At 63.4% G+C, this 408,957-nt stretch carries 376 protein-coding genes, 2 tRNA genes and 1 pseudogene (1 of these 379 running past the window's edge); 190 read left to right on the plus strand and 189 right to left on the minus strand.

Features of this window, described 5'->3' with window-relative positions:
• The 6 genes in view from phnK to phnG are tightly spaced (at most 1 nt apart) and all read right to left on the minus strand, a layout consistent with a single transcriptional unit that may run on beyond the window.
• Window positions 1-284: the 5' portion of a phosphonate C-P lyase system protein PhnK gene (gene phnK / locus NP945_RS01340; protein WP_256745377.1), read on the minus strand. The gene continues 493 nt to the left of window position 1, outside the view; only the first 284 of its 777 coding nucleotides appear in the window; its start codon is at window positions 282-284; its stop codon lies off the left edge, out of view.
• Window positions 281-1,180 (minus strand): alpha-D-ribose 1-methylphosphonate 5-phosphate C-P-lyase PhnJ, encoded by a 900-nt coding sequence (locus NP945_RS01345; RefSeq protein WP_127267989.1) that lies wholly within the window; start codon window positions 1,178-1,180, stop codon window positions 281-283. Before NP945_RS01345 ends, phnK begins: the two co-directional genes overlap by 4 nt.
• Window positions 1,177-1,596: a FosX/FosE/FosI family fosfomycin resistance hydrolase gene (gene fosX, locus NP945_RS01350; RefSeq protein ID WP_127267990.1), complete on the minus strand. Its 420-nt coding sequence runs from the start codon at window positions 1,594-1,596 to the stop codon at window positions 1,177-1,179. Before fosX ends, NP945_RS01345 begins: the two co-directional genes overlap by 4 nt.
• Window positions 1,593-2,705: a carbon-phosphorus lyase complex subunit PhnI gene (locus tag NP945_RS01355; protein WP_128307404.1), complete on the minus strand. Its 1,113-nt coding sequence runs from the start codon at window positions 2,703-2,705 to the stop codon at window positions 1,593-1,595. Before NP945_RS01355 ends, fosX begins: the two co-directional genes overlap by 4 nt.
• A 1-nt stretch (window position 2,706) precedes the next feature.
• Window positions 2,707-3,318 carry a phosphonate C-P lyase system protein PhnH gene (gene phnH, locus NP945_RS01360; RefSeq protein ID WP_127267992.1) on the minus strand — a complete coding sequence of 204 codons (612 nt, stop codon included), beginning with the start codon at window positions 3,316-3,318 and terminating at the stop codon, window positions 2,707-2,709.
• Window positions 3,318-3,779, minus strand: a complete 462-nt coding sequence (phnG, locus tag NP945_RS01365; protein WP_256745378.1) for a phosphonate C-P lyase system protein PhnG — start codon at window positions 3,777-3,779, stop codon at window positions 3,318-3,320. The genes phnH and phnG overlap by 1 nt, the downstream gene beginning before the upstream one ends.
• Window positions 3,780-3,913: 134 nt before the next feature.
• Between phnG and phnF the strand changes: the two genes are divergently transcribed.
• Entirely contained in the window at window positions 3,914-4,663 is a 750-nt protein-coding gene (phnF, locus tag NP945_RS01370) for a phosphonate metabolism transcriptional regulator PhnF (protein ID WP_256745565.1), read from the plus strand.
• A gap of 242 nt (window positions 4,664-4,905) precedes the next feature.
• Here the strand turns inward: phnF and NP945_RS01375 are convergent, their stop codons facing one another.
• From NP945_RS01375 to NP945_RS01400, 6 genes are all read right to left on the minus strand, one after another.
• Window positions 4,906-5,925: a zinc-binding alcohol dehydrogenase family protein gene (locus tag NP945_RS01375; RefSeq protein WP_256745379.1), complete on the minus strand. Its 1,020-nt coding sequence runs from the start codon at window positions 5,923-5,925 to the stop codon at window positions 4,906-4,908.
• Window positions 5,926-5,991: 66 nt separating this feature from the next.
• A complete protein-coding gene (locus NP945_RS01380; RefSeq protein ID WP_023812479.1) occupies window positions 5,992-6,957 on the minus strand; it encodes an ABC transporter permease in 966 nt (321 codons plus the stop codon).
• Window positions 6,954-8,507, minus strand: a complete 1,554-nt coding sequence (locus NP945_RS01385) for a sugar ABC transporter ATP-binding protein (protein ID WP_256745380.1) — start codon at window positions 8,505-8,507, stop codon at window positions 6,954-6,956. The genes NP945_RS01380 and NP945_RS01385 overlap by 4 nt, the downstream gene beginning before the upstream one ends.
• A 155-nt stretch (window positions 8,508-8,662) precedes the next feature.
• Window positions 8,663-9,655: an ABC transporter substrate-binding protein gene (locus NP945_RS01390; RefSeq protein ID WP_127272465.1), complete on the minus strand. Its 993-nt coding sequence runs from the start codon at window positions 9,653-9,655 to the stop codon at window positions 8,663-8,665.
• 300 nt (window positions 9,656-9,955) lie between these two features.
• Window positions 9,956-10,954 (minus strand): aldo/keto reductase, encoded by a 999-nt coding sequence (locus NP945_RS01395; protein WP_256745381.1) that lies wholly within the window; start codon window positions 10,952-10,954, stop codon window positions 9,956-9,958.
• A 60-nt stretch (window positions 10,955-11,014) separates the two neighbouring features.
• Window positions 11,015-12,520, minus strand: a complete 1,506-nt coding sequence (locus NP945_RS01400; protein WP_256745382.1) for a UxaA family hydrolase — start codon at window positions 12,518-12,520, stop codon at window positions 11,015-11,017.
• A gap of 226 nt (window positions 12,521-12,746) precedes the next feature.
• Here NP945_RS01400 and NP945_RS01405 point away from each other — a divergent pair, with 226 nt between their 5' ends.
• The 7 genes from NP945_RS01405 (at window position 12,747) to gndA (ending at window position 20,078) form a co-directional block, all read left to right on the plus strand.
• Window positions 12,747-13,649: a GntR family transcriptional regulator gene (locus NP945_RS01405; RefSeq protein WP_127259754.1), complete on the plus strand. Its 903-nt coding sequence runs from the start codon at window positions 12,747-12,749 to the stop codon at window positions 13,647-13,649.
• 197 nt (window positions 13,650-13,846) lie between these two features.
• Window positions 13,847-14,203, plus strand: a complete 357-nt coding sequence (locus NP945_RS01410; protein ID WP_128307411.1) for a DUF2946 family protein — start codon at window positions 13,847-13,849, stop codon at window positions 14,201-14,203.
• A 97-nt stretch (window positions 14,204-14,300) separates the two neighbouring features.
• Complete coding sequence (locus NP945_RS01415) at window positions 14,301-14,840, plus strand: copper chaperone PCu(A)C (RefSeq protein ID WP_127270813.1); 540 nt, start codon at window positions 14,301-14,303, stop codon at window positions 14,838-14,840.
• A gap of 41 nt (window positions 14,841-14,881) precedes the next feature.
• Window positions 14,882-15,400 carry a YcnI family protein gene (locus tag NP945_RS01420; RefSeq protein WP_127328226.1) on the plus strand — a complete coding sequence of 173 codons (519 nt, stop codon included), beginning with the start codon at window positions 14,882-14,884 and terminating at the stop codon, window positions 15,398-15,400.
• Window positions 15,401-15,453: 53 nt separating this feature from the next.
• Window positions 15,454-17,091, plus strand: coding sequence for a copper resistance CopC/CopD family protein (locus tag NP945_RS01425; RefSeq protein ID WP_256745383.1), 1,638 nt, complete (start codon window positions 15,454-15,456; stop codon window positions 17,089-17,091).
• Between the two features lie 182 nt (window positions 17,092-17,273).
• Window positions 17,274-18,419 (plus strand): serine protease, encoded by a 1,146-nt coding sequence (locus tag NP945_RS01430; RefSeq protein WP_256745384.1) that lies wholly within the window; start codon window positions 17,274-17,276, stop codon window positions 18,417-18,419.
• Window positions 18,420-18,650: 231 nt separating this feature from the next.
• Window positions 18,651-20,078 carry an NADP-dependent phosphogluconate dehydrogenase gene (gene gndA, locus NP945_RS01435; RefSeq protein WP_256745385.1) on the plus strand — a complete coding sequence of 476 codons (1,428 nt, stop codon included), beginning with the start codon at window positions 18,651-18,653 and terminating at the stop codon, window positions 20,076-20,078.
• 9 nt (window positions 20,079-20,087) lie between these two features.
• Here the strand turns inward: gndA and NP945_RS01440 are convergent, their stop codons facing one another.
• Window positions 20,088-21,143: a LacI family DNA-binding transcriptional regulator gene (locus NP945_RS01440; protein ID WP_023812490.1), complete on the minus strand. Its 1,056-nt coding sequence runs from the start codon at window positions 21,141-21,143 to the stop codon at window positions 20,088-20,090.
• A gap of 404 nt (window positions 21,144-21,547) precedes the next feature.
• On the opposite strand from NP945_RS01440, the gene NP945_RS01445 reads away from it, so the two are divergent.
• The 7 genes from NP945_RS01445 to mgrA all read left to right on the plus strand — a co-directional run bounded on the left by NP945_RS01445 (window position 21,548) and on the right by mgrA (window position 28,909).
• A complete protein-coding gene (locus NP945_RS01445; RefSeq protein WP_127272131.1) occupies window positions 21,548-22,786 on the plus strand; it encodes an ABC transporter substrate-binding protein in 1,239 nt (412 codons plus the stop codon).
• Window positions 22,787-22,868: 82 nt separating this feature from the next.
• Window positions 22,869-23,756, plus strand: a complete 888-nt coding sequence (locus NP945_RS01450; RefSeq protein WP_027037757.1) for a carbohydrate ABC transporter permease — start codon at window positions 22,869-22,871, stop codon at window positions 23,754-23,756.
• Window positions 23,757-23,758: 2 nt separating this feature from the next.
• On the plus strand, window positions 23,759-24,691 hold the full coding sequence (locus NP945_RS01455) for a carbohydrate ABC transporter permease (RefSeq protein ID WP_372337953.1): 933 nt from the start codon (window positions 23,759-23,761) through the stop codon (window positions 24,689-24,691).
• Between the two features lie 5 nt (window positions 24,692-24,696).
• Entirely contained in the window at window positions 24,697-25,794 is a 1,098-nt protein-coding gene (locus NP945_RS01460) for an ABC transporter ATP-binding protein (protein ID WP_256745386.1), read from the plus strand.
• Window positions 25,795-25,840: 46 nt separating this feature from the next.
• Window positions 25,841-26,587 carry a sugar phosphate isomerase/epimerase gene (locus tag NP945_RS01465; RefSeq protein ID WP_256745387.1) on the plus strand — a complete coding sequence of 249 codons (747 nt, stop codon included), beginning with the start codon at window positions 25,841-25,843 and terminating at the stop codon, window positions 26,585-26,587.
• An 11-nt stretch (window positions 26,588-26,598) separates the two neighbouring features.
• Window positions 26,599-27,741, plus strand: a complete 1,143-nt coding sequence (locus NP945_RS01470) for a Gfo/Idh/MocA family protein (protein ID WP_256745388.1) — start codon at window positions 26,599-26,601, stop codon at window positions 27,739-27,741.
• Window positions 27,742-27,862: 121 nt separating this feature from the next.
• Window positions 27,863-28,909, plus strand: coding sequence for an L-glyceraldehyde 3-phosphate reductase (mgrA, locus tag NP945_RS01475; RefSeq protein ID WP_256745389.1), 1,047 nt, complete (start codon window positions 27,863-27,865; stop codon window positions 28,907-28,909).
• A gap of 75 nt (window positions 28,910-28,984) precedes the next feature.
• Here mgrA and NP945_RS01480 read toward each other — a convergent pair whose 3' ends face one another.
• Window positions 28,985-30,082, minus strand: a complete 1,098-nt coding sequence (locus NP945_RS01480) for a serine protease (protein WP_256745390.1) — start codon at window positions 30,080-30,082, stop codon at window positions 28,985-28,987.
• A gap of 399 nt (window positions 30,083-30,481) precedes the next feature.
• Here NP945_RS01480 and NP945_RS01485 point away from each other — a divergent pair, with 399 nt between their 5' ends.
• A complete protein-coding gene (locus NP945_RS01485) occupies window positions 30,482-31,576 on the plus strand; it encodes a serine protease (RefSeq protein WP_256745391.1) in 1,095 nt (364 codons plus the stop codon).
• 62 nt (window positions 31,577-31,638) lie between these two features.
• Here NP945_RS01485 and NP945_RS01490 read toward each other — a convergent pair whose 3' ends face one another.
• The 3 genes from NP945_RS01490 to NP945_RS01500 all read right to left on the minus strand — a co-directional run bounded on the left by NP945_RS01490 (window position 31,639) and on the right by NP945_RS01500 (window position 35,029).
• Window positions 31,639-32,340: a hypothetical protein gene (locus tag NP945_RS01490; protein ID WP_256745392.1), complete on the minus strand. Its 702-nt coding sequence runs from the start codon at window positions 32,338-32,340 to the stop codon at window positions 31,639-31,641.
• Window positions 32,337-32,717, minus strand: a complete 381-nt coding sequence (locus NP945_RS01495; protein WP_027037745.1) for a hypothetical protein — start codon at window positions 32,715-32,717, stop codon at window positions 32,337-32,339. Before NP945_RS01495 ends, NP945_RS01490 begins: the two co-directional genes overlap by 4 nt.
• A gap of 113 nt (window positions 32,718-32,830) precedes the next feature.
• Window positions 32,831-35,029 carry a caspase family protein gene (locus NP945_RS01500; protein WP_256745393.1) on the minus strand — a complete coding sequence of 733 codons (2,199 nt, stop codon included), beginning with the start codon at window positions 35,027-35,029 and terminating at the stop codon, window positions 32,831-32,833.
• A gap of 243 nt (window positions 35,030-35,272) precedes the next feature.
• Between NP945_RS01500 and NP945_RS01505 the strand changes: the two genes are divergently transcribed.
• Window positions 35,273-35,677 (plus strand): Fur family transcriptional regulator, encoded by a 405-nt coding sequence (locus NP945_RS01505; RefSeq protein WP_109658718.1) that lies wholly within the window; start codon window positions 35,273-35,275, stop codon window positions 35,675-35,677.
• Between the two features lie 231 nt (window positions 35,678-35,908).
• On the opposite strand, the gene polA is transcribed toward NP945_RS01505, so the two are convergent.
• Window positions 35,909-38,860: a DNA polymerase I gene (gene polA, locus NP945_RS01510; protein WP_256745566.1), complete on the minus strand. Its 2,952-nt coding sequence runs from the start codon at window positions 38,858-38,860 to the stop codon at window positions 35,909-35,911.
• 415 nt (window positions 38,861-39,275) lie between these two features.
• Between polA and NP945_RS01515 the strand changes: the two genes are divergently transcribed.
• The 8 genes from NP945_RS01515 (at window position 39,276) to NP945_RS01550 (ending at window position 47,704) form a co-directional block, all read left to right on the plus strand.
• Complete coding sequence (locus tag NP945_RS01515) at window positions 39,276-40,661, plus strand: M20/M25/M40 family metallo-hydrolase (protein ID WP_256745394.1); 1,386 nt, start codon at window positions 39,276-39,278, stop codon at window positions 40,659-40,661.
• A gap of 124 nt (window positions 40,662-40,785) precedes the next feature.
• Entirely contained in the window at window positions 40,786-41,406 is a 621-nt protein-coding gene (locus tag NP945_RS01520; protein WP_095084743.1) for a ribonuclease D, read from the plus strand.
• A gap of 105 nt (window positions 41,407-41,511) precedes the next feature.
• Window positions 41,512-41,751 carry a hypothetical protein gene (locus NP945_RS01525; RefSeq protein ID WP_256745395.1) on the plus strand — a complete coding sequence of 80 codons (240 nt, stop codon included), beginning with the start codon at window positions 41,512-41,514 and terminating at the stop codon, window positions 41,749-41,751.
• A 176-nt stretch (window positions 41,752-41,927) separates the two neighbouring features.
• Window positions 41,928-42,182: a GlsB/YeaQ/YmgE family stress response membrane protein gene (locus NP945_RS01530; protein ID WP_013529551.1), complete on the plus strand. Its 255-nt coding sequence runs from the start codon at window positions 41,928-41,930 to the stop codon at window positions 42,180-42,182.
• A 25-nt stretch (window positions 42,183-42,207) separates the two neighbouring features.
• A complete protein-coding gene (locus tag NP945_RS01535; protein WP_013529552.1) occupies window positions 42,208-42,354 on the plus strand; it encodes a hypothetical protein in 147 nt (48 codons plus the stop codon).
• 30 nt (window positions 42,355-42,384) lie between these two features.
• The gene (locus tag NP945_RS01540; protein ID WP_256745396.1) at window positions 42,385-43,299 is read left to right on the plus strand and encodes a hypothetical protein; all 915 of its coding nucleotides are present in this window, start codon (window positions 42,385-42,387) and stop codon (window positions 43,297-43,299) included.
• A 23-nt stretch (window positions 43,300-43,322) separates the two neighbouring features.
• A complete protein-coding gene (locus tag NP945_RS01545; RefSeq protein WP_256745397.1) occupies window positions 43,323-45,293 on the plus strand; it encodes an acyltransferase family protein in 1,971 nt (656 codons plus the stop codon).
• A 149-nt stretch (window positions 45,294-45,442) separates the two neighbouring features.
• Entirely contained in the window at window positions 45,443-47,704 is a 2,262-nt protein-coding gene (locus NP945_RS01550) for a transglycosylase domain-containing protein (RefSeq protein WP_127328260.1), read from the plus strand.
• 9 nt (window positions 47,705-47,713) lie between these two features.
• On the opposite strand, the gene NP945_RS01555 is transcribed toward NP945_RS01550, so the two are convergent.
• Entirely contained in the window at window positions 47,714-48,076 is a 363-nt protein-coding gene (locus tag NP945_RS01555; protein ID WP_027037737.1) for a nuclear transport factor 2 family protein, read from the minus strand.
• 164 nt (window positions 48,077-48,240) lie between these two features.
• On the opposite strand from NP945_RS01555, the gene NP945_RS01560 reads away from it, so the two are divergent.
• Window positions 48,241-48,993 (plus strand): SDR family NAD(P)-dependent oxidoreductase, encoded by a 753-nt coding sequence (locus NP945_RS01560; RefSeq protein WP_023812510.1) that lies wholly within the window; start codon window positions 48,241-48,243, stop codon window positions 48,991-48,993.
• Window positions 48,994-49,006: 13 nt separating this feature from the next.
• On the opposite strand, the gene NP945_RS01565 is transcribed toward NP945_RS01560, so the two are convergent.
• The gene (locus tag NP945_RS01565) at window positions 49,007-49,927 is read right to left on the minus strand and encodes a zinc-binding dehydrogenase (protein ID WP_127328264.1); all 921 of its coding nucleotides are present in this window, start codon (window positions 49,925-49,927) and stop codon (window positions 49,007-49,009) included.
• A gap of 197 nt (window positions 49,928-50,124) precedes the next feature.
• Between NP945_RS01565 and NP945_RS01570 the strand changes: the two genes are divergently transcribed.
• Window positions 50,125-50,934, plus strand: a complete 810-nt coding sequence (locus NP945_RS01570; protein WP_127271895.1) for a helix-turn-helix domain-containing protein — start codon at window positions 50,125-50,127, stop codon at window positions 50,932-50,934.
• A 69-nt stretch (window positions 50,935-51,003) separates the two neighbouring features.
• Here NP945_RS01570 and ybaL read toward each other — a convergent pair whose 3' ends face one another.
• Window positions 51,004-52,800 carry a YbaL family putative K(+) efflux transporter gene (gene ybaL, locus NP945_RS01575; RefSeq protein WP_256745398.1) on the minus strand — a complete coding sequence of 599 codons (1,797 nt, stop codon included), beginning with the start codon at window positions 52,798-52,800 and terminating at the stop codon, window positions 51,004-51,006.
• Window positions 52,801-53,023: 223 nt separating this feature from the next.
• Window positions 53,024-53,473 carry a host attachment protein gene (locus NP945_RS01580; protein WP_127271043.1) on the minus strand — a complete coding sequence of 150 codons (450 nt, stop codon included), beginning with the start codon at window positions 53,471-53,473 and terminating at the stop codon, window positions 53,024-53,026.
• Between the two features lie 420 nt (window positions 53,474-53,893).
• Between NP945_RS01580 and cysG the strand changes: the two genes are divergently transcribed.
• From cysG to NP945_RS01610, 6 genes are all read left to right on the plus strand, one after another.
• Entirely contained in the window at window positions 53,894-55,345 is a 1,452-nt protein-coding gene (gene cysG, locus NP945_RS01585; RefSeq protein WP_127328268.1) for a siroheme synthase CysG, read from the plus strand.
• Complete coding sequence (locus NP945_RS01590) at window positions 55,342-55,635, plus strand: DUF2849 domain-containing protein (RefSeq protein ID WP_127272018.1); 294 nt, start codon at window positions 55,342-55,344, stop codon at window positions 55,633-55,635. The genes cysG and NP945_RS01590 overlap by 4 nt, the downstream gene beginning before the upstream one ends.
• Window positions 55,636-55,678: 43 nt before the next feature.
• Complete coding sequence (locus tag NP945_RS01595; RefSeq protein WP_127272508.1) at window positions 55,679-57,349, plus strand: nitrite/sulfite reductase; 1,671 nt, start codon at window positions 55,679-55,681, stop codon at window positions 57,347-57,349.
• A complete protein-coding gene (locus tag NP945_RS01600; RefSeq protein WP_127272509.1) occupies window positions 57,324-58,088 on the plus strand; it encodes a phosphoadenylyl-sulfate reductase in 765 nt (254 codons plus the stop codon). Before NP945_RS01595 ends, NP945_RS01600 begins: the two co-directional genes overlap by 26 nt.
• 172 nt (window positions 58,089-58,260) lie before the next feature.
• Window positions 58,261-58,794, plus strand: a complete 534-nt coding sequence (locus tag NP945_RS01605; protein WP_127271069.1) for a DUF934 domain-containing protein — start codon at window positions 58,261-58,263, stop codon at window positions 58,792-58,794.
• Window positions 58,795-58,891: 97 nt separating this feature from the next.
• Window positions 58,892-60,496, plus strand: a complete 1,605-nt coding sequence (locus NP945_RS01610) for a GMC family oxidoreductase (protein WP_127328270.1) — start codon at window positions 58,892-58,894, stop codon at window positions 60,494-60,496.
• 117 nt (window positions 60,497-60,613) lie between these two features.
• On the opposite strand, the gene NP945_RS01615 is transcribed toward NP945_RS01610, so the two are convergent.
• The 3 genes from NP945_RS01615 to NP945_RS01625 form a co-directional block, all read right to left on the minus strand.
• Complete coding sequence (locus tag NP945_RS01615; protein WP_127273297.1) at window positions 60,614-61,636, minus strand: fatty acid desaturase; 1,023 nt, start codon at window positions 61,634-61,636, stop codon at window positions 60,614-60,616.
• A gap of 151 nt (window positions 61,637-61,787) precedes the next feature.
• Window positions 61,788-62,165 (minus strand): hypothetical protein, encoded by a 378-nt coding sequence (locus tag NP945_RS01620; RefSeq protein ID WP_127328272.1) that lies wholly within the window; start codon window positions 62,163-62,165, stop codon window positions 61,788-61,790.
• A 99-nt stretch (window positions 62,166-62,264) separates the two neighbouring features.
• Entirely contained in the window at window positions 62,265-62,465 is a 201-nt protein-coding gene (locus tag NP945_RS01625; RefSeq protein ID WP_127328273.1) for a hypothetical protein, read from the minus strand.
• Between the two features lie 239 nt (window positions 62,466-62,704).
• On the opposite strand from NP945_RS01625, the gene grpE reads away from it, so the two are divergent.
• Together grpE and NP945_RS01635 are read left to right on the plus strand one after the other, a co-directional pair.
• A complete protein-coding gene (gene grpE / locus NP945_RS01630) occupies window positions 62,705-63,340 on the plus strand; it encodes a nucleotide exchange factor GrpE (protein WP_027161324.1) in 636 nt (211 codons plus the stop codon).
• 111 nt (window positions 63,341-63,451) lie between these two features.
• Window positions 63,452-64,084: a trimeric intracellular cation channel family protein gene (locus NP945_RS01635; protein WP_127319279.1), complete on the plus strand. Its 633-nt coding sequence runs from the start codon at window positions 63,452-63,454 to the stop codon at window positions 64,082-64,084.
• 91 nt (window positions 64,085-64,175) lie between these two features.
• Here NP945_RS01635 and NP945_RS01640 read toward each other — a convergent pair whose 3' ends face one another.
• The 6 genes from NP945_RS01640 to NP945_RS01665 all read right to left on the minus strand — a co-directional run bounded on the left by NP945_RS01640 (window position 64,176) and on the right by NP945_RS01665 (window position 71,162).
• Window positions 64,176-65,051: a GNAT family N-acetyltransferase gene (locus NP945_RS01640; protein WP_023812526.1), complete on the minus strand. Its 876-nt coding sequence runs from the start codon at window positions 65,049-65,051 to the stop codon at window positions 64,176-64,178.
• Between the two features lie 180 nt (window positions 65,052-65,231).
• Window positions 65,232-67,523 (minus strand): PAS domain-containing hybrid sensor histidine kinase/response regulator, encoded by a 2,292-nt coding sequence (locus tag NP945_RS01645; protein ID WP_256745399.1) that lies wholly within the window; start codon window positions 67,521-67,523, stop codon window positions 65,232-65,234.
• Window positions 67,524-67,664: 141 nt separating this feature from the next.
• Window positions 67,665-68,654 (minus strand): MDR family oxidoreductase, encoded by a 990-nt coding sequence (locus NP945_RS01650; protein WP_256745400.1) that lies wholly within the window; start codon window positions 68,652-68,654, stop codon window positions 67,665-67,667.
• Between the two features lie 57 nt (window positions 68,655-68,711).
• Window positions 68,712-69,200, minus strand: a complete 489-nt coding sequence (lspA, locus tag NP945_RS01655; protein WP_127269341.1) for a signal peptidase II — start codon at window positions 69,198-69,200, stop codon at window positions 68,712-68,714.
• 13 nt (window positions 69,201-69,213) lie between these two features.
• The gene (locus NP945_RS01660; protein ID WP_013529576.1) at window positions 69,214-70,071 is read right to left on the minus strand and encodes an RNA methyltransferase; all 858 of its coding nucleotides are present in this window, start codon (window positions 70,069-70,071) and stop codon (window positions 69,214-69,216) included.
• The gene (locus NP945_RS01665) at window positions 70,068-71,162 is read right to left on the minus strand and encodes a class I SAM-dependent rRNA methyltransferase (RefSeq protein ID WP_256745401.1); all 1,095 of its coding nucleotides are present in this window, start codon (window positions 71,160-71,162) and stop codon (window positions 70,068-70,070) included. Before NP945_RS01665 ends, NP945_RS01660 begins: the two co-directional genes overlap by 4 nt.
• 135 nt (window positions 71,163-71,297) lie before the next feature.
• Here NP945_RS01665 and NP945_RS01670 point away from each other — a divergent pair, with 135 nt between their 5' ends.
• From NP945_RS01670 to NP945_RS01680, 3 genes are all read left to right on the plus strand, one after another.
• Window positions 71,298-71,990, plus strand: a complete 693-nt coding sequence (locus NP945_RS01670) for a YafY family protein (RefSeq protein ID WP_256745402.1) — start codon at window positions 71,298-71,300, stop codon at window positions 71,988-71,990.
• A gap of 71 nt (window positions 71,991-72,061) precedes the next feature.
• Window positions 72,062-72,457 (plus strand): VOC family protein, encoded by a 396-nt coding sequence (locus tag NP945_RS01675; RefSeq protein ID WP_256745403.1) that lies wholly within the window; start codon window positions 72,062-72,064, stop codon window positions 72,455-72,457.
• Complete coding sequence (locus tag NP945_RS01680; RefSeq protein WP_127271652.1) at window positions 72,454-72,891, plus strand: EVE domain-containing protein; 438 nt, start codon at window positions 72,454-72,456, stop codon at window positions 72,889-72,891. The genes NP945_RS01675 and NP945_RS01680 overlap by 4 nt, the downstream gene beginning before the upstream one ends.
• On the opposite strand, the gene NP945_RS01685 is transcribed toward NP945_RS01680, so the two are convergent.
• From NP945_RS01685 to sppA, 4 genes are all read right to left on the minus strand, one after another.
• On the minus strand, window positions 72,888-73,853 hold the full coding sequence (locus NP945_RS01685) for an ornithine cyclodeaminase family protein (RefSeq protein ID WP_127328289.1): 966 nt from the start codon (window positions 73,851-73,853) through the stop codon (window positions 72,888-72,890). The two genes, NP945_RS01680 and NP945_RS01685, sit on opposite strands and share 4 nt — an antisense overlap.
• 37 nt (window positions 73,854-73,890) lie before the next feature.
• Window positions 73,891-74,283 carry a LapA family protein gene (locus NP945_RS01690; protein WP_256745404.1) on the minus strand — a complete coding sequence of 131 codons (393 nt, stop codon included), beginning with the start codon at window positions 74,281-74,283 and terminating at the stop codon, window positions 73,891-73,893.
• A gap of 57 nt (window positions 74,284-74,340) precedes the next feature.
• Complete coding sequence (locus tag NP945_RS01695; protein ID WP_006200394.1) at window positions 74,341-74,625, minus strand: integration host factor subunit beta; 285 nt, start codon at window positions 74,623-74,625, stop codon at window positions 74,341-74,343.
• Between the two features lie 82 nt (window positions 74,626-74,707).
• Window positions 74,708-75,664, minus strand: coding sequence for a signal peptide peptidase SppA (gene sppA, locus NP945_RS01700; RefSeq protein ID WP_256745405.1), 957 nt, complete (start codon window positions 75,662-75,664; stop codon window positions 74,708-74,710).
• A 401-nt stretch (window positions 75,665-76,065) separates the two neighbouring features.
• Here sppA and lptC point away from each other — a divergent pair, with 401 nt between their 5' ends.
• The 6 genes from lptC to ptsN all read left to right on the plus strand — a co-directional run bounded on the left by lptC (window position 76,066) and on the right by ptsN (window position 81,433).
• Window positions 76,066-76,779: an LPS export ABC transporter periplasmic protein LptC gene (lptC, locus tag NP945_RS01705; RefSeq protein WP_127269996.1), complete on the plus strand. Its 714-nt coding sequence runs from the start codon at window positions 76,066-76,068 to the stop codon at window positions 76,777-76,779.
• Entirely contained in the window at window positions 76,766-77,347 is a 582-nt protein-coding gene (locus NP945_RS01710; protein ID WP_256745406.1) for an LptA/OstA family protein, read from the plus strand. Before lptC ends, NP945_RS01710 begins: the two co-directional genes overlap by 14 nt.
• Window positions 77,347-78,165: an LPS export ABC transporter ATP-binding protein gene (lptB, locus tag NP945_RS01715; RefSeq protein ID WP_013529586.1), complete on the plus strand. Its 819-nt coding sequence runs from the start codon at window positions 77,347-77,349 to the stop codon at window positions 78,163-78,165. The genes NP945_RS01710 and lptB overlap by 1 nt, the downstream gene beginning before the upstream one ends.
• Window positions 78,166-78,490: 325 nt before the next feature.
• Window positions 78,491-80,017 (plus strand): RNA polymerase factor sigma-54, encoded by a 1,527-nt coding sequence (gene rpoN, locus NP945_RS01720; protein ID WP_256745407.1) that lies wholly within the window; start codon window positions 78,491-78,493, stop codon window positions 80,015-80,017.
• 264 nt (window positions 80,018-80,281) lie between these two features.
• Window positions 80,282-80,866: a ribosome hibernation-promoting factor, HPF/YfiA family gene (hpf, locus tag NP945_RS01725; protein WP_013529588.1), complete on the plus strand. Its 585-nt coding sequence runs from the start codon at window positions 80,282-80,284 to the stop codon at window positions 80,864-80,866.
• A gap of 102 nt (window positions 80,867-80,968) precedes the next feature.
• A complete protein-coding gene (gene ptsN / locus NP945_RS01730) occupies window positions 80,969-81,433 on the plus strand; it encodes a PTS IIA-like nitrogen regulatory protein PtsN (protein ID WP_013529589.1) in 465 nt (154 codons plus the stop codon).
• Between the two features lie 66 nt (window positions 81,434-81,499).
• On the opposite strand, the gene NP945_RS01735 is transcribed toward ptsN, so the two are convergent.
• Window positions 81,500-81,754: a DUF1150 family protein gene (locus NP945_RS01735; RefSeq protein WP_023760740.1), complete on the minus strand. Its 255-nt coding sequence runs from the start codon at window positions 81,752-81,754 to the stop codon at window positions 81,500-81,502.
• Between the two features lie 121 nt (window positions 81,755-81,875).
• Entirely contained in the window at window positions 81,876-82,301 is a 426-nt protein-coding gene (locus NP945_RS01740) for an Hsp20 family protein (protein ID WP_023760739.1), read from the minus strand.
• A gap of 315 nt (window positions 82,302-82,616) precedes the next feature.
• On the opposite strand from NP945_RS01740, the gene NP945_RS01745 reads away from it, so the two are divergent.
• Complete coding sequence (locus NP945_RS01745) at window positions 82,617-83,558, plus strand: nucleoside hydrolase (protein ID WP_256745408.1); 942 nt, start codon at window positions 82,617-82,619, stop codon at window positions 83,556-83,558.
• A gap of 62 nt (window positions 83,559-83,620) precedes the next feature.
• On the opposite strand, the gene NP945_RS01750 is transcribed toward NP945_RS01745, so the two are convergent.
• From NP945_RS01750 to NP945_RS01805, 12 genes are all read right to left on the minus strand, one after another.
• Window positions 83,621-83,992: a hypothetical protein gene (locus NP945_RS01750; RefSeq protein WP_256745409.1), complete on the minus strand. Its 372-nt coding sequence runs from the start codon at window positions 83,990-83,992 to the stop codon at window positions 83,621-83,623.
• A gap of 5 nt (window positions 83,993-83,997) precedes the next feature.
• Window positions 83,998-84,375, minus strand: coding sequence for a hypothetical protein (locus NP945_RS01755; RefSeq protein WP_256745410.1), 378 nt, complete (start codon window positions 84,373-84,375; stop codon window positions 83,998-84,000).
• A gap of 31 nt (window positions 84,376-84,406) precedes the next feature.
• The gene (locus tag NP945_RS01760) at window positions 84,407-84,790 is read right to left on the minus strand and encodes a hypothetical protein (RefSeq protein ID WP_256745411.1); all 384 of its coding nucleotides are present in this window, start codon (window positions 84,788-84,790) and stop codon (window positions 84,407-84,409) included.
• A 110-nt stretch (window positions 84,791-84,900) separates the two neighbouring features.
• Window positions 84,901-85,515, minus strand: a complete 615-nt coding sequence (locus NP945_RS01765) for a LysE family translocator (protein ID WP_127267106.1) — start codon at window positions 85,513-85,515, stop codon at window positions 84,901-84,903.
• 114 nt (window positions 85,516-85,629) lie between these two features.
• Window positions 85,630-87,081, minus strand: a complete 1,452-nt coding sequence (locus NP945_RS01770) for an amidase (protein WP_256745412.1) — start codon at window positions 87,079-87,081, stop codon at window positions 85,630-85,632.
• Between the two features lies 1 nt (window position 87,082).
• On the minus strand, window positions 87,083-87,988 hold the full coding sequence (locus tag NP945_RS01775) for a ribokinase (protein WP_256745413.1): 906 nt from the start codon (window positions 87,986-87,988) through the stop codon (window positions 87,083-87,085).
• Window positions 87,989-88,141: 153 nt separating this feature from the next.
• Window positions 88,142-88,624 carry a hypothetical protein gene (locus NP945_RS01780; RefSeq protein ID WP_127387361.1) on the minus strand — a complete coding sequence of 161 codons (483 nt, stop codon included), beginning with the start codon at window positions 88,622-88,624 and terminating at the stop codon, window positions 88,142-88,144.
• Entirely contained in the window at window positions 88,599-89,111 is a 513-nt protein-coding gene (locus NP945_RS01785) for a hypothetical protein (RefSeq protein ID WP_127267102.1), read from the minus strand. Before NP945_RS01785 ends, NP945_RS01780 begins: the two co-directional genes overlap by 26 nt.
• Window positions 89,078-89,470 carry a hypothetical protein gene (locus NP945_RS01790; protein ID WP_256745414.1) on the minus strand — a complete coding sequence of 131 codons (393 nt, stop codon included), beginning with the start codon at window positions 89,468-89,470 and terminating at the stop codon, window positions 89,078-89,080. The genes NP945_RS01785 and NP945_RS01790 overlap by 34 nt, the downstream gene beginning before the upstream one ends.
• A 21-nt stretch (window positions 89,471-89,491) precedes the next feature.
• Entirely contained in the window at window positions 89,492-89,962 is a 471-nt protein-coding gene (locus NP945_RS01795; RefSeq protein ID WP_256745415.1) for a hypothetical protein, read from the minus strand.
• A gap of 221 nt (window positions 89,963-90,183) precedes the next feature.
• Window positions 90,184-91,059: a bifunctional helix-turn-helix domain-containing protein/methylated-DNA--[protein]-cysteine S-methyltransferase gene (locus tag NP945_RS01800; protein WP_127267099.1), complete on the minus strand. Its 876-nt coding sequence runs from the start codon at window positions 91,057-91,059 to the stop codon at window positions 90,184-90,186.
• 124 nt (window positions 91,060-91,183) lie between these two features.
• Window positions 91,184-91,678: a DUF2244 domain-containing protein gene (locus NP945_RS01805; protein ID WP_256745416.1), complete on the minus strand. Its 495-nt coding sequence runs from the start codon at window positions 91,676-91,678 to the stop codon at window positions 91,184-91,186.
• Between the two features lie 22 nt (window positions 91,679-91,700).
• On the opposite strand from NP945_RS01805, the gene nth reads away from it, so the two are divergent.
• Window positions 91,701-92,525, plus strand: coding sequence for an endonuclease III (nth, locus tag NP945_RS01810; protein ID WP_128307443.1), 825 nt, complete (start codon window positions 91,701-91,703; stop codon window positions 92,523-92,525).
• A gap of 1 nt (window position 92,526) precedes the next feature.
• Here the strand turns inward: nth and NP945_RS01815 are convergent, their stop codons facing one another.
• The 4 genes from NP945_RS01815 to NP945_RS01830 form a co-directional block, all read right to left on the minus strand.
• Window positions 92,527-94,035, minus strand: a complete 1,509-nt coding sequence (locus tag NP945_RS01815) for a tripartite tricarboxylate transporter permease (protein ID WP_256745417.1) — start codon at window positions 94,033-94,035, stop codon at window positions 92,527-92,529.
• 10 nt (window positions 94,036-94,045) lie between these two features.
• Complete coding sequence (locus NP945_RS01820; protein WP_256745418.1) at window positions 94,046-94,519, minus strand: tripartite tricarboxylate transporter TctB family protein; 474 nt, start codon at window positions 94,517-94,519, stop codon at window positions 94,046-94,048.
• Window positions 94,520-94,594: 75 nt separating this feature from the next.
• Window positions 94,595-95,572, minus strand: coding sequence for a tripartite tricarboxylate transporter substrate-binding protein (locus NP945_RS01825; protein WP_127271256.1), 978 nt, complete (start codon window positions 95,570-95,572; stop codon window positions 94,595-94,597).
• Between the two features lie 134 nt (window positions 95,573-95,706).
• The gene (locus NP945_RS01830; protein WP_256745419.1) at window positions 95,707-96,162 is read right to left on the minus strand and encodes a DUF2214 family protein; all 456 of its coding nucleotides are present in this window, start codon (window positions 96,160-96,162) and stop codon (window positions 95,707-95,709) included.
• Between the two features lie 202 nt (window positions 96,163-96,364).
• Between NP945_RS01830 and NP945_RS01835 the strand changes: the two genes are divergently transcribed.
• Entirely contained in the window at window positions 96,365-96,898 is a 534-nt protein-coding gene (locus NP945_RS01835) for a GNAT family N-acetyltransferase (RefSeq protein ID WP_127320503.1), read from the plus strand.
• A 140-nt stretch (window positions 96,899-97,038) separates the two neighbouring features.
• Here NP945_RS01835 and NP945_RS01840 read toward each other — a convergent pair whose 3' ends face one another.
• Complete coding sequence (locus tag NP945_RS01840; RefSeq protein ID WP_127397554.1) at window positions 97,039-97,809, minus strand: IclR family transcriptional regulator; 771 nt, start codon at window positions 97,807-97,809, stop codon at window positions 97,039-97,041.
• Window positions 97,810-97,993: 184 nt separating this feature from the next.
• Here NP945_RS01840 and NP945_RS01845 point away from each other — a divergent pair, with 184 nt between their 5' ends.
• The 5 genes from NP945_RS01845 to NP945_RS01865 all read left to right on the plus strand — a co-directional run bounded on the left by NP945_RS01845 (window position 97,994) and on the right by NP945_RS01865 (window position 103,200).
• Window positions 97,994-98,968 (plus strand): tripartite tricarboxylate transporter substrate binding protein, encoded by a 975-nt coding sequence (locus NP945_RS01845; protein WP_256745420.1) that lies wholly within the window; start codon window positions 97,994-97,996, stop codon window positions 98,966-98,968.
• Window positions 98,969-99,090: 122 nt separating this feature from the next.
• Entirely contained in the window at window positions 99,091-99,627 is a 537-nt protein-coding gene (locus NP945_RS01850; protein ID WP_256745421.1) for a tripartite tricarboxylate transporter TctB family protein, read from the plus strand.
• 4 nt (window positions 99,628-99,631) lie between these two features.
• Window positions 99,632-101,155 carry a tripartite tricarboxylate transporter permease gene (locus NP945_RS01855; RefSeq protein ID WP_256745422.1) on the plus strand — a complete coding sequence of 508 codons (1,524 nt, stop codon included), beginning with the start codon at window positions 99,632-99,634 and terminating at the stop codon, window positions 101,153-101,155.
• A 15-nt stretch (window positions 101,156-101,170) separates the two neighbouring features.
• Window positions 101,171-102,355, plus strand: a complete 1,185-nt coding sequence (locus NP945_RS01860) for a CaiB/BaiF CoA-transferase family protein (protein ID WP_256745423.1) — start codon at window positions 101,171-101,173, stop codon at window positions 102,353-102,355.
• Complete coding sequence (locus NP945_RS01865) at window positions 102,352-103,200, plus strand: citryl-CoA lyase (RefSeq protein WP_256745424.1); 849 nt, start codon at window positions 102,352-102,354, stop codon at window positions 103,198-103,200. Before NP945_RS01860 ends, NP945_RS01865 begins: the two co-directional genes overlap by 4 nt.
• Before the next feature lie 4 nt (window positions 103,201-103,204).
• On the opposite strand, the gene NP945_RS01870 is transcribed toward NP945_RS01865, so the two are convergent.
• Together NP945_RS01870 and NP945_RS01875 are read right to left on the minus strand one after the other, a co-directional pair.
• Window positions 103,205-103,681, minus strand: a complete 477-nt coding sequence (locus NP945_RS01870; RefSeq protein ID WP_256745425.1) for an NUDIX hydrolase — start codon at window positions 103,679-103,681, stop codon at window positions 103,205-103,207.
• Between the two features lie 127 nt (window positions 103,682-103,808).
• Window positions 103,809-104,117, minus strand: coding sequence for a hypothetical protein (locus tag NP945_RS01875; RefSeq protein WP_127270866.1), 309 nt, complete (start codon window positions 104,115-104,117; stop codon window positions 103,809-103,811).
• Between the two features lie 655 nt (window positions 104,118-104,772).
• On the opposite strand from NP945_RS01875, the gene NP945_RS01880 reads away from it, so the two are divergent.
• On the plus strand, window positions 104,773-112,854 hold the full coding sequence (locus tag NP945_RS01880; protein WP_256745426.1) for an autotransporter outer membrane beta-barrel domain-containing protein: 8,082 nt from the start codon (window positions 104,773-104,775) through the stop codon (window positions 112,852-112,854).
• Between the two features lie 35 nt (window positions 112,855-112,889).
• Window positions 112,890-113,468 (plus strand): invasion associated locus B family protein, encoded by a 579-nt coding sequence (locus tag NP945_RS01885; RefSeq protein WP_256745427.1) that lies wholly within the window; start codon window positions 112,890-112,892, stop codon window positions 113,466-113,468.
• A gap of 87 nt (window positions 113,469-113,555) precedes the next feature.
• Here NP945_RS01885 and coaBC read toward each other — a convergent pair whose 3' ends face one another.
• The 6 genes from coaBC to ubiE form a co-directional block, all read right to left on the minus strand.
• Window positions 113,556-114,788, minus strand: coding sequence for a bifunctional phosphopantothenoylcysteine decarboxylase/phosphopantothenate--cysteine ligase CoaBC (gene coaBC, locus NP945_RS01890; RefSeq protein ID WP_127809333.1), 1,233 nt, complete (start codon window positions 114,786-114,788; stop codon window positions 113,556-113,558).
• Between the two features lie 25 nt (window positions 114,789-114,813).
• Window positions 114,814-115,215 (minus strand): type II toxin-antitoxin system VapC family toxin, encoded by a 402-nt coding sequence (locus NP945_RS01895; protein WP_127270488.1) that lies wholly within the window; start codon window positions 115,213-115,215, stop codon window positions 114,814-114,816.
• Between the two features lie 2 nt (window positions 115,216-115,217).
• Entirely contained in the window at window positions 115,218-115,472 is a 255-nt protein-coding gene (locus tag NP945_RS01900; protein WP_127270486.1) for a hypothetical protein, read from the minus strand.
• A 2-nt stretch (window positions 115,473-115,474) separates the two neighbouring features.
• The gene (locus NP945_RS31930) at window positions 115,475-115,684 is read right to left on the minus strand and encodes a hypothetical protein (RefSeq protein ID WP_127270485.1); all 210 of its coding nucleotides are present in this window, start codon (window positions 115,682-115,684) and stop codon (window positions 115,475-115,477) included.
• Between the two features lie 74 nt (window positions 115,685-115,758).
• Entirely contained in the window at window positions 115,759-117,333 is a 1,575-nt protein-coding gene (gene ubiB / locus NP945_RS01905) for a 2-polyprenylphenol 6-hydroxylase (protein WP_127379938.1), read from the minus strand.
• A 70-nt stretch (window positions 117,334-117,403) separates the two neighbouring features.
• Entirely contained in the window at window positions 117,404-118,180 is a 777-nt protein-coding gene (ubiE, locus tag NP945_RS01910) for a bifunctional demethylmenaquinone methyltransferase/2-methoxy-6-polyprenyl-1,4-benzoquinol methylase UbiE (protein WP_127266931.1), read from the minus strand.
• A 134-nt stretch (window positions 118,181-118,314) separates the two neighbouring features.
• Here ubiE and NP945_RS01915 point away from each other — a divergent pair, with 134 nt between their 5' ends.
• The 3 genes from NP945_RS01915 to NP945_RS01925 all read left to right on the plus strand — a co-directional run bounded on the left by NP945_RS01915 (window position 118,315) and on the right by NP945_RS01925 (window position 120,848).
• On the plus strand, window positions 118,315-119,289 hold the full coding sequence (locus tag NP945_RS01915) for an adenosine deaminase (RefSeq protein WP_127266930.1): 975 nt from the start codon (window positions 118,315-118,317) through the stop codon (window positions 119,287-119,289).
• 146 nt (window positions 119,290-119,435) lie between these two features.
• The gene (gene upp / locus NP945_RS01920) at window positions 119,436-120,065 is read left to right on the plus strand and encodes a uracil phosphoribosyltransferase (protein ID WP_127266929.1); all 630 of its coding nucleotides are present in this window, start codon (window positions 119,436-119,438) and stop codon (window positions 120,063-120,065) included.
• Between the two features lie 219 nt (window positions 120,066-120,284).
• Window positions 120,285-120,848, plus strand: coding sequence for a TIGR02281 family clan AA aspartic protease (locus NP945_RS01925; RefSeq protein ID WP_256745428.1), 564 nt, complete (start codon window positions 120,285-120,287; stop codon window positions 120,846-120,848).
• A gap of 83 nt (window positions 120,849-120,931) precedes the next feature.
• Here the strand turns inward: NP945_RS01925 and deoA are convergent, their stop codons facing one another.
• The 6 genes from deoA to NP945_RS01955 are packed head-to-tail and all read right to left on the minus strand — an operon-like array spanning window position 120,932 to window position 127,181.
• Complete coding sequence (deoA, locus tag NP945_RS01930; protein WP_256745429.1) at window positions 120,932-122,251, minus strand: thymidine phosphorylase; 1,320 nt, start codon at window positions 122,249-122,251, stop codon at window positions 120,932-120,934.
• On the minus strand, window positions 122,251-123,060 hold the full coding sequence (locus NP945_RS01935; protein ID WP_256745430.1) for a purine-nucleoside phosphorylase: 810 nt from the start codon (window positions 123,058-123,060) through the stop codon (window positions 122,251-122,253). The genes deoA and NP945_RS01935 overlap by 1 nt, the downstream gene beginning before the upstream one ends.
• Before the next feature lie 30 nt (window positions 123,061-123,090).
• The gene (gene cdd / locus NP945_RS01940; protein WP_023812575.1) at window positions 123,091-123,483 is read right to left on the minus strand and encodes a cytidine deaminase; all 393 of its coding nucleotides are present in this window, start codon (window positions 123,481-123,483) and stop codon (window positions 123,091-123,093) included.
• A gap of 56 nt (window positions 123,484-123,539) precedes the next feature.
• Window positions 123,540-124,511, minus strand: a complete 972-nt coding sequence (locus tag NP945_RS01945) for an ABC transporter permease (protein WP_127266924.1) — start codon at window positions 124,509-124,511, stop codon at window positions 123,540-123,542.
• A 1-nt stretch (window position 124,512) separates the two neighbouring features.
• Window positions 124,513-125,652, minus strand: coding sequence for an ABC transporter permease (locus tag NP945_RS01950; protein ID WP_256745431.1), 1,140 nt, complete (start codon window positions 125,650-125,652; stop codon window positions 124,513-124,515).
• Complete coding sequence (locus NP945_RS01955; protein WP_127328351.1) at window positions 125,649-127,181, minus strand: ABC transporter ATP-binding protein; 1,533 nt, start codon at window positions 127,179-127,181, stop codon at window positions 125,649-125,651. The genes NP945_RS01950 and NP945_RS01955 overlap by 4 nt, the downstream gene beginning before the upstream one ends.
• A 229-nt stretch (window positions 127,182-127,410) precedes the next feature.
• Between NP945_RS01955 and NP945_RS01960 the strand changes: the two genes are divergently transcribed.
• Both NP945_RS01960 and NP945_RS01965 read left to right on the plus strand, forming a co-directional pair.
• Entirely contained in the window at window positions 127,411-127,617 is a 207-nt protein-coding gene (locus tag NP945_RS01960; protein ID WP_189367407.1) for a SlyX family protein, read from the plus strand.
• A 22-nt stretch (window positions 127,618-127,639) separates the two neighbouring features.
• Complete coding sequence (locus tag NP945_RS01965; RefSeq protein WP_127322635.1) at window positions 127,640-128,047, plus strand: hypothetical protein; 408 nt, start codon at window positions 127,640-127,642, stop codon at window positions 128,045-128,047.
• On the opposite strand, the gene NP945_RS01970 is transcribed toward NP945_RS01965, so the two are convergent.
• The 5 genes from NP945_RS01970 to NP945_RS01990 all read right to left on the minus strand — a co-directional run bounded on the left by NP945_RS01970 (window position 128,042) and on the right by NP945_RS01990 (window position 131,918).
• The gene (locus tag NP945_RS01970; protein WP_256745432.1) at window positions 128,042-128,503 is read right to left on the minus strand and encodes a GNAT family N-acetyltransferase; all 462 of its coding nucleotides are present in this window, start codon (window positions 128,501-128,503) and stop codon (window positions 128,042-128,044) included. The two genes, NP945_RS01965 and NP945_RS01970, sit on opposite strands and share 6 nt — an antisense overlap.
• A 115-nt stretch (window positions 128,504-128,618) precedes the next feature.
• Window positions 128,619-129,608, minus strand: a complete 990-nt coding sequence (locus NP945_RS01975; RefSeq protein ID WP_127266918.1) for a BMP family protein — start codon at window positions 129,606-129,608, stop codon at window positions 128,619-128,621.
• A gap of 208 nt (window positions 129,609-129,816) precedes the next feature.
• The gene (gene msrA / locus NP945_RS01980; protein WP_256745433.1) at window positions 129,817-130,482 is read right to left on the minus strand and encodes a peptide-methionine (S)-S-oxide reductase MsrA; all 666 of its coding nucleotides are present in this window, start codon (window positions 130,480-130,482) and stop codon (window positions 129,817-129,819) included.
• 100 nt (window positions 130,483-130,582) lie between these two features.
• Complete coding sequence (locus tag NP945_RS01985) at window positions 130,583-130,906, minus strand: hypothetical protein (RefSeq protein WP_127266916.1); 324 nt, start codon at window positions 130,904-130,906, stop codon at window positions 130,583-130,585.
• Window positions 130,907-131,213: 307 nt separating this feature from the next.
• A complete protein-coding gene (locus NP945_RS01990) occupies window positions 131,214-131,918 on the minus strand; it encodes a hypothetical protein (protein WP_256745434.1) in 705 nt (234 codons plus the stop codon).
• 359 nt (window positions 131,919-132,277) lie between these two features.
• Here NP945_RS01990 and NP945_RS01995 point away from each other — a divergent pair.
• Window positions 132,278-132,367, plus strand: a tRNA-Ser gene (locus tag NP945_RS01995).
• A 191-nt stretch (window positions 132,368-132,558) separates the two neighbouring features.
• Here the strand turns inward: NP945_RS01995 and NP945_RS02000 are convergent.
• Window positions 132,559-133,776 carry an FAD-binding oxidoreductase gene (locus NP945_RS02000; RefSeq protein WP_256745435.1) on the minus strand — a complete coding sequence of 406 codons (1,218 nt, stop codon included), beginning with the start codon at window positions 133,774-133,776 and terminating at the stop codon, window positions 132,559-132,561.
• A 15-nt stretch (window positions 133,777-133,791) separates the two neighbouring features.
• Window positions 133,792-134,556 (minus strand): HpcH/HpaI aldolase/citrate lyase family protein, encoded by a 765-nt coding sequence (locus NP945_RS02005; protein ID WP_256745436.1) that lies wholly within the window; start codon window positions 134,554-134,556, stop codon window positions 133,792-133,794.
• A gap of 109 nt (window positions 134,557-134,665) precedes the next feature.
• Between NP945_RS02005 and NP945_RS02010 the strand changes: the two genes are divergently transcribed.
• From NP945_RS02010 to NP945_RS02030, 5 genes are read left to right on the plus strand one after another with little or no spacing between them, the layout of a single operon-like run.
• On the plus strand, window positions 134,666-135,556 hold the full coding sequence (locus tag NP945_RS02010; RefSeq protein WP_256745437.1) for a 2-hydroxy-3-oxopropionate reductase: 891 nt from the start codon (window positions 134,666-134,668) through the stop codon (window positions 135,554-135,556).
• 6 nt (window positions 135,557-135,562) lie between these two features.
• On the plus strand, window positions 135,563-136,375 hold the full coding sequence (locus tag NP945_RS02015; protein WP_256745438.1) for a shikimate dehydrogenase: 813 nt from the start codon (window positions 135,563-135,565) through the stop codon (window positions 136,373-136,375).
• Window positions 136,368-137,174, plus strand: a complete 807-nt coding sequence (locus NP945_RS02020; protein ID WP_256745439.1) for an SDR family NAD(P)-dependent oxidoreductase — start codon at window positions 136,368-136,370, stop codon at window positions 137,172-137,174. Before NP945_RS02015 ends, NP945_RS02020 begins: the two co-directional genes overlap by 8 nt.
• A gap of 31 nt (window positions 137,175-137,205) precedes the next feature.
• Window positions 137,206-137,553: a RidA family protein gene (locus NP945_RS02025; RefSeq protein ID WP_023810158.1), complete on the plus strand. Its 348-nt coding sequence runs from the start codon at window positions 137,206-137,208 to the stop codon at window positions 137,551-137,553.
• A 50-nt stretch (window positions 137,554-137,603) separates the two neighbouring features.
• Window positions 137,604-138,392, plus strand: a complete 789-nt coding sequence (locus tag NP945_RS02030) for a FadR/GntR family transcriptional regulator (RefSeq protein ID WP_256745440.1) — start codon at window positions 137,604-137,606, stop codon at window positions 138,390-138,392.
• Between the two features lie 42 nt (window positions 138,393-138,434).
• Here NP945_RS02030 and NP945_RS02035 read toward each other — a convergent pair whose 3' ends face one another.
• Complete coding sequence (locus NP945_RS02035) at window positions 138,435-138,698, minus strand: hypothetical protein (RefSeq protein WP_128308765.1); 264 nt, start codon at window positions 138,696-138,698, stop codon at window positions 138,435-138,437.
• On the opposite strand from NP945_RS02035, the gene NP945_RS02040 reads away from it, so the two are divergent.
• From NP945_RS02040 to NP945_RS02145, 22 genes are all read left to right on the plus strand, one after another.
• Complete coding sequence (locus tag NP945_RS02040; protein WP_127321703.1) at window positions 138,682-139,392, plus strand: SDR family oxidoreductase; 711 nt, start codon at window positions 138,682-138,684, stop codon at window positions 139,390-139,392. The two genes, NP945_RS02035 and NP945_RS02040, sit on opposite strands and share 17 nt — an antisense overlap.
• A gap of 11 nt (window positions 139,393-139,403) precedes the next feature.
• Complete coding sequence (locus NP945_RS02045) at window positions 139,404-140,153, plus strand: SDR family NAD(P)-dependent oxidoreductase (RefSeq protein ID WP_127321702.1); 750 nt, start codon at window positions 139,404-139,406, stop codon at window positions 140,151-140,153.
• Window positions 140,154-140,249: 96 nt separating this feature from the next.
• The gene (locus NP945_RS02050) at window positions 140,250-141,200 is read left to right on the plus strand and encodes a LysR substrate-binding domain-containing protein (protein WP_023810154.1); all 951 of its coding nucleotides are present in this window, start codon (window positions 140,250-140,252) and stop codon (window positions 141,198-141,200) included.
• 86 nt (window positions 141,201-141,286) lie between these two features.
• Complete coding sequence (locus NP945_RS02055) at window positions 141,287-142,321, plus strand: amino acid ABC transporter substrate-binding protein (protein WP_127267661.1); 1,035 nt, start codon at window positions 141,287-141,289, stop codon at window positions 142,319-142,321.
• An 82-nt stretch (window positions 142,322-142,403) separates the two neighbouring features.
• The gene (locus NP945_RS02060; protein WP_127267662.1) at window positions 142,404-143,567 is read left to right on the plus strand and encodes an ABC transporter permease subunit; all 1,164 of its coding nucleotides are present in this window, start codon (window positions 142,404-142,406) and stop codon (window positions 143,565-143,567) included.
• A 3-nt stretch (window positions 143,568-143,570) separates the two neighbouring features.
• Window positions 143,571-144,650: an amino acid ABC transporter permease gene (locus NP945_RS02065; RefSeq protein WP_127267663.1), complete on the plus strand. Its 1,080-nt coding sequence runs from the start codon at window positions 143,571-143,573 to the stop codon at window positions 144,648-144,650.
• Between the two features lie 11 nt (window positions 144,651-144,661).
• The gene (locus NP945_RS02070) at window positions 144,662-145,426 is read left to right on the plus strand and encodes an amino acid ABC transporter ATP-binding protein (RefSeq protein WP_372337952.1); all 765 of its coding nucleotides are present in this window, start codon (window positions 144,662-144,664) and stop codon (window positions 145,424-145,426) included.
• Between the two features lie 32 nt (window positions 145,427-145,458).
• Window positions 145,459-146,889 (plus strand): FAD-binding oxidoreductase, encoded by a 1,431-nt coding sequence (locus tag NP945_RS02075; protein ID WP_256745441.1) that lies wholly within the window; start codon window positions 145,459-145,461, stop codon window positions 146,887-146,889.
• A 95-nt stretch (window positions 146,890-146,984) separates the two neighbouring features.
• Complete coding sequence (locus tag NP945_RS02080; protein WP_256745442.1) at window positions 146,985-148,655, plus strand: thiamine pyrophosphate-binding protein; 1,671 nt, start codon at window positions 146,985-146,987, stop codon at window positions 148,653-148,655.
• On the plus strand, window positions 148,652-150,745 hold the full coding sequence (locus tag NP945_RS02085) for a hydantoinase/oxoprolinase family protein (protein WP_256745443.1): 2,094 nt from the start codon (window positions 148,652-148,654) through the stop codon (window positions 150,743-150,745). The genes NP945_RS02080 and NP945_RS02085 overlap by 4 nt, the downstream gene beginning before the upstream one ends.
• Window positions 150,742-152,361 (plus strand): hydantoinase B/oxoprolinase family protein, encoded by a 1,620-nt coding sequence (locus tag NP945_RS02090; protein ID WP_256745444.1) that lies wholly within the window; start codon window positions 150,742-150,744, stop codon window positions 152,359-152,361. The genes NP945_RS02085 and NP945_RS02090 overlap by 4 nt, the downstream gene beginning before the upstream one ends.
• Window positions 152,358-153,560: a pyridoxal phosphate-dependent aminotransferase gene (locus tag NP945_RS02095; RefSeq protein ID WP_128363403.1), complete on the plus strand. Its 1,203-nt coding sequence runs from the start codon at window positions 152,358-152,360 to the stop codon at window positions 153,558-153,560. The genes NP945_RS02090 and NP945_RS02095 overlap by 4 nt, the downstream gene beginning before the upstream one ends.
• 3 nt (window positions 153,561-153,563) lie before the next feature.
• Complete coding sequence (locus NP945_RS02100) at window positions 153,564-154,376, plus strand: NAD(P)-dependent oxidoreductase (protein WP_127329451.1); 813 nt, start codon at window positions 153,564-153,566, stop codon at window positions 154,374-154,376.
• A gap of 355 nt (window positions 154,377-154,731) precedes the next feature.
• On the plus strand, window positions 154,732-154,956 hold the full coding sequence (locus tag NP945_RS02105) for an alkylphosphonate utilization protein (protein ID WP_013529641.1): 225 nt from the start codon (window positions 154,732-154,734) through the stop codon (window positions 154,954-154,956).
• A gap of 257 nt (window positions 154,957-155,213) precedes the next feature.
• Window positions 155,214-155,516 (plus strand): DUF982 domain-containing protein, encoded by a 303-nt coding sequence (locus NP945_RS02110; RefSeq protein WP_127269540.1) that lies wholly within the window; start codon window positions 155,214-155,216, stop codon window positions 155,514-155,516.
• 448 nt (window positions 155,517-155,964) lie between these two features.
• On the plus strand, window positions 155,965-156,054 hold the full coding sequence (locus tag NP945_RS02115; RefSeq protein ID WP_032808122.1) for a K(+)-transporting ATPase subunit F: 90 nt from the start codon (window positions 155,965-155,967) through the stop codon (window positions 156,052-156,054).
• 20 nt (window positions 156,055-156,074) lie between these two features.
• Window positions 156,075-157,778, plus strand: coding sequence for a potassium-transporting ATPase subunit KdpA (kdpA, locus tag NP945_RS02120; protein WP_256745445.1), 1,704 nt, complete (start codon window positions 156,075-156,077; stop codon window positions 157,776-157,778).
• A gap of 7 nt (window positions 157,779-157,785) precedes the next feature.
• On the plus strand, window positions 157,786-158,001 hold the full coding sequence (locus tag NP945_RS02125; protein ID WP_256745446.1) for a hypothetical protein: 216 nt from the start codon (window positions 157,786-157,788) through the stop codon (window positions 157,999-158,001).
• Window positions 157,998-160,091, plus strand: coding sequence for a potassium-transporting ATPase subunit KdpB (kdpB, locus tag NP945_RS02130; protein ID WP_256745447.1), 2,094 nt, complete (start codon window positions 157,998-158,000; stop codon window positions 160,089-160,091). Before NP945_RS02125 ends, kdpB begins: the two co-directional genes overlap by 4 nt.
• 12 nt (window positions 160,092-160,103) lie before the next feature.
• Complete coding sequence (gene kdpC, locus NP945_RS02135) at window positions 160,104-160,670, plus strand: potassium-transporting ATPase subunit KdpC (protein WP_256745448.1); 567 nt, start codon at window positions 160,104-160,106, stop codon at window positions 160,668-160,670.
• A gap of 54 nt (window positions 160,671-160,724) precedes the next feature.
• Window positions 160,725-163,460 carry a sensor histidine kinase KdpD gene (locus NP945_RS02140; protein WP_256745449.1) on the plus strand — a complete coding sequence of 912 codons (2,736 nt, stop codon included), beginning with the start codon at window positions 160,725-160,727 and terminating at the stop codon, window positions 163,458-163,460.
• Complete coding sequence (locus NP945_RS02145) at window positions 163,457-164,149, plus strand: response regulator transcription factor (protein ID WP_023810134.1); 693 nt, start codon at window positions 163,457-163,459, stop codon at window positions 164,147-164,149. Before NP945_RS02140 ends, NP945_RS02145 begins: the two co-directional genes overlap by 4 nt.
• 21 nt (window positions 164,150-164,170) lie before the next feature.
• On the opposite strand, the gene NP945_RS02150 is transcribed toward NP945_RS02145, so the two are convergent.
• The 7 genes from NP945_RS02150 to NP945_RS02180 all read right to left on the minus strand — a co-directional run bounded on the left by NP945_RS02150 (window position 164,171) and on the right by NP945_RS02180 (window position 169,786).
• Window positions 164,171-165,607: an MFS transporter gene (locus NP945_RS02150; protein WP_256745450.1), complete on the minus strand. Its 1,437-nt coding sequence runs from the start codon at window positions 165,605-165,607 to the stop codon at window positions 164,171-164,173.
• A 211-nt stretch (window positions 165,608-165,818) separates the two neighbouring features.
• Window positions 165,819-166,298 carry a DUF992 domain-containing protein gene (locus NP945_RS02155; protein WP_023810132.1) on the minus strand — a complete coding sequence of 160 codons (480 nt, stop codon included), beginning with the start codon at window positions 166,296-166,298 and terminating at the stop codon, window positions 165,819-165,821.
• A 94-nt stretch (window positions 166,299-166,392) separates the two neighbouring features.
• Window positions 166,393-166,869: a DUF992 domain-containing protein gene (locus NP945_RS02160; RefSeq protein WP_127290636.1), complete on the minus strand. Its 477-nt coding sequence runs from the start codon at window positions 166,867-166,869 to the stop codon at window positions 166,393-166,395.
• A gap of 202 nt (window positions 166,870-167,071) precedes the next feature.
• A complete protein-coding gene (locus NP945_RS02165; RefSeq protein WP_127267752.1) occupies window positions 167,072-167,914 on the minus strand; it encodes a tetratricopeptide repeat protein in 843 nt (280 codons plus the stop codon).
• 138 nt (window positions 167,915-168,052) lie between these two features.
• Complete coding sequence (rpsU, locus tag NP945_RS02170; protein ID WP_023810129.1) at window positions 168,053-168,331, minus strand: 30S ribosomal protein S21; 279 nt, start codon at window positions 168,329-168,331, stop codon at window positions 168,053-168,055.
• A 201-nt stretch (window positions 168,332-168,532) separates the two neighbouring features.
• On the minus strand, window positions 168,533-168,919 hold the full coding sequence (locus tag NP945_RS02175) for an SET domain-containing protein (protein ID WP_127395264.1): 387 nt from the start codon (window positions 168,917-168,919) through the stop codon (window positions 168,533-168,535).
• Between the two features lie 108 nt (window positions 168,920-169,027).
• On the minus strand, window positions 169,028-169,786 hold the full coding sequence (locus NP945_RS02180) for an SDR family oxidoreductase (RefSeq protein WP_256745451.1): 759 nt from the start codon (window positions 169,784-169,786) through the stop codon (window positions 169,028-169,030).
• A 268-nt stretch (window positions 169,787-170,054) separates the two neighbouring features.
• Here NP945_RS02180 and NP945_RS02185 point away from each other — a divergent pair, with 268 nt between their 5' ends.
• From NP945_RS02185 to NP945_RS02220, 8 genes are all read left to right on the plus strand, one after another.
• A complete protein-coding gene (locus NP945_RS02185) occupies window positions 170,055-171,308 on the plus strand; it encodes a sarcosine oxidase subunit beta (protein WP_256745452.1) in 1,254 nt (417 codons plus the stop codon).
• Complete coding sequence (locus NP945_RS02190; RefSeq protein WP_127270055.1) at window positions 171,308-171,748, plus strand: hypothetical protein; 441 nt, start codon at window positions 171,308-171,310, stop codon at window positions 171,746-171,748. The genes NP945_RS02185 and NP945_RS02190 overlap by 1 nt, the downstream gene beginning before the upstream one ends.
• 11 nt (window positions 171,749-171,759) lie before the next feature.
• Entirely contained in the window at window positions 171,760-172,056 is a 297-nt protein-coding gene (locus NP945_RS02195; protein ID WP_023770558.1) for a sarcosine oxidase subunit delta, read from the plus strand.
• Entirely contained in the window at window positions 172,053-175,046 is a 2,994-nt protein-coding gene (locus NP945_RS02200; RefSeq protein WP_256745453.1) for a sarcosine oxidase subunit alpha, read from the plus strand. The genes NP945_RS02195 and NP945_RS02200 overlap by 4 nt, the downstream gene beginning before the upstream one ends.
• A complete protein-coding gene (locus tag NP945_RS02205) occupies window positions 175,039-175,623 on the plus strand; it encodes a sarcosine oxidase subunit gamma (protein ID WP_256745454.1) in 585 nt (194 codons plus the stop codon). The genes NP945_RS02200 and NP945_RS02205 overlap by 8 nt, the downstream gene beginning before the upstream one ends.
• Before the next feature lie 59 nt (window positions 175,624-175,682).
• Window positions 175,683-175,913, plus strand: a complete 231-nt coding sequence (locus NP945_RS02210; RefSeq protein WP_127398121.1) for a hypothetical protein — start codon at window positions 175,683-175,685, stop codon at window positions 175,911-175,913.
• Between the two features lie 78 nt (window positions 175,914-175,991).
• Entirely contained in the window at window positions 175,992-176,777 is a 786-nt protein-coding gene (locus tag NP945_RS02215) for a ThuA domain-containing protein (protein ID WP_136616658.1), read from the plus strand.
• A 48-nt stretch (window positions 176,778-176,825) separates the two neighbouring features.
• On the plus strand, window positions 176,826-177,875 hold the full coding sequence (locus NP945_RS02220) for a Gfo/Idh/MocA family protein (RefSeq protein WP_256745455.1): 1,050 nt from the start codon (window positions 176,826-176,828) through the stop codon (window positions 177,873-177,875).
• Window positions 177,876-177,917: 42 nt separating this feature from the next.
• On the opposite strand, the gene NP945_RS02225 is transcribed toward NP945_RS02220, so the two are convergent.
• From NP945_RS02225 to NP945_RS02245, 5 genes are all read right to left on the minus strand, one after another.
• Entirely contained in the window at window positions 177,918-178,166 is a 249-nt protein-coding gene (locus tag NP945_RS02225; protein WP_127268964.1) for a DUF680 domain-containing protein, read from the minus strand.
• A 193-nt stretch (window positions 178,167-178,359) separates the two neighbouring features.
• Window positions 178,360-178,998 carry a TetR/AcrR family transcriptional regulator gene (locus tag NP945_RS02230; RefSeq protein ID WP_127268963.1) on the minus strand — a complete coding sequence of 213 codons (639 nt, stop codon included), beginning with the start codon at window positions 178,996-178,998 and terminating at the stop codon, window positions 178,360-178,362.
• A gap of 158 nt (window positions 178,999-179,156) precedes the next feature.
• Window positions 179,157-180,188, minus strand: coding sequence for a phosphotransferase family protein (locus tag NP945_RS02235; RefSeq protein ID WP_256745456.1), 1,032 nt, complete (start codon window positions 180,186-180,188; stop codon window positions 179,157-179,159).
• Window positions 180,185-180,670: a MaoC family dehydratase gene (locus NP945_RS02240; RefSeq protein WP_023810115.1), complete on the minus strand. Its 486-nt coding sequence runs from the start codon at window positions 180,668-180,670 to the stop codon at window positions 180,185-180,187. Before NP945_RS02240 ends, NP945_RS02235 begins: the two co-directional genes overlap by 4 nt.
• Before the next feature lie 39 nt (window positions 180,671-180,709).
• Window positions 180,710-181,525: an SDR family oxidoreductase gene (locus NP945_RS02245; protein ID WP_256745457.1), complete on the minus strand. Its 816-nt coding sequence runs from the start codon at window positions 181,523-181,525 to the stop codon at window positions 180,710-180,712.
• Window positions 181,526-181,640: 115 nt separating this feature from the next.
• Between NP945_RS02245 and NP945_RS02250 the strand changes: the two genes are divergently transcribed.
• The 6 genes from NP945_RS02250 (at window position 181,641) to NP945_RS02275 (ending at window position 187,546) form a co-directional block, all read left to right on the plus strand.
• Window positions 181,641-182,882 (plus strand): acyl-CoA dehydrogenase family protein, encoded by a 1,242-nt coding sequence (locus tag NP945_RS02250; protein ID WP_127809359.1) that lies wholly within the window; start codon window positions 181,641-181,643, stop codon window positions 182,880-182,882.
• Between the two features lie 52 nt (window positions 182,883-182,934).
• Window positions 182,935-183,972 carry a zinc-binding dehydrogenase gene (locus NP945_RS02255; RefSeq protein ID WP_256745458.1) on the plus strand — a complete coding sequence of 346 codons (1,038 nt, stop codon included), beginning with the start codon at window positions 182,935-182,937 and terminating at the stop codon, window positions 183,970-183,972.
• A 215-nt stretch (window positions 183,973-184,187) separates the two neighbouring features.
• Window positions 184,188-185,351, plus strand: a complete 1,164-nt coding sequence (locus NP945_RS02260; protein WP_256745459.1) for a glycosyltransferase 87 family protein — start codon at window positions 184,188-184,190, stop codon at window positions 185,349-185,351.
• Window positions 185,344-186,333, plus strand: coding sequence for a glycosyltransferase family 2 protein (locus NP945_RS02265; RefSeq protein ID WP_127329411.1), 990 nt, complete (start codon window positions 185,344-185,346; stop codon window positions 186,331-186,333). Before NP945_RS02260 ends, NP945_RS02265 begins: the two co-directional genes overlap by 8 nt.
• Window positions 186,330-187,139 carry a ChbG/HpnK family deacetylase gene (locus tag NP945_RS02270; RefSeq protein WP_256745460.1) on the plus strand — a complete coding sequence of 270 codons (810 nt, stop codon included), beginning with the start codon at window positions 186,330-186,332 and terminating at the stop codon, window positions 187,137-187,139. Before NP945_RS02265 ends, NP945_RS02270 begins: the two co-directional genes overlap by 4 nt.
• Window positions 187,136-187,546 carry a GtrA family protein gene (locus NP945_RS02275; protein WP_256745461.1) on the plus strand — a complete coding sequence of 137 codons (411 nt, stop codon included), beginning with the start codon at window positions 187,136-187,138 and terminating at the stop codon, window positions 187,544-187,546. Before NP945_RS02270 ends, NP945_RS02275 begins: the two co-directional genes overlap by 4 nt.
• A gap of 62 nt (window positions 187,547-187,608) precedes the next feature.
• Here NP945_RS02275 and NP945_RS02280 read toward each other — a convergent pair whose 3' ends face one another.
• The 3 genes from NP945_RS02280 to NP945_RS02290 form a co-directional block, all read right to left on the minus strand.
• Complete coding sequence (locus NP945_RS02280; RefSeq protein ID WP_127329405.1) at window positions 187,609-190,740, minus strand: efflux RND transporter permease subunit; 3,132 nt, start codon at window positions 190,738-190,740, stop codon at window positions 187,609-187,611.
• Window positions 190,737-191,897, minus strand: a complete 1,161-nt coding sequence (locus NP945_RS02285) for an efflux RND transporter periplasmic adaptor subunit (protein ID WP_256745462.1) — start codon at window positions 191,895-191,897, stop codon at window positions 190,737-190,739. The genes NP945_RS02280 and NP945_RS02285 overlap by 4 nt, the downstream gene beginning before the upstream one ends.
• A 193-nt stretch (window positions 191,898-192,090) precedes the next feature.
• The gene (locus NP945_RS02290; protein ID WP_127318706.1) at window positions 192,091-192,918 is read right to left on the minus strand and encodes a MurR/RpiR family transcriptional regulator; all 828 of its coding nucleotides are present in this window, start codon (window positions 192,916-192,918) and stop codon (window positions 192,091-192,093) included.
• 144 nt (window positions 192,919-193,062) lie between these two features.
• On the opposite strand from NP945_RS02290, the gene NP945_RS02295 reads away from it, so the two are divergent.
• The 13 genes from NP945_RS02295 (at window position 193,063) to NP945_RS02355 (ending at window position 207,812) form a co-directional block, all read left to right on the plus strand.
• Window positions 193,063-193,881: an N-formylglutamate amidohydrolase gene (locus tag NP945_RS02295; RefSeq protein WP_256745463.1), complete on the plus strand. Its 819-nt coding sequence runs from the start codon at window positions 193,063-193,065 to the stop codon at window positions 193,879-193,881.
• An 18-nt stretch (window positions 193,882-193,899) separates the two neighbouring features.
• Window positions 193,900-195,462 carry an amino acid permease gene (locus NP945_RS02300; protein ID WP_023810103.1) on the plus strand — a complete coding sequence of 521 codons (1,563 nt, stop codon included), beginning with the start codon at window positions 193,900-193,902 and terminating at the stop codon, window positions 195,460-195,462.
• Between the two features lie 87 nt (window positions 195,463-195,549).
• Entirely contained in the window at window positions 195,550-196,920 is a 1,371-nt protein-coding gene (locus NP945_RS02305; RefSeq protein ID WP_127268306.1) for a glutamine synthetase family protein, read from the plus strand.
• A gap of 2 nt (window positions 196,921-196,922) precedes the next feature.
• Window positions 196,923-197,285, plus strand: a complete 363-nt coding sequence (locus tag NP945_RS02310; protein ID WP_256745464.1) for a hypothetical protein — start codon at window positions 196,923-196,925, stop codon at window positions 197,283-197,285.
• A gap of 17 nt (window positions 197,286-197,302) precedes the next feature.
• Window positions 197,303-198,688, plus strand: a complete 1,386-nt coding sequence (locus NP945_RS02315; RefSeq protein ID WP_256745465.1) for an aldehyde dehydrogenase family protein — start codon at window positions 197,303-197,305, stop codon at window positions 198,686-198,688.
• A 17-nt stretch (window positions 198,689-198,705) separates the two neighbouring features.
• Entirely contained in the window at window positions 198,706-199,878 is a 1,173-nt protein-coding gene (locus tag NP945_RS02320) for an iron-containing alcohol dehydrogenase (RefSeq protein ID WP_256745466.1), read from the plus strand.
• A 242-nt stretch (window positions 199,879-200,120) separates the two neighbouring features.
• Window positions 200,121-201,227 (plus strand): ABC transporter substrate-binding protein, encoded by a 1,107-nt coding sequence (locus tag NP945_RS02325; protein WP_127809372.1) that lies wholly within the window; start codon window positions 200,121-200,123, stop codon window positions 201,225-201,227.
• A 63-nt stretch (window positions 201,228-201,290) separates the two neighbouring features.
• Entirely contained in the window at window positions 201,291-202,205 is a 915-nt protein-coding gene (locus tag NP945_RS02330) for an ABC transporter permease subunit (protein WP_023810098.1), read from the plus strand.
• A complete protein-coding gene (locus NP945_RS02335) occupies window positions 202,202-202,993 on the plus strand; it encodes an ABC transporter permease (RefSeq protein WP_256745467.1) in 792 nt (263 codons plus the stop codon). The genes NP945_RS02330 and NP945_RS02335 overlap by 4 nt, the downstream gene beginning before the upstream one ends.
• Window positions 202,994-203,004: 11 nt before the next feature.
• A complete protein-coding gene (locus tag NP945_RS02340; protein WP_256745468.1) occupies window positions 203,005-204,069 on the plus strand; it encodes an ABC transporter ATP-binding protein in 1,065 nt (354 codons plus the stop codon).
• 281 nt (window positions 204,070-204,350) lie between these two features.
• Entirely contained in the window at window positions 204,351-205,901 is a 1,551-nt protein-coding gene (locus NP945_RS02345; protein ID WP_256745469.1) for a sodium:proton antiporter, read from the plus strand.
• Between the two features lie 166 nt (window positions 205,902-206,067).
• On the plus strand, window positions 206,068-206,970 hold the full coding sequence (locus NP945_RS02350) for an endonuclease/exonuclease/phosphatase family protein (RefSeq protein WP_256745470.1): 903 nt from the start codon (window positions 206,068-206,070) through the stop codon (window positions 206,968-206,970).
• Entirely contained in the window at window positions 206,967-207,812 is an 846-nt protein-coding gene (locus tag NP945_RS02355) for an EamA family transporter (RefSeq protein WP_013529691.1), read from the plus strand. Before NP945_RS02350 ends, NP945_RS02355 begins: the two co-directional genes overlap by 4 nt.
• 7 nt (window positions 207,813-207,819) lie before the next feature.
• Here NP945_RS02355 and NP945_RS02360 read toward each other — a convergent pair whose 3' ends face one another.
• The 14 genes from NP945_RS02360 to NP945_RS02425 all read right to left on the minus strand — a co-directional run bounded on the left by NP945_RS02360 (window position 207,820) and on the right by NP945_RS02425 (window position 223,163).
• A complete protein-coding gene (locus tag NP945_RS02360; protein WP_081738768.1) occupies window positions 207,820-209,055 on the minus strand; it encodes an MFS transporter in 1,236 nt (411 codons plus the stop codon).
• 153 nt (window positions 209,056-209,208) lie between these two features.
• The gene (locus tag NP945_RS02365) at window positions 209,209-209,517 is read right to left on the minus strand and encodes a Dabb family protein (RefSeq protein ID WP_256745471.1); all 309 of its coding nucleotides are present in this window, start codon (window positions 209,515-209,517) and stop codon (window positions 209,209-209,211) included.
• Window positions 209,518-209,534: 17 nt separating this feature from the next.
• A complete protein-coding gene (locus NP945_RS02370) occupies window positions 209,535-211,163 on the minus strand; it encodes a GMC family oxidoreductase (RefSeq protein WP_256745472.1) in 1,629 nt (542 codons plus the stop codon).
• A gap of 12 nt (window positions 211,164-211,175) precedes the next feature.
• The gene (locus tag NP945_RS02375) at window positions 211,176-211,937 is read right to left on the minus strand and encodes a 3-ketoacyl-ACP reductase (protein ID WP_127269732.1); all 762 of its coding nucleotides are present in this window, start codon (window positions 211,935-211,937) and stop codon (window positions 211,176-211,178) included.
• Entirely contained in the window at window positions 211,934-212,197 is a 264-nt protein-coding gene (locus tag NP945_RS02380) for a hypothetical protein (RefSeq protein ID WP_127269730.1), read from the minus strand. Before NP945_RS02380 ends, NP945_RS02375 begins: the two co-directional genes overlap by 4 nt.
• Entirely contained in the window at window positions 212,194-213,696 is a 1,503-nt protein-coding gene (locus NP945_RS02385; protein WP_256745473.1) for a GMC oxidoreductase, read from the minus strand. Before NP945_RS02385 ends, NP945_RS02380 begins: the two co-directional genes overlap by 4 nt.
• An 88-nt stretch (window positions 213,697-213,784) precedes the next feature.
• Complete coding sequence (locus tag NP945_RS02390) at window positions 213,785-214,900, minus strand: ABC transporter ATP-binding protein (RefSeq protein ID WP_127319168.1); 1,116 nt, start codon at window positions 214,898-214,900, stop codon at window positions 213,785-213,787.
• 4 nt (window positions 214,901-214,904) lie between these two features.
• A complete protein-coding gene (locus NP945_RS02395; protein ID WP_127319170.1) occupies window positions 214,905-215,849 on the minus strand; it encodes a carbohydrate ABC transporter permease in 945 nt (314 codons plus the stop codon).
• The gene (locus NP945_RS02400) at window positions 215,846-216,802 is read right to left on the minus strand and encodes a carbohydrate ABC transporter permease (protein WP_024502750.1); all 957 of its coding nucleotides are present in this window, start codon (window positions 216,800-216,802) and stop codon (window positions 215,846-215,848) included. The genes NP945_RS02395 and NP945_RS02400 overlap by 4 nt, the downstream gene beginning before the upstream one ends.
• 102 nt (window positions 216,803-216,904) lie before the next feature.
• Window positions 216,905-218,158, minus strand: coding sequence for an ABC transporter substrate-binding protein (locus tag NP945_RS02405; RefSeq protein WP_256745474.1), 1,254 nt, complete (start codon window positions 218,156-218,158; stop codon window positions 216,905-216,907).
• 57 nt (window positions 218,159-218,215) lie between these two features.
• The gene (locus NP945_RS02410) at window positions 218,216-219,727 is read right to left on the minus strand and encodes an aldehyde dehydrogenase family protein (RefSeq protein ID WP_256745475.1); all 1,512 of its coding nucleotides are present in this window, start codon (window positions 219,725-219,727) and stop codon (window positions 218,216-218,218) included.
• 10 nt (window positions 219,728-219,737) lie between these two features.
• Entirely contained in the window at window positions 219,738-220,514 is a 777-nt protein-coding gene (locus NP945_RS02415; protein ID WP_256745476.1) for an enoyl-CoA hydratase/isomerase family protein, read from the minus strand.
• The gene (locus tag NP945_RS02420) at window positions 220,507-222,108 is read right to left on the minus strand and encodes an acyl CoA:acetate/3-ketoacid CoA transferase (RefSeq protein ID WP_256745477.1); all 1,602 of its coding nucleotides are present in this window, start codon (window positions 222,106-222,108) and stop codon (window positions 220,507-220,509) included. Before NP945_RS02420 ends, NP945_RS02415 begins: the two co-directional genes overlap by 8 nt.
• Window positions 222,105-223,163, minus strand: coding sequence for a LacI family DNA-binding transcriptional regulator (locus NP945_RS02425; RefSeq protein ID WP_256745478.1), 1,059 nt, complete (start codon window positions 223,161-223,163; stop codon window positions 222,105-222,107). The genes NP945_RS02420 and NP945_RS02425 overlap by 4 nt, the downstream gene beginning before the upstream one ends.
• A 240-nt stretch (window positions 223,164-223,403) precedes the next feature.
• Here NP945_RS02425 and NP945_RS02430 point away from each other — a divergent pair, with 240 nt between their 5' ends.
• A complete protein-coding gene (locus NP945_RS02430; protein WP_256745479.1) occupies window positions 223,404-224,558 on the plus strand; it encodes a dihydrodipicolinate synthase family protein in 1,155 nt (384 codons plus the stop codon).
• Between the two features lie 157 nt (window positions 224,559-224,715).
• Here NP945_RS02430 and NP945_RS02435 read toward each other — a convergent pair whose 3' ends face one another.
• Entirely contained in the window at window positions 224,716-226,917 is a 2,202-nt protein-coding gene (locus NP945_RS02435; RefSeq protein ID WP_256745480.1) for an alginate lyase family protein, read from the minus strand.
• Window positions 226,918-227,390: 473 nt separating this feature from the next.
• Here NP945_RS02435 and NP945_RS02440 point away from each other — a divergent pair, with 473 nt between their 5' ends.
• From NP945_RS02440 to NP945_RS02450, 3 genes are all read left to right on the plus strand, one after another.
• Window positions 227,391-227,597 carry a hypothetical protein gene (locus tag NP945_RS02440; protein WP_127267240.1) on the plus strand — a complete coding sequence of 69 codons (207 nt, stop codon included), beginning with the start codon at window positions 227,391-227,393 and terminating at the stop codon, window positions 227,595-227,597.
• 351 nt (window positions 227,598-227,948) lie between these two features.
• Window positions 227,949-228,308 carry a lysozyme inhibitor LprI family protein gene (locus NP945_RS02445; protein WP_127272393.1) on the plus strand — a complete coding sequence of 120 codons (360 nt, stop codon included), beginning with the start codon at window positions 227,949-227,951 and terminating at the stop codon, window positions 228,306-228,308.
• A gap of 14 nt (window positions 228,309-228,322) precedes the next feature.
• A complete protein-coding gene (locus tag NP945_RS02450; RefSeq protein ID WP_127270519.1) occupies window positions 228,323-228,718 on the plus strand; it encodes a hypothetical protein in 396 nt (131 codons plus the stop codon).
• Window positions 228,719-228,912: 194 nt separating this feature from the next.
• Here the strand turns inward: NP945_RS02450 and NP945_RS02455 are convergent.
• A tRNA-Val gene (locus tag NP945_RS02455) sits at window positions 228,913-228,987 on the minus strand.
• A 116-nt stretch (window positions 228,988-229,103) separates the two neighbouring features.
• Window positions 229,104-229,466, minus strand: a complete 363-nt coding sequence (gene cpdR, locus NP945_RS02460; RefSeq protein WP_006199474.1) for a cell cycle two-component system response regulator CpdR — start codon at window positions 229,464-229,466, stop codon at window positions 229,104-229,106.
• Window positions 229,467-229,629: 163 nt separating this feature from the next.
• On the opposite strand from cpdR, the gene NP945_RS02465 reads away from it, so the two are divergent.
• The gene (locus NP945_RS02465) at window positions 229,630-230,571 is read left to right on the plus strand and encodes an N-formylglutamate amidohydrolase (RefSeq protein ID WP_127329367.1); all 942 of its coding nucleotides are present in this window, start codon (window positions 229,630-229,632) and stop codon (window positions 230,569-230,571) included.
• A gap of 325 nt (window positions 230,572-230,896) precedes the next feature.
• Complete coding sequence (gene hisN, locus NP945_RS02470) at window positions 230,897-231,670, plus strand: histidinol-phosphatase (protein ID WP_127290528.1); 774 nt, start codon at window positions 230,897-230,899, stop codon at window positions 231,668-231,670.
• 98 nt (window positions 231,671-231,768) lie between these two features.
• Here the strand turns inward: hisN and NP945_RS02475 are convergent, their stop codons facing one another.
• Window positions 231,769-232,746, minus strand: coding sequence for an alpha/beta fold hydrolase (locus NP945_RS02475; protein WP_256745481.1), 978 nt, complete (start codon window positions 232,744-232,746; stop codon window positions 231,769-231,771).
• 480 nt (window positions 232,747-233,226) lie between these two features.
• On the opposite strand from NP945_RS02475, the gene NP945_RS02480 reads away from it, so the two are divergent.
• Window positions 233,227-233,694: an Hsp20 family protein gene (locus NP945_RS02480; protein WP_013529716.1), complete on the plus strand. Its 468-nt coding sequence runs from the start codon at window positions 233,227-233,229 to the stop codon at window positions 233,692-233,694.
• Window positions 233,695-233,766: 72 nt separating this feature from the next.
• Here NP945_RS02480 and NP945_RS02485 read toward each other — a convergent pair whose 3' ends face one another.
• Window positions 233,767-234,816 carry a low specificity L-threonine aldolase gene (locus tag NP945_RS02485; protein ID WP_128308971.1) on the minus strand — a complete coding sequence of 350 codons (1,050 nt, stop codon included), beginning with the start codon at window positions 234,814-234,816 and terminating at the stop codon, window positions 233,767-233,769.
• A 509-nt stretch (window positions 234,817-235,325) separates the two neighbouring features.
• Between NP945_RS02485 and gltB the strand changes: the two genes are divergently transcribed.
• Both gltB and NP945_RS02495 read left to right on the plus strand, forming a co-directional pair.
• Complete coding sequence (gene gltB / locus NP945_RS02490; RefSeq protein ID WP_256745482.1) at window positions 235,326-240,062, plus strand: glutamate synthase large subunit; 4,737 nt, start codon at window positions 235,326-235,328, stop codon at window positions 240,060-240,062.
• A 141-nt stretch (window positions 240,063-240,203) separates the two neighbouring features.
• Window positions 240,204-241,658 carry a glutamate synthase subunit beta gene (locus tag NP945_RS02495; protein ID WP_027038189.1) on the plus strand — a complete coding sequence of 485 codons (1,455 nt, stop codon included), beginning with the start codon at window positions 240,204-240,206 and terminating at the stop codon, window positions 241,656-241,658.
• Window positions 241,659-241,755: 97 nt separating this feature from the next.
• On the opposite strand, the gene NP945_RS02500 is transcribed toward NP945_RS02495, so the two are convergent.
• Together NP945_RS02500 and NP945_RS02505 are read right to left on the minus strand one after the other, a co-directional pair.
• Window positions 241,756-242,970, minus strand: a complete 1,215-nt coding sequence (locus NP945_RS02500; RefSeq protein ID WP_256745483.1) for a DUF459 domain-containing protein — start codon at window positions 242,968-242,970, stop codon at window positions 241,756-241,758.
• Window positions 242,971-243,068: 98 nt separating this feature from the next.
• Complete coding sequence (locus tag NP945_RS02505) at window positions 243,069-244,289, minus strand: lytic murein transglycosylase (RefSeq protein ID WP_127381663.1); 1,221 nt, start codon at window positions 244,287-244,289, stop codon at window positions 243,069-243,071.
• Window positions 244,290-244,498: 209 nt separating this feature from the next.
• Between NP945_RS02505 and galU the strand changes: the two genes are divergently transcribed.
• Entirely contained in the window at window positions 244,499-245,404 is a 906-nt protein-coding gene (gene galU, locus NP945_RS02510) for a UTP--glucose-1-phosphate uridylyltransferase GalU (RefSeq protein WP_127270261.1), read from the plus strand.
• Window positions 245,405-245,475: 71 nt separating this feature from the next.
• Here galU and NP945_RS02515 read toward each other — a convergent pair whose 3' ends face one another.
• The gene (locus tag NP945_RS02515; protein ID WP_256745484.1) at window positions 245,476-247,254 is read right to left on the minus strand and encodes an outer membrane beta-barrel protein; all 1,779 of its coding nucleotides are present in this window, start codon (window positions 247,252-247,254) and stop codon (window positions 245,476-245,478) included.
• 245 nt (window positions 247,255-247,499) lie between these two features.
• Here NP945_RS02515 and NP945_RS02520 point away from each other — a divergent pair, with 245 nt between their 5' ends.
• On the plus strand, window positions 247,500-248,501 hold the full coding sequence (locus NP945_RS02520; protein WP_256745485.1) for an SIS domain-containing protein: 1,002 nt from the start codon (window positions 247,500-247,502) through the stop codon (window positions 248,499-248,501).
• 4 nt (window positions 248,502-248,505) lie between these two features.
• Here NP945_RS02520 and NP945_RS02525 read toward each other — a convergent pair whose 3' ends face one another.
• The 8 genes from NP945_RS02525 to NP945_RS02560 form a co-directional block, all read right to left on the minus strand.
• On the minus strand, window positions 248,506-248,970 hold the full coding sequence (locus NP945_RS02525) for an NfeD family protein (RefSeq protein WP_127269754.1): 465 nt from the start codon (window positions 248,968-248,970) through the stop codon (window positions 248,506-248,508).
• Between the two features lie 11 nt (window positions 248,971-248,981).
• Window positions 248,982-249,932, minus strand: a complete 951-nt coding sequence (locus NP945_RS02530) for an SPFH domain-containing protein (RefSeq protein WP_127269753.1) — start codon at window positions 249,930-249,932, stop codon at window positions 248,982-248,984.
• A 121-nt stretch (window positions 249,933-250,053) separates the two neighbouring features.
• The gene (locus NP945_RS02535) at window positions 250,054-251,265 is read right to left on the minus strand and encodes an FAD-binding oxidoreductase (protein ID WP_127269752.1); all 1,212 of its coding nucleotides are present in this window, start codon (window positions 251,263-251,265) and stop codon (window positions 250,054-250,056) included.
• 51 nt (window positions 251,266-251,316) lie between these two features.
• Window positions 251,317-252,381 carry a ferrochelatase gene (hemH, locus tag NP945_RS02540; RefSeq protein ID WP_256745486.1) on the minus strand — a complete coding sequence of 355 codons (1,065 nt, stop codon included), beginning with the start codon at window positions 252,379-252,381 and terminating at the stop codon, window positions 251,317-251,319.
• 235 nt (window positions 252,382-252,616) lie between these two features.
• The gene (locus tag NP945_RS02545) at window positions 252,617-254,647 is read right to left on the minus strand and encodes a 5'-nucleotidase C-terminal domain-containing protein (protein WP_256745487.1); all 2,031 of its coding nucleotides are present in this window, start codon (window positions 254,645-254,647) and stop codon (window positions 252,617-252,619) included.
• Between the two features lie 188 nt (window positions 254,648-254,835).
• Window positions 254,836-255,213 carry a hypothetical protein gene (locus NP945_RS02550; protein ID WP_127259982.1) on the minus strand — a complete coding sequence of 126 codons (378 nt, stop codon included), beginning with the start codon at window positions 255,211-255,213 and terminating at the stop codon, window positions 254,836-254,838.
• 183 nt (window positions 255,214-255,396) lie between these two features.
• Window positions 255,397-256,842, minus strand: a complete 1,446-nt coding sequence (locus NP945_RS02555; RefSeq protein ID WP_127272620.1) for a homospermidine synthase — start codon at window positions 256,840-256,842, stop codon at window positions 255,397-255,399.
• A 230-nt stretch (window positions 256,843-257,072) separates the two neighbouring features.
• Entirely contained in the window at window positions 257,073-258,122 is a 1,050-nt protein-coding gene (locus tag NP945_RS02560; protein WP_128364633.1) for a LacI family DNA-binding transcriptional regulator, read from the minus strand.
• Between the two features lie 191 nt (window positions 258,123-258,313).
• Between NP945_RS02560 and NP945_RS02565 the strand changes: the two genes are divergently transcribed.
• Entirely contained in the window at window positions 258,314-258,643 is a 330-nt protein-coding gene (locus NP945_RS02565; RefSeq protein WP_256745488.1) for a hypothetical protein, read from the plus strand.
• A gap of 127 nt (window positions 258,644-258,770) precedes the next feature.
• Entirely contained in the window at window positions 258,771-259,214 is a 444-nt protein-coding gene (locus NP945_RS02570; protein ID WP_127268297.1) for a hypothetical protein, read from the plus strand.
• Here the strand turns inward: NP945_RS02570 and NP945_RS02575 are convergent.
• The 5 genes from NP945_RS02575 to NP945_RS02595 form a co-directional block, all read right to left on the minus strand.
• Window positions 259,211-260,152 (minus strand): DUF3445 domain-containing protein, encoded by a 942-nt coding sequence (locus NP945_RS02575; RefSeq protein ID WP_256745489.1) that lies wholly within the window; start codon window positions 260,150-260,152, stop codon window positions 259,211-259,213. The two genes, NP945_RS02570 and NP945_RS02575, sit on opposite strands and share 4 nt — an antisense overlap.
• A 12-nt stretch (window positions 260,153-260,164) precedes the next feature.
• Entirely contained in the window at window positions 260,165-260,827 is a 663-nt protein-coding gene (locus tag NP945_RS02580) for an aminotransferase class IV family protein (protein ID WP_127268299.1), read from the minus strand.
• Window positions 260,776-261,921, minus strand: a complete 1,146-nt coding sequence (locus NP945_RS02585) for an aminodeoxychorismate synthase component I (RefSeq protein WP_127268300.1) — start codon at window positions 261,919-261,921, stop codon at window positions 260,776-260,778. Before NP945_RS02585 ends, NP945_RS02580 begins: the two co-directional genes overlap by 52 nt.
• A 179-nt stretch (window positions 261,922-262,100) precedes the next feature.
• Window positions 262,101-262,841, minus strand: coding sequence for a proton-conducting membrane transporter (locus NP945_RS02590; RefSeq protein WP_256745490.1), 741 nt, complete (start codon window positions 262,839-262,841; stop codon window positions 262,101-262,103).
• A gap of 361 nt (window positions 262,842-263,202) precedes the next feature.
• Window positions 263,203-265,035 (minus strand): M3 family oligoendopeptidase, encoded by a 1,833-nt coding sequence (locus NP945_RS02595; protein WP_256745491.1) that lies wholly within the window; start codon window positions 265,033-265,035, stop codon window positions 263,203-263,205.
• Between the two features lie 177 nt (window positions 265,036-265,212).
• Between NP945_RS02595 and NP945_RS02600 the strand changes: the two genes are divergently transcribed.
• The 3 genes from NP945_RS02600 (at window position 265,213) to NP945_RS02610 (ending at window position 269,332) form a co-directional block, all read left to right on the plus strand.
• Window positions 265,213-266,748: a sigma-54 dependent transcriptional regulator gene (locus NP945_RS02600; RefSeq protein ID WP_256745492.1), complete on the plus strand. Its 1,536-nt coding sequence runs from the start codon at window positions 265,213-265,215 to the stop codon at window positions 266,746-266,748.
• Window positions 266,749-267,151: 403 nt separating this feature from the next.
• Complete coding sequence (locus tag NP945_RS02605; protein WP_256745493.1) at window positions 267,152-268,975, plus strand: DUF882 domain-containing protein; 1,824 nt, start codon at window positions 267,152-267,154, stop codon at window positions 268,973-268,975.
• Between the two features lie 165 nt (window positions 268,976-269,140).
• The gene (locus tag NP945_RS02610) at window positions 269,141-269,332 is read left to right on the plus strand and encodes a hypothetical protein (protein ID WP_127272097.1); all 192 of its coding nucleotides are present in this window, start codon (window positions 269,141-269,143) and stop codon (window positions 269,330-269,332) included.
• A 73-nt stretch (window positions 269,333-269,405) separates the two neighbouring features.
• Here NP945_RS02610 and NP945_RS02615 read toward each other — a convergent pair whose 3' ends face one another.
• Window positions 269,406-270,044: a 2-dehydro-3-deoxy-phosphogluconate aldolase gene (locus NP945_RS02615; protein ID WP_256745494.1), complete on the minus strand. Its 639-nt coding sequence runs from the start codon at window positions 270,042-270,044 to the stop codon at window positions 269,406-269,408.
• Between the two features lie 287 nt (window positions 270,045-270,331).
• On the opposite strand from NP945_RS02615, the gene NP945_RS02620 reads away from it, so the two are divergent.
• The 3 genes from NP945_RS02620 (at window position 270,332) to NP945_RS02630 (ending at window position 273,121) form a co-directional block, all read left to right on the plus strand.
• Window positions 270,332-271,252, plus strand: a complete 921-nt coding sequence (locus NP945_RS02620) for a rhodanese-related sulfurtransferase (RefSeq protein WP_256745495.1) — start codon at window positions 270,332-270,334, stop codon at window positions 271,250-271,252.
• 117 nt (window positions 271,253-271,369) lie between these two features.
• Complete coding sequence (locus tag NP945_RS02625) at window positions 271,370-272,107, plus strand: tellurite resistance TerB family protein (RefSeq protein WP_127809400.1); 738 nt, start codon at window positions 271,370-271,372, stop codon at window positions 272,105-272,107.
• Between the two features lie 258 nt (window positions 272,108-272,365).
• On the plus strand, window positions 272,366-273,121 hold the full coding sequence (locus NP945_RS02630) for an SDR family oxidoreductase (protein ID WP_256745496.1): 756 nt from the start codon (window positions 272,366-272,368) through the stop codon (window positions 273,119-273,121).
• Here the strand turns inward: NP945_RS02630 and NP945_RS02635 are convergent, their stop codons facing one another.
• Entirely contained in the window at window positions 273,122-273,487 is a 366-nt protein-coding gene (locus NP945_RS02635; RefSeq protein WP_128364235.1) for a YciI family protein, read from the minus strand. It abuts the gene before it with no gap.
• A 151-nt stretch (window positions 273,488-273,638) separates the two neighbouring features.
• Window positions 273,639-274,823, minus strand: a complete 1,185-nt coding sequence (locus tag NP945_RS02640; protein ID WP_256745497.1) for a pyridoxal phosphate-dependent aminotransferase — start codon at window positions 274,821-274,823, stop codon at window positions 273,639-273,641.
• Between the two features lie 83 nt (window positions 274,824-274,906).
• Here NP945_RS02640 and NP945_RS02645 point away from each other — a divergent pair, with 83 nt between their 5' ends.
• From NP945_RS02645 to denD, 4 genes are all read left to right on the plus strand, one after another.
• Complete coding sequence (locus NP945_RS02645) at window positions 274,907-275,593, plus strand: GNAT family N-acetyltransferase (RefSeq protein ID WP_256745498.1); 687 nt, start codon at window positions 274,907-274,909, stop codon at window positions 275,591-275,593.
• Between the two features lie 10 nt (window positions 275,594-275,603).
• Window positions 275,604-276,599, plus strand: coding sequence for a cation diffusion facilitator family transporter (locus tag NP945_RS02650; protein WP_256745499.1), 996 nt, complete (start codon window positions 275,604-275,606; stop codon window positions 276,597-276,599).
• 90 nt (window positions 276,600-276,689) lie between these two features.
• A complete protein-coding gene (locus tag NP945_RS02655; protein WP_256745567.1) occupies window positions 276,690-276,902 on the plus strand; it encodes a hypothetical protein in 213 nt (70 codons plus the stop codon).
• 16 nt (window positions 276,903-276,918) lie between these two features.
• Complete coding sequence (gene denD / locus NP945_RS02660) at window positions 276,919-277,896, plus strand: D-erythronate dehydrogenase (protein WP_256745500.1); 978 nt, start codon at window positions 276,919-276,921, stop codon at window positions 277,894-277,896.
• Between the two features lie 23 nt (window positions 277,897-277,919).
• On the opposite strand, the gene NP945_RS02665 is transcribed toward denD, so the two are convergent.
• The 4 genes from NP945_RS02665 to NP945_RS02680 form a co-directional block, all read right to left on the minus strand.
• A complete protein-coding gene (locus NP945_RS02665) occupies window positions 277,920-279,128 on the minus strand; it encodes a nickel/cobalt transporter (RefSeq protein ID WP_256745501.1) in 1,209 nt (402 codons plus the stop codon).
• Window positions 279,125-279,793: a DUF1007 family protein gene (locus NP945_RS02670; protein WP_256745502.1), complete on the minus strand. Its 669-nt coding sequence runs from the start codon at window positions 279,791-279,793 to the stop codon at window positions 279,125-279,127. Before NP945_RS02670 ends, NP945_RS02665 begins: the two co-directional genes overlap by 4 nt.
• An 82-nt stretch (window positions 279,794-279,875) precedes the next feature.
• Window positions 279,876-280,775, minus strand: coding sequence for a LysR family transcriptional regulator (locus tag NP945_RS02675; RefSeq protein WP_127272432.1), 900 nt, complete (start codon window positions 280,773-280,775; stop codon window positions 279,876-279,878).
• A gap of 2 nt (window positions 280,776-280,777) precedes the next feature.
• A complete protein-coding gene (locus NP945_RS02680; protein WP_127270878.1) occupies window positions 280,778-281,974 on the minus strand; it encodes an amidase in 1,197 nt (398 codons plus the stop codon).
• Between the two features lie 540 nt (window positions 281,975-282,514).
• Between NP945_RS02680 and odc2 the strand changes: the two genes are divergently transcribed.
• Both odc2 and NP945_RS02690 read left to right on the plus strand, forming a co-directional pair.
• On the plus strand, window positions 282,515-283,648 hold the full coding sequence (gene odc2, locus NP945_RS02685; RefSeq protein WP_127320768.1) for an ornithine/lysine decarboxylase: 1,134 nt from the start codon (window positions 282,515-282,517) through the stop codon (window positions 283,646-283,648).
• Window positions 283,649-283,819: 171 nt separating this feature from the next.
• Window positions 283,820-284,389 carry a GNAT family N-acetyltransferase gene (locus tag NP945_RS02690; RefSeq protein WP_127270036.1) on the plus strand — a complete coding sequence of 190 codons (570 nt, stop codon included), beginning with the start codon at window positions 283,820-283,822 and terminating at the stop codon, window positions 284,387-284,389.
• 90 nt (window positions 284,390-284,479) lie between these two features.
• Here the strand turns inward: NP945_RS02690 and NP945_RS02695 are convergent, their stop codons facing one another.
• The 12 genes from NP945_RS02695 to flhA all read right to left on the minus strand — a co-directional run bounded on the left by NP945_RS02695 (window position 284,480) and on the right by flhA (window position 294,594).
• On the minus strand, window positions 284,480-284,764 hold the full coding sequence (locus tag NP945_RS02695; protein WP_013529756.1) for an SCP2 sterol-binding domain-containing protein: 285 nt from the start codon (window positions 284,762-284,764) through the stop codon (window positions 284,480-284,482).
• A gap of 198 nt (window positions 284,765-284,962) precedes the next feature.
• The gene (locus NP945_RS02700; protein WP_127270032.1) at window positions 284,963-285,478 is read right to left on the minus strand and encodes a hypothetical protein; all 516 of its coding nucleotides are present in this window, start codon (window positions 285,476-285,478) and stop codon (window positions 284,963-284,965) included.
• Between the two features lie 85 nt (window positions 285,479-285,563).
• A complete protein-coding gene (locus NP945_RS02705; RefSeq protein ID WP_127270030.1) occupies window positions 285,564-285,989 on the minus strand; it encodes a hypothetical protein in 426 nt (141 codons plus the stop codon).
• 13 nt (window positions 285,990-286,002) lie between these two features.
• Window positions 286,003-286,614: a rod-binding protein gene (locus NP945_RS02710; protein WP_306283034.1), complete on the minus strand. Its 612-nt coding sequence runs from the start codon at window positions 286,612-286,614 to the stop codon at window positions 286,003-286,005.
• On the minus strand, window positions 286,602-286,757 hold the full coding sequence (locus tag NP945_RS02715) for a hypothetical protein (RefSeq protein ID WP_164748966.1): 156 nt from the start codon (window positions 286,755-286,757) through the stop codon (window positions 286,602-286,604). Before NP945_RS02715 ends, NP945_RS02710 begins: the two co-directional genes overlap by 13 nt.
• A gap of 46 nt (window positions 286,758-286,803) precedes the next feature.
• On the minus strand, window positions 286,804-287,697 hold the full coding sequence (locus NP945_RS02720) for a carbohydrate ABC transporter permease (RefSeq protein ID WP_127271704.1): 894 nt from the start codon (window positions 287,695-287,697) through the stop codon (window positions 286,804-286,806).
• A gap of 1 nt (window position 287,698) precedes the next feature.
• Window positions 287,699-288,550 carry a carbohydrate ABC transporter permease gene (locus NP945_RS02725; RefSeq protein ID WP_372337954.1) on the minus strand — a complete coding sequence of 284 codons (852 nt, stop codon included), beginning with the start codon at window positions 288,548-288,550 and terminating at the stop codon, window positions 287,699-287,701.
• Window positions 288,551-288,743: 193 nt separating this feature from the next.
• Window positions 288,744-290,069, minus strand: coding sequence for an ABC transporter substrate-binding protein (locus NP945_RS02730; RefSeq protein ID WP_027038230.1), 1,326 nt, complete (start codon window positions 290,067-290,069; stop codon window positions 288,744-288,746).
• Window positions 290,070-290,105: 36 nt separating this feature from the next.
• Window positions 290,106-291,191, minus strand: a complete 1,086-nt coding sequence (locus NP945_RS02735) for an ABC transporter ATP-binding protein (RefSeq protein WP_127271287.1) — start codon at window positions 291,189-291,191, stop codon at window positions 290,106-290,108.
• Window positions 291,192-291,371: 180 nt separating this feature from the next.
• Complete coding sequence (locus tag NP945_RS02740) at window positions 291,372-291,755, minus strand: hypothetical protein (protein WP_256745505.1); 384 nt, start codon at window positions 291,753-291,755, stop codon at window positions 291,372-291,374.
• A 2-nt stretch (window positions 291,756-291,757) separates the two neighbouring features.
• A complete protein-coding gene (fliR, locus tag NP945_RS02745; protein WP_023810025.1) occupies window positions 291,758-292,510 on the minus strand; it encodes a flagellar biosynthetic protein FliR in 753 nt (250 codons plus the stop codon).
• The gene (flhA, locus tag NP945_RS02750) at window positions 292,507-294,594 is read right to left on the minus strand and encodes a flagellar biosynthesis protein FlhA (RefSeq protein WP_127326668.1); all 2,088 of its coding nucleotides are present in this window, start codon (window positions 294,592-294,594) and stop codon (window positions 292,507-292,509) included. Before flhA ends, fliR begins: the two co-directional genes overlap by 4 nt.
• A gap of 149 nt (window positions 294,595-294,743) precedes the next feature.
• On the opposite strand from flhA, the gene NP945_RS02755 reads away from it, so the two are divergent.
• Entirely contained in the window at window positions 294,744-295,043 is a 300-nt protein-coding gene (locus tag NP945_RS02755; RefSeq protein ID WP_256745506.1) for a putative quinol monooxygenase, read from the plus strand.
• Between the two features lie 134 nt (window positions 295,044-295,177).
• Window positions 295,178-296,959 carry a chloride channel protein gene (locus NP945_RS02760; protein ID WP_256745507.1) on the plus strand — a complete coding sequence of 594 codons (1,782 nt, stop codon included), beginning with the start codon at window positions 295,178-295,180 and terminating at the stop codon, window positions 296,957-296,959.
• Window positions 296,960-297,001: 42 nt separating this feature from the next.
• On the opposite strand, the gene NP945_RS02765 is transcribed toward NP945_RS02760, so the two are convergent.
• From NP945_RS02765 to NP945_RS02915, 31 genes and pseudogenes are all read right to left on the minus strand, one after another.
• The gene (locus NP945_RS02765; RefSeq protein WP_127276143.1) at window positions 297,002-298,645 is read right to left on the minus strand and encodes an MFS transporter; all 1,644 of its coding nucleotides are present in this window, start codon (window positions 298,643-298,645) and stop codon (window positions 297,002-297,004) included.
• 230 nt (window positions 298,646-298,875) lie between these two features.
• Complete coding sequence (gene fliQ, locus NP945_RS02770; protein WP_023810020.1) at window positions 298,876-299,142, minus strand: flagellar biosynthesis protein FliQ; 267 nt, start codon at window positions 299,140-299,142, stop codon at window positions 298,876-298,878.
• 24 nt (window positions 299,143-299,166) lie between these two features.
• Window positions 299,167-299,574: a flagellar hook assembly protein FlgD gene (flgD, locus tag NP945_RS02775; RefSeq protein ID WP_013529774.1), complete on the minus strand. Its 408-nt coding sequence runs from the start codon at window positions 299,572-299,574 to the stop codon at window positions 299,167-299,169.
• Complete coding sequence (flbT, locus tag NP945_RS02780; RefSeq protein ID WP_027038236.1) at window positions 299,574-300,017, minus strand: flagellar biosynthesis repressor FlbT; 444 nt, start codon at window positions 300,015-300,017, stop codon at window positions 299,574-299,576. Before flbT ends, flgD begins: the two co-directional genes overlap by 1 nt.
• Window positions 300,014-300,361 carry a flagellar biosynthesis regulator FlaF gene (gene flaF, locus NP945_RS02785; protein WP_023810018.1) on the minus strand — a complete coding sequence of 116 codons (348 nt, stop codon included), beginning with the start codon at window positions 300,359-300,361 and terminating at the stop codon, window positions 300,014-300,016. Before flaF ends, flbT begins: the two co-directional genes overlap by 4 nt.
• Before the next feature lie 31 nt (window positions 300,362-300,392).
• Complete coding sequence (locus NP945_RS02790) at window positions 300,393-301,436, minus strand: flagellar hook-associated family protein (RefSeq protein ID WP_127269451.1); 1,044 nt, start codon at window positions 301,434-301,436, stop codon at window positions 300,393-300,395.
• Between the two features lie 4 nt (window positions 301,437-301,440).
• Entirely contained in the window at window positions 301,441-302,895 is a 1,455-nt protein-coding gene (flgK, locus tag NP945_RS02795) for a flagellar hook-associated protein FlgK (RefSeq protein ID WP_127271695.1), read from the minus strand.
• A 27-nt stretch (window positions 302,896-302,922) separates the two neighbouring features.
• Complete coding sequence (locus tag NP945_RS02800; protein ID WP_256745508.1) at window positions 302,923-304,179, minus strand: flagellar hook protein FlgE; 1,257 nt, start codon at window positions 304,177-304,179, stop codon at window positions 302,923-302,925.
• A 79-nt stretch (window positions 304,180-304,258) separates the two neighbouring features.
• Window positions 304,259-304,927, minus strand: a complete 669-nt coding sequence (locus NP945_RS02805; RefSeq protein WP_013529780.1) for a response regulator transcription factor — start codon at window positions 304,925-304,927, stop codon at window positions 304,259-304,261.
• Between the two features lie 222 nt (window positions 304,928-305,149).
• Window positions 305,150-305,737, minus strand: coding sequence for a transglycosylase SLT domain-containing protein (locus NP945_RS02810; protein ID WP_256745509.1), 588 nt, complete (start codon window positions 305,735-305,737; stop codon window positions 305,150-305,152).
• A complete protein-coding gene (locus NP945_RS02815; RefSeq protein WP_256745510.1) occupies window positions 305,667-306,944 on the minus strand; it encodes a flagellar hook-length control protein FliK in 1,278 nt (425 codons plus the stop codon). The genes NP945_RS02810 and NP945_RS02815 overlap by 71 nt, the downstream gene beginning before the upstream one ends.
• 101 nt (window positions 306,945-307,045) lie before the next feature.
• Window positions 307,046-308,425: a chemotaxis protein MotC gene (locus tag NP945_RS02820; protein WP_127273553.1), complete on the minus strand. Its 1,380-nt coding sequence runs from the start codon at window positions 308,423-308,425 to the stop codon at window positions 307,046-307,048.
• Window positions 308,422-309,765, minus strand: coding sequence for a MotB family protein (locus NP945_RS02825; RefSeq protein ID WP_256745511.1), 1,344 nt, complete (start codon window positions 309,763-309,765; stop codon window positions 308,422-308,424). The genes NP945_RS02820 and NP945_RS02825 overlap by 4 nt, the downstream gene beginning before the upstream one ends.
• Complete coding sequence (locus tag NP945_RS02830) at window positions 309,762-310,388, minus strand: hypothetical protein (protein WP_256745512.1); 627 nt, start codon at window positions 310,386-310,388, stop codon at window positions 309,762-309,764. Before NP945_RS02830 ends, NP945_RS02825 begins: the two co-directional genes overlap by 4 nt.
• Before the next feature lie 3 nt (window positions 310,389-310,391).
• Complete coding sequence (fliF, locus tag NP945_RS02835) at window positions 310,392-312,038, minus strand: flagellar basal-body MS-ring/collar protein FliF (protein WP_023810010.1); 1,647 nt, start codon at window positions 312,036-312,038, stop codon at window positions 310,392-310,394.
• 132 nt (window positions 312,039-312,170) lie between these two features.
• Window positions 312,171-313,235, minus strand: a complete 1,065-nt coding sequence (locus tag NP945_RS02840; RefSeq protein ID WP_256745513.1) for a flagellin — start codon at window positions 313,233-313,235, stop codon at window positions 312,171-312,173.
• A 257-nt stretch (window positions 313,236-313,492) separates the two neighbouring features.
• Window positions 313,493-314,479, minus strand: a complete 987-nt coding sequence (locus tag NP945_RS02845; RefSeq protein WP_256745514.1) for a flagellin — start codon at window positions 314,477-314,479, stop codon at window positions 313,493-313,495.
• Between the two features lie 198 nt (window positions 314,480-314,677).
• Complete coding sequence (gene fliP / locus NP945_RS02850) at window positions 314,678-315,409, minus strand: flagellar type III secretion system pore protein FliP (protein WP_127271437.1); 732 nt, start codon at window positions 315,407-315,409, stop codon at window positions 314,678-314,680.
• Window positions 315,406-315,900: a flagellar basal body-associated FliL family protein gene (locus NP945_RS02855; protein ID WP_256745515.1), complete on the minus strand. Its 495-nt coding sequence runs from the start codon at window positions 315,898-315,900 to the stop codon at window positions 315,406-315,408. The genes fliP and NP945_RS02855 overlap by 4 nt, the downstream gene beginning before the upstream one ends.
• A gap of 17 nt (window positions 315,901-315,917) precedes the next feature.
• Window positions 315,918-316,625, minus strand: coding sequence for a flagellar basal body L-ring protein FlgH (gene flgH / locus NP945_RS02860; RefSeq protein ID WP_127290408.1), 708 nt, complete (start codon window positions 316,623-316,625; stop codon window positions 315,918-315,920).
• Window positions 316,622-317,206, minus strand: a complete 585-nt coding sequence (locus tag NP945_RS02865) for a MotE family protein (protein ID WP_027038251.1) — start codon at window positions 317,204-317,206, stop codon at window positions 316,622-316,624. The genes flgH and NP945_RS02865 overlap by 4 nt, the downstream gene beginning before the upstream one ends.
• A gap of 9 nt (window positions 317,207-317,215) precedes the next feature.
• On the minus strand, window positions 317,216-318,457 hold the full coding sequence (locus NP945_RS02870) for a flagellar basal body P-ring protein FlgI (protein WP_256745516.1): 1,242 nt from the start codon (window positions 318,455-318,457) through the stop codon (window positions 317,216-317,218).
• Complete coding sequence (gene flgA, locus NP945_RS02875) at window positions 318,454-318,981, minus strand: flagellar basal body P-ring formation chaperone FlgA (protein ID WP_256745517.1); 528 nt, start codon at window positions 318,979-318,981, stop codon at window positions 318,454-318,456. The genes NP945_RS02870 and flgA overlap by 4 nt, the downstream gene beginning before the upstream one ends.
• 3 nt (window positions 318,982-318,984) lie before the next feature.
• Window positions 318,985-319,773, minus strand: a complete 789-nt coding sequence (gene flgG, locus NP945_RS02880) for a flagellar basal-body rod protein FlgG (RefSeq protein WP_128289760.1) — start codon at window positions 319,771-319,773, stop codon at window positions 318,985-318,987.
• Between the two features lie 11 nt (window positions 319,774-319,784).
• On the minus strand, window positions 319,785-320,111 hold the full coding sequence (locus NP945_RS02885) for a flagellar hook-basal body complex protein FliE (RefSeq protein WP_127809424.1): 327 nt from the start codon (window positions 320,109-320,111) through the stop codon (window positions 319,785-319,787).
• A pseudogene (gene flgC / locus NP945_RS02890) lies at window positions 320,111-320,527 on the minus strand (flagellar basal body rod protein FlgC). The gene NP945_RS02885 and the pseudogene flgC overlap by 1 nt, the downstream one beginning before the upstream one ends.
• Before the next feature lie 2 nt (window positions 320,528-320,529).
• Window positions 320,530-320,910 (minus strand): flagellar basal body rod protein FlgB, encoded by a 381-nt coding sequence (gene flgB, locus NP945_RS02895; protein ID WP_027038255.1) that lies wholly within the window; start codon window positions 320,908-320,910, stop codon window positions 320,530-320,532.
• A 79-nt stretch (window positions 320,911-320,989) separates the two neighbouring features.
• Window positions 320,990-321,829: a hypothetical protein gene (locus NP945_RS02900; protein ID WP_127268378.1), complete on the minus strand. Its 840-nt coding sequence runs from the start codon at window positions 321,827-321,829 to the stop codon at window positions 320,990-320,992.
• A complete protein-coding gene (fliI, locus tag NP945_RS02905) occupies window positions 321,816-323,219 on the minus strand; it encodes a flagellar protein export ATPase FliI (RefSeq protein ID WP_256745518.1) in 1,404 nt (467 codons plus the stop codon). Before fliI ends, NP945_RS02900 begins: the two co-directional genes overlap by 14 nt.
• A 3-nt stretch (window positions 323,220-323,222) precedes the next feature.
• Window positions 323,223-323,945, minus strand: a complete 723-nt coding sequence (flgF, locus tag NP945_RS02910; RefSeq protein WP_127269591.1) for a flagellar basal-body rod protein FlgF — start codon at window positions 323,943-323,945, stop codon at window positions 323,223-323,225.
• Window positions 323,946-323,952: 7 nt separating this feature from the next.
• Window positions 323,953-325,074: a DUF1217 domain-containing protein gene (locus NP945_RS02915; protein WP_256745519.1), complete on the minus strand. Its 1,122-nt coding sequence runs from the start codon at window positions 325,072-325,074 to the stop codon at window positions 323,953-323,955.
• 146 nt (window positions 325,075-325,220) lie between these two features.
• Here NP945_RS02915 and motA point away from each other — a divergent pair, with 146 nt between their 5' ends.
• From motA to NP945_RS02945, 6 genes are read left to right on the plus strand one after another with little or no spacing between them, the layout of a single operon-like run.
• Window positions 325,221-326,096: a flagellar motor stator protein MotA gene (motA, locus tag NP945_RS02920; RefSeq protein ID WP_127326683.1), complete on the plus strand. Its 876-nt coding sequence runs from the start codon at window positions 325,221-325,223 to the stop codon at window positions 326,094-326,096.
• 32 nt (window positions 326,097-326,128) lie between these two features.
• On the plus strand, window positions 326,129-327,076 hold the full coding sequence (locus NP945_RS02925; protein WP_127269588.1) for a FliM/FliN family flagellar motor switch protein: 948 nt from the start codon (window positions 326,129-326,131) through the stop codon (window positions 327,074-327,076).
• Window positions 327,077-327,092: 16 nt separating this feature from the next.
• Window positions 327,093-327,479: a flagellar motor switch protein FliN gene (fliN, locus tag NP945_RS02930; protein WP_023809994.1), complete on the plus strand. Its 387-nt coding sequence runs from the start codon at window positions 327,093-327,095 to the stop codon at window positions 327,477-327,479.
• A gap of 43 nt (window positions 327,480-327,522) precedes the next feature.
• Entirely contained in the window at window positions 327,523-328,533 is a 1,011-nt protein-coding gene (locus NP945_RS02935; RefSeq protein ID WP_256745520.1) for a flagellar motor switch protein FliG, read from the plus strand.
• Window positions 328,534-328,542: 9 nt separating this feature from the next.
• Window positions 328,543-329,625 carry a flagellar biosynthesis protein FlhB gene (flhB, locus tag NP945_RS02940; RefSeq protein ID WP_127290384.1) on the plus strand — a complete coding sequence of 361 codons (1,083 nt, stop codon included), beginning with the start codon at window positions 328,543-328,545 and terminating at the stop codon, window positions 329,623-329,625.
• A complete protein-coding gene (locus tag NP945_RS02945) occupies window positions 329,622-330,059 on the plus strand; it encodes a hypothetical protein (protein ID WP_127268991.1) in 438 nt (145 codons plus the stop codon). Before flhB ends, NP945_RS02945 begins: the two co-directional genes overlap by 4 nt.
• A 34-nt stretch (window positions 330,060-330,093) precedes the next feature.
• Here the strand turns inward: NP945_RS02945 and NP945_RS02950 are convergent, their stop codons facing one another.
• Together NP945_RS02950 and NP945_RS02955 are read right to left on the minus strand one after the other, a co-directional pair.
• Window positions 330,094-330,864 (minus strand): response regulator transcription factor, encoded by a 771-nt coding sequence (locus NP945_RS02950; protein WP_127271428.1) that lies wholly within the window; start codon window positions 330,862-330,864, stop codon window positions 330,094-330,096.
• A complete protein-coding gene (locus tag NP945_RS02955; RefSeq protein ID WP_127268993.1) occupies window positions 330,861-331,571 on the minus strand; it encodes a helix-turn-helix transcriptional regulator in 711 nt (236 codons plus the stop codon). Before NP945_RS02955 ends, NP945_RS02950 begins: the two co-directional genes overlap by 4 nt.
• Before the next feature lie 2 nt (window positions 331,572-331,573).
• Here NP945_RS02955 and NP945_RS02960 point away from each other — a divergent pair, with 2 nt between their 5' ends.
• The gene (locus NP945_RS02960; protein WP_256745521.1) at window positions 331,574-331,807 is read left to right on the plus strand and encodes a hypothetical protein; all 234 of its coding nucleotides are present in this window, start codon (window positions 331,574-331,576) and stop codon (window positions 331,805-331,807) included.
• A 314-nt stretch (window positions 331,808-332,121) separates the two neighbouring features.
• Here NP945_RS02960 and NP945_RS02965 read toward each other — a convergent pair whose 3' ends face one another.
• A complete protein-coding gene (locus NP945_RS02965) occupies window positions 332,122-333,153 on the minus strand; it encodes a histone deacetylase family protein (RefSeq protein ID WP_256745522.1) in 1,032 nt (343 codons plus the stop codon).
• A 26-nt stretch (window positions 333,154-333,179) separates the two neighbouring features.
• Window positions 333,180-333,941: a TetR/AcrR family transcriptional regulator gene (locus tag NP945_RS02970; RefSeq protein ID WP_256745523.1), complete on the minus strand. Its 762-nt coding sequence runs from the start codon at window positions 333,939-333,941 to the stop codon at window positions 333,180-333,182.
• Between the two features lie 154 nt (window positions 333,942-334,095).
• Here NP945_RS02970 and NP945_RS02975 point away from each other — a divergent pair, with 154 nt between their 5' ends.
• The 8 genes from NP945_RS02975 to NP945_RS03010 all read left to right on the plus strand — a co-directional run bounded on the left by NP945_RS02975 (window position 334,096) and on the right by NP945_RS03010 (window position 344,895).
• Window positions 334,096-335,775: an amidohydrolase gene (locus tag NP945_RS02975; protein ID WP_256745524.1), complete on the plus strand. Its 1,680-nt coding sequence runs from the start codon at window positions 334,096-334,098 to the stop codon at window positions 335,773-335,775.
• A 141-nt stretch (window positions 335,776-335,916) separates the two neighbouring features.
• Window positions 335,917-337,011 carry an ABC transporter ATP-binding protein gene (locus NP945_RS02980; RefSeq protein WP_256745525.1) on the plus strand — a complete coding sequence of 365 codons (1,095 nt, stop codon included), beginning with the start codon at window positions 335,917-335,919 and terminating at the stop codon, window positions 337,009-337,011.
• Window positions 337,011-337,931, plus strand: coding sequence for an ABC transporter permease (locus NP945_RS02985; protein WP_127268193.1), 921 nt, complete (start codon window positions 337,011-337,013; stop codon window positions 337,929-337,931). Before NP945_RS02980 ends, NP945_RS02985 begins: the two co-directional genes overlap by 1 nt.
• Entirely contained in the window at window positions 337,924-338,727 is an 804-nt protein-coding gene (locus tag NP945_RS02990) for an ABC transporter permease (RefSeq protein ID WP_256745526.1), read from the plus strand. Before NP945_RS02985 ends, NP945_RS02990 begins: the two co-directional genes overlap by 8 nt.
• 28 nt (window positions 338,728-338,755) lie before the next feature.
• Window positions 338,756-339,790 (plus strand): extracellular solute-binding protein, encoded by a 1,035-nt coding sequence (locus NP945_RS02995; protein WP_127268195.1) that lies wholly within the window; start codon window positions 338,756-338,758, stop codon window positions 339,788-339,790.
• A 235-nt stretch (window positions 339,791-340,025) separates the two neighbouring features.
• Window positions 340,026-341,222 carry a serine hydrolase gene (locus tag NP945_RS03000; RefSeq protein WP_256745527.1) on the plus strand — a complete coding sequence of 399 codons (1,197 nt, stop codon included), beginning with the start codon at window positions 340,026-340,028 and terminating at the stop codon, window positions 341,220-341,222.
• Window positions 341,223-341,258: 36 nt separating this feature from the next.
• Entirely contained in the window at window positions 341,259-342,440 is a 1,182-nt protein-coding gene (locus NP945_RS03005; RefSeq protein ID WP_256745528.1) for a serine hydrolase, read from the plus strand.
• Window positions 342,441-342,567: 127 nt separating this feature from the next.
• Entirely contained in the window at window positions 342,568-344,895 is a 2,328-nt protein-coding gene (locus tag NP945_RS03010) for a Tex family protein (protein ID WP_127271550.1), read from the plus strand.
• Here NP945_RS03010 and NP945_RS03015 read toward each other — a convergent pair whose 3' ends face one another.
• Window positions 344,896-345,807, minus strand: a complete 912-nt coding sequence (locus NP945_RS03015) for a LysR family transcriptional regulator (protein ID WP_127326690.1) — start codon at window positions 345,805-345,807, stop codon at window positions 344,896-344,898.
• Window positions 345,808-345,946: 139 nt separating this feature from the next.
• On the opposite strand from NP945_RS03015, the gene NP945_RS03020 reads away from it, so the two are divergent.
• From NP945_RS03020 to NP945_RS03065, 10 genes are all read left to right on the plus strand, one after another.
• Complete coding sequence (locus tag NP945_RS03020; protein WP_256745529.1) at window positions 345,947-347,143, plus strand: acyl-CoA dehydrogenase; 1,197 nt, start codon at window positions 345,947-345,949, stop codon at window positions 347,141-347,143.
• A 112-nt stretch (window positions 347,144-347,255) separates the two neighbouring features.
• Window positions 347,256-350,615, plus strand: a complete 3,360-nt coding sequence (locus NP945_RS03025; protein WP_256745530.1) for a DUF2126 domain-containing protein — start codon at window positions 347,256-347,258, stop codon at window positions 350,613-350,615.
• 6 nt (window positions 350,616-350,621) lie between these two features.
• Window positions 350,622-353,033 carry a circularly permuted type 2 ATP-grasp protein gene (locus NP945_RS03030; protein ID WP_256745531.1) on the plus strand — a complete coding sequence of 804 codons (2,412 nt, stop codon included), beginning with the start codon at window positions 350,622-350,624 and terminating at the stop codon, window positions 353,031-353,033.
• 66 nt (window positions 353,034-353,099) lie between these two features.
• Window positions 353,100-353,984, plus strand: a complete 885-nt coding sequence (locus NP945_RS03035) for a transglutaminase family protein (protein ID WP_127270501.1) — start codon at window positions 353,100-353,102, stop codon at window positions 353,982-353,984.
• 143 nt (window positions 353,985-354,127) lie between these two features.
• Complete coding sequence (locus NP945_RS03040) at window positions 354,128-354,694, plus strand: glycosyltransferase family A protein (protein ID WP_256745532.1); 567 nt, start codon at window positions 354,128-354,130, stop codon at window positions 354,692-354,694.
• Complete coding sequence (locus tag NP945_RS03045; RefSeq protein ID WP_256745533.1) at window positions 354,655-355,065, plus strand: hypothetical protein; 411 nt, start codon at window positions 354,655-354,657, stop codon at window positions 355,063-355,065. The genes NP945_RS03040 and NP945_RS03045 overlap by 40 nt, the downstream gene beginning before the upstream one ends.
• Window positions 355,066-355,164: 99 nt before the next feature.
• Complete coding sequence (locus NP945_RS03050) at window positions 355,165-356,271, plus strand: DNA topoisomerase IB (protein ID WP_127395691.1); 1,107 nt, start codon at window positions 355,165-355,167, stop codon at window positions 356,269-356,271.
• Window positions 356,272-356,379: 108 nt separating this feature from the next.
• On the plus strand, window positions 356,380-356,754 hold the full coding sequence (locus NP945_RS03055; protein WP_256745534.1) for a YciI family protein: 375 nt from the start codon (window positions 356,380-356,382) through the stop codon (window positions 356,752-356,754).
• Window positions 356,751-358,025 carry an RNA polymerase sigma factor gene (locus NP945_RS03060; RefSeq protein ID WP_127270094.1) on the plus strand — a complete coding sequence of 425 codons (1,275 nt, stop codon included), beginning with the start codon at window positions 356,751-356,753 and terminating at the stop codon, window positions 358,023-358,025. The genes NP945_RS03055 and NP945_RS03060 overlap by 4 nt, the downstream gene beginning before the upstream one ends.
• A 237-nt stretch (window positions 358,026-358,262) precedes the next feature.
• On the plus strand, window positions 358,263-359,777 hold the full coding sequence (locus NP945_RS03065) for an aldehyde dehydrogenase family protein (protein WP_256745535.1): 1,515 nt from the start codon (window positions 358,263-358,265) through the stop codon (window positions 359,775-359,777).
• Window positions 359,778-359,823: 46 nt separating this feature from the next.
• Here NP945_RS03065 and NP945_RS03070 read toward each other — a convergent pair whose 3' ends face one another.
• Window positions 359,824-360,690 (minus strand): hypothetical protein, encoded by an 867-nt coding sequence (locus tag NP945_RS03070; protein WP_256745536.1) that lies wholly within the window; start codon window positions 360,688-360,690, stop codon window positions 359,824-359,826.
• Between the two features lie 154 nt (window positions 360,691-360,844).
• The gene (locus tag NP945_RS03075; RefSeq protein ID WP_256745537.1) at window positions 360,845-361,717 is read right to left on the minus strand and encodes a hypothetical protein; all 873 of its coding nucleotides are present in this window, start codon (window positions 361,715-361,717) and stop codon (window positions 360,845-360,847) included.
• A 446-nt stretch (window positions 361,718-362,163) separates the two neighbouring features.
• Between NP945_RS03075 and NP945_RS03080 the strand changes: the two genes are divergently transcribed.
• The 3 genes from NP945_RS03080 to NP945_RS03090 are packed head-to-tail and all read left to right on the plus strand — an operon-like array spanning window position 362,164 to window position 376,030.
• Entirely contained in the window at window positions 362,164-363,870 is a 1,707-nt protein-coding gene (locus NP945_RS03080) for a ShlB/FhaC/HecB family hemolysin secretion/activation protein (RefSeq protein WP_256745538.1), read from the plus strand.
• Between the two features lie 10 nt (window positions 363,871-363,880).
• Window positions 363,881-370,324 (plus strand): MBG domain-containing protein, encoded by a 6,444-nt coding sequence (locus tag NP945_RS03085; RefSeq protein ID WP_256745539.1) that lies wholly within the window; start codon window positions 363,881-363,883, stop codon window positions 370,322-370,324.
• A gap of 6 nt (window positions 370,325-370,330) precedes the next feature.
• Window positions 370,331-376,030, plus strand: a complete 5,700-nt coding sequence (locus NP945_RS03090; protein WP_256745540.1) for an MBG domain-containing protein — start codon at window positions 370,331-370,333, stop codon at window positions 376,028-376,030.
• A gap of 83 nt (window positions 376,031-376,113) precedes the next feature.
• Here the strand turns inward: NP945_RS03090 and NP945_RS03095 are convergent, their stop codons facing one another.
• Both NP945_RS03095 and NP945_RS03100 read right to left on the minus strand, forming a co-directional pair.
• Window positions 376,114-376,488: a hypothetical protein gene (locus tag NP945_RS03095; protein ID WP_256745541.1), complete on the minus strand. Its 375-nt coding sequence runs from the start codon at window positions 376,486-376,488 to the stop codon at window positions 376,114-376,116.
• 229 nt (window positions 376,489-376,717) lie between these two features.
• Window positions 376,718-377,476 carry an SDR family NAD(P)-dependent oxidoreductase gene (locus NP945_RS03100; RefSeq protein WP_127270039.1) on the minus strand — a complete coding sequence of 253 codons (759 nt, stop codon included), beginning with the start codon at window positions 377,474-377,476 and terminating at the stop codon, window positions 376,718-376,720.
• A 155-nt stretch (window positions 377,477-377,631) separates the two neighbouring features.
• Here NP945_RS03100 and NP945_RS03105 point away from each other — a divergent pair, with 155 nt between their 5' ends.
• The 9 genes from NP945_RS03105 (at window position 377,632) to NP945_RS03145 (ending at window position 386,838) form a co-directional block, all read left to right on the plus strand.
• The gene (locus NP945_RS03105) at window positions 377,632-379,041 is read left to right on the plus strand and encodes an aldehyde dehydrogenase family protein (protein WP_127272457.1); all 1,410 of its coding nucleotides are present in this window, start codon (window positions 377,632-377,634) and stop codon (window positions 379,039-379,041) included.
• 16 nt (window positions 379,042-379,057) lie between these two features.
• Window positions 379,058-379,861, plus strand: a complete 804-nt coding sequence (locus NP945_RS03110; protein WP_256745542.1) for an N-formylglutamate amidohydrolase — start codon at window positions 379,058-379,060, stop codon at window positions 379,859-379,861.
• A gap of 71 nt (window positions 379,862-379,932) precedes the next feature.
• Window positions 379,933-380,517 (plus strand): helix-turn-helix domain-containing protein, encoded by a 585-nt coding sequence (locus NP945_RS03115; RefSeq protein ID WP_256745543.1) that lies wholly within the window; start codon window positions 379,933-379,935, stop codon window positions 380,515-380,517.
• A gap of 158 nt (window positions 380,518-380,675) precedes the next feature.
• Window positions 380,676-381,401 carry an ABC transporter ATP-binding protein gene (locus NP945_RS03120; RefSeq protein ID WP_256745544.1) on the plus strand — a complete coding sequence of 242 codons (726 nt, stop codon included), beginning with the start codon at window positions 380,676-380,678 and terminating at the stop codon, window positions 381,399-381,401.
• Between the two features lie 42 nt (window positions 381,402-381,443).
• Window positions 381,444-382,598, plus strand: coding sequence for an ABC transporter substrate-binding protein (locus NP945_RS03125; protein WP_256745545.1), 1,155 nt, complete (start codon window positions 381,444-381,446; stop codon window positions 382,596-382,598).
• A 48-nt stretch (window positions 382,599-382,646) separates the two neighbouring features.
• Window positions 382,647-383,351: an ABC transporter ATP-binding protein gene (locus NP945_RS03130; protein WP_256745546.1), complete on the plus strand. Its 705-nt coding sequence runs from the start codon at window positions 382,647-382,649 to the stop codon at window positions 383,349-383,351.
• Between the two features lie 8 nt (window positions 383,352-383,359).
• Entirely contained in the window at window positions 383,360-384,259 is a 900-nt protein-coding gene (locus tag NP945_RS03135; RefSeq protein ID WP_256745547.1) for a branched-chain amino acid ABC transporter permease, read from the plus strand.
• A 1-nt stretch (window position 384,260) separates the two neighbouring features.
• Window positions 384,261-385,346, plus strand: a complete 1,086-nt coding sequence (locus NP945_RS03140; RefSeq protein ID WP_256745548.1) for a branched-chain amino acid ABC transporter permease — start codon at window positions 384,261-384,263, stop codon at window positions 385,344-385,346.
• Window positions 385,347-385,443: 97 nt separating this feature from the next.
• The gene (locus NP945_RS03145; protein WP_256745549.1) at window positions 385,444-386,838 is read left to right on the plus strand and encodes a glutamine synthetase family protein; all 1,395 of its coding nucleotides are present in this window, start codon (window positions 385,444-385,446) and stop codon (window positions 386,836-386,838) included.
• Between the two features lie 45 nt (window positions 386,839-386,883).
• Here NP945_RS03145 and NP945_RS03150 read toward each other — a convergent pair whose 3' ends face one another.
• The 3 genes from NP945_RS03150 to NP945_RS03160 all read right to left on the minus strand — a co-directional run bounded on the left by NP945_RS03150 (window position 386,884) and on the right by NP945_RS03160 (window position 389,704).
• Window positions 386,884-387,219, minus strand: coding sequence for a hypothetical protein (locus NP945_RS03150; protein ID WP_256745550.1), 336 nt, complete (start codon window positions 387,217-387,219; stop codon window positions 386,884-386,886).
• A 62-nt stretch (window positions 387,220-387,281) separates the two neighbouring features.
• Entirely contained in the window at window positions 387,282-388,130 is an 849-nt protein-coding gene (locus NP945_RS03155; protein ID WP_127320291.1) for an endonuclease/exonuclease/phosphatase family protein, read from the minus strand.
• 110 nt (window positions 388,131-388,240) lie between these two features.
• Window positions 388,241-389,704, minus strand: a complete 1,464-nt coding sequence (locus tag NP945_RS03160; RefSeq protein ID WP_127380723.1) for a phosphatidylserine/phosphatidylglycerophosphate/cardiolipin synthase family protein — start codon at window positions 389,702-389,704, stop codon at window positions 388,241-388,243.
• A gap of 305 nt (window positions 389,705-390,009) precedes the next feature.
• On the opposite strand from NP945_RS03160, the gene NP945_RS03165 reads away from it, so the two are divergent.
• The 11 genes from NP945_RS03165 (at window position 390,010) to NP945_RS03215 (ending at window position 404,781) form a co-directional block, all read left to right on the plus strand.
• Window positions 390,010-390,213: a hypothetical protein gene (locus NP945_RS03165; RefSeq protein WP_256745551.1), complete on the plus strand. Its 204-nt coding sequence runs from the start codon at window positions 390,010-390,012 to the stop codon at window positions 390,211-390,213.
• Window positions 390,214-390,869: 656 nt separating this feature from the next.
• Window positions 390,870-391,391, plus strand: a complete 522-nt coding sequence (locus tag NP945_RS03170) for an AraC family transcriptional regulator (RefSeq protein ID WP_256745552.1) — start codon at window positions 390,870-390,872, stop codon at window positions 391,389-391,391.
• Window positions 391,392-391,587: 196 nt separating this feature from the next.
• On the plus strand, window positions 391,588-396,495 hold the full coding sequence (locus tag NP945_RS03175; RefSeq protein ID WP_256745553.1) for an S-layer family protein: 4,908 nt from the start codon (window positions 391,588-391,590) through the stop codon (window positions 396,493-396,495).
• Between the two features lie 7 nt (window positions 396,496-396,502).
• Entirely contained in the window at window positions 396,503-397,060 is a 558-nt protein-coding gene (locus NP945_RS03180) for an invasion associated locus B family protein (RefSeq protein WP_256745554.1), read from the plus strand.
• A 13-nt stretch (window positions 397,061-397,073) separates the two neighbouring features.
• Window positions 397,074-397,742: a hypothetical protein gene (locus NP945_RS03185; protein WP_256745555.1), complete on the plus strand. Its 669-nt coding sequence runs from the start codon at window positions 397,074-397,076 to the stop codon at window positions 397,740-397,742.
• A 44-nt stretch (window positions 397,743-397,786) separates the two neighbouring features.
• Window positions 397,787-398,248, plus strand: a complete 462-nt coding sequence (locus NP945_RS03190) for a DUF4189 domain-containing protein (RefSeq protein WP_013529842.1) — start codon at window positions 397,787-397,789, stop codon at window positions 398,246-398,248.
• The gene (locus NP945_RS03195; protein WP_256745556.1) at window positions 398,218-398,781 is read left to right on the plus strand and encodes an invasion associated locus B family protein; all 564 of its coding nucleotides are present in this window, start codon (window positions 398,218-398,220) and stop codon (window positions 398,779-398,781) included. Before NP945_RS03190 ends, NP945_RS03195 begins: the two co-directional genes overlap by 31 nt.
• A gap of 422 nt (window positions 398,782-399,203) precedes the next feature.
• Window positions 399,204-400,652, plus strand: coding sequence for a TolC family protein (locus NP945_RS03200; RefSeq protein WP_127267769.1), 1,449 nt, complete (start codon window positions 399,204-399,206; stop codon window positions 400,650-400,652).
• A gap of 39 nt (window positions 400,653-400,691) precedes the next feature.
• Window positions 400,692-402,824: a type I secretion system permease/ATPase gene (locus tag NP945_RS03205; RefSeq protein ID WP_127271964.1), complete on the plus strand. Its 2,133-nt coding sequence runs from the start codon at window positions 400,692-400,694 to the stop codon at window positions 402,822-402,824.
• A gap of 42 nt (window positions 402,825-402,866) precedes the next feature.
• Window positions 402,867-404,156: an HlyD family type I secretion periplasmic adaptor subunit gene (locus tag NP945_RS03210; protein ID WP_127320297.1), complete on the plus strand. Its 1,290-nt coding sequence runs from the start codon at window positions 402,867-402,869 to the stop codon at window positions 404,154-404,156.
• The gene (locus tag NP945_RS03215) at window positions 404,146-404,781 is read left to right on the plus strand and encodes a ribbon-helix-helix domain-containing protein (protein ID WP_256745557.1); all 636 of its coding nucleotides are present in this window, start codon (window positions 404,146-404,148) and stop codon (window positions 404,779-404,781) included. Before NP945_RS03210 ends, NP945_RS03215 begins: the two co-directional genes overlap by 11 nt.
• A gap of 46 nt (window positions 404,782-404,827) precedes the next feature.
• Here the strand turns inward: NP945_RS03215 and NP945_RS03220 are convergent, their stop codons facing one another.
• Window positions 404,828-405,757: a transglutaminase-like cysteine peptidase gene (locus NP945_RS03220; protein ID WP_256745558.1), complete on the minus strand. Its 930-nt coding sequence runs from the start codon at window positions 405,755-405,757 to the stop codon at window positions 404,828-404,830.
• 324 nt (window positions 405,758-406,081) lie between these two features.
• On the opposite strand from NP945_RS03220, the gene NP945_RS03225 reads away from it, so the two are divergent.
• The coding region (locus NP945_RS03225) for an Ig-like domain-containing protein (protein WP_256745559.1) at window positions 406,082-408,957 on the plus strand (2,876 nt) is incomplete at its 3' end.

Genomic DNA, 408,957 nt, shown 5'->3' on the forward strand with positions numbered 1-408,957 from the left:
TGGACAAACCCCCAGTCGGTGCGCATCAGGAAGCGGCGCTCGGCCTCACTCATGCGGTAGAGCTCGCGGAACTGGCCGTCGCGCATGCGGTAGCTGGCGCTGCCGGAGGAGGGCAGCAGCCGCGTCGACAGGCAGTTGAGCAATGTCGTCTTGCCGGAGCCGGACTCGCCGACCACAGCCAGGACTTCGCCCGGCCACAGGTCGAAGGAGACGTTGTCGGAGCCGACGCGCGAGCCGTAGAATTTGGAGAGCGCCGAGACGCGCAGCAGCGGTTCGTCGGTCATTGCGCCGGCTCCATTTTTTCCGAGGCAAGATGGTTCTCTGAAGCAAGGTGGCCGTGATGGCCGTCCGCCCGCCGCTTCTCGCAATGATCCGTGTCGGAGCAGACGAACATGTGGCCTCCATGGTCGTCGAGGATGACCTCGTCGAGATAGACATTCTCGGCCGCGCACAGCGCGCAGGGCTGGTCGAAGGTCTGCACCTCGAACGGATGATCCTCGAAGTCGAGGCTGACCACTTCGGTGAAGGGCGGCACCGCATAGATGCGCTTTTCGCGCCCGGCGCCGAACAGCTGCAGCGCCGGCGAGCGGTGCATCTTGGGATTGTCGAATTTCGGCGTCGGCGACGGGTCCATCACATAGCGGCCCTCGACCTTGACCGGATAGGCATAGGTGGTGGCGATGCGGCCGTGCTTGGCGATGTCCTCGTAAAGTTTCACATGCATGAGGCCGTATTCTTCCAGCGCATGCATTTTCCGCGTTTCGGTCTCGCGTGGCTCGAGGAAGCGCAAGGGTTCCGGAATCGGCACCTGGTAGACCAGCACCTGGCCCGCCGTCAGCGGATGCTCGGGAATGCGGTGACGGGTCTGGATGATGGTGGCGCTGGCGGTGTCAGTCGTCACCGCGACGTTGGCGACCTTCTTGAAGAAGGCGCGGATCGAGACCGCGTTGGTGGTGTCGTCGGCGCCCTGGTCGATCACCTTGAGCACATCGTCTGGGCCGATGATCGAAGCGGTGACCTGGACGCCGCCAGTGCCCCAGCCATAGGGCATCGGCATTTCGCGCGAGGCGAACGGCACCTGATATCCCGGGATGGCGATGCCCTTGAGGATCGCGCGGCGGATCATCCTTTTGGTCTGTTCGTCGAGATAGGCGAAGTTGTAGGTGGCGATGTCGGTCATGATGCGACCTCAAATCCCTTGGCGTAGCGCGCCAGCCGCTCATTGAGCGTGCCGGTGTGCAGTTCGAACATGTGGTTGTCGTCGTCGTAGAAATAGATCGAGCGGCCCTCGCCCTCGACGCGCGGGCGCGGCGGGCGCATGTCGAGGCCGAGCTTGCCGATGCACTCGGCATAGTGGTCGAAATCGGCGTCATCGATCTTGAAGGCGATGTGGTTGTAGCTGCGCTCCGGCAAGGGCTCGCCCTCCATGATGGCGACCCAGATGTCGCCGATCAGGAAGAATTTTTCGCGCGACACCGAGAACTGCTCGGCATCGCTGGCATAGATTTCGCGTGCGTCGAATACGCCCTCGAGGATCTTGGTCATCCGCTCGAGATCGCGGACGATGAAGGTCATGTGGGAAAGCCCTTCGATCATTCCGCGGCCTCCCGCTTCTCTTCGACCTTCACGGGGTTTTGGTGGGCGTCGTGTTCGGCGCGCATGCGGCGCACGAGGTCGAGTTCGGCCTGGAAATCGACATAGTGCGGCAGCTTCAGATGCTCGACGAAGCCGGTCGCCTGGACATTGTCGGAGTGTGAGATGACGAACTCCTCGTCCTGGGCCGCGGCGACGACATCCTCGCCGAGCTCCTTCGCGCGCAGCGCCCGGTCGCAGAGCGCCATCGCCATCGCCTTGCGCTCGCTCTGGCCGAAGACGAGGCCATAGCCGCGGGTGAACTGCGGCGGCGCCTTGGCTGAGCCTTTGAACTGGTTGACCATCTGGCATTCGGTGACACGGACAGTGCCGAGCGGGACAGCGAAGGGCAGTTCGGGAACGTCGAGCTCGAGCTCGACCTCGCCGATGCGGATCTCGCCGACAAAGGGATGGTTGCGGGCATAGCCGCGCTGGGTGGAATAGCCGAGCGCCAGCAAAAACCCCTCATCGCCGCGCGACAGCGCCTGCAGCCGGATGTCGCGCGCCATTGGGAATTCCAGCGGCTCGCGGGTGATGTCGCCGGGGACATGGTCCTGCGGCATGTCGCCATCCGGTTCGATCAAGCCTTCGCGGGCGAGGATGGCCGAAACGCGCGGCATGGCTTGCGCTTCCGTCTCGCGCAGCAAGGGCTCGGCGACCTCGGCCCCGGCGGCAAGCTCGGGATCGAGCAGTCTGTGCGTGTAGTCGAAGGTGGGCCCGAGCAATTGGCCGCCGGGCAGATCCTTGTAGGTCGCCGACACACGTCGCTCGACCAGCATGGTGGCGGTGTCGATGGGCTTGGAGTAGCCGAAGCGTGGCAGCGTGGTGCGATAGGCGCGCACCAGGAAGATCGCCTCGATCATGTCGCCGCGCGCCTGGACGATGGCTAGGGCGGCCAGCTCCCGATCGTAGAGCGAGCCTTCGCTCATCACCCGGTCGACGCCGAGCGCCAGCTGCTCGACGATCTGGTCGAGGCGAAGCGCCGGCACCGAACGGTCGCCGCGCCGGCGGTCGGCAAGCAGGCTGTGGGCGTTGGCGATTGCGGCTTCGCCACCTTTTACCGCGACATACATCTTACGCCTCCATCGTCTTGATGCGCGTCGTGCGCGGCAGGCAGGCAATGCCGCCTGATGTGACGAGGATGATGTCGACGCCACGCGGAAAGCGCTTGATGTTCTGTTTCCACTGCTCGACGAAATGGCGCGGCATCTGTGCCGGCGCAATCGTGGCGCTGGTTTCGATGCCGGGACCTTCGAGCAACAGCGGCGTGCCGGAGACGAGATCGCCGACTTGCAGGATCAACGTGGTCGAACGGTCGGGATAGTCCTGCGTGCCCTGCGAAAAACCATCAAGCGACATCATCTCGGCCGGGGCCGCGATGAAGGCGAAATGCGCATCGGCCGGTGTGTTGGCCACGGGCGCGCCAGTGTGGAACCCAAGCCAGGATCTGATCGCGGCGGAAGCTTGCAGGGCCTGGTCGAGCCAGAGCGGGGTGTCGTTATCGCACAGCGCCAGTGCGATGGCGCCGGCGGTCGCCGAGAGCGGCGCCGGCGGGCGGGCGAAGGCCGGCAGCGGCTGCACGCTGCCCGGCCGAGCCATTGCGTCCATGACGGCGCGGAACACGGTCTGGGCGTCGAAGACCGGATCGGCGAAACCGCCCTCGATCGATTGCGCTGCAATGTCCATCAGTCTTCTCCGCGAACCATGGTGAAGAAATCCACCTTCGTTGCCGCCGTCTCGGCGCGGCGTTTTTCATGCGCTGCGGTCAGAGCCGACCGCAGGGGCGCTATCAGCCCGGTCTCGACCTCATTGCGGCGGGCAGGGTCCTGCCACAGCGCGTCAGCGATGGCCGCCAGCCTCGCTTTCTGCTTGTCGCGGCCAAGCGCATAGCAATGGCCGACCTGACCGGAGGGCAGCCGGACGGTGGCGCGGGTGACGGTCGCCTCACCGATATTGAAGGGCGCGCCGCCGCCGCCGATGCGGCCGCGCAGGGTGACCAGTCCGGTTTCGGGGCCGCGCAGCAGCTCGGCGTCCGAAGGCAGTCTGGCCTCATTCCAGAGCCGTACGATGTCATCGCCGCTGGATTGCGCAAGGGTTGCCATGGCGGCCTTGCGCTCGGCCTGGTCGCGGGCTTCCTGTCCTCGCATAAGCTATCGTCCTCGTGGCTAAATTTGTCTATTGATATAGACAACTATACAAATTATACCTATTATCTAACGCGTGTCCATGACGGGTGGATGACAGCGACAGAAGACTGGGCGCTGGAAGGTTGGGGGCAATGATGGTCGGGGGGCTGGCAGCGGACAGCATCGAGCGGCGCAGTGGCGTTTCGCTGTGGCGGCAGATTGCCGACAAGATCCTGCATGCGATCGCCATCGGCGATTTCGTCGAGAATACCGCGCTGCCGCCGGAAGTGGCGCTGGCAGAGCGCTATGGCGTCAACCGCCACACGGTGCGCAGCGCCATATCAGCCCTTGTAAGGGAAGGCGTGCTGCGGGCCGAGCAGGGGCGCGGCACCTTCGTGCTGTCGCGCAAGCGGCTGTCCTATCCGATCGGGGCGCGCACGCGCTTTTCGACAGGGCTGCAAGGGCAGACGACGGAACGGCACATCGTGCTGCTCGCTTCGACGGTCGAGCCGGCCAGCCAGCGCGTCGCCGAGGGCCTCGGCCTTGCCAGGGGAGCCGATGTGATCCGGCTGGAAACGCGCGGCGAAGCCGATGGACGGCCTGTGTCGCGCGCTGCCGGCTGGTTCGAAGCCCGGCGCTTTGCCGGCATCGATGCCGCGATGGCGCAAACAGGGTCGATCACCGCCTCGCTGGCGCGTTTCGGCATAGACGACTATCTCAGGCAATCGACCGTGCTGTCGGCGCGCCATGCCGATGCGGCGGACCTTGCCGACCTCGATCTGCAGCCGGGCGCCATCGTACTGGTCACGGTCGCCGTCAACGTCACGCCGGACGGCCAGCCGATCCAGTTTTCCGAGTCGCGCTTCCCGGCCGAACGGGTGGAGCTGAAGCTGTCGGCGCTGTAGGGAGTGGACAGCTCGGTCGCGCTTATTTTTCAGCGACTTGGCGTTTGAGGACCGCCTTCCCCCACTCCGTCTCGGCTTCGCCGAGCCACCTCTCCCCCCTCCGGAGGGAGAGGAAGGGCGCCTGGCTCGCACCCTTCCTCTACCCCGTCGATCGGGGGAGAGGTGGCTCGGCGAAGCCGAGACGGAGTGGGGGTCGACCTGCGCGGGCGTCGTCAATTCGGGCGGGTCCGCCGTCTGCCATGTTATGCCCCCACCTCGATCACAGCCTTGATCAGGCCGGATTTCTCGTGCGCCCAGCGAGCCAGATCGCGCGGCGTGCCGGCGAGTGTGGTGCGATGTGTGACGAGCTTGGCCAGGGGAACGGCGCCGTTGCGGATCGAGGCGGCGACGTGATCGAAGTCGGCGCGCAGCGCGTTGCGGCTGCCGATCAGCGTCATCTCGCGCTTGTGGAATTCCGGATCGGAAAAGCTGATGTCGTCCTTGACGACGGAGACCAGCACCAGCGTTCCGCCATGCGCGACATGGGCAAAGGCCGACTGCACCGACTGGGTGTTGCCGGTGGCGTCGAAGACCACATCGAAGCCTTCGCCTGATGTCGCTTCCCTGACCAGATCGGGCACCCCGCCGCGCGACCCGTCGAGGATCTGGAAACCAAGCTCATTTGCAGCGAAGGCGAGCCTTTCACTGCTCATGTCGAGCAGCGTCACGTCGAGTTCGGCGATGCGGGCGAAGATGGCGGTGCCGAGCCCGATCGGGCCGGCGCCGATGACCAGCGTGCGGGCGCCGGGCTCGGCGCGGGCGCGCCGCACGGCATGCGCGCCGATGGCCAGGAACTCGACGGCAGCGGCGTCGGCTAGCGAAAGGCCGTTGGCCGGATAGAGATTTTGCGCCGGCACCAGGATGCGTTCGCACATGGCGCCGTCGCGATGCACGCCCAGCACCTCGATCCTGACGCAGCAATTCGGCTTGTCGTGCCGGCAGGCGATGCACTTGCCGCAGGAAAGATAGGGGTTGATCACCACGGGCTCACCAACGGCAAGATCGACGCCGTCGCCGGTCTCGACGATCGTTCCCGACACCTCATGGCCCATGATGCGGGGATAGGCGAGGAACGGGTGCTTGCCCTCGAAAATGTGGTAGTCGGTGCCGCAGATGCCGACATGGCTGACCGCCACCAGCGCCCAGCCGGGAGGCGGTGCCTCTGGTGCGGGCCGGTCTTCAAGGACAAGATCGCCGGGCGAACGGCAGAGGACGGCTTTCATGCGCTAATCCAGTCATGAAATCGCCGGCCCGTTGGTGTGGCGGGCCGGCGGTTGATTGCGGGATCGTTACTTGCCGCGGCGGCGCAGGCCGTCGAAGTAGACGATGATGATGATCAGCGCGCCGGTGATGATGCGCTGCCAGAACGAGTTGACGTTGAGCAGGTTGGCGCCGTTGTTGATGGTGGCCAGGATGAAGGCGCCGAGCAGCGGCCCATGCACCGAGCCGACGGCGCCGAACAGCGAGGTGCCGCCTATGACCGAAGACGCGATCGCCTGCAGTTCCCAGCCCTCGGCCTGCGTCGGGTTGCCGATGCCGATGCGGGCGGCCAGCAGCACGCCGACAAAGGCGGCGCACAGGCCCGACAGCGTGTAGGCCATGTAGATGGTGCGCTGGACATTGACGCCGGACAGACGCGAAGCCTCGGCGTTGGAGCCGACCGAAAACAGGTATCGGCCCCAGCGGCTGTGGTGGAGGAAGATATAGGCCGGAATGCCGACCAGGATCACCATCCAGAACAGGTTGGGGATGCCGATGAAGGAATTGCGCGAGAAGGCGGTGAAGGTGTCGCTGTTGATGTTGATCGAATTGCCGTTGGTCATCAAAAGGCCGATGCCGCGCAGCGAGGTCAGCGTTGCCAGCGTGATGATGAAGGGCGGCAGGCCCATCTTGACGATGCCGAAGCCGTGGAACATGCCGATGGCGACGCCGACCAGCAGCGTCACCAGAATGGCGAGCCAGATGGGGAAGCCGGCATTGATCATCATGGCCACGACCACCGTGGCGAAACCGACCACGGCGCCGACCGACAGGTCGATGCCGCCGGTGATGATGACGAAGGTCTGGCCGACCGCCATGATGGCGATCATCGAGCCCTGGCGCAAAAGATTGGCCATGTTGTTGGCGGAGGCGAAGCTCGTCGTCGCCACGGAGAGAAGGATCCAGAGCAGAACCAGCAGCGCCAAAAGCGTCAGCCCAAACAGGACGTTGTAGTTGCGCTTCGGTTTTTCGACGGCGATCGCCTCGGTGCTCATATTTGTCCTCCCAGCTTTTCTTGTTTCTCGGCGAGCGCCTGAGTGAGAATATCCTCGTGGCTGGCGGCGTGAAAACCGTGCGTCGCCACCAGTTTGCCGCGCCGGAACACATGCAGCGTGTCGGCGAGTTCATAGACTTCCGGCAGATAGGACGAGATCAGGATGATGCCGGCTCCCTTTGACAAAAGTGCGCTGAACAGGCGGTAGATCTCGGCCTTGGTGCCGACATCGACGCCGACCGTCGGTTCGTCGAAGATGAACAGCTTGGCGCCGTGCGCCAGCCATTTGCCGATGACGATCTTCTGCTGGTTGCCGCCCGACAGGCTGGATGCCAGCGCGCCGCGCGTCGGTGTCTTGATGCGCAGATCGGCGATCTGGCGATCGGCTTGCGTCTTCTCCTGCGTGCTCGAAATCAGCAGATTGTTCGAGATACGCTTGTAGATCGGCAGGTTCAGGTTGAAGCCGACCGGCAGGTTGAGGCAGAGGCCCTGGTCGCGACGGCTTTCCGGCGCCAGCGCCATGCCGAGCTTGATCGCGTCATGCTCGGAATTGACCTGCACCTCCTTGCCTTCCCAGAGGATCTGGCCGGCGGATTTGCGGTGGCGGCCGTAAAGCGTGGTGACGAACTCGCTGCGTCCGGCGCCGATCAGGCCATAGAGTCCGACGATCTCGCCGGCGCGGACCGTCATCGAGACATCTTCGAAGCCCTTGCCGGACAGGTTCCTCGCCTCGATGAGGGCGGCGCCCGGCGTGAAATGCTCCTTGTGGTAGACCTGCTCGATCGAGCGGTTGATCATCATCTTGACCAGTTCGGCATCGTTGGTCTCGGCGATGTTGCGGGTGCCGACCAGCGTGCCGTCGCGCAGCACGGAAACACGGTCGGCGAGCTCGAACACTTCCTCCATGCGGTGGCTGATGTAGATGATCGTCACGCCTTCGCCCTTCAGCCGGCGGATCAAGGTGAAGAGCTGGTCGGCCTCTTTGCGGGTGAGGTAGGCGGTCGGCTCGTCGAAGATCAGGAATTTGGTGCCGCGCACGGTGGCGCGGGCGGCGGCTATCAACTGCTGCTGGCCGATGGTCAGGTCGCCGAGCGTGACATGCGCCGGCAGGTCGAAGCCGAGGTCGTCGATGATCGTCTGCGCCTGCCTGACCATGGCGCGCTGCTGCAGGATGCCGAAGCGTGAATTCTCCTCGCCGAGGAACATGTTGGCGGCGACCGTCAGGTGACGGCACAGCACGACTTCCTGGTGCACGGCATTGATGCCGAGCGCCATCGCCTCGTGCGGCGTCGCCAGGGCGGCCGGCTGGCCCTCCCAGGCGATCTCTCCGGAGGTGCGCGGCATGACGCCGGTCAGAAGCTTGATGAGCGTGGATTTGCCGGCGCCGTTCTCGCCGACGATGGCGTGGATCTCACCGGACTTGAAGGCGAGGTCGACCGGCTTCAGCGCGTGGGTGCCGGGATAGCGCTTCTCCAGCCCGCGCAATTCGAGGATGGTCCGCCCCGGTTCCAGCACAGGGGCCGGATGCAGTTCCTGCGCCGTCGATGTCATGACAATCCTCCCAGATTGGCCTCACGATTGGCACGCGGCGAGACAAGGATATGTCTCGAAAACAGCCTAGCCTACGCTTATGGATTGCCAAGCCGTTTGTGCGGCAGCTTGTCTCCGGGGCGAGGTGCCCCGGAGACCATTGCGGATGCGACGGCTCAGAGCTTCGGATTGAGCAGCGCGTCGATCTTGGGGTCTTTCATGTTGTCCTTGGTCACCAGATTGGCGCCGGTGTCGACATTGGCTTCGACCTTCTCGCCCTTGGAAGCGGCGAGTGCGGTCTTGATGCCGTCATAGCCCATCCGGTACGGATCCTGGACGACGAGGGCGGAAATGACGCCGTCGTTGAGGAACTTGATCAGCTTCTCGTCGCTGTCGAAACCGACCAGCGCCAGCTTGCCGCCAAGGCTGTTTTCCGCGACAGCCTGACCGACGCCCTGCGCCATGATCAGGTTGGAAGCGAAGATGCCCTTGAGGTTCGGGTTGGCGGTGATCAGGTCGGTGGCGATGTTGAGGCCGGTGGTGGCCTGGCCGTCGGCATATTTATCGGCGACCAGCTTGAGGCCCGGATATTTGGCGGCCAGCTGTTCGGTGAAGCCCTGCTTGCGCTGTTCGAGCGAGCCGGCGCCCGGCGCGTTGGTGATCAGGGCGACGTCGCCCTCGATCTTGCCGCCGTTGGCGGCGCCGATGGCGGCTGCGAGGCCGTCGGCAGCGACGCGGCCGCCCTGGACGTTGTCGGTGGTCAGGAACGAGGTGAAGGCCTTGGAGTCGGCGCCGGAGTCGATGCCGATGACCTTGACCTTGGCAGCGGCTTCATCGATCGGCTTGCCAAGCGCCTTGAACTCGGTCGGCGCAATGACGATCGCCGCCGGGTTGCTGGCAACGGCGTTCTCGAGGATCGAGACCTGGCCGTTGACGTCGGTTTCAGCCTGGGCACCGAGTTCCGGCACGTTGACGCCGAGATCCTTGCCGGCCTTGCGGGCGCCGGCCAGAACGATCTGCCAGTAGAACGACGTGGTGTCCTTGACGATGATCGGAATGGTGACGTCCGCCGCCGAAACCGGCGCCGAATGCATGACGCCGGCGAGCATCGAAGCTGCTGCCAGCGCCATGACGGCGCGGCGGTTGAGAATGCTGGTCACGAATTTCATGAGGTTTCCTCCCTAAGTCGCCCGGTGAACGATACGGAAGCTCCGTCCGGATAGGCGTGGTCCAAAACAGAACTTTATCAATAAAAAACAATTGCCATGTTTTGATAATGCATCGAACAGATCGATGCAAGCGCTGTTTGATCAGTCCTTGCGAGGCCTGGCAGAGGCAAATCCACCGCGCTGCTCCCCATTGGCGCCGTCACACTTCCGTTCCGTTCCGGGAACGTATGGAATATTAATTCCATCATTTCGTCAATATAGAATGTCCATTCCTTCGTGTGACCGCAAGAATATGGAGTTTCACACCATCTCCTGCACCAGCGTGTGGGGACGATATCTGGCGTATTCCGTCTCCGGCACGTCGATGTCGAGCAGTTGGAGGTTGCGCGTCAGGTTCGCCAGCTTGGCGGTGCCGGTCAGCACGGTGGCGACGGCAGGTTCATGCAAGGGGAATTGGAACGCTGCGGCGGCGAGCGGATAGCCACCCTCGGCGGCGATCCTTTCCATTGCGCCGACGCGGTCGAGCATGTCATGGCTGGCAGGGCGGTAGTCGAAATGTGCGCCTTGCACCGGCCCGGTCGCCAGGATACCGGAGTTGAACACGCCGCCAATGACCAAGGAGGTCTGCCGCGCCCGGCATAGGGGCAGCAACTCCGCTTCGGCGCTGCGGTCGAGCAAGGAATAGCGGCTGGCGAGCAGGATGCAGTCGAGCGGCGCCTCGCGCATCACGTCCAGACAGATCTGCACTTCGTTGACGCCAAGCCCATAGGCGGAAATGACGCCGGACCGTTTCAGCTCTTCAAGTGCCTTGAGGCCGCCGTCCATCAGGTCGCGAAAGTGCAGCTTGGTCTTCTCGACACCATGGGTGTAGGCGCCGATGTCGTGGACAAACAGGATGTCTATCCTGTTTAGGCCAAGCCGCGCATAGCTGAACTCGACCGACCGCATGATGCCGTCATAGGAATAGTCGTAGTCGAGCGCGAAGGGCAGCGGATCGACATAGGAGTGATCGGGAACCTGATCGTCCGGCACCGGGCGGAACAGCCGGCCGACCTTGGTCGACAGCACATAGGAATCGCGCGGCTTGTAGCGCAGGAAGTCGCCGAAGCGGCGCTCCGACAGGCCGAAACCGTAGAAGGGTGCGGTGTCGAAATAGCGCAGGCCGGCATCCCAGGCGCCCTGCAGCGTCTCCATCGCCGCTTCGCGCGAACAGGCGCGGTAAAGGCCGCCAAGTGCGGCGCCGCCGAAGCTGACCTCGGTGACTTCCAGCGCTGTCTGGCCGATGCGGCGTCTTTCCATGCACAACCTCCCCGTTGCCCGCCGCTGACCGGCGCGCAGTCTACTTTATATCAGTAAAATCTAAAGTGTTGCGCCCAGATGCCAGGGCACGAACTCGTTGTCGCCGTAGCCGAAGTCCTCGCTCTTGGTCTTGCGGCCGGAAGCCGTCTCGACGATCAGTTCGAAGATCTCGCGACCCATGCCGGCGATGGTCTTTTCACCCGAGGCGATGACGCCGCAATTGACGTCCATGTCCTCTTCCATCTGGTGGTACATGGTGGAGTTGGTGGCGACCTTGATCGACGGCGTCGGGCGGCAGCCGAAGCATGAGCCGCGGCCGGTGGTGAAGACGATGACGTTGGCGCCGCCCGCCACCTGGCCGGTCGCCGAAACCGGGTCGTAGCCGGGCGTGTCCATGAACACGAGGCCGCTGCCAGTGACTTTTTCGGCGTAGCCGAAGACGCCGTTGAGGGGCGTCTGACCGCCCTTGGCGACCGCGCCGAGCGACTTCTCCAGGATGGTGGTGAGACCGCCGCGCTTGTTGCCGGGCGAGGGGTTGTTGTCGATCGAGGCGCCATGCTTGGCGACGTGGTCCTCCCACCATTTCACGAAACCGTCGAGCTTCTGCGCGATCTCCGGCGTTGCCGCGCGGTAGGCAAGCAGATGCTCGGCGCCGTAGATCTCCGTGGTCTCGGAGAGGATGCCGATGCCGCCGACGCCAGCCAGGATATCGACAGCCGCGCCCAGCGCCGGATTGGCCGTGATGCCCGACATGCCGTCCGAGCCGCCGCATTGCAGGCCGACGACGATCTCGCTGACCGGGATCGGCTCACGCTTCAGCTGGCCGACTTCCTCGGCGATCTCGGCCAGCACGCCCATCGCTTTTTCGACCGATTTGCGCGATCCGCCGGCGTCCTGGATGTTGAAGTGGCGTTTGCCCGCAGCGACGCCCTTCTGGCCGTATAGGGTGAGCTGGTTGACTTCGCAGCCGAGGCCGACCATCAGCACGCCGCCGAAATTCGGGTGGCGGGCGTAGCCGGCGAGTGTACGGTGCAGCACCATCATGCCGTCGCCGGTGCCGCTCATACCGCAGCCCTGGCCGTGCACGATCGGCACGAAACCGTCGATGCCGGGATAGTTAGGCAAAAGCGTGCGGTTGGCGGTGTCGGCGATGGAATGGCAGACGGTGGCCGAGCAATTGACGCTGGCGACGATGCCGATGAAGTTGCGCGTGCCGGCGCGGCCATCGGCGCGGCGATAGCCCATGAAGGTGCGGGCGCGGTCGGCCTCCGTCGCGTGCTCGGCCTCGCTCGGGGGCACGACCGGCAAGCGGCCGGATTCGAAAACCAGATTGTGCGAATGCACGTGCTCGCCCGCTGCAATATCCTGTGTCGCTCGACCGATCGCTTGGGCGTATTTCACCACGGCCTCGCCGGCGGCGATCGGCTTGATCGCCATCTTGTGGCCGGGCTCGATCAGCGCACTGGCGACGGCACCGCCCGGCAGCGCGGTGCCAATCTCGATGCGGCCGTTGGCGACGGCGACATTGTCGGCAGGGGACAGGAGAATGCAGTTGGAGGCGTTCACGGGCGGTTTCCTGGGTGATCCTGGGTTGCGCGGACGGATTGACACGCGTCTGTTTAGAGATAATGTCTTTTATCGTGAAAAAACAGTTTTGCGTCAATTGTTTTTTCGTGGGGAGTTCCGCATGTCTGGGTTGTTCCGGGAAGCAATTTCGCTTCTCAGGGCCATGGGAACGTCATATTGCGCTTCAAACCGGCCGCCGCAAGCGACGGCGTGCAACGGGTCAGGGATGTCGAAGAGCAACAACGTCTACAAGGATGCCTACAACCGCTGCCTGCGGCTGCTCGACGAAACGCGCAGCCTGCCTTCTGAGCCGGAACTGGGTACCTTGCTTGGCGTCAGCCGTACCACGGTGCGCACCATTCTCGCGCGCATGGAAGAGACTGGGCTGATCGCCTGGAACAAGCGCGCCAAGACGGTGCTGCGCGAACCGCGTCCGGATGATTTCTTCCCCGAGGAGGAGACCGACACGCTGGCCGAGATCATCGAACGGTCGTTCATGCGTCGGCTGCTCGCCGGCGGCGCCGAAGCCGGCATGCAGATCAACGAACTCGAACTGGCGCGTGAGATCGGCGTCGGCACCACCAGCGTGCGCGAGTTCCTGATCCGCTTCTCCCGCTTCGGCCTGATCGAGAAGCGCCGCAACAGCCATTGGGTGCTGAAGGGCTTTACCCGCGCCTTCGCGCTGGAGCTGACCGAAATCCGCGAAATGTTCGAATTGCGCTCGGCGGCTGCCTTTGCCGCTTTACCGCAGGACAGCGCGGTCTGGACCGATCTCGACCGCCTGGAAGACGAGCATCGCCAGTTGGCAAACGACATCGCTGCCCGCTTCACCGAGTTCTCCGAACTCGACGAGCGCTTCCACCGGCTCATCCACCGGGCGTCGCGCAACCGCTTCATCGTCGATTTCTACGATGTCATCGCCATGATCTTCCACTATCATTACCAGTGGAACAAGGCGCAGGAACGCGAGCGCAACGAAGTCGCCATCGGTGAGCATCTGGTCTACATAGAGGCGCTGAAATCGCGCGACCTCGGCAAGGTCGACGCCGCTTGCCGCAAGCACCTGAAGTCGGCACGCCAGACATTGCTGACCTCGATCCCGGAGAGCCGGTCGCTGCAAAAACACTGAGCCGCATCGCGGCTCGGAGTCTTGTTTCATGCATGTCGTCGTCCCAAAACCGCTATACACTTTTGGGCGACATGCATTGACCCTGCCGCGTTGGCGCCGCGGCGATTTGGCGATTTTCCACCCGCCGGCCCCGTGCTAGGAATGTCGCATTGCTGCGAAGAGGCAGGGCTTTGAGCGTATCGAGGAGACGGTGGAGCATGCCGGTCGCGCTGGTCGCGGCCTATCTGCTGTTGCTCCAGTCGACGCTCGGAGCATTCGCCTTCGGCACCGGTTCCAATGCATCGCAGCTCGATGCGTTCGGCAACGTCATCTGCACCCATGAGGGCGCAGCCCAGCTTCCCGGCGGCAACCAGCAGCCGTCCCATCTTCCGGCATGCTGCGTGCTCGGCTGCAGCATGGTTTCGGCGGCCTTTGCGCCGCCGCCCGGTGCTGGCCTGGCGCTGGGCAGCCTTTCCTTCAAAACGGTCGCCTTTGTTTTTCCGGCGGCCATCCATCTCGACTTTGCGCGTGAGCGCTCGCCGTCGAACCCGCGCGCGCCGCCGCTGACGGCCTGAGCCTGTTTGCCCGGCGGAACTTTTCGTGGGCGTACCCATCCAAAGATCAAACTGCTCGCGACCGGCAACGGCGCGACCATCACTTCATGGAGCAACCATGTCCTATTTTTTCCCTGACGCCGCGCGTCCTGCGCCAGGCGGCATTCTACGCGGCATCGAAGAGCGTGTCGGCATTGCCGTGCTGGCTCTTGCGCTGCTGTTCACAGGCGCCCAGTCCGTCCTCGCGCATGAGTTCAAACTTGGCGATCTCGAGATCGGCCACCCCTGGTCGCGCGCCACACCTGCCGGTGCCAAAGTGGCCGGGGGTTATTTCACCGTCACCAACAATGGCAGTGCACCGGACCGGCTGGTGTCGATTTCGTCCGATGTTTCTGAAAAGGCCGAGCTGCATGAGATGGGCGTCAAGGACGGCGTCATGACCATGCGGCCGGTTGCCGGCGGCCTGGAAATTCCGGCCGGCGGCAAGGTCGCGCTTGCGCCTGGCGGCTATCATTTGATGTTCATCGGCCTGAAGCGGCAACCCAAACAGGGCGAAAAGTTCTCCGCCGTCCTGACCTTCGAAAAGGCCGGCGCCGTCAGCGTCGATTTCGCTGTCGAAGGCATGGGCGGTGGCGCCATGGACGATCACGCCAATTAACCGCGCCAGTTCGACAAATTTTGAAAATCCGAGGGACCATCATGAACAAATATGTTTTGTCGGCCGGCGCACTTCTCGCGCTCGGAACCAGCGCCGCCTTCGCGCATATCACGTTCGAAACCCAGGAGGCGGCGGTCGGCTCGACCTACAAGGCCGTTCTGCGCGTGCCGCATGGCTGCGAAGGCAAGGCGACGACCGCCGTGCGCGTGCAGATTCCGGAAGGGGTGATCGCGGTGAAGCCGATGCCGAAGCCTGGCTGGACGCTACAGACCAAGAAGGGCAAGTACGACAAATCCTACCAACTCTACGGTCAGGCGGTGACCGACGGGGTCAAGGAGGTCGACTGGAGCGCCGGCAGCCTGCCCGATGAATTCTACGACGAGTTCGTCTTCCGCGCGACGTTGACGGCGGATCTCCCGGCGGGCCAAAAACTCTACTTCCCGGTGGTGCAGGAATGCGACGGCGCCGCCGATCGCTGGATCGAGATCCCAGCGGCAGGGCAGGATGAAGACGCGCTGGAAAGCCCGGCACCCGGCATCAAGCTGCTGCCGAAGAAATGATCTCCCAAGCGGCGCGCCCTTTCGAGCGCGCCGCTCCTTTTCGTGGCGGTGACATGAGCACGACCTCCTTCCTGCAAACGGCTTCCATGACCGGCCAACGCGCCGGCCGGCTTGCCGCCGGCCTGTTGGCCGTGATCGTGTTTCTTGCCAGCCTTGCCGTGTCGGATCAGGCCTTTGCCCATGCCGCGCTGGTCAAGACCGACCCGGCCGACGGCGCGGTGCTGGCACAGGGGCCGGCGCAGTTCTCGCTGACCTTCAGCGAGCCGGTCTCGCCTCTGGTGCTGACGCTGGTGAAGCCCGACGGCAAGCCGGTTCCGCTAACGTCATTCCGGCTCAGCGACCAGACCGTCGAGATCGACAATCCGCAGCCACTCAAGTCCGGCACGCATGTCTTGAGCTGGCGCGTCATCTCCGCAGACGGTCATCCCGTCGGCGGATCGCTGCTGTTTTCCATCGGCGCGCCCAGCGAGCCGCCCACCGTATCCGAAGCCGTCGACTGGCCGTTGCGGTCGGCTATCTGGACGGGCAAAATCTTTCTCTACGTCGGCCTTTTCCTCGGCGTTGGCGGCGCCTTCGCGCTTGCCTGGTTGGCCGGAAGTGGCCGTGCCGGGCAGCGCTTCGTTGCAGCTGCAATCCTGAGCGGGCTGGTCGCGTCGTGCCTGTCGCTCGGCTTGCAAGGTCTGGACGCATTGGGGGCGCCGCTCTCCCATCTGGCACAATCGGTCGTCTGGCGGACCGGGCTCGGCACCAGTTTCGGCTGGACAGTGCTGGTCGCGCTGATCGCGCTGGGCCTTGGCCTGCTGTCGCTGGCCGGTCCCCGCGCCACCGCCAAACCATTGGCGCTGGCCGGCCTGGCCGGGGTGGGGGTTGCCCTTGCCGCCAGCGGCCATGCCAGTGCCGCCGAGCCGCAATGGCTGACGCGGCCGATGGTGTTCCTGCATGCCGTCTGCATCGCGTTGTGGGCCGGCGCATTGATCCCACTCGGGCTGGCGCTGAAGGGGCAATCGGCGGGGGCCACGCCATTCCTGCGGCGGTTTTCTTGGGCGATCCTGCCCGTGGTGGCCGTGCTTGCCGCTGCCGGCATCGTGCTTGCCGTCATCCAGGTGCAGACACCCGCGGCTTTGGTCGAGACCGCCTATGGAAGGCTGCTGCTTATCAAGCTGGGGCTGCTGGTCTTTCTGTTCACGCTTGCTGCCGTCAATCGCTGGAAACTCACCGCATCGGCCGAGGCGGGATCGACGGAAGTTCAACGCAGGCTGGTCCGCTCGATCGGCGTCGAGATGTTGATCGTGTTGGCGATTTTCGGCGTTGCCGCGGGCTGGCGCTTCACACCGCCGCCCCGAGCCCTGGCGATTGCGGCAGCGCAACCGGTGTCGGTTCATATCCACGCGCTGCAAGCGATGGCCGATCTCAGCATCACTCCCGGCCATGCCGGCCCGGTCGTTGCCTCGATGGTCATCATGAGCGGCGATTTCGGCCCGCTCGACGCCAAGGAGGTGACGCTTGTGCTGTCAAAACCCGATTCCGGCATCGAGCCGCTGAAGCGCGCTGCGAGCAAGCCCGGCGACGGCAGCTGGCGCGTCGACAACCTCGTCATCCCGGTGCCGGGCCGGTGGACGGTGCGCATCGACATCCTGGTCTCGGACTTCGAGATGGTGAAGATCGAGGCGCCCGTCGATATCAGGCCGTAGCGTCGGCCTTATGGTCCTCACGAAATAGCACCCGCAAAAAGGAGCGACCCAGTCGGCAAATGACGACTGTCAAAATGGTCGCTTTCGTTCGACCTTGGCGGCCATCACTTCGGTTTCGATGCCAATCGCGGTCGTCTCGCCCTATCGAGGCGCATTGGCAAGGGCAAGCTAGGACAAATCGCATGAAGAAGGATCAACGCCTCTCCACTGCGGGGAACGAGAATGCCGGGCGCAACAGGCGACCACCAAACCTCAAGGCGCTGGCTGCGCACAACGACCTTGGCGCTCTCATCGAAAAACTTGATCGTGATCCGACGGAGCCGATGCCTGTCGACATCATCAATCATCTCAGCCTGGGCCGATTTCCGGACGCCCGCAAGGTGGCTGAGCGGGTCTCTGCGCCGAAGGGCTATGTGCCGCGATTGGAATCGAGGCTCAACCTGCCTGTTGCGAAGGCCGTCGCGCGGCCTGAGGGCAAGCCGACGCGCACGGGCAGGCGAAACGAGGATCTGCTCAAGGCCTATGTTCCTCGCCATCTCGCCGTGCGAACGGTCCCACGGTTGCGACCGTTCTTTGCTGGACCGGACGGCGATATTGCCGTCAAGCGGTCGGGGCTTACGGCTATCGGCATGGATCTGGTGGCGTTTCCCTGGTCGGCGATAGGCCACATCCGCACCTTCTCCGAAGGCAAGGAGCTTCCAGGAGGCACCGCCTTCATGGTTGGGCCGAACCTGTTGATGACAGCCAGCCATGTCATGCCGTGGGACTACAGCGGCAACTGTCAAATCGAATTCACGCCGGCTATGTACCCGGGTCACTCCCCTCGCTTCGGCTCCACATGGGTCAGCGACTGGTATGGCGTCAGGCATGACGGCTTCTGGGATATGGCGTTCAAAGCGGATGCCAGCGACTATGCAATCTGCAGGACGATTGATCCGATTGGCAACGTCTGCGGCTGGCTGGGTACGCAGGCCTTCGACGACCACGATGAGTATTTCGACCATCTTTACATGAGCGCTGGCTATCCTGATTTCGCCGCCGGATACCCGGCTGTCGAGCCGGCTGCCTTCATCAGAGATGTCGACGGAGACAAGCATGCGCGCGAGCTTGAAACGACAAACTTCGCCGGCCACGGGTGGTCGGGAGGACCTCTGTTCGGCTTCATCCGCGACGACTGGCGCGTCGTGGGAGTTTGCCATGGCCAGGAAACCGAGTTCGTGGTTCCCTTCCCGCCTTGGAACCCGCCTTGGAATGTGAATCTGCTCTTTGCCGGAGGGGACGCAATGGTGGATTTGGTCTACCATGGCTATGCCAACTACAATTTCTGAACCCGCTTTTCCCTCGACGCCGGCACCTGAATTTCCCGGCGGCTGCGCCAATTGCCAATCTTCTCGGGCTCTGGTCTTCACGTTCGATCCGCGCAACACAATTCGGCGAGGCGGTTGACGCGGCCCGAAAGGCCCGTCAATCATCCCGTGAAGAATGGCATCCCGTGATGAATGGGCACCCCCGCAAATCGCGGGCTCGAACCAACAAGATCCGAAAGCAGGGAAGAAACGATGGAAAATGCCGAAATCGGCCTGATCGGCCTTGGCACGATGGGCTCCAACCTGGCGCTCAACATCGCCGAGCACGGGCACCGCCTCGCTGTCTTCAACCGCACCAGGGCGCGCACCGACGCTTTCATCGAGAATGCCGGCGCGCTCAGGGACATGGTCGTGCCCTGCTACAGCCTGGAAGAGCTTGCCGCCGCGATCCGGCCGCCGCGCCCGATCATCATCATGGTGCTGGCCGGCAAGCCGGTCGACGAACAGATCGCGGCTCTGCGCGGCGTTCTGTCGGCCAACGACATCGTCATCGACGCCGGCAATGCCAATTTCCGCGACACGATGCGGCGCTTCTCCGAGCTTTCCGGCTCGGATCTCACCTTCATCGGCATGGGCGTGTCCGGCGGCGAGGAGGGCGCGCGCCACGGGCCGTCGATCATGGTCGGCGGTACGGAGGACTCGTGGAAGCGCGTCGAGAAGGTGCTGACGGCGATCTCCGCCAAGTTCAAGGACGAACCCTGCGCGGCATGGCTCGGCACCGACGGCGCCGGGCATTTCGTCAAGACCATCCACAACGGCATCGAATATGCCGACATGCAGATGATCGCCGAAATTTACGGCATCTTGCGCGACGGCCTGGGCATGGGGCCGAAGGACATCGGCACGGTGTTTTCCAACTGGAACAAGGGCCGGCTCAATTCCTACCTGATCGAGATCACCGCCAAGGTGCTGGCATCAGACGATCCGAAGACCGGCAAGCCGGTGGTCGACATCATCCTCGACCGCGCCGGCCAGAAGGGCACCGGCAAATGGTCGGTCATCGAGGCGCAGCAACTCGGCATTCCGGCGACGGCGATCGAGGCGGCGGTGGCGGCGCGCGTGCTTTCGTCGATCAAGGACGAGCGGCTGGCGGCGGAAAAGGCCTATGGCAGCGCCGGCGTGACGAAGATTTCCGGTGACAAGGATGCCTTGCTGAAAGATCTGGAACTGGCGCTGTTCGCCGGCAAGATCGCCGCCTACGCCCAAGGATTCGCGGTGATGAGCGGCGCTTCCAAGGAATTCAACTGGAACCTGCCGATGCCGACCATCGCCAGGATCTGGCGCGCCGGCTGCATCATCCGCTCGCAGATGCTCGACACCATGGCGGAAGCCTTCAGCAAGGGCGGCGCCTCGACCAACCTCCTGATGGCCCCGGCCTTCATCGCGCTGATGCAGGAGGCGCATCCGTCGCTGCGCCGCATCGTGGCGAGGGCTTCGGAGGCCGGTTCGCCGGTGCCGGCGCTGTCTTCCGCACTTGCCTATTTCGACAGCTACCGCCAGGGCCGCGGCACCTCGAACCTGATCCAGGCGCAGCGCGACTTCTTCGGCGCGCACGGCTTCGAGCGCATCGACGACAAGGGCGCGTTCCATGGGCCGTGGGGAAGCGGTGCGGCTGGCTAGCCCAAGGGCCTAAACGGAAACCGGCGGGCTGAACGCCCGAACCTCGCTGGTGGCGACCAGGCGCTGCAACGAGCCGGGTGCGGCGCCGCCGATCCAGCCGAGCACGGAGCGGGCGAGATCGGAGCCGGCCAGGCGGAAGTTCTCGTTGACGACGAGCAATTCCGGCCGGAACAGGTGCAACAGGTCCGACGACTGCTTGGACACGACATCGACGTCGCGGCCAAGCTTGAGGCCGGCATCCTCGATGCCGGCGACGATCGCCAGTGTCGCGGCGGCAGCGCTGCTGACGAAGCCGTCCGGCCTGTTCTCGCGACGCATCACCTGCGCGGTCCTGGTCCTGATCTGCTCGATCGTGTGATCGATGGAAACGGTGTTGAACGGAATTTCGCTGGCTCCGACCTCGCTCAGCGCATCGGCAAAGCCGTTCAGCGTGTGGCCATAATAGGTCAGCCCGGGCGGCGGCGACAGAAGCGCCAGCTTGTGCCTGCCCATACTCGCCAGGCGGCGCACGGCTTCCATCGCGAAAACATGGTTGTCGAAGTCATGGTAGGGATGGACGAGGCCCATGTCGGTGCGGCCATGCGTGGCAAAGGGCATGCCGTGCTCGAGCATGTAGCGGGCGCGCGGATCGTTCGGTTGGGTGCGCGAAATGATGACTCCGTCGGCCGAGCCGGTCTCGACGAGATAGCGGATCGGCTCCATCGGATCCTGCGAGCGGGAATAGGGCGTGACGATCAGGTGATAGGGCGTTTCGGCAAGCACTTCCGAAACGCCGTAGATGATGTCCGAGACGAAGCTCATGATCTCGCGGTCGGTGTTGAGCACGAGGCTGATGACATTGGTCCTGCCGGTGCGCAGACGCACGCCGGCGCGGTTCGGCCGGTAGCCGATCTGCTTGGCGACGAGCTGGACGCGGCGCCTGGTTTCGGCGCCGATTTCCGGGGCATCCTTCAAGGCGCGTGACACGGTGGTGACGCCGAGCCCGGTCATGAAGGCAAGCGTCTTCAACGTCGGCCGTCCCTGTGCCGAGGTCTCCCCGTTCTTGTCCGTACGCTGTCTGTCCATTCGTCCCGCCCGTCAGGCGCATAGCAGCCGCGAGCCATGTCGGCAATCGCCGTCATGGCGATACGATATGCGTTCCAGCCCCGGTAAAGTCTCAATATACTGAAACGTTACAGATTGCCATATCGAGTTACATGTCCCTCGCCCACGAGGTGGATGGTTCTTTTGCGAAACGCTTGGGATTCCAGGAGAAATCGCCTCTGCCGCCGCCTTTTGCCCGTATCAGGCGGGCATTTCGGTGTTTGCGCCGCAGCAAACCATGCTGCAGTGCATGAGAAGCGCGACCATTCATGCGAATTTGTTCGCGGTCCGAAAAAATATCGAGGGCGCTTCGTTGATGGGTTGCACAGCCCGCGCAATTGCCGTATCGAAAATCTGTAACGTTTCAGATTCTGGGAGGAGCCGAAATGCGATACAGATTTTTGACCGCTGCGCTGGCAGCGACGGCCGGGTTGCAGTTTGCCGGCCATGCGGCCGCGACGGACCTGGAAGTCACCCATTGGTGGACGTCGGGCGGCGAGGCGGCGGCGGTTGCGGAACTTGCCAAGGCATTCGATGCGACCGGCAACCACTGGGTGGACGGCGCCATTGCCGGCTCCGGCGGCACGGCGCGGCCAATCATGATCAGCCGCATCACCGGTGGCGATCCGATGGGCGCCACGCAATTCAACCATGGCCGGCAGGCGGAAGAGTTGGTGCAGGCCGGCCTGATGCGCGACCTCACCGATGTCGCCACCAGGGGCAAGTGGACTGATGTCGTCCGGCCGAAGAGCCTGCTCGACGGCTGCACCATCGACGGCAAGATTTATTGCGTGCCCGTCAACATCCATTCCTGGCAGTGGTTGTGGCTGTCCAACGAGGCCTTCGAGAAGGCCGGCGTGCCGTTGCCGAAGGACTGGAATGAATTCGTGGCGGCAGCGCCGGCGCTGGAAAAGGCCGGCATCATCCCGCTCGCCGTCGGCGGACAGGCCTGGCAATCCTCCGGTGCCTTCGACGTCCTGCTTGCGGCTGTGGGCGGCACGGACACATTCCTCAAGGTCTACAAGGACAAGGATGCCAAGTTCGCCGCCGGGCCCGAAGTCGCCAAGGTCTTCAAGGCCGCGGACGATGCCCGCAAGATGGCGAAGAACACCAATGTGCAGGACTGGAACCAGGCGACCAACCTAGTCATCACCGGCAAGGCCGCTGGCCAGATCATGGGCGACTGGGCACAGGGCGAGTTCCAGGTTGCCGGCAAGACCGCGGGCAAGGATTACACCTGCCTGCCGGGCCTTGGGCTGAACGAGGTGATAGCCACGGGCGGTGACGCCTTCTACTTCCCGCTGCTCAAGGATGCCGACAAGAGCAAGGCGCAGGAGGTGCTGGCCGAGACGCTGCTCGATCCCAAGACGCAGGTTGCCTTCAATCTGAAGAAGGGATCCCTGCCGGTGCGCGGCGACGTCGATCTCAATGCGGCCAACGACTGCATGAAGAAGGGCCTCGCCATCCTTGCCAAGGGCGCCGTCATGCCGTGGACGGACCAACTGCTTTCACAGGACACCCAGAAACAGAAGGAAGACCTTTTCGCGGAATTCTTCGCCAAGCCGGAACTGACCGTCGAAGACGCGCAGAAGCGCTTCGCCGACCTCATCGCTTCGGCGGACTGACGCTGGAGGCAACCCGCCTCGCTCCCGGCCTTGCGAATGCAGGGCCGGGAATGCACCCGCCCTTACCCAGCCGGCTGACGAGATGAGCAAGAGCGAACGCCCCAACCTTCTGTTCCGCAACCTCAATGCGAAGGTCGCCTCGATCCCGATGATCCTCACCGCCATGGTGGTTTTCGTCGGCGGCACCGTTTGGACGGTGCTCTATTCCTTCACCAATTCGAAGCTCCTGCCGCGCCTGAATTTCGTCGGGCTCGACCAGTATTACCGCCTGTGGGCGGCGCCGCGCTGGCTGATCTCGATCGAGAACCTGTTGATCTACGGCGCGATCTCGCTGGTGTTCTCGCTGGTCATCGGTTTTCTGCTTGCCGCGCTGCTCGATCAGAAGATCCGCTTCGAGGACACGTTCCGCACCATCTTCCTTTATCCTTTCGCGCTCTCCTTCATCGTCACCGGCCTGGTCTGGCAGTGGTTGCTCAATCCGGATTTCGGCATCCAGCATGTCGTGCGGGACTTAGGCTGGACGAGCTTCAGCTTCGACCCGCTCTATAATTCCAGCATCGTCATCTACGGCATATCGATCGCTGCGCTGTGGCAAGGCACCGGGCTCATCATGTGCCTGATGCTGGCCGGCCTGCGCGGTATCGACGAAGACATCTGGAAGGCGGCGCGCGTGGATGGGATCCCGATGTGGAAGACCTATCTGTTCATCGTCATCCCGATGATGCGGCCGGTCTTCATCACCACGCTCGTCATCATCGCTTCCGGCATCGTCAAGGTCTATGACCTGGTCGTGGCCCAGACCAGCGGCGGCCCGGGCATCGCATCCGAAGTGCCGGCCAAATACGTCTACGACTATATGTTCTTCGCCCAGAACCTCGGCCAGGGTTTTGCCGCCTCGACCATGATGCTGCTCTCGGTGGTGATCGTCATCGTGCCTTGGGCCTATCTCGAGTTCGGGCGACGCAAATGAGCATTGCAGACATCACCGCTCAAGCAAGCGTTGCCGCCGGCGCGCGCCAGGACATCGCAGGGCCCTACGGTCCAAAGCCGCGCCGCATGATTTCGCGCCGCAACGTCTTCCTCTACGGCACATTGTTCGTCATGGCGGTCTACTACCTCTTGCCGCTCTATGTCATGGTCGTCACCTCGCTCAAGGGCATGCCGGAGATCCGGCTCGGCAACATCTTCTCACCGCCGCTCGAGATCACCTTCGAGCCGTGGGTCAAGGCGTGGTCAACGGCCTGCACCGGCCTTAACTGCGACGGGCTCTCGCGCGGCTTCTGGAATTCGGTGCGGATCACCGTGCCGTCGGTGCTGCTGTCGATCGCCATCGCCTCGGTGAATGGTTATGCACTGGCCAATTGGCGCTTCAAGGGCGCCGATACGTTCTTCATCATCCTGATCGTCGGCGCCTTCATTCCCTACCAGGTGATGATCTATCCGATCGTCATCATCCTGCGCGAGATCGGCCTCTATGGCAGCCTCAGCGGGCTGGTGATCGTCCATTCCATTTTCGGCATGCCGATCCTGACGCTGCTGTTCCGCAATTATTTCGCCTCGATGCCGGAAGAGCTGTTCCGGGCGGCACGCGTCGACGGCGCCGGCTTCTGGGGCATCTTCCTGCGCATCATGCTGCCGATGTCGCTGCCGATCTTCGTCGTCGCCATCATCCTGCAGGTGACCGGCATCTGGAACGACTTCCTGTTCGGCGTCGTCTACACCCGCCCCGACACCTATCCGATGACGGTGCAGCTCAACAACATCGTCAATTCGGTGCAAGGCGTGAAGGAGTACAACGTCAACATGGCCGCAACCATCCTGACCGGGCTTGTGCCGCTCATCGTCTACTTCATTTCCGGCAAGCTTTTCGTACGCGGCATCGCCGCCGGCGCGGTGAAGGGGTGACGGCGATGACGGCAGCCAATGATACCAGCGTTTCGATCCAGGACCTGTCGCTGAACTTCGGTGCGGTGACCGTCCTGGAGACGCTCAATCTCGATGTCGCCGATGGCGAGTTCATCGTGCTGCTCGGGCCGTCCGGCTGCGGCAAGTCGACCTTGCTCAACTGCATTGCCGGCCTGCTCGACGTTTCCGAGGGCCGCATCTTCATCAAGGGCAAGAACGTCACCTGGGAAGAGCCCAAGGACCGCGGCATCGGCATGGTGTTCCAGTCCTATGCGCTCTATCCGCAAATGACGGTGGAGAAGAACCTGTCCTTCGGGCTGCGTGTCGCCGGCACGCCAAAAGAAGAGATCGCCAAGCGGATCGCGCGGGCGGCTGAAATCCTGCAGATCGAGCCGCTGCTGCAACGCAAGCCGGCCGCCCTTTCCGGCGGCCAGCGCCAGCGCGTCGCCATCGGACGGGCGCTGGTGCGCGATGTCGACGTGTTCCTGTTCGACGAGCCGCTGTCCAATCTCGATGCCAAGCTGCGCGCCGAACTGCGCGTCGAGATCAAGCTGCTGCATCGCAAGCTGCAGAACACCATGATCTACGTCACCCACGACCAGATCGAGGCGATGACGCTGGCCGACCGCATCGCGGTGATGAAGGGCGGCGTCATCCAGCAGCTCGATGCGCCGCAGACCATTTACAACCGCCCGGTCAACCGCTTCGTCGCCGGCTTCCTCGGCTCGCCCGCAATGAACTTCGTCGATGGCCGCCTGGAAGACGCCGACGGCGGCTGGCGGTTCGCGGCCGAGGATATCAAGATCCCGCTCGGCACTTACGACTTTGCCAAAGCTCCGGCTCCCGGCCCCGTCACATTCGGTATCAGGCCCGAGCATGTCAGTCTGAACAGCGGCACCGGTTGGCCGTTTTCGATAGCCGCCAATGTCGAGGTGGTCGAACCCATGGGCTCCGACACGCTGGTCTGGCTGAAGCTTGCCCGGCAGAATTTCAGCGTCCGAGTGACCTCGGAACGCACGCCCAAGAACGACGAGGCGGTGACGCTTGGCTTCGATCCGATGCGCGCTTCGCTTTTCGACACCGCAACCGGCACACGCATCTAGCTTCCGAGAACCAACCTTCCAATCCCCAAGCGAACGGACAGAGACGATGAATTGGTCATTCCAACTTTACAGCGCCCGCAATTTCCAACCCTGGGACGGTGTGCTCGCCATGCTCGGCAAGCTCGGCTACGCCCAGGTCGAAGGTTTTGGCGGCGTCTATGATGATCCCGGGGCATTCCGTGCCGAGCTCGACAAGAACGGGCTTGCCATGCCGACTGGGCATTTCTCGATCGACGCGCTCGAGAACGATTTCGACGGCGTGCGCAGAACCGCCGACGCACTTGGTATCACGCTGCTCATCTGTCCCTTCCTGATGCCCGATCAGCGGCCATCCGACGTGGCCGGCTGGCGCGGCTTCGGCGAACGCCTGGCCAAAGTCGGCGACGCCGCGAAAAAGGCCGGCTACGGCTTTGCCTGGCACAACCATGATTTCGAGTTCAAGAAACTTGCCGACGGATCGGTGCCGCAGGATCACATCCTGTCATCCGCGCCCGATGTCAGCTGGGAGATGGACGTTGCCTGGGTGGTGCGCGGCGGCGATGAACCGTTGTCGTGGATCGAAAAACACGGCAAGCGCATCAGCGCCGTCCACGTCAAGGACATGGCCAAGCCCGGCGAGGGGCTGGATGAGGATGGCTGGTCGGATGTCGGCCATGGCACCATCGACTGGGCCGGTCTGATCAAGGTGTTGCGTGCCAAGAGTGCTGCCCAATACTACGTCATGGAACAGGACAACCCCAACGACATCGAGCGTTTCGCCCGCCGCTCCATCGCAGCCGCCAAAACATATTAGGAGCAATCAGCATGGCAAAGAAACTTGGCATCGGCGTCATCGGCTGCGGCAACATCTCGAAAGCGTATTTTTCGCTGGCGCCGCTGTTTCGCGGCATCGAAATGCGTGCCTGCGCCGACATCAACATGGAGGCGGCCAAGGCGCGGGCGAAGGAGTTCAAGCTGCGCGCCGACACCGTCGAAGACCTGCTCAGGGCCGACGATATCGACATCATCGTCAACCTGACCATCCCGGCGGTGCACTACGAAGTATCGAAGCAGATCCTCGACGCCGGCAAGCACGTCTATTCGGAAAAGCCGTTCGTGCTGTCGGTCAAGGAAGGGCTCGACCTTAAGAAGCGGGCGGAGAAAAAGGGCCTGCGGATCGGCTCGGCGCCAGACACTTTCCTCGGCGGCGCGCACCAGCTGGTGCGCAACCTGATCGACACCGGCAAGCTTGGCAAGGTCACGAGCGGTACCTGCCATGTCATGGGCCACGGCATGGAGCATTGGCATCCCAATCCGGATTTCTTCTTCCAGCCGGGCGCCGGTCCCGTGCTCGATATCGGGCCTTACTACATCACCAATCTGATCCAGCTGATCGGACCGGTGAAACAGGTCGCGGCCTTCGCGACGACGCCGGCCAAGGAGCGGACGATCAGTTCAAAGCCGCGCGCGGGTGAAAAGATACCGGTCAACACGCCGACGACCATCCATGGGCTGCTGGAGTTCGAGAACGGTGCCGTTATAACGCTCAACACCAGCTGGGACGTCTGGGCCCACGGCCACGCGCCGATGGAACTCTATGGCGAGGCGGGTACGGTGTTCGTGCCGGACCCGAACTTCTTCGGTGGTGACGTTCGCTTCACCGACGCGGCCAAGCCGGTCAAGAAGCTGCCGAACTGGCCGCATCCGTTCGGCGTACCCAACGAGATGCATTCGCAAGGCATGATGGCCAACTACCGCACATCGGGCCTCGCCGACATGGCAGTGGCGATCGCGGAAGGCCGGCCGCACCGCTGTTCGATGGAGCTGGCGCTGCACGCCGTCGACGTGATGACCGGCCTGTTGCGCTCCGGCGAAACCGGCAAGTTCGTCGCCATGCAGACCACCTGCGAACGGCCGGCGGCACTTGGCGTCAAGGAAGCCAAGGCGCTTTTGGCGAAGAAGAAATAGGGCAGCACACCTCAACCCTCTCCCCGTTCCGACGGAGAGAGGGTAAAGGTGAGGGGCAGAGCCAACTCGCCGCGCTGTCGCGATGCAGCCGACCGGCTCGCTGCCATTTGAGGATTTTCCGATGCCCTACACGCCTGCCGAAAACCGCTATGAAAAGATGATCTACAACCGCTGTGGCCGCTCCGGCCTGAAGCTGCCGGCAATCTCGCTCGGCCTGTGGCATAATTTCGGCAACGACACGCCGCACAGGACCAAGCAGGCGATCGCGCGCAAGGCCTTCGACCTCGGCATCACGCATTTCGACCTCGCTAACAATTACGGTCCGCCGCCCGGCTCGGCCGAGACCGCTTTCGGCGAAATCCTGCGCACCGATTTCGCCGCCTACCGCGACGAGCTGATCATCTCGACGAAGGCCGGCTACGAGATGTGGGCCGGACCCTACGGCGAATGGGGCGGGCGCAAATACATTCTGGCCAGCCTCGACCAGAGCCTGAAGCGGATGGGGCTCGACTATGTCGATATCTTCTATTCGCACCGTTTCGACCCCGACACGCCGCTTGAAGAAACGATGGGTGCGCTCGACCATGCCGTGCGCTCGGGCAAGGCGCTCTATGCCGGCATCTCGTCCTACAATTCGCAGCGCACGCGCGAGGCCGCCGATATCTTGAAGCAGCTTGGCACGCCTTGCGTCATCCACCAGCCGAGCTATTCGATGCTGAACCGCTGGGTGGAGGAAGATGGCCTGCTCGACACGCTCGAAGGGCTCGGCGTCGGCTCCATCGTGTTCTCGCCGCTGGCGCAAGGCATGCTGACCAACAAGTATCTCGGCGGCATTCCCGATGGCAGCCGTGCCTCCCAGGGCAAGTCGCTGAAGACAGCCTTCATCAACGACAAGACCATCGCCAACATCAAGGCGCTCGACGCCATCGCCGGCAAGCGCGGGCAGACGCTGGCGCAGATGGCGCTGGCCTGGGTGCTGCGCAAGGGCAGGGTGACATCGGCGCTGATCGGCGCCAGCCGGCCGGAGCAGGTCGAGGACTGCGTCGGCGCACTCAAGGTGCTCGATTTCAGCGATGCCGAACTCGCCGAGATCGACACCTATGCGCGCGAATCCGACATTAATCTGTGGGCGGCTTCCGCCGAGCGCAAAGGCCCGCCGCGAAAATAAGTCCGCTCGAGAAGCCGGCAAGCAAAACGGCGGGAATCTCTCCCGCCGTTTTGCTTGAAAGCGAACAGCGCTGCTTCAGGGCGTTTTCGGTTTCTGGGCGGTGCCCAGTCCCGCCTTGGGCTTTGCCGGCGCCGGAGCCGAGGTCTTCATCTTCGCCTCGATCCAGCCGGTGTAGTTGGCCAGCCGCGTGTAGATGCCGTAGGCCTCCTTGTGGCCGCACGCCGCACTGCCGTCAGCCGGGCCTTCGCCCCAGCTGACGACGCCGACCTGGACCGGGCCTTCGGCACCGGTCATGAACAGCGGGCCGCCGCTGTCGCCGTTGCAGGCATCGCGCACGCCGCTGGTGGTGCCGGCGCAGATCATGTTGCCGGTCAGCGGGTCGGTCATGTCGGCGGCGATCGCATTGGCGGCCGCGTCGATGCCTTTTTCCGAATAGCGCATACGGCGGGACAGATCACCGAGCGCTGCCTTCAGATCACGCGCATAGATGGCCTTGATGCCGCTGTTGCAGGCCTGGTTCGGCTGCAGGTCGAGATCGACAACCATCAGCGTGGTCGGAAAGGTGCCGTCCTGCATCTTGCCCCAGCCGGTGACGGTCGTCTTGCCGGTGTCGGGGGTTGCCTCATGGGCGACCTTGATGGTCGGCGCGTCGGCCGGTTCGGCAAGCCGGAGCAGGGCGAGATCGTTGTCGAGCGTTTGCTCGCTGTAGGCTTCGTTGACGATGACCTCCACCACCTTGTGGCGCTTGCCCTCGCTGAGATCGGTTGCACCGGTCAGCACGGTGACGCTCTCCGGCGAAACCGGCTGACCCTTGTCGTTGAGGCAGTGTGCTGCCGTCAGCACCCATTGCGGCGCGATCAGGCTGCCGCCGCAGAATTGGGCGTTGGCCTGCGAGGCCGGGTTCTCGTCCAGCCTGTCGGTGGTGAGCAGCGCGACCTGGAACGGATAGGCTCCCTTTTCGGCCTGGTTGCCGCCATAGACGCGGTCGGCTGCGTCGGGGTTCTCCGCCGCTGCTTTCGCCCTGGCTTCCGTCACGCGCTTCATTGGCGAGACCGCTGCCTCCGGTCGGGCGACCGCTTCGTCGGCCTGGGTGGAATTGGCTGCCGCAAGGGCGGCTGCGATGCCGAGCAGCGATGCGGCGGCGATCGGCCTGAACCGATGGGTGATGTTCATCTGAAGCCCTCCTGAGATATGTTCCCGAGCGGACCAGCCCCGGCGCATGATCAACAAAGCAAGCCTCAGACTGGTGGTCAGGCCGGGCAGCTTTTGTTGCAGCGGCACGGCAGGGACACCAAGTCAGGCACTGCTTCGCGTATCGCGTTCCTGTGCAGACCCCGTTCAAAACCCTATAGCCCCCCACGGGCTATGTGGAAGCTAATTGTCATTCCAATGTTGTATTAATTTAGGCAATATATCCGCGCCGGTGTCTTTGGCGGGGGCTTTTGACCGACCGCATAGGCGATGGTCATATTTCAAGTGCGGTAACCAAACTCCTTTTTCGACGTCACCACGATCTCGACAATATTTCTGTATTTTGATCCAGTCCTTGCTGACTTTTGGGAGAGTCTCACCATGACAAAACTGACAAACGCACTCATTGTGTCCGCATTGCTTTCCACCGCAATGTGGACGGTCCCGGTTTTCGCCGCCGATCCTGGCTCCGCCAGTGCCGGCAATGGCGAAAGCGCGCGCGACGTGACTTCAGGCGACTACAAGCCCGGGCGGGCAAAGCCGATCGCGCCACCGAAGCTGACCGACGAAGACAGCCGCGCCGCGCCGCTTGCCGACGAGGCAACGGCTGTCAAATCCTACGGCATCGTCGGACGGTCCGCCGATGGCAAGGAGATCAAGATCGAGCCGAGCGAAGCGCTGCGGGAGCTTATCATCAAGGAACTGAACGCTCCGGCCACCGGAAAAGACGGGGCCGAGCGCAAGACCGAGGATCCGGACCTCGGCGAAGGCGAAGCCGGCCGTCAGGTTTTCGGCACCGACGATCGCGAGCAGGTCAAGAACACCAAGACCTATCCGTTCTCGGCAATCGGCTATCTCGAAGCCAAATCACCGAAGACGGGCAGCTTCGGCAGCTGTTCGGCAACGCTGATCGGCCCGCGCACGGTGCTCACCGCCGCGCACTGCCTCTACAGCCATGAGGACAAGGACTGGCTCTCCGACTATCTGTTCGTGCCGGGGCTGAACGGCAGCACGGCCGACGACGCACCGTTCGGCGCCTTCGCCTTCGAAAGCGCCTATGTGCTGCAAGGCTTCATCGACAACTACCAGGGTTATTATGGTTCGGTCCTGCTGTGGGATCTCGGCGTCGTCACGCTAAAGCAGGATGTCGGCACCAATCTCGGCTGGCTGGGCTATGCGAACTATGACGATCTCGGCGACTTCACCGCCAATCTCGTTGGCTATCCCGGCGACAAGCCGACGGGCACGATGTGGAAGGCAAACTGCGAAGTGCATGCCGAAAATATCGCGCCGGAATATTTCCAGTATGACTGCGATACGTTCCCGGGGTCGAGCGGCAGCTCGGTCTATGCCTACGACAACAAGGCCAAGCAGCGCATCGTCACCGGTGTCAACGTGGCGGAAAGCCCCGACGCGAACACCGCCGTGCGCCTGAATGCTGCCAACGTCCAGTGGATCAACAGCCTGTATAAGTAGTCACTGCGCATTCGCGATGGAGACAAAGGCGGCGGCGCAATCCCGCCGCCTTTTTCGCGCCGCTATTTGGCTTCGGCCGTGGGCGGCCCATTGCGCACATAGGTCTCGATTGCCGAGGCGAACGTGGGTGATCCCGCCTTGCGCTGCTTGTCGACATAGCCGGCAAAATAGCTCCAGAACGAGACGGCGTAGTCGCGGAAATAGGCATCGGTCACTTTGCGCGAACACAGGTCGCCATCGACGCAGAAGGACAGACGGTTGAGGAAATAGACTATGCGGTCGAAATTCTCGGTGAAATCGGCGAGCGGCATGTCGCCGCCGGAAGCGGTCATCGCCTCGATGCCTATGCGTTGTCGGAACACCTGCTCCTCGGTTGGCGAGGGGTTGGCGCTGAGCAGATTGTCGTATTTGGCGTTGAGGCCCGTCAGACGATCCTTCAGGGCACGCTGCGCCTGCTGGTAGTCCTTGTTTTCCCAGAGTTCGACCAGCGACATGGTCTGCTCGACGCGCTTCTGCTCCTGGTTGGCCAGGAACTGGTAGACCGAGAACATCAAGGTGAAGATGATGGCGAGACGCACGGCCATGCCCGACCAGGCATAGACCAGCATGCGCCAATCGCGGTCTGTGAAGGGGTTGCTCTCCTTCTTGATCTCGTGGGCGCTTGGCCAAGGGAAACCTTCGGTGGTTTCCGCCAGCGCGGGTTTGCCGGCCGGCGCCTTTGCGGCGGCTGCTGTCTGCCTGGTGTTGCCCGCCGGCTTCTTCATCCGCAGCTGTCCAGTTCAATGGTGGCGGAGGGATCAAGCACGATGCCCGGCGTCTCCAGCTTCTTTTTCAGGCATTGCAACTGCAGGCGCGAAATCATGAACTGTACATCGGGCTCCGCCGCTCCCTTGTTCGGTGACGGCAAGGCTTCGACAACGCCGCGCGAGGCGCAGTTGCTGAGATCGACGACAACGGCGTCGCTGCCGCTTTTGGCGAACTGGTCGTACTGATCGAGAAAACACGTCGCCAGTTCCGAGTTGGTGACGATCTGCTTGACGCACAGGCCGCAGGCCTCGTCCGCCGAAGCGTTGGCGATCAACAACAGGCCGCCGCCAAGGCCAGCCACCGTTCCACGCCAGGAAAACACAGAATTCTTCACAATCGATCCTATCCGTTTCATCCGGCCGTCATGCGCCAGGACGCGGCCGGGAATGTTCTCATATCGCGCCGATCGCGCAAGAGCCGGCAGAGCCATGCGGCGCCGGCATCCGCTCAGGCGCGCGGCACCGTCTCCATCGGGAAAATCATCACCGCGCCTTTCGGGCCGCTCTTGTCGGCAAGCCGCATAACCGAGCGGGTTGCCGGCGCCATGCCGAGATCGGTCAGCATGTCGGAGAAGCCGGCGGAGCCCATTCCGCGTGTCGCCGAGGCGACGCCGTCCTGCGCCAGGAAACTCAGATCCTGCTTCTCGCTCCCCGGCGGCGCCTCGGTCAAAACCGCGATCATCCGCTCCATGCCGAAACTGGTGTCGGTGAAAGCCAGTAGCCCCTCTTCGAGCATGGCTTGCGGGGCGAGGCGTTCGGCAACGATATGGGTGATCGAATAGTCGCTGCCGACATAGAGCACATTGATGTCGACCAGCAGATCCGAGCCGTTCTTGGCCAGCACATGCACTTCGTCGCCCGGCGACACGCGCGGCACCACCGAAGCCTGCAGCGGTTCGAGGCCATCCTTGTCGCGACGTTTGACCTGAAACTGGACGTCGACGTCCTCGGGCTTGTAGTCCGAGGCCGCCGCCAGCCGCGAAAGCCCGGTGGCGCGGAAGATGGTGCGCAGGTTCCTGGCCGTTGCATCGGCCAGCTTCTGGCGGTCGTGAATGATGATCAGCGGCGGTTTGCCGCCCTCCTTCAGGCTCACGTCGCCCGATGCCGGCAGGAACCACAGCGCCGGCTTGTCTGTCGCATCCTTGGGGGCACCGGGAACAGCATTCTCGCGCATCACCGCGAGGCGGAGGTCGGCGCTCTTGCCGGGCTCGACCAGCTCGATGTTGAAGCCGTTCTCCCTGGCTATGGCCAGTTCGTCGAGAACCGAATTGACCAGAGCGGTTTCCTTCTCAAGTCCCTTGGCTATGGCCGGCCGCGCCAACACCAGCTTGTAGTCGACGGCGATCTCCGCCACCCGCGCATAGGCGTTGGCGGGAATGTCGGCGACTTTGAGCGCCGGCTTCTTGTCGAACTCGACCGGCTTGACGCGGCTTTCCAGGTTTTTTGCCGACTGCACTTTCAAAAATCCGACAGCGTCGGACAGCGGCGATAACGCCGACGGCAGGATGGCGAGCTTGCTGCCGGGGGTGAGGCGATGCAGCAGCCCGGCGCCGATCGTCGCTTCGCCGTCCTTGATGACGACAGGCCACTGCATGACTGCATCGGTCTTGTCGGTGCCGAAGACGCGGGCATCCAGTTCGCCCTCGAACAGCGGTGTCGGCCGGGTGCGGCTGTCGGCCGAATATTGCTGCAGCACGGCCTGGCCGAGTTGGCGATAGGTGACGTTGGGATTCTCGGCCAGTTTGGACAGGATGGTGAAGGTGAACAGGCCCAAGCGCGGCGCATCCGCGATGCCCTTGGGCAACGGCATCTCGGGCGTCGTCTCCACCGTCTGCGCGGCATAGAAGGCGACCAGCTTGCCCTTGGTGATCGGTTCGCCACCGGTCGGCGTCAGGGTGAAGGCGGGCTTGCGCGTGCCATTGTCGTCGATGCCGCGCGAGCCAGCGACCGAAATCACCTCGTCATAGGCCTTGATCGCGGCAGCCCGCTCGGCCTCGTTGCCGCCGACCAGGTCGGCGAACTCGACCTTGCGCTCCAGCTCGTCATCGACCTCGACGGCGCGTGTCGCGGTTCCGGAATGGCAGCAGTCGAACACAACCCATACGAAAGCACCCTTGTCGCGGATGGCGTCGAGTGCCGCGCCGATTTCGTTGTCGATCAGCGCATTGGGCACGCCGGCATCGCGGTTGATCCATTTGCCGATATCGACGGGCAGGAAGATCTCGTCGAGCCCGTCGGTCTCGTCGCCCTTGACCATCTGCGGCTGCTGGGCGCCGTGACCGGACAGATGCAGGTAGACGAAATGGTCGCGCTGGACCTTGGCAGCAAGGTCGTCCAATGCAGCCTTGATCGCCGCATGGGTCGGCAGGCCACTGGCGCCGGGGACATCCTTGGCGAGCAGCGTGACGTTTTCCGGCGCGAAGCGCACGGGGTCGGGCACATTCTTCAGGAGATAGTCGCGGACGAGGGCTGCATCGTTCTTCGGCCCGACAAGCCAGTTCCTCTGCGGCAGGTTGGGATATTCGGTGCAGGCGACCAGCAGCGCATGGTAGGTGCGCGATGCGGCCATGGTCCGGAACGATACCATGCCGGCCATGGTCAAGGCGGACGTGCCGACCAGCAGCGTCCGCCGCGTCAATTTGATCATGATTGCTTCCCCAAGCCCGACCGAATTTCCAAGCGCGGCAATCCTTGCCGAAGATATTGTCAGTATTTTGAACGTCACATCGCAGAGCAACCTGCCTGTTGCCCCGCTCCGATCGATGTTCTCGACCGCCTCGCGGGCAGAATGCTGGAAACAGTAGCAAAAATGCCTGTTCGTCGCTATCTGGATGGGACATGGATCGTTGTGCGCGGCACAAGCGACGCAAGGCGAGTTGGAAACAGGATCATGGCGGCAAGGGATGTGCTGACGAAGAACCAGCTGTGCGTGCTCGAGAAACTCGAGACCGCCAGCGGACCGCTCAGTGCCTACACCTTGCTCGACCAATTGCGCGAGCGCGGTTTTCGCGCGCCGCTCCAAGTCTATCGCGCGCTCGATACGCTGGTGAAGTCAGGTTTCGTGCATCGGCTCGAAAGCATCAACTCCTTCGTCGCCTGCGCCGAGCCGCACGACCACAGCCATTCGATGACCGCCTTCGCGATCTGCGACACATGCGGGCAGGTCACCGAAATGTCCGACCACGATGTCGGCCACCAGTTGGACGAATGGGTGCGCTCCACCGGCTTCGCCGCCAAGAAGGCGGTGATCGAGTTTCGCGGGACGTGTGCCAAGTGCCTGGCCGAAGCGGCCTAAGGCCCATCGCTTCGTCATCCTAGGGCGAAGCAGGAGCGAAGCGACGTCGCGGAGACCCTAGGATCCATGCCGTGACATGAGAATGTCGCGGCGGCCCAGATTTAAGGATACTTGGCGCAGCCTCGGAAGCGTCTTCATTTTGCACCGTTGCATCCAAGGCTAATGTAACGGCATGGATCCTAGGGTCTGCGCTCCGCTTCGCGTCGCTCCGCCCTAGGATGACGACGACGGCTAATGCGCCTCGTCCCAGTTGTTCGCCGCCCGCGCGTCGACATGCAGCGGCACCGACATCGAGACCGCCGGCATCGCCGCGTTCTCCATGACGTGACGCACGACCGGGATCGTTGCCTCGACTTCCGCCTCGACTGTCTCGAAGATCAGTTCGTCATGCACCTGCAGCAGCATGCGTGCCGAAAGGCCTGCTTTTTCTAGCGCCTCCTCCATGCGGATCATGGCGCGGCGGATGATGTCGGCGGCGGTGCCTTGCAGGCGGGCGTTGATCGAGGCGCGTTCGTTGAAGGCGCGGAGCGAGGGATTGGACGATCTTATGTCGGGGTAATGGATGCGGCGGCCGAAGATCGTTTCGACAAAGCCGTGCTCGCGGGCATAGGCCTTGGTCTCCTCGATATAGTCTCGGATGCCGGGGAAGCGCTCGAAATATTTCTTGATGTAGTTGCCTGCCTCCTCGCGCGGGATCGACAGCTGGTTGGCGAGACCGAAGGCCGAGATGCCGTAGATGATGCCGAAATTGATCGCCTTGGCGCGGCGGCGGACTTCCGAAGGCATGCCTTCGACCGGCACGTTGAACATCTCCGACGCGGTGATGGCATGGATGTCGGCGCCGTCGGCGAAAGCCTGCCGCAATTGCGGGATTTCGGCGACATGGGCGAGCACCCGCAGCTCGATCTGGCTGTAATCGGCCGAGACCAGGCGGTGGCTCTTGTCGGTGATGAAGGCGGTCCTGATCTTGCGGCCTTCGGCGGTGCGAACCGGGATGTTCTGCAGGTTCGGGTCGGAGGACGACAGCCGGCCCGTCGTCGTCGCGGCCAGCGCGTAGGACGTGTGGACGCGCTTGGTGTCGGGGTGGATGAAGCCCGGCAGCGCATCGGTATAGGTCGATTTCAGCTTGGTCAGCTGGCGCCAGTCGACGATCTTGCGCGGCAGTTCGTGGCCTTCGGCAGCGAGATCTTCGAGAAGCTGCGCCGAGGTCGACCACTGGCCGGTCTTGGTCTTGGAACCGCCGGGCAGGCCCATGCGCCCGAACAGGATGTCGCCGAGCTGCTTTGGCGAGCCGATGTTGATGCGTTCGCCGATGAGCTGGTAGATTTCCTCTTCAAGGCGAGCGGCGCCCTGGGCCAGTTCGCCGGAGAGCCGCGACAGGATCTGCCGGTCGACCGAGATGCCGCGCTGTTCCATGCGCGCCAGCACCGGCACCAGCGGCCGCTCCAACCGCTCATAGACAGACACCAGGCCCTTGGCGGCAAGCCGCGGTTTCAGCACCAGCCAGAGCCGAAGCGTCACATCGGCGTCCTCAGCGGCATGAGCCGTCGCCTTGTCGATGTCGACCTGATCGAAACCGACGGAGCTTTTGCCCGAGCCGGTCACATCCTTGAGTTGGAGAGGGGTATGACCGAGCCACTTTTCGGCAAGCGCATCCATGCCATGACCATGGGGCGTGCCGGCATCGAGCACGTAGGAGATCAGCATGGTGTCGTCGAATGGCGCGACATCGATGCCGTAGCGGCTCATGATGACAAGATCGTATTTCAGATTCTGCGCCACCTTGAGAACCGATCGGTCTTCGAGCAGCGGTTTCAGCACGGCCAGCGCCTCGCGCAGCGGAATCTGGTTTTCGAGCGCGCCACCACCGAGCAGGTCGCCATTGCCGCTCATGTGGGCAAAAGGAATGTAGGCGGCGCGGCCGGGCGCTGTGGCGATGGCCATGCCGATGAGTTCGGCCTGCATCGGATCAGCCGATGTTGCCCGGACATCGAAGGCGGCGATGCCCGCCTCCCGTGCCTCGGCCACCCAGGCTTTCAGGGTCGAGACATCGCGAATGCAATGATAGGCAGAAATATCGATCTTGCCGGTGGCCGCGCGCTCCAGCCGCAGTGCCGCGAGCAGGGAAGGGGTATCGCCTTGTTTTGACGTCTCCGCCGTCCCCCCGGCTTGGTCCGGTTCAGTGCCGGACGCGTTTCGGGCAACCGGCGGCAACCCGGCCCCGACATCTGGGCCATGAGCATGATCGGCGCGTTCGACGGTGACCGCGACGGCCTGGACGTCGCCGGCCTCGGTGCTGGTCGCTTCCGCCACACGGCGGGTCAGTGACGTGAATTCCATGGTCTTGAGGAAACCGATCAGCTTCGGGCCGTCCGGCGCGTGCAGGACGAAATCCTCCAGTCCCTCGGTCACCGGCACATCGTTCATCAGCGTCACCAACTGACGAGAAATGCGCGCCTTGTCGGCATTGGCGATGATCGATTCGCGCCTCTTGTCCTGCTTGATCTCGCCGGCCCGGGCCAGCAGCGTGTCGAGGTCACCGAACTGTTCGAGCAGTTGCGCCGCCGTCTTCGGCCCTATGCCGGGCACACCAGGCACATTGTCGACCGAATCGCCGGTCAGCGCCTGCAGGTCGACCATCTTCTGCGGCGGCACGCCCCATTTTTCTATGACTTCCGGAATGCCGATCTGGCGGTCCTTCATCGGGTCGTACATGGCGACCGTATCGCCAACCAGCTGCATCAGGTCCTTGTCGGAGGAGATGATGGTGGTATCGCCGCCGGCTTCGCAGGCAAGCCTCGCATAGGTGGCGATCAGATCGTCGGCCTCGTAGCCTTCGATCTCGACGCAGGGCAGGTTGAACGCCCTGGTCGCCTGGCGGATCAGGCCGAATTGCGGGATCAGATCTTCCGGCGGTGCCGAGCGGTTGGCCTTGTATTCGGGGTAGAGGTCGTTGCGGAAGGTTTTCGACGAATAGTCGAAAATGACGGCGAAATGCGTTGGCACAATGCCTACATCGGTGTTGCGGGCGTCGAGCATCAGCTTCCACAGCATGTTGCAGAAGCCGGAAACGGCGCCCACCGGCAGGCCGTCGGATTTGCGGGTCAGCGGCGGCAGCGCGTGATAGGCACGGAAGATGTAGCCGGAGCCGTCGACAAGGAAGAGATGATCGCCTTTTTTCATGCCGGCAGGGATAGCGCGGCGCGGCGGCTTGGTCCATGCCAAAGGCAGCGTCGACTATCGGTTCCGGCAACACCCTGACAGATCGCCGTCACCCTGCTCACGCCTATGTTACAAAACTGTAATTTTCGTGCCCTTGAATCGCCACGTTCAGAGACCCAAATACACGTCATCGGCAGTTTTCGCCGAGTCCGGAGCAAGGCCCGTCCCCCGCCTATCCCGGACACCTGCGGCAGCCTATCCCCCCTCTCCGGGCTGCCGCATCGCTTCGAGTAGAAGGCCGCCGTGGTTCCCCCTCCACCACGGCGGTCTTTTTTATCCCAGACAGACGTTTGCAGCCCGTGGTCCAATGATCGCGGGCTTTTCGTTTTCCTGTCCTGCCTTTACGGTTCGGGTTCTGAATCGAAAGGCTTCACATATGTCCGCAATTTCCCCCGTCCTCGACCGTCTCGACAACAATCTCGACCAGAGCCTCGAGCGTCTGTTCGGCTTGCTCAGGATCAAGTCGATCTCCACCGATCCGGCCTTTGCCGCCGATTGCCGCAAGGCGGCGGAATGGCTGGTGGCCGAACTCAAGCTGATCGGCTTCGACGCCAGCGTTCGCGACACACCAGGCCACCCGATGGTGGTTGCGCACCATGACGGCCCGGCCGGTTCGCCGCATGTGCTGTTCTACGGCCATTATGACGTTCAGCCGGTCGATCCGATCGAATTATGGGAAAGCGATCCGTTCGCGCCTGCTGTCAAGGAGGTCGGGCCGGATCACAAGGTGATCACCGGACGCGGGTCGGCCGACGACAAGGGCCAGTTGATGACCTTCGTCGAGGCTTGCCGCGCCTGGAAACAGGTGCACGGCAATCTGCCTTGCCGCATCACCATCCTGTTCGAGGGCGAGGAAGAATCCGGCTCACCGTCGTTGAAGCCGTTCCTCGAAGCCAATGCCGACGAACTCAAGGCCGATTTCGCGCTGGTTTGCGATACCGGCATGTGGGACCGCGACACGCCGTCGATCTGCGTGGGATTGCGCGGGCTGGTCGGCGAGGAGATCACGGTGAAGGCGGCCGATCGCGACCTGCATTCCGGCCTCTATGGCGGTGCCGCCGCCAATCCGATCGGCATCCTGGCCAAGGTGTTGGCCGATATCCACGACAAGGACGGCCATATCACCATCCCCGGCTTCTATGACGGCGTCGAGGAAACACCGTCGCAGATCCTGAAATCATGGGAGACGCTCGGCGAGACGGCCGAGACGTTCCTGGGACCGGTCGGCCTGTCGATCCCGTCGGGCGAAAAGGGCCGCTCGGTGCTGGAGTTGACCTGGGCGCGGCCGACAGCCGAGTTCAACGGCATCATCGGCGGCTATACCGGCAAGGGCTTCAAGACGGTGATCGCGGCGGAAGCCTCGGCGAAGGTGTCGTTTCGCCTTGTCCACAAGCAGGATCCCAAGAAAATTCGCGCTGCGTTCCAGAAATTCGTCCAGGAGCGGATTCCGGCCGACTGTTCGGTCGAATTCCATCCGCATGGCGGCTCGCCGGCAATCCAGCTTTCCTACGACTCGCCCTTCCTCGCCAAGGCCAAGAATGCGCTGTCCGACGAATGGCCGAAGCCGGCGGTGACGACGGGCAGCGGCGGCTCCATTCCGGTTGTCGGCGATTTCCAGACCTATCTCGGTATGGAATCGCTGCTGGTCGGGTTCGGCCTCGACGACGACCGCATCCACTCGCCCAACGAGAAATACGAGCTCAGCTCCTTCCACAAGGGCCAGCGCTCCTGGGCGCGGATTCTCGATGCCTTGACGCGCTGAGCGGCGGAAACTCCTGTTTTCCTGTTGATTTTTCAGCGGATCGCGGCGAGGACGGGCCACAAGACAAAGCGCTGCAGCGTCCCTTGCGGGTCAGGGGACACTGTAGGCTCGACCGGAGAAGACAATGGCCGATATCCGTTTCCATAAAAACGACCTGCCCGACCTCTCGCACTACAATGTCGGGGCAGTGGCCATCGACACCGAGACGCTCGGGCTCAATCCGCATCGTGACCGGCTGTGCGTGGTGCAGATTTCGCCCGGCGACGGCACGGCCGACGTCATCCAGATCGCGCCTGGCCAGAAGAAGGCGCCGAACCTCGTCAGCCTGCTGCGGAACCGTGGCGTGACCAAGCTGTTCCACTACGGACGCTTCGATCTTGCCGTGCTCTACAATGCGTTCGGCGTGATGCCGGAGCCGGTGTTCTGCACCAAGATCGCCTCGCGGCTGACCCGCACCTACACCGACCGCCACGGGCTGAAGGACATCTGCTTCGAGCTTCTCGGCGTCGGCCTGTCCAAGGCGCAGCAATCGTCGGACTGGGCGGCCGAGACGCTGTCGCCCGAACAGCTCGAATATGCCGCTTCCGACGTGCTCTATCTGCACCGTTTGCGCGATGTGCTCGCCGGACGCCTGGCGCGCGATGGGCGGACCAAGGAGGCCGATGCCTGCTTCCGCTTCCTGCCGACGCGTGCCAAGCTTGACCTGATGGGCTGGGACGAAGAGGATATCTTTGCCCACAGCTGACGGTCGTCCGGCCAGCACATCGCGCAGCCGGTACCGGCTGGAACCGGATGCGGGCTGCGGCGTTCTTTCGGCTTAGTTTTGTCGGTGCAATTGGGGGATGATGACATGGCGGACAGAAAGCCGATTGTGACCGCGCCGACAGACGGCTCCAAGGTCTCCGTCACGTGGAAGGATAGCGACGGCGTGATCAACGAATCCATCGCGCAATATCGCGACGACGGCTGGTGGGTCTATATCGACAGTCACACGCAAAAGAAGGTCGAGCCGACCAGCTGGCGCCCTGCCGCAAGCGACGATGACGACGAGAGCAGTTCACCGTTTCACGGAAACGGCGAGCTGCTCTAACTCTTTGTTTTGACGCAATTTTGGACGGAAAACCGCTTTACACTTTTCCTAGAATTGCTCTAGTGATGGCGCCGCTGGTGAGGCTGGTCGCTTTCGAATAGCCTGAAGCCGTTGATATCGAGGCCGATTCGGAGCTTTCCGTTCCGCCGTCGCCCTCTTGCTCGGAGGAACTCTCTATGGGTGTCGAAAGCCTGCTCGTCTTCATCATCATCGGTGCCATCGCCGGCTGGCTCGCCGGTCTTATCGTTTCCGGTTTCGGCTTCGGCCTTATCGGCAACATCATCGTCGGCATCGTCGGCGCGTTCATCGCCGGCTGGCTGTTTCCGAGGATCGGATTTTCCATCGGCGGCGGCACTCTCGCCGCGATCATCCATGCCACCATCGGCGCCATCATCCTGCTGGTGCTGGTCAAGGTCCTGAAACGAGCCTGAGGCTCGACAACGCAAAGAGCGCGCCATGAAACAGAATACGCTCTATCTCGTCATTGGCGCGCTCGTCGTCGTGGTCATTGCCCTCGGCATCTACGTCTATCGCGAGCAGACCAAACCCAAGGGCGTCGAACTCAAGATCGACGACAAGGGCATTTCGATCCAGCAGAACTGAGCCGTCGAACGGCACATGCAGGAGCACGACATGGTGGCTTCTGACGCTCCGGAAGACGTCGATCAGCCCAGAATTACCGTTGCGGAATGGGAGAGGCTGAACAGGCCGCCAAGACGCGAGGCGCTGCTGCGCTATCATTGGCGGGTGTTTCGCTTCCTGAGGACATCCGCGCCGGTCAGCGAATTGCAGGGGCGAGAGCAGGCTTTCCGCGATACGATCATAGCCACCGTAGCCTTCAACCGGCCCGAAATGATCGAATGGCAAATCCACCTGGTACGCAGATACCTGGCCGAGCACGAAAGCTACATCGTTTTCGACAACAGCAACAAGGACGATGCAAGGGAAGCGATCCGCGATCTCTGCCGTCGCCAGCATGTCCCCTATGTGGCATTGCCGAAGAACAGGCTGGTCGTCAGCAGATCGCACGGTCAAGCGCTCAACTGGATCGTGCGGAATTTCTTGCCTGGGTTCGGGCCGAAGCTTTTCGGCTTCATCGATCATGACATCTTTCCAACTGAACCATTTTCGATCCGCGACCGAATGGAGGGCAAGAGCCTATACGGCAGCGTGCGGCGCGATACGCCGACACCAGGCGGCTGGTTCTTGTGGCCCGGCTTCTGTTTTTTCGATGGAAGCCTGTTGCGGCGGCGGCTGGATTTCGCCCCGAGCTACAAGTTTCATATGGATTCCGGCGGCGGCAACTGGCCGGTGCTCTACAGGTCGATGGACCCGGCGATGGTTCGGTTCGCTGAAAACAAATCGCTTCGCTTCGGCGCGGGACATGACCCATCCGAGGATTTTTTCATGGTGGTCGATGGCTGGCTGCATGTGACGAACGCCTCCAACTGGAGACGACAGCAGGTTGACAGGGGCGAACACATTCTCGCGCTGTTGCGGCAAGCCGGCGGTCCTGACCAGCCGGATGTGAAGTTCGAGCCCATCTGAAATCAGGTCTGAGGCGGGTGGTGTTGACAGAAGACGCTGAGGGGCCTGTTGCATTGCGGCCTGAAATCCAGGGGCTGCGTGGCATTGCCGTTGCCCTGGTGGTGGTTTTCCACATCTGGCCCGCGGTTCTTCCTGGCGGGTATGTCGGGGTCGATGTGTTCTTCGTCATCTCGGGCTATCTCATCACCGGTCTGCTTGCCCGCATGGCGTTGCGCGACGGCCGCATCTCGCTGATGGCCTTTTATTCGCGGCGAGTGCGGCGACTGCTGCCGACTGCGATCCTAGCCCTTCTTGCCACGCTCGCAGGAACGCTGGTCTTCCTGTCCATGGCACGTTGGGAAGAGACGGCAATCCAGGTCTCTGCCAGTGCGCTCTATGTGCAGAACTGGCGGCTTGCCTGGCAGGCGGTCGACTATCTCGGCGCCGAGGAGGCGGCGAGCCCGGTGCAACATTACTGGTCTCTATCGATCGAGGAGCAGTTCTATATCGTCTGGCCATTGCTGATGGTGGCAGGCCTTTGGCTGGCGCGCCGTCTCGGGCGGCCAGCGAAAGACGTATTCCTCGTGGGGCTGACCGCGGTTTTTGCCGGATCGCTGATCAGCTCGGTTGTCATCACCCGGAGCGATCCGGCCGCCGCTTATTTCGTAACCCACACCCGTCTGTGGGAGCTGGCGCTCGGTGGCCTGCTGGCGCTGACGGTCCATCGGTTCAGGGCAGGGCTGCCATTGCGCGCCGCAATGGCGATGACCGGTATTGGCGCCATCGGGTTTTCAGCGCTTTTCTTTTCCGCCTCGACGTCATTTCCTGGCGCTCTTGCGTTGCTGCCGACCTTGGGAACGGTGCTCATCATTGCCGCCGGCGGCATCAAACTAGGCCGGTTTCGCGGACTTGACGCCAGCATCCTTTGCTATGTCGGCGACCGGTCGTATTCGATCTACCTCTGGCATTGGCCGCTGGTTGTTTTCTATTCGGCGCATCGCCCCGCCGCCGGGCTCCTTGCAGGTGTCGTGCTGATCGCCCTGACGCTGGCAATCTCGGATCTTTCCTACCGATATGTCGAACAGCGCTACCGGCAGCCGCGGTCGGATACGGAACGGAAACCTCTGGCCTATGCCACTGCCGCCGTTGCCGTCTGCGTGATGGTGTCGGGTGGGCTCGGCTATGCGCTCGACAGGAAAGACGTCGATATCAGCCTGATCGGGACACCGAATTATCCAGGGCCGGCAGCGCTTCTTGCCAACGCTTCGGTTCCGCGCGACGTGCAACTGCTGCCATCCCTCGGCAAACTCAGGCGTGACGTACCGATCGTCTATCGACTGAAATGCCATCAGGAGCAGGACAGCACGCAAGCTGTGGGCTGCCAGCTCGGCGATCCCCAGGGAACCAGGACCATTGTCGTCGCAGGCGATTCACACGCAGCACAATGGATCCCTGCCATCGACAAGATTGCCAGGGACCGCAAGTGGAAATTGGTCACCTTCACCAAGGCTGCATGCCCTTTCACCCTTGCCGCTGTGACGGATGACGGTAAGCCGTATGAGGCCTGCGCAACATGGCGCGACAACGTTCTCGCCGAGATCAGGAAATTGCGGCCAGACCTGATGTTCACCAGCCAGTCTCGCTATTCCGACACACCGGAGCCGGCAATGATCGACGGTTTGCGCAGCATCTGGAGCGACTTGAACAGTGCCGGCGTGCGCATTATCGCCATTCGGAACACGCCTTTCGTCAAGTTCGATCCCGGTGATTGTCTGGCCGCCGATCCCGACAAATGCGTCAACGCGCGACAGGAGGTGGAGACGAGTGATGTCTTCGCCCTCGCCGCGGGGACATTGCCGGGGGTCCGTGTCGTTGACATGAACGATGCCTTATGTGGCAAGGACAGCTGTTCGGCCGTGGTCGGCAACATCATCGTCTGGCGCGACCATCACCATATGACGGCCACCTATGCGCTGGCGCTGGCGCCCTATCTGGCGAAGGCGGCGGGTCTCTAGCGAGATATCAAGGCGTAGCGGCTTTTTCGCATCGACATCGTTGACCAACCCCCAGGCCGGCATTCGAACACGACTTAACCCGCCCTTAAATCGCCGCATCTACTCTTCAACCCGAACGCCTTAGGCATCGGGGATATCAAGCACAGCGCATGGCGAACCGCAGAGACAGCCGCATCGAACCCAGTTTCGAGGGGCCGCCGCAGGCGCGGTCCTCGGCGGGTCTTTCGGTGAACGAGGAGGATCGCGTCGTGCCGAGCAATCGCAAAGCCTCCGCAAAACGCAAGCCGGCCAAAGGGAAATCGTCGCGGGCCAAGCGCGGCAGAAGCCGGCGCGGCCTGTTCGGTGTGCTCGGCCGGCTGTTCTACTGGTGCTTTGTGTTCGCCATCTGGGGCGGCATCGCGGTGGCCGGCATCGTGGTCTACTATGGCGCCAAGATGCCGGCGGCGACGACCTGGTCGATTCCCGACCGCGCCCCCAACATCAAGATCGTCTCGGCAGATGGCCAATTGCTCGCCAATCGCGGCATGAGCGGCGGCGAGGCCGTCGGCCTGCATGAGATGTCGCCCTATATCCCGGAAGCCGTCATCGCCATCGAGGACCGGCGCTTCTACTCGCATTTCGGCATCGACCCGATCGGTCTGTCGCGCGCCATGGTCACCAACGTGCTGGGCGGGCGTTTCTCGCAGGGCGGTTCGACGCTGACCCAGCAATTGGCGAAGAACCTGTTCCTGACACCCGACCGCACGCTGGAACGCAAGGTGCAGGAAGTGCTGCTGGCGCTGTGGCTGGAGCACAAGCACACCAAGGACCAGATCCTCGAAATGTACCTGAATCGGGTGTATTTCGGTTCCGGCGCCTATGGCGTCGAGGCCGCCTCGCGCCGCTATTTCGGCAAGAGCGCGCGCGACGTCACCCTGTCGGAAGCCGCATTGCTTGCCGGCCTGTTGAAGGCGCCGTCGCGGCTGTCCCCGGCACGCGATCCGAAGGCCGCCGAGGAACGCTCGCAACTGGTGCTTGCCGCCATGCGTGACGAGGGAAAGATCAGCGCCAAGGAAATGACCTCGGCGATGAGCGCGCCGGCAACGCGCGCGCCGTCCTACTGGACCGGCTCGGAGAATTATGTCGCCGACACCATCATGGAGGAATTGCCCGACCTGATCGGCGACGTGCGCGGCGACATCGTCATCGACAGCACCGTCGACCTGAACCTGCAAAAGCTCGCCGAACAGTCGATCCGCAGACTGATCGACGAGAGCGGCAAGAAGCTCAACGTCACCCAGGGCGCGCTGGTGTCGATCGACGATTCCGGTGCGGTGCGTGCCATGGTCGGCGGCTACGACTATTCGACCAGCCAGTTCGACCGTGCTTCGGAGGCACGTCGCCAGCCGGGCTCGGCGTTCAAGCCGTTCGTCTATATGGCCGCGCTCGAAGCCGGTCGCACGCCCGACAGCATCCGCAACGATGCGCCGATCAAGATCGGCAATTGGACACCCGACAATTACGGCGGCAAGTATTTCGGCAAGGTGACGCTGGCCACCGCGCTGGCCAAGTCGCTGAACTCGGTGGCGGCGCAACTGACCATGGAGGTCGGGCCGAACGCGGTTGTCGAGGCGGCGCACCGCATGGGCATCCAGTCCGACCTGATAGCCAACACCTCGATCGCGCTCGGCACTTCGGAAGTGACGCCGCTGGAGCTGACCTCGGCCTATGTCCCCTTTGCCAATGGCGGTTACAAGCCGGACATCCATTTCATCCGGCGCGTGACGACCACCGAGGGCAAGGTGCTTTACGACAGCGGCGGCGGCAGCGCGCCGCGCGTCGTCAAGCCCGAGATCGTCGGCATGATGAACTCGATGATGACGGGCACGGTTGAGATCGGCACTGCCCGGAAAGCGGCTTTCGCCTGGCCATCGGCCGGCAAGACCGGCACCAGTCAAAATTCGCGCGACGCCTGGTTCGTCGGCTACACCGCCAACCTCACCACCGGTGTATGGTTCGGCAATGATGATGGCAGCGCGATGAAGAAGGTCACCGGCGGCGCACTGCCGGCGCAGGCCTGGCACGAGTTCATGGTTGCGGCCCACGAAGGTGTGCCGGTGCGGCCGCTGCCTGGCACCTGGAAATCGACGCCGGCCGACACAATCGTCCCCGACGAGATACCCTCGGCGAACAACACGGCGCCGGTTCCGTCGACGTCGGTCGGTCAGCAGGCACCGGCGCGGCCAGCAGCGCCGGTTGCCCAAGCGCCCGTCCGCGCGGCCCGTCCCGCCCAAACCGTCGATGCCGACGGCCCCTCCATGCCGGAGGATGACGGCGCCACCGCGTCGGTCAAACATCCGGTGCCGCCAGGCGACGTCGGCGGTCCGCGCAAGAAGCGGCAGACCTCGATCCTCGACCTCCTTGGCGGCTGATCCGATCCGCTAATTCCGTGGCTTGGCGCTGCCCAACTTCTTGCTGTCAAAGGTCAGTTTGTCGCTGTGAATCTTGCCATCGCTGATGGTGAGGTGCTTGGCGCAGGAAAGCGCGCCGGACGACTTTGTCATCAAATCATACATCAGCAGCGCCTGATGATCGTCTCCGAAGGCCGCGATCATGCGCACACCGGTCACATCCTGTGATAGTTTGGTCAGGCCCTCGAGATAGGGTTTCTTGCCGGTCGATTGCTGCATCGGCCCATCAAAGACGACGTCGTCGGCGACCAAGGATGCTGCTTTCTCGAGGTCGTGGCTTGTCCACGCCTTGGTGAAGGCGGTGGCTATGTCGAGGGGTGCTGTCTGCGTCATGGCTCTGTCCCGATTGATTTGATCTGAGACCCCGCGCCCTGTCCTGCAACTCCCGAACCAACGGCGAGCCGGCTTCCCGGTTCCTCCTCTGAGGTGAATGGTGACATTCGGCCTCTCGCCACCTCGGCGGCGTTCGGCTACATCTGCCGGCTGGAGACCCTGAGATGACTGAACTCGACACCAGAAAGACCATCGTGCTGACCGGCGCCAGCCGCGGCATCGGCCACGCCACCGTCAAGCGTTTTTCGCGCGAGGGCTGGCGGGTCATCACCTGCTCCAGGCAGGCCTTCGCCGAGGATTGCCCGTGGCCGGCCGGGCCGGAAGACCACATCAAGGTCGATCTCGCCGATCAGGAGGATGTCGGCATCGCCGTCTCCGAAATCCGCCACCGGCTGGAAGCGCATGGCGGCCAGTTGCATGCGCTGGTCAACAATGCCGGCATTTCGCCGAAGCTCAAGGACGGCAACAGCCGCATGGATTCGATCGACACGCCGATGCATGTCTGGCGCGACGTGTTCCAGGTCAATTTCTTCGCGCCGATCATGCTGGCGCGCGGCCTGTTCAAGGAACTGGCGGCGGCCAAGGGCTCGATCGTCAACGTAACCTCGATCGCCGGAACCCGCGTGCATCCCTTTGCCGGCACGGCCTACGCCACATCGAAGGCGGCACTCGGCTCGCTGACGCGCGAGATGGCACATGATTTCGGCCCGCACGGCATCCGCGTCAATGCCATTGCGCCCGGCGAGATCGACACCGCGATCCTGTCGCCGGGCACTGACAAGATCGTCGAGACCATCCCTCTCAGGCGCCTTGGCACCACGGCCGAAGTCGCCGACATCATCTTCTTCCTGTGTTCGCAGCAGGCGTCCTATGTGACGGGCTCGGAAATTCACATCAATGGCGGCCAGCACGTGTGACATAACAGGATGCTCATCCTGTTATGGTGAGAACGGCCTTGCCGCTGAAGCTGCGCTGTCGTAGTGCGTCCAGCGCTTGGGCGATGTCTGTCCATGGCACGGTCAAGGCCACGCGTGTTTCGAGCCGGCCGGCCGCGACCAGAGCGAGTAGCGAGGCGATGTCCTCGCCAATGCCTGGACCGGACGTGTAGTACGCGAAAGTCTGAAGTTTTGCCCCCTCATGATCCGGAACGAACTGGCGGAACCCGACAGGCGTCAGTTCGCCGCTGCTCGAACCGAACATGACGATGGTCCCGCCAGGGGCGACGCGTTCGATCGCGCATGCGAGGCTTTGGCCGCCAACCGACTCGGTGATCAGCGAGAACGGTCCCTCGGCCAGATCGATCGCTTCGACAACCTGCCTGGCTCCGAGGCCGCGGAGATCCTCAGCGTGCCGGGCGGCGGCGACAGCGGTCACGAATCCGCCCTGATGGCGGGCGAGCTGGATCTGGAAACGACCGACCGCACCGCTTGCGCCGGTGATCAAGACCTGCTGGCCGGCGAGGTCCCCGCCATGGCGTAGAGTCCTCAGCGCCGTCGTACCGGCGACAGGAAGCGTGGCTGCGGAAACGAAGCTGACGTCATCCGGCAGGACGGCGAGACGGTCGGTTGGGACTGCGATGCGTTCGGTCCAACCAGCCTCGTCGACCAACGCGACAACCCGGGCGCCGACGGTTGGCCCGGAACCATCGGCTGCTCTTCGTTCGACAATCCCCGCAATGTCCTGGCCGGGTATCCAGCCCTTGGGGCGTATGGCAAGCAGGCGCAGTTCGCCGCGATTCAACGAAGTCGCGTGGACCGAAACAAGCGCTTCATTCGAGGCCGGTTGAGGCTCGGCGACGTCGGCGAGCCTCAACCCGGTCGCGCCTTCGGGAGAGATGACCAGGGCGAGCATGGCGTACCTTGTTGCTGGCTTGTCGGTGCCAGCTTGCGTTGGAAAGCACGGCAAGCTGAGTACCCACGTAGGTAGCGAGCCATACCGGCGATGGCGCGCAGCATCACGAGATCAACCCTGCGCGAACCGGAGCCTATCGACTTCCGCGGTTAAAGAATTTAGCTATCATGGCGTTTCATCGCTAATAGCAGTCAATCATGAGACGGCCCCTCAGCTACCCCTGGCTTGATCTCGATGTGGATGACCCTTCCGCGTTGGCGATTGCCGTGCGCGTCGACATCCCCGACACCCGAGCGGAAGTCCCCGCCCACCGGCACCGCAAAGGCCAGCTCGTCTTCGCGCTCGGCGGCGGCGTCACATGCCGCGTTCCAAGCGGTCTATGGATGGTGCCGCCGCATTGCGGGGTGTGGATCCCCGGCGGCATGGAGCACAGCAATGTCGCAACCGCCAACGCCCGGATTTTTTTCGTCTACATAGAGCCGGGAGCGGCCGACCTGCCGGAGCGGTGCTGCACGCTTTCGATCTCGCCACTGCTGCGCGAATTGATCATCGAGCTTTCCGATCGGCTGCAGGACGACGAGGCGAGGGGCGAACTCTTGACCAAAATGCTGCTCACCGAATTGCCACGCATGCCTGTCCAGCAATTGCACCTGCCGATCTCATCTGAGCCGCGCTTGAACAGGATCGCCGAGGCGTTGGCGCAAGACCCTGCCGACCGCAGCACGCTGGCGGACTGGGCCAAGCGCATGGCGCTCAGCGAGAGCAGCCTCGCCCGCCTTGTGACAAAGGAGACAGGGCTGAGTTTCGGGCGCTGGCGCCAGCAATTGCACTTGATCGTTGCAATTCGGGAACTGGCGTCCGGCAAGAGTGTCCAGCAAGTCTCGGGCGATCTCGGCTATGGTTCGGTCACGGCCTTCATCACCATGTTCAAGAAGGCGCTTGGGAAGCCGCCGGCCAAATACCTCAGTGGTATCGCGCAAAATGGCGGCTCTGCATTCGTGGCGTAATGCTCACTTGAAAGGCTGGTCGAGCCAATCAGGTTGCCAGCGTGCGAGAATGCAGCTTGGCTTTGGGACTCAGGCCACCGATGGCTCGGCGGTTTCGCGCCTCAACTCCGGTTTGGAACCGAGAACTTCTTCCACAATCCCGCGCGCAATCTCGCGTTCACCCATGATCACCGTATCGGCGCCCAAACCCTTGAGATGTTCGACCTCGGCATCCGAATGGGCCCGGGCGATAACGTTGATACCGGGATTAGCGGCGCGGGCTCGGAGCACGATCTGACCGGCTTCGAAGGCATTGGGGATGGCAAGGATCAGCCGGCTGGCGCCTTCGGGGTTGGCGGCGGCAAACACTTCGGCATTGGCCGCATTGCCGGCGACGGTCTCGATGCTGTCCGCTTTCAGCCTCGCCAGCGTCTTGTCGGCGTCCTCGATGACCAGGAAGGGCAGTGCCGCGTCTTTCAACGCCGAGCCGACCAGGCCACCGACACGGCCGTAGCCGATCAGGATGGCATGGCCTGTGAGTGCCGTCTTGGGCGGCGGCCCGTCCTCCCTTTTCGCCGTTGCCGCGACAGAGGCCACCTGGCCCGGCTCCGTCGCCGGACCAACCGGTTTTGCTTCGACCGGCGGTGCCGTCCTGGCGGCGCGCCGTTCCAGCCACGGCTTCATCCAGTCGATGGCCAGGAACATCAGCGGGTTGAGGACGATCGACAGGATGGCGCCGGCCAGAATGAGGTCGCGACCTTGTTCGGGCAACAGTTTCAGCCCGACGCCGAGCTCGGCCAGGATGAAGGAGAATTCGCCGATCTGGGCAAGGCTTGCCGAAATCATCAATGCGGTGGCCAGGGGATAGCCGAAGGCAACGACGATGACGAACGCCGCCAGCGATTTGCCGATGACGATGATGGCCAGCGTCGCCAGGATCGGCCAGCCATTGCTGATCAGGCTGAACGGGTCGAACAGCATGCCGACCGAGACGAAGAACAACACGGAAAAGGCATCGCGCAGTGGCAAGGATTCTTCGGCGGCACGGTGACTGAGTTCGGATTCGCTCATGATCATGCCGGCGAAGAATGCGCCCAGCGCCAGTGAGACCCCAAACAGTTTGGCCGCGCCAAAGGCGACGCCGAGCGCTATGGCAAGCACCGCCAGCCGGAAGAGCTCGCGCGAGCCGGTGTGGGCGACATAGTGCAGGATCCAGGGGATGACCCGGCGGCCGACCACCAGCATGACGACGACGAAGGCGGCGACCTTGGCCAGCGTGATGCCGACGACGCCCCAGATGCCGTAGCTGGCCGGCAGCGACAGCAGCCCGCTTGCATGGGCGTCGGTCTGCTCCTGGCCGCCGAGCACGCCGGCCAGCGCCGGCAGCAGCACCAGCGCCAGCACCATGGCCAGGTCCTCGACGATCAGCCAGCCGACAGCGATGCGGCCGCGCTCGGTCTCGATCATCCGCCGCTCTTGCAGAGCGCGCAGCAGCACGACCGTCGAGGCGACCGATAGTGCCAGGCCGAACACCAGTCCCGCGCCCATCGACCAGCCGAGCATCCACGACAACCCGGCACCGAGTGCGGTGGCAAAGCCGATCTGGACGACGGCGCCCGGCACGGCTATGGCGCGCACCGACAGAAGATCCTTCAATGAGAAGTGCAACCCGACGCCGAACATCAGGAGGATGACGCCGATTTCGGCCAGTTCGTTGGCAAGGCCGGCATCGGCGACGAAGCCAGGCGTGTTCGGCCCGACCAGCACGCCGGCTACGAGATAACCGACCAGCGGCGGGATACGGAAGCGGTTGGCGAGAGCCCCGAAGACGAAAGCCAGCCCCAGACCGGCGACGATGGTGGCGATAAGGGGCGTGTCATGCGGCATTGTCTATGGAGCGCCTTTCAAAAACAGCGATGTTGGATGAGCGCCGCCCAAAGCCGCCGCCTGTTTTGCAATATGGTGGATGGTATGTCGGCGATGCAACCCGCGAATCCGTGAAATCGACGGCGCTGCCGCAAAAATTTGACCGGCAGCTGAGAAGCTGCCGGCCGGATCGGAATTTGTGCGGTGCTATTCGTCTCGATCCGTCAGGGCCGATCGACAATGATCAGCCTGCCCGCAGCAGGGCCTCGATTTCCGGTATGGCATGGTTGGTCAATGTCTTGGGAATTTCGGCGGTCACCTTGTCCTCGACCTCCTTGTGCAGCTTTTTGCGCATTGTCCCAAGCACCACTGGCGGTGCGACGAGCACGATCTCGTTGAATTCGCCGTCATGCGCGAGCTTGTAGAGCCGGGCGGCGATTTCATCGGCGAAACGCTCCTTGCCGATGCGGTGCCAGTCCGTATCCTCGACTGCGCTGCGGTGTACGGAGGGACCATCATTGTACCGGCCCGGGCTGTCGCTGCCTTGCTCGCGGGTGGGCGGGTTGTCCTGCTGTATTTCCTGCACCACCTCGAGATTCGGATATTTGTTGTCGCCGGCGTTCCTGAGGAAAAGCGCCTTCTCGCCATCGGCCACCATGACCCAGATACCGTGCTTGAGTATGATTGTGTTCATGATGACAGGCTCCTTTTCAGCCGCGTGGTGGCCTTTCGTGGCGTTCCGCAGCCGGGGTTTCGATCCGATATGACAGGCCTTTTGAGAACGCGCCCCGAGCCACTAATGTTCCAGTCGGCCGCCGCGTCGGCGTTGGACATTCTGGCTATCCAGAGTTCGCGGCTTTAATCTACTAATTTGGTAGAATTTAGAAAAAACAGTTTTGCGGCTTTTCTCCCCGGGCGCTAAAAGACCCGGAAAACAAGGCCTGCGACAGCAGCTTGAATCCGCTCCATCTGCAAACGAGAAATATTTTTCTCTTGGCCGGGATGCTTTCAGAAAAGCAATTGCATCCCGACAAGGGATGCGCGAGTGCGTTCCTTCTGGTTTCTCGCGCCCGCGCGTAGAACTGCAAGCTCATTCAGGATTCCGCTCGCGTCCATGTCGCACACTGCTCCCAAGCTCAGCGCCTTCCCCGTGTTCATGCGGGTCGAGGGCGAAGCCGTGGCCATCGTTGGCGGCGGCGAAGAGGCACTGGCCAAGGCGCGGCTGATCGGACAGTCGAGCGCGGTCCTGCGGATCATCGCGGAACACGCCGAGCCCGACCTGCTCGCCTTCATCGCCCAGGCCGGCGCGAGCCATTTTGCCGCCGCTTACGACGCATCGCAGCTCGAAGGCGCGATCATGGTGTTTGCCGCCAGCGGCGACGAGGAACTCGACCGTCGGGTGGCTGCGGATGCGCGCCGCCTAGGCATTCCGGTCAATGCCGTCGATCGGCCTGAGCTTTGCGATTTCTTCACCCCGGCGCTGGTCAACCGCGCGCCGGTCGCCATCGCCATCGGCACCGAAGGTGCAGGCCCGGTGCTTGCCCAGATGTTGCGCGGCCGCATCGACCGCATGCTGTCGCCGTCGCTCGGGCCGCTGGCAATTCTTGCGGCGTCGTTTCGCGGGGCTGCCGAGAAGCTGCTGCCGAAAGGCAATGCCCGCCGCCGCTTCTGGAATGATTTCTTCTCTGGCGCTCCTGCGCGCGCGGCCGAAGCCGGCCAGCTTTCGCAGGCGCATGAAGCTGCCGTCGATCTTCTGCTGTCGGACACGCCCGCTTGCGGTCACATCGCGCTGGTTGGCGCCGGTCCGGGCGCCGAGGATCTTTTGACCTTGCGGGCCCATCGTCTGCTGATGGAAGCCGATGTCATCGTCCATGACGCGCTGGTGCCCGAGGCGGTCGTTGCCATGGGGCGCCGCGATGCCGAGCGCCTGCCGGTCGGAAAACGTAAGGGCTGCCACACCAAGAGCCAGGCTGAGATCAATGCGCTGCTGGTCGAGCTTGGTCGTGAAGGCAAGCGTGTCGTGCGGCTGAAGTCAGGCGATCCGCTGGTGTTCGGCCGGGCCGGCGAAGAGATGGCGGCACTTCGTGATGCCGGAATCGGCTATGAGGTGGTTCCGGGTGTCACCGCGGCCTTTGCTGCCGCCGCCGATTTCGAACTGCCGCTGACCTTGCGCGGTGTCTCCTCGTCGATGGTGTTCACCACCGGCCACGACCTCAAGGGCAATTCGCTGCCCGACTGGGCCAAGCTCGCCATTTCCGGCGCCACCGTTGCCGTTTATATGGGCCGCTCGGTGGCCGCCGAGGTTGCCGGACGGCTGATCGAGGCCGGTCTGTCGCCGGACACTGCGGTGGCCGTGGTCGAGAATGCCAGCCTCGCCAACCGGCGTCGCTTCCACGGCACGCTTGCCGACCTGCCGTCGCTGGAAGCGCGCGCCGATCTTTCCGGCCCGGTCATGACCATCATCGGCGATGCGGTCGCCGGCGCCAATTTTGAGCGATCCGAGCCGCTGGCGGCACACAGGCATGAAGGTGCGTCCAGTTCGATCGCCGAAGGAGTTCAGCCATGAAGATACTGACCGCCAACCGCCTCACCGACGGCATTGCTGTCTGGTACGCCGATGGTGGCTGGGCGGAGACGGTGGACCATGCCGACCTCGCCGATGACAAGGCAGCGGAGGATAGGCTCGAGGCGATCGGCGCCAAGGCCTATGCCGCCAACGAAGTGGTCGACGTCAATTTGATCGACGCTGAAGTCGTCAACGGTGTCGTCCAACCGGTGCGGCTGCGCGAGAAGATCCGCGCTGCCGGCCCGACCATTCGCAACGATCTCGGCAAGCAGGCTGCGCGGGCAGCATAACCAAGACACCAGGCATGGGCGGACGCGCCCTGAAAGACCAAGCATGTACCGTTACGATGAGTTCGACCACGATTTTGTCCAGGCCCGCGTCGCCGAGTTCAGCGACCAGGTGCAGCGTCGTCTTGCCGGCGAGATCACCGAGGACCAGTTCCGGCCATTGAGGCTGATGAACGGCGTCTATCTTCAACTGCATGCCTACATGCTGCGCATCGCGGTGCCTTACGGCACGCTGAACGGCAAGCAGTTGCGCATGCTTGGTCACATCGCCCGCAAATACGACAAGGGCTACGGCCATTTCACCACCCGCCAGAACATCCAGTTCAACTGGCCGGCGCTGTCGGACATTCCGGCGATCCTGGCGGATCTCGCTAGCGTTGAGATGCATGCCATCCAGACCAGCGGCAATTGCATCCGCAACGTCACCGCAGACCATTTCGCCGGCGCTGCCGCCGACGAAGTCGCCGATCCGCGTCCCTACGCGGAAATCCTGCGCCAGTGGTCGTCGGTGCATCCGGAATTCTCGTTCCTGCCGCGCAAGTTCAAGATCGCGGTGACGGGTGCCGAGCGCGACCGCGCCGCCATTCAGACCCACGACATCGGCCTGCACCTGAAGAAGAACGCCGCCGGCGAACTCGGTTTCGCCGTCTATATCGGCGGCGGCCAGGGCCGCACGCCGATGGTTGCCCGCAAGATCCGCGACTTCCTGCCGGAAGCCGACCTTCTGTCCTACTGCACGGCGATCCTGCGCGTTTACAACCTCTATGGCCGCCGCGACAACAAGTACAAGGCGCGCATCAAGATCCTCGTCCATGAGACCGGCGTCGAGGAGATCACCCGCCAGGTCGAGGCCGAGTGGCAGGAGTTGAAGGACGCCGAGCTGAAGCTGCCGGAAGCCGACATCCGCGCCATCGAGGCCTATTTCGCGCCACCGGTGCTCGCTGGGCGGCCGGAAGGCGACCAGGCGGTCAAGCTGGCGCGGCTCGATTCCAAGGGGTTCTCGGAGTGGCTCGACCAGAATGTCGTGACGCACCGCCATCCCGACTATGCGGCGGTGACGATCTCGCTGAAGGGCATCGGCGAGGTGCCCGGCGACGCCTCGGACAGCCAGATGGAAGCAATCGCCGACATCGCCGAGAAATATGGCTTTGACGAACTGCGCGTCAGCCATGAGCAGAACCTGATCCTGCCGCATGTGGCCCGCGCCGACCTCAAGGCGGTCTATGATGCGCTGGTCGGCATCGGCCTGGCGACGGCCAATTCCAATTTGATATCGGACATCATCGCTTGCCCGGGCCTCGACTACTGTGCGCTGGCCACGGCGCGCTCGATCCCGATCGCGCAGGAAATCTCGCGCCGCTTCGCCTCGCTTGAGCGGCAGCGCGAGATCGGCGAACTGAAGCTGAAGATCTCCGGCTGCATCAACGCCTGCGGTCATCACCATGTCGGCCATATCGGCATCCTCGGGGTCGAGAAGAAGGGCTCTGAGCTCTATCAGGTGACGCTGGGCGGCTCGGCCGACGAAAACACCTCGGTCGGCGAGATCATCGGCCGCGGCTTCTCGTCGGAAGAGATCACCGACGCCATCGAGCAGATCGTCGAGACCTATCTCGGCCTCCGGCTCGACCCACAAGAGAAATTCATCGACGCCTACCGCCGAGTCGGTCCCGCGCCGTTCAAGGAGGCGCTCTATGCTGGCGAAGCCAAGGCCGCTTGACCGTATTGGAGACGTCGATGACGGTATCGCCGCCAAAGCGGCGGGGCTCGATGCGCTCTATGGTCATCTGAAGCCGATCGAGATCATCGAACGCTCGGCCCGCGAACTGTTCCTCGACGAGATCGCGGCGGTGTCGTCGTTCGGCGCGGATTCGGCTGTGCTGCTGCACATGATCGCCAAGATCGACCGGACGCTGCCGGTCATTTTCCTCGACACCGGCAAGCATTTCGAGGAGACGCTCGGCTATCGCGACGCGCTCGCCGCCGATTTCGGGCTGACCAACATAAGGGTGATCAAACCCGAGGAAGCAGCACTCGAACGGATCGATCCGACGGGCAATCTGCATCAGAGCAACACCGACGCCTGCTGCGACGTGCGCAAGGTGGAGCCGCTGGCGCGCGGTGTCGCGCCATTTCGTGCCTGGCTCACCGGCCGCAAGCGTTTTCAGGCCGCGACGCGGGCGGCGCTGCCGGTGTTCGAGGCGGTCGGTCCGCGCATCCGCATCAATCCGCTGGCGCATTGGACGACATCGGACCAGGCGGACTACATGCGCGCGCATGCGCTGCGCGAAAATCCGCTGGTCGCCTATGGCTATCTGTCGATCGGCTGCTTCCCGTGCACGCAGCCGGTGCAGCCGGGCGAGGACGCGCGCAGCGGCCGCTGGGCCGGTCACGCCAAGACCGAGTGCGGCATTCACCTGTCGGGGCTGGAGAAGTCGCTGACCGACGCATCCCTTTAGGATATGCTGATATTCAGGTTAGGCTGGCCTGCAAACGGCAGCTTCCTGCGCTTCCGGTGCTCACGTACTTCAAGTACGCTCCGCTCCGGTTCTCGGAAGCCGCCATTTTCGGCGCAGCCTGACCTGAATCTCAACACATCCTTGGTTCGTTTGACTATTTAGGAACTTTTTGATGACTGAACCGACGACAGCGGAGACCCGACTCTGGACCCCTGCGGGTTTTCACGAGGATGAGTGGACGCATGCCGAAAGCGCCGATGCGCTGTCCGGCAACGGCCGCTTCATCCTGCCGTTGCAAGTCTTCCTCGATCTGGATCCGGAGGTGCGCCGCTCGGCCAAGGAACGGCTCGGCGTCCTGCTGCAGCCTGGTGATCAGCTCGAGAAGATTGCCGACCTGCTCGACCAGCTGTCGCTGGTGGCATTGGCCTTCCCGGCCTTCAGCGACGGCCGCTCCTTCTCCAAGGGAGAACTGCTGCGCGGCCGCTACCATTTCGAAGGTGCCGTTCGCGCCACGGGCCAGGTGCTGGTGGACCAACTGCCGCATATGCTGCGGCTAGGCTTCGACGAGTTCGAGATTTCCAATGCGGTGCTGTTGAAGCGCCTGGAGGAGGGCCGCACCGGCGGATTGGGGCTCTACTACCAGCCAGCCGCCGTGCCGGAACCAAAAGGCCCGAAATACTCCTGGCGGCGCGTTCGCAGCAGCTGACGTAGCGGTAATTCCGCGCGTCTTTACATCAGCCGTGTTCAGGCCTTCTCTTGATCATCCGGATGGAAAATCCGTGGACGATTGGGGAGGGGTCTTCATGCGTTACGACTATGTCATAGCCGGCGGTGGGTCCGCCGGCTGTGCGCTTGCCGCACGGCTTTCGGAAGATCCCTCGAATACGGTCTGCCTGATCGAAGCTGGCGGCGAGGGCAGGGATATGCTGATCCGTGCTCCGGCTGGCATTATCGGCATGCTTTCCGGCCGGCCCAGGATCAACAACTGGGCCTTCGAAACCGTGCCGCAGCAAGGTCTTGGCGGCCGCAAGGGCTACCAGCCGCGCGGCAAGGCGCTGGGCGGCTCCAGCGCCATCAATGCAATGCTCTATGTCAGGGGCCATCGCAGCGACTATGACGAATGGGCAAATCTGGGCTGCGAGGGCTGGTCGTGGGATGAGGTTCTGCCCTATTTCCGGCGCGCCGAGGGCAATGAGCGCGGCACTGATGCCTTGCATGGCGGGGACGGCCCACTGAAAGTGTCGAACCAGCGCTCGCCGAGGCCGATCGCCAAGGCCTTCCTAGAGGCTTGTGCCGAAAACCAGATTCGCGCCTCGGACGATTTCAACGGACCGGAACAAGAGGGCGCCGGCTATTTCCAGGTGACCCAGTTTGCCGGTGGCGCCCGTAATGGCGAGCGCTGTTCGACTGCCGCCGCCTATCTCCATCCGGTGATGCAGCGGACCAATCTGACCGTGATCACGCGGGCGCACGCCACAGGCATCGTCCTTGACGGCAAGCGCGCCACCGGCATCCGCTACCGGACACGCAAAGGCGAGGCCGTGGCACAGGCGTCGCGCGAGGTGATCCTCTGTGGCGGTGCCTTCGGTTCGCCGCAACTTCTGTTGCTGTCGGGTATCGGCCCGGCGGCCGAACTTGCCGTGCATGGCGTTCCCGTCGTCCACGAATTGCCGGGCGTCGGCAAGAACCTGCAGGACCACCTCGATTTTATCGTCGGCTGGAGATCGAAGGACACCGATATGCTCGGTATGAGCCCGCGCGGCGCGTGGGGTTTCCTCAGGCATATCGCGCAGTGGCGGCGGGATGGAACCGGGCTGATCGCCTCGCCGTCGGCCGAGAGCGGCGCTTTCGTCAAATCCGACCCGGCGCTTGAGCGCCCTGACCTGCAGCTGCAATTCGTCATCGGGCTCGTCGAAAACCATGCGCGCACGCTGCACTACGGCTTCGGCTTTTCCTGTCATGTCTGCATATTGCGACCGCACTCGCGTGGCGAGGTTGGGCTGGCCAGCGCCGATCCACTTGCCGCGCCACGCATCGATCCGCGCTTTCTCGGCGACCAGCGCGATGCGGAACTGCTGCTGAAAGGCGTGAGGATCACCCGGCAGGTGCTGGCTTCGCCGGCGCTGACGCGCTACCGGCACAAGGAAATGCACATCGCCGGCGAGCCGAGCGATGCCGATCTGATGACCCATATCCGTACCCGCGCCGACACGGTCTATCACCCGGTCGGCTCCTGTCGGATGGGGGTCGACGAGATGGCGGTGGTCGATCCGCAACTCAAGGTGCGCGGGCTTGAAGCCTTGCGTGTCGTCGACGCCTCGGTGATGCCGACACTGATTGGTGGCAACACCAATGCCCCAACCATCATGATCGCCGAAAAGGCCGCCGACATGATCAGGGCTGCCTGATCGGAGCTCCAGGCCGCGGCGCCCATGGCGCGGCGGTCTTTTTGTTGTGACGCAATTGCCCAGGGAAAACGCTACGCGTTTTCCCTGGAAAACCGTTCACACTTCTCCTGGAATTGCTTAAGCCGCCGCCCGTGCCTCGCGGAACGACACCAGCTTGCGGCGGTTTTCGTCCCACAATGCCAGTTTGACGCAGCGCAGGCTTTCGAGCAGCGTAACCCGGCCTATGTCGCGCAACTCGGGATAATCCCGCAGCACTTCCTGCAACCGGTAGCACGGCACCTTGGCCGAGAGGTGATGGACGTGATGGACACCGATGTTGCCGGTGAGCCAGTTCAGCACCGGCGGAAGGTCGTAATACGACGATCCGTGCAAGGCGGCGTGCTGGAATTCCCAGTCGGCATCCTTCGCCCATTCTGTTTCCTCGAACTGGTGCTGGACGTAGAACAGCCAGATGCCGGCCGAACCGGCGAGGATGACGATCGGCAGGTGAACCACCAGGAAAGCGCCCGGGCCGACGAACCAGATAAGGACGGCTGCTGCGACCGCGATGCCAAGGTTGGTGGTCATCGACGACACCCAAGGGGTCAGGCCGCCGCGCATCATGCCGACGGGTAGCCTCTGCTCGAAGATGAAAAGCCAGATCGGACCGAGCCCGAACATCACCAGCGGATGGCGATAGAGACGATAGGCGAGGCGGCCCCGCCACGACATCTGCCGGTATTCTGCAACGGTCAGCGTCCGGATGTCGCCCATGCCGCGTTCGTCAAGATTGCCGGCGCTGGCGTGGTGCGTCGCGTGGGCGCGCCGCCAGCAATCGTAGGGCGTCAGCGTCAGGATGCCGAGCGCGCGGCCAATCCAGTCGTCCGCGTAACGATTGGCGAAGAAGGAGCCGTGGCCGCAATCGTGCTGGATCATGAAGATGCGCACCAGAAACCCGGCCGCGGGGAGGATGAGGACCAGTCCCCACCAATGGCCATAGGCATAAGCCGCCGAGGACAGTCCCCAGAGTATGGCGAATGGAATGAGGGTGATGGCGAGCTCGACGGCGCTGCGCCGCCTGTCAGGCTTCTTGTAGCGGGCAAGAATCTTCAACCAGGCGCGCTTGCTGTTGGCGACCGCCTCAGGGGAAATCATGTTCATCAGGAAGCATAGGCGGGGTGCCTCGCCGCCGCAAGGCAACATCACGCAAAATTACTGTGCGTAATTGTCGCGTGGCTTGGCGATCGAGCCTGCCAACCCGCCAACTCGACCTGCTGATGGCTCTGAGCGTCGGTTTTCCGCTGGTCGATCGCTATTCGCGATCGAGGATAGGGCAGCCGCGCTCGGTGCCAAAAGTCACGCGCACGCGGTCGCCGCCCTGTCTGCCGCGGACCGTGATCTCCCGGCGGCCGACGGACTCTATCCTTGCGCGGCGGATGCCCATTCGGTCCGCCTTGTCGAGAGCCCGGTCTTCGGTGCAGCCTCGTTGACGGCGGTCGCGCCGACCGTCGCGACGGGGGCCTTCGCAATCGTCGTAGGCCGGGTCGCAATCTTCCATGAGCTTCAGTCGCGGGCCATGTTTGCCCAATTGCAGCTGCAGATTGTCTGCTTGTGCCGGAAAGGCCGCCAAGGTGATGGCGCCGAGGCCGACAAACGCTATCAGCGATGAGGTGATTGAAACCTTGCGCATTTACGTCCTCCATTGAACCACAACACATCTATCCTTAGATGGTTCGGCTCTCCCCGGCTATTGCCGATAGGAGGTTTGCTGCCAAGATCGATTGTAGCGTTACGGCCGGCGCCAGCCGATGTCACCGCGCTCCGCCCCATCGAGGCGGTCGAGCAGTTCTCTGAGCCGGTCGGGGATGTCGGCCTCGGTGCGGAAGGCCGGCAAGGTGCGCAGGAAGCGGGTCACCGCCTCGGTGCCGAACTGGCGCCTGACCTCGATGGCCAGCCCCTCTGCCTTTTCGCCCATGTTGCGGGTCATCATCTCAAAATCCTGTGTCGGCTTCGAAACTCCTGCAGCAAGAGAATGGTTCCCCCATCATGCCTGTATGGCAAGCAAAGCCCGCGGTTAAGGTAAAATTTGAATTAAAGTCGAAATGTCTTGCCTGTCATTGCCCGGCCTTGGCCGGCGGCTTCCATAGTCGCTTACCCCTTGATTTTTGGCCGCCAAACATCGATATCGGGCACAAAATCCACATCATTCGAGATTGACGGGAAACGGCGATGAGCGACCAGGCAAAAGACGAACGCGCGCCCGACGAAGTCGAGGCGACCGAGCCCGCAGCTGAGCGCACGGAAGGCAGCACCGACGGCGACTATGAAGCCCTTGTGCGGCTGCTGAAGGAAAATGAAGAGCTGAAGGACCGCGCGCTGCGCGTGGCGGCGGAGATGGAAAACCTGCGTCGCCGCACCGCGCGCGATGTGCACGATGCGCGCACCTACGCGGTCGCGAATTTCGCCCGCGACATGTTGTCGGTGTCGGACAATCTGCGCCGCGCGCTGGATGCGATTCCCGCCGAGGCCAAGGCATCGGGTGACGCCGGCTTCAAGGCGCTGATCGAAGGCGTCGACCTCACCGAGCGCGCCATGCTGTCGGCGCTGGAACGGCATGGGGTCAAGAAGCTCGCGCCGGAAGGCGAGAAGTTCGATCCCAATTTCCACCAGGCGATGTTCGAAGTGCCCAATCCGGATGTCCCGGCCAACACCGTGGTCCAGGTCGTGCAGCCGGGCTATTCGATCGGCGACCGCGTGCTGCGCCCGGCCATGGTCGGCGTCGCCAAGGGTGGTCCGAAGTTCGCCGCCGCTGAAGCACCGGTTGAGCCGGGGCCGGTGAACGAACAGGCTGAGAAGGATGCGTAGTTAGCGCAGTAAGGGAGTAAGGGAGTAAGGGAGTAAGGAAGCGTACCAGCGGTGCGGCTTTGTGATAAACATACTCTCCTATTCTCCTCTTCCCTTACTCCCCTGGTCTGCATGAATGCCATCGCGCTTCTCGACTATGCCGGTGTCGCCGTCTTCGCGGCGACCGGGGCGCTGGCGGCTTCGCGTAAGCAACTCGACATTATCGGCTTCCTGTTCCTGGCCAGCGTCACCGGGATAGGCGGTGGCACGCTTCGCGACGTTATCCTCAACCTGCCGGTTTTCTGGGTCGCCAACTCCGGGTATGTGCTGGTCTGCGCCGCGGTTGCGGTGCTGGTCTTCTTCAGCGCGCATCGTGTCGAATCGCGCTGGAAGTGGCTGCTCTGGCTCGACGCCATCGGGCTCGCCGCCTTTTCGGTGATGGGCGCGGCCAAGGGGCTTGCGATTACCGGCTCGCCGGTCGTGTCCGTCATCACCGGCGTGCTCACCGCCACTTTCGGCGGCATTTTGCGCGATCTCCTTGCGGGCGAGCCATCGGTGCTGCTCAGGCCCGAAATCTACGTCACGGCGGCCCTTGCGGGTGCCGGCCTCTACACGCTTGGCGATCTTGCCGGACTGCCGCCGCTCGCCTCGAACCTCGCCGGCTTTGCGGCGGCGTTCCTCGTGCGCGGTGGTGCGCTCAAATTCGGCTGGTCGTTTCCGTCCTACAAGAGCCGACCCGGCAGGCGGCCGGAAGATATTTTGTGAAAGGAAGCGAATAGCGAATAGAGAGTAGCGAATAGGGGTTGAGCGAGATAGCTCCCGCTATTCGCTATTCGCTATTCGCTATTCGCCAGCGTCACGCAGCGAAGCGCTGGGCTTCGCCGCCATAATAGTTGACGTAGCGTGCGCCGATCTCCTTGACCGGCATCACGACGAACACATCGACCGTCGAGAATTCGCGATCGATGACGCAACCATCGCCGATGCGGGCACCGACGCGCAGATAGCCCTTGACCAAAGGCGGCATCGCGGCGATCGCCGCCTTGGCATTGACGGCCTCGATCGGCATCAGATCCATCGAGCAATAGCGCCCGGACACCGCGCGCACGTCCCAGGCCGAATTCGTCCGGCAGTGGTGGGCGAGATAGGTGAGCGCTTCGGCATGCGCCGCCGGCACGGTGCCGTGAAAGGACGCGCAGCCGGTCATCACACCGATTTCGTAATGATTGATGTAAGCCCAGATGCCTTGCCACAACGCCTCGATGGTGCGCTTCGAGCGGTATTCCGGCAAAACGCAGGAGCGGCCGAGTTCAAGGAAACGCTGGCCGGGGTGGCGGGCGATGAGCTTGGTCAGCTCGAATTCACCTTCGGAATAGAAGCCACCGGCCGTGGCCGCGATTTCTTGCCGCAGCAGCCGATATGTGCCGACGATGCGGCGATGTTCGGGACCGGAAAGCGTGGTGTCCAAAACCAGCAGATGGTCGCAGAGCGGATCGAACCGGTCGGCGTCCCGGCGGTCATGGGCCTGGAACAGGTCCTTCCTGGCGCCAAGTTCGTCGTAGAACACCCGGTAGCGCACTTCCTGCGCGGCCGCGATCTCGGCCTCGTTGCGAGCGAGCCGCACTTCAAGATTGCCTATACGGCCCAGCGCAGCGCCCTTTATGACGGAATCGACGTTACGTCCGGCAAGCAAGGCGCTGCTGGCGTTCGGCCGAGTGTCACATTCCGGCATAACTGTATGCACGAGTGATTCTCCTTCGAGCCATCCCTCTTGGCACGGGGATACGGTGTAGGTGCAACAGGATTGTGACAGTACCGTGATACGACGTCATGGGCAATACTTCGTCGGCTGGCGAATACGATCAACTGGCTACGTTTAAGTGATCGCCCGTGCCGAATGGCGGTGGAAAGCTCAGGCCGCGACGACCTGCCCCTCGACGGCATTGACCAGCGCTTCGGGGTCGAGCGGTTTGGTGACAAAGCCGCTGGCACCATGGGCCAACACCGCATGACGGGTCTTTTCCTGGCTGTCGGCCGACAGCACCATGATCGGCACCGGCCGCACGGCACTTTCTTCCTCATGGCGGCGGATGGCGGCAATCGCGTCCAGCCCGTCCATGACCGGCATGTGCAGATCCATCAAGACCACGTCGAAGCGGTCCTTGTGCGGGGCGCCGGTGACAGCCTCGACGGCGGCCTTGCCGTTGCCGACCACCTTGACGCGATGCCCGGCCTTCAGCAGCGTGGCGCGGGCCAGCATGGCGTTGATGTCATTGTCCTCGGCGATCAGCACTGACAGGCCGCGCTGGCGGTTGCCGACGGCCCGCAGCGACGGTGCGCCGCGCTTTTCCGGCGGCGGCGGGCCGAGGCTCGGAGCATGGCTGCTCAACAGAACACGCAGAAGTGTTCCGCCACGCACCGGCCTGGCCAGGAAGGTTGCGTAGCCGCTGGCACGGAACTCGCCAAGCATGCCGCGATCGGTCGGCGCGATCAGCGTGATCGCCTCACAGTCGGAGAAACCGCTCTGGCGCAGGCGCTTGAGCAGCCTTCCGTCGCCTTCTTCCATCGCTGCATCGACCAGGATCGCATCGCAGCCGGCGGCGAAAGGCGCGGCCTGTGCTGCAGTGGTGGCGATGTCGACCGCGCCGCCATTGGCGCGGATGGTGCGGGCGATGGCGTCGGCCTCGACGGCGTTCTTCGACAGGATCACCGCGCGTCTGCCCGAGAGAGCATTCTGGTGGCCCTGCGGCGCTTCGGTGGCCGCTGTCGCAGGGATTTCGAAGACGAATTCGGATCCCTGGCCGAGCCGGCTGGATACCGAGATCGTGCCGCCCATGGCGGCCACCAGGCGCCTGGAGATGGCAAGGCCGAGGCCGGCCCCGCCATGGGTGCGTGTCGACGTGCCGTCGGCCTGCTCGAATTCCTCGAAAATGCGCTCCAGGTCGGCGTCACGCAGGCCCGGACCGGTATCGGCGATGGTGAAGCATATGCGGTCGCTGGTTTCGGTGCGTGCGCGTGCTATGCTCACCAGCACGCCGCCGCTGTCGGTGAACTTGATGGCGTTGCCGATGAGGTTGAGAAGCACCTGCCTGACCTTGCCCGGATCGGCGGTGATCAATTGCGGCACGTCGGGTTCGACATGGCAACCCAGTCCGATATCCTTGGCGAAGGCGCGCGCTGCCAGCAATTCGATGATGTTGTCGGCGATCTCGCGCACCGACATCGGCTGCGGCTCGGGGTCGAAACGCCCGGCTTCGATCTTGGAATAGTCGAGAAGATCCTCGATCAAGGCAAGCAATGCGCTGGCCGAGGTCGAGACGGCGCCGACATAGGTCTGCTGCTCCGGCGACAGGCTGGTGTCGGCGAGCAACCTGGCCATGCCCATGATGCCGTTCATCGGGGTGCGGATTTCATGGCTGACGGTAGCTAGGAAGCGCGATTTGGCCTGGCTTGCATATTCGGCCCGTTCGCGTGCGGTGATCAGCGACGATTCGGCGCGTTTGCGGGCGGTGATGTCGCGGGCGATGGCGCGGTGCGAAACCGCGCCGCTGTCCTTGTCGCGCACCGACAGTTCGATCCACGAGAACCAGCGCTGCCCGCTCGGCGTGCTGATGGAGACATCGGTGGAACTCAGGCACTCATGGTCGGAAAAGGCGGCATCGGGAACCATGCCGACCTCGATGCCCAGTTCCGCCAGGGTCTTGCCGGCGAGGTCGCGCTGGTCGATCTCGACGAGATCGGCGAAGACCTTGTTGGCATAGACGATGTAGCCGTCGCGGTCGCGATGGATGACGAGATCGCCAAGCGCGTCGATCAGGCCGCGAAAGCGCTCGTCGCTCTCCTGCATCTCCCACATGCGGTCGGCCAGCGTCTCGATCTCGGCGCGGCTGCGGGCAGTGGTTTCGTCAAGAAGGGCGGAGGTGCGATGTTCGCTCCGCCTGGCGCGCAAATGCAGGGCAAGGCCGGCAAGGCCGGTTGCCAGCAATGCGACGCTGATGAAGATCGGTGCCCCGGTCAGATGCGCCAGCCCGGCTACCAACACGATGGCGACAAATGTCAGAAAGGGCAGGCTTTCGCGCCTGGAGAATTCCGGCTCGGGCACCAGCGGCGGCGCGGCGACGAAGCGCCGCGTCGACGCCGGCGGGAGCACCGCATCGACGTCGTCGCCAGTGTCCGCCTGTTGGCTGCCGGATTCCGCGATCATGCGAAATCCTTGCCAGACAGAGATTATAGAAAATTGCGGCGGATCGTTCGAATTTTAGCGGATGAGCGATTTTTGCCGAAGCGCGTCGGGTTTGCCGCCATATCTGGCGATTTTATCCGCCCTTCCGGCAGTTGGGCGGAGTCACATATCCACGACGACGCGGCCGCGGATCTTGCCGTCGACGATGTCGCGCGCGGCATCGACGATGCCGTCGAATCCGATGGTGCTGGACAGGCTGGCGAGCTTCCGCAGATCGAGGTCGGTGCCGATGCGGCGCCATGCCTCGAGGCGGACTGCTTTCGGCGCCATCACTGAATCGATGCCGAGCAATGAGACGCCGCGCAGGATGAAGGGCGCGACGCTGGTCGGCAGGTCCATGCCGCCGGCCAGGCCGCAGGCGGCGACCGCACCGCCATAGGAGGTCATCGACAGCACATTGGCCAGCGTGTGGCTACCGACTGCGTCGATGCCGCCGGCCCAGCGCTCCTTGGCCAGCGGCTTGGCCGGCTGGGCAAGCTCGTCGCGCGATATCACTTCGGCGGCGCCAAGGTCGATCAGAAAGGGGCTTTCGGCATTGCGGCCGGTGGAAGCAATGACATGGTAGCCGAGGCTGGACAGGATCGAGACCGCTACCGAGCCGACGCCGCCGGCCGCCCCCGTCACCACCACCGGGCCGCGATCGGGCAGGATGCCGTGCCGTTCCAGGGCCATGACGCAGAGCATGGCGGTATAGCCTGCGGTGCCGACGGCCATCGCGTCATGCGTGCTGATGCCTTGCGGCAGCGGCACCAGCCAGTCGCCCTTGACGCGGGCACGGCCTGCATAGGCACCGAAATGGGTTTCGCCGACGCCCCAGCCGTTCAGAATGACCTTGTCTCCGGTGCGCCAGTCGGGATGCGAGGACGAGACGACGGTGCCGGCGAAATCGATGCCCGGCACCAGCGGCCAGTGGCGGATCACCGGCGCCTTGCCCGTGATCGCCAGGCCATCCTTGTAGTTCACCGTCGTTGCCTCGATCGCGACGGTGACATCGCCTTCCATCAGGTCGGCCTCGGTGAGATCGGTTACGTTGACCGACTGCTTTTTCTCGGCGTCACGCGAAACGAGGATGGCTTTGAAGGTTTCGGACATGTCTTTCTCCGCGATCTTGTTTGGCGACATGAACTGTGCGGCGATGGCCGCACGGGGTCAATCCTTGGAAGGTCTGGCTTTGGGTTCGCGTCCCCAGCCGAACAGCTCGTCGAAGACGACCAGTGCCGCGCCCACCGAAATGAAGGCGTCGGCAAGGTTGAAGACGGCGAAGGACCACACCGGCGTGTGAAACAGAATATAGTCGATGACGTGGCCGTAGACGGCGCGGTCGATCAGATTGCCCAGAGCGCCACCGACGATCAGCGCAAAGCCGGTGCGGGCAAGGATCTGGGACGGCGCGATCCGCGTCGCCAGGAACAGCACGAAAGCAACGACGACAAGCGAGATGACGATCAACCCGGTGTCGCCGAAGGACGAGAACATCGAGAAGGCGATGCCGGTATTGTAGGTGCGGAACAGCGCCAGGAAGGGCAGCAGATCAACCTTCTCCTGAAAAGGCAGATCGGCCTCGACCAGGTATTTTATCCACTGGTCGAGCGCGATGGCCGCGACGACGAGCAGTGCGTAGGGAGACCATGATCTCACGGGCGGGCAACCTTCATTGCTGGTCCAGGATTGGCTCGAGCTTGAGCGCGCCGCGCCGGATCTCGAACAGCATGATGCCGGTGGCAACGGCCAGATTGAGCGAATCAGCACGGCCGGCTTGCGGAATCCTGAGCAGCCTGTCGCAACTCGCAGCCAGGCTTTCGGGCAGTCCCTGCTGCTCGTTGCCCATCATCAGCAGCACGGGCCCGCGTGAAAAATCGACCGAGCGGTAGTCGACGGCGCCTTTCAGGTGGGTGCCGGCGACTAGCCCTGAGAAGCCGCCTCGCCAGGCAAGGAAAGCCTCGGTTGTCGCCTTGGCCACCGGCACGGCAAAGATCGAACCCATGGTGGCGCGCACCGTTTCCACGGAGAACGGATCAGTGGTATCGCCGACCAGGATGACGCCTTTGGCGCCGACTGCATCGACGGTGCGGATGACGGTGCCGAGATTGCCGGGATCGCGTACCCGGTCGAGAGCCACCCAGACGTCGCCATTGTCGGCGCGCACATCCTTCAAGGCGAGGAATTTTTGGGAAAAGACGCCCACCACCATTTGCGGATTGTCGCGACGGGTGATGGCGACCAGCACCTTTTCCGACACTTCGAGCACCATGCCGCCGGCGGCAACCGTGCGTGCGGCCACCTTCTCCACCGCCGCGTTGCCGCGCCCGGCCTTGGCGAAAACCAATGTCCTGATCTGCCAGCCGAGATCGAGCGCATCGATGACCAGCTTCAGCCCCTCGGCCATGAATGCGTTTTGCTGGTCGCGGAATTTCTTCTGAGCGAGAGCCTTGATGTCCTTGACCAGCGGATTGGCGAGGCTGGTGACCTCCTTCACCTGGCCAGGTGCGCCTGCATGCCGCTCGTTCATTCAGCCACCCAACGCGAAAACAATGAAGTCGAGAGCGCCCGGCCGGCGGACTTTTCACGGATGATCAGCTCACCCGATTCAATCTTGCCGCCCATGCCGGCAAAGGTATCGCGCATCAGGGCGTGGATGGCGAAGAAGGAGGCGCGGATCGAATAGGCGGTCAGCACCACGGCAAGCGGCTTCGGCGTCAGGATCGCCCGGCAGAGATCGGTCAAATCGGGCAGGTCCTCGAACAATTGCCAGACCTCGCCCTTGGGGCCACGGCCATAGGCCGGCGGGTCGAACAGGATGATGTCGTAGCGGCTGCCGCGGCGCTCCTCGCGCTCGGCGAATTTGACCGCGTCGTCGACGATCCAGCGGATCGGCTTGCTGCCGAGGCCGGCCATCTCCTGGTTTTCACGGGCCCAGCCGATCGCTTTCTTCGAGGCATCGACATGGGTGACCTCGGCGCCGGCGCGAGCCGCCACCAATGAGGCGAGACCGGTATAGCCGAACAGGTTCAGCACCTTGACCGGCCGCTTCGCCGCCGCGATCAGCCCGGCCATGTGATCCCAATGGGAGGCCTGCTCGGGAAAGACGCCGACATGACGAAACGAAGTGAAACGGCCGAGATAGTCGATGCCGTCATGCTTCATCGGCCAGGTCTCGCCGAGCGGCAGCTTGGGGAAACGCCAGCGGCCGATGCCCTCCTCGTCGGTGTCGCCGGTGAAGACGGCGTCGGCACGCTCCCATTCCTTTGCCGGCAAGGCCTTTTGCCAGATCGCCTGGCCCTCGGGCCGCACGATACGGTAGGGGCCATATTGTTCGAGCTTTTGGCCGGTGCCGCTGTCGAGCAGCGCATAATCGGCATTGGGCGCCACTTCCAGGATCACGGGAAGATGTTCGGCGGGCAGAGCGCCTTCGCGGCGGGCCAGGATGCGCGGCGCCGCGTTCGGTTCGGAACGACTTTCCGTCTTCGCCTCATGGCGCTCGCGCGGTGGCGCTTCCGGTCTGGCGGGAGCCTGGCCGGGACGCGGACGTGACACGTCCGCCGCACCCTTCGCGGATGGATGTGGACGGTTGTCGCGGCGTTTGTCGCGAAAAGACTTCAAGCGGGGGCAACTCCGAACGGCGTGGCCGCTTTTGACATAGGGCAACCGGCTTCGCAACCAAGTCCGACAGGTCGGCCTCTCCGGTTCAGGTTGGCCGCGATGGACCAATGTCAAAGAAACAGGCAAATCTACCGGATGTCCCGCTCCGAACGCCTGCTCGACCTGATCCAGTGCCTGCGCCGGCATCGCCGGCCCGTGAGCGGGCACATGCTCGCCGACGAGATGGGCGTTTCGATCCGCACGCTCTACCGCGATATCGCGACGCTGCAGGGCCAGGGTGCGCCGATCGAGGGTGAGGCGGGGCTGGGCTATGTGCTGAAGCCCGGCTTCATGCTGCCGCCGCTGATGTTCAGCGACGAGGAGATCGAAGCCATCGTGCTCGGCTCGCGCTGGGTCGCCAAGCAGCCGGACCAGCGCCTCTCGGCCGCCGCTGCCAACGCGTTGGCCAAGATAGCGGCGGTCTTGCCGGACGATCTGCGCGAGGATCTCGACGGGAGCACACTGCTGGTCGGCCCTTCCGCCGCAGCCATCGAAAGCATCGATCTTGGCCTCGTACGGCAGGCCATCCGCAACGAGCGCAAGCTCGGCTTTCTCTACCGCGCCGCCGGCGGCGCCGCGTCCGAGCGTGTCGTCTGGCCATTTGCGCTGGGCTTCTTCGACAAGGTGCGGGTGGTGGTGGCGTGGTGCGAGATGCGGCAGGATTTCCGGCATTTTCGCGCCGATCGCATCGCCGAACTCCAAGCAACGGACACGCGCTATCCGCGTCGTCGCCAAACGCTGCTCAAGGAATGGCGGGCAACGCTCGACAAGCCGCGTGGTTCGAGATGACTGCTGCCATAATCTGACAGTAGCCCATCTTATGGTCGCCAAGTCGAAGCACCGAACCTTGGAGAGCAGATATGGCCACCCCGAATTTCGTCATCCTCTATGTCGACCAGCCGCTTGAGAGCGGCGCCTTCTACAGCGCGCTGCTCGGCCGTGAGCCGGTTGAAAGTTCGCCGACCTTCGTGCTGTTCGTGCTCGATGCCGGCTTCAAGCTCGGCCTGTGGTCGCGCCATACGGTGGAGCCGGCAGCCGCCATGTCAGGCGGTGGCGCCGAAATCGTCTTTGCGCTGGATACGCCCGATGCGGTCGATGCCACCCATGCCGACTGGTCCGGGCGCGGGCTGACAATTCTGCAGACGCCAACCGACATGGATTTCGGCCGTACTTTTGTCGCGCTCGATCCCGACAATCATCGCCTGCGCGTCTATTGGCTGTCCGATGGCGAACAGGCCAATGGTGACCAGAAATGAGCGCGTACTGGATCGCGGTGGCATCGGCCGAACATGTCCGGCGGGGTCGCGCAGCCGGCTTCATGCAGGTCAACCACGGCAAGGCGGCACCGCTGCGTCGCGTCAAGCCAGGCGATGGCATCGTCTACTACTCGCCGAACACTGTTTTGGGCGAGAAAGATGGCCTGCGGGCCTTCACCGCGATCGGCATCGTGCGGGAAGGCGAGCCCTATCAGGGCGATATGGGCGCCGGCTTCACGCCCTTCCGCCGCGATGTGGCGTGGGCCAAGGCCGAGGAAGCGCCGATCAAGCCGCTGCTCGACAGGCTGGACTTCACCATGGCCAAATCGAACTGGGGTTATCAGCTTCGCTTTGGCCTTTTCGAAATCGGGGATCACGATTTTCGTGTGATCGCCGACGCGATGAGCGCCAAAATGGCTGTACCGGCGAACTAGGCCGTGAGCGCCTTGTAGACGGCAATGCCGGCGGCAAGATCCTCGAGCGCCGCGCCGACCGACTTGAACAGCGTGATCTCCCCAGCGCTCTCGCGACCCTTCTTCTGGCCGCGCGCTAATTCGTGCAGATCGGCGACGATGGTTTCCGGCTTCAGCACGCCGGAGGCCAGCGGTTGGACGATGTCGCCGGCTTCCTTGGTGGCGCCGGCGCGGGTGTCGACATAGACGCGGGCAAGCCTGATCGCGTCGTCGTCGCTCTCGCGCATCGTCGGCGTAAAGCCTCCGACCAGGTCGACATGGGTTCCCGGCCGCAACAATGCGCCCTTGATCAGCGGCGTCGTCGTGATCGTCGCCGAGGAGACGATGTCGGCCTGCCCAAGCTCGGCATCGAGATCGCTCGCCGCGCTGGCTGCAAAACCCTCGGCGCGCAGGTCGGCGGCGACTTTTTCGGCATTGGCCGGGGTGCGGTTCCAGATGCGGATGGTCTTGATCGGCCGTACGGCCGAGTGCGCCTTGGCGAGGAAGGGCGACAGCGCGCCGGCGCCGACCACCAGCAGCCGCGAGGCATCGTCGCGGGCGAGATAGGAGGCCGCAAGCGCCGAAGCACAGGCGGTGCGCCACTGTGTCAGCCGCTGGCCGTCGATCAAGGCCTCGGGTTCGCCGGTGGCGCCATTGAGCAGGAGATAGAGCCCCATCACCGCCGGCTTGCCGATGGCATTGTTGTCGGGGGACACGGTGACGATCTTGACGCCGATGTGACCACCGGTCGATGTGCCGGCCGCGTTGAGGTCGGTCCAGGCCGGCATCAAAAGCAGGGTGGAGGCCGCGCCATCTGGCCGCTCGATCGTATGATGATGCCTGACCGGCTGCACCGCACCGTCGCGGAACGCCGTGCGCAGCGTCTCGACCAGTCCGGCAAAGGTCAGCGCATGGTCGACCTCTGCGGCCGAAATGGTCAGCATGTAAAACTCCGTAGGGACAAAACCGCCGACGGGCGGCTCAAGCGGTCGGCTTCGGCAATGCGGACCCATGGGCGGACCCTTGGGCGGACCCTTGGGTGGAGCCTGGGGCCGTTCCCGGAGCCTGGCTTTGCGGTACCGCCGGCGCACGGCTGACCGCCTGGCGCAGGTTCTCGGCCTCGACGCCGCGCTGGCGCGCCAGCTTGCGATAGCGGCCCTGCTTGACCCAGGTTGCCAGGCTGCCGACGATCATGCCGATGGCGAGTGCCAGGAACAGGAAAATGAACAGCGGCAAAGTCAGGGTCAGCTTCGGATTGCCGGGGTTGAACGGATCGAGCGTGAAGGCGACCAGTTCGCGGTTGGCAACGGCGAGTGCGATCAGGATGATCGCCAGGGGCACGAAGATCGCGATGAGGATGAAGCGATTGAACATGATGTTTTCCGTCGGAAGCTGGCCTGTCCGAAAGGCCGTCAGGCGCTGACGTCGCGCCTACTTGCCGCCGTTCAGCCTTTCACGCAGTTCCTTGCCGGTCTTGAAGAACGGCACCCACTTCTCCTCGACCTCGACGGATTCGCCGGTGCGCGGATTGCGGCCGGTGCGGGCGGGACGATTCTTCACCGAAAAAGCGCCGAAGCCACGCAACTCGACCCGGTTGCCTTCGGCAAGGGCGTCGGTGATTTCATCGAAGATGGCGCCGACGATGTTTTCGACGTCGCGCAGGAAAAGATGCGGATTGCGCGTGGCAATAATCTGCACAAGTTCGGACTTGATCATGAGACGGGTCCCCGTGAAAGCAGTGCGGTCAAAATTATGAGGATGATTTTATTTGCTTTTTTCACTTGCCCCAAACGGCGTCTCAAGGGTGCCAGACGGAAACGAGACCGTCAAGAAACAAGCGGTCGGCTCCGAGTTCATGGATGACGTCGCCACTGTAGGCGGGCAGGCCGAGCGCACTGCCGATGGTTTGCGCCATCGCTTTCGAGAACAGGAAGCCGCCGCGCTGTTCGGTATCCTTCCACTCGACGACCTTGAGCTTGGCATCGACGCCCTTGGTCGCCAGCCAGTCGACCGCTACCGCCTCGCCGCCGACGGCGTCGATCAGCCCGTTGGCAACGCCCTGACGACCGGTGAATATCGAGCCGTCGGCAAGCGCCAGTGCTTGTTCGCGGGTCATCTTGCGGCGTTCGGCGACGATGTCGACGAACCAGTTATAACTGTCGAGGATGAGTTTGCGGACCATGGCGCGCTCGTCGTCATTGGTCGGCTTGAAAGGAGAGGGCGCGGCTTTCAGCGGCGAGGATTTCACCTCCTCCAGCTTGACGCCGAGTTTGTCCATCAGGCCGCTGACGTCGGGATACTGGATCAGCACGCCGATCGAGCCGACGATCGAGGTCTTGCGGGCAACGATGTGATCGGCGGCACTGGCGATCATATAGCCCGCCGACGCGGCGAGCGTGCCGACTTCCGCCACCACCGGCTTGTCGGCGGCCAGCTTGCGCACTTCTTCATAGATCGACTCACCACCGACGGTGGTGCCGCCAGGCGAATCGATCGACAGGATCACGCCCTTCACCATCGATGAAAGACGGATGGTTTCCAGCCGCTTGATCAGTTCCTCGTCCTCGGTGATCGTGCCTTCGATCTTGACCTTGGCAATATGGTCGACCGTCGAGCCGCCGAAATCGTCGCCATAGAACCAGGTTGAAAGCGCAATCACCCCAAGGGCTACGATGCCTATGGCGACGACGCGCCAGAATGTCAGCTTGCGCCGCAAACGGCGGCGGTCGATCAGGTCGTCGGCTCTCAGTGCCATGGTCAGCCTTTCAGTCGGCGGGAGGAGACGCTTTTAGACCATGATCCGCGCATCTGGAAGCAGTTCTCTTTTGCGTATGGCGAGACAAGTCAGCACCTGGACGTGAGGTAGCCATCCCCGTCGACAGTCGGCCGGCCTCGGCTAGGCGCTCTACAAGTATTGGTCTGCTCACATGTTTGTGCAATCGCCTCAGGTCGGCGACGAGACCGACGACGGATAAATTTTACGCCGCGTGTCTGTTTCTGCTATGGAGAACACGCAGTTGTGCGGACCTCGTTTTCGTCTGTACAAAGGCGGCTGTCACATTTTTGCAGTTTTCGTGGGCTTGTGCTTGCTTGAAAGCGCCGGCGTCCCACCTATAGGCGGTGCTCAAGGGTGGGCAGGGTTAAAGAAAGCAGTGAATGTTAGCGCGACCGATTGAACCGACCAACGCCGAGGCGGTGTTGGCTCCCCCGGCGGACGGCCGGACGCGCGGCGACGCTTTCGACCGTGCACAGCGTCATTCGCGCCGCGTGCGCGTTCTCAAATTTGCCGTGCCGGTGGCCGCGGCACTGATAGCGGTCGCTTTCCCGGTCTATTCCTATCTCGCCGCACCCGTCGCCGTGAAGGTTCAGGCGGAAGGCACTGCCTTTTCCAACGGCAAGCTGGTGATGGCCAATCCCAAGCTCAACGGTTTCACCAAGCAGAAGCAGCCTTATTCGATGACGGCGCTGCGTGCCATTCAGGATGTCAGCACGCAAGGTATCATCGAGCTGGAAGGCATCGACGCCAAGGTGCCGATCGCGCCCGACAATGTGGCGGCGGTCAAGGCCTCGCACGGCACCTACGATCGCGACGGCAATACGATGAATTTGACCAGCGACGTGACGATCACCACGACCGACGGCATGCAGGCCAAGTTCAAATCGGTCTTCCTCGACATGGGCAAAGGCACTATGAAGACGGGAGATCCCGTCGATGTCAGCCGTGGCGGGTCGCGGATCACGGCGGATACGATGTCGGTCCAGGACAATGGCAAGGTTCTGGTTTTCGAGAACAAGGTGCGCGTCAACATCGATTCCACCGCCTTGAAGGCGGCACAGGGAAACAGCGGAGAAACCAATGCGGCTCAGTAGTTCGACGCGGCTCGCGGCTGCAACTTCAGCGTTGCTGCTGCTCGGACTCGTGCCGTCATCGGCGCAGACGACCAGTCAATCAGGCCTCAAACTGTCCGGCGACAAGCCGATCCAGATCGAGAGCGACAAGCTGGAAGTCCGCCAGGCCGACAGTGTCGCCATCTTCACGGGCAATGTCAGTGTCGTCCAGGGGCCGACATTGATGAAGGCCGGCAAGATGACGGTCTACTACGTCAAGGACCCCAACGCCGCTGCCAAGGGCACGGAGGCCGCGGGTGCGGCGATGACGGGCTCGGCCAACATCGATCACCTGGAGATCTCCGACAAGGTTTACATCAAGTCGGATGCGCAGGTCGCGACAGGCGATCAAGGCAGCTTCGATATGAAGAGCCAGGTGCTGGTGCTTTCGGGCAAAAAGGTCGTTCTGTCGCAAAACGACAACATTCTGGTGGGCTGCAAGCTTACCGTGCAGATGAAAAGCGGGCTGGCTCAGGTGGATCCATGCGCTGGGCAACGCGTCCAGATGTCGATCACGCCGCCGCCGAAATCGGGAGCGACGAACCCCTGATGGCCAGCCTGTCGTCGCTGACGGCGCGTCTTCCGGGACGGGCCGCCGGCAAGCTTTCGGCGCCGGCCACGGTGACCGTAGATGCGGGAAAGTTCAAGGGAACCCTGATCGCCAAGGGGCTGACCAAGAGCTACAAGGGCCGCAAGGTCGTCAGCGGCGTCACCATCGGCGTGCGCGCTGGCGAGGCCGTTGGGCTGCTCGGCCCCAACGGCGCCGGCAAGACGACCTGTTTCTACATGGTTACCGGCCTCGTGCCGGTGGATGAAGGCACGATCGAGATCGACGGCTTCGACGTCACGTCGATGCCGATGTACCGTCGCGCACGCCTCGGTATCGGCTATCTGCCGCAGGAAGCGTCGATCTTCCGCGGCCTCAATGTCGAGCAGAATATCCGCGCGGTGCTGGAAGTGGTCGAAAAGGACCGCAAGGTGCGCGAGCGCAATCTCGACGAACTGCTCGAGGAATTCCACATCAGCCATCTGCGCAAGGCGCCATCCATGTCGCTTTCGGGCGGCGAGCGGCGACGCCTGGAAATCGCGCGAGCGCTGGCGACGCGTCCGGCCTACATGCTGCTCGACGAGCCTTTCGCAGGCATCGATCCGATCGCCGTCGCCGATATCCAGCAACTGGTGCGCCACCTGACGGCGCGCGGCATCGGCGTCCTCATCACCGATCACAATGTGCGCGAAACGCTCGGCCTCATCGACCGCGCCTACATCATCCATGCCGGCCAGGTGCTGACCCATGGAAGGGCCGACGAGGTGGTGGCAAATCCCGATGTGCGGCGACTTTACCTCGGCGAGGGTTTTACGCTCTGAACGGTTCGTCGTTTCACGGAAAACGCCAATCCACTCCGTCTTTTCGTCTTGACGCAATTCCCAAGGGAAAGCGCCATGCGCTTTTCCCGGGAAAGCCGTCTCTCACTTTTCCTGGAATTGCTCTGAGCGTGAAATTTGTTTCCTGACACGATTTTTGTGGTTCGCGCGGCGCTTTTTTCTCGATTTTGCTCCGGGATAACGCTCCGGTAAGCGCGTTTTGCTACCAATTGCCTTGACAAGCAAAAGCCGGGCCAGTTTTTATGGCCGGCTGCAAAATTCTTGCCCGGAAGTCGGGATGCGTAGACGAGGCGTTTGAAACCGAACCATGGCGTTGGCGGCCAAACTACAGCTACGACAATCGCAGTCGCTGGTGATGACGCCGCAGCTGATGCAGTCGATTCGGCTGCTGCAGTTCACCCATGTCGAGCTTGAGCATTTCATCGACGAGGAAATCGAGCGCAATCCGCTGCTGGAGCGCGCCGAGCCGCAGGACGATGCCGCCAGCGACCAGGCGCAGAAGATCGAGGCGGAGCCGCAAGCCACCGCCGAAGGCGACTGGTTCGAAAACGAGACGCAGTGGAGCGCCGAGGCGATCTCGGACAAGCTCGACACGTCGCTGGAAAACCTGTTCCCCGACGACCCGGGGACCAGCGAGCGGCTCGGTCCCGACCTGACGGCACAATGGAAATCGGCTTCGGGCAATGGCGCGGGTTCCTCATCCGAGTGGTTTGACGCCGGCGATATGGCGACTGCTGCGATCACGCTGCGCGACCATGTCGGTGAACAGGTAGCGCTAGCCTTCACTGACCCGGCTGCACGACTGATCGCCGCCGACCTCGCCGACGGCCTTGACGAGACCGGCTATCTGCGTGCCGACCTGGCCGAGATCGCCGCTCGTCTCGGTGCGGATGCCGCTGCCGTGGCGAAGGTGCTGGCGGTATGTCAGACCTTCGAGCCGGCTGGCCTGTTTGCCCGCGACCTGGCCGAATGCCTGTCGCTGCAACTTGCGGTGCGCAACCGGCTCGATCCGGCGATGAAGGCGCTGGTCGCCAATCTCGAACTCCTGGCACGACGTGATTTTCATGCATTGAAACGGATATGCGGTGTCGACGAGGAGGATCTGCTCGACATGCTGGCGGAGATCCGGGCGCTCGATCCCCGGCCGGGCATGGCGTTTTCGGGCGGCGCCAGCGACGCGATCGTCGCCGATGTCGAGGTGCGCGCGGCCAATGACGGCAGCTGGACGGTCGAACTCAATGCCGAAACGCTGCCGCGGGTCTTGGTCGACCATATCTATTTCGCCCAGGTCTCACCGCAGGCCAAGAACCAGGCGGAAAAGGATTTTCTGGCCGAATGCCTGCAGAATGCAAACTGGCTGACGCGCAGCCTCGACCAGCGGGCAAAGACCATCCTCAAGGTCGCCTCGGAAATCGTTCGCCAGCAGGATGCCTTCCTCGTCCATGGCGTGCGGCAGCTGAAGCCGCTCAATCTGCGCACGGTGGCCGACGCCATCGGCATGCACGAATCGACGGTCAGCCGGGTCACAGCCAACAAATACATGCTGACGCCGCGCGGCGTGTTCGAGCTTCGCTACTTCTTCACCGCCTCGATCGCCGCGTCGGGCGGCGGCGATGCGCATTCCTCGGAAGCCGTGCGTGACCGCATCAAGCAGTTGATCGACGAGGAAAAACCCGTCGACGTGCTTTCCGACGACGCAATCGTCGACATGTTGCGCGAAAGTGGCGTCGACATTGCAAGACGTACGGTCGCCAAGTACCGGGAAGGCATGAATATCCCCTCTTCGGTGCAGCGCCGACGCGAGAAACGGGCGATGGCCAGCGCCGGGCGCTGAGCGGGTCGATTTTCCACAGGCCGGCACTTCATTGACAAGCCGCGGTGAAGTGGCTAGAAGCCCGCCCGCATGAGACGGGCTAGATGCCCGCATGCGGATGGTCCGTCACGACGTTGGCCTCGGGACGGTCAAAGGGCGGCTTGTGATCAACCGGAAAGTTTGGATTTAAAATCGGCGCAAGTGACGCCGCAAAGCTTGTGCGCACGGATCACGAGTATAAACTCGGGCCAGTTTGAAGCCTGAGCAAGGAAGGTCAGTTTTCAGATGAATCTGCGCATATCGGGAAAACACATGGATATCGGCGATGCGTTTCGGACACGCATCAATGATCGCGTCGGCGAAGCGATCGGCAAATATTTCGATCGCGGCTTTGCCGGACATGTCACGGTCATCAAATCGGGCTCGCGCTATTCGGCGGACTGCATGATCCGGCTGGATTCCGGCGCTTCGCTGCAGGCCACCGGCGATGCCCAGGATCCGACGCTAGCCTTCGAGGCGGCGGCGGACCGTCTGGAAACCCGCCTGAGGCGCTACAAGCGCAGGCTGAAATCGCACAATTCGGGCGCCGCCAACGGCCAGCCGACCGACATCGCCTACACGGTGATGGCGCCGCTTGCCGATGACGACGAGGACATTCCGGAGAATTTCGCGCCCGCCATCGTCGCCGAATCAACCATGACGCTGAAGACCATGTCGGTGGCGTCGGCGGTCATCGAGCTCGACACCAAGGACAGCCCGGTCTTTGTCTTCCGCAATGCGGGAACCGACCATCTCAACATCGTCTATCGCCGACCCGATGGAAATATCGGCTGGATCGACCCGTCGACGACCAAGGTCGCGCAAGCGTGACGACAAAGGTCGCACGGTGACGACAAGGGTCGCACGGCAATAAGAGCCGGCCGCACGAGGGGTGGGGACTGGTGACGGCAGGCGAACAAGGGATTTTCTAGCATGGATCTGAGCGATCTTATCAACGTTCCGGCGATACTGCCGGCGTTGAAGGCGAACTCCAAGAAGCAGCTGCTGCAACTGCTGTCCGAACGGGCAGCGGCGATTTCCGGCATTCCGGAGCGGGAGGTGTTCGACACCATCCTGCAGCGTGAGCGCCTGGGTTCGACCGGCGTCGGCAACGGCATCGCCATTCCGCACGGCAAGCTGGCCGGCGTGAAACGCATCGCAGGTGTTTTCGCCCGGCTGGAGACGCCTGTCGATTTCGAATCGCTGGACGATCAGCCCGTCGATCTGGTGTTTCTGCTGCTGGCGCCGGAAGGGGCGGGCGCCGACCACCTCAAGGCACTGTCGCGCATCGCGCGGGTCCTGCGCGATGCCGACACGGTGGCCAAGATCAGGGGTACGCGCGACGCCGCCGCTATCCACGCGCTTTTGTCGGACACCCAGGCTTCGCACGCGGCCTGAATTTCGAGAATGATATCGCTACAGGGCCGCCATAGGCGGCCCTTTCCGTTTCAGCCGGAATCGCTGTCAATGAATGGCGACGGTGGTCAGGTCGTTTTCCATGGCGCCGGCCAGAGCGCGGTCACGCGCATCGGAAAGCAGGATCGGCTGGCCATTGGCGGCAAACAAGGCCCACAGTTCCATGCCGGGGGCGATTTCGCCGAGATTGGGGAAACGGCCGAGCAATTCGTCGCTCGAGACCTTTCTGAGATAAGCGACCGAGCCCTCGCCGAGATGAGCGAATTCGCCATTGGTCATGGTGATATTTTCAGTTCTGGTCATTTCAAAGCCTCCTTGGCGCGAGGACGCCGCTCAAGGCCATCCCGCATGAGAGCCATTTCAATTTGCTGCATCGTGCTTTCGGAAAGTCGGAGCCGATTTCCGGCCGATGCAGTGGTAAAGATCAGTCTTTCACCGATATGTTTATTTTCCGTACCAGCCGTTCGGACTCCGGCCGATCGAGGTCGATCGACAAAAGACCGTTCTTCAACTCCGCCGCGATCACCCGCATGCCGTCGGCCAGCACGAAACAGCGCTGGAACTGGCGCGCGGCGATGCCGCGATGAAGAAATTCGCGCTCGGTGTCGTCGGTCTGACGGCCGCGCACGACCAACTGGTTTTCCTCCGTGGTGACATCGAGATCGCTTTCGGCGAAACCGGCGACCGCCAATGTAATGCGCAACCTTTCGGTCTTGCCGTCGGCGCCGCTGAGGCGTTCGATGTTGTAGGGAGGGTAGCTGTCGCCGGATTTCGCCAAGCGTTCCAGGGTCTTTTCCATGGCGTCGAAACCAAGGAGAAGCGGGCTGGAAAAGGGCGTCATTCGGCTCATGTTACACTGTCCTCTCAAGAGCGACATAAAGTGGAAAAACCCAGATGGCATTTTTCCCGATGGCCTTGATATGGTCCGCCCCGCGACCAAGTTCAAGCCGTCAACAGACCCGCTCAAAAAGACCAGGCGTGGACTCACAGGAATGACCGACATGGCGCTTGAAACGGCGAGCAGATGCAAGGAGAAGCGCGCAGGTCGGGAATTGTCTTTCCCGGTCGAGCGGTTCGACATGGCAGCTCGCGACCGCTTCGGCGTCATTTGGATGTTTCGATCGGATCGGTTCAAGCCCACGACCTCGCCAAACAAGGAATTGAAATGCCCCAATCACGCAAGATCATCATCGACACGGATCCCGGTCAGGATGATGCCGTCGCCATATTGCTGGCGCTCGGCAGCTCCGAACTGGAGATCGTCGGCATATCAGCCGTTGCCGGAAACGTGCCGCTGAAGCTTACCGAAAAGAATGCCCGCAAGATCTGCGAATTGGCCGGCCGCCCGGACATCAAGGTCTATGCCGGCGCCATCCGGCCCCTGATGCGCGAATTGGTCACCGCCGAGGAAGTGCATGGCAAGACCGGCCTCAACGGACCGCAATTGCCAGAACCGACGATGAAACTGCAGGACCAGTACGCGGTCGATTTCATCGTCGAGACGCTGATGAGCGAAGAAAGCGGCACGATCACGCTTTGTGCGCTCGGCCCGCTCACCAACATTGCGCTGGCGCTGATCCGCGAGCCGCGCATTGCACCGCGCATCAAGGAAATCGTGCTGATGGGCGGCGGCTTCTTCGAGGGCGGCAATGTCACCCCGACCGCCGAATTCAACATCTATGTCGATCCGCAGGCCGCCGATGTCGTGCTCAAATCCGGTATTCCGATCGTGATGATGCCCCTCGATGTCACCCATAAGGCGCTGACCACCGCCAAGCGCACGCAAACCTTCCGCGCGCTCGGCACCAAGGTCGGCACCGCCACCGCCGAGATGCTGGAATTCTTCGAGCGCTTCGACGAGGAGAAATACGGCACCGACGGCGGCCCGCTGCACGACCCTTGCGTCATCGCCTATCTGTTGAAGCCTGACCTGTTCAAGGGCCGCAACTGCAACGTCAGCGTGGAAACGGCCTCCGAGCTCACCATGGGCATGACCGTGATCGACTGGTGGGGCGTTACCAAGCGGCCGAAGAACGCCATGGTGATGCGCGACATCGACCATGACGGGTTTTTCGGGTTGCTGGTGGAGAGGCTGGGGCGGCTCTAGGACCTCCATCCCTTGATGCATACGGTTCGCCCAGAGGCGCAGAGCTTCTGGGCGATACTCGACTACTGGCGGAGCAGGCGGTATGTTTCGGTGTCGTTGCGGCGATGCTGCCGCTCGACCGAGACCTTCGAGCCGATGGCTCGCGGCGCTGTCGCATCGCCGTAGACGAAGACCAGGCGGTCATTTTGGTCGAGGCGGATACCATACAAATAGCTGAACCCCCTGCCCGCCGAGCTTTCGGGGTCCGGAGTCGTGTTGAGAACGTTGACCACAGTACCGGTCAGGCGCTCGACATTGACGATGGGGCTGCTTTGCCTTGCAATCGGGATGCCGATCGCCAGTGCGCAGACGCCCACGACAAGGATGGTGACGAGAATGCCCCTGAGGTTCTCCTGCAGGGTCATCCAGACAAGGGAATGCCGGGCCTTGGCCATGACGCTTATCCCCTAAGCAATAGGTAGGTGTCGGTGCCGTTCTTGTGGTGCCGGCGTTCGACCGAAACGCGGGATCCAATCACATGCGGCGTCTCGACCTCGCCATCGACAAAAACGATGGCGCCGCTGTCCTGGAGGCGGATTTGATATGTGAAATGAAGTCCCTGACCGACGGAGGCATTCGGATTCATCGGCGTTGTGGCGTATTCGACAATGCCGCTAATCCGTTGCGTATCGATGATCGGGCTGTCCTGCCTGATTAGGCCAGGCAAGGTTTTCATGAGAGCGACCGCACAGAAGAAACTGACGCAAATGACAGCGTCTCGATATTCTTCCTTAAGCAGAAGCAGGCGATTCCGAAGAGAAAGCCGTGTTTGCCCCATGCGCTATATTTGCTAGTGGCAAACACCGCATTCAATAGATCGTGTTCAAAATTTTCAATGATTGCTGCTTTGGCTCGGGAAAAACATCGGCTGGCCGCCGCTCATCTTGAAACCGGTAAAAGACGAAGCCGTTTGCGCGCGTAACGCGCTCAAGTCTGATGGTTGAGCCGATCAAGCGTGGGCGATCGTCAGAAACGAGGACCGTCGAACCATTTTCAAGGAACAGTAAATAATGGATATACTGACCCTTGCCCTGGCCGCTTTTGACCGTCGCGTCGATCATTTCGACCGATCGGATCGGGCTGGCCCTATTCGTCCACTTGATGGGATCGACGATCAACACCGCCGCGAACACCGCAACAATGAGGACCACGCCCAGCACGTGCCCTTTCACATCCGCAAAAGTCCACGACATCGACGTGAATCCCCCAACCGCCGATTCATGTGGTGGACAGAAGGCCGACTTTCAATCGGCCTCCCTGTTTCAGGAAATTGCTGTTAGAGTCCCGGCTTGTCGGCGTGCTGTTACTTTGCCTTTGAAAGCGCCAGCCACAGGCCGCCGCCGACCATGAAGCTGCCGCTGATCCTCGACAAAAGCTTGATGCGGCCGGCCGACAGCAGGCGCCCGGCGCGGCCGGCGGCCAGCGCATAGGTCGAATCCGAGAAGGCGGCGAAGATCATGGCGGTCAGGCCCATGATGGCGATCTGCAGCGAATAATTGCCTTGCGGCGAAATGAACTGCGGAAAGAAGGCGCCGAAGAAGATCAAAGTCTTGGGGTTGCTGAGCGCCACCAGCAGGCCCTGCAGGAAGAAGCCGCCGCGCGGTTTCCTGGCCGTTCCATCGGCGTTCAGCGTGCCTTTGGAACGGAACATCTGCACACCCATCCAGATCAGATAGGCGGCGCCGATCAGCCGCACCCACTCGAACCAGTGGCCCATGCCCGAGATCAGTGTGTTGAGGCCGATGCCGACGATGGCGATCATCACGGCAAGCCCTGCCTGCGTGCCGGCGACATTGGCGAGACCGGCGCGGGAGCCATGGCGGATGCTGTTGGCGATGATCAGCGTGACCGTTGGGCCGGGCACCAGGATGATGACGATGCAAGCCAGGACATAGGCGGCGTAGAGTTCGAGCGACATGACTTTTCCCCAGGAATGCCGCCGATGCGGCGCGGCTTGAGGACAATCAATGCATAGCAGCGCAGCCGGTGCAAGCCGCTAACTAGCGCCCTGCGACACGCCAGTCCGCCCGGTTCAGGCGCCGGTCTGCCAAGGCAGCGTTGCCTCATAGGCCGCCGCCGCCTTCAGCACGGCGAGGTCGCCGCGCGGCCGGCCGATCAGTTGCATGCCCATCGGTCGGCCCCTATCGTCGAAGCCGACCGGCACGTTGGCCGCCGGGCAGCCGCCCAAGGTCGCGAAGGCGGAAACCTGCATCCAGCGGTGATAGCTGTCCATTGCGCGTCCGGCGACCTCACGCGGCCAATGCGTATCGACATCGAAGGGGAAGACCTGCGCGGTCGGCAGCGCGACGAGATCATAGCGGTCGAAGATCGACAACAGCGTGCGATGCCAGGACGTGCGGATGACCGAAGCGGCGCGGATCTGCGGTGCCGTCAGCCGCATGGCGTTCTCCACTTCCCAGATGGCTTCCGGCTTGAGCAGGCGGCGCTTCGCGGGATCGTCATAGTGGGTTTTGAGCGCGCAGCCGCTGCTGGCCTGGCGCAGCGTCACGAAGGCCTGCCACAGCGCTTCGAAATCGAAATCCGGCAGCAACGGTTCAGTCGCGAAGGACGCTTCCGCAAAGCGGCCAAGTGCCGCCTCGCACAGGCCGAGAATGCCTGTTTCAACCGGCAGATGACCGCCGAGGTCGCCGAGCCAGGCGATGCGGCCAGCAGTTGCCGGTATTCCAAGCGCTTCGAGGAACGAGCCGGGTTTCTCGTAGGACAATGGCGCGTGCGGGTGGTAACCGGCCTGCACATCGAGCAGCAGGGCCATATCACGAACGTTGCGGCCCATCGGCCCGTCGACGCCCATCTGCGCATGGAAGACTTCGAAATCGGGTCCGCCGGGAACAAGTCCTTGCGACGGGCGGAAGCCAAAAACATTGTTCCAGGCGGCCGGGTTGCGCAGCGAGCCGCCGAAGTCGCTGCCGTCGGCGACGGGCACCATGTTAAGCGCCAGCGCCACCGCCGCGCCACCGCTCGAGCCGCCGGCGGTCAGGGCCGGATCGAACGCGTTCAACGTCGGCCCGAACACGGCGTTGTAGGTGTTGGAGCCAAGCCCGAATTCGGGGACGTTGGTCTTTCCGATGATGATGGCGCCGGCATTGCGGATGCGCTCGACAAAGAAATCGTCTTCCTGCGGCACGAAATCGGCGAAGATCGGCGAGCCGAAGGAGGTCCTGAGGCCCGTGGTCGAGGCGAGATCCTTGATGGCGATCGGCATGCCGAAGAGTGGACCCGCCGCTTCGGCTCGCGACAGGCTGGCATCGGCCGCATTGGCTTCGCGCAGGATATCGGCGCGATCGCGCAAGGAGACGATGGCGTTGACCAGCGGATTGACCGCCTCGATGCGATCGAGGAATGCCGCCACCACCTCGCGCACGGAAAGCTCTCTCTCCCGGATCGCGCCGGCGAGTTCGACAGCGGACAGGCGGCAGATGTCGCTTGCCGGCGGCACGGCATGTTTCGTTTGCGGACGCAGCATTTTAACGGGTTTCCTGCAGCGCCTGATCGACGTCTTTGGCGAGCGGGATCGCCGGTTGGGCGCCAGGCTTCAGGCAGGCCAGCGAACCGGCCGCGCCAGCGCGCGCCAGCGCCTGTTCGAGCGTGAGGCCCGACGACAGGCTGGCGGCGAAATAGCCGCAGAACGTATCGCCGGCGCCGACCGTGTCGACAGGGGTGATCTTGCGTGCCGGAACGGTGAGGAATTCGCTCGGCGTTGCCGCCATCACGCCGTCGCCGCCGAGCGTGACGACGACGGTGCGGCCGGTCTTTCCGGCAAAGTCGCGCATACGGGCCGCCCGGTCGCGGCCTTGCAGCGACAGCGCTTCGCCATAGAGGTCGAACTCGGTTTCGTTGGCGACGACATAGTCCGCCTTGCTGAGAAAGCCGGCTGCCTGCCCCTGGAAAGGCGCCGTGTTGAGCACGGTGATGGCGCCGGCCGCCCTTGCCTGGTCGAGGGCGGCATCGACGGTGGCCAGCGGAATCTCATTTTGCAGCAGCACGACGTCGCCTTTTTTCAGAAAGGCCTTGGAGAGATCGCCTGGCACCACGGAAGCGTTGGCGCCCGGCACCACGGCGATGATGTTCTCGCCGTCGTCGGCGACCATGATCAGTGCCGTGCCGGTCGAGGCATGAGTCTCGGCAACGCCGGACAGGTCGACCTTGCCGTCGCGCAGCAAGGCCAGTGCCTCGGCGGCGAAGCTGTCCCTGCCGACGGCGCCGACCATGCGCACCGAGACGCCGGCGCGTGCGGCGGCCAGCGCCTGGTTGGCGCCCTTGCCACCAGGCGCGGTGGTGAAGGCCGAGCCGCCCACCGTCTCGCCGGGGCTCGGCAAGCGGTCGACCTTGGCGATAAGGTCGAGGTTGATCGAGCCGATGACGATAATCAAGCAGGGCCTCCTGGCAACGCAACTTCAAAATGTCGGAGCGTCTTCGTGCATCCGGGCGAACGCAGATCGTTCCGATTGCGTGGAAGCTAACCTGTAAGGCCGCGGCTTGCCAGACCACGCGCATGGTCCAGTCCGATTTGAGGTGTCGTGGCCTTATTCGCAGCGCACGGTGACCGTGCCCTGATAGTTGCCGGCGGGAAAGATACCGCTCGATTTGGTGGCGGTGAGGTCGACCTGCATCGCGTGGGTGCCGTTGGCAACCCTTTGCGGCACACTTCCGTTGACATCGACCCCCGAGCCATCGAGGCGGAAGACTGAAGCGAAGATCACGTTGGTGCCGCCGCCGCTCGGCGCGGAGGAGAATGCGGCAGGCGCCGGCGCCGAAACCGAATAGCAGTCAAGCAGGTTAAGTATCGAGCACAACAGGGAACTCGCCACCACGGTGGCGCTGGCGCTCGATCCGCCTGCCTGTTTGGAGCCCAGTATGCTGATGGCGGGATTGGCCTTCATCGTTCCGGACGCCCCGACCATGATGGTGCAGGTGCCGATGATCGCCGCCTGCGCCGGAAGGCAGGAACCGGCAAGTGCCGCCATCGCAAGCAGCGCGCGGCTACTGCTTCTTCTTTTTCTTGCCATCGCCATTTCCGGTCCTGATGCTCCAGCCTTCGTTGGCCCACCCCGGTGATGCGGCTGCGGGAGCGGTGGCGGCTACGCTGGCCGTCTGGCCGTCGGCGCCGAGGCCCATTTTGAGAAGTTTCAGCTCCAGATGCAGGCGCTCGACCTCAAGCTCATAGAGACGGCTGCAATCGACGCGCTTCGGCGTACGCCCGATCGGGATCACCACCCGGCCGTAAGTGGCGACATCATTGTCGGACTGGCTGTTGCCTCTGATAACGCCGAGATCGACATAGGCCCCGGAGCCGGAGACGGCGGAACGGCATGTGGTGCCGTCCGCGGCACGGACCTCGTCCTGACCCTGGGGCAAGGTGACACCGGGCAGGTTGAAGCCGCTCTCATTCTGGTTGAGGTTGTAGACGTCCTCGGCCCCGGCCGGCGAGGCACCCGCCCAAGCAGCCGCGAGCGCCAGTGTCAGGACTTGCGGCGCCCAAAGAACTTTCCGCATATCTGTGCCCTTATCTGCGTCTGTTGATTGGGAAAGGGGATGCTTTCGGTACAGATACGCACTTTACGCTCGGCCGCGCCGTCAAAGGGCACGACCACAAGGACAGAACGGGAAGCCTGGGAAGCCAGCTGGAAGACATCTGGAGAGATCCTGGCATCTACCGGCTGAAAATCCTGATCGTAGACGTGGATTTCGACCCGGATCTTCCTGTCGTAGGGATTGGCAGGGAAGATGCGGACCGCGAAGACGTCGGTGAAGCTGTTGATCTCGCCACGCATCGGCGACATCGATTGTGCCTTGACGGCAATGGGCGCCAATCCGATGGCCAGTGCCGTCGTCAGGATTCGAACATGTTTCAACGACCCCTCCTTCGCTGCGCGTCATTCGCAGCGCAGCGTTACCGTTGCCTGATAATTGCCGTTGGCGAAGCGATTGCTGCCGCCTTTGGTTCCGGCGAGGTGAACCGAGACGAGATCGGCGCCGGGTGTGGCGATGCTGGTTGCCGAGCCGGTCTCGACGATGGCATGCGCGCCGGTGGCGGAGTAGGTGGGCGTCCAGGTCGTCGACGTGCTGTCGGCGGATGGCACCGTCATGGTGGTGACGGGGTCGACGCTGAGCGACACACCTCCGGTCGTCGTCAGCGTCACGGTCCCAGCCGAGCCGCCGCTGTTGTGGGAACTGAGGGACTGGAGATCGGGGCTGGCCGTCATCGTGCCGTTGGTGGCAACGACAAGCGTGCAGGTGGGCGCGATCGTGCCATTGAAGATGACATTCTGCGTCGCGGCCAACGCGGCCTCGTCGAGGCTGGCAACCAGCAGAGCTGCGCCGCAGGCGGCGCGAAACAATGTCATCGGAACCTCCTATCAAGCCGGATCGTCCGGATTAATATGAGGGGATCATCACTTTATCGTAGTTAATTTAGAGTTACCTAAAATAACGTCTCAAAATAACAATTACAGGAACCGCAGGTTGCCCTGGGTTGCAACGGCGGAAACCACAGTGGAAATCGCGCTTATACTTAATAAGGCCGGTATATCGATGTTTTCCTTCGCAATATCGAGGAAAATCGATATTACGATACCTGCCCGGCTTCCCAGCCCAGAATGGCGCGCTTGCGGGTCAGGCCCCAGTGATAGCCGGTGAGATCGCCTGATTTACCGATGGCGCGGTGACAAGGCACCACGAAAGAGAGCGGATTGGCGCCGTTGGCCGCACCGACAGCACGGCTGGCGGACGGTGCGCCGATGCTGGCCGCGATCGAGGAATAGGTGCGGGCCTTACCCATCGGGATCTTGAGCAGCGCCTCCCAGACGCGAACCTGGAAGTCGGTGCCGATCATGACGACATGCAGCGGCTGGTCGGGGCGCCACAGCGTCGGGTCGAAGATACGGGCGGCATAGGGACCGGTAGCAGTCATGTCCTCGACATAGACGGCGTTCGGCCAGCGGCTGGACATGTCGGCGAAGGCGGCGCGTTCCTCGCCGGGGTCGCTGAACGCCAGGCCTGCAAGCCCGCGCTCGGTGGCCATGATCAGGGCGGTGCCGAACGGCGAGGAATGGAAGCCGTAACGGATGGTGAGCCCGGCGCCGCGTGTCTTGTAGTCGCCCGGCGACATCGCCTCATGCGTGACGAACAGGTCATGCAGCCGGCCCGGGCCGGACATGCCCAGTTCGAACGAGGTCTCGAGCAGCGGCATGCCGGAATCGAGCAGCCTGCGCGCATGGTCCAGCGTCACCGCCTGCAGGAAGGCTTTGGGCGACAGGCCGGCCCAGCGGGTGAAGAGTTTTTGCAGGCCGGTCGGAGTCTCGCCGACCTCCTCGGCCAGTTCTTCGAGGGAAGGCTGATCACGATAGTCGAGACTGATCTTCTCGATGGCACGGCGCACGATTTCGTAGTCGCTGCCTTCAGGCGTGATGTCCTTTTTGAGGACTGCGGTGTGTGTGCTCATGGAACTGTCTCCTTGAGCCGGAATATCGCCCCTCGGGGCGTCGATCGCCACCCGAAACTTGCCTTCCTGCGGCGCATACCCAGATAGGCACGGGATTCGAGCCCAGGCGCCGCTCATGGCTGGCTCAGCGTGCCCTGGCGGTCGCCAGCGCTCGCGAAAAGGCGGTGGCAAAGCTCTCGCGGGAATCGGGGTCCAGGAAGGATCCGATCGGCACGTTCTGCCCTTCGCCTTCCACCGTCATCCCTGTGATGCCGATCTCGGCGTGACGGGCCACCGAAAACCGCGCCCAGAACGGATTGAAGCGATGCGCTTCCGATTTGCCGGAGGGGGCGGTCTTGCGGATGTCGAGGCTGGTGCGCGAGACCGAGACTTCCTCGCGGGCACGGGCGGCCCGATAGTTGACGCGAAAGGCGATGTAGACGGCGACCACGTCGAGGCCGAAGAAGCCGAACACCGGCCAGGCGCCGCGCGACAGGAAAAACGCGCCTGTCACCAGCCAGCCGAACAGCAGCGCGCCCATCAGGATGAAGAAGCCTGTCCGGCCCAGAGACCGGTGCGGGGTGAGTAGCGCCTGAAAGAATGGCTCGTCGGCCTGAAACGAGGCGTTTGTGTCGCTCATGAGGGGATATTATAGGAGGGAAATGGCAAGCCCCAAGTCCAAAGATTCTTCCCTGTCCAAAAAAGAGCTGTTGCCCGCACGACGCAATGGGTCGAACGTCAAGCCACGCCCGCGGCCGGTGCGGAGCTCGTCGCGCTACAGCCCGGCCGAAGTGCACGAGATATTCCGGCGCTTTTCCGTCCAGCGGCCCGAGCCGAAGGGCGAGCTCGAACATGTCAACGCCTTCACGCTGTTGGTCGCGGTGGTGCTGTCGGCGCAAGCGACGGATGCCGGCGTCAACAAGGCGACGCGGGCGCTGTTCAAGGCCGCCGATACGCCGCACAAGATGCTGGCGCTGGGGGAGGCAAGGGTCGGCGAATATATCCGCACCATCGGGCTGTGGCGCAACAAGGCGAAGAATGTGATTGCGCTGTCGCAGGCGCTGATCCGCGACCATGGCGGCGAGGTACCCGACAGTCGCGATGAATTGGTCAAGCTGCCCGGGGTCGGGCGCAAGACCGCCAATGTCGTGCTCAACATGGCCTTCGGCCAGCACACGATGGCGGTCGACACGCACATTCTCCGTATCGGCAACCGGCTCGGATTGGCGCCCGGCAAGACGCCGGAACAGGTCGAGCAAGGATTGTTGAAGATCATTCCGGACGAATATATGCGCCATGCACATCACTGGCTGATCCTGCATGGCCGCTACGTCTGCAAGGCGCGCAAGCCGGATTGCCCGGCCTGCGTCATCGCCGACATCTGCAAGGCCGAGGTCAAGACGACCGATGTGCCGGCACCGCTGGTGCCGATCGCACCGCTCGACCCTGTCGAAGAGATTCAGGACCGAAGCGGAACGACGGCGTAATTCAACTCTCCTCCACAAACACCTCTTCGCGCTTTTTCCTGACCGCCGGCAGGAAGACGATGACGAGCACGGCGAGCGCGATGAGGAGCAGGCCGGCGCTGATCGGTCTGGTCAAGAAGGTGCTCGGGTCGCCGCGCGAGAGGATCATGGCGCGGCGCAGGTTTTCCTCGAGCAGCGGGCCGAGCACGAAGCCGAGCAGCAGCGGCGCCGGTTCGCAGCGCAGCTTGGTCAGGAGATAGCCGAGGAAGCCGAAGAAGGCGACGGCATAGAGGTCGTAGACGTTGCTGTTGACGCTGTAGACGCCGATCGAGCAGAACGCCATGATGATCGGGAAAAGTACGTAATAGGGGATCGTCAGCAGCTTCACCCAAAGCCCGATCAGCGGCAGGTTGAGGACGATCAGCATCAGATTGCCGATCCACATCGAGGCGATGATGCCCCAGAACAGCGCCGGCTGTTCGGTCGCGACATTGGGGCCGGGCACGATGCCCTGGATGATCATGGCGCCGATCATCAGCGCCATGACCGGGTTGGCTGGAATGCCGAGCGTCAGCATCGGGATAAAGGAGGTCTGCGCACCGGCATTGTTGGCCGATTCCGGTCCGGCGACGCCTTCGATGGCGCCCTTGCCGAACTCCTGCGGGTTTTTCGAGACGCGTTTTTCGACCGTGTAGGACGCAAAAGCTGCCAGGATCGCGCCGCCGCCCGGCAGGATGCCGAGCGCCGAACCGATGATCGTTCCGCGCACGATGGGCGCTGCCATGCGCCGAAAGTCCTCGCGGGTCGGCATAAGGCCGGTGACCTTGCGGATCATCACGGAGCGCTCATCCTCGTTTTCGAGGTTGCGCAGGATCTCGGCGACGCCAAAGACGCCGACCGCCACCGCAACGAAATTCAACCCGTCGGCATATTCCCGGATTCCAAGCGTGAAGCGCGGCGTGCCGGTGTAGATGTCGGTGCCGACAATGCCGAGCAGCAGGCCGAGCACGACCATGGCCAGCGCCTTGACGATAGAGCCGTGGGCGAGCGCGACGGACGAAACCAAGCCGACGATCATCAGCGAAAAATACTCGGCCGCGCCAAATTTCAGCGCGATCGCCGTCAGCGGCGGGGCAAAGATGGCGACGAGGAACGTCGACACCGTGCCGGCAAAGAACGAGCCGATGGCCGCGATCGCGAGGGCCGCTCCGGCGCGGCCGTTCCTGGCCATCTGGTAGCCGTCGATCGCGGTGACGGCGGACGAGGATTCGCCCGGCATGTTGATGAGAATGGCGGTGGTCGAGCCGCCATATTGCGCACCGTAATAGATGCCGGCGAGCATGATGAGGGAGGAGACCGGGTCGCCGATCTGGAAGGTGATGGGCAGAAGCATGGCGATGGTCGCGGTGGCGCCGATGCCGGGCAGGACGCCGATCAGCGTGCCGAGAAGGACGCCGATCAGGCAGAAACCGAGGTTGGTCAGCGACGTCGCCGTCGAAAAGCCGAGCGCGAGGTTGTCGAGGAGATCCATGCTCATCGCCTCACGATGCCGACCCTGGGGCCAGCCACGGGCCGAAGCGGCGGAACGGCAGGCCGAGCGCGTAGCTGAAGACGAGGAAGGCAAACAACGTCAGGCCGGCCGACAGCACGAGCGCGGTCAATGGCTTCATGCGGCGGCTGGCAAACGACGCGATCAGCGCCGTCAGGAAGATCGACGGGATGAATCCGAGGCCGCGCACTGTCAGGCCGAAGAAGATCGGAGCAGGCAGGATGAGCAGCATGCCGCGCCACGCAATGTGCCCGATCTCTTCGCCCTCGACGCGTACGGCCTGGACGAGAATGACGGCGCCAAGCAGGATCAGCACGATCGCCAGGACCAGCGGAAAATAGCCTGGCCCCATGCGCAAGGCGGTGCCGATTTCGAGACCGAGCGATTGCAGCGCGAACCACGCGCCGAAACCGATGAACAGGGCAGCGCACAGGCCGTTGGCCCTGTCGATCGCGAAAGGTTTCATGATGGTTCTCCCAAGCCCGCAGTGGGTAGCGATGCCGAGCGAAATAGGGGCGCTGGTGGCGCCCCTATTCAAATCTCAGTCGGCGTACTGGCCGGCGGCTTCGATGATCGGCTTCCAGCGCGCGATCTCGCTTTCCAGCTTGGCCTTCAGTGCGGCGGGCGTGGCATCGGCCTCGAGCGACGGCTTGGTGCCGAGTTCGGCGAAGCGGGCGGCGACGTTCTGGTCCTTCAGCGCGACCTGCAGCGATTTCGACAGGCGTTCGGTGATCTCGGCCGGCGTGCCCTTGGGTGCATAGAGACCATGCCAGATGCCGACCTGCACATCGGGAAGGCCGCCTTCCACCGCCGTCGGCACGTCCTTCAGCACATCGAGGCGTTCCGGCGAGGTGACGGCATAGGCCTTGATGGTGCCGCCCTGGATCTGCTTGGTGGTGTTGGTCGTCTGGTCGCACATGATGTCGACCTGGCCGCCGAGAAGATCGGTCATGGCCGGGCCGGTGCCCTTGTAGGGCACGGTGACCAGCGGCGTCTTGATGGCGCTCATGAACAGCATGCCGCACAGATGCGAGGCCGCACCGATGCCGGCATTTGCGACGGTAATGGAATCCTTGTTGGCCTTGGCGTACTCCACCAGCCCCTTGAGGTCGGTGGGCTCCAGGTCCTTGCGGCCGACGATGGTCATCGGCACTTCGGTGACGAGGCCGACATATTCGAAGGCGTTCAGCGTGTCGTAGGCGAGCTTTCTGTACAGCGTCGCACTTGTCGCCATGCCGATATGATGGAGCAGCAGCGTATAACCGTCCGGCTCGGCGTTGGCGACGCGGCCGGCACCCAGCGTGCCGCCGGCGCCGCCGACATTTTCGACGATGACCTGCTGGCCGAGATCCTTCGACATCGCTTCGGCGACGAGGCGCGTGACCGTGTCGGTCGGGCCGCCGGCTGCAAACGGCACCACAACGGTGATGGTGCGTTCAGGATAGGTCTGCGCGCCGGCAGTGAACCCATAAAGCGCGACGGCCGCAGCAGCAGCCAGAGTGGTGACAAATCTTCTCATCGTGATCTCCTCCCAATACGTAAATCTCCAACCGCTGCGCGGGGTCCTCTCAACACCCTGCAGATGGAGCAACAACTAGCGCAATTAACAGATTGCAACCGGACTCAAACGGCAAACTGCTGATGGGCGCCATCCTAATAGCCGTAGCCACGCGCCATCGCCGCGGCGAAGACCGGGATGAGCAGGAAGATGAAAGCTTCGGCGCGGATGTAAGTCTTCACGGACGCAAGCTCGGCCGCCGGCACCTGGAACGAGGCATTGCCGCTCGCCTGCCTGCTCCAGGATATGAAGCGGACGGTCGGGATGATCGACAGCAGGCCGACCACGACGAACGCCGCTATCTTGGCCCAGAACACCCAATTGTAGACGTAGAATTCCCAGCCCTTGAGGCCATAGAAGACGCGGCCGATGCCGACGACGATGATCAGCGTGGCAATGATGCCGTAATGGCGGTCGATGCCGGCGAGCCTCTTGAGCGTCGCAGCGCCCAGATCGCCGCGGATCAGGACGAATTCGGCGCCGATGATTCCCGCCAACGAAAACACCAGCAGATGATGGAAGATCGCAAGCACAAGATCGGTGGTGTCCATGCTCTTTCCCTGGGGTTTGACGGCACCGCCCAGCGCCTGAAAAAGGGTCGCGCTGGCAGGTGTTGAATCAGCCTGCCGTGAAAAATAGCACCGTCGCGCAAAATTCCCATAGCGGCGCCTGGATGATGGGCCGTGTTGCCCTGGCCCCTTGCGCAGCACCGGCGATTTGCTAAGCGCTGACGATCCGTGCGAGGCAGATCCCATGAACAATCCACAAGCGACCAGCGCTCCTGTCATCGAAACGAAGCGAACCATCCTGCGGGCACACCGGCTGGACGATTTCGACACCTATGCCGCGATGTGGACGGATCCCATCGTCACCCGCTTCATCGGCGGCAAACCGCGCACGCGCGAAGAAAGCTGGATGCGCTTCCTGCGTCACGCCGGCCTGTGGTCGCTGCTCGGCTATGGCTTCTGGGCGATCGAGGAGAAGGCGACCGGACGCTTCATCGGCGAGGCCGGGTTTCACGACCTGAAGCGCGACATGGAACCATCGATCGAAGGCATTCCCGAGGCCGGATGGGCGCTGGTTCCGGCCGTGCACGGGGCGGGCTTCGCCACCGAGGTGGTTGGCCGCATCCTGGCGTGGAGCGAAGAGATTTTCGGGCGCGAGAAGACCGTCTGTATCATCGATCCGGAAAACGGCGCGTCGCTGAGGGTGGCTGCGAAGTGCGGTTACCGGGAAGTGGTGAAGACCACCTATCACGACACTCCGACCATCCTGCTGGCGCGGTGACCTGAGCCGCGGGCTGACAGCTGCCAGCGCCGGCATGATGGCGCCTGTCGCCAGCAATGATGACGAGGCGGGCCACGCCAAGAACCGCCGTGCGGTTCTGGTCAAATTGACCTGAGCGGGGCTTCCAACGAGGACGTGTTCTACGGCATGGCGTCCGCTGCCAGGCTTGCCCGCTCGAGCATGGAGGCGTCCTCACCGAAGGCGCGGGTGGCGCGGGCCGCCGCCTCGAGCAGCGGACGCTTCATGCGCTGCAGAAATGCCGCGTCGACGCGCGTGCTGGGTCCAGCCAGGGTCAAGGCGCCGAGCAGGACGCCTCCCGGGCCGAACACCGGCGCCGACACGCCCCCCGTCTCAGGGTCCCGGTCGCCCACGGCGAGGCAGTTGCAGGTCTTGCGGATGGTCTCGTACGGTTCGCCCTGCTGGCCCGAAAACGCTGCGAGCACGCGGCCTCCCGAGCCGAGCAGCAAAGGTAATACGTCGCCTTCGCGTATCGTGTAGCGGATCGGGTGCTTGGATTCGACGCGGTAAAGACAGGTGCGGACGTCGCCCGAGCGAACATAGAAGGCAACGCTCTCCCAGCTTCGCTCGGAAAGATCGCGCATGATCGGCAGCAGGATATCGACCGCCACGACCGAACGCTGGTAGAGCGCACCGAGCCGAAAGGTCGCGGGTCCGACGCGGTAGCGTCCATTGTCGAGGCGCTCGAGCAATCGTCCGCGCATGAGGGAATTCGCAAGCCGCAGGATGGTGCTCTTGTAGAGGCCGGTGCGCGCCGCGATTTCGGCCAGGCTGAGCGACCGGTCATCCGTGGTGAAGGCATCGAGGATGGCAATGGCCCGATCAAGCGCGGCAACACCGTCCGCCGAGGTGCGATCTATTTCCCCATCTGCCGATTTGCTTGGCGAGTCCATGGTGGTTCCAGTTTGAAGAAAGCCGAGCGACGCGACTCTGTCGCGCCGCCAAATCGTTCTGTCCAGTAGAATATCGTTTCCGTTGACAGAACTCCGTAACATCTGCTTGAAATCGATGACGGGTCTGGATGCAGGCGCGTTTTGGCGGGCACCGGAGGAGGTGTCGTGATTTGGAGGAATCCCCATGCTGAACAGACGCAGATTTTTGATGAGCACCGCAGCCGTGGGTGCCGGGCTGATGACGTCGCATCTTTCTCCCGCTTACGCCGAAGGCGCGCCCCAGATACAGCTCTTCGTGCCTGCCGCACCGGGTGGCGGCTGGGACCAGACGGCGCGCACGATCGACCAGGTGCTGCGCAGTGAAAAGCTCATCTCGGGTTCGCAGATCACCAATGTCGGCGGCGCCGGCGGGACTGTCGGGCTGCCGCAATTCATCAGCCAGTGGAACGGCAAAGGCAATTCCCTGATGGTTGCCGGCATGGTCATGGTTGGCGCCATCATTGCCAACAAGGCCGCGAACAATCTGACGCAAGTCACCCCGATCGCCCGCCTCACCGGCGAGTTCGAGGCCCTGGTCGTGCCGGCGGAGTCACCGTTCAAGACGGTCGCTGATTTCGTCGCCGCGCTCAAGGCCGATCCGACAAAGGTTCCCGTCGCCGGCGGCTCCGCCGGCGGCTCGGATCACATCTTGTTCGGCTTGATTGCCAAGACGGTCGGCGTGCCGGCGACAAACCTGTCCTACGTGCCGTTCGCCGGCGGCGGTGAGGCGTTGTCGGCGCTGCTCGGCAACCAGGTCGCGGCCGGCATCTCCGGCTTTGGCGAGTTCTCCGAGCAGGTCAAGGCGGGCGCGCTGCGGCTGCTCGCCATCTCGGCAGACAAGCGCCAGGACGGCATCGATGCGCCGACGCTGAAGGAGGCCGGCATCGATGTCGAGCTGTTCAACTGGCGCGGCGTCTTCGCACCGCCCGGCGTTTCCGACGCCGACAAGGCGGCGATGGTCACAATGATCGAGACCATGGCCAAGAGCGATGCATGGGCAACCGAATGCAAAAACCGCAACTGGACGCCCATCCTTTTGACTGGCGACGACTACGCAAAATTCCTCACCGAGGACACGGCCCGCATCACCGCGATCCTCAAGGATCTCGGCCTCGCCTGATGTCTTCAGGGGGCGGTTAGAGTGCCGCCCCCTTCCCATCTCGCCTGCCGCATGGACATATGATGCGGCGAAACTGCGGATGCGGCCGGCTGGAGGATGCCGGCCATCTTGGGAGGATCCCGATGAGCACCAGCGACCAGCAGGCGGCGCCGTGGCGCCTTGCCGTGCCGGAATTGTTGATAGGCATCGGGCTCCTGGCCTGCGCCGGCGCCGTCGCCTGGCAGACGCTGGCAATCCCGGTGTCGCCGCTCTACTCCAAGGTCGGCCCGACCGTCTTTCCCTACCTCACCATGTTCGGCCTGGTGGTTCTTTCGCTGTTGCTCATCCTTGCCGCGCTTCGCGGCGGCTGGCAGCCGGAGGAGGAAAAGCAAACGCCGACCGACTGGAAGGCGATGGGTTTCGTCGTCATCGGCCTGCTCGCCAATCTGCTGCTCATCCGGCCGCTCGGTTTCACGGCGGCATCCGTCCTCATGTTCGTTCTGGTCTGCTACGGCTTCGGCAGCAAGCGCACGCTGCGTGACGCAGTGCTCGGCCTGATCCTGGCGCTGGCCGCCTATTTTGGCTTCGCCAGGGCGCTTGGCGTCAACATCGGTGCCGGTTTCATCGAGAACCAGCTGAACACGGTCATCGATGCGTTCATCACCATGTTGAGGGGCTGACGCCATGGAAACGCTCGGACATCTCGCACATGGCTTCTCGGTTGCCTTCACCCCGGTCAACCTTCTGTGGTGCCTGCTTGGCACCACACTCGGCACCGCCATCGGCGTGCTGCCCGGTCTTGGACCGGCGCTGACCATCGCGCTGCTTTTGCCGATCACCTATCAGGTGGCGCCGGAAGCATCCTTCATCCTGTTCGCCGGCATCTACTACGGCGCCATGTATGGTGGTTCGACGACGTCGATCCTGCTCAACACGCCCGGCGAAAGCGCCACCATCATCACTGCGTTGGAAGGCAACAGGATGGCGCGCTCCGGGCGCGGCGGCGCGGCACTCGCCACCTCCGCGATAGGCTCGTTCGTCGCCGGCACGATCGGCACGATGGGCGTCGCTTTCCTGGCGCCGGTGGTGGTCAAGTTCGCGCTGGCCTTCGGCCCGGCCGAATATTTCTCTTTGATGGTGCTGGCCTTCATCACCGTTTCGGCGGTGCTCGGCTCGTCTTCCGTACGCGGCCTGACCAGCCTGTTCGCCGGCTTCGTCATCGGCATGATCGGCGTCGACCTGCAGACCGGCCAGCCGCGCTTCACCTTCGGCACGAACGAACTGCTTGATGGCGTCGATGTCATCATTGCCGCGGTCGGCCTGTTTGCCGTCGGCGAGACGCTCTACATGGCCTCGCGCCGCTATGCCGGCAAGGACGAGATCGTGCCGCTGAAGGGCTCGCTCTACATGACGGCGGCCGAGTGGGGGCGTTCGTGGAAACCCTGGCTGCGCGGCGCTGCGATCGGCTTCCCGATCGGCGCCATGCCGGCCGGCGGCGCCGAAATCCCGACCTTCCTGTCCTATGCCATCGAAAAGAAGCTGTCGAAGCACAAGGAGGAGTTCGGCACCGTCGGCGCCATCGAAGGCGTTGCCGGCCCCGAGGCTGCCAACAATGCCTCCGCAGCCGGCGTGCTGGTGCCTATGCTGACGCTTGGCCTGCCGACCTCCGCGACCGCGGCGATCATGCTGTCGGCCTTCCAAAGCTACGGCATCAATCCCGGGCCGCTGCTTCTCACGACCCAGGGAGACCTCGTCTGGGGGCTGATCGCCAGCCTGTTCATCGCCAACGTCATCCTGGTCATCCTCAACCTGCCGCTGATCGGGCTCTGGGTGCGGTTGCTGAAAATCCCGGCGCCGCAGCTTTATGCCGGCATCCTGGTGTTCGCCACGGTCGGCACCTATGGCATCTCGCAATCGCCCATCGACCTCGTCATCCTCTATCTCCTGGGGGCCGCCGGCTTCCTGATGCGGCGCTTCGATTTCCCGACCGCGCCCGTCATTATCGGCATGATCCTTGGACCGCTCGCCGAAACCCAGTTCCGCCGGGCGATGACCATCTCGAATGGCGACTGGTCGGTGTTTTACACCCACAAGCTGTCGCTGACGCTGCTGACGCTCGCCTTCATCGGCCTTGCCGGCCCGCATATCTGGGCCTTCATCGAGCATCGGCGTCGGCGCGGACCGGAGCATGTGCCCGGCGATGCCTGATCGATCCATGATGCCATGACAGAATTGCTTTCCGGTATCCGCGTCCTCGACCTGACCAACGTCCTGGCCGGTCCCTACTGCGCCTATCAGCTGGCGCTGCTCGGCGCCGATGTGATCAAGGTCGAGGCGCCGCAAGGCGGCGACCTGGCCCGCCAGCTCGGCGGCTCGCCAAAGCTGAACAGCGCCGGCATGGGCGCATCGTTCCTGGCGCAGAACGCCGGCAAACGGTCGGTGGTGCTCGACCTCAAGCAGCAAGCCGATCGCGAGCGCTTTTTCGATCTGGTGGCCAGCGCCGACGCCCTGGTGGAGAATTTCCGCCCGGGCGTGATGGATCGGCTGGGGCTTGGTTACGAGGCGCTGAAGACGGTCCGTCCAGGCCTCGTCTATTGTGCGATATCGGGTTTCGGCCAGACCGGGCCGATGCGCGACAATCCCGCCTATGACCAGATCATCCAGGGCCTGTCGGGGATCATGAGCATCACCGGAACACCGGAAACGGCGCCGCTGCGGGTCGGCTATCCCGTGGCCGACACGCTTGGCGGACTGGTCGGCGCGTTCGCCATTACCTCGGCGCTGGTGCGGCAGAAGACGAGCGGCGAGGGTGCCTTTCTCGACGTCTCGATGCTCGAATGCACACTTTCCGCGCTTGGCTGGCCGGTTTCCAACTATCTGACCGCAGGCATCGACCCCAAGCCGATGGGCAATGAGAACATGACGGCGGCACCCTCCGGTACGTTTCGCACCGGCGACGGGCTCGTCAACATCGCCGCCAACAAGCAGGAGCAGTTCGTGGCGCTGTGCCGGCTGATCGGCCGGCCGGAACTGGCCTCCGATGTCCGCTTTGCCGAGCGCGAGACGCGCAAGCGCAACCGTGCGGCGCTTAAAGTCGAAATCGAGGACGCCCTGGCGGACGCCTCGGCGGCTGCCTGGGAAGAGATGCTCAATCGCGCCGGGGTGCCCGCCGGCAGGGTGCTGACGATCCCGCAAGTGCTGGGCGAGCCGCAAGTGCTCGAACGCCGGGTGACCGCGAATTTCGACGATGTGGCCGGCATGGACAAGCCGCTGACCGTTCTGCGCGGCGGCTTCATGGTCGATGGCGAGGCGCCGTTGCCGAGAAAGCCGCCGCCGGCGCTCGGCGAACATATGGGCGAGGTGTTCGCCGACCTGCCACCCCGCGCCAAGACAAAGGCAGGCGCATGAGCGACACGGAGAAGACGGGCCGTGAGCGCGGCGAGGAATGGTGGCAGACCGACATCATCGAGATGCGGCCTGGTGTCATCCGGCTGCGCGGCTACGAGATCCAGGATCTGATCGGCCGCGTCAGCTTCCCGGCTGTCATCTGGCTGATGCTGCGCGGCGAACTGCCCGGCGAGGACCAGGCAGAGTTGCTCGGCATTGCCTTGGGAGCCGCCGTCGACCACGGACCGCAGGCGCCATCGATCGCCATCGCGTGCATGGCCGCAACCTGCGGCGTCGGTATCAACAGCGCCATGGCCTCGGCCATCAACGTTCTCGGCGACGTGCACGGTGGCGCCGGCGAGCAGGCGCTTTCCTTCTATGGTGACATTGCCGTGGCAATCGATGCCGGGATGACGCTGAATGAAGCGGTCTCGACACGGCTCGACCGGTTCTTCGCCGAGGAGAAGGGCTATGTGCCGGGGCTCGGACATCGTTTCCATCCCGTCGACCCGCGCGCGCCGCGCTTGCTGGAACTGACCCGCGAATTTGCCGCACGCGGTGCCGTCAACGGACGTTTCGTCGATATTGCAGAAGCGATCGAGGCGGACGTCGCGCGACGCAAGAGGAAAAAAATACCGCTCAACATCGATGGCGCTACCGCCGTCATCTATGGCGAACTCGGTTTTCCGCCAGCGCTGACGCGAGGGCTTTTCGTGCTGTCGCGCTCGGTCGGCATCCTTGCGCATGCCTGGGAGCAGTCGCAGCAGGCCGAGCGAAACAAAGGGCCGCTGCCGCGCGAATGGCTGTGGACCTATACCGGCACGCCGGTGCGGCCGTTTCCCGAAAGCGATGAGCCCGGCGAGTGAGGCTTTACGCCTGGTCCACCGGCAAAGGCTGGGGGATCTTTAGCGTCTTCACCAACGTTGAAAGATCCGGCTCGTCGATGAGCATGGCCGCATCGGCTGGCGCCAGCCAGGCCCGCTGGCGTCGTTTGGCTTCCTGCCAGTCGGCCAGTTCCTCGCTCACCTCGAGCAGATAGACGATGACGTCGACGCGGACAAAGCGATTGGCCAGCCGCTTCCAGTAGGAATAGGTGCCCGCCGGCTGCTTCAGCGTCTTGCCGAGCACGCCGGCTTCCTCCTGTGCCTCGATGGTGGCCGCCTTGCGTCCGCTCTTGCCCTTCATCGGCCAGCCCTTGGGGACGATGAAGCGCCTGGTGGTACGCGACGTGACCAGCATGACCTCGATGGCGCCGCGCGCGGTCAGCCGAAAGGGAATAGCCGCCACCTGGCGGATCCTCTCGCCCTTTTTTGCCTTGCGTACGGCCTTTTTCTTGGTGGCTGCCATTCGTCAATCCAGTCGATGCAATGCCGCATAGCGCGACAAGGCATCGTTGCAAAACCAAAACTTTCGCATGTGCCGAAAGACACTCGAAATACCTAAGTCGGCTAAATAAATGAAAAACGCCTTGATGTCAGCGGCAATTGCTCACGGCGGTGGTGCCGATTATCTGGGTCTGGCAGCTTGGCTTGAGCTGCTGCACGACCGGGGGCGGCTGCTGAACGATCTGGCGGTCCTGGGCGCGGTACTGCTGCTGTTGCTGCTGATATTGCTGCCGTTGTATCCTGTTTTGCAGGATTTGCAGGTCGTTCTGCCGGATCAGCGCATTGTTGCCGGTAGCGGAATTGAGCGCTTGCGCGGAAGCCGGCAGGCAAACGCCCGCCAGCACTGCCGTGGCCAGCATTGCCACTGTGAAGATCGTTGATGGCCGAAGTGCCGACATTCGCTCATTCCCGCGCAAAAAACTCTGCCCACTGATATAGGACGTTTGCGCGGCGATGCCATGGCCAGCGGGTCGAGCATCACGAAATCGGGCAGTCCGATCGCTTTGTTCTGCGATTCCAGCAGTGAACCGCAGATAGTCGTCATATGACGACTATGAAACGTCAGCGGCTTTAGTCAGTGTCCGCACGTAAATTTTCGGTTTCATCCGGCATAAGTTAATGTATTCTAATTGAGTCAGAGCTCCGCAAGTGGGAATGCGGATGCTCTGTTTTAATGCATTGAACCTTATTGCGCAGTGCCGGCATCCTTATTGCAATTGCATGAGCATAGCGGTGGCGTCGCCTTAAGCAGGCATTGAGGCGCGCCCCCGTAAAACGGGGGGTAAGTGCATGGCTTTGTTTTCAAAGCGTGGTGGCTTTGCCATCAAACGCGCATTCGCGGTTCCGGGTTCCGGTATCGACGCTGCCAATGCCCATGTGGCAGAGGTATCCCAGCAAGCAGGGCTTGCCCGCCAAGCGCTGCCCGGCAGTTCGCCTTGTTCGCTTCGTGCGGCGCAAGCGTGGACTTTGTTCAAACTTGGACCGGTGGCACGTGCGCAAGAAGCGTCTGGCTCGGGTCGCCGTCGCCGGCCAGGTGTGATTGCCGGACGGTTGATGGTCCTCCTCGGCGCCACCGCGCTGGTGGGTTTTCCGCCGATACCGGCGGCGCATGCTCAGTTCGTCATAGACAAGAACGGCCCGGATGCTCCGGACAGGGGACCTGGTGGCTTTGACGCAGATGGCGATAATGGCGATCCCGGCGGATCGATTACAAATGCGACCCCTGGAGCCGTAAACAACGTTCCGCAGATAAACGTCAACGCATCTGGATTTGGCGGCACGGCGAATGGCGGCGATGGCGGCGACGGCGGCGAAGGCCTGGCTGGAACGCCCTTTGAAACCAATGGCGGTGAGGGCGGCAATGGCGGCGTTGGCGGATCCGTCGATGTTCTCAACAACGCCACGATTTCGACCATCGGCTCGGGCCATCATGGACTCATAGCTTCCGCGGTCGGCGGCGATGGCGGCAGTGGCGGTGGCGCCCTTCCGGCGATCGTGAACCTTGGCGGCGACGCCGGAAGCGGCAACACCGGCGGCAGCGCCAACGCGGTTGCGTCTGGCACCAGCGACATCACGACGACGGGCGACTTTTCCTACGGCATCTTTTCCAACGCCAGCGGCGGCAATGGCGGCCAGGGCGGTGACAACATCGTCAGTCTCGGCGTCGATGCTGGTGACGGCGGTGATGGTGCTTCCGGCGGCACCGCATCGGCAAGCAACGCCGGCAAGGTGGAAACATCGGGATTGGCCTCTTATGGCATGCTGGTGCGGTCGGCAGGTGGTGTGGGTGGCAATGGCGCCGATGGCGTCGGGGTCGTCAGCGGCGGCGGCAATGGCGGCGGCGCCACTTTGGGCGGAAATGCCACGGGCAGCAATTCGGGCGGCATCATAACGCATGGTGATTTCGCCAGCGGCATGGCCGTGCAGTCGGTCGGCGGCGGCGGTGGTGGCGGCGGCGACGCCTTCGGCCTGTTCGGCGGCGGTGGCACAGGAGGCGCGGGCAATGATGGCGCCACTGCAACCGGTACCAACACCGGCAACATCACCACCGATGGTCGGGGTGCTATCGGCATGCTGGTCGAATCGGTCGGCGGCGGCGGTGGTGACGGCGGCGGGGCAGCCGGCATCGTATCGATCGGCGGCACAGCCGGCGGCGGCGGCAAAGGCGGGACTGTCATCGCCAATGTCGGCGGCACGATAACGACTGGCGCTGACGGCAGCGGCGATGGCGCGCATGGCGTACTGGCCCAGTCGGTCGGTGGTGGGGGCGGCAATGGCGGCTTTGCCCTGTCGGTCGCCCCGGCAGTCGCTGTCGCGATCGGCGGCGGCGGCGGAACCGGCGGCAATGCCGGAGCCGTCAACGTCAACCAGGCCGCGACCGGTCCGACGGTCGACACCAACGGTCGTTCGGCCATTGGCATCCTCGCACAGTCGGTGGGTGGCGGCGGCGGCAATGGCGGTGGCGCCTTTGCGCTTGGCGGCATCGTGTCTGTTTCGGTCGGCGGCAGCGGCAGCGCGGCCGGCAACGGAGACGAGGTCACCTACAACATTGCAAACGCCAAGGTCACGACGCGCGGCACCGATTCCATCGGCATCCTCGCCCAGTCGGTGGGCGGCGGCGGCGGCAATGGCGGCTTCGCTCTCGGTGGCGCGGGTCTCGTGGCTGTCGGCGTCGGCGGCTCGGCTGGTTCAGGCGGCTTCGCCAGGAAAGTCGACGTCACCACCGGCGGCTCGGTCGAAACCTTGCAGGACCGGTCGGCAGGCATCGTCGTCCAATCGCTTGGCGGCGGCGGCGGCAATGGCGGCTTTGTCGTGGAAGGCGCCCTCTTCGGAGCGAGCGTTGGAATCGGCGGCAAGGGCAGCGGCGGCGGCGATGGCGGCGACGTGTTCTTCCGCACCGCCAATGGCGGCCAGCAATCGATCATCACGCGCGGCACCGACTCGATCGGCCTCGTCGTACAGTCGGTCGGCGGCGGTGGCGGCAATGGCGGCTTCGTCGGCACGTTTGGCGCGATCGCCAATCTGGGCATCGGTGGTGGCGGCGGCGCGGCAGGCGCGGGCAAGGCAGTCGATGCGACCTATAATGGTTCGGTCGAAACCTTCAAGGAAAGGTCGGCCGGTATCATCGTGCAATCGATCGGTGGCGGCGGCGGCAATGGCGGCGGCGTCATCGGTGTCGGCCTTGGCCTGACCGTCGGCATCGGCGGCAGTGGCGCGGGCGGCGGCGCCGCGGGCAAGGTCGTCTACAACTCCACCACCACGAATATCACAACCCACGGCGCCGACTCCGCTGGCCTGATCATTCAATCGATCGGCGGCGGCGGCGGCAATGGCGGCTTTTCGTTCAATGGCGCTATCGCTGCGACCATCGGCATCGGCGGCAAAGGCGGAGCGGCCGGCGAGGCCGAGACGGTCAGGGCCACAATTGGCGGCGGCTTGATCCATACGATCGGCGATCGCTCGACGGGCATTATCGCGCAATCCATCGGCGGTGGCGGCGGCACGGGCGGCGGTTCTGCAGGACTGAACCTGGGCCTCGGCATCGGGATCGGTGGTAAGGGCGCCGGCGGTGGCGGCGGCAAGACCGTTGATGTCATCAACGGCGCCGTCGTCCAGACCGAAGGTATTCAGTCGCACGGCATCATGGCGCAGTCGGTCGGCGGCGGCGGCGGCTCCGGCGGCTTTGCGGTGACGGTTGGCGGACCTTCCTTCTCGCTGGGCGGCAATGGCAGTTCCGGTGGTGGCAGCCAGAAAGTCTATGTCGAAAATACGGCTCGGATCACCACTGACAGGGACCTCTCGATCGGCATCTTCGCGCAGTCGGTCGGTGGTTCAGGTGGTGATGGAGGCTTGGCGGGCGCCGGTGGTGCCTTTGCGGCCGTCGCTGTCGGTGGCCAGGGCGGCGCTGGCGGGGCAGGTGGCCAGGTCGAGGTCAAAAACACCGCAAACATAACCACCAAAGGCGCGCTCGCGCACGGCATCCTGGCGCAATCGGTCGGCGGCGGCGGCGGCAATGGCGGCAGCGCCGGTGCGGTCGCGGTTGGTATATTCGGTGCGGCTGGCGTCGCGATCGGCGGCGGCGGCGGCGATGCGAACCTGAGCGATCAGGTTACCGTCACCCACAAGGGCGACATCCACGTCGGCGGCGCGGGCGCGAAGGCCATCCTGGCGCAATCGGTCGGCGGTAGCGGCGGCAATGGCGGCAATGCCTATTCCGGAGCCTTCAGCGCCGGTTTCTACGCATCGGCAGCGGTCGGCGTTTCGGTTGGCGGCGAGGGCGGCGATGGCGGCCCTGGCGGCAAGGTTACGGTCAGGGCGGACGGCAACATCATCGCCGACACCGACGCGGTCGGCTCGGGCGGCATCGTGGCACAGTCGATTGGCGGCGGCGGCGGCAATGGCGGCCGTGCGGCCACGATGGCCGGCTCGGTCAGCAACGGCGTCAATGTCAGCCTCGGCGTGACGGTCGGCGGCTGGGGCGGCGACGGTGGCCGCAGTGACCTGGTGATCGTCGATACCGGCCTCAGCGGCGGCGGCAGCATAGTCACCAAGGGTTACCAGGCTGGCGGCATTCTTGCCCAGTCGGTTGCCGGCAGCGGCGGCAATGGCGGCGATTCCTGGGCGGCGGCTGGCGGTTACGGCGTCAATGTCAGCGTCAACGCGACCGTGAGCATCGGCGGCGGCGGCGGCGACGGCAATGTCAGCGACGATGTGCTCGTCCACAATGCCATGACGGTGCAGACGGATGGCGACATGAGCGCGGCGATCCTTGCGCAGTCGATCGGCGGCGGCGGCGGCAATGGCGGCTCGACCAACGGTGCGACCGCCGATCTGGGCGGCGGCCAAGGCGTCAACGTTGCGGCCAATGTGACCGTCGGAGGCGGGGGCGGCACCGGCAATATCTCCGGCGCGGTCGACGTGATCAACACCGGCAATTTGACGACCAAGGGCGATTTCTCTTCAGGCATCGTCGCGCAATCGCTGGGCGGCGGCGGCGGCATGGGCGGATCGAGCAACGCCAAGGCGTTCCACCTTGGCGGCACCAGCGAGACGAGTGTCACCGTCAATGTCGGCATTGGCGGTTCGGGCGGCTCCGGCAACGATGCGGCGTTGTTCCGCCTGGATGACGGCAACAACGTCATCGGCGCCGGCGTGCATGTCGACAATTCCGGGGTAATCCGGACCCAGGGCTTCAACTCCATCGGTATCCTGGCGATGTCGGTCGGCGGCGGCGGCGGCGGCGGCGGCGCGGCTTCGACCGACGAGGAGATCGTTGGCGGAGGCAGCGAAGGCGAGACGTCCGTCGGCATCGGCGCGGCGATCGGCCTCGCCGCGGGTGGTGCCGGCAATGGCGGCACGGTCTCTGTTACCAACCGGAGCCTGATCGTGACCGACGGCGCCGATTCGTATGGTATCAGCGCCAACTCGATCGGCGGCGGTGGTGGTGTCGGCGGCTCGGCGACATCGGGCGTATTGGGTAAATATGCGATCGGTGGGGCGCTTGGTGGGGCAGGCGGCGGCGGTGGCAGCGCTTTCCAGGTCGACGTCTTCAATCTCGCCACGGCCGGCATCTGGACCCAGCAGGAGCGTTCCATCGGCATCTTCGCACAGTCGGTGGGTGGCGGCGGTGGCGCCGGTGGCGCCGGCGAAAGCACCGGTCATACCGATGAATCGGAAGTCAGTGTCAACCTGTCACTGGGCGGGTCCGGCAACGTTGGCGGTAATGGCGGTAAGGTCAATGTCGAAAACAGCGGCTGGATCCAGACCGAGAAGGCCTATTCGCACGGCATACTGGCGCAGTCGATCGGCGGCAGCGGCGGCGTCGGCGGCGCTTCGGGCACCTCGGCCAAGGACTCCAATGTGGCCATAACCTTGAGCCTCGGCGGCGCCGGCGGCACCGGCGGCAAGAGTGGCGAAACCGTTCATGTGACGAATTTCGGGTCGGGCGAGATCCTGACCAAGGGCGATAATTCGCATGGCATCTTCGCGCAATCGGTGGGCGGTGGCGGTGGCGCGGCGGGCGCCGGCTCGACCGAGACAGGCAGCGCGGAAACGTCGGTGACGCTGGCGATCGGCGGGCTGGGCGGTGGGGGCAGCAGCGGTGGCGACGTAATCGTCGACAATCATGGCAAGATCACCACGCTCGGCTATCTTTCGCACGGCATTTTCGCGCAATCGGTAGGCGGTGGCGGCGGTGCTTCGGGTGCCGCGGCCAACGCTTCGGAGGCCGACATGACGATCGGCGGCGCGATTTCTCTGCCGAGCGGCGACGGCTCCAATGGCGGCCATGTCACGGTCAACAATGACGGCATCATCGAAACCTGGAAGGATGGGGCGCTCGGCATCTTCGCCCAGTCCGTCGGCGGCGGCGGCGGCTATGGCGGCGTGGTATCGGCCGACACGGCGGGAGACGAGTCGGTCGCGCTGCAGCTTGGCGGCTTCGGCGGCAATGGCGGCAATGGCGGCAAGGTCGATGTCACGGTTTCCGGCACCATCATCACCCATGGCGAGCGCGCGCATGGCGTGGTCGCGCAATCGGTCGGCGGCGGTGGCGGCTATGGCGGCGACGCCAAGGGCAAGAGCTCGAATGCGTTGGCCATTGGCGGTCTCGGCGGCAATGGCGGCGATGGCGGCGATGTTACCGTCATCCGCACCGGCACGATCACGACGACGGGCAAGGATTCCATCGCCATCATCGCGCAGTCGGTCGGTGGCGGCGGCGGCATCGGTGGTGCCGGTTTCGGCCGCTTTGGCGCCGACGACGACGGCGGCGGGCCAAACGCCATCGGCTTCAACACGCCTGGTGGCACCAAGGGCACCGGCGGCAAGGTAACCATCATCCAGTCCGGCGCCATTGAGACCGATGGCGACCGTGGACACGGCGTCGTTGCCCAGGCGGTGGGCGGTGGCGGTGGCGCCGGCGGCATGGATTCGCTGGCCATGGGCCAGTCGGCGGCCGGCTCGCAAGGTGGTATCGGCGACGCTGCGGCGTCGGCCGCTAGCACGGACAGCCAAGTCTGGGTCAAGGGCGCAAGTTCGTATGCGATGTTCGGCCAGAGCGCGACAGGCGACGGCAATGCCCATGCGGTCGATCTGACGGCGGGTGACAGCCTGTTCGCGCAAGGTGCGGATTCCGTGGCTGTCTATGGCGAGAGCACGGCCAAGGGCGCCAAGGGCAACATCACCATCAACCTGAATGGCCAGTACACGATCGGCGGTGCCGGAACCGGCGTGGCGGCGATGCTTGTCGGGGGCGCAGACAACACGCTGAACAACCACAGCCTGCTCTATGCGATGGGGGCAACGCCGAGTTTCACCATCCAGGCGTCGCAATTTCAGGCATTCCAAGCCTTCCTGTTGGCGCCCGGTCCCGTCGTGCCGACGAATGCGATCCTGGAATCGCTTCTGGACGATTTCAGCCCACTGGCTATCACCGGCACATCGGGCGATGACCATGTGGAGAATTCGAAGAGCGCCGACACGCTCGGACGGGTGATCGGCAACATGGACCTCGGCGGCGGCACGAACAGCTTCCACAATATCGCCGACGCCTCGATGGTCGGCCTCAAGACCATCGATCTCGGCGGCGGCAAGTTCACCAATGACGGGCTGTTTACCAATCAGGGCATCGGCGTCGTGGCCAAAGTGGATGTCACGGGCGGCTTCACGCAGATATTCTCGGGCGACTTCGTCACCGACGTCGATCTCAACAACCAGATCACGGATGCCCTGGCACTAACGGTGGCCGGAGACTTCGATGGTGAAGCGCCGTTGAATTTCCTGTCGATCGACAAATTGTTCGCCGAATATGTGCTGGCCACCGGATCGGCGATGACCGATTCCGGCATCACGCCCACGACGCTGCATCCGGCGGTCGGCTTCAATTTCCTGACCAAGGTGGTCGGCGGAACGGATCTGGTTCTCTATGCCGACAATCCGACTTTCCTGGAGTTGGCACAGGATCCTAACTCCGGCACGACCGATCCCGGCGTTTTCCAGATGGCGCAGTATCTCGATGATGTCGAGGCTTCTTCGAGCCCAGACAATCCGATGGCGCTGTTGATCAACATGCTGCGCTTCCTGCCCGATGAAATGGAGCTCGGCTCGGCCCTGACGCGGCTGACGCCGCACTATGCCGTGCACACATTCGAGATGATCAACCGCTCCACGGACATCATGCTGGAGGCGGCGCGCGAATGCACCGGCGTTCCCGCCTACAAGGATCCCGACGGACGCTGTGTCTGGGCGTCGATCAGTCCGCAAGCCGAGTACAGCCGCGACGCTGGGGCCGGCACCACCAGCCGAGACGACGTCATGAAGACGATGTCGCTTGGCGGCATTGGCGAGGTCAGCCAGCACTGGTCGCTCGGCGCAACGATAGGCCGGACCGAATTCGACTCGAAGATCGATTTCAACGGCGAATTGCTGTCGGCCACGACAGGCGAATCCTGGCAGGCGTATGCGCTGGCGAAATATGCCGACAAGAACTACTTCATCGACTTCGCAGTCGGCGGCGGCACCGGCTCCTTCCAGGGCGAGCGCGATACGCATCTCGATCAGGTGGCCTTCATTCCGGGCGAAACGCTGATCGGAGATTATCTGCCGGAGGCATTGCTGCCTGGCATCGGCAACAGTGTCACCTACACGCAGAAAACCGCCCAGTTCGGCGGTTCGGCGCGGCTCGGCATAACGCAGGAGATGGGTGTTTTCTACCTGCAGCCGACCCTGCAGTTCGACGCGCGCTGGCTGCGTGTTTCCGGCAAGGAAGTGGGCTCGGTTGCCGCCTTCAACTTCGACGGCAGCGCCAACATGTATTATTCGGCGACGCCGGCTTTCGAGATCGGTACCGACATTGCACTCAGCGACATTGCCAGCCTTCGCGTCTACGGCAAGGCTGGCGTGGAGTTTTCCGACAAGGAGTGGGAAATCGAAGGTCGCTTCGCGGCGGCGGAGAATCTGCCTGGCAACCCCGCATTGCACTTGACGGAGGCCGTCGATTCGCCGCTCTATCGGGTCGGCGCCGGCCTTGAGCTGAACGGCGTCAATGGCGTCGGCATGTCCGTCAGATATAATGGCGCCTTCGGCGAAACGGTTAAACAGAACGCGATCAGCGCGTCTCTCAAGGTCAGTTTCTAGCTGGCCCGAGGCGGAGCCGGGCGGGAGGGATCTTGATGAGGAAGTACGCGTATTTCGTGGCGATGCTGGGTGTTGCCTGCACCGTCGGCGTGGCGGCCGTGGCGGCGCAAACCAAGAGCGACAAGGCGGTCGCGGCACCCGCTGCCGCGGATGCGCCGCAGTTGCCCGGCGGCGCGTCGGCACTGTCTGAAACCCACGGCGACTGGACGGTCAATTGCCAGATATCGGGCACGGCCAAGACCTGCAGCCTGTCGCATCAGCAATTCAACAAGCAAAGCAATCAGCGGCTGCTGGCGATCGAGCTGTCGAGCAAGACCGGCGAGGATGCCATGGGCACGCTTGCGTTGCCGTTCGGCCTGGCGCTGGCCAAGGGGGTCAGCCTGACCATCGACGATCAGAAGCTGGACGGCAGCCTGGCGTTCAACACCTGCCAGGTCGTCGGCTGTCTGGTGCCGGTGGTGTTCGATGCGACTGTCACGCCGCTGCTGAAATCAGGCACCACACTGAAGATCGACGCTTTCGCGGCAGATACCGGACAAGCGGTGAACTTTTCCATTCCGCTCAACGGCTTCGCCGGCGCGCTTGCCCGGACCGCGCAGCTTTTGACCAATTGATGTAGAGCCGCAGGACTTAAAGCGCTGCCTGAATGTCGTCTCGCGGCAGGGCAGTGCGTCACTGCCTCAGAACGTCTCTGCGTCGGTTCAAACGATGATGGTTTTAAGCCTTTCGGCGATCAAGGCGGCGAGCCGCGCCGCCACATCGTCCTTGCTCATCTCCGGCCATTCCTCGACGCCAGCCTTTGACACGATCCGCACCCGGTTGCGATCGCCGCCCATCACGCCCGAAGAACCGACGCCGCTTCCCTGCGACACGTCGTTGGCGACGATGAGATCGGCGCCTTTTTTCTTGAGTTTGGCCTCGGCGTTGCGCAGGAGATCCTGCGTCTCGGCGGCGAAGCCGATAACCAGGCCGGGTCGCTGGCTGTGATGGCCGACGCCGGCGAGAATGTCGGGATTTTCGACCATGCGCAGCACCGGCGGCCCTTCGCCGGCGACCTTTTTGATCTTCTCACCGGCTGAATTCTCGGTTCGCCAGTCGGCAACGGCGGCGACGAACACCGCCGCGTCGGCAGGCAGGAGCTGTTCCACCGCGTCGCGCATCTCTTGCGCACGTTCGACATGGATGGTCTTCACGCCAGCCGGATCGGCAATATCGACTGGGCCGGAAACGAGGCGCACATCGGCGCCGAGCCTGGCCAGTGCCGCCGCTATGGCATGGCCCTGCTTGCCGGACGAACGGTTGGCGATGTAGCGCACCGGGTCGATCGGCTCATGCGTGGGGCCGGAGGTGACGATGATCCTGCGCCCCGACAGCGGCTTCGGGCCGACGTCGAGCAGTGCCTCGATCGCGGCGACGATCTCCAGCGGCTCGGCCATGCGGCCTTCGCCCGCTTCATTGCTTTCGGCCATCTCGCCCCTGGCCGGACCGACGAAAGTGACGCGGTCCTTCTGCAGCGTCGCGCGGTTGCGGCGGGTAGCCGGATGCGCCCACATTCTGGGGTTCATGGCCGGCGCCATCAACACCGGCTTGTCGGTGGCGATGAGCACGGTGGAGGCCAGATCGTTGGCGTGGCCATTGGCGAGCTTGGCCATCAGGTCGGCGGTGGCGGGCGCCACCACCAGCAGATCGGCCTCTCGCGACAGCCTGATGTGGCCGACATCGTGCTCGTCCTGGCGGTCGAACAGTTCGGTAAAGACATGGTCGGCGGAGAGCGCGCCGGCCGACAGCGTGGTGATGAATTCCTGCGCGGCCGATGTCATGACCACCCGAACCGCGGCCCCGCGCTCGCGCAGCCGGCGGATGAGATCCAACGCCTTGTAGGCGGCGATGCCGCCGCCGATGATGAGCAGGATGCGCTTGCCGGAGAGGCTCATGCCCAAGACCAGTTCTTATCGAGTGTCATGCCGGCTTCAGCGCCGGTTCGATATCGGTATGGATGAAATCATTGCCCTTGAAAAGCAGCGGCAGGTTTCGCGTCCTGGCGAGGGCGTAGGAAAAACAGTCGCCCATGTTGAGTTTGGCGGGATGGCCAGTGCCGCGGCCATAGAGGGCATAGGCTTCAATGCCGGCCTGTGCATGTTCGGCAGTGAGAGCGACGATCGTGACTTTCAGTCTTTCTAGAAGGCCTCTCAACTCAGCTGTGCCGGCCGCCCCATAACGTCCGACGACGACCGTGCCACATTCCATCAGGGTCGCGGCGCTCATAAACATCAGCTGATTTCCGGCGAGGCGCTGGGCTATCACCGGTGCATCAGGCTCCTGCTTGAGGATGGCCAAAATCGCGGAGGTGTCGATCACCACAGTCAGTCCTCCTCGATGAAGGACCAGAGCTCATCCGTTAGTTTTTTCTGATCGAAGTCCACTTTTCGCAATCGTCGACCGAATTCGAGGATTTCCTCTGCCGTGACGACATCGTCGTCGTGCTTGTTGACTGCCGCTACATCCTTCAACAACAGGGTTCTTGCCTCCTGCTCCATTGACACGCCATGTCTGGCGGCCTGCTCGCGCAGCCTTTGCTTCAAATCCTCGTCGAGATTGCGGATCGTCAGGGTGCCCATGGCTATTCCTGCATTCTTGCGATTGATTGATCCTTGGGTTTTTCCCCAGATGCCAAACCCGTTCGGTCGAACCCTTTTGTGGTCGGCAGCCCAACGGATGCGGCGAGCACGTCCCGCGCTTCCTGCTCCATGGAAACGCCCCGCGCGGCGCCGCGCTCGCGTAGCCGCCGCATGACATGGTCTTCCAGATTGCGGACGGTAATCCTCGCCATATGCACACTCCTGCGTAGAATATAGCGATCTCGATTTCCGACGGCAATGACAGCATTGCTGTCATTGCCTGCACTCAGATGATCTTCCAGGCGATATAGACCAGCGTCAGCGCAATTACCCAGAGTGCCCAGCGGCCGGAGCGGCTGTAGCGCGCCTCGGCCTTGCCGATGGCGTCGGCGGTGGTCTCGTCGAAGCGCAGGCCGTGCTCGGCCATCAGGTCGATCTCGCGCGACAGCCGGTCGGTGCGCGCCGCAAGCTCGGGAATCTGGCGGGCCAGGGTGAGCAGCGCCCGGGCGCCGTCACGCGCATCGATCATCATGCCACGCGGCCCAAGATTGCCTGATATCCAGTCGCCGACCACCGGCTCGGCCGTCTTCCACATGTTGAAGGCCGGGTCGAGCGTGCGCGCCACGCCCTCGACCACCACCATGGTCTTCTGCAACAGGATCAATTCGGGCCGCGTCGCCATGTCGAAGAGTTCGGTGACCTCGAACAGCAGCGTCAGAAGCTTGGCCATCGAGATGGTCTCGGCCGGCTGGCCATGGATCGGCTCCCCGATCGCCCGGATCGCCTGCGCGAAGGCTGCGACATTGTGCTGGCGCGGCACATAGCCGGCCTCGAAATGGACCTCGGCGACACGCAGATAGTCGCGCGTGATGAAGCCGTAGAGAATTTCGGCGAGAAAGCGGCGCTCCTTCTTGCCGAGCCTGCCGGCAATGCCAAGGTCGACGGCAACGATGGTGCCGTTTGCCTCGACGAACAAATTGCCCGGATGCATGTCGGCATGGAAGAAGCCGTCGCGCAGCGTGTGGCGCAGGAAGGACTGAATGAGGTTGGCTGCGATCGCCTTCAGATCGTGGCCGGCGGCTTCCAGGCCGGCAATGTCGTTCATCTTGACGCCGTCGACCCATTCCATGGTCAAGACGTCGCGGCCGGTGCGCTCCCAGTCGACGGACGGCACGCGAAAGCCGGGGTCGTCCCTGGTGCTTTCGCCGAGTTCCGAGAGAGCCGCCGCCTCGAGGCGAAGATCCATCTCGATCTTGGTGGTCTGCGCCAGCGTCTGGGTGACCTCGACTGGCCGCAGCCGGCGGGACGAGGGGATGTATTTCTCCTGCAGGCGAGCGGCGAGGAAATAGCTTTCGAGATCCTGGAAGAAACGGCGGCGCACGCCGGGCCGGATCACCTTGACCGCCACCTTGGTGGCAATGCCGTCATGGAGAGCGTCGGCGGCATGGACCTGGGCGATGGAGGCGGCGGCGACCGGGTCGCCGAATTGCGTATAGAGATCGCCGACCTTGCGCCCGAGCGAAGCCTCGACCGCCGCGATGGCCTCGGCCCTGGGGAAGGTGTGCATCTTGTCCTGCAACGTGGCGAGATCGAGCGCCATGTCGTTGCCGACGACGTCGGGCCGTGTCGCCAGGAACTGGCCGAGCTTTACATAAGATGGACCGAGCCGGACGACCGCCTTGGCCAGCCGGTCGCTGCGCTCATAGGCCAGCGCGCGGCGGCGGGTGAACAGCCGCGCCATCCGCCATCCGAACTTCGGCAGGCCGGACAGTTCCTCACCCGGCAGAGCGGCGACGACACCCTCGCGGACCAGCACCCAGCCGGCCCTTACGAGCCGGAATCCTGCACTGACATTGCTCATGGCAGCGCCAATCCTGCCGGCTCTTTGAACCGGCATAGCACGCGTCGGTTGTGAGAAATGCGGCCCGGCCTCAAAGCTTCCAGCCCGAATGAAGTGCTGCAATACCGCCGGAATAGTTGCGGAAGGAAACGCGGTCGAAGCCGGCGCGGGAAATCATCGTCGCGAAATTCTGCTGATTGGGAAACCTGGCGATCGATTCGACCAGATAGGAATAGGGTTCGCCGTCGCCAGTGACCATCTTGCCGATCTTTGGAATGGCGTTGAACGACCAGGCTTCGTAGGCCTTGTCGAGAAGCGGCATCTCGACCTCGGAAAACTCTAGGCACAGGAAGCGCCCGCCGGGCTTCAGCACGCGAAACGCTTCGCCCAAGGCCACCTCGATGCGCGGCACGTTGCGGATGCCGAAAGCGATGGTGTAAGCGTCGAATGTGGCATCGGCAAAGGGCAGTTCCTCGGCATTGGCCTCGACGAAATCGGTGTTGCCGGACAGGCCCTTCTTTTCGGCCCGGTCGCGGCCGACAGCCAGCATCGAGCCATTGATGTCGAGCACGGTGGCATGGGCATTGCCGTGGCTGGCATCGACGATGCGGAAGGCGATGTCGCCGGTGCCGCCGGCAACGTCCAGCACGCGCCAGCCGATCCTTTTGGGAGGATTGAGCCAGGTGACCATGGCGTCCTTCCACAGCCGGTGCAGGCCGGCCGACATCAGATCGTTCATCAGGTCGTAGCGGTTGGCGACCTTGTGGAAAACATCGTTGACCAGGGACTGCTTGTCGCCAGCCCCTACACGCTTGAAACCATAGGAGGTTTCCATGCCGCCCGCGGCCGTGGTTCTCTCAACTGACATTTTTTTGATCCGTCATAAAACCGGCGGGACCATAGCCGATCGATGGTGCGGGCGCTATTGTTTAAGGCGCGGTGTTCAGCCGCGCTTCCAGGTGGCGGGTTTTCGAGACCTGGACGGACCGACGGGATGGTTGAATGCCTTTGAAAGCGGAACTGCACTGCCACATCGAAGGGGCAGCGGCGCCCGAACTCGTCATCCGCCAGGCGCAGAAATACGGCAAGGACACCTCGCCCTATATCCAGAACGGTTCCTTCGTCTGGCATGACTTCACCTCCTTCCTGGCGGCTTATGATTTTTCCGCCGATCTGTTCCGGACCGAGGAGGACTATGCGCGGCTGGCCGACCATTATCTGACCAGTCTCGCTCGCGACGGCGCCATCTATTCCGAGGTGTTCACCTCGCCGGACCACGCGAAAAAGGCCGGCCTGTCGCCCAAGGCCTATACCGATGCGCTCGGCGAAGGCATGGCCCGCGCCAAGGCCAAGACCGGCATCGAGGGCCGCATGATCGTCACCGGCGTGCGCCATGTCGGCGTCGAGTCGATCGAGCAGGCGGCGCGCTTTGCGGCGCGCTGCGGGCATCCGCTGGTCACCGGTTTCGGTGTCGCCGGCGATGAGCGCATCGGCGATATGGAGGACTATGTCAGGGCTTTCGAGATCGCCCGCGAGGCCGGGCTCGGCATCACCATCCACGCCGGCGAATTGACGGGCTGGGAGACCGTCCAGGCGGCGCTCGATCATATCCGTCCGTCCCGCATCGGCCATGGCGTGCGCGCCATCGAGAACCCGGACCTCGTCCGGCGCATCGCCGACGAGGGCGTCGTGCTGGAATGCTGCCCCGGTTCCAACATCGCGCTCAAGGTGTTCGACAGTTTCGCCGATCATCCATTTCCGGCCCTGCAGGCGGCCGGCTGCAAGGTGACGCTCAATTCCGACGATCCGCCCTATTTCTGGACCTCGCTGAAGCGGGAATACGACATTGCCGCCGAGCATTTCTCGATGAACGAAAAGGCGCTGGCCGCCGTCACCCGCACCGCCATCGAAGCCGCTTTCGTCGATAGAAAGACGAAGACCGCGCTTCTTGCCCGGTTGAACAGCGCGGCACGCTGATTTCCGCCGACAAAGCTGTGGTCGGTGCGGGCCAAGCGGTTCCTTGACCGGCGCATTGCCGCTAGGGTTCGCTCAGGCAGCTTGAAGCGCGGCGCGTCCGAAAGGGCCATGCGCGCATTTTCGGGCGCAGGCATCAGGAGAACACCATGCAGGGCGTCACCGTCGTCGACCACCCGCTTGTCCAGCACAAGCTGACCATCATGCGCAAGAAGGAAACCTCGACGGCCGGCTTTCGCCGGCTGCTGCGCGAAATCTCGCTGCTGCTCGGATACGAGGTCACCCGCAACCTCGAACTGACGACGACGACCATCGAGACGCCGATGGAAACCATGGAAGCGCCGACGCTTGAGGGCAAGAAGCTGGTCTTTGCCTCCGTGCTGCGCGCCGGCAACGGCTTGCTGGAAGGCCTGCTCGACCTGGTTCCGGCGGCCCGCGTCGCCCATGTCGGTCTCTACCGCGATCACGAAACGCTGGAAGCGGTCGAATATTTCTTCAAGGCGCCGAGCGATCTCGCCGACCGGCTGGTGATCGTCGTCGATCCGATGCTGGCCACCGCCAATTCGGCGATCGCGGCGATCGACAAGCTGAAAGAGCGCGGCGCCACCAACATCCGTTTCCTTTGCCTGCTGGCGGCGCCCGAAGGCATCGAACGCTTTCTCAAGGCGCATCCGGACGTTCCCGTCTTCACCGCTTCGATCGACCGCCAGCTCAACGAGAAGGGCTACATTATGCCCGGCCTCGGCGACGCCGGCGACCGCATGTACGGGACCAAGTAATACCAGGCAACCTGGTACGATTTACCAAATGTTTACGCAAAGGCGCGGTTTTGGCGCGCGTTAAAGCGGCAAACACCATCCGGGTCTAACGATCGGCTGTCACTACGGCGCCGCGCGTCCATTTCGGACGCGCAAAGGACGCTGTAGCACTTTGATTTGCGCGTGAGCCTTTCCGAAAATCGATCCCGATTTCCGGGGGTCATGCGGCGAGGCCGATCCATGCTGCGCAAACTTCTCATCCTCGCCGTTTTCGCCGGTTCATCGGCATCGATACCGATTGTGTATCAGTCCAATCCGCAACTCGTCGAAAATCTGCTGAGATCGGCGGTGCCGGGCAAACGGGCGGTCGAAGCCCAACCAGACGTCAATCTGGCATCGGTGCCCAACAAGCCCGCGGCACCGCTGCCGATGGGCCGCAAGGTGGTCGTCGCGGCAGACGAGCGCGGACATTTCTCATCGGCTTTCAAGCTCAACGGACGCCAGGTCGACGGCATGATCGACACCGGCGCCACGCTGGTCGCCATCAACATGTCGACGGCACGCCGAATCGGCTTGTCGCTGAATGCTTCGGACTTCAGCCACGAGGTCAACACGGCCAACGGCACCATCAAGGCGGCCGTGGCCATGATCGACCGCCTGCAGATCGGCAACATCACGGTCAATGACGTCCAGACCATCGTGCTCGACGACAGGGCGCTGCGCACCAATCTGATCGGCATGAGCTTTCTCAACCGGCTCGACAAATACCAGGTCGAGAACGGCACGCTGCTGCTCGTCCAGTAAGGCTATTCGTTTTCCGCAATTTCCAAGGGAAAGCGCCATGCGCTTTCCCGGGAAAACCGGTCCACACTTTTCCTGGAATTGCTTCAGCCGCGCGGCAGAATCCGCCGGATGACCGACTTGTCGGCGGGCGGCTTCGAGGCGCCGACCGTATAGGCCGAAAGCACGGTAGCCGCAGCGGCCTCGGCATCGGCCGATGAGCGGGCATGGATCAGCGCCAGCGGCTCGCCGACCCCAACCTCCGCACCGACCGGCAACAGCCTGGTGATGCCGACCGCGGGGTCGATCTTGTCGTCCGGCCGCGTGCGTCCACCTCCTAGGCCGACCACGGCGAGCCCGATATCGCGGGTGGCGATGCCGGTGACGAAGCCGTTTACGGTCGCCTTGACGGCAAATTCGATCGCCGCCGCCGGCAGATACTTTTCCGGCTTCTCGATGAAATCGGCGGGGCCGCCAAGCGCGACCACCATGCGTGCGAAGGTGGCGGCGGCGCGGCCGCTGGCGAGTGTCTCGGTGGCGCGCCGCATGCCATCCTGGTTGGACGACACCAGCCCGGCCGACTGCAGCATTTCGGCGGCCAGCGCCAGCGTCACGTCCTCGAGCCGACGGTCACGATACCGGCCGGTGAGGAAATCAACGGCGTTGCGCACCTCGACGGCGTTGCCGGCGGCCGACGCCAAGGGCTCGTTCATGCCGGTGATCAACGCCGAAGCCTTTAGTCCGGCGCCGTTGGCGATCTCAACCAGGCTGTTGGCGAGTGCGGTGGCGTCGCGCGATTTTTCCATGAAGGCGCCGTTGCCGACCTTGACGTCGAGCACCAGCGATTGCAGCCCGGCCGCCAGCTTCTTCGACAGGATCGAAGCGGTGATCAGCGGCACCGATTCGACCGTGCCGGAGACATCGCGGATCGCGTAGAGCCGTCGATCGGCGGGCGCGAGGTCGGCGGTCTGGCCGATGATGGCACAGCCTGTTTCGAGCACCGCCTTGCGAAACAGCGCGACGTCGGGCTGGCTGATGTAGCCGGGGATGGCATCCATCTTGTCCAGCGTGCCGCCGGTGTGGCCAAGGCCGCGGCCCGAGATCATCGGTACATAGGCGCCGCAGGCGGCGAGGATCGGCGCCAGCATCAGCGAGACATTGTCGCCGACGCCGCCGGTCGAATGCTTGTCGGTGACCGGGCCGGGCAGGTCCGACCAGTCGAGCACGTCGCCGGAATCGCGCATCGCCAGCGTGAGCGCCACGGCCTCGTCGCGGTTCATGCCGTTGAAGAACACCGCCATGGCGAAGGCGCCGGCCTGGCCATCGGTGACGGCGCCCGACGTCACGCCCGCGACGAAGCCGGCGATCTCCTCTTCCGACAGCCTGAGGCCATCGCGCTTGCGGCGGATGATTTCCTGGGGAAGCATCAGGTCTCCAGCAGTCCGTCGTGGAACACGCGCTGCAGGATCGTCGCCAGCCGCGCGCCGCCGACCGGTGCCATGTCCTTGGTCTCCTGGTGCGATAGCTCGGCCCCGGTCATGCCGGCCGCCAAATTGGTGATGACCGAACAGGCGGCGACGCGCAGTCCTAGGAAGCGGGCGAGAATGACCTCCGGTACGGTCGACATGCCGACCGCATTGGCGCCCATGATGCGCGCCATGCGGATCTCGGCCGGCGTTTCGAAGCATGGGCCGGAGAACCACATATAGACGCCCTTGTACAGGGTGGTGCCGGTCGCATTTGCCGCCCGCTCGATGGCCTGGCGGATGCCGGCATCATAGGCTTCAGTCAGGCCGACGAAACGCCGGTCGCTTGGTTCGCCGATCAGCGGATTGGTGCCCGAGAAATTGATGTGGTCCGATATCAGCATCACCGAGCCCGGCGGCATGTCCGGATCGACCGAACCGGCGGCATTGGTGAGGATCAGTTTCGTGATGCCGATGCCGGCAAGCACTTCCAGCACCGGCCGCATCGCCGCGGCAACGCCGTGCTCGTAGTAATGGGCGCGGCCCGACAGCATCAGCACCGGCGCGCCGGCAAACAGCCCCGCCACCACCTCGCCGGCATGTCCGGTGACACCGCTTCTGGGAAAACCGGGCAGGTCGGCATAGGAGATGCGGATCGGGCCCTCGATCTGGTCGACCAGACCGCCGAGGCCCGAACCGAGCACCAGTGCCGTGGCGGGCGCCAAGCCGTCCAGCCTTTCGACGATATGATCCAGGGCTTTTTCCGTCATCGCTGCCAGCTGTTCATTTGAGCCCGTTGTTCATTTCAAAATATCGCCGCGGAAGCCGTAAGGCAGCATGTCGCCCATGGTCACGGTCTCGGCCACACCTGCATTGTCGCAGAGATAGAGCTTTGTTTCCGGCCGGCAGAATTCGGCCAGCCGCTGCCGGCAGCCGCCGCAAGGCGAGCATTTCGCCATGCGTTCGGCGATGACGGCGATTTCCACGATCTTGCCGCCGCCGCCCATGATGTAGTGGCCGAGCGCCGTGGTCTCGGCGCACCAGCCTTCCGGATAGGAGGCGACTTCGATGTTGGCGCCGGTAAAGACGCGCCCGTCCTCGGTGCGCAAGGCAGCGCCGACCGGAAACTTAGAATAGGGCGCGTAGGCCCTGGCCATGGCGGCCTTGGCGGCCTCGAACAGATCATGCGACATTCAGGTGTTCTCTCCGATGATCGTGTTCAAAACCCGGCGCAAAGCCGACCTGCCGCTCAACGTTCCTTGACATAAGGCACGCCGCCGGCACGTGGCGGGATTGCCTTGCCGATGAAGCCGGCGAGCAGGATGACGGTGAGGATGTAGGGCAGCGCCTGCATGAACTGCGCCGGCACCTTGCCGATGATGGGCAGCGGTGATCCCTGCAGGCGGATCGACGCCGCGTCCAGGAAGCCGAACAGAAGGCAGGCGAACATGGCGTTGACCGGCTTCCACTTGGCAAAGATCAAGGCTGCCAGCGCGATATAGCCCTTGCCGGCGGTCATGTCCTTCACGAAGCCGCCATTTTGCACCATCGACAGGTAGGCGCCGGCAATGCCGGTGAGGATGCCGGTGCAGATCAGCGCCCTGTAGCGCAGCCAGGCGACCGATATGCCGGCAGTATCGACGGCGGCCGGGTTCTCGCCTACGGCGCGCAGCCTGAGGCCAAAACGGGTGCGAAACAGCACCCACCAGGTGAACGGCACCATCAGGAAGGCAAGATAGACCAGGATCGAGTGGCCCGACAGGAGCTCGGCATAGATCGGTCCGATGATCGGAACGCCGCGGATGGCCTCGGCGCCCGGCAAGGTGATGGCCTCGAAGCGCTCGCCCGGTTGCAGCGCCGGCGTGCGCCCGCCCTGCTGGAACCAGGCCTGGCCGAGGATGATGGTCGAGCCGGCGGCGATGAAATTGATCGCCACGCCGGAGACGATCTGGTTGCCGCGATGGGTGATCGAGGCAAAACCGTGGATCATGGCAAAGGCGACCGAGATCAGGATCGCCATGCCGAGGCCGAGAAAGGCCGAATGGAACACGGAAGCGGCGGCCGCACCGGCGAAGGCGCCGACCAGCATCTTGCCTTCGAGACCGATGTCGAAGATGCCGGCGCGTTCCGAATAGAGGCCGGCGAGGCAGGCAAGCAGCAGCGGCACCGAAAGGCGGATGGTGGAGTCCAGTGTCTGGATGATCGCGTTGAACACATCCATCTCAGGCACCTTTCCCCTTGACCGCTTCCATGCCCATCGATCGCGGACTGAACGAGGCGAACAGCGCCTGGATGTAGGGCCGGAACATGTGCTCGAGGGCACCGGCAAACAGGATCACCAGGCCTTGAATGATGACGATCATGTCGCGGCTGATCGCCGGCATCTCGAAGGCGAGTTCGGCGCCGCCCTGGTAGAGCATGCCGAACAGGATCGCCGCCAGCACGATGCCGACAGGGTGCAGGCGGCCCATCAGCGCCACGGCGATGCCGACGAAGCCGGCGCCGGAAACGAAGTCGATGGCGACATTGTGCTGATCGCCCATCACCGGATTGAGTGCCATCATGCCGGCCAGCCCGCCCGAGATCATCATGGCGGTGATGATGATGCGGGTTTCGGAGATGCCGGCATAGCGTGCCGCTTTCGGGCTGTGACCGTAGGTGCGCATTTCATAGCCGAGCTTGGTGCGCCAGATCAGCAGCCAGACCAGGAAGGCCATGACCAGCGCCAGCAGGAAGGTGACATTGAGCGGCGCCGAACGGATCTTGGCGCCGAACAGCTCGATGATCCAGTTGAGCTTGGGCAATTCCGCGCCGGCGAGGAAGTTACGCGTCTGCGGCGCTTGCGAGGCGGCTGGCTTCAACGGGCCGACCAGCAGGTAAACCATGATCGAGGCGGCGATGAAGTTGAACATGATGGTGGTGATGACGATGTGCGAGCCACGCTTGGCCTGCAGATAGGCCGGGATGAGCGCCCACAATGCGCCGACCGTCGCCGCAGCAATGATCGCCAGCGGGAAGGTCAGCCACCATGGCAGTGTGCTGTCGAAGCTCAGGCAGACGATGGCGATGCCGAGGCCGGCGATGTAGGCCTGCCCTTCGGTGCCGATGTTGAACAGGCCGCAATGCGCGGCCACCGCCACCGAAAGCCCGGTGAAGATGAAGGTGGTCGCATAAAAGAGGGTGAAGGCGATGCCTGTGCCTTTGCCGAAGGCGCCCTCGACCAGGATGACGGCTGCGCGCAGCGGATTCTCGCCGACCAGAAGCACGACGAAGCCGGCGACGACGAAGGCGACGAACAGATTGATCAGCGGGATCAGGCCATAGTCGGCCCAGGCCGGCAGTTTGGCGTAGGGCGCGCTCAAAGTGCTGCCTCCTGGTGCTCGATGCCAGCCATCAGCAGGCCGAGCTCGCCCTCGGTCGCTTCGGGGCCGCGTTCGCCGACGATGCGGCCCGCAAACATCACCAGGATACGGTCGGACAGCGAACGGATCTCGTCCAGCTCGACCGACACCACCAGCACCGCCTTGCCCTGGTCGCGCATGGCGATCAGGCGCTTGTGGATGAATTCGATGGCGCCGACATCGACGCCGCGTGTCGGCTGGCCAACGATCAGAACACCAGGGTCCTGTTCCATCTCCCGCGCCAGCACGATCTTCTGCTGGTTGCCGCCGGAGAAATTGGCGGTCTTCAGCCGGCAGTCGGCCGGCCGGATATCGTATTTGGCGATCTTGTCCCTGGCATCGTTGCGGATGGCATCGATGTTGAGGAACGGCCCCTTCAAATAACGGGGATCATCGTGATAGCCGAGGATCGAATTCTCGTTCTCCTCGAAGGCCAGCACCAGCCCGACGTGATGGCGGTCCTCCGGCACATGGGCCAGGCCGCGGTCGCGCAGTTCGCCCGGGTCGGCGGCGCCGGTCAGGTCGATCGGCTTGCCGTCGAGCATGACCGAGCCGGACACCGCACGCCTGATGCCGGAAATCGCCTCGAGCAGTTCGGATTGTCCGTTGCCGGCGACACCGGCGATGCCGACGATCTCGCCGGCCCTGATATCGAAGGAGATGTCGTCGACCATGGTTACGCCGCGCGTATCCTTCACCGTCAGGTTCTTGACAGCGAGCTTGACGGCGCCGGCCTCGGCCTCGCCCTTCTCGACCCGCAAGAGCACGCGCCGCCCGACCATCAGCTCGGCCAGTTCCTCGACAGTCGTCTTCCTGGTTTCGCGCGTCGCCACCATCGTGCCCTGGCGCATCACCGACACGGTGTCGGTGATGGCCATGATCTCGCGCAATTTGTGGGTGATCAGCACCACCGTCTTGCCCTGGTCTTTCAATTGCCCGAGGATGCGGAACAAGTGGTCGGCCTCGGCCGGCGTCAGCACGCCCGTCGGCTCGTCGAGGATCAGGATCTCGGCGCCGCGATAGAGCGCCTTCAGGATCTCCACCCGCTGCTGCAGGCCGACCGGCAATTCCTCGATGATTGCATCGGGATCCACTTCCAGCCCGTATTCACGCTCCAGCCGCTCCAGTTCGGAGCGCGCCTTGGCGATGCTCTTCTTCAAGAGCGCATCGCTTTCGGCGCCGAGGATGACGTTCTCCAGCACCGTGAAGTTGTCGACCAGCATGAAGTGCTGATGCACCATGCCGATGCCGAGCGCGATGGCGTCATTGGGGGTCTTGATCGAGGCCGGCTGGCCGCCAACGCGGATTTCGCCGCTGTCGGCCTGGTAGAAGCCGTAGAGGATCGACATCAGCGTCGACTTGCCAGCTCCGTTCTCGCCGACAATGCCGTGGATCGTGCCGCGACCGATCTCAAGATTGATGTCCCGGTTGGCGCGCACCGCACCAAAGCTCTTGTTGATGCCGATCAACTCGATTGCGGCTTGCGCCATGCAGCCTGTCCCACTCTTATTTTTTTATCGCTTGGTCAAAACGCCTAGCATGACGCTCCGCCCGTGCCAATTGCGGAGCAGGTTCACTCTCGACAAATCCCGGTGCGCTTGTCAATTTGCAACGTGGCCGGGGCCTTCACATTCGCTAGTATGACGGAGCCGAAATTCGCATCACGGCGCAAGACATCGCGGTCAACGACATCGCGGCGAAGATTGGGGAATTCACATGATCATGCCCGCCGACCGGCTGACGACGCTGGAAATACGCGCCGCCGAGCAGGAGAAGACCATCGAGGAACTGTCCGGCCAGATCGCCGAGCAGTGGAAAGTGATCGAGCGCATGCAGCGCAAGCTCGACGCGCTGACGGATCGCTTCCTGGCGCTGGAGGAGCAGACAGGAGATGAAGTGCCGGTAACCAAGCCACCGCACTGGTGAGGAAAAAGGGAAGGTGCACGCCTTGGTCAGTGAAAGCGATCGCATCGCGCGGGCCGGCGAATATGTGCTCGGTCTTATGAACGACAAAGACCGCGAACGGGCCGAACGTGACCTGGAGGTCGATCCCGCCTTCCGCGACGCGGTCGCGCGACTTGCCGAGCAGATGTATTTCTTCGACCGTTACGGAAAACGCGGCCTGCTGCCTGGCAGGCATTGGGAACTGGTTACCCAACGCCTAGCCGAGTTACCTCAGATGCGCAGCGTCGAGCTCGGCGGCAATGAGGTCAAACCGCGCACGGTGATCCGAAGCCTGTCCCGGCCACCATACGGCATTGGCGTGCACGCGCTTGGCGGCCGGCGCGGAGTTGTCGTTGCCGCCGGGCTGATGGTGGCGTTCGCGCTGGGCTGTCTCGTCGCGAAGCTGCTATAGGCGAGGGCGGCGCGACATCAGCGCCATCTTCTCGCCGTCCGAGCCGCTTATCTCAACGGTATTCCAGCCGAGAGCCGCGTAGAAATCACGCGCATCCCATGTGTAGAGATGGAGCATCTCGACGCCCCGTGACGCCGCATGGGCTTCCGTTGCCTTGACCAGCGCGGTGGCGATGCCTCGGCGTCGATACCTTGCATCGACGACCAACCCGGCCAGCCATGGCGTCAGATCATGTACGGGCTCCAGCTCGTGGCGGACCAGCAGGCATGTCCCGACCGGGGTGTCGCCGATCCGGGCAACGAATGCCGCCTCGAAGCCGTCACCGGCGATCAAGCCACGAAGCCCTGCCGCATCTTCCCCGAGCGTCCTTCCGGTTCCCTCGAAAAACGTGGCCAGGCGCAGCTGGGCTACCGCTGCTACGTCGTGCTCGCCCCTGGGTGCGATCTTCGGCTGCATCTGTATCCCGAAACGGTGGCCGGCACGGAGCGAACGTTTCGCTCGATCCGGTAAAGACAAAACCGCCGGGCTGGCGCCCGGCGGTTTGCAGATCATGCCTGTGTGTTCGTGCCGCTCAATAGGGGCAAGCGTTGTCAGCCGTATAGTCGTGCACTTCGGTCTTGCCGGCAATGATGTCGGCCTTGGCCTTTTCGACGGCCGCCTTCATCTCGTCCGTCACCAGCGCCTTGTTGTTGTCGTCCATGGCGTAGTCGACACCGCCTTCCTTGAGGCCCAGATTCTCGACTCCGCCCTTGAAGGTGCCGTTCTTGCCGTCCATGAAGGCGGTGTAGACGGCGACGTCGACGCGCTTCAGCATCGAGGTCAGCACCTTGCCCGGCTGCAGGCCGTTCTGGTTGGAATCGACGCCGATGCCGAGCTTGCCGGCATCTGCCGCCGCCTGTAGCACGCCGACGCCGGTGCCGCCTGCCGCGGCGTAGATCACGTCGGAGCCCTGGTCGATCTGCGTCTTGGCGATCTCGCCGCCCTTGGCCGGATCGTTCCAGGCAGCCGGCGTGTCGCCGGTCATGTTCTGGATGACATCAGTCGCACCCGCCGACTTGGCGCCGCCGACATAGCCGCATTCGAACTTGCGGATCAGCGGGATATCCATGCCGCCAACGAAGGAGACCTTCTTGGACTTAGAGGCCATCGCCGCCAGGATGCCGACGAGGTAGGAGCCCTCCTGTTCCTTGAACTTCAGCGACCGCACGTTCGGCAGATCGACCTGGTCGTCGATGATGGCGAAGTTCAGGTCGGGGTATTCGGCGGCGACCTTGGTCAGCGCGTCCGTCCAGGCAAAGCCGGCCATGACGATCGGGTTGCGGCCGTCCTCGGCGAAGCGGCGCAGCGCCTGCTCACGCTGCGAGGCATTGGAGACCTCGAATTCGACGTAGGCCGTGCCGGTTTCCGTCTTGAATTTCTCGGCGCCGTTGTAGGCAGCCTCGTTGAAAGATTTGTCGAACTTGCCGCCGAGATCATAGAGGATGGCCGGCTGGACATCCGCGGCGAAAGCCGGAAGAACCATTGCGGTTGCGGCCAGGAGGCCGAGAACGATACGTTTCATGTGATCCACACCCTGTCGGTTATTTTTTCCGTTATGCACCGCATGCCGGCCCGGTTCTCCGGCAGGCATACGACGTCAGCCAGGAGTGTACTCCCTCCCGCTCGGCGGCAATCTGGCATGGCCCGAAACAAAATTCACGCGGAATTTTGACCTTTTGGAAAAGCTTGATGCGGGCAAGCCGCACCGCAGCTTGTCCTTGCGCCAAGTGTCAGGCGGAGGCGGCGGCAGGGATGGCGCAAGCGACGCCGGTGCCTTTGAGGTTGCACGTGCCGTAAGGGTTCTTCGCCAGATATTGCTGGTGATCGGCTTCTGCGAAGTAGAATTCGGCCGCCGGCGCGATCTCGGTGGTGATCCTGCCGTGGCCGGCACCGCGCAGCGAGGTCTCATACGCATCGCGCGAGGCGTTCGCCGCCCGCAATTGCGCCTCGTCGCTCGTGTAGATCGCGGAGCGATAGGCGGTGCCGACATCATTGCCCTGGCGCATGCCCTGCGTGGGGTCGTGGCTTTCCCAGAACAGCTTCAGAAGCCCAGCATAGGAGACGATCTCGGGGTCGTGGACCACCAGCACCACTTCGGCGTGGCCGGTAAGCCCTGTGCAGGTCTCCTGATAGGTCGGATTGGGGGTGAAGCCGCCGGAATAGCCGGCCGCGGTGACCCAAACGCCTTCGATCTGCCAGAACAGCCGCTCCGCTCCCCAGAAGCAGCCCAGTCCGAACATCGCCGTCTCCAGCCTCTCGGGATAAGGACCTTTGAGCGGTCTTTTCAAGACCTTGTGTCTGGATGCGGTCGGGATCGCCTTGGCGCGGCCCGGCAGGGCCTCGGAGGGCTTCGGCAGATTGAGCTTCTTGTTCAGCATGTCGCTGAGAAAGAACATGCGCGGCTCCTCTCCGGGTGAAACGCAAGAAGCCGCATGACGGCGGCTTTGTTTGAGCATCGGATTCCCAAAACCGGCAACCGCTTTTGGGTCCGATGCTCTAGGTGGCGGCGAACTGCCCAGCACGCGGTGGCCGCCTGTAGCCTATCGCATAGAGCAGGAAAGCCAGCACCGCGAACACGGCGAAGCCCGGCTGGTTCAGCACCCAGGCGACGGCGCCGTCCCACAGCAGCGGGCTGGCCTTGGTTCGGATGAAGGTTTCGAAGGCGGCCCTCGTGTCGGGCGAGACCGCCAGCCAACTGGTGTTGAGCGGGGTCAGCACCAGCACGGAGGCCGCCACGGTGCGTGTCGCGTCGAGCACCGCCATGATGACGGAAATCGACAGCGCGATCATTGCGGCAAGACGAAAGACGAAGCGAAACATCAGAACCCTCCTCCGGGCTGGTCCCCTCCCGAGGGGCCTTTCAGAGATAGAATGCGCATGGCTGGATCGCAATCGCCATACGCGAATTTGCAGACCCCAAACTCAGGTCAACAGAAGGCCGGACGACAGTCGGTTGGGTAGCTTTTCATTGACATGTGAGGGCAGCTATGCTAACAATTTCGGCAGGGTGCTGATTTGCGCCGACGACCCGCCGCACAGGCGGGTTTTTGCGTTTGGTGCCTCGCAAACCGACGTGCCGGCCAAGTCTTCAAAGACCGGGTGACCCGGATTCGTTGCCCTGCGCGAATTATGCGGCCGGCTTCCTTTTGCGCCGATGGACACGCCAGACGGCAAAAACGCCGCCGCCAATGGCGCCGATCACCAGGCCGGCCAGGCCGGTGAACACGGCGAAATAGCCGCAGGCGCCCTCGAAACAGCTCATCTCGGTGGCATCAGCGATCACCGAGCCGATGGCGAATCCGCCCACGGCGCCGATGACCGCGCCCAGGACGATGCCGAGCAGCGCGGCGACGACCGAGACGAAGACAGGCGGGCTTTCGGTTTCCGGATTGACATAAACGGCATCGGCTTCGGATCCACGGCGCAGCAGATAGATGCAGAGGAACCCGATGGCGATTTGAGCAGCGGTGATGGCAAGTGCCTGGCCCGAAAAGACGAAATCCGAAATCGTCAGTGCACAGGCCTGCCAGGCCACCAGCCAGACGATTGTGGCGACCTGCCAGATGGTGAACTGACGCGGGAAGCGGGCCGAGCGGCCGAAGGCGAGGCCGAGCAGGTAAAGCCCCCACAGGATGGTGACGATGTCGACGGCGAGCCCGCCATAGACAAGGTAAAACACGCTGTCTGGCAGGCCGGTGGCGCCGACCGCGGGCCAGACGGAGATCAGGCCGTAGACCGACCACGCCATGACGAAGACGAGCCAGCCCACCGGCACGAAGGAAAGCCCGCTGTCCGGCCGCCTGACTGGCGTCTGTCCATTGCTCGATGTCATGTCCGCACGATGCCCCGCAAAGCCTCGGCACCCGACAGGCAACTCCGGGGGAAGTCAAGGGCGGCCGGCCCGGCGGTCGTGCCTGTGCACACCATTGCAGCGGCGGCGCCCGTAAAAACGGGCATGCCGGCCGCCCTGCGAACACTGTGTGGCCGGCAAAGCGAATAGACGGCTGATATGGCTTGGCATTCGGCGCCGGATCGACTAGATGAGCCCCGCGCCTGTTGCTTCGACGGCTCAGGTGCGGGGAAGGGCGTTCGCTGGTTGGCGGCGCCGATGGCGGAAGTTCCGCCTTGCCCCAAGGGAGGTGCATCTCCCCAACCCGCGCGGCAAAACCGGCCGACGTGACATGCATGGACGGAGAGGTGGCCGAGTGGTTGAAGGCGCACGCCTGGAAAGTGTGTTTACGGGAGACCGTAACGCGGGTTCGAATCCCGCTCTCTCCGCCAGTTTGCACCTAGGTGTGATCAAGATCGGCGCGCCCAGGCAATATGATCTGGCGCAGGCTGCCGACGCTCATCGCGATCTCGAGGCCAGGAGGACAACCGGGGCGCTTGTGCTTGGTGCAATCTCGAACACGACCGACGTCCCGTAGTGAATTGCATCGCCAAATCAAAACGGGGTGGTCGATCGTCTCGCCCTAGATCACCGCTTGCTCGAGGAACGGCTCGTTGCGCTCTATGCGCTCGTAACAGAATGGCGACAGATCGAGCGTCTGGAAAGCCCCGTGAACGATAAGTTCTGAAACTCCCCGGCCCACGGCTGGCGACTGTTGCAGCCCGTGCCCCGAGAAGCCGTTGGCAAACATGAAATTGGTCACCTGCGGGTGGAAGCCGACGATGCCGTTGTGGTCGAGCATGTTGTACTCGTAGTGGCCGGTCCAACTGGTCTGGACCTTGAGTGCGTCGAAAGACGGAATGCGGTGCCAGAGTGCCGGCCAGATGTAGTCGTCGAACTCTTCATGGTGCATTTCAAAGTCGTCGTAGCCGGCCGGTCCGTCGCCCTGCGGCGTGTTGCCGGTGAGAAAAAGCTCGCCTTCGGGACGCACGAATGTTCCGGAAAGGTCGATGACATTGGGCATCCGGCCGGGGATCGGGTTGGCGCTGGCGAAGACGAAGCTGTAGCGCTTGTAGGGCGCGACCGGGATCGACAGGCCGGCCATGGCTGCCACCTGCTGCGCGCGCGGGCCCGCGGCGTTGACCAATGTTCCGCAACGAACCGTCTGTCCGGTCGCGAGGCGCACCGAGATGACCCGTCCATCGGCAATATCCAGCCCTGTCGCTGCATTGTCGATATACTCGACGCCGCTGGCGCGGGCGGCTCGGCGGAAACCGTTCATCAGCCCCACGGAATCGAACCAGCCCTCTTCCCGAGCCCCCCAGGAACCGCCGCCGAGATCCTCCACATTGAGCCAGGGGAAGCGATCCTTCAGCGGGCCCGCTTCGAGGAACACTGTGTGGGCCCCAAAACTGCGCTGCAGATCGACGCGCTCGCGGGCCGCTTCGACGCCGTCGGGTGAACAGCAGTAAAGATATCCATGCTCCTTGAAGCCGAGGTCGGGCGCCGGCTCGTCCCTGTAGAAGGGTGCCATGCGCTCCTGGAAGGTGCGGATGACCTCGATGCCGAACTGGCTGATCTTCACATTGATCGGATTGGAATATTGCTGCCGGATCGCGCTGGTGGACAGCGCCGTCGATGAAAACTCGTAACTGCTATCGCGCTCGACCACGAGGATCGAGGCACCGCCGCCCAGCGCCTGGCTCAGCCAGTAGGCCGTGGACGAGCCGACAACCGCTCCGCCGACGATGACGATGTCGTAGGCGTTGCGCGATGGCGCTTTGTAAGGCGGGATCGCCATGGCTCCGACTCCAAGCTACTGGTTGAACAAAGCGATCAGGGCATCCGAGCCCCGCGCAAGAAGGCCAAGGTCCGAACCGACGGCAACCATGGTGAAGCCTTCGGCAAGGTAGCGGTCGGCATCGGCCTTCGCCGGCGCCAGGATGCCGCTTGCCTTGCCTGCCGCCGTTGCGGCCTGGCGCACGGACGAGATTGCCTCCTGGACATGTGCCGCGCCGGGATTGCCCATCGCGCCCATATTGGTGGAAAGATCGCCGGGACCGACGAAGAGAACGTCGACGCCGTCGACCGCCGCGATCTCGGCGGCATTCGCCACGCCCAATTGATCCTCGATCTGCACGGCGAGAAGCTGCTGCTCACGCGCTTTGGCGTGGTAGCCGGCGATGCGGCCGAAGGCGTTGGCGCGGTGACCGACCGAGAAGCCGCGAAATCCGCCGGGCGCATAGGTCATGGCCGCGACGATGGCGCGGGCCTGATCGGCGGTTCGTACATTGGGGATCATCAGGCTGCGTGCGCCGATATCCAGCGCCTGCTTGATCAGATTGGGATCGTCGGAGGGCAGCCTGACGACAGCCTCGCTGTCGAAGCCGCCCATCACCTGAAGCTGCGCCATGATGCTGCGCAGATGGTTGGGGCTGTGCTCGCCGTCGATCAGCACCCAATCGGCTCCGGAGCCGGCGATGATCTCCGTGGTGAGCGCCGAAGCCAGCGAGCACCAGATGCCGATGTGAGCCTGGCCAGCCGCTGTGGCGGCTTTCAGCGTGTTGAGGCGTTCTTGCATCTTGCGATCGTCTCCAATCATCTGGTTGAAATTTGTATGATGTCCTATATCATATGGCTACAAAACGCTGCAAGATGCGATGTACGGACTTTCGAATGGGAGCTGGAGAATGAGGATCGGGTTCATCGGGCTTGGCGTCATGGGAGCACCGATGGCGCGTCACCTGGCCGATGCCGGGCATGAGATCGTCACCGTTCTCAATCGCTCCCCTCTGCCGCAGGGCCTGACCGCATCGGTCGTCGCGTCCGCCGCCGAAGTGGCACGGCGATCCGAGATGGTCGTCACCATGCTGCCCGACACGCCTGACGTCGAACGCGTCCTGTTGGGCGAGGACGGCGTCCTGGAAGGACTGTCAGCCGGCAAGCTGGTCATCGACATGAGCTCGATCAGCCCCATCGCCACGGCGGCGTTCGCGGCGAAACTGCGAGAGAAGGGAGCCGGCTATCTCGACGCCCCGGTCTCGGGCGGCGAGGTCGGCGCCAAGGCGGCAAGCCTCACCATCATGGTCGGCGGCCCGGCCGCCGAGTTCGAGCGGGCGCTGCCGATCTTTGAGACACTCGGCAAGAACGTCACTTTGATCGGCGAGCAGAATGGCGCCGGGCAGACCTGCAAGATCGCCAACCAGATCATCGTCGCGCTCAACATCGAGGCCGTGGCCGAAGCGCTTGTCTTCGCCAGCAAGGCCGGGTGCGACCCGGCGAAGGTGCGCGGCGCCCTGATGGGTGGCTTCGCCGCTTCCCGCGTCCTGGAAGTGCATGGCCAGCGCATGATCGACCGGACCTTCGCCCCAGGCTTTCGCATCAAGCTCCACCAGAAGGATCTCAACCTGGCGCTTGACAGTGCCCGCGCCCTTGGCGTGGCGCTGCCGAACACCGCCATGGCGCAGCAACTGATGAATGCCTGTTCGGCCCATCCAGGTGGCGCCGAGGCCGATCACTCGTCTCTCGTCCGGGCGCTGGAGATCCTCAGCGGCCACGAACTGTCAAAAGAAAAGGAGTAAAAACCGATGCGCGGAACCGGCAAGGCCGAGATCTTCGTGATGCTGGCCCATCCCGTGGCCCATGCCAAGAGTCCCGGCATATTCAACGAGATCTTCGAGCAGAAGGGCCTCGACAGCCTCATGGTGCCCTTGAGCTGCCGCCCGGAGGATTTCGAGACCTTCTGGGCCGGCATCACGGCAGCCGAGAATATCAGGGGCGTGATCATCTCGGTGCCGTACAAGGTTGCGGTCTACCACAAATGCTCCGCCGCGCATGACCGCGCCGCGCGGGTGGAAAGCGCCAACTCGGTGCGACGGCTGCCGGACGGCAGCTGGTATGCCGACAATTTCGACGGCGTCGGCTTCATCGATGCGCTCAAGGCGAACGGACATCAGATCGCCGGCCGCCGCATTCTTCAAGTCGGTGCCGGTGGCGCCGGTGCCTCGCTCGCCTATTGTCTCGCGGAAGCCGGCGCCGACGAAATCCGCCTTACCGACATCGATACGGCGCGTGCCGAGAAACTGGCGGCGCTGGTTGGCCGCGCGTTCCCGAAATGCCGCATCCAGGTCGGAGAGGCCGAGCCTTCCGGCATGCATATGGCGATCAACGCCACGCCTGTCGGCATGCATGCCGGCGATCCGCTGCCGCTTGACGTCAGCCGGCTGACCCCGGATATGACGGTCGTGGACATCATCATGGAGCCTGCGGAAACCGCTCTGCTGCGGGCGGCCAAGGGGGTCGGCTGCCGCGTTCAACCGGGGCGCCCGATGATGGATTTCCAGGTCCGGGCGATGTCCGAATTCTTCGACATCGAAGGCAAGGACCGCGGCCATGGCTGAGACACCGACTGCCGTCGTCATCGGCGGCACCTCCGGCATCGGACGCGCTATCGCGCAGCGCTTCGCAGAAGACGGTTATCATGTGGTCGTCTCCGGCCGGGATGCGACGAGGGGCAATGAGGCGGCCGGCTCCTGCCAGGCGGCGGGCGCGCCGCGTGCGCTGTTTGTCCAGACAGATGTCGCAGATAGCGGCTCAGTCGAGGCTCTGGCACGGATTGTCAGCGACGCGTTCGGCACGCCTCACGTCGTCGTCAACTGCGCCGGCATCTTGCAGAGCGGCAAGTACGTCCTTGATCAGGATTTGGACGAGGACGAGAAGATGTGGCGGGTGAATTATCGCGGCACGCTGTTGGGGTGCCAGGTGTTTGGCCGGCTGATGTCGGCCGCCCGGCGAGGCGCGATCCTGAATGTCGGCTCGCTCGCCTCTTTCGCGCCGCTGTCGCTGCCGGCCTACACGCCGGGAAAGCATGCAGTCCTGGCCCTGACCCAGATCCTCGCCGCCGAACTCGGCCCGCATGGCGTTCGCGTCAATGCGGTCGCGCCCGGCTATACACTTTCCGATGGTTTGAAGACCAAGATCGCCAGGGGTGAACGCAATCCCGAAGCCATACAGGCCACCACGGCACTGCGACGCTTCGTCGAGCCGCGCGATGTCGCCGAGGCGGCATTGTTCCTCTGCTCGGAGCGCGCTGCTTCGATTACCGGCGTCACCTTGCCGGTCGACGCCGGCTGGCTGGTTCAGGCGCCTTACGCACAATATCTGCAGGGAAATCCCATCCGGCAAACGCCGGCTATCTGACAAGGATAATCCAGTGATCAATATCTCGCCAGTGAGCGACATCCAGCGCTTCGACTTCGATACCCGCATCCACCATGGCGTCATCCATAACGGCACGCTCTACCTCACCGGCCAGGTCGCGAGGCCCGGCCAGTCCGCGGCCGACCAGATGCGCGAGGTGCTCGGCAAGATCGATGCGCTGCTTGGCAAGGCGGGCACGGACAAGACCCGCATCCTTCATGTGCAGATGTGGCTGGACGACATCAGGGATTTCGACGAGGTCAATGCGGTGTGGGACGCCTGGATGCCCGGGGAGCACGCACCGGCGCGCTCATCGGGCGAAGGACGGATGGCGAAGCCCGGAATGCTGGTCGAGCTGATCGTCACCGCGGCGGTTTGAATGGTCCTGCCGGTTCGGGCATCATCCCGAATCTGGCGAGAGGGAGACTGATGACGAAGCGCAAGCCGCTTTCCACCGTCGTGGCGGAGAGCCTGTCCGAGAAGATCCGTTCCGGACAGCTGCTGCCCGGCGCGCAATTGCCGACTGAGGCGGAGCTTTGCGCCGAGTACGATGTCAGCCGCACCGTGGTGCGGGAAGCTGTGGCGCGACTGCGTTCCGAAGGCCTGGTGGTGCCGCAGCAGGGGCGCGGCATGTTCGTCAGCGAGACGCCGGCGCCGCGCAACTTCTCGATACCGGACGAAGCGCTCAGGACCTTGCCGGAAACCATTGCGCTGCTCGAGCTGAGGTTGAGCGTCGAGGTGGAGTCGGCAGGATTATGCGCGGAACGGCGCACCGATGCGGAAGCCAGCGCGATCCGCACCTTGATGGAACAGGTCGACGCCCAGCAGGCCGATCCCGCCGTCGTCCAGATCCACTACGACTATGATTTCCACCTGGCGATCGCCAAGGCGGCACGAAATGAATTCATGCACGGTTTCCTAAGCTATCTCGGGCCGATGATCGTGCCGCGCTTCCAGCTCGGCTATGTGGTCACGCCCGAACTCAAGGACAGCTACTACGCGCGCATACACAGCGAACATAAGACAATCGTCGACGCCATCGAAAGGCAGGATGGCCGCGCCGCCCGCCAGGCCATGCGCAAGCACCTGCACAACAGTCTCGGGCGGGTGCGCGCCCTGGCCCGAGCCTCTGGCGTGGAGGCAATCGAAGCCGAGCAGAAGGCGGCGGCGGCCTCACTTTTCACCGACATGAAAAGGCCTGTCTCGACGGGCGGATGAGGCCTCGCGAATTCGATCGCATCGGCGCGCCTGGGCCGAAAATTAGACATCCATTGCGAAAGCCGTGTTTTTTGTTCCGTCACCGGCTGCGCGGGTTTCCCAAGGGCTGAAGGCGCCAGCTTGCCAGCGTTTCCCTGGGTTTTCGGCTGCTGCGGTTATCCGAACACCCCAAGGGATTTTGGGGGCATCCGAAATTTTCGAAAGTTTATCTTTCCTTTTTGCTGGTTTTCTTGGTTTCGCGGCATCGGCCCGGGCCGCAAACTGAAAACAGACAATCAGGAAAGCCCACGTGACGACAGCCTTCATCACCGGTGCGACGAGCGGCATAGGGCGGGCCATCGCGATCGCGCTGAGCGACGCCGGCTACGACGTCTATGCGGTCGGGCGCAGCCAGGCCGCGCTCAAGGAGCTGCAGGCACAGCGGCCCGGCATCGTGCCGATTGCCGTCGACGTCACCGACCGCGAGGCCCTGGAAGCGGCCCTGGCGGATCTCACCATCGACGTGCTGATCAACAATGCCGGGGTCATGCCGCCGCTCGGCAACTTCGCCGATATGAAGATCGCTGACATCGACACCACGCTCGAGGTGAACCTCAGCGCGGCAATCCTGCTCACGCGCCTCGTCGTCCCGCAAATGCGCGAGCGGCAGTCCGGGCATGTATTGTTCACCGGCTCCACGGCGGGCCACGCGGCATACTCCAACATTGCCGTCTATTCAGCGACCAAGGCGGCGATATCAGGCTTTGCAGCAGCGCTGCGCGCCGACCTCTCCCCATCGGGCGTACGCGTCACCGAGATCGTTGCCGGCCGTGTCGAGACGCAGCTCTACCAGGACATCCTCGACGCCAACGCGCGCGCAGCCATGTACGCCAGCAAAGTGGTGCAACCGGATGACGTGGCCAGGATGGTCGTCGCTGTGCTTGGGCTCCCCGCATGGGCCGACGTTACCCGTTTCGACATCATGCCGACTTGGCCAACCTCGCCAAGCGGTACCAAGTAAGGAAAACTGGGATGAAAGATCTTTCCGTTCTGATCGTTGGCGGTGGTGCCGGCCTCGGTGCCCTCTTAGCCGAGATGGCTGTCGAGGCCGGAGCGGCAAAGATCGGCATCATCGACATCAACCAGGAAGCCGCCGAGTCCGCGCTGGCGACCGCGAAGGCCAGGGGACTGCCTACCGCAACCGCTCTTTGCGACATCCAGGTAGGCCCACAGTGCCACGCCGCATTCGAGGCGATCGTTTCGAAACTCGGGCGCGTCGACACGCTGATCAATTGTGCCGCGATATACCCTCGCCGCCCGCTCCTCGAAATCACCGACGCCGACTGGGATGCCTCCAACGGCATCAACATCAAGGGCACCTACCACATGATGGTGGCGGCGGTTCGCCACATGCAATCGCAGGAGCCGAAGAGCCACGTCCGCGGGCGGATCGTGAACCTGACCTCGGTCGACGCCTTCAAGGCGCATCCGCAGAACGCTCACTATGCGGCGACCAAGGCCGCCGTCGTCAGCCTTACCCGATCCTTTGCCCATCACGTGGCGAAGGACGGCATTCTGGTGAATTCGGTGGCGCCGGCGGGCATGGCGACGGAGAAGGCGAAAGCGCTCGGCTTCCTGGAGGAACTGGCCAAGGCGAGCCCGCTCGGCCGCGGTGCCGAGCCAAAGGAGATTGCCGAATGGGTGCTGATGACGGGCAGCCCCAAGAACACTTACATGACCGGTGAAAACGTAATTGTTTCAGGTGGTTACATATACGCCTAAGCCTCTTTCGCCGCGGGCGACTGAACTCTGGCAGTGCATGACCGAGGCAGTGCATGACCGACCGGAACACAAGCAGGGAAAGGAACGGAATTTTCGATGACCGGCAAGCTGCGCCTCCCCTCGCTGAATGCTCTGCGCGTGTTCCACGCGGTCGCGCAGCACAAGAGCTTTCGGCAGGCGGCGGATGAATTGCTGGTCACGCCGCAGGCCGTCGGACAGCAGATCAAGCTTCTGGAGGATACGCTCCAGGTAACGCTGTTCGAGCGTAAGGGCCGGTCGATCGAACTGACCGAGTCGGCCATTCTTCTGTCGCACTATGTCAAAGCCGGCTTCAACGAGTTTGCCGAAGGCGTTCGCCGCGTCACCAAGTCGAACTATCGGGACCGCATCAACCTGAATGCGAGCCCATACTTCGCCACGCATTATCTCCTGCCGCGGCTTTCGTTGTTCCGGGAAATCTTGCCGGGCGCGGACCTGCGCCTGACGACCATGGTCGACCTGCCCGATTTCGGGCGCGACGATATCGATATGACGGTCCAGTGGGGCTACGGCAACTGGTCCGACTATGAAACCACGTTGCTGGTGCCGGATCCGAAGATCATCTGCTGCACGCCGGCGATCGGCGAAAGGATCAAGTCGGCGCATGATCTGACACAGTTCACGTTGCTCGACACCGTCAAGTCGAAGCGTCTGTGGCCGGACATATTGCGCCACCTTGGCGTGGAGCTGACGGACGGCGACCGCAGCATCAGCTTCGACGACGCCGCGACCATGCGCCGGGCGACCTTGCAAGGCATAGGTGTGGGCTTGGTTTCCGTTATCGACGCCGAGGAAGATTTCCGGGCGGGCACGCTGGTCGCGCCGATCGGCCGCGACGCCATTGCCGATATGAAGCCGGAGGAAGTCCCGGGCTTCTATCTTGTCGTCCCGCGCGGACATCTGCGCGTGAAGGCGGTCGCGGCACTTCACCGATGGCTGGCTCAGCAGGATTGGCGCGGCGACCTCACGATTTCCTCGTTACCGAAACCGGCCCCGCTTTCCGACTAGAAGCGGCTTCGAGACCGAGGCCCGAAAGACGCCTTTCGGGCCTCCAACAACAAGAAACCAAACAACCTCAACAGTGGAGACGGAACATGAAAATGATGAAATGGGGGGCTTCGGCCCTGGCCCTTGGCCTCGTGCATTTTGCGGCGCCGGCGGAAGCCGCCGGCGGCAAGACGCTCGAAACCGTCAAGGCACGCGGCATGCTGAACTGCACCGGCCATGACGGCTCCTATCTCGGCTTCGCCGAGGTGGACGACAAGGGCAACTGGAAGGGCATGGACATCGACCTCTGCAAGGCGGTGGCCGCGGCCGTGTTCGGCGACCCTGCGAAGCTGAAAGTCGTTCCGATCAGCTGGGCCCAGCGCTGGCCGGCCCTGCAGTCCGGCGATGTCGACATCATCGTCAAGGCCTCGGGCGGCACGCTCAGCCGCGACACCGAACTTGGGCTGCAGTTCTCCATGTCCTACTATCTCGGGACCACCAAGGTGATGGCGCACAAGGAGCTGAACCTCAAGTCGCTCAAGGATGCCGCCGGCGGCACGATCTGCATTCCCGCCGGCACCTCGCAGGAACAGCAGGTCGCTGCCTATACTGCCAAGCTCGGCATCAAGCTCGAACCGGTGCTCATCGAGAAGACCGAGGAGCTCGAGCAGGCCTATTTCTCGGGACGCTGCGATCTTTATGCGCAGTGGGGTCCGACACTGGCCATTGCGCGCATCGCCAAGAGCAAGGTCGACGACCATGTCATCCTGCCCGACGTGCTCGCCGTCGAGCCTGAAGTCATGATCATGCGGCAAGGCGACGACAACTGGGTCGACATCGCCAACTGGACGCTGAGCACGCTGATCTTTGCCGAGCAGGAAGGCATCACCTCGAAGAACGTCGACGAGATAAAGGCCAAGCCGACTTCACCGCAGGTCGCCAAATTCCTCGGCGTCACGCCAGGCATGGGCAAGGGTCTCGGGCTCTCCGACGACTGGGCCTACAAGGTGATCAAGAACGTCGGCAACTACGGCGAAATCTTCGATCGCGATCTCGGCAAGGACTCGCCCTACAAGATGGATCGCGAACTGACCAATTTGTGGAACAATGGCGGTGTCCTGTTCCCGCTGGTTGTTGATTGATCCGTTCTGAACGCATCCCGCTCCAGGTCCCGCCCGGCTCCCGCCGGGCGGGACCGCGCGGCAATTCGGGAAGGATTTCTGAATGGTCAGCCTGCTGAGAAATCAAAAAGTCCGCAACGCACTGTTGCAGATCCTGTATGTCGGCTCGATCGCCGCGATGGTGCTTGCCGGCATTGTGATCGCCAGACAGAACCTGGCGGCGCAGGGGATCACCTCCGGATTCGACTTCCTGTTCAAGTCGACGGGCTGGGACCTGAACTTCTCGCTGCTGCCCGCCACGGCCAACGACCCTTATTGGTGGTACTTCCTCATCGGGATCATCAATACGCTGTTTCTGGGAACCGTCGGCCTGACGCTGGCGACGATCGTCGGAACGATCGTCGGCCTGGCGCGGACATCCTCGAACGAATTGGCCCGGCTGCTCGGCCGCACCTATGTGGACATCTTCCGAAACATCCCGCTGATCCTCCAGGTTTTTTTCTGGTATGCCGTCATCACCCATCTGCCGACGCCGCGCGCCGCGCATGAGGGATGGGGCTTTCTCCTCACCAGCCGGGGGCTTTACATCCCGTTCCCCAATATCAGCAGCGCCGCGCTCGCTGCGGCGACATTGGCTGTGATTGCCGCCATCGCGCTGCCGATCTGGCTGGGCAGGACATCGCGCCTCAGCCTGCCGGTCGGCCAGCGTGGCGGCATTCAGCTTGCCGGCACGGCGGCGGCACTTGCCTGCGCGGCCATCGTTCTGGTGGCCGGCCGCCTGGCCGACTCGCCGCTACTCGATTTTCCGGCGCTGCAAGGTCTCAATCTGCGAGGCGGCCTGCGCATTCCGCCGGAGTTTGCGACACTGGCCATCGCGATCGCCATCTATGGCGGCTCCTACATCGCCGAGATCGTGCGCGGCGGGTTCAAGGCTGTCGGAAAGGGCCAGGTCGAGGCGGCTCTTTCCCTGGGCCTCGGCCCGTGGCGGGTCTTCATGCTGGTGCGGCTGCCGCTGGCACTACGCGCCATGCTGCCAATCCTCGCCAACCAGTATGTCTGGCTGATGAAGGCGACCACAATGGGCATCGCGGTGGGCTTCACCGATTTCTTCATGATCGTGGCGCTGACGATCAACCATTCCGGCCAGACAATCGAAGCGATCGGCATCCTGATGGCTGGCTTCCTCGTCATCAACCTCAGCCTCGCCGCCATCTTCAACCGCATCAACAAAGCAATCGCCCTCAAGGGCAACCAGTTGAGGGGGTGAGGGATGGAAATGGTCGTTGTCGCCCCTCCTGCCATTGGCAAGATCGAGGATCTGAGGCGGCGCTTCTTTGCGACGCCCCTGCAGGCATTGCTGTCGCTGGCTTCCCTGGCGGTCATGGTCTTCCTGGCCTGGAAGCTCCTGAATTGGGCGGTTTTCTCGGCTGTCTTCACGACGAGCGGCGGACCCGAAGCCTGCCAAGCGGCGGCGGGAGCCTGCTGGTCGGTCATTGCCGCGCGATGGCGCATCATCCTGTTCGGCCTCTATCCCTATGACGAGCAGTGGCGGTCGGCCCTGGCTTGCCTGATCGTCGTGGTCATGACGGTGCTAAGTTGCGTTCCAGCCTTCTGGACGGGTCGCCGCATCGCACTCGTATGGGGAGCCGGAACGGCGCTTTTCTACGTGCTGATGAAGGGCGGCGTGCTTGGTCTGCCCTATGTCGGCGAGGAGGCCTGGGGCGGACTGGCGCTGACCCTGTTCATCTTCGTGACCACCTGCCTGATCGGCTTCCCGCTGGCGATCTGCCTGGCGCTGCTGCGCCGCTCCGGCCTGCCATGGATTTCCCGTACCACCGGCCTCATCATCGACGGGGTGCGTTCATTGCCTCTGATCTCGATCCTGTTCACCTTCGCCATCGTGCTGCCGTTCGCACTGCCGCAATGGCTGGTGGGCGACAAGCTGTACCGGGTGATCCTGGGCTCGGCCCTGTTTTTTTCCGCCTACCAGGCGGAGATCGTCAGAGGTGGGATGCAGGGCGTTCCCAGTGGGCAAGAAGAGGCAGCCATGGCGCTTGGCATGCGCTATTGGCAGCGCGTCGGCCGCATTCTTCTACCGCAGGCCATGCGCAATGCGCTGCCGGCGACGATCAACCAGTTCGTGATCTCGTTCAAGGAAACCTCGCTGGTGATCATCGTCGGCTTCTTCGAGATCCTGGCCTCCGGCAATGCCGCCTACGGCACCGGCGAGTGGCGCTTCGCCTATGTCGAGGTCTATGCCTTCATCGCCTTCATCTACTTCATCTTCGTGTTCAGCCTGTCCCGCTATGGCGCTTTTCTCGAGCGCCGTATGTCGGTCGGCGAACGATAGGGGGCGTTTACGTGATTTCAGGAAACCCGCCCCGATCCAGCGGCCCCGCGGTGCTGATCGAAAATCTCGACAAATATTACGGGACATTCCAGGCGCTGCGAAAGGTGAGCTTGTCCGTGGATCGCGGCGAGAGGATCGTCGTCTGCGGCCCGTCCGGCTCCGGCAAGTCCACCATGATCCGCTGCATCAACCGTCTGGAGCAGCACAATGGCGGCCGGATCACCGTGCTCGGCACCGAACTCAACGACGATGTCGGCAACATCGACGGGATCAGGCGGGAAGTCGGCATGGTGTTCCAGCACTTCAACCTGTTTCCACACATGACGGTGCTGGAGAACTGCATGCTCGCGCCCATGATCGTGCGCAAGGTGCCGCGCGCGGATGCCGAGGCGACCGCCCGGCGCTATCTGGAGAAGGTACGCATTCCCGAACAGGCGATGAAGTATCCCGGTCAGTTGTCCGGCGGCCAGCAACAGCGGGTCGCGATAGCGCGTGCCCTTTGCATGCAGCCCGAGATCATGCTGTTCGATGAGCCGACCTCTGCGCTCGACCCGGAAATGATCGCGGAAGTGCTCGACGTCATAGTCACGCTCGCCTCCGAAGGCATGACAATGATCTGCGTCACGCATGAGATGGGTTTTGCGCGCCGGGTTGCCGACCGGGTAATTTTCATGGATGGAGGCGAGATCGTCGAACAGGCGCCTCCCGATGAATTCTTCACCTCCTCCCGCAACGAGCGCACGCGGCAGTTCCTGTCGCAGGTGCTTGGTCACTGATCGATGCAACGATCCCGCGTCAGGCCGCAGCCATGTCCGTGACTGATCCCGTCACCGCCTTGCGCGAGATGCTCGGACCGAAAGGCTGGCTTTCGGGCAGCGATGCAAGGCCCTATCAGCGCGATTGGCTCGATCGCTACGGCGTCGCGGCTCTGGGCGTGGCCAGGCCTGCGGATACCTCCGAAGTGGCCAGTGTCGTAAAGACATGCCACGCGGCCGGCCTGGCGGTCGTGCCGCAAGGCGGCAACACCGGGCTTTGCGGCGGCGCCGTCGCCGATCGGCCGGATGCGGTGATCGTTTCGCTTTCGCGCATGACGGCGATCGGCAAACCGGACTTGGACAGCGGCTCGATCCTCGTCGAGGGGGGAGCCGTGCTTGCCGCGCTGCACGAGGCGCTGGAACCGCACGGCCTGATGTTTCCGATGCATCTCGGCGCGGAAGGCAGCGCCAGGATCGGCGGCCTGGTCGGCACCAATGCCGGCGGCAGCCAGGCGTTCCGGTATGGCATGATGCAAGACCTCGTGCTTGGCCTGGAGGTCGTGACCCCTGACGGAGCGATATGGAACGGGCTGCGCGCGGTGCAGAAGGACAATGCCGGCTATCAGTTGCGCAAGCTCTATTGCGGCGCGGAAGGAACGCTTGGCATCGTGACGCGCGCGATCCTGCGGCTCTACCCGATGCCGCGGCGGCAGGCGAGCGCGCTTGTCGTCATGCCCGATTTCGCCGCGGCGGTTTCGTTTGGCACCTTTCTGCGGGGCGAGGCGGGGGAATTCCTGACCGGGCTCGAGTTCTTCTCCGACATCGGGCTGGGACTGGCCCTGAAACACCTGCCCGACCTAGCCTACCAGTTGGAGGCACGCGGCGAGGTCTATGTGCTGGTCGAACTGGCATCGGGCGCCCCCCGCGTTCCGCTCGACGAGATACTGGCTTCGGCGCTGGAGTGGGGGATGGAGCAAGGCCTGGTGCTGGACGGAGCATTGGCGGCGACGGGCGCGCATCGCGCACAATTCTGGCGGCTGCGAGAAGAGCAGCCGGAAGGACAGAGGCTGGAAGGAGAGCAGCTGAAGCACGACATCTCGGTGCCTCCGGGCGCTATCGCCCGTTTCGTCGAGGCCGGCGCAGAGATCTGCGACGACATTCTTCCCGGCGTGCGGATAAACCCGTTCGGGCATCTCGGCGACGGCAACATCCACTACAATCTGTCGCCGCCGAAAGGCCGCGCCGATTTTGACGGCAAGGCCGAGCGGTTCGCCGAGGCGCTATCGTCGCTCGCCACGCAAATGGGCGGCAGTTTCGCGGCCGAGCATGGACTTGGCCGCGCAAAGATCGCCATGGCCGACCGAAACCGCAGTCCATTGGAAAGCGAACTCATGGCGCGGCTCAAGGATGCATTCGATCCACGGGACACGATGAATCCGGGCGTGCTGGTGCGCGCTGCTCGGCAAAGAAAAACTTTCGAATAGACGGCATTTCTTGATTTCGCCCCGAACCGCCTGCGTGCACCTATGAACCGAAGGCAGGCTCGATCGACCTGCCGCCAAAGTGAGGATGTCGAAGCATGATCCGCAATGGCGGCCGCCTTCTCGTCGAGTGCCTGATCGGGCTTGGCGCGACCAGGAGCTTCGGCGTGCCCGGAGAAAGTTATCTGGCCGTCCTGGACGCGCTGCACGACACGCAGGGAAAGCTGGACTACACGCTTTGCCGCAATGAAGGCGGCGCGGCGTTCATGGCCTCGGCCTACGGCAAGTTGACCGGCTCGCCAGGCATCTGTTTCGTGACGCGCGGCCCAGGCGCCACCAACGCCAGCATCGGCGTTCACACGGCCATGCAGGACAGTTCGCCGATGATCCTGTTCGTCGGCCAGGTCGGCACCGACATGAAGGGCCGCGAAGCGTTTCAGGAAATCGACTACCGGGCGGTGTTCGGCACGGTCGCCAAATGGGCGGTCGAGATCGACGATGTCGCGCGCCTGCCCGAGATTGTGGCGCGGGCATGGACGACCGCATTGACCGGACGACCTGGTCCCGTCGTGGTCGCGCTGCCCGAGGACATGCTGACCACCATGACCGAAGCGGCTCCGCTCAGCGCACCGGCGGCCATTTTCGAGCCGGCGCCGGCGCCGGAAGCGATCGCTTCGGCCTTCAGGCTGCTGGCCAAGGCCGAGAGGCCGGTCCTGCTCATGGGCGGCGCCAACTGGACCGTGGACGGACGCGCGGCGCTACAGGCTTTCGCAGAGGTTTCCGACATCCCTGTCGTGGCGGCCTTTCGCTATCAGGACCAGTTCGACAACCATTCGCCGGTCTTTGTCGGCGAGGCCGGCGTCGGCATGGTGGCGCATGTCAAAGCCCTGCTCCGCGACGCCGACGTGATCCTGGCCGTCAATGTGCGTTTTGGCGAGATGACCACGGACGGCTATACGCTGCTGTCCGTGCCGGTGCCGCGCCAGAAACTGATCCATGTCCATGGCTCCGATCGCGAGATCGGCAAGATCTATGTGCCGGCCATCGGTATCCATGCCGGGCCGAACGCTTTTGCCCGGGCGTTGACGCCCGTCAAAGGCGGCTGGGCGGACTGGCGCGCCGCGGCCCGCAAAGCCTATGAAGGGACATTCGGCGCGCCCGTCCAGCCCGGCCCGGTGGACATGGTGGAGGTCAGCGCCTGGCTGCGCGCAAACCTGCCTGCCGACGTCATTCTCACCAACGGCGCCGGCAATTTCACCGTCTGGCCGAACAAGTTCTTCAAGTTCGGGCCGGACGCACGGCTGCTCGCCCCGCAGTCTGGCGCCATGGGCTACGGCCTGCCGGCGGCAATTGCCGCCAAGGTTGCGTTTCCAGAACGCACGGTCGTCTGCTTTGCCGGCGACGGCGACTTCCAGATGAATTGCCAGGAACTCGGAACCGCCATGCAGGCTGGCGCGCAGCCGATCGTGCTGATCCTCAACAACGGCATCTACGGCACGATCCGCGCCCATCAGGAGCGCCACTATCCGGCGCGCGTTTCGGGCACGTCGCTCGAAAACCCTGATTTCGTGACACTGGCAAAGGCCTATGGCTTCCATGCCGAGCGGGTCGAGGCGACGCGCGATTTCGCGGCGGCGTTCGATCGGGCGCTCGGATCCGTGACGGGAGCGGTCCTCGACATCGCCATATCTCCCGAAGCGCTGACGCCCCGACAGACCCTTTCCCAGATGCGTGACGCCGCGCTCGCTTCCCAGAAGGCCAAGGCATGACCTCCAAAGACGACATCCGTCTCGGCGCGGACATCGGCGGCACGTTCACCGACGTCGCGCTCGACCTCAGGGGAACGATCTTCTCCACCAAGGTATTGACCAATTACGCGGCGCCCGAGCAGGCGATCCTGGACGGCATTGCCGTCGTCACGCGCGATGCCGGTATCGCGCTTGCCGAGATCGGCATCATCATCCACGGCACGACGCTGGCGACGAATGCGCTCATCGAACGCCGTGGCGCCAAGACCGCACTGGTCACCACCGAAGGGTTCCGCGATGTCATCGAGATGCGGACCGAAAACCGTTTCGAGCAGTATGACCTCGACCTGCAGCTGCCGGCGCCGCTAATCCCGCGCGAGCACCGTTTCACGGTAAAGGGCCGGATCGGTGCGGAAGGCCAGGAGCTTCAACCGCTCGACGAAGCCGCCCTGGAAGGCATTGCCGACCGGATCGCGGCCGGCGGTTTCGGCTCCGTGGCGATCGGCTTCATCCATGCCTACACCAACCCTGATCATGAGCGCCGGGCACGCGCTATCCTGTCCCGCAAGCTTACCATCCCGATTTCGATCAGCGCCGAAGTCTCGCCGCAGATGCGCGAGTTCGAACGCTTCAACACGGTCTGCGCCAACGCCTATGTGCGGCCGCAGATGGCGGACTATCTCGCGCGTTTCCAGACTCGCTTGAAGGAGATGGGCGCCGAGTGCCCGGTCTTCATGATCCATTCGGGGGGCGGTCTGATCTCGGTGGAGACGGCCTCGGAATTTCCCGTGCGCCTCGTTGAGTCCGGCCCGGCCGGCGGCGCCATCTTCGCCGCCGACATCGCCAGGCGATTCGGCCTGGAAAAGGTCGTCTCCTATGACATGGGCGGCACCACTGCAAAGATCTGCCTGATCGAGGATTATGCGCCGCGCACCGCCAGAACCTTCGAAGTGGCGCGTACCTATCGCTTCTGCAAAGGTTCCGGCATGCCGATCTCCATTCCCGTGATCGAGATGATCGAGATCGGCGCCGGCGGCGGCTCGATCGCCTGGGTCGACGCCATGGGCCGCATCCAGACCGGTCCCGAAAGTGCCGGATCGGAACCTGGCCCGGCCTGCTACGGCCGCGGCGGCAGGCGCCCGGCCATCACAGATGCCGACCTGGTGCTCGGCAAGCTCGATCCCGACAATTTCGCTGGCGGCGCCATCAGGCTGGACACGTCCGCATCCGAACAGGCGATCCTGCGCGATGTCGGCGAACGCCTGTCGCTCGATGCCATGGCGACGGCCTTCGGCATCTGCGAGGTGGTGGACGAGAACATGGCCAATGCCGCCCGCGTCCATGCTGTCGAAAACGGCAAAAACATTTCCGACAACGTGATGATCGCCTTCGGTGGCGCGGCCCCGCTTCACGCCGCAAGGCTTTGCGAGAAACTCGGCATCGACCAGTGCATCGTCCCCAAGGGCGCGGGCGTCGGATCGGCGATCGGCTTCCTCAAGGCTCCGTTCGGCTACGAAGCCCTGGCATCCCGGCTGACGCGGCTGTCGCAGTTCAAGCCGGCCGAGGCCAATGCTTTGCTCGATGACCTCAAAGTGTCAGCCGAAAGCTTCGTGCGGGCAGGGGCCAACGGTACAATCACATGCGAAATCACCGCCTTCATGCGCTACGCCGGCCAGGGCTGGGAAATCCCCGTGCCGCTGCCGGACGAGCCGTTCGGCAATGATGCCGCAACCACGCTCGAGGATTTGTTCCAGGCGAATTACCAACGCTTCTTCGGCCGCGCCATCGAAGGACTTGGCGGCCTGGAGATCGAGATCGTCACCTGGTCCGTGAAGGCGACGGATGTCCGGCCTCCTGTCGCCAGGCACGAGCTGACCACCGGCAAGCGGACCACTCAGCCGGCAACAAGCCGCGCGGTGTTCGATCCGGCCAGCGGTGCGCCGCGGACCTATGGCATCGTCGAACGGGAGGGGCTGTGCACCGGCGATCGGGTGGCGGGCCCGGTCATCATCGTCGAACGCGAGACGTCCACCGTCGTCACCACGAGCTTCGACGCCGTCATCCAGAGCGACGGCGCGATCCTTCTGATCCGCAAAGGCAGCCAGGCATGAGCGACATCAGTGAAATCCGCATGCAGGTCATGTGGAACCGGTTGATCTCGGTGGTCGAGGAGCAGGCCCTCACCTTGCTGCGCACGGCTTTCTCGACATCGGTGCGCGAATCCGGCGACCTGTCGGCGGGCGTGTTCGATCCCCGCGGCCAGATGCTGGCACAGGCGGTGACGGGAACGCCCGGCCATGTCAACACCATGGCCGAGGCGGTGCTGCATTTCATGAACGAAATCCCGCGCGAAACCATGTTCGAGGGCGACACCTACGTCACCAATGACCCCTGGTTGGGCACGGGCCACCTGCACGACATCACCATGGTGTCGCCGTCGTTCCTGAACGGCGAATTGGTTGCGTTCTTCGCCTGCACGGCGCATGTGGTCGATGTCGGTGGGCGCGGCTTCGGCGCTGACGGCAAGTCGGTCTACGAGGAAGGCATCCAGATCCCGATCATGAAGTTCGCGGAGAAGGGCAAGGTCAATCTCGATCTCGTCAGGATCCTGCGCACCAACGTCCGCGAGCCGAACCAGGTCGTCGGCGATTTCTATTCGCTCGCCGCCTGCAACGAAGTCGGCCACCGACGCCTCGTCGACATGATGAAGGAGATCGGCCTGGCATCGCTGGACGGGCTTGGCGAGTTCATCTTCTCGCGCACACGCGACGCCATGGTCGAACGCATCAAGGCGATGCCCAAAGGCAGCTGGTCGAACGCGCTGGTGACCGACGGCTACGACGAGCCGGTGAAACTCGCGGCGACCGTCACGGTTCGGGACGCCGGCGTCGAGGTCGATTTCACCGGTACCGACCCGATGAGCCGATGGGGCATCAACTGCCCGATCATCTACAGCAAGGCCTATGCCTGCTACGCGTTGAAATGCGTGGTGGCGCCCGATATTCCTAACAATGCCGCGTCGCTCGCCTTCTTCACCGTGTCGTCTCCGGTCAACATCCTGAACGCCGTGCGGCCGGCGCCGGTGGCGCTCAGGCACATCTTCGGCCATATGGTTCCCGATCTGGTGCTCGGCGCGATCGCCAAGGCGATGCCCGGCAAGATCCTTGCCGAGGGCGCCGGCGCACTGTGGAACATCCATATCTCGGTTCGGCCGGTCTCCGGCGGTTCGGGCCGCCGCGCCGAGGTGTTGATGTTCAATTCCGGCGGCATGGGCGCGCGCCCCGGCCTCGACGGATTGTCGGCGACGGCCTTCCCCTCCGGCGTCCATACGATGCCGATCGAGGCAACGGAGCACACCGGGCCGATCGTCATCTGGCGCAAGGAGCTGCGGCCCGATTCCGGCGGCGACGGCGAGTTCCGCGGCGGGCTCGGGCAGGTTATCGAAATCGAGGCGATCGAGGGCCATGAATTCGATTTCTCGGCCATGTTCGACCGCGTCAATCATCCCGCCCACGGGCGCAACGGCGGCGGACCTGGAGTGGCCGGCGTGGTCAGGCTGGACGATGGCACGCAGATGCGACCCAAAGGCTGGCAGCATGTTCCGGCCGGCCGTCGGCTGATCCTCCAATTGCCGGGCGGCGGCGGCTATGGCGATCCGTCCAAGCGCAGCACCGAGGCGCGGGCGAACGACCGCTCCAAGGAATACATTTCGGAGAACGGCAAATGAGCTACATTGCCTCGCGCCTGTCTGCGGTGAAGCCTTCGGCGTCCATGGCTGCTTCGCAAGCAGCCAAGGCCCTGCGCGCCAAGGGCGTCGACGTTATCGATCTTGGCCTGGGCGAGCCGGATTTCCCGACACCGAGCCATATCATCGAAGCGGCGCATTTCGCCGCGAAGGCCGGCCAGACGCTATACACGGGTGCCGCCGGCACGGCCGAGGTGCGCGAAGCCGTGGCCGGCAAGTTCCGCCGCGAAAACGGACTGGACTACACGGCGGACGACGTCGTCGTGGCCAATGGCGCCAAGCAGATCATCTTCAACGCGCTGATGGCGACGCTGGAGTCTGGTGACGAAGCGATCCTGCCGGCGCCCTACTTCGTCTCCTATCCCGAGATGGTGAAGCTGCTCGGCGGCACGCCTGTCGTTATCGAGTGCCCGGAAACTTCCGGCTTCCGGCTGACGCCGGAGCTGCTCGAAAAAGCCATCACTCCAAGGACGAAATGGCTGTTCCTCAACATGCCCGGCAACCCCTCCGGCGCCATATATTCGCAATCGGACCTGCGGGCACTCGGAGCGGTTTTGGCAAGGCATCCGCAGGTGCTGGTGCTTTCCGACGAGATTTACGAGCACATCCTGTTCGACGGACGCGACTTCGTCTCCTTCGGCAAGGCTTGCCCGGAACTCAGGGACCGCACCCTGATCGTCAACGGCGTCTCCAAATCCTATGCGATGACCGGGTGGCGTGTCGGCTATGCCGCCGGGCCGGCGCCGCTCACCAGGGCGATGGCGATCATCCAGAGCCAGTCCTGCACGTCCGTCTGCTCGATCGCGCAAGCGGCGACGGTGGCCGCGCTCAACGGCCCCCAGGACGAGGTGGCACGCTTTCGGCAGGCGTTCGAGGCGCGCCGCGACCTTGTCGTCGACGGCATCAGGCGGATCAACGGTCTTACGCTTTCGCCACCGGAAGGCGCCTTCTATGCCTATATCGGATGCGCCAGCCTGATCGGCCGCAGGACCCCAAAAGGCGTCGTGCTCGAGGACGACACGGCAGTGGCGAATTATCTCCTGAACGAAGGGCGCGTGGCCTCGGTGCCGGGCGCCGCCTATGGACTTTCCCCCTATTTCCGCATCTCGACCGCGACCGGCGAAGAGGTGCTGACCGAAGCGATCGCGCGCATCAACGCCGCCGTCGCGCAAGTGGAGTAAATCATGCCGCATTACGAACGCATCCTGATCACCGGCGCGGCCGGCCGCCTCGGTTCGGAACTGCGAAAGGGGCTGGTGCCGCTGGCAAAAACGATCCGCCTGGCCGGCCGCGAACCGTTCGGCGATCTTGCTCCACACGAGGAAGAAGCGGTCTTCGACCTCGCCGATATGGAGGCGACGTTTGCCGCCACCAAGGATTGCGATGCGATCGTGCATTTCGGCGGCGCACCACTCGAATGCGAATGGCAAACCATCCTGGATTCCAGCATCCGCGGCTCCTATCACATCTACGAGGGCGCCCGGAAACACGGGGTGAAACGAGTCATCTATGCCTCCTCCGTGCATGCCGTCGGCTATCACGAGGTCGAGGCGCATATCGGCGTCGACGCGCCGGTGCGTCCCGACAGCCTCTATGGCGTGTCGAAGAACTTCGTCGAGAGCCTGAGCCGGCTTTACTGGGACAAGTTCGGCATCGAGACGGCGTGCCTGCGCATCTTTTCGTCCTTCCCCGAACCGGCGGACCGTCGCATGCTGTGGTCATACCTCTCCTTCGCCGATTGTGTGCGTCTGGTCGAGGCAGCTCTCACCGCGCCGCGCGTCGGCCATACGATCTCCTTCGGCCTTTCCGACAACAAGGTGAAAACGGTCGACAACAGCGGCGCCAACCATCTGGGGTTTTCTCCGCAGGATAGTGCCGAGCCGTTCCGCGCAGCGGTCGAGGCGAAGACGCAGATTCCGGATCCCAAGGCGCCATCGGTGAAGTATCTGGGCGGGTGGTTCTGCGAGCTTGGCCATCCGGACGACAAACAGGCGTAGCTGCCAATCCGCTCGATGGCGCAGAGCGGAAGCCGAGATGCGGCAGGCGACGGATTCACGCGTGGTGGCGGAGATCGAGGAGGTTGTCGGCGGCGCCGGCTTCGATGTGCCACGCCGACCACGGTCATGGATCAGATCTGGCAGCGGTACCTGCAGACGATGCCGGACTTCCCCCAAGCGTTCATCCACCTTGGGCGTCGAAGACTTAGGCATTTACGTGCTGAGCGTCTTCTCGTCGCACATGTTTCACGCCGCCCACCAGATGGGCCCCCTGAAATATTGACGGTTGCCGGTCGTCATCGGTTTTGGGATTCTCATCTGATCTGGTAGTGGGATCCAAATCACAGGAGATGGCATGCCGAACGATGTAATCGTGCGCGACAGCAATGGCGCTCAATTGAATGACGGTGATTCCGTAACGCTGATCAAAGACCTCAAAGTCAAAGGCACTTCGGAGACGATCAAGCGCGGCACGTTGGTGAAGGCCATCCGCCTGAACGGCAATCCCGGCGAGATCGAATGCAACACCAAGCAAGTGAAAGGCCTGGTGCTCAAGACCGAGTTCGTGAAGAAGGCGTGAGCCTCAAGGCGGCAAGCGATCTCGATGGCTCCTTCGGGATTTGGAGAGCCTGCCGTCGCCAAGGGGGCTGCGGAGCGTTGAGCGTCCGGCACGCGATCGTTGCGCTGCGAATTGATAACTTCGCCGACCAGGCACAATCAAAAAAATCGCCAAGTCCCAAGCTGGAACCTCCGGCCTCGTTGCGCGTTTCACGGCGTCCCGTTCGCGGACCCGCCCGGATATCTCTCCAACCGCGCGAAAAACCAGGAGCCCGCTTCATGCACGACAAGCTGTTTCATTCACCGGTCGCACTGTCGGTCGGCCTCGGCTTCAAGCGCGAGATTGCCTCGCTGGCCGAAATGCACGATTTCCTCACCAATTGGACGACCTCCCGCCGCGGCCCGCTTTACCGAAACGCGGTGGAGACATGTGATCTGGCCGTTCCAGGTTATGTGAGCGTCGAGCAGGCGCGCCGGGCGTTGCTCGAATTCGCGCAAGCCGCCGGCATCCTGTGGCCGGACCTCGAGCCGGTGGCGGGCGTGCACGCCGTTGCGCGTGGCTATGGCGGCTACGCCGCCTGAAGATTGATGTTCTCCGTGGCGGCTAAAGCCACACCACCATAGAAAGCCCGGCTGGCCCTCAGCCGGGCTTTCGCGTTTCCGGCAGCTCGCAAGGAAATCGCAATCCTGTAGCCGTGTGTCTTGGGCGACAATCCCTGCGTGGAGTGTCGGGAAGAGACCGCGCAAAAATCTTTATGAAATTCCTATTTCTTTCCACTGCGCCCCGTCTCGAACCTTTATGGCGATCGGGTCCATATTCCTTTCAGAAAATACAACCGGTTCCGTCGCCAAAGATGCGACGGGACACTTTCGAGATATTGCGAACTCTCCTGTCAAATCCGCAAAGTACAAAAGAACAAAAGGAATAAACACAATGGATATGGCCGTTATCGGAATCGGAATTTTGTTCTTTGCCCTTTGTTTCGCCTACATAAAATCTTGTGACGCGCTCTAGAGCGAGGCTGAAAAAATGATCGTCGACTATATTCTCGGTGGCGGCGTTACGCTGTTCCTGCTCGCCTACCTGACATACGCCCTCGTTCGTCCAGAACGCTTCTGAAGGCACGGAAAGCCACACCCATGACACTGAACGGTTGGATACAGATCCTGGTCTATTGCGGGATCGTCGTTTTGCTGGTGAAGCCGCTCGGCGGCTACATGCACCGCGTCTTCAACGGCGACCGCACGCTGCTTTCGCCGGTCCTTCGCCCGCTTGAGCGTGGGCTTTATCGTATTTGCGGAACCAGCGAACGCGAGGAACAGCACTGGACCACCTACGCGGTCGCCCTACTGCTCTTCAATCTCGCCGGCTTCCTGGTGCTTTATGCCCTGCAGCGCCTGCAGGGCAGCCTGCCTTACAACCCTGCCGGCATGACAGCGGTTGAACCAGGGTTGGCCTTCAACACCGCCGCCAGCTTCATGACCAACACCAACTGGCAGAACTATGGTGGCGAGAGCACGATGTCCTATCTCGTGCAGATGGCCGGGCTGACGGTGCAGAACTTCGTTTCGGCGGCCACCGGCATTGCCATCGCCATTGCGCTGATCCGCGGCTTTGCCCGGGCGTCCGGCAAGTCGATCGGCAATTTCTGGGTCGATATGACCCGCTCCACACTCTATCTGCTGCTGCCGTTCTGCATCGTGCTGACGCTGGTCTATGTCTGGCTCGGCATGCCGCAGACGCTCGGCGCCTACGTCAACGCCACGACGCTGGAAGGCGCGCAGCAGACCATCGCCGTCGGCCCGGTCGCTTCGCAGGTGGCCATCAAGATGCTCGGCACCAATGGCGGCGGTTTCTTCAACGCCAATGCCGCGCACCCGTTCGAGAACCCCGACGCGATCTCCAACCTGATCCAGATGGTGTCGATCTTCGCCATCGGCGCCGCCTTGACCAATGTCTTCGGCCGCATGATCGGCAACCAGCGCCAGGGCTGGGCGATCCTCTCGGCCATGGGCGTCATGTTCATCGCCGGTGTCGCCATCTGCTACTGGGCGGAAGCCGCCGGCAACCCGCTGGTGCATGCGCTGGGCATCGACGGCGGCAACATGGAGGGCAAGGAGAGCCGCTTCGGCATCGCCCTGTCGGCGCTGTTTGCCGTCATCACCACGGCCGCTTCCTGCGGCGCCGTCAACGCCATGCACGGCTCCTTCACCGCGCTCGGCGGCATGATCCCGATCATCAACATGCAGCTTGGCGAAGTCATCGTCGGCGGTGTCGGCGCGGGTCTCTACGGCATCCTGATGTACATCGTCATCGCCGTCTTCGTCGCCGGCCTGATGGTCGGCCGCACGCCCGAATATCTGGGCAAGAAGATCGAGGCCAAGGAGGTCAAGATGGCTATGCTGGCCATACTGTGCCTGCCGCTGGCGATGCTGATCTTCACGGCCATCGCCGTCGTGCTGCCGACCGGCGTGGCGTCGATGGGCAATGCCGGCCCGCACGGCTTCTCGGAAGTCCTCTATGCCTACACTTCGGCGGCGGCCAACAACGGTTCGGCCTTTGGCGGCCTCAGCGGCAACACGCCCTGGTACAACATCACCATCGGCATCGGCATGCTGATGGGACGCTTCCTGGTCATCATCCCGGCGCTGGCCATTGCCGGCTCGCTGGTGGCGAAGAAAACGGTTCCGGCCTCCGCCGGCACCTTCCCGACCGACGGCCCGCTGTTCGTCGGGCTGCTGGTCGGCGTCATCCTGATCGTCGGTGGCCTCACCTTCTTCCCGGCGCTCGCCGTCGGGCCGATCATCGAGCACCTGGCGATGGCTCACGGGCAGACCTTCTGAGACCGTCATGTCCTGGTTCAATGCCATACGCCGCAAGGTCGGCCACAGGGACGATCACGGAAAGGAGGAGAGACCTCCTCCTTTCCCGACCCTGTCGACGTTTCTCGGCCTTGCGGCAGTCATGCTCGTCCTCTGGCTGCTGGCCTACGGGCCGCCGCATTTCCTTTCGGCATCCAATCATCGGGTGCCGTCCAACAACACCGAAGCTGGAGCTTCAAAATGAGCAACTCGAAATCAGCCAGCATCATGGATGCCAGCATCCTGCTTCCCGCCATCGGCGGCGCCTTCCGCAAGCTCGATCCGCGCACGCTGGCCAGAAATCCGGTGATGTTCGTCGTTGCCGTCGTCTCGGCGCTCACCACGGTGCTGTTCGTGAAGGACCTGGTCACCGGAGGCGGCAATCTCGGCTTTACGCTGCAGATCATCATCTGGCTTTGGTTCACCGTGCTGTTCGCCAACTTCGCCGAAGCGGTCGCAGAAGGCCGCGGAAAGGCGCAGGCGGATTCGCTGCGCAAGGCACGCACCGAGACCCAGGCCAAGCTCTTGACCGGTGAGGACCGCACCAAATACAAACTCGTGCCCGGCACCAGCCTCAAGGTCGGCGATGCCGTCCTGGTCGAGGCCGGCGACATCATCCCGTCGGACGGCGAAGTGGTCGAGGGCGTCGCGTCGGTCAATGAGGCGGCGATAACAGGCGAATCGGCGCCGGTCATCCGCGAATCCGGTGGCGACCGTTCGGCGGTCACCGGTGGCACCCAGGTGCTGTCAGACTGGGTCCGCGTCCGCATCACCGCCGCCTCCGGCCATACCTTCCTCGACCGCATGATCTCGCTGGTCGAAGGTGCCGAGCGCCAGAAGACGCCGAACGAGATCGCGCTCAACATCCTGCTCGTCGGCATGACGCTGATCTTCGTGCTGGCCACCGCGACGATCCCGAGTTTTGCCTCCTACTCGGGCGGCTATATCTCGGTGACCGTTCTGGTGGCGCTGTTCGTCACCTTGATCCCGACCACGATCGGCGCGCTGCTTTCGGCCATCGGCATCGCCGGCATGGACCGCCTGGTGCGATTCAACGTGCTGGCCATGTCGGGCCGCGCCGTGGAGGCCGCAGGCGACGTCGACACGCTGCTGCTCGACAAGACCGGCACGATCACACTCGGCAACCGCCAGGCGACGCAGTTTCGCCCGGTCAAGGGCGTCACCGAACAGGAACTGGCCGACGCGGCTCAGCTAGCCTCGCTCGCCGACGAGACGCCGGAAGGCCGCTCCATCGTCGTGCTGGCCAAGGAGAAATACGCCATCCGCGCCCGCGACATGGCAACGCTGCACGCCACTTTCGTGCCCTTCACAGCGCAGACCCGTATGAGCGGCGTCGACATCGATGGTTCGTCGGTGCGCAAGGGCGCCGTCGATTCCGTGCTTGCCCATGTCAACCAGTCGGCAGCTGCCGCCCATGGCACGCGCCCAAGCAGCGAATCCATCCGCGATCTCCAGTCCATCGCCGACGAGATCGCCAAGTCCGGCGGCACGCCGCTGGCGGTCGAACGCGACGGCCGCCTGCTCGGCGTCATCCACCTCAAGGACATTGTCAAGGGCGGTATCCGGGAGCGCTTCACCGAACTGCGCCGCATGGGCATCCGCACGGTGATGATCACCGGCGACAATCCGATGACGGCAGCAGCCATCGCCGCGGAAGCCGGCGTCGACGACTTCCTCGCGCAGGCCACACCGGAGGACAAGCTGAAGCTGATCCGCGACGAACAGGCCAAGGGCAAGCTGGTGGCCATGTGCGGCGACGGCACCAACGATGCACCCGCCCTTGCACAAGCCGATGTCGGCGTCGCCATGAACACCGGCACGGTTGCCGCCCGCGAGGCCGGCAACATGATCGATCTCGACAGCGATCCGACCAAGCTCATCGAGATCGTCGAGATCGGCAAGGCGCTCTTGATGACGCGGGGTTCGCTGACGACCTTCTCGATCGCCAACGACGTGGCCAAGTATTTCGCCATCATTCCGGCGATGTTCGCCGTCTTCTACGTCGCACCGGGACAGACGACCGGCCCGCTGCAGGCACTCAACGTCATGCATCTGGCGACGCCGCAAAGCGCCATCCTGTCGGCCATCATCTTCAACGCGCTGATCATCATCGCGCTGATCCCGCTGTCGCTGAAGGGCGTCAAATATCGCGCCATCGGCGCCGGCGCGCTGCTCAGCCGCAATCTTCTCGTCTACGGCCTCGGCGGCCTCATCGTGCCTTTCGTAGGCATCAAGGCGATCGACATGATCGTCACCGCGCTTGGCCTTGCTTAAGGAATTACGCTCATGTTCAAACAGATAAGACCCGTGATCATCATGATCGTCTTCTTCACGGTCCTGACCGGCCTGATCTATCCCTTGGGCATGACCGGCATCGCCCAGGCGATCTTCCCGCGCCAGGCCAATGGCAGCCTGATCGAGAAGGATGGCAAGGTTATCGGCTCCGAGCTGATCGGCCAGGGCTTTGCCAGCGACAAGTATTTCCATGGCCGCCCCTCGGCCGCCGGCGACGGCTACAACGCCGCCGCCTCGAGCGGCAGCAATCTCGGCCCGACCAATCCCAAGCTGATCGACCGCATCAAGGGCGACGCGGAAAGACTGAAGGCGGAGAATCCGAACCAGCCCGTCCCGATGGACCTGGTGACGACGTCCGGCAGTGGCCTCGATCCCGATATCAGTCCCGAAGCAGCCTACTTCCAGGCCGCCAGGGTGGCCAAGTCCAGGGGGATCGATGAAGCCAAGGTCAAGGCGCTTGTCGATGCCCAAGTCGAGGGCAGGGAGCTTGGCTTCATGGGCGAACCGGTGGTCAATGTGCTCGGTCTCAACCTTGCGCTGGACGCCGCGAAACAGTGAATGGTGCGGGCCGGGGATCGACAGTATCCCCGGCGCCATCCATGATCGATCCCGATGCCGGACGACAGAAGCAACGACGCCAGACCTTCTCCCGACGCACTGCTTGACCATGCCGAGCGGGAAGGTCGCGGCCGGCTGCGGATATTCCTGGGTGCCGCTCCCGGCGTAGGCAAGACCTACGAGATGCTGATGTCGGGCCGCGCCAGGCTGACCGACGGCGTGGATGTGGTGATCGGTGTCGTCGAGACGCATGGGCGCAAGGAGACACTGGCCCTGGTCGAGGGTTATGAGGTCATTCCCCGCCGCAAGGTCGACTACAAGGGGCGCATCCTCGACGAGATGGATATCGACGCCATCCTCGCCCGGCGCCCGGCGCTGGTTCTCATCGACGAACTCGCCCACACAAATGCGCCTGGCAGCCGGCACCCCAAGCGCTATCTCGATGTCCAGGAAATCCTGACGCACGGTATCGACGTCTACACGACGCTCAACATCCAGCATGTCGAAAGCCTGAACGACGTCGTCGCCCAGATCACCAAGGTCAGGGTTCGCGAGACGGTCCCCGATTCCATCATAGACCAGGCCGACGATGTCGAGATCATCGATCTCACCCCCGACGACCTGATCAAGCGGCTCGAGGAAGGCAAGGTCTATTTCCCCAACACCGCGCAGCGCGCGATCGAGAACTATTTCTCGCCGGGCAATCTGACGGCGCTCAGGGAACTGGCGCTGCGGCGCACCGCGCAGCGCGTCGACGACCAGTTGCTGATCCATATGCAGGCCCACGCCATTCCCGGACCGTGGGCCGCGGGGGAAAGGGTTCTCGTCTGCGTCGACGCGCGTCCGGGCGGGGCGGCGCGTATTCGCTATGCGCGCAGGCTGGCAGACCGGCTCCGTGCCCCGTGGACGGCGCTGCATGTCGACAGCCCTCGCTCGGCCAGCATGCCCGAAGCGGACAAGGATCGGCTGGCTACGAACCTGCGGCTTGCCGAACAGCTCGGCGCCGAGGTGAACACCATTCCCGGTCAGAACATCGCGCAGGACATTGTTCGCCATGCGACGGCGAACAATTTCACCCATATCGTGGTCGGCAGGCCGACCCGGTCGCGCTGGCGGGAATTGATCGAAGGTTCGCTCACCTACGATCTCATCCGCAATGCCGGCGACATCAGCGTCCATGTCATTTCAGGAACCGAACGCAACGCCGAGGTGACGTCGAGGAGTGTCAAGGCGGCGGACGAGCAGTGGCAGTTCGAGATCTGGCCCTATCTCAAGGCCACGGCCTTTGTTATCGGTTCGCTCGCCTTCGCCGTCGTTCTCGACCAGTTTCTCGACGTTCGCAACCTGGCGATCATTCTTCTCATCGGCGTACTGGCATCGGCGGTAACCGGCGGTCTGTGGCCGGCTCTGTACGCTTGTTTCGCCAGCGCCCTTGCTTTCAATTATTTCTTCCTGGAGCCTCGTTATACGCTGACGATCCGGGATCCGGAGAGCATCGTCGCGCTTGGCGTCTTTCTCGTCGTTGCGGTCATCGCCAGCAATCTGACGGCGCGCGTGCAGCGCCAGGCGGTCGCCGCCCGCTCGCGGGCGCGGGCCACGGAAGACATCTACCTCTTTTCAAAGAAGCTCGCCGGCGCCGGCACGCTCGACGACGTCCTTTGGGCCACGGCCTTCCAGATCGCCTCGATGCTGAAGCTGCGGGTGGTGCTGCTTTTGCCGGAAGACGGGACCATCACCGTCAAGGCCGGCTATCCGCCCGACGACACGCTGGCCGAGGCCGACATCGCCGCCGCCCGCTGGGCCTGGGAGCACAATCGTGCGGCGGGTCGTGGCGCCGACACGCTTCCGGGCGCCAAGCGCCTCTATTTGCCCTTGCGGACGGGGCGCACGGCCATCGGGGTCGTCGGCCTCGACAACGACAAGCAGGGTCCGCTGCTGACGCCCGAGCAGCAGCGGCTGCTTGACGCACTGGCCGACCAGGCGGCGGTCGCCATCGAGCGTATTCAGTTGGTTGCCGACGTCGACCGTGCCAAGCTAGCCGCTGAGGCGGACAGGCTGCGCTCGGCGCTGCTCACCTCCATTTCCCATGATCTGAAAACGCCGCTCGCCGCCATCATGGGCGCGGCCGGCACGCTGCGGGATTTTTCAGCAGCGCTTCCCGAACCGGACCGGGCCGAACTGCTGTCGACGGTGCTCGACGAATCCGAGCGGTTGAACCGCTTCATCGCCAATCTGCTCGACATGACCAAGATCGAGTCCGGCGCGATGGAGCCGAACTACGCCTTTCACTATGTCGGCGACATCGTCGGCTCCGCCTTGCAAAGGGCCAGGAAAATCATTGGCGAGCACAAGATCGAGACCGACATCCCCAGGGATTTGCCGATGTTGAAGGTCGACCCGGTGCTGTTCGAGCAAGCGTTGTTCAATCTTCTCGACAATGCGGCGAAATATGCCCCGGCAAGCTCGACGATTCGCATGCAGGGTTGGACCGACAATGGCTCCGTCCTGCTGCAAATCATGGATGAAGGGCCAGGCATTCCTCCCGGCGATCTGGAACGGATTTTCGACACGTTCTATCGAGTGCGCAAGGGCGACCAGATCCGCGCCGGTACGGGGCTCGGCCTGTCGATCTGCCGCGGCTTCGTCGAAGCGATGGGTGGCACGATCATGGCGGCAAACCGGACCGACGGTTCGGGCGCGGTGTTCACCATCAAAATGCCCAGGCCGGCAAATCCGCCCAATTTCGACGCTTCGAATACCGACGACCACGATGTCGGTGATGTGGCATGACAAACTCGAACGTCAGGATATTGGTCGTCGATGACGAGCCGCCGATCCGCAAGCTGCTGCGCGTCGGGCTCGGCAGCCAAGGTTATGCGGTCAGCGAGGCGCCGAACGCGAAGGTGGCGATCGAGCTGATGGAGGCGGAGAAGCCGGACCTCGTCCTGCTCGACCTTGGGCTGCCCGGCATGAGCGGTCATGAGTTGCTGCGCAAATGGCGCGACGATGGTCTCGACATTCCAGTGGTCATCCTGTCCAGCCGAACCGACGAGGCCGGCATCGTCCAGGCCCTGGAACTCGGCGCCGACGACTATGTCACCAAACCTTTCGGCATGAACGAGCTGGTGGCGCGCATTCGCGTGGCGCTCCGCCACAAGTTCCAGCAACAGGGCGAGAAGCCGATTTTCCAGACCGGCGATCTCAGCGTTGACCTGGTCAAGCGCATCGTCAAGGTCGAGGGCAAGGAGGTAAAGCTGTCGCCGAAGGAATACGACATCCTGCGCATGCTGGTGCAGCACGCCGGCAAGGTGCTGACCCATCATTTCCTGTTGAAGCAGGTCTGGGGCGATTCGACCGACGTGCAGTACCTCAGGGTCTACGTCCGGCAGCTCCGGCAGAAGATCGAGAAGAGCCCCGACCAGCCGCGTTACATCACCACCGAGACCGGTGTCGGCTATCGCCTGCGCGAGGTGGAGTGAGAGCGGCTAAGATCTTGAAGTTTAGCCGATAGCTTCCTGCGGCTGACCAAGCGGTCTGGATACCCGCAAAGCCGCGAGGCAGCCGACAATGCCGAGCGGCACGAAGGCAAGGAACAACCACGACGCGACATTCGCCGCGGCGTCGTGGTTCAGACCTTGCGAAAAGCCGCTGGCGTTGGCGACGATGCCGGCAAGGGCGGCGCCCACGGCATAGCCGATGCGCTGCATGGTCGGCACCGCCGCCGAGGCGATGGTCTGCTCACCCTCCGGGGCGGAGGCGACGATGACGCGCGTCAGGAACGGCCAGGCGATGCCGAAGCCGCCGCCCTGCAACAGGGCACACATCAGGATCAGCGGGATGGAGCCCAGGGGTATCGCATACGCAAAGCCGGCGATGCCGGCCGCGATCATCACCGCGCCGCCGACGATGATCAGCCGCTCGCGCTGCGGCGGCGCGTTGGCGACCAGGATCGAGAGGATCGACCAGGCTATCGATTCGGCGGCGATGATGTAGCCGGTCGTCAATAGCGGAATGTCGTGAAGGCTGGTCAGCAACAGCGGTCCGTAGACGCCGAAGGAACAGGTCGCCACCGAAAAGGCGGCAACCATGGTCATGCCGGCGCCGACCGGCGTGCGCCATGAGAACAGCCGCGCCGGGAACAGCCGCGAACGCGGCTTCAGCGCGTCGATGGTGAAGAACAGCACCAGGCCGATGAGGCCGAAGGCCATCAGCAGCGAAGAGCGCAGCAAGGCGATGTCGACGCCGGCCGAGGCGATCAACACCACGGCGACGGCAAGGCAGCCAAGGGCCGCGAACGGGAAGGGCGGCGCCTTACCCGTGCTCGTCTTGGGTTTCGTCGCCTGCGGCGTGTCGAGCACGAGGAAGCTTGCCAGCGCCATGGCGGCGCCGCCGAGTGTGAAGATGCCGAAGGCCCAGCGCCATGACAACAGCTCGGTCATGATCGCGCCGAGCAATGGTCCGCTGAAGGCGGCGACGCCCCAGATCGCCGACATGATGCCGAAAAGCTGCGGCCAGATGGCGCGCGAGAACAGTCGTTCGACCGAGACGAAGGCCAGCGACACCAGCGCACCGCCGCCAAGTCCTTCGATCAGGCGGCCGGCGAGGAACAGTTGCATGGAAGGCGAGGTGGCGCATATCAGCGCGCCTGTTGCGTAGAGCAGCGCGGCGACCACCATGTTGGTGCGCAAGGGGACATAACTCACCAGTCGTCCGGCGGCCGCGCCGGCAACGATGGCGCCGAGTTCGTAGATCGCCAGCGACCAGCCGACGAGCTGTACGCCCGCCAGTTCGCCGACCATGGCCGGCATCACCGTTGCCACCATCGTTTCGTTGGTGGCGTGCAGCAGGATGCCGAGGCTGATGAAGCAGAAGCGCGCCAGGTCGCCGCTTGCCCACAATACGCGCCAGTCGACCCTGTTTGTGCTGATCCCGGTCATTTCCACCCCCGTCTTGCATATCTCGACGCCAGCGCAGGACGCCAGAAGCCAGTACGGGTTTCCGGCAGGACCATGCGAATCGACAGCGCTGGATCGAGGCGTTGTTGCGCTCGAGGCAGGCTTGTAAAACCTCAACCGGGGTTGAGCTCAAGCGGTTTTTTGAGGGCCGTTCGCGCGGATGCCCCTTCCGTTGGCGGGCTTCGTTGCGCGATCAATTCTCGGTGCTGCGCAGCTGGAATTGGCTGACGCCGATCGCGAGGTTCATGCCGGTCTGCGTCTGCAAGCTGAGCGGCTGCAAGGTGAAGGCCTGAGAGGAGCCGCCGACCAGCAGATTGGCGCCGGCGCCGACGGCGGCCGTCACCTCTGCGCTGGCGCCGATGTAGTCGCCGGCCAGCGCACCCGGCGCATAGATGTTCTTCAGCGGCGTCAGCACGATCCACTGCATGACCGTCTGCTTCGTCGTGCCGATGTCGAGGCCGTATTTGTTGACGGCGCCGAAATAGGCTTCCGGCGCGAAGCTTTTGTCGGCGGGGTTGAAGGTGCAGCTCAGATCCTTGCTCGAGCCGAAGATGAAGCCGGTGCCGCCGCCGATGGCGCAGTCAAGCGTACCGACTTCCATGCCTCGGTCCTGCGCCTGCACCGCTCCGGATAGCGTGGTGAACATGGCGGCAGCTATGGCTGTCTTCAGCATGATGGTTTCCCCCCCCAAATCAAACGGCGCGAAACCATCCTATCTGGTTCCGCGCCGCGGGGTGAGGGGTCATGGAGCGCACGGCTCCATGCAATCACTTGAATGAGTGGATCAGCTGGAGCGAGGTCACAGCCACGGCAAGGTTGACGCCGGTCTGCGCCTGGACGCTGAGCGGCTCCAGCATGACGGCGCTGTCCAGGCCGCCAACCAGCAGATTGGCGCCGCCGCCGGTCACCACGCTCGCCTCGGCGTTGACACCGTAGTAGCTGCCGGCGAGATCGCCTCCGTCACGATCCCGGGTCGCGGCCAGCACGGCCCAGACGAGCTGGCCCTGATGCGTCTGGCCGACATCGAGGCCGATCTTGGAGATGACGCCTGTGTAAATCTCGGACGGCCCGTGATGATGAGGCCGGAAGACACAGGACACGCCCTTGTTGGAAGCGACGATATAAGCGGTGCCGCCGTCGATGGTGCAATCGAGCGTGCCGAGTTGCAGCTTGCCGGCGCTGGCCGGAGCCACCGCGAACATCGTCGTGGCGAGGGCAGCGGCGCAGGCGAGTTTCTTGATCATGGGAGGGTCCTTTCGCAAAATACTTTCAACAACGGCTTGGGTGGGTAGACCGTTCCGCTGAAAACTTGGCGCGATCAAGGCAGGGGCCGAAAGCCTCCTGCCGGGGTTAATGCCCGGTTGCGAAGTGCGTCCTTTAGGACACGCAAAGGATTCCGCGGCACTTGGATGTCACGCGGATTTGTATGGGAAGCCGAAACCGAGATCAGCTGACGCGGGCGAGGCCATCCTTGGCCGGCTGGTAGGTAGGGTCGAGGCGAACGGCTTCCTTATAGGATTTCGCGGCCTTCGCCTTGTCGCCGCGCCGCTCATAGATCAGCGCCTGGTTGGACCAGGCCTCGGCATTCCTGCCGTCGAGCTTGATCGCCATGTTGAAATCGGAAAAGGCGTTGTCCTCGTCGTTGGTCGCCAGATAGGAGAGGCCGCGGCCGTTGTAGGGCTCGGCGGCGTCCGGCGCCAGCGAGATGGCGGTCGAGAAGTCCTCGATGGCGAATTTGTGCTGGCCCTGGCTCTGATAGATCAGGCCTCGATTGTGGTAGGCGCGGGCGTCGGTCGTATCGAGCTGGATTGCCTTCTGGAAGTCGTTGAAGGCGTCCTGGGTGCGACCCGCCTTGCGGTAGAGATTGCCGCGGCCGATATAGGCGGCGTCGTAGTTGCCGTTGATCTGGATCGAACGGTTGTAGTCCGCGAGCGCGGCTTCCTGATTGCCGAGGAAGCGCTGGATGAGCGCGCGGTTCGAATAGGCCTGGAAGAAATTCGGGTTGAGCTGGATGGCTTGATTGAAATCCTTGAGCGCCGCCTGGTACTGACCGCCACGGCCATAGGCCGAGCCGCGCACATTGTAGCCTTCGGGATCCTGGGGATTGCGCTGGATGACCGCCGACAGCGAGGAAATGTTCTCGCTCGACCCTTGCGCCTTGTCGATGTTGTTGAATTCACCGGTCGGGCCCGCCGTTTGGCAGCCGGCAAGCGCCAGTCCGGAGAGCAGGGCCGCTGTCAGGGCGAAACCACGCAATGCGGTCCCGCGCTCCACGCTTGTTGCGTTCATGTCTGCCCTGTCCTCACTTCAAGCCGCGTCGTTCAGGTCCGGCTCCCCCTCCGGACCGGTCACATCAAAACAAAAAGGTGGCGGCGATTCTACATCGCGCCACCTCTGATATCCTTCGAAAAGGACGAAAAATTGGCGTTAGAACCGCGGCGGACGCGGAGCGCCACCTGCACCGCCGGCGGCGCCAGCAGCGACCGGGCGCGGCGTCATCGGCAGCAGGCCTTCGCGCTGGGCGCGCTTGCGGGCCAGCTTGCGGGCGCGGCGGACGGCTTCAGCCTTCTCACGGGCGCGCTTCTCGGACGGCTTCTCGTAGTGACCGCGCATCTTCATTTCGCGGAAAATGCCTTCGCGCTGCATCTTCTTCTTGAGAGCGCGAAGCGCCTGATCAACGTTATTGTCGCGGACGAGTACCTGCACGGGCAATCCTGTCTTTCGGGTTTGATATCAACAGGCAAGCGGCCATAGCCGCTAGCCTCCGCGGCGGTTTACACCACGAATTGGGGCGGCTGATAGCAGAATCATGCCGCGCTGTCCACAGTGGAAATGAATTTGCGGGGCCAGCCGCCGTCTGTTTGCCCTGGGACAAGTGTGCCACTTGCCCATGAGATAAGGAGCCGACTAGGCCGTCGCGAGGTGCAGCAGCTCGAAATCCTCGAAGAACTCGCCGTAGTCGCAGGTGATCTCCTCGCCCACGGCGATGTCGCGGGTCGCGGTGGCTCCGCCATATTGCGAAAAATCCGTATTCGGATTGCTGGAATGGTTCATGAAGCGGCCATTGTCGACTTCATAAACCATGAAACCCGGCCGGTCCGGGCTCGGATAGGCATAGCGGTCGAGCAGTTCCCTGAGATGCGGGGGTGCCGTCTCGTATTTGTCCATGGGGATCAGCCGGTCGAAATCCGGATCGAGCCGCCAGATCGAAGCGCCTTTCCCGATCGGCTCCGCGGCGAACACGCCGACGCCTTCGATCGCGCTCGCAGTCACATAGGTTCTGATCAGCATCATGGTTCCAGACCCGCTTTTAGACAGGAACGGAATCGCCAAATCGCGGCGAAAAATCAAGAGCGGGCGTTTGCCTGGCGGCTATGAACATGCATCCCGCCGCTGGAATCTTCACGTCCGATTGATCGACACGCCGCCATCGGCAAACAGAGCCGCTCCGGTGGTGAAGCTCGAGGCGTCGGAGGCGAGATAGAGCGCGGAACGGGCAATCTCCTCCGGCATCGCGATACGCTTCAAAGCATGCAGGCCTTCGACGAAGGCTCTTGATTCCGGGGTCTTGAAGGTTGCCGCCGGCGTGTCTGTGCCGCCGGGCAGCAGCGCGTTGACCCGCACGCCTTTCGGGCCGTATTCGGCGGCAAGCACCTGTGTCAGTCCGATCAGGCCGGCCTTGCTCGCGGCATAGCTTGTCATGCCCGGCATGCCGACTGTGTGGCCGACGAAGGTGGAAGTGAAGATCAGCGAACCACCGCCACGCTCGATCATTGCCGGCACCTGGTATTTGGCGCCGAGAAACGCGCTGGTGAGATTGGTGTCGAGCGTCTCGCGCCAGCCTTCCAGCGGCAGGTCCGAAATCGGTCCCATCCGGCCGACGGCGCCGGCATTGTTGAAGGCGATGTCGAGCCCACCGAACTTTTCGACCGCCAGATCGACAAGGGCCTTTGCATAGGCTTCGTCCCTGACATCGCCGGCAAGCGCGATGGCCGCGCCATCATTGTCTTCTATCTCGGCGACGAGCGTATCGAGCTCGGCCTGACGGCGGGCGGCGACGATGACCTTGGCGCCTTCCTCGGCAAAGAGTTTTGCCGAGGCCCGGCCGATGCCGGAGCTGGCGCCGGTGACGATGGCGATCTTGTTGGCGAGTGCGAACATTTTTGCATCCTTTCTTCGCGCCGGCCTGACCGGCAGTTGGGATGCTTGGTCGCAGATCGAGGCAAGGCGAGCCACCCGATACGTGCCAAGATGCTGGAAAGCGCCGACGCGCCGGATGCGTCTTTTCCGCCACGGCGCAAAACGGCAAGCGCCGTCGCAAACAGCGCAAGGGTGGAAGCGCTGTTTCGCTAGTGATACACCTCGCGCGCCGGGACCGAATGAACGCCGGCCGCCATTCGCGAAGCCTTTTTGGGGCGAGGTTGGGACGTTGAAGAAATATTCGGTATTCGCCATCGCCCGTGAAGCCATGCGCGGTCACAAGGGCTGGGAGGAACAGTGGTCCTCGCCTGAGCCCAGGAAAGAATACGACGTCATCATCGTCGGCGCCGGCGGCCATGGCCTGGCCACCGCCTATTACCTCGCCACCGTGCACGGCATCACCAATGTCGCGGTGCTGGAAAAGGGCTGGCTCGGCGGCGGCAACACCGGCCGCAACACCACCATCATCCGTTCCAACTATCTCTATGACGAGAGCGCCGGCATCTACGACCATGCGCTGAAGCTGTGGGATGGCTTGAGCCAGGAACTCAACTACAACGTCATGTATTCGGCGCGCGGCGTCATGATGCTCGCCCACAATGTGCACGACGTCCAGGTGCTGAAGCGCCACGTGCACGCCAACCGGCTGAACGGCATCGACAATGAATGGCTGACGCCGGAGCAGGCGAAGGAATTCTGCCCACCGCTCAACACCTCCAAGGATGCGCGCTATCCGGTGGTCGGTGCGTCGCTGCAGCGGCGCGGCGGCACGGCCCGTCATGATGCCGTTGCCTGGGGCTATGCGCGCGGCGCCTCGGCGCGCGGCGTCCACATCATCCAGAATTGCGAGGTCACCGGGGTCAAGCGGGCGGCCAATGGCGCGGTGATGGGCGTCGACACGACGCGCGGCTTCATCGGCGCCAAGAAGGTCGGCGTCGTTGCCGCCGGCCATTCCTCCGTCATCATGAACATGGCAGGCGTGCGCATGCCGCTGGAAAGTTATCCGCTGCAGGCGCTGGTGTCGGAACCGGTCAAGCCGGTGGTTCCCTGCGTGGTGATGTCGAACACGGTGCACGCCTATATCTCGCAGTCCGACAAGGGCGAGCTGGTGATCGGCGCCGGCACCGACCAGTATGTCTCCTATTCGCAGACCGGCGGCTTGCACATATTGCAACATACGCTCGACGCCATCTGCGAGATGTTCCCGATCTTCACGCGCATGAAGATGCTGCGCTCGTGGGGCGGCATTGTCGACGTCACGCCCGACCGCTCGCCGATCCTGGCCAAGATGCCGGTGCCGGGCCTCTATGTCAATTGCGGTTGGGGCACGGGCGGCTTCAAGGCAACGCCGGGTTCGGGCCATGTCTTTGCCCACACCATCGCCAAAGACGATCCGCATCCGATCAACGCGCCCTTCACCATCGAACGCTTCCGCACCGGACGGCTCATCGACGAGGCGGCGGCGGCGGCGGTGGCGCACTGATGATGGCTGAGATGGCTGTCGCGATGCCGCTGATGCTGGCGGGGGAGCAAGTGCTGGCGGGAGAACGGGGCATGTTCCATTTTCCCTCGCCGGATGAAGTGCGCACGCAGCCGATCAGCCGTGCCGGCAACGAAGCCGGCTGGCCGTTTTCGGTCGATGACGGCACGTTGGCCTGCGTCTGGAGCGGCGGCCAGAGGGTGGTGATGTTCTTCGAGGGACGACCCGAAGGGCTCGAAGAAGACGAGACATTCCAGCCGCGTCAAGTCATCGTCACAACCGATCCGATGCAGCTCACCCTCGGCAACATGGCGTCCCGCGATCTGTTTCGTCCCGCTGCAAGCGTGGAAGAGCGCATCCGGCTCGTCGCACCGTTCGCGACCCTGGGACAGAAGCTTTGCGATCAACCGGCGGGCGCCCGCGTCGGCCACGGCGAATTGTAGGAACGAACCAAATGCTTCTCATCCGCTGCCCCTATTGCGAGGAAGAGCGTCCGGAACTCGAGTTCCGCAACGCCGGCGAGGCGCACATCGCGCGCTCGGCCAATATGGCCGGCGAGAGCGACGACGATTTTGAAAAGTTCTTCTTCATCCGCTCCAACCCCAAGGGCATCATTTATGAGCGCTGGCGGCACATGCATGGCTGTGCGCGCTTCTTCAATGCCGTACGCGACACCGTCACCGACAAATTCGTCATGACCTACAAGGCCGGCGAGCCGAAGCCGTCGAAGCTCCCGGGAGTTGCCAAATGAGCGGCGCGTTCCGCATTCCCGGCGCTGGCCGCTTCAGCCAAGCCAAGACCGCGCGGTTCAGCTTCGATGGCCGGTCCTATGCCGGCATCGAGGGCGACACGCTGGCCTCGGCGCTGCTCGCCAATGGCGTCCATCTCGTCGGCCGTTCGTTCAAGTACCACCGTCCGCGCGGCATCCTGTCGGCGGGCGCCGAGGAGCCGAACGCCCTGGTCGAAATCAGGCGCGACGCGGCACGCAAGACGCCGAACGTGCGGGCGACCGTGCAGGAGCTCTATGACGGGCTTGATGCGCAGTCGCAGAACCGCTGGCCGTCACTGTCCTTCGACCTCGGTGCGGTCAGCGATATCGCCTCACCGCTGCTTTCGGCCGGCTTCTACTACAAGACCTTCATGTGGCCGAAAGCGGCGTGGAAGAGGCTCTACGAGCCAAAGATACGCGCCGCGGCCGGTCTTGGCGTTTCCCCGGACCAGCCGGATCCCGACCATTATTCATCGCGCTATGCGCATTGCGACGTGCTGGTGCTGGGCGGCGGTGCGGCAGGCATCGCGGCAGCGCTTGCGTCGGCCGAGACCGGCGTGCGCGTCATCCTCGCCGACGAGCAGGCCGAGTTCGGCGGCAGCCTGCGTTTCGAGAGCGGCGCGAAAATCGACGGCCAGGACGGTTTTGCCTGGGCGCAAGCTGCCGTGGCGAAGCTCGCCGCAATGGACAATGTCCGCGTGCTGTCGCGAACGACGGCGTTCGGCTACTATGCGCAGAATTTTGTGGGGCTGGTCGAGCGTGTCAGCGAGCATCTGAGGACCCCCGGCCACGATCTGGCGCGCGAGCGGCTGTGGCAGGTCCGGGCCAAGCGCGTGGTGCTGGCCTCGGGCGCGATCGAGCGCCACATGGTGTTTGCCGACAATGACCGGCCGGGCATCATGCTGGCGGGTGCCGCGCGCACCTATCTCAACCACTATGGCGTCGCGGTCGGCAGGAATGTCGGCGTCTACACCGCCAATGATTCTGCTTACGCGGCGGCGATCGACCTGAAGAAGGCCGGCGTCAACGTGGCGGCGATCGTCGATCTGCGCGAAAATCCGACCGGACCGGTGATCGACGAGGCGAGGGCGCTCGGCATCGAGATCAATTTCGGCCGCGCGGTGATCCGCGCTGGCGGTAAGCTCAGGGTGTCGTCGATGACCGTGCAGCCGAAGAATGGCGGCGGCGAACGCACCATCGCGGTCGATGCGATCCTGATGTCGGCCGGCTGGACGCCGTCGGTGCATCTGTTCTCGCAGTCGCGCGGAAAGGTCGCCTTCAACGACGAGACCAAGCGCTTCGTGCCGGGCACCTATGCGCAGGACTGCGTCTCGGTGGGCGCCTGCAACGGCACCGACGGGCTGTCGGCGACGGTGGACGAGGCCTATGCGGCGGGCGCCAAGGCGGCGAAAGATGCCGGCGCCAAAGCCGCCAAGAGCAGTAAGCCGAAGGTCGATGCGTCGGAGAGCTGGTCGCGCGGTATGTTGGGCGCGGCGCCCGGCGCCGGGCCGGACACGACTGTGAAGGCGTTTGTCGATTTCCAGAACGACGTCACCGCCAAGGATATCCGCCAGGCGGTGCACGAAGGCATGCGCTCGATCGAGCACGTCAAGCGCTTCACCACCAACGGCATGGCGACCGACCAGGGCAAGACCTCCAACATGCACGGCCTGGCGATTGCCGCCGAGACGCTGGGAAAGCCGATCCCGGAGGTCGGCCTGACCACGTTCCGTGCGCCCTATACGCCGGTCACCTTCGGCGCGATCGTCAGCCATGCGCGCGGTCCGCTGTTCGACCCGACGCGCAGAACCGCGATCCATCCCTGGGCCGAGGCGCAAGGTGCCGTGTTCGAGGATGTCGGCCAGTGGAAGCGCGCCTGGTATTTCCCCAAGGCGGGCGAGGACATGCATGCCGCGGTCGACCGCGAATGCGTCGCGGTGCGCAAGACGGCGGGCCTATTCGATGCCTCTACGCTGGGCAAGATCGAGGTGGTTGGGCCGGATGCGGCCAAGTTCATGGAACTGCTCTACACCAACCCATGGGAGAAGCTGGAACCCGGCCGCTGCCGCTACGGCATCATGCTGCGCGAGGACGGCTTCATCTATGATGACGGCGTCGTCGGCAGGCTGGCCCCCGACCGTTTCCACGTGACGACGACGACCGGCGGCGCGCCGCGCGTCATGAACCACATGGAGGATTATCTCCAGACCGAGTTCCCGCATCTCAATGTCTGGCTGACCTCGATCACCGAGCAGTGGGCTGTTATCGCCGTGCAGGGGCCCAAGTCGCGCGACATCATCGCGCCACTGGTCGAAGGCATCGACATGTCCGACGAGGCGCTGCCGCATATGTCGGTGCGTGAAGGCAAGATCTGCGGCGTGCCGACGCGGTTGTTTCGCATGTCGTTCACCGGCGAGCGCGGCTTCGAGGTCAATGTGCCGGCCGACTATGGCCAGGCGGTCTGGGAAGCCCTGTGGGCCGAGGGCCAGAAGCATGGTGCGGCCGCCTACGGCACCGAGGCGATGCACGTGCTGCGCGCCGAAAAAGGCTACATCATCGTCGGCCAGGACACGGATGGCACGGTAACGCCGAACGACGCCGGGCTCGACTGGGCGGTCGGCAAGAAGAAGACCGATTTCGTCGGCATCCGCGGCCTGACGCGGCCGGATCTGGTCGCCAAGGGCCGCAAGCAGCTGGTCGGCCTCAAGACCAGGGACCCCAAAGTGGTGCTGGAAGAAGGCGCGCAGGTCGTCGAGGATCCGAAGCAGGCGATCCCGATGAAGATGATCGGCCATGTCAGCTCGAGCTATTGGTCGGAAAATTGCGGCCGCTCGATCGCATTGGCGCTGGTCGCCGGCGGCCGCGACCGGATGGGCGAGACCCTCTATGTGCCGATGCCGAATGGGGTGATCGAAGTGGAGGTTACCGGCATGGTATTCTTCGACGAGACGGGAGGGCGCCTCAATGGCTAAGGCCGCTGCAAGGAAGACGGCTCCGGCCGCATCGCCTTCGGTCGAACGCCGTCCGGCGCTGGCTGGGCGCAGCACCACTGCCGCCGCCGTCAAGGTCGAGGTGCTGCCGTCGGCCGAGCGCGTTTCACTGCGTGCGCCGGAGGCTTCGGCCGCAGCGCTTTCGAAGGCGCTCGGCGTGACCTTGCCGAACAAGCCGAAAACCTCTGCCGCGAAGGGCGGGCGCACCGTCTTGTGGCTCGGTCCCGACGAATGGCTTGTGATCGATGAGGCCGGCAACGATCCGCTCGCCGATTGCGCCAAAGTATCGGCGCTGCATTCGGCGGTCGGCGTCTCGCATCGCAACATCGCGATATCGGTGACGGGCACTGGGGCAGCGGCGACGATCAATGCTGGCTGCCCGCAGGACCTGTCGCTCGACGCCTTCCCGGTGGGCGCAGCGTCGCGCACCATCCTGGGCAAGACCGAGATCGTGCTGCTGCGCACGGGTAACGACGCCTTCCGGGTCGAATGCTGGCGTTCCTTCTCGGACTATGTCTTTACTTTCCTGTCCGAGGGATCGCGCGACGCGGCGGTCTGAACTCGGAACGTTTTGCAGGGCACGCTCGTTCTGCATCCGCACGCCGAGGGAGAATGCCGATGCCGTCGAATTCCGCACCGAAGTCGCCGGTCATAAAGACATCGGCCGTCCGCTCGCTCGAACATGAGCGGCATGAAGCCCCGAGCGCCGAAGAGGAACTCGAGGAAGGCCTCGAAGACACGTTCCCGGCCAGCGATCCGATATCCATTACCGGAACCGCCATCCCCGGCGCACCGGCGAAACCGGGCAAGGCCAAGACCGTGCCGGGGCGCAAGAAGCGCAAGACGTAGTATTCCATCGGGCCAGGCGGCATCGGGACCTTCTCAATCCCTTTTGACATGCTATTTAAAGCGCTTTGGGAGATGAAAATGCCGACAAAAGCGATCGTTTGGGGCGAGAATGTCCATGAGCAGACCAACGCCGCCGTGCGCGACCTCTATCCCTTGGGGATGCATGGCACCATTGCCGCCGCCCTCAACCAGGACAAGGGCATCGAGGCGACCACCGCCACCTTGCAGGAGCCCGAGCACGGCCTGAGCGAAAAGCGCCTGGCGGCCACCGACGTGCTTTTGTGGTGGGGCCACGCGGCGCATGGCGAGGTCAAGGACGAGATCGTCGAGCGGGTGCAGAAGCGGGTGTGGGAAGGGATGGGCCTGATCGTGCTTCATTCCGGCCACTACTCGAAGATATTCAAGCGGCTGATGGGCACGCCCTGTTCGCTGAAATGGCGCGAGGCGGGCGAGCGCGAGCGCGTCTGGGCGATCAACCGCGGCCACCCGATCGCGCAAGGCATCGGCGAGTGCCTGGAGATCGGCGAGACCGAAATGTATGGCGAGCCCTTCGCCGTGCCGGAGCCGCTGGAGACGGTGTTCGTCTCCTGGTACGAGGGTGGCGAGGTGTTCCGGTCCGGGCTGACCTACCAGCGCGGCGCGGGACGGATCTTCTACTTCTCGCCCGGCCACGAGACCTATCCGATCTATCACAATGAGGGCGTGCAGCAGGTGCTGCGCAACGCCGTGCACTGGGCGCACAACCCGGCGCCGGCATGGTCCGGCATCACCAATGCGCCGAACGTGCCGACGGATGCGGCCAAGGAGAAGATCGTGCAGAAGGGGCTGCGCCTGCATGCCGACGGCGACAAGGGCCTGAGTTGATTCGGGCCTGAGCTGATTGGGGTGTGAGGTGGCTGGGGGCCTGAACTGATGCATCGAATTCTTCTGCTCGGCACCGGCGGCATCGCCGGACATCATGTCGATGAGTTTGCCGGGATTCCCGGCTGCAGCATCGTCGCTTGCGTCGATCAGGTGCCTGGCCGCGCGGCGGCGTTTGCCGCCGTCAGCAAGATCGGCGAATCTTTCGAGAGCCTGGAGGCGGCGATCGCCTGGGGTCAGTTCGATGCCGCCATCAACGCGACGCCGGATGGTGCGCATATGGCAACGACGCTGGCGCTGCTTGCCCAGGGAAAGCATGTGTTTTGCGAAAAGCCGCTGGCGCCGAACCACGCCGACGCGCTTGATATGACCGAAGCGGCCGAGGCTGCAGGGGTGGTCAACATGGTCAACCTGACCTATCGCAACTCACCGGCGATCCATGAAGCGCGGCGCATGGTGCTGGCCGGCGAGATCGGCGTGTTGCGCCATGTCGAGGCAAGCTACCGGCAAAGCTGGCTGGTCAGCCAGTCGTGGGGCGACTGGCGGGTCGAGGACAAATGGCTCTGGCGCTTGTCGAGCCGGCACGGTTCGACCGGTGTGCTGGGCGATGTCGGCATCCATATCCTGGACTTCGCCACCTATGGCGCCGGCCAGGATATCGTCAGCCTGCATGCCGATCTGGTGACGTTTCCGAAGGCCGAGGGCGAGCGCATCGGCGACTATGTGCTGGACGCCAATGACAGCGTGGCAATGACGGCGCGGCTCAGTTCCGGTGCGCTCGCTACGATCGTGGCGAGCCGCTACATGACCGGCCACGCCAACGATCTGTCGCTGGCCCTGCACGGCACCAAGGGCGCCATCAGGGTCGAAACCGACGGCAAGGCATCGAACCTGTCGGCCTGTCTCGGCGGCGATGTCGATCTTCAGCGCTGGCAGATCTTGGCGCTGCCCAGTGTCAAGCGCAATGCGCGACGCTTTGCCGATGCGCTGGATACAGGCCGGAATGGCGATCCGTCGTTCCGGCGTGCCGCGGACATGCAAAAGCTGATCGACGCGGCCTTCGAGAGTTCAGCGGCGAAGCTGCCGGTTTCGGTCGGCTGAAGCTGGCCGGCTTGTGCCGGCCAGACGCGATCTTTGCTGATGTCAAAATGCGCTTGGTACAATCCACGGATTGATGCTGATGCCGAGCCGCGGGCCCTTGCCTTCAGCGGTGTTTTGCGTGGCACCCTTCTTCTCGACCGAACCGGTCGAAGCGCAATCGAGCTTTACGTTGGTCCTGGTGTCAACGCAGGCCGCCACCGGCGCATGTTTGACGGGATGGGTGGTGTTGGCGGCGAAGGCCGAGCCCGAAAGCGCCAGCACGGCGGCGAGGGTGAGGAGTGTCTTTTTCATTGTCAGTCTCCGGTTTCCGGGTCGAATTCAATTCGTACCGACGGGTGAATTTCTCTCGTACATGTACGATGCGCTGTACATATACGCCCGTCGATCGCGAAGTTCAAGGAAAACCGTACGCGTACAATAAATTTTTTGTTAACCAAGACCCCCAAGGTCTGGAGGAGAATACACAAACCAAAGGAAACGACGTTCAGCAGTTGACCGGTGTCTCGGTCAGAGGCGGGACGTTTTGCGTGCTGAGCGTGGCGAGCGTGAAATCGCACATCCGCTTCACGAAGGCCTGCGGATCGCCGAAGGGGTAAAACGGAAAGGTGATGAGCAGCGAGATCGTGCCGTGGCCGACCGCCCACAGCATGGTGGCGATGGCGCGCGGATCGCCCTGCAATTTGCCGGCGGCAACGCAGGCTTCGACCCTGCTGATCAGCACCTTCATAGCAGGGTTGCTCTCCTCCATTTCATTGTAGCCTTCCGGCAGCTTGGTCTTTTCGGTCATGAACACGGTGCGGTATTCGTTGGGATTGCCGAGTCCGAAAGCGGCATATTCGGTCATCACCGCCTGCAAGGCCTCGATCGGATCGTCGGATGGATGCTCCTCGATGCGGCGGGCCAGCGTCTCGAACGCATCCTCGGCCAGAGCGAACAGGATGTCCTGCTTGTCGGCGAAGTAGGAATAGACAGACATCGGGGCGTAGCCGACCCGCTTGGCCAATTTGCGGATGGTCAGGCCTTCATAGCCTTCTTCCTGGACGAGCTTGTGCGCGGCCTCGACAAGTTCGGAGCGCAGTTCTGCCTTTTGCTTCTCGCGGCGTGTCTGGACGCTCTGCGGCAAGATCTGGTGCCTTTGGTTGGTTGGTGGCTGGCTAAATTATATACGCTGTACGGAAACGGACAAGGGAAGTTCCCAAGCGGTATGCTTCGGATCGTGCCGACGCTTGTCGAGGTTGGCGGCACCCGTGATCAGCACCTTTGCTCCGTCAAAGCGGCCCATCACGCCTCCTTGTCGATCAGCTTCGCGGCAAGGCGCGAAAGCAGCTTTACCGCCTCGCCATAGGTCCGGGCCTTTTCCGGATTGGAGGCGTTGCCGTCCAGCGCCCGCTTGTAGACGCCCTGGCAAATCGCGGCCAGCCGGAAGAAGGAAAAGGCGAGATAGAACGTCCAGTTGCCGATACCGGTGAGCCCGCGCCGCCGGCAGTAGGCGGCGACGTAGTCCTCCTCGGAGGGCAGGCCGAGTGCGGAACGGTCGACACCGCCCAGGCCGCGAAAGCCGGAAGCGTGCGGCAGCCGCCATTGCATGCATTGATAGGCGATATCGGCGAAGGGGTGGCCTGATGTCGACAATTCCCAGTCGAGCACCGCCAGCACCTTCGGCCGGTCGGGCGCGAAGATCAGATTGTCCAGCCGGTAGTCGCCATGCACCAACGAGATCCGGCCATCATCGGCGGGCATATGCGTTTCCAACCAGGCAATCAGCCCGTCCATGTCGGCGACTGCGTCAGTCTCCGAGGCGCGGTACTGGCTGGTCCAGCGCGCCAGCTGGCGCTCGAAATAATTTCCCGGCCGCCCGAAATCGCCGAGCCCCACTGTCCCGACATCGATCTCGTGCAGCGCCGCGAGGGTTTCGTTCATGGCATCGTATATACCGGCGCGTTCTTCGTTGTCGCGAGCCTCCGGCAGCGCCGGATCCCAGAAAATGCGGCCGTCCAGGAAATCCATCACGTAAAACATGCGGCCGATGGGCGAGTCTTCCGCCGACAGGTGCAGCATGGCAGGCACGGGCACGGCGGTGCCGGCAAGCGCGCTCATCACCCTGAATTCGCGGTCGACCTGATGCGCCGATTTCAGCAATTGCCCCGGCGGCTTGGCGCGCAGCACGTAACGGCCGCTTGCCGCCGTCAAAAGGTAAGTCGGGTTCGATTGGCCGGATTTGAACTTCTCGACTGCTGCAAGCTCGGAAAAGCCCGGTATGTTCGCCTCGAGGTAAGGCGCAAGCGCTGCCTGGTCGAGTACGGGATCACTCATGCCGTCTCGGGCTGGCGTTCGATCAAGGTTAGCGTCAACCAGCGCGCGGTCAGTGCCGGCTTCTTCGAACCTTCGATTTCGATCGTCACGTCATGCGCGGTCTGCACCCAGCCCGACGGCCTGACCTTGACGTCGGCCAGCACGAAACGCGTGCGGATGCGCGCGCCCGTTTTCACCGGCGCCAGGAAGCGCAGCGAATCGAAGCCGTGGTTGACGCCCATCTTGCCGTTTTCCAGCGGCGGCATGGTCTCGAAGGTCATCGCCGACAACAGCGACAGCGATAGGAAGCCGTGCGCGATGGTGCCGCCGAACGGCGTTTCGCGCATGGCCCGCTCCGGATCGCAGTGGATGAACTGGTGGTCGTCGGTGGCGTCGGCGAACTGGTCGATCATGCGTTGCGTGACCGCCCGCCATGGCGACACGCCAACCTCCTTGCCGACACTGGCCAGAAGCACATCGAGACTGATCGGTTCCACGCTCATGTCCTCCAGTTCACCCCCGGCTTCTGTGGCCGGAAAATGTCATTCCTTGAACAGGGTCAGCCCATGCTGCACCGACTGTCCGCCGTCGATCGGCAGGATGGCGCCGGTGACATAGCTGCCTGCACGGCTGCACAAATAGAGCGTTGCGCCGGCAATGTCATCCGGTGCGCCGATACGGCCGATCGGAACATGGCTGCCGACGTGCCTGGCCTGCTCATCCGTACTGGTGGCGAATGCCGTCATCCGGCTCTGGAAGGGGCCGGGAGCGAAGGCATTGACGGTGATGCGGCGGCCGGCGAACTCGAGCGCAAGGGTGCGGGTCAGATGATGCACGGCTGCCTTGGACGCCGTGTAGGAATAGGCGTCGTCGGCCAGCGGCTGCGTGCCCATCACCGAACCGAGATTGATCACCCTGGCCGGATCGGCGTCGCTGGCGGCGGCATCAAGCAGCGGCAGCAATTCGCGGGTCAGATGGAAGACCGCGGTGACGTTGACGCCAAACACCTTGGCCCATGCCGAATAGGGGAAGCTTTCCAGCGGCGCGCCCCAGGAGACGCCGGCGTTGTTGACCAGAATATGCAGTTTCCCGGTCCGCGCTTTGACGTCGGCGACGAGTGCGGCAATGCCGGTTTCGCTGGAGACATCGCCGGCGAAGCCTTCGGCCCGGCCGGATGCGCCAAGCTCGTTCAGTTCTTCGGCGACTTTGATGCAGTCATCGCCCTTGCGCGACGCGATCATCACGTTGGCGCCGGCCTGCACCAGCGCGGTCGCCGCCATGCGCCCGATGCCGGTCGCGGCACCCGTCACCAGCGCAGTCTTGCCGGCCACCGAAAACAGCTCGTCCAGATAGCTCATCACAATCCTCCGCGCTCGGCATGCGGGCAAACAGTTCGCGTTGACAAGGCTATCCGAAGTACGGTCATCCTTGCCACTGACAAAATGCCTGGCATGCATGAAGGGTTAGCGACCGATGACGGAGATGAATCTCGGCATGACCGAGCGGCTGAAGCCGATCCACGCGCGCGTCGCGGCCATGGTGCGCGACGAGATCATGCCGCTCGACCATGAATTCCTCAGCGAAGTGGGCAAGGCAGGCAACCGCTGGGTCTACAGTGCGCGCCAGAGCGAGATCCTCGAAGGGCTGAAGAAAACCGCAAGGGAGCGCGGCCTGTGGAACTTCTGGCTGACCGGCTCGGAACGCGGTTACGGCCTTTCCACCGTCGAATACGCCTATCTGGCCGAGGAAATGGGAAAGGCGCATCTTGGTGCGGAGACCTTCAACTGCTCGGCGCCCGACACCGGCAACATGGAGGTGCTGGAGCGGTACGGCTCGGCCGACCTCAAGAAAGCATGGCTCGAGCCACTGCTCGACGGCAAGATCCGCTCGGCCTATCTGATGACCGAGCCGGATGTCGCTTCGTCCGATGCCACCAACATTGCCATGCGCTGCGAACGTCAGGGCGACGACTATGTGCTCAACGGCGAGAAATGGTGGGCTTCGGGCGCAGGCGATCCGCGCTGCGCCATCTACATCGTCATGGTCAGGACCGGCGGCGATGACGAGCCGCAGCACCGCCGTCATTCGATGATCCTGGTGCCATCGGACACAAAAGGCGTGACCAAGGTGCGGGCCATGCAGGTTTATGGCGATGACGACGCGCCGCACGGCCACATGCATCTTCGCTTCGACAATGTGCGGGTACCGGCATCGAACCTGATCCTCGGCGAAGGCAGGGGGTTCGAGATCGCGCAAGGGCGGCTCGGCCCCGGCCGCATCCATCACTGCATGCGCGCCATCGGACAGGCCGAGATGGCGCTCGAGATGCTGTGCCAGCGTTCCTTGCGCCGCGAGGCCTTCGGCCAGAAGCTGGCAAAGCTCGGCGCCAATTTCGACATCATCGCCGAATGCCGCATGGAGATCGAAATGGCCCGGCTGCTCTGCCTCAAGGCGGCGTGGATGATCGACCAGGGCGACGCCCGCGCCGCGGCCCCCTGGATCAGCCAGATCAAGGTGGTGGCACCCCGCGTTGCGCTCAAGGTCACCGACGAGGCGGTGCAGATGTTCGGCGCGCAAGGCATCAGCCAGGATACGCCATTGGCGCGGTCATGGACGCATCTGCGGACATTGCGCCTCGCCGACGGACCGGATGCCGTGCATCGCCGCCAGGTGGCGCGCACCGAGCTGAAGAAATACACGCAAGAAAAGGTCTGAGCGCCGGCATCGTCATCCGGCGATGCCGACAGCCCAAGCACGGAGTGTTCCAATGGCCGTCCCCTCCGAAATGAAGGCGCTGCTGCTGGTCGGCGACGGCTACACCAGGACGCCGAGCGGCAGTGTGCTGGAGGCGATGGAGCCGTATCTCGAGCCGGGCAACATCGCGGTGCCGACACCCGGACCGACGCAGGTGTTGATCAAGGTCAACCTCGCCTCGATCAACCCCTCCGACATCGCCTTCGTCAAGGGCCAGTACGGCCAGCCGCGCGCCAAGGGACAGCCGGCGGGCTTCGAGGGCGTCGGCATTGTCGTCGCCAGCGGGGACGAACCCTATCCCAAAGGCCTGATCGGCAAGCGTGTCGCTTTTGCCACGGGCGTCACCAATTGGGGCTCTTGGGCCGACTATGCCGTAGCCGAGGCCGATGTTTGCATCCCGCTGCTCGACACCGTTAGCGACGAGGATGGCGCGGCGATGATCGTCAACCCGCTCACCGCGCTCGCCATGTTCGACGTCGTCAAGGAGGAAGGCGGAAAGGCCTTTATGATGACCGCCGGCGCCAGCCAGCTCTGCAAGCTGATCATTGGCCTGGCCAACGGAGAGGGCTTCCGGCCGATCGTCACCGTGCGCCGCGACGACCAGATCGCGGCGCTGAAAGCGCTCGGCGCGGCGCACGTCCTCAACGAAAAGGCGCCGGATTTCAAGGCGGCGCTACGCGAGGTGGTGAAGGCCGAGCAGCCGCGCATCTTTCTCGACGCGGTGACCGGGCCGCTGGCTTCCGCCATCTTCGACATTATGCCGAAGCGGTCGCGCTGGATCATCTACGGGAAGCTCGATCCCGAAGCCACTGTTATCCGCGAGCCCGGCCAACTGATCTTCCAGCACAAGCGTATCGAAGGTTTTTGGCTGAGCGAGTGGATGCGCCAATTCCGCGATCGCCGCGGCCCGGCGATCCTAGAAGCGCAGAAGCGTTTTTCCGACGGGCGCTGGTCGACCGACGTGACAGCGGTGGTGCCGCTTGCCGAGGCCATGACGCGGGTGCCGGCGGAACTGGCCAAGCCGAACGGCAAGGTGTTCATCCGGCCTTAGGCCAATTCGAAAGGTTCGAGAAGCTTGGACGCGAGGGGGCCTCGGAGTGCTTTGCGTCAGAGATTGCCGGTTATCCGCCGCCTCGGAACCGTCAGGCCGATATCCGCGTCCATCAAGCCCCCTATGCCATGCCGCTGCGTCCGTGATATGCCGCCGCCATCGAATGCCGGGACAGGCTGGACTGAGCTTGTTCCGGGATTGTGTGGGGTGCCTTGATGACGATTTCCAAGCCGGTTTTCGACCGTTTGGGGTTTGGCCTGTGGATCGGAGCGTTCCTGGTCGTTCTTGCCATGGTCCTGAGGTCGCCGTACACGCGGACGGTGTGGAAGGCCTATATAGATGGCAGCGAGGCGCTTCTGGCCGGTCTGCCGCTCTACGACACCCAATCCGAGATGGGGTATCTCTACGCGCCGGCCTTCGCCGCGCTCTACACTCCGATAGTCAAGCTCGGTCCGCATCTGGGCGGCGTGGTGTGGCACTCCCTCGGGTTTGCGGTGCTGACCTTTGCCGCGATGCGGCAGGTGCGCAAGCTCGGTGGTGGCGAGTTGATGTGGCTGCTTTCTTTCGGCCTCTTCCTCGCTTTGCCGATGGCGCTCGGCGCGATCCGCAACGGCCAGGCGACGATCCTTTTGACCGCCGCTTGCTGGCTTCTCACATTGTCGGCGCTGGAAGGGCGACGGGCGGAGACGTTCTTCTGGGCTTCGCTTGCCATCATCGCCAAGCCGACCGCGATCATAATGCTGTTGTTGGTAGGAGCCCTTCGGCTTCGGTTGATACCGGTGCTGGTGCTGGCGGTGCTGTTCGTGCTCGCACTGCCTTACGCTTTTGCTCCCGCCGGCTATCTCAACGATCAGTATCGTGTCTTCGCCCAGATGTTGACCTCCATGGCCGTCGACAATACCAGCCATTTCGTGTCCACCGATTTCACGGCACCGTTCACCACGATAGGGCTGCCGATACCGGAATTCGGCGCAACGATCGTGCGCATGGTCATGGCCCTCCTTACGCTTTCAGCCGTCATCTGGTTCGACCGCAGGCTCGAAGGGGGAAAGGCAGCGCTGGCGATCTTCCTGACGGCCACTTTCTACATGTGCGTCTTCAACCCGCGCGTCGAGCCCAACACCTTTGCCATGATCGCGGTACCAGCCGGTCTTGCCATCGCCCTGTTGTGGCGCGAAGAACGAGGCGGCGTCCTCGCCTCGGTGCTGTCGATGACGCTGTTCGTGACCGGGCTGAGCGGCGTCGAGCGCCATGTGCACGATTTCCTCTTCCCCTGGTTCCGGCCGGTGGCCGTCACTTTCATCGCCGGTTCGCTGATCTGGTGGTTCTGGGCCAAGGCACGGGAAAAGGTGGTGAATGCGGGAGTCGCGAATGGCTGAGTTGCGACAGAGCCTCGATATCGTTGCGCCATTCTTCAACGAGGCGGCTTCGGCATCGGCCTTCGCGCGCCTGCTCGGCGAGCTCGAAGCGGCCGTGGCACAGCGCTTCGGCATGACCGTGCACAAGATCCTGGTCGATGACGGCAGCCGTGACGATGGCGCCGGACGATTTTCGCAAGCGCTGACGGGATCGTGGGAGATCGTCCGCCTCAGCCGCAATTTCGGCAAGGAAGTCGCTGTGCTCGCCGGCCTCGACCAGTCGCGCGGCGACATGGTGCTGATCATGGACGCCGACCTCCAGCATTCCCTGGACATCAGCCTGAAGCTGATCGCCGAGCTGGTGAACCATCCCGACATCGACGTCGTCTATGCCCAGAACGACCGCCGCGAGGCGAGTTGGCGGCGCAGCCAGCTTGCACGGCTTTTCTACAGCCTGATCAACAGCAGCCAACGTTTCGACATTCCCGAAAATGCCGGCGACTTTCGCGTCATGCGCGGCGCCGTGGCGCGCGCACTGACCAGCCTGCGTGACAAGCGTCGCTTCAACAAGGGCCTGTTTGCCTGGGCGGGCTTTCGCCAGAAAGCATTGCCCTATTCGCCGGAAGGCCGCGCCAGCGGCACATCGAAATGGAGCCGGCTCAACCTGATCGCCTTCTCGCTCGAAGGGTTCACCTCGTTCTCCGTCATTCCGCTGCGCCTGATCAGTCTTAGCGGGCTGCTCGCGGCGTTGGCCGGCGCGCTCTATGGTGCAAAGGTGTTCTTCGAGGTGATCTTCTACGGCATTGCCGTTCCGGGCTACCCCAGCCTGCTGGTTGCCGTCGTTCTGCTCGGCGGCCTCAACCTGACCCTGCTTGGCCTGATCGGCGAATATGTCTGGGTGACGCTCAGCGAGAGCAAGGATCGGCCGGTCTATCTCGTGCGCGATGTCGTGCGCAGCGATGCCCCCGCCGACCGGCCGGAGCCGGGCTCTTCGAACAGATGACGCGGCGCATTCGCCTGATCGCCGACGATTACGGCCTGGCGCCTGGCGTTTCCGCCGGGATTCTCGATCTTCTCGATCGGGGGCGCCTGACCGGCACCAGCTGCATGACCGGCTTTCCCGAGTGGGCAAAGGAGGCAGAGCGCATAAAACCGCTGTGCGGCCGGGCTGCGGTTGGGCTGCACCTCACCTTGACCGACCAGTTGGCCGTCACCGGCCGGTCGGCCCTGGCGCCGGAAGGCCGGCTGCCACCGCTCCGCGCACTGGCCTTGCCTGTTCTGCGCGGCCGCATCGACGACCGCCATGTCCATGCCGAGCTTGACGCCCAGTACAGCCGCTTCGTCGAGGCGCTTGGCCGCCGCCCCGATTTCGTCGACGGGCATCAGCATGTGCATTTCCTTCCCGTCGTGCGCACATGGCTGCGCACGCGTTTTCCAGAAGGCGCCGACAGGCCGGTCCTGCGCGGCGCCCCGGCTATGGCCGCGGGAGCGAAAGTCGCTGCGATTGCCGCGCTCGCCGCCGGGTTCAATCGCTCGATGCGCCGCGCGGGCTTCACCGTTTTCCAGCCGCTCGCCGGCATCTATGACTGGCGGCAACCCGAAAAGTTCGCTGCGGTTCTGCAGGCCGCCGTCGAAGGGTTGCCGGAGCGAGGGCTGTTCATGTGTCATCCCGGCCATGTCGACGAGACGCTGCGCGCGCGCGACATGATGCAAGGTGTGCGCGAGGTGGAATTTGCGGCCCTCGCATCGGACGCGTTCGGAGCCAGCCTGGCCCGCGCCGGCGTCGAGATCTTGGACGGCAAGAGATGAGCGACGCCGATCGGCCCCAGCGTTCGGCCGGCAGCAAGATCGTCCGCTTCGCCATTGTCGGACTGGCGAACACGGCCATCGACCTTGCCAGCTTTTTCCTGCTGCTCAAGCTCGGGGTTCCGCCGGTGCCGGCCAACATCGCTGCCTGGTTCGTCGCCGTCACCTTTTCCTTCGCGGCGAACGGCTTGTGGTCGTTCGAGCGCAATCGAGCCATCCGGCTGCATGACGCGTTCCTTCGTTTCGCCACGCTTGGAGCGCTGATTTCGCTCGGTGCCTCCAGCCTCTCGATCGCGCTGTTCGCCGGCGTCATCGGGGTGTGGCCGGCGAAAATCGGCGGCGTCATGGTGGCGGCGGTGCTGAATTTCCTTGCCGCGCGCTGGTCGATCGAAGGTCGGTTCTTGAGATAGGCGGAACTATTTTTCTTACGAAATTCCGGACGAAAAACCGCTACACACTTTTCCTGGGATTTCTATTCAGCCGGCTCCACATTGGTGTAGGCGGCTTCCTCCAACTCGCGCTTCAGTCGGGCTTCCTCGTGGGTCTTCGGCGTGACGAAGCGGCCAAGCAGGAGATAGGCGACCGGCGTCAGGAACAGCGTCGAGACGGTGGCCAGCCCCAGGCCGCCGACGATGACCCAGCCGAGCGCGACGCGCGCCTCGGCACCGGCGCCGCTCGCCAGCACCAGCGGCAGGCCGCCGAGCACGGTGCAGATCATCGTCATCATCACCGGCCGCACGCGGATGATCGAGGCCTGTTCGATCGCCTCGCGCACGCCAAGCCCGCGGTCGCGCAACTGGTTGGCGAATTCGACGATCAGGATGCCGTTCTTGGCCATGACGCCGACCAAAAGCACCAGGCCGATCTGGCTGTAGGCGTTGAGACTGGTGCCCGAGAGGAGAAGCGCGAAAATCGCACAGGCCAGCCCTAGCGGCACCGTCGCCATGATGATGACGGCGCTGACAAAACTTTCGAACTGGGCGGCCAGCACCAAAAGGATGATGACCAGCGCGAAGCCGAAAATGGTGACCATGGCGCTGTTGGTCTCGCCCAGCGTCGCCGCCTCGGCCAGCGGCAGGATGCGGCTGCCTGGCGGCAGCAGCGGCGTGGCGATTTGCTCGGCGCGGGTGAGCGCATCGCCAAGCGCGAAGTCGCCGCTGAGGTTGGACGTGATCGCCACAGAGGGCTGCTGCTGTTCGCGCGACAGCGACGGCGGCACGGCGCGTTCGGTCAGCGTGGCGATGGTCGACATCGGCACGAAACGTCCGTCGGCTGTTTTCAGGAAGATGTTCTCCAGATCCGTCGGATCGTTGATCGGATTGGTGGTCGAGACCAGCTTCACGCCGTAGCTGCGGTCGGCGATGTAGACGTCGACGACATCGTTGCCGTCGAGCATGGCCTGCAAGGTGTTGGCCAGTCCTGATATATCGATGCCGAGGTCGGAGGCGCGCTCGCGATCGATGGCGACGGCGAGCTGCGGCTGCGTCGGGTCGATGGACAGGCGCGGTGTCTGGAAGCGCGGGTCCTTCTGCATCTCGGCGATGATCTTCACGGCGGCATCGCCGAGCGCCTTGCGGTCGTTGCCGACCAGCGCGAACTGCAGGCCGTTGCCGGCGCCGCGGATACCGAGGCTGTTGGGCTGGACCGGGAAGATGCGCACGCTCGGCACCTGCCTGGTCAGCTGGCTGATCTCGGCCATGATCTCCTGCTGGCTGCGGCTGCGCTCGTTCCACGGCGCCAGCGTCATCACCATGAAGCCGGAGTTGTAGGAGCCGTTCTGGCCGGCATTTTCGAAAGTGCTGCGGATCTCGCCGGAATCGCGCATCGGCTGGATCAGTCTCTCGATCTTCTGCATCTGCTGCGTGGTGTAGTCGAGGCTGACGCCTTGCGGGGCGCTGATGCGCAGAAGTACGGCGGCGCGGTCCTCGGTCGGCGTCAGCTCCTGGCGGATGGTGCCGAACAGCGTGAAGGCGGTGCCGGCGAACAGCACCGCGACCAGGAGTACGATCCATGGCGCGTCGAGGCAGGCGTGCAGGCTGCGCTTGTAGGCCGTATTGAGCGCGCCGCCGATGCGGGCGCCGATGCCATGGTCACCTTCGTGGTGGAGCGATGCGCCGGTCAGCATGCGCGAGGCGAGCATCGGGCACAGCGTCAACGCCACCACGCAGGACAAGAGCACCGACATGGCAAGCACGAAGCCGAATTCGCGGAACAAGCCGCCGGTCTGGCCGGGCAGGAACGAAATCGGCACGAAGACGGCGACCAGCGTCAAGGTGGTGGCAATAACGGCAAAGAACACTTCCTGCGCGCCAAGCACAGCGGCCGCACGCGGTCCCATGCCTTCGTTGCGTCGTCGCACGATGTTTTCGAGCACGACGATGGCGTCGTCGACGACCAGGCCGGTCGCCAGCACCAGCGCGAGCAGGGTCAGGATGTTGACCGAGAAGCCGGCCAGATAGATGGCGGCGATGGTGCCGATCATGGCGACCGGCATCGCCAGGCCGGGGATAAGCGTCGCGCGCCAGTCGAGGAGAAACACATAGATGACGATCAGCACCATGGTGACGGACAGGCCGAGCGCGATCTCGACCTCGTGCACCGCGCCCTTGACGAAGACCGCGTCGTCGCTGGTGATCTTGATCGACATGCCCTTGGGCAGGTTTTCCTGCAACTTGGCGACGGCGGACTGGACGCCGGTCGAGATGTCCAACGTGTTCGATTCCGCCTGGCGGATGACGCCGATGCCGATGCCGGTCTTGCCATCCGAACGCAATGTGGTCTGGCCGACATCGGGGCCGAGTGTGACGGTGGCGACATCGCGGATGCGCGTCGTGCCGCCGATGATGATGTTCTCGAACTCTCCCGGCGTGGTGACGTCGGCAGTCGTGCGGACGATCAGGTCCTGGTTGGTCGTGGTGATCGAACCGGCGGGGGAATCGAAGGCGACCGAGGCAAGGGCGGCCCTGAGATCGGCAACCGTGAAGCCGAGGCTGGCCAGCTTGTTCTGATCGACATCGATGCGGAAGATCTTGTCGCGGTCGCCATAGACCTGGACGTCGGCAACGCCGGGCACGGCGGCCAACTCGTCCTCGATCTGGTCCTGGACCACCACGGTCATGTCCTGGATCGACATGTTGTCCGAGGTCACCGCCAGCCGCATCACCGGGTCGGAATTGGCGTCGGCCTTGACGATGCGCGGCGGATCGGCGGTGTCCGGCATCTGGTTGGCGACGCGGCCGACGGCATCACGCACGTCCGAGGCGGCGACATTCAGATCGACGCCATCGTTGAACTCGATGGTGACGCGGCTTGAGCCGAATGAGGAAGACGACGAGATCGACTTGACGCCGGAGACGCGGGCGACGGCGCCCTCGATGGTGTCGGTCAGCTCGCGATCGACGGTCTCGGCCGCCGCGCCCTCGAAGGTGGTGGAAACGGTGACGACCGCGCGATCGACATCAGGCAGTTCGCGGATCTCGACGCCGTAGAAGGCGGCCAGGCCGGCGACCGCAATCAGTGTGTTCAGCACGAAGGCCATCACCGGCCTGCGGATGAACAGGGCGGTGAAGCCGGTCTCGCTGGCAGTGTTGGCGGGGCTGGTCATGTGCCTGCGGCGGCGTCCGCGGCGCGCTGCTCTTCACCTGCAAGGCGGACCGCGCCGCCCTCGCTGACGCTCTGGGTGCCCTCTGTGACCACCATGTCGCCATTGTCGATCTCGGCGTCGATCAGCACGGTCTCGGTGTTGCGCTGTATGATGCGCACCGGGACCCGCCTGGCTTTGCCATCCTCGATCTGCCAGACATAGGCGCCGTCCGACCCCCACAGGATCGCCAGCGGGCTGACGGCCGGATAGATTTGCCCCGGAAATTTCATGGTGATGCCGAATGACATGCCGGCGCGCAGCGAATCGGCAGGGTTGGCGATCTTGGCCTTGACCAGCAGGGTGCGGCTCTTTTCATCGATGTGGTTGTCGATGGCCGAAACGGTGCCGCTATAAGCGTTGCTGGGATTGGCGATCGGCGTCGCCGTCAATTGCGCACCGACCTTGACGGCGGCGGCGAAGCGCTCGGGCACCAGGAAGTCGACCAGGATAGAGGACCGGTCGTCGAGCGTGGCGATGGCCGACTGGTTGGTGACATAATTGCCGGCCGAGATCGGCAGGATGCCGACGGTGCCGGCGATCGGCGCCAAGATCGACCGGCGCTGCAGTGCAAGTTCCGCATCCTGAAGCGCCAGCTTGGCGCCGGCCAGCACCACCTCGGCGTCAGCCACGGCCACCGGGGTCGCGGCATTGGAGGCACGAAGCGACTTGACGCGGTCGAGCTTGGATTGCGCGTCCTGCAAGGCGAGCTTGGCACGGTCCTGAGAGATCACTTCGGTCTCGGAATCGAGGGTGGCGAGGATCTGTCCCTTATCGACGTGGCTGCCGGATTCGACCAGCAGTTCGGCGAGGCGGCCGGAGCTGTAGGGATTGACGGTCACCGAGGCGTTGGCACGGCCGGTGCCGATTGCCTGCAGGCGGTCGTTGATAACAGCTGAAGTGGCCGCCAGGGCGACCACGTTCACCCGCTGGTTGCCGTTGCGGCCGTCGGCCTGCCTCGCGTTCGCGGCGCCGCTTGCGGCCGGGGGCGTTGCCGCGTAGGCCCAGTCGATGCCCCAGCGTGCCAGCACGTCCGGCGCGCCGGGATAAAAGCGCAGCCAGGCGGCTGCCGCCACCCCCAGCACCACAAGTCCAAAAAGTATCTGTTTCCAGGCGGCCATCGGCACTCCGGTTGGTAAAACAATCCTTCCGTCTACCGGTTTCCCGAAATGAAGCAGACGCAGCGAGGCTATTGTAAGGCAAAGAAGCCGCCTCGATATCGCGTCTTTATGACAATTCTCCGGGGGCTGCGCACATTAAATATATGTAACCTTTGAGAAAATATGCGTAACGCTTTGGATCGTCGCACAGGCACTAACGCAGACTTTCCATCTCGCGAATGCGTTTGGCGCCTTCTGCTTCCAGTTGCCTGGTGACGGCGCCGATCAGCGTTTCGGCGACAACGAAAAGGGCAGCCGAAGAGTCCCATGCCGACGGCACCGCGGTTCGTCCGGCGATAACATGACGAGCAAAGCGGGCGATCGGCGACAGCCACTGGTCGGTGAACAGCACGATCTGGACGCCACGCTGATGCGCCTTCTCGGCGAAGCGGACGAGGCTGTCCTGGTAGCGCCTGATGTCGAAGATCACCAGCACGTCGCGCTTGCCCATGTCGATCAGCCGGTCGCGCCACATGCTCTCCTGCCCGGCGAGGTGAAAGACATCCGGCTGGATGACGGCGAGGTGGGCGGCCATGTAGCGCGCCAGCGGATCGGTGAAGCGACCGCCGATCAGGAATGTCTTGCCGCGCCGGTCGGCGAGCCGGGCGGCGATGTCGGCAAGCTGCCTGTCGGAGAGGTGCCTGAACGTCTCGCGCATATTGTCGAGCGTCGCTTCCAGCATCGGCGACGCCGTGCCGCCGCCGGGCGAGGGCGGGTTGAGCGTCCTTGTTGCCGGCGATTGCAGTTGCGCCGCCAGTTCGTCCTGCAGGCTCGACTGGAATTCCGGATAGTTCTGAAAACCCAGCCGGGCGACGAAACGCAGGATCGTCGGCGAGGAGACGCCCGCCGCGGCCGAGAATTCAGCGACCGTTTTCAGGCCGATCATCGGATAGTTGGCGATCAGTGTCTGGGCCGCGCGCCGTTCGCCGGCCGGCATCGTGCCGAGACGATCGGCGATCAGTTCGGCAATGCTGGAAATCATGTTTTCCCCACCTCTGGCTCGGCCGAAGGCCTTTTCCGAGATCGCATTTGACAAAGCCGGACAAACTGTATGAAATCATCCACAGGGACGCAATGAGGCAAAATACGTAACATACGATACAGCGCTCCCCGGGGACGGCAGAGTATGGAGAAAGCACGGCCCGCCAGCCTTGCATCGTCTGATACCGTGAGGGTGACGAACCCCGCCGGATCGAGCCCATTCGTGCTGACCTGCGATCACGCCTCGAACTACCTGCCGGCCGAATTCGGCACGCTCGGCCTTGCCGCCGAGGACCTGTCGCGCCACATCGCCTGGGATCCCGGCGCGCTGCCTGTTGCCCGCCGCATGGCGCAGGCGCTTGACGCGACTCTGGTCGAGACCCGCATTTCGCGCCTTGTCATCGACTGCAACCGGCCGCTCGACGCGCCCGACCTGGTGCCGCCGGTCAGTGAGACAACGGTCATACCGGGCAATGCCGGCCTGTCGGAAAACGAGCGGGCGGTACGTGTTGCCCTGTCATGGCAGCCTTTCCACGACACGGTTGCCGGTATCATCGACAACAGGCTGTCACATGGTCAGGAAACGCGGCTGGTTTCGGTCCACTCCTTCACGCCGGTCTACAAATCCAAAAACCGGCCCTGGCATATCGGCATCATCCACGACGAGGATCGCCGGCTGGCGGCGCCGCTGATATCGGCGCTGAAGCGGCTTGCCGGCGTCACCGTCGGCGTCAACGAGCCGTATTCGCCTGCCGACCGCGTCTATTTCACGCTGGAACGGCATGCGCGATCACGCGGCCTGCCTTGCGCGATGATCGAAATCCGCAACGACGAAATCGCCGGCGAGACCGGGCAGCGGAAATGGGCGGATCTGCTCACGGGCATTTTTTCGGATCTGGAGCCAGAGGAGGCCGGATATTCCAGATCGCCTTCAGTCGGAAAGTCAGTTCAATCGGCCAATTAGAACCACAGGGGAATGAAAATGGCAGGACCGGATTATACGGACGTTGACAAGAAGGAGGACCTGAAGGTTCTCCACGGCATGGGCTATGCCCAGGAATTGTCGCGAAGCATGAGCCGCTTCTCGAATTTCGCGATATCGTTCTCGATCATCTGCATCCTTTCGGGCGGCATCAACTCCTTCGCGCAAGCCACATCGTCGATCGGCGGCGCAGGTGCGGGCATCGGCTGGATCGTCGGTTGCTGCGTGTCGGGCTTCTTCGCCCTTGCCATGGCGCAGATCGCCTCGGCATTTCCGACCGCCGGCGGCCTCTATCACTGGTCGTCGATCCTCGGCAACCGCTTCACCGGCTGGCTGACGGCCTGGCTAAACCTGTTCGGTCTGATCACTGTGCTCGGCGCCATCAACATCGGCACCGCTTTCTTCTTCGTTGGAACATTCGGAAGCTGGTTCGGCATCACCGGCACGCCGGGCGAAATCGTCGGGTTTGTCGCCTTCATCACCGTGCTGCAGGCGCTGTTCAACCATTTCGGCATCAAACTGACGGCAATGCTCACCGATGCTTCGGGCTTTCTTATCCTGGGCGCAACAGCAGTGCTGATCGTGGCCTGCCTGGTGTTCGCACCGGCAATCGACATCAGCCGGCTGTGGACGTTCACAAACTATTCAGGCGATGCGGGCGGCGGTGTTTTTCCGCAAACCGACTCCATGAGCTACCTGTTCCTGCTCTGCCTGCTTCTGCCCGTCTATACCATCACCGGCTATGACGCCTCGGCCCACACCTCCGAGGAGACCGTCAAGGCAGCACACTCCGTTCCGCGGGCGATCGTTTCGTCGGTGCTGTGGTCGTCTCTGATCGGCTGGGTGATGCTGTGCGCAATCGTTCTCGCGATCCCGGACCTGGCTGCCGGCGCCAAGCAGGGATGGAGCGTATTCTTCTCGACAATGGATGCAATCCTGCCGGTGTGGCTGAAGGAACTGCTTTATTTTGCAATCCTGATCTCGCAATTCCTCTGTGGCCTCGCCACCGTGACCTCGGCTTCGCGCATGCTGTTCGCCTTCTCTCGCGACGGCGGCATGCCTGTTGGCTCCGCGGCTCTCGCCAAGGTCAACCCGACCTGGCGCACGCCGGTCAATGCGATCTGGACGGCCGCGATCCTCGAAATCCTGTATGTGTTCCTTGCCCAGTTTATTTCGATCGGCGGCACCAACATCTACACCATCGTCGTCAATTCGACGCTGGTGTTCCTGTTCCTGTCGTTCACAATCCCGATCGCACTCGGCATGGTCGCATTCGGCACGGCCAAATGGCCTAATCCTGGCCCGTGGAACCTGGGCGCCGGACTGTTCAAGCTCTTCTGTGCGCTGTCGATTGTCGGCATGGTGATCATCTTCTACATCGCCATCCAGCCGCCGAACGACAAGGTGCTTTACATCACCATAGGCTTCATCTTGCTGACCGCCGTGCTTTGGTTCGGTTTCGAGAACCGCCGCTTCCAGGGTCCGCCGATCGGTGACCAGATCGCCAAACGCCAGGCCGCGATCAGGGCAGCCGAGGTGGCTATCGGCGAAGCTGGCGCCTGACATCGCCCAATATGGCCATGGCCGGCCTCGCGCCGGCCATGGCTACGTTTATCCCTTTCAATCGACAAGCGCTGGAGTGCCAAAGGAATGGCCGGAAATTTCTCGTTCGATCAGTTGAAGAAAGCGGTCTCCAGCGGTGAGATCGACACCGTGCTGGCCTGCATCGTCGACATGCAGGGACGGCTGGCGGGAAAACGCTTCCTGGCGCAGTACTTCGTCGATTCCGCGCATGACGAAACGCATGGCTGTAATTATCTGCTGGCCGCAGACATCGATATGGAGCCGGTGCCCGGCTACAAGGCGGCGAGCTGGTCGAAGGGCTATGGCGACTTCGTCATGAAGCCGGATCTCGCCACGCTGCGGCGCATTCCCTGGCTGGAAAAGACCGCACTCGTGATCTGCGACGTGCTCGACCACCACACCCATGATGACCTGCCACATTCGCCGCGCGCCATCTTGAAGAAGCAGGTCAAGCGGCTGACGGAGCGCGGCTATATAGGCTATTTCGCTTCCGAGCTCGAATTCTATCTGTTCAACGAGACATACGATTCCGCCCGCAAGAAGCACTGGCAAGGTCTCGATACCGCTTCACCCTATATCGGCGACTACCAGATCGGTATCACCACCAAGGAAGAAGGCGTCATGCGCCGGCTTCGCAACGAGATGGAAGCGGCCGGCATTCCGATCGAGAATTCCAAGGGCGAGTGGGGTCCGGGCCAGGAAGAGATCAATGTGCGCTATGCCGAGGCGCTCGACATGGCCGACCGTCACGTCATCCTGAAGAACGGCGCCAAGGAAATCGCGGAGTCCGAGGGCAAGGCGATTTCGTTCATGTCCAAATACAATTACGGGCTCGCCGGCAATTCCAGCCACATCCACAATTCGCTGTGGAGCGCCGATGGCAAGACGCCGCTGTTCTTCGATAAGGCGGCCGACTGGACGCTGTCGACGCTTGGCCAGCAATGGGCCGCCGGCCAGCTCAAATACGCCAAGGAATTCACTTGGTTCCTGGCGCCCTACATCAACTCCTACAAGCGCTTCCAGGCCGGCACCTTCGCGCCGACCAAGATCATGTGGAGCGAGGATAACCGCACCGCCGGCTTCCGCCTGTGCGGCGAGGGCACCAAGGGCATCCGCATGGAATGCCGCATCGGCGGCGCCGATCTGAACCCGTATCTTGCGTTCGCAGCGCTGATCGCCGCCGGCCTTGCCGGCATCGACGAGAAGCTGGAATTGCAGAAGCCGTTCGTCGGCGATGCCTATCAGGCATCGCGCCTGCCGGAGATTCCGAAGACGCTGCGCGATGCCACCGAGACGCTTGCGAAGTCGAAGATGCTCAAGCAGGCGCTCGGCGAGGATGTGCTCGAACATTATGTCCACACCGCAAAGTGGGAGCAGCTTGAATACGACCGCCGCATCACGGATTGGGAACTGCACAGAGGGTTCGAGCGGTACTAGGGATGGATTGGAACAAGCGCCATCGCAGCTACGATATGTCAGCGGCGGAGTGGGTCGCGCTTGCTCCAAACGAACTGGATATCGATGCAGTCGGTCTATGGCAGGTTATTCCTGTAGGCCGACATGAATTTGGTCTCGATGGCGAAGATCTTGCGACGTTCACCAGGACGGCTCTGAAGGGCCTCCTGGCGAGGGGAGCAATTCCGATAACCGGTCGGGACAAGAGCTGGGTCGTGGAACACAAGTATGGGACAGGACCGGAAGAGATAATCGAGACTATCGTGAAGATTTGGCTGTCGAAAAATATGCGCGATCCGGATGTTGAAGACGTCTGGTTCGGCACGACAGCTGTGTTGGAAGAATGAAGTTCAGGAGCGTTTAATTGGAAACCGTAAAACTTAAATCCCCGGTCGATGGCTCGATCTATGCCGAGCGGCCCGTGGCAACGGACCAGGCAATCAATGCAGCGGTGGAACGCGCCAAGGCGGCGCAAGAGAAATGGGCTGAGACGCCGATCGTCGAGCGCGGCAAGTACATGCTCGCCATGCTGGAAGCGCTGGTCGCGATATCAGACGAGATCGTGCCGGAGATCGCCTGGCAGATGGGGCGGCCCATACGCTACGGCGGTGAGTTCGGCGGCGTCAGGGAACGCACCACCTACATGGTCGAGATCGCCGAGCAGGCGCTCAAGTCGGTGCCTGCCTCCAACCCGAAGGACGGCTTCCGCCGCTATGTGAAGAAGGACCCGCTCGGCGTGGTCATGGTGATCGCGCCGTGGAACTATCCTTACCTCACCGCCGTCAACACCATCGTGCCGGCGCTGATGGCCGGCAACACCGTGATCCTCAAGCACGCGGCGCAGACGCTGCTGGTCGGCGAGCGCTTCCAGCAGGCTTTCGACAAGATCGGCCTGCCCAAGGGCGTGTTCCAGAATGTCGTGCTGAATCACGCGCAGACCGAAAGGCTGCTCGGCTCGGGCAAGATCGACCACGTCAATTTCACCGGTTCGGTCGGTGGCGGCCGCGCCATCGAAAAGGCTGCGGCCGGCACCTTCATGACGCTCGGCCTCGAGCTTGGCGGCAAGGATCCGGCCTATGTGCTGCCGGACGCCAAGATGGATCATGCGATCGCCAATCTGGTCGACGGCGCCTTCTACAATTCCGGCCAGTGCTGCTGCGGCATCGAACGCGTCTATGTGCACGAAAAGGTCTATGACGAATTCGTCGAAGGCTTCATCGCCGAGACCAAGAACTATGTCGTCGGCAACCCGCTCGACCAGGCGACGACGATGGGACCGATGGCGCAGGCGCGCTTCGCCGACCTGATCCGCGAACAGAAGGCCGAAGCGCTGCGCAAGGGTGCCAAGGCGCACATCAATATGAAGGTGGCTAACGACAAGGCGGGTTCGCCTTATCTAGCACCGGAAGTGCTGACCAATGTCGATCATCAGATGAGCGTCATGCGGGAGGAAAGCTTTGGCCCGATCGTCGGCATCATGAAGGTGCGCAACGACGAAGAGGCGATCGCGCTGATGAACGACAGCCCCTACGGGCTGACCGCTTCGATCTGGACGCGCGATACCGAGCATGCCGTGGCGATCGGCAACCGCGTCGAGACCGGCACGGTGTTCATGAACCGTTGCGACTACCTCGATCCGGCACTGGTCTGGACCGGCGTCAAGGACACCGGCAAAGGCGCGGGCTTGTCGGCCATCGGCTATGACAATCTCACCAGGCCGAAATCATTCCATCTGCGCGAAGCCATCTGATTTATTGAAAGACAAAAATGCCCAAGCTGATCTCCAAATGGAACTATCCCACCACCGTCCGCTTCGGCGCAGGGCGCATCAAGGAATTGCCCGAGGTATTGACGGCCACCGGTATCAAGCGGCCGTTGTTCGTCACCGATCCTGGCCTGGCGAAACTCCCGGTCGTCGCCTCGACCCTAGAGATCCTCGACGATGCGAAGGTCCCTTACGGCGTTTTCTCCGAGGTCAGGCCGAACCCGGTCGAATCCAACCTGACCGCCGGCATCGCCGTGTTCAAGAAGGGCAAGCATGACGGCGTCATCGCCTTCGGCGGCGGTTCGGCGCTCGATCTCGGCAAGCTGATCGCCTTCCAGGCCGGGCAGGTCAGGCCGGTGTGGGATTTCGAGGATGTCGACGACTGGTGGACGCGCGCCAATTCCGATGCGATCGCGCCGATCATCGCCGTGCCGACCACAGCCGGCACCGGATCGGAGGTCGGCCGCGCCGGCGTCATCACCAATGAGGCGACGCACACCAAGAAGGTCATCTTCCATCCGAAACTTCTACCGGCAATCGTCATCGCCGATCCGGAACTGTCGGTCGGCATGCCCGGCTTCATCACCGCCGGTACCGGCATGGATGCGCTGGCCCATTGCCTCGAAGCCTATTGCGCGCCCGGCTACCATCCGATGGCCGACGGCATCGCCGTCGAAGGTGTGAGGTTGGTCTTCGAGAACCTGCCGAAGGCCTATGCCAACGGCGGGGATCTCGTTGCGCGTGCCCATATGATGAGCGCCGCCGCCATGGGCGCCACCGCCTTCCAGAAAGGGCTCGGCGCCATCCATTCGCTTTCGCACCCGGTCGGCGCGCTCTACGACACCCATCACGGTATGACCAACGCGGTGTTCATGCCCTATGTTCTGGCCTTCAACCGGGACTCCATTGAGGAGCGTATCGGCCGGCTCGCCGCCTATTGCGGCATCAAGGGCGGCTTCGACGGCTTCGCCAAAGCCATCATCAAGCTTCGCAAGGAACTGAAGGTGCCGCATGCACTGCCCGGCCTTATCAAGGGGCTCGACATGGACAAGAAGCGTAAGACGCTGATCGCCGATATGGCGGTGGTCGATCCGACTGCCGGCGGCAACCCGGTCAAGCTGACCAAGAAGGCGGCGCTGACCTTGCTCGAAAACGCCATCGCCGGCACGATCTGAGGCGTTTTCCGCGCCGCAAAGTGATCTGAAAAGGGGCTATGAAAACAAGGGGGAGGATGACGGGCAAGGCAAAAACTAGTTAGCCGGAAAAAGAATCGCGGAGCGATTGCTACATCAGGTTAAAAAGAGTTTACTTTTTCGCACTGCGAGCAGCCGCTTTCACAAAGCTTTCATCTGGCTGTCACATGAAAACGATACCGCATCGCAGGCGTCCAACGGCGTCAGTTCAACGGAGAGAACACATGTTCAAATTCACGGGGAAAGTGCTTTCCCTTTCGGCCGCGGCGCTTTTCGCGTCGACGGTGATTTCGTCCGCGGATTCGCTGGACGATCTCGTCAAGGCCGCCAAGGCGGAAGGCCAGCTCACCACCATCGCGTTGCCGCATGACTGGTGCGGCTACGGCGACGTCATTGCAGGCTTCAAGGCGAAGTATCCGGAAATCACCGTCAACGAACTCAATCCCGATGCCGGTTCCGGCGACGAGATCGAGGCGATCAAGGCCAACAAGGACAACAAGGGCCCGCAGGCGCCCGACGTCATCGACGTCGGCCTGTCCTTCGGCCCGACCGCCAAGGCTGATGGCCTGATCCAGCCCTACAAGGTGTCGACCTGGGACTCGATCCCCGACAGCGCCAAGGATGCCGAAGGTTTCTGGACCGGCGACTATTACGGCGTGCTTTCCTTCCAGGTGAACAAGGATCTCGTCAAGGAAGCTCCGGCCGACTGGGCCGACCTGCTGAAGCCGGAATTCGCCAACTCGGTGGCCCTTGCCGGTGATCCGCGTGCCTCGAACCAGGCGATCCAGGCGGTTTATGCCGCCGGCCTGTCGTCAGGCGCCGCCGCTGGTGAAGCTGCCGGTACCGCTGGCCTCGACTTCTTCAAGAAGCTCAATGCCGCCGGCAATTTCGTGCCGGTCATCGGAAAGGCCGCGACGCTCGCCCAGGGCCAGACCCCGATCCTCGTCACCTGGGACTACAACGCGCTCGCAGGCCGCGACACGCTGAAGGGCAATCCGCCCGTCGACGTCGTCGTGCCGAAGACCGGTGTTGTCGCCGGTGTCTACGTGCAGGCGATCAGCGCCTACGCGCCGCATCCGAATGCAGCCAAGCTCTGGCTCGAATACCTCTACTCCGACGAAGGCCAGATCGGCTGGCTGAAAGGCTATTGCCACCCGATCCGCTTCAACGATCTCGCCAAGAACGGCAAGATCCCGGCTGACATCCTGGCCAAGCTGCCGCCGGCCGAAGCCTATGCGTCCGCCGTGTTCCCGACACTCGAGGAGCAGGGCAAGTCCAAGGAAGCCATCACCAAGAACTGGGATGCCGTCGTCGGCGCCAACGTGAAGTAACTCACACCATGCCGGGCGGCTTCGCGGCCGCCCGGTCCTTCTCTCGAAGACGGTAGCCGGCGCATGACTGATATCTCATTGTCCGACCACGCTGTTACCGGGAAGACTGCGCCTCCCGCCGAAGCACGCAGCATGCGGCTGCCGACACAATGGCTTGGTGTCGCGCCTTTCTTCATCTTCGCCATCATGTTCCTCATCCTGCCCACGCTCTATCTGATGCTGGGTGCATTCCAGAACGATGCCGGCGAATTCACGCTCGAGAACATCGCAGCGCTGGCGCAGCCGTCCATCGTTGCCGCCTACTGGATTTCGATCAAGATCAGTCTTGCGTCATCGCTGATTGGCGCATTTGCGGGCCTGGCGATTGCCATCGCCATCGTGCGCGGTGGCCTGCCAGACTGGATACGTTCGGCGACACTGACGTTTTCCGGCGTGGCCTCCAATTTTGCCGGCGTGCCGCTGGCCTTTGCCTTCCTCGCCACGCTCGGCCGCCTCGGCCTTGCGACGGTGATCCTGAACACCGTGTTCGGCCTTAACATCTACGCGCACGGCTTCAACATCCTGTCATTCTGGGGCCTGACACTGACCTATGTCTATTTCCAGATACCATTGATGGTGGTGATCATCGTGCCGGCCATCGACGGACTGAAGAAGGAATGGGGCGAGGCCGCCGCGACGCTGGGCGCGACCATGTCCCAGTATTGGCGCATGGTGGTCATTCCGGTGATCTGGCCGAGTTTCCTCGGCACCGTGATCCTGTTGTTCGCCAACGCCTTCGGCGCCATCGCCACCGCCTATGCGCTGACCGGCTCATCGCTCAACATCGTGCCGATTTTGCTCTATGCACAGATCCGTGGAGATGTGCTGCACAATGCCCATCTCGGTTATGCCATCGCCTTCGGCATGATCGTCATCACCGGTCTTGCCAATGTGTTCTACATCTGGTTCCGGACCCGTTCCGAGAGGTGGCTGAAATGAAGTCGGGAAAGTTCTGGGCCTGGCTCGTCTTTGCTCTTGGCGCGGCCTACTTTTTCATCCCGCTGATCGCGACCGTGGAGTTCTCGATGCGCATGCGGCGCGGGGAGTACTCCTTCGACGCCTACAAGGTCGTGTTGGGCGATGCCCGTTTCCAGGCCACCTTCGGCTATTCGGTACTGGCCGCCCTCTTCACCATCATTCTCGGCGTGCTGATCGTGGTGCCCGCCGCTTATTGGATTCGGCTTCGGCTGCCGCAATTGCGGCCGATCGTCGAATTCATTACCCTGCTGCCGCTGGTCATTCCGGCCATCGTCATCGTCTTCGGCTACATCAGAATGTACGGGTCGAATTCGCCGCTGCCGTTCCTCGCGACCGATACAGGCACCAATGCCTTGCTGGTCATCGGCTATGCAACACTGGCGCTGCCGTACATGTATCGCGCTGTCGACACCGGGCTTCGCACCATCGACGTGCGTACCCTGACGGAGGCGGCACAGATCCTTGGTGCTGGTTGGGGGACGATCATCACCCGTGTCATCCTGCCCAACGTGCTGATCGCGGTGCTCTCGGGCGCCTTCCTCACCTTCGCCATCGTCATCGGCGAATTCACCATGGCCAGCCTGCTCAACCGGCCGGCCTTCGGCCCCTATCTGCAGAATATCGGCGCCAACCGCGCCTATGAGCCGGCGGCACTTGCCATCATCGCCTTCGCCATCACCTGGGGCTGCATGTCGCTGATACAGATCCTGTCCCGCTTCGCGCCGAGATCGGCGAACCGTCCGAACTGAAAGTCAAAGCCATGGCCGACCCATTCCTCTCCATCCAGCACGTTCGAAAATCCTTCGGCGCCACAACGGTGGTCGAGGACTTCAATCTTGACGTCGAGCGCGGCGAATTCGTCTCCTTCCTCGGCCCGTCCGGCTGCGGCAAGACCACCGTGCTGCGCATGGTGGCGGGCTTCGAGGAGCCGAGCGCCGGCACGATCGTCGTCGGCGGCAAGGACATTACGAGGTTGAAGCCCAACCAGCGCAATGTCGGCATGGTGTTCCAGGCCTATGCGCTGTTTCCGAACCTGACCGTGGCGCAGAACATCGGCTTCGGCCTGAAGGTCGCCGGCATGCCGAGGGCGGACATCGATGCCCGTGTCGCCGAGATGCTCGGCATCATCAAGCTGCCGCAGATGGCGGATCGCTATCCCTATCAGCTCTCGGGCGGCCAGCAGCAGCGCATCGCGCTGGCTCGCGCCATCGCGCCGAAGCCGAAGCTCTTGCTGCTCGACGAGCCGCTGTCGGCGCTCGATGCCAAGGTGCGCGTGTCGCTGCGCGAGGAAATCCGCTCGATCCAGAAGAAGCTCGGCATCACCACTATCTTTGTCACGCACGACCAGGAAGAGGCGCTGTCGATCTCCGACCGCATCGCCGTCATGTATGGCGGCAAGGCTGAGCAGGTCGGCACGCCGTTCGAGATCTACAACCGTCCGGCGACCAAGTTCGTCGCCAATTTCGTCGGCACGCTGAACGTGCTCGAAGGCACCGTCACCGATGCCGCTGCAGGCACGGTGCGGGTCAATTCCGAACAGTTTTCGCTCAAGGGCAAGCTCAACGGCTCCAAATCAGGTGACACGCTGTCGCTGGCGCTGCGTCCGGAAGCGATTTCGCTGGGCCGTCAGCCCGGCCGTGACTCCAGCCTTTCGGGAGAAATCTCCGAAGTGCATTTTCTCGGCTCGGTCATCCGGGTTCGCGTCGGCATCGGCGGCAACACGGTCTCGCTCGACACCTTCAACAGCCCGGCAACCCCGCCACCCGCAGTCGGTGAAAAGGCCGAGATCTCGTTCTCGTCGAGCGACATGCTGGTGCTGCACTAGGCTGATGCGCTTGCTCAAAATGAATGGCTGCATCCCGGTCTGCGAAGACGGGAGATGCTTCCGTCCGCGTGGCATGGGCTGCAATGCAGGGAAGTCCGTGTTTAAGCGAGCCCTCTATCGGTGCTTTCGATGTCGGTGCGGTCGGCGCATTTGTCGATTTGGCAGGGCATCGGTGGAAGGCAATTCGAGGCATATTCCCATCGGCTCGAGCTTGCTGGCCAATCAACAGTTTCCAGCCGCTTTGCCACTGCCAGCGTCTCGCATCCCGGCTATAACAGGCCATGGCGCTTTTCGAACTGACACTCGTTCTGCTGTTGATCGCCGTTGCGCTGACGGCGCTGTCGCGGCGTGTGCAGGTTCCCTATCCCTCTTTGCTGGCGCTGGCGGGGGTAGGCATCGCCTTCGTGCCTGGCGTGCCGACCATCGAGATCGATCCGGAACTGGCGCTTGCCCTGTTCATCGCGCCGGTGCTGCTCGATGCCGCCTATGATACGTCGCTGCGTGATCTCAACCGCTACAGGGTCCCGCTTGTGCTGCTGGCGCTTGGTGCCGTCCTTTTCACGACAGCGACGGTCGCGCTGGCCGGCTGGGCGATGGCAGGTCTGCCGATCGCCGCGGCCATAGCGCTTGGCGCCATAGTGGCGCCGCCCGATGCGGTTGCGGCATCGGCTGTGCTTGGCCAGTTCAAGGTGCCGCATCGCATCACTGCCATTTTGCAAGGCGAAAGCCTGCTTAACGACGCCACCGCGTTGCTGATCTACCGGATGGCGATTTCGGCGGCAGCAGGTTCCATTCTGCTGAGCAGCGCCGTTCCGATGATCCTGCTGTCCACGCTCGGCAGTCTTGCGGCCGGCTACCTGCTTGGCCGGGTGTCTCTGATGACGCTGGGCCGGATCGAAGACCCGGCGAGCGGCACTGTGGTGCAATTTGCCGGCACATTCGGGGTCTGGATCCTGGCCGACAGGATCGGACTGTCGGCCATCATCACCATAGTCGTCTATGCCATGACGATCGCCCGCACCGCGCCGCGCCGCATGCCGGCCAGAAACCGCATCAGCTCCTATTCGGTCTGGGAGACGGCGGTCTTCGTGCTCAATGTTCTGGCTTTCGTGCTGATGGGCCTGCAGGCGCGTACGATCGTCGGCCGGCTTGCCGGGCAGGGGCAGACCGATGCGTTCGTCCTGGCTGGGACAGTGCTTGCCATCGTCATCGTCTCACGCCTCATCTGGGTGTTGGGGTGCGGCGCGATCATCAGGTGGTTTGGCCGTTTCGGCGTGGCTGATCGTCAGCGTGACGCTCCGTCGTTTCGTGGCGGCGTGCTGATCGGCTGGTGCGGGATGCGCGGTTTGGTGACGCTTGCGGCGGCATTCGCCCTGCCGGCTGACTTCCCGGCCCGCGACCCGATCGTGCTCGCTGCCTTCACGGTTGTGCTCGGCACGCTGGTGCTGCAAGGCATGAGCCTGAAGCCGCTGCTGCGCCTGCTGAACCTCGACCCTGACGAAACGGTCGACCGCGAGGTCGCGCAGGCGCGCGTCGTGGTCATGCAAGCCGCGCTCGACATATTGAGCGGCAAGACATCGGACGCGGCGGCCGCGGTGCGCGAGCAATATGCCGCTCAACGCAAGATCGCCAAAAATCCCGACGATGCCCAGGCGGCGACCGAATATGACCGCTTGCGTCTTTATGCGATCAAGAGCCAGCGCGACGCGCTGGAGGAATTGCGCCGCAACGGGACGATTGGCGACGAAGCCTATCATCGCCTTGAGGAAGAGATCGACTGGACCGAACTGGCGGCGTCGCCACCCGGCCGTTTCCAGCCGCTGAATACATAAGGCATCGCACGCCGTTTTCCGGCGCACGGAAGATATCGAAGTGCTTCGGGATCGGTGCATGATCCCGGTGAAGGGCAAGGCTGGTCCAAGCCACGTCCATTCTCCTGCACATTGCCACCGTGGCATCGAACCGTTACTGCCAACACGAAATTGAGCCGGATAAGCAATGAAGCTGGTCAGCTACAACATCCAGTACGGGTTCGGCGGCGACGGCCGCTACGATCTTTCGCGCGCCGCGCGCATCGTTGCCGGCGCCGACGTCATTGCGCTGCAAGAGGTCGAGCGGCACTGGCAGCGCAGCAATTTCGACGACCAGCCGGAACTGCTTTCGCGTCTGCTGCCCGAACATCACTGGGTCTACGGCCCGGCCTTCGACATGGATGCCAGCGAAAGGCGCGACGGCCGTCTGGTCAATCGGCGCCGCCAGTTTGGCACCATGCTGCTGTCGAAACTTCCGATCGTCTGGTCGCGGCTACATGCGCTGCCGATGCGCCGCACGCAGCGGCCGCTCAACACCCGCAACGCCGCGCTTGAATGCATGATCCGCACCCCGGCAGGGCCGGTGCGGGTGTTGTCGCTGCATCTCGCCCACATCGCGGCCGAGGAGCGGCTGGAGCAGATCGACTACCTCATGGCCGAGCATCGCCGGGCACCGTCCGATGGCGGACCGTGGAGCGGCGTCGACGACGAGCCCACGCGCAATTGGACCAGCGGCGAAGCGGAGCCGGAAAACCCGCTGGCGGCGATCTGGATGGGCGATTTCAACATGGAGCCGGACAGCGCCGAGTATCGCCGCATCGTCGGCAGCACGCCCTACCATAGGGGTGCCGCCTATCTCAGCGGTTTCGTCGATGCCGCCGCCGTTGCCGGGGAGCCGGTTCCGGACTTCCACACCCATGTGAAGACCATCGACGGCAGACTGGCAAAGCGCCGGCTCGACCATTGCTTCGTCGGCGGCATGTTCGCCGGGCGGGTGCGTTCGATCAGTGCCGACATCGGCGAGGTTGCCTCGGATCATTTTCCGCTGCGGGTCGACATAGACCTGGAAACGCCCGGCATCGCCACATGACGCTTTTCGTCTTCTTTGCAGTGCTTGCCGCCGCTGCCATGCACGCGATCTGGAATGCGCTGGTCAAGGTTCATCTCGACCGCTTCCTGTCGATCACGCTGATGACATTAGGCATGGGCGCGGCGGCACTCGTGGTGCTGCCCTTCGTCGAAGTGCCGAAGGCGGAGGTGTGGCCCTACATCATCGCCTCGGTCATTTTCCACATGGGCTACCGGACCTTCCTGATCGGCGCCTACAAGGCCGGCGATTTCGCACAGACCTATCCGCTGGCACGGGGCACAGCACCTCTGCTCTCGGCCTTTGGAGGCATGTTCGTCGTTGCCGAGATTCCCGGCCCGTTCGCCATGCTCGGTATCTTCCTGTTGTCGGCCGGCACGCTGGTGATGTCGTTTCGTGGCGGCGCGCATCTGGAAAAGCTTAACCTGCGCGCGGTCGGTTTTGCGCTCGGCACCTCCATCTTCATCGCCAGCTATACGCTGTCGGACGGCAGTGGCGCGCGGCTGGCGGCAACCGCGCAGAGCTATGCCGCCTGGCTGTTCATCTGCGATGCTTTTGGCGCGTTGGTGCTGTGCCTCATCTTCCGCGGGCCGAAGGCACTGCCGGTGCTGGCGCGCGACTGGAAGGCAGGGCTGTTCACCGGCGTGCTCAGCGGCGCCGCCTACTGGATCGTCATGTGGGCGATGACCAAAGCACCGATCGCTTCGGTGGCCTCGCTGCGCGAAACCTCGATCCTGTTCGCCATGATGATCTCGGTCTTCGCTCTCGGCGAAAAAATGACCGGCTGGCGCGGTGCCGCCGCGCTCAGCATCGTGGCCGGCGTCGTCGCGCTGAGGCTTGGTTAGGCGCCGCTCAGGTCAGGACGGTCATCACCTGGCCACGTCGTTCCGGGCTGAAACGGATGACGACGATGATGCAGACGGCGACCACGCCTGCGAACAGCGCCAGGGCATAGCCATAGCTGCCTCCGGCGCTTTCCGCGATTCCCGCCTGATAGGGGCCGCCATAGGACGCGGCGAGATTGCCCGCCTGATAAATAAAGCCGGGCAAGGTCGCCCGCACCGCGCCGGGCGAAAGCTCGTTGAGGTGCACGGGGATGACGCCCCAGGCACCCTGGACCGCGACCTGCATGACGAAGGCGCCGATGGCGAGCATGAACGGCGTGGTCGAGTAGGCCCATAGCGGGATGGATGGCAAGGCGATCAGGCATGCCAGCGTGATGGCGTTGACGCGGCCGATCTTCTCCGACAGCGCGCCGAAAGCCAGGCCGCCGACGATGGCGCCGATATTGGCGACGATGGTGATCCAGCTCACCGTATGCGGATCGAAGCCGTGCTGCTTCTTCAGGAAGGTAGGGTAGAGGTCCTGCGTGCCATGACTGAAGAAATTGAAGAACATCATCAGGACGACGGCATAGAGCGCGACGCCCCAGTGCTTCTGCAGCGTTTCCCACATGCCCGGTCTCGCGGTCTTCTGCGCTTCGACGAAGGCCGGCGATTCCGGCACATGCGATCGGATGAAGAGCACGATCAGCGCCGGCACGAAGCTGAGCAGGAACATGGCGCGCCAGCCGATCGTGTAGCCGCCGATCGTCTGCTGATAGAGCAGGCCATAGACCACCGCCGCCAGCAGATAGCCGGCCGGATAGCCGCATTGCAGGATGCCGGAGACCATGCCGCGTGCGCTCGGCGGAATGGATTCCATGGCCAGCGAACTGCCCAGTCCCCATTCGCCGCCCATGGCGATACCGAACAGCGCGCGCAGCGCCAGGAAAATGCCAAGATTGGGCGAGAAGGCGGCCAGCGCGCCGATCACCGAATAGCTGACGATGTTGAGCATGAGGATGGGCTTGCGCCCATATTTGTCGGCAAGCATGCCGAAGAAGAACGCGCCGATGAAGCGTGTCGCCAAGGTCAGGAATAGCGCCTTGGAGACTGCGGGCACGTCGGCGTGGAATTCGGTCGCGATATCGGTGAGCAGGAATGTCAGAAGGAAGAAATCGAAAGCATCGAGCGTCCAGCCCAGGAATGAGGCGAGGACGGTCTTCTTCTGCTGCGAATTAAGGGGCAAATCTTCCTCCATCATCATCGATGGGGGGAATTATCGGCCAGTTCAGGGAAGACCGGTGGTCACGTTTTCGCGTGGCTCATTTGATCGAACGCCAGCTGGAATGGCGGAAGGTGCGATGAGAGCGACCGGTGCCATCTGTCGATGAACTCGATCGTGGCTTGAGGGTGAGGTCTAGATTTCGAGATCAAACACCAACAGTCCGTCCGTGCCGCCTTCCAGGGCAGCAACCAGGCGCGCGCCGGCGCGCTGGTGCGCTTCATGCACAAGATAGGCATCGCGCGCGGCAGCATCGCGGAAATCGATGGTGAAGCCGTGGGTGAAGCCGCGTGCGAACGGCTCCGGGCTGACATTGGCGCTGAATTTTACGGCGTCCATGCCGTCGATCACCTGTCGAAGCGCCTCGAGATCGGAATGGATCGCCATGCGCTCGGTGGTGGCGACATCATTGCGGAATCTAGCGAAAACACAGTGCCTGATCATATCTTACCCCTCAGTGGCTAAGCAGCCCGGTTTCCGGAAAACACCGCCGGCGGCAGCGGCTCGCGGCCAAGGACCAGGTCGGCGCCCCTTTCACCGACCATGATGGTCGGCGCATTGGTGTTGGATGAAGGCACGCGCGGCATCACCGAGGCATCGCAGACGCGGAGGCCCTCGATACCGCGCAGCCGCAGATCCGGCGTCACGACAGCCATATCATCATGGCCCATGCGGCAGGTGCCGACCGGATGGTGGTCGGTCTTGGAACTGCGGCAGGCATAGTCGAACAGCTCGTCGTCGCTGGCGAGCGACGGGCCGGGCAGCACCTCGCGCAGCACGTAAGGGGCAAGCGCCTTCTGCCGCATGATCTCGCGGGCCAGCCGCAGCCCCTTGATCGACATGGCGCGGTCATAGGGATCGGACCAGTAGTTCGGATCAATCAGCGGATGGTCGGCCGGGTCGGCGCTCTTCAGCCGCACGGTGCCGCGCGAGCGCGGCCGCAGGAAAGCCGAGTTCAGGGTGACGCCGGGGTTTTTCAGCTTCTCGACGCCGGCTTCGATGCCGGAGCCCAAGCCGAGATGAAACTGGATGTCGGGCGAGGCGGCTGTCGGGTCGGCGTACCAGAAGCCGCCGGTCTCGAACAGGCTGGAGGCCACCGGCCCCTTCTTCAGCAGCAGATATTGCAGGCCGGCCCAGGCCGTGCGGTGCAGCTTGGCGTAGTTGTCATAGGTGTGATCGCCGGTGCATTCGGCGATGACGAACAGATCGAGATGGTCCTGCATGTTGGAGCCGACGCCGGGCAGGTCATGCACCGGCGTGACGCCGACCGACTTCAGATGGTCCGCGGGGCCGATGCCCGACTGCATCAGGAGTTTCGGCGAGCCGATGGCGCCGGACGAGACGATCACCTCGCGCTCGGCGTGCAGGATTTTCTTCTCGCCGCCTGGCCTGTCGACCAATTCGACGCCGATGGCGCGGCCCTTCTCGACGACGATGCGCGTCACCAGCACATCGGTTCGGACGGTCAGGTTCTTGCGGGCGCGGATCGGCTTCAAATAGGCGACTGAAGCGGACGAGCGCCGGGCATCCTTCTGGGTCAGCTGGTAGTAGCCGACGCCTTCTTGGGCAGCGCCGTTGAAGTCCGGGTTGAAGGGGATGCCCATCTCCTGGCCGGCACGGAAATAGGCTTCGCAGATCGGCAGCGGCGCAATCGGGTTCGAGACGCCGAGCGGCCCCTGGTCGCCGTGAAAATCGTTGGCGTAGCGCTGGTTGTTCTCAGCGCGTTTGAAATAGGGCAACACATCGCGATAGCCCCAGCCGGCGAGGCCCTCTTCCTTCTCCCAGGCGTCGTAATCGCGGGCGTTGCCGCGCGTGTAGATCTGGGCGTTGATGGACGAGCCGCCGCCGACCACCTTGGCCTGCGTGTACCAGAAGACGCGGTCCTTCATGTTTCTCTGCGGCACGGTCGACCAGCCCCAGGAGGCGATCCCCTTCGTCATCTTGGCGAAGCCCGCCGGCATGTGGATATAGGGATGCCAGTCCTTGCCGCCAGCTTCGAGCAGCAAGACCGAGTTGCCCGGATCCTCGCTCAGCCGGTTGGCCAGAACGCAGCCGGCCGGCCCGGCGCCCACGATGATGTAGTCGGTCATGAAACCATCCATTTACAGTCGCGCCACGGAGAGCGCACCGTCGACATTGATGATCGAGCCGGTCGAAAAGCCGAGCTTGCCACCGGCGAGCGTTGCCACCACCGCACCGATATCCGATGCTTCGCCCCAGCGCTTTGCCGGCACCAGACCACCGTCGATGAGGGCGTCGTATTTGGCGGTCACGCCTGAGGTCATGTCGGTGCGGATGATGCCGGGCCGCACCTCGAACACGCCTATGTTTTCGGGAGCCAACCGCAGCGCCAGGTTCTTCACCCACATCGAAAGTGCGGCTTTCGAGATGCAGTAGTCCGGCCGCTCCGGCGATGCCATTTCGGCGCTGACCGAGGTGATGGTGATGATTGATTTCGGGGGATCGCCTGGCGCGGCCAGCATCGCCTTGGCCACGGCCTGGCTGAGGAACACAGTGCCGCGCAGATTGATGCCGAGCGTGCGGTCGAAATTCTCCGGCTTGAGGTCCAAGAGGTCACCGCGCACCACGGCGCCGACGCCGGCATTGTTGACCAGGCAATCGATACGGTCGAAGGCGCGCATCGCGGCATCGACAAGTGCGGTGTGGCTGGCGAGATCGGCGATGTCGCACTGGATGTAGGCAAATTTCGCGCCACGCTTGGTGATGTCGGCGGCAAGTCCGTCAGCGGCTGTTTCGGCAAGGTCGGCGACCAGAATATCGTAGCCGCCATCCGCCAGCGCCTGGGCACAGGCAAGGCCAATGCCCCGCGCGCCGCCGGTGACGATGGCGGAGGGGCGGGTCATTGGAAGCTAGCCTTGCGGATGTCAGCGCCGCCCCTCATCGCCCTGCCGGAGCGTTCGTCGTTCGAAAAGCCAAGCAGTTGGCTTTTCGTCCGCTGCGCGGACCACTCCTCAACCCCCCGTATAGTGACGGGGAGAAGGACGCTCGCGCCGCCGTTCTCGCCAATCGCCAAAGGATCGCCGAGGTTGCGACCAGCTTTCTTCTCCCCGTTTACGGGGAGAAGGTGCCGGCAGGCGGATGAGGGGCGGCGCAAACCGATCATGCCGTAAGCTCCACCTTGCGGATGTGATCGGCAACGCGCAATGCCTGGGCGGCGATCGACAGCGCCGGGTTCACGGCGGCCGAATTGGGCAAGAAGCTTCCGTCGACGACGAAGAGGTTCCGGTGGTCGAAGGAGCGGCAGTAAGGGTCGAGCGCCGCCGTCGCCGGATCGTCGCCCATCTTTATCGTGCCGCATTGGTGCGACGGCGTGCGCTTGTCGAAGGGGCGCGACAGAACGATGGGATAACCGCAGGCGCGGAAATTTTCGCGCATCACCTTGGTCAGCCCGTCGAGCGACCGCATGTTGGAGCGCCGCCATTGCATGACGATGTCCTTGCCGTCGACCATGATGCGGCTTTCCGGATCGGGCAGATCCTCGCACATCAGGTACCAGTCGACGGCGTGGCCGGCCATGAAATCGAGCGCGAATCCCGGCGTGTATTTGACATTGGCCCGCAGCATGTTGCCGTCGATCTTGCCGAGCAACTGGACGTTCCCCAGCGGCTTGCCGCCCTTGCCGTCGGACAGGTAATAGTCGTTCAGCATCAAGGTCTTCTGGTAGACGGCATCGTTGCGACGGCGCGGGTCGATCGCCAGCATGGCGCTGGAATTGTGGTTCATGAAATTGCGGCCGACCTGGTCGGAGCGGTTGGCTAGGCCTTTGCCATCCGATGTGGGCGAGCGCAGCAGGATGACAGCGGAGTTGACCGCGCCGGCCGAGAGGATGACCAGCTTCGGTGATACTTTCTTCAGCTCGCCATTCTGCCGGTAGTGAATGGCTGATATCGTCGTGCCGTCTGGCGAGGCTTCGAGATATTCGACGTAGGCGCCGGTTTCGAGCTTGATGTTCTGGTCGGTGAGGGCCGCCGTCAGCGGTCCCGTTTGTGCGTCGACCTTGCCTTGGCCGGTGTTCGGGAAAGCATCCCAGCCGGTCTTGCCCTCCTTCAGCCAGGTGTCGATGTCGACACCGAGCGGCAGCGAGGCCGGATGCAGGCCAAGGTTTTTCAGCTCGGCGCGGGCGCGGGCGATCGGTGCCTCGTCGGGCACCGGCTTGTAGGCGTAGGGGATCGAATGGAACGGCTCGGTCGGATCCTCGCCCAGTGCACCGCGCACGCGAAACAGCTGTTCGGCTTTCGAATACCAGGGCTCGAATTCGTCATAGGTGAACGGCCATGCCGGAGAGACTCCGCCGAAATGCTCCATGGCCGCAAAGTCCTCCTTGCGGTAGCGGATCAGCACCGCGCCGTAGAACTTCGAATTGCCGCCGACATAGTAATAATTGCCGGGGTTGAAGGCGGCGCCGCCGGCCTCACGCCACATCTCCTTCGGCCTGTAATGGCCGTCGACGAAGATCGAGCGCGTGTCGCGCGCGTGCGGCGTCGCCGGCAACGGCTCGCCGCGCTCCAGCATCAGGATCGAGGCGCCGCTGCCGGCAAGGCCGGAAGCGATCGTAGCGCCGCCGATGCCGGAGCCGATGATGACGATGTCCGGATTTGTCATGGCCTAAATCGCGTCCCGACGCGCTTTAGTTTTTTGTTTTGATGCATGTCGTTGCCCCAAAACCGGATCCACTTTTGGGCGACATACATTAGCGAATACGGGTCTCGGTCGCCGGGTCGAAGAACACCGCCTTGGTCAGGTTGAAGGCAAGCGGCGTGTTGGTGCCCGGCTGGATGTTGGCGTCGGCGCGCAGCCGCGCCACCACGCCCTTGCCGCCGAGATTGGTGACGGCGAAAGTGTCCGAGCCGGCCGGTTCGACGACCTCGATGTGACAGTCGGCGGTGGCGATGTGCGAGGCGTTGCGCTCGGCACCTTCCGGATCGGTCAGGGCTTCGGGACGGACACCGAAGATGATCGGCTTGCCCTGGAATGCCGACAGGCCGGCCGGTGCATTGGCCATCGGCAGCGAGATCGGTTCTCGTGTTTCGCGCTGCAGCACGACGGACAGCGCGTTGCCTGACGTGCCGATCGTCGCCGGGATCAGGTTCATCGCCGGCGAGCCCATGAAGTCGGCGACGAAGAGATTGCTCGGGTTGTTGTAGATTTCGGCCGGCGTGCCGAACTGCTGCACCTCGCCATCGCGCATGACCGCGATCTTGGTGGCCAGCGTCATCGCCTCGATCTGGTCGTGTGTGACGTAGACGATGGTGGTGCCGGTGGTGGCATGCAGGCGCTTGATTTCGATGCGCATGTCGACACGCAGCTTGGCGTCGAGGTTGGACAAGGGCTCGTCGAACAGGAACAGTTTTGGGTCGCGCACCAGCGCCCGGCCCATGGCGACGCGCTGGCGCTGGCCGCCGGAAAGCTGGCTCGGCTTGCGCTGCAAGAGGTGGCCGATCTGCAGCACCTTGGCCACCTTGTCGATCGCCTTCTGGCGCTCCGCCGCCGGCACGCCGCGCATCTCCATGCCGAAGGAGATGTTTCCGGCCACCGTCATGTTGGGGTAGAGCGCGTAGCTCTGGAACACCATGGCGATGTCGCGCTTGGAAGGGTGCAGATCGTTGATGGTGCGGCCGTCGACACGGATTTCGCCCGAGGTGATTGTCTCCAGGCCGGCGATGGTGTTGAGCAAGGTCGACTTGCCGCAGCCGGAAGGGCCGACCAGCACCAGGAAGCCGCCTTTCTCGAGCTCGACATCGATCCCCTTCAGGATCTCGACCTGGCCGAAGCGCTTCCTCAAACCATCAATTTCCAGAAAAGCCATCGGATTATCCTTTGACGGCGCCCGCCATCAGACCGCGCACGAAATAGCGGCCGGCGAGCACATAGACGAGAAGGGTGGGCAGTGCCGCGATCATCGCGGCGGCCATGTTGACGTTGTATTCGACGACGCCGGTCGAGGTGTTGACGACGTTGTTGAGTGCCACCGTCATCGGCATCGCATCGCCGGTGCCGGCGTATGCCGAGGCGAACAGGAAGTCGTTCCAGATGTTGGTGAACTGATAGATGACGGTGACGACGAAGATCGGCATCGAGTTCGGCAGCATGATGCGGCGGAAGATCTGGAAGAAGGATGCGCCGTCGACCTGTGCCGCCTTGACCAGTTCGGTGGGGAACGCCTCGTAGTAGTTGCGGAAGAACAGCGTGGTGAAGCCGATGCCGTAGACGACGTGGACGAAGACGAGGTTGACCGTCGGGTTGCCGAGGCCAAAGCTGGTTCCCGTCGCATTCTGCAGCGTGACGCCGAAGCGGCCAAGGCTGCCGAGGATGGTCGCCATCGGCAGCAGCACCGACTGGAACGGGATGAAGCAGGCGAACAGCATCAGCCCGAACACCAGCGTTGCCCCGCGAAAACGCCATTTGGTCAGCACGTAGCCGTTGAGCGCGCCGAGCATCGTCGAGATCAGCACGGCCGGGACCACCATCTTGATGGAGTTCCAGAAATAGCCCTTGATGCCGGCGCAGGTGAGGCCGACGCAGGTCTCGCCCCAGGCCTTCAGCCAGGGATCGAAGGTCGGTGCCCTGGGCAGCGCCAGCATGTTGCCGTTCTGGATCTCGTCCATGGTCTTGAACGAGGTCACCAGCATGACGAACAGCGGCATCAGATAAAATAGCGCAAACAGCGCCAGCAGCCCGTAGATGACGATGCGGTTGATAACCTTGACGTTGACGCCGCCGGAGGCCTGGCGGGCGGGAATGGTGACGGCGCTCATCGCGGCTTCTCCCGCAGTTCCGAATAGAGATAGGGCACGATGATTGCGACGATGGTCATCAGCATGATCACCGCACTGGCCGAGCCGACGGCCATTTCGTTGCGCTTGAACGTGTACTCATACATGAAGTTGGAGGGCAGCCAGGCCGAGCCGCCGGGGCCGCCGCTGGTCAGCGCCACGACCAGATCGTAGGATTTGATGGCGAGATGCGCGAGTACGATGAAGGCCGACAGGAAGATCGGCCGCAGCAGCGGGATGACGATGCGGCGATAGAGCTGGAAGGTGGTGGCGCCGTCGATCTGCGCCGCCTTCATGATCTCGCCGTCGATGCCGCGCAGGCCGGCCAGAAACATCGCCATGATGAAGCCGGAGGCCTGCCAGACGCCGGCAATGACCACCGTGTAGATGACGAAATCCTTGTTCTTGATCCAGTCGAAATGGAAGCTCGTCCAGCCCCATTGATGCAAGGTCTGCTCGAGGCCGAGGCCGGGATCGAGGAACCATTTCCAGGCGACGCCGGTGACGATGAAGGACAGCGCCATCGGGTAGAGATAGATCGGCCTCAGCACGCCTTCGCCGCGGATCTTCTGGTCGAGCAGGATGGCCAGGAACAGGCCGAGCGCCAGGCAGATTGCGATGTAGAGGAAACCGAAAATACCCATATTGGTGATCGACGTGTACCAGCTCGACGGCGGGTCGGTGTCGAAGGTCCAGCCCCACAGCCGCTGATAGGCGCGCGAGCCGGTCAGGACATAGGACGGGAAGGTCTTGGAATTGGTGAAGGACAGATAGATCGTCCACAGGATGAAGCCGTAGACGAAGACGATGGTGATGGCGAAGCTCGGCGCCAGCACGATCTTCGGCAATGCGTCCTGCAGGCGTGAGCGCACCGAGGCGCGTGGCCGCGCATGCTCCGGCGTCAGCTTGATCTGGCTTGTCGCTACCGTGCTCATGGGGCTCCTCCCGTCGACTCGCGGCCAACCAGCTTCGCGGATCTAAGTTCGCGGATCTGGGCCTTCCCCGCCGGAGCGGGGAAGGCATTTTTGGCGTGGCGCTTACTTGGCGTCGTCGATCGCCTTGACCAGCTCGGTCACGGCTTCGTCCGAGGTCTTGATCTGACCATGGACGAATTTGGAGACGACATCCTTATAGGCATTGGCGACCGCCGGGGGCGCGCCATAGCCCTGGGCCAGCGAGCCGAACAGCGTGCCGCCTTCGTTGGCTGCCTTCAGGTCGGCGATGCCCTTCTTGCCGCAAGCGTCGAAGTCGGTGTCCGGAACGTCGGTACGGGCCGGGACCGAACCCTTGACGACGTTGAAGGCCGACTGGAAGCTCTTCGACAGGGTGGCGGTGGCCAGCGCGACCTGGGCGGCCTTGCGGTCGTCCGGAACGTTGAACATGCCGAACATGTCGGAGTTGTAGATCACCGAGCCGTCGGTGCCCGGGAAGCGATAGCACAGGAAGTCCGTGCCCGGCGTTTTCTTGGCGGCGTTGAATTCGCCCTTGGCCCAGTCGCCCATGACCTGCACCAGAGCATCGCCCTTGATGACCATGGCGGTGGCAAGGTTCCAGTCGCGGCCGGAGAAGTTGGGGTCGACATAGGTGACGAGCTTGGCCAAATTGTCGAACGACTTCTTCATCGTGTCGGACTTGAGCGATGCGTCATCGAGGTCGTTGAAGGCCTTCTTGTAGAACTCAGGTCCGCCGGTCGACAGCACGACCGAGTCGAACATGGTGGCTTCCTGCCAGTTCTGGCCGCCGAGAGCGAGCGGGATCACCCCTGCCGCCTTGGCCTTGTCGAGCAGGGCAACGAAGTCGTCGAAGGTCTTCGGCTCGGTGCCGCCGATCTTGTCCAGGACGGCCTTGTTGATCCACAGCCAGTTGACCGAGTGAACGTTGACCGGCGCCGCGACCCACTTGCCGTCATAGACCGAAAACTTCTGCAGGGCTGCCGGAACGGACTTGTCCCAGCCTTCCTTCTTCGCCGTTTCGGTCAGGTCGCCCATGACGCCGGCAGCGGCGTAGTCGAGCACGGTATAGCCGAGCATCTGCGAGGCGGTCGGATAATTGCCGGCCGCGACCATCGCCTTCAGCGCGGTCATGGCGGCATCGCCGCCGCCGCCGGCCACCGGCACGTCCTTCCAGGCATAGCCTTCCTTGGCCAGGTCGCCCTTAAGGACGTTGAGAGCAGCCGCTTCGCCGCCCGACGTCCACCAATGCAACATCTGCACTTCCTTGACGTCCTCGGCGTGGGCCGTGAAAGCCAGGCCCGACGCGAGAGCCGTTCCGATAAGCAGTTTGCGCAACATGTACTTCCTCCCTTGTTGCATTACACGACCGGTGAAGCCCACCGGGTTCTTCTCAACTCAGCCGACCCACCATCCGGTGCGCTGGCCGCGATGAAACTGAATTGTCTTTTCCTCGGTATAGTCCTCGACGGCGCGTTTGCCGAGTTCGCGTCCGAGACCGGACTGCTTGTAGCCTCCGAAAGGCAGCTCGGGATAACCTTCCATGAATGTGTTCACCCAAACGGTTCCCGAACGCACTCCACGCGCGACCGACATGCAAGTGTCGATGCTGGCGCTCCACACGCCCGCCGACAAACCATAGGGCGTGTTGTTGGCGATGTGCAACGCCTTTTCAATCGATTCAAAAGTCAGCACCGAGAGCACCGGACCGAACACTTCCTCGCGCGCTATGGCCATCTCCTCGGTAACGCCGCGGATGATGGTGGGATCAAGATATTGGCCGACATTGGAGGCCAATTGCTTGCCTCCGCTGTAAACCTGGCTGCCGTCGCCTTCAGCGGCAGAAACATAGCCGGCCACCTTCTTCAGATGGTCGGACGAGATCATCGCGCCGACCTTGGTTTGGTCATCGAGCGGATCGCCGACCGTGACCCTGGCGGCAAGCGCCTTGACGGTGCTGAGAAAATCGTCGGCGATCGCCTCGTGAACGATTAGCCGGCTGCCGGCATTGCAGCACTCGCCGGCATTGAAGAAGCCGCCGAACACCGCCGCATCGGCGGCCGCTTCGAGGTCGGCGTCCGGGAAGACGATCTGGCCGTTCTTGCCGCCGAGCTCCATCGAGACTTTCTTCAGCGACTGCGCGGCGGACGCCATCGTCATCTTGCCAACGCGGGTGGAGCCGGTGAACGAGACCATCTCGACCAGCGGGTGGCTGACCATCGGCGCACCGACATCGGCGCCAAGCCCGGCCAGGATATTGACGACGCCGGCGGGCAGGCCGGCCTGCATCAGGATATCGCCGAGCACGAAGGTCGAGGCCGAGGTCATTTCGCTAGGCTTGACCACCGCCGTGCAGCCGGCGGCGAGCGCGAAGGGCAGTTTCTGGCTGACGATCAGGAACGGGAAATTCCATGGGGTGATGATCGAGACGACGCCGATCGGCTCGCGCAGGACGACGCCCAGCATGGCATCGCCGAGATTGGCGTAGGATTCACCATGCAACGTGCGGGCAAGCGAGGCGGCATAGCGCCAGATGTCGACGGCGCCGCCGATCTCGCCGCGCGCCTGGGCGATCGGCTTGCCGGATTCCAGTGCATCGAGCCGGGCGATCTCTTCCAGCCGCGCCTCGATCAGGTCAGCCGCCTTGAGCAGGATCGCGGCCCGCTCAGCTGCCTTCATGCGCGGCCATGGACCGGTCTCGAACGCCTTGTGGGCGGCCTGCACCGCGGCTTCCACTTCGGCCTCGCCGGCCTGTGCGTAGTGCGAGACGGTGAAGCCGTGGCCGGGGCTATTTCGAGCAATCATGCGGCCGTCGCGGGCATCGACATGCCTGCCGTCGATCAGCAGCCTGTAGGCTTTCGGTGCCGCAGCCGCCTCGGCCGGCATGGCGATCTTGAGTGGGGCGTTCATCTGTTTTCCTCTAGGATCTCGAAAAGGCCGGCTTCTGCTTGGCCTTGAAGGCATCGACGCCGGCCTTGAGATCTCCGGTCAGGGCGATGAAGCCGCTGGCCAGCGCTTCGGTGGCGGCGGCACTTTCCTCGCCTTCGGCGACCGCGATCATCAGCTTGGCGGCTTCGGTCGCCAGCGGGCCGCGCTCGGCGATCTTTTCCGCCCACGCCCTTGCTTCGTCGTATGCCTTGCCAGTCGCGACCACCCGGTCGACGATGCCCAGAGCGAGTGCGTCGGGGGCGAGAAAGATCTCGCCGCCGAGCGCCATGCGGCGCACCGTCTGCGTGCCGAAGCGGCGCACGGCGCGTTGCGTGCCTGACCAGCCGGGTACGACACCGATCGAGGTTTCGGGGAAGCCCAGTTTCACCTGTGTTTCCGCCACGCGAAAATCACAAGCCACAGCCAGCTCCAGCCCGCCGCCCAGTGCATGGCCCGACAAGACAGCGATGGTCGGCTGCCTGAGCCGCGCCAGCCGGTCGAAGACGCGGTGGCCGTAGCGTACCCATTGCACCTGGAAATCGGCGGCACTCATCCGCGCCCAGGCCTCGACATCGCCACCAGCGCAAAATCCCTTGCCTTCGCCGCGCAGCAGCACGACGCGGACGCCCTCGGCCATCTCGGCCGCGTCAAGCGCCGTCTCCAGCGCGCGCAGCATCGGAATGTCCAGCGCGTTGAATTTCTCCGGCCGGCGCAGCGTGACGACGCCGATGGCGCCGTCGGTTTCAAAGGTGACGAGGTGCTCAGCCATGCGCGCCTCCAAGCGAGGCGCCGCCATTCAGCGACAGGCCTATCGGTTGCTCCTGATAGAGGGCTGCCGGTGTCGTCTTGAGGTCCTTGGCAATGCCCAACGGAATTTCCGACTGCGCCAGCACATCGCGCTGCAGATCGATGCCGGGTGCGAGTTCTGTGACGACCAGGCCCTCCGGCGTCAGCCTCATCACGCAGCGTTCGGTGACATAGGTGATGTCCTGTCCCTGCGCGACTGCGCGCTTGCCCGAAAACGAGATGTGCTCGACTTCGTTGACCACCTTCTTGACCTTGCCCTCCTGATCGATGCGGATGCCGCCATCGGCCAATGAGAGTTTTGCCCCGGCGTTGAAGAAGCCGGAAAACACGATCTTCTTCGCCCGCGCGGTGATGTCGACAAAGCCGCCGGCACCAGCCGTGACATGCGGGCGCGCCGAAAGCTTCGAGACATTGACCGAGCCATGGCGGTCGATCTGCAGGAAGGACAATAGCGAGGCGTCGAAGCCGCCCGCCTGGAAATAAATGAACTGGTGCGGCGAGGGCATGAAGGCGTCGGCGTTCGACGAACAGCCGAATTTGAAGTCGAGCAGCGGCACGCCGCCGACCGCGCCCTGTTCGATCACCCAGGTAATCTTGCCGTGCTGTCCTTCCTCGAGAAGGATGCGCGGGACATTGGCGGAAATGCCGAAGCCGATGTTGACGGCCATGCCGTCGCGCAACTCCATGGCGACGCGGCGCGCGATCACTTTCTGGACGTTCATCTCCGGCGTGCGGAAGCTCGACAGCGGCCGGAAGATTTCTCCGGAGATCGCCGGGTCATAGGGTGTCAGCGTCGTCTGCAACTGGTCGGGCGCGACGACGATATGGTCGACCAGGACGCCCGGCACGCGCACGTCATGCGGTTTCAGCGTACCGTTTTCGACGACGCGCTTGACCTGCGCGATAACGATGCCGCCATTGTTACGGGCGGCGAGCGCCTGTTCGAGGCCGCCGAGATAGGCGCCCTCATGCTCGTAGGTGAGGTTGCCGCGCCCGTCGGCCGACGTGGCGCGAATGATCGAGACCTGCGGCACGATGGAGCGGAAATAGAGCCATTCCTCGCCGTCGAACTGCTGCACCGAAACGATCGGCTCGCTTGCAGCGGCGTTCATGGCGCAGCCCTGGTGGCGCGGGTCGGCGAAGGTGTCGAGGCCGACCTTGGTCAGCACGCCCGGCCGCTTGGCGGCCGCTTCGCGGTGCATGTCGAACAGGATGCCGGACGGCACGTTGTAGGCGGCCACCGAATTGTCGCCGATCATCTTCCAGATCTGCGGCGGTTCGGAAGAGGAGGGGCCGGACGGGTAGGAGCCGCACAAAGTACGCTTCAGCAGGCCGGGCTTGGCCAGATGGTCGATGCCTTTGATGCCGTACATGTCGCCGGCGGCGATCGGGTGAAGTGTGGTGATATTTTTTGGGTGGCCTTCCCCCTCGAAGCGTTCGCCGATCGCGGCAAGCACCGCGTCCGGACAGCCGAGACCGCTCGACGACGACACGGATACGACCATGCCGTCCTTGATCAGGCCCGCTGCCTGCGCTGCCGAAACGACCTTGCTCAATTCATGCTCCCCGAACCGGTCGTTCTGTTTCGGGTGCGGCGATCCGGGCCACAGCTTTCCCTGACCACGAGATTGACCGCGCCGATATGGTCCTCAGCGCGCGTGGTGCGCGACTGGATCATTTTCAGCATGACATGGGCGGCGCGTTCGCCGAGGCCGGCCGAGTCCACCGCGACGCTGGTCAGAGCTGGCATGTAATGTTCGGCCTCGGCCACATCGTCGAACCCGACGATGGCGAAATCAACTCCCGGCTCAAGTCCGCGCTTGCGCAGCGCCAGCATGGCGCCAAAGGCGACGGCGTCGTTGAAGCAGAGTGCCGCGGTCGGCGGTTCAGCCATTGCGAGAGCGGTTTCGAGGCACGCGATGCCGCCTCTGCGGCTGGTCTCTCCCTCGACGACCAGTGCGTCGCGGTCGGAGATGCCCTGCGTCTCGCAGGCTTCGCGAAATCCGCCAAGCCGATCGTGATAGACCACCAGGTCGGACGAACCGCCGAAGAAGACCAGCCTGCGATGTCCCTTGCCGATCAGATGGGCGGTGGCGAGATAGGCGCCGCGATGATTGTCGGGCGCGATAACCGGAATACGGCTCTCGGGAAGCCGGCGCATGGCGAAGACCACCGGCAGACCTGCCGTCTCGATCCGCCTGAAGGCGCCCGGCGTCGTGCCGCGAGCCGGCGACACGATGAGGCCGGCGACGCCTTGCTCCATCAACGACTTCAGCACTTCTTCCTGGCGTACCGGATTTTCCGCCGTGTTGGCGATGAACGGCACGATACCGGCCGACTGGAAGACCCGCTCCATCCCAACCGCCAGCTCTGCGAAGAAAGGATTGGTGAGATCGTTGATGACCATGCCGATGACATTGGAGTGCGCCTTGCGCAGATTGGCGGCGCCGCGGTTGTAGACGTAACCGACATCCTCGATCGCCTTGCGCACTTTGCTCGCTGTTTCGGGCCGGATCAGCCCGCTGCCCTGGAGCACGAGCGATACCGTCGATTTGGACACGCCTGCTTCGCGGGCGATGTCGAATATCGTCGCCTTGGCCCGGTTGGCCATCCAGATGCATCCTCCCCGACTGCAGGCCCAAAAGTATTGGAACGTTCTAATCTCTGCTCCGGTCGTGAGTCAATCGGGATTTTTCTCGCGCCTCGAATGCCGATCGTGCGTACTCAAATGGCTTGCTCCATAAGGCTTTTGTGTTGCAATGCAGCATTCTCCCTGCCGTGGAGTTCGAATCTTAAAGGTTCTTGATTTATTGGAACGTTCCATTTAGTAGGGTTGTGAAGGGAGAGATCGATGGACATTGCCTTGCCTGGTGAGGGGGGCGGCAGCACCCGGTACACGCTGGTCGGCGAACCGGTGCAGCCTGACGTCGGCGCGCGATTTTCGCGTATCGCCTATGCCGCCGCGCACGTCGTTGCCGATCCGCTTGCCATGACCGATCCGTGGTCCAGGCCGGTGGTCGACTGGGACAGGACGATGGCGTTCCGTCACCATCTGTGGCGGCTGGGCTTCCGCGTCGCCGAAGCGATGGACACGTCGCAGCGCGGCATGGGTTTCGGCTGGGCGAATGCACAGGAATTGATCCGCCGTTCGATCGCCGAGGCGCGCACCGTCGATGGCGCCGATCTCGCCTCGGGTGCCGGCACCGACCATCTGGCGCCCGCCGCCGCCAGGACGCTGGACGATGTGGTCACCGCCTATGAGCGGCAATTCGCTTTCATCGAAGGCTTGGGCGGCAAGGCGATCATGATGGCCAGCCGGGCACTGGCGGCAGTTGCCAAGGGGCCGGACGACTATGTCAGCGTCTACGACCGCATCCTGTCCCAGGCATCCGGCAAGGTCATCCTGCACTGGCTGGGCGACATGTTCGATCCGGCGCTCAGGGGCTATTGGGGCAGCGAGAATTTCGAGGCCGCTCTCGATACAGTGGTTGCCATCATCGAACGCCATATTGGCAAGGTCGAGGGGATAAAAATCTCACTGCTCGATGCCGGCAAGGAGGTCGCGCTGAGGAACCGTCTGCCGGACGGCGTCGTCATGTTCACTGGCGACGATTTCAATTATCCCGAACTGATCGCCGGCGACGAGAAAAGACACTCGCACGCACTGCTCGGTATTTTCAATGCGATTGCGCCGGTCGCCAACGCGGCGCTGTCGAAACTGGCGGAAGGCGATCGCGCCGGCTATGACGCTTTGATGGCGCCGACCGTGCCGCTATCGCGAAAAATCTTCGAGGCGCCCACCGAGTACTACAAGGCCGGCATCGTCTTCATGGCCTGGCTGAACGGCCATCAGGACCATTTTGCGATGGTCGGCGGCATGCAGTCGGCGCGCGGCATCCGTCACTATGCCGACGTGTTCCGCCTTGCCGACCAGGCCGGATTGCTCGCTGATCCCGATCTGGCGGTGGCCAGAATGAAGAGCCTTTGCACCGTCGCGGGCGTTTGATTTCGGGAAAGTGGTTCTCATCATCGACGTGACAGGCCAGGAATGCCGGACGTCCCTAGAGCAATTCCAGGAAAAGTGTGAAACGGTTTTCCGTCCGGAATTGCGTAAAAACAAGGAGTTAGAGCGGGTCGCCGTTTCCGTGAAACGGTGAACTGCTCTAACGTCTTCGCCACAGCCAAAAAGGCGCGATTGCCTCGTCTGGATGAAAAATGGGCTTGGCCGCTCTTCCCAGGTCGGCAGGTGGCATCCCTGCGGGATCATGATGCGTCAGGTCGAGAAGCGGCGGCCCAAGCCGATCCGGATCGACAGTTTCGGCCGACATGGTGTGTCGCTTGTTCTCGTGCGCAACAAGCCAGTGCAGCGCCTGGACCAGTCCCAGTCCCTCGGCTGTCTTGTGCTGCCAGAGATTGTCACCAACCGAAGACAGGACACGGGCCAGCGACGTCCAGCCTTGCAAGGTAAACATGGCGTAGTGCCTGGGGCGCGTGCGGGACAGTTCCCTGGGCAAGGAGCCGTCGGCTGCGATCTGGGTCGCCAATCTCTCCCGAGCATAGAGGCTGATCTTGGCCAGGGTGGCGCTGTCGCCAAGAAATGTGGCGATCGATGCCCGCTGCAAATCGTAGTACGTTCCTTGGTTGCTGCTGCTGCAGAAGGCCGTCGCGGCTGCCGGCGCGGTGTCCAGCCATTCACAGTAGGAACCGAGCCAGGCTCTGAACGCCTCGCGATCCTCGTCACCCAGTACTCCTGTTCGCTCGATCAAGCGTACGGCATCCAGGAAGAAATAGAAATCCTTCAGCTCGATGATGCCGTAGCCGGCCCCTTCATTGTTGTCGTGGCCCGACCGCACCTGCGCATAGCGCAAATGCGGGTTCATTCTTGTCTTGGGATCGACAAACCATGCGCGAATGAGCCTCGCGGCGTGGACGGCGTAATGACGTCCATCAAGCACGGTTGCGGCGAGCGCAAGCACGGTTGTGTCGTCGAAGACGCGCTGTAAGCGTGTGCGATCGTAGGTTTCGCTTCCTGCTGCATACAATGCCGTGCCGGGCACGCGTTCGCCATCGCGCCTGATATAGGGCAGGCCATCGGGTCTGTCGGGGTCGGGCCACCAGTAAGGCGCCGGGTGAAAATAGTCCTGGGGATCCCCGCTGGGGGCTCGGCCAGTCTTGTCGAGCACGCTGAACGGACCGCGGGCGAGTGCCTGACCGGCCGCGGTTTCGAGATAGCGCAGGATGGGTCCGTCCTTTACCGCGTGGGCGAGGGCGTCTTCGTCATAGAAAGCCAGGCGGGAGGTATCAAGCCGAGCGGCGACTGCCTTGGCGTCACATTGATCGACCATATCGACGATCGCCTGGTCGCGGCTGACCAGACGCGCGACGAAGCCGGCCTTGCCGATCTCCAGATGCGAACGTCCTGAATCCAGGCGCGCCACCCAGCCCGCTTTCTGGAGCAGCCCGGCATCCGCTGCCCGGACCGGGCGTGGAAAATCCCAGGCGTCGTCGCGGTAGCGATCCCAGGGGCCGGGAACTGCCAACCGCCACAGCATCTCGATTTTTGGCCGCCTTCCGTAGCCATAGTTTTCGTCGAACAGTTGCGTGGTATCGGCTCGAAATATGATCTGCGGCTCTTCCTCGGCCGGCGGCTGGAAGCTCTGGTCCAGCAGAAGCGCATTGTCGACAATACGCGCCATGGGCACCACAGCGTAGGGAAGGTGCGGGTTTCTCTCGATCGCGGACCGTATCCGCTGGAACGCAGAGCCTGTCAGGTAGCAGTTCCCGTCCCAGGGCATCAGCCATTTTGCCCTGCCGCGGGCAATCGCGAGCGCGGCGTTGCGAGCCCCATTGTTGTTCATCACATAGAGGTTCTTGCTGCGGCGGATGTGCGTTTCGTAACGCGCGGACTTTCCGCTCGCCCGGCCCTTCTCTGAGAATCTGAGGTCGCCGGCAACAAGCTGGTCGACGTCCCAGGATATCTTCCGGTACGCATCGAGTTCGAAGGGGATTGTGTGAAAATTCTGACGGCGGCTTTCGAGCAGGCCGATGATCCGGGCTTCCTCGTCGGTGTCGACTATCCGATTGACGATCCAGAATTTTTCGCAGGCGTCGAAGACCGGTTCGTTGTCCAGAATGAACAGCACGTTGTCGAATGACTGGCCCTTGCGGTGTCGCGGTTCCAGATCATTGCCGATGATCCGGACGAGCATGAAGCTGTCGGCAATCTGCGAGATCGGCGACGCCGTGTAAGTCTCGCGGGCGGCTTCGATCCGCTTGCCGAGTTCGCGTCGGTATTCAGCGTTCTGCTTTGCGGAAATGAGCGCGTTGCCCAATGTCGACCACGGCGACTGCAATTGCGTGCGCACACGGTTCAGTTCGCGATGTATCTTCGGCCAAGGCGACAGTTTTTCCCTTCTGGACTGTGAACTCATGACGGCACGCAAGGAGACCCGATCACCGCCTCGGGAATGCGCGCAGTTTCGCCAACCATTCCGGCTTCGACCCTGGACCATTTCTGAGTGTGAGGCGACCAAGCCCTGAATTGTCCAACGCGATCAATCATGGAAAACGTCTCTCGCCTGCAATGTTGCGAATGTCCTGTTACGGTTCTGCTGCATCGGTCACGGCAGGTTGCAGGCAACGCCGACAAGACAATGCGATAAATCAAATCCGAAAACCACATAGCATGGCAAATGCCCCGGCATCGGCGATGCGCCTTCACGCGAAGGCAAGCTCGCAAAAAGATTCCGCCGGTGATCGCAATTTTCTTGTGAACCAATTTCTCCCGAGGCGCGACCAAGCGATGTGTCCAAACATGGTCCATCAAGGAGAACGTCTGATGTTTACTGTTTCAAGAAACGTCCTTTTGGCCGCCATCGCCGTTTCGGTGCTGGCCGGCTGCAAGACAACCGCTCCCAGGGAATGCGACAAGCTGAAGCCCGGCGTCACCTACAACGGCAAATGCTGCGGCATCGGCGAGCCTTGCCGTGAAGGCAAGGGCGGCGGCGACAGGCCGGGAAATACGCCTGATCCAGAGCCGCAATGATCTGATTGCCTGTCGCCCGTCCCGGTCAGCACCGGGACGGGCGCACAGCTTTCCGCGACGGCGTTTGCGTCCGGCGTCCGGTCTGCCAGGACCGGTTTGCGAAACTCGCCGGCGCCGCCCTCGACAATGGCGCAGCGGCAAATGTCAACGTCAGCTTGTGGCGGCCGCATTCGGCCGCCATTGCATCGAATGCATGAGTTATCCGCCACCCCCCGCACCTCACGGCCCCAGCCTCGTCCGTCCTGCGTTGTTGAACCCGACAACCCTTTGCTTACTATACGGTTTTTCGGTGCTTGTCGGCTGCCCCCATGCGTGCTTACTTGTGGTTGTTTTCATTCCGGGGATACAATCATGCGTTTTCTACTTGCTGGCGTCGCCATGCTGTCGTTCGCCGCCACTGCGGCTCTGGCTGATCCAGCTTCGGACTTCAAAAGAGCCGATCAGGCGTTGAACCAAACCTTCAAGCAAATCCAGAAGCGGCTTACGGATGATTCCGACGGCAAGGCACGGTTGGTGAAAGCGCAGAGAGCGTGGATTGCGTTCCGCAACGCCGAATGCACGTTTCAATCCAGCGGTGACGATGGTGGCTCCGCGGCGCCGATGGTTGCCGCTGCTTGTCAAGCTGAACTGACCAAGGCTCGCACCAGGCAGTTGAGGGCCTACCTGAACTGCCAGGAGGGTGACCTCTCTTGCCCGGTGCCATCAGAATGATCTGGAGTGACAAAATGCCGAATTTCAAGATGAGATATGTGCTGATCGCGCTTGTGCCGTTGGCGGTTGCTGGTTGCGTCAGCGCTGAGGATCAGCGCGCAATGGATCAGCAACAGTGCGCTTCTTACGGCTATAGGCCAGGAACCAACAGGTTTGCCGACTGCATGATGCAACAGACTTCACAACGTTCAGAAGACGAGCAGCGCTCAATGGATCGCATAGCCGCGCAGGAACAGAGAGACAAGGATCGCAAGGAAGCGCGTCGAAAGAACGACAGCTACATCGACCCAAGGCCGAGTTACGACAAGGACGGCAATCCGAATTTCGACACTCAAGGCAATTACCAAGGGTGTCACGGCGCGGGATGTTTGGTCGACAATCCAGACAATGGCGATGACGATGACCAGTAGGCTGGCTTCGCAAGGGCTCTTCTTCCTGCCCCTATAGTCCGGACCTCAGCCCAAATCGACAAACCGTTCGCCAAGCTCAAGCACTGCATGCGGCGTTGCGCCAGGTGCAGGCTATAAGTCAACCTATGCGAACCGCTCTACCTCTGGGGAACCAGCCGGGAAATGCCGATGCAAGATCTGCTTGTCTGGTTGGATGGTGGGCGTGACAGGGATTGAACCTGTGACCCCTGCAATGTCAATGCAGTGCTCTCCCGCTGAGCTACACGCCCATCCGAAGCCGCGCATACACCATTTTTGATCCAGCGCGTCAATAGCAGGAAAAAGGAAAGAAGGCGTCGTCTCGCCGCAGTGGCGAAGAGGTGCGGCGCCTCGCCTAGAAAACGGCTCAGGCCGCCTGCAGCATCTTTTCGACCTCGTTGACGAGGTCGCGCAGGTGGAAGGGCTTCGACAGCACCTTGGCGTCTTTCGGCGCCTTGGAATCCGGGTTCAGCGCAACGGCGGCGAAACCGGTGATGAACATGACTTTCAGATCAGGATCGATCTCGGTGGCGCGCCGCGCCAGTTCGATGCCGTCCATCTCCGGCATGACGATGTCGGTCAACAGCAGCGAGAAAGGCTCCTCGCGCAGCCGCTCATAGGCGCTGGCGCCATTGTCGAAATCACTGACCTGGTAACCGGCGCGCTCCAGCGCCTTGACGAGGAACCGACGCATATCGTCGTCGTCTTCCGCCAGAAGAATGCGTGCCATGATATCCCGTCCGAATCACCCGCCCGAGGTTGCCGTTGGGCAAGCCCGTTAACCATCCTGTATATGAGGAGGTGAGGGTAAACATCAAGTGAACGCTGACGGGGATGATCCATATTTGCCGGGCGTGTGCTGCGGCCGAAATGCTGGACACGAGGCTTGCAAGGTGGCACTTTCACATCATGATGCACTGGTGTTTTCGGGTTCGTTCAAATTGAAGACGGCAGCCGAGGATTTTTCGGTCTTTCCACCCTTCGAAATCCGGTCGGGCGTCGAGCAGCGCGTCCCCTTCCTCTTCAACTCACCGCATAGCGGCCGCTACTATCCGGAGCGCTTCCTTGCCATGGCAAGGCTGGACCGCAACGCCATCCGTCGGTCCGAGGACTGCTACGTCGATGAGCTGTTCGGCGGGACCGTCGCGCTCGGCGCACCGCTGCTGGCGGCGAATTTCCCGAGGGCCTATCTCGACGTCAACCGTGAACCGTGGGAGCTTGATCCGCGCATGTTCGCCGAGCCGGTGCCGTCCTTCTGCAACATCCGCTCGGCACGGGTGGCCGGCGGGCTGGGCACGGTGCCGAAGCTGGTCGGCGAGGGGCTCGACATCTATTCCGGCCGCTTGCCGCTGGCCGAAGCGGTCGCCCGCATCGAGGCCGTCTACAAGCCCTATCACGAGACGCTGAAGCGGCTGTTGACCAGAACCCATGCGCGGTTCGGCTTTGCCGTGCTGATCGACTGTCATTCGATGCCGGCGAGCATCAGGGTCGGCGACAGCGGCCAGCGGCCCGACTTCATCATCGGCGACCGTTTCGGCATCTCGGCAACGGCCGCCCTGACCGACACCGCGATCGGCCTGCTCAGCGCCATGGGCTATTCGGTCGCCCACAACAAGCCCTATGCCGGCGGCTTCATCACCGAGCACTATGGCCGCCCGGCGCGCCATCTGCACGCGCTGCAGATCGAGGTCAACCGGGGGCTCTATATGAACGAGCGGACGTTCGAAAAGGCTGCTGGCTTCGATGCGCTGGCCGACGATCTGACGCGGTTCTCAGCCGACCTGATGTCGATGCCCGATCATCATTTCATCGACTTGCCACTGGCCGCGGAGTGAATAACCTGCCGCTGGCCGCGGACTGAATGGCGCCATAAAAAAAGACCGCATCGTTTGCACGATACGGTCGAAGTCTAGGGAGGAAACGCCCAAGGAGGGCATGGACAGGAAACCCTGTCCGAGATTGAGGGTATTGTGCGCTGCACAAATGTCAAGCGACCTTCAGCCTTTTTTAATTCACTCTGATGTGGAAATTGCGTTTCGATGGCGCCTGTGTGACATCCAGGCAACAGATGCCGTCGCGGAAAAATCCTCGACACCCTTGTTTTGGCACGAAATTGGCGGCAAAGCCGGGCTCGGGCATGCTGCAATGCGGGAGAATCAGTTGGACATCAGCATCGATTTCATGCGTCGCATCGCGCAGGCGGCAGCGGCGGAGACCTTGCCGCGCTTTCGTGCCCAAGGTGCGGTCGCCAACAAGGAACAGGGCAGTTTTGATCCGGTCACCGAGGCCGATCGCGAGGCCGAGCGCGCCATCCGGGCTCTGATATCGGCTGAGTATCCCGATCATGGTATTCTAGGCGAGGAGCATGGCAGCGAGAACATCTCGAGCCGGCACGTCTGGGTGATCGACCCGATCGACGGCACGCGCGCGTTCATTTCCGGCCTGCCGGTGTGGGGCACACTGGTCGGGCTGACGATCGATGGCGACGCCGTTGCCGGCATGATGGCGCAGCCCTTCACCGGCGAGCTTTTCTACGCCAACGGCTCGGGCTCCCATTATGAGGGGCCAGGCGGGCCGCGAAAACTGACGACCCGCAAGACGACGAAGTTGGACCAGGCGACGCTGTTCACCACCACGCCGGCCCTGTTCAAGGGCGAGGCGCGCAACCGTTACGATGCATTCGAAAGACAGATCCAGCTCGCCCGCTATGGCGCCGATTGCTATGCCTTCGCCATGATCGCCTCGGGAAGCGTCGACATCGTCGCCGATCCCGGATTGAAGCCCTACGACATCGTGGCGCTGATCCCGATCATCGAAAAGGCAGGCGGCGTCGTCACCACATTCGATGGCGGGCCGGCGGAACAGGGCGGCGATGTACTCGCCGCGGCGACGCCGGAACTTCATGCCGCCGCCATGGCCGCCCTGCGCGGCTAAACGAGCGTCCGCCGCCATTCAGGTGATGCCGACCGCTTGAAGCAGTCGTTTTACTGCCGGCGGCCCCGCTTGGGGAGCGGGCCAGCGACCGGCGCCTGTCAGGCTGTGGGGTCGTCGCTGCCGGGAATGAAAGCGTCGAAAGCGGCGAGCAATTGCTCGCGGTAGATGTCGGCTTCCTGCAGGATTTCGTGGCGGGAGCCATCGATCATCAGCAGCGAACCGAGCCGCAGACGCCTGGCGTAGGCTTCCACGGCCCTGGTCGAGACGACCTGGTCGGCGCCGGCGGCGATGATCAGCAGCGGGACCTGGATCCGAGCCATGAAATCGGGGTCGCTGACGGCTTCCGATGCTTTCGCGGCTGCCTGCAGCCAGCGGATCGTCGGCCCGCCAAGCGCCAGTTGCGGGTATTCTTCATAGATCCGTGTGTTGCGCCGATAGCGCTCCGGGTCCGATGTCAGCTTGTTGGTCTCGAACGGGGCCGTAACCCTCGGCCGCGGACCCCAGGCGGCGTAGAGCCGGCCGAGGCCGAGAGCGCAGAACAGAGAACAGACGCGGCGAACCGTCGAGATCGAGACCGGCAGGTCGGGCAGCGTCAGGAAGGGCGCGATCAGCACCATGCGCCGGATGCGGTTCACCATCGATGGGGCGGCAAGCAGGGTGATCAAGGCACCTGCCGAATGGGCGAGGATGTAGTACGGTCCGCGGCAATCGGGCAGCACGATCTCCTCGAAGAACTGTTCGAGGTCGGCGGTGTAGTCGCGGAAGCTGCTGACGTAGCCGCGCTGGTGATCGCGGATCAGCCGGTCGGAATCGCCCTGGCCGCGCCAATCGAGCGTGGCGACGCCAAAGCCGCGATCGGCAAGGTTGCGGATGGTTTCGAAATATTTCTCGATGCACTCGTTGCGGCCGGTGAGCAGGACCACGGTGCCCTTCATCGGGCGAGCGACCGCGCCGAACAGGCCGTAGCGGATATTCTTTCGGTCACGCGCGGTGAAGAAGCCGCCGGTGGCATTTTCCGGCCGCGGATTGCCCTCGATTTCGTGAAAAAGGGAGTTTTCGGTGAAAAGATCCGTCATTCGGCGCTTCGTGCTCGGCGTCTCGCATGCCCGCCTGCGCTGGCCGGCTCCGCTAAGGTGATAGACGCCCATGCGCCAAAAGCCAAGGAATTCCCGGTGAAGGGGAGGCTGCATCAGGGAAGGCCGGAAGCCGCTTGAAAGCGTGCTTCCGGCCCCTGTCGATCCGGGAGGAAGGGACGTTACACCCGGTCGGCCTCGTTGCGGTGCCTGTTGTGCAATCGGCGCCGCCAGTCCTTGATCCTGGAATGGACTTTAGCGCCGGCTGCCTGAACGCGCGCCGAAGTGCCGGTTCATCTGCCGTTCATCAAGGGTCCGGCCGCCGTGGCTTTTGCCGCCAGGTGAAATCTTGAAATGCTTTCCAGCGCTCCCCAAATGTCTCGTGCGGTCGCCAATGTCGGGGCCGCTGGTCCACCCGAAACGCCGCTCAAGGGTTTCGCACCGGCCATACGCAAACCATGTTGCTCAACAGGAGAACACCTCATGCGTCACGTTGATTTTTCCCCGCTTTATCGCTCGACCGTCGGCTTCGATCGTCTGTTCACGATGCTCGATTCGCTCGCGCAGCCGGATGGCGCGCAGACCTATCCGCCCTACAACATCGAGCGCACCGGTGAGGATTCCTACCGGATCTCGATGGCGGTTGCCGGCTTCTCGGACGAGGAAATCTCGATCGAAGCCCATCGCAACGTGCTGACCGTGAAGGGTGAGCGCAAGGACGAGGGTACCGGCGAAGGCTCCGAGCTGCTCTATCGCGGCATTGCCTCGAGGGCTTTCGAACGTCGCTTCCAGCTTGCCGACCACGTCGAGGTCGTTGGCGCCTCGCTGAAGAACGGCCTGCTCTTCGTCGACCTCAAGCGCAACATCCCCGAGGAGCTGAAGCCGCGCAAGATCGCCATTACGGCGTCTTCGGCCAAGGCCAAGCAGATCGAGGCCAAGACCGCTGCCTAAAATACAAGTCTCCTCCCGAGACGGAAGCGGCGCCGAAAGGCGCCGCTTTTTTGTTGTCGGGGAAATGCGTTATCAGGCGATCAGCTGGCCAAAACGGTCGACTTCATCGGCTGTCGTCGCAAAGCTGGTGACGAAGCGGTAGAGCAACTCGTCCTCGCCGATGTGGCCGTCAAAGCCATGCGGCTTGTGCCAGTCGTAGAAGGCGGCACCCGCGGTCTGCAGCCTCTCGGCCTCGGCCTTCTTGATCACCGCGAAAACCTCGTTCGCCTGCGGCAGCCATGCCAGCTTGGCCGTTGCCGAATCCTCGATCGCGGCGGCAAGGCGTGCGGCCATGGCGTTGGCGTGGCGGGCGGTGTCCAGCCACAGCCCATCCTTGAAATAGGCCTCGAACTGCGCCGCGACGAAGCGCGATTTCGAAAACAGCTGGGCGGCGCGCTTGCGCAGGAAGGCCAATTCCCTGGCACGATCGAGGTCGAACAGCACGATCGCTTCGGCGCACCAGCAGCCGTTCTTGGTGCCGCCGAAGGAGAGGATGTCGACGCCGCGTTTCCAGGTCATTTCGGCCGGTGTCGTGTCGAGTGCGACCAGCGCATTGGCAAAGCGGGCGCCATCCATGTGCAGGGGCACCGAATATTGTTTGGCGATCGCCGAGATCGTCTCGATCTCATCCAGGCCGTAGATGGTGCCGACCTCGGTCGACTGGGTGATCGAAACGGCCATCGGCCGTCCCCAATGGACAATTTCCGGTGCGAAACGGCCGATGGTCCTTTCCAGATTGTGCGGATCGATCTTGCCCAGCGCGCCATCGATCTCATGCAGGCGAGAGCCGCCGGAAAAATATACCGGCGCGCCGCATTCGTCCTCGATGACATGCGATTCGCGATGGGCAAAGGAAATGCCGCCCGGCTTGTTGTAAGCGGTGAGCGCCAGCGAGTTGGCGGCCGTGCCGGTGGCGACGAAGAACACCGCGACCTCGCGTTCGAAAATCTCACTGAAGCGCTGGTAGACTGCCCGGTCGAGCGCACCGTCGCCATAGGCGGTGGAAAAGCCGCCGGCATTGGCCGACAGGCCAGCGGCAATATTGGGATGGGCGCCTGCCCAATTGTCGGAAGCGAAGAACATGCATCTGCCTATGTCTTGGGAGATCGGGGTTTTGGGGAAATCGGGTTTTGGGGAAATCAGTCTGAAGTTGACCGGTTTCGCGAGCGGACCGCAAGGGGCCAGGCGCCGGAAAAACAGTAAAGCCAGCCAACCGGCAAAGCCCAGGTCGACGACTGAAGCTTACGTTTTTCCCGGACTTGACGACATTTTCTGTCGCGAAAAGCCCAAGTTTTTTGTGAATCGGTCTTGTGTGCGTCCCAGATTTCTGCCATAAAAATTTAGGACAGTAGTGCTGTCTTATTTTGTCGCACAAAACGAGCCGGATTGGCGTATCATTGGGCCTCTCCGGCTGTTGCCGCGAGCGACAGGTGGACAGCCAGACTCTGGCCTGTACGATTACCAGATGCGTTCCATGCGGAAAGCCGCCTGGTTCGGCAAGGATTTCGCAAGACGTGCCACAAGGATCAGGGTGAGCCAAGCGCTTGCCGAGGCAAACCAGCGCCTGAATGGCTGGGAATGGAGGACAGGAGATGACGGACATGACGCACTCTGCGACGAACGGCCAGGCCGCGCAGACGAAAGCGGCAACCGTCAAAACCACCTTGCGATCCAATATTAGCCGAACCGCCAACGGCTTTTCCGCCCAGGGCCTCTACGATCCGCGCAACGAGCATGACGCCTGCGGCGTCGGCTTCATCGTCAATATGAAGGGCGTGAAGTCGCATCAGATCGTCAAGGACGGGCTGGCTGTGCTCGAAAACCTGACGCATCGCGGTGCCGTTGGCGCCGATCCGCTGGTCGGCGATGGCGCCGGCGTGCTGGTGCAGCTTCCCGACCAGTTCTTCCGTGAGGAGATGGCGGCCCAGGGCATCGAGCTGCCGCCGGCGGGTCAGTACGGCGTCGGACACTGGTTCATGCCGCAGGACGCGGCCCTTCGCGCCCATATCGAGGACATCATTGTCGAATCGGCGCAATCCGAGGGGCTTCCGCTCATCGGTTTCCGTGACGTGCCCGTCGACAATTCGTCGCTTTCGAAGGCGCCTGACATCGTGGCATCCGAGCCGTTCCATCGGCAGATCTTCATCGGCCGCACGCCAGACATTACCGATGACGAGGAATACGAGGCCAGGCTCTATCTGCTGCGCAAGGTCATATCGGGCCGCATCTACGCCGAGAACGACAACAAGGACATCGGCGCCTATTGCGTGTCGCTGTCGGCGCGCACCATCGTCTACAAGGGCATGTTCCTGGCCTACCAGGTCGGCGCCTATTACAAGGACCTGATCGATCCGCGCTTCGAGACCGCGCTGATCCTCGTCCACCAGCGCTTCTCGACCAACACCTTCCCGTCTTGGAAGCTGGCGCATCCCTACCGCATGGTCGCCCACAATGGCGAGATCAACACCGTGCGCGGCAACAACAACTGGATGGCTGCGCGCCAGGCGTCGGTTGATTCCGAACTGTTCGGCAACAACATCTCGAAGCTGTGGCCGATTTCCTATGACGGCCAGTCCGACACCGCCTGCTTCGACAATGCGCTCGAGTTCCTGTTCCAGGGCGGGTACAGGCTCAGCCATGCCATGATGATGCTGATCCCGGAAGCCTGGGCCGGCAACAAGCTCATGGATGCCGATCGCAAGGCCTTCTACGAATACCATGCGGCATTGATGGAGCCGTGGGATGGGCCGGCGGCGGTGGTCTTCACCGATGGCCGCCAGATCGGCGCCACGCTCGACCGCAACGGACTGCGCCCGGCACGCTACATCGTCACCGACGATGATCGCGTCATCATGGCCTCGGAAGCCGGCGTGCTGCCCGTGCCCGAGGAGAAGATCGTCAAGAAGTGGCGGCTGCAGCCCGGCCGTATGCTTCTGATCGATCTGGAGAAGGGGCGTATCGTCTCCGACGAGGAGCTCAAGTCGGAGATCGCGACCAAGCATCCCTACAAGACCTGGCTCGCCAACACACAGCTCATCCTCGAAGATTTGAAGCCGGTCGAGCCGCGCGCGCTGCGCAAGGATGTCAGCCTGCTCGATCGCCAGCAGGCGTTCGGCTACAGCCAGGAAGACACCAAGCTGTTGATGTCGCCGATGGCCACGACTGGCCAGGAGGCGGTGGGCTCGATGGGCACCGACACGCCGATCTCGGCGATGTCGGACAAGTCGAAGCTGCTCTACACCTATTTCAAGCAGAACTTCGCCCAAGTCACCAATCCGCCGATCGATCCGATCCGCGAGGAGCTGGTGATGAGCCTGGTGTCCTTCATCGGGCCGCGGCCGAACATCTTCGACCTCGTCGGCAATTCGCGCCGCAAGCGGCTCGAGGTGCGCCAGCCGATCCTGACCAATGGCGATCTCGAAAAGATCCGTTCCATCGGCCACACCGAGGACCGCTTCGACACCAAGACGATCGACATCACCTATGGCTCCGCCGAAGGGGCCGCGGGCATGCAGGGCGCCATCGACCGCCTGTGCGAGCGGGCCGAGGCGGCGGTTGCCGGCGGCTACAACATCATCATCCTGTCCGACCGCCAGGTCGGGCCGGACCGCATCGCCATTCCGGCGCTCCTGGCGACGGCCGCGGTCCATCATCACCTGATCCGCAAGGGACTGCGCACCTCGGTCGGCCTCGTCGTCGAATCCGGCGAGCCGCGCGAAGTGCATCATTTCTGCTGCCTTGCCGGCTATGGCGCCGAGGCGATCAATCCCTACCTCGCCTTCGATACGCTGCTCGACATGCACAAGCGCGGCGAACTGCCGAAGGAAGTGGACGCCTACGAAGTCGTCTCTCGCTACATCAAGTCGATCGGCAAGGGCATCCTCAAGGTGATGTCCAAGATGGGCATCTCGACCTACCAGTCCTATTGCGGCGCGCAGATTTTCGACGCCATCGGCCTGAAGACCGATTTCGTGCAGCAATACTTCACCGGCACCGCGACGCTGATCGAAGGCGTCGGCCTGGACGAGATCGCGACCGAGACGCTCAGCCGCCACAATGACGGTTTCGGCAACGACCCCGTGCTGCGCAACAGTCTCGAGGTCGGCGGCGAATACATGTATCGCATGCGCGGCGAGGCGCATATCTGGTCGCCCGACGCGGTCGCCACCTTGCAGCACGCCGTGCGCCAGGGATCGTGGGAAACCTTCAAGGACTATTCCGCCCAGATCGACAGCGAGACGGCCCGCGCCCAGACCATTCGCGGGCTGTTCAAGATCAAGCTGGCCGGAGAAACCGGCCGCAAGAAGGTGGCGCTCGACGACGTCATGTCGGCGGCCGACATCGTCAAGCGGTTCTCGACCGGGGCGATGTCGTTCGGGTCGATCTCGCGCGAAGCGCACACCACGCTGGCGCGCGCGATGAACCAGATCGGCGGCAAGTCGAACACCGGCGAGGGCGGCGAAGAGGCCGACCGCTATCTGCCGCTGCCTGGCGGCGGCAAGAACCCGGAACGCTCGGCGATCAAGCAGATCGCCTCGGGCCGTTTCGGCGTCACGGCTGAGTACCTCGTCAATTCCGACATGATGCAGATCAAGGTGGCGCAGGGCGCCAAGCCCGGCGAGGGCGGCCAGCTGCCCGGCCACAAGGTCGACGCGACCATCGCCAAGGTCAGGCATTCGACGCCCGGCGTCGGCCTGATCTCGCCGCCACCGCATCACGACATCTATTCGATCGAGGATCTGGCTCAGCTGATCTACGATCTGAAGAACGTCAATCCGGCGGCCGACGTGTCGGTCAAGCTGGTGTCGGAGGTGGGTGTCGGCACGGTTGCGGCGGGCGTTGCCAAGGCACGCGCCGACCACATCACCATCTCGGGCTATGATGGCGGCACCGGCGCTTCGCCGCTGACGTCGCTCAAGCATGCCGGCAGCCCGTGGGAAATGGGCCTTGCCGAGACGCACCAGACGCTGGTGCTGAACGGTCTGCGGTCGCGCGTTGCGCTGCAGGTCGATGGCGGCTTGCGCACGGGGCGCGACGTCATCATCGGCGCGCTGCTTGGCGCCGACGAATTCGGCTTCTCGACCGCACCGCTGATCGCGGCCGGCTGCATCATGATGCGCAAGTGCCATCTCAACACCTGCCCGGTCGGCGTCGCGACGCAGGATCCAGTGCTGCGCAAGCGCTTCAAGGGCACGCCCGAGCATGTCATCAACTTCTTCTTCTACGTGGCGGAAGAGGTGAGGGAGCTGCTCGCCGAGATGGGCTACACCCATATCGACCAGATCATCGGCGACACAGATCTTCTGGAAAAGCGCGACCTGATCGTGCACTGGAAGGCGCGCGGGCTCGATTTCTCGAAGATGTTCTTCAAGCCGGATGCGCCGCATGAGGCCGTGCACTGGACCGAGCGGCAGAAGCACCCGATCGACGACGTGCTCGACCGCAAGCTGATCGAACTGGCCAAGCCGGCGCTGGAGAGCAAGCTGCCGGTCAAGATCGAGGTCGATATCCGCAATGTCGATCGCTCGACGGGCGCCATGCTGTCGGGTGAAGTGGCCAAGCGCTTCAAGCACAAGGGCCTGCGCGAGGACACGATCCAGGTGAAGCTGACCGGCACTGCCGGCCAGTCCTTTGGCGCCTTCCTGGCGCGCGGCATCTCGTTCGAGCTTGTCGGCGCCGGCAATGACTATGTCGGCAAGGGCCTGTCGGGCGGACGTATCGTCATCCGGCCGCCGGAAGAGGCCAAGATCGTCGCGGCGGAGTCCATCATCGTCGGCAACACGGTGCTCTATGGCGCAACCGAGGGCGAGGCCTATTTCGCCGGTGTCGCCGGCGAGCGTTTCGCCGTGCGCAATTCGGGCGTCGCCGCCGTCGTCGAAGGCGTCGGCGACCATGGCTGCGAGTACATGACGGGCGGCATCGTCGTCGTCATCGGCAAGACCGGCCGCAACTTCGCCGCCGGCATGTCGGGCGGCGTCGCCTATGTGCTCGACGAGGCGGGCGATTTCGCCGAGCGTTGCAACATGGCGATGGTCGAGCTGGAGCCGGTTCCCGAAGAAGACGATCTGATGGAAAGGCTGCTGCACCATGGCGGCGACCTCGATCACAAGGGCCGCGTCGATGTCTCCGGCGACATGACCAGCCATGACGAGGAGCGGCTTTACCAACTGATTTCCAACCATGTGCATTACACCGGGTCGGTACGTGGCCGCGAGATTCTCGACGACTGGACGATTTTCCGGCCGAAGTTCCGCAAGATCATGCCGGTTGAATATCGCCGTGCCCTGATCGAGATGGAACGCATGCGCATGGGCGTCGCGGCGGAATAGGCTTTGCAATTGCCGGGGAGCCCAGGTTTCCCGGCCCATCTTCACCGACAGTTTGACCTCCGGCGCAAGGTTGCCATGGCTGCCTCAAGGGGTTAACGGGTGCGGCGAAAACCGCACCATCTGGACAGCAGGAACTGGACTATGGGCAAGGTAACAGGCTTTCTCGAAATCGACCGGCAGGTGCACAAGTACCAGCCGGCCTCCGACCGCATCCGGCATTTCCGCGAGTTCACGCTGCCGATGTCTGACAAGGAGGTCGAGAAACAGGCCGCGCGCTGCATGGATTGCGGCATTCCGTTCTGCCACGGGCCGACCGGCTGCCCGATCCACAACCAGATTCCGGACTGGAACGACCTCGTCTACAATGGCGACTGGGACAACGCGATCCGCAACCTGCATTCGACCAACAACTTCCCGGAGTTCACCGGCCGCATCTGCCCCGCACCCTGCGAGGAAGCCTGTACGCTGAACCTCGAGGACATTCCCGTCGCCATCAAGACGGTCGAGCAGGCGATCGCCGACAAGGCCTATGAAACCGGCCATATCAGGCCCTATCCGCCGGAGAAGAAGACCGGCAAGCGCGTCGCCGTCATCGGTTCCGGTCCGGCCGGTATGGCGGCGGCCCAGCAGCTTGGCCGCGCCGGCCACGATGTTCATGTCTACGAGCGCGAAAGCCGGCCCGGCGGGCTGATGCGCTACGGCATTCCCGACTTCAAGATCGAGAAGCACTATATCGACCGGCGCATCGAGCAGATGCAGGGTGAGGGCGTGACCTTTCATTGCGGCGTCAATGTCGGCGTCGACAAGCCGGTTGCCGAGCTGCTCGCCGAACATGATGCCGTGCTCTATTGCGGCGGCTCGGAAACGCCGCGCGCGGCCGGCATTCCCGGCGACGATCTCGGCGGTGTGCATGACGCGATGCCCTATCTGGTGCAGCAGAACAGGCGGGTCGGCGGCGAACCGATCCAGTCGGTGGCGTGGCCGTCGCATCCGATCATCGCCGGCGGCCAGCATGTGGTCGTCGTCGGCGGCGGCGATACAGCGTCCGACTGTGTCGGCACGGCCTTCCGCCAGGGCGCGGTGCGTGTCACCCAGCTCGACATCCGCCCGCAGCCGCCGGAGAAGGAAGACAAGCTTTCGGTCTGGCCCTACTGGGCGACGAAGATGCGCACCTCGTCTTCGCAGGCCGAAGGCGCGGAGCGCGAATTCCAGGTGGCGACGCTCGAATTCATCGGCGAGGAAGGCCAGCTGACCGGCGTCAAGTGCTGCGAGGTCGACGACAAGCGCAAGCCGATCGCCGGCAGCGAATTCGTCATCCGCGCCGATCTCGCCTTCATCGCCATCGGCTTTGCCGGGCCGGCCGCTGCCGGAGTGGCGAAGGAGCTAGAGGGTGAGATGAAGATCGCCACCGACAGCCGCCGCTCCAGGAATGTCGAGGCCAATGACCGCGACTACAGGACCAGCGTCGACAGGCTCTATGCCGCCGGCGACGTGCGTCGTGGCCAGTCGCTGGTCGTCTGGGCGATCCGTGAGGGCCGCCAGGCGGCGCGCTCGATCGATGAGGCACTGATGGGGTCAAGCGTTCTTCCGCGCTGAGCCCGTTTGGAAACTCTACTCCTACGGCCATCTGACGGCGTTTTCTGCGCTTCCGAGGAGCGAGTTTCGAAACGGCCTCAGAGACCGCGCTGGGATACTAACGATTGATTGCGGTCGTTGCGTCGGTCGCGGCCGCGGCCTTCGGCGGCCAGGAGAAATCGTCGGCGCGGCCCGGCGAGGCCACGGATGCCTTGCCCTCGACCACAAGCTTTTCACCGGGCAGGTCCGGATTTGCCTTCGCCGGCGGGGCCGCGCCAAGCAGCTCGGAGCCGCCGTCGAGTGCCGGATCGCTGAGCAGCATCGGCGCGGTGCGGTCGATGACGATGGGTGCCGCGGCCGGCGCCGGCGCCTCGACAGGGGCGCCCGCCGGAGCGGACGGTGTGACCACGCTTCCAGGCGCGGTCAGGCCGAGGATCTTCAGCAACGGTTTTTCGGTATAGAAGGCGAGCTTGCGCTTGCCCGCCCTCGAGACGTTGATGCCGTCATCGGCGCGCAGCCGCACCGGCTGGCCGTTGATATCGGGGCCGCTGGTGACGAAAGCACCGTTCTCATCGACGAAGCCGTCCCAGACGTCGACGAATTCACCGCCATGGCTTTCAGCCGCCTGATGATAGATGTCGTTGAAGGCCAGCATGTCGGAGGTCATCTTCGGCACCCGGAACGCCGGCATGCCGACCCATAGGAAGGGTACCTTTGCCTCCGCGACAGCTTTGCCGAACGCCTCGGTCCGGCGCTCATATTCCTTGGTCCAGGTTTCAGAGCGGGGCTGCTCGCGCACGTCACCCACCTTCATCTGCTGGCGGTCGTTGGAACCCAGCATGACGATCACGGCGGCAGGTTTTTCGGTCTCGATCAGCGATTTGATCTGTTCGGGCCAGTTGTAGAAGTCGTCGCGTACGAAGCCGGACGAGCCATTGCTGCGAACGACGATCCTGACGCCGGCATTCTCGGCAAAGGCGGTATCGAGGCCTTCGGCGAGGCCGGCCGCCATGAAGTCTCCGACCACCAGCACGGTGCGGGCCTCCGGTGCCTTGTCGACCACCGGGATTTCCGGCTCCGCCGGCGGGCGCGGAGCGCGGGGTTTTTTCGCTTTGGGCCTGGGCCTCGGCTTCTGGATGTCCTGCGGCGGCTCGATCCGCTCGCTGCGGCGTGGGAACAGAAGGTCGCGCAGCGACCAGCCGCGGTTTTGCTGCTCCTGCGCCATGGCCGGCGCATGAAAGGCGCCAGCCACACCGACGGTGAGCACGATCACGGCCAGGATGAGCACCGGCATGCGACGAACAAGCCCTGCGATGCGCGCAGCCGAAGCCAATCGTTTCCTCCATCCCTTGGCGCAGCAAATGCCGCGCCAACCAGATTGCTACAGTGTCCTTTGCGCGCCCGAAAGGCCGCGCGGCACCGCAGGCGGCTCTATTTCTGCCGGAGCCACTTCAGCACTTCCATGCTCGGGTAACCGTCCTGGGTCAAGCCGGCCTTGGCCTGGAAGGCCAAGATGGCTGATTTCGAGCCGTCGCCGATCTTGCCGTCGAACTTGCCGTCATAAAGGCCATGTTGGGAAAGCCGCTGCTGCAGCTCCTGCCTTTCCTCGAAAGTGAGCTTGGTGAAAGGCCGCTTCCAGTCCTGCACGAGACCGCTGGAGCCGGCGATTTCGTCGGCAAGAAGGCCGACGGCCAGCGCATATTTGTCGGCGTTATTGTAGGCTTTGATGACCGTGAAATTCTTGATCATCAGGAAGGCCGGCCCGTTGCGGCCGTCCGGCACCTTCAGCGTCGCCTTGTCGGAGCCGTTCTTGAACGGCTTGCCGTTGGCCCTGACCACGCCGAGCGCCTGCCATTGCGACAGTGTTTTCGAGCCGCCGGGAAGCTTTCCAGCGGGCAAAGCAACCTCATAGCCCCAGGTCTTGCCGGCCTGCCAGCCATTCTTCTTCAACAAATTGGCTGATGTCGCCAGCGCATCGGGGATCGAATTCCAGATGTCGCGTTTGCCATTGCCGTCCATGTCGACGGCATAGTGCAGATAGCTGGTCGGGATGAACTGGGTATGGCCCATGGCGCCGGCCCAGGATCCGCTCAGATGGCTTTCGTCGATATCGCCGGTCTGCAGGATCTTCAGCGCGGCGACCAGCTGGGTGCGGGCGAATTTCGCCCGCTTCGGATCGGCATAGGCCAAGGTCGCCAGCGAGCGCACGACATTGCGCATGACGTCGTCGCGCTTGAGGATCTCGCCATAGTTCGATTCCATCGACCAGATGGCCAGCAGGATGTAGCGGTTGACACCGAACCTGGCCTCGATCCGGTCCAGCCACGGCTTCCATTTCCTGGCCATCTGCTGGCCGACGGCGACCGACTGGTCATGGACGCGGTTGTCGAAATAGTCCCAGGCAGGGGCCGTGAATTCAGGCTGCGTACGCGCCTTCTCCAGCACCACCGGATCGATATCCCTGATGTTCCTGAAGGCCTGGTCGTAGAGGGCGCCGGAAACGCCGCTCTGCACGGCGGTGGCGCGGAAGCCGGCGACCCACTGCCGGAAACCGGCATCGGCGAAAGCGGGGCCAGGCATCAGCAGAGCGAGCGATAGGCTGGCTGCCGCCATGACGCTGGTAAAAATTTTTGCGGCATTGCGAACGGACATCTTTTCCTCCTTCTCTGTCTCAGGAAAGACCATTCATCGCCGAACCAGGTTAGGAATTAGTTTACCATAGGCGCCACCGGGAACGAAAAGACGCTTCGAAGCTTTACCGGTGGACATTCCTCTCAGTTGCCCAGTAGTCCCGAATTCCGGCGTGAAAATGTCTTGGAACGGGGATTGCGGAGCTGGCCCTCAAACGGATAATTGAAAGCATGAAGAGAGTTCGCAAGGCAGTCTTCCCGGTCGCCGGTCTCGGCACACGGTTTCTCCCGGCCACCAAGGCTGTCCCCAAGGAAATGCTGACCGTCGTCGACCGGCCGGTGATCCAGTATGTGGTGGATGAGGCACGCGAGGCCGGCATCGAGCATTTCATCTTCGTCACCGGCCGCAACAAGGCCGTCATCGAGGACCATTTCGACATCCAGTTCGAACTCTATGACACGCTGGCCCAGCGCGGCAAGGACGACCAGCTCGCCCGCCTGCAACGGCTGCAGCCGGCGCCGGGGCAGACCAGTTTCACACGCCAGCAGGTACCGATGGGACTTGGCCATGCCGTCTGGTGCGCCCGCGAGCTCGTCGGCGACGAGCCCTTCGCGCTGTTGCTGCCCGACATGATCATGCAGTCGGAGAAGAGCTGCACGAAGGCAATGGTCGAGCTCTACGAGGAGACCGGCAACAACATCATCGCGGTGCAGGAATGCGCTCCCGCCGAAACCCACAAATACGGCATCGTCGGCCGCGGCGAGGACACGCATCACGGTTTCCGCATCACCGAGATGGTGGAAAAGCCGAAGGCCGGCACCGCGCCGTCCAATCTTTACATCAACGGCCGCTACATCCTGCAGCCGGAGATCTTCAAGATCCTTGAAGGCCAGGAAAAAGGCGCCGGCAACGAGATCCAGCTCACCGACGCCATGCTGAAGCTGGAAAAGCAGCAGCCTTTCTACGGCTACCACTATCGAGGCCGCACGTTCGACTGCGGATCGCCGGAAGGCTTCGTCGAGGCCAACGTCGCCTTCGCGCTGTGGCGCAGCGACATGAACGAGAACATGGCCGGTGTGATCCGCACGCTTCTCGATGAGATGAAGCCATCCGAGCGCCGCGGCGCCGCATCTTAAGTCGATGTCGATGTTCAGCCGGTCCGCGGAAGGGCCGGTCTGATCTCAACGCACGTTGGGCACGCAAGTCCTCAGCGCTGCACTTTCACGCCGAGGAAGATGCTGTTGGCGGTGTAGTCCCGGCCCGGCAGATTGCTGGTCAGCTTCTCGGTCCTCACCCTTGTGGTGAGGCCGGCGTAGCGGTTCAGCCACCAGGTCAGTCCGGCCTCGGCGCTCAACACCCTGTCATGGCCATCGATGCCGATGTAGTCACGCCAGTCGAGGCCCAGAGCCGCATTGGCGGTGAGGTTGGCGCGAATCTGGCGTTCGCCGGTCAGGCGACCGGAATAGAGGATGTCGCCGCTTTCGCCCGATGTGGTCGTGGGCTCGACGGTGGTCCGCCCGGTCAGGCCGATCGTGGTGCCGCGCTCCGGTGACCATTTGAGGTCGGCGTTGACGGTGGCACCGGAGATTGCATCAAGGTTTTTGTCGTCGATCGCTTCCCTGAGCCAGCCGGCCGAGAATTCGCCCGACAGCTTCTCGCCCATGTCGAGTGCAAGGCCAGCGCGGGCGCCGAGCCGCGTCGACGAGCGCTCGAAGCCTTCATTGTCGATGCGTTGATCATAGGTCCGGCGGCCGACCTCGATTTCGGTGAAGGGGGTCAGGGCAGGGGAGATCTCGTAGCCGGTGCGCAACGTCGCCGTGTAGAGCGTGGAGTCCTGATCCTTCTGCGACAGCGAGGTGCCGTCCGAGAGCTTGGCGTCGCCGTAAAAATCGTGCGAGACCGCGCCGGTCAGCGTGTACTGCATCTTGCCGAGATGCTTTTCGACGGCGAGGCTGCCATCGATGGTCTGCCGCAGCGGCTGCTTGCTGACGCCGGCAATGGCGTCCGGTGATGATGCCGATTCCGGCACGGCCTCGTAGCCGAGCTTGGCGATGGCGCGCAACTCATTGTCGAGGTCGACATTGAGCTGGCCTTCGATGCGCCCTTGCGCGTCGTGAACCGGGTAACCGGAGACGGTCTCGCGAAAAAGGCCATAGCCGTCGATCGTGGCTGAGTTCTCGCGCCAGTCGGAGGCGGCGGAAAAGCGCAGCGCTGTCTCGGACAGCAGCGCCGACGTGCCGGCACTGCTCGAATCGCCGTTCGAGGTGGCGGTCAGGCCCTGTTCGATCGTCGGCCGGATGACGAAGGAGCCCCATTTGACGCCGGTGGCGGCAAACGGATCATCCTCCGGTTTCTTCTTCTGGCCTTCGATGGCGTCCGTGCGCTCCGCGCCTGGGTCGAGCTTCTGCCTGTCGGCACTGTCGATGGTGAGGGCGCGGCGGTTGGCCGTGTCCGCATCGGTGTCTTCACCATCGGTGGCGTCCGTCGTGGAGGCGGTGATGTCGGAGGTGTCGGCCGTCGATTTCTTCTTCTTTTTCGACTTGTCGGCAGCCTTGTCCTTGGCCTGGTCAGCCGCATTCTGCCCGGCGGTCGATGAGCGGCGGCGGGGCTTGGGCGGCGCCGCGATGTCGGCGGACGTGTCGTCAGTGGCTGCCGGCGGGTCGAAGAGGCTGCCGGTCGCGATGGCATCGCCGGTATCCGTATCGTCAGGCACAGCACCGGCGCTGGCCGGCAGATAGGTGCGGGCCGGCGCATTGTCCTGCGCGGCATTGGTCGGCTGTTGACCCTGCGCTGCCAGGGCCAGCTGTCTCGCCTTGCGCTGCTGGTCGGACAGGATCGCCGATTCCGAAACCTCGCCGCGCAGTTCGGTTTCCTGGGCATGGAGCGCAGTCGGGCGCAGCAAGGCAAACATGCTGGTTGCCAGCAGCAAGGCGCAGACCGCCTTGCCCTTTCTTCCTGTCGAATTTTCTGGCTGGGCCCCGGACATCGCCACCACTGCTTGCGCGGCGCACGCGCGCCATACTTACCGAACCGTAAATGGGGATGGTTAACGGAGGGTTGAGGCGGCGGCCCGTCAACCAGCTGAAGCGCTGATTTCCAAAGGGATTCATACCGCCTGCGTTAAGCTTTTGGTTTTGGCGCCTGCCGTCATCTAAAACCACCGCACGATCGGGCATGCCTTGGGCCATTTCTGTTGGACAGCGCGCCGGCAAAGCGCTAATCGCATCAGCCATGCATGCGGGATCCCTGGATAAGAAACCTTCGGACAGGCAAGCCTCGATCGCTTCGGCGCTGAGGACGGTGGCGACAGAACAGGCTGGTGTCGCAGCCCTCGCCGAGGCCTTGGAGAACGGATTGGCCGGGCCTTTCGCCCAGGCCGTCGAGACGATCTCGGGGATTGAAGGCCGGCTCATCGTCACCGGTGTCGGCAAAAGCGGCCATATCGGTTCGAAGATCGCGGCGACGCTGGCCTCGACAGGCACGCCGGCTTTCTTTGTCCATCCCGCCGAAGCCAACCACGGCGATCTCGGCATGATCGCCAGGGACGACGCCATCATCGCTATGTCGTGGTCGGGCGAAAGCAAGGAACTGATGGGCATCGTCGCCTATTCCAGGCGTTTTTCCATCCCGTTGATCGCCATCACCGCCGGAGAGACGTCGGCGCTGGCGCGGGCGGCGGACGTGGTGCTGCTTTTGCCACGCGCTCCTGAGGCCTGTCCGCACGGCCTGGCGCCAACGACATCGGCGCTGCTGCAACTGGTGATGGGCGACGCGCTGGCGATCGCGCTGCTCGAAGCACGCGGCTTTACGCCGGATCATTTCCGCACCTTTCACCCGGGCGGCCAGCTCGGCGCCAACCTGACGCAGATCCGCGAGATCATGCATGTCGGCGACAGGCTGCCGCTGGTGGTTGCGGGCACCGGCATGCAGGACGCGATCCAGGAACTGTCGCGCAAGGGATTTGGCTGCGTCGCGATCACCGGCGCAGACGGTGCGCTGGTCGGCATCATCACCGATGGCGACATCCGCCGTCACATCGGCAGCAATCTGCTGGCGATGACGGTGGATCAGGTGATGACAAAAGGCCCGAAGACCGCGACGCCGGACACGCTGGTGGCAACGGCGCTGCAGACGATTAACAATTCAGCCATCACCAGCCTGATGGTGGTGGAGGGCCGGAAACCAGTCGGCCTCATCCACCTGCACGACCTGCTGCGTATCGGCGCCGCCTGAACGTTCAGACAGCCTCGACGGTCAGTTCCAGATCCGTATCGGCCGCGCCCGTCACGCGCACTTGCGTGCCGGCCGGCAAATCCGGGCCGGAGACACGCCACAGCGTATCGCCCAGCTTGATGCGCCCGCGTCCGTCCCGGATCGGCTCGGCAAGTGTCGCCATCCTGCCGACCATTTGCGCGCCGCGCCGGTTGAGCAGCGGCTGGTCGGTCGGGTCGTTGCGGCTGCCGACCAGCTTCTTGCCGACATAGGCCGAGACCAGCGACAGCGCCAGGAAGGCGAGGACCTGGACCTGCCAGGTCCAGAAGCCGGCGTCCCAGACCAGCAGCGACACGGCGCCGATGATCAGCGCGGCGATGCCGATCCACAGCATGAAGATACCCGGCGCGATGACTTCCATCACCAGCAGGATGAAACCGAGTACCATCCAGTTCCACGGGCCGAGTTCGGAAACGATGCGGTCGATCATTGGTTTCGACCTCAGTTGTCGGTTGGGCGAACGACCGGCGGGCGCGCGGCCTGCCTCTGCGAGCCGGTCGTGCCTTCGCTGCGGAAGACTTCCTTGGCGATTTCGCCAATGCCGCCGAGCGAACCGATCAGCGACGATGCCTCGAAGGGCATCAGCACGATCTTGCTGTTGGTGGCCGTGCCGATCCTGCCAAGCGCTTCAGTGTATTTCAGCGCTACGAAGTAGTTCAGCGCCTGCACATCGCCTTTGGAGATCGCTTCCGACACCACCTGGGTGGCGCGGGCTTCCGCCTCGGCCGAACGTTCGCGCGCCTCGGCATCGCGGAAGGCGGCTTCCTTGCGGCCCTCGGCCTCGAGGATCTGCGACTGCTTGAGGCCTTCGGCGGCAAGGATCTGGGCACGCTTGTTGCGTTCCGCGGTCATCTGCCGGCCCATCGATTCGATAAGGTTGGCCGGCGGGTTGATGTCCTTGATTTCGACGCGGGTGATCTTGATGCCCCACGGGTGGGCTGCCTCATCGACGACACGCAGCAGGCGCTCGTTGATGGCGTCGCGGTTCGACAGGAGTTCATCGAGATCCATCGAACCCATGACGGTACGGATGTTGGTCATCGTCAGATTGAGGATGGCGTTCTGCAGGCCGGAAACCTGGTAGGCGGCCTGCGCCGCGTTGAGGATCTGGAAAAAGGCGATGCCGTCGACACCGACAATGGCGTTGTCGCGGGTGATGATTTCCTGGCTCGGAACGTCAAGCACCTGCTCCATCATGTTCATCTTGGCGCCGATACGGTCGATGAACGGGAAAATGAAATTGAGGCCTGGGCTCAGTGTCTTGGTGTAACGGCCAAAGCGCTCCACCGTATAATTGTAACCTTGCGGGATTGTCCTGATGCCTTTGATCAGCAGCACCAATACCAGAAGTGCAAGTGCACCAATCGCAATATCGAAACCACTGAAATCCATTTGGCTCTCCCTCAGACGAAGGCCGCACAAGCCATTCTCGCGCCGCCGACTTCACCAAAGACTTAAGTGTATTTCAGATGCGTTACAATCAGGTGATGATGGATTGTTTATAGGGTTGCACTCAGCGGTTGAAGGCAAACAATCTTGCATCCATGTCATCCAGCCCGTTGATCGAAGCCGGGACAATCTCGGAAGCGACCTGCGAGAAGGTGATGCCGTTGCCGCCGTAGCCCATCACCGCATGGATGCGCGGGTGGCGGGGAATGGCGCCGATATAGGGCAGGCCGGTGGTCGTGGTGCCGAACGAGCCGGTCCAGGCAAAATCGGGCCTGGTGTCGAGATGCGGAACTATCAGGCCGAGTTTCTCGGCGATGCGTGTGCTCTTGTCGGCGATCAGCGCGTCGCGCCGCGCTTCGTCGATAAAATCCTCGTCCTCGCCGCCGCAAATGACCCGGCCGTCGACCGTCGTGCGCATATACAGATACGGCTCCGACGCTTCCCAGATGAACGCTGCGTCCGGCCAGAGCTTTCGCGGTTGCGGGCGTGTCGCAATCGCCCATGTCGAGATGATCCGGTGGGCGGTGGCCGGCACGATGTCGACAAGTTCGTAGCCGGTGGCCAGAACAACATGTCGTGCGGTTATGGTCGGGCCATCCCTGGTCGCGACGACAACAGCTTCGGCGCTGTCCTCGATCATTGTGGCTTCGACGGGAGCATAGAAGCGTGCCTTGCGCTCCAGGGATTTCAGCAGCAGCCCAGCCGTCAGCTTGCGTGGGTCGAGGGCGATATTGCCGTGGCCGAGAATGGCGCCTTCGCGGTCGATGCCGAACTTCTCGGCTAGCTGTTGTCGGGTTAAGCAGATGGCGCCGATGCCGGCTAGCCGACGTGCCTCGGCCTCGTCGCGCAGTTCCGGCGGACCAAGCATCGTGCCGGCCAGATAGAGTGACGGCATGCGGCTTAGGCCACAGTTGATGCCGAGTTCGGCAATGCGTCCGGCGAGATTGGAAACGGCGAGCCGCGAGCGTCGCCAGGCCTGCTGGGCCGAAGCTCTGCCGACCATCTTCGAGAGCGTGGAGAGAGGCTGGTCTATTTCGAATGCCACCAGTGCGGTGGTTGCGGCCGTCGAGCCCTTCAGCGGGCCGCGCCGGTCGATGCAGATGACCCGATGGCCATCGGCCGTCAGCGCCTCGGCCATCATGGCGCCGCTGATGCCCATACCGACGACCAGCACATCCGTGTTGACGTCCCGGATCAGGCCGTCCGTCGGCACCGCAGGCGCGCGATAGGCCGACCAGACGGGCTGGCCAGTTCTGAGGTCGAGTTTGCGGGGCATCGCATTCTCCGGAGGCGCGCCTTAACGCCCCGGAGCTTGTGTTGTTCCGGGTTAGACCCAGCCGGACAGTTCGCGCCGCACCATCGCCTCGATCACCGCCATCCCTTCCGCGCTATCGTTGAGGCAAGGTATATGGGCGAAATTTTTGCCGCCGGCATGGTGGAAGGTTTCAGCCGCCTCGCGGCCGATCTCGTCCAGCGTCTCGATGCAGTCGACGGAAAAGCCGGGATTGACGATAGCGATCGACTTGACGCCGTCCTGCGCGAGTTTTTCCACCGTCTTGTCGGTGTAGGGCTGCAGCCATTCCTGCGCGCCGAAGCGTGACTGGAAGGTGATGATCAGTTTCTTGTCATCCCAGCCGAGCCGTTCGCGCAACAGCCGCGTCGTCTTCTGGCAATGGCAATGATAGGGGTCGCCCTTCTCGAAATACGGTTTTGGAATGCCGTGATAGGAGGTGATGACCACCTCCGGCTCGAAGTCCAGCGTCGCCAGATGCCGTTCGATCGAGCGCGCTAGCGCCTCGATGTAGACCGGCTCGTCATAGTAGGGCGGCACGCTGCGGACGGCCGGTGCGCGGCGCATCTTCATCAGCGCGCGAAACAGCTGGTCGTTGGCGGTTGCCGTGGTCGTCGCCGAATATTGCGGATAGAGCGGGAAGGTAAGGATGCGGTCGCAGCCCTGGTCGACCAGACGCTGGGCAATGCTTGCAGTTGAAGGGTTGCCGTAGCGCATCGCCCAGTCGACGACGACATCAGGCAGGTCGCTCAGCGCTTCGGCCAGCTTTTCGGCCTGGGCGCGGGTATAGGTGCGCAGCGGCGACTCGTCCTTCTCCCGGTTCCAGATACGGGCGTAGTTGGCGCCCGACTTCTTGGGCCGCCTGGTGAGCACAAGGCCATAGAGGATCGGATACCAGATCGCCCTGTTGAGCTCGATGACGCGCGGGTCGGACAGGAATTCACGGAGATAGCGCCACATCGGCTTGAAATCGGTGCCGTCGGGCGTACCCAGATTGACCAGCATGACGCCGATCTTGCCCGCCTTGACCGGCGGATGCCCAGCGGGCAACGGGCCGGGCGCCTTTGCGGCCTTGGGTTCGGCGGGGGTGGGAAGCGTCATGAGGGTTCTCCGGAAGACGCGAACCTAACCATCTTGCGCGCGCATTCAATGCAGCGTCTGGCCGCACCTTAAAGCGGATTGTCTGAATGGATTCAGACGACCCGCTTTAAGCCTTTGTTTTTATGCGCGTCGTTCTCCCAAAACCGAGGTCACTTTGGGGCGACATGAATTAGCCCGAAAACAGGACGCCCGTCCGGTTTTCGGACGGGCGGTGTCATTCAGGCATATAGCGGGGCTATTGCGGCGGGATGGTCAGCGTTGCGCCAACAGGAAGCCGGCGCGGCTCATAACCCTTGTTGGCGCCCGAAATGACCTTCCATTTGTCACCGTCGCCATAGGCCTTCTTGGCCAGATCCCAATAAGTGTCGCCGGCAACGATGACATGGCTGGCTTCGGCCGGCACGGCCTCCGCTGGCTTTGCCGGCTCGGCCGGTGCCGGCGCGGCTGGTGGCGCTGGCGGGGGAGGTGCTCCTTCCGTCGATATGGCCGGTGGTGTGTTGGCGATATCGCCCGAGTTGGCCGGCAATTCGGGCATTGCCGGTGCCGCATCGGCAGGCTTGGCGGCTTCAGCCGGTGCGGGCGCCGGCGTGGCCGGCGCTGCTTCGGCTGGCTTGGCCGGATCGGTTGCCGGGGCCGCAGGCGCCGCGGCGACGGTCGCGGCTATTTCGGTGATGCGGCCGTCGAGCTTCGGCGTGTAGGGCCGATGGGCGCCGAGATAGTCGGCGACCACCTGTTCGAGGCCGGGGCCGTAATCGTAGGCATTCTTGGCCTTGTCGGCGAAGATCTTGTAGCCGTCGCCGCCCTGGCGGACATAGTTGTTGGTTGCGACCAGATAGTCCTTGTCCGGCTTGATCGGTGTCCAGGCGCCGCCTTCCATGACTTCCACCGACTTGACGCGGCCGGCATTGGGCGCAACGGATTTGTCGAAGGAATATTTCAGGCCGGCGATCTGGGGGAAGCGCCCGGCGCCGTCCTCGACCTGGCTAAGGCCGCCCTCGAGGCCGGCCACCAGATCCTTGCCCGAAATCTGGAAGGTCGCCAGCGTGTTCTGGAACGGCAGCACGGTCAGCACTTCGCCCATGGTGACGGTGCCCTTGTCGATCGAGGCGCGCAGGCCGCCGCCATTGGAGATGACGATCTCGACGCCCTGTCCCTTGACGCGGTCGAGGATGGCGTCGGAGACGAGATTGCCCATCGCGCATTCGCGGGTGCGGCAGCTCTCGCGACTGCCGTCGATGACGTCGGTGGTTTCCGCCACTTCCTTGTTCTTCAACGCCTCGATCGGCGCCCCAAGCTCCTTGATACGGGCGAGCACGGCCGGGTCGGGGGTGATCGACTTGTCGAGATAGATCGGGTTGCCGCTGGCCGATTTGACGACGCCATTGTCGTCGAAAACCACCTTGAACTCGCCGAGGTATTTCGAATAGGACGCCGCCTGCACCACCGGCACCTTGTAGCCGTCCGGATTGTCGACCATCGTCGGGTAGGGGCCTTCCGCCTTGGGGTCGGTGTTCGACAGCAGCGAATGGCTGTGGCCGCCGACGACGACATCGATGCCCGGGATCTTGGCAATGACGTCACGCTCGCGCCTGTAGCCGATATGGGTCACGGCGATGATCTTGTTGACGCCTTCGCCCTTGAGCTTCTCGACTTCGGCGGTGATCGACTTGACGTCGTCCTCTATTGCGACGTTGGGTCCGGGGGAAGCGAGGTCCGGCGTGTCGTTGGTGATCGCGCCGATGATGCCGATCTTCTGGCCGCCGACCTCGACGACAACAGATGGCTTGACGCGGTCGCCGAGCTTGGATTGCGCGTTGGCCTTCACATTGGCGCCGAGCACCGGGAACTTGATCATGTCGAGGAACGGCGCCAGGGCCGCCTCGCCGTCGTCGAATTCATGGTTGCCAAGGGCCATGGCATCGAACTTCATGTCGTTGAGGAATTCGCCTTCGACCTTGCCCTTGTAGGTCGTGTAGAACAGCGAGCCCTGGAAATTGTCGCCTGCGCTGAGCAGCAGCACGTTCTGGCCTTGCAGCTTCTTGCGCTCCTGGGCGATCGCGGTGATCAGCCGGCCCGCGCCACCGATGCACTCGCCCTTGGTTTCCTCGTCCGCCGAGCAGGTCGATTCATATTTGTTGTTGCCTTCGATGCGGCTGTGCCAGTCGTTGATATGCAGGATGTTAAGCGTGTAGTCGGCAAAGGACGTGCCGGCCGACAGACCGAGGGCTGAGGCTGACAGGGCTGCAATGGCGGCAAGCTTCTTCATCTTCGTCTCCCGGAAAGCTGATCAGAGGCCATTAGCGCTCTTGCTTGACTGGAACATAACAGCCGGCGCTTCGGCCATGTTCCCATCGCGTTCTGGATGACGCAAGCGGAATCCGGGACCCTTTGCCGGCATAAAAAAGGACGGCGGCCAACCGGCCCGCCGTCCTTGAGAAACGAATGGTCGTGGGTTCAGACGCGCCTTGTCAGCACGAAATTCTGACCGCTGGAGCTGGTGCAGTTGAGCTGGCTTGTCGACACCATCAGGCAGTTGAAGCTGACCGCGGTCTGGCGGATCAGCGAGGTGCCGTTGATCTGCACCGATGTGGCGCCTGTCATCGTGTAGCTGCCGTCGGCAAGCTTCTGGCCGGTGTCGGTGGCGACCGTCGTGAAAGTACCGCCGGCGAAGGTCGACAGGCCGGTGCCCTTGGCGTCGATCCATGAGCCCTCGACACCTTTCGGCGCCGCTGCCATCGGCGGTTCATCAGGGCCGCTGGTCGCACAGGCGGCGAGCATCGTCGCAATGGCACCCGCCACGCTCATCGAAAGAATTTTGCGCGCAATGATCATGTGAAAATCCTCTCCTCTCGCATCGGCCCGAAAATCGGAATCGATTTTCGACAAGCACGAGGCGTGCATCCAAGTTTCCAGAGCGACATGCGTCCAGATGAATGCGTGTCGTTGTGGTCCGCATCCCTTCAATCGCCCGATTTCCGGGCGATTGCAAGGCGGTGAGGCAGGTAGGCGGTGCTGCTATCGCACAAGGATGTTGCGGAACTGCCACGGGTCGTTCCGGTCGAGGTCTTCCGGGAACAGGCCGGGACGGTTATCGAGCGGCGTCCAGTCGGTGTAGTAGCCCTTGACCGGTCCGAGGTACTGGGACTGCACTTCCAGGCACCGCCTGTAGTCCATCTCGTCGGCTTCGACGATGCCGGCCTCGGGGTTTTCCAGCGCCCAGACCATGCCCGAGAGCACCGCCGAGGTGACCTGCATGCCGGTGGCGTTCTGGTAGGGCGCCAGCTTGCGCGCCTCGGCGAGCGACAGCTGCGAGCCGTACCAGTAGGCATTCTTGTCGTGGCCGTAGAGCAGCACGCCGAGTTCGTCGACGCCGTCGATCAACTCGTTCTCGTCGAGCACATGATGCACCGGCTGAGGCTTGCCGGCGGCGCCGAACATCTCGTCGAGCGACAGCATCGCGTCGTTGCAGGGATGATAGGCATAGTGGCAGGTCGGGCGGTACTGGACCTTGCCCTTCTTCGAACGCACGGTGAAGAAATCGGCGATCGAGATCGCCTCATTATGCGTCACCAGCAGGCCGTATTGCGCGCCGGGAGTCGGACACCACGAGCGCACGCGCGTGTTGGCGCCCGGCTGCTCCAGATAGATGGCTGCCTTCGAGCCGTGCTTGTGCTTCTTGGCGTTCTTCGGCATCCATGTCTCGTGTGTGCCCCAGCCAAGTTCCGCGGGCTGCAGGCCCTCGGAGATGAAGCCTTCGACCGACCAGGTGTTCCAGAACACATCCATCGGTTTCGGCTTCTTGGCGCGCTGGGTGTCGCGTTCGGCGATGTGGATGCCCTTGACGCCGGCCTTCTTCATCAGCTTGGCCCAGCCCTCGCGGTCGTCCTGCGCGGGCTCCGAGAACTCCAGGCCAAGATCGGTGGCGAGATTGACCAACGCCTGCTTGACGAACCACGAGACCATGCCTGGATTGGCGCCGCAGGTGGAGACCGCCGTGGCGCCGCCGGGCTTGTCGTGCTTTTCCTTGAGCAGCGACTCGCGCAACGCGTAATTGGTGCGGCTGGCGTTGTCCGCCTTGGCGTCGAAATAGAAGCCGAGCCACGGCTCGACGACGGTGTCGATGTAGAGAACACCGAGCTTGCGGCAGAGCCGCATCAGATCCACCGAGCCGGTATCGACCGACAGGTTGATGCAAAAGCCCTGGCCGCCGCCATTGGTCAGAAGCGGGGTCAAGAGCTTCTTGTAGTTCTTCTCGGTCACCGCTTCCTGGACGAAGGCGATGCCGCGCTCGTCGAGCAGCTTGCGGTCGGTGTCGCGCGGGTCGATGACCGTCATGCGCGACTTGTCGAACTGGAAATGGCGTTCGATCAGCGGCAGCGTTCCCCGGCCGATCGAGCCGAAGCCGATCATCACGACAGGGCCGCTGATCTCACCGTAAACGGGCCAGTTTTCATTCGCCATTTATCGAGCACTCCTTCAAAACCCAGGAAACTGGGAAAACATGCGCAAGCCGGGGATTTTTGCCCGGCGGCCATGCGCTACATCACAGATCATTGTCACAAACCAGCGAAAAGCGCCAACCAGCGGCTAGCTGCGTTGGCTACGTGGTTAAGGCTGAAACCGTGGATGAATGGCTCTACCCGAACCAAAGTTAGCTCATTTGCCAAGCGCAAGCGACGTGCCCCGTCCGTTCAACGGATTTTTGCCCTCGGCGCAGCTGTGGACGCCCGAACCACCAACTCCACGGGCAGAACGACTTGGCGGGGCGGTTGGTTGTCAAGAACCATGCGGGCGGCGAGCCTGCCTTTTCCGATCACGTCTTGCGCGACAGTCGTCAGCGGAGGTGTGGTGCGCGCGGATTCAGCAGTGCCATCGAAGCCAATGACCGACACGTGGCCCGGCACCTCTATGCCGCGACAAACCGCCTCGTCGAGTATTGTGATCGCCTGCCAATCCGACATGGTCAGGATCGCGGTTGCTTCAGGCACATTGTCGAACACCACCGCTCCAGCAGATGGATCGCCGGGCGTCGTCTCGATAATCGGGACATCGTCGATCGACAGGTTCGCCTCCGCCAAGCCCTGTTTGAAACCGTCAAGCCTTTCGTCATCGAGTGAGAAGCCGGCAAGAAGCGGGCGCTTTGCCTGTCCGGGCATGTGCACGATGGGAGGGCCTGGAGTTCTCCGTATAGACAGGATGGCAAAATGTCGGTGTCCCAGCCCAGTCAGATGCCGGACGGCAGCGACCGCGCCCCTCCTGCCGTCGATCTTTATCGAATTGATGTCGGGACCTGCGTCGCTTTCGAGAATGACGAAGGGCAGGCGCCGCCGTTGTGCCGATGTTATGAGACCGATGTCCCCGCTGTGACCAAGGATGAAGCCGTCAACGAGGGCCTCGCGGATGCTGGCGAAGCGGGTATTATCGGTGCCGTTTACAAGGCTGAGCGTCGTTCCGGCCTCGTCGCAGGCGAGCGAAACGCCCAGCACCAGCTCGCGGCCATAGGGACTTCTCATCACCTCGGCGATGGCGTAGGCGCCAGGTGGCATGAACCCGATGGCATTGAACTTGCCATCCCGCAGCAATCGACCCTTTGGATCGGGGCCGCCAAATCCAAGCGCTCGCGCAGCCGCTTCGACACGTTGGCGCAACTCAGGCCTAACCAGTTCCGGCCGGTTGAAGACGTTGGAAACAGTGCCCCGGGAGACACCGGCAGCCTTGCCCACGTCGGCTAGCGTTGGCATTGCGATTCACCCATTTCCCTTCAGTTAGACCATTTTTTGGAGCGCTCCAAGAATTTTGTTGACTCGAAAGTGGAAAGGGCGGATCGTATCACTTGGAGCGCTCCAAGTAAGCGTATCTGGCATTTTCGCGGCTGAAACATCGAAGATCGTCAAATGGCTTGGTCCCAACGGCCACGCCCAGGGAGGGTGTTATGGCAGAAACCAATGTTTTTCCCGCCTCGCTTATCGGTAAGACTTTCGACTGCGTTTTCGGCCCGTTCATACCTCGGCTGACGTTTTTTTCGCCGGAGGAATTACATGTGCAGGCGTCGATCGGAGCCAGCAAAATTGACGAGGTGGTCAAGATCGACATGACCAGCGTACGCCCGAACCTCGTGCTCATGAGCTGGACGGAGCAGAGCGGCAACTTCATCGTGCAGTTGCAGGATCATGAGAAAGGGATCGTCCACAATTATGCGCGGCTGGCCGACGGGCAGCTCTTCTGTGCCCAAGGCGCCATTCAAGCCGTTTCGCCTGCGTGACGCTCCCGCGTCGGGGCCGGCAAAGTGCGGCATCGACCGGCATACTGCTGTTTCCTAGGTGAAGTACTTCGGATTACGATCTGCTGAATTGCCGTCATCGATTTCCCTAGTGAAGGAGGAAAGTGCGATGGAACTCGCTTACGACAGTCATCTGCTTGCCCGAATTCTGCTGAGCGTCGCGACCGTGGGTTACGGTGTGGTGACGATCAAAGCCGACCTCAACGCCACCCACGCCACCAATCCGCTGTGGACTCCGCACGCCCGGTTTCACGTCGTTTGGCAGGTGCTGAGCTACACCGGAGTCGCGCTGATTGCGCTGGGGCTTATCTGGATTGGAGGGCCACTCCAAGCCGAGCGGCTCTATCTCGCCGGGGGATTGGGCGTGGCCATGTATGGAGCGTTCTTCGTGGCCATGCTCTCACGACCGATCTATGGCGGCGTGCTCTACGACGAGAACGGCTACCTGCCATTCCGACCGCCGTTCGGACCGGCGGGTTGGCGGTGGGATGTCAACGTCACCGTCTTTACCGCGATGTCCGCGATCCTGCTGCTGGGCTTGGCCGCGATTTAGGACAGCGCCAGCACCCCGAGCCGGTCGACCAGCCGATCGCGGTCTGATGTCAGGCCCTTATAGTCGAGCTGGGCGAGATCGAGCGCTTCGAGTTGGGCGGCGAAAGACGCCGCGAGCTTCGCCCGATCCGGGTGCCTGGCCAGCACGGCGAGCGGGTCGAGATGGATGCGGATGGTGAACAGGATATCGCGTGAAACAGGCAGTTTGCGCAGGGTCTGCCGCTCGACGCGGATGAAGGCATGGGCGTCGATGTCGCCATCGGGAAAGCGCGACGGCCGGTTGGTGGCGCGGTCGATGCGCTGCAGGTCGGAAAGCGGATGGTAGAGCGCGTTGTCGGACTGGATCGACCAGTTGTAGCGCTCGACGGCCTGCCCCTGGAGGCCATCGAACATCCGGTTGATGAGTTCCGCCGGACGCGTGCCCGGGCCAAAACCCGGCACCGGCGCGTGGATGTCCTGCAGCGGCTTGCCGAATTTTTCCAGGAGCGACCAGGACGAGGGAAAGCAGAGCGAGCCGGCAACCAGCCGCCAGCCGCTGTCGCCACGGCGCATCAGGATGAGGTCTTCCTGGACGAGCAGTGAGGCCCTGGCCAGCGGCGCCTCGGCGAGGGACGCAGGCAGACGGCTCGCCGCGCCCGCCACCTCGACGCCTGATCCGCCGAGCCGATGGGTTTCGGGGAACCTCTCCAGGAGATGCGCAGCGAGCAAGTCGAGCACTTCCTGCTGGGCATCGCGCGTGCCGTCCTCTTCGACGAAAACGCGCTCTGGGATTTCGGCATAGAGCCGGTGCTTCTCGGCGAGATACGGCAGCAGATGGCCGTCGATCTCGATCCAGTCCGCCGGATCGAGCGGCTTCAGCCCGATACTGAACAGTTTCGACGAGCCGTCATAGGGCGTGTGGGTGGGGAGCGTATGCTCTGGGGGCGTGTGAGTGGGCACAGTCGTCCTGTTTCAGGTCAGTCTTGCGGGGATCAGTCCGCGCAGCGAATTGCCGACGAACAGGGACTTGGCGGATTTCAGATCGTCCAAGCTGTAGATCGCTTCGCGGGCGCGGCCTTCATCCAGAAGCTGCGCGCGCAATACACCAGGCAGCAGGCCGCAGTCGAGCCGGGGCGTGGCCAGCACGCCGTCGCCGAGATCGGCAAAGACATTGGTGATCGTGCCTTCACAGATCTCGCCGCGCTCGTTGGCCATAAGCACCTCGTCGGCCTGGGTGATGAGGTGTTCGGCGCGGGCACGCGTGTAGAGCTGCCGCCGGCTGGTCTTGTGGCGCAGCAGCGTGTCGTGCGAATCGAGCCTCGTCCGCGCCAGCCGCAGCATCCAGACCTTGTCGGCGGCGAGCGGTTCATAAGGCTGCGCCGAGGCCGCCACCTCACCATCGTGCGACAGGACGAGCCGCGTGCGCATGGCAACGCCGGAACCGCCGACCGCGCTGCTCAGTGCCTCGCCGACCTTGCCTGGAGCACAGCGGAAGCCGAGCTCCGCCGCCGAGCCATAGAGGCGCGCAAGATGGCGATCGAAGCGCAGGAAGCCCGGGCCGGGTTCCCAGCGCATGGTCTCGATCAACTGAAAGTCGGCGGTGTTCCCGTCGCGAAGCGCGCTTTCAGCAGACACTCCTGATACTCCTCCTGCGCCGTCGAATCGAAGACGACGCCGCCTCCGACATTGTAGACGGCCTCGCCGCCCGAAAAGAGCGAGATGGTGCGGATCGCCACGGAAAAGCGCATCGGGCCGCCGGGCGCGATCCAGCCTATGGCGCCGCAATAGGCATCGCGGGGCGTGCCTTCCAGGTCGCGCAGGATCTCCATGGCACGGATCTTAGGCGCGCCGGTGATCGAACCGCAAGGAAACAGCGCCGCGAAGATCTGGCGGATCGAGAGACCCGGCAGCAGTTTGGCCCTGACGTCGCTCACCATCTGATGCACGGTCGGGTAAGTCTCGATGCGGAACAGCGCCGGCACGTCCAGCGTGCCGACCTCGCTGATCAGCGAGATATCGTTGCGCAGGAGATCGACGATCATGCGGTTTTCGGCCTGGTTCTTTTCGTCATTGCGCAGGAAGATCTTCTGCCGTTCGTCCTCGGCCTTGGTCGCGCCGCGCGGCGCCGTGCCCTTCATCGGATGCGTCTCGATCATGCCCTCGGCGTCGATCTCGAAGAACAGTTCGGGCGAGCGCGACAGCACGATGGGTTCACCGAGCGCGATCAGCGCGCCATATTTCACCGGCTGACGTTCCGTCAATGCATCGAAGGCGGCCAGCGGCTCGCCTGACCATTGCGCATGCACGGGAAAGGTCAGATTGCCCTGGTAGCAATCACCTTGCCGGATGTGCTGGTGCAGCCGCGAGAAGCGTTTTTCATAATCCTCGGGCGACCACGTCGCACGGGCGTCGAAGATCGGGCCGTTGGTCGCCGTGGTGTCGCGCGGCGGCACCGCCTCTTCGACCGGGGCATCGAAAACCCCAAGGCACACGAGTGGGGCCCGGCGTTCATTCGGCAGCAGGGGAACGAGCTTGGGTTCGAGCAGGTAGCCCGCCTCATACGAGAAATAGCCGGCAAGCCATTTGCCTGCATCATGCGCGGCTTGTGCTGCTTCCAGAGCCGGTTCGAAATCCCCTGCTTCGTGCGCCACGATGATATCGGCCGGCCGGTCGAAAACGAGCTGGCGCGCGCTTTTGTCATTGCGAAAAATTGCGGCGGGCAGGGACATGGGACTCATGCTGCGGTCTATGAAGCATCAACCGCTCTATATGGGGTGCCGCCCGCGCGCAATCGAGGGAACGGCACGCTGCCTCTTAAAGCCGACGTTTGGGCCAACTCAGGAACCAAGAGCAAACGGCGGCGCCGATATGGCGCCGCCGCTTGCAATCTTCAGGTCTCGCCTGGCGATCAGCTGTTGCTGGAGGTTCCGGCTGTTGGAAACTGTTTGGCGAATTCCTTCTCGTTGCCGGCGGCGAGCAGCTTGGCCTGCTCGATCCAGCGTTCGCGCGCGATGCGGCCGTCGAAATTCATGATGTCCTCGATCCGTTTGATATCGGCCGTGGTCCAGGACGCGATCTGGGCGAAGTTGGTGACGCCTTGCGCCTTGAGCAGCTTCTCGTTGACCGGACCGATACCGATCAGCCGGCGCAGATTGTCGGGCTTGCCGGATGCTGGACCGGCTGCTGGTTTGGCTGTTGCAGGCTTGCTCGTTGCGGATTTGGCTGGAGCCGAGGTTTTGGTGACGGCGGGTTTCGCCGCCGCCTTGGCAGAGACCGGCTTGGCAGAGACCGCTTTCGCAGCGGCGGCCGGTTTAGCCGGCGCGGGCTTTGTGGCGGCGGATTTGGCCGGCGCGGGGGTCGACATCAGGGCCGCCGGCGCCTGGCTTGCCGGCTTTGCCGCGCTGCTTCCGGCGGCAGGTGCGGCCGGCGCGTCGCGCAGCCGGCGCTCGAGGTCGGCGCGGGTCTTGCCGCATGCATCGAGTTCGCCGGTCAGGCGGTCGCTGTCGGTGCGCAGCCTGTCGCGTTCGCTGCGTGTACGGTCGAGGTCGCCGCGCAAGCTGTCGAGTTCACCGCGCAGGCGCCCCCAAAGGAACCAGCCGACCAACACGCCTATCAGGAACGCCAGGACCACGTAGAAAAAAGTGCCCATTGTCTCTCTCCAGTCAGATCCGTCTGCCGTGGGTCATGACCTTCGGCGAAGGACTACTCTTGGTGGTTCCGCGGTAAGCAGAACAGCCGGCTTCGGTTCGAGCTGCGGCGATCGGCTTTGCTTGCCCATGGCCAACGGCCGTTGTCGCGTTCGCCTGAGCGACACGGCCGGCTGAGATTTCTCCTCGCCGATCCGCATGCGCTCCGGCTGAGCTTGGAGCGAAGGCTATCATAGAGCTTGTGGAAAGCTATCGGAAAACTTCGGTGGAGAGTACTTCAAGAACAGATATTTAGGGTGATAGTAGAGCTGTCCCAACATGCATTCCGGCTAAACTGTTAGAGCGATGCCTGAGGGACGCGTTTCAAGCGTCGAGCGCTTCCAGCTCGTCGATCAGGCCGCTGATGACGCCAAGTCCGATCTGCCAGAAGGCGGGATCGGTGGCGTCGAGCCCGAAGGGCGCCAAAAGCTCGGAATGATGTTTGGTGCCGCCGGCGCGCAGCATTTCGAAATACTTGTCCTGAAAGCCGCGCTCGGCGTTCTGGTAGACCGCGTAGAGCGAGTTCACCAGACAGTCGCCGAAAGCATAGGCATAGACGTAAAAGGGCGAATGGATGAAGTGCGGGATGTAGGTCCAGAACACCTCGTAGCCTTCGCGCAGCTTGATCGCGGGACCCAGACTTTCGGCCTGCACTTCGAGCCAGAACTGGCCGAGCCTGTCGGAGGTCAGCTCGCCGTTCTTGCGTTCGGCATGCACCTTGCGCTCGAATTCATAGAAGGCGATCTGGCGCACGACCGTGTTGATCATGTCCTCGACCTTCTGGGCGAGCATGGCCTTGCGCTCGCGCCGGTCGGTGGTCTGGTCGAGCAGCGAGCGGAAGGTCAGCATCTCGCCGAAGACCGATGCCGTCTCGGCCAGCGTCAGCGGCGTCGAGGCCATCAGTGCGCCCTGGCCGCCGGCCAGCACCTGATGCACCCCATGGCCAAGCTCGTGCGCCAGCGTCATCACATCGCGCGGCTTGCCCATGTAGTTGAGCAGGACATAGGGATGCGCCGACGGCACGGTCGGATGCGCGAAGGCGCCAGGCGACTTGCCGGGCCGCACCGGCGCGTCGATCCAGTTGCGGTCGAAGAAGGTTCGCGCGATCTCGGCCATGTCGGGCGAAAAGCGCTGATAGGCGGACAGCACGGTGTTCCTGGCCTCGTCCCAGCCGATGATCGCCTGGGGCGTATCCGGCAACGGCGCGTTGCGGTCCCAGTGGTTCATCACCTCCATGCCGAGCCAGCGTGCCTTCATCGCGTAATAGCGGTGCGACAGGCGCGGATAGGCATCGCGAACGGCGGAAGCCAGGGCGTCCACCACGCTGCGCTCGACGCGGTTGGCGAGATGGCGTGAATCGGCGATGTCCTCGAAGCCGCGCCAGCGGTCGGATATCTCCTTGTCCTTGGCCAGCGTGTTGGTGATCAGCGTGAAGGTGCGCAAATTTTTGCGGAAGGTCGTGGCCAGCGCCTCGGACGCCCGGCGGCGCACTTCGCCGTCGGCGTCCTGCAAACGGTTCAGCGCCGGCTCCAGCGTCAGTTCCTCGCCGTCGATGTCGAAGCGAAGGTCGGTCATCGTCTCGTCGAACAGGCGGTTCCAGGCGCCGCGCCCGGTGATCGACTTTTCGTGGAAGAGTTGCTCGACGCGGTCCTCGAGCTGGTAGGGCTTGTCCTTGCGCAGATCGAGCACCCACGGCCGGTAGTGGCCGAAGGCGGGGTCGCCGGCGAGCGCGCCTTCGATCGACGTATCGTCGATCAGGTTGAGTTCGAGCGCGAAGAACAGAAGGTGCGCGCTGGCGTCGGTCATCTTCTCCTGGACGTCGCCATAGAGCTTGGCGCGCTGGGGATCAGCGGTGTTTCCGGCATAAACCAGACCCGCATAGGAGACGATGCGGCCGATCAGTTCCTCCAGCGCCTCGTAGGCGACAAGCGCCTCGCCCAGCCTGCCGGCGCTGCCGCGCTCGGCCTCGGCGGCCAGCGTGCCCTTCCAGCGGCTTTCGAAGCTGGTCGCATCAGCGGCGGCCTTGGCGATGTCGCGCTTCAGCTCGGGCGCGTCCATGCCGGCATAGAGGTCGGCAAGGTTCCATTCCGGCAGGTCGCCCAGCTCGGCCGCGCCCTGACCGGACGCCGGCGCCGCCAGCCGCCGTGCGGAACCCATGTGCCCAGAATCCTTATGCATTGCCGACACCTTCCGTGGCCAAGGTTCAAGGAGAAACGAGAAGCCGGTCAAATCCTAAGGAATTCATTCACCGGGTTTTTTGAAACCTTATTTAGAACCCTGTGCCAAGATGGTCCACAGGGCAGGATTCCTCGGGCGGGCATAGTCGTATCAGTCATGACAGGTTCCATACTCATAGTCGATGACGATCCGGTGCAACGCCGGCTGCTCGAAGCGGCGGTGACGCGGTTCGGCTACAGCGCAATCGTCGTCGACGGTGGCGCGGCCGCCCTCGATATCCTCGATGGACCCGGCGCCCGCGAGGTGTCGGTGGTCATCCTCGATCTGGTCATGCCCGGTCTCGATGGTATCGGCGTGCTGAAGGCGATGCGCGAGCGCGACATCAACGTGCCGGCCATCGTGCAGACCGCGCAGGGCGGCATCGAGACCGTGGTTTCGGCGATGCGTCATGGCGCCTTCGATTTCGTCGTCAAGCCGGCGTCTCCCGACAGGCTGCAGGCGTCGATCGGCAATGCGCTCAAGGTCGAGGCCGTCGAGGGCGAGGTCAAGCGCACGTCGCGCCGGCGCGGCGGCCTCCTGACCTTCAAGGACATGATTACGCACAGCCCGGCCATGGACAGGGTGATCCGTCTTGGCCAGAAAGCGGCGGCATCCAACATCCCGATCCTGATCGAGGGCGAGTCCGGCGTCGGCAAGGAACTGGTGGCGCGCGCCATCCAGGGCAGTGGCGACCGCCGCTCGAAACCCTTCGTCACCGTCAATTGCGGCGCTATCCCCGACAATCTGGTCGAATCGATCCTGTTCGGCCATGAAAAGGGCTCGTTCACCGGCGCCACCGACAAGCACACGGGCAAGTTCGTCGAAGCGCATTCGGGCACACTGTTCCTCGACGAGATCGGCGACCTGCCGCTCGACGTGCAGGTCAAGCTGTTGCGCGCGGTCCAGGACGGCGAGGTCGATCCGGTCGGCGGACGATCGACCGTCAGGGTCGACATCAGGCTGATTTCGGCGACGCACCGCAACCTCCTGCAGCAGGTCAAGGACGGCAAGTTCCGCGAGGATCTGTTCTATCGGCTGAACGTCTACCCGATCTTCGTGCCGCCGCTGCGCGACCGCCGCGACGACATCCCCTATCTGGTCACCCATTTCATGGAGAAGGTGGCGCCGGCCGACCCGCACCGTCGCCTGCAGGGTATTTCGGCGGCAGCGCTCGCCGTGCTGCAGGCCTATGACTGGCCTGGAAACATCCGGCAGCTCGAAAATGCCGTCTTCCGGGCCTCGGTGCTTTGCGAAGGCGATGTGCTTTCCGCCGAGGACTTCCCGCAGATACGGGCGCAAGTGGAAGGCACCGTCAACCTGGATATGGACGGCGATGCGCCGGCGCCCACCCAGTCTTTGCAGGAGCGCGATGACGAAGCCTTGCCCGGCGACGGCGGCCCAGCAATCGCGTTCGATCCGCCGGCAAGGCTGCAGCCGCGCTTCGGCACGTTGCGGGCGCTCGACGAGCGCGGCAATGTGCGGGCACTGGCCGATGTCGAACTCGAGATGATCAAGCTTGCCATCGATCACTACAACGGACAGATGAGCGAAGTCGCCCGCCGACTCGGGATCGGTCGCTCGACGCTCTATCGCAAGCTCAAGGAACACGGCATCGATCCGGAGACGGGCCGCGTAGACCGGCTCGCCTCCTAAGGGCGATGCCGGGCTGAGCTTCGGAATCCGGCTTGCCGCAAGGCCGACGCCAGCTTGCAATGCCGCAGCAGGCCTTGTATCGCCGTTTCGGCGGCATTGTGGCTGTGTCATGGACAGCTCTGTTCACGCATTAAGGCTAACGGTAACAGATCGTGTTCGGGCCGAAGGCGGAAATCTGATCTAAACCAGCGGTTTACCAAGAAACCTTGTGAACAATTTTTGACGGGATATCGCCACGGTGTTACCGCATTTCGGCTTCAATAAGCGATGATTAACCATTAGGATCGATATTCGGGTGTGCTAATGCCACATCCGTTTGGACAAATCCGGGGACAAACGGCAGCCTGCAAGGCCTTTTGATTTGAACAGAATCGAACGACACACAAACAGGCGGCACCATCATTTGAGCGTCTGGCCGAAGTGGCTGGCAGTGTTGGTTGTCGCTTTTGGTTTTGTTGCCGCGGCTGCGAGCGGAGCCAGCGCCGAAACACGGTCGCTGAAGCTTTATCATCTCCACACCCACGAGAAGGCCGAGATCGTCTACAAGCGCAACGGCCGCTACGTTCCCGAGGGTCTCAGGAAGATCAACATCATTTTGCGCGACTGGCGTCGCAACGAGCCGACCAAGATGGATCCGCGCCTGCTGGATCTGGTCTGGGAAGCGTATCGGGAAGCCGGCGCCACGGACTACATCCAGGTCATCTGCGGCTATCGCTCGCCGTCGACGAACTCGATGCTGCGCGGCCGCAGCAGGGGCGTCGCCGAGAAGAGCCAGCACATGCTCGGCAAGGCGATGGATTTCTATATTCCCGGCGTGCCGCTTAAGAAGCTGCGCAACATCGGTCTCAAGATGCAGGGCGGCGGCGTCGGCTACTATCCGTCATCCGGTTCGCCGTTCGTCCACATGGATATCGGCAATGTGCGCCATTGGCCCGGTATCAGCCGGCAGGAACTGGTCAGCCTGTTCCCCAATGGCAAGACGCTGCATGTGCCGAGCGACGGCAGGCCGCTGCCCGGCTTTGAGCAGGCGCTCGCCTCCTACAAGGCGCGCAAGGGTTCAGGCTCGCCGGCCATCGAGATGGCCAGCGCCGGCGGCAGCGGCAAGAAGTCAGGTGGCTTCCTGTCGGCATTCTTCGGCGGCGGCGACGACGAGGCCGAAGACAGCGCCGATGTCCAGACCGCTTCGGCGGCCCCCCCGCCCAAGGCGAGAAACCTGAAGCCGGCAGCGGCAGCCAAGACCAGCAACCTCCCGGGCATCGCCATCGTGGCGCCGGAGAATGCGCGGCGCGCCGAGATTCCGCAGGTGGCCGAGCAGCAGGCTCCGGAGCCGGAAGAGGACACGCCGGAGACGATCATCGCCGCATTGCCGGCCCGAAGCGTTCCGCTGCCGGATTTCGCACCGCGGCCGAAAGCCGATGTCGGCGCTCAGCAGCCTGAGAATGTTCCTTTTGCGATGGCGGAGGCGACAGCCACCACCGAGCAGGCCGTGGCGACCGCGCATGCGCCGGCGAGCGTTCCTTTCGGCTTGGCCGACGCAACGGCTTCGGCTAATCCGGCCCAGGTCGCGGTCAACAACATACCGTTGCCGACATGGCGTCCCGACAATTCGCTGCCGGCCGCTCTGGCTGCGCCGCCCAGCAAGGATGTGCTGATGGCGCTGGCCGAGACGGCTGATCAAAGCAAGACGGCGACCGATGCGTTCTCGGTGCTGCCGACGGCGCGGCCCGAGATGGCCAGGCCGGATGCGGTCAAGGCCGTGCTCGACGAGGCCAATGCCCAGATCGGTGCGGCCGATTACCAGCTTGCTTCCCTGTCCGGATCCGAGCCGCGTTCGGCGTTCAACGATCCGGGCACCAACGCCGCATCGCCGCGCGATGCTGTCGTTGCCCGCCCGGCCGGTTCCGATCCGGCCGCCGCGATCGGCGCCGGCGTCAAGACGACCCGCAAGGAATCGAGAGCCACCGCCCGCGACCTGAAGCCAGGCCCCAAGGCCATGGTGGTTGCAGCCGCACCGCAGGCCGCCCGCTGGGCATTGACCAGCGGCGAGCATGTCGCCACCGTTTCAAGCGCGACGACGGCGCCGGGCTACGCCTACAGCATCGTGCACACGCCGCCGAGCGAGGTCTACACGGCCGGCTTCCAGCCGAGCAGCCAGGTGGCCGATGCCAACCGCTTCACCGGCAACGCCGTCAAGTTCATGTCGGTAGCCCGCTTCCAGACCAAATGACGGCAAATCAATCGACAAAGCCGCGCCGGGCAACCAGCGCGGCTTTTTGCTGTTCAGCGAACCGGGCCAGCCCGCACGGTCACGCGCGGCTGAACTTCTCGTGAAGCCGGAACGGTCGGCCTATTCCCCGGGTTAATACAGGTTCGTTCAAACCCGGGGAGATCCATGAAGAACATCCTATTGGCATCGGTCATCGCATTGGCAACCGCTTCGGCGGCTATCGCCCCTACGCAGGCCGAGACCATTGTCGTCAAAACTCATGACCATATGCACATGAAGAAGCACTGCCGGACCAAGGTGGTCACAAGCTGGAAGCATCACCACAGGGTGGTTGAAAAGGTCCGGGTCTGCAGCTGATCAGCTTCGGAGCCGATTTGGCAAACCCGGTCGACGCGAGTCGGCCGGGTTTTTTCATGCCGTGGCCGAAGCCTTATTTCGCAAGCTTGCTCGCCGCGCGCGCCAAGGCTTCGATCTCGTCCCACTTGCCGGCCTTGACGAGGTCATCGGGCGCCACCCAGGAGCCGCCGACGCAGACCACGTTGGGCAGGCTGAGATAGTCGGCCGCGTTCTTGGCCGAGATGCCGCCGGTCGGGCAGAATTTCACATCGGCGAGCGGCGAGGCGAAGGCTTTCAGCGAAGCGATGCCGCCCGACTGCTCGGCCGGGAAGAATTTCAGGAAGCGCAAGCCGGCTTCCCGTGCAGCCATGATCTCGCCGGGCGTGATGGCGCCGGGCAGCAACGGAACATCGCTGCCGGCGGCTGCCGACAGAAGCTCGCGGGTGATGCCGGGGCTGACGATGAAGCGCGAGCCCGCGGCAGCCGCCTCTTCGAACTGCCTGGCATCGAGAATGGTGCCGGCGCCGACGATGGCGTCCTCGACTTCCCCAGCGACCCGCCGGATCGCTTCCAGCGCATCGGCGGTCCTCAGCGTGATCTCGATTGCCGGCAGGCCGCCGCGCGCCAGCGCGCGCGCCAGCGGCACGGCATTGGCGATATCAGAGATCTTCAGCACCGGGATGACCGGCTGGCCGTTGAGGAGCGACAGGAGTTTTTCGGTCTTGCTGGGCATGTGTCTCTCCGTGGCGTGGGCAATTCAACCGATTAGCAGAAGGCCGTTTTCCTGTCCACGAAACCGGCCGTGTCGCGATGTCACGTGTCGCCCATGCTCGCCAAGCTTAGCGCGGCTGCCAGCTCGGCGGTGCCGGCAGCTTTGTCAGGATAGGAATTTTTTCTTGACTGCCTGATCTCAGCTATGGTACAAATTCGCCCATGGTGCAGATTTGCGCCCGTGACCTCCGAACAGGATGCCTGCTATTGCCTTGAATAGGCTTTCGTGAGCGTCTAGTGGCTTCGGCAATGACATCACTTCCACCCTTCCGCGTCGCAGCGCTCTACCGGTTTGCCCGGCTCGACGCTTTCGAAGAACTGCGCGCGCCGCTCGCCGCCTTCTGCTGCGGGCGCGGCATCAAGGGCACGCTGCTGCTGGCGCATGAAGGCATCAACGGCACCGTCGCCGGCAGCGAGGCGGCAATTGCCGAACTGATCCTGTATCTCGAAGCCATCGAAGGGCTGGCGGGCCTCGAGGTCAAGTACAGCGCAGCCGCGGACATGCCGTTCCACCGCATGAAGGTGCGGCTGAAGCGCGAGATCGTCACCATGGGCGTCGACGACATCGATCCTTCGAATAGTGCCGGCACCTATGTCGCGCCGGCCGACTGGAACGCTCTGATTTCGCAGCCCGGCACTGTCATCATCGACACGCGCAACGCCTACGAGGTGTCGATCGGCACATTCAAGGGGGCGATCGATCCGGCCACCGCAAGCTTTCGCGAGTTCCCGGCCTGGGTGGAAGCGCACCGGGCGGAGCTCGAAGGCCGCAAGGTGGCGATGTTCTGCACCGGCGGCATACGCTGCGAAAAGGCAACCGCCTATGTCAAATCGCTCGGCTTCGAGGATGTCTTCCATCTCAAGGGCGGCATCCTCAAATACCTCGAAGAGGTCCCGGCCGAACAGAGCCTCTGGCAAGGCGAATGCTTCGTCTTCGACGAGCGCGTTTCGGTGTCGCACGGCCTCGCCGAGGGCGAAGCGGAACTGTGCCGCGCCTGCCGGCACCCGCTGACACCGGGCGACCTGACGTCGCCCAAATTCGCCGCCGGTATTTCCTGCCCGCATTGTTTCGAGGCGCGTTCGAACGAGGACCGCCAGCGTTATGCCGAGCGCCAGCGCCAGGTCGAGCTTGCGCAGGCGCGGGGCAGGGGTCCGCATATCGGCTCCTGATCCGGGCATCGAGCTGCTGCAAAGCGGCCGCCTGTCATTGCAATGTCAAGTTTCGGGACCTACGTCTTCGACGTTCGAAACCTGCCCGTTCGGCCGGGCAAATCCTGGAGGCACTGAATGTTCGATCCCAAGAAGCTTCTCGACGATCTGCTCGGCTCGCAAATCCCCGGCACCAGCGGCACCGTCCGCGACAAGGCGGGGCAGGCCGTGCAGATGGCCAAGGACAATCCGCTGGCCGCCGGCGCACTGGCCGCCGTGCTGCTTGGAACTGGTGCCGGTCGTAACGTGACGGGCGCCGCGGTGAAGCTTGGCGGACTGGCCGCCATCGGCGGCCTCGCCTACAAGGCCTACCAGAACTACAAGGCCGGCAACGCACCCGCCGAAGCACCGGCGGCCGGCGAACCGGAATTGCTGCCGCCGCCCAAGGACACCGCCTTCCACCCGTCGCAGGCGCCGCAAGGCGAGGACGAATTCACGCTGACCCTGATACGGGCGATGATCTCGGCGGCAAAAGCCGATGGCCATATCGACGATGAAGAGCGCCAGAAGATCGCCGGCAAGCTCAGCCTGGCCGGCATAGACTCCGATGCCGAAAAGTTCCTGATGGCGGAGTTGGCAAGCCCGCTCGACCTCGACACGCTGGTCGCCGGCGCCAAGACCGACGCGCAGAAGCTCGAACTCTACACGGCGTCGCGCCTGACCATCGATCCCGACACCCGCGCCGAGCGTGGCTATCTCGACCTGCTTGCAGGCCGGCTCGGCCTGCCGGACGCGCTGGTCGACCATGTCGAGGCAACGGTTTCGGCGGCCAAGGTGCCGGCCAAGGCAGGGACGTCACCCAATCCGCGCTGGTAGGCCAAAACGGCACAGGAGGCGCTTTCCGGGTTAACCTCTCGTTAACCCAGCAAGCGCATCATTCAACACAGTCGGATCGGCTTTTCCTCCTCCCAAGCCCGGTTCAGATCAGGGGCGGTCGCCAATGGCCGCCCTTTTTGTCGGCCCGATCGGATGGACACGCTTGCCATCGCCGCCGTCATTTGCGATGCCTTCCTTTTTCGAGCCAAATCCCGAAAATCAGTCGAGCAAGCGCAGCGCTGCCGGAGGACAACAGCCATGACCGAGCAAAGAACCGCCATCGTCACCGGGGCCGGCACGGGCATCGGCAAGAGCGTCGCCACGGCGCTGCTCAAGGCCGGCTGGAACACGGTATTTTGCGGGCGCCGCAAGTCGGTGCTGGATGCTGCGGTCGCCGAGGCCGGCCGCACCGACGCCAAGGCCTTGGCGGTAGCCTGCGATATCAGCAAGGCAGGCGAGGTCGACGATCTGTTCGAGACTGTGGCGGCGGCCTTCGGCCGTGTCGACCTGCTCTTCAACAATGCCGGCATGGGCTACAAATCGACGCCGATCGACGAGATACCGGTCGAAGTGTGGAACGATATCGTCGGCGTCAACCTCACCGGTTCGTTCCTGTGTGCCCGTGCCGCCTTTGGCGCCATGCGCAAGCAGAAGCCGATGGGTGGCCGCATCATCAACAACGGTTCGGTGTCGGCCTATGCGCCGCGCCCGGGCTCGGTGCCCTACACGGCGACCAAGCATGCCATATCAGGGCTGACCAAGACGCTGGCGCTCGACGGCCGGCCCTTTGACATCGCCTGCGGCCAGATCGACATCGGCAATGCGCTGACCGATATGGCGCAGGCGATGACGGTCGGCGTGCCGCAGGCCAACGGCTCGATATCAGCCGAAGCGGTGATGGATGTTCAGCGCGTCGCCGACGCCGTCGTCCACATGGCCAGCCTGCCGCTCGACGCCAACGTGCTGTTCATGACCGTCATGGCGACCAAGATGCCGTTTGTCGGGCGTGGGTAGTCATTCTCCCAGTAGCTCTGTGCCGGGCAGATAGAGCGCGATAGGACGGATCTCGTAGACGGCGGTCGGATTGACGCGACGAAAGTCGCGCGCGATAGCGATGGCATCGTCGCGCGTCGGGCAGTCGACGACATAGAGGCCGAGAAGCTGTTCCTTGGTTTCGGCGAAGGGGCCGTCGACGATCATGCCGTCGCGCAAGGTGCAGGCCGATTGTGTCGCGCCAAGCCGCGCTGACGGGCCAAGGCTGCCGTCGGCATAGAGCCCTTCATGGATCTTGAGCAAGTCAGCCATCAGCGCCGTATCTTCCTGCGGCGTCAGCGCCTTGATTGCGTCTTCCACATGATAGGCAAGGATTGCATAGAACATCCGATGTCACCCCTCTTCGATCCTGATCCGAGGACCGTAGCCGTTCTCGACATGCACGCCCAGTCTTGGCCGCGCGCCTCCGGACGGCTCATGACACCGTCATGCCACAGCCGCAAATTGTCCGGAAGAGGACAGCGGGCCGCTTTCAGGCTTACTTCGCCAGGAAGGCCCCGATCCGTTCCAGCGCCCGCAAGATGTTCTCCTCGGAATTGGCGTAGGAGAGCCTGATATAGCCTTCGCCGAGAATGCCGAAATCGGGACCGCCGATCAGCGCCACGCCGGCCTCGTCGAGCAGCGCCGAGGCGAGTTTCTTGGCTTTCCAGCCGGTCTTCGAGACGTTGGGGAAAGCGTAGAACGCGCCTTTGGGCGTGATGCAGGACATGTTGGGCAGCGCGTTCAGCCCCTCGACGACGATCTTCCGGCGGCGGTCGAAGGCGCCCATCATCTTGTCGACATCGTCTTGCGGGCCGTCGATTGCGGCGATGCCGGCGAACTGGCTCGGCGCGTTGACGCAGGACCAGCAGTTGACCGCCAGCTTGCGCACCTTGTCGTAGAGATGGGCGCCCTTGTCGCCATTCGGCCAGATCGACCAGCCCATGCGCCAGCCGGTCATCGCCCAGGTCTTCGACCAGCCATTGAGCACGATCAGCCGGTCGCGGATCTCGGGAAAGCCGAGCAGCGAGCAATGCGTCTCGCCATCATAGGTCATGACGTCGTAGATCTCGTCGGAGAGGATGGCGACGTGCGGATGCGCCTCCAGCCCCCTGACCAGTTTCTCGATCTCGGCACGCGGCGTGACGCCGCCGGTCGGATTGGCGGGCGAATTGAGGATCAGCAGCCTGGTCTTCGAGGTGATCAGCGCCAATGTCTCCTCGGCCGAGAAGGCAAAGCCGTTTTCCTCGCGCATCGGCACGGGAATAGGGGCTGCACCGGTGAACTCGATCATCGAGCGATAGATGGGGAAGCCTGGATCGGGATAGAGGATTTCGGCGCCAGGTTCGCCGAACATCAGGATCGTGGCGAACATGGTTGGCTTGCCGCCGGGCAGGATCATCACCGTTTCGGGCGATACTTCGACACCGGTGGTGGTGAGCGTGCGGCGCACCACCGCCTCGCGCGTCGCCAGCAGGCCATTGGCCGGTGTATAGCCGTGATGGCCGTCGCGCAGCGCCTTGATCGCCGCCTCGACGATGTGCTGCGGCGTCTTGAAGTCGGGCTGGCCGATGCCGAGATTGACAATGTCGCGGCCTTGTTGGGCAAGTGCTGTGGCCCTCGCGAGCACGGCAAAGGCGTTTTCCTCGCCAAGGCGGTCGAAGGCCGAAATCGTGTGGAGCATTTTTCCCGTCCGTGTGGTTCTTGCTGTTGGGTCGCGTTTTTGTGAGCTTCGGCTGGCAAAAGTCAAACGGATTGGAGCTTTCGGTGTCGGAAAATCTCAGGGATTGGCAACCGCGCCCGCGGCCCGAACGCAAGACCATCGACGGAAGCACTGTCCGGCTCGAACCGCTGAGTGCCGCAAAACATGGCGATGGCCTCTATGAAGCGTCCTCCGTGTCCGACATCGACGGCCGCTTCGCCTGGTTGCCCGATTATCCGCCGGAGACCCGCGCCGCCTTCCAGCCATGGCTGGACAAGGTCGAGGCCAGCGAGGATCCGCTGTTCTTCGCCGTCATCGACAAGGCCAGCGGCAAGGTCGCCGGACGCCAGACGCTGATGCGCATCGATCCGGCGTACGGCGTCATCGAGATCGGCAACATCTATTGGGGACCGCTCATCTCGCGCAAGCCGGGAGCAACCGAAGCGCAGTTCCTGTTCATGAAATACATCTTCGACGAGCTCGGCTACCGCCGCTACGAATGGAAGTGCAACAACCGCAACGAGCCATCGAAGCGGGCCGCCGAACGGTTCGGCTTCAAGTTCGAAGGCATTTTCCGCCAGCATCTGATCGTCAAGGGTGAAAACCGCGACACTGCGTGGTATTCGATCATCGACAAGGAGTGGCCGGCGCTGCGCCGTGCCTACGAGGCATGGCTCGATCCGGCCAATTTCGATGGCGACGGCCAGCAGAAGCGACGGCTCGAGGATTGTCGCGCGGAATTCGGCGCCTAGGAGTTCGCCATTGGCACATACCCACGATCACAGCGGGCACGATCACAGCGGGCACGATCACATTGGGCACGATCATGGGCCCGGCCATGTCCATGGCTCGACCGACAAGAAACGCGTTCTGATCGCAGCCTGCCTGACCGGCGGCTTCATGGTCGCCGAAGCGCTTGGCGGCATCCTCACCGGCTCGCTGGCGCTGCTGGCCGATGCCGGCCACATGCTCGCTGACTCGATCGCGCTCGGCCTTGCCTGGTATGCCTTCCATCTGGCTGGCCGCCCGGCGACCGTTCGCCTCACCTATGGCTTCGGCCGGGTCAAGACGCTGGTGGCCTATACCAACGGCATTGCCATCTTCGTCATCGCGCTGTGGATCGTCTATGAGGCGTGGGGGCGCCTGCAGGCGCCGGCACCGGTGCTTGGCGGGCCGATGCTGGCGGTGGCGATCCTCGGCCTGCTGGTGAACATCGGCTCGTTCTTCGTGCTGCATGGCGGCGACCGCGAGAGCCTGAACATGCGCGGCGCCATCCTGCATGTGCTTGGCGACCTGCTCGGCTCGGCCGCGGCCATCGCGGCGGCGCTGGTCATACTGGCGACCGGCTGGACGCCGATCGACCCGATCCTGTCGGTCCTGGTCTCGCTGCTGATCCTCTACACGGCGTGGTCGCTGATGCGGGAAGCCGCCCATGTCCTGCTCGAGGGCGTGCCGCCAAGCCTCGACCGAGATCTGATCGCCAGGGATATCGAGACGACGATCCAGGGCGTGCGCGAAGTGCACCACATGCATGTCTGGTCGCTCGACGGGACCAGCAGCATGGCGACGCTGCATGCCTGTCTCGACGAGGGCGTCGATGCGCATCAGGCGGTGAGTGCCGTCAAGAAGCGGCTTGCCAGCGAGCACGGCATCAGCCATGCCACCGTGGAACCGGAATTCGGCCAGTGCGCCGACGATGGCGAGCACGACCATGGGCACGAGCACGAAGCGGCTGCATATCACGACCACCATCACTAGGACCGGATCGATTGATGTCGATTGGTCCTGCCTCGGGAGTTGCAAAACCTTGAAAACCAGCTTGATGAACACCCGCTGCCGTGGTGCGGCGTGATGGATCGTGACACCAGGAATGCTCTTATCGCTGCAGTGTGGATCATGCTTCTGTTTGGTATCGGCGCCTACTATCTGCCGACCGTAATGCTGGCACTCGGCAACCTTTCGACGGTGCTGGCCGGCGCCTTTGGCATCGTCTTCGTGCTGGCGTTCTTCTCGGTGTTCTGGTTGCGGGCCCGCAACCAGCGCAAAAATCAGGGTAAATAGGCAAGGGATTTTCGATATGCGCATTCTGATCACTGGCGCCGCGGGTATGGTCGGCCGCAAGCTCATCGCCCGGCTGGCCAAGGACGGCACGCTGCGCGGCCGCAAGATCACGGCGCTGGATTTACACGATATCGTGCCACCACAGGCCCCGAGCCTGGATGGCGTCAGCGTCACGCTGCACACTGGCGATCTCGCCGAAGCAGGGGCCACTGAGCGCCTGGTCGCATCGCGCCCCGACGTCGTGTTCCATCTTGCCGGCATCGTGTCGGGCGAGGCGGAAGCGAATTTCGATCTCGGCTACCGCGTCAATCTCGATGGCACGCGGGCCCTGTTCGATGCCATCCGGCTGGCGGGCTTTGCGCCGCGCGTCGTCTTCACCTCGTCGATCGCGGTGTTCGGCGCGCCGTTCCCGGATGTCATTCCCGACGACTTCCATCCGACGCCGCTGACCTCCTACGGCACCCAGAAGCAGATGAGCGAAGCGCTGCTGGCCGACTATACCAGGCGCGGCTTCTTCGACGGTATCGGCATCCGGCTGCCGACGATCTGCGTGCGGCCGGGCAAGCCGAACAAGGCGGCGTCCGGCTTCTTCTCCGGCATCATCCGCGAGCCGTTGAGCGGCCACGAAGCGATCCTGCCGGTGCCGCGCTCGGTCGTGCACACGCATGCCAGCCCGCGCTCGGCGGTGAACTTCCTGATCCATGCGGCAGGGATCGACGGCAGCGCAGTCGGGCCGCGCCGCAACCTGACGATGCCCGGCGTTGCCGTCACCGTCGGCGAGCAGATCGAGGCGCTGGAACGCATCGCCGGGCCGAAGGCGGTAAGCCTGATCCGCGAGGTTCCGGATGACACGATCTGGGCGATCGTCAAGGGCTGGCCGACGCGCTTCGAGGCAAAGCGGTCACGGGAGCTCGGCTTCAGCGCCGAAAAGAGTTTTGACGAGATCATCCGCGCTCACATCGAGGATGAGCTCGGCGACAAGATCGCGGGTTAAACTCCGAACCTCGTGGCGGCGGCCTATCCGCCGCTCGCCAAACTCGCCGACAGCAGCAGCAGTCCGAACAGGAACACAAACGCCGCGCCGCCGATCTCGACGATCGAGTGGATGCGGTTGCCCATGCGGCCGTCGCCGGCGAAATACACCGCCCAGTTCTTGGCGGTCACCGCCAGTGTCGCCAGTGCCGAAACGGTGATGGCCGTGCCAAGCGACATCGCCAGCACCGACAGCAGGCCGCCGAGCCAGAGGCCGTTGAGCAAGGCGAAGCTCAGCACGATCAGCGCGCCGGAGCAGGGGCGGATGCCGACCGCCGCCACCGCCGTCCACGCCGTGCGCCAGTCGAAGCGGTCGCCCGACAGCAGCGCCGGATCGGGTGCGTGCGAATGGCCGCAGGTGTCGCAGACTTCGCCCGCCGCGTGATCGTGATGAGCGTGATCGTGTTCGGCATGATCGTGATGATCGTGCGAAGGGCCGTGCACATGGTCATGCGCGTGTAGCGCGTGCGAATGAGCATGCGCCGAATGGCTGTGAGCTGCATGGGAGTGACCGGCATGCGAATGCGCGCCGTGAGAATGGCCCCCATGAGAATGACCCCCATGAGAATGACCGGCGTGAGAATGGCCGGCATGAGCCGCCGACAGGCTGTAGGCCGGGCCCTTGCCGAACAGACGCAGGACGGCGGGGCCGAGTTTGCGCCACAGCAGCCAGGCGCCGAACAGGGTGACGAAGACAAAGCTCATGATCTCCATGAACCAGGCCGCGTCCGTCATCGAGACGGAGGTGCCGCGCAGGACGAAATAGGCGACCCCCATCACCGCGATCGCGGTCAGGCCCTGCAGCAGCGCCGAGACGAAGGACAACAGGATGCCGCGCCGCAACGCCACCTCATTGGCCACCATGTAGGACGAGATCACCGCCTTGCCGTGGCCGGGGCCGGCAGCATGGAAAATACCGTAGGCGAAGGACAGGCCGACGAGTATCCAGATCTTGCTGCCGTCCTGGCGCATCGCCTTCATCGCCGTTGCCAGCGCGCGGTAGAATTCCTGCTGCCTGAGATTGATCCACATCAGGATATGGGCGAACGGGCCGGTGGTGGGCGCCATGCCGTCATTGACGCCGATGCCGAGCGAACTCTGGGCATGAGCGGCGTCGGCGAAATGCATCATGGCGACAGTGAGGGCCAACAGGCCGAATGCCAAACGCAGGGACGGTTTCGTCACCGGCTTCATCCTTCTGGCTGACAGGTCAGTTCGAGCTTGGTGGCGAAGATCTTGCTCATATCGGTGCCGGTCGGATCGTTGAAAAAGGCATCGGTGAGGGTCTTCTGGTTTTCCTTGATGGCCTCGTCCGGGTCCGGACGGACCACCTTGCTGGTGCAGTTCGAGGGCAGGCCTTCAACCGTGATGTTGGAGTCCTCGGTGAAGTCGATCGCCGTGTAGAATGTCGGATCGTAGACGCCGATATCGATCTTGCCGTTGAGCTTGATCGGCACCTTCGGTTCGGACTCGAACAGGATGATCAGTTGATCGTTGTCGAAATTGGCCATCAGATGCGGCGGCGGCGTCATCGCCACGTCCTTGCCGTCAACGGTGACGAGCTGGAAGTAATTGAACTCGGCCAGCGAGGCATGAACGGTGTCGGCGACTTCCTTCAGCTCCTTGTCATCGAGCTTCAGGTCGGAGTTCTTGTCGAACTCCATCATCACGGTCGAGGAAAACAGATCGTCGAAGCGCCAGAGATGACGCAGAGCCTTCACGCTTTGGTGATCCGGGGAGAGAATCACATCGAGGCGGGCCTCGGCGAAGACATGCGGATGCACGTAAGCCGGTCCAGTGGCGGCAAAAGTAGCCGCCAAGGCCGAAGCCAGCATGATTGCGTGCCGTTTCAGATTCATTCTCGGTCCATAGGCCTCGGAAGAGTTGCCGAGAGTTACCAGAAAGGGGGCGAAATTGGGACCATGAGACTATCGATGCCGGTCAGCCAGCCTCGCGCGTCCTGAACCACTGCACCAGGAAGTCGACGAAGACGCGGACTTTCGCCGGCAGATAGCGGCGGTGCGGGTAGACGGCGAAGATGCCGCCGCCCGACAGGATACGGTCATCCATCACCGCCACCAGCCGGCCGCTCGCGAGGTCGGGCGCGGCGATGAAATCCGGCAGGACGGTAAATCCGAGGCCCGCCACGGCCGCGGCTCTCGCCGTCATCGGGCTGTTGACCTCGACCGGACCGGACACCGAAACGCTCACCGGATCGCCATTGTCGCCCTTGAACGGCCAGTTGTTCAGTCCGCGGCCATTGGTGTCGACGATGCAAGGCATGCGGCTGAGATCCTGCGGCCTTGTCGGCATGCCATGCCTGGCGATCAGTTCGGGGGAGGCGCAGAGCTTTATCGAAAACGGCGCCAGCCGCCTGGCGATCAGCGACGAGTTCTCCAGCCGCGAGATGCGCACCGCAAGATCGAAGCCCTCCTCGACCAGATCGACGAAGCGGTCGTCGAGCTGGATGTCGAGCACGATGTCGGGATGCTGCTTGGCGAAGTCGATCAGCGACTGGCCGATCGGCGCGTCGGCGAAGGTGCGCGGCGCCGACAGCTTGATCCGGCCGCGCACGTCGCCGGAGGATTCACGCACCGCGTCGGCCAGGCTGTCGACCTCGCGCACGATCTCCGAGGCGCGCCGGTAATAGGTATGGCCGGCCTCGGTCATCGAGAACTGGCGCGTGGTGCGGTTGAGCAGCAAAGCGCCGAGTTCGTCCTCCAGCTCGCGCACATATTTCGACAGCAAGGCCTTGGAACGGCCGATCTTGCGCGCCGCCGCCGAAAAGCCCTCGGCCTCGACCACGTCGATGAAGGCACGCATGCGCGTCAGTGTGTCCATGGTCAGGCCTTTCGTGCCGCGTCGAGAAGTTTCCGGCCGAGCCGTATCAGGGCAATGTCGCTGCCGGAAGGGCCAAGCAGCGACAGGCCGAACGGGGCGCCGGCGACCGAGCCGACGGGCAGCGTGATCTGTGGAAAACCAGACAGGCCGGCCAGGCACAGAAGTTGGAGCGCCCGTTCGCGATAGGCCTGGAACTGCTCCGGCGTGCTGTCCACGTAAGGCGCCGGACCAGGCACGGTCGGCAGGACAAGGAAGCCGTTCCTGCCGAGCAGGGCGTTCAGTTCGCCGCGAAAGGTCAGACGTCGCACCTTCTCGGCCTGGGCTGTCCTGTCATCGACGGCACGCCCAAAGCCGAAACGCTCCTCGACACCGGGGCCGAGGCCGCGCTCGCCGCTGGTGATCCATTCGCCATGCACCGCCCAGGCCTCCCTGGCCTGCAGCCGGCGAAAGCACCAATAGAGTTCATCGGGAGATGAGGAGAAGCGGATTGCCGGCGTCGCCGGCACGCCGAAGACCGCGCCCGCCAGCCCCTTCATTTCACCATATTCGGCCAGCGCCGGGCGGGCGACCAATCCATCCAGCCAATCCAGCGCCAGCGGCCGGTCCAACACGTGCTGGTGCGGATCGCGGCCGAGCAGCAGCTTGCCGACGGTCTCGTAGGTCTCGATGTCGTCGGCGAACCAGCCGAACGTGTCGAGGCTCGGCGCCAGCTTCATCGTGCCGTCGAGCGGAATGCGGCCATGCGTGGTGCGCAGCCCGATCAGTCCGCAAAAGCTCGCCGGGGCGCGGATCGAGCCGCCGGTGTCTGAGCCGGTGGCGATATCGGCCAGCCTGCCCGCCACCGCCGCCGCCGACCCCGATGAGGAGCCGCCGGTGACGCGGTCGGGTGCCGCCGGGTTCACCGGAAACGAGAAATGCGCATTCTGGCCGAACAACGCGAAGGCAAGCTCGTCGGTCTGCGTCTTGCCGACGAAGCGTGCGCCAGCATCGAGGATCATCTGCACGGCGGGTGCGGTGCGCGAGGCCGCGTGGCTTTCGGCGAATTTTTGCAAATTGCCGCAACCGGTGCGGTAGCCGGCGACGTCGTAGATGTCCTTGACGGCCAGCCGCAGGCCGGCCAGCGGGCCGAGCTGGGCATGTGCCACTGGCATCTGGCGAAGATCGAGAAAGGCGTTGAGAGGGCCGTGCGTGCCTGTCATCGTTCGATATCCGGATACGGTTGCCGCACCATTGTTCGACGCCAGAAATTTTACAACCTGCGATACGATTTTTATTGATTGTGAAAGTCTTCGCCCTTATATCGCGCTTGCCCAAAGTCGCACGTGCCTGTGGGTGTCCGCCGATCCTCGAATGGTGAGGGAAATCGGTAAGGTAACTGGAGCCAACCCCTCCAGTCGGTCTAGCGGCCAACCGCCAGCCCGAGGACACCTTGAAGCAACGACGGTGCGGGCCTTTCTGGTGTTCTGCCGGTTGTCCAAAAACCGGGGTTACTGAAGAGGCACACCTTCATTGCCGGCAGTGCGGACGGGTCTCCCATCCAAGCCAAGGCAGACAAAGCGAACCGAGGCCGGGCAAGGCCAAGGTTCACCGCCGCGAGACGGCGCTTTATGGTTCCGGGGTCTCCACCGGCTGGTTCCATGGATATCCGTCCCGCCTTTGTCCACCGCGTGTTCGCGAGGCTGACAGCCCGCGTCCCGCAGCCTTATTGCGCGCCGAAAGGCGCTGATGGAGAGACCCCGATGGCCACCCAGCGCATCCTTGACTTCCTCGCCACCCGACGTCCGTCCGGCCCCTGCCTCGTCGTCGACCTCGATGTCGTGCGCGACAATTTCCGCGCCTTCGAGAAGGCGCTGCCCGATTCCAAGATCTACTATGCGGTGAAAGCAAACCCGGCACCGGAAATCCTGCGCCTGCTTGCTGCGATGGGCTCGTCCTTCGACACCGCTTCCGTTGCCGAAGTCGAGATGGCGATGGACGCCGGTGCGCCGGCGGACCGCATCTCCTTCGGCAACACCATCAAGAAGGAGCGTGACATCGCACGCGCCTACCAGCTCGGCATCCGCCTGTTCGCCGTCGATTGCGTCGAAGAGGTCGAGAAGATCGCCCGCGTCGCTCCAGGCGCGCGCGTGTTCTGCCGCGTGCTGACCGATGGCGAGGGCGCCGAATGGCCGCTGTCGCGCAAGTTCGGCTGCGTGCCGGCGATGGCCGTCGACGTGCTGCGCCATGCCAAGGGGCTCGGCCTCGACGCTTATGGCGTGTCGTTCCATGTCGGCTCGCAGCAGACCGACCTGACCGCCTGGGACCGTGCGCTGGCCGACGCCAAGGTGGTGTTCGCGACGCTCGCCGAGGAAGGCATCGTCTTGAAGATGGTCAATATGGGCGGTGGTTTCCCGACGCGCTATCTGCGTGACGTGCCAGCCGCCCAGGCCTATGGCCAGGCGATCTTCTCGGCGCTGCGCAAGCATTTCGGCAATGCGCTTCCCGAGACCATCATCGAGCCGGGCCGTGGCATGGTCGGCAATGCCGGCGTCATCAAGTCGGAAGTCGTGCTGATCTCGAAGAAAGCGGCCAATGACAATGTGCGCTGGGTGTTCCTCGACATCGGCAAGTTCGGCGGTCTTGCCGAGACGATGGACGAGGCGATCCGCTACCCGATCGTCACGCCGCATGACGGCACGGAGACCGCACCTTGCGTGCTCGCCGGCCCGACCTGCGATTCGGCCGACGTGATGTACGAGAAGACGCCCTATCCGCTGCCTTTGTCGCTGACCATCGGCGACGAGGTGCTGATCGAAGGCACCGGCGCCTACACGACCACCTACTCGGCGGTCGCCTTCAACGGCTTCGAGCCTCTCCGATCCTACGTGATCTGACGGCGCTTCCTCAGCGCATTTTCGGACGGCGAACCGGACACAACTTCGCCTGAAAATGCGCTGAGAGAGCCGATCAGATCATCCCCGGTGGGCGCGTGTCGTCCACCCGGGCTCGCCTGTGGAACAGATCTCCGCTCGCCAGGGATTGCGGAAATGGAAATGTCAGTTGAAATGGAAATGCCAGTTGAAATTGGGGGCCACGCACCGGCCTCTGTGATGGTCGCCGAAACCGCCGCCGATGTTGCGGCGCGCGAGGCGTTGCTCGATCGGGCCATGGGGCCGAAGCGCAGGAAAAAGTCGTCGGAGAAGCTGCGGCGTGGCCGGCGGCCCTCGGAAGGCCTGGCCTTCGTCGCCCGCGATGCTTCGGGCGGCGTGGCCGGCACCGTGCGGCTGTGGGATGTCAGGCTGGGCGAGGGCGGTGCGGCCGTGCTGCTGCTTGGCCCGCTTGCCGTCGACCCGTCGCTCAAGAATGCCGGCATCGGCTCGGCGCTGATGCGCCATGCCATCGCCGAAGCGGCGCGTCTCGGCCATGCCGCTATCCTTTTGGTCGGCGATGCGCCCTATTACGCGCGCTTCGGCTTCTCGGCCGAGAAGACCGGTTCACTTGCCATGCCGGGACCCTATGAGCGGCACCGCCTGCTGGCGCTGGAACTGGTGGAAGGCGCGCTTGACGGCGTGCACGGCACGCTGAAGGCGGCCGGCCGCAAGCTGAAGGCGCAGGAACTGATATCGGCGGCCTGACACGAAGCCGGCAGCATTTCATGCAAAAACGCCGCCCGAAAAGGCGGCGTTTTTGCGCTTGGTGGGTGCCGCTTGGGCGGCTGGATGCCTTCAGCCGATCAGCTGGCTGAGCGCCATGGCGACGGTCATGTCGCCTTCGACCTTTATCTTGCCGGTCATGAACGCCATTGTCGGGTTCAGGTCGCCAGCGATCAGCGAATCCAGATCGTCGAGCGAGAGCTTGATGGTGCAGTCGGTGGGTGCATCGGTGTTCGAGACGGTTGCGCCGTCGATGACGATGACGCCGTCGCTGCCGGTGTCGAATTTCACGGAACGATCGAACCCGCTGCTGGCCACGCGCGACTTGATCTTCTCGGCAATCTCCTGAACGCTCACGCTGTTCTCCTTGTCTGGTTGCATCTGTCTCGCAACGGCGCTTCGATCCAGCCGAAGCCCATGCCGCGGTTTCGCGATCACGGTCGCTGCCGCATATAGCTTTGGGTTGACGTTTACGTCAACGCGAATTCGGGCGGTTGGTTCCTGCCGTCGCGGCAGGTGAGCCCCGATGAGGCCGGGACTCCGAGCCGGGGCAACTCAGTGTTCCTTGAACGCCTTGGTCATTTCGCTCGCCGTCTCGCTTTTCTTGCGGCGCAGCCAGTTGTCGCGGATTTCGTCCTTCGACAGGAAATTGACCTGGTCGATCAGAACCTCATGCACCAAGGGCGCGCCGACACGCGCGTTGACGGTATCGCGGATTGCGGCGCGGAAGGCATCGAGATCGATGGTCGCCTTGTTGGTGAAGTCGATCTGCGGATTGGAATAGAGGTAGGAATAGACCTGGTCGGTGATCAGCGCTTCGGCCGGAATGGACAGCTTCTTTATCTGCTCGGGTTCGACGGTGTAGACGAGCTTGGTCAGGAAATAGCCGCCGATCTCAGAATCGCGGATCAGCGGCACCGAAATGATGTCGGTCTTGACGTAGTCGAGACCGCCCAGCATCGGCTTCGGCGTTTCGCCGACACCGCGCTCGCCGGCCGCCTGAAACGAATAGAACACGGCGCCGAGGGTTGCGGCGCAGATCCAGACGGCGATGGCGATGACCTTGATCATCGGCTCTTGTCGGTCCCTTGCGAAGGCGACGCGGCACTGCGCCGTTGCTTCGGCAGTATCTCCGAAGTGTCGCTTGTGTTCGGCATCATGCCTTCATCCAGCCGAACTCGCCGGCGGAATAGGTGCCGTCGGTCTCGGCGCGCTGGATGGCGTGCCGCAGCAGGCTGGCGACTTCGTTGACCGCGCTGAGATGCGCCAGGATCGCCGCTTCGTTCTTCGCCAGCTTCTGGCGCAGCCGGGTCAGGCCCTCGCGGTGCTGTTCGAGGAATTCGGCTTCGCTGCCGCCCTTCATGGCGCGCGTCAACTCGTAGAGGTAGCGGCTCTTGCGGGCGTTCGACGCCTTGAGATCATAGTTGGTCGCGTTGCGGATGCCGGCGGTCTCTTCCTCGACCACTTCCTCGATGCGACCGATGATGGCGGCGAGGTTGCCGGGCCGCGCGAACGGGATCGGCGCTTCCGACGCGGTCGTGCGTGCTGGCAGGTTGGGGGTGGATTCTGAAAAGTCGGCCATGGCGTTTCCCAGTTTAGATCTTGATGTTTGTTTTTATGGTCGTCTCGTCACCGGTCATCGACCCCGCAGCTTTGCGCTGCAACTGGTGGACCAGCGAGGTCGACAGGCTGTTTTGCTGGTCGATCTCGGTCTTTTCCAACACGCCCGAGACCGGACCGACCGGAACCACGCGCTTGCCTTCGAGATAGTGGTCGGCAAGCATCGACTTGGCGATGCCGATGCCGCCGCGTTCGGCCAGCACGTCGGCCACCCGCTCGGCAAGCTGCGATTTCCACATGTCGCCGGCCAGGCCCTTGCCGTAGACGCCCTCGGTGTCCTTGGGCAGCATGTTCTGGATGAAGGTCTGCAGCACCATCGCCTCGAACTTCTTGAATTTGTTGGCCGGGTCGGTTGCAGCGGCGGCCTTATCGGCGGTGGCGCGCGACAGGATCGAGCCGGCATCGACGGAAGCGGCGGCGTCGAGTGAAAACGTGCTCGCAGCGCCGCCGGCCCGCTTTGCCAGCGCGGCGCGGGCGGTCTCGATATCCGCCGGGTCGGCGGCTCGGGCCACATCCATAACGATGTCGCTGGGTGGAGAAATCGCCAAGAAAGTCCGCCTTTTACCGGTTTTCCTTAGCCAGACCATGCCTCAACAAGCTTGTGGCAGGCTTGCGGGAAGGAGAGGGAGCGGAGTGCGCGGATCGGATCGAAGCTGCCGGCTTCGCGCCATCGGGCAGATTTTTCCATCGTCGCCTTTGGCCGGAAGCTGACGATCAGCTTGGCACCCACGAGCTTGCTTCGACGGTCCGCCGAGGGTGGGATTTCCGCCTCAGCTTCACTCCTTGACCGCCCCCGTCATCGAGGAGACGTAGTGCTCGACAAAGAATGAATAGAGCACCACCACCGGCAGGGAGCCGATCAGCGCGCCTGCCATCAGGGCTCCCCATTCATAGACATCCGAACGTACGAGCTCGGTAAGCACGCCGACCGGCACGGTCTTGTTTTCGGACGACTGGATAAAAGTCAAAGCGTAGATGAATTCGTTCCATGACAGGGTGAAAGCGAAGATGCCGGCGGAAATCAGGCCGGGCACCGACAGCGGCAGAACTATCTTGGTCAGGATTTGCCAGCGGCTCGCGCCGTCGATCAGCGCGCATTCTTCCAGTTCGAAGGGTATCGAGCGGAAGTAGCCCATCAAGAGCCACGTGCAGAATGGAATGAGGAAGGTCGGATAGGTGAGGATCAGCGCGAACGGCGTATCGTAAAGCCCGAGGTTGAACACCATTACCGACAGGGGAATGAACAGTATCGAGGGCGGCACGAGATAGGCCAGGAAGATCGCCAAGCCGACCTGCCGCGCCCCGGAAAACCTCAAGCGCTCGATCGCATAGGCAGCGAACACCGCCGCCAGCAGCGACAGGAAAGTTGAGGCGGTCGAGATGATGATCGTGTTGAGAAGCCAGCCCGGATAGGATGTGTCGAAGAGCAGATACCGAATATGCTCGAGTGTCGGATTGACGACCCAGAACGGATTGAAATTGGCATAATCCGTCATCTCGAGATTGGGTTTCACCGCCGTGATCGTCATCCAGTAGAACGGGAACAGCAGCACGATGACGAAGATCAGGAGCGGCAGATAAACGGTGACCACGCGCCGGGGCAGGCTCTGGAGATAGCCCATGCCGCCTTCATCCGTGTTCGGACGATTGTTCGTTTCGATCGCGGCCATGTCAGTCTCCACCGCCCTGCTGCCATTTACGACGTTGCAGCCCGAAATAGCTGAAAAGGATCGCCGCTAGCAGGAACGGGATCATCGCCACCGCGATTGCGGCTCCCTCGCCAAGCTGGCCGCCGGAAATGCCGCGCTGGAACGAGAGCGTCGCCATCAGATGGGTGGCATTCACCGGCCCGCCGCGAGTCAGCACATAGATCAGCTGGAAATCGGTGAAGGTGAACAGGACCGAAAAGGTCATGGTGATGGCGATGATCGGCGTCAGCAGCGGCAGCGTCACATAACGGAACAACTGCCAACGGCTGGCGCCGTCGAGCGTCGCGGCCTCGTAAAGCGATTGGGGAATCGTCTGCAGGCCGGCCAGCAGCGTGATGGCCACGAAAGGAATGCCGCGCCAGACATTGGCAGCGATCACCGAGGCGCGTGCGTTCTCCGGATCGCCAAGGAAATTGATGCGGTGATCGATCAGTCCCATTTCCATGAGCGCCCATGACAGGATGGAGAACTGCGAATCGTAGATCCACCAGAAGGCGATGGCCGAGAGCACCGTCGGCACCACCCACGGCAGCAGGACAATCGCGCGGAAGAACGATTTGAAGGGAAGGTTCTGGTTGAGGAGGAGCGCTAGCCAGAGGCCGAGCGCGAATTTCAGGATCGAGGCGCTGATCGTATAGAGCAAGGTGTTGAAGACGGAGAGCCAGAAGACGGCGTCGCTCCACAGATATTCATAGTTTTCGATGCCGATGAAGATGCCGGGGCGGCCGATGCGGGCGTCGGTGAAGCCGAGCCAGACGCCGAGCCCCAGCGGATAGGTCAGGAAGACAAGCAGCAGTGCAGCCGCCGGAAGCATGAAGCCGAAGCCAAGTGCGTTCCGGCTTTCGCTCCAGCGCGATAGAAGCCGTGAGAAGATCGAAGGTCGCGGCTGGATAGCAGCTGACGGCACGGCCATGGGTTGGCTCCTGCTGAGGTCTCATTGATAGGCCGGATCGGCCGCGACGCAATCCGAGGCCAGCCGGGCAGCGGCGCTGCCCGGCTGAGCCGGCTCAAACGCGATAATAGCGATTTGCCCGCTTCTCGGCCTCTTCCATTGCCTCTTGCGGCGTGGCCTGGCCGGTCACCGCTTTGGCGAACATGTCGACCAGCACGTAGTCGGCCATGGTTGCCGCCGAGGCATAGCCGAGCGGCCCGGCATAGCCGTTAGGCCGCAGAGTAGCCGAAGCCTTGGCGTAAGCGGCGTTGTTGGGATCGGCAGTCCACACGGGGTTGTTGTCGAATGCCTTCAGTGTCTGGCAGCAATATCCGGCCGAGGAGGTGATCCAGTCCTTCATTTGCGGTTCCTCGAACATGAACTGCAAATACGCCTTGGCCGCGTTGGGGTAGGGCGTGTAATTGAAGATGACAGCCGTGGTCACCTGGAACAATTCGACGGATTTGCCGACAGGACCGATGGGCAGGTTGGTCGTGCGTATGTCCTTGGCGATTTCAGCCAGCTTTGGATCTTTGTCCTTGTTGATCTTGGCCGTGTTGTAGGCAGAAATTCCATTGGCGATCACGCCCAGTTCGCCGGCCAGGAAGGCGCGGTTGTTGTTGACGTCGAGCCAGCTTTCGGTGCCTGGAATGAAGGTCTTGTAAAGCTCCTGCGCATATTCGATCGCCTTGAGGGTCTCGGGGCTGTTGATCGTTACCTTGCCACTCTCGTCGACCATCTGGCCGCCATGGCTCCACAGCAGCCAATGAGCATAGTTGTTGCCGTCGCCGACGCCATGACCATGCGTGAAGCCGGCCGGATGTCCCTTCGCTTGCAAGGCCTTGCAAAGTTCCAGGAAGCCTTTCGTGTCCTTGGGAAACTCCGAAAAGCCGGCCTCTTTCACCCAGCTTTCCCGATAGACGATGGCATTGCCGATCGTGGCCAGGGGCAGGCCGACGAACTTCCCGTCGCGTGTCGCATATTGCTTAGGTCCCTCGTGCCAGCCGCCATATTTCGAGCCGAGATACTCGCCCAGTTCGCTCACGTCGTGCAGCTTGTCGGGATATTGGTGCGGGTCATCGAACCAGACGAACATCAGGTCGGGGCCGGACCCGACATTTGCTGCGACCGCCGCCTTGGGACGAATGTCCTCCCAGCTTTCCTTGTCGACGCGAACCTCGACACCTGTCGCCTCGGTGAAGCGTTTGGTGTTGGCCAGCCATTGGTCCTCATCGCCCTGGACGAAGGGCGACCAGCGCAGCAGTCTAAGCTTGGCGCCATCCTCGGGTTTGTATTTCAGTCCGTCCTGGGCAAGGGCCGGAGAGCTGATGAACCGACTTCCCAAGGCACCCGCCGCCGCGCCGGCGGTGGTGCGGATCACGTCGCGTCTGGTGAACTTCATGCTCGTTTCCTCCTGTTGTTGTCCTTGCCTGTGGTCCTACTGATCGATACGTGTCTGGAATCTCTGTCCGGTTTCTGCGTGAAAGAGATGGATAAGGCTGGGCTCGGCCGTAAGCCGGATGGTTTCGCCCGGCGTAAAGGAATGTCGTTCCCGGAAATTCGCGACGATCTCTTCGCCGCCGGCTGTCCGGCCGATGAGCTGCACTTCGGACCCGGTTGGTTCAACCACCGCGACGGTGACCGGAATGCCCTGGTCGTCGGACAGCCGCAAATGCTCGGGCCTTATTCCCAGCACCACAGGCTCGCCGTTGCGGATGGAAAGTGCCGAGGCCAACGGGACCGAAATCCCCCCGGCGCCGCGGAACGAGGGTGAGCCGTCGGTAGCGATCTCGCCCCTCAGCAAATTCATGGCCGGCGAGCCGATAAAGCTGGCGACAAAAAGATTGTTCGGCCGGTCATAGAGTTCCAGCGGCGGCCCTATCTGCTCGACGATGCCGTCATGCATGACCACGATCTTGTCAGCCATGGTCATGGCTTCGATCTGATCGTGAGTGACGTAGACTGTCGTGGTCTTCAGGCGCTGGTGCAGTTCCTTGATCTCGGCGCGCATCTGCACCCTGAGTTTGGCGTCGAGATTGGACAGCGGTTCGTCGAAGAGAAAGACCGCCGGATCACGCACGATCGCGCGGCCCATTGCGACGCGCTGGCGCTGGCCGCCGGAAAGCTGCCGAGGATAGCGCGCCAGCAACGGTACCAGCCCAAGGATTTCGGCTGCGCGGCGCACGCCGGCATCGCTCTCCGGCTTGGAAACTCCTTTGAGCATCAGCGAGAACGCCATGTTCTCGGCGACGGTCATGTGTGGGTAGAGCGCATAGTTCTGGAAGACCATGGCGACGTCGCGCTCCTTGGGCGCAACGTTGTTGACGACACGTTCGCCGATCGCGATCTGGCCGCGTGAAATCTTTTCCAGGCCGGCGATCATTCTGAGAAGGGTTGATTTTCCGCAGCCCGACGGTCCGACCAGAGTGACGAACTCGCCGTCCTCGATGTTCACGCTGACCCCGTGCAGGATCTCGACAGCGCCGAATGATTTATAGACTTCGCCAATTGCGACAGACGCCATCGATCCTCCCAACAAATTCCCGCGACGTCGTCGAAGGAACAACGCTTCCGCTAGCGACAGCCCTGGCTCCTCCCAGGCTCACGCTAGGCCGAAACGGTAGCGCTACCAAACCGGGCTGTAAAGCGTTTACGGGAAAGCCGAACCTTGGAGGGTCCGCTTCGCGCCACACAATCCTCCCAGCTACTCCTGCGTCCGCTTCTGCGTGATCAGGTCCAGCCGCTCGCGGTCGGAGCGTTCGCGTTCGTCGCGGTTGCGTACGTCCTTGTAGGCGCGCTCGACCATATTGGTGCGGGCGGTCGCCGCGGCGATGAGGCTGGCTTCCTGCCTGGCGCTCGCCAGGTTCGCTTCCTGGCGCACGACCGCCTGGGCAATGCGGCGATGGTAGAGATCGGGAAACAGGGCGGAGAGCGTATCGGCCTGGTCGAAATGGCCGACCAGTTCCTTGGCCTCGGCCTCGGCGGCACTGGCCGCCGCAAGGAAGGTGGCGTGGCGGGTTTCGTGCAGCGCCTTCAGCTGTTCCTGAACCTTGACCAGCTTCTTGAGGCGGTCCTTGCGCGTGCTCATTTCTATCTCGCCAATGTCAGATCGACGAAGCCGTCGACGAACAGCGACAGCATGGTGCCGACGGCGAAATAGAAGATGATCATGCCGCCGGCGATGATGAAGGGCTGGGAGATGAAATAGATCGGGATCTGCGGCGTCAGCTTGTTGACGAAGCCGATCGTCAGATTGACGAGAATAGCATAGGCGACGAACGGGCTGCCGAGGCGGATGACCAGGAAGAACGTGTCCGACACCGTGTCGGTGACATCGACGAGGGCGGCCTGCGGGTTGAAGAAGACGTTGACCGGCGCGACCGTGTAGGAGGAAACCAGCGCGCGTATTATCTCGTGGTCGAAATCGAAGACGAACAGCATCAACAGCGCCGAGAACGAGATGATTGCGGCAAGGGCTGCCTGGGGTTCGGGCTCCTCGATCGCCGGTCCGCCGGTCCCGCCATAACCGACCAGCATGGCGATGGCCGAGCCCATGAAGCGCAGGGCTTCCATGTAGAGCCTGGTCATGGCGCCGATCAGGCCGCCGACCAGAAGTTCCGAGATGATCATCGGCACAAGGATCTGCGGGCGCGGGTCGACGAAAGGAAAGATCTTGTCCCACAGAAAGGCGAGCAGGCCGCCGGTGGCGGCGACCGCCACGAACAACCTGACCTGGACCGGGACGCGGGCGCTGGAGAGGCCCGGCATCAGCATGAAACAGGCGCCGATGCGGCAGAAGGCGAGGAACGCCGCGATGACGACGCCTTGCGACAGCACGCTCACGATATGGTTCCGAGCACCTTGATCTCGACGCCCTTGGCGATTTCGACATGGCTGAGCACCGGAAGTGTGGTGAACAGGCGCTCGATGATCATGCGCACATAGGGGCGGGCGTCGGGCGCGGTGACGAGGACGAAACGCTCGCCGGCTTCCAGATACTTCTTGATCGCCTTGGTGGCGTCCTGGCCGAACTCCTCGAGCTGGCGCGGGTCGATGTCGAATTCGCGCACCTCACCCTTGGCGTCGCGCTTGAGGCTCTGGTGGAAGGCGAGATCCCAGCGGTTGCCGAGGCGCAGCACTTTCAGCACGCCGCCCTCGGACAGGTCGCCGCATATCTGCTGGGCCATGCGGATGCGGACATGCTCGACAATCTGCTCGGTGCGGCGCACATGCGGCGCGATCTCGGCGATCGCCTCGATGATCAGGTGCAGATTGCGGATCGAGACGCGCTCGGCCAGCAGCAGCTTCAACACCGCCTGCAGGCCGGGATAGGAGATGTGCGTGGTGCAGATCTCGTCGGCGAGCTTGCGGTATTCCTGGTCCTGGCGTTCGAGCAGCGCCTTCATGTCCTTGTAGGACAGAAGCTGCGGCAGGTTGTTGCGGATGACCTCGGAGAGATGGGTGAGCAGCACCGACATGTTGTCGGCGAAGGTGTAGTTCTCGCGCTTCAGATCCTCGGCGAAGGCTTCGACCACGGAATAGGCGCGCATGCCGAAGGCCGGCTCGCGGATTTCCTCGCCCGGTATCTCGGGTATGTCGCGGTTGCCGAGCAGCACCATGATCTCGCCGACGCGCATCTGGTACTCGGCCACCACGGTGCCGTGCACCTTGATCTGGTAGCTCTTCGGCGGGATGGCGAAATCGTCGGCGACGCGCACTTCCGGCACGACGAAGCCGTACTGGGTGGCGAATTTCTTGCGCATCTTGCCCATGCGGAAAACCAGTTCCTGATGCGACGTCAGCAGCCTTGTCGACAGCTGCTTGCCGATCAAAAGTTCGATCTCGGCGGTGGCGAGCGAAGCCTTGACCGAGTTCTTCTCCTCTTCGACCTTGGTCGCCTTTTCCTGATCCTTGATCGCCTCGGCTTCGGCGACGGCGCGGTTGGCGCGCATCGGGATGACGTAGCCGAGACCGGCCATGCCGGCGGCGAGCGCAAAGAACGGGAACAGCGGCAGGCCGGGCATCAGGCCGAGCAGGACCAGCAGCGATGCCGCGACATAGAGGGCGCGCGGGTGGGCACCGAGCTGGCCGAACACCGCCTGGTTGGTCGAGCCGCGGGTGCCGCCCTTGGAGACGAGCAGGCCGGCGGCGAGCGACACGATCAGTGCCGGGATCTGGGTGACGAGGCCGTCGCCGACCGACAGCTTGATGAACACGTCGGCGGCTTCGCCCATGCCCATACCGTGCCTGATGTAGCCGATGGCAATGCCGCCGACGATGTTGATGGCGGTGATGATGAGGCCGGCGATGGCGTCACCGCGCACGAACTTCGAGGCGCCGTCCATCGAGCCGAAGAAAGAAGATTCTTCTTCCAGCTCGCGGCGGCGCAGCTGCGCGGTCTTGTCGTCGATCATGCCGGCGGAGAGGTCGGCGTCGATCGACATCTGCTTGCCTGGGATGGCGTCGAGGGTGAAGCGCGCGCCGACTTCGGCGATACGGGTGGCGCCCTTGGTGATGACGATGAAGTTCACCACGATCAGGATCATGAAGACGATTAGGCCGATGACGAAGTCGCTGGCCATCACCAGCTTGGAGAAGCCGGCGATGACATAGCCGGCGGCATGCGTGCCCTCATTGCCATGCGACAGGATCATGCGCGTGGTGGCGATGTTGAGCGACAGCCGCAGCATGGTGGCGATGAGCAGCACGGTCGGGAACGACGAGAAATCGAGCGGCCGCTGGATCCACAGCGCCACCATCAGGATCAGCACCGAAAGCGCGATCGAGAAGGCGAGGCCGATGTCGATGAGAAAGGCCGGAATCGGCAGGAACAGCACGGCCAGGATGATGACGATGCCGATGGCGAAGAAGACGTCGCGGCCGTTCTTGGCCACCGCGCCGGGCTGAATGCTTTCGCTGATCGCCATATCGTCCTCAAACCCCATAGACTGCCGAGCGCGCGACAGCCCTGTGAGGGTAGCCCGCCAAGCTTGCGCGAGGGTGGGAGACTGGCTAGTTCCAACGATCATGCGCAGGCCGCCGTGCCGGTCGGCCTTGTAAAGAAGGGGAAAACCGCATGCTTCTGATCATCGGCACCATCCGCCTGCCGCCAAACAAATTGGAGGAAGCCAAGCCCGCTATGGAACGCATGGTTTCCGGCAGCCGTGCCGAGTCCGGCTGCATCCAATATTCCTATGCGCAGGATGTTTTCGATGCCGGGCTCATCCGGGTCATGGAAGTCTGGAGCGACAGGACGGCGCTCGAGGCGCATTTCGCCTCGCCGCACATTGCGGACTGGCGTGCGAGCTGGCCGGCGCTAGGCATAGGCGAGCGCAACCTCGTGCTCTATGAAGCCGGCGAGCCCATGCCGACCTGAACGGTCCGTCAGCCGATCGATATCGCGCCCGCTGTCGCCAATGTGGTGTCTGTCGGCATTGTGGTTGCCATGCCGTGCCGCCGGGCGTATCAGGCTGGCTTTCCACTGCCTTTCGATATCGGCGAGCCGCCCGGGTGCTTTCCAGAAACCACAGCGAAGTCTACGCCCGCCGGTTGTGCGCGGTGCTGGTCAGGTCGTTGCCTCTGCTCGAGGCACGCGGCATCGTGGTGGTCATCCTCGCCGGTGTCGTAGGCGTGATGGCTGGCATATTGGTCACGGCGATGAGCCAGATCGTGCAGGACCTGCACGGGCTGCTGTTCGGCGTTCAGCCAGGCGGCCGGCTTTCCGGCATGTTCTCGCTCGCCAATCCGATGCAGGCGCTGATACCGGCGATCGGCGGCATGCTGCTGGGGCTGACGGTGGTCTGGCTCAGGATACGGAAATTCCGCACGCCGATCGACCCGATCGAAGCCAATGCGCTCTATGGCGGGCGCATGTCGCTGACTGACACCTTCATCATCGCCGGCCAGACGATGATCTCCAGCGGTTTTGGCGCCTCGGTCGGGCTGGAAGCCGGCTATACGCAGGTTGGCTCCGGGCTGGCATCGCGGCTGGCGGGCATCTTCAGGCTGCGCCGCAACGATGTCCGCATCCTGGTCGGCTGTGGTGCGGCCGGCGCCATCGCCGCCGCCTTCGATGCACCGCTGACCGGCGCCTTCTACGGCTTCGAACTGGTCATCGGCATCTACTCGGTTGCCAATGTCGCGCCAGTCTTGACAGCCGCGATCTGCGCCTCGCTGACGGCCGAGATGTTCGGCGGCGTGCCGTTTCCGCTCGAGCTTTCGGGTCTGCCGGCGCTCACCGCCAGCCAGTATGTGCCGTTCCTGCTGCTCGGCCTGCTCGGCGGTGCCGCCTCGATCGCCATCATGCATCTGGTGACACTGATCGAGCGCGGTTTCGCCAGGCTGTCGATCGATGCGGCGCTGCGCCCCGTCATCGGCGGAGTCATCGTTGGCTTGTTGGGGCTGATCACGCCGCAGGTCCTGTCCAGCGGCCATGGCGCGCTGCATCGCGAATTCTCGATGAATTACGGGCTGGCCGTGGTGGCGAGCGTCTTCGTGCTCAAGCTGGCGGCGTCAGCGGTCTCGCTGGGGTCGGGTTTTCGCGGCGGATTGTTCTTCGCCTCGCTGTTCCTCGGCGCGCTGCTCGGCAAGGCGTTCGCGGATGTGATGATTGTCGTCTCGCCGGCAACCGGCATCGACCCTGCCGTCGCCGCCGTCGTCGGCATGACGTCGCTCGCCGTCGGTGTCGTCGGCGGTCCGCTGACGATGACCTTCCTGGCGCTGGAATCGACCCGCGACCTGACGCTGACCGGCGTCGTGCTGGCCGCCTCGATCATGTCGGCCATCCTGGTGCGCGAAACCTTCGGCTACTCGTTCTCGACATGGCGCTTCCATCTGCGCGGCGAGACCATCCGCAGCGCCCACGATGTCGGCTGGATGCGCAGCCTCACAGTCGGCTCGATGATGCGCAAGGACATCAAGACCATCTATGCCTCGACGACGCTGGCAGCCTTCCGCAAGCAAGTGCCAATCGGCTCTGCCCAGCGGGTCATCGCGGTCGACGCGGGCGACCACTATGTCGGCGTGCTGATCGTGGCCGAACTGCACAGCGATCCTTCCGATGGCGAGGTGCCGGTGCGCGATCTTGCCAAATACAAGGACGCGGTGCTGGTGCCGAGCATGAACGTGCAGGCCGCCGCGGAAACATTCCAGCGCGCCGGCGCCGAAGAACTCGCTGTCGTCGAGGATTTCACCGACCACATCGTCTTGGGGCTTTTGACCGAAGGCCATCTGATGCGGCGCTATGCCGAGGAACTCGACAAGGCGCGCCGGGATCTGTCAGGCGAGGGCTGACGGGACGGCCAAGCGGGGGCCTGCGACAGTGGTTGCGGAGCCCTAATGCTCGATCGGTCCCTTGGCCATCACAAGCGCTGTGCCGGCGGTGGTCGGGCGTTCGATCATGCGCCGCACGCGGGGCGGTTCGTCGCCGCTGTGCAGGGCCCGCACGCGTTCGCCGATGACGGCGTCGGCATGGGTGATGCGTCCATTGTGCCTGATATATTCGATCCAGGTCGGCGTGTGATAATGCTCGATCCATACGGTGGGATTCTCGAGATCGCGCGCCAGCGTCCAGTTGCGGGCGCCGTCACGACGGCGGATGCGGCCGCGTTCGGCCATGATGGCGAGGAACTCCGGTTCGTCCTCGTGCCGGATCACATACTCGATCATGATGGCGATGGGACCACTGCGCGGCTTCAGGTCAAGCGCAAGGTGCGGTTCCTTGAAGCGATTGAGCGGGTCGAGGTTGAGCACCTGCTGTTGCGGCAGCGGGAGCAAAAGACCGATGGCGCCGCCGGCCAGCATGGCGACGCTGGCTGCGATCAGCGCGGTTTCGGCGCCGTGCGCATCGGCGACGACACCCCAGATCCAGCTGCCGAGCGCGATGCCGCCGAAAGTCGCGGTCTGGTAGACCGACAGCACCCGGCCGACCACCCAGCGCGGCGTCGCCATCTGCACCGTGACGTTGAAATGCGAAAGCGCGATCACCCAGCAGGCGCCGCCGACAAGCAGGCCGAGCGACGTCTGCCAGGCATGCTGGCTGACGGCGGCATTGAATGCGCAGACAGCGAAGCCGGCAAAAGCACAGCGCACCATCGTCTCGCTGGACAGCAACTGCCGCAGCCTGACGCTGATCAAGGCGCCGCCGACCGCGCCGATGCCGAAGGCGCCGAGCATGATGCCATAGGTGAGCGCATCGCCCTTGACGACATCGCGCGCCACCAGAGGCAGCAACGCAAGCACAGCGCCTGCACTGAAGCCGAACGCAGCACCCCTGACCAGCACCTTGCCGATGTTGGGCGACATGGCGACATAGCGCAGGCCGGCGCCCATGGCAGCCCCCAGCGACTCGCGCGGCAAGGTCGATACCGGCACGTCCGGCTTCCAGCGCGCCAGCACGACGATCAGGCCGATATAGCTCACCGCGTTCGCCGCGAAGGCGGCCGCGGCACCGGCCGCGGCGACGATGATGCCGCCGATTGCCGGACCGACGCTGCGCGTCAGGTTAAAGCCCATCGAATTGAGGGCGACGGCTGCCGGCACCTTGTTGCGGGGAACGATATCGCCGACGGAGGCTTGCCATGACGGGCTGTTGAGCGCGGTGCCGCTGTCAATCAGGAAGGTGAAGGCAAGCAGCGTCCATGGCGTGATCAGGCCTGAATAGGTGAACAGGGTCAGAAGCACCGACACCACCAGCATGAAGGTCTGGGCGACCAGCATCACCTTGCGCCGGTCGAAACTGTCGGCGATGGCGCCGGCGACGAGTGCAAACAGCATGATCGGCAAGGTGGTCGAAGCCTGGACCAGGGCCACCTGATAGGGCGAGGTGGCGATCGTGGTCATCATCCAGGCGGCGCCGACACCCTGGATCAGGCCACCGAAATTCGAGACGAGGCTTGCGCCCCACACGGCGCGGAAAATGCCGTGCCGGAAGGGCGCCAGCGCCGAGACGCTCTCGCTGTCCGGCTTTTCGTCAATCATTTGGGGTTCCTGCCATGTCGTGCCTGCTCGTCAGACAATCCGTTTGCGCAGACCGTTTGCCGAAAGTAGGGCATGGCGCCGCAAAGGGCAAAAAAGCGCATGGTCCAACAATGGGATAGAGGCGGTCCAGGCCTTGTCCGCCGTGGGTCCGGAGGTGCCGCGGGGATCGGCGGCGTCTGTCCTCAGACAATTGCGAACGGCATGCCGCGGCACACCATCCTGGAACAGGCTCAGAAGCCGTTCTGGATGCGCTCGAAGATGACGTTGGTGAAGGCCGATATCTGGCTGCCGATGAAGGGGCCGGTCAACGCCACCACCAGCATGATCGCGACGATCTTCGGCACGAAGGTCAAGGTGATCTCCTGTACCTGCGTCAGCGCCTGGATGAGGGCGATGCCGATGCCGACCGCCATGGCGACCAGCACCACCGGAGCGGACGCGACGAGCACCGTCCACACCGCGTACTGGACGATGTCGAGAGCGTCGGCCTCATTCATGGGACTGGCTCTCTGCCGAAAGCGTCAGCTTGCTGCCTTGACCGAGACTCCCGGACCGACCGCGACTTCGGTGCCGTTCTGCAGCACGGCGATGAGACCGTTGCTGGCGAGGCGCACCGAAGCCACGGTGCCCGTGGTCAGGCCGTCGGCGGAGGTGATCGAGCGCCCGATCAGTGCGTCGGCCTGCGACAGCGCCGAGGACTGCATGATCTGATTGAGCTTGGTGTTGGTCTGCACCGACTGCTCGACCTGAGAGAAGGTGGCGAGCTGGGCGACATATTGCGTCGAATCCATCGGCTTGGTCGGATCCTGGTTCTTCATCTCGGCGATCAGAAGCTTCAGGAAGGACTGGTAGTCGACCGCTGTCTTCGAGGTCGAGGCCGTGGCCTGATTGGCGCCGGTCGGAATCGTCGTCGTCATGTCCACGTTCATCAGTATCGTGCTCCCACGGCCAGCGGGCGCTCGGCACCCAAAACATCGTCATTACCACCCAGCGCGCGGCGTTCGAGCGGATAAAGCGCGCGGATCGCCTTCAGCGCCTCGTAGATATGATCCTCGCCGACCATGCGGTCGATCTGTTTCAGCGCGCTGCAGATCTGGGTGTCCTCGAAGCTTGCCAGAAGCAGCGGCAGCGAACGGCGGAACATGTCACGCGCGGCTGCGGCGCCGGCCGGATTCATCAGCATGACCTGCAGGATGAAATAAAGCTGCTTGAGCGGCGTGGAGGCATCGTCGGCCTGGATCACGTGGCTTTCGAGCAGGAACTGGACGTCGTTCATCAATTCGACGGTGACCTTGCGGTCGACCCGGATGACGGCGCCGTTGATGTAGATCTTTTCGTTCGGCTTCAGCGATATCTTCAGCGTGTTGGTCATTGAATGCCGTCCCTGATGATCTGGGACACCTCGATCAACCCTTCGAAATTGTTGGTGCGGCCCTGACGGATGTCCTCCGCCTCGCGCAGCAGCCACAGGCCGATGGAAATGAGGTTGGCGCGCAGTTCCTTGGGCAGGGCGTTGTCGCTGGAGCCAAGATCCTCGACGAAGGCGGTCCAGACGCGGTTGGTGAAGTGAAGCGCCTCGATCGCCTCCATCGAATCGTGGCCGGCCGCTGCTGCCGCCGCCAGCATGTCGATCGAGCGGGTCAGAAGCTCCCGCTCGCGGTCCTTCGCGTCGGCAACGGAGTTGCTCTGGATGTCGGCGTAGGAGAATTGGTACATCGTTGGGGCTCTACCGTTCCGTTAAGCGTTGTCAGGTCAGGTAATTCAACAGGCTGAGCTGCTGCAGGCGTGCGGTCAACGCGAAAGACGTTTCGATGTGCTGTGTCAGGTCCGCGACCCGTGTCGCGGCTGCCGCCGGATCGACGGCTTCCAGATCGAGAATGTGCCGTTCGAAAAGGTCGACCTGCGTTTTCATCCGATCGTTGGCATCGGAAACCCGCTTCTGGACGATGCCGGTCTCGGATTGAAGCTGGCCAATGCCGCTCAGCGCTTCGCCAACCAGTGTGGTGGAGCGGCTGACAACCGTATTCTTCGCCGCCTGGCTGATGTTGCTGGACATCAGGCTGCTGACCATGGCTGCGGCCATGGCGAGTTTCTGAATGCCATCGCTGTTGGCGCTGGTCGAAGTCGGTGTGGTTTCGTTGAGTGCGATGCGGCTGACGATCTGCTGGTCGGTGGCGTTCGACCAGTCGCCCTGCCAACCCGCGCCCGTGAACAGCGGCGCGACATCGTTGGTGATGAAATCGTCCATCTGGGCGGCCGTGATGTTGGCCGCTGCCGGGTCGTCCTGGGTGAAACCGAAATTGGTGAGGAAAGCGGTATCGAATGCAGCCTTGGCGGGAGAGCCGGCAGCCGTGAAATCGTTGATCGGCTTGACGTCGGTGTTGGTGCCGGCAAACAGATATTCACCATTGACGCTGGTGTTGAGGATCGAGGTCAGCTGCTGGATGGTCGCCTTGCCGGAGTCCCGGGTGAGGCTGTTGGACGAGTCGCTTGAGGAAGCGGTGGTCAGGGCGGACAGGAAGGTCTGAGCGGCGCCGGAGAGCTGGCCAAGCGAGGTCTGTGTCGAGGAAAGCCTCGCGCCGACCAGGCCGTTGGAATCGATAATGACGTTGAGCCGGTCGAGATCGCGCGAGAAGGTGACGGACTGGGCGGTCCGCCCTCCGAGAGCCAGCCCGACATCGGCGACCCTGCCGGTCGACGCTTCCTTCGTGGCTTTGACGAGTTCGGCCTGCATGCGCATCTGCTGGGAGCGCATGGCATTGGAGATTGCGGCCGAGGAGACTGAAGTCATGGAATTATCCCACCGCGTTGAGCAAGGCCGTCAGCATGTCGTCGACGGTTTTCATCATCCGGGCCGATGCCTGGTAGGTGTGTTCGAGGTCGAGCAGCAACGACATTTCCTGGTCGACATTGACCCCGGTCGCGTTGGACAGCGCTTCGGCGCTGCGCGATGCCAGTGCTTCCTTGGCATCGGAGGCGGTCGAAGCCTGCTGGCGCACGCCCTCGAACCAGCCGATCGAACTGGCGGCGTAGTCGGATACGCTGGAGGTTGCCGAAACGCCGGCGGCGGGGTCGAAAGTCATCGGCTGGTCGAGCCGGTCGCCATAGGCGACCAGAAGGGTGGAATAGGACGCGCCGCCGCCCGTGTTGGCGACATAGGCCGCACCATTGGCGCCGCCGTCGCGCAGCAGCGTCGGGTTGCCGCCGGTGCTCGGGTCCATCGCTGCATTGACGCTGATGGACGCGGCAAGGCCGGTGACCAGCGTGCCGGCGGCCGGCACGGCCGGCGCTCCCGACCAGGTGAACAGGCCGGCGGCATTGGCCATCGAGGGTGCGGTCTCGGCAAAAGCGGTGATCAGGCCACGCGCGGTCTCGTCGAGCTGGCTCTGCATGGTCGAGGCGACGCCGTCGCGCAATTGCAGCAGGCCGGCAAGCGTGCCGCTGGCGCTGGTGTTGCCACCGGCTCCCGCCGAGATCGGCACGTTGTCGATGTAAACGGCATTGCCGGCGGCACCCGCGGTATAGCCTGCCGACGCCGCGAAGGTGACCGTGCGCGGTATCGTCTCGAACAAAGTCGTGCCGTCGCCGGTGGTGATGACCATGTCATTGTCGCCTCGCGTGAAGGTCGACACCGGGACATAGTTCGAAATCTTCTTCAAAAGCGCGTCGCGCTGGTCGAGCGCATCGGAAACGTCGGTGCCGGAACGGGTTCCGGACATGACCGCCGTGTTGGCATCCTGGAACTGGCTGAGCAGCGAGTTCAGGTCGTCGACGGCGGTGGCGATCTGGCCGTCGGTCTGGGTGCGGAAATCCTGGACTGCCTTGGAGCCCTCGTTGAGCGAGCGCACGACCTGTTTGGCGGCGTCGATGACCGAGGCGCCGAGGTTCTGGTTCGACGGCGAGGTGGCGTAGAGCTGCAGCGCCTGCTGCAGGTTGGCGATCGCGGTCGAGGGCGAGGACGCATTGTCGACGCCATTGACCGCGACGCCCAGCTGATCCATGCCGCTGTAGAGCGCGTTCTGCCCGCTCCAGGCCGATAGCGCGCCGAGATTCTGGCGAAACAAAAGCTCGTTGGCTGCGCGCTGGATATCGACCGAACGCGCGCCCGGCGCCGTGCTGGTGACGACGGCCTGGCGCCGCGAATAGTCCGGGTTGGAGGCGTCGGCGACGTTGCGCGAGACAACGCTTGTCTGTCGCGCGGTGTTCATAAGCGCCGACTGGGCGATACTCAATGCGGTAGACAGTGACATGCGGGTCTTTCGCGGGCGACGCCCGTCTTATCTCTTCAGGTTGACAAGGACGTCCATCAGATCGGAACCGGTCTGGAAGACTTTCGAATTGGCGGTGTAGCTGCGCTGCGCCGCGATCATGTTGGTCAGTTCTTCGGCGATGTCGACGTTGGAATTCTCGAGCGCGCCGGAGATGATGGAGCCGAGTTTGCCTTCATTGGCAAAGCCGACACGAACCGCGCCGGACTCGGTGCCCTGCGAATAGACGTTGCCGGGCAGCGCGGTGAGCTGGTCCGGGCTCTGCACGTCGGCCAGCGGAATCTTGTAGAGCGGCTTGGTCGAACCGTCCTTGTACTGTGCGTAGATGGTGCCGTCCTTGCTGATCTGGACCTTGTCGATGGTGCTCGGCGCGTTGCCGTTGACCTGGGCATCGGAAACCGTGAAGCCGGCGCCAAGCTGGGTCAGCGCAGACAGATCGAGCGAAAAGGCGGCGCCGTTGGGCACGGTGAGCGAGACGCTGTCGACGGCGCCGGTGAGCTTGCCGGTGGTGGCGTCGAACGTCAGGTTGGCCGAGCCCAGCGCGCCACCGGTATAGGGGAATGCTGTCCCGGCCGTGGCCTGCGACTGATCGAAGACCGAGACCTGCCAGGTGCCGGCGCCGGTGTTGGTGAAATAAACGTCGAGCAGCTTCTTGTTGCCGAGATTGTCGTAGGCAACCATGGAGGATTTCGAGGTGTACTGCGCGCCGACAGCATTGGTGGTGGGCAGATTGCCGGCGGCGATCGGTGTCGCGCCGGCCGGCAGGTTGCCGGCATAGCTGCCCTCGGTGCTCGGTGTTGCGGTCATTCCCTGGTCGGAGATGACAACCGGGACCAACCCCTCGAAGCCATTGACCGTCGCTGCCGGTACGCCGTTGTCGTAGCTGTACGCCATCAGCTGGAAGCCGGCCGAGTTGACAAGTCTGCCTTGACCGTCGGGAACGAAAGCGCCGGCCCGGGTCAGGTAGGGGGTGCCGCTCGGATCCTGGACGACAAAGAAGCCATCGCCGCTGACGGCAAGGTCGGAAACCGAGGTCGTGTACTGAAGCACACCCGGATCGCTGACCGCCTGGCGGATCGTCGTGGTGACGCCGCCGGAATTGTAAGCACCGCCGGTCGACGGCATGACCAGCGTCGAGAATTCGGCGGAGGAGCGCTTGTAGCCGGTGGTGTCGGAATTGGCGATGTTGTCGGCGACCGTCGATAGGCGGTTTGCCTGGGCGTTCATGCCGGAAACGCCGGTCCGCATCATTCCGTAGAGGCTCATCGAAACGTCTCCGCTGTGTCCATGCTGCTGGCTACGAGGCTACGCATGTTTTCTTGCGCGAGGCTGGCGCGGCGCTGCATCAGAAGACGAGCCGGTAGCCGAGGAAACGCTTGGAATCGATCGGGTCGGTGCCCAGCTTCTCGCGCAGCTTCTTGCGCAGTTTGCTGATGTGGCTTTCCACCACGTTCTCCTCGACCTCTTCGTCGAAGATGCCGTAGATGGCGTTGAAAACCTGGGTCTTGGTGACACGGCGCCCGCGATTGCTCGCCAGATATTCGAGGATGCGGCGTTCACGGCGCGGCAGGGGGAGGGGCTGACCGTCGATCTCGGGGTCGCGGCCATCCATGAAGATGCGCATGGCGCCGATCTCGGTGTAGGCGACGTCTTCCTGGGCGCGGCGGCGGATGGCGGTGATGCGGGCCAGGATCTCGCGGATATGGACGGGCTTGCGAATGACGTCGTCGACGCCGCTCTCGAACAACCGGAGCGTGTTCTCCAGCGAATGCTGTTCGCTGAGCGCAATCACCGGGGCGCCGGTGCGGTCGCGGATCTGGCGCGGAGAGATGGAACCCTCGCGGCAGTCGCCGATGAGGAAGGCCCGGACCGAGCGCAGATCGGTGTCGGCGGCCGAATTCACCCACTCACCGAATTCGCCGGATGCAAAGCCTGCACAGGCGATGCCCTCACGATCGAAAAGTGAATTGTATCCCTCTGTTACGAGCTCGCGCTCGTCAACGATCACAATCATCGGCCCCGCCTTCCGAATCAAATCATTTGCCCCGTGAAGAGAGGCGTATCCGCTGGCGGGAATCCTGAACAACCGTCATTTCTTGTAGCTAGTTTCTTGGGAGTCTGGAATCGTTTCGGTTGCATTAGCGGGCGGCCAGATGTGCTTTCGGCGGCAAGTTCTGACCAAGTCAAACCAACAATTCGGGTTGTACGGTTTGTCTATTAGTAACGGGAAATGCGCTTACGGGTTGCAAAAGCCGCGGGCGTTCGAGGTCCATTTTCCAAAGCCGGTGGCGACCATGTTGGCAATGACGCGGCAGACATAGATCTTCTGCGCCGGGTCGTTGTCGGGACCGGCATGATAGCGGGCCACGGCCATAGACCAGGTCTCGTGACGGGCATGAAGGCTGGCCAGGAAGCGCGCCGCATAGTCGACGTTCTGGCGTGGGTCGAGCATGTCCTCGACGCTGCGAAAATGCGATGCATGGTAGTGGTGGTTGATCTGCATGCAGCCCAGATCGATCAGGGTCTTGCCCTCGCGCCGGGCATTGGCGAAGGCGGCAAGGGCCTCGGTCCGGCTCCTCGGAAAGACTGCTTTTCCTTCTATATTCAAGGCATTGGGTTGAAGGCTGCCCTTGTTTCCGGTCTCCGTCAGGCCAACGGCATAGAGGATGCCGGCGGGTACGCCATAACGATCGGCGGCGCGCAGGATCTCCGGCTCGCAGGGATTGGCCGCGGCTGCGGCGGCGTTTGCCGCGCTAGATAAAGATATCGCCGCCAGCGCGCTCGCGAGCAGGCGAAGTGCCGCGGCCGTAGTCCTGCGCGTCATCGTTGCGTTTCCCTGAGGATTGCTGGCCCGGTTGCTGGCCGCCGGCTCCACCATTGCCGCTGCCCGAATTCCCCGGTTGAAAGGATGCTGGATCGCGGCCCGTCGCCGCCGCCATAGGAGCGGTTGCATCCGTCCGGGTTGTAGCGGGAACTGCTACCGAAGGTTGCAGTATCGTGACCTTGTCAACCTCGAAGCCGAGCCCCCGCAGCGACTTAACGATGGCCTCGCTGTCGGCCGACAGCCGACGATAAGCGTCGTGTGTTTCAGGCTTCAGCTCAATCGAAAGTTGTTCCCCGGAGAGGCGAAGATTGGCCGTCACCATGCCGAGTTCGGCGGGGTGGAGTTCGATCTTCAACACATGTGTCGGAACGGCAACAGAGCTGGGCAGATGGGTGGATGTGGGTGAGGCTGAAAGCGCCTTTTGCGGCCCGGCGTCGGCGGCTATGGCGTTGATCACATTGAGGGCTGCCTGGCTGATGGGACTCTGCGGCGGTGCGGGGAAGCTCCGTTCCGAGACGACGTCGATGCGCGCAGTGGACAGCGACTGTTTTCCCGCTTCTGGACGCATCGAGGACTGGACATCCTCGATGCTCTTCATCGCATTCGCGGCGTGCTTCGACCGCACGCCGGGCACATCGGCAGCCGGCGCGTCCGGCAGCTTCTGGGCCGCCGCCGCGGCGTCGCGTTTTGTCGCGCTGGAGGCAGCGCTCGGCGACTGACCGTCAAGCGCCGTCAAAGGTCCGTCGACGATCGACGCCTGCTCCGGCTTCGACATGGTTTCGAGTGCTTCGCGTCCGCCCGCGGCTTTTGGCCGGTAGGTCTTTGGCAGTGAAGCCTGCCCATCGAGCGCCGGGTCCGACGGATTCTCGCCGGTGGTCGTATTGCCCCCGGCTGCCTTGGCCGTTGTCGAGAAATGCCGCAGGTCATGAAACGCGATCAGCAGCGGCAGGTCGTCCTGAAGCGGCTCGGCGTCCGGCGCCGTCTCTTCAGCGTCGGCCTTCGCGTTTGCTTCCAAATCGTCCTTGCCGGTTTTCACGTTTGCCACTTTGGCCGAGATGGTCCTTGCGGGCTCGGCCGATGCTGGTTCGGCCTTGGCGTCATGCCCGGCAAGGCCGGCCGCGAGCTTGCTCCAGCGCTGGTCGCGCGATCCCGCCTCTGTCGACGGCTGCCGTTCCGGGCGGGCAGCACCGGCATCGTCGCGCAGCATCTTGCCGAAGCCGGCGTCATCGTTCCTGCCGTTCGCGGCCGGCTGCTCCGACGTCGCGCGCGTGGAGGCAAATCCTGGCAAGGCCGAGCCGAGGCTGGTGGTCATTTGGGGGCGGCTCCAAGCATCTGGTCGATCAGGTCGAGCTGTCGACGTGTTCTGGTCATGGCGGCGTCGGTCGGATCGGCGGGCTCTGGACCGGCTGCGGGTGACGGTGCCGACGCCGGCATGACAGTCGCAGGGTCGGGGGATGCCGCTGCTGCCGTGTCCGGCGCATTGGCGGCTGGTCCGCTGGAGGCCGCGGTGACGGCGGGTTGCTCCGAGATGGCGCCTTCGACCGGTGGCAGACCACTGTCATCGGCGCCTTGCGCCGTGGCGATCTCGGGCACCGGCTGCGCGGCGGCGGCAGGAACTGGGGCAGGCTTTTCCGCCGGAAGGGCGGTGGGCGGCGCGACGACCTCGCCGGCAATGGCCTGCGCGGCGTCGAGCAAAGCGCGGTCGCCCTCCGATAGCCGGCTGCGGTCGATCTTGCCGAGCTTGGCACGAACGTCCTCGATTGTCCCCGAGGTGACGGTGGAAAGGCTGGCATAGAGCAGGGCGCGTGGATCGTCCTGATTGGTGTTGCCGTCGCGGCCCTGTTCCGCCCGCGCCGAAGCGAAGGCCGACAAGTCGTTCAGGCCGTCTATCGCGGCCCGGCGGGCGATGCGCAGATAGATCACCTTCTCGCGCTCGGGATCCATCATCGAGGTGATGTCGCCCAGCTTGTCCTGGCTGATCGACATGTGCAGCGCGATGACGCCGGAGACGAAGGAGTCGGCGAACTGGCTGGCATAGGGCGAATAGAGGTAGCGCTCGACATATTGGGTGGAAGCAAGGGCGAAGCGTGCCGCGTCGCCTTGCGCGACTGCAAGGCCGACCGAACGGCGAAGTGCCGCTTCCTCGACCAGCGTGCCGGGGCTGAGCAATCTTGCCTCGTCGAGCAGACGGAGTGCGGTCGCCGGCTGATCACCGGCAAGCAGTGAGCCTTTGACCAAAGCGAGGAAGGCGCCGAGATCCGGAGGCAGCGCCATGGGATCGATCGGCCTCAAGGCTTCGATAGCCTCGCCGGGCCGGCCGTTGAGGTAATCAATCACGCCTTTGGCGATGGCAAGGCTTTGCGGATCCGTCGTAGCGCGCGACGTGGCCGCTTCGACGGTCACCGGGTTGCCGCCGCTCATGCCGTAGACAAGCAGAGCTCGAAAGTTCTTGGGATCTTTGTAGTCCTCGGCATTCGCCGCCCGCAGGCGCGCATCCGCCATCTCCAGCAGCTTGGCCTGCATCGGCAGGGCGGCATGATCGCCGGCGGCTATGCGGTCCTGGATGAGTTGCAGCGAGCGCACCAACTGATACGGCTGCAGCGCGTCCTGGGCGAAACCGGCCGACGGGTGTCCGCCGGCCAGCAGCAACAAACCAATCAACCGGCGGGTGACGGCCGCTCGCTTCATCCGCCGGTCGCCATCAGGATCTCGATGCGACGGTTCGCGGCCGCCAATGGATCGGCTGCTACCTTCGGCTGGCGGTCGGCGAAGCCGGCGACCTCGGTGATGCGGCGTTCGTCGACGCCGCCGCGCACGAGCATGTAGTAGGCGGAATGCGCGCGCGCCGTCGACAGCCGCCAATTGTCGTAGCTGTCGCCGCGGAACGGCCGGGCATCGGTGTGGCCGTTGATGCTGATGGTGCCCTTCTGGCTGTTGATGATGCGGCCGATCTTCTCCATCGCCAGCACCAGTTCGCGTCTCGGCAATGCCGAGCCGACCTCGAACATGCCGAAGTCGAGCTGATCGGTGATCGAGATGACGATCCCCTTGTCGGTGGCTTCGACCGAGACGCCGTCGTGCAGCTTGTCGCCGGGCTTGAAGGCATCGGCCAGCTGCCGCTTGACGTCGGCAGCTGCCTTGACGGCAGCCGCGGTTGGCGCCTTCTCGCCGATGTCGGGCCTGGCGGCCTTTTGCGCCTCAGGCTCTGCCTTGGCTGCGTCGGCGACCGTGGTGCCGTCCGGTTTGGTCTCGCCGGCCATTGCCGTGGCAGGGTTCGCGGCCTGCTTGCCGGTCGCGTCCTTGGCCAGCGGCTCAAGCGGTGCGGCCGCGACAGGCGGCACGGCTTTGACTTTGAGCACTTTCGTTTCGGCGGTCTTGTCGCCGGGCTTGGCCGGATCGCCCTCGACCTTCGTGCGCTCGGCGCTGGCTTCGGCGCCGGGCGCCGCTACCTGCTGCGACCAGAAATCCGGCTCGAAGGGATCGCGGTAGGAGGCGCCACCGGAGGCGCCGGTAGCCGGGCCGGCAGCCTGCACGCCGCCGTCGCCTTTCTGGCTGACATTCTGCATGACGCCGGTATCCGCGGCGATTTCCGAAAGCACCGCGTAGGGATCGGCGAAGAGATGGTCGTCGGAGCGTTCCGCCTGCTGCGGCTCCTGCTTGTCCTGCTTGCGGTCCGACGCGCCCGCGCCGGCATTGCCGTTCTGTCCGGCTTTGCTGGTCGCCTCTTGCGGATCGTCTGCCGTCAGCCCCATGGCGCGCGGTCCGTCGCCGAGATCCTCCAGGCCCTTGCGGCTCGAATTGCGGTCGACCAGCTTGACCGGGTTGAAGTAGCTGGCGACGGCTGCCTTGGTCTGCTCGTTGGCGGCGTTGATCAGCCACATGACCAGGAAGAAGCACATCATGGCCGTCATGAAGTCGGCGAAGGCGATCTTCCAGACGCCGCCATGGTGGGCCTCGTCATGGTCGTCATGGCTGCGCCGCACGATGATGATCTCGTGGCGGCCGTGGTCGGCGTCTGCGACGCTCATGCCAGGACCTCCGAGAGGACCGTCGACCATTCGGCCATGCGCGTCTCGAACACTGCTTCGTCGATGGCGACGGTCAGGTCGAAGCCTGGCGCCTCGACAAAATCGAGATTGGCGGCGCGGGGTCCGAGCGACGCCTTCAGTGTTTCGAACATCGAGAGCGGGCCGCGCACGACGATGCGCACCGCTTCGGCATCGCCAACCGCTTCGCGAACGGCGGCCGCCAACGCATCGATCGAACGTTTCTGCAGATCGTCGCTGACGATGCCGCCGATCATGCGGGCGACCGAGGCGGCGACAAGTCCGGTGACGCGCGCCTCCATCGCATCGATGCGCAACGAGACCGCCTTGCCGACATCGTCGCCGAGGCTTTCGAGAAATATCCTTGCTTCCTCGGCATTGGCCTGGCGTTCGGCTTCGAGCGCGGCGTCATGCGCAGCCGACAGGCGAACCTCCAGCGCTGCCTCCGCCTGGGCAACCGCCTCGGCGATCAGCGTGCCGATATCGGCCTGCGGCGCCAGCGTCTCGGGCTTGTGTTCGGGATCGATTGCTGCCCGGGACTGGCCGGCACGTTGCGCGCGCGTCCCGAAATCAGGCAGAAGGTCGAAGAGGGCTACGGAGGGCATGGTTTACACCGCCACTTCCTGGGCGGCCCATTTGCGCAGGATCTGCGCGGTGCGCTCCTCGTTGAGATCGACCATCCTGGCAAGCCTGTCCTGCGGCGCCGGCCGGATCTTCTGGCGAAGATCGTCGAGCGGCGTGGGGCCTGGGCGTGTGCCTGGCAAGGTCCCAATCGCGGCACTGTCGGTGGCCGCCATTGCCTCCGGCGTCGGCAGCGAGCGCTGGACGTCGTCGAAGCTGGGACCTGCCAGGGCCGGAGTAGCCTTTGCCGTCAGCGCCGCGGCCATCGGCCTCAGGCCGAAGAAGGCGACCAGGAACACCACGACGATGAAGGCACCGGCATTGATCATCGTGCCGGCATGCTGGCCGATCGAATCGAGCATTCCCGCCTGCGGGATCGCCTCGCCATCCAGGCCGTCGATGAACTCGACCGCCGAGACGTCGATGATGTCGCCGCGCTTTTCGTCAAGGCCGGTAGCGGACGTGACCATCTTCTGGATCTCGGCAACGCGCTTGGCGATCTGCTCCGGCGTGGCGTCCTTGCCGAGGATGGCCGTCAGCCGTTGCTGATTGACGACCACGGCAATCGACATCTTGGTGACGGTGTAGCCGTTTGAGACCGTGGCGATCTTCTTGGAATTGATCTCGTAGTTGGTGATCTCTTCCCTGCGGTCGTTCTGCGAGGAGGATTGCGGACCATCGGTGGCGGTTGCCTGGGTCTCGGGCAGGTTCTGCTCGACGCTGGCCGGAGTGGAAGCCTGCTTCTGGTTGTTGTTCTCGTTGGCCCGCACCGACTGCACCGAGCGTTCGACGCGGGAATTCGGATCGAAGATGGTCTCTTCCGTCTGGCGGGTGTCGGTGTTGACCTCGGCCTTGACGCTGGCGCGGAAATTGTCGGGGCCGAGATAGGCCGTCAGCGCACGGCGGATGTTGTCTCCGATCTGCGCCTCCACGGTCTGCTCGACGCCGAGCGTGCGGGCGGCGCTGGTGTTGGAAGGATCGTCGCCGGCGGCCAGCAGATTGCCGCTGGAATCGAGAACAGTCACCTTGTCTGCCGACAGGCCGGGAACGGCGGCGGCGACGAGATGGCGGATCGACATGGCGCTCTTCTCGGCGTCGATGCCGGCGTAGCGGATGACCACGGAGGCCGAGGGCTGCTGCTCGTCGCGGCGGAAATTGGCGCGTTCGGACATAACGATGTGGACCCGCGCAGCCTTGATGCCCGATATGGACTGGATGGTGCGGGCGATCTCGCCTTCCAGCGCGCGCACGCGGGTGATCTGCTGCATGAAGGAGGTGAGGCCGAGCGAGCCGACATTGTCGAACAATTCGTAGCCGGCATTGGCGCTGGTCGGCAGACCCTTTTCGGCAAGCAGCATGCGGGCCTGAGCGGTGGTGCCGGCCGGCACCAGAACCGAGGTTCCATCGGCGCCGACATCGAAGCCGATGCCGGCTTCGCCCAGCACCAGGCCGATCTGGTTCACGTCGGCGCGGTCTAGTCCCACATAGAGCGTGTCATAGGCGGGGCGGTTGAGATAGACCGAGGCGATGCCGATGACGCCCATCACCAGAACGGCGATGCCCGCCAGCATGGCGAGGCGCTTCACGCCAAACCCGCGGAGATTCGAGATGATGCTCTGGATCTGTTCCGGCACGGTTCAACGACTCCCAGCATGATTGTCCGCCGGAACTCTAGTCTTCGAAGCTTGTGCGAAAATGAAATCGGGCCGCGCTGGCGGCGCGGCCCGATTATCTGATGGAAAGGACGGCGCCGGTGGCGCCCGTGATCAGCTCTTGAACAGAGACAGGATCGACTGCGAGGCGCTGTTGGCGATCGACAGCGCTTGAACGCCGAGCTGCTGCTGAACCTGCAGTGCCTGGAGCCGGGTCGATTCCTTGTTCATGTCGGCATCGACAAGCTGGCCGACGCCGCGGTCGATGGAGTCCATCAAACTCTGGGTGAAGGTCTTCTGCAGGTCAATGCTGCTCTTGGCGGAACCGAGGATGGTGGCGGAGTCGGTCAGCTGGGCCATGACGTTATCGATCCTGTTCACCATCTGCGTGATGATGTCGTCGGTAATGCCTGGTGCCGTGATATCGAGGTTGTAGGCGGAGATATTGTCGACCTTGGCGACCGCTCCCGCCGCCGTCTGGCCGGCGGTGTTCGCGGCGATGTCCGTTCCTCCGCCCGCGATCACGCCCGCATAGGCGTTGTCGTACAGGGTCTGGGCGGCGCCCGTGGAATAGATGGACGTCTGGCGATCGAGGGTTCCGTAATTCTTGACCTCGGCGGCGAGGCCGTAGTCGAAAAGCTTGGTGCTCTCGACATCGATATCGATCGTCCCGATCGAGATGGCGCCGGATGAGGAACGATTGAATGAGGACACGATCTGGGAGTCGGGCTGGACGCCGTCATTGGCGGCCGCAACCTGCTTTGAGGTCACCGCCAGGAAGTTCGAGCCTGAAAAGGTGGCCGCATCGGCGAACGACTTCATCTGCGCCTGAAGCGCTTTGATCTCGGTCTGCGTCTTTGCCTTGGCTGCGTCCGTCTGGCCGACGGTCGAAAGCAGCTTGGTCTTGATCTGGCCGATCGTTGTCAGCACATTGTTCATGCCGGTGTAGGCGGTGTCGACTTTCGAGGCGCCGAGGCCGAGTGCATCCTGCACGGTCGAGAGGGCCGCGTTGTCGGAGCGCATCGTGGTGGCGATCGACCAGTAGGCCGCGTTGTCCGAAGCTTGCGAGACACGGTAGCCCGTCGATATGCGGGCCTGTGTCTGCTCGAGTGACTTGTTGGTGGCGCTGAGGCTTTGAAGCGCGGTTAACGCCGCGGCGTTGGTCATGATACTCGCCAAGAAAGTCGCTCCTTCTCAAAGGCCGGCATGCTCAGACATGCCGGATAGGCCTGCTTCAACCGTGGTATCGTGCCAGTAGGGCCGATTCGCCAACCGTTGTAAGCTATTGGTTAACCATAATTAGCGGGACATGGTTAACAGCCTGTTAAACGCGGCCTTTCGAGAGTTAACGACAGAGCGTTGCGCGCGGTCCTAGCAAACGAAATCGGGCCGCGCTTTTGGCGCGGCCCGATTTTAGTGCAAGTTGGCGGATGCGATTAGCCGCGGAAGAGCGACAGGATCGACTGCGACGAACCGTTGGCGATCGACAGCGCCTGGATGCCGAGCTGCTGCTGGACCTGCAGGGCCTGGAGGCGGGTCGATTCCTTGTTCATGTCGGCATCGACGAGCTGGCCGACACCGCGATCGATGGAGTCCATCAGGTTCGAGGTGAAGGTCTTCTGCAGGTCGATACTGCTCTTGGCGGCGCCGAGCGTGGTGGCGGCGTTGGTCATGGCCTTGAGCGCGGCATCGACGACGTTCATCTGCTGCGCGATCTGGCTATCGCTGGCGGCCGTGCCACCCGAGAAGATAGTCAGCGAGGCAACCGAATAGGTGTCGGTAACCGCTGCGGCAGCGCCCAACGTCGGTGCCGAGGCCGTGGCAACAGCAGCGCCCGTGGTGCCGAGGCGGGCCGTGTCGAGAATACCCTTGGCGGTTGGTGCCGCGCCGGCATCGTACAGCTTGATGCTTTCCACATTGACATCGATCGTCGAGATCGAAGCCGCGCCGGTCGCGTCGCGGTTGAAGGCCGAAACAATCTTCACGTCGGCCGCGGTGCCTGTCGCAGTGGACACCGAAAGCATGTTGGTGCCGGAGAAGGTGGCGCCATCGGCGTAGGCCCTCAACTGGTTCTGAAGGGCGGCGATTTCGACCTGGGTCTTTTCTTTGGAGGCGTCCGTCTGGCCGTAGGACGCGACCAGCTTGGTCTTGATCTGGTTGATCGTATCGATCGCGCTACTCATGCCGGTATAGGCTGTGTCGACCTTAGAGGCGCCGAGGCCGAGAGCGTCCGAAACGGTGGACATTGCCTGGTTGTCGGAGCGCATCGTGGTGGCGATCGACCAGTAAGCGGCGTTGTCCGAAGCCTGCGAGACCTTGTAGCCGGTCGAGATGCGGGCCTGGGTGTCGGTGAGGGATTTGCTGGTGGCGTTGAGGCTCTGCAGGGCCGTCAATGCGGCGCTGTTCGTCATGATGCTGGACATGGTACTCGGACCTTGATTTTACAGGTATTTTTTACATACCGGCTCTACCGGTATGACGGTGCGGCATCATGCCCATGATCTCTCAAAATCGATCACCCGCCATCTGCGAGCGAATATGCGGGCAAGTCCCTACCAAAGGGCTAAACCGGACGGTTAATCGAAAATATATTGCTGGGATTTCGAGCCGGCGCGGCAGGGTCAGTTGAAGGAGCGCACCAGGCTGCCGACAAGCAGGTTCCAGCCGTCGATCAGGACGAAGAACAGGATCTTGAACGGCAGCGACACCACTGTCGGCGGCAGCATCATCATGCCCATCGCCATGGTGATGGTGGCGACGATCAGGTCGATGACCAGGAATGGCAGCACGATCAGGAAGCCGATCTCGAAACCGCGCCGGATCTCCGAGATCATGAAGGCCGGCACCAGGATGCGCAGGTCGACGGTGTCACGCGAAACGGTCTGTCCGCGCTCGCGGGCAAGGTCGGCGAAGAGGTCGAAATCCTTGTCACGCACATTGTGCAGCATGAAGGTGCGGAACGGGTCCGAAATCTTGTCGAAGGCTTCGGTCTGGGTGATCTGGTTGTCCATCAGCGGCTTGACGCCGGTGTTCCAGGCCTGATCGAAGGTCGGCGCCATGACATAGAAGGTCATGAACAGCGACAGCGAAATCAGGATGAGGTTTGCCGGTGTCGACTGCAGGCCGATTCCGGCGCGCAGGATCGAGAAGGCGATGACGAAACGGGTGAAGCTGGTCACCATGATCAGCAGGCCTGGCGCCACCGACAGAACGGTCAGCAGGCCGAACATCTGGATGATGTAGCCTACGGTGGTGCCGTCGGCCTTGCCGATGCCGCCGAGATCGAGTTGCTGCGCCGTCGCGACGGACGTTGCGGCCGCGATCATCGCCGTGGCGAGAAGGAACTTTCTCATTCGAGCAGCAATGTCCTGATAAGAATCTGCTTGGCGTGACCCTGGCTGCGGATCGAGGCGCGTTCCTCAAGATCGGCCTTCAGGTGCTGGTAGCCGCTGGCGCCCTCGATCTGATGCATCTTCAAGGTGCGCACCAGGGCCAGAAGATCCTGGTGGATGTCATCCGACATTGCCTGTGGCTGCGGCCCGTCATAGACGACGGACACCTCCATTCTGATCCAGGTATCGGCAGGCGAGGCGATGTTGGTGGTGATCGGCGCCAGCACGACAAGCATCGGGCCCAGGCCTGGCTGCTCGGCCGCGGTGGGCTGCATGATCTTGCCTTCGTTCTCAGGCGCGACCGGTACCGACGCCGGTGCGCCGACGCCTTTGAGATAACCGCCGGACATCCAGCCCATGCCGATGGCGGCCGCCGTCACAACCAGCAGCATGCCGGCCTGGATGGCAGGGGAGGGACCCTTGCGCTGTTGGACCTGTTCGATATTTGCCACGGCGCCCTGCCCCGATCCTAGAACGGAAGAACCTGGTCGAGAATCTGCTGGCCGTAGGCAGGCTGCTGGACCTCGGTGATGCGACCGCGTCCGCCGTAGGAGATGCGGGCCTCGGCGATACGTTCGTAGGGGATGGTGTTTTCGGCGCCGATATCGGCCGGCCGCACGATGCCGGCGAGCGTCAGCACCCTGAGCTCGGCGTTGACGCGCACTTCCTGCGATCCGGTGATCATCAGATTGCCGTTGGGCAGCACATCGGTGACGATCGCCGCGACATTGAGCTCAAGTGTCTCCGAGCGCTTGATCTCGCCGTCGGCAGTCGTGTCCGTGGTGGAGCTGAGAGCCCCAGCGCCCTTGCCGGCGGTGCTCCACTTGTCCCACTGCGCGCTGAGGTCGTAACCGAGCTTGCGATTGGCGGTGCGGCTCCTGTCGTTCTGGTTCTTGAAGTTGGCCCGATCGTTGATCTTGATCTTGACCGTCAGGATGTCGCCCTGGGACAGCGCCCGCGGGTCGGTGAACAGCCGGCTCTGGCGGTCGTCCCACAACGAGAATTTCTTGACCGGCGCGGGCGGCGTTTGCGGGTAGCGATAGAGGGAGCCGGTACTGCCGCCATCGATGCCGGAGCCGACCGGGGACAGAGCCGGCTCCCTGCCGACCTCCTTGAGGTTGGTTCCGCAACCCGACAGCACGGTGACCGCGCACAGGACAAGCATTTTCCGGATCATGACGGATCTACCCTTCGGGCTGCGCTGGCCATAATGCCGGTGAGCGTCGCCGCCGCCTTCTGGTCCATTTCGTTGAGGATGACGCTCGCCTTGCGTGAATCGAGCTTCATCAATATGGCCGCAGCCAGATCGGCATTGACGATGGCCAGCCGCTCGGCGGCGGCGTCGGGCTTCATGCCGGCGTAGATCTGGACGACGCCGTCCTCTGCCCGGGCCAGGAAAACCTCGCGTCGCTTCAGCCAGGTCTCGTATTCAGCTTTCTTTGCATCGAGAGCTTTCATGCGCTCGTCAATGCCGGCCTGGAGCTGCTTCAGTTCCTCCGCCTGCAGGACATAGCGGCGGTCGCGGGCGGCGTCGGCGATGTTTGAGCAGAAGCGCTCGATCTCGCTTTGGTCCGGCGCCTTTTCCCGCGTCAATTGCTGCGGCGCCGCTGCCACCGGTGCTCCCGGCAGGACCTGACGGACCGTCTCCTCGCCGCGTGCGGTGTCGCCGGCAAAGGGCAGAGCCGCGAGAATAGCGGTCGCGAGCAGGATCGCGGCTTTGCGGTGTCTGCCGTCATGGCGTGGGAAGGAGCGCGTCATCGGCATCGCCTATTGCAGAACCAGGTCGGCCTGCAGAGCCCCGGCCGACTTGATGCCCTGCAGGATGGCGATGATGCCATCCGGCTTGACGCCGAGGCGGTTGAGGCCGGAAACGAGGGTCTGGAGATCGGGTCCGTCAAGCACGGCAACGCGGGCGTCGGGCCGGCTGGCGTCGATGGCGGTGAACGGTTCGACGGCGGTCTCGCCCTTGGAGAAGGGCTCGGGCTGGACGACGCGCGGCGCTTCGGTGATGCGTACGGTGAGCGTGCCGTGGCTGATGGCGACCCGCGAGATCTTGACATCATTGCCGATGACGATGGTGCCGGTGCGCTCGTCGATGACGACACGGGCCGGCGTGTCGGATTCGACCACCAAATTCTCGATCTCGGCATAGAAGCGGGCCGCCGAGACACCCTTCGGCCTTCTGATCTGCACGGTGCGCGAATCGCGCTCGGCCGCCACCCGCATGCCGAAGCGCTGGCCGGTGTAGTCGTTGATGGCGTCCGCTATGCGGATAGCGGTCGAGAAATCGGGATTGCGCAGTTGCAGCGTCAGGATCGCCTGATCGTCGAACTCGGCCTGGACAGCACGCTCGACGATGGCGCCGTTCGGCACGCGGCCGGAGGTCGGCACGCCTTGCGTCAGCTGCTCGGCCTGTCCCTGGGCGGTAAAGCCGGACACGATGACCGAGCCCTGGCCGACGGCATAGATCTCGCCGTCCGCCGCCTTCAGCGGGGTCATGATCAGCGTGCCGCCGGAAAGCGAGGTCGCGTCGCCCATCGAGGAGACGTCGATGTCGATGCGGGCGCCCGATTGCACGTAGGGCGGCATGTTGGCGGTGACGATGACGGCGGCGACATTCTTGGCACGCGCACTGCCGCCTTCGGTGGCGATGCCGAGATTTTCGAGCATCGCGCGGATCGACTGTTCGGTGAATGGCGAGTTGCGCAGGCTGTCGCCCGATCCGGCAAGGCCGATGACCAGGCCGTAGCCGACGAGCTGATTGTCGCGCGAACTCTGCAGCTGGGCGATGTCCTTGATGCGCGCGGCGACCTGGCCCGGCGGCAGCGAACTTGGCCCCGTCGACACCCGGAACATGCGGCTGGTGGTGGCCGGATCATATTCGGGATCGCTGTAGACGCCGCCATTCTTGGCGGCGAGCTCGCGCTTGGCCTTCGACGTCAGGCCATCGGCCAGCGCCGGCTGCAGGCCAAGCACGGCTGCCAGTATCAGGGTAAGCCCGCGCATCATGAAGCGCTGACCTGGATGGTTCCGTCCGCCATCACCGTGCCGGACAGGATTTTGCCGCTGTCGATGTTGCGAACCTTGACGAGGTCGCCCGCAGCTCCCGGCTGCAGCGTCACGGCGGTGGCCGAGATCGTCAGCCCGCCGGCGATGAAGAAGATCTGCACGGAAGCACCCTGTTCGACCAGCCAGGCCTCGCGGATGGCGGTGGAAGGAATGTAGCGGCCGGGCAGCAGCGTGCGCTTGGCGACCTTGCCATCCAGTTCTTCGGCTCGCGTGGCGACCGCCTCCGGCTTGTGCTTGCCGACGATAAGGGTGACCTGTTTCAGGGCAGCCAGGTTGATGGTCTCGCCGGGATAGATTACCCGGCTCGGAATAAGCACCACCTCGCCGCCAGCTTGATTGCTGGCGATCCGGGTGGCCGATTGGTTGGTCGACTCCTGGGCAAAAGCCGGCATCGTGCCGGTCACCAGCGCAAGGACGAGCGCGGTGCGGCGGAATGCGGACAGGAGGCCGGGCGTCGACATCATGCGTTACCTGATGTTCTTGGAGACCACGGAGGCCATGTCGTCGGCGGCCTGGATGACCTTGGAGTTCATCTCATAAGCGCGCTGCGCCGAGATCAGCTCGGTGATTTCCTTGACCGGGTCGACGTTGGAGGCTTCGAGATAGCCCTGCTGGATGGTGGCAAAGCCGGGATCGCCAGGCACGCCGACATTCGCCGGCCCCGAAGCCGTGGTTTCCTGGAACAGATTGTCGCCGAGCGGCGCCAGGCCGGCCTCGTTGGCGAAATTGGCGATCTGAAGCTGACCGAGGTTCTGCAGGTCGGTCTGGCCGTCGATGCGGGCGAAGACCTGGCCGGTCTTGTTGACGATGACCTCGACGGCATCCACGGGAACATTGATTGCCGGAATGACGGCAGCGCCGTCGACCGTCACGAGTTGGCCGGTGGCGTTGGTGTTGAAAGCTCCGGCGCGGCTGTAGAGCGTGCCGCCGTCGGCACCCTCGATCTGAAACCAGCCCCTGCCGGTCAGCGCCAGGTCGAAACTGTTGCCGGTGCTGGTCAGTTCGCCCTGGGTGTGCACGTTGCGCACGGCCGTCGTCTTGACGCCGAGGCCGATCGAGACGCCCTCCGGCACCAGCGAGGCGTTGGAGCGGTTGGGCACGCCTTGCGTGCGGTCGACCTGATAGAGCAGGTCGGAGAATTCGGCGCGGGCGCGCTTGTAGCCGGTGGTGTTGATGTTGGCGATGTTGTTGGCGATGACTTCCAGATTTGTCTGCTGGGCATTCATGCCGGTGGCGGCGATGGCGAGTGCTTTCATGGCGGAATTCCTCAGATGCCCATTCGGCTGACTTCGAGATAGGCGGAAACCACCTTGTCGCGTATGGCGACGGCGGTCTGAAGCGCCTGCTGCGCGCTCATCACGGCGTCGACCACCTGACGGGTGTCGGCGTCGCCCTTGAGCGCCTGCAACGATACCTGCTCGGCATTCTGCAGCGTGTTCACGGTCTTGGAGGCTGCCTGGCTCAGCGCCTCGGCAAAGGAGGTGCCGACATTGCCGCCGGCCGAGGGTGTCGCGCCGCCCTGGAGCAGGCTTGTGGCCGCGTCGTCGCCGCCGATCGACGGCTTGAACTGAAGCGCTCCGATACCGCTGATCATTACTGGTTCCTCATCAGGTCGATGGTCATGGAAATCAGGTCGCGGGCCTGCTTGACCACCTGAAGGTTGGCCTCGTAGGAGCGATTGGCCTCGGTCATGTCGGCCATTTCGATCAGCACGTTGACGTTGGGCATCTTGACGTAGCCCTTCTCGTCGGCGGCCTCGTTGCCGGGCTGGAACTCGACTGGAAAGTCACTGGGATCTCGATCGATCGAGTTCACTGCAACCGTTGAACTGCCGGAGGCCCGGTCAAGCTCAGAGACGAAGCTGATGGTCTTGCGGCGATAAGGATCGGAGCCGGGCGCGGTGCCGGTCTACTGGGCGTTGGCGAGGTTTTCGGAAACCACGCGCAGGCGCTCCGACTGGGCGCCGAGGCCGGATGCTGCGACTTTGAGGGCTGCGGTCAGTGCGTCCATGGTCAGCTCTTCACCGCCATCATCATCATCGTATGAAACGCCTTGACGATCGCTGTGTTGAGCTCGAAGGAGCGGCGCACCTCGCCGGCTTTCAGCAACTGGTCTTCCAGAACGACCGAGTTCTTGGACGGCATGACGACGCCGTCATTCTCCTGCGGCTTGATGGTGAAGCCGGCATTGGTCGCTGCGTTGCCGAGATGGCCGGCCTGGGTCGCCTGCAGCGATACGGCAGCGCGGTCGAGCACCTTTTCGAATGGCTCGACATCGTTTGCCGTATAGCCTGGCGTGTTGGCATTGGCGATGTTGCCGGCGACTGCCGACTGGCGCACGGCCAGCCATTGCGCTTGCTTGGCGGCGAGGTCGAAAAGGGAAACGGGCTCCATGGGAATCTCCGAGCAGGTACCCAGAGACTAGGCCGCCAGTCTTGCGCGGGCCTTGCGGATGGCGGGAGCCGGAGATCGTTTATCTGGAGAGTTCGATCACCCGGTCGGCACTGGTGACCATGACCCATTTGCCGTTGCGCTGCTCGATGGAGGACACCTGACTGGAGTCAGGCAGTATCGAGCCGCGCTGGACGATCCAGAGGCCAGCGTCGTCCTGGATCATGGCACGGCCGTTAGCGACATGAACCATGCGGAATTTCGCCGCGTCGGCCGGAAACGGTTGCTCGTCGGGTGCGGCTGCGGGATTGGCGTCGTCCCGCACCGTCCCCGTGGCAAGAAGATCGAGATTGGCCGCGGGAATATCCTTTGCCGTCAGCGGCGCGCTGCGTTGCGCGACCACGCCGCCGCCCGCTCGCCCGGAATTGGAGCCGGTGCCGCCGAACTTCATCGCCTGGACGCCAAACTGGTCCTGGTTGAAGAAGATGTACCAGGGAAACAGGGCGCAGATCAGGCCGAGCGTGATGCCGAGCGCGGCTATGACGAAATCGCTGCGTCGGTCGGACTTCTTCTTCAGTCGGGGAAACGGTGCCTTTGGCGGCTGCGGCCATTCGGTGCGCGGGAACAGCCCGTCGATCAGCGAGTCGCGGCTGGCCTGCGTCATCTCGGCAGCCACCGCCTGGGGAGCCCGGGGCAGAGCGGGTTCGACGGGCCTGGCCAGATCAGGATCGGCTTTGCCAGCTCGTGGCAGGATTGGCTTGACGGCTCTGGCCAGAACGGCCTCGGCTTTGGCTGCGATGTCACGGGCGGCCTTTGCCTTGGCGGTTCTCGCTTCGTCAGCCTCGGCTTGCTCCACGGCGTTGGCCTCGGCGATCATGTCGCGCAGGATGCGCTCGGTATATTCGCGTTCAGTCTCCGGCATCGGCGTTCAGCTTGCTCTTGAGGTGGCGGGCGAGATCGGAGAACGGGTCGGTCGACGGGCGATCCTTCGGCGCTTGCGTCAGCGCCTCATAGATCAGCGGCACCTGGCGCACGGCGATGTCCAGTTCGGCATCGGCGCCCCCCTGATAGGCCCCAAGCAACCGGATATCGCGCGTGTCCTCGAAGCGCGAGATCATCGACTTCAGCCTTGTCACCAGCGCGCGCTGTTCTACGCTCCAGGCCTTTCCGGCCAACCGCGATATGGACGACAGCGGGTTGACGGGGGGATAGCGACCCTGTTCGGCGATCGTGCGGTCGAGCACGACATGGCCGTCGAGGATGCCGCGCACGGAATCGGCGACCGGATCGTTGTGATCGTCGCCGTCGACCAGCACGGAAATGATGGCGGTGATGGATCCTTTGCCTTCCCCGCCCGGCCCGGCGCGTTCGAGCAGCTTGGGCAGTTCGGTGAACACCGAGGCCGGATAACCGCGCGCGACCGGCGGCTCGCCGGTCCCCGTCGCCACCTCACGCAGGGCGTGGGCGAAGCGGGTGATCGAATCCAGCACCAGCAAAACGCGATGCCCCTGGTCGCGAAAATGCTCGGCGACGCGCATGGCGGTGTCCGGCGCACGCCGGCGCATCATGGCGCTTTCGTCGCTGGTGGCGACGACGGCGACGGTCTTGGCCATGCTGTCGCCGATCGTGTCCTCGAGGAATTCACGGACTTCGCGGCCGCGTTCGCCGATGAGCGCCACCACGACGGTATCGAATGCGTCGGCGCCGGCGAGCATGGCGAGCAGCGTCGACTTGCCGACGCCGGAGCCGGCAAAGATGCCGAGGCGCTGGCCGAAGCAGAGCGGCGTGAAGATGTCGATGATCTTGACGCCGGTCATGAAGGCAGTGCCGACGCGTTGCCGCGCCATGGCTCCCGGCGTCGTCTGGGCGCCGCGCGATGTGTCGTCTCCCCGGGCGAGCGGCGGGCCGCCATCGATCGTCCTGGTGAGTGCGTCGATGGTGCGGCCGCGCCACGAGGCATGCGGCGCCACCACGAGCGGACCTCGGCGGAAAACGGCATCACCGATGCCGGAATCGGCGCTGCGTTCGAAGGGTGCCACGACGGCCTCGTCGCGGCCGATCTTGACGATCTCGCCGCGCCGCGCACCAGCATCGCCGCGCTGCTCGACGATGTCGCCCAGCCTGGCGAAACCGGAAAGGCCGTGCACCTTGTAGTGCGTGGGCGTGACTTCGATGACGCGGCCGCCGCGCTTGAGCAGCGCCTCGGCGTCGGCAAAACGCCGCCAGACCCGTTCCAGCGCGGCAAGCCGGTCTTCCGGCGCCGGCTGGAGTTGTCTTTCGGGTGCGCGCAGGGATGGCTGGTCGAGCGACATGGATTATTTCGAGCCGAGCGTCTTGATCGCCTCGTCGGTGGAGGAGTCGGTCTGCCGCATCAGGGCGGCGGTGTTCTCGAAGGCGCGCTGGACCATGATCAGCCGGGTGATCTCCAGCACCGGATTGACATTGGACTCTTCGAGAAAACCCTGGGCGACGCCGACATCGGAGCGGTCGGTGACAGGCTCCGGGGTGCGTGCCGGAACGATGCCGGAATTGCCGTAGCGGACGAAGTTCGGGCCTGGGTCGAAATTGTAGAGACCGATCGAGCCGACAAGCTGATCGTTCTGGCGCAACGAACCATCGGCCCCGGCCTTGGGTGGGCCGTTGCGGGGATCAAGCTGGATCGGCGAGCCGCCGGCATCGAGCACCGGGTGGCCCTCGATCGACATCAGCTCGCCGTTCTCGTTCATCGAAAAGCGGCCGTCGCGGGTCATGACGGTGCCGACCGGCGTCTCTATGGCAAACCAGGCATCGCCCTGGATGGCGAAATCGAAGGGATTTCCGGTCTCGCTCAAGGCGCCGTGGGCGCCGGAAAGGTAGGTCTTGCCCGGGGAGGCGAAGGATACCGATTTCTGCCCGGTGCCGGAGACGACGTCCTCGAACTTCACGCCGGTAGCGCGAAAGCCGATCGTCGAGGCGTTGGCGACGTTGTCGGCGATGGTGTCGAGGCGCCGCTCGAGCGCGATCTGCGACGAAAGGGCGACGTACAGGCTGTCCCGCATGATGGCCTCAGAACCTCAATTTCTGCACGGCCATCATCAGGTCGGTGGAGATGCCGACGGTGAGTGGCTGGGCAAAAAGCACGCTGACCGAGGTGACGGCCGATGAAGTCGGGTGGTTGATCTCGTACATGCTGGTGAAGCGCGTCAGGAACTTGCCGAGTTTCTCGGGGTCGGAGAAATCCGAGATGTCGAGTTTTTGCTCGAACAGCTGCGCCTGCTTGTCGACGTCGGCGGTGGCGAAGGAATCGGGCAGGCCGAGCACGGTGCGCACGACACTGGCAAGCGCGGTGTCGGCCAGCACGTCATACCAGCTGGTGATGGTTGGGGCCTTGCGATCGAAGTAAAGCGCCAGCCGCACGCCCTGGTTGGCCTGACCGGCATCCTCTTCGAGGGCCTGGCGCATGTATTTGTCGACGGTCGGCTGCTGCGCCGGATTGATGGTGGTGGTGTTTTCGCCATAGGCTTCGAAGTTGAAGGCGGAGGCAAGCGCGGCATAGGTCTTGTCCGTCATCTTGTTGGCGACGCTGTCGGGATCGCGGACGCCGCCCTGCAGAACCCGCTTGATGAGATCCTTGTCCTCCGTCGCGGAATCGAGACCGAATGACGCCAGCGCGTATGTGTAGAGCCGGTTGTTCGACATCAGATCGTCGATCGACTTCACCTTGGTGATGTTGGCGAGATAGTATGTCGTCTCGCCCTTCACATAGGCCGAATTGGGATCGAGGCCGGCGATCTGGGCCTGGATGGCATAGTTCTTGGTCACCAACTGCTGTGTCTTGTTGTAGATGGTCGCATCGGCGCCGTTGGCGGCGAAGTTGAAGGCGCTGACGAATTCGGCGTAGCGCTTGTCGGTCAGCTTGTTGGCGAAGCTGTCGGGATCGGAGACGCCTTCCTTGAGTGCCTTGACCATGAAGGCCTTGGCGTAGTCCATGTCCTCCAGCCCGTAGGCCTTCATGGCATACTTGAACAAACGGTCGTTTTTGACGAAATCGTCGATCGATTTCACCTTGGTGATATTCGCGAGATAATATTTGGTGTCGCGATCAACCACGGGCTGCTGCTCGATCCTGTCGATCGATTTTGAAATGTCCTTGGTGATGAGCTGGTAGCTGGTAAAGGTGTTGAGCAAAGACGTGCCTCCGGCCGAAGCTATGCCGGCACAATACCCCTACTTCCTTGCGCGAAACTGAATCGCTTCCAAGCCCTCGATTCAAGCCTCACACAAGGCACGGGGACTATCCCTAGCTCCTGATGTGAAATGCGGAAGGACCTGTCGTGGGCATTCTGATTGGACTGGTGGTAACGCTCGGCTGCGTCCTTGGCGGCTTCATGGCCATGGGCGGCCATCTTCACGTGCTGATCCAGCCATGGGAGGTCGTGATCATCTGTGGTGCGGCTTTTGGCACCTTCCTCGTTGCCAATCCGATGAAGACGGTCAAGGACACCGGCAAGGCCATTCTCGAAGCCTTCAAGCAGGCGGTGCCGAAGGAACAGGACTATCTCGAGACGCTCGGCGTGCTGCACTCGCTGATGCGCGAGCTGCGGTCGAAATCCCGCAGCGAGGTCGAGGCGCATATCGACAATCCAGAAGAGTCGGCGATTTTCCAGGCGTTCCCAACCGTGCTGCACAATCATGACCTGACGCATTTCATCTGCGACTACTGCCGTATCATCATCATCGGCAATGCCCGCTCGCACGAGATCGAGGCGCTGATGGACGAAGAGATCCAGACCATCAGGTCCGACAAGATGAAGGCCTATCACGCGATGGTGGCGGTGGGCGATGGCCTGCCGGCGCTCGGCATCGTCGCCGCCGTGCTCGGCGTGGTCAAGGCGATGGGCGCGCTCGACCAGTCGCCGGAAATCCTCGGCGGTCTGATCGGTGCCGCACTTGTCGGAACGTTCCTCGGCATCTTCCTGTCCTATTCGGTGGTCGGGCCTGTCGCCACCAAGATCAAGACGGTGCGCGAGAAGAAGAACCGCCTCTATATCATCGTCAAGCAGACGCTGCTGGCCTACATGAACGGCGCGCTGCCGCAGGTGGCGATCGAGTTCGGCCGTAAGACCATCTCGTCCTATGAACGGCCGACGATCGATGCCGTCGAGCAGAGCACGATGAATACCGGCACCGTCGAAAAGAAGGCCGCCTGAACGATGCGCGATAGATCGGTCCCAGCACTGTCATGACCAGTCCGGGCAGCCCAGCGGAAGCGCGTTCGCTGATCATCGAGCGTCTGGTCGGCGACAGCGGCGAGGCCGCGCAGGTCATCGACGCAGGCCGCGCCATGGCCGAACGCGCCGTACCGCTGTTGCAGAAAAGCCTGACCAGCGAGCTTGGCGTTCCGGTCGTCGTCGACCTCAAAGCGATCGAGGTCAGCCGCGTTCCCGAGGCGCGTTCGCGTGCCGGCGACACGTTTGCCATGACCGTGATCGGCTCGTCGGCGTCCTCCGATGCGATGACCCTGGTGATCGATGCTCCGGCGATCGCGATCATGGTCTGCACGCTGTTCGGCGGCGACCCGGATCTGCCGGCATCGCCGATCGAACGCGATCTGTCGCAGATCGAAATCGATGTTTCGACCATGGTGTTCCAGCAGGTCGCGCAGGCCCTCAACGGATCGGGAAAGCGCTCGCTCGACCTGCGCCTGCCCGCGCCGCGAGCAATGTCCGGCACCGAGGCGAAGCGGTATGTGCTGCGCGATGGCGCGGCAATCCGCATCGTGCTTGGCATCTCGACGCCGGCCGATAGTGGCACCGTCACGGTGACGATGCCGCAGCGCGTCGTGCTGGCCAGCCGCGACGGAGCCGTGCCTGTCAGCGACGACGATCACGGCCCCAGCTGGCGCGCCCGCTTTTCGGAAGAGGTGATGCGCTCCACCGTGGCGCTCGAGGCCACGATGCCGCTGGCGCGGCTGACGCTCGGCGATCTCGCCGGTTTCGAAATCGGCGACGTCATCGAATTCGAGGAGACGGCCCAGTCCCAGGCGCGTCTCAGCGCACGGGGCAAGACGCTGTTCGTATGCGAGTTCGGCAAACTGGGACAGAATTACACCGTCCGGATCAGGCATCCTTACGACGCCGGGCAGGACTTTATCGACGGGCTGATGCCGGCTGCCGCCGGACGCGCCTGAGCATTTGGAGACGATCATGGCCAAAACCAAGGCGGAAGCCGACCTCGACCAGCCGGACGAGCAACTCGATCGCGCCATCGAAGAGTTGCGCGGTGTCCTGCATGAAGAGGAGCAACGCCCCGATGCGGCCTTCAGGGCGGCCTCATCAGCCAATTCGAGCGTGATCATGAACATCCCCGTCGATGTCCAGATCATCCTCGGCAGCACCGAGATGCCGGTCTCCGATCTGATGGCGCTGCAAAAAGGATCGACCGTGGCGCTCAATCGCCGCATCGGCGAACCTGTCGACGTCGTGGTCAACGGCCGCAAGATCGCGCGCGGCGAGATCACCGTGCTGGAAAGCGATCCGTCGCGGTTCGGCATCAGGCTGACCGAAATCATCGCCGGCACGAAGGGCGCCTAGACATGGTTTGCGGGGCTTGCCGGTGGCAGCGGAGGCGAGTGGCATGACGACGCCGGTGACCTTGACCCGCGCGCAGAAGGCGGCCGCCATACTTGTGGCTATGGGCAAGCCGTCGGCCAGCCGCCTGCTGAAATTCTTCAAGCAGGAAGAACTGAAGGCGCTGATCGAGGGCGCCCGCCTGCTTCGGACGATTCCGCAAAGCGATCTTGAGCGCATCGTCGCCGAGTTCGAGGCCGAGTTCACCGAAGGGGCGGGATTGCTCGATTCCGCCGACAGGATGGACACCATCCTCAACGAATCGCTCTCGCCCGAAGAGATGAGCGCGATCATGGGCGACAAGAAATTCGAGGTCGCACCGGAAGGTCCGCCGCCGATCTGGCCCGAGCTCGAAAAGCTCGAACCGGCGCGGCTTGGCGCCTTCCTGGCCGGTGAGCATCCGCAGACGGCGGCCATGGTGTTGTCGAAGCTGGCGCCGCAGGTGGCGGCCAACGTGCTGCTGACACTGACCAAACCGATGCGTGGAGAAATCATCAAGCGCATGGTGACGATGGCCAATGTTCCCGACGCTGCCGCCAGGATCGTCGAAAACCGGCTGCGCACCAGCGTGCTGGCGGAAACCTTGACCAAGGACACCTCGGCTGGGCAGGCGCGTGTCGCCAGCGTTCTCAACGAACTCGACAAGCCGCTGCTCGAGGAGGTCATGCAGGATCTGGAAGCCGCCGGCACGCCCGATCTCGACGGTGTGAGGGCCCGGCTGTTTGCTTTCGACGACTTGCCGCTGCTCGCCCAGAAAGCGCGGGTGCTGCTGTTCGACGGGCTGTCGACGGAACTGGTCACGCTGGCCCTGCGCGGCACTTCGGCCGCACTCGCAGAATCGGTGCTGTCGGCCATCGGCGCCCGCTCGCGGCGCATGATCGAAGCCGAACTCGGACAGGGCTCGGACGGGGTCCCTCTCGCCGACATCACAGCGGCCCGCAAGACGATCGTTACGACGACGATCCGGCTGTCGCGCGAAGGCGCCTTCGAACTGCCCTCGACCCAAGACGCCGCCTAAGGCCGCGCCATGGCTGACGCGGTCGACAAGGATTCGAAAACCGAAGAGGCGACGGAAAAGAAGATCCGCGACACCATCGAACAGGGCAAACTGCCCCATTCGCGGGAGACAGCGCTCTTTGCCTCGTTCGTTGCCATACTGGTGTTCACCGTCTTCTACGCCAAGGATGCGATCATCGATCTCGGCATGTTCCTGTCGATGTTCCTGGAGAAGCCGGAAGCCTGGCCGATGGACACGGAGACCGACGTCATCGCGCTCTACAAGATCGTCCTCCTCGAGGTTGGCCGCGCCGTCCTGAGCCTGATGGTGCTGCTGACCGTCGCCGGCGTCGGCGCCTCGGTGTTCCAGAACATGCCGCAATTCGTAGGCGAGCGGGTCCGGCCGCAACTCTCGCGCATTTCGATCGCCAAGGGGTGGAACAGGCTGTTCGGCATCCAGGGTTGGGTCGAGTTCCTGAAGTCACTCGGCAAGGTCGGGTTTGCCATCGTCGTGCTGAGCTTCACGCTGTCGGAAGACCACCGAAAGCTGCTCGCCGGGATGATCACCAATCCGGTCGCATTCGGTCTCGTCATCCGCGGCATCGCCGTCGACATCCTGGTGGCGATCGTCTTCGTCATGGGGCTGATCGCGGCAATCGACATCGTCTGGTCGCGCTTCCACTGGAAGCAGGATCTGCGCATGAGCAAGCAGGAGGTCAAGGACGAGTTCAAACAGTCCGAGGGCGACCCGATCGTCAAGTCGCGGCTGCGCTCGCTGGCGCGCGACCGGGCGCGCAAGCGGATGATGACGGCGGTGCCGCGCGCGACGCTGATCATCGCCAACCCAACGCACTTCTCGATCGCGCTGAAATATGTGCGCGACGAGGACTCGGCACCCATGGTGCTGGCCAAGGGGCAGGATCTGGTGGCGCTGAAAATCCGCGAGATCGCGCGGGAACACAACATCCCGGTCTTCGAGGACGTGGCGCTCGCCCGCTCCATGTACAAGCAAGTTTCGGTCGATAGTGTGATCCCGTCACAATTCTACCAGGCCGTCGCCGAACTGGTGCGGATCGTCTACTCGAAAAAGGCTGAGCGCAGACAGATTTCATGAACCGGCAACCGCACGCAAAATCTCGCGAGATCATAGTCGCCAGCGCCATCGAGCAGGTGGTGGGGGAACTCAGGCTGATCGATGTCGCCGACTACATCGCCTTTATCCGGCTGGAGCATTTCGCGTGCCTGTCGGACCTGGTCGATTCAGCGGTCGAGTTGTTCTTCATGCCGGGCACTCTGCGGCTCGGCCATGGTGGTGAGGCGCATGTCGACTGGAGCGGCAGCCCGCGCATCGTGCTCGATCTGGAACTGAGGCCGCCCGGCGTCACCGTCTATTTCCAGCTGACGCTGAGCGAGCTCGGCGCTTCGGTAGCGGTCAACTACGTGTCGTTCGAGAAGCCGGGCGAAGACCCGGAGCACAATACGGCGCTGCTCGAGGCGGTGATCGAACAGGCGCGTATCCGCAAGGTCGAGCCGCTCGCCTATCGCTGAAGTCGGTCGCTATCGAGCTGCCTGTCGAAAACCCCTATTCGATCAAGCCCAGCCGCAGCGCCTTGGCCACGGCCTGGTTGCGATTGACGGCGTTGAGCTTCTGGGTCGATTGGGTCAGATACTGGTTAGCGGTGTGCACCGATAGTTTCAGGAGCCGCGCGATCTCTTCGCTGGTGTTGCCGTTGGCGGTCAGCTTAAGGCATTCGAGCTCGCGCTTGGAGATTGCCCGCATGCGGCCGGTATCGCCCGGACGGATGCGGGCGACGGCGGCGAACAGCGAAAAGCAGCGGGCGTGTATTTCGTAGAGCGCATCCTGCTGCAAGGTCATCTCCGAGCCCAGGAATACGACAAGACCGCATTGGCCGCGGTCGGCGTGCACGGGAAAAGCGATGCCGCTGGTTCCGGGCACCAGCGCCGCCATCTGCTCGGTCCAGGCGAGAGTGGTAAACAGCTCCACCATGGCAAGGACGCCGTCATCCGTCCACCAGCGCGGTTCGGTCGAGAGGCGGGTGTGGCGCACGATCTCCTCGCCGTTGGCGCCTGAGATGAACTTGGTCGCCACGGCAATGCCCGGATAGTCGGAATCAAAGCATGGCACGAGCCGCGCCCGCTCGGGCGAGGGGCTTACGAAGAAGAGGCCGAAAGCCGAGGCATTCATGTCAACGGCGATCCAGCGGCAGCGGCGCACGGCATCGGGAATGGTGACCGCGTGATGGGTTTCGGAGCCAAGGGTGAAGGCTCCGAACGGGTTGCGCTGCTCGTTGAAAAGGGCTTCGGCCGTTTCCTTGATATCGGCGTGTTTCAAATGATGCCGCTCCTGATCGCCGTGGCGATGGCCATCGCGCGGTTGCTGGCCGCGAATTTCTGGATGGCGTGGGTGATGTAGCTGTTGACGGTGTTGGAGGAGACGCCAAGGATGACGGCGACCTCGTCGGTGGTCTTGCCTTCGGAAACCCAGAACAGGCATTCGCGCTCCCGATCCGACAACGGATCCTGCATGGCGGCAGCGGCAATCAGTTGCGGGATGTGCGAGAGCGCGTAGCAGCATTTCAGTTGCGCCCGCATCAACGCCGGCTGGTCGATGCTGCCGGCGGTCGCCGCAGAGAACAGGGCGAACAGGCGCTGGCGACCGACATTGAGGCGCAGCGAATAGATTTCGGCATGGCCGAGCACGTCGAGAAGGCGGGCTTCCTCTCCGGTGATCAATCCGTCTGTTTCTGGTGCCCGGGACGCCACGAGCGGATGTGGACGGATACCTGGCGCGACGGTGAGCGCGCCTTGCGCGAGCCCGGCGATCAGCCGCTTGCCGATCAGCTCGATGGCATCGAAAATCCAGTTGGAGGAGACGATGCGCGCATCGTTGCGGTCCTGGTCGTGGACAATGGCGACCAACATGTAGCTGTCGGCGCCGATCTCGGCGGTCAGTTGCATGAAAAAGCTGGTGAGATCGCCGCGCGACGTCAGGCGCGAGCCCAATGTGTCGGATTGAAGAAGTGCGGCGGGACTGCTCATTCTTGTTGCTTTTGGCCGGAATCGTTTCTGCTGTCCGGATGCTGGAAAGCCAGCCGCCGAACCCGAATACGCATTACTTTGACGAAGACACACGCGTGGCGCAGGGCTGCGCCGAACCAAATCCCGAATCCATTCAGGGAACGCGAAGCCGTCCGCGTCTGGTGCCGGAAAAGCTCCGGAACAAGAGACTTTGGGTGGTCGCCGCGCCCCCCGAGGACCGGCTGATTCGGGTCTAATCTACCCGCAGTTGAATCTGACATCAAACGCGATTTGACAAAATCGAATCCGATGGACTCACGTGCGACTCAGAGGTCGGTTTTCGCGCCTCGGACAGAAGACCGGGACGCGAAAATCTTCGCCGGCCATTTCGGCGGCCGGTTGATTTCCCCAGGGCGCATATAAATGGACGGGCGCGCCGGTTGCTGGCGCCGAAGGCTGGTGCCTTGGCCCGATAGTGGGAACCGGGCGATGTTGCCGCCCGGTCCCGGCCGTCCCTTGCTTATGCCTGTCGTTGTCCCAAAACCGCCAGATGCTCCTGGACGACAGGCATTTACCGATCCTCGAACCCGGTCAGCACGCCGACCGCGTTGATGCCGATCTCCTCGACGGCATAGCCGCCTTCCATGACGAACAGCGTCGGCAGGCCGAGCCCGGCGATGCGGCGGCCGATCTTGGGATAGTCCGATGTCTTCAGCTTGAACTGGCTGATCGGGTCCTTCTCGAACGTATCGACACCCAGCGAGACGATGACGACATCCGGTGCATAAGCGGTGAGCCTGGCGCAGGCATCCTCGAGCGAGGCGTTCCATGCATCCCAGTCGGTGCCGAAGGGCATCGGATAGTTGATGTTGAAGCCTTCGCCGGCACCCGCGCCGCGTTCGTCGGCATGGCCGAGGAAGAACGGGTACTCGACCATCGGATCGCCATGCAGATTGAGCACCTGGACGTCTGCACGGTCGTAGAAGATCTCCTGCGTGCCGTTGCCGTGGTGATAGTCGACGTCGAGGATCGAGATGCGTCTGGCGCCCTGGTCGCGGAACCATTGCGCGGCGACGGCGGCGTTGTTGATGTAGCAATAGCCGCCCATGAAGCCAGCCCCGGCATGGTGGCCGGGCGGACGGCAGAGCGCGAAGGCAGAAGCCTCGCCATCCTTGACCAGGCCGGCGGCGGTCAGCGCCACATCGTAGGAAGACTTGATCGCAGCCCATGTGCCTTCGACGAAGGTGGCGCCGGCATCGAAGGAATAATAGCCGAGCAGTGCGTCGACGCGCTTTGGCGGGACGTCGCCGCGCAGGCCGCGCGTCGGCCAGGTGAAGGGCATCGCCGTGCCCGTGAGGCCTGCTTGCAGCCATTGCGGCCAGACCGTCGGGAGAAAGTCGATATAGTCTGATTTGTGGATGCGCTTGGCGGCGGCGAGGTCATGTTCGTGCGGCGCGATGATGGGGCCCAGTTTCTCGCTTTCGACCCGTGCCTTGATGAATTCGGCCCTCGATGGCTTTTCGAAACCCGGCACGATGGCTGATGTGACCAGTTCCATTTGCCCGGCATGGCCGGCGTGAAGGGGGGAGAAAACAGTCTTCATAAATTCCTCTCGAAGTGCGAAATCAGTCAAGATTCAAGATTGAGATAAGGGCTCACCAGAGCGAGCCACATTCTTTCCACATCGTCCTCGATGAGGTCGTATGTCTTGCGGTCTCTTTTCAGCCCGACAAGCCGGCAGGCGTGCCCGACATCCATCATCAGCACGCCGAGCCGGCTGGCGATCTTGTCTTCAAGCGCCGGGTTCACATGCTGCAGCCATGCGGCGTAGAGCGCGATGATCTGCTCGTCATATTCGTTCTGGATCGGCCTGAGGTCGGCATTGCCTGAAATGGCCTCGATCACCGGCATCAGGCTGGCGTTTTCGAGGTAGAGTCTGGACGTGTCGATGAAGAGCTTGCGCACTTCGCGCCGAAACTCTTCACGGTTGGTGGGCGGGGCGACCTTGATACGCTTGGCTATCACCTCGGGAAAGGATGACAGCCAGCGCCGGGCAAGGTCCAGAAGAATGGCTTCCTTGTTGGGAAAGTATTGGTAGATCGAACCAACCGACAAGCCTGCGCGCTGCGCAATGGCGAGCGTCGTCGGTGTTTTGGTTCCTTGCTCCCGCGTCAAGACCAGCGCTGCGTCGAGAATCCGGTCGACCACCTTGCTGGAGCGTTGTTGCCGCGGCTGTTTGCGCGGTTCGAGCGCTATCCTGGTTTTGCGGTCGAGACTGCGCTTCACTGTCCGATGTCCTCGTTCCCCGCCCGGTCTCAACATGGTGGGAGCTTGCTGTCCACAATACATTCCAGATTCGGTATGTTGACAAACGCGAATAATCAGTCGCATTCTTTATCCACGCTGCTTCTGGGGATGACAAGGTGAATTTCCAAGACAGCGCGCTGGCATTCTTTTTCGTCCCATGGCGCCGCTCCGGTGGAGTGGCAGGTCGTTGGACAAGAGGTTGTCGGTCCCAGTCAGTCGTCAAAAGCGCGGAGTTGCGATGTCTGTCACAGGTGCGGGTCACAATGCGGATCTGATCGTCATCAACGGTCTCGTGCAGACCATGGACGACGACAATCCCACCGCCGAGGCTGTCGCCGTCAAGGATGGCGCAATCGTCGCCATCGGCAGCCGCGCCTCCATCGAAGAGTTCAAGGGACCGGCCACCAGGGTCATCGACGCCAAGGGCGGTTCGGTGGTCCCGGGGTTCATCGAAGCCCATATGCATCTGTTTTCGGGCGGGGCTGAACTTGCCCACCTTCAACTCACCGGTATTCATGGCTTCGAGGCGCTGCAGAAGGCGATCCGCGACTATGCGCCGACCCGGCCCGACGCGAAGATGCTGGTCGGCCAGGGCGTCGACTACACCGTGCTCGGCAGCGAGCGCGTGACGCGCCATCACCTCGACGCCATTTTGCCCGATCGCCCGTTCTGCATGGCGGCGCCCGACCATCACACCATGTGGGCCAACACCAAGGCGCTGGAAATGGCCGGCATCCTGCAGGGGCGCACGCTTGGTCCGGGCAATGAGATCGTCATGGGTGACGATGGTCTGGCCGCCGGTGAATTGCGCGAAGGCGAGGCCTTTGGCCCGGTGCTCGATCTTGCCGGCGAAGGCCGGGTGCGGCTGGGGCTGTCGACCGGCGGCGAGCCGGACCCGATGCCGACGACGGCGGAGCGGGACGCCGACCGCGACATCATGCGGCGCGGGCTCGCCTGGTGCGCCCGCCACGGCATTACCTCGATCCAGAACATGGACGGCAATCTCTATCAGCTTGAGCTGCTGGCCGAGATCGACGCCGAGGAAGGCTTGCCCTGCCGCGTTAAGATCCCGTTCCACTACAAGAATTTCATGACGCTCGACATGCTCGACAAGGCGTCCGATATGGCCGAACGATACAACAGCGAATGGCTGTCGTCGGGCATGGTCAAGGTGTTCTACGACGGCGTTCTCGATTCCTGGACAGCTGTCATGGTCGAGCCCTATGCCGACCGGCTCGACTGGGTGGGCGAGCCGCTGTTCACGCCGCAACAGTTCATCGATCTGGCCGTCGCGGTCGACAGACGCGGACTGCAGATCGCCGTGCACTCGATCGGCGACGGCGCGGTGCGCGCGGTGCTCGACGGTTATGAGGCGGCGCAGAAGGCGAACGGCAAGCGCGACAGCCGTCACCGCGTCGAGCACATCGAGGTCACCACCACCGCTGATGTGCCGCGTTTCGCCGAACTCGGCGTCATTGCCTCCATGCAACCGCCGCATCCGCCGGGCGCAATGGATTTTCCACTGGAGCCGACGGTATCGCGCATCGGACCGGCGCGCTGGCCGCTGAGCTATGCCTGGCGGACCTTGAAGGATGCCGGCGCGCATGTCGTCTTCGCATCCGATTGGCCGGTGTCGCCGATCGATCCGATCCTGGGCATTCAGGCGGCAGTGTTGCGCAAACCGTGGGCAGAAAGCGACCCGGACCAGAGTTTCTCACTGCATGAAGCGATCGCCGGTTACACGATCGAGGGCGCCTACGCCGAATTCGCCGAACACCGCAAGGGCACGCTGAAATCAGGCTACATGGCCGATCTGGTGGTTTTGTCGATGGATATCGAGAACACCGCCCCGGCCGACCTGCACAAGGTGCGGCCGGTGACGACGATTTGCGGCGGCAAGGTCACCTATCAGGCCTGACTATGGCATGGGGCTTGCAGGCCTCAATGACTGATTGAACTGTGACCCAATGCCGGGCTTGCCAACCCACCGGCCATGTGGTCACATCGAACAGGGGAAGAGCTCCGCCAGCAAGAGCGGGGTCAACAGTGAGGCGTAATCGTGCCGGACAAACCGGATCGGAATGCGATTGAAGTAGTAAACGTCAGCAAAATTTTCGGATCAGGTGAGGGGCAGGTAGCTGCCCTCGACACGGTCTCGGTATCCATCCGCGAGAACGAATTCTTCACGTTGCTGGGGCCATCCGGCTGCGGCAAGACGACGTTGCTCAGGCTGATCGCCGGCTTCGACTTTCCAACCGCCGGTGAAATCCTGCTCTACGGCCAGGACATCGCGCCGCTGCCACCCTTCAAGCGGCCGGTCAACACCGTGTTCCAGTCCTATGCGCTGTTCCCGCACATGACGCTCGCCGACAATATCGGCTTTGGCCTGGAAATGCTGGGCAAGCCGAAGGCCGAGATCAAGGCGCGCGTCGCCGAGATGCTGAAGCTGGTCAAGATGGAGGCACTCGCCGGTCGTCGTACCAGCCAGATCTCCGGCGGCCAGCAGCAGCGCGTGGCCTTGGCCCGCGCCTTGGCGCCGCAGCCGAAGGTGCTTTTGCTCGATGAGCCGCTGTCGGCGCTTGACTATAAGCTGCGCAAGGAGATGCAGATCGAGTTGAAACGGCTGCAGCACGAGACCGGTATCACCTTCATCTTCGTCACCCACGACCAGGAAGAAGCGCTGACCATGTCAGACCGCATCGCGGTGATGTCATCGGGCAAGATCCTGCAGGTCGGTTCGCCCTGGGATATCTACGACAAGCCGGCGGAGCGCTTCGTCGCCGACTTCATCGGTGAAACCAACTTTCTCACCGCCGCGGTCTCGAACATCGGCAATGGCAAGGCGCGCGCCACACTCAAATCCGGCGCGACCATCGAGGCGACCGTTGCCGAGGGCTTCCAGCCTAAGGACAACGCCACCGTGGTGGTGAGGCCCGAGCATGCCAAGCTGACCAAGGACAAGGGCGAATTGTCCGGCACTGTCGACAACATCGTCTATTTCGGCACCGACACTCATATATATGTGCGGCTCGACAGCGGCGAGGTCTTCACCGTGCGCCAGCAGAACACGCGCAGCGCCGGTTGCGGCTTCGAGCGCGGCGACAAGGTCGGCATCGTGATCGGCAATGACGCCGCGCAAGTGGTGAGGGACTGATGGCGAGCGCGGAAGAAGTCGCCAAGGAAGCCGAACGCAGAGATATCCGCGATCGGTGGGTGCTGTCGGCGCCGGCACTGATCATCATCTTCCTGGCGGCGTCCGGCCCGCTGCTGATCGTCGTGATCTATTCCTTCCTGACGCCGGGGCCCTATGGCGGCGTGGTGTGGAAATTCTCCACCGATGGCTGGCTGTCGGTGCTGTTGCAGCGCGACATCTTCGACGACACTCTGGCCTTCGCCGATGCGCATTTGTCGATCTTCTGGCGTTCGATAAGCCTGTCGTTCTACACCACCGTGCTGACGTTGTTCTTCGGCTTCCCCACAGCCTATTTCATCGCCACGCGACCGCCGAAGACGCGCGAGGTCTGGGTTTTCCTCGTCACCATTCCGTTCTGGACGAATCTCCTGATCCGCACCTTCGCCATGCAGCAGGTGATCCGCAACGAAGGGCTGGTCAACACGGCGCTGATGGCGCTCGGCATCATCAAACAACCGCTGCAGATCATGAATACCGACGCGGCCATCTTGCTCGGCATGATCTATGTCTACCTACCTCTGATGGTGCTGCCGATCTACGCCTCGATGGAGAAGCTCGACTTCCGGCTGGTCGAGGCCGGATATGACCTCTACGCCGGTCGCTGGCAGGTTCTGCGCCGCATCGTCTTCCCGTTGATCAAGCCCGGCGTCATAGCCGGCTCGATACTGGTCTTCATTCCCTCGCTTGGTGCCTATGTCATTCCGCGGGTGCTGGGCGGCGGCAAGAACATGATGCTCGGCAACCTGATCGAACTGCAGTTCGGCGCGGGCCGTAACTGGCCGCTTGGCGCGGCCATCTCAATTACGCTCATGGTGCTGGTGATGATCGCGCTCCTGTTCTACGTGCGCAACGCATCCCGGTCGGAGGGCGCCCATGGCTAAGCGTCCGTTCGACATCCAGGCGCAACCCGGCTTCGGGTTCATGGCGCTTCTGACCTTCTTCGCGCTCTATCTGCCGATCGCGGCGCTCGTCACCTATTCGTTCAACACGGCGGATTCGCTTTCGCGCTGGGATGGCATCTCACTGCGCTGGTTTATTTCGGCCTGGCACAATTCGGCTGTGCAGGACGCCTCCGTCCGCTCGCTCGTGCTGGCAGTCTCGGCCGCCGCGCTGTCGACGATCGCCGCCACCATGGCTGCTCTGGCCACGACCCGCACGCGGCCCTATCCCGGCCTTACCTTCAAATACGCCTTCATCAACCAGCCGCTGATGGTGCCGGAGATAGTCACCGGCGTCGCGCTCCTGATCGTGTTCTCGCGCATCAAGGTCTGGACCGGTTACTCAGGACTCGGTTACCTGATCGCCGCCCACACCGCCTTCTGCATCCCGTTCGCTTACCTGCCGATCCGGGCGCGGCTGGACAGCATGGACCTGACGCTGGAGCGCGCAGCCGCCGACCTATACGCCACGCCCTGGAAAGCCTTCCGTTTCGTGACGCTGCCGCTCTTGAGGCCGGCCATCATCGCGGGCTTCATGCTCGCCTTCGTCATTTCGCTCGACGATGTGGTCATCACCGAATTCGTCAAGTCCGGCGGCCAGGATACGCTGCCCACCTACATGCTCGGCCAGTTGCGGCGCGAAACGAGCCCGGAAATCAATGCGATCGCCACGGTATTTCTTGCGCTGTCGGTGGTGCTCGTAACCGTGTTCTACTTCGTCAATAGGCGCAAGCCATAACCAACGATTGCCAAACGGGAGAATAGCAATGAAATGGAAGACCACGGCTGCCACGGCGGTATTCGCAATGTTTGCCTTTGCGGGCAGCGCGTATGCGGAAGGCGAACTCAGCATCTTTAATTGGGGCGACTACACTAGCCCCGAGATGATCAAGAAGTTCGAGGATACCTATAAGGTCAAGGTGACGACCACCGACTACGACTCCAACGACACCGCGCTAGCAAAGGTACGCGCCGGTGGTCATGGCTTCGACATCGTGGTGCCGTCGGCCAACTACGTGCCGATCTGGGTGAAGGAAGGGCTTCTGCTTGAGGCCCGGCCCGACCAGATGGAGAACTTCAAGAATGTCGACGAGCGCTGGGTGAACGTTCCCTGGGATCCGGGCCGTCATTATACGGTTCCGTGGCAGTGGGGCGTGACCGGCATCGGCGTCAACACGAAGGTCTATGACGGCGACATCAACACCTCGGCCATCTTCCTCGATCCGCCGAAGGAACTGGTTGGCAAGATCAATGTCGCGCCGGAAATGAACGACGTGCTGTTCGCCACCATCAAGTATCTGGGCGGCAACTGGTGCACGGACGACAAGGAACTGCTCAAGAAAGTGCGCGACAAGCTGGTGGAGGCCAAGCCCAAATGGCTGGCCATGGATTATAGCGTGACCGATAAGCTACCGGCCGGCGACTATTCGGCCGTCTACTACTGGAACGGCGCCATCATGCGCTCGCGCATCAAGAACCCCGACATCAAGTTCGGCTACCCGAAGGAGGGCTTCCCCTTTTTCATGGACAGTGTTGCCATCCTCAAGGATGCCAAGAATGTCGACAACGCCAAGCTGTTCATGAACTTCATCATGGATCCCGAGAACGCCGCCATGATCTCCGCCTTCGCCAAATATGCCAATGGCATCAAGGGCTCGCAGGCATTCTTGCCAGCCGACATGAAGGATGCGCCCGAACTGGTGGTACCGCCAGAACTGGAGAAAGCGGGGGAGTTCCTCACCCCTTGCTCGCCCGAGGTGCAGCAACTCTACACGCGCATCTGGACGGACGTTCAGAAATAGCGGCACTCCGCCTTCTTCCGCGCGAGTTGGAAGACGGCGGGTCAAGGGCCGTATGAGGGGTAGCGCTGAATTCGCAGCGTTCGCGCCGCCCCTCACCTGGCCTGCCGGCATTGCTCTTCGCCATGCGTCGGGCGTTCGTCACTCGAAAGGCCCAATCGGGGGCTTTTTCGTCCGCTGTGCAGACCGCCCTCATTCAAGTGAACTGAAGAGCGGCATGCGGCGGCAGGGGATTTTCATGCAGTCATACCGCAACAGCGACGCGCAGCCGCCGATCATGCAGGGCTCGCCGCCCGCCATGGTACCGCCGAAGCTCGACTGGGACCGGCCGCCGTGGAACCGCTGGGCGTTCCAGCACATCCGTGAAATTCTGCCGACCGCCGAAGTCTGGCGCGGCAATGGCCATCGCCACCGCTTCGAACGCGCCGAGGCCGATCTCGACGGGCTGGCGGTCGAGGACAGCGAGGGCATGCCGACGACGCTCGCCGGGCTGCTCGACGAGACCTATACGGACGGCTTTCTGGTGCTCAAGGACGGCAAGGTCGCCTATGAGCGCTATTTCAACGGCATGGATGAGCGCACGCTGCACTTGTCGCAGTCGATGGCGAAGTCCGTTACCGGTTCGGTGTTCGGCATACTGGTCGGGCGCGGCCTGATCGATCCGGCCAGACTGGTAACAGATTACCTGCCGGAACTCGGCGTTACCGGCTGGACCGGCGCCAGCGTCCAGCATGTGCTGGACATGACCAGCGGCGTCCGTTTCTCAGAGGAATATACCGACCGCTATTCCGACATCGGCCAGGTCGATGTCGCCACCGGCTGGAAGCCGGTGCCGCCGGACAGCGATCCGGCCTTTCGTTGGCCCTCGCACATGTTCGAGCTGATCCTCGGCTTGAAGGACACGATCCGCCCGCACGGGGCTCAATTCGAATACCGCTCGATCGAGACCGACGTGCTTGCCTTCATCATGGAGCGGGTGACGGGCAAACGGCTGCCGCAGGTGGTTTCGGAAGAACTCTGGCAAAAGCTCGGCGCTGATGAAAGCGCCTGCTTCACGGTCGACAGCGCCGGCTATGCGGTGGCCGACGGTGGCTTCAACGCGACGCTGCGCGACTATGGCCGCTTCGGCCAGCTGATCCTCGACAATGGTGGCGGCGTCGTGCCGGCCGGCTGGGTCGAGGCGACGCGCAACGGCAGGCATGGGCCGGACTTCAGCCCCAGCCTGCCGGAGGGCAGCTATCGCAACCAGTTCTGGATCGAGGATCCGCGCTCGCGCGCACTGATGTGCCGCGGCGTGTTCGGTCAGATGATCCATATCGACTGGAACACCGGAATGGTCGTGGTGAAGCTTTCGACCTGGCCGGATTTCGCCAATGGTGCCTATTCCATAGCGACGCTGAAGGCCGTGCACGCTATCGCCACGGCACTTCGCTGAGCCCCACAAAGAAGAAACGACCCGGAAGGAAACGCCATGACCGGCAAGACCGTGTTCGAGACCCGCTATGGCTTCCGGCGCAACCAGGTGGTGCTCGCCAACTGGCGCGAGAACCCCTTCAACCGGTGGTCGTTCCAGAACCTCGGCGAACTGGTGCCGACCGCCCGCGTGGCGGCGACGTCGGGCGTTGTCGAAACCCCCGTGCGCGATATGGGCGGCCTGCGCGGCGAAAAGGTCGCGATCGCCGGCACATCGGAGACAGTGGCTGAATTTCTCGCGCGTTCGAGCACCGACGCACTGACGGTGATGAAAGACGGCAAGATCGTCGGCGACTGGTTCGCCCCGCATATGGATTTCGGCGCCCGCCACATCATCTTTTCGATCAGCAAGTCGCTGACCGCCATCATTGCCGGCATTCTGGAAGGCGAGGGCGTATTCGACCCGGAAGCGCCGGTGAGGGCCTACATCCCTGAAGCCGCCGGCTCGGCCTATGGCGATGCGAGCGTGCGGCATGTGCTCGACATGAGCGTCAGCCTCGATTTCGAGGAAGCCTATCTCGATCCGGAGAGCGCTTTCGCCCGCTATCGTCGCGCCACGCTGTGGAATCCGGGCGGCGGCACGGAGAGCCTGCGCGAATTCATTTTGACCTTGCAACGCCTTGCAGAGCCGCATGGCCAGACTTTCCGCTACCGCTCGCCGAATTCCGACCTGCTCGGACTGCTGCTCGAGCGCGCGTCGGGCCAGCGGTTCACCGACCTGATGCGCGAGAAGCTGTGGCTGCCGCTCGGCGCTGTCGGCGAAGCCTCGATCGGCGTCGACATGGAAGGCACGGCGCGCACGGCCGGCGGTATTTCGGTGACGCCGCGCGACCTGGCGCGTGTTGGCGAGATGATGCGGCAAGGCGGGGTGGCCAATGGCCGCCGCATCGTGCCGGAAGCCTGGGTGCGCGATACGGTTGCTAGCGGCGGCAGTTCCGACGCTTGGCAGCGCGGCGCGATGCAGCCGCTGTTCCCGAAGGGCCGCTATCGCAACAAATGGTACCAGACGGGCTTGCCGAACGGCGCCTATTGCGGCATCGGCATTCATGGCCAGTGGCTGTATGTCGATCCCAGGACCAAAGTGGTGATCGCCAAGATGTCGTCGCAGCCCGAGCCGGTCGACGATCCGCTCGATGTCGAGATCGTCGCCTTCTTCGAGGCGCTGAGCCGGATGGTCTGATCCTCGCCTGGCCGCCACATTAGCGCGCGCTTTCCTGTGGACCCGCCGGGCTCATGGAAACGCGGCGGTTGGCGGACCGGACGTCTGCGCCTATGGTCGCCGCTCTTTGGACGAGAGCAGGTACGACATGGCATCCGACATCAAGCGCATTGCAGCCATCATCGCGGCCGAGATCAGCGCGCGGCCCGAACAGGCGGCCGCGGCGATTGAACTGCTCGATGAGGGCGCGACAGTGCCGTTCGTGGCGCGCTACCGCAAGGAAGTCACCGGCGGGCTCGACGACACGCAATTGCGCGATCTTGCCGAACGCCTTGCCTATCTGCGTGAGCTCGATGCGCGCCGCGACAGCATCCTTGGCTCGATCCGCGAACAGGGCAAGCTGACCGAGGAGCTTGAAGGCAAGATCGTCGCCGCCAGCACCAAGGCGGAACTTGAGGACATCTACCTGCCCTACAAGCCCAAGCGCCGGACCAAGGCCGAGATCGCCAGGGAGCGCGGGCTGGGGCCGCTGGCCGAAGCCATCTTGGCGAACCGCTCATTGGTGCCTGCCGAACTGGCACTGGCCTATGTCAGCGAAGAGGTGGCCGATACCAAGGCAGCGCTCGAAGGGGCGCGCGACATCCTGTCGGAACAATTCGCCGAGAATGCCGATCTGGTCGGAAAATTGCGCAGCTACATGAAGGAGCGCGCCTTCATGCGCGCCAGGGTGGTCGACGGCAAGCAGGAAGCTGGTGCGAAATTCTCCGACTATTTCGACCATGTCGAGCGCTGGGCAAATGTGCCGAGCCATCGCGCGCTGGCGATGCTGCGTGGCCGCAACGAGGAGGTGCTTTCGCTCGACATCGAGGTCGATGCCGATGATACGTCGCCGGTGAAGCCGGTCGAGCGGATGATCGCCAATGCCTATGCCATCGGAGGCAGCCTGCCGGGTGACCGCTGGCTGATGGAGGTGGCGGGCTGGACCTGGCGGATAAAACTGTCGCTGCACCTGACTCTCGATTTGATGCGCGACCTGCGCGAGCGGGCCGAGGAAGAGGCGATCCATGTGTTCGCCCGTAACCTCAAGGATTTGCTGCTGGCGGCGCCCGCCGGTTCGCGCGCCACTATGGGGCTCGACCCCGGCATCCGCACCGGCGTCAAGGTGGCGGTGGTCGACGGCACTGGCAAGGTGCTGACCACGACGACCGTCTACCCGTTCCCGCCCAGGAATGATGTGCGCGGCACGCAGGCGGAGCTCGCCAAGCTCATCCGGCTGCACAAGGTCGAGCTGATTTCGATCGGCAACGGCACCGGCAGCCGCGAGACGGAAAAGCTGGTCGCCGACATGCTGTCCGACATGCCGGCGGATGGTGGTCCGAAGCCCCTGAAGGTGATCGTCAGCGAGGCCGGCGCCTCGGTCTATTCGGCATCGGCGACGGCGGCGGCGGAATTCCCCGGCCTCGACGTGTCGTTGCGCGGTGCCGTCTCGATTGCCCGGCGGCTGCAGGATCCGCTGGCAGAACTGGTCAAGATCGAGCCCAAATCGATCGGCGTCGGCCAGTACCAGCATGATGTCGACCAGTACCGTCTCGGCCGCTCGTTGGAGGCGGTGGTGGAAGACGCGGTCAACGCCGTCGGCGTCGATCTCAACACCGCCTCGGCGCCACTGCTGGCGCGCGTTTCAGGTCTCGGCGCGTCTCTGGCCGACGCGATCGTCGCCCATCGCGATGCGACCGGGCCCTTCGCCAGCCGGAAAGATCTGCTCAAGGTGCCGCGGCTCGGACCTCGGGCCTTCGAACAATCCGCCGGTTTCCTGCGCATTGCCAATGGCAGCGAACCGCTCGATGCCTCCTCTGTGCATCCGGAAGCTTACGGCGTGGCGAAGAAGATCGTCGCCGCCTGCGGGCGCGATGTGCGGTCGTTGATGGGCGATAGTGCCGCGCTGAAGGCACTCGACCCGCGCGTCTTCGTCGACGAGCGTTTCGGCCTGCCGACGGTGCGCGACATCCTGGCGGAGCTGGAAAAACCGGGCCGCGACCCGCGCCCGGGCTTCAAGACGGCGACCTTCGCCGACGGCATCGACGACATCAAGGATCTGAAGCCCGGCATGCTGCTCGAAGGCACGGTCACCAATGTGGCCGCCTTCGGCGCCTTTGTCGATATCGGAGTGCATCAGGACGGGCTGGTGCATGTCTCGCAACTGGCCGACCGGTTCATCAAGGACGCGCATGAGGTGGTCAAGGCCGGCGATGTGGTCAAGGTGCGGGTCGTCGACGTCGACATCAAGCGCAAGCGCATCGCGCTTTCCATGCGCAAGGATGGCGGCGAGGGTGGCGCACCGCGTGGCGGGCCACGCGACAATGGTGGCGGCAGGCCGGCACCACGTTCGCCGGCACCGCAGCAACGTCAGCCGGAGCGGCCGGCACAGCAAGGCGCATTCGGTGCTGCCTTGGCGGATGCGCTGAAGCGAAAGTAGCTACCACGCCAGAACGGCCGGCTCCTTCTCGACCTGGCCCAGCAGCCAGTCGCGAAAACTGGCGACTGGCGGATGGCCGCGCTTGTCGTGTGGGACGACGAGATAGTAGGCGCTGCGGCTTTGCATGGGCCGGCCTGGCGCCGGCACCAGCTGGCCGCGCTGCAGTTCGCCTGCAATGAGGATCAGCGGCAGCAGCGCCACGCCGAGCCCCGCCATGCAGGCCTGGGCGGCGGTGCCGAACTGCTCGAACTGCATGCCCGGTCCGGTCGGCGCGCTCAGGCCCTGATGCTCGAACCATTCGGTCCAGGCGCCAGGACGCGTCGCCATGTGCAGCAGCGGCAGGCGGCCGATATCGGCCGGTGAGGCGATGGCGCGGCCGGCGAGGAATTCGGGCGACACGACCGGCGCCACGGTTTCGCGCACCAACAGTGTCGAGTCGGCCTCGGGCCAGTCCGGCAAGCCGTAGTGGATGGCGGCATCCAGCCTCTCCCTGGCGAAGTCGAAGCGGCCGACGCGGGTGACGAAGTTGATGGTGATATCGGGATTGTTTTCTACGAAATCGGGGATCATCGGCATCAGCCAGCGCGTGCCGAAGGTCGGCAGAATAGCCAGGTTCAGGATGCCGCTATGCCGATTGCTCATCAATCCAAGGGCTGCGTCACGCAACTGGCCAAGTGCTGAACGCACCGCCTCGGCGTAGATTTCGCCCGATGTCGACAGCCTGACATTGCGGCTGTCGCGTTCGAACAGCCGGCGGCCGAATTGGTCTTCAAGCGATCTGATCTGCCGGCTGACTGCGCCCTGGGTCAAATCGAGCTCCTGGGCGGCAGCGGTGAAACTGCCCAGCCGGGCCACAGCCTCGAAGGCGGCAAGGGCGCTTATGTTGGGCAAAAGGCGGCGTTGGACACTCATGACCCATTCCTAGAGCTCATTGATCGGTGAATCAATTTCGTTTGATTTTTTCGAGGCGCAGGCCGATAGAACGGGCCAACATTTTGCTTCATGACATGTCATCGTTTTGAGCGACATGCATTGGTTTGGGAGAAACGCGATGGCCGCCGACAAGAACGCATTCGTCTGGGAAGATCCGTTCCTGATCGAGGGCCAGCTTTCGGAAGACGAGCGCATGGTGCGCGACGGCGCGGCCGCCTTCGCCGCCGACAGACTGGCGCCGCGGATCGAGGACGCCTACCTCAACGAAACTTTCGATACCGCGATCTTCCGCGAAATGGGCGAGGCCGGCCTGCTCGGCATCAACATCCCCGAGGAATTCGGCGGGCTTGGCGCGAACTACGTCACCTATGGGCTGGTCGCGCGGGAAGTCGAACGTGTCGACTCGGGTTATCGCTCGGTGATGTCAGTGCAGTCGTCGCTGGTGATGTATCCGATCTACGCCTATGGCTCGGACGAACAGCGCAGGAAGTACCTGCCCAAGCTTGCCAGCGGCGAGTGGATCGGCTGTTTTGGCCTGACCGAGCCGGATGCCGGCTCCGACCCGGGCGGCATGAAGACACGCGCCGAGAGGACAGCCAACGGCTACAAGCTGTCCGGTTCGAAGATGTGGATTTCCAACGCGCCGGTCGCCGACGTGTTCGTTGTCTGGGCGAAGCTGAAGGGCGAGAACGGCAAGGACGAGATCCGTGGCTTCGTGCTGGAAAAGGGCATGAAGGGGCTTTCGGCGCCGAAGATCGGCGGCAAGCTGTCGCTGAGGGCGTCGATCACCGGCGAGGTGGTGATGGAAGGCGTCGAGGTCGGCGAAGACGCGCTGCTGCCCAACGCAAAAGGCCTTGGCGGACCGTTCGGCTGCCTCAACCGGGCTCGCTTCGGCATTTCCTGGGGCTCGATGGGCGCCGCCGAGGATTGCTGGCACCGCGCCCGCCAATACGGTCTCGATCGCAAGCAGTTCGGCAAGCCGCTGGCCGGCACGCAGCTCTACCAGAAGAAGCTGGCGGATATGCAGACCGAGATCGCGCTTGGGCTGCAGGCATCCTTGCGCGTCGGGCGACTGCTGGATGAAGGCAAGATGGCGCCGGAAATGATCTCGATCGTCAAGCGCAACAATTGCGGCAAGGCGCTCGACATCGCCCGCCAGGCCCGCGACATGCATGGCGGCAACGGTATCCAGATCGGCTACCACGTCATGCGCCACGCGCAGAACCTGGAGACGGTCAACACCTATGAAGGCACGCATGACGTGCATGCGCTGATCCTGGGACGGGCGCAGACGGGGATACAGGCGTTTTTCTGAGCCGGCAACCGTTGCTTAAATTAGGTGCACCGCAACATCTCTGCTTGGAGAATGGTCGCCAGATGTGTCAGGGTTCAGCGAAATCGTTTGAAACGCTGAATTCCGGGGCTCCATGGCAATTCTGGCAGCTGTCTACCACCTGACCCACTACAAGTACGACCGGCCGGTGGTTCTCGGGCCCCAGATCATCAGGCTGCAGCCGGCGCCGCATTCCCGCACCAAGGTGCTGAGCCATTCGCTCAAGGTCGAGCCGGCCAACCACTTCGTCAATCTGCAGCAGGACCCCTACGGCAACTTCCTAGCCCGCTTCGTGTTTCCGGAGCCGGTGACGGAGTTGAAGATCGAGGTCGACCTCGTCGCCGACATGACGGTCTACAATCCGTTCGATTTCTTCGTCGAGCCGTCGGCCGAGGCGTTTCCATTCGAGTATCCGGAAGAAATCCGCGACGATCTCGCCATCTATCGCACGCCGGAACCGGCGGGACCGCTGCTGTCGGCGCTGCTGAACACCATTGATCGCAGCGCCCCCAATACCGTCAATTTCCTCGTCGACCTCAATGCTCGGCTGCAGCGCGAGATCGCCTATATCGTGCGGATGGAAACCGGCGTGTTCTCGCCGGAAGAGACCTTGGCCGCGAAAAAAGGGTCGTGCCGGGATTCGAGCTGGCTGCTGGTGCAGATCCTACGCAACCTCGGCATCGCCGCGCGCTTCGTTTCCGGCTACCTGGTCCAGCTGAAGCCCGATCTGGTAACACTCGACGGTCCGCCGGGAACGGCGATAGACTTCACCGATCTGCATGCCTGGTGCGAGGTCTATCTTCCCGGCGCCGGCTGGATCGGCTTCGATCCGACCTCTGGCCTGCTCACCGGCGAAAGCCATGTGCCGCTGGCGGCGACGCCGCATTTCCGCAACGCGGCTCCCATTTCCGGCTTGGCAAGCTTCGCCAATGTCGAATTCGGCTTCGAGATGCGGGTCGACCGCATCGCCGAACATCCGCGCATCACCAAGCCGTTCTCGGACGAAAGCTGGCAGGCTCTCGATGCGTTGGGCAACAAGGTCGATGCCGCTCTCGCGGCCGGGGACGTGCGGCTCACCATGGGCGGCGAGCCGACCTTCGTGTCGATCGACGATTTCGAGTCGGCCGAGTGGAACACCGCCGCCGTCGGTCCCACCAAGCGCGAAAAGGCGGACGAACTGATCCGTAAACTGCGCGAGCGTTTCGCGCCCGGCGGCTTTCTCCACTACGGCCAGGGCAAATGGTATCCGGGCGAAAGCCTGCCGCGCTGGACCTTTTCGCTCTACTGGCGTGCCGACGGCCAGCCAGTGTGGAGCGATCCGTCCCTGATCGCACGCGAAAAGAGCGAGGCCGATATCGGCCCGAAGCAGGCCGAAAGCCTGCTCACCGCGATTGCCGGCGAACTCGGCATCGACAAGACCATGGTCAGCGAAGCCTATGAGGATCCGGCCGAATGGCTGCTCAAGGAAGGCAAGCTGCCCGACAATGTCGATCCGTCCAACTCCAGGCTGGAGGATCCGGAAGAACGCAGCCGCATGGCGAAAGTGTTCGAACGCGGGCTGACCAAACCGTCCGGCTATGTGCTCCCTGTCCAGCGTTGGAACAGCCAGGCATCGGATCCGCGCTGGCGCTCGGAAAAATGGAAGACGCGGCGCGGCCGGCTGTTCCTGGTACCCGGCGATTCACCCGTCGGCTACCGCCTGCCACTCGGCACGTTGCCCTATGTGCCGCCGGAGCAATTCCCCTACATCGTGCCGGTCGATCCGTCGCTGCCACGCGGACCGCTGCCCGCGCGTGAAGCCATTCTGCCCTCGGCGGCTCCGGCTGAACTGGAAGGTGCCGACGAGATGGCGCGCCGCCAGCAAGCGGCATCGTTCACCGCTGCGACCGGCCAGCAGGACCGGGTCGAGCAGGAGATCACCGAGATCGGCGGCGCGGTGCGCACCGCGCTTTCGGTCGAGCCGCGCGATGGGCGGCTTTGCGTATTCATGCCGCCGGTCGAGGCGCTGGAAGACTATCTCGAACTGGTCGCTGCGGCCGAGAACGCGGCGAAGGCGATCGGCCTTCCCGTGCATATCGAGGGCTACGGCCCGCCTCACGATCCGCGCCTCAACGTCATCCGCGTCGCGCCTGATCCCGGCGTCATCGAGGTCAACATCCATCCTGCTTCCAACTGGCAGGATTGCGTGGCGACGACGACGGCGATCTATGAGGAAGCGCGGCAGACACGGCTTGGCGCCGACAAGTTCATGATTGACGGCCGCCACACCGGCACCGGCGGCGGCAACCATGTCGTGGTCGGCGGTGCGACACCCAATGACAGCCCGTTCCTGCGAAGGCCGGACCTGCTGAAGAGCCTGGTGCTGCAATGGCAGCGCCATCCGTCGCTGTCCTATCTGTTCTCCGGCCTGTTCATCGGGCCGACCAGTCAGGCGCCACGCTTCGACGAGGCGCGTCACGACTCGCTCTACGAGCTTGAGATCGCGATGGCGCAGGTACCGCATCCGGACCGGGGCAACGCACCCTTGCCATGGCTGGTCGACCGGCTGTTCCGCAATTTGTTGACCGACGTCACCGGCAATACGCATCGTTCGGAAATCTGCATCGACAAACTGTTTTCGCCGGACGGACCGACCGGTCGGCTGGGACTGGTTGAATTCCGCGGTTTTGAGATGCCGCCCAATGCGCGCATGAGCCTCGCGCAGCAACTGCTTGTCAGGGCGATCATTGCCCGCGCGTGGAAGAGCCCGCTCGATGGCCGCTTCGTGCGCTGGGGCACGTCGCTGCATGATCGCTTCATGCTGCCGCATTATGTCTGGGCCGATTTCCTCGACGTGCTCGACGACCTCAAGCTCAACGGCTTCGAATTCAGGCCCGAATGGTTCGACGCCCAGCTCGAATTCCGCTTCCCGTTCTGCGGTCAGGTTCAGCATGCCGGCATCAAGCTGGAACTGCGGCAGGCGCTCGAACCCTGGCATGTCATGGGCGAGCAAGGCGCGATCGGCGGCACCGTGCGTTTCGTCGATTCCTCGGTCGAACGGCTGCAGGTCAAGACCGAAGGGTTGAATCCGGAGCGCCACGCGATCGTCTGCAACGGCCGCATCGTGCCGATGAAGGTCACTGACAATCGCGAAGTGGCGGTGGCGGGTGTCCGCTTCAAGGCCTGGCAGCCGGCATCGGGCCTGCATCCGGCACTGCCGGTCAACACGCCGCTGGTCTTCGACATCTATGACCGCTGGTCGGGACGTGCGGTCGGCGGCTGCGTCTACCATGTCGCCCATCCCGGCGGGCGCAATTACGACACCTTTCCGGTCAATGGCAACGAGGCGGAAGCTCGGCGGCTCGCCCGTTTCGAACCGCGCGGCCATACGCCATCCGCCTATGTGATCCGTGAAGAACAACCGGCGGAAGATTTCCCGATGACCCTTGACCTTCGGCGGCCGGCAAGACTCTGATCAGCGATGGCAAAGGGGAATCACAAGAGGGGACGCGGCAAGCCGCAGACCCACAGCCTGCTGGAGCACTACCAGCCGATCGACGGCGTCGTCGACGAGATGGTCGATGCGTCAGGCAATCCTCGCCCGGCCTGGAAGCATTTTGTCGAGGCGCTCGAGGAACTTGGCGCTGAAAAGCTCGGCCAGCGCTTTGCCCGCGCCGACCAGTATCTGCGCGATGCCGGCGTCTATTACCGCGTCTATGACAAGGCCGGTGCCAATGAGCGCGAATGGCCGCTGGCGCATGTCCCGGTTCTCATCGAGGAGAGCGAGTGGGCGGCGATCAGCGCCGGCCTCGTGCAGCGCGCCGACCTGTTCGAGGAAACCATCGCCGATATCTACGGGCCGAACCGGCTGGTCGAGAAAGGCATCCTGCCGGCGGGATTGATCGCCGCCAGCCCGGAATATTTGCGGCCTGTCGTCGGCACCAGGCCGGCCGGCGGCCACTTCCTTCATTTCTGCGCCTTCGAACTCGGCCGCGGGCCTGATGGCCGATGGTGGGTGCTGGGCGATCGCACGCAGGCGCCGTCCGGCGCCGGTTTCGCACTGGAAAACCGCGTCGCCACCACACGCGCGCTGTCCGACATCTATGGCGAGATGCATGTGCACCGCCTTGCCGGCTTTTTCCGCCGTTTTCGCGACGCGCTGATCGGCATGGCCAAGGAAACCGACGGCCGCGTCGCCATCCTGACGCCGGGGCCGCTCAACGAAACTTATTACGAGCACGCCTACATCGCCCGCTACCTCGGCATCATGCTGCTCGAAGGCGAGGATTTGACCGTCTCCGGCAGCCGGCTGATGGTGCGCACAGTTTCCGGCCTGATGCCGATCAGCGTGTTGTGGCGGCGGCTCGACGCCGCCTTCGCCGATCCGCTCGAACTGCGCGCGGATTCGCAGATCGGCACGCCGGGCCTGGTCGAGGCGATACGCCAGGGCGCGGTTGCTGCCGTCAACGCGCTGGGCTCCGGCCTGATGGAGACGCGCGCGCTGCTTGCCTTCCTGCCCAAGATTTCACGGGCCTTGCGGGGCGAGGAATTGCTGCTGCCAAGCGTCGCGACATGGTGGTGCGGGCAAGCAACCGAACGCACCCATGTGCTGGCCAACATCGATCGCATGGTGATCGGGCCGGCGCTGTCGACGAGGCTTGCCTTTGAGGACGACGATTCAACGAAGCTAGGCTCGGCTCTGTCGGCCGGGGAGCGGGCGGAACTGGTGGCGCGCATTGAACGTGATGGCGGCGATTTCGTCGGCCAGGAAGCGGTGACGCTTTCGACGACGCCCGTCTATGTCGGCGGCTGGCTGGAGCCGCGGCCAGCCAGCCTGCGCGTCTACCTGGCGCGAACGCCGGAAGGCTGGACGGTGATGCCGGGCGGTTTTGCCCGTATCGGCCTGTCGCTCGACCCGACGGCGATCGCCATGCAGCGTGGCGGCCAGGCGGCGGATGTCTGGGTTGTCAGCGACAAACCGGTGGAGCGCGAGACGCTGCTGCCGCAGGAAGGCGACAGTTTCAGCCGCACCAGGCCCGGCAGCCTGCCCAGTCGCGCGGCGGAGAACCTGACCTGGCTCGGCCGCTATATCGAGCGCTCGGAAGACACGGTGCGCATCCTGCGCGCCTACCATGTGCGGCTCGCCGAAACCTCCGACCCGGATATGCCGCTGCTCGCCGACATCAGGGATTATCTCGAACCTTTCGGCATCGATGTGGAGACGGCGATCCCGTCAGGGCTGATCGGCACGCTGGATAGTGCGGTCTACAGCGCCGGGCAGATCCGCGACCGCTTCTCGCCCGATGGCTGGCTGGCGCTGAAGGACCTGTCGAAAACCATCCATCAGTTCGCAACGACGGTCGCGCCCGGCGACGACGCGACCCGGGCGATGACGGTCATCCTGCGCAAGCTCGCCGGCTTTTCCGGCCTGCTGCACGAGAACATGTACCGCTTCGCCGGTTGGCGCTTCCTCGAGATCGGCCGCCGGCTGGAGCGCGGTATCCAGATCTCCCGCACGCTGGCGCGGCTGACCAGCGCCAAGGCGCCGGACGGCGCGCTCGATATGATGCTGGAGATCGGCGACAGCGTGATGACCCATCGCCGCCAATATCCGGTGCAGGCCGGTCGGCGCACGGTGATCGACCTGCTGGCGCTCGATCCGCTTAACCCGCGCTCCATCCTGTTCCAACTTGAAAGGCTGAAGGCCGAAATCGGCCTGTTGCCGTCGCTCGGCGGGGAGGGGCAAATGTCGCCGGCGGCGAAGGAAATCCTGCAGCTCAACACCCAGATCGCCATCAAGGAGCCTTCGGATATGACGGCAAAGGCGCTGGACGACCTCGCCTTTGAAATCGGCGGCCTCTACAACAGCCTCGCCAAAGCCTATTTCGGCTAAGCAGGTTCCGCAAAAGTGTCGCACGGTTTTGCGACAAGAACCTGCGCAAAGGCAGAAAAATAGAACATGCTCTACGACATCAGGCTTCATCTGCATTACGATTACGCTGCGGCGGCCGGCGGCGGTCGTCATCAGGTGCGCGTACTGCCGTCGACGATATCAGGCGTGCAGCGTGTCATCGCCGCATCCCTGTCCTTTGCGCCGGCACCCAACGAACGTTCCGACTTTTCCGATTTCTTCGGCAACAACGTCACCTCGATCGCCTTTCGCGACGCGCATGACGCGCTCGACATCAGGATGAGCGCCCGCGTGTCGGTGTCTCGGCCCGAGCCCGGGCTCGACGTGTCGCCCGATATCGCCCGGCTGAGGCAGGAGCTCGCCGCGATGCGGTCTCTGGCACCTGATGCACCGCACCACTTCCTGACGGCCAGCACCCATGCCGGCATCGACGATGCGATCACCGCTTACGCACGCGACAGCATCGCCGGCTCTGCCGCCGGCACGGCCGTGAGCCTGTGCAATCGCATCCATCGCGATTTCACCTATGACGGCGAAGCGACAACGGTGCGGACCCGGGCCAGTGATGCCTTCAAGTTGAAGCGCGGCGTCTGCCAGGACTTTTCACACATCATGATCGCCGGCCTGCGCGGGCTCGGTATTCCGGCCGGCTATGTCAGCGGCTTCTTGCGCACCATCCCGCCGAAGGGCAAGCCCCGGCTGGAAGGCGCCGATGCCATGCATGCCTGGGTCAAGGTCTGGTGCGGGCGCGATGCGGGCTGGCAGGAATTCGATCCGACCAACGGCATGCGGGCCAGCAACGACCATATCACCGTCGGCCACGGCCGCGACTATTCGGACGTGGCGCCGATCGTCGGCGTGCTCAAGACCACGGGGGGACAGGTTGGCGAGCAAGCTGTCGACGTCATTCCGGTCGTGCTCGAAAGAGCCTGAAGTAGGTCGTACACGCAGCGGTATTTGCGCCGCAATTCGGGATGGACAAGACTGCTTCTCAAATACCGATGCGGCCGCTAGTCTGTATTCGTTTCGGGGTGACGGTAGTTGTATCCTCAAGCGCATGGCGCGAGGTTTTGTAATTGAGAGCAATCAGCGTCGTCATTCCTGCCTGTAACGCGGCGGCGACCATTGCTGCAACGCTGGCATCGCTACGCAGCGAGGCCGAGATCATCGGCGAGATATTGCTGGTCGACGATGCGTCGACCGATGGCACGGCAACCATCGCGCGGGAGGCCGCGGCACAACTCTCGTTGCCGCTGCGCGTGCTGTCGGCCAAATGCCGCGATGCAGGCGGTGCCCGCAATTTGGCGCTGGCCGAAGCGGTCTATTCCTGGGTCTACCTGATCGATGCCGACGACCTGCATCTGCGGGGCGGGTTGCGCGCACTGCTCCGCAAGGCCCGGGAGCAGCCGGAGGCCGACATGATCGTGGGTGCCTACCGGCGACGGGTGAACGGCCAGGACCGGCAGATCAAGATGCCGAACGGCTATCAGGCTGCGTGCCTGGCAAATGCCTCGGCCTATGTGAAAGGCGACATACGTTCGGTCGCCGTGGGCAGCGTTCTGGCATCGCGGACCCTGATCGGCGAGACGCGGTTCCCATCGGAATGGCCTATGACGAGGACACGCTGTTCTGGGCACGGCTGATGAGCAAGGCATCGCTCGCCATGGTCTCGCAACCTGTCATGGTCTATGAGGTTTCGCCGGTACGTTCCGATGACCGCTTTGCCCTCAACCCGGTGCGGCGCTTTCTGGACTGGCGCCGGGAACTGCGCACACTCACCGACTGCAACATCCCGTTGTCGGCGCTCAAGGCCAGGGAAGGGCTTGTCGCCCTCAAGATCGCCCGGGTCCACTATGCGCGCGGTGATCTGGGCACCGCGGCGCGCTTCCTGGCGGTAGCCGCGGCCGCGCCGAAGCGGCGATCAGAAGCTTGGCGCTGCCTGCGCTACAGGTTCAAGCTCGCGGCGCGGCGGCGTTTGTCGGCGCCGCCGATCAAGCTGCAAGGCGCTCTGTAGGCGCCGGCCAGCGCGATATCGGCGCGAGGCGCTTTTCGGACGGCGGGTGGAACCAGGGGTCGGCCAGTGGCTTATCTACGGAATTCGCGTGGAGCCGACATGTTGCAAAAATCCGGATTGTCGCCCAGCCGACCGGCTGGCGAGGACGCTGTATCGCCAGATGGTGCGCCCAAAAACGGGGCACAAAGCTCGGCCGACCATGCGTCGCTTAGCTATGTCAGTGATGCCGAGCCCGGTATCCGGCGGCTGAAAACAGGCAAGGGGTTCTCCTACAAGGGACCGGACGGAGGAACAGTTTCGGCCACTACTAGGGCCCGCATCGAGGCGATCGTCATTCCGCCGGCCTGGACGGATGTGTGGATTTCGCCGGACGCGGACGGCCATATCCAGGCAACCGGCAGGGACCAGCGCGGACGCAAGCAATATCGCTATCATCCGCAATGGGCCGAAGAGCGCGATGGTGCCAAATATTCGAGCCTGGTTGCTTTCGCCGAGAGCCTGCCGGACCTGCGGCACAGGATCGACAGCGATCTGCGCCGTCGTGGCCTGCCGTTCGAGCGTGTCGTCGCCGCGGTCGTCTGGCTGCTCGACAACACGATGATCCGCGTCGGCAATGCCGCCTACGCCCGCGACAACAAGAGTTTCGGGCTGACCACGTTGCGCGACCGGCATGTGGATATTGTCGGTTCAAGCCTGCGCTTTGCCTTCAAGGGCAAGTCGGGCAAGGAGTGGAAGCTGAAGCTGGTCGACCGCCGCATCGCCAGGATTGTGCGCGGCGCGCAGGACCTGCCAGGCCAGAAGCTGTTCCAGTATCTCGATGAGGATGGCAACAGGCGGCCGGTCCGCTCCGAGGACGTCAACCGCTATATCCGTGAGGCGGTCGGTGACGCCTTCAGTTCGAAGCATTTCCGCACCTGGGGCGGCACCATTCACGCCGCGTCGCTGTTTGCCCAAACGGAACTGCCGCAAAGCCAGGCGCAGCGAAACAGGGCGATGAACAGCGTCATCGACAAGGTTGCCGAGCGGCTGGGCAATACGCGTGCCGTCTGCCGCAAATGCTATATCCATCCGCGGGTCTTCGAAGCGTGGTCCGAAGGGCGGTTGCTGAATGAAATGGCGCAAGCCAACAAACGCAAACGCTCCATCGATGGTCTCGATGACGAGGAAGCTCTCGTGCTGCGATGGCTGAAACTGGGAGAAAGCTGACCGGCGCGGCTGGCCGTGGCCAAATCCGTCCACATCTGGATTTTTTTATCGACGTCGTGTCGGGATCGGTCTTACTGTTTCGTCCTTTGACAGAGAAAAGGACCAGCCATGTTCTACGCAATCCTCTGCTATGCCTCCGAAGATGTCGTCTGCTCCTGGAGCAAGGCACAGGACGATGAGGTCATGGCCAATCTCCTCGACGTTCAGGACAAGTACGCCAAGGCTGGTCGGCTCGGCCCGGTGGCACGGCTTCTGCCGACGACCGCCGCGACGACCCTGAGAAAGGTCAAGGGCGAATCGGTCGTCATCGACGGGCCGTTCGCCGAGACCAAGGAACAGTTCCTCGGCTTCTACACGCTCGAATGCGCCGATCTCGACGAGGCGGTGGAGTTCGCTCGCGAGCTTTCCGAAGTCAACCCGAGCGGCGGCTCCTATGAGATCCGGCCGGTCTCGATCTTCAATCCCGCCAAGGTTTCCGCATGACCGAGATGGCCTGGATAAGCTCCGCGATCAGCGCCGCCCGCCCGCAGGCGATGGGTGCGCTGCTGCGTTATTTCCGCGATCTCGATACGGCGGAGGAAGCTTTCCAGGACGCGTGCCTCAGGGCGCTGAAGAACTGGCCGCAGAACGGGCCGCCGCGCGACCCGGCGGCGTGGCTGATCTTCGTCGGCCGCAACAGCGGCATCGATGCGGTGCGCAAGCGCGCCAAGCAGGCGCCGATGCCGGAGGAAGACCAGGTTTCGGATCTGGAGGACGCCGAGAGCGATATCGCAGAGCGGCTGGACGGGGCGCACTACCGCGACGACATATTGCGGCTGCTGTTCATCTGCTGCCATCCTGATCTGCCGGCAACGCAGCAGATCGCGGTGGCGCTGCGCATCGTCTCCGGTCTTACGGTCAAGCAGATCGCGCGCGCCTTCCTGGTTGGCGAAAGCGCCATGGAGCAGCGCATCACTCGCGCCAAGGCGCGCATTGCGGACGCCGGCGTGCCGTTCGAGACGCCGGGCGCGGTCGAGCGGTCGGAACGGCTCGCCGCCGTCGCCGCCATGGTCTACTTGGTCTTCAACGAGGGCTATTCTACCAACAGCGGCGAGGCGCCGGCCCGCGCACCGCTGTGCGAGGAGGCGATCCGGCTGGCACGGCTCCTGCTGCGGTTGTTCCAGACCGAGCCGGAGATCATGGGGCTGACGGCGCTGTTGCTTCTGCAGCATGCGCGCGCACCGGCCCGTTTCGACGAGAGCGGCGAGATCGTGCTGCTCGAAGACCAGGATCGCAGCCTGTGGAGCCGCAAGATGATCGATGAGGGGCTGGCGCTGGTCGACAAGGCGCTACGCCATCGCAAGCCCGGCCCCTACCAGGTGCAAGCGGCGATTGCCGCACTGCACGCGCGGGCCGAAAAAGCCGAGGATACCGACTGGAACGAGATCGACCTGCTCTATCGCTTGCTGGAGCAGATGCAGCCGTCGCCGGTGGTCACGCTCAACCGGGCTGTCGCGGTCTCGAAGGTGCGTGGCCCGGCAGAGGCGCTGGCCATGATCGAGCCGCTGGAAGAACGGCTTTCCGGCTATTTCCATTTTTTCGGCCTCAAGGGGGGCCTCTTGATGCAGCTCGACCGGGGCGACGAGGCGCGCGTCGCCTTCGACCGCGCCATAGCGCTTGCGAACACGGCGGCGGAAGCAGCTCATATCCGCATGCATATCGACCGGCTGATCAGGGACGGTGCGGTACGCCCACCGGCCAAGAAGGCAAACTGAGCGCCATCTGCCCCATCTGGCTCAATCGTGCAGTTTGGGCTTAGACCATGCCGGGGTGGTGATTTTCCCTTGAAACGAGTAATGCCACGCGATGATCGTGCCTGAGGTGCCTTTGTGCACGCGGGCAGCATGGCGCCAGGCTTTGACCGGCATGCCTTTTGTGCATGTCGTTGTTCCAAAACCGGGGGCACTTTTGGCGACATGCATTATGAGCGACGGGATATGAAAGGGACAAGAATGACGATAGGCAAGGAAACGACCGAACTGCTGGCGAAACTGGGTGTGGCCGAGGAGACGCTTGTCGGCGGCGACCTGATCGTGCGCAGCCCGGTGACGGGCGAGCAGATCGCGGCGCTGAGGACGATCTCGCCGGCCGAAGCGGCTAAGACCATCGATGCCGCGCACAAGGCCTTCCAGGCCTGGCGCATGGTGCCCGGCCCGCGGCGTGGCGAACTGGTGCGGCTGCTCGGCGAGGAGCTGCGTACGCACAAGGCCGAGCTTGGCCGGCTGGTCTCGATCGAGGTCGGCAAGATCCCGTCCGAGGGGCTCGGCGAAGTGCAGGAGATGATCGACATCTGCGATTTCGCCGTAGGCCTCTCCCGGCAATTGTACGGCCTGACCATCGCCACCGAGCGCCCGGGCCATCGGATGATGGAAACCTGGCATCCGCTCGGCGTCGTCGGCGTCATTTCCGCCTTCAACTTCCCGGTGGCCGTGTGGTCGTGGAATGCAGCCCTGGCACTGGTCTGCGGCGACGCAGTGGTGTGGAAGCCGTCGGAAAAGACGCCGCTGACCGCACTTGCCTGCGAGGCTATCTTCAAGCGTGCGGTCGAGCGCTTCGGCGCGGACGCACCTGATGGCCTGGCGCCGGTGCTGATCGGCGACCGCGCCGTCGGCGAGATCCTGGTCGATCACCCCAAAGTGCCGCTGGTTTCGGCAACCGGCTCGACCCGCATGGGCCGCGACGTCGGCCCGCGGCTGGCCAAGCGCTTTGCGCGCGCGGTGCTGGAACTCGGCGGCAACAATGCCGGCATCGTCTGCCCGACCGCCGATCTCGACATGGCGCTGCGCGCGATTGCGTTTGGAGCGATGGGCACGGCCGGCCAGCGCTGCACGACGCTGCGGCGCCTGTTCGTGCATGACAGCGTCTACGACGCCTTGGTTCCGCGCCTCAAGAAGGCTTACGAGAGTGTGTCTGTCGGCAATCCGCTGGAGACCTCCTCGCTGGTCGGGCCGCTGATCGACAAGGCGGCCTTCGACGCCATGCAGAAGGCGCTGAAGGAAGCCGCTGCCCATGGCGGCAAGGTGACCGGCGGCACGCGGGTCGAGAACGGCCATCCGGATGCGTACTACGTGCACCCGGCGCTGGTCGAAATGCCAAGCCAGGTGTCACCGGTGACGGAAGAGACCTTCGCGCCGATCCTCTACGTGATGAAATATTCGGACTTCGACGCGGTGCTCGACGAGCACAATGCCGTGGGGGCAGGCCTGTCCTCGTCGATCTTCACCCGAGACCTGCAGGAATCCGAGCGTTTCCTGGGTGTCGACGGATCGGATTGCGGCATTGCCAATGTCAACATCGGTACCTCGGGCGCCGAGATCGGCGGTGCCTTTGGCGGCGAAAAGGAAACCGGGGGCGGCCGCGAGAGCGGCTCCGACGCATGGAAGGCCTATATGCGGCGCGCTACAAACACGGTGAACTATTCCAAGGCGCTGCCGCTCGCCCAGGGCGTGTCGTTCGATATCGACTGAAAGGCTCGCCGGCTTGGGCATCCCCGCACGGGGGATGCCGCACCGGTTAGCTGCCTGCCGGCGAGTCGAAGGCCTTGACGAACGCGGCATCGATGATAGCCAGCTTGACGGCCTGGGCGGTCATGTATTCCCGGTAGAAATCGCCCGACACCCACATCACCGAATTGCCGCGCTGGCCAAGCCAGCCAACGCTGCCGAGGTCTTCAGCATCCCGCAGTTTGCGTGCCAGGTGGGTTCGCGACAGCTTGAGCCATTTGGCGAAATCGCCGATCGAGACGACGCCGGTCGGTATTTCAGCGAGGCCGGCATGGTCGGGATCGACGCCCGATATCAGCCAGTCCATGACGACGCCGCCATTGTTGAGCCAGGTGAACAGCGAAAAGGTCTGCCTGGGCTCGCGCACGGGGCTGGAGGAGATCAGGCCGTCGGCCACCAGCGGCTGCACCCTGGCGAGAGCATCGGGCCGCTCCAGAAACGTCGCCAGACGGTTCGCACCGTCGAGACTGTCCAGCGTGTGCAGGTGCGCCATCATCCAGCCGGCAACCGTCTCCAGCGTGTTCACCGTTGGCTGAATGGGGCGGATGCGGCCGTCCTGTGTTGCCGGCAGGTGCTCGATGAAATTGTAATGCAGCATCTCCTTGAGGAAGGCGTCGGCGGTGTTGCGGCTGGCGACGGAATTCTCCCGGATGACGTCGATGAAACGCGCCGCCGTCAACAGCTTGCGGTAGTCATCGGGCTCCCGTCTGAAATGCAGGGCAAGGCCGATATGCGCCATCAACCAGCGCTGCTGGGTGGCAAATATCGAGGCAAGCCTCGGGTTCATCCCATAGGCCTGGATCATCGCCTGCGCCTGGGCACGGACACAGCGATGCAATGCCGGGTGACCGGCAATATGGTCAAAGGTCTGCGTCATTCCCCCCATGCTCCGATCCAGCCTTACGGCCACGAAGACGCAGATCACATTCTCAGCCTTCACGGCCCGTGTCCAGACGCGCCCTGTCTATAACAGGTTATGATCGCCAGGAGACAATGTTCTCGGTCCGGGCAGATGTCGATCGCGCCGACCCTCAGCGGTCTTCCGGGACTGGAAAACAGGCGGCGAATGCCGCATCGACAATGGCCAGCTTGGCGGCCTGGACGGTCATGTACTCCTGGTAGAAGGTGTTCGACACCCACATCACCGAATGGCCGCGCTGGCCGAGCCAGCCGATGCTACCGAGTTCCTCGGCAGCGCGCAGCTTGCGGGCGAGGTGGGTCCGCGACAGCTTGAGCCATCTGGCGAAATCTCCGATCGAAACCACGCTGGTCGGAATCCGGTCCAGGCCGGCATGATCGGGGTCGATGCCCGACATCAGCCAGTCCATGACGATGCCGCCATTGTTGAGCCAGATGAACAGGGAAAAGGTCTGGTTGGGCTCACGCACCGGCTTGGAGGCAAGCAGGCCGTCCGCCACCAGAGGCTGCAGCCTGGCAACCATGTCGGGCCGCTCCAGGAACCTGGCCAGCCGGTCGGCACCATCGAGATGATCCAGCGTCTGCAGATGAGCAAGGACCCAGCCGGTGAAAGTCTGCACGGTTGCCGCCGTTGGCTGCAAGGGGTGCGTGCGCCCGTCGCCACCCGAAACATACTCGGCGACATGATAGTGCAGCATCTCCTTGATGAAAGCGTCCGCCGTGTTGCGGCTGGCCACCGCGTGCTGGTGTACGAACTCGATGAAACGCGATACCGTCAGCTCCTTGCGGCGGTCGTGCGGATCGCGCCTGAAATGCATGGCAAGGCCGACATGACCCATCAGCCAACGCTGCTGCGTGGCGAAAATGGAAGCCAGTCGCGGGCTCGTTTCATAGATGTCGATCAGCGCCAACGACTGTGCCTGGACACAGCGATGCAGGGCCGGATGGCCGGCAATGTCTTCCAGATTCAGTGCCTTCCTCCTCATGTTCCGAGTTAACTCCAACAGCGGAGTCGCGTCCACATTTTCCAGCCTTCGACAGCTGTGTCCAGAGGCACCGAATGCGAAGAGCAAGCCCAACCCGAACATGGGGCCGGCCACGACCGGTTCATGGTGGGGTCCGCTAACCGGTTGCTACGCCTTGGAAAACCCCTCCCAATAATAGTCAGCCGGACGGCCGCCCGTTGAATTGACGTTCACCAGAGCGCGGCATAGTTTCCGCGACATCCGAGCGGCGGGGGCACGCCTTCCCGGAAATGAGTTCGAAAGCAGATGCCAATTAACGAGCGATGAAATCTCGCGCGGTGGCGAAGCTTTGCCGAACTCTACCTCGAAGGACGAGTGATTGAGTGAAGTATACAAGCAAGATCGCGGTTGGCAGGGATAACGACTGTCACCCAGTTTTCGGTGAGCTGGCAGCCCGTGGGGGATGGTTGATCCTGCTTGTTGCCTCGGCGTGCCTGTGGCTTCAAGCCGGCGCATTCGCGCAGACAGCCAGCCAGATCACGCCGCCCAGCTTTCGGCCGCCGCCGGCAGCCAACACGGCAGGTGTTTCCATTCCCGAAGGTGTGGGCCTCGAAGCGCCGGCGGGTGCCGGGAAGCTCAAGGTCAAGCTCGGGGATGTCAGCGTCGAAGGCGGCTTGCCCGACATGGCTGGCGTAACACGCAAGATCGTTGCCGGCCTTGCGCACCGCACGGTGACGGCGGCGGAAATCTTTGCCGCGGCGCGAAAACTCGAAACCGAATATGGACGGGCCGGCTATGCGCTGGTGCGGGTGGTGCTGCCGGCGCAGAAGCTCAACGACGGCGCAAGACTCCGGCTGGTCGTCGTCGATGGCTTTCTCGAACGGATCGACACCAGCAATCTGCCCGAGCGCATACGCGGGCGGGTCGAGGCAACGCTGGCGCCGCTCGTTGGACAGAAAAGCATCAAGCTGTCGGCGATCGAACGCAAGCTGCTGCTGGCTGGCGATACGCCCGGCGCCCGGCTGCGCTCGACCTTGCAGGCAGGCTCGGCCAAAGGCGCAAGCGTGCTGGTCATCGACGGCAAATATCGCCCGATCGGCGGCCAAATGACCGGGGACAACTCGCTATCGCCATCGTTGCAGCGCTGGTCTACGGGCATCGGCGTCGATTTCAACTCATTGCTCGGCCTCGGCGAACTCGTCTATGTCAGGGCCGGCGGCTACCCCGATGGCGGCGAGAGCGGCCTGTTCACGGATGGCCCACGCAATCGCAACTATGCCGCCGGCATCGTCGTGCCGATCGGCTATGACGGGCTGACGCTCAACCTGGAAGCCAGCCGCACGCAGGCCAATCCGACAGCCGAGCCCGGCACGCTCGGCTTCGGCAGCGCTTTCGAGCGTTATTCGGCGCGGCTTCGCTATCCCTGGATACGCAGCCGCGCGCTTACGATCAGCACCGAACTGTCATTCGACGTGCAAAACGACACGCTCGACGCGGTGACGCCGATTTCGCTGCCGATCGCCGAGGACCGGCTGCGCATTGCCCGGCTCGGTCTCGACGGCACCTGGTTCACGCCGCTTGGCGGCGTCTTCATCGGCAATGTCGTGGCCTCGTTCGGCATTGACGGGCTCGGCGCGCGCTCGGCCGCCGATGCGACGCCGCTGCTGCCGCTGTCGCGCCAGGGCGCCGACGCCGCTTTCCAGAAACTGGAGGTCTCGGCCAGCTACAGCCAGCCGCTTTCCGCCCATCTCGGCGTCGATCTCTACGCCCGCGCGCAGACCTCGTTTGGCAAGCCGCTGCTGCAGTCCGAACAGATCGGGCTGGTCGGCGCGAACGGTCTGTCGAGCTTCGACGCCGGCGCGCTGCAGGGCGATTCCGGCTATGTGCTGCGCGGCGAGCTGTCCTCACCCTGGTACGTCCCGTTCACCGGCGGCATCGTTTCGTTGTCTCCCTACGTGTTCGGCGCTGTCGGCCAGGTGCATCTCGAAATGCCGACCGCGCTCGAGACGGCCAACATCGTCGGCGCGTCATACGGGCTTGGCCTTAAGGTCGGCACCGCGCTGGCGGGTGACGCGACCAACGCCAGCCTGACGCTGGAATGGGGCCGCCAGCATCGCGACGATCACCTGCCGACAAGCGATCGCTTTTCGCTCAGCGGCGCCGTCCAGTTCTAGAGAGATCACCATGCAGCGCCAAACCCTCTCACGGCGGCACCTTAACCGCACCGGCGCGCCGTTGATGGCGCTGCTTTTGACGTCGACGGCACTTGTCGGCTTCACGTCGGCGCGAGCACAGGAACTGCCGACAGGCGGCAGCGTCGCGTCCGGCGGTGTTACCATCGCCAATCCATCGTCGTCGCAACTGACCATCAGGCAGTCGACCAGTTCGGCGATCGTCAACTGGCAGAGTTTTTCCATCGGCGCCGGCGCGACAGTCAACATCGACCAGCCATCATCCTCGGCAACGATGCTGAACCGCGTCACCGGTGGCACTAAATCGACCATATCGGGCCAGCTCAACGCCAATGGCCAGGTGTTCCTGGTCAATCCCAACGGCATTGCCATCTCCAAGACCGGCAAGGTCAGTGCCGCCGGCTTCGTCGGCTCCTCGCTGGGCATCAGCGACGAGGATTTTGAGGCCGGAAAGCTGGAGTTCGAAGGCAATGGAGTTTCCGCTGCCGTCTCCAACCAGGGTGCGATCAGCATCGGGCGTGGCGGCTATGCCGCATTGATCGGTGGCAGCGTCGACAATGCCGGCTCGATCACCGTGCCGCTCGGCAAGGTCGGGCTCGGCTCGGGCGAGAAGGCGGCGCTCGATCTGTCCGGCGACGGCTTCTTGCAGGTCTCCGTGCCGACCAGGGCTGATGGCAGCAATGCGCTGGTCAGCAATTCCGGACGTATCAGTGCCGATGGCGGACTGGTCGAACTCAAGGCGGCGGCGGTGCGCAATGCAGCACGCCAGGCCGTCAACATGTCTGGCGTCATCGAGGCACGCAGTGTGTCAGGTCAATCCGGCGCCATCGTGCTTGGTGGTGATGAAGGCTCGGTCGAAATCACCGGCACGCTCGACGCTTCGGCCAAGGCCGGCGGCAAGGGCGGCAAGGTCACGGTCACCGGCCGCAAGCTGAAGCTCAAGGCCGCCAAGGTCGATGCCTCGGGCAAGGATGGCGGCGGCAGCGTCAGGATCGGCGGTGACAAGCAGGGCAAGGGCACCTTGCAACGCGCGATCACAATCGAGATCGATGCGAAGACGACAATCAGCGCCGATGCGACCGGCACCGGCGATGGCGGCACGGTCATCGTCTGGTCCGACGAGCAGACAAAGTTCGCGGGCAAGATTTCCGCACGTGGTGGCGATGACGGCGGCAATGGCGGCTTCGCGGAAGTGTCCGGCAAGCAGCGCCTCGACTTCACCGGTGAGGTCGATCTGCGCGCCCGCTTCGGCGATACCGGCGACCTTCTGCTCGACCCCTACAACGTCACCATCTCCAACGCTGCCGGCAACACCGGCGGCAGCATGTCCGCCAACACCGATGACAGCGTCATCAACGTCACCACGCTGCAGAACCTTCTCGCAACCGCAAACGTCACCATCTCAACCGGCAGCGGCGGTTCGCAGGCCGGCGACATCACCATTGCCGCGCCGATCAGCTGGAACACCAACACGCTGACGCTCAGCGCCTTTCATTCCATCGTCTTCAATGCGAACGCCACGATCGGCGGCGTCGGCGGGTTGACGCTGGTCACCAACAATGGCGGTACCGGCGGCACGATCTCCTATGCCTTGGGTGCATCGGCGACCTTCACCGGCACGCCCGGCGCCCAGGCGCTGTCGATCGACGGCCAGAGCTACACGCTGGTCTACGATGTCAACGGCCTGCAGGCGATCAACAGCGGCCTGACCGGCAGCTATGCGCTGGCCAAGAATATCGATGCCAGCAGCACGTTCAGCTGGAATAGCGGTCTCGGCTTCATATCGCTGGGCACCGACGGCAACAGCAATGTCCAGAATGGCGGCAACGGCTTTACCGGATCGTTCGACGGGCTAGGCCACACCGTCGACAGCCTGTCGGTGACGCAGTCCGCCGCCCAATATGTCGGCCTGTTCGGCTATATCGGCGCGGGCGGCCTGGTTCAGAATGTCGGCGCCACCAATGTGACGGTCCGGGGGTTCAGGACCCTCGGCGGGGTCGCCGGGTTCAATGCCGGCACGGTGGCCCAGAGTTATTCGACTGGTCGGCTGTTCACCACACAATACGGGTCCACCTCAGGTGGTCTGATCGGCGAGAACGATGGCGCACTCTCCGACAGCTTCTCGACAGTGGTCATCAACGCACGCGACACAAACACCGCCGGCGGCGCGGTAGGCTTCAATAATTTCGGCACCATTGATCGCGTCTATGCCATGGGCGCTGTCGATATCGGCAGCGGCGGCGCGGCGGTCGGCGGCCTCGTCGGATCGAATTATGGCTACTCGGGGGTCGGCGAGGGCGGCAGGATAACCGACAGCTATTCGACCGGCGCGGTCAGCGGCGGATGGAATGTCGGCGCGTTCATCGGCAACAACCTTTACGACGGCGTGGTCACGGGCGCGTACGACACTTCGACATCAGGCCCCTACAATACCACATCCATCGCCAAGCCTGCGATCGGCGGCGGCACCACCGGCCCCAATGTCAATGTCGTCGGCCTGTCGACCTCCAGCTTCCAGAATGGCGGCGCCAACGGACTGAGTGCCGCCTTTGGCGGCGGGACTGGCGGCCTCTATCCCTATCTGAAGAGCTTCTACCCCAATGGCGTCCAGGCGATCTCCGGAATTGCCTACAAGGATGCCGGCAACACGCCGCTGATTTCCGGTACCGGCCAGCCCTATTACACAAAGAATCCCGGGCTGGTGTCCGTCGTCTCCGGCGGCGTAAACCTCGGCACAGTCTCGACCGGCGTCAACGGCTACTACTATCTCGCTCTGCCGGCGGGCGCGGTCTCGAACTCGGTGCTCGCTTACACCGTTGCCGAAGCGGACTCGGGCGCCAAGAATAGCGTGACCTTCCGGACCGGCCTGTCCGGCAGCAATGTCTCGAACCTCAACGTCTATGGCGACTGGCGGCTCGACGAGACGGATGGCTCGATCGCTTCGCTATCGACGCTGAGCAGCGCCTATAGCGCGGCTATTGGGTCAACCTCTGTCGGCAGCCTGTCCTTCGCCAATCGCCAGATTGAAACCGCAGCAGCCACCTTCGCCCTCAACCAGGCGCTGTCGGTCGGCACCGGCACGATGGCGCTGTCGTCGAACGGCGTGGTGACGCAGACGAGTGGCCTGACGGCGGCGTCGCTGGTTCTCGGTGGCACGGGTAGCTTCACCCTGACCAACGCCGGCAACCAGATCGGCAACGTCGCCGGCAACGCCGGTTCCGTCGATCTGCGCGATGGCGCAAGCCTGACGATCGCCAGTGCTTCCACCGCCCGCGGGGTTACGGCGACCGGGGTGAACACCACCGGTTCGGTAAGGCTTCAGACGGCGGGCAATCTGACCATCGCGGCAAGTGCGACGATCAGCGGAACGGATCCGGTGCTCTCAGCCGCAGGACAATTCATCAACAGTCGCGGCAGCGATGCCGTCACCGCCACCAGCGGACGCTGGCTGGTCTATGCGGCAGCTCCCACCGGCAACAATTTCGGCAATCTCGACAGCGGCAACACCGCCATCTGGAACACGACCGCCGGCGGGGCGGTGAGCGCGACGGGCAACCGCTATGTCTTCGCCTATCAGCCGACACTGACGTTTACGTCCAACAGCGCGACCAAAACCTACGGCGACACCGCCCTGCCGGCACTGACCTATTCAGTGGCGGGCTATCAGGCGAGCGCGGTCGGCGCCTATCTCGGCGACACCGCCGCCACGACCTTCAGCGGCGGCCCAAGCGTCACGTCCGTCAACCCGCCGGGCAATACACAGGTCGGAGCAGGATCCTATGCAATCACCGTCGGCGCCGGCAATCTCGCGGCGTTGAGCGGCTATGGCTTCGCCTACAGCAGCACCGGCCTGCTCACCATCGGCAAACGCGCGGTAACGGTGACGGTGACGCCGGGCCAGAGCAAGATCTATGGCGATGCGAATCCGTCATCCTATGCGTACACCGTTTCGGATCTCGGCGCCGGCGTGGCTCTGGTCGGCACCCTCAACCGCACGGCCGGGAACAGTGCCGGCACTTACGCCATCAACCAGAACAGCATCACCAACGCTAACAATTCGAACTACGACATCACCTATGTCGGCGGCAGTTTCGCCATCGCCAAGCGCGCGATCACGGTCACGGCCGATGCCAAGAGCCGTATCTATGGCAACGCCAATCCGTCGCTGACCTACCAGCTGACATCAGGCAGTTTTGTCAATGGCGACAGCTTGGGCGGTTCGCTGACGACATCGGCGACCACGGCATCCGGTGTCGGCAGCTATGGCGTCACGCAGGGTACGCTCAACAACAACAATTATGCGATCACCTACGCCGGCGCCAATTTGTCGGTGACGCCGCGCGCGATCACGGTGACGGCGAATGCCAAGAGCCGTGCCTATGGCGATGCCAATCCGGCGCTGACCTATCAGCTGACATCAGGCAATTTCGTCAATGGGGACAGCCTGAGCGGTGCATTGGCAACAACAGCTACGACGGCATCCAGTGTCGGCAGCTACGGCATCACGCAAGGCACACTCGCCAACGGCAACTATGCGATCACCTATGTCGGCGCCAATCTGTCGGTGGCGAAGCGCGCCATCACGGTGACAGCCGATGCCAAGAGCCGCATCTATGGCGATGCCAACCCAGCGCTGACCTATCAGCTGACCACGGGCAATTTCGTCAATGGCGACAGCCTGAGCGGCGCGCTCGCAACAGCGGCCACGACAGCATCTGGTGTCGGCAGTTACAGCATTACGCAAGGCACACTCGCCAACAGCAACTATGCGATCAGCTATGCCGGCGCCAATCTGGCGGTGACGAAACGGGCGATCACGGTGACGGCCGATGCCAAGAGCCGTGTTTATGGCGATGCCAACCCGGCGTTGACCTATCAGCTGACCGCAGGCAATTTCGTCAATGGCGACAGCCTGAACGGTGCGCTGGCGACCTCGGCAACGACAGCATCCGATGTCGGCAGCTACGGCATCACGCAGGGCACGCTCGCCAACAGCAACTACGCGATCAGCTATGTCGGCGGAAACCTGTCAGTGACGCCGCGCGCGATTACGGTGACGGCCGATGCCAAGAGCCGTGTCTATGGCGATGACAATCCAACGCTGACCTATCAACTGACCTCGGGCGATTTCGCCAATGGCGACAGCCTGAGTGGTGCGTTGGCAACGACCGCCGCAGCATCATCCGATGTCGGCGGCTACAGCATCACCCAAGGCACGCTTGCCAACGGAAATTACGCCATCAGCTATATCGGCGCGGATCTTTCGGTGACGCAGCGCGCGATCACGGTGACGGCCGATGCGGGCCAGAGCAAGATCTACGGGGACGGAGATCCGCTGTCTTACGGCTACGGAGTATCCGATCTCGGCAGCGGCGCAGCGCTGACCGGCACGCTTGATCGCGCCGAGGGCGAGAATGTCGGGACCTATGCCATTGGCCGCGGCACCCTCACCGATGCGGCCAACGCCAACTACGACATCACCTATGTCGGCGCCGGTTTCAGCATCGGCAAGCGATTCGTGACCGTCACTGCCAGCTCGGGCCAGGGCAAGACCTACGGCAATGCCGATCCGTCGTCCTATGGCTACACCTTCACCGATCTCGGCAGTGGTGCGGCGCTGGTTGGCGCTCTCCACCGCACTCCCGGTGAAGATGTCGGCGCCTATCAGATCGGGCAGGGCACACTCGCCAATGCGGCCAATTCGAACTACGACATCAGCTATGTCGGCGCCGATTTCAGCATCGGCAGGCGTGCCGTGACCGTCACGGCCAATTCGGGCCAGGGCAAGATTTACGGCGATGCCGATCCGTCGTCCTATGGCTACACCAGCACCGATCTCGGCAGTGGTGAGGCGTTGGTCGGCGCTCTCGATCGCGCCTTGGGAGAGAACGCGGGAGCCTACGCGATCGGCCAGGGCACGCTCACCGACAGCGCCAATTCGAACTACGAGATCAGCTATGCCGGTGCCGACTTCAGCATTGGCAAGCGGACGATCACCATAGTGGCGGATGCGCAGAGCCGGCCGCAGGGCATGCCCAATCCGCCACTCACCTATTCGATCGGCGGTCTGGGGTTGGTCAACGGGGATACGTTTCTTGGCGCGCTCTCGACTGGGGCGACACACGCTAGCCCTCCTGGCAACTACGCCATCGAACAGGGAAGCCTGACCCTCTCGGCCAACTATGAGCTGACCTATGTCGGTGCCGATCTGGTGGTCTCGCCGCCCAACACCGTGCCGGCACCGGATGCGGCCAGCACGGTCGCGTACAACGCCGATGCCCACGCTGCTGGCGGGCCGGCTCCGGTTTTTTTCACCGGACAGCCGGTGGATGGCGATGCGCAAACGCTGGTCGAAGACCCGCGGCTTGATGGCCCCGCCTTCTGCCAGGGCGTGGCGGACGCAGCTTCCGTCTGCAGCGTTGCCTCGATCCGGTAGGAAGACATGACCGCGCAGCGCCAAACCCTCTCACGGCGGCACCTTAACCGCACCGGCGCGCCGTTGATGGCGCTGCTTTTGACGTCGACGGCACTTGTCGGCTTCACGTCGGCGCGAGCACAGGAACTGCCGACAGGCGGCAGCGTCGCGTCCGGCGGTGTTACCATCGCCAATCCATCGTCGTCGCAACTGACCATCAGGCAGTCGACCAGTTCGGCGATCGTCAACTGGCAGAGTTTTTCCATCGGCGCCGGCGCGACAGTCAACATCGACCAGCCATCATCCTCGGCAACGATGCTGAACCGCGTCACCGGTGGCACTAAATCGACCATATCGGGCCAGCTCAACGCCAATGGCCAGGTGTTCCTGGTCAATCCCAACGGCATTGCCATCTCCAAGACCGGCAAGGTCAGTGCCGCCGGCTTCGTCGGCTCCTCGCTGGGCATCAGCGACGAGGATTTTGAGGCCGGAAAGCTGGAGTTCGAAGGCAATGGAGTTTCCGCTGCCGTCTCCAACCAGGGTGCGATCAGCATCGGGCGTGGCGGCTATGCCGCATTGATCGGTGGCAGCGTCGACAATGCCGGCTCGATCACCGTGCCGCTCGGCAAGGTCGGGCTCGGCTCGGGCGAGAAGGCGGCGCTCGATCTGTCCGGCGACGGCTTCTTGCAGGTCTCCGTGCCGACCAGGGCTGATGGCAGCAATGCGCTGGTCAGCAATTCCGGACGTATCAGTGCCGATGGCGGACTGGTCGAACTCAAGGCGGCGGCGGTGCGCAATGCAGCACGCCAGGCCGTCAACATGTCTGGCGTCATCGAGGCACGCAGTGTGTCAGGTCAATCCGGCGCCATCGTGCTTGGTGGTGATGAAGGCTCGGTCGAAATCACCGGCACGCTCGACGCTTCGGCCAAGGCCGGCGGCAAGGGCGGCAAGGTCACGGTCACCGGCCGCAAGCTGAAGCTCAAGGCCGCCAAGGTCGATGCCTCGGGCAAGGATGGCGGCGGCAGCGTCAGGATCGGCGGTGACAAGCAGGGCAAGGGCACCTTGCAACGCGCGATCACAATCGAGATCGATGCGAAGACGACAATCAGCGCCGATGCGACCGGCACCGGCGATGGCGGCACGGTCATCGTCTGGTCCGACGAGCAGACAAAGTTCGCGGGCAAGATTTCCGCACGTGGTGGCGATGACGGCGGCAATGGCGGCTTCGCGGAAGTGTCCGGCAAGCAGCGCCTCGACTTCACCGGTGAGGTCGATCTGCGCGCCCGCTTCGGCGATACCGGCGACCTTCTGCTCGACCCCTACAACGTCACCATCTCCAACGCTGCCGGCAACACCGGCGGCAGCATGTCCGCCAACACCGATGACAGCGTCATCAACGTCACCACGCTGCAGAACCTTCTCGCAACCGCAAACGTCACCATCTCGACCGGCAGCGGCGGTTCGCAGGCTGGCGACATCACCATTGCCGCGCCGATCAGCTGGAACACCAACACGCTGACGCTCAGCGCCTTTCATTCCATCGTCTTCAATGCGAACGCCACGATCGGCGGCGTCGGCGGCCTGTCGCTGGTCTCCGACAATGGCGGCACCGGGGGCACGATCTCCTATGCCTTGGGTGCATCGGCGACCTTCACCGGCACGCCGGGAGCGCAGGCGCTGTCGATCGACGGCCAGAGCTACACGCTGATCTACGATGTCAACGGCCTGCAGGCGATCAACAGCGGGCTCACCGGCAGCTATGCGCTGGCCAAGAATATCGATGCCAGCACCACGTCCAGCTGGAACAGCGGTCTCGGCTTCATATCACTGGGCACCGACGGCAACAGCAACATCCAGAACGGCGGCAATGGCTTCACCGGCTCGTTCGACGGGCTCGGCCATATCATCAACCAGATCTGGGTGCGGCAGATTCCTGCCAACTATGTCGGGCTGTTCGGCTATGTCGGCAGCACCGGCGTGGTGCGCAATGTCGGTCTGGTCGACGCCTATATCAGTGGTTCGTACAACACCGGCGCAATTGCCGGCTTTAGCAAGGGTACGATATCGGGGGTCTGGGCAAGCGGCTATCTCGAAGGTGTCGCTGCCGTCGGCGGTCTCGTCGGACGCAATGAGGGCACGATCACCGGTTCGTTTTCGACGAACGCGGTGCGAGGACACGATGGCAGCCAGATCGGAGGCATTGCCGGTTTCAACAGCAGCACGATCAGCCAGGTCCATGCCAGTGGTTCGGTTGTCGGTGGCGACAATATCGGCGGCCTGGTCGGGTTCAATGTCGGCGCCATCAGCGACGGCTATTCCACAGGCGCCGTGCTTGGACTTCTGGGCGCTACCGGCGTTGGCGGCAGCGTCGGCTTTTCCTGGGGCACGGTCACCAATGTCTATTTCGACACCACCACGTCAGGAACGACGACGGGCGTTGCCGGCCAAGGCGCTGCAGGCGTCACCAGCACCGGCCTGACCACGGCACAGCTGCAGGGCGGCGGCGCCACCAGCTTGAGCTCCGCTTTCGTCGGCGGAACCGGCGGTCTCTACCCGTATCTGAACAGTTTCTATCCAAACGGCATCCAGGCGATCTCCGGCATCGCCTACAAGGATGGCGGCATCACACCGCTTTCGTCGGCCACGCGACAGCCCTACTATGCAAAAAATCCCGGTTGGGTCACCGGCGTCTCGAACGGTGTCGACATCGGCACGGTGACCACGGGCGTCAACGGTTACTACTATATCGCCGTGCCGACCGGCTGGATATCGGACAGCGTGCTGGCCTACACCGTTCGCGATTCGCATCCGGACGACAGTTCCGGGGCTCAGAACGGCGTGACATTTCGCACCGGGCTTGCGGGCGGGAATGTCTCCAACCTGAACGTCTATGGCAACTGGCGTCTCGACGAGGCGGACAGTTCGATCACGTCTCTTTCGGCGCTGCAGGACGCCGCTGCAGCGACTGTCGGATCGACCTATGTCGGCAGCCTGTCCTTCGCCAACTGGCAGATCGAAACGGCGGCCACCACCTTCGCGATCGACCAGGCGGTGTCGATCGGCGCCGGCACGCTAGCGCTGTCGTCGAACGGCACGGTCACGCAGACGCACGGGCTGGCGGCGGCATCGCTGCTGCTCGGCGGCGCCGGCGACTTCAACTTGAACAATGGCGGCAACCAGATCGGCACGATCGCGGCCAATGCGGGATACATCAGTCTGTTCGACCTGGGTGGCCTTGTCGTCGGCGGCGTCATCAATGCGCGCGGCGTGGTCACGGCTGGTGCCCCCACGACCGGCCAGGTCAAGCTTCAGACGACGGGCGACCTGACGATGGCGGCCGGCGCCAAGGTCAGCGGCATCGATCCGGTGCTGTCAGCCATGGGCAGGTTCGTCAACAACCGCGGCAGCGACGCTGTCACCGCAACCAGTGGCCGCTGGCTGATCTATGCGGCAAACCCGACCGGAAACACATTCGGCAATCTCGACAGCGGCAACACGGCGGTCTGGAATACGGCGGCCGGCGCCACGGTGAGCGCGACCGGCAACCGCTACGTCTTTAACTATCAGCCGACGCTGACCTTCAAGTCCGAAAATGCGGCTAAGACTTATGGCGACACCGCCATGCCGGCACTGACCTATACGGTGTCGGGCTATCAGGCGGGCGTCACCAATGCCTATCTCGGCGACGCTGCCGCCAACACATTTAGCGGCGCGCCGTCGCTCTCCACCGCCACGCTGTCAGGCAACGAGCAAGTCGGCAGCGGGCCCTATGCGATCAGCATCAGCACCGGCAACGTCGCTGCCTCGAACGGCTACGCCCTTGCCTTCAACAGCGCCGGCCTGCTCTCCATCGCCAAACGTGCGGTGACGGTGATAGCGACATCAGGGCAGGGCAAAACCTATGGCGATGTCGATCCGTCATCCTACGCCTACAGCGTTTCGAGCCTGGGCACCGGCTTGGGGTTGGTCGGCACACTCGGCCGTGATGTCGGCGAGAATGCCGACATGTACGCCATCGGCCAGGGCACGCTGACCAACGGCAACAATTCAAACTATGACATCACCTATGTCGGCGCCGATTTCACCATCGGCAAAAGGGCGGTGACAGTCACCGCCAGCGCCGGCCAGGGCAAGACGTATGGCGATGGCGCCCCATCGTCCTATGGCTATACCGTTTCAAATCTCGGCAGCGGCGCATCGCTGCTTGGCGCACTCGATCGCGTGACCGGCGAGAATGCCGGCACCTATGCCATCGGCCAAGGCACTCTCGGCGTGTCGAACGCCAATTACGCCATCACTTATGTCGGCGCCAACTTCACCATCGACAAACGGGCGGTGACCGTTACTACCAATGCGGGCCTGGGCAAGACCTACGGCAAGGCCGATCCATTGTCCTATGGCTACACCGTCTCCGATCTCGGCACCGGCGTCGCCCTTGTCGGCGCTCTCGGCCGGTCAGCCGGCGAGGGCGTCGGAACCTATGCGATCGGCCGCGGCAGCCTCACCGATGCCGCCAATGCGAATTACGACATCAGCTATGTCGGCGCCGGGTTCAGCATCGGCAAACGCGCCGTCACGGTCACGGCGGATAGCGGCTTGAGCAAGACCTATGGTGACAGCGATCCGCTGTCCTACGGCTACACTGTCTCGGATCTGGGCACTGGAACGGCACTTGTCGGCGCACTGGATCGTGCTGCCGGTGAGAATGCCGGCAGCCATGCGATTGGCCGCGGCACGCTCACTGATGCCGCCAACGGCAATTACGACATCAACTATGTCGGCGCGAACTTCAGCATCGGCAAGCGGGCGATCACCGTCACGGCCAATGCCGGTCAAGGCAAGATCTACGGCGACAGCAATCCCTCGTCATTCGGCTACAGCGTTTCGGATCTTGGTAGCGGAGCGCTGCTGGTCGGTGCTCTCGACCGCGCGGCCGGCGAGACTGTCGGCAATTATGCGATCGGCCAGGGCACGCTGACCAACGCTGAGAATAGCAATTACGACATCAGCTATGTCGGTGCCGGCTTCAGTATTGGCAAGCGTGCAGTAACGGTGACGGCGAATGCCGGCCAGGGCAAATCCTATGGCGATGCCGACCCGTCATCCCTAGGCTATACCGTCTCCGATCTCGGTAGTGGCGCGGCGTTGGTCGGTGCTCTCGATCGCGCCGCTGGTGAGACTGTCGGCGGCTATGCAATGGGGCAAGGCGGCATCACCAACGCCGCGAACTCAAACTATGACATCAGCTATGTCGGCGCGGACTTCAGCATCGGCAAGCGGGCCATCACCGTGGTTGCGGATGCGCAGAGCCGGCCGCAAGGGACGGCCAATCCGCCACTCACCTACACGGTCGGCGGCTTGGGGCTGGTCAACGGCGACATGTTCGCGGGCGGCCTTTCGACCGAAGCCAGCACTGCAAGCATGCCCGGCATTTACGCCATCGAGCAAGGCAGCCTGACCATCTCGGCCAATTACGAGTTGACCTATGTCGGCGCCGACCTGGTGGTGCAGTCTGCCAACGCGGTGCCGCCAACCGAGGCTGCCAGCATCGTCGCCCACAATGCCGACACGCATGGCGGCGGTCAGCCGGCTCCTATCTTCTTTACCGGCCAGCCCTCCGATGGCGAGACGCAGACGCTGGTCGAGGATCCGCGCCTGAACGGTCCCGCCCTCTGCCAGGGCATCGGAGACATCGCGTCCGTCTGCGCTGTCGCGTCGGTTCAGTAGGCGTTTGCCCTCCCTATCTCGTATCGGAAAAGCCGGAGCCCCGACAATCGCCGGAGGCGCCGTGCGATCATTGTCGGCCTGCGTCAGCCGTTTGGATAGTAGCCGCCATCGGCGCCGTCGCCAATGTAGAAGCCGCCGCCTGAATCGTCTTGCAGTCGCTGATCCAAGTTCTCAATCTGGCTGAGCAAACCTTGGTATGCGCCGCGGTCAGTGGCCGAGCGATGGATGCTGTCGGCCCTCATCATCAGATCGTGCTCCTGCTCAGGGGTGATCGCCTTGGCTTCCCTTGCCTCGACGATCCCTTGCTTGACGCCCTGCAACTGGTCCAGGACGGCTCTAGCCTCGACAGACATGCGCTGCGGTTCGACCCTGTGGCGGTGTACCGCGTAAGCACTCGATAGCGGCACGGCCGCCAGTAGCGATGCGATTGCTATGATCCTTGGTGTGACATTGCGCATGGTCGCGCCTCCCTTCAACGGGAAAGCGGTGTGGATATCGCTTTCCGGACACGGGCAATCTCCTCCGTCGCGTCGCGGTGATCCTGTCATCGCCGGCGGTTCGTGGCCCGCAATATCCATATAGAGGCGTTCCAATCCCTGGGATGGCAAGGAACCGAAAGTTGACAGATTGTGATCGCGGAGAGACCCGGCATGTCGTGCTGCCACAGCCCGGCAGCGGGCGTGCTGGCTACATGCGCATCAGCAGGCCGCCATCGACGGCAAGTTCGATGCCGGTGATGTAGCTCGCCGCGTCGGAGAGCAGGAACAGGGCCGCGTTGGCCATGTCCTGCGGCGTGCCGATGCGGCCGAGCGGCGCGTAACTCGCCACGGCCGAACGCTTCTCCTCGGTGTCCCAGCGCGCCTGCAGCGGGGTCAGCGCCATGCCGGGACAGATGGCGTTGGAGCGGATGCGTTCGCCGGCCAACTGCATGGCCAGCGATTTGGACAGCGCGCAGACGCCGGCCTTGGATGCCTGGTAGGCGTCCTGCGGGTTGGCGTCGCCGCGATACCACTGGATGGTCGAGAAATGCACCATGGCGCCGCCGCGTCCGCCCGCGCGCATGTGGGGTACGACCGAGCGCGCCGTGTGTACGAAGGATTTCAAATTGATGTTGAACACCTCGTCCCAGACGTCGAGATCCATCTCGAGGGCCGATTTGTCGCGGCCGAACCACAGCACGCCGGCGACATTGGCGAGATAGTCGATGCCACCGCGCTCGCGGCCCGCCGTGCCGATCGTCTGTTCGACAAAGGCGGCGTCGGTGAGATCGCCCTGCGCGAAGGCGAGCCTGTCGTCATAGGCGGCGAGGGACGCAGGACGCTGCTTGACGTCGATGGCAGTGACAGAGGCACCGGCATCGAGCAGCGCCAGCGTGATCGCCTCGCCCATGCCGCCGCCTGCGCCGGCCACGACCGCATGCCTGCCGGTGAAATCATAAGCGATCATCTGAACCCCTCGTCTGTTCCTGCCAAAATGCAGATCGAAGGGACAATAGGGGCGGACCAAAATTCCATCAAGCGGTATTAGAAAAAATTTGCCAAAATGGAAAATAGCGATATCGTACCCCAAATGACCTCTCAGCTCGGATGGATTTCAACAGCATGAACCTGCATTCCGGCGCGCGGACCTTTTCCGTGATTTCTCCCGTCGACGGCTCGACCTATACGACGCGCTCTTATGCCGACGGTTCCACCATCGAGGCAGCGCTCACCCGCGCGCGTGCCGCCCTGCCGTCCTGGCGGCGGACGCCGCTGGCCGACAGACTGGCGATCCTGCTGCGCTTCGGTGAGGAGATGAAGGCGCGGGCAACGCCGCTGGCCGAGATGGTGGCCTGGCAGATCGGCCGGCCGCTATGGCAGGCCGACGAGACGCCTCGCCTGGCGCTGGTCGGACAATTGCTTGCCGACATCGCACCGGAAACCCTGGCCAATGTGCCGTATCCTTCGGATGACAACATCCGCCGCTATGCCAAGCCGGTGGCGGGCGGCCTGCATCTGTCAATCTGCGCCTGGAACTATCCCACCGCCATGCTCGGCTATCTCGTGACGTCGCCGCTCGCGGCCGGCAATGTGGTGATCTTCAAGCATTCGCCGCAGACGCCGCTGATTGCCGAACTGGCGGAAGAGGCCTTCCGTGCCGCCGGCGGCCCCGAGGGCGTCTTCCAGAGCTTGCATCTCGACCATGCCGATGCCGAGAAGCTGATTGCGTCCGGCGCCTTCAACGCGGTGAATTTCATCGGTTCGGTCAATGGCGGCCGGAGCGTCCATGCCGCCGCCGCCGGCACCTTCACACAGGTGCATCTCGAACTCGGCGGCAAGGATCCGACCTATATCCGCGCCGATGCCGATCTCGAAGCCACGATCCCGCAGATCGCCGAGGGCACCTATTCCAATGCCGGCCAGTCCTGCTGTTCGGTCGAGCGCATCTATGTCGACCAGGCGATCCATGACCGCTTCGTCGAAGCGCTGGTTGCCGAAACGGCGAAATGGACCATCGGCCATCCCATCGGCGAAAAGCCGATGGTCGGCCCGGTGGTGCGGGCGAGTGCCGCCGACACGATCCGCGATCTCGCCGAACAGGCGGTCCGGGCAGGAGCCCGGCGCCTGATGCCGCGAGACGGAACGCTCAAGGCCTCTGGTCTTGGCGCCGCCTATGTCGCGCCGGAAGTGCTGGTGGGTGTCGATCACAGCATGCGGATCATGCGCGACGAACTGTTCGGGCCGGTGGCCTGCATCCAGTCCGTCGGCAGCGATGACGAGGCGATCGGCCTGATGAACGACAGCGATTTCGGCCTCAGCGCCTCGATCTGGACCACAGATATCGAGCGCGGCGTGGCGCTGCTCGACGAGGTCGAGGCCGGTACCGTCTATCTCAATCGCTGCGACCACGCCGACCTGCATCTGCCCTGGGGCGGCATCAAGAATTCCGGCCTCGGCCGCACCAATGGCCGCGCCGGCCTGGCGGAGGCGACAGCGGCCAAGGCCTATCATGTCCGCTCCGTCATCGGCTGATCCGGAGGACGGCCCGGTGAGCGCCGCGAGCCTTGCAGAGCTTGATGAGAGAGCAGTCGCCGCGCTGGCCGCCGCCAGTGTCGAGCGGCTGCGGATCGAGGCGGCGAGCCCCTATCTGCTGATCGCCGAACATGCGGGCAATCTGGTGCCCGCGCCATGGCATGACCTTGGCCTCGCAGCACCCTATCTCGGCACGCATTTCGCCGTCGACATCGGCATCGATGCCTTGACGCGCCGGCTGTCGCAGACATTGCGGGCGCCGGCCGTGGTCGCGCATTATTCGCGGCTGTTCCTCGACTACAACCGGCCTGCCGGCGAATGGGACTTCATGCGCCCGGATCTCGGCGGCATTCCGGTGCCTGGCAATCTCGCGCCCGATGCAGTCGATGTCAGGCTGCGCAAGATGATCGCCTCGGCGCCGGTCGAACAGGCTGTTATCGACGCCGCGGCTGGCCGGCAGGCGCTGATCTCGGTGCATTCCTTCACCCCGGTGATGGGCGGCGTCAGGCGCAATGTCGACATCGGCGTCCTGTGGCGGGAGCAGTCCCCCTTCGTCACCTCGGTGTTGAAAACGCTCGGCGCGCGGGGCGCCGAGGCCGGGTTGAGGATCGGCGACAACGAGCCGTATGACTGGCGTCAGGCAGTTGGCTACACGCTGAATCGGCACGGGTTGGAGCAGGGCAGGCCTTGCCTTTATCTCGAAGTCCGCAACAACCTGCTTTCCGATCCGGAAACATTCGAGCTCGTCAGCCGCACGCTTGAGACCGTATTTGCCACCGTTGCGATGTCGCTATGGCCGAAACCAGCCGTAGCCGTCTAAAGGCTGGACGCCCCCGAGGCGCGCCGCTAGAGCTTGTCGAATTGGAAACACGACAGCCAAGGGCGCGGGTGATGCAGGGCAATGTGGGTAGCAAGATCCGCGATGCGCGCAAGGAGCGGAACATCACGCTGCGCGATCTCAGCGAACGCTCCGGCCTTTCGGTTTCGCAATTGTCGAAACTGGAGAACGGTAAAGCCCGGCTGACGGTCGACGTCGCACTGATGATCGCCGGCGTGCTGCATGTGCCGGTGGCCTCCTTCCTGTTCAGCCCGAAGCCGGGCATGCAGGCGCGGCGCTCGATCACGCGCGCCGGTAGCGGCATCCTGCACCAGGGCAACGCAATGGAATTCGAGGTCCTGTGCAGCGATTTTCGCGACAAGACCAACATTTTCTGGCGTGTCACGCTGCGCGCGAAGAGTTTTGAGGAGAACGGTGGCTGGCGCAGCCATTCGGGCGAGGAGTTCATCCACGTGCTGAGCGGCAGCCTGGAACTGCACACGATCCATTATGATCCAACCGTGCTGCAGCCGGGCGACAGCATCCTGTTCGATGGCGAAATGCAGCACGCCTATATCGCGCTGGGCCAAGAGCCGGTGATCATGCTGATGTCGAACACAGTGCCGCGCGACGGGCTGCCGGCCGGCGCCGGGGTCTGATCCCGGCCTGACTGGAATCCGGGCCCGAAAGTTTGGGGCCTCTCAAGAATATTTTCTAAAATGGAAAAAAATACTTGTTATGGAAAAGTCGGGGGTCTAGCATCCTGTTGACCGGCCGACAGGAGAAATAGCCATCGGCCGGATGGGAGATGGAACCGATGCTGTCGGTTGAGGCAGTCAGCAAGACCTTTGGCGGCGTGCAGGCGTTGCGCAGTGCCTCGCTGGCCTGCGAGGCCGGCGAAATCCTCGGCCTGATCGGCCCCAATGGTGCCGGGAAATCCACTCTGGTCAACGCCATCTCCGGCGTGCTCAAGCCGGACACCGGCAGTGTCAGACTGGCGGGCAAGGAGATCGCCGGCCACGGTCCTGAACATTGCGCACGGGCCGGCGTCGCGCGTACGTTCCAGACCATCCGCCTGTTCAAGGATTTGACCGTCCGGCAGAATGTCGAGGTCGCCCATATCACCTGCCAGGCGGTTCGGCCGGAAGTGGCGGCACGCATCGGCGTCGATCAACTGCTTGCGCAATATCAGCTGGATGGCTTCGCCGACGTTCCGGCCGGCACGCTGTCCTATGGCAGCCAGCGTCGGCTCGAAATCGCCCGCGCGCTGGCGTTGGGCCCATCGTTGCTGCTGCTCGACGAGCCGGCGGCCGGCCTCAACGAAGGCGAGTCCGAGACATTGGCGGTAGCGATCGAGGGCATTCGCAGGGATGTCGGCTGCGCGACCATCGTCATCGATCACGATTTGCGATTCATTAACCGGCTTTGCGACCGGCTCTGCGTCATGGATCAGGGCCAGGTGATCGCGTCCGGGCAAACCGAAGCGGTGTGGCGCGATCCGCGCGTCATCGAGGTTTATGTCGGGCAGTCCGAGACATCGTGACGGCGCCCTAAGCGCCAACAACAAGGGAGAAGGAGGGGTCAAATGGACAAGATGATTTTGGGGGCCGCGGTCGTGACGGCGGGGCTTTTGCAGGTGACGCATGCCGGTGCCGCCGATCTGAAGATCGGGCTCGCGGTGGCGATGACCGGCACCTACGCACCCTACAGCGAGGCCGAAGGGGCGCGCTGCATGGCCGACAAATTGAACAAGGCCGCAGGCGCCGGCGATCCCAAGGTCGAGCTGATGATCGAGGACAACCGCTCCGATCCGCAGCTTTCGGTGTCGCTCGGCCAGAAATTCCTCGATGCCGGCGCCCAGGTCATCACCGGCGTGCCGTTCCCGGATGCGCTGATCCCGACAGCGCAGATCGCCGCGCCCTATGGTGCCACTGTATTCTCGGCGCCGAACACGCAGCTTGAGATGCAGCAGGCCGGCCTCGACAATTTCATTGCCGGCGCGGTGCCGGATCCGATCAATGCGGCAGCGACCGCCAATGCGCTCTACGGCAAGGGCGCGCGTACCGTGGCGCTGATGGTCTCGCCCGATGCAGGCTCTTATTCCGAAAAGCTGCCGGAATGGTTCGGCGAGGTGTTCGAGCATCTCGGCGGCAAGGTCGTCTCCAAGCTCAACTATTCCTGGGGCACATCAGACTGGTCGCCGCAGATCGCTAGCATCAAGGCGTTGCCGCAGAAGCCGGACGCCATCCACATCTGCGGCGTGCTGCCCGATGTCGGCATTTTCATCCGCCAGCTGCGCGCCAATGGCTATGACGGTTGGGTGGCCGGCTGCGATGCCTTCGACGACAAGTCGCTGGAAGGCACCGTGGGTGATCCGGCATCGCTGGAGAAGGTGATGTTCGCCACCCATGGCGCGACCGGCGTCGACAGCCCGATCGACAAGTTCCTGGCCCAGTGCAAGGCCGACGGCTACAAGATCAACGGCATCTTCGACGCGCTTGGCGCCGACATGGTGCAGATCAGCTACGAGGCGGCGAAGAAGTCCGGCACGGTCGAGCCCGCCGCCTTGCGCGAGGCGATCCGCGCGCCGGGCGGCTATCCCGGCACCACGGCGCCGGTCATATCCTTCGCCGAGAAGAAGGGTTATCCGGTCAAGGCCGTGCCGGTGATGGGGTTTGCGAACGGCAAGCGGGTGCTGATCACCGACACGCCGCCGACCTTCGTTCCGGCGCTGAACTGACGGGCAGCGAGCGATGACGGATCGAGACTTCGCAGTGCAGACCTCGTCGTGCTGAGCGTCGACAATCTGGTCGTCCGCTACGGCGCGGTGAGCGCGGTGCGCGACCTCAGCCTGAAGGTCGGGCGGGGCGAACTCGTCGCCCTGCTCGGCCCCAACGGCGCCGGCAAGAGTTCGACCATCAACGCGCTGACCGGCCTGGTCACGCCGGTTTCCGGCCGCATCGTTCTCGACGGCCAGGACATTTCGCGTGTCCGCACCGAGGACCGCATTCGCGCCGGCCTGACCTCCACCCCCGAAGGCCGGCACATCTTCGCCAATCTGACGGTCGGCGAGAACCTTCGGCTTGGCGCGGCGATACGGCGCGATCCCAAGGGCGTGCGCCAGGACATCGAGCGCTTCCTGGCCTTGTTTCCGGTGCTTTCCGAACGCTACGGGCAGGCGGCCGGCACACTATCGGGTGGCGAGCAGCAGATGTTGGCCATCGCCAGGTCGCTGATGTCGCGGCCGAAGCTGCTGTTGCTCGACGAGCCGTCGCTGGGACTGGCGCCGAAGATCGTGGTGCAGATCTTCGATTTCATCGGCGAGCTGAAGGCGGAAGGGCTGACGCTGCTGGTGGTCGAGCAGAACGCCAGGCAGGCATTGCGCTTCGCCGACCGCGTCTATGTCGTCAGTGCTGGAACGCTTCGCCACAGCGGGCCGCCATCCAGCCTTGCCGACGAAAACGGCCTCTTCAACCTCTATATCGGCGGGTAGGCGGCGACATGGATTATGCCTTGCAGCAGCTTCTCAATGCGCTGGCCTTCGGCGCCGAATATTCGTTGGTGGCGCTCGGCCTTGCGGTGGTGTTCTCCATCATGGGCCTTGTCAATTTCGCGCATGGCGAGATCATCGGCGTCTCCGCCTACAGCGTGTTCCTGGCGGCCGCGCTCGGACTGACCTCGCCCATCGTTGCGGTGCTGCTTGCAGTCGCCGCAGCGGCACTGGCTGCCATCGCTTTCGAGCGGGTGGCGTTCCGGCCTGTGCGCTATGCACCGACGACGACCGGGCTGCTCACCGCCTTCGGCGTCTCGATCGTCGTGCAGAACCTGTTCATGCTGCTGATCTCACCCAAGCCGCAGTCGGTTTCGATCCTCAACGGGCTGAACCAGATGTGGTTCTTCGGCCCCTTCGCGGTGTCGTCGCTGCAGGTGATGGAGCTTATCGTCTCGGGTCTGACCATCCTCGCCTTGGTGCTCTTCCTCAACCGTTCGACGCTCGGCCTCGCCATCCGCGCGGCGTCGCGCGATTTCGCCACGGTGCGGCTGATGGGTATCAAGGCGAACCGGGTGATCGCCACGGCCTTCGCCATCTCGGGCGCACTGGCCGGCATCGCCGCCGTTTTCATCATCGCGCGGCGCGGCAGCGTCTCGCCCGATCTCGGCTTCAGCCTGGTGCTGAAGGCGTTCGTCGCCTGCGTGATCGGCGGCTTCGGCTCGCTGGCGGGCGCTGCGGCCGGCGGCATGCTGCTGGGCTTCATCGAGGTCGGCCTGCTGGTTGCGTTGCCGCAGGAGTATGGGGGCTTCAAGGACGCGCTCACCTACGGGATCATCGTCGCGCTGCTTGTCTACCGGCCAGAAGGCCTGCTCGGCCAGCGGGTCGAACTCGGCGACAAGGAGATTTGACGTGTCGCAGGCAATCGAAGAGACCGCATCTCCGCCGGCTGCTGTCGCACAATCCCGCGCTGCGCTGACGCGCTCGCTCATCGGTGGGCTGGTAACGTCGGTGCCGGTGCTGGTGGTCGGGCTGCTGATCCTGAATTTCGCACCGACCTACTACACCTATCTGGCGCTCGGCGCCTTCGTGAACCTGATCGTCGTCGTCGGCCTTCAGGTGTTCATGGGCAACAGCAACATCGCCAATCTCGGCCACAGTGCCTTTGTCGGCCTCGGCGCCTATGGCGTCGCCATCCTGTCGACGCCACTGGCCATGAAGAAACTGTCGATCCCCCATGCGCCGTTCGGCTTCGCCACGCTGCAACTCGATCCGGTGTCGTCGGCGCTCATCGCGCTCATCATGGTCGGCATCGTCGCCGCGGTCAGCGGCAAGGTGATCAGCCGCCTGTCGGGTGTCGCCGCGACCATCGTCAGCCTGGCGCTGCTGATCATCGTCCATTCGGTGTTTCTCAACTGGACCAATCTGTTCAAAGGCAACCAGGCCTTCTTCGGCATCCCGAAGGTGGTCGGCTTGCCCTGGATGATGGTGTTCTCGGTGGTGGTGATCGTGCTGGCGCGGCTGTTCAAGGACAGCCGCTGGGGCCTGCAGCTCCGCGCCAGCGCCCAGAGCCCGCAGGCCGCAGCAGCACTCGGTATCGACGCCCGACGCCTGCGGCTGATGTCGTGGGTGCTGTCGGCGCTGATCTGCGGCCTCGCCGGTGTGCTCTACGCCTATTTTGCCGGTACAATCAGTCCCAAACTTTTCTACTTCCAGATGATCTTCAACACGCTGGCGATGCTGATCCTGGGCGGCATGGCGACGGTGACCGGCGCGGTGACCGGCGTGATCGTGCTTTCGGTCGGGCTGGAATTCATCCGCAGCATCGAATCCGGCGTGACGATCGCCGGCCTCCAGCTGCCGCAGCTGCTCGGGCTGTCGGGTGTGGCGCTCGGCGTCGTCATCGTGCTTTGCATGGCCTTCCGGCCAAGCGGCATCAGCGGCCGTTATGAGCTCGACGAATTGTTGTCGCGATTTTTCAGGCGCAACGCGAAATAGCGTAGCGTCTGTCCGTTTCTTCTAACGCAATTCCGGACGGAAAACCGTTTCACACTTTTCCTGGAATTGCTCCGAGTTTTCCTGGTGGAGGTTTGAAGTGGAATTTGAGGACAAGGCCGCGGCCTACAAGCCCAGGCTCGAAGCGCTGCAGAGCAAGCTGGCGGCCGACGGCGTCGAATTCATCGAGATCCATACGGTCGACACATCAGGGGCGTTCCGCTCCAAGATCGCACCGCTGAAGCTCTCTACCTATGGCGAATCCATCAACGCCATCCTCTATTGCGTTACCCATGGCGACGGCCAACCGATGGGTGATGTTGCCTTCGCCTCGCCGAGCGCCAATGAGGAGAACGGCTTTCCAAATATCAAGGGGATCATCGATCCGGCGACGGTCGTCCAGCACGGCTGGAAGCCGAAATTCGCCTCCGCCATCACCAGCTCGTACATGCTCGACGGCGCGGTCTGTCCGTTCGATCCGCGCGGCGTGCTGGCCCGCGTCGAAGAACGCGCCAGGGCGCTCGGCTACGAGCCGATGATCGCGCTCGAATACGAGTTCGGCATCTTCCATGCCGACCACGATCTGATGCGCGCCGGGCGCTACCGCGAGCTGAAGCCCTGGGGCCATTCGCTGATCAACTATGATCTGGTGCGCAGCGGCGAATATCAGGATTTTGCCGCCGAATTCATCACCCGCATGAAGAGCATCGGCATCGGGGTGGCCTCGCTGGTCACCGAATATGGCTATGGCATGTATGAATATGCGCTGACGCCGAAATCGGCACTGCAGGCAGCCGACGACGCCATGCGTGCCAAGCTGCATCTGCGCGAGCTGTGCGCCGAGCGTGGCCTGGTCGCCACCTTCATGACGCGCTTCCAGCCGCCGGGCAAGGAAAGCGCCTGCGGCGCGCATCACCATGTCAGCCTGTGGCGCGACGGCAAGCCGGCCTTCGCCGCCGGCCCGAACCGGCTGACGCCGGTTGCGGAAAAGTTCCTTGCCGGCGTGCTCCACCGGATGCAGGAAACACATCTGTTGTTTCGGCCGACGGTCAATTCCTACCGCCGCTTCGATCGTGGCGCCTGGTCGCCGGAGGACGTCGCGTGGGGTTTCGAGAACCGCACAGCACCCGTCCGCGCCATCACCACGCCGAATGACGGCGCCTGCCGGCTGGAGCATCGCGCGCCGGGCGCCGACATCAATCCCTATCTGTCGATCGCCGCGATCCTGGCGGCTGGATGCGAGGGCATCGAGAAAGATCTGCCGCTCGAAGCGCCGGTGACGTCGAACCTGGCCAATCTCGACAAGCCGAAACTGCCGCGTACGCTCAATGCTTCGATCGAGGCCTTCGCCGCATCGGATTTCTGCGCCGATGCGTTTGGTGAGGCCTTTCGCGACAATTATGCCGAGAGCCGGCGAGCCGAGCAGGCGGCATTCGACGCCTGGCAGGCGTCGCACATCACCGACTTCGAGTGGCAGCGCTATTTCGTCAGCTGATGCAGAGCGAAACCGGCCTGCTTTCGTTGGCCGGTTTGTCTGGCATCAGCCGCAGACGCGGACCTCCTCGATCACCCTGTGGTGGTGGCGCCAGTGCCTGACCAGTTCGATGTGGCAGCGGTGATGCCGGTGGTGGCGGCGATATTCGCCGTACCGGTATCCGCCATTGTCATACTGAACATCCTGGTCGCCATCATACTGATTGTCGTAATAGCGATCGCGGTGGTGACGGCGAATAACGATCCCCCTATCGGAATCGTCATCCGGCAAATACCGGTCGTCATCGTCGGACTGGATGGTCACGCTTGCCGCTTGCATCGGCGCAGTGATTGCCGCTGTCGCGGCCAATGCCAACAGGCAAGCCAGAATCAGCTTTTTCATCTCGTCCTCCTGCGCGTTCGAGACATGTTAACTCGCGGAAGAACTGGGCGTTTCGCCTAATTTTACACACTTTGCGACGCGGAGGACATCAAGGCGTTATCGTCTACCCGCTCCAGGCGTACGAAGGCCGTCAGCGGCAGGTGGTCGGAGGCAACGCGCGAAAGCGGCGTGTCATGCGCGTTAATGGCGGCAATCATGCCGTGCCTGTTGGCCATGATCCGGTCGAGCGCCAGCAGTGGCAGGTTCGACGGGAAGGTGGGGACCGCCGGCGGCTGCGGGCCGAACGTTGCATGCAGCGTGTTGAGAGCGGAGCGGTTGCCAAGTCGCCATTCGTTGAGGTCGCCGAGCAGCAAGGTCGGTCTTTCGTCCGGGCTGTTCATCAGGTCGAGCACGACGCGCGCCTGCTGGGAGCGCGAGCGGCGCAGCAGGCCGAGATGGGCGGCGATGATGCGCAGCGTCTGGCTTCCGTCGAGGTCGATCTCCGCCACCACCGCGCCGCGCGGCTCCAGTCCCGGAAGCTTGATCTGGTGCACGTCGCGAACGACGCCCTTCTTGAACAGCAAGACGTTGCCATGCCAGCCATGGCCCTTGCCTGTGGCCGAAATCGGCACCGGAACCAGGCCGGTTTCCCGTTCGAGCCGGGGCAGGTCGAGAAGCCCATTACGGTCGCCAAAGCGATTGTCGGCTTCCTGCAGCGCGATGAGATCCGGATCGATTTCGCGGATGACGCGGATGGTCCGTTCCGGGTCGAATTTCCTGTCGACGCCGATGCATTTGTGGACATTGTAGGAGGCAACCAGCGTACCGGTGGTGGCTGTCGTCTTGAGTGCGGCGGCATTGGCTTTCTGCATCCGGCGGTCACGAAGGGACAGAAGCATGCTTGCCGGGAGGCTGCGTCCAATTCTGTGCATCTCTGTGCTGCTCGTCCTCGCTGGCATCAATTCAGAAGCCGGATACAGTGAAAATAGGCAATTTCCGCGTATGTTCCATGACGGACGAGTTCCTCAAGCGCACCTCCGCCTTAGAGATAGGGTGAACCGAGCCACAATACCCGGTCGAACAGCCTGATAAGAAACGGCCGGGCTCGCAAAGCTTCCAGCGTCACCGGCACGGCGGAGGCGATCGCCGACCCGATCCGCGCCTCGATCTCGCTGGCAAAGCCGGCATCGAGCACCTCCAAGTCGATCTCGAAATTCAGCCGCAGCGATCGGGCGTCTAGATTGGAAGAGCCGACATAGGCCCACACGCCGTCGATCGAAAGCAGCTTCGAATGGTCGAACGGTCCCTCGGTGCGCCAGACACGGCAATAGTGTTTGAGCACCTGATCGAACTGCGCCATCATCGCGCGGTCGACGAGGAAAAGATTGTTCACCGCCGGCACCACGATGTCGATTTCGACCCCGCGCCTGCCGGCGGTGATCAGCGCGCTGATCAGTTCCCGATCCGGCAGGAAATAGGGCGACATCACGCGTATAGACTTGCGGGCGACCGAGAATGCACCGATCAGCAGCTTGTGGTTGGTCTCGTTGCTGGCATCCGGGCCGGAAGCGACCGCCCGCACCATCATCGGTGCGCCTGGCGACGGCGCCAGCGGGGCGATGCGCCAGGCGTCGCCTTTCAGCGCCTCGTTGGTGGCGAAGCGCCAGTCCTCGGCGGCGACCGAAAAGAGGTCGGCGACGATCGGACCGGTCACCCGGAAATGCGTGTCCCTGGCGCTGTTGGAGCCGGCGAATTCGGCGGAGAAGCCTTTTCGGATGTTCATGCCCCCGGTGAAGGCGGCGATGCCGTCGACCACCAGGATCTTCCGGTGGGTCCTCAGATTGGCGTAGGGCAGGCGCAGGCCCATGACGATGTTGCCGTTGAAGACATCGGCGGGGATGTTGGCCTCGCGCAAATGCCCCAGGATGCTCGGCACCGAGTAGCGGGCGCCGACGGCATCGATCAGCACGCGGACGGTGACGCCGCGGTGGACGGCGCCGGCAAGCGCCTGGACGAAGAGCAGGCCGACGGCGTCATTGTCGAAAATATAGGTCTCGAGCAGGACGCTGCGCTCGGCACCATCGATGGCCGCGCACATGGCGGCATAGGCCTCGTCGCCGGTCTCCAGCACATCGATTGCATTTCCAGGATTGAGCGCGCGCCGCGCCACCCTGTCGCCCAATGTCCGCAAGCCCGTGAACCGTTGCCCGTAGCGCTCGACGATCAGGGCCTCTTCGACAGCGACGTCGCGCTCGTGCTTGGCGGACACCGCGCCATCGGCAAACGGGCGCTGGGCGGTGATCGTGGCGCGGCGAATGCGGTTGATGCCGGCGACGGCATAGATCAGCACGCCGAGGATCGGGGACAGCACCATCACGCCGACCCAGCCGGTGGCGGCGCGGACATCTTCCTTGGTCATGACGGCATGGACGATGCCGACCGTCGCCATCACCACGGAGATGATCGCCAGAATTTGCGGCCAGTGAGTCGCCAGGGTCGCCAACATGCCGAGACTATCCAGCGAGCGGTTGCAGAAGGCAATGCAGCCGCTCGTGCCGTGCATTCGGTGGATGGTGGCATGCGGCCCTGGCTGAAGAGTTCGACCGGCCGCAGAGATCGATGGGTTGAAGCACCCCGATAGATCCTGTTCAGAAGGACAAACCTGACCCAGGGGAAGCATAAAGCCTGGCATCGTCCCGTTCTTCCCAGGCCCACCGAAGCTTCTTATGCTTTGGTACCACCTCTATTGTATATCAGGAGGAATGAATTTATTTATATAAACACTTTGATTGATGGCGAGGGGGGCGCTGAATGATGAAATTCAACTTCGATGGACCTCCCGGCGATGACGCAGCTGCCGACGCGTCGGCGGAATGCCAACGCCAATTGCTGCCTCTCGTCCGTGAGATCGTTCAGGCAGCGGTCGCTGCCGGGTGGAGCGAGGAGGACGTTCTTCTGGGGTTTGTGGAACTTACATGGGATTTGTACGAGAATCGTCGCGACGATCTGCAATGACCGGCAGCCGATCGGGTAGCTCTGCATTGCCTTGAAGGGCTGCTGAATTGGTCGAATTACCCAGACCTGAAGCAGGGCTCCGAACTCAGGCCAACCAGAGGCCTCGCGGCAGCGGGCTCGGTGTTGGCAGCTTTTGCGCTGGCAGCTTTCACGATAGGAATTTTTTCTTGACTCGGTGACCTCAGCTAAGGTATAAATTCGTGCATGGTGCTGATTTGCGCCAGTGACCCGCCGAACAGGCGGGTTTTTCGTTTGATGCTCCGTCAGCCTATGCGCCGGCGAAGGTTCCGAAATGGTCCAGTCCTTGCCTTGTTGACTGGTCCGTCTTCTTATCCCGAACAAAATTTTTTCTTTGCGTACGGATGTTATTCACACTCCGCGCCATGTGCGTTACGTTGGATCCGGGTCGGGCTAAGGGGGATTTCAGGCGGCGGACAAGCGGCTGAGGCCAGGCAATGAAAAATACGGACGATGCTCGGGAAAGCGGCGTTTCCCGGGGCGTCAATCGAGAACGGACAGCTCGATTTGTCCTGGACATAATTCCTGAAAGCGCCGGGCCCAGGAGGGCCACCGCGCGGGGGAGTGTCATATCCTCCGTCCGCGATCCCGTCTCGCAGACATTCATCGTTCGCCGTCCGGCCGGAACGATCCGATGAATGGCGATGCCGGTCGGCTTCGATCAGTCACGAATTGTTTTTCGGGGGAACGAGGAGGAAAGCCTCCGGTTGAACCTCATCTGGGACGTGTCAGGAGGCCGAAAAATGCCGGGTGATGATGGTTTCCCCGGACCGGCTTCCGGAACCAATCTGCGACAGCCGACGCTCAACGCGAAAGGCGGACTTTCGGTCCGCAGCATACGCCGCGTGCAGGAATTTCTGGACAAGAACTTTACGCGCAAGCTGGCGCTTGCCGAGATGGCCGCAGTTTGCGAGCTCTCGCCGTACCACTTCATGCGGGCTTTCTCGAGGACGTTCGGGGTGCCGCCGCACCAGTATGTCCTCGAGCTGCGGCTGGATTTGGCTGAAAGACTGCTTGCCGACAGCCGCATGACGATCGCCGACATCGCGCATTCCTGCGGATTTTCAAGCCAGAGCCATTTTACCACCGTGATGAAGAAATACCGCCAGGTGACGCCGCTGCAGCTGCGGGTGGGCAAGCTTAACGCCAAGGTTAGATGAGGCGGCGCTTAGGTCGTTGCTTTATTTCTTGATTTTAAAGCATTGGCTAAGGTAACAAGCCGTTAACCTCTGCAGGTTTGCTCCGATCTTTTCTCACAAGGCAGCAATTTCGTGAAATACCGCGGGCAGGAATCATGTCTTTCTGCGGTGGAGCGGAATTGTCAGACATTTCGTGCCGGCCAGCGGAGAGGGAACCATGACCGACAACCAGTTTTCGAACGGCTCGCTTCTTGTTCAGCGTCGCGCGACGCATTTCGCCGGGCACTGGATCGCGGGGGCCGATGTCAGTTCCCGCTCGGTTCGCCGCCGCCTGATGGCTGTGCTGCGGATGGCGCATCGTGCGCTCGGCATGGGGCGCAAGCGCCTGGGGCTGGGAACTTTGGGCGCCGGCGGGATGTCGGGGGCGGCGGCCGCGATGCTGGGCGCCTTCGCGATCGGCATGGCTGCGACGCCTGCTCAGGCGCAATATCAGGCCGGGGGCGGGTCGGCGACAGCCGGCAACGCCGTCGCCATCGGTAACGGTACCCAGGCGAATGGCGCGAACAGCGTAGCATTGGGCACCTCCAACAGCGCAACGGGCGATGCTTCGATCGCCATCGGCTATTCGATGAGTGTCAATGGCCTCAACTCCATAGGCATAGGTGTCTTTGCGAAGGCAACCGGCGTCAACGCCCTCGCGTTAGGCGGGAACGCCCAAGCTACTGCGGATGGAGCAAGCTCCATTGGCGTCAACTCGGTTGCAGCCGCAGGCGCGGCCGCCTTTGGCCTGAACGCGCGTGCGGACGGAACGAACTCGACGGCGATTGGCTATGTTACCCGGGCGACCGGACTGCGCGCCACCGCGCTCGGGTTTGGTGCAACAGCGTCCGGGCTGGATTCGCTTGCCCAAGGCAATAGCGCCGTCGCAAGCAACCAGAACGCCATCGCCATCGGCTTCCAGGCAACCGCGACCGCGATCAACGCCGTCAATCTTGGCAACCGAACTGTTGCGGGAATGGGCGCCCTTGAAGAGAGCGCCATCGCCATCGGCACGGACGTGAGGGCATCTCAGGTCGACAGCATTGCGATAGGACGCCAATCCGTTTCATCTGCAGGAAACGCGGTGGCTCTGGGCAAGAACGCGGCGGCCTCGAGCGCGGCCTCGATGGCGCTGGGGGCCGGTGCGGCCGCAACCAACACCAACGCGGTCGCGATCGGCGCCAGCACCCAGGCCACGGGAGCCGGCTCCGCCGCCCTCGGCACCTTCTCCGTTGCTTCGGGAGCGAATTCCACAGCACTCGGGAACGCCACTGCCAGCGGCGACCGTGGGTTCGCCGGCGGCCGTTTGGCCACCGCCGTGGGCAACGATTCCATCGCCATCGGCACGACCGCAAATGCGAGCAGCGCCGCCAGCACAGCGGTTGGCAACACGGCCGTTGCCAGTGGTGTAAACTCTTCCTCCTTCGGGTCCGGAGCGAATGCGACGGGAGACAGTTCCCTTGCCGCCGGCGTCAGCGCCAACGCCAGCGGGATTGCCAGCACAGCGCTCGGCATTGGTGCCGCATCCAGCGGCACCAATGCCGTCGCCGTCGGCGTTTCGGCGAGCGCGTCCGGGTTGAACGCCATCTATGTCGGCTCGCGCACCTTTGGAGCAGGCGCCAGCGCACAGAGCGCCATCGGCATCGGCACGGACGTGACGGCGTCCGCAGCCAACGCCATCGCGGTCGGTCTCCAGGCCACTGCAAACTCCGTCGACGCCGTCGCCATCGGCACCAACGCAAACGCAAGCGGGGGCAAGGCTGTCGCCATCGGTGCGGGCAACGTCGCTTATGGAGACGGCGCGGTCGCGATCGGCGATCCGAGCTTCGCCAGCGGCACCGGCGCCTTCACCGGCGGCGCCAACAACATCGCCAACAGCGACGGCACGGCGACCGCCACCGCGGCCAACGCGGCCAATGGTGCCGTCGCCATCGGCAACAACAACAAGGCGATCGGCCAAGGCTCAGTGGCGTTGGGCAACGGCTCCACGGCGGGTGCTGCCGGCCTCGCCGGCAATATCGCGTTCGGCGATGGCGCGACGGCGGCGGCGAGCTCCGGCGACGTGGCGCTCGGCTCGGGCTCGGTGACCACCACGGCGATCGGCACGGCCAGTGGGGTGGTCAATGGCACGACCTATGCCTTCCAGGGCACCAACCCGACCTCGACGGTCAGCATCGGCGCGCCCGGCGCGGAACGCACCATCACCAATGTCGCCGCGGGTCGGATCAGTTCGACGTCGACCGACGCCATCAACGGTTCGCAGCTCGCCGCCACCAACCAGGCCGTCGATGCCATCGGCGCCGTCGTCAACAACATCAATGTCGGCGGCGGCATCAAGTATTTCCATGCCAACTCGACGGCGGCGGACTCCTCGGCGACGGGCACGGACTCCGTTGCGATCGGACCCGTCGCGACCGCAACGGGGACGAACGCCATCGCGGCCGGTGTCAATTCGAGCGCATCCGACGCCAATGCGTCGGCCTTCGGCAGCGGCGCCGTCGCATCGGCGCTCGACGCAACGGCGATTGGATACATTTCCAACGCCTCTGGCCAATACAGCACCGCCATCGGCGCCAACGCCAACGCCACGGCGACCTCCAGCACCGCGATCGGCCAGAACGCCTTTGCTACCGGCCTCCAGGCGACCGCTCTCGGCATGCAAGCGAATGCCAGCGCCGCGAATGCGCTCGCGCTGGGTGCAAACTCGACCGCTGGCAACGCAGGCGACGTGGCGCTCGGCTCGGGCAGTGTCACCGACGTCGCCGTCGGCACGCCGAGCACCGTGATCAACGGCACGACTTACGCTTTCCAGGGCACCACTCCGACTTCGACGGTCAGCGTCGGCGCGGTCGGTGCGGAACGCACCATCACCAATGTCGCCGCGGGGCGGATCAGTTCGACGTCGACCGACGCCATCAACGGTTCGCAGCTCGCCGCCACCAACCAGGCCGTCGATGCCATCGGCACCACGCTCAGCACCATTGGCGGTTCCGTGACCGATCTCGGCAACACGATCAACAACATCGCCGGCGATACCTCGACCGCCTATACCGACGCCAATGGCGTGGGCATCCGCTACGCCCGCACCAACGAGGCCGGTCTGGCGCAAACCGATTCCTTCGCACAAGGGGTCGGCTCCACCGCCGTCGGCTACCAGGCGACCGCGACCGGCGACAGCGCGCTGGCGCTCGGCCGCGACAGCAATGCCAGCATCGACGGCGGCGTGGCGCTCGGCTCGGGTTCGGTCTCCGATCGTGCGATCGCTCCGACTACCGGGCAACTGCCCGCCGGCCCATCCAACTTCATCCAGTACAACACCACCGACAAGACGCTGCTCGGCGCCGTTTCGGTGGGCGACGCCACCTCGTACCGGCAGATCACCAATGTGGCCGACGGCACGCAGGACCAGGACGCGGTGACGGTGCGCCAACTCGCCGGCGCCATAGCTGCCGTATCGGTCACCTCGACCAAGTATTTCCATGCCAATTCGGCGGCGGGCGACTCGCTGGCGGTCGGGGCAGAGTCGGTCGCGGTCGGTCCGACCACGGTCGTCAACGGCGACAACGGCATCGGCATCGGCAACGGCGCCATCGTCGACCAGACCGCACCCGGCGGAACCGCGATCGGCCAAAACGCCCATGTCATGCTGGCCGACGGCCTGGCCTTCGGCACCAATTCGCTGGCGTCCGGCATCCAGTCGGTGGCGCTCGGCGCCGGCGCCCAGAGCACCTTCATCAACAGCGTGGCGCTCGGTGCGCAGTCCATCACCACGGTCGGCGCGCAGGCAGGCTACACGGCCTTTGCGCTCGCCGGTCCGCAAACGTCGGTCGGCGAGGTGTCGATCGGCTCTGCCGGGGCCGAACGCAAGCTCACCAATGTCGCGGCGGGCTCTGCCGACACCGACGGCGTCAACGTTTCGCAGTTGCGCGGCGTGACGCAAAACGTCAGCAACCTGTTCGGCGGCGGCACGACCGTCAATCCCGACGGCTCGATTACCGGCCCGACCTACAACATCCAGGGCAACAATTATTCCACCGTCTATGACGGCTTCACGGCCGTCGACAATGCGCTGACCAGCATCAGCAATGGCGGCGGCATCAAGTATTTCCACGCCAACTCGACGCTGGCCGACAGCATCGCCGGCGGCACCAACGCCGTTGCGATCGGACCGGAGAGCGTGGCGAGCGGCACCGACAGCCTGGCCGCGGGACATGGCTCGACGGCCGCTGGGCAAGGCGCCGTCGCGCTCGGCCAGGGCGCGCAGGCCAACAATGCCAACGATGTGGCGCTCGGTTCCGGTTCGGTGACGCAGACCGCCGTCGGGACCTCCAGCACCGTCATCAACGGCAAGACCTACACTTATGCCGGAACGACTCCAACCGGAACCGTCAGCGTCGGCGACGCCGGCGCCGAGCGGACGATCACCAATGTCGCTGCCGGCCGCGTGTCTTCCGACAGCACCGATGCGATCAACGGCTCGCAGCTCTACGCCACCAATACGGCGATCGAGGATCTGAAAGCCGGCGTCGGAAACCTTACCGAGAACGCGGTGACCTATGACGCCCCGGGCGGCGTCAAGTCGAACACCATCACGTTGCAGGGCGGCGACGTCAACGCGCCGGTCGTCATCTCCAATGTCGGCCCCGGCGTCAAAGGGACCGATGCGGTCAACGTCGACCAGATGAACCAGGGCCTGACCGCGGGCAAGAGCTATACGGACAACCGCGTAGCCTACGCTATCGATACGTCCAACGACTACACCGACAAGGTGGCGGTCACGACCTTGCAGCAGGCCAACGACTATACCGACCAGAAGCTCAGCCAGCTCAATTCGGACATCAGCGGCATCCGCGACGAGGCGCGGCAGGCGGCCGCAATAGGCCTTGCGGCCGCCTCGCTGCGCTATGACGACCGGCCCGGAAAGCTGAGCGTGGCGGCGGGCGGCGGCTTGTGGCGGGACGCAGGCGCGTTCGCCTTCGGTGCGGGCTACACCAGCGAAGACGGCCGCATCCGGGGCAATCTGTCGGGCACGGCCGCGGGTGGGCATGTCGGTGTCGGCGCCGGCATCAGCTTCACCTTGAACTGAGGCAGGAATGAAAGGACTTGTTGCCCTGACCTGCCTGGCACTCTGCGGCGGCCTCGTGCCGGCCGCCGGGCAGGTCGCGTCGACCTACAGGATCAAACCTTCGGACGTGGTGGTGCCGCCCGAGGTGAAGCTCGGCGACTATCAGCGCACCATCCGCCCATTCGATAACTGGACGCTGATCTGCGACGAGAACCTCAAGGCCCGCAAGAAGGTCTGCAACGTCTCGCAGATCATCGAGGACGCATCAGGCAAGATGGCCTTCAGCTGGTCGCTTGCCGCCACACAGGACGGCAAGCCCTACATGATCCTGCGCACCGCTGCGAATGCCAGGAGCGATGGCCTGGTGTCGCTGAAGTTCGATGGGCAGAAGCAGCCGATCGACGTGCACCTGAACGGCTGCAACGAAATGGTCTGTGTCGGCATGTTGCCGGTCGGCCCCGTCATGCGCCGACAGATCTCGCAGAATGCGACACCGGCGATCACCTATTCGACAGTCGACGGCCAGACGATCACCGTGACCGCAACGCTCAAGGGGCTGTCAGAGGCCCTTTCACCACTCAAATAATCGGGGCATCACCATGAGCCAGCAGGACCAGTTCACGTCCGCGAAACGCACTCCGGCCGTCGAGGCGGATCGGCAGAGGCGGGCCGAGCCCCCAAGGCGGCGCTGGCCACGCGTGGCCGGATATTCATTGCTGGGATTGGTCGTGGCGGGGCTTGGCTTCGCCGCCGGGAACTATGCCGCGATCGCCAATCTGGTCGGCGGCGCGACGGCCGCACCTGCAGAAACTGCGGCGGCCCCCGTGCTTCCGGACACGCCCTTCCTCGAGCATGTCAAGCAGGCCGGTGTGCAAGCCTGCTCGACCGTCTATCCGGCGCTCGGACAGATTCTGACGAACGGCACGAAATACAGCGTCAAATCCCTGTGGAACGATCAGGCGGCCGACAAGCACGCCATTCAGGCCTTTGTCGGCATGGATTATGCATCGGAACGCTATAGCGGACCGGCCGCCGGCATCGTCTTCGCATCGCCCACCGCCACGGGTTGCGAAGGGGCGATGGTGCGGGTGGCGCCATTCGCCAGCCCGTGCGCCGACATCGCATCCATCCTGCCGCATGGCAGCAAGATTACCGACCATCTCGGGCAGGTCGAGGTCTACGAGCTCGGCGGCAATGCCGGTGAAGCGCTTCTCCTGCCAACGGGCAAAAGCTGTGTGGTGATCTCCCTCGCTTCGGCGGCGAAGTAGGACGCGAAGCGATTGAGGTTAAGGAAAGGATGCCGACCATGAGCATGAGATTGCAGGCTTTGGCAGTTTTGGGCTTGACCCTGTTGTGGAGCGGACAAGTCGTCTCAGCCGACCTTGTGGCCCCATCGGAGCCGCAACAGGAGGAAAAAGGCATATGGGCGGCCATCGCCTATTCGCAGGCCGATAGCAAATACGGCTTCTTCTGGGGCGCCGACAAGCGGCAGGAAGCGAAGGACATCGCACAGAAATATTGCGAGAACGCGGGCGGAAAAGCCTGCAACGTCGTCACCGTCTTCCGCAACCATCGCCATTGGAATGATGACGACGAGACCGGCTTTCCCTACAAGCATTGCGGTGCGCTCGCCGTGGCAGACAAGGTGGAGAACCGTTTCACGCCTTGGGGCGTGAACTCGGCAGAGACCCGTCGGGAAGCGGAGGATCTCGCTTTGCAGGCCTGCGAGGCAACGGGAGAGAAATGCAAGATCCGCGAGTGGGTCTGCACATGAAGCCTGGCCCGAAGGCCGTCTCCGCATGTGGGGCAATTCTATTCTCGTTGATGTCGCCGGCGTTCGCCCAGCAACAGGTGGCGGCTGTCCCGGATGGACCGTCATCGCTGCGCGAGGTCTATCAGGACTGGAGTGTGACCTGTTCGGTTCGCGAGAAGGCGAGAGTGTGCTCGCTCGCGCAAGACCAGGTCCAGCAGAACGGGCAGAGGCTTCTTTCCGTGGAGATCGCGGCACGCCCGGACGGCTCGACGACGGCTACCTTGCTTCTGCCCTTCGGCATCCTGCTCGATCCGGGCGTGACGCTGCAGATCGACGATCAGCCGCCACTGCCCCCGCAGCGATTCAGGACCTGCCTGCCGACGGGTTGCGTCTCCGTCTTTACCGTCGATCGGCCGACGCTTGCAAAGCTGAGGGGAGGCTCGGTGCTGAAGCTCAATGTCACGACGGACGCCGAGACCCCGCTGAGCTTCCCGGTGTCGCTTCGCGGCCTGACCGCGGCGCTCGACCGCATGGTGGCGTTGAGCGCAAATTAGAGGTACGCGCTGACCAGCTTTTGGCCGTGATGAACGACATGACGCGCACGCCGGCCGCCGCGACAGAGTATTTTTTGGACCCGGCACCCAAGGGGCATGCCTGAAAAAGCGTTCAACCTCCGGTTGGATTATCGACAACCGCTATCCGAACCGGCCATGATTCTGGGCATATCGGCCCACTGGCTTGCGATTTTCTGTGCTTTCCCACTGAATGGGGCGTCCGGATACAACCGCAGCGAGCCGAAGTTATGTGCTATTTTTGCTACATCTCGCAGCCTTGTTGCCCAAAAGGGCTATTTAGCGCCCTCTAAATCAATAATCGCTCACACATTCCGTGAATTTGTGGATAATCCACCGACGGGCAGGCCTTGGCTTGGTTAGCGCTCTGAAAAAGGACGCTGGGGAAACGTTAGGGTGGGATTATGAATACGACAAACATGTCGGCCATAGGCAGGCGCCTTGGTCTGTTGATGGCGGCCACCATGCTGACCTGCGGGGGCGCTCATGCGCTTACGCTCAAGGAGGCGATGGCTGTCGCGGTGGAATCCAATCCCGAGATTGGACAGGCGATCGAAAACCGCGAAGCAATCGAGTTCGAGTTGCGGCAGGCCAAGGGCCTTTACCTTCCCAGTGTCGATGTCGAGGGATCGGCTGGTGTTCGCCGGCTCGACAATTCCTCCCGACGCTCGCTGTCGATAGAGGACGATTCGCTCTATCCGGCGGAAGCGAATCTGGTGGTGACCCAGAAATTATTCGACAGCGGAGCCCGTCGCGCGGAATTGAACCGCCAGGCATCGCGCGTCGACGGAGCGTCGTTCCGGGTGCTGGAACGGTCCGAATTCATCGGGCTGTCCGTTGTCCAGGATTACCTCGAATACATGCTGCAGGCTTCGATCGTTTCCGAAGCCAAGAAGAATCTGGGTTTCCATCAGGCGATACTCGGCGACATCCGGCAAGGCATCTCAGGCGGGGCGCTGAACGAGGCCGACCGCCAACAGGCCGAGGAGCGTCTGTTCGCGGCCAAGGCCCGCATGCAGGAGGCGACCGAAGAGCTGGAAGCCTCCAAGATCCGGTTCTTCAAGACCGTCGGCAAGCCGCTGGTCAATGCTTCGCGGCCGGGTGATGTCGCCGCCGCGCTTCCGCGGTCACTGGATGACGCGATCGGCCTGGCACGACAGAACAATCCGCGCGTTCACATGGCCACCAGCGATATCGACGCCGCGGCTTCCCTGGTGGATGCGGCCCGGGCGAAATATGGCCCTGAAGTCATTGCTGAAGGTCGGGCCAGGGCAGGCACCGACATTGACGGCGACGACGGGGACACCAATGACCTGCAGGCGCGTCTGGTGCTGCGTTGGAATTTGTATCGCGGCGGCATAGACAAGGCCAATGAACAGGAGCAGATCCGCCGCGCCAGCGAGCAGCGGCTCGCCTATCATCAGGTCTTGCGCGAAATCGAGGAAGCCGTTCGCACCTCATGGGATCGCCGTTTCCGGCAAGCCGATCTGGCGAAGACCCTGAGGCAACAGGCCGCCGCCAATGAAAAGCTGGTCGCTTCCTATCGCGAGCAGTTCAAGGTTGGACAGCGCTCGCTGCTCGACGTGCTCGACGCGCAGAATACGCGGTTCAACACGGCAACGCTGGCGGATACCGCGTCCTACGCATCGCTGTTTGCCCAGTACCGGCTCCTGGCCGCGACCGGACAGTTGCTGAAAACGATGAATCTCGAGCCGGCAAAGCAAGCGACAGCCTATGCTCGCACCGAGTTTGCAACACCGGAAACCGCGGACACCGAGACCTATGCGCGGACGCCATCGGAGCAGAAGAACGACCTGCCATTCGATATCCTCGCCCCGGTGAGGAAGAAATAAGACGACGCAAGGTCCAGCGAGCGTCCTGACGGGCAGATCGTGAACCAGCAACCCAATATCCTCTCCCCCAAGGAGGCGTTCAAGGCCTGCTTCTCGGCCGTTGCCGGATATCTCGGCAGGCCGAGCGCGGAGACCGTGCTGTTTGCCGGCGTGCCGCTCTCGGACACGCGAATTGCGGCCGACGACATCAGGCACCTTGCCGAACGCATCGGCCTGGAAGTCACCGAGTTCAACCACCGCGATTTTCTCAGGGGGCGTATCGACCTGCCGGCAATCGTCTTTCGCGTCAGCCAATTGCCGGTTGCCCTGCTCGCTCTGGGCGAAGACGATGCGTATATCACCGCGCCCCAGGAAGACGGCCGCACCACGATCGGCCGATCGGAACTGGCCGCCAGCTACATCAGCGGCGGCGCTTCCTTCTCGATCACCTATGCCAATGCCGCCGAAACCATGTCGGTCGGCTCGGCGGCCAGGATCGAGCGGAGACATTGGCTTACGGGGACGATGGGCGCTTTCTGGCGCACCTACTCAAAGGTCGTACTGGCGGCGGTGTTCATCAATCTGCTGGCCATAGCCTCGCCGATCTTCACCATGAACGTCTACGACAGGATCCTGCCGAACAAGGCAATATCGACACTATGGGTGCTGGCTCTCGGCATCGGCGCGGTCATCCTGTTCGACCTGCTCTTGAAGACGGCCAGGGCCTCCCTCATCGACTATGCCGGGCGCAAGGCGGATCTCCGGATATCCTATCTGCTGTTCGAGAAAGTGCTGAACTCGTCGCTGTCGGCGCGCCCCGGCTCGACCGGTGAATACGCAAACAGGGTCACGCAATATGAATTCGTCAGGGAGTTCTTCACCTCCAACACCATAAGCGTGTTCATCGACACGGCATTCGTCTTCGTCTTCCTCCTTGTGATCTATGCGATAGGCGGATGGCTGGTGATCATACCGGCGCTGGCCTTCGTGATGTCCGTCATCGTCGGCCTGATCACCCAGCGCCGCATCGGCAAGCGCGTCGCCGCCTCGATGAACGAAGCGTCGCAGCGCCAGGCCCTGCTGGTCGAATCCATCTCGACGCTGGAGACCATCAAGTCGCTGCGCGCCGAGGCGTATCTGCTGCGAAAATGGGGAGAGCACTCCAAGAACGCCGCCAACACGTCCGAGAAGATCAAGCAGCTTTCGGCGGCGGCGGGCAACATCACCCAGTCCATACAACAGCTGGTGACCGTCGCCCTGGTCGTGGCCGGCGCCTATGCCTTCTCGGAAGGGCATGTTTCGACAGGAGCAATCATAGGAACGGTGATGCTGGCGAGCAGGGCCGTGGCGCCGCTCGGCCAGATTGCCATAACGTTGTCCCGGTTTCGCCAGGCCATGCTCTCGCTGAGAATGGTGAACTCGATCATGGCTCAGCCGGAAGATCGACCCGACACGGTGGGCTTCGTCAACCGCCCCATCCGCAAGGGGGCGATGGTGTTCAGGAATGTCGGGTTTGTCTATCCAGGCTCGGAAAACGAAGTTCTGACCGGCCTGAATATCTCGGTCAAGCCGGGTGAGCGGATCGGCATCATCGGCCGCATAGGATCGGGAAAGACGACGATGGGGCGGCTGATCGGCCGGCTCTTCCTGCCGACTTCCGGTGAGCTGCTGCTGGATGGGATCGACATTCGCCAGTATCACCCGTCCGAGGTTCGCGCCGCGGTCGGCATCGTTGCGCAGGCCGGCGACCTGTTCTCGGGCACCATCAAGGAAAACCTCCTGATGGCATGCCCCGAGGCTACCGACGAACAGATCATCGAAGCGGCAAAGGCGGCCGGCGTCGACGATTTCGTTTCACGCCACCCGCGCGGCTACGACATGAATGTCGGCGAGCGCGGCACCAATCTTTCCGGTGGCCAGAGGCAGACGGTGGCGATCGCACGCCTGCTGCTGACCAAACCGAAAATCGTCTTTCTGGACGAGCCGTCGGGCTCGATGGATCTCGCATCGGAACGCCAGTTGATCAAGCAGCTCAAAGTCGCCTTCGACCGCGACACCACGCTGATCGTCTCGACACATCGCTTCAGCATGCTTGAGCTGGCCGACCGCCTGATCGTTATCGAACAGGGCAGAATCGTTGCCGACGGACCGAAGGACCAAGTCATACAGGCGTTGCAGAAAACAAGCGCCTGACAAAACAGATATTGCTGCATCCAATGCGTTGGGGCGTGGGAAATGCTTGCCAGAGAAGATCGACCGCCGCTGTTTGCGTCGGCGTCCATATTCATCATCGGAGCGCTCTTCGTGGTCTTCGTCGCCTGGGCGTCCTTTGCCGAAGTCGATGAGATCGCACGCGGCGACGGCAAGGTCATACCCGCTTCCAAGACCCAGATCATTCAGGCGAGTGAAGCCGGTGTCGTTCAGGAAATCGCCGTGACGATTGGCCAGGTGGTCAAGAAGAACGATCTCATCATCCGCCTGGACAACACGCTCAACACGTCCAGTCTCGGCGAGCAGCAGGCCAAGGCGCGCGCGCTGGAAGTGCGCATAGCAAGGCTGAAATACGAACAGGCCGGCAATCTCTCGGGCCCATTTCCGTGCCCGCAGGACATCCAGTCGGTCGCTCCGCAAATCTGCGACAACGAACAGAAGCTGCTCATCGCCCGGCGCGGGAACTTCGATAACAAGCTATCCGTGCTCAAGTCACGCCTTGACCAGCGCGAGAGGGAACTGGCCGAGGCGCAGGCCAATTCCGATCGTCTTACAAAGAACCTGGTCGTCAGCGACCAGGAGGCAAAATTGGTCGACGCGATGGTTAAGAAAGGCCTGATGGCACGGACCGAGCAACTCCGGGTGGAGCGCGAACAGACCGAGCTCAACGGCCAGCTGAACCTTGCGGGCGAAACGATAAAGAAGATCAAATCGTCGATCACGGAAGCCCAGCTTCAGGTCGAGGAACTCGGCCTGCAATTGCAGCAGGAGGCGTTGGACGACCTTACCCAGGCGCTGGCGGAACTGTCGGTGGTGGATGAGACCATAAGGGGAGCCACCGACAAGGTCGCGCGCACCGATATCCGTTCGCCCGTGGATGGCATCGTCAACACGCTGGAGCTTAACACGGTCGGGGCCTTCGTTCAGCCTGGCGCCGTGGTGGCCGGCATCGTGCCGACCTCCGAGACGTTGCTGGTGGAGGCACGGGTCTCGCCACGGGATGTCGCGTTCATCCGTCCCGACCAGGAGGCCCTTATCAAGGTCACCGCCTATGATTTCTCGATCTTCGGCGGCATCGAGGGCAAGGTCTCGAACATCACAGCCGACAGCCTGGTCGATCAGAAAACGGGGGAACCCTACTATCAGGTGCGTGTGGCGACGGACAAATCCACCCTTCAAAGAGACGGCAAGGCCTATTCGATCATCCCTGGAATGATCTGCTCGGTCGACATCAAGACCGGGCGCAAGACGATCCTGCACTACCTCCTGAAGCCGATCAACAAGGCGCGCGAGGAGGCGATGAGTGAGCGGTAGCGCCAGCCTTCATCATTCCGGTCGGCTGCTGCCTCCAGTCGCCTCCGAGGATTTTGGACTGGAATTCCGGGTTGTGGCGCGCGGCGGCATCCGGCGCGGCATCCGTTTGGAGCGGGCATTCTGGATGTCGCTGAAGCAGATGGCCGAAAGCAGGAAGTGCACGATCGGCATGCTCATCGACGAGATCGCCGAAAGCCAGGCACAGACAGGCAATTTGACATCCGCGATCCGGGTGGCCTGCATGCGTGGATTGGGTGACGAAAACCTGACCCTGCGAAAGCTTGCATCGATCAACACCATCAACGCCATACTGGTCGCTTGCCCGTCTCCGGCCTTTGCCCTGGCTTCGTCGAAGAAGATCCTGTCGTTCAACGCGCCGTTCCAGCAATTGGTCAAACGTCAATTGCCGATCGCCCCAAGCGATGACGCACGCCACGATCTCAAGCTGGCGCTGGACCTCAATGTGGCCGACATATTCGCGCGGCTCGATGCCAATGGCGAATCGCCGGTGGCCACCGGTTTTGTCATCGGCGCGGGCGACCGTCGATACCGGGGACAATTGAATGCGGTGCGGGCTCCGGTGCTCGAGCCGGAGCTGCTGATGGCGTTCGTCTTCGGCGGCTAGAGCAGTTCCCGGAGTTGCTCTGCATGCATCGCCAATGCTGGCGAACCTATGGCTGAAAGCCTTCGCCGGGTGCGACGGTTGCGAAACCGCCCTTGATGTCGGCCATCTGGGCTGCGCCCGGTCTTGAACCGTGGATCCAGGCCCGGTCCGTGCTGAACGAATAGAGCGGAATGTAATCCGGAAGATCGCTGTCACGCACGACAGTGTTGCTGAGGCTGTCGAGAATGAAGGTGCCGCTGCCTGTGCTCACCGACAGCACTGCGTGAAAGAAGCCTCTCTTGCGATCCTGGAGGACGACAAGCGCCATGCTCTGCGTCGGAATGCCGGCCCTCAGCAGGGCCGTCATCTTGAGGATGGCAAAATCCTCGCAATCGCCGGCTCGCCGCTCGAGAATCTCCGAAGGCTTCGCCCAATAATCGAGCTTGCCGTAGACGACGCTGTCTTTCCTGTAGGCGATCAGGCGATTTACGCTGCTGTTGACGAAGGACAGCTTCTCGCTGAACCCCTTGCCTCGAGCGGCGGTGATCATGCCGGCAAAAGCCGCGCTCTTGTGCTCGCAGGGGCTGCCTGCCGAACAGGCGGCGATTGCCCGGTAGACGGGCGCCCAGCGAGCCGCGACGGGAAAATTGCGCATGGACAAGGCAACCGATCCGAACACCCCCGGAATAATCGACGCGGTCTGCAGCGGATCTATCCCGGCGTCATCTCGCGCCGTTGACGAGCCATCCCCGCGGCCAACATCTGGGCCATAGCTGCCGGTGACCATACCGACCCGGTAAGCGCCCGCGGGCTGCCAGGGCTGAGGCCTCGCCAGCGAAACACCGCCGAGACTGGGTGGCGTCTGGACCTTCTCCTGAGGCCAGCCGGGTGCGGCGATATCGCTCGCGAATGACGGCCCCGCCAGGCCGACAAGCCCGATTGCCAGCAGGAGCATCTGGAGCCGGGTTTTTCCCGGAACTGATTTTTGCTTTTTCATAACGCCCACCTTTGACTGTGGACGCTACCAATCTTGTCTCAAATTATTGGAAAGGAAGGTGGATAAATATCCAGCAACTGTCTTTATCCATTTTACTTAAAATTTTATTCAAATTTATACTTTGGTTTACCGGAAAAAAGCCGGCCAGCTATCCGTCAAGGAGGTCTCCAGAAACCTACATATAACAGGTTATATTGTTGCGGTTTACCACGTGTAAAAAATGCCGGGCAATGCATATCATAATATATGAAATAGATTAGGGGGCAGTTGCAAAGTAGAAGTGGCCGCTGTCTCTATCCGGTAAATATCGGAGGGGTTTCAGCCATGACGAACAATATCGAGTTGGACAGCTTTTCGGCTTCCTTGAACGAGCATCCCGTGTCCAATGAACACGGCGATCAGGCATCACCGGCGGAGATCCGGGTCGCACAGGCAAATTCGACGCAGCCCGCGCCGGCAGCGTCCGAACCGGTGCCGGTCGATGTCGGCGGCGGAGCGCCTGTCAAGCCGGAAGCTCCCGCGGAAGCAAAGGCGCCGCCGGCAGCCGCGCCGCCCGAATATGTAGCCGACGCCAGCCATGTGGTGAGGCTTCCGGCCAACGCCTCCATCGACAACATCAAGGTCGACGGCCAAAACCTTCTGCTCGAACAGGCCGACGGTTCTGTGATCGTGATCAAGGACGGCGCCCTGAATGTGCCGACCTTCATCATCGGCGACGTCGAGGTGCCGCGCGTTGCGCTGCTGGCGGCGCTGGAAGCCAGCCATGTCGATGTCGCCTTCGGCGCCGACGGTTCCATGTCGGCTGGTCCTGGCGGTTCGAATTCAAGTGCAGGCGGAGATTTCTCGGTTCCCCCCGGCGGCATTGGCGACGGGTTCGACCTGTCGGCACTGCTGCCGCCAACTGCCTTGCAGTTCGGACTCCTGGAGCGGCGCGAACTGTTCCCGTCCATCGTCGACAGGCAGGTTTCAGTGACGGCCACGTCCTTGCTTGCCCCGACCGAAGCGGCCAGTGAAACCGGCCTCAATGGCGGCCAGACACAATCTCCCGGCAGCGACGCGCCAAGCAACGCCGAGACCTCCGGCATCGGAACGATCAGCATCGACGCGCCGGATGGAATTGGCTCGATCGTCATCAACGGCGTCACCGTCACCGGCGTCGGCCAGCAGATCCCGGGCGATTTCGGCTTCCTGACGATCGTCTCCTTCAATCCGAGCACCGGTGCCATCGAATACAACTACACGGTGACCGAATCAGTCGCTCATCCCAATCAGACGAACGGATTCGATCCCAACGACACGGTTCCGGACAATTTCAGCATCACAGTCACGGACGTTGACGGCGATTCGGCCAGCACCACCTTTGCCGTTGCCATCGTCGACGACGTGCCGACGGCGGTTGCCGATATCGACAGCATCGCGGCCGGCCAGTTTGGCCCGGCGACAGGCAATGTACTGGTTGGCGGAACCGATGCCGGCGACGCCAACGCGACGGACGGCGTTGCCGACACCAAGGGCGCCGATGGCGCGACTGTGGTTGGCGTGCAGGCCGGCAACACCAATACCGATGTCGACAATGCGGCCACGCTGAACGCGCCGATCCAGGGCAGCTACGGCACGCTGACACTGCTGGCGGACGGCTCCTACAGCTATGTGCGCGCTGCCGGCACACCCGGCGGCGTCAACGACGTCTTCACCTACACGATCAAGGACGGCGACGGCGACACCTCGCACACCACGCTGACGATTTCGATCGGCAACTCGACGCCTGTGATCACCGACCTGACGCCGGAGGCCATCGGCGGCGACGTCGTGGTCAACGAGGCGGCGTTGAATATCGGCACGCCGGGCGGGCCTGGGTCCGATCCGGCAAGCACGGCCGAGACCGGCGCCGGCACCTTCACCGTCTCCTCTCCCGACGGCATCAACTCACTGGCGATCGACGGCAACGCCTTCATTACCAATGGCGTGTTCACGGGCGGCTCGTTTACAACGGCGCTCGGCAACACGCTGACGGTGACGGGCTACATTGCAGGCACCGGCGAGGTGAGCTACACCTACACGCTCGTGGACAACGAAGCGCATGACCCCATCCAGGGCCAGAACAGCGCGTTCGAGAATTTCACCGTTACGCTGACCGACCAGGATCTGCAGAGCACCGACGCCACGCTCACCGTCAACATCGTCGACGACGTGCCGACGGCAAGTGCCGACAGCGGCGACGTCACCGAAGGCGCTTTGCTGACGGTCGCGGCGACAGGTGTTTTGGGCAATGACGTCGTCGGCGCCGACGGCGCCACGATCGATGGCGTGCGGGCAGCGGGCGGCAACACGACGGCGGCGGTATCGGGCGGTGTCAACACCAACATTGTCGGCCTGCACGGCACGCTGCATCTCAACGCCGACGGCTCCTACACCTACCAGTCGACAGCCAACAACATCTCCTCGGCGACGACGGATGTGTTCGTCTACACCATCAAGGATGGCGACGGCGACCTGTCGACGACGACGCTGACCATCAACCTGGCCGATGCCGGGCTGGTCGCACCGGCCGACAGCGATGCCACCGTCAACGAAGCCGCGCTCGACCTCACCCAGGCCGGCGCCGATCTGGCGGCCGGCACCGTGACCGGCTCGCTGCCGGGCCTGACGACCGAGACCGATGCGACCAACCAGCTCAACGCGACGGGCGGCGTCGGCGCGCTGACCTATACGGCGCAGACCATTGTCGGCACCTACGGCACCATCCACATCAACGCCGACGGCAGCTACGTCTACACGCTGACCAGCAACCACCTCAACGCACAGGCAAACAACGGCGTCCAGACCATCTCGGGCCTGGAGAACTTCACCTACACAGTCACCGACAGCGTCGGCAACACCACCACCGGCGCCATCACCGTCTCCATCGTCGACGACGTGCCGACGGCGGTCGCCAACAGCGGCGACGTCAATGAAGGCGCCCTGTTGACCGTGACTGCGGCGGCCGGCGTGCTGGCCAACGACGTGGCCGGCGCCGACGGCCTTGCCGCCGGTGGCGGCGTGGTTGGCGCACGTGCTGCCGGGGCCGACACGACGACGGCGGTGACGACCGGTGTCAACACCAACATTGTCGGCCTGCACGGCACGCTGCATCTCAACGCCGACGGCTCCTACACCTACCAGTCGACAGCCAACAACATCTCCTCGGCGACGACGGATGT

It is taken from the genome of Mesorhizobium sp. LMG17149 (assembly GCF_024518695.1).
GTDB lineage: Bacteria > Pseudomonadota > Alphaproteobacteria > Rhizobiales > Rhizobiaceae > Mesorhizobium.

Coding starts and splice junctions, on each gene's coding strand:
- NP945_RS01345 (WP_127267989.1), bottom strand. CDS start 1,180: ATGACCGACATCGCCACCTACAACTTCGCCTATCTCGACGAACAGACC.
- fosX (WP_127267990.1), bottom strand. CDS start 1,596: ATGATCGAAGGGCTTTCCCACATGACCTTCATCGTCCGCGATCTCGAG.
- NP945_RS01355 (WP_128307404.1), bottom strand. CDS start 2,705: ATGTATGTCGCGGTAAAAGGTGGCGAAGCCGCAATCGCCAACGCCCAC.
- phnH (WP_127267992.1), bottom strand. CDS start 3,318: ATGGACATTGCAGCGCAATCGATCGAGGGCGGTTTCGCCGATCCGGTC.
- phnG (WP_256745378.1), bottom strand. CDS start 3,779: ATGCGAGGACAGGAAGCCCGCGACCAGGCCGAGCGCAAGGCCGCCATG.
- phnF (WP_256745565.1), top strand. CDS start 3,914: ATGGTCGGGGGGCTGGCAGCGGACAGCATCGAGCGGCGCAGTGGCGTT.
- NP945_RS01375 (WP_256745379.1), bottom strand. CDS start 5,925: ATGAAAGCCGTCCTCTGCCGTTCGCCCGGCGATCTTGTCCTTGAAGAC.
- NP945_RS01380 (WP_023812479.1), bottom strand. CDS start 6,957: ATGAGCACCGAGGCGATCGCCGTCGAAAAACCGAAGCGCAACTACAAC.
- NP945_RS01385 (WP_256745380.1), bottom strand. CDS start 8,507: ATGACATCGACGGCGCAGGAACTGCATCCGGCCCCTGTGCTGGAACCG.
- NP945_RS01390 (WP_127272465.1), bottom strand. CDS start 9,655: ATGAAATTCGTGACCAGCATTCTCAACCGCCGCGCCGTCATGGCGCTG.
- NP945_RS01395 (WP_256745381.1), bottom strand. CDS start 10,954: ATGGAAAGACGCCGCATCGGCCAGACAGCGCTGGAAGTCACCGAGGTC.
- NP945_RS01405 (WP_127259754.1), top strand. CDS start 12,747: ATGTCGAAGAGCAACAACGTCTACAAGGATGCCTACAACCGCTGCCTG.
- NP945_RS01410 (WP_128307411.1), top strand. CDS start 13,847: ATGCCGGTCGCGCTGGTCGCGGCCTATCTGCTGTTGCTCCAGTCGACG.
- NP945_RS01415 (WP_127270813.1), top strand. CDS start 14,301: ATGTCCTATTTTTTCCCTGACGCCGCGCGTCCTGCGCCAGGCGGCATT.
- NP945_RS01420 (WP_127328226.1), top strand. CDS start 14,882: ATGAACAAATATGTTTTGTCGGCCGGCGCACTTCTCGCGCTCGGAACC.
- NP945_RS01425 (WP_256745383.1), top strand. CDS start 15,454: ATGAGCACGACCTCCTTCCTGCAAACGGCTTCCATGACCGGCCAACGC.
- NP945_RS01430 (WP_256745384.1), top strand. CDS start 17,274: ATGAAGAAGGATCAACGCCTCTCCACTGCGGGGAACGAGAATGCCGGG.
- gndA (WP_256745385.1), top strand. CDS start 18,651: ATGGAAAATGCCGAAATCGGCCTGATCGGCCTTGGCACGATGGGCTCC.
- NP945_RS01440 (WP_023812490.1), bottom strand. CDS start 21,143: ATGGACAGACAGCGTACGGACAAGAACGGGGAGACCTCGGCACAGGGA.
- NP945_RS01445 (WP_127272131.1), top strand. CDS start 21,548: ATGCGATACAGATTTTTGACCGCTGCGCTGGCAGCGACGGCCGGGTTG.
- NP945_RS01450 (WP_027037757.1), top strand. CDS start 22,869: ATGAGCAAGAGCGAACGCCCCAACCTTCTGTTCCGCAACCTCAATGCG.
- NP945_RS01460 (WP_256745386.1), top strand. CDS start 24,697: ATGACGGCAGCCAATGATACCAGCGTTTCGATCCAGGACCTGTCGCTG.
- NP945_RS01465 (WP_256745387.1), top strand. CDS start 25,841: ATGAATTGGTCATTCCAACTTTACAGCGCCCGCAATTTCCAACCCTGG.
- NP945_RS01470 (WP_256745388.1), top strand. CDS start 26,599: ATGGCAAAGAAACTTGGCATCGGCGTCATCGGCTGCGGCAACATCTCG.
- mgrA (WP_256745389.1), top strand. CDS start 27,863: ATGCCCTACACGCCTGCCGAAAACCGCTATGAAAAGATGATCTACAAC.
- NP945_RS01480 (WP_256745390.1), bottom strand. CDS start 30,082: ATGAACATCACCCATCGGTTCAGGCCGATCGCCGCCGCATCGCTGCTC.
- NP945_RS01485 (WP_256745391.1), top strand. CDS start 30,482: ATGACAAAACTGACAAACGCACTCATTGTGTCCGCATTGCTTTCCACC.
- NP945_RS01490 (WP_256745392.1), bottom strand. CDS start 32,340: ATGAAGAAGCCGGCGGGCAACACCAGGCAGACAGCAGCCGCCGCAAAG.
- NP945_RS01500 (WP_256745393.1), bottom strand. CDS start 35,029: ATGATCAAATTGACGCGGCGGACGCTGCTGGTCGGCACGTCCGCCTTG.
- NP945_RS01505 (WP_109658718.1), top strand. CDS start 35,273: ATGGCGGCAAGGGATGTGCTGACGAAGAACCAGCTGTGCGTGCTCGAG.
- polA (WP_256745566.1), bottom strand. CDS start 38,860: ATGAAAAAAGGCGATCATCTCTTCCTTGTCGACGGCTCCGGCTACATC.
- NP945_RS01515 (WP_256745394.1), top strand. CDS start 39,276: ATGTCCGCAATTTCCCCCGTCCTCGACCGTCTCGACAACAATCTCGAC.
- NP945_RS01520 (WP_095084743.1), top strand. CDS start 40,786: ATGGCCGATATCCGTTTCCATAAAAACGACCTGCCCGACCTCTCGCAC.
- NP945_RS01525 (WP_256745395.1), top strand. CDS start 41,512: ATGGCGGACAGAAAGCCGATTGTGACCGCGCCGACAGACGGCTCCAAG.
- NP945_RS01530 (WP_013529551.1), top strand. CDS start 41,928: ATGGGTGTCGAAAGCCTGCTCGTCTTCATCATCATCGGTGCCATCGCC.
- NP945_RS01535 (WP_013529552.1), top strand. CDS start 42,208: ATGAAACAGAATACGCTCTATCTCGTCATTGGCGCGCTCGTCGTCGTG.
- NP945_RS01540 (WP_256745396.1), top strand. CDS start 42,385: ATGGTGGCTTCTGACGCTCCGGAAGACGTCGATCAGCCCAGAATTACC.
- NP945_RS01550 (WP_127328260.1), top strand. CDS start 45,443: ATGGCGAACCGCAGAGACAGCCGCATCGAACCCAGTTTCGAGGGGCCG.
- NP945_RS01555 (WP_027037737.1), bottom strand. CDS start 48,076: ATGACGCAGACAGCACCCCTCGACATAGCCACCGCCTTCACCAAGGCG.
- NP945_RS01560 (WP_023812510.1), top strand. CDS start 48,241: ATGACTGAACTCGACACCAGAAAGACCATCGTGCTGACCGGCGCCAGC.
- NP945_RS01565 (WP_127328264.1), bottom strand. CDS start 49,927: ATGCTCGCCCTGGTCATCTCTCCCGAAGGCGCGACCGGGTTGAGGCTC.
- NP945_RS01570 (WP_127271895.1), top strand. CDS start 50,125: ATGAGACGGCCCCTCAGCTACCCCTGGCTTGATCTCGATGTGGATGAC.
- ybaL (WP_256745398.1), bottom strand. CDS start 52,800: ATGCCGCATGACACGCCCCTTATCGCCACCATCGTCGCCGGTCTGGGG.
- NP945_RS01580 (WP_127271043.1), bottom strand. CDS start 53,473: ATGAACACAATCATACTCAAGCACGGTATCTGGGTCATGGTGGCCGAT.
- cysG (WP_127328268.1), top strand. CDS start 53,894: ATGTCGCACACTGCTCCCAAGCTCAGCGCCTTCCCCGTGTTCATGCGG.
- NP945_RS01590 (WP_127272018.1), top strand. CDS start 55,342: ATGAAGATACTGACCGCCAACCGCCTCACCGACGGCATTGCTGTCTGG.
- NP945_RS01595 (WP_127272508.1), top strand. CDS start 55,679: ATGTACCGTTACGATGAGTTCGACCACGATTTTGTCCAGGCCCGCGTC.
- NP945_RS01600 (WP_127272509.1), top strand. CDS start 57,324: ATGCTGGCGAAGCCAAGGCCGCTTGACCGTATTGGAGACGTCGATGAC.
- NP945_RS01605 (WP_127271069.1), top strand. CDS start 58,261: ATGACTGAACCGACGACAGCGGAGACCCGACTCTGGACCCCTGCGGGT.
- NP945_RS01610 (WP_127328270.1), top strand. CDS start 58,892: ATGCGTTACGACTATGTCATAGCCGGCGGTGGGTCCGCCGGCTGTGCG.
- NP945_RS01615 (WP_127273297.1), bottom strand. CDS start 61,636: ATGAACATGATTTCCCCTGAGGCGGTCGCCAACAGCAAGCGCGCCTGG.
- NP945_RS01620 (WP_127328272.1), bottom strand. CDS start 62,165: ATGCGCAAGGTTTCAATCACCTCATCGCTGATAGCGTTTGTCGGCCTC.
- NP945_RS01625 (WP_127328273.1), bottom strand. CDS start 62,465: ATGATGACCCGCAACATGGGCGAAAAGGCAGAGGGGCTGGCCATCGAG.
- grpE (WP_027161324.1), top strand. CDS start 62,705: ATGAGCGACCAGGCAAAAGACGAACGCGCGCCCGACGAAGTCGAGGCG.
- NP945_RS01635 (WP_127319279.1), top strand. CDS start 63,452: ATGAATGCCATCGCGCTTCTCGACTATGCCGGTGTCGCCGTCTTCGCG.
- NP945_RS01640 (WP_023812526.1), bottom strand. CDS start 65,051: ATGCCGGAATGTGACACTCGGCCGAACGCCAGCAGCGCCTTGCTTGCC.
- NP945_RS01645 (WP_256745399.1), bottom strand. CDS start 67,523: ATGATCGCGGAATCCGGCAGCCAACAGGCGGACACTGGCGACGACGTC.
- NP945_RS01650 (WP_256745400.1), bottom strand. CDS start 68,654: ATGTCCGAAACCTTCAAAGCCATCCTCGTTTCGCGTGACGCCGAGAAA.
- NP945_RS01660 (WP_013529576.1), bottom strand. CDS start 70,071: ATGAACGAGCGGCATGCAGGCGCACCTGGCCAGGTGAAGGAGGTCACC.
- NP945_RS01670 (WP_256745402.1), top strand. CDS start 71,298: ATGTCCCGCTCCGAACGCCTGCTCGACCTGATCCAGTGCCTGCGCCGG.
- NP945_RS01675 (WP_256745403.1), top strand. CDS start 72,062: ATGGCCACCCCGAATTTCGTCATCCTCTATGTCGACCAGCCGCTTGAG.
- NP945_RS01680 (WP_127271652.1), top strand. CDS start 72,454: ATGAGCGCGTACTGGATCGCGGTGGCATCGGCCGAACATGTCCGGCGG.
- NP945_RS01685 (WP_127328289.1), bottom strand. CDS start 73,853: ATGCTGACCATTTCGGCCGCAGAGGTCGACCATGCGCTGACCTTTGCC.
- NP945_RS01690 (WP_256745404.1), bottom strand. CDS start 74,283: ATGTTCAATCGCTTCATCCTCATCGCGATCTTCGTGCCCCTGGCGATC.
- NP945_RS01695 (WP_006200394.1), bottom strand. CDS start 74,625: ATGATCAAGTCCGAACTTGTGCAGATTATTGCCACGCGCAATCCGCAT.
- sppA (WP_256745405.1), bottom strand. CDS start 75,664: ATGGCACTGAGAGCCGACGACCTGATCGACCGCCGCCGTTTGCGGCGC.
- lptC (WP_127269996.1), top strand. CDS start 76,066: ATGTTAGCGCGACCGATTGAACCGACCAACGCCGAGGCGGTGTTGGCT.
- NP945_RS01710 (WP_256745406.1), top strand. CDS start 76,766: ATGCGGCTCAGTAGTTCGACGCGGCTCGCGGCTGCAACTTCAGCGTTG.
- lptB (WP_013529586.1), top strand. CDS start 77,347: ATGGCCAGCCTGTCGTCGCTGACGGCGCGTCTTCCGGGACGGGCCGCC.
- rpoN (WP_256745407.1), top strand. CDS start 78,491: ATGGCGTTGGCGGCCAAACTACAGCTACGACAATCGCAGTCGCTGGTG.
- hpf (WP_013529588.1), top strand. CDS start 80,282: ATGAATCTGCGCATATCGGGAAAACACATGGATATCGGCGATGCGTTT.
- ptsN (WP_013529589.1), top strand. CDS start 80,969: ATGGATCTGAGCGATCTTATCAACGTTCCGGCGATACTGCCGGCGTTG.
- NP945_RS01735 (WP_023760740.1), bottom strand. CDS start 81,754: ATGACCAGAACTGAAAATATCACCATGACCAATGGCGAATTCGCTCAT.
- NP945_RS01740 (WP_023760739.1), bottom strand. CDS start 82,301: ATGAGCCGAATGACGCCCTTTTCCAGCCCGCTTCTCCTTGGTTTCGAC.
- NP945_RS01745 (WP_256745408.1), top strand. CDS start 82,617: ATGCCCCAATCACGCAAGATCATCATCGACACGGATCCCGGTCAGGAT.
- NP945_RS01750 (WP_256745409.1), bottom strand. CDS start 83,992: ATGGCCAAGGCCCGGCATTCCCTTGTCTGGATGACCCTGCAGGAGAAC.
- NP945_RS01755 (WP_256745410.1), bottom strand. CDS start 84,375: ATGGGGCAAACACGGCTTTCTCTTCGGAATCGCCTGCTTCTGCTTAAG.
- NP945_RS01760 (WP_256745411.1), bottom strand. CDS start 84,790: ATGTCGTGGACTTTTGCGGATGTGAAAGGGCACGTGCTGGGCGTGGTC.
- NP945_RS01765 (WP_127267106.1), bottom strand. CDS start 85,515: ATGTCGCTCGAACTCTACGCCGCCTATGTCCTGGCTTGCATCGTCATC.
- NP945_RS01770 (WP_256745412.1), bottom strand. CDS start 87,081: ATGCTGCGTCCGCAAACGAAACATGCCGTGCCGCCGGCAAGCGACATC.
- NP945_RS01780 (WP_127387361.1), bottom strand. CDS start 88,624: ATGGCAAGAAAAAGAAGAAGCAGTAGCCGCGCGCTGCTTGCGATGGCG.
- NP945_RS01785 (WP_127267102.1), bottom strand. CDS start 89,111: ATGCGGAAAGTTCTTTGGGCGCCGCAAGTCCTGACACTGGCGCTCGCG.
- NP945_RS01795 (WP_256745415.1), bottom strand. CDS start 89,962: ATGACATTGTTTCGCGCCGCCTGCGGCGCAGCTCTGCTGGTTGCCAGC.
- NP945_RS01800 (WP_127267099.1), bottom strand. CDS start 91,059: ATGAGCACACACACCGCAGTCCTCAAAAAGGACATCACGCCTGAAGGC.
- NP945_RS01805 (WP_256745416.1), bottom strand. CDS start 91,678: ATGAGCGACACAAACGCCTCGTTTCAGGCCGACGAGCCATTCTTTCAG.
- nth (WP_128307443.1), top strand. CDS start 91,701: ATGGCAAGCCCCAAGTCCAAAGATTCTTCCCTGTCCAAAAAAGAGCTG.
- NP945_RS01815 (WP_256745417.1), bottom strand. CDS start 94,035: ATGGATCTCCTCGACAACCTCGCGCTCGGCTTTTCGACGGCGACGTCG.
- NP945_RS01820 (WP_256745418.1), bottom strand. CDS start 94,519: ATGAAACCTTTCGCGATCGACAGGGCCAACGGCCTGTGCGCTGCCCTG.
- NP945_RS01825 (WP_127271256.1), bottom strand. CDS start 95,572: ATGAGAAGATTTGTCACCACTCTGGCTGCTGCTGCGGCCGTCGCGCTT.
- NP945_RS01830 (WP_256745419.1), bottom strand. CDS start 96,162: ATGGACACCACCGATCTTGTGCTTGCGATCTTCCATCATCTGCTGGTG.
- NP945_RS01835 (WP_127320503.1), top strand. CDS start 96,365: ATGAACAATCCACAAGCGACCAGCGCTCCTGTCATCGAAACGAAGCGA.
- NP945_RS01840 (WP_127397554.1), bottom strand. CDS start 97,809: ATGGACTCGCCAAGCAAATCGGCAGATGGGGAAATAGATCGCACCTCG.
- NP945_RS01845 (WP_256745420.1), top strand. CDS start 97,994: ATGCTGAACAGACGCAGATTTTTGATGAGCACCGCAGCCGTGGGTGCC.
- NP945_RS01850 (WP_256745421.1), top strand. CDS start 99,091: ATGAGCACCAGCGACCAGCAGGCGGCGCCGTGGCGCCTTGCCGTGCCG.
- NP945_RS01855 (WP_256745422.1), top strand. CDS start 99,632: ATGGAAACGCTCGGACATCTCGCACATGGCTTCTCGGTTGCCTTCACC.
- NP945_RS01860 (WP_256745423.1), top strand. CDS start 101,171: ATGACAGAATTGCTTTCCGGTATCCGCGTCCTCGACCTGACCAACGTC.
- NP945_RS01865 (WP_256745424.1), top strand. CDS start 102,352: ATGAGCGACACGGAGAAGACGGGCCGTGAGCGCGGCGAGGAATGGTGG.
- NP945_RS01870 (WP_256745425.1), bottom strand. CDS start 103,681: ATGGCAGCCACCAAGAAAAAGGCCGTACGCAAGGCAAAAAAGGGCGAG.
- NP945_RS01875 (WP_127270866.1), bottom strand. CDS start 104,117: ATGTCGGCACTTCGGCCATCAACGATCTTCACAGTGGCAATGCTGGCC.
- NP945_RS01880 (WP_256745426.1), top strand. CDS start 104,773: ATGGTCCTCCTCGGCGCCACCGCGCTGGTGGGTTTTCCGCCGATACCG.
- NP945_RS01885 (WP_256745427.1), top strand. CDS start 112,890: ATGAGGAAGTACGCGTATTTCGTGGCGATGCTGGGTGTTGCCTGCACC.
- coaBC (WP_127809333.1), bottom strand. CDS start 114,788: ATGAGCCTCTCCGGCAAGCGCATCCTGCTCATCATCGGCGGCGGCATC.
- NP945_RS01900 (WP_127270486.1), bottom strand. CDS start 115,472: ATGGGCACCCTGACGATCCGCAATCTCGACGAGGATTTGAAGCAAAGG.
- NP945_RS31930 (WP_127270485.1), bottom strand. CDS start 115,684: ATGGCGAGGATTACCGTCCGCAATCTGGAAGACCATGTCATGCGGCGG.
- ubiB (WP_127379938.1), bottom strand. CDS start 117,333: ATGAGCAATGTCAGTGCAGGATTCCGGCTCGTAAGGGCCGGCTGGGTG.
- ubiE (WP_127266931.1), bottom strand. CDS start 118,180: ATGTCAGTTGAGAGAACCACGGCCGCGGGCGGCATGGAAACCTCCTAT.
- NP945_RS01915 (WP_127266930.1), top strand. CDS start 118,315: ATGCCTTTGAAAGCGGAACTGCACTGCCACATCGAAGGGGCAGCGGCG.
- upp (WP_127266929.1), top strand. CDS start 119,436: ATGCAGGGCGTCACCGTCGTCGACCACCCGCTTGTCCAGCACAAGCTG.
- NP945_RS01925 (WP_256745428.1), top strand. CDS start 120,285: ATGCTGCGCAAACTTCTCATCCTCGCCGTTTTCGCCGGTTCATCGGCA.
- deoA (WP_256745429.1), bottom strand. CDS start 122,251: ATGCTTCCCCAGGAAATCATCCGCCGCAAGCGCGATGGCCTCAGGCTG.
- NP945_RS01935 (WP_256745430.1), bottom strand. CDS start 123,060: ATGACGGAAAAAGCCCTGGATCATATCGTCGAAAGGCTGGACGGCTTG.
- cdd (WP_023812575.1), bottom strand. CDS start 123,483: ATGTCGCATGATCTGTTCGAGGCCGCCAAGGCCGCCATGGCCAGGGCC.
- NP945_RS01945 (WP_127266924.1), bottom strand. CDS start 124,511: ATGGATGTGTTCAACGCGATCATCCAGACACTGGACTCCACCATCCGC.
- NP945_RS01955 (WP_127328351.1), bottom strand. CDS start 127,181: ATGGCGCAAGCCGCAATCGAGTTGATCGGCATCAACAAGAGCTTTGGT.
- NP945_RS01970 (WP_256745432.1), bottom strand. CDS start 128,503: ATGCAGCCGAAGATCGCACCCAGGGGCGAGCACGACGTAGCAGCGGTA.
- NP945_RS01975 (WP_127266918.1), bottom strand. CDS start 129,608: ATGAAACGTATCGTTCTCGGCCTCCTGGCCGCAACCGCAATGGTTCTT.
- msrA (WP_256745433.1), bottom strand. CDS start 130,482: ATGTTCTTTCTCAGCGACATGCTGAACAAGAAGCTCAATCTGCCGAAG.
- NP945_RS01985 (WP_127266916.1), bottom strand. CDS start 130,906: ATGTTTCGCTTCGTCTTTCGTCTTGCCGCAATGATCGCGCTGTCGATT.
- NP945_RS01990 (WP_256745434.1), bottom strand. CDS start 131,918: ATGACATCGAGCAATGGACAGACGCCAGTCAGGCGGCCGGACAGCGGG.
- NP945_RS02000 (WP_256745435.1), bottom strand. CDS start 133,776: ATGGCGATCCCGCCTTACAAAGCGCCATCGCGCAACGCCTACGACATC.
- NP945_RS02005 (WP_256745436.1), bottom strand. CDS start 134,556: ATGCAAGAACGCCTCAACACGCTGAAAGCCGCCACAGCGGCTGGCCAG.
- NP945_RS02010 (WP_256745437.1), top strand. CDS start 134,666: ATGAGGATCGGGTTCATCGGGCTTGGCGTCATGGGAGCACCGATGGCG.
- NP945_RS02015 (WP_256745438.1), top strand. CDS start 135,563: ATGCGCGGAACCGGCAAGGCCGAGATCTTCGTGATGCTGGCCCATCCC.
- NP945_RS02020 (WP_256745439.1), top strand. CDS start 136,368: ATGGCTGAGACACCGACTGCCGTCGTCATCGGCGGCACCTCCGGCATC.
- NP945_RS02030 (WP_256745440.1), top strand. CDS start 137,604: ATGACGAAGCGCAAGCCGCTTTCCACCGTCGTGGCGGAGAGCCTGTCC.
- NP945_RS02035 (WP_128308765.1), bottom strand. CDS start 138,698: ATGAAGGCTGTCGTCACGTGGGCTTTCCTGATTGTCTGTTTTCAGTTT.
- NP945_RS02045 (WP_127321702.1), top strand. CDS start 139,404: ATGAAAGATCTTTCCGTTCTGATCGTTGGCGGTGGTGCCGGCCTCGGT.
- NP945_RS02050 (WP_023810154.1), top strand. CDS start 140,250: ATGACCGGCAAGCTGCGCCTCCCCTCGCTGAATGCTCTGCGCGTGTTC.
- NP945_RS02055 (WP_127267661.1), top strand. CDS start 141,287: ATGAAAATGATGAAATGGGGGGCTTCGGCCCTGGCCCTTGGCCTCGTG.
- NP945_RS02060 (WP_127267662.1), top strand. CDS start 142,404: ATGGTCAGCCTGCTGAGAAATCAAAAAGTCCGCAACGCACTGTTGCAG.
- NP945_RS02065 (WP_127267663.1), top strand. CDS start 143,571: ATGGAAATGGTCGTTGTCGCCCCTCCTGCCATTGGCAAGATCGAGGAT.
- NP945_RS02075 (WP_256745441.1), top strand. CDS start 145,459: ATGTCCGTGACTGATCCCGTCACCGCCTTGCGCGAGATGCTCGGACCG.
- NP945_RS02080 (WP_256745442.1), top strand. CDS start 146,985: ATGATCCGCAATGGCGGCCGCCTTCTCGTCGAGTGCCTGATCGGGCTT.
- NP945_RS02085 (WP_256745443.1), top strand. CDS start 148,652: ATGACCTCCAAAGACGACATCCGTCTCGGCGCGGACATCGGCGGCACG.
- NP945_RS02090 (WP_256745444.1), top strand. CDS start 150,742: ATGAGCGACATCAGTGAAATCCGCATGCAGGTCATGTGGAACCGGTTG.
- NP945_RS02095 (WP_128363403.1), top strand. CDS start 152,358: ATGAGCTACATTGCCTCGCGCCTGTCTGCGGTGAAGCCTTCGGCGTCC.
- NP945_RS02100 (WP_127329451.1), top strand. CDS start 153,564: ATGCCGCATTACGAACGCATCCTGATCACCGGCGCGGCCGGCCGCCTC.
- NP945_RS02105 (WP_013529641.1), top strand. CDS start 154,732: ATGCCGAACGATGTAATCGTGCGCGACAGCAATGGCGCTCAATTGAAT.
- NP945_RS02110 (WP_127269540.1), top strand. CDS start 155,214: ATGCACGACAAGCTGTTTCATTCACCGGTCGCACTGTCGGTCGGCCTC.
- NP945_RS02115 (WP_032808122.1), top strand. CDS start 155,965: ATGATCGTCGACTATATTCTCGGTGGCGGCGTTACGCTGTTCCTGCTC.
- kdpA (WP_256745445.1), top strand. CDS start 156,075: ATGACACTGAACGGTTGGATACAGATCCTGGTCTATTGCGGGATCGTC.
- NP945_RS02125 (WP_256745446.1), top strand. CDS start 157,786: ATGTCCTGGTTCAATGCCATACGCCGCAAGGTCGGCCACAGGGACGAT.
- kdpB (WP_256745447.1), top strand. CDS start 157,998: ATGAGCAACTCGAAATCAGCCAGCATCATGGATGCCAGCATCCTGCTT.
- kdpC (WP_256745448.1), top strand. CDS start 160,104: ATGTTCAAACAGATAAGACCCGTGATCATCATGATCGTCTTCTTCACG.
- NP945_RS02140 (WP_256745449.1), top strand. CDS start 160,725: ATGCCGGACGACAGAAGCAACGACGCCAGACCTTCTCCCGACGCACTG.
- NP945_RS02145 (WP_023810134.1), top strand. CDS start 163,457: ATGACAAACTCGAACGTCAGGATATTGGTCGTCGATGACGAGCCGCCG.
- NP945_RS02150 (WP_256745450.1), bottom strand. CDS start 165,607: ATGACCGGGATCAGCACAAACAGGGTCGACTGGCGCGTATTGTGGGCA.
- NP945_RS02155 (WP_023810132.1), bottom strand. CDS start 166,298: ATGCTGAAGACAGCCATAGCTGCCGCCATGTTCACCACGCTATCCGGA.
- NP945_RS02160 (WP_127290636.1), bottom strand. CDS start 166,869: ATGATCAAGAAACTCGCCTGCGCCGCTGCCCTCGCCACGACGATGTTC.
- NP945_RS02165 (WP_127267752.1), bottom strand. CDS start 167,914: ATGAACGCAACAAGCGTGGAGCGCGGGACCGCATTGCGTGGTTTCGCC.
- NP945_RS02175 (WP_127395264.1), bottom strand. CDS start 168,919: ATGATGCTGATCAGAACCTATGTGACTGCGAGCGCGATCGAAGGCGTC.
- NP945_RS02180 (WP_256745451.1), bottom strand. CDS start 169,786: ATGTTCGCACTCGCCAACAAGATCGCCATCGTCACCGGCGCCAGCTCC.
- NP945_RS02190 (WP_127270055.1), top strand. CDS start 171,308: ATGATGGCTGAGATGGCTGTCGCGATGCCGCTGATGCTGGCGGGGGAG.
- NP945_RS02195 (WP_023770558.1), top strand. CDS start 171,760: ATGCTTCTCATCCGCTGCCCCTATTGCGAGGAAGAGCGTCCGGAACTC.
- NP945_RS02200 (WP_256745453.1), top strand. CDS start 172,053: ATGAGCGGCGCGTTCCGCATTCCCGGCGCTGGCCGCTTCAGCCAAGCC.
- NP945_RS02205 (WP_256745454.1), top strand. CDS start 175,039: ATGGCTAAGGCCGCTGCAAGGAAGACGGCTCCGGCCGCATCGCCTTCG.
- NP945_RS02210 (WP_127398121.1), top strand. CDS start 175,683: ATGCCGTCGAATTCCGCACCGAAGTCGCCGGTCATAAAGACATCGGCC.
- NP945_RS02215 (WP_136616658.1), top strand. CDS start 175,992: ATGCCGACAAAAGCGATCGTTTGGGGCGAGAATGTCCATGAGCAGACC.
- NP945_RS02220 (WP_256745455.1), top strand. CDS start 176,826: ATGCATCGAATTCTTCTGCTCGGCACCGGCGGCATCGCCGGACATCAT.
- NP945_RS02225 (WP_127268964.1), bottom strand. CDS start 178,166: ATGAAAAAGACACTCCTCACCCTCGCCGCCGTGCTGGCGCTTTCGGGC.
- NP945_RS02235 (WP_256745456.1), bottom strand. CDS start 180,188: ATGAGTGATCCCGTACTCGACCAGGCAGCGCTTGCGCCTTACCTCGAG.
- NP945_RS02240 (WP_023810115.1), bottom strand. CDS start 180,670: ATGAGCGTGGAACCGATCAGTCTCGATGTGCTTCTGGCCAGTGTCGGC.
- NP945_RS02245 (WP_256745457.1), bottom strand. CDS start 181,525: ATGAGCTATCTGGACGAGCTGTTTTCGGTGGCCGGCAAGACTGCGCTG.
- NP945_RS02250 (WP_127809359.1), top strand. CDS start 181,641: ATGACGGAGATGAATCTCGGCATGACCGAGCGGCTGAAGCCGATCCAC.
- NP945_RS02255 (WP_256745458.1), top strand. CDS start 182,935: ATGGCCGTCCCCTCCGAAATGAAGGCGCTGCTGCTGGTCGGCGACGGC.
- NP945_RS02260 (WP_256745459.1), top strand. CDS start 184,188: ATGACGATTTCCAAGCCGGTTTTCGACCGTTTGGGGTTTGGCCTGTGG.
- NP945_RS02265 (WP_127329411.1), top strand. CDS start 185,344: ATGGCTGAGTTGCGACAGAGCCTCGATATCGTTGCGCCATTCTTCAAC.
- NP945_RS02270 (WP_256745460.1), top strand. CDS start 186,330: ATGACGCGGCGCATTCGCCTGATCGCCGACGATTACGGCCTGGCGCCT.
- NP945_RS02275 (WP_256745461.1), top strand. CDS start 187,136: ATGAGCGACGCCGATCGGCCCCAGCGTTCGGCCGGCAGCAAGATCGTC.
- NP945_RS02280 (WP_127329405.1), bottom strand. CDS start 190,740: ATGACCAGCCCCGCCAACACTGCCAGCGAGACCGGCTTCACCGCCCTG.
- NP945_RS02285 (WP_256745462.1), bottom strand. CDS start 191,897: ATGGCCGCCTGGAAACAGATACTTTTTGGACTTGTGGTGCTGGGGGTG.
- NP945_RS02290 (WP_127318706.1), bottom strand. CDS start 192,918: ATGATTTCCAGCATTGCCGAACTGATCGCCGATCGTCTCGGCACGATG.
- NP945_RS02295 (WP_256745463.1), top strand. CDS start 193,063: ATGGAGAAAGCACGGCCCGCCAGCCTTGCATCGTCTGATACCGTGAGG.
- NP945_RS02300 (WP_023810103.1), top strand. CDS start 193,900: ATGGCAGGACCGGATTATACGGACGTTGACAAGAAGGAGGACCTGAAG.
- NP945_RS02305 (WP_127268306.1), top strand. CDS start 195,550: ATGGCCGGAAATTTCTCGTTCGATCAGTTGAAGAAAGCGGTCTCCAGC.
- NP945_RS02310 (WP_256745464.1), top strand. CDS start 196,923: ATGGATTGGAACAAGCGCCATCGCAGCTACGATATGTCAGCGGCGGAG.
- NP945_RS02320 (WP_256745466.1), top strand. CDS start 198,706: ATGCCCAAGCTGATCTCCAAATGGAACTATCCCACCACCGTCCGCTTC.
- NP945_RS02325 (WP_127809372.1), top strand. CDS start 200,121: ATGTTCAAATTCACGGGGAAAGTGCTTTCCCTTTCGGCCGCGGCGCTT.
- NP945_RS02330 (WP_023810098.1), top strand. CDS start 201,291: ATGACTGATATCTCATTGTCCGACCACGCTGTTACCGGGAAGACTGCG.
- NP945_RS02335 (WP_256745467.1), top strand. CDS start 202,202: ATGAAGTCGGGAAAGTTCTGGGCCTGGCTCGTCTTTGCTCTTGGCGCG.
- NP945_RS02340 (WP_256745468.1), top strand. CDS start 203,005: ATGGCCGACCCATTCCTCTCCATCCAGCACGTTCGAAAATCCTTCGGC.
- NP945_RS02345 (WP_256745469.1), top strand. CDS start 204,351: ATGGCGCTTTTCGAACTGACACTCGTTCTGCTGTTGATCGCCGTTGCG.
- NP945_RS02350 (WP_256745470.1), top strand. CDS start 206,068: ATGAAGCTGGTCAGCTACAACATCCAGTACGGGTTCGGCGGCGACGGC.
- NP945_RS02355 (WP_013529691.1), top strand. CDS start 206,967: ATGACGCTTTTCGTCTTCTTTGCAGTGCTTGCCGCCGCTGCCATGCAC.
- NP945_RS02360 (WP_081738768.1), bottom strand. CDS start 209,055: ATGATGATGGAGGAAGATTTGCCCCTTAATTCGCAGCAGAAGAAGACC.
- NP945_RS02365 (WP_256745471.1), bottom strand. CDS start 209,517: ATGATCAGGCACTGTGTTTTCGCTAGATTCCGCAATGATGTCGCCACC.
- NP945_RS02370 (WP_256745472.1), bottom strand. CDS start 211,163: ATGACCGACTACATCATCGTGGGCGCCGGGCCGGCCGGCTGCGTTCTG.
- NP945_RS02375 (WP_127269732.1), bottom strand. CDS start 211,937: ATGACCCGCCCCTCCGCCATCGTCACCGGCGGCGCGCGGGGCATTGGC.
- NP945_RS02380 (WP_127269730.1), bottom strand. CDS start 212,197: ATGATCGGTTTGCGCCGCCCCTCATCCGCCTGCCGGCACCTTCTCCCC.
- NP945_RS02385 (WP_256745473.1), bottom strand. CDS start 213,696: ATGACAAATCCGGACATCGTCATCATCGGCTCCGGCATCGGCGGCGCT.
- NP945_RS02390 (WP_127319168.1), bottom strand. CDS start 214,900: ATGGCTTTTCTGGAAATTGATGGTTTGAGGAAGCGCTTCGGCCAGGTC.
- NP945_RS02395 (WP_127319170.1), bottom strand. CDS start 215,849: ATGAGCGCCGTCACCATTCCCGCCCGCCAGGCCTCCGGCGGCGTCAAC.
- NP945_RS02400 (WP_024502750.1), bottom strand. CDS start 216,802: ATGAGCACGGTAGCGACAAGCCAGATCAAGCTGACGCCGGAGCATGCG.
- NP945_RS02405 (WP_256745474.1), bottom strand. CDS start 218,158: ATGTTGCGCAAACTGCTTATCGGAACGGCTCTCGCGTCGGGCCTGGCT.
- NP945_RS02410 (WP_256745475.1), bottom strand. CDS start 219,727: ATGAACGCCCCACTCAAGATCGCCATGCCGGCCGAGGCGGCTGCGGCA.
- NP945_RS02415 (WP_256745476.1), bottom strand. CDS start 220,514: ATGGCTGAGCACCTCGTCACCTTTGAAACCGACGGCGCCATCGGCGTC.
- NP945_RS02425 (WP_256745478.1), bottom strand. CDS start 223,163: ATGGCCAACCGGGCCAAGGCGACGATATTCGACATCGCCCGCGAAGCA.
- NP945_RS02430 (WP_256745479.1), top strand. CDS start 223,404: ATGGACATTGCCTTGCCTGGTGAGGGGGGCGGCAGCACCCGGTACACG.
- NP945_RS02440 (WP_127267240.1), top strand. CDS start 227,391: ATGTTTACTGTTTCAAGAAACGTCCTTTTGGCCGCCATCGCCGTTTCG.
- NP945_RS02445 (WP_127272393.1), top strand. CDS start 227,949: ATGCGTTTTCTACTTGCTGGCGTCGCCATGCTGTCGTTCGCCGCCACT.
- NP945_RS02450 (WP_127270519.1), top strand. CDS start 228,323: ATGCCGAATTTCAAGATGAGATATGTGCTGATCGCGCTTGTGCCGTTG.
- cpdR (WP_006199474.1), bottom strand. CDS start 229,466: ATGGCACGCATTCTTCTGGCGGAAGACGACGACGATATGCGTCGGTTC.
- NP945_RS02475 (WP_256745481.1), bottom strand. CDS start 232,746: ATGACGGATCTTTTCACCGAAAACTCCCTTTTTCACGAAATCGAGGGC.
- NP945_RS02480 (WP_013529716.1), top strand. CDS start 233,227: ATGCGTCACGTTGATTTTTCCCCGCTTTATCGCTCGACCGTCGGCTTC.
- NP945_RS02485 (WP_128308971.1), bottom strand. CDS start 234,816: ATGTTCTTCGCTTCCGACAATTGGGCAGGCGCCCATCCCAATATTGCC.
- gltB (WP_256745482.1), top strand. CDS start 235,326: ATGACGGACATGACGCACTCTGCGACGAACGGCCAGGCCGCGCAGACG.
- NP945_RS02495 (WP_027038189.1), top strand. CDS start 240,204: ATGGGCAAGGTAACAGGCTTTCTCGAAATCGACCGGCAGGTGCACAAG.
- NP945_RS02505 (WP_127381663.1), bottom strand. CDS start 244,289: ATGTCCGTTCGCAATGCCGCAAAAATTTTTACCAGCGTCATGGCGGCA.
- galU (WP_127270261.1), top strand. CDS start 244,499: ATGAAGAGAGTTCGCAAGGCAGTCTTCCCGGTCGCCGGTCTCGGCACA.
- NP945_RS02515 (WP_256745484.1), bottom strand. CDS start 247,254: ATGTCCGGGGCCCAGCCAGAAAATTCGACAGGAAGAAAGGGCAAGGCG.
- NP945_RS02520 (WP_256745485.1), top strand. CDS start 247,500: ATGCATGCGGGATCCCTGGATAAGAAACCTTCGGACAGGCAAGCCTCG.
- NP945_RS02525 (WP_127269754.1), bottom strand. CDS start 248,970: ATGATCGACCGCATCGTTTCCGAACTCGGCCCGTGGAACTGGATGGTA.
- NP945_RS02530 (WP_127269753.1), bottom strand. CDS start 249,932: ATGGATTTCAGTGGTTTCGATATTGCGATTGGTGCACTTGCACTTCTG.
- NP945_RS02535 (WP_127269752.1), bottom strand. CDS start 251,265: ATGCCCCGCAAACTCGACCTCAGAACTGGCCAGCCCGTCTGGTCGGCC.
- hemH (WP_256745486.1), bottom strand. CDS start 252,381: ATGACGCTTCCCACCCCCGCCGAACCCAAGGCCGCAAAGGCGCCCGGC.
- NP945_RS02545 (WP_256745487.1), bottom strand. CDS start 254,647: ATGAAGAAGCTTGCCGCCATTGCAGCCCTGTCAGCCTCAGCCCTCGGT.
- NP945_RS02550 (WP_127259982.1), bottom strand. CDS start 255,213: ATGATCATTGCGCGCAAAATTCTTTCGATGAGCGTGGCGGGTGCCATT.
- NP945_RS02555 (WP_127272620.1), bottom strand. CDS start 256,842: ATGGCGAATGAAAACTGGCCCGTTTACGGTGAGATCAGCGGCCCTGTC.
- NP945_RS02560 (WP_128364633.1), bottom strand. CDS start 258,122: ATGCCAACGCTAGCCGACGTGGGCAAGGCTGCCGGTGTCTCCCGGGGC.
- NP945_RS02565 (WP_256745488.1), top strand. CDS start 258,314: ATGGCAGAAACCAATGTTTTTCCCGCCTCGCTTATCGGTAAGACTTTC.
- NP945_RS02570 (WP_127268297.1), top strand. CDS start 258,771: ATGGAACTCGCTTACGACAGTCATCTGCTTGCCCGAATTCTGCTGAGC.
- NP945_RS02585 (WP_127268300.1), bottom strand. CDS start 261,921: ATGTCCCTGCCCGCCGCAATTTTTCGCAATGACAAAAGCGCGCGCCAG.
- NP945_RS02590 (WP_256745490.1), bottom strand. CDS start 262,841: ATGGGCACTTTTTTCTACGTGGTCCTGGCGTTCCTGATAGGCGTGTTG.
- NP945_RS02595 (WP_256745491.1), bottom strand. CDS start 265,035: ATGGGTTCCGCACGGCGGCTGGCGGCGCCGGCGTCCGGTCAGGGCGCG.
- NP945_RS02600 (WP_256745492.1), top strand. CDS start 265,213: ATGACAGGTTCCATACTCATAGTCGATGACGATCCGGTGCAACGCCGG.
- NP945_RS02610 (WP_127272097.1), top strand. CDS start 269,141: ATGAAGAACATCCTATTGGCATCGGTCATCGCATTGGCAACCGCTTCG.
- NP945_RS02615 (WP_256745494.1), bottom strand. CDS start 270,044: ATGCCCAGCAAGACCGAAAAACTCCTGTCGCTCCTCAACGGCCAGCCG.
- NP945_RS02620 (WP_256745495.1), top strand. CDS start 270,332: ATGACATCACTTCCACCCTTCCGCGTCGCAGCGCTCTACCGGTTTGCC.
- NP945_RS02625 (WP_127809400.1), top strand. CDS start 271,370: ATGTTCGATCCCAAGAAGCTTCTCGACGATCTGCTCGGCTCGCAAATC.
- NP945_RS02630 (WP_256745496.1), top strand. CDS start 272,366: ATGACCGAGCAAAGAACCGCCATCGTCACCGGGGCCGGCACGGGCATC.
- NP945_RS02635 (WP_128364235.1), bottom strand. CDS start 273,487: ATGTTCTATGCAATCCTTGCCTATCATGTGGAAGACGCAATCAAGGCG.
- NP945_RS02640 (WP_256745497.1), bottom strand. CDS start 274,823: ATGCTCCACACGATTTCGGCCTTCGACCGCCTTGGCGAGGAAAACGCC.
- denD (WP_256745500.1), top strand. CDS start 276,919: ATGCGCATTCTGATCACTGGCGCCGCGGGTATGGTCGGCCGCAAGCTC.
- NP945_RS02665 (WP_256745501.1), bottom strand. CDS start 279,128: ATGAAGCCGGTGACGAAACCGTCCCTGCGTTTGGCATTCGGCCTGTTG.
- NP945_RS02670 (WP_256745502.1), bottom strand. CDS start 279,793: ATGAATCTGAAACGGCACGCAATCATGCTGGCTTCGGCCTTGGCGGCT.
- NP945_RS02675 (WP_127272432.1), bottom strand. CDS start 280,775: ATGGACACACTGACGCGCATGCGTGCCTTCATCGACGTGGTCGAGGCC.
- NP945_RS02680 (WP_127270878.1), bottom strand. CDS start 281,974: ATGACAGGCACGCACGGCCCTCTCAACGCCTTTCTCGATCTTCGCCAG.
- odc2 (WP_127320768.1), top strand. CDS start 282,515: ATGGCCACCCAGCGCATCCTTGACTTCCTCGCCACCCGACGTCCGTCC.
- NP945_RS02690 (WP_127270036.1), top strand. CDS start 283,820: ATGGAAATGCCAGTTGAAATTGGGGGCCACGCACCGGCCTCTGTGATG.
- NP945_RS02700 (WP_127270032.1), bottom strand. CDS start 285,478: ATGATCAAGGTCATCGCCATCGCCGTCTGGATCTGCGCCGCAACCCTC.
- NP945_RS02705 (WP_127270030.1), bottom strand. CDS start 285,989: ATGGCCGACTTTTCAGAATCCACCCCCAACCTGCCAGCACGCACGACC.
- NP945_RS02710 (WP_306283034.1), bottom strand. CDS start 286,614: ATGGTCTGGCTAAGGAAAACCGGTAAAAGGCGGACTTTCTTGGCGATT.
- NP945_RS02720 (WP_127271704.1), bottom strand. CDS start 287,697: ATGGCCGCGATCGAAACGAACAATCGTCCGAACACGGATGAAGGCGGC.
- NP945_RS02725 (WP_372337954.1), bottom strand. CDS start 288,550: ATGCTTCCGGCGGCTGCACTGCTGCTTGTCTTCCTGACCTATCCGCTG.
- NP945_RS02730 (WP_027038230.1), bottom strand. CDS start 290,069: ATGAAGTTCACCAGACGCGACGTGATCCGCACCACCGCCGGCGCGGCG.
- NP945_RS02735 (WP_127271287.1), bottom strand. CDS start 291,191: ATGGCGTCTGTCGCAATTGGCGAAGTCTATAAATCATTCGGCGCTGTC.
- NP945_RS02740 (WP_256745505.1), bottom strand. CDS start 291,755: ATGAGCACGCGCAAGGACCGCCTCAAGAAGCTGGTCAAGGTTCAGGAA.
- flhA (WP_127326668.1), bottom strand. CDS start 294,594: ATGGCGATCAGCGAAAGCATTCAGCCCGGCGCGGTGGCCAAGAACGGC.
- NP945_RS02755 (WP_256745506.1), top strand. CDS start 294,744: ATGCTTCTGATCATCGGCACCATCCGCCTGCCGCCAAACAAATTGGAG.
- NP945_RS02765 (WP_127276143.1), bottom strand. CDS start 298,645: ATGATTGACGAAAAGCCGGACAGCGAGAGCGTCTCGGCGCTGGCGCCC.
- fliQ (WP_023810020.1), bottom strand. CDS start 299,142: ATGAATGAGGCCGACGCTCTCGACATCGTCCAGTACGCGGTGTGGACG.
- flgD (WP_013529774.1), bottom strand. CDS start 299,574: ATGAACGTGGACATGACGACGACGATTCCGACCGGCGCCAATCAGGCC.
- flbT (WP_027038236.1), bottom strand. CDS start 300,017: ATGACCAACACGCTGAAGATATCGCTGAAGCCGAACGAAAAGATCTAC.
- flaF (WP_023810018.1), bottom strand. CDS start 300,361: ATGTACCAATTCTCCTACGCCGACATCCAGAGCAACTCCGTTGCCGAC.
- NP945_RS02790 (WP_127269451.1), bottom strand. CDS start 301,436: ATGACTTCAGTCTCCTCGGCCGCAATCTCCAATGCCATGCGCTCCCAG.
- flgK (WP_127271695.1), bottom strand. CDS start 302,895: ATGTCACTGTCTACCGCATTGAGTATCGCCCAGTCGGCGCTTATGAAC.
- NP945_RS02800 (WP_256745508.1), bottom strand. CDS start 304,179: ATGAGCCTCTACGGAATGATGCGGACCGGCGTTTCCGGCATGAACGCC.
- NP945_RS02805 (WP_013529780.1), bottom strand. CDS start 304,927: ATGATTGTGATCGTTGACGAGCGCGAGCTCGTAACAGAGGGATACAAT.
- NP945_RS02810 (WP_256745509.1), bottom strand. CDS start 305,737: ATGACGCGCAGGACTACGGCCGCGGCACTTCGCCTGCTCGCGAGCGCG.
- NP945_RS02815 (WP_256745510.1), bottom strand. CDS start 306,944: ATGCTGCGCGACGATGCCGGTGCTGCCCGCCCGGAACGGCAGCCGTCG.
- NP945_RS02820 (WP_127273553.1), bottom strand. CDS start 308,425: ATGAAGCGAGCGGCCGTCACCCGCCGGTTGATTGGTTTGTTGCTGCTG.
- NP945_RS02825 (WP_256745511.1), bottom strand. CDS start 309,765: ATGAGCGTCGCAGACGCCGACCACGGCCGCCACGAGATCATCATCGTG.
- NP945_RS02830 (WP_256745512.1), bottom strand. CDS start 310,388: ATGCCCTCCGTAGCCCTCTTCGACCTTCTGCCTGATTTCGGGACGCGC.
- NP945_RS02845 (WP_256745514.1), bottom strand. CDS start 314,479: ATGTCCAGCATCATGACGAACAGCGCCGCATTGACGGCCCTGCAGAGC.
- fliP (WP_127271437.1), bottom strand. CDS start 315,409: ATGAGAAAGTTCCTTCTCGCCACGGCGATGATCGCGGCCGCAACGTCC.
- flgH (WP_127290408.1), bottom strand. CDS start 316,625: ATGATCCGGAAAATGCTTGTCCTGTGCGCGGTCACCGTGCTGTCGGGT.
- NP945_RS02865 (WP_027038251.1), bottom strand. CDS start 317,206: ATGACGCGCTCCTTCCCACGCCATGACGGCAGACACCGCAAAGCCGCG.
- NP945_RS02870 (WP_256745516.1), bottom strand. CDS start 318,457: ATGATGCGCGGGCTTACCCTGATACTGGCAGCCGTGCTTGGCCTGCAG.
- flgA (WP_256745517.1), bottom strand. CDS start 318,981: ATGATGTCGACGCCCGGCCTCCTGTCCGCATTCCGCCGCACCGCGCTC.
- flgG (WP_128289760.1), bottom strand. CDS start 319,773: ATGAAAGCACTCGCCATCGCCGCCACCGGCATGAATGCCCAGCAGACA.
- NP945_RS02885 (WP_127809424.1), bottom strand. CDS start 320,111: ATGATCAGCGGTATCGGAGCGCTTCAGTTCAAGCCGTCGATCGGCGGC.
- flgB (WP_027038255.1), bottom strand. CDS start 320,910: ATGGAGCCCGTTTCCCTTTTCGACCTCGCCGCCAAGCAAGCGCAATGG.
- NP945_RS02900 (WP_127268378.1), bottom strand. CDS start 321,829: ATGCCGGAGACTGAACGCGAATATACCGAGCGCATCCTGCGCGACATG.
- fliI (WP_256745518.1), bottom strand. CDS start 323,219: ATGTCGCTCGACCAGCCATCCCTGCGCGCACCCGAAAGACAACTCCAG.
- flgF (WP_127269591.1), bottom strand. CDS start 323,945: ATGCGGGACAGCCTGTACGTCGCCCTTTCGTCGCAGATCGCGCTCGAG.
- NP945_RS02925 (WP_127269588.1), top strand. CDS start 326,129: ATGACCAGTCCGGGCAGCCCAGCGGAAGCGCGTTCGCTGATCATCGAG.
- fliN (WP_023809994.1), top strand. CDS start 327,093: ATGGCCAAAACCAAGGCGGAAGCCGACCTCGACCAGCCGGACGAGCAA.
- NP945_RS02935 (WP_256745520.1), top strand. CDS start 327,523: ATGACGACGCCGGTGACCTTGACCCGCGCGCAGAAGGCGGCCGCCATA.
- flhB (WP_127290384.1), top strand. CDS start 328,543: ATGGCTGACGCGGTCGACAAGGATTCGAAAACCGAAGAGGCGACGGAA.
- NP945_RS02945 (WP_127268991.1), top strand. CDS start 329,622: ATGAACCGGCAACCGCACGCAAAATCTCGCGAGATCATAGTCGCCAGC.
- NP945_RS02955 (WP_127268993.1), bottom strand. CDS start 331,571: ATGAGCAGTCCCGCCGCACTTCTTCAATCCGACACATTGGGCTCGCGC.
- NP945_RS02965 (WP_256745522.1), bottom strand. CDS start 333,153: ATGAAGACTGTTTTCTCCCCCCTTCACGCCGGCCATGCCGGGCAAATG.
- NP945_RS02970 (WP_256745523.1), bottom strand. CDS start 333,941: ATGCGACTGATTATTCGCGTTTGTCAACATACCGAATCTGGAATGTAT.
- NP945_RS02975 (WP_256745524.1), top strand. CDS start 334,096: ATGTCTGTCACAGGTGCGGGTCACAATGCGGATCTGATCGTCATCAAC.
- NP945_RS02985 (WP_127268193.1), top strand. CDS start 337,011: ATGGCGAGCGCGGAAGAAGTCGCCAAGGAAGCCGAACGCAGAGATATC.
- NP945_RS02990 (WP_256745526.1), top strand. CDS start 337,924: ATGGCTAAGCGTCCGTTCGACATCCAGGCGCAACCCGGCTTCGGGTTC.
- NP945_RS02995 (WP_127268195.1), top strand. CDS start 338,756: ATGAAATGGAAGACCACGGCTGCCACGGCGGTATTCGCAATGTTTGCC.
- NP945_RS03000 (WP_256745527.1), top strand. CDS start 340,026: ATGCAGTCATACCGCAACAGCGACGCGCAGCCGCCGATCATGCAGGGC.
- NP945_RS03005 (WP_256745528.1), top strand. CDS start 341,259: ATGACCGGCAAGACCGTGTTCGAGACCCGCTATGGCTTCCGGCGCAAC.
- NP945_RS03010 (WP_127271550.1), top strand. CDS start 342,568: ATGGCATCCGACATCAAGCGCATTGCAGCCATCATCGCGGCCGAGATC.
- NP945_RS03015 (WP_127326690.1), bottom strand. CDS start 345,807: ATGAGTGTCCAACGCCGCCTTTTGCCCAACATAAGCGCCCTTGCCGCC.
- NP945_RS03020 (WP_256745529.1), top strand. CDS start 345,947: ATGGCCGCCGACAAGAACGCATTCGTCTGGGAAGATCCGTTCCTGATC.
- NP945_RS03025 (WP_256745530.1), top strand. CDS start 347,256: ATGGCAATTCTGGCAGCTGTCTACCACCTGACCCACTACAAGTACGAC.
- NP945_RS03030 (WP_256745531.1), top strand. CDS start 350,622: ATGGCAAAGGGGAATCACAAGAGGGGACGCGGCAAGCCGCAGACCCAC.
- NP945_RS03035 (WP_127270501.1), top strand. CDS start 353,100: ATGCTCTACGACATCAGGCTTCATCTGCATTACGATTACGCTGCGGCG.
- NP945_RS03045 (WP_256745533.1), top strand. CDS start 354,655: ATGGCCTATGACGAGGACACGCTGTTCTGGGCACGGCTGATGAGCAAG.
- NP945_RS03050 (WP_127395691.1), top strand. CDS start 355,165: ATGTTGCAAAAATCCGGATTGTCGCCCAGCCGACCGGCTGGCGAGGAC.
- NP945_RS03055 (WP_256745534.1), top strand. CDS start 356,380: ATGTTCTACGCAATCCTCTGCTATGCCTCCGAAGATGTCGTCTGCTCC.
- NP945_RS03060 (WP_127270094.1), top strand. CDS start 356,751: ATGACCGAGATGGCCTGGATAAGCTCCGCGATCAGCGCCGCCCGCCCG.
- NP945_RS03065 (WP_256745535.1), top strand. CDS start 358,263: ATGACGATAGGCAAGGAAACGACCGAACTGCTGGCGAAACTGGGTGTG.
- NP945_RS03070 (WP_256745536.1), bottom strand. CDS start 360,690: ATGACGCAGACCTTTGACCATATTGCCGGTCACCCGGCATTGCATCGC.
- NP945_RS03075 (WP_256745537.1), bottom strand. CDS start 361,717: ATGAGGAGGAAGGCACTGAATCTGGAAGACATTGCCGGCCATCCGGCC.
- NP945_RS03085 (WP_256745539.1), top strand. CDS start 363,881: ATGCAGCGCCAAACCCTCTCACGGCGGCACCTTAACCGCACCGGCGCG.
- NP945_RS03090 (WP_256745540.1), top strand. CDS start 370,331: ATGACCGCGCAGCGCCAAACCCTCTCACGGCGGCACCTTAACCGCACC.
- NP945_RS03095 (WP_256745541.1), bottom strand. CDS start 376,488: ATGCGCAATGTCACACCAAGGATCATAGCAATCGCATCGCTACTGGCG.
- NP945_RS03100 (WP_127270039.1), bottom strand. CDS start 377,476: ATGATCGCTTATGATTTCACCGGCAGGCATGCGGTCGTGGCCGGCGCA.
- NP945_RS03105 (WP_127272457.1), top strand. CDS start 377,632: ATGAACCTGCATTCCGGCGCGCGGACCTTTTCCGTGATTTCTCCCGTC.
- NP945_RS03115 (WP_256745543.1), top strand. CDS start 379,933: ATGCAGGGCAATGTGGGTAGCAAGATCCGCGATGCGCGCAAGGAGCGG.
- NP945_RS03120 (WP_256745544.1), top strand. CDS start 380,676: ATGCTGTCGGTTGAGGCAGTCAGCAAGACCTTTGGCGGCGTGCAGGCG.
- NP945_RS03125 (WP_256745545.1), top strand. CDS start 381,444: ATGGACAAGATGATTTTGGGGGCCGCGGTCGTGACGGCGGGGCTTTTG.
- NP945_RS03135 (WP_256745547.1), top strand. CDS start 383,360: ATGGATTATGCCTTGCAGCAGCTTCTCAATGCGCTGGCCTTCGGCGCC.
- NP945_RS03150 (WP_256745550.1), bottom strand. CDS start 387,219: ATGAAAAAGCTGATTCTGGCTTGCCTGTTGGCATTGGCCGCGACAGCG.
- NP945_RS03155 (WP_127320291.1), bottom strand. CDS start 388,130: ATGCACAGAATTGGACGCAGCCTCCCGGCAAGCATGCTTCTGTCCCTT.
- NP945_RS03160 (WP_127380723.1), bottom strand. CDS start 389,704: ATGTTGGCGACCCTGGCGACTCACTGGCCGCAAATTCTGGCGATCATC.
- NP945_RS03165 (WP_256745551.1), top strand. CDS start 390,010: ATGATGAAATTCAACTTCGATGGACCTCCCGGCGATGACGCAGCTGCC.
- NP945_RS03170 (WP_256745552.1), top strand. CDS start 390,870: ATGGCGATGCCGGTCGGCTTCGATCAGTCACGAATTGTTTTTCGGGGG.
- NP945_RS03175 (WP_256745553.1), top strand. CDS start 391,588: ATGACCGACAACCAGTTTTCGAACGGCTCGCTTCTTGTTCAGCGTCGC.
- NP945_RS03180 (WP_256745554.1), top strand. CDS start 396,503: ATGAAAGGACTTGTTGCCCTGACCTGCCTGGCACTCTGCGGCGGCCTC.
- NP945_RS03185 (WP_256745555.1), top strand. CDS start 397,074: ATGAGCCAGCAGGACCAGTTCACGTCCGCGAAACGCACTCCGGCCGTC.
- NP945_RS03190 (WP_013529842.1), top strand. CDS start 397,787: ATGAGATTGCAGGCTTTGGCAGTTTTGGGCTTGACCCTGTTGTGGAGC.
- NP945_RS03195 (WP_256745556.1), top strand. CDS start 398,218: ATGCAAGATCCGCGAGTGGGTCTGCACATGAAGCCTGGCCCGAAGGCC.
- NP945_RS03200 (WP_127267769.1), top strand. CDS start 399,204: ATGAATACGACAAACATGTCGGCCATAGGCAGGCGCCTTGGTCTGTTG.
- NP945_RS03210 (WP_127320297.1), top strand. CDS start 402,867: ATGCTTGCCAGAGAAGATCGACCGCCGCTGTTTGCGTCGGCGTCCATA.
- NP945_RS03220 (WP_256745558.1), bottom strand. CDS start 405,757: ATGAAAAAGCAAAAATCAGTTCCGGGAAAAACCCGGCTCCAGATGCTC.